Origin of the sequence: Mucilaginibacter sabulilitoris, assembly GCF_034262375.1 — a bacterium.
In the GTDB taxonomy this organism is placed as follows: Bacteria; Bacteroidota; Bacteroidia; order Sphingobacteriales; family Sphingobacteriaceae; genus Mucilaginibacter; species Mucilaginibacter sabulilitoris.
Genome location: NZ_CP139558.1, coordinates 4,323,399 through 4,784,771 on the forward strand (window position 1 = coordinate 4,323,399; position 461,373 = coordinate 4,784,771).

Below are 461,373 nucleotides of genomic sequence, written 5' to 3' on the forward strand. Positions count from 1 at the left end.
CCATCCATTATCATGGATATGAAAATTACGCATCGATTCAAGCCAAAACATTTCACCACGGCTTGGACTTATTGATCTGTAATTAGGCTCCAATGTATGATGGTTTTGTACAACTTTGATTTCCCTCGAGAAATCCGTGTTCATCAGGTATTTTCGAAAATCCTGCTGCGTGTAAATGTGAAATTGCGCTAAGGCCATGTTTTTTCCTCCGATATTGGTTTGGTGTTTAATAATATAAATTAGGTCATCGTACGTTCTTCCTTGCGGTATTCTTTTCTTATCGCTTCTACTAAATCGTCGTTACGTATGTATTTATCACTTCTTGAAGCGGTTTGCAGCGAAGCATAATGAATAATGTTTAATATTGCCGCTCCGTTCAATTCATATTTATCGGCCAGGTGAGATAAATTAATAGCCGGCTCAGGCTTGTACGATGCCGGGAATGCCTTTTCCCATAGGTGCAAACGTTCAGCAGCATTGGGTACCGAGAAATGAATGATGGTATGAAAACGCCTCAGGAAAGCGTCGTCCATATTGCTTTTTAAGTTTGACGCGAGGATGAGCAAACCGGGATAATCTTCGATACGCTGCAATAAATAGCTTACTTCCTGGTTGGCATACCTGTCATGAGAGTTTTGCACGTTTGTACGTTTACCAAACAGGGCGTCAGCTTCATCAAAAAATAATATCCAGTTCTTGTTTTCGGCTTTAACAAATACCTTTTCGAGGTTTTTTTCTGTTTCACCGATATACTTACTTACCACCTGCGACAGATCTATACGATACACATCTTTGTTTAAATGCTTGCCCAGCAACGTAGCTGTTAAGGTTTTACCTGTACCCGACGGGCCATGAAAAAGGGCGCGATAACCCGGTTTTATCTTTCGCTTCAGCACTTCATCCTGCATCAGCGTATCATTATGCTGCACCCAGATCATAATCTCGCTGAGCTGGTTCTGAGTGTAATTGTTTAGCACAAGATCATCCCAGGTCATGGCTGTAGTGATATTCTTTGCGGGAAAATCCGGACTAAATTTAGGAGTTATTTCTATGCCCGTAGTAAGCCGGGTTACCAATTCAGGGTCAAGAACAATACGGCCGCTCATTAGTGGTTCGCCTTCTTTTACGGTTTCCAGGTACAACACCTTCTTTTTGGCCAGTATGCCATTAGTTAGTAGGTATTGAACCGAAAGCCTTTTTTCAATATCATTACCGGCCATAATAAACTGAACGGTTTCGCCTGTTGGCAATAATCCACGGTGGTTACTGCCTTTTACACCGCCAAATTCCGGAAAATCTCCTCCCTGAGGCAAAAACTCCTGAATTATACTTTCAAAAAAGGTGGCCATTATGTGAGGCACTAACGCAGTTAAAAGTATAATATACTCTTCGAGGGGCAACTGATGGCTAATGATAAAACCATTTAACGGCGAACCATCATCCTCTATCTTAACAGCTGGAAACACAGCATCAACATTATTGAAATGTGATTGCAGCCGGGTATGAATTACCCGCTTAAGCACTTCAAAAGAGTTAGTTATAGATTGACCTTGCATTTATTTTACTTTTATACTGTGTTACTATTTATGTAAATGCTATTGTTTATGGTTTCTTTGCTTCGCCACCTCTGAAAAGCTCGGGTAGCCGCAATACATCAACGGTTAAAAACACTCCACTACCTTTGGGCAGTTGATCATCAAACTGACCGGGCAATGTTCTCATGATCCATGTGGGCGATTCTCCAGGGCCGCTTACCAGCATTGGCGTGGCTGGTAAGGTTTGATTAACAAAACCCCGTAGATTAATAATGCCACCGCCGAATTTTAGCTTAATAGAGCCGCCGGTGACCCCAAAACCACTACTCGGCGAATAGCCGCTGCTTATGCCTAAAGTGAGATCAGTTTTAGGAATAAAGCTCCATTTTTCATGCATCATATCCAGGTAAGGTTTAAATTCAAATTCCGTATCAAAAGTAAGCGGGGCGCCGGTGGTTTGAGGCAATTTGTATTTGAAAGATGATAAAGGAAAATATTCATGATGCGGGATAAGGGAAAGCGGTAGGGCTATATTCTTATCATCCAGTAATTTTATAGTATCGGCCCTGAACCTCGGATCAGATGCAAATACGGAGCCTAATATGCCAAGTGAACTTAAGCCAAAACCAATAATACCTGCTTTAAATTCTGTGGGTTGTTTGTCCCAAACTTCTTTCTTCAACGCATCGGTTTGCTTGTCTTTCCATTCTTCAAATCCGGGTTTATTATCCAGTTCATCCTTAACAACAGAGGCCCCCTCGGTAAGTGTTTTGGTTGGATCATCTTCCCGTTGAATTAAATCAGGCGCCGATTTAAAAAAAGTATTATTCACTAAACCATCTTCAGGCGTGCGCATAGCTTGTCCGTAAGCTGCATTTGACTGGTTTACCGACAGTTCAGGCTGAAAGAATGGCTTATTGTCCCTGTTCCTGCTCTGGGTGGGTGATATGGTTTGTTTCTCGTTCATATGTATTTTCATTGAACTCATACTTTATTGCCCTTACTGCTTAAGCAAACCAAGATATTCTCAGGTACCATCATTGGCCAACTTAATTTATTCTGTTTAAAAGCAAAAAAATCAGGCTGACTATAAGGCTCAACTTCTATTAAATTTGTTGAACCATATGAGCCACTGGTAGTTGGCTTTGCATGATAAGTAGGTACTACTCTTACATTGTCTGCAGCGGTAAAAGTAACGCCCCCTACTCCTATTATAAAGAGATCAGTTTCACCAATCTTCCCTTCAATACGATACATGGGGCAAAAGGTAAAACTATCCGATCCCTGTGTTGCGCTTATTGTTCTGACTTCATACAATGCTGATGCCTGTGAATCATTAATTGTTGAAAGCTCGGTGGGCCAGCTACCTGATGCTCCAACCGGGCTAAAAGTTTTGTTCTTTTTAAAGTCGTGATTTCTGTCATATTCTGCTGCAGATTCATCAGGACCAACGCCGGCGCAAAATTTCATAACATCATCTTTAGTATATCCTTTTACAGCCATATAAAACGAGATAAGATCGGATGGAAGATCCTCCTGCGCGTAAGATGACTCTCCGATAAAATCAGTCCATAATTGCTGTGCCTCAAATGCTATTGACAGGGTTTTAAAAATGCTTAATGCCACGCTGTTTATTTCTGCAGGTGATAACGCTTTAAGTAATCTTACATTAACTGCCGCGCTGGATAGAACAATGGCAGTATGAGGAACTTTTGATGTCATAGCCGGGCTTGAAAAATCGCCGGTTGAATCTGTAGCATTAGTTCCAGCGTTATGTAAATCATCTGAAGCTTGTTGTACTTTTTTGATAAGGGCCAGAGCAAGAGACGCATCTGCATGTGACCAGTCAATCCACCCGCAATTGGCGGAAAAGTTATATCGGCCATCTTTTGCACCCGCTTTTGTAGGGACCCTGGAAATAGCTTTGGCGCTATTTTGTTGCTGTATCACATGGGTAAGTTCATGTGCTATTAACCTTTTACCACCATTACTTTCGGGCGAGTACTGACCGCTATTAAAAACAATATTGTTACCGGTTGTATAAGCGAGCGCATTAATTGATTGTGCCGATTTTGCCGCTGCCGAATCAGTATGCACACGTACATTTGAAAAATCATTTCTAAAACGCGGCTCAAAAAAACTTCGGCTGCTTTGGGGCAAGGCCTGTCCTGACGAGCTTAATGATCCTACATAGTTATCCAGTTCATTACTTCCCTGTACTTCGGTACCAGAACTTTCTTTACGATGCAGTTTTTCTTCTTCCTCACAATGCTGGCATTTACGCTGAACAGTTGTTAATGATGGCTTAAAAAAAGCATTATCTTTCAGCGCAGGATCATTCATGCCCACGACGTGGTCGGCCATATTATCAGCCTCCTGCTCGTAAATATCATTAGGTTGATTTACAGTTAGTTTTGGCTGAAGAGTAGGTTCAAAGAAAGACAAATGCTTTTTTTTTCCAAAGAAAACATTGCTTGCTTGCTGGCTCTTATTTGTAGTTAATGTGGGAGGATTTTTTTGCACGTTTTCCTAAAATTTATTTACCAGTTGCTGATGTATCGTTAGTTTAATTTCATAAAATCATGTTCCCTTATTTTTGGATGTTTTATTATTCAAGGTTTTGAACCTACGGGTTGATTATTATGTGTTTCAGTTTTCTTTGTATTCCAGTTGATTATTATAATCCTGTGAAAGTTTGCTATACCTGGGGGCAACTTTTCCTTTCTGAGCATCATTACGTCCTGTAGGCATTGCAGTGATTTATTATTTAGTTTAATTAATTTAATGCTGCCTTGCACAGGCCGTCGGAGGGCTGGTTGGCGCATTACCTCTTGTACCATTAACAGTTTGTCGCTTTGTTAATAGTTCCTGTTGCTTTGTTAGGTGTGTTTGTTGTAGTGTTTGATCAAGACAGTAATAATACCCTAATGCCTGATCAATAATAGTTTTACGCATACTATCAGCCATGCGCCTGGTTCCCGCAAACTCATCTGCTACGGCATTGTGGTAAAAAGCAAGGAACTCCCTTTCATCCTTATGTTGCCCGCCTGCAAGCCCGGTTCTATATTGACCTATATGATCAAGCTCATGTCCTGTTTGGAGCACTCTCCTCGCAATTGATGTTTGACTGATATTATTTACAAAATAATCACCTACATCAATATCACCCTGAGTTGTGGCCCCTGAACCTACTGATTGAGTATGAAGACCCGCCTCAGCACTAACATATGTTATATTTCTTACCTTGCCTGAATCCTGCGGGTAATAAGCACAAACGATGTCACTTACTGCACGGGTAGCTCTGGTTGCTATAGGGACAGCGGTATCGGCGGCCCTGTCTATTATGTTTTGAGCTCTTGCATCAATATCATTTCTTACCCCTGGTGCAACCGTAGCAGGCGCTGTCGCACCTTCGGGACAGGTTATTCTTTGAACATTAGATAAATTTGTTGCAGATTGCTGTATTACATGCGTTAGCTCATGGGCCATTAATTTTTTTCCGCTTTCGCTCTCAGGCGAATACTGACCATTGTTAAAAACAATGTTGTTACCTGTAGTATAAGCCAGCGCGTTAATTGATTGTGCTGATTTTGCAGCTACAGAATCGGTATGGATACGTACATTGGAAAAATCCTGACCAAAGCGTGGCTCAAAAAACTGTCGGCTATTTTCTGGCAAAGCTTGTCCTGATGAACCTAAAGACCCTACGTAGTTATCAAATTCATTGCTTCCAGGTATTTCAGCATCTGAATTTTCTTTACGTTGCAGCTTTTCCTCTTCTTCACAATGCTGGCATTTACGTTGAATGCCATTTAATGCAGGCGAAAAAAAAGCGCGCTCAGTTTGGATAGGATCAGGCATACGCATCACTTTGTCTGCCATATGATCGACTTCCTGTTCGTAAACATCATTGGGTTTGTTTATACTAAGCTTCGGTTGAAAAAAAGTATCATTTACCCTATTTAAAGTGTTTTTTTCGGGAGAGCGATAAGTAATGCTTGGATTTTTCATCAGGAAAAATAAGTTACAATTAAGGATTTACAATATCTGTCATCGCTTTACTTACACGCCTGTTGAGCCGTGGAGTTAAACATGGATTCATAATAAAACCACTACCATGTCCAAGCCCTAAGAAGTGGCCCGCTTCATGCGGTAGTCCCAGGCCATCTGCACAGGGAGTGTCTGCAATTAGGGTATTACTTCCATTGGTTATTCCTCCATTGCAACGATGATCTCCTCCGCAAACTGTAGATGTTAAATCACCAACCCGGAATACATTGTAATTAACGCCCGAACCTAAAGCAGTAACAGTGGCCATTTCGCCTCCCCCTGTGCCATTATCATCCACCTGGGTACCCAGATCACCAGGTGCTACTACGTCATTACTTGCACCACCGGTAAACATTACATTTGATTGCAGTTGCCAAACATTGTTGAGTAAAGCCCTCATTACATCGGCTGTTGGAGTATGGTCAGAACAGTGGGGGCCACCAGCTGCGGCTGTCGCTGAATCACAAACATAATGGAATGCAACACTACGGGCGAGCTGACTTTTAACAGATACTTGCAAAGTAGCCAGTACTGTGGTTCCGGCCATTGCGGTAATATTAGCTACTCCGGCGCTAACTCCATTAATTGATATACCTGTGGCAGTAGCAGTTACCGTTGCAACACCAGGCGTATCACTCACAAAAGTTGGAGTAGAACCGGCAGGCGTTACTGTTACCCTTGCTATTCGCCGTTCACCTACAGGCACAACCTGCCAGTTTGGAGCAACAGAAGCATCATAACCGGCAAATTGTTCGGAAGGATCTTCTGAAAATACTGCCGCCGTTGCAGGAACAGGTGGAGCCGGAGGCGGTGGTGGCGTTGGCGCTGGAGGCGGTGCCGGATTAGACATGCTAATATTGGCTACCTGATTGTTTAATTGCGAACCAAACTCGCTGGTTTCGCCATGTGCAAATATAGTGATCATGCTATCAGGTACCCCATTATTACGCAGCTCATTAGCTACAGAGATAGCCCTTGAGCACGATAGCTGCCAGTTTAACTGATCGGTGCCCGGTGTGCTTGCATAACCATCAACTCGTAAAGCATCTGTGCCTCCGCTGGCAGTCCAGCTTACAGCAAAATTGGCTATATCCGCTCTTTGAGCAGGTGTTAACTCTGTTGCAGATGTGGCAAATGACGAACTTAAAACACTTGGTGATGGGCTTGAATTGGCCGGATCACATGCCATTGGAGGTATGTCGCTGGGATTCCCGGCCCGTTGAATCCTTTTTGTAGCTACACCACTCCCCTGCTGCACTACATGAGTAAGTTCATGGGCCATTAATCTCTTGCCACTATCACTCTCCGGTGAAAACTGGCCACTGTTAAAAACAATATTGTTGCCAGATGTATAGGCCAGTGCATTAATTGACTGTGCAGATTTGGCAGCTACAGAATCGGTATGAATACGCACGTTTGAAAAATCATGTCCAAAACGGGGCTCAAAAAACTGACGGCTGCTTTCAGGTATCGCCTGCCCCGACGACCCCAATGAACCTACATAACTATCCAACTCGCTGCTTCCCTGCGCCGCGGTATCTGAACTTTCTTTACGTTGAAGTTTCTCTTCCTCTTCACAGTGCTGACATTTACGCTGTAGCCCGGTTTCTGCAGAGCTGAAAAATGCGGATCCATCCATGGAGGGAATGCTCATCCGCATAACTTTGTCGGCCATAGCATCAGCTTCACGCTCAAACCTGTCGCCGGGTTCATTTACCTCCAATTTAGCCTGTACCATGTGCCGCGAAAAAAAAGGTTGGTTATTTTGCGCTTTGATGGTATTATTTTCGGGTTGTAATTGCTTAGCTGTTAACATAAAATATCTTTTTAATACCAATCCACATTTAATATTTGCTGCATCCATGGAAGGCGAATGGTCGAAAACCCCCAGGGCAGTTTTCCTAATAACACATCAACCGTTTTTTGCTCAATTGTTAACAGCCAGCCATTTTCCCTTTTGGTCAGTTTTCCATCGCGTTCAAAAAAAGAATTTCGCAAACCTTCAATGGAGGTGTTTTTTAAAGGCGTCCAATGATCTATTACAGCTTCCAGTAACTTCTTTGATTCGGTCTTTTCTTTCTTTTTTAAAATGATAGCGGCAGGCAGGGTTTCCTCAAGCGGAAAACCGCATAATATTTTTTCAAGGGTAAGGTCAAACTCGGCAGCATTTGTACTTCCGGTTGCTAAATAATGGAACAATAATACAGCCCTTTGGTGGGTATTTTCATCTTTGAATTTACCGTCAGCCAATAGCCCTAAACCTGCAAAAAATGGCTTGAGAAAATAATGAAGTATTACCGCTCCGCTGTTTTTTACAAACAAAGATTCCTCTTTAGAAATGCCTGTATATTTTTTATTCCGAGGGCGCAGTCTGCCTTCGTTGTTTCTTTCGGCATCCTTATCAGGTTTTTCATCCGGTATATTTTCATTGTTATCAGCTTGTCGGTTTCCTTTATTTTTTTCAGGATCATTTTTTAACTCTTGCTGCGCTACCTGAAATAATTGAAGTTCCTGAAATGCATTTTGTACAATGTTTGTTGCGAGGAGCTTGCTTATATTTTCAAAGGCAGTGATATCCGCAGCTGGAATGTCGAAATGTTCGGTTAATAGCAAGAGTGTACGGAATATTAGTTCACTATCTTCGGCACCGGAAAAAGATGTATTATTCCATAAAACAGGATCGTTCATTAGCGCGTGAAAAAGGCACTTCCATACCATATTCCTATCGTTAATATGGCCTCTTGTACAGTTGTTTAGTATTGTGGAAATATCGATGTAAATAAGCCGCCATGGCTCATTGGTTACCGGAGCAATGGTAAGCATCATGTTTTCCAAAAAGCTGTCTGTAAATTGCCAAATGAGCCTTTGCAGCACAACAGGGGTATGTTTGTAATTATCGCGGAGCCAGTTGAAAAAATATTGATTTTTATTCCCCGAAAAACTGCTTAATATATCACCCTCCCAGGCGCTCATTTCTTTTGTTGCACTGTACCAGGGCAGATAGCCATTCTCTAAAAAATAAATAAAAGCGTTAAAAGCCGACTGCGAAGTACTCAATACCTCCGTGCTGTTTTCATCGCCCAGTTTATCTTTTTTTACTGAGAGATTTTTCCGAAGCTCCTGGATAAAATGATCTTTAAACTCCTGCTCAAAGTTCTGTGCGCTTACATTACCCAAATTAAGCTGTAACGAATCAATACGAATAATTTCATTGGCCGGGAACATTTCATCAAAAACATCCTCCATACTGCTTGCCAATTCCTGTTGCAGCAAAACGTCTACGCGATTTTGAAAAGCATGCGCCTCTTCCCTTTTGGGAATATTCAAAATGATCTGCTGCTTATGAATAATATGCCTTGCCATCAGGAAACTGTTTATTAATATTCCGTTAACTCATTCTTTCTTTTTCCGTGAAATGAGATTCTCAATTTTTCCGGTACTTTTTGTGGGATCTACATTGGGTTCAAACAAACCATTTGCCGAAGCGTGCAGTATTTTAACCACACCATTGGGGTCGTTACAATTCCCATTTGATACCTGCAATGCTACCTTATATTCTTTTTCGCCTCCGTCGCGGTTAAATCTGAACTCTATTTTAGCAATACCTTCCTTAGCGATATCATCTACTTTCCATGCATCGTCAAACTGCCACTTATATGTAAAGGTTGCGTCCTGAACTGTAGGTGTAAAGGTTGCTTGTATAAGTAAATCTGCGTTAATGGTTGATACAAATGAAAACTCGCTGCCCGGTGTTGGAAGCACGGTAACTTCAAACGGATCGGAACTAACGCCATTTACTGTATAAATAATACTGAATTTTCCCTTGCCAGCAGTCGCAGGTGTAAAGGTTTGATTTACCGCATCAATACCTGCAACAGCATTAAATGTACCTCCGGGTACAGATACGCCAATTTTTGTGGGATTCGCATCGTTATCGCAGAAAGTGGCCTGCATTTTGATTACAGGCTTTTCCTGAACCGGTGGAGGCGTTTCTTTTTCTGGCATGATGTAAGCCACCGGCGGACAATCTGAACAACACAGATACGGAATATAAAAATCGGCAATTACAGCGCCGTTTATTACCGGGTATTTCGATGTGACAGTTGCCTGGCCTGCCAATACATCTAAAAGGCTTTGCCGTTCTGCCGCTGTAACCTCCTTACTATCTGTAAGGATTTTTTTAAACCTGTTGAGCGTATTTTCATCCAATGCAATTGCTGCCCTGGTATTTACTGCAGAGGCGGCGGCCCTCGTTGCCGGCTGCTCACCGGTTATTTTTGTGTCGGCGGCCCTGGCAATAGGTGTATTAGCTGCATTGGTAAACACCGCGCCGGCAGCATCTGTAAATGTTCTGCCCGGGACTGTTCTTGTTGGAGGGACATTTTTGTAAACTAATACCAGTGTGCCTCCTTTAGGTACCCCTGCCTTATGTTCAAGTCCGGGATGGTTTTTATAATAGTTTAAAAATGCAAGCTGTTGTTTATACTGGGTAAGCCTGTCCGTATATTCCTTTTTTAATACCTGAAAGCGTTCATCAATACAAATGCTGGTAAGCACCCCAAATGCCTCTACTAAAAGATCTATCTGATAATCTTCAATAAATGATACTGTTGTTGTGTCTTTGGGCGCGGTGTTTTTTACAGTAAGCAGTATTAAAGCGTTGGTGGCCAGTGTTGTATCACGAAGGTAATTCTGATACTTAACCCCAAAATCGTCCATGTCAATATTGGATATATTGTTGGTGTTCAAGGCAAACATCAATTCTTCAACCGTATTTACAAATTGGAAAAAGTAATAGTAAATCGCAGTAAGCGGATCGGCCTGATCAATATTTACAGGATTGGTAAATACTCCTGTATTACTTAGTGAGCTTAAATAACCACTGCCTATGGTATTTGGCACGGCCGGACAATAAGTACGTAAAAAATCCCCTTTTTTATATGCAGTATTTGCTACTATTGCCAATTCGGGCGTAAGAGCTGCCCGCAGTTTAAAATCTGAGAATTTTACGGCCTCAACATTAGTTACGTTGGTTACATTGGTTAAAACCCCGGGCGCGGGCGGAGTTTTTGCAGGAGTATATGGCAATTTGGTAACAAAGCAAAAAGTAGTATGTATTTTACACATTGCCTCGCTTACTATCAAATTGTACTCTGTTTCCAAGTCGCGGATATTACAATCAGGCAGTGTTGCATCACCGCTCAATTGTTCGGCAGAAACGGCAACTACATCAAATGGTAGATTGAAATTTAAACGCTGATTAAGGATGTTAGTTAAAACCGTTTGATAGTTTTGCCCGATATGTCCTTCTACCCTGAAGAAATTATAACTTTCAATATCATATAAAAGCGGTTGTGTTACTAAAGTATTACTGTTATACAAACCAGCATTGTAGCTTAAATTAAAAACAGCATTACCCCGGCTGGTTTTATAATAGCTCCATGCTTTATATAATTCGGCACCAACGGTGTTTATTTTATAGTAATATGGAATTGCTCTTTCAGAGAGCCAGGGAAATTCATACTGACTTGGAGTGATTTTTATAGTCGATTGACTTAGGATATCCTTGTTTTGCGCCATAAAATTCTTTATTAAAATCATCATCCGATTAAATAAAAGAATTACCTCGGCCGACTCTGTACCCATTTTTGCAAAGAGCGGAGAGTATATGAAATAATTCCGATCGCTATCCTTCACATAAGCGTTGGAAGCCAGTGACGCATCGCCGAGAACCAGATGGAGCGGAAATAAATTTTCATCGGGGCAGCAGGTTGAAATAACGCCAGATATTTTCGACGAAAATTCATAATAAGCTTTGATCAGGTCGTCTATGAAATCATAAAAATATTCAATAAAAATCGGGTTTTGCTTCAATAACAGGTCACGGTATTTTTTCAGATCATTTAGCAGGTTGGCAAACGGATTTGAGCTAACCTTTAAAATTGTACTGTATTTGGTGTATGTATCATTATAGGCATTTGAAACCAAGGTTAATGTAGCGTCATCTGCCAGTTTAAGAAATGCATCTATTATATTATCTGTAGTATTCAGATCAGTATAAGGCACATTGAAACGCTTTAGCGGTATCTGATATACCAAATTTGTCTGGAGCTTTGGCAGCACAACATCTCCTCTGGTGGCGGGTACGATGGCATTGCCAGGCAGATCTGTTTTTTTAACAAGTAAAGGTCTGACTTGAAATTCCATTTTCTCGCCTTTATTGTTGCAATCCTGTGTATCGCAATTTTTCAGGTCGGTTTCCCTTGCTTCTAAAAATAGCACAACAACATAATCGCTCAATTTTATGCCTGGAGTAGACAGCGTTTTGGCCTTTAGCTTATCAGCACTTTCAAGTGTTTTAAACTGTTCATCTGATAATAACATCCAGACTTCTTTACCTGTACAAAATGGTTTGTAAAAAGGCAGGGCGCCTTTGTCATAAACAAACGGCAGATCGGCAGGTACGTCAATCGCATTATATGGCAGGTAATAAGTGTATTGCGTGCTATTCTGTGTAATTAAGTATCCCTGCGAAGTTACCCCGCAACCTTTTGTGACACCGATAATACCCGGTCTAAGCGTTATTTCCAGTCCGCAAACAATGCCAATGCCAATCAGCTTATTACGGGTCCAGCGATTTTGCTGATCAAGGTAATTAAAGGTTTCATTAAGATGGTCATTCGTGAGTACCTGATCTGGTTCAAACACGATGTATTCAACTGGATTTGCCATATATCAATTTTTTAAAGATCCTAAAATGGTTTTACCCAACATTACCGGGTTGGTGTCCTTGCTTTCCTCGCAATCATGTAAAGTTGCTAAAGGGTACTCGCTATGTAAATTAAACAGCAGCGGTACCATAACATCATTAGCCTTTTGCAAGTCGGTTATGGTTGTATTATCAAATGAATAATTGGCTAAAGCCGTTATCCAGGTTTTATAAGCGTTCTCAAAGTCATAAAGCGACTGGTCATTTATCCAGCAAACTTTTACCATGGTATGTGCAGGTACTTCCTGTCTGATGATATCCTCAAAATAATTTCTGAAAGCCATATTCCTGAAATGCACAGGCCAGTACGGTAATACAACAGACATTTTGAAAGAATAAGGATCCTGCTCGCCACAGAAATCACACTTTGGATCCAAACATACCGGAGGTCTGGCAAACAGGTTATTACGGGGCCTAAGCAAAAGGTGCTCAATAAGATGTAATCCATCCGCGTCACATTCGGTATTAAACTCGGTTATGAATTGTGCCAGCGCGGTATTTGCGTCCTGTTCCGAAGTGAAATTATTACTTACAGCCAGGTTATTGTATGCCTTATCAAACACATAAATATTCCAATTAGTTCCAGTTTCTTTAACCGCATAATTTTGCCCTGCCAATAGCCTGTCCATAAATGCCGGTAAGGCTTTGTTTAACTCCTCCTGTGTAGTATAAGTAGCTGCTGAGGTAAGGGTATCGCCATGCGGATTTTTGAATACAAATTGGTATTTAGCCGGGGTATCGGTGGTAGTGATGATGGTGGCATTGCCTATGCAATACAAAAACCGTCTGTAGTAATTATCAATACCACCCAAATGGCAAAGCTTTTTTTCCAGACCTGAAACATTATCGGTGTCCCATAATTTAATGGCATCGACAGTTAAATCGTCTTTTTGCGGGAAGTAGTTAAATCCCCTGGCCCTTTGATAACTGATAACGGGATAGTCTTTCAGGAAAGATATTTTACTATCTATCAGATCGGCCGGGGTTATATGTGTTTCTTTCTGGGTGTCATAATCAAGTGAGTAATTTAGCAAAACGTATTCATTAAATGACTCGCCAAACCGGCTCATTAAATGATCAAGAAAACGGTTGCGCCGGTCGGCAAAAACATCATTTGATTCGTACAACTGCTGCCAGCTATTCATTGTAGCAACAGCCGAATCCTGGATTTGCATTACCAACTGTTCAATGGTTTTTGCTGATGTATCCTGTTTATAAACGGGCGCTATATTCTTGATGTCACCTAAAAACTGAGCATAATAAGTTTGTACAATATTATCGGTGGAAAAAAGCTCTTTTGCCCCATTTAACTGCGAAAAGAAATCGGCCAGTAACTGATCAAACAACAATAAATAAGCCTGTAACTGGCGGGCCTGTGCTTTCCGCTCTTCACTAACAGTTGAAGGAAGCCCGGCTGAGCCTACACCATAGGTTTGCGGTAAAAGATATTGCACGGAGGTATAACTATCAAGTGCGGAATAAGTACCTGTCGGAACAGCGAGGTCATCAGTGTGCCCGGAAAGTTTATTGCGGGCCTTTACCGCACGCAGCCATTTCAAGGTATCGCGTACCTCGGTCAGCGATGGTAAATAAGGGAACTGGTTTTTATAGAATAACAGTTTTGATTTGGTTTCGGAAAACACCGGCTTACAGCCAGTTGTAACAGGCATGCACCAGCTTTTGGCCTTTTGACCGGGTATAGCTTTATTGTCAGTTCCATATTTGGTCATCAGGAAATTACGTACGGCCAATACACCGTCAATATCCATAATGAGGCTGATAATGTCGGATGCGTATATTTCCTGGCGTAGCTGAGTTTGCTCCAACTCAGCAGTATCGATAAAGCCATGTTGCAGTACCGGGCCTTCGAATATCGTATCGGTAGTATTGCCTTTATCCTGCAGTTCGCTTAACAGGTAAAAATTTACCGATGGGTTCATATAATCCTCAATTACATAAAATACTTGTGCCTGTATCTGCTCCATATCAGCTGATGGGGATACTTCTATATCGCAGCAAATGGCTATTTCTTCATCTTTTATAGTAGTTACACTTACAAAATCCTCGCAAAGGTTCCTGTTTTCATTCAGCGTACGGACAGCTGTTTGAACAATATGTTTTGATTGCTGAATTTTTAACAGGTACAGGTTAAGCACCTGCGCAGTGAAATTAGCAGTGAAAAATCCCTGAACGTCAGCAGGTAGTACTTGTTGGCCCGAAGGCTGCAGATCAATATTGATAATACCATTAAGTGTTGCGGCATGATTGGCCCCGCCCGAAGTATAATTAAAATCAATAGTTATAGTAATGTTGTTGCCAGCCGGAAAACTGGTTGTTACGCCCGTAATAGATGCCGGATCGGCAGAAAGCAGACCGGCTATGGTGGTATCATTCCATACCGGGAAAATAATAGTTAAACTAACATCGCCCCCTTTAAATTTGGCGGTAGCAGGGTTTAGAACCTGTAATTCGCCATTGTTCAGGTCGCCAAACTGCTGATCAAAATCCAGATCAAGTATTACTTTGTATAAACCAGATAAATAAACCGGGTGAGGTGTTACATCATACGATAGCTCGTCTTTTTTACAATCGGCATAAAGAGCAATTTCCCCGGCCGGAATATCCTTATTATTTACTGTATAAAAATCATCATACAGAAACCAGGCATTATGCACCCCTACTATATCTATAAGCAATTTGCGGTAGTCATTAACTGTAAGTGGCGACTGCGTAAGGATATTTTTAGCCGTAAATAAGGTTTGTGAGGAAGCTATTTTACCATCGGCACCTGTAAGCAGGTCTTCCATAGGCATCCCTGTTCGGTAACCCAATTCGGTAATGGCATAGCAAAGCGCTTCCAGAATAGTTATACCCGGATCGTGCTCATTATAGTCGGTCCATATTTTGCCGCTCAGTTTTTCAATGTAGCCCAGGCCAGCCTCTCTGAGAAAAGCATAATCCTGGTCGGCAATAAGGCCCGGATCTTTTTCAATTACTTTTTGCTTATCCATTACAATCACAATTAGCTGGTGAATTAATGAGGTGTTTTACCTTTGTTTCTTCGTTATAGTATGATACTAAAATTGACCGGGCGGTACTTGCAACCGCCTCATCAATATTGTACAGGGCTTGTTTAATCACTGAACCATCGCGTAGTATGATGTGGTTCATTTTAAAGCAGGTTACAAAATCAACGTAAGGCCTTTCTTCAATAAAATTGAGCACAACTGATTTTTCAATACTGTTGCCAAACTGGATGGCCTGAGGGTTGCCGAATGCCCATGGCGTTAAAAATTGTTCTATGTCATTGCTCAACTGGTTGCCGAAATAAACCGGATCGACCTTTTCGCCGGCCTTTTCACGGAACGTTACGCTAAAATCAAACTGCACTTCTTCAAACTGGGGGTTACACAAATGAAGCTTTACAAATGGCGATGTTAATGTTTTGATGTACAGCTCAATTTCGGTTAAGAGCCCTATACTGGTATAGGGTCTCAGCAGATTGGCGTTAGCTAAACCAGTGAGATCTGGAATGGTGATTGCCATTACATGCCCGGCAAGTGTTTCGCTATATTTTGGCTGATTGGTGTTTTCATCAAGCAGAAAACCGGTATGAGCTACACATTTTACTTTGAAAATTTGTGGAAAATATTGCAATATTAATCGTTCATAATCCCAGGCTGTGATGGCACGGTGCTTATGGCGCAAGCGTTCGCTAACGCGCTGGTAAAATTGGGCATCGGTTTCCTGACCGCGACCATCAAAAGAACTATATGGCTGTAGTGTTTTCTTTAATGCGGCATCAACGGTAGCAGGCTTACTGATAGTGTTTGGCGGTAATGTTTTGGTAAACAATATATTTTTAGCCACATCCTGCACAAACTGAGCTTTGGCTGCATTAGCATCAACGGCTATTAAATTACAAACCGCATCAGTATCATGCTGTACAACTGCCTTTATCCAGATTAAACCGTTGTCGGCCCGGGTATTATCCAGCGTGGCATCGGCGGGTACATTAACAATCACCAGGCCCGAACGTGTAAGGTTATTGGTTTGGTCGGTTACTGATTGTTTTTTGAATGGCAGCCAGTTATTGTTATTTAAATAAAACCAGTTTAACTGGGTCATGTTCTTCAACGGGTTGGCACTGCCATCAGATACCTGGAACAGTATAGAGAATGCTTCATCGGGTTTGGCATTGCCTAAGCCCACCCACAATTCACCGCCGTTATCAGCCTGGATGCCATCTTCCAGGTTAAACACCGGAAGTAAATTTATCTCATCGCCGGTAACGGCAGGATGCATTTCGCGGAAACCAAAAGGTTCCAGATGATAAAAAAAGTTATTGCGATTGTTAAAGCCAGCGGCATCAAAAATGATATTGTCATTAGCCGAATAAGTGACATCTATTGATTTAATGACAGGATGATTAGGAACAGGTTGTGTGCCTGTATCAACTGTATAACTGGTAACAGCGCCTGCGCTGTTTGTATTTACTTTTACAGAAGGCGGAGGTATTTTAGTTAAAAATGTACTCAGGCTATATTCATTGCCTGTTATTTCCAGCCTGATATAACCATCAACCGAAGTAATGGCGTAATTTTCATTGACAGTAAAATCTGCCGGTGATTGTACCACATTTTCCAGCCCTGTAATATCAACTTCTGCCGATAGCGGTGTATTATCAGTAGTAGAAAAATCTATATCGATGATACTTTGCAGGGTATCGTCAAAATTAAACAGCAAATCATCTTCAAACTGGGTGCTGTTCTGTATATCAAACGCCAGATTTTTCTCAACTATATTATCATTTGCCAGAGTTAAATCATTATCTGCCGTAAAATCATTAAGCTGGAAGATATTGTCACTTATATTATCATTTAATGTAAACTCATCAATTATCTGAAAATCAAATTTTTCTGTCTTTGAATCTGTAATTACGATACTGGAGGTATGGATGCTTGTTCCGTCATAAACAGATATCCAATCGCCTTTTGCCAGCGCTGACACATTTACTTTTGATTGGGTCAGCGGTTTCTGCTGCCAGTCAACACCAATGGTTAATTGGGTTAGCTGTTTTTGAAATATCTCTTTACTCCCGATAATGAACGAAGCGCCTGCTTCCGGAAAATCGCCAAAAGGTTTAAATGGCTTGGCCGCATTTATGGCGCCATCATCATTTTGTAATATCAGGTTTTTAAGCTTCTCAACCGTTACAGATATGTTTACGGCCGTTACTGCCGGTATTTTTATTTTTTGATAAGAGGCGTAACTACTAAGCAACACCTGCACCATTGGAAGCGTAGTATCAAAGTTACCGCCGTGCAATTTTGATGAATAAGGAACTATAGCAGGTGCATCGCCGTCTAAAAATACGGTTAGTGAAAACGAAGTACTATTTATTACCGAAGCAGTATAAACGGGTGCGGTATACGTATTTTTTTTACCCGTTAGCTGTATGCTGAATATCCCCGAAAGATCGGCCGAACTGATGTCCGTTAAACTATCACAGGTAAATGTGAGCTTAACAGTGCGTTTACCCTCATTTAAATACAACACATTTGATGCAATGGCAAAACCTATAGCGGCAGTTTTAATATTCTTGGGGTTGCCAAACGGAAACCATGAATTATCCGCACTTAGCAATTTCCCCCCCTGACCATCCTCCGAATTGGCAGTTGGCGAAGCATATAACGTTACAGGATTAATACCCTTATTCAGGTAAATGGATTTTAATGCTTGGACGGTTGCAGTTTGTACTACCAGGTTATTGGTAAGGGCATAAAACTGATCTTTATTATTCGCGTCTTTCCCGGCTTTAAATGATGTGCCCTGTGTAAGTAAATGCTGGTCGATGTTTTTTTGCAACTCAAAAACAAGGTGTACAAAATCGGGCTCAGCAACATTATTGCTTAATTGTAAAACCTGTTTATAATAAAAATCAAGGTGCTTTTTAGTGTATTGGTTAAGGTGTTGCTGTGCAAAACCAAATAGTTTTAAAAAAGCAAGGTACAATGCATAATGCGGCGCATGGGTTGGATAATTATCCAGGGTATCTGCAAGGTAAGCCGGGGTACGGCTTACAATATTTATTACGGCCGCTATAAAGGATTGTACAGCGCCGGTAAATAAATTATGCGTGAGGATATGATTAATGTCATCATGCACTGTACCGCTCAGGGTTATGGGGAAAGCTGCAACGGGTGGATTAACTTTAAACGGATCGTTCAGTGAACCTAATTGGAAGTTTTGTGACAAGATAATTTTCTCAACCGGCGTTAAAGCATCTTTCAGAGTTGAATTTGCATCAATAAGCGAGGCTGTTATAAACAACTCGTAGTATTGATGTAGTATGTTTAAAGGCGCTGCCAGTTTTGACGCTATAGAAACCGATAAAAAGGTTTTATAACTTAAGCCATCGGTTAAATGCTGATAAGCATCATTAAGATCTGTGGTAACTGAGAAAATAAAATCAAACAGTATTTTGAAATAGTTTTTCGCATCCGCGTCATTAGCGGCATTAATAGTTTTATCATTTAAATATTTAATAAACGATGCATAATCGTTTGTTTTCCATTCAGCTACTGAGGCTATTACTACAGCCAGGTCTTTACCCATAAGCTGTTGCCAGTCGCCGTTGATGGTATTAGTGTTATCATAGTAATTTAGCCAGGCGCTATACTTTTTTGTGAGCAGGATAAGATCAGCTGCTGTTCGTTCATCTACCAGCGCACATTTCGCCAATAGGGCATCCAATGCACGCTGCGCCTGGCTGGTGCCATTATAGGATAAAAGCTTGGTATCGAAACAATTATTTGCCATCAGTGTATTTCTGTTCCTTCGTTTTTATAGTAAGGATATACAAAATTGAACCTTGAATTTGTTGTGCGGACAGTGTAGTTGAGGATGATCAGGATCACCCCTTCTGTTTCGCGGCTGTCATCAACCTGTATCGAACTCAGATCAATACGGGGCTCATAATATAATATTGCCGTTTTGATCATTTCGCGGATATAGGTTTTAAAGGTGGTAGTCATGGGCTCAAAAAGCATCTCGTCCAGATTACAGCCATAATCAGGTACCATAACCCGTTCACCTTTTCGGGTAGCCAACAATATTTGTAAACTGAGTTGTATATCAACTTCATCGCTGGTCATGACCACTGAGTTTGCAGTGGTATCAAAAGCCGGCGGAAAACTCCACCCTGTGCCTAAAAATGAATCTGACATATTAACCTCCTATTATTACCGTTGGACATCCTATTATTATTGATCCGCCGTGCGCTGTGGGGTCACCCATTCGCGCCGCGGGTTTACCGCCTATCATTACAGTCGACGAGCCGTTTGCGATAACATCCGGCGGACCTGCGCAGGTACACATATCGCCTGCGCAGGCTGCCGGCAGCCCCCCTATTAATACAGTAGGGCTCCCAGGTGGTAACACGGGGCCGCCTACATGGGGGACGGTACCGGTAACCATAGGGCAAACGTGCATATCCGAAACGCGTGCTGCAAATGGCATATTTTTTATAGTTTTAAGGTTGATTTAATGATCAGTTTGGACGTTTTTAACATAAAAACAGATCATTTTGATCAACAAATTCATTAATTGATCATCACTACGCCGCCCTTTATAGTTGCGGTACCTGAACCCTCCACTTTTACAGATGGCGCCGATAATGAGGCACTGCCGCTGTCTGCTTTGATGGAAGCGCCACCGGCACTTACCGAAAAACTGGATGAAGGACTAAGTGAAATATTTACCGCTTCAATGGTCAGGTCGCCGGTGGCTTTTAATTTGATATTTGCCCCGCTCTCCAAACTTATGGCCGATGAATCCATCGTAACTTTGTTACTGTTCTCATCCTCCATCTGGATATATCCCTCTTTTTCGCTGATAGTTACTTTTTTACCTGCGGGCGTTTCAATTTTTAATGATTTCTCATCATCGTTAAAGATCATCTTCATACCGCTGCGCGAGGTATAGCCTTTTTCGTCGTTTTTATTGGCTGCTTTTAGTGGTGCTGGTTTATTGCTGCTGTTCAGCATGCCCAATACAACCGGGTGCCGGGGATCGTTATTTAAAAAACCAACAACTACTTCATCACCAATTTCCGGGCGAAAAAACGTACCGCGGTTATCACCGGCATCCAAACAGGCAACACGTGTCCATATACCATCCTCACCCGCATCAATTATGGGTAGTCTTACACGAATCCTATCCTGGGTATCCGGGTCATTTTCCAGGTCGGTTACCACGCCTATCTGTAGCCCTTGTATAGCCGGTAGCATGTCAACAGCGGATGCCGAACTTACTTCAGGCTGGCGTACAAATAATTCATTTGATAACCCGAACTGCACATCGGTTGTCCAGTTTCCGTTCACTATTTCATGGCGTACGCCCGATACAAATACTTTTCCGTTAAACCGATCGCCTACGCCTCCAATATTGATCAGGTCGCCGGGGTTTAACTGTCCACCGTATCCGCGAAAACGAACCCGGCCACGGCAACGCGACATGCGTGCTTTTTGCAAGCGACCGTCTGCCAAGCTTTGCAGCTCATCAGCGGTGAGGTCTTCGCCCGAATACACATCATATTCCGATACTCCTAATACATCGCCCAGATCAGTGCTTGAAATATTCCCGTTCTCTTCAAAACCGGGTTCTGCCGCACTTGCCGAAGCAACTTCCTGATTGGTATAATCCCAGGTTTTGGCAGTAAGGCTTTGGTATTGATTGCGTGCATCAAGGTCTGCGTCAAACTCCAGCATGGTTGCACCAAATAGCGCGTCAAGCACAGTTGCTGAACTGAAATCAGGTTTTTTAGCGCTTATCTTTCCGTTATCTGTTACACAAATTTTCCCGTTTGCCTCCATTCGGGATATAATAAAATCCCAATCAGTACAGTCATATTGCACAATGGATTCCAGCGCTTTGCCGGTATCTTCAATATCGCTATCCAGGCCATAAGTGCCTATAATTTCACCGGCAGCATCACTGTCGTTCATATCATAGAAATATTTGTTTTTGCGGGCCACAGCCATTTTAATGGCCTTATCCCGGCAATCCAATATCAGTAGCGGCGAACCATTTCCCCTGATTTTTAAACTATGCTTTAAGATGATCCCATTAAACAAAGTAGCGTTATCAGAATGATAGCCAACCGCTATTTCAATTTCGGCACCGGGCACTAATGTGGCTTCATTACTTATCGGGAAATCCTGCTTTGCTGCGTCACCGTCATATATTACCAACTTGGCCATCGGGATGCGGTTTATTTCTTTATTGAAGTTTACCGATACCACCTGATAAGCTGCACCCAGTACGTTTCCGTTTACCTTGATAGTGAAGGTAACCAGATCTGTATTTTGTGTTCCGGGTAAGATTTGACTTAATGACATGGTTTATTTTGCAATGGGAGGAAATACGAGTTTCATTCCCGGTGTTAATTTTTTAAAATCTGTCAGGCCGTTATATTGCGCAACCTGGTAATAATATTTGCTGTTACCATATTCACGGTAACACAGCAAGGGAAGCGTATCGCCCAGCTTTACCGTTCGGACGTGCGTTAAATCGGGCGATTGGCGATTTTCGATAGTAGCCAGCTTTACTTCATCAATTACACCGTTAAAAGTGCAATCAGCTTCGGCACGCAGGGGCGAACCATCGGGGTTGAAAAGCTTAAAGGTCAGCGTCATGCGGGTCATCTGGCAGTTGTAGAGCAGCGGCCCCCATTGCAGCTGTACATAACGCGGCTGGTGTGTTGTACCGTCAAAATTATACACCACGCTTTTAAACTTTTCAAAATCCTCAACCACATTGGGTTTATCTGCTGGCAAACCCGGTACCGCCAAACCTGACAGCAGTCCGCCGCCTCCCCTTTTTATCACTCCGGTACCATCAAACAAAAACTTGAACGTGAGCGATTGCGGCGATCTTTTATTAAACGAAGTAATAGTTTCGCTCGAACCCTGCGCGCTTCTTTGATTCACTTCGGTTCCGTAAGTAAGCGCGTATGATTCCGGATTGATGAGCACATCGTATTCCAGTCCGTCGGCTTTGGTACTGAAGCTTATATCCGTATAGGCAACGAGCTTCATCTTTTTTAATTCACCCAGGCTCATCAGCGTTCAGTTTTTTCTTTTAAAATTTCCAGTACCTGTTCAACACATTTGGCAATAATATCTTCACTGCCTGCAGCCGGAGCTGATGATGCAGCCGTCGTGCTACCGCCTTCATGCACTGTGGTTGTAATTTGTAATTCACGAATCTCTACTGGCATTGGTTTAATGATTAAGCTGTTCGTTTAAACTTCGTGTCATCCTACCGAAATACTCGCGCTTGCGCTGCCCCCGCCGAGCAAATCGGCAACGGCCCCTATTGCTCCTGCTACAGCAGCCGACAGGTTCAGCGTTTTGTAATATTCATACCGCAGGGTCATCGACTCAATAACTATCTGGTTTTGTTCTGCATTAAATCCCGAAATGGAGTATTTAATGGGAATAGCATTAGCTATATACCAGGATGATACAGGTAAATGATCTTCGTTTAAAAGCGATATCAACATATTGGTAGGCTGATAATTGAAATTCTCGATAGAATCGAGGCACCATGCTGTTACTCCTGATACCAATGTCATCCCGCGTTTTAAAACCAGGTCGGAGTATCTGTTGCGGCCAGGCAAGCGGTGAACAAAACGATTCTCGCCACCCTCTTTGTAGGTATCAAGATCAACATCAACAGTTAAGCCGGTAACATCCTGAAAACGGAAATCATTGGGCACCTGCGGAAATATCTCAAACACCACCAAAAAGTGGAACCCGGTAAAAGGATAATCAAACATGACTATTCGTTTTGCATGGTTAAACCTTCGTGAGCCAGTTCAAGCGTTTCAAGAGCTACATCATTACCATCCGCCTTCAAATCGGTAGAGGTAACTTTGGTAGGCCATGCATTTTTTACTTTCCACACCACAACCGGCGACAATGTTTCATCAAGCAGGCTTATGGTAATATCGCGGCGCTCAACTGTGTTCATATTAATGGTATTGAACCAATTATAAAACTCGTTGTCTGATTTAAAAATGCCGCGTTTTAAGGTGATGTTGCTAAACTTACGCTGACCGGGCATCTTTATCTTATGATACTCAGGACTTGCGCCATCGCGGTATTCAATTACATCGTTTGTTATATCAAGTCCGCTTACGTCAGTGAAACCGATGCGTGTGCCGCCCCAGTCAACACTAAAATGGAATTTCGAAAGTGGGTAATTAGCCATAATATTTAAGTTTTAGATTGATTGATAATTAATTTTTAATTGACAATAACGTTAAGCTTGTTGCTGTATCTGTGAAAAGCGCAGGATGATAAATTCTGCAGGGCGTACAGGTGCCATACCTATTTCAATGATCATTTTACCGTTAAGTATATCATCAAACGTCATGGTTTGCCCCAGGCCCACTTTTACATAAAATGCCTGTTCGGGTTTTGGGCCGGCAAGGGCGCCCAAACGCCAAAGGTTAGTCAGATAATTCTCTATCATAGCGCGCACGCGTACCCAGGTGTTGCCATCGTTAGGTTCAAACACAAACTGCATCGCTGCCTTTTTAACAGACTCTTCAACCATGATGTAAAAGCGACGTACAGATATATACCTGAAATCGTTACTGTTACCATCAAGCGTACGGGCTCCCCAAACCAAAATACCTTTACCTGTAAAGGCACGAACCGCATTTACCGATTTACCCGCATCGGTATCAATGTTCAGGTCTTCCTGAATATTATCATCAATGTTTACCAAAGGTTCAACCACAGTGTTGACACTTACGTTGGCAGGCGCTTTCCAAACACCACGAGTACCATCAACAGACGCATATATACCTGCAATGGCTCCGCTTGGTGGAACTACAATCCCCTGGTTTTTAATGGCCACGGTAATGTTGCTATATACTGCGCTTGAATCATTAAGCTGTATCTCCAGACTTTTTAGCCGCAGGTTAACTTCATTTATAAAGGCATTTATGGAATTAACCGCTGATGAATACAAGTTGTTAACACGGGCCCTGATGAATTTAACAGCAGCAGCGTCATCGGCAGGTGCCGGTGTGCCATACACAGCGGCATTGGCAGCAATTACCGCATTTGGGTAGGTTGCAAAATTGCCTGCTGTGGCCGAACCTACTGCCCCACCCGGAAAACTTTCATCTAATAGTATCAACTCACGTATCAGCTGATCCATTGGCGAAATGTCCGCTGCACTGGCCCCTGGCCTGGTATAATCAGTATGAATGTCCTTTGTGGTGCGGCCGCCAAAAATATGGCTCGGGTCAGCATCGGTTAGTGTAGCGTTTAAAGCGGAGAAGCCTATCAGTATATCTTTAATGTATGATAGCCTGAGTTGCAGTTCGGCTTTATTATTTGTTACGGGTATTAAGCCATATGCATCGGTTAAAGGAACGGTATTGTATGGAGCTACATTGAATGGGGCCGCAAAATTTGGTGTTTTTACAAACGCGTTGATCCTGTTTTTTAAATCCGCGACAGCCCTGTCAATTTGCGTAACAAATACGTTGTTGGTTATAATGCTGTTTGTAGCTACATTGGTGCCCGCAGGTTTCTGCAGTTTGATATTTTGGTAAGAGAAACCGTATGACAAACTTGAACGTAGCCATGGATAATAAGCTGCGCCGTAATTTAAATTTGCCGAACCTATACCATTCCTGAATACGGTAATGACGTCTGCGTTATCAAATGTTCTTTCCTTGTCCCCGTTAAGTACATCCAATATGGTAAACCTGTCCTGCAGTTCGGCGCATAGTTTAAGAGAAGTAGTTGCCAGGTTATTAAAATCACTGGCGCCAAATAAAATTGCATCAGGAATAACAATCAGCGTAGGTTCATCCTCTTTACGCAAAATTTCAAAACACTTGTTTTTTCCGGCCTCAATAAAATCAGTAATGAGTACCGAGCCGTTAGTGTTATATTTCCCTACAGAAATAATGTAACAATTAACGCCGCCGTTATTATAAAACATCCTTACAGCATTGTATAACTGATACCTTGGCGATATGGTTACTGTATCAACACTATTGTCGCTTTTAAGCGCAACATTGGCGGTAAGGTCGGGAAAATCGGCACCAAAATACTGCGCATACTGTACCAGCGACGAAATGCGTACCGCCTGATTTACCACACTTTTGCCATTTTTTGTTGCATCTTGCGTGTAACCGATAAATACCGGTACTGCTGTTGCCACCTGCGCAATGGATGGTGGAAAGGATGGAATTTCATTCACATAAACCCCTGGAGTTTTAATTGTGCTTTCGTTTATTTGTGACATATTTATCGGTTTTATTAAAAGTTTAAAAAGATTTCTGAACACGCATAAGTATCTGCTCCTTTGCTTATTGACACAAGCCTTTGAGGGTCTGCGCAAGCAATCGGCGTATAGTCGTGATTGTTTAATGTTAATTTAAAGTCTAATGGGCCGTTACTCAGTGGTATAGGTGTAAGTGATGTGATAATGCTTGCCGGATTGGCAAACTTGTATACATTGGCCTTATCATTTATAGTACCTGATTTTTTGCTCGCGATAATGTATTTCCAGATGGTTGCGCGGTTTAAAAAATTGATGGAATACTTTGGAGAAGGATTAATCAGGTGCCCGGTCCCATCCAAAAGCATACATGAGGCAGGTGTTGCTTCGTTAAAAATATCTATTACTGCAAAGGCGCCGATACCGTTCAACTCATCATTGATATATATCCATTGCTGTTTTCCATTAATTGTTAATGAGTATTTACCTGGCTGTAAAATGCTTAAATCAAGTTTAAAAGATGAAGCCGGTGCCGTAAAGGTCATGGTATTGGATAGCACGGGCAAAGTGTAGGTAGCTGTAGCGATATTATAACCCAGAACCGATACAACCGCGGATGACTGCGGGGCTGCAAACTGGTATGTTGATAATGATGGCAACCATTGCAAAGCGTCTTTTTCGGACGAGTATTGATTGCTGTCAACCTTCATCCAATGGTTGGTATCAGTAAGGGCGAACTTATGTGCCGGATCGCTGCTTCCAATCGCCCTGTATATTACCCCTGGTGTAGTAGCTGCCAGATCGCCAGGAATGTAGGTATTAGTGTTTTTATAAATATCTATTTTTGACGACAGGAAACTTTTGCTATTAGCTACATTATTATTCCTGTTGGTGAAATAGTAAATTTTTCCGGGTGCAGTTGATGGTAGATTGGTGAAATTAAAGAACAATGAATTATTAAGTTTCATGAAGAAGGTAAATCTTGTGCCCTCTTCGATTGAGGCAAATGGTGTTAGAGGAGATACGTTCCCATTACAATATATGCCTGCCATCAACTGATTGCCGTGTTGCCTTACAGTCATTTTGTGCCCATCAATCACCTTTAAGGTGTCTGTAGATGCTGAAATACTAAAGTCGGAACAAAGCTTATCTTTATAATAGCTATGAAGCAGTTCAATACTGAACAGGTTTCCGAAATTGATATCAATCATGACGTTTGTAAAGTTTTATCGTTAACAATAATTTCGTGTAGCAATGGTGCATCGCCCTGTATAAACTCTTCACTGATGGTGATCAGCCTTATTTTATACATTACAGATGGCAAATATTTGGAACCCAGTATCCCCCACAGATTATTCAGATCCTGGAATGATAGTGTGTTCAGGTCAAGGATAAGTTTTTCGACACCCGCAGGTAAACCAGGGTTGGCAAGCGGTGTAAATACATTTTGGTATTGAAAAAACTGAATAATAAAGGAAAGCCGTTTTAATGACTCTGAATAAGATGACAGGTTAACGGCAAACAGTATATACAGATTAAGATATACTTTAGGATTTTTATAAATAAGGTTGCTGTCCTGCCTGACGTAATTTTCGGGCGACTTACTTACCTTATCCTCTTCAATGTTCACAAGAGTTAAAAACGCGTTAGATGGGCTGGCATTACCATTGGTGCTTTTGGTTTCAGTATCGTTCCAGGCGATGTTAGCCAGTTGAATAAAGGAATTGCTATCGGAAGGATCCAGTTTAAGCCGCAAATAGTTATCCAGCTGCGCATTCAAAAAGGTTAAAACCTGATCTATCATTGTATAAAGTTTATAATGGTCAAAAATTTCTGTCCTATGCAGGGAATCATAAAACAGAGGGGGTATTAATAATATATAGGGAGAAATATTATAGAAGTAAAAGTAGAGGGTTAATTATTAATTAATGTGCGTACTTCTACGAAAAAAGAGGTAAATACTCGCGTAATTTTACGCAACTTCAACTGTCTGTAAAACAGTTGTTTAAACATCATTTATTCCTGTAAGGGTTGGTCAACATTCGTGGAAAACCATAGAGCCCGGCATCTGACGCATTTAGTGAAACTTCTGTGTCTGCTACGTTAATTTTCTCTCAGCGAAAGTCCCATTGTTGCTATTTAATTTACCAAAGGAAATTGCATTTGTCAGCTTTAGGGCATAAAAACTATTTGAATTTTGTTGGATAAAATATAATTTATATAATTGCGTAATTAGTTACGTAATTGTATTTATATATGGATTTTTTTAATCAGGTTGGAAAGCTGGCTATAGGGAGCAGATTAAGGATGCTCACCGAAAAAATAACAGAAGATGCAGCACAGATATATAAGTTATATGATATTGAAATGAACCCTAAGTGGTTCCCGGTTTTTTACGTGTTGTCGCAGGACGAAGCCAAAACCATAACGGATATTGCCAGGGAGATCGGTCATTCCCATCCCTCTGTTAGCAAGATTATCCGCGAGATGGTTAAGCATGGTCTTGTAACTGAGAAGAAAGATAAAGCAGACGGGCGTAGGAATATGGTAAGCTTATCGGCAAAAGGCAAAATTATAACCGAAAAAATAAAAGATCAGTATGCTGATGTTAACCAGGCGATAGAACAGTTATCGGCCCAGACCAGCAATGATTTATGGAATGCCATTGCAGAATGGGAATATTTATTGGAACAAAAAAGTTTATTGCAGCGCGTGAGCGAACAGCGAAAAGAAAGAGAAAGCCAGCAAGTGCAGATTATTAACTATACACCAGCATATAAGGACGCCTTTAAACAGCTGAATGAACAATGGATAACCACCTGGTTTAAAATGGAAGAAGCTGACCACCGCTCGTTAGATAACCCGCAGGGATATATATTGGATAGAGGCGGACATATTTTAGTTGCTTTATACAACAATGAACCAGTTGGGGTTTGCGCTTTAATTAAAATGGATGATCCTGATTACGATTATGAGCTGGCCAAAATGGCTGTATCCCCTGCTGTCAGGGGAAAAAACATAGGCTGGTTATTGGGAAACGCCATTGTTGAAAAAGCAAGATCGCTCGGTGCTACCAAAATTTACCTGGAGAGCAATACGATTTTAAAACCGGCAATTAATTTGTATAATAAATTAGGTTTCCGCAAAGTGGCAGGGCGTAACACTCCTTATGAACGCTGCAACATTCAAATGGAACTATTTATCAAATAATAGTGATAGTGATTGAAAAATACTGGTTATTTTCTTTTTTTGTGCGATTTACCTGACGCCCCACTACTTTTTTTCGCACCCTTTTTGCTTTTCTTAGAAGCTTTTACATGTGATTTCTTTAAAGTATGGCGACTATGTTTTGGAGTTGTAGGTTCTATAACGCGCGGTGCAAAATCAATAGCTTCAGGATGGTATGACGGATCAAAAGGATCATAATAATAAATGCCAGCGCTGTCGTAGTTCTTTAAATCTGATTTTAAGCGTTCGTTAAATGCAAATTCGTCCTTTTGCTCGGGCGCTGTCCAACCCGCTTCGGCCAGGCCTGCTATGCGGGGGAAAAGCATAAAATCGAGCCTTTTTTCTGACGCTATTCTTTCTGTCCAGATGTTGGCCTGTACGCCTATAATTTGTTTTGAATTTAATTCGTCAGGGGATATTTGCCTGTCGGGGAAATTATAAACATCGGTTATCCTGTTAACCACACCGTTCCATTTGCGGCCAGATACATGCTGACTATCTTGCTCAAAATCAAAGTATAGCGGCAAACGCGGACAAAGTACCACCTGGTAGTTCTTTTGGAGTGCCAGATGCAGTTGACCAGGCAAATTTTGCCGCCACCAAAAAATGATGGTTTTATCGGCCGGTAAATTTGCTCCGGTAGCCTCATCCCAGGCCAATACCTTACTGCCCATGTTTGTAACTGTATCGGCCATTCTTTTAAAAAAATAATGTTCCAGATCGGTTACACCCTCAAATTCCATTTTCTGCATCATGTGCGCAATGGCGGTATCAAGCGACCATGCTTTTATGCCATAAGCCACCTCATCGCCACCCAAATGAATCATGTGAGCCGGAAACAGCGCATTGGTTTCTTTGATGATATCGGCCAGATACTGGTAAGTATGCTCATTAGCAGGGTTAAAGGTAAAGTTTGGATAACCTGCTACACTGCCTCCGCTAAACTCGGGGTAAGCCTTATTGGCCGCGGTTGCATGTCCCGGCATATCTATTTCAGGGATCACAGTTATAAAACGAGCCGCGGCATAAGCAACTATCTCTTTGATATCATCCTGGGTGTAATATTGCGGTTCGGCTGATGTATTACTGTAATTGCTGGCTCCCCCTATCGAGGTTAGTTTTGGATATTTTTTTATCTCGATGCGCCAGCCCTGTGCATCAGTTAAATGCCAGTGAAACCTGTTGAGCTTGTAGTAAGCCATCCAGTTCAATAACTGTTTAACTTTCTCCTTGCCAAAAAAATGTCTTGATTCGTCAAGCATTAAACCACGCCATGGGTATCGCGGAGCATCGTTAATGTTACAGGTGGTTATACAAAGATCACCATCATTATCCCTTTGCTGGTCTTTTACCAATTGCAAAAGTGATGTTAAGCCGTAAAAAATGCCTTCTTTACTTTGCGAGGTTATAGTAATACGGTCAGTAGTGACATTTAAAGTATAAGAGCCTGTTGTTTGCGGCGTGTTAGCCAGAACAAGATTAATAGCGCCAGCTGCCTCATTATTACTTACAGTAAGTGTTAAACCTTTTGTTTGAGATATTTCTTTTTGCAGGTAACCTGCCAGCCCTAATAATGAAGTATCACTTACGGAAACTGTAGCGTGGTTGTTAAAATTAAACTGCCCTGTGCCGTTAATAATTGATTTAGGCTGCGGAATAATGGTTAAATTCTGCGCCTGTACGTAACCTGAAAGCAAAAATAGAACTGTAAAAAGTTTAAGTTTCATTAAATACAAAAGTTCAAAATTATTGGGGCATGCTATGATAGCAAATTTTATGCTATTTACCGGTAATTTATTTGTAATAAGTATAAACTAAAACAGTTATCCGATATAATTTAACTGGAAAACAAAAGAGCGACCCTACCGAAGTAAGATCGCTCTTTGTGTGGAATTAGAATTGTTATCTTTATTTCCAACCGCCGCCTAATGAGCGGTACAAATCCGACATGGCGTTTAAACGCGCGTTTTTAACAGTTGCCAGATCAAGTTCGCTTTGCAATACATTGCTTTGCGCGGTAATCACTTCCAGGTAAGTAGCCTGACCGTTGCTGAACAATAAGTTAGCATTACTGGTAGCTTTTTGTAGGGTGCTTACACGGTTAGCTACGATAGACTGTTGTGTTTTCAGTTTTTCTATACGAACCAAAGCATCAGACACCTCACCTACTGCATTTAAAACTGATTGCCTGAATTGCAATACTGTTTTTTCACGATCAACCAGAGCCACTTTATATTGTGTTTTTAATTTCCTGTGCTGCAACAATGGCTGAGTTAAAGCGCCGGCCACTGTACCAAATAACGATGCCGGAACAGTAAACCAGTTACTTGCCCTGAAGGTATTTAAACCACCAGTAGCGGTAATAGTTAATGACGGGTACATGTTAGCCTGTGCTATTCCTACGTTGGCGTTAGCAACATTCAGAGCAAGCTCTGCGGTTTTCACATCGGGCCTGCGGCTTACAATTGTTGATGGTACACCGGCTGAAAGATTTTCAGGAATGGTTAACTCATCTAAACGGGCAGTACGCTCAACTTTGTCGGGCAGGGCACCGGTTAAAATTTTAATCGCGTTTTCCTGAATCGCAATATCACGTTCAAAACCGGGAACCAGCTGTGCTGCTGAAAGCTGTTGAGCTTCGGCCTGCTGTACGGCCAACTGCGTAACCTGACCAGCATCAAACTGCAGGCGAATAATACGTAAAGTGCTGTCATTCAGCTTCACATTTTTCTGGGCTATATCCAATTGTGCATCCAGCATCAGCAAGTTGTAATAACCTTGTGATACACCGGCTACTATGTTGGTTTGGATAGCCTTTTTAGCTTCGTTGGTTTGCAGGTACTGCGCCAGCGCCGAACGGCTCTGGTTACGGATCTTGCCCCAGATGTCGGCTTCCCAGGTTAAACCCAGATTTGCATTATAATCCTCAATGTGCTTGGTGCCGATGTTATATTGAGTTAAGCTCAAACCGGTAACGCTATTATCTGACGGACGGTTGGTATTGGCCGTTACGTTCAGGTTCAGTTCCGGTACATAGTTCCATTTTACCTGTTTAAACAAGAGCTGTGATGCCTCAATATTTTTAACAGCTATCTGCATATCGTAATTTTTAGCTATGGCGCTGTCAATCAGTTTTTGCAAAGTGGCATCGGTAAAAAAACTTTTCCACTGTATATCAGCAATGCTGCTGCTATCGGCGGTAGTAGCCGAGTTCCTGAATGCTACAGGTAACTCGGGTTTTGGTGTAGCCACATCCTTTGATACTTTACAGGCACTTACAACAAGCGTAAGCAGTATCAAAAAGGAATATGGATTTATATATCGTTTCATTTTATTTAAATTATTAATAGCTATGCCTGATTAATTATTTTGCCAATTCAAGATCTGTTGCATGAACTCCCTCACCGTTGTTGTCTTTTCCGGCATTTAATACGGCCAAAGGCACACCGGAAACTTTTTCCTGTAACGCCTGGAATATTATGAACAGAACCGGGATGATGAACAAGCCCAGTATTACCCCAGACACCATACCTCCCGCTGCACCGATACTGATAGAGTGGTTACCCTGTGCAGATGGGCCTGTGGCTATACTCATCGGGAATAAACCAAATACGAAGGCAAGTGATGTCATGATAATTGGCCTTATCCTTAACCTGGCTGCTTCAATGGCCGCGTTAACTAAACTAAGTCCTTGTTTACGCCGCTGTACCGCAAACTCCACAATAAGGATAGCATTTTTAGCTAACAGACCGATGAGCATGATCAAGGCTACCTGCACATAAATGTTGTTTTCGATACCGGTTAAACCTAATACCACAAACACGCCGAATATACCTGTAGGTATTGAAAGTATTACCGCCAACGGCAAAATATAGCTTTCATACTGTGCTGATAATAAGAAATATACAAATATCAAACAAAGCATAAATATCACAGCTGATTGCCCGCCTGAAGAAATTTCCTCGCGTGTTTGACCGGAGAACTCATAAGCAAAGCCAGTTGGCAATTGTTCTTTAGCAGTTTCCTCTATGGCTTTAATAGCGTCACCTGAGCTATAGCCCGGTTTAGGGATAGCCTGAACCTCGATAGAGTTAAACAGGTTATAACGTGAAGCAGTTTCTGACCCATAAACACGGGTTAGTTTAACCAGGGTATTGATCGGTACACTTTCTCCTGCCTTGTTTTTGACAAACACGCGGTCAATAGCTGCCGGATCTGTTCTATCAGCAATATCAGCCTGAACCACCACACGGTAGTATTTACCAAAACGGTTAAAGTCCGATGCCTGTTCAGTACCAAAGTAAGCCTGCATAGTTGACAGGATGTCTCTGACATTTACCCCTAACTGATTAGCCTTTTCATCATCAACTTCTAATTGTAACTGAGGATAATCTGCTTTATAGGAAGTAAAGGCGAAGGCAATAGCTGGTTTCTGCATTAGTTTGCCGATAAAGTTATTGGCTACACCGCTAAATTTATCCAACCTGCCATTGGTTTTGTCCTGTAACTGTACGTCCATGGCTTCTACGTTACTAAAGCCAGGAACAGTTGGAAAACTAAACACAAAGAAAGTACCGCTTGGTATGCCGGCTAATTTCCCTCTTATTATATTCTGTATCTCATCAATATTCTTAACGGCACCTCTGTCTTTATTAGGTTTTAACAATAGGAAAATTTGACCCGCTGATGGACTGTTGGATAGTGTTAAGAAGTTAAAGCCAGACAACGCCATAACAAATCTTGCTGATGGCATAGATTTCAACTCTTTTTCGGCCTGGTTAATTATTTTACTTGTATTGGCTAATGAAGTTCCGGATGGTGTTGAAACAGCGATAGCCACAAAGCCCTGATCCTCTGTAGGAATAAAACCTGTTTTTGTTCTGTTTACCAGGAAAATTGTAGCAACAACAATTAATACAAGTCCACCCATACTGATCCATTTATTGCGGATCAGAAATTTCAGGCCACCAACATATCTATTGGTCATATAGTCGAACCCACCATTAAAGCCTGCATAAAATTTCTGAGTGAAACTTTGTTTGGGTTTATCATGATCGCCTCCGGCATGTTTGTTTTTAAGGAACAAGGCAGCCAATGCCGGACTTAATGTTAACGCGTTTACAGCTGATATAATGATTGCTATAGACATGGTTAACGCAAACTGTCTGTAGAATATACCCGTTGAACCCGTCATGAAGCTAACTGGTAAAAACACCGCCGCCATAACCAGTGTAATGGATATAATGGCACCGCTAATTTCATGCATTGCTTCGGTAGTCGCCGCTTTTGGGCTTAGGCTCGGGTCATGCTCCATTTTGGCATGCACGGCTTCCACCACCACAATGGCATCATCCACCACAATACCGATGGCCAACACCAATGCAAACAGTGTTAACAGGTTAACGGAAAAGCCGAAAATGTTCATAAAGAAGAAGGTACCGATAATAGCCACCGGAACCGCTATAGCCGGAATCAGGGTTGACCTGAAATCTTGCAGGAATATAAACACTACGATAAATACCAGGATGAACGCTTCTACCAATGTATGCTCTACCTGATCAATTGATTCATCAAGATCAGTTTTGGTACGATAAAACTGATTGTATTTGATACCTACAGGGAAATCCTTTGATAATTTCACCATCAGCTTATCAATGGCAATCTGGATTTCGTTGGCGTTTGAGCCTGCCAGTTGTATAATACCAATAGTAATACCCTCATGTCCGTTTAAGCGGTTCACACTACTATAGCTATAAGCGCCCAGTTCAACACGTGCTACATCTTTTAAACGTAATACAGAACCATCTGCATTTGCACGGATAGCAATATTTTGATACTCCTCTGGTGTAGTTAATTTACCTTTATATTTAATTACGTATTCAAATGCCTCATTACTGCGCTCGCCCAATCTACCTGGAGCAGCCTCTAAGTTTTTATCCTGTATAGCGGCGGTTACTTCGGCTGGCGTAATTTTATAAGCTGCCATTTGAGTCGGATTTAACCAAACACGCATAGAGTAATCCTTAATACCACCAAATACACTGGCAGAACCCACTCCCGGAATACGTTTGATTTCTGGAATGATATTGATCTGTGCGTAGTTATTTACAAAGATCGCGTCGTATTTTTTTGGATCTTCTGAGTAAATACCCATAGCACCAATAAAGCTGTTTTGCTGCTTGGTAGTGGTTATACCATACTGTACAACCTCTGCAGGTAACTGGCTTGTTGCTTGTGAAACACGGTTTTGAACGTTCACAGCTGCCTGATCCGGGTTGGTGCCTTGTTGAAAGTAAACCGTGATACCCAATGTACCGTCGTTACTGGCAGTGGATGTCATATAGGTCATATTTTCCACACCGTTAATCGCTTCTTCCAATGAAGGCGTAACGGAACGTAAAATAGTCTCGGCATTTGCGCCCGGGTACACAGCAGAAACCAATACCGACGGGGGGGCGATATTCGGAAACCGCTCTAAGGGCAATTTTGTTAAACCAAGCACACCAACTATCACCAATAATATGGAGATAACAGTTGAGAGTACCGGTCTTTCTATAAATTTCTGAAACATGACTTTAAAGTTTAAGTGTATGTATTAGTTTTTTGTTACAGCGGCGGCTACTTTATCTGTGGCCTTTTGAGGTTGGATCACCATACCCTCTTGTAATTTATCAACACCGCTTAACACAATCTGGTCGCCTGCTTTTACGCCGTCTTTAACCAGGTAATTGTCTCCGTTTTTGCCAACAATGGTAATGGCGGCCTTTTTTACCTTGCTGCTATCACCAACGGTAAATACAAACACTTTATCCTGCATATCAACAGTTGCTGATTCAGGTACTATCAAAGCATCTTTATGCTCAAGACTCAAGCGTACTTTACCGGTGTTACCTGAACGTAACAAACCTTGTGGGTTAACGAAAGTTGCCCTTACTGTTATAGCGCCGGTGTTTTTATCAAACTGACCGTCTATTACATCTATTTTACCTTGTTTGGTGTATTCGGTGCCATCTGCCAGCAATAATGATACTGATGGCAATTGTTTCAATTTCTCAGTGAGGGTTTGACCAGGATATTGCTCTTTAAAGTTTACAAAGTCCTTTTCGCCTAAAGCGAAATAAACGTGTACGTCATGTACATCTGATAATTGAGTAAGTGAGGCAGCATCCTGCGGGCCAACTAAACTTCCTTGTTTCTTTTCTAAACGACCAATGTAACCACTAACCGGGGCTTTGATCAAGGTATAACCCAGGTTGATCTGCGCGGTTGAAACATTAGCTTTGGCCGATTCAATATTGGCTGTTGCTACCTGGTAAGCTGCTTTTGCGGTTTTTAACTGATAATCAGACACAACCTTGTTTTGAACAAGCGGAGTAAGTTTATCAACTTCCAACTGTGCATTTATTTGTGAAGCTTCAGCAGCGTGTAAATTTGCCAGCGCGTTATTTAAAGCTGCACGGTATGGTTGCTCGTTAATTTTAAATATTGGCTGACCTGCGTTTACAAAAGCGCCTTCGTCAACAAATACTTTATCTAAAGTACCGCTTACCTGTGGGCGTATCTCTACATTAACAGTACCTTCTATTGATGCTGGATATTCCTGGTAAGTTGTTTGAGTGGCAGATGTAATTGCGGCTACCGGCAAAGATGGCGGCGGCGGAGCCTGTGGTGCCTGTGGCGCTGAAGAACAACCATATAATGAAAGTGCGACAAGCGCTAAAATGAGACTTTTCATAAATAATTAATTTTTAATGATGATAAATGATAGGGTTAAAAGCCCGTAGGCTGGTAGATGTATATATATGTTGATTGAGTTGTGTTCTCGTGTTGTTAGCGCAGCTAACGTTCTTTGTTCGATTGATTAGGCTTTGCGGTATTGTTTTGCTTTATACCTCTTATTAGCAATATGTAAAATTTAATATCCATTGTGTTATATATATGTTAGCAGATGTTTACTTTAATTTAACACTGTTAAATTATTTAACAGTGTTATTTATTTTTTCAAAAAATTTATACTTTTTGCCTCTCTCTTTCGATAGACCTGATTATACCGCTAATGGCATCCTTTAAAACCTGGCGATTCATTTCATCAGAATAGCCCCTTCTGAGAATATTAATAGAAATAAGGCCATGCACAACCGACCAGAAAGTGTAATACTTTAAACAGATCATGTCTTTGGTTGGATTTTCTATATCCATTAAATCAACTATTACTTCGCTAAATTGAGTGTATGGACTTTCTGACTCTGGCAGGGTTTCCACAAGGTCACAGCAACAGTTCATTTCCACACCAAACATAAGCTGGTATAATTCCTTATTATCAAAAGCAAAGTTCCAATATGCCAGCCACATGGCTTCTAACTGCTTCGCAGGAAGACGATGTTTACCACGGGCCTCATGCAGATCTCTCGCTAATATTAAATATCCTTTACGGGTAAGTTCAAGCAGGATAGCCTCTTTATTGGCAAAATATTCGTATATGATCGGCGCGGTGTATTCAATTACATCGGCAATTTTACGCATGCTTAAAGACTGCCATCCCTCCTCTTTTACAATCTGGAGAGACGCGTCCAGGATGTTTGCCCTGGTTTCGTCTTTTAAGCGTTGTATTCTTTCTTTACTTGCCACTTTTTTATGTGATTAAATTATTTAACAGCGTTAAATGATTTTTCAAAAATAACCGGGATCAAAATTATCACCCCGGTTTTCACACTCGTTAATTTATTTAACAGCGTTAGGCAAAAGTATAAAGGATCTGAAATTTATTTACCATCGCTTTGTCAAATTCATTTCATCTGAATGTCAGGTAAATGATGTTTAAACTTATGCCTTAGGCTTTAAATACATAAGTTGACCCATGTGATAACTTTGGTGATTTGTTCTGTTAATCAATATGTTGATCTTATTCCTATGCGGCTCTTTCTCAAAATCTTCCGCGGAAATTGCGCTGTGTTTCGCAAACCAGTCTGCCGGCTGCATGGCTTCCATCTTTTGTTTAAGCGATGAATTCACCCTGTTCCAGGCTTCTTTGACCTCTCCGATGGAAGGCTTTTCGATTCCTGCGATATCCGGATTTTTCACAAATATATGATCAAATTCAGGGTATAGTCTTTCGCCCAGTTCAAGAAAGGTAAACATGCCATCGCTCACTGCTGTAAGATGTCCCAGTAAGTAAAGTCCAGTATTACGATCGGGCGCTGTTTGAGTAAGCAATTGTTCGTCAGATAGTTTGTCTAATAGCCCATTTAAACGTGTATTTTGTAGCTCCCAGTTAGAGGTTGCAACCTTAATAAAAATATCGATGCTTGTTTCGTTTTGAGTTTCCATGTTGGGTTTATTATTTTGATTCGAGCGCCAAGTTATTGCTTAATCCACTTATCTTTAATATCTGCACGTGATTTTACAATTTCATGATCTGCGCCTAAAGCAACTGCACTTAAAAGGCAACACCGTTATTGCGGTTGGGTAATTCCTTGCATGGATACATTCTGAATTTTATGTCAAGCGAAAATGTATTATTATAGATTGCTCTACAAACTTTGCGAAGCGATGGTAGTTTTCGCGTTTTCCATTTTAGATACCATTAAAATAATAAGCGCTCCGAAACCAGCTATGATACCAAACGCCCAGCGTAAACCGGCCGCTTGTGCTATAAAGCCCACAGCCGGAGGTATAATCAGGAAACCCAAATACCCCACGGTAGATATTGCAGCCAGCGCCTGACCAGTGTTCATGCTTTGTGATTTTCCGGCCATGCTGAAAACTAACGGTACCACGCATGATACCCCCATACCCACCATTGCATAACCTGAATAAACAATGTAGCTGTAGGGTAATATAACCGAAACTAACAATCCTGTGAGGATCAGGATACCGCTAAAACTCAAAACTTTTTTTATACCGGCAGAAGCAACGAGTTTATCCCCCGTAAACCGGCCAATAGTCATAGCCACCATATAAACAACAAAGGCCGCTGTTGAAGCAGGTTTTGAAGCATGGAGTACCTTTTGAAAATAGATACCGCTCCAGTCATACATCGTATTTTCGCAGGCCATGGAGGCGAAACAAATCAATGAGAACTTCAGCAGGTGCTTGTCAGGTAGCGAAAAAACAGATTTATTAACTGTATTAACCGGTTTTTCATGATAGGCATGAGGGTAAAAGATTGCCGTAATAACAATCATAGCAAGCCCCACAAACATTAAATGATAAGATGGCGGAACATTAAATGATACCATTAAATATCCCAAAGCAGCTCCCGCGAACCCGGCCATACTCCATATACCATGAAAAGTAACCATGATAGACTTATCATAAAAGGACTGTACCCCTACAGCCTGCGCGTTTACTGATAGGTTAAATATATTTCGGGCAGATCCAAAGAAAAACAGCAATATGACCAACTGCCATATATAAGTAGTAAAACCAGGCAAACACAATAACAAGTTGAAAGCAATAGCACCCACAAGCATAATACTCCGGCTGCTAAAATGCTTTAACATTTTGGCTGTAATAGGAATGGTAAGCATGAGACCTATGGGCAAAGCAAATAGTACCGCGCCTAACTGCCCCTCATTTAAATGTAATTGCTGTTGTATTGATGGTATGCGTGAAGCCCAAGACGAATATCCAAACCCCGAAGTAAAAAAGAATACTCCGCAGGCAAGTCGTAATTTCAATTTCCCGGGAGCTGTTACCTGATCCATACTTACTTTAAAGCGCAAAAGTAGGTATAATTTACAAGTGTAAAAGCCGCTACTTTAAAGTAATCTATTTATTAATATGATTAATATCCCTTAAAGTTTATAAGTGAAATCAGAATTATCCGGCAATTGCAATTTTGAGCCGTTTGTTTGTGCCCGTAGTTAATAAGCATTATTTTTGAGAACATAAATAAAATTAATAAGGTATCTTGTACCTTAAACCTGCTTATTAAAAAATGAAAACCAGCAGTACGACTTCCGAACCTACATATAAAGCTGCACGGGTTGTAGCTCCATCAATAGAACGGCATTTTAAACATTTTCACTCTATGGTTAGCAATGAGAATGACGCCGATCTTGCTGCCCCTACTCCCGATATAAGTACTATTGAAAGTATAATAGATATTGCTTTTTGGGCCAGCCTACGCCGTGAGGAAGGATATTCGCCAAAGTTTACCCTGGCTTTCCTGCCCCCTGAAAGCGCCGGACAGCCTTTATTATTTGGTCATAAAATACCGCTTGCACCTAATATCCTGACAAAATTTGCTTCGGCCGTTCAACAGCCTGGCATACATTTGGGTGTATGGATAGAGGATGGCGAGCTTTATGTATGGGGAACCACCCTGGCCATACCTGCCTATTGTTTTGTGCTGGAGGTGATAGAACCAGGTTTGTTGGTCATAAAACACCGCCGGGTTGATGGATTTGGCAAATTTGTAAATATTGCCATTTTAAAGGGCGACGATATAAAAGTAGTTGATGAGCAGGGCTCCACGCTTTCTGATTGCCCTACTATTTTGACATCTATGCTCGACTTTACGCTTCCATCCTTATGGAACGATCCCGTAAATGTGCTGGTGCAACTGGCAGCGTCAATGCAAGCCCATAAACGCGGCGGCATTTTACTGGTTGTACCTTCTGATAATGAAGAATGGAGAGAATCAATCATTACGCCCATATCCTACCCGGTTTCTCCGGCTTTTTCGGGCCTTACTGACTTGATGATACATGAGGGTATTGAGAAATACCATACCTCCTGGCAGGAGAAGCTGCGCAGGGCTGTTGATACCATTGGTGGCTTAACCTCAATTGACGGTGCAACTGTTATTAACGACAAGCACGAACTACTGGCCTTCGGCGCCAAAATAGGCCGTTCGTCAAAAAGCGCCAGGATTGAAGAAATTGTTGTTACCGAACCTGTGGTAGGTTGTTCAACCAAGATAATCCACCCTGCGCAAAATGGCGGGACAAGGCATCTGGCAGCTGCGCAATTTGTATTTGACCAGCAGGATGCCATAGCATTGGTGGCTTCTCAGGATGGCCGTTTTACGGTTTTCGCGTGGTCGCCGGTTGTTAATATGGTTCATGCCCACCAGATAGATATTTTGTTGTTGTGATGGAAGAGTGATAAAAGAGAAAGGACGATTGACCACTGCTTTATGCCTCGTAATGACGCGTATTATTGGGGAGGTAACTCCCCTAAAATCTGAAACCAACAGTTATATAAGGTAGAGCACCTTCTTTAGAGAAACCAACCACACCTTCAATTAAAACTAATTGTGCCGGTATCAGGTATATCCCCCCGCCATAACCATCATGCCATTGACTTGATGATTCGCCGGGTACCCATACCCTGCCCACATCATTAAACCCAATGATGCCCAGTGAGCCGGGGAGCAGGTATGAGCTAAAATCAAGCACCTTGAGCCGCAATTCCAGATTGTTATAGGCGATAGTTCTGCCGGTAAACCGGTTGGTATGAAATCCCCTGAAGTTTTGCGCCCCACCCAGTTTCATAAGCTGAAAATAAGTGGCATTGCCAACAGTAGTACCTAAGCCCGTGCGATTTGCTATTACCAGCACCGAATCCCGATCAGGGTTTAAGTAAAAACTGAATTCTGACAGGATCTGTCCGTAAGTATTGTGGCTGCCTGAGCCACCGCCGCTGAAACCGCTTGCGGTAGTCGTCCATAAAACGCCCTTTGTGGGTATAATCAATTTGTTGCGGGTATCAAGCAACGCATTGGCCGTTAAACCACCATAGACCTTAGTGCCAAACACGCTTTCAGCGGGATGGGTTTTGTCATAATCATTTAAGAAACGTGTCGTATTATTCGAAGCCTGGCTGTTATAAAACTGCCCTGCTATACCCGTGCTTATTCTCCAGTTACCATAAGTGTGGTGCAGGGAAACATCGGCGGTAACATAATCGTAGCGGTTGCGGAAATAAGATATTTTGCGGTTGCCCTCGTTTTCATAAACAGTGTTATTACCTATCCCAAAGAAATTGCTAAAATTGTGCGGGCCGCGCGACAAAATATTAATACCCAAATCATTATTACCTATGGCCTTTTTCCATTCGGCAACATAGCTGAGTAGTAACGATTTTCGTTCAATGGAATAATTGGCTAAAAACTCCTCCCTGAAAGCGTAGGGTTCTTTTCTGAAACCATGTTTTTCGTATGAGAAGCCACCAATAAGCAAAATACCTATATCGGTGCTATAGTTGGCTAAAATTATGGGTTCAAACCTGTCAAACTTATAGCTGGTTTTGTTATAGCTGTTTACAGCGGTATCTGTAGAAGTTTTGTTTTTTGCCTGCGATGATAACGGTAACTTATTTTGCTGATCAGACCGGTCATACACATATAAATTGCGTTTGTTATGCAGGTTATTGTCCACATAAAAACTGTCTACACCATCACCGCCCACCATACGTATTTTTATTGGCGACGGTTCATTACCGCTAACCGAAAACACATCCTCTCCTGCAAAACCGTACAATCTAACTTCCTTTGTTACACCGGGCTGAAATGTACGCTGATAAGTTACCTTATCGATACTACCATCTTTTTTTATCTTGTTAACTGTTACAGTTAAATTACCCCCTGCTTCGTTATTGATACTAAACTTATCTGTTTTATCGCTAGCCGGTATTTCCACCTCACGCGATATAAACCGGTAATATTCCAATGCCTGCTGAGCCAATATGTTTCTGCGCGATATCATTTTATTCACGATCTCGCGACCCGAAAGTTGGTAAATGCTATCAGGCATACGCTTTACCGCTTTATTGATCAACTCATCAGTTAGCTTTGATTGTACATAGGCAATCTGCTCCTTCCAATCGTCTTCACTAAGCTGGTTTAAAAAATAACGGTCAAAGTAGCGGGCATTAAAATTCCAGCCTTTAATGTCCCTTATTTCGCCGCTATAACCCTGGAATTTTGACTTGAGCCATTGATGCGCCACAATCCATGGCAACACGCCTGATGTTTTATAATAAACCTGGTCACGGTCGCGCGGCACGGGCTCATAAATAGTTTCATGTTTGCCGTCAATCTTTTCCCATCGCCATTGATCCTCGTGCCTGTCCCAATCGCCTAAAAGCATATCGAGCAGGCGTGCCCTTAAAACAATCTTTTCATCAACCCTGTTATCGTTATCGTCCTGAAGCTTGCGCTGTACTTTTTCGGTATTGTCTGTTTTATCAGCATCCAAAGGCTCACGTTCTTCAAATAGAAAAACCTGGTTGGCAAAATCCTTTCGATACTCACCCAACGCGGCATCATCCGGCACATATACCAGTTCGGGGTTTGAATGTGGTATGCCTAATGCCTCGGCCATCGGCGGTACGGTTAGCGCCGAAAAAGGATGAGCCGCCGATACCTGGTCCTGTAAAATATCTTTTGCAACGGTGGGCCTCAGGTTGGCAGGTAAACCATATTCGGGATATTTCTGAATTGTTCTTAACACCCATTGCTGCCCTGTAGGATCTTGTAAACGCAATGATTTGGTTTGCTTTCCCCCACCTCTTTGCAGAATTTTTAAACCGCCTTTTTCGGCAGCTATATGAAATATTCTGAAATTAACCGGGGTCGCCCAAAGCTGCCGGTAGTTTTCGCCAAGAAAAAAGCGGTGAGTTTTGCTTACGTTGTTGTAAGAAGGTTCAATAGCCAGTTTTATGCTATCACCCTTTACCTGGGCTTTTACACTAACGGTAACCAAGAATAAAGCTCCCGCTAATATTGGGGATAAAAATCCGGCTAAATTTTTACGGGGCTTCATGATATGGTTATGCTGCAATAGTAGTATAACCGCATATTACAAAATAGTTTTATTTTTCTAAAGCTATTTCGTAATTAACACCAACCCTTAAGGCCTTTAAACCGGTAACACCCTGCAATTCTTCCAGTTCAAGAAACTCCAGATCGTCGGTAAGTATATTTTGCTCTTGCAGATATTTTATATATTCCTGATATTCTGCCGCTTCCGGCTGATTAAAATACACCATGGCTATTTTTCCGGGTTGTGTTAACCGTTCAACGGTTCCTGCAATTAAAACCTTATCGATACGTTTTTTTACAACTTCATACCTGATGTTGTAAGCGCCTTCCACATCAAAGCGCCTTTCATCGTTACGAAAGCTGATATCAATAGGGTTTGAATGTATAAATATGAGCTGCGTTGTTTGTAGCGGCCTTGAAAGCTGATCGGCTAATCCATAAGTTATCTTTGCAATTTCAGCCATCGACTTCAGTTGCCATAAACGTATGTTCTTTAAATATAGCACATCAAATACCTTGTCGGGGGCTATGGATTGCCCTATGTAAATATCATATTCCACCCCATCGGTACGGAATTTTTCAAAATAACAAGGAAACGACTCTTGTACATCTTCTTGTACTTGTTCAAGATAATGGTTGATAGATGTATTAACCAACTGCATTGAAGTTTCCAGGTTACGGCGGTTGGCGAATGACAAGCCGTTTTCCTCTTCCAGCGCATCAAAATACCGGTCAATGATCACCCGTTCGTCAGGATAATTTTGTCTGAAATGGTTTAAAAAAGGGTTCACCTCATCATGCAGGAAAGTATCGAGCATCAACTCATCATTAGTGGTAATAAACCCATTTACCTTTTCAAACCATTCTTCGCACTTGTATATTAACCTGTCTATAAGGGGTAAATGTATATGCCCCTTTAATACGGTTAAAGTTTCCATGATAATGGTAAGCAGGGCCTTTAAGTCTTCCTGCAAAGCGCTATTACGTTCGATGGTAGAGTTACGGATATCAACGGCTCCAAACAGTGGGTAAACATTATCGAAAACAATAGTTTCAATATCCTGGTTCTTTTTCTTTTTACTTCCTTTTTTCAGATAGTTCCAGGCTACCTCGTTAAATTTCCATTGCACTGACGGTTGCAGTGAGGTGAATTTATCCTTTATAACAGATTCTATTCGGGCGGCAAACTGGTCGATACTATTTTGCAGCAATTGTGCAATCAATGGAATAGCTGTCTGTAGCTTTGACAATAGTTTTTCGTAAAGCAATATTTCTTCATAAGAGTAAACCTCCATGATGCCGGCCATTTTTTTATTATAGTAAACCGGGAAAATACCATACGATTTGATGCCTGATTGCTTTAAGACATTGAGGAAAGGATGTTTTAAAACCTTTTCGTCTGTAAGTGACCTGAAAAATACGGGCCTCGGGTTTTGCTTATAATCTTCGGTTATGGCATAAAAAGTTTCCTCGGCCAGGCTAAACTCTTTTGCAGAGGATATAAGTACGCTTTGCGAACACTCATTGGTGTCAAATATCAGCTTATTGTTAACCGTTAAAAAAGGTAATAACCCAAATTCAATAGCCGGGTTTTCTGACAATATTTTCAGCGATTCGAGAACAAGACTATACTGCTCCTTTTCTTTATTTGAATGGTTAACCAGCTCATTCCTGATGCTTTCAAGTGCATGCGGCAGGGTTACATCGGTAAGGGTAATAACCGTAAAGCCCTCAAACTTAAAGTTAGAAAGCGGCAACATCTCTTCAAGTTTTTCAATGCCCTCATAATCATTGATATAAGGTTCTACGGTATCAAAGTTAATTTCGGGCAGTTCGCCATTTAACTTAATATTAACAAACTGGCTGTTAGTTTGGATATTATAATAACGTGACAGATTACTTTCCGGATCGGTATAGGCAAATAGCAACTCATTTTTTGTTACGGTCGAAAATCCATAAAAGCGTTCAAGTATCAGGTTATAAATAAACCTTTTTTGCCGCTGGCTAAATAATTCGCCCTTACCAATATTTACCGCGTGTAAACCTGAATGATGGTTGGTATGAAACTCATAAAAAGCATCGGTACTGAAAAATATTTTATCGGGAACGGGGGTGCTTAAAGCCCAGAAGAATTCCTTTTCATTTAAAATAGGCGGTGTAAGTATGCTGTAAATCAATTCCAGCATTTCGCGATAATTTTCTGCATTTTCGGGATGCATATCCAAATCTATGCAGGTATCACGCTCAAACTTATCTAACACATACTTATAAAATTCGCTTTTGAGCGTTTTTTCGGTCCGTACACGTTCATGTAAATGCTCCACGAACGGATTAAATGAAAGGCAGGTATCTACCAAACAATAAGTACATTCTCCTTTATTTATATCTAAAACTTCGGTATGCATGTCGTTATAAAATTTACCCTCTATTAAAACCTGAAAGCTGTTGAAAGATACGGGTACCATCCTTCTTCAGAGTGCCCTGCGACAATTTTTATAACCGCGAGCCTTGCCGGCGCTACATAAATGCCACCACCGGTTCCGTTATGCCATTTATCAGAATGTTCGCCTTTTTCCCAAACACGGCCAACATCGTAAAAGCCTAATATGCCTATTTGACCCGGAACTATGTAACTGGCAAAATCGGCCAGTTTTATACGCAGTTCAAGGTTATTGTATAAACTATACTGCCCGGCAAACCGGTATAACCTATAACCTAATAAATTATCCTGCCCGCCTAAAAATAAGGATTGATAAAAAGGTGTTTTACCAACTGTGATACCGCCACCCACTCTTTCGGCCAGTACAATGGTACCTTTGGTATTTAAACTTTTATACAATGCCGCTTGTGGAATAAGCTGTGTAAAAGTTGTTGAGTATGAATTTAAACCTGTATAACCCTGTAGTTTAACATTTACATAGCTGCCCCACGCCGGGAGAACTTTATTATTACGCTTATCGCTGGTAAAGTTTACAATAATACCGGCAAATAATTTTCGCTTGTCAAAGGTATAACTATCATCGGCATTTGTTAGTAATGGATTTGTAATTAAACGTCCTGCATTGTCCTTAACGTCAAGACTATAGTACTGGAATGATGGGCCAACGGTTAATACCGTCCCGGTTTTATTATTCCAGCTTAAAGCCGGATCAAATTGTATAGTGTTGAACCTGGTGCGATAAAAGGTTTTATAATCGCCCACTTTATTAAAGGCTGTTTCGTTACCGCGGCCAAAAAAGTTGAGGTTTCCGGGGAAGTTTACCTGCAGTTGCATTAGTAAATTTGCATTGCCAACTGCCTGTATCCACTCACCATCATATCTAAACTTAAAAGCCTTGGTAGAAAACGAATGACTTAAAAACACGGTTTGCACATCGTTATAAGGCAGCTTGCGAAATCCTTTCTGATGCGTGTATTTAAAACCTGCGCCAAGTAAAACACCTTCATCGGGGTTTATTTCAATGTTAGCCAGCGGCATGGTTGTACTTAGTAAATTAACCCTCAGGTACGAGGTATTAACACTGTCTGCCGATATATGCTTACGTACATTGGAAGTATCGCCTGTAAGACTTAGTTTTTTGCCCCTGTCATATAACTGAACCGTGTTTTTGGATTTAATGATGTTATAATCCTTATGCCCTGTACTATCGATAAACCTCAATTTAATAGGTGATGTGGCATTATTTAAAATTACTTTATCATCACCACCAGCTACGTACAGCCTGATCTCTTTGGTAATATCCGGACTGTAATTGGTATTCATTAAGGTATCCTTAATATTACCGTTCTTACTGATCTTGTTGATAGTAACATTTAGGCCATTGCCTGGTATATCTTTAATGTTTACCAACTCATCTTTATTAGAAGTATGTATGTCGACAATCTCATTAATAAACTTATAGTAATATGACATGGCAGCCGGTATATTGGCCCTGCGCTCCTTTAACTGCCTTAGCAATACATCGTGCCTTAATTTATATGATGATTGCGGTAATCGCCTTAAACCAGCTTCTAAAACCTCATCGGTTTCGGCAGCTACAAAGTCGTTTACGGTTTTCATATACTCATCATAGTTATACTGCATAGCCGGAAAACGTGCCATGAACATGGTTTTCCATAAAGAATATCTCACATCATATATTTCTCCGTTAAAACCCTGCAGGTTTGGTGCAAGCCAGGGCTGGGCCGCGATAGTTGGGAAAATACCCTGGTTGGTATAAATCACCTGGTCGCGGTCGCGGGGAACGGCGGTATAGGAGTCGCCTTTGTCGGTTTTATTATTTTTCCAACGCCATTGGTCGCTGTGCCTGTCCCAATCGCCAATTAACAGGTCGAGTAATCGGGCGCGCAAAAATTCTGGCCCATTTACAGCATTGTCATTATCCTTTATCAGGTCCTCGATCATTTTAGTGGTGTTGGCCGATTTCCCTAACGGTTCTCTTTCTTCCAGTAATACTACCTTGTTATTAAAAATCTTATTGTATTTACCCAGGTTTTCATCGGGCGAAACAACTCCAATTATTGGGTTAGCATGCGGAACATGTGCGGCATCGGCCAATGGTGGAACAATTAGGGCCGAAAACGGGTGCTGCGCACTCATTGCGTCGTTTACCCAGTCTTTAGCAAAAGTTTCCTGGAACTCGGGCGGCAAAATACGCTCCGGGCTTTTCTCAACGCTCCGCATTACCCATTCTTTGCCTGACTTATCGGCCAAACGCAGCGACTGTGTCTGGAAACCACCGCCCTCCTTAATTGGTGTTAAGCCGCCATGTATCTGCGATATTTTGATCACCGGTAATTTGGTATCGGCTGCCCATTCTTTGCGGTAGTTTTCGCCAAATAACAATCTGTGAAATCCGCTTTTATCATTATATGAAGGATGTACTTTAACTATAACACTATCGGCAGCTATCGGTTGATGAGCCACGTCGGCCTGGGTTTGTACAGGCGTATATGGCTGTGTATAGGTAAATGCTTGTTTTACGCCTGTTTCACTGTCAATATAGTAAGTAAAGCGCATGCTGTTATCGGTTAATATATCGGCTGTTACGTAACCTTGGGTAGCATCAGCAAATAATGAATGTTTACCTTTTATGGCATAAGTATGCTTTGCCCCTGCTCCGCTTACAACTTGTACTTGTTTGTCTTTTATAAACTGAAGCCCATGCTCGTGTCCCGCTACATGGATCATATTAGGAAAGCCTGCAAAAACACCATCTACCCTTTTGATCATGTCTTTGTAAAGCGGGTGTCCAAGATCTTCGGGGTTATCAAATGTTGACCTTAAAACAGGGTACAAAGAACCAATTACAGGCAAAGGAATGTACAAACTATGGTTTACGGCGGTTAAGGGGAATAAATGATCCTTAAATGAAAAATACCCGCCATGTGTCCCATAGCTCTGGAATGGATGATGCGAGGCCAGCAGAATTACTTTATTACGGTTTCTGTCCAATATATCCTGCATTTTTTCAATAATGTCATCTTTGGTTTTGCATTCGCACTCCACACCCGGATTGTCTTTGTTGAAAGGGAACAGCCACCACTCACTGTCAAATGCTATAACGGTGAGGTTATCGGTCAGGTTTATCTCTACAGGGTCGGCACAACCATTTTCGGGTACCATTTTAAGAAGGCTGTCCTGCTGGTCGTGAAGGTATTGCCACTGGCGTTTTATTTTTGCAAGGCCAAGAGGCCCCATTTTATCCCAGTCGTGATTGCCCGGGATAAAATATACCGGGGCGCCATTAGCCCGCATCGGCTGATATTGCGATTGCAATATTTTTTTGGTTTCCTCTTCTTCGGGACTGCCGGGTAAGCCCATACCACGCGGATATATGTTATCGCCAAGGTACATTACCGAAGTTTTATTTTTGATGATATTATTCGCAGCATGCTTTAACACCGCACTTTGTTGCGTGTCCATCTCACCGGCATCGCCAATGAGAATAACACGGTAACGTACTGAATCCTGGGCATGACCTGCGATGTAGCCAAGTAATAAAATGAGCAGCAGGGGTAATTTTTTAATCATAGGTTGGGGTATTCTTATTCTGATAGCGTTGTTGAAAGAGTTTTTTATTGAACCAGTGTCCGGCCCAGGCGGTACCCATGCCAACCACAGCTCCGGCCAGTACATCACTTGGATAATGCTTGCCAAGATACATCCGGGAATAACCGACAGATGAGGCCCATGCAAAGGCGGGTACGGTGACATACCACTTCTTGTACTGCAGAGAAAGTGTTGTAGCAGTTGCGAAAGCTAAACTGGTATGCCCGGACGGAAAAGACTGGTTATGTGTTTGCGTATTTACAAATATTTCGTTGGGATATTTATCGGCGGGACGTGTGCGGTTAACACCCAGTTTTATCATGTGTGTAACCAGTACGTTTGCACCCACAGAGATAAATGTTTCTGTAGCGTTACGCTTCGCAATGTCGTCATTACTCGCCAAACCATATATTAATGTACCAAATGAAGCGGCACCGATAGCATAATAGGCAGAATTACTTGTATTACGCCAGTAAAGCGAAGTTGGGTGCCTCGGATTAATGCTTTTTAAGATATCGACATCAAGGTTTTGGGCAGTAGTACACTTATAACCGGTAAATGCAAAAATAATAAAGCATGCTAAAAAAAACTGTTTGCCTTTTACCATATTACTTTATGTAGTTGAATTTTAACACATTACTGGCGCTAACCAGATCGCCCTCGTTTGAAATATACAGGTTATTCTGATTATCAAAAGCAATGCCCTCAGGTTGCATGAACTGAGCAGGATTTAACGCAAATACGCTTTTTACCTTCCAGTTGGCATCAGCAAGCACAAGGGTTTTATTAACCGACGAAAGGATATACCATTCGTTAGTAGCCGAGTTTTTTGCTAAGGCAGAAGGCTTGAAAGCGCCTTTCTTTTTACCGCCTAATTGTTCAACGGCTTTTACATCTATACGGAAACCTCCGGCCGGTTTAACCGAACCATCAGCTTGCAGCTGCAAAATATAACCGCTGCTTATTTTATTTTTATCAGCGCTGCAGTGCTTGCATAATATGTAAAGCCTGTTGGTTTTTTCATCAGCATACATACCTTCATACTCGCCTGCGGGTAAAATATCCTTTAGTTTTTTTACCCCGCCAATTTCTTTATTTCTAACCTGGCTAAAAGGAAAGCTGAATAAAACGCCATCGCTGCGCAATATGATGGTGTAATTGTTGCAAATAGCGATATCTTCATAATCGCCCGATTTGGCAAACCGGCTTTCACTAATCTTTTTATCGCCCAATTTAAAGTAATATACTTTTCCGTCTTCATCCTCTTCTGCATATAACGAATCACTGCGACCGTGGCGAAAAGCAATACCTGATATTTCGGTTAAATTGATATGCATGTTGTACTTTACAGGTTTACTTAAGTCATACCCTTTGGGGTTACTGCTAACCTCGGTTGTGTCTTTGCAGGAAATGCCTAAAAGTACGCCGGCTGTACCAAGCAGCACAGTTATTAATGTAATCACTTTATGCATAGCTTTATCAATTTTAAACCTTTTCATATACTTTTTGCTGTACAAGCTCATAAATGGCCCGTTGAGATTGTATTAACGGTTCATTTCTTTCTATTGCTACATTTTGCAGCTCACTATTTAACATTACTGCCTGCACATTATCTTTTAACTGCAGATCAATGATAGACATAATTTCGTTTCTGATCTGCGGGTCATAAACCGGGAAGCAAACTTCAATGCGCCTATAAATATTCCGGTTCATCCAATCGGCCGAGCCCATAAAAACCTCAGGAGTATTATTATTATTAAAAATGAAGATCCGGCCATGTTCCAGATACCGGTCAACAATACGGCGTACAGTAATATTTTCACTCATACCCTTCACACCCGGAATAATGCAACATATACTGCGTACAATCAGTGATATTTTTACCCCCGCCTGTGATGCCTCATACAGTTTGGCTATCAATATCCGCTCTTCAAGGTTATTCATTTTAATAGTTATACCCGAAGGCAACCCTTGTTTAGTATTAGCAATTTCTCTGTCAATCAAATCCAGAAAGCGTTGCTGTAAGTTAAATTGTGCAACCAATAAATGTTTAAATTCAATAGGATAGTTCTCTGAGGTTTTTGCTTTCTTACCCAGGAAAATAAACAACAACTCTATTTCGCGCAGCATTGGCGGATTGGTTGTCATTAATATATGATCGGTATAAAAAGCTGCGGTGCTTTCATTAAAATTACCGGTGGCCAGCAATCCTGCATATTTTACACGGCCGTTAATAAGCCGTTTCACCAATGCTACCTTAGCGTGCACTTTAAGGGCCTTGTCGCTGTAAATGATCTCCACTCCTGCCGCTTTCATCCTTTTGGCCCACTTAATGTTATTGGCCTCATCAAACCTTGCTTTTAGTTCAACCATTACCCTTACTTTTTTACCACTTAAAGCAGCGCTGATCAAGGCGTTTACAATACGTGAGTCGCTGGCTACCCTGTACAGGGTTACGGATATTTCCTGAACATCGGCATCAATAGCAGCTTCATTAAAAAAGCGCAATATGTTATTATATGATTGGTAAGGGGCATGAACAATGTAGTCCTGATCGGCTATAAAATCAAACAGCGATCCTGTTTCAGTTAACTTGTTATCAGTAACTGCCTGCCACTTGTTATACCGTGTACCTGGCAGATTTACAGGTAAACCCATCAAGTCTTTCAGATTATGATACATGCCTCCTTCAACAACACTTGATCCCTGTAAGCCTAATTTTTCTGAGATCATGTGCAGGGTACGCAAAGGTACGTTCGGCTGGTGCAGAAACCTCGTGGCCATCCCCATATCACGTTTTAACAATTGCTTTTCAATTTGCTCTGATAAATCTCCGTGATATTCATCTTTCAGGTCCAGTTCGGCATCGCGTGTTATTTTAAAACTGTAACATCCACTTACCGTCTCGTTTTTAAACAGTTTATCGAGATTGTGCCTGATAATATCATCCAGAAATATGATGTATTGCTGATCGTCGGACGCAACGTTAAAAAAACGAGGTAACTGATTTGAAGGAATATTAAGCAGCACCGTCCTTTCCTTTGTTTTTTCTGAGCCTAGATTTACTAAAAAATAAAGTCTGTTGTTTTCCGGAAAGAATTTTTTATCGGTTTCGGACAGATCAACAGGCTGCAAGAAGGCCATTACCTGGCTAAAAAAATAATCGGTAACCTTATCCTGTATTACGGCAGGAATTGGTTCATTAAACAGCAGATTGGCGTGCTTATCTTTTAACAGTGGAATGAGTTCACGGGTAAATATTTGACCAAATTTTTCTTGCTGTGCCTCAATAAGCTGCTGTGCTTCTTCTAAAACGTCTTCCTTATCATGTGGGGCATGTTTTGACAGCTTGTGTAATGCCAGTATAACCGGCATCCTTACCCTGTAAAATTCATCAAGGTTAGAAGAAAATATCGACAGAAAATTCACTCGTTCCATTACAGGTAAATCCTGTTTTGCAGCCTCCAGTAAAATACGCTCATTAAATAGCAGCCAGCTCAGGTCCCTGTCGAAAAATGAGTAATGATCCATAGCAGAAATTTTTTGTAATTACGGCGTTGATGCCTATATCAATGATGAAATAATGAACGCCAGTACCGAGAGAATAAGCCCGAACATAAATATGTTGTATGATACCCGTAGCAACCGATATTTTTTTCCTAAAACCACGCCCTGCGAATAGTTATCACGGATAAGGCTGCCGTATAAAAAATCTTTATCATCCATCATCTTCAGCATGCCTTCACTATAATCAGTAAATGACATGCGGTAAAAATTACCAAAGAAAAGCAGATTTACAGTTTTCTTTTCAATATCAGCAGGTGTAAAAAGGCCCGGTGGAATGGAGGGGCGGGTTGCCAGTATTGAAAATATCATGGTGAGCAAACTTACTGTAAGCAACATAAATGTAGGGATCAACAAGTTTGAATGCTCATCGAGCTTACGCAAAACCAAGCTAATTATGGCCGATAGGATGATGGAGTTCACCGTGATCATAATATGGGCCTTATTGTCGGCCATATCGCTCAGGCGCTGATGATTGGTTGAACTGATACGGAACATCGTTTCAATCCCTCTTTCGGGTTTATCAGCTTTGTGCTTTTTATCATGTTTATCATGATCATCATGAGTTTCGTGGATCTCATGATCTGTCTTAATTACTGTTCCGCCAGCTAAATCAACCGCTGTAACTTCATTGGGTTCAGGCTTTTCGTTCACCTCAGTCTGTTTATCTTTTAACCTGGCAAGATTCTTTTCCTGCTGATCATTAAGTAAAAGGCGGCAATAATCAGTAAAGTACTGGTGCGATTGTAAAAGCTCTATATTGGTTACCCGCCATGCATCCTTATCAAACTCTTTATGACCTATAGCCTCCATCTCTTTTCGCATCAGCTTACTCTTATCGCGAAAGTCATCAGTCCCGAGATGAAACAGATCGGCATCGCATAGAATTTGCTCCAGGAGGTTAGTTGGCTTTTGGGGCATACGGGTGGCCATGATACAGGCATTAACCTTATCAATTACCGCGGTGTCAACCTGTAATTGTTTTAAAAGATGGGTTGCTATATCGGCACTTTTTACTTCATGGTTATGCTTATCGGTAAAATAACCCGTATCATGAAACCAGGCTGCTGAAATAACAATAAAAAAGTCTTCATCAGACAGTTGATAATGATTAGCTATTTGTGTGGCAGAGGCAACCACGTCCTTAGTATGCTTAAGATTATGATATATTAGCTCAGGATCATGATGCACATCAAAATATGATATTACATAATGTTTTACCTCTTCTAACAATTGTTGAAATTTCATGATAGCTTTTTACGGTTAAAGTAATCAAATTTATTCTAAAAAATTTTAATTACAGCCTGATAAAGGTCAAATCTCCTGATTATTATTTAATGATCTCCTGTTATTACAGCCGGTAACAAACCATAGGGATGACTTAACTGAATAGATAAAGTACAGGAAGACAAAGTTTATAAAGTTTTGGTTTCTTCTACCGGTGTTTCCGGCCCTTCATAACTATAGTTATAATGCGGATACGGAACTATGAATGTATCCTCTACCCTTATGGACTTTTTGAAATAGGTTATCCAGATAAACGCCATTATTATAGAGTAAATAAGCGCGTAAGGGTGCGGTTCTACAAATTTATTATGTTTTAATACCAGTGTACAAATAAAGTCAATTCCAAAAAACGCTGCTGTAAACAAAAAGTAATTGATGATCAGTTGCGGTAATATGTCACGTTTATTTATGAGTAATATCAAGCAATAAACTGAGTAACACATCAATATGATAAAACAGACAACCTCCATTGTTATAAATAGCTTATAACCCAGGACCTGCTTACCCGAAGCAACCAAATTCCAGGTTGTAAGGCTAAAATAATCACTGCTGATAAGTACAAGCGCAGAGAATAACCCGGTTAAGCCCAGTATAACAGCAACCAGTATAAGCCATCCGCCAACTGGCCAGAATGTTGAACCGTAGCTAAAAACAATGGCCGGTGTTTCACGCTGATAGATCTTGATACCTATAATAATTAAACCTATGGTTAATGAACCTGCAAGGAGTACCATGAAACTATTGGTATTTGATGGCTCCGGCTCCGTTCCAGGGGTGTATGAAAAGCTATAGCTTAACCCATCTGAATTGAGCTGCTTTATATCTTCTTTAAATTCGGCAAGTTTTTCAACTGGAACGTGATCTTGTAAATAAGCAAGTTTATAATTAAGTAGCAGCGTATCGCCATTGGCGGTATAACGCGACGAAAAATGATAATAATCCCGGTTAATAGAATTATTCTTTTCAGGTACATCCCAACCTCCCGGCAATATTACCCGTTGAGTATAATCCATATCATACGGATAGTTAACAGATACCGGTGTTTTTGTTTGCCCGGTGAAAGACGGTAACTGGTCTGCTACATAGTTGGCATAAAGATCGGCTGTGTACTTATTTGAGGTAGAATCTTTTTTGAGGAAGTTACTGATCAAATAAGTTTCGGTTGTGGTTAATACATTATTTTGCAAATCATCATCTACAATTACGGAGTCCTTTGATTCAATCTTTGAATAAATTTTTGAGTAGTAATCCAGATAATTCTTTTCGGTTTCTGCCATACCTGCCGATGCCAACTTGTCGCGTATATCATCAGCATGGTTAAGGGTATAGGTTGATTTTACTGTGAACAGTACAGGCGATTTCATATCCTTAATTTGATAGGTATCGGTATAGGTTATTTTGCCTGTTTTTGATTTCGGAATAGTTGTAAGCTGGTTATTCCCTGCCTTTAATATCAATCCTTTGCCATAGTCGGGGAAATAGATATCGGTACCAGCACCACCCTGGTAGTCAATAGTGGCGTCTATCCAAACCTGCTTCCCGTTAACTGTAGCGATTACAACGGCGTGATTAAAGGCGTTGTATGTAGGGATATATTCGGCAATGTGCTCATCCTGATCAGCATTGACCAAAACTATATTCGCCTCGATATCATTTGCTTTAAGCATAGATACCAGGAGCAAAGATTTATCCTTGCAATCGCCATAGCGTTGTTTAAATACCTTTTCGGGGTTATTGGCCCGGTGTGAGTATTGGCCTATTTCAATACCCATATATCTTACCTCGTCCTGAACAGTTTTCACCGCGGCCCTGAAATATTTTACTTTATCTCCCTTAGCCTCTACTTTGAGCTGTTTTATCCGGTCGGCCAGCTCACCTTTAATATTTGTGGCTGTAGGATTAATACTTAACGCCCAGTTAACTATTCCGGCCCAGTCATTGTATTCGCTTATTTGCGCATAGCCCAGCGCGTTGTACCATGAGGGCTGGTTATCATCATCATGACCTGCCGGAATCTGAAAGTCCTCATACTCATATCGCTTTAAACCTGCAGCTTCGGATATGATGGCTTTTGGAACTTTGTTAAAGTATTTAAAATTCAATTTCCGCTGTGCCGAAACAATAATAGCCGTGTATTGGTGAGCGATGGGCTGGTACCATTGAAAATAAACCCCATCACAATATTTACCATTGAATATGGGGTTTCTGCCGGTAATGGTATAAGAATATTCTATCCGGTCGCCTTTTCTGATATCATCAAGGATACATAATGCCGAAAAACTACCTTGATATACAAAGTTGGAAAGATCCTTTTCGTCGGCCAGCACCTTAAAAGATGAGGTTTTGAGCCGGTTTATGGGTTTGTTGTCGCGCCAGATAGTAATATCATGGAAATCAAGCCGCTCAAACGCCGGGTCAAAACTTACTGATATCTGCGAGGCGTTCTGTATACCTGCTTCAGAAACTATTTCTTTTATAAAGTGATGGTAATCTGCTTGTTTTTCTACATGTATCTGTTCTTCAATAAGGGCATAAAAAAAGCCTTTTTCGATACTGCGTGCAGATGGCCTTTGGTTATATGCTTTGTATGTACCAAGCCACGTTGGTTTGGTCGAAATATGAACTGCAGGTGTGCCGGAATTAACAGCCGCGCTGCTAACAAGTAAGCATAAAAAGTAAATTAATAAGGTCAGGTATATTTTCCGCATACAGGGAATGAAAATAAATAAAGAACACGGATTTTCTTTTATTTATTTTAATATTCCTTTAAATGACAAAACCACCTCGTTTTTAGTGAAGTGGCTTTATCTGTTATGTTTAAACAATTATTGCTGACCTAATACAGGGGCAAACTTTTTCATGTAATCTTTTAGTTGTGCCTCCACCTTGTTACTAATATCGGTTTGTTTGCTTCCTTTGGTAAAATCAACTATGCCATTAAGCAACTGCATGCTAATTTGTACATCGCGCATGTTTACATTGTTAGCGTTATCGGTAAGCAAGTGATAATTATAATCAAGCTGATCAGTAACATAGTTATCAATATTGGTTACCAGTCTCTTACCCAATACTACATCATTAAGCTGGAATGCAAGCTGAGCCAGGAATAATTTACGACCTGCAACATCAATATAAGGGGTAATATCCGGCATCTCCTGGTCGTATTTATGCAGCACCTTTAATGCCAGATCATTATGACCTTCATCAATAAGATTTTGCGCCAGATCTATAAACGTAGAGGTCATTACAGGATAAAACATAGATGTTGACTCATGGTCAAGATAACGGGCATTTTTAAAATTGCCAAACTTGAACTTGTTCATGATGTTGTTATACATCACCATTGTGTTTGTTTTACTTAGCTGATCACGTCTGGAAGTATCCTTTTCAAACGGAATTAAGTGGTATGTAAAACCTTCTTTATACAGGTAAGGCTGTAAACCAATCAGGTTTTCGTTGCCTATGGTTGTAGTAAAGCAAATTGGCCTTTTCCAATGGTTGTGAGCTAAAATATCCAGCATAGCCAGGTTATCTTTAGTAACATAGTTTGATGTATATTTCCACTCCATTGTTTTAGTGATCTTGCTTTTCTGATCGGGAGTTACCACCCCGTTCTTTACAACTTCATCAGGATCAATGGTGATTTTGAAATCTTTAGTAGGCAAATAATTGCCCCAATCACCACTTTGATATTGCACCTGTGCTGCACGGTCATCTGACGAGATGAAATCAAAAATTTCCTTTACTTCAACGGGCGCGCCCAATTTACGGTCGTTAAAATAGATCACATCCCTTACGCCTTCTTTGTATTTATCATAAGGCATGGTAATAGGCAATGGTTCCGACTGGTTCATTTTGCCCTGCATCTGGCGTATATACCAATCACCGGTAAACAAACTCAGGTTAACAATACGTACATCGGGCCTTATGCCTTCTACTTCCTGGTCATACCATAAAGAATAGGTGTCATTATCGCCATAAGTAAACAAAATAGCATTAGGCGGGCATGAGATCAGGTAATTGTAAGCCATGTCATGTGCCGTCCATTTGGTTGAACGGTCATGCGCTTTCCACTCTTTGCTGGCAAGTACAACCGGGGCCAGCAATAAGCAAATTGCAGTGGCGCCAATGGCAGCGAACTTAGGATTTAGAAACTTGCGCGCAAACTCGGCAATGGCAATAACGCCCATACCAATCCATATAGCAAAAGCATAAAATGATCCTACATAGGAGTAATCGCGTTCCCTCGGCTGTACAGAGGGTTGGTTCACATACAGTACAATAGCAAGCCCGGTAAAAAAGAACAATAACAGAACTATAAGAGCATCCTTGTTTTTACGGTTGAAGTGATAAAAAGCGCCTATCAGCCCAATAATTAAAGGCAATGCATACAAAGGCGTGTAAGTTGTGCCATTAACCACCGATTTGGGCAGATGCTTGGCGCCGTCGAATATTCCGGTTGTCCAGTTTCCGTCAATACCTTCGGTGTTGGTTTGTCCATCGGCATCGTTATAACGGCCAACAAAGTTCCACATAAAATAGCGCCAGTACATCTGATACATCTGCCAGCTAAACATCCATTTAAGGTTATCTGTAAAAGTTGGCGCCTGACCATCGGGAATACGCAGCCAATCTCTATAAAACTGTACATCCTGCGGTTCGGTACTGTACATACGCGGTAAAGGGGTGGTATGATCATATACCGATTCTATTTTACGGCCGGCATTTTCATATTGTGTTTTACCTTTGCGATAAATGATACTTCCCTCCTTCTGATCGGTAAGTTTTGCATCAAAATACGGCCCATTTAATAATGGAGTTTCACCATATTGAATACGGTTTAAATAACCGTACAACGTAAACGCGTTATCGGGATGTGAGTTATTCAGATCGGGATTTGCGCTGGCTCTGATTGGTATATATGCAAAAGAACCATAACCAAAATATATAAAGGCAACGCACAACAATGCGAGGTTAAGCACGGGTTTCTTTTTACGAATGCTGTATAATATTCCGAATACCAGCGCAACTACAATAAGTAATATAAAGAAAAAGGCACCGCTGCCAAAGCCCATACCCAAGGAGTTTACAAAAAACAGGTCGAAATATGCCGCGAACTTTATGGTATATCCCCTTATGCCATATTGTACCAGGCCAAGTATAACAATACCTGCTAAAAACGCCAGGATGCCATTTCCAACAGTAATATTTTTACTCCTGCGGAAGAAATAAACCATGGCAATTGCCGGAATGGTTAATAAATTAAGCAGGTGTATGCCAATAGATAAACCAATAACGTATGCAATAAAAACCAGCCATTTATCGGCGCCTTTTTCATCAGCATGGGCATCCCATTTTAATATGGCCCAAAATACAATGGCTGTACATAATGAAGATAAGGCAAATACAATGGTTTCAACTGCCGAAAACCAGAAAGTATCGGTATAAGTAAAAGCAAGCGCACCTACTAAACCGGCACCCATAATCAAGATCAGGTTTGATTGTTCAACCTGGTCATCACGCTTGTTCAGCAGCATTTTTTTTGCCAGTGCGGTTATAGTCCAAAACAGGAACATGATGGTAGCCCCGCTTGCAACTGCCGAGCCTAAATTAGTAAAATACGGTACTTTGGTATTATCCCCAAATGAGAGCAGCGAGAACAATTTTCCCAGCATAGCAAATACAGGGTATCCGGGCTGGTGAGCTACCTGCAAACGGTAGGCACATGAAATAAATTCGCCACAATCCCAAAAACTTACGGATGGCTCTAACGTTAAAATGTAGGTAACAGAAGCTATAACAAAGCAAAGCCAGCCTAAAAGATTATTGATTTTTTTGTACTGCATTTAATATAGTATGGTTTTATCGCGCGGGCAAATATCAGGATTTTTATAGCTTAATAAAAAAAATACCCTGCTATCAATCAAATTTAACATTAATTAACTTTTACAATAGTTAATATGTTACAGCCAGGCAAAAGATTAATAATGCACAAGGTTAAATAATAACAATCATAGTGTAACGAAATTTTTATCTTACCATAAATAATACTTATTTTGCTCCGATGCAAAAACTTTACTTTTTTCGCTTTACTAAATTATTCTTATTAGTTGTAACCATCTCGCTTTCAGCGCAGTTGAGTAAAGCACAATCTGTTTATTTACCTAACTCCTACCAGCTTTATCAAAAATTTAATTCAGATATATATAGTAAAAAAAGCTCATTTCATACTTCTTTGCGTCCATTTTTGATCGACAGTGTAATTAATCATACTTATGATTCGGTTATGAACGTTGGCGTTGACACCGCCCGCAAAAGCTGGGTGAGCCGTAAGTTATTTAACGAACACCTGTTTGATGTAAAAACTAAAGACTATACCTTTTATGGTGACTTTCTGGCCGACCTGCAACTTGGGCGTGATTTTAAAGGCCAACGAACAACATATTTAAATGCACGCGGCTTTCAGTTCGGCGGAACCATAGGTGCTAAATTTTCATTTTACACCAGTGGTTTTGAAGATCAGGGTAAATTTCCAACTTATTATAACAACTTAGTTAATACAAATGCTTTTATACCGGGACAGGCTTACGCCCGGCATTACAATGCGTTGGGTCAAAATACTCAAGATTGGTCATACGTTACGGCGCTTATCTCCTACACTCCTATTAAACAGCTAAATATTACTTTAGGTCAGGATAAGATGTTTATTGGCGATGGTTACCGCTCTTTGCTGTTATCAGATTATGCTGCCAATATGCCTTTATTAAAGCTTACCGCCAATCTGGGACCGATACAATATATGATGGCATGGACATATCTTGAAGATCTAAAGGAAAAAAGGTTTGATACCTTTGGCAGCTACCGCCGCAAATGGGCACTGTTTCATTACTTAGACTGGAATGTGAGTAACCGGGTATCATTCGGTTTCTTTAATGCAATGATAACTCCTGAAGCTGATGCACAGGGAAACAGGCGTGGCTTTGACATCAATTTTATTAACCCTATCCTGTTTTCAAGTTCTTTAGGCTCATCAGCATCACCTAAGGATAATGTGTTTATGGGCTTTACCGGTAAGTATAAAATATTTGATAAAACAGCCGTTTATGGTCAGTTATTGCTTGACAGATTTAAGTTCAATAATTTCTTTTCGGGCAATAACCTAGATAATACCAACGGTATACAACTGGGTATCCGGGGTGCCGACATATTCAAGGTTAACCGCCTTAATTACCTTTTTGAGTTTAATACCGTTAAGCCTTATACCTATTCAAGTACGCAACCGCTTGACAGCTACACATTTTTTGGCGATCCGCTGGCTCATCCGTTCGGGGCCAATTTCAGGGAGTTTTTGGGTATCATGAACTACTCTGCCGGCCGGTTTGATTTCCAGTGGCAGCTTGATTATGGCAAATATGGTCTTGACGCCAGCAAAACTGATAATAATGGTAAGATAATTACCAAAGCTTATCCAGCTACGCCTAACCCTACCCCTGTTATTGGCCAGGGTATAAGTACACAACTTTATTATACCGAAGGCACTGTATCATATCTCCTCAATCCCAAATACAACTTACGTTTTGAGATTAGCGGCTTATACCGACAGGAAAAAAATGCCGTGAGCAATAATAAAACTGCAATGATAACCTTTGGCCTTAGAACTGCGTTCAGGAACTTATATCACGATTTTTAAGGGATAAAGAAGTTATAATTTCAAAGCATTAACAATCTGTTTTATCAGTTCTGCCTCAATAAACGGCTTTGTAACAAAACCCGAAAAGCCTTTTTTCGACAATTTTTCAGCTTCTGTTAGCTTGGCGTTGCCACTGATAACTATTACAGGTATTTCATTTAATGGAGCATTTAATTGTCGTATCGCGGCTATAAATTCATGACCATCCATAGTAGGCATCTGGATATCTGTTAATACAATGGTTATTTTTTCCGTGGTCAGTATTTCAAGTGCTTTTTTGGCGTCTGATGCCTGGTGAAATTTGATATTCCACTTACTTGTCATCATTTTCAGGAACATCAGGCTTAATTCATTATCATCAACAGCCAGAATACTAATACCATTAAGTAGCGATAACGGATCGTCTATTTTTTGTTTATCAATAGCAGTATTGATGTTTTTACCTTCATCGTAGGGAATATAGAAACTAAAAGTACTGCCTTTGCCTGCAATGCTTTTTATGCCAATTAATCCTTTTTGCAGCTGAACCAACTGTTTGCAGATATAAAGCCCCAAGCCTGTTCCTGTTTGGCCGCGGGCCGAATTGGTTTGATAATACTTTGAAAAAAGATTTGCCTGCTGCTCCTGACTAATTCCCTGACCTGTATCAACAACATCAACCTTTAAGCGGTTAACGCCATCTGCAATTACAAGCTCCGCGTTAACGGTAACCCCTCCGGTATTAGTATATTTAATGGCGTTACTCAACAAGTTTACCATTATTTGCTTAAGCCTGAAACTGTCGCCCAAAATTAAAGCATCCTTATCCCCTTCAAAATGATAACGAAGGTCAAGTTTCTTTTTGGCAGCGCTGAATTCCATACTTTCAATAACCTCTTTCAACACAAAATCGGCATTAAAAGGGTCTTTATTGATCTTAAATTCGCTGCTCTCCATTTTCGCTGCATCAAGGGTGTCATTCAGGGTACGCAACAACATATCAGACGATAACCTGATTGAGCCAAGCATATCGGCCTGCCGCGGGGATAAATTGGTTTGGCTGAATATATACAGGAATCCCTTAATAGCTGTAAGCGGATTACGTATCTCATGACTCATGTGTTGCAGTAAATCCATTTTTTGCTGTGCAATGGTTACCGCCCGCTCATTTTCCTGCAGTAATAATCTTTCAGACGTTCCGAGTTTTAATATAAATACAATCAGCAAAGCAGCAAATATTAAAACCAGAAAAAGCGCGGCCAGATAAAAGTTGTTTAGCAATTGGGTTGTTTCCTGGTAGCTTTTAAAGGTCATGCCTTTAAATTCGTTGGTTATGCTGTAGTTAATATCCTTTACATCATTTATAATATTTTCCAATTCATTCCTGATGCTGATATTAAGTGAGATTAACTCTTTTTGTGTAGTCAGTAATTTCTGGTTGCGATCCTGCAACTGTTTCAGTTTTTGGTTATATATATTTTTATCACGATACGCTATTTTTCGCGTAGCCGAATCGACTATGTGATTAGTACGGTTGTGGTTTACTTCAATAATATTGGTTGACGCAGCATTGTTGTTTTTATTGGAAATGGCGTCTTTAATTCTTGCGAAGAAGCCTCTCTTTTTAAGAGGAATACTTTTTTTTACCGTATCAGTTTTAGTTTCGACAGTCTTTTGGGTGAGTGACTTATCAATATTTAACCCAGTTATTTTTTTATTTGAAGCTTCGTTGTAATCGGCATATATAGTAAGCAGGGAATCAAAATTGTGCTTAAGCCCAGACAGCCTTGATGATAATTGTAATTTCTTATTATACAAATACTGCACTTTTTGATGTTGTTTGGCGCTTAAATTCTGAGTATCCGAGTGTTCTTTGAGCAAGGTATCTATCTGGTTAAAAGCCTGAGATAACTTTGTTTTATAAGCCTTGCTTTTTGTATCGTCGGCACTCAATAATGATTCCTGAAAATCATCTTCCGCTTCATGCAGCAATAGCAAGGTTTGTTGCGGTTTTGACTGATCATATTCAACATCATGAGCCAGTTTTGAAAGTTCCTGCAATTTACGAGAGATGGTATTACGTACAAAAAGTGCCGCTATAGCCAGAATAATAACAAATGCCAGAAATGCCAGCAGGATTTTCCTTGAATTTTTTTGAGTATAAGTTGATTTCATTAAAGCGGTTAGCTAAACAAGTATAATGGCGCTATCATTATTAAAATTAAAGGGCAATAATAACATTTATCAAAATTTTAATCATATATTTTAACTTTAAAGTAATAATATATTAAAAATATAAACAATTAAATAAAAAATTACATTATGATAAAAAATGATAGATTCAGGAATAGAAGCACTATGCTGTTATATACAGCGCAGTAAAAGATATGAATAAAAGCCAGATGCTTAGCGAATGTACTTAGGAGGGTAATAAAAAAACCAAATAATTATTTATAATAGTTATATACAGTAAAGAATGTTTAACAGGGCGTTAAACATTCTTTACTATATAATATTTTATTTTCTTTCCAATACGTAGCGCCAAACTACCGCACTTAGTATAGCGCCCAATATTGGTGCAACTATAAACAACCACAACTGGCTAATGGCCGCGCCACCCACCAATAATGCGGGGCCAATGCTGCGGGCAGGATTAACCGATACGCCAGTAACAGGTATGCCCACTATATGTATAAGTACCAAACTTAAACCTATTGACAAACCCGCAAAACCACCATGTATGTTTTTTGTAGAAGTTGAACCAAAAATAACGAGCAGAAATATAAATGTAAAAACAGTTTCAGCAACAAACCCTGATAACAAGTTATAATGCGCCGGTGAAAAAGCATCGTAACCATTTTGTCCTAAACCATTGGCTGCAACGCTATAACCATCTTTACCTGATGCAATAAGCAACAGTATCCCTGCGCCTGCAATGGCTCCCAATACCTGGGCAATAATGTAAATAACAGCCTCACTTGCCTTCATTCTGCCCGATACTACCATTCCGATAGAAATAGCCGGATTAATATGGCAACCTGATATATGGCCAATAGCGTAAGCCATTGCCACAACCGATAAACCAAAAGCGAAAGATATACCCAAAAGGCCAACGCCTGTTGCACCATTGGCCCCGGCAATTACCGCGCTGCCGCAGCCCATTAATACCAGCACAAGCGTACCGAATAGCTCAGCAGTAAATTTTGAAAAGGTGTTTGTTTCCATAGCAATTTAAATTATATAAAAGGATTAGATGAAGTGATATTGCAATGTTGGTTTTTAATTAAGGTGATGAGCCATATTTTAGTCTTATTCTGTTATAGGTGATGTGTTCTTAAATACTGATCAAATAAAATGAGTTTTAAATTGATTGGGGAGTAGTTTCGATAGATAGCCAAATATCATCGACAAAAAGGCAAAAGAATTAGATAGAAATTTCAAAAGGTTAAAACCACTTATCGGTAAATTTTTTAAATGATTCTTTATACTGGTCACTCACCGGTATAAGTGTTTTTCCTACCCGTACAGTGTTCTTGGTAATGGTATCAATTTTATCAAGCGATACTATGAACGAACGGTGCACCCGCATAAATGAATTAGCCGTTAATTTCTCTTCCAGGCTTTTCATGGTTGTAAGCGATTTAATATAGTTGTCGCTATTGGCTACGTAAACTTTTACATAGTCTTTAAATCCTTCAAAATAGAGTATATTCTTTAAATAAACCTTTACCAATTCATATTCAACCCTTAAAAAAATAAAATCATTTTCGGTATAACCAGTCGCGCCAGGAGCTTGTTTAACATGGCTCTCTATGTCGGCCTTTGCTTTATAAGCCGCTTTAATAAAAGCTTCGTAATCAATTGGTTTAAGCAGGTAATCTAATGCATTTACCTTATATCCTTCCAAGGCAAAATGTTCAAAGCCCGTGGTGAAAATAATACGGGGAGCTTCGGGCCCTTTCCGGTTATTAATGATGCGGGCCAGCTCAATACCACTAAGACCAGGCATATTAATATCAAGAAAAACAAGTTTCAGGCTGTTATTTTCAATAGCAATAAGCGCATCGGCAGGGTTCGTATGAAACGATAGCAGGTTCAGAAACGGAGTTTGCACTACAAGACTACGAAGGTGAGAAAGTACCATTTCGTCGTCGTCAACAATCATACAATCTATTGGCATAGGTTTAAGAATAAGCAATAATTCTTAAATACAAAGTAACTATTATCTTATAAATTTTATGGCGGGTTTATCATTTATAACAACTTCATTACAGTTAGCGCGCTAAATGAAATTGATTAATATTTTATTCCCGTCATACAGAGGGCAACAACTTATAAGAATAACAATATATGAATATTATTTGAAACAAATATAAAGTAACACTGTAAATGTTACGTATTGACCAATACCTGTGATACGATTTTAACCCCAAATACCCCTTAAAAAAAGATCCGCCCCTTTTAAAGAAGTGGATCTTTTTGCCGAATATGGTTATGAACGTGTTACCAGAATCTGATATAAATTGCCGACAACAGTATAAGTATTACAGCGATTAGAATAACAGATGAAGGTTTTAGTTTAAACATTGAACTTTCAACCGTGATGGCTTTGGCATTTACTATAGGGCCAGCAAAACTTACGGCCACCATTATAATTACAGTGATCAGGAACGACCAGCTTAATGAAATAAAGAAAGGGATTTCGTATTCGCCTGCGGCATTGCGGAAGGCTGTGTATAGCCATGTTTCATGACCAAGCATGGTAACTGCAAACTCATTAAAAAATACCGATGCACCAAAACCTACCAATATGCCAATAATGGCAGCTTCGGCGGTAGTCCTTTTCCAGAACATACCCAGCAGGAAAGTAGCCAATACACCAGGGCTCACAAAGCTTGAATATTTCTGCACAAAGGTATAGCCACCAGCGCTTCCGATGCCTAAAACGTCATTCCATGTAAATGCCACGGCTATTAACAAACTGAATAAAATGGCGGCCCGACCAGTCCACACCATCTTTCGTTCAGTGGCTTCTGAACTGATGTATTTCTTATAAATATCCAATGTAAAAATGGTAGCGATACTATTTATTTTTCCGGCCAGCGAAGCAACTATGGCAGCAGTTAAAACCGCTAATGACAACCCCTTAAGGCCGGAAGGTAAAAACGATAATATGGCCGAATAAGCGCCATCTTTACCCCCATTACCTAATTGCGGCAAGTGACCGTGCTTGTACAATACAAAGGCAACAATCCCGGGTAGCATAACAATTACCGGCATCAGTATTTTTAACAAACTGGCAAACAAAATACCAGTACGCGCTGTGGTGATATTGGCCCCTAAAGCCCGCTGCGTGATGTATTGATTACACCCCCAGTAATTTAAATTGCTGATCCATTGCCCAGAAACATACATGGCAAAACCAGGTAAAATAAGGTATTTGGTTATGGTTTCTGAAGAAGCACCGGCAGCAGGTTTTTTAAATATTAAATGAAAATGGTCGGGCGCATCTTTCAATAATAAATTAAACCCGGTAAGCACATTGGTTCCGAAACCAAATTTTTCGCTAACAATGGTAAGGGAAAGATAAGTGATGGCCAATCCGCCAACTACCAATACGCCTACCTGTATAACATCGGTGTAACCAACAACACGCATACCGCCCAAAGCTATTATGGCACCAAAAATGGCCAGGCCAATCATAATTTCATGGAAATATTCGCCGCCCAGCAAGCCGTTGATGGCTAAGGCGCCCAGGTATAATATGGCAGTGAGGTTAATAAATATGTATAAAAGCAACCAAAATATCGACATTACCAAAGCCACACCGCTGTTGTACCGGTTTTCCAAAAATTGCGGCATGGTAAATATTTTGTTTTTAATATATACCGGCATAAAAAATACCGCCACTATTATGAGTGCCGCCGCCCCTACCCATTCATATACCGCAACGGCTATGCCCGCAAAAAAACCATCGCCGCTCATGCCAATAAATTGCTCGGCCGAAATATTTGAGGCAATAATAGATGCGCCAATAGCCCACCAGGTAAGTGAACCTTCGGCCAGGAAAAAGCTATGTGAACTGTTGTTGGTCTCGCTCTTTTTTTTACGGTAAATGAAGTAGCCGTAACAAGAAACTATGATAAAGTAGAAGAAAAAGACCAAAATATCGGCCGTAGAAATGTGTTTCAGCATGAGTGTTTTTTTGCAATAGGAAATTTAGGCCGTAAATTTTCGGGGCCGGTTCAATTTTTCAAATCTATAAAATAAAATGAATTGGCAATGCCGCACGAAGATTTGTAAAATCGTGCGGCTATATCTTGGTCAGGGTATTAAATTGTCGCTGTTTAAAACTTCAGTGTCGACGGCAGGTATTTGGCAACCAGATCTTCATAATAAGGGCGCAGTTTTTTCCAATCTGGCGGAACCGGGCTTTTTGAATAAAGATCATATGGGTTAAACAACGCTACCGATTTAAACAACTGATGGTCATGCGGAGTCATCAGGTGACTGTAGGCATTTTCACGGTGCTGCGGGTAAAAAGAATGATAACGCAGCATGTACAGCCCCTGTTCGGGCAGGTATGGTTTCATCATGTGATAAACATATTCATCATGCCCCCAGGTCATATGTACATTCTCTAAGCCGCAATTAGGCTCATAAACACCGTATTTAGTATTATAACGCGGATCATAAGTATCTTTGTTATCCTTAAAATATTCAGAATAAACTATTTTATCAGAAAAAGCGCAGCCTACGGGATAGCTGTCACCAACAACGGCCCATTGTGGTTCACCAAAAAGGCAAAGTACTTTACCCATATCATGGAATAAACCAACAAGTACCATCCAATCGGGTCTGCCATCGGCACGAATAGCTTCTGAAGTTTGCAGCAGGTGTTGCAGTTGGTCAAGATCCGTATCCGGATCTGAGTCATCAACTAATTGGTTGAGAAAATCAAAGGCATCCCATACAGACATTTCCTTTTTATCAAACGAAAGGTATTGTTCTTTTTTCTGTAGCACAAAATCATAGGTCTGATTGATATGTTGTAAACGGTAAAATTCACGAACAGAATCTTTTGTTGTTGCTTCGTAGTTACGATATGCTTCTGTATCGCGACCGGCTGCAATGGAATCGGCATCCGGATAACGAACTAATAAATCGTCTTCCCATTCTTCTATTGAATCCAAAGGGCCTTGATCTGGTGCTCCGTTAATCTTGCTCATAATATTAAAATTTAAAAGGAAATATAATTGGTAAACAATCCTTTATGACTAATTTTCATAGCTGTTCAATACAAATTTCCTTATTTTAATAATTAAATTCATCAAAACAGCCCAATTTATTTGCTTAAACGTTTACCTAAAAATAAAGAAGCTTAATTGGTATGCTTTACGCTATTGTTTAAGTTTAAAAGCTCTATTTTTTATTATCTTGCTCAACTTTTGAAGTTATTTCATAAACCTGTATAAACTATAAACATTTATATTTAGCTAAAAAAATAAACGCAATCGATTACTGAATTTTGAAGCCATTTCCATACCGATGACCGACGGAACAAAAAGTAATAAAGTAAACATGAAAACACTTGCCAAAGTGTTGAATGTATCTATTGCGACAATATCAAAAGCGCTGAGAGACAGTCATGATATAGGTGATGAAACAAAACAAAGGGTAATTGAAACGGCAAGATTGTTGCACTATGTACCTAATCCCTACGCCAGCAGCCTGCGAAAACGCTCAAGTAATACCATAGCCATCATCATTCCGGAAATTGCAGATAGCTATTTTAGCCAGGCTATTAATGGTATTGAAAGCATCGTTGATCAGGAGAAATATCATGCGTTGATATATTTAACACATGATAGCTATGAGCGGGAGGCTCAAATGTTCAATGAACTTACCAGCGGCCGGGTAGATGGCATACTCATGTCGGTAGCCAGTAATACTAAGGATACCCAGCATATTAAAAACTTACAGCAGGCAGGCGTGCCCATCGTGTTTTTTGACAGGGTTGTTGAAGATATACCAGCTGCAAAAATTAAAACTGATGATTTTAACAGCGCGTATATGGCTACCAGGCACCTGCTTGATCAGGGTTGTAAAAACATATCTTTGGTTACTATTGAAGGGTACCCTTCAATTTTACAGGCGCGCGAATCTGGATATAAAAAGGCTTTGGCTGAACGCGATATAGAGCCGGAAGATCAAAATATTTTTAGTTGCTCTAATAAATATAACCAGGAAAATATAGCTGTTTTAAAGGAGCATATCACAAACGTGAAGCCCGACGGTATTATCGCTACGGTTGAACACCTGGCCACCACTACTTACCTGGCCTGCGAAGAATTGAAGCTGAATATTCCGCAGGATATAAAAGTGGTATGTTTTACCAATCAGATAACTGCGGCCATACTCAATCCATCGCTTACTACGGTTTTGCAGCCGGCGTATGATATGGGACGCAAGGCCGCGGAATTATTGTTCTGGCACCTGTCTGGTCGATATGTTCAAATGGAAAGTGAAAATATTGTCATGCCCTCTAAACTGGTAGTCAGAGATTCTACCCGAACCGCTGACTAACAGGTAAAATTCCTGTCTATAGCTTTTGCGGAGTGCCTGCCATTGTAAAAGCTAAAGTTCCGCCACCTGCAATGTCCTGATGTGATATCTGGTAATCTTTTATCGGCTTTCCATTAAAAGTTATCTCTTTAACATATTTATTTTGGGCTGATAAGCCAGTTGCCTTAATAACCAGTTTTTTGCCATGCTGCAAGTTTAAAACCATATAAGGGAATTGGGGAGCGCCAATACTATAGGAACCCGAAGCGGGCGCTACCGGGTAAAACCCTAAGGTATTAAAAATGTACCATGCCGAAGTTTGACCACAATCGTCATTACCGTTAATGCCCACCGGTGCGTTTCTGAAATTTTGCGATGAGGCATGTTCCCTTACCAGTTCCTGGGTTTTCCAGGGCATACCACAATAATTAAAAAGATAAAGATAATGATGACCGGGTTCATTGTCGGCATGGTAATGACCCTCGGTAAAATTTCTGGTTAGTTTATCAGCAAACTTTTTCTCGCCGCCCATAATCTTGATCATCCCCGGAACGTCGTGCATAGCGCCAAAAGTATAGGTCCATTTGGTGCCCTCTGTAAAGCCGGAATCTGGCTTGGCAGAAAAGCTGCCGTCGGAGTTACGGGGAGCCATAAAGCCGGTAGCGCTGTTATAAACGTTTTGATAATTTTTACTCCAGGCTATTAATTGCTTGTAATCATCATCTTTTCCTAATCCTTTGGCAACCTGCGCCACCGCGTAGTCATCAACAGCATACTCAATAGTGCGCGAAACGGATTCACTTGTTTTATCAACCGGTATATATCCCAACTTATGATAATTGGTTAGCCCACCCCTGGCTTCAAAGCTTGTCCAAAGGTCACGGTCGCCCCATCTTTTATGGGTGTCACCATCCGGAGCGTCATAGGAATCCTTGTGCAAGGCCTCGTAAGCTAATTTGGTATTAAACCCTCTGAAACCTTTTACATACGCATCAGCAACAACGGCATCAGCATGTGTACCTATCATAATATTGGTATAGGTTGGGTTTGGCCACATGGGCATCCATCCACCCTCTTTGTACATTTGCAGTAACGACTCCACCATGCCATCAACCCGTTGCGGTTGGGTTAACGTTAATAATGGATGCAATGCCCTGAAGGTATCCCAAAGAGAATAATCATTATATGACGAACCATGGTGAACTTTATCATCAAAAGCGCTGTAATATTTGCCGTACTCCGAAAACTGGCGCGGAAACAACAGCGTATGGAACATTGCCGTGTAAAAAATAGTCTTCTGTGTGTTGGTCACCCCGCTTATCTGGATTGATTTTAAGGCCTGCTGCCATTGATTGCGGGTAGCGCTGACAACCTTATCAAAATCCCAATCAGGAATTTCCCGCTTGAGGTTATACCTTGCCTGATCAATGCTGATGAAAGATGTAGCTACAACAACCTTAACCTCATCGTTCGCTTTTGTACGGAAGGAAATAAAAGCACCCATTCGCGTGCCGTATTGCTCATGGCTGCCTTTATTGATCACCTGCTTATCCCAGGTACCATATTTTTTAATCTGTTTATTAAATTTGATAACAAAATAACCTTTAAAATTCTTTAGTTCGGGCCCTAACTGTGCCGATTGCCGGTCGGGGTTATAGCCGGTTATTTCGTTATTCACGGTATCTACATAAACATAACCTTTCAGTTTTTTTATTCTTGCCGTGTAATCATTAGCCCAGTCTTTAAGTGCCGGGTTAAGGTTAATCCCCTGGATGATAATATGTGCCTGATCTGCCTTGGGGAAAGTAAACCTGAACATACCACAAGTATTGGCGCCGGCAATCTCGGCTTTAATTTTATCGGCACCTGTAGTTTTTAATTTAACTGAATAATAGTAAGGTTTGGAAACTTCATCTCTATGGTCAAATGACAGCACACGTTCTTTTGGCAAAACCCTGAGTTTGCCTACTTGCGGCATTACCGAAACATAACCGTAATCGCCCATCCAAACTGTGGGCTGGTGACTGGCAGTAAGCCCTATAACCGAGTTGTCTTCATATTGATAAACCATGTAACTCATTTTGTTTTCGCGGGTTTGGGCAACAAAGTTGGTCATGGCAAACGGTACGTTAACACAAGGCATAGTGCCGCCGCCGCCGTTGCCCTCCAACAAACCCTTGCCAAAACCTTTAATGGCTGTGCCTATAAGTGGGTTAACATAATCCACTTCATCCCGTGTTTGTTGAGCGCCCTTGGTTTGCGCAAAATTATTTCCACATAAAAAGGTCAGTAATCCTAACAGATAAATACTGCGTTTAAATTGCATAATCAGCAGAAGATATAATTGGTGAACGGTCTTAATACAAGATTAAGGGCAAATCTCTAATTTTTAAGATCATATTTATAAAAACATTTGATTTTTTTACTTAATCGTTTACATGCGTTTTAAGCTTATATATGCCATAAATGAGCAAACAAAACAGATCGGCTTATGCCATTTTATTGTCAAAACCGGAATTCTGTTTGGTAATTGATATAAATTCTATGGAATTAGTAGAATTATTTACATATTTGCATCTGAAATCGTTCTTTATTTCATTTTTGATTATCCAGAAAGACTGAGGGAAAGGCCCTGTGATGTCTTAGCAACCTGTACACATAGTTATAAAGGTGCTAATTCCTATCTGCAAAATTGCAGAACAGATAATGATATAACCACATATCCGCAAATGACGGTTTCTGCTATACCCTCCCTTTCTGTTTAATTGAATGCCAGTTAATATTTTTTTAATGATGAGTGTAATTATATAATTACCTGTCAAAAATAAATTCAATGAACAACAAACTTTTACTTATAATTTATTTATTCCTGATTACCAGCATTACCACGCAAGCCCAGACGGCTAATAGCAATAATCCGGCTTTAAATGATCGCGGTTACCTGGTTAAAACGGGTGAACAAGCTCCCAATGATTTTGAATTCGCATTAACAGATGGCACCAAAACATCGTTAAAACAACTGCGTGGTAAAGTGGTGATACTTCAGTTTACGGCCAGCTGGTGCAGTGTATGCCGCGAGGAAATGCCACACCTGCAAGCACAGGTATGGAACGCTTACAAAAACAAGGGCCTTGTACTTATTGGTGTTGACCGAGACGAACCACTTAAAAAAGTGCAGAAGTTTCAAAAGGACATGAAAATAACCTATAACGTGGCGCTTGACCCGGGTGCCAATATTTTTGGGCGCTTTGCCGATAAAAAAAGCGGGGTTACCCGAAACGTAGTGATTGACCGGGATGGCCGCATTGTATACCTCACCCGCCTGTACGATGAACAGGAATTTGCCTCTATGCTTAAAGTTATTGATAACCTTATAAATAATAAAAACGCGCGAGTAAATTAAAAAACAAAAAACGCCCGCTATAGCTTTGCTTTATAAAAACCAGCATTGCAAAAATCTTTATATAAACAACCAGTACATGAAAACACAAAGTACAATTTTTAAAACAACCTATTTAAACATCCGTAATTTTACAAAATCTACCACCTGTAATACTTCTGCCACATGCATGCAAACCATGCATTGTTGCTGTTAAAAAAAACTATGCTGTTAGGCTAATTGCAAGTTAGCCTTGTATAGTATTCAACAAGCAATTAAAACCTTTACAATTTTTAAAAGACAGTATCCAGAAGGTAGATATAATTGGTACTCCAACTATTAACTGATCGTCTTTTTTCATACTGTATCCGGGTAACATTAATCATTTCACGATCTATTACCATGTCAAAAAATTACAAATTATTATGGGCAATACTATTGCCTTTTATCCTCATCCAAACAGTTGCAGCGCAATCTGTTAAAATAAGCGGTGTGGTAACCGCCAAGTCCGATGGGTTACCGTTGCCGGGCGTAAGTGTTTCTATCAAAGGAACTACCAACGGAACACAAACCAACAGCGATGGTAAATTTACACTTAACGCCAAAGCGAACGATGTATTAAGAATAACTTACATTGGCTTCACTCCTAAAGAACTCCCCGTTACACAAAACCAAACTGATCTTCGAATAACCCTCGACGAGCTGGCCAACTCCTTAAATGAGGTGGTAATAACGGCGCTTAACATATCAAAAGATAAAAAGTCGTTGGGTTATGCTGTACAGGGATTGAAATCAAAAGACATATCTGAGGCCAAAGAAACAAACTTGGTAAATGCACTGAGCGGTAAAATAGCCGGTGTAAATGTAACCAGCAGCCAGGGCGATATGGGATCATCCCGAATCGTTATCCGCGGCGAAACCTCTGTATCTGGTAACAACCAGCCCCTGTTTGTTGTGGATGGCCTTCCTATTGATAATACCCAGCAGTTGGGCACGGCCGGATCAAGGGATTTCGCCAATCCTATATCTGATATCAATTCTGAAGATATAGAATCTATTTCGGTACTTAAAGGACCCAATGCCGCGGCGCTTTATGGTTCACGTGCTGCAGCCGGGGTAATACTAATCAAAACAAAAACAGGTAAAGGAATAAAAGGTATTGGTGTCACAATCAATTCAAATACATCTTTTTCAAATTTATTAGGCTTACCAAAATATCAAAATGAATACGGACAAGGTTCAAATGGCCAGTTTAGTTACGTTGACGGAAAAGGCGGCGGCATTAACGACGGTGTTGACGAAAGCTGGGGCCCGGCTTTGGACGGCCGACTTATTCCGCAGTTTAACTCAGGCGGAAAACCGGTACCCTTTATAGCCCACCCGGATAATGTGAGCAGTTTCTTTAAAACAGGTGTTACACTTAACAACGGTGTTTCGCTTGGCGGTTCAGGTGACAAATATGATTTTCGTTTGTCATATAATAATCTTCATCAAACTGGAGTAATTCCCAATACCTCTCAAGGCCGCAATTCGTTTTTGCTGAATGGTACCTATAAATTAACGTCTAAATTAACATTAACCGCCATTGCCAATTATGTTAAAGACGACGCCGATAATTTACCAGGTGCCGGTGGTAAACGCGCCACAAGCACCATGCTCCAATTTACCTGGTTTGGCCGCCAGGTTGATGTAAGCCAATTAAGAAATTACCGTGATGCTAATGGTAATAACATTAACTGGAATAACAGCTATTACAGCAACCCTTACTTTATGGCCTATGAAAATACGGTAGGTCAAACCCGTAACCGTTTTATAGGAAGCGCCGAACTGAATTATAAAATTATCGATGGTTTATCTGCAAACTTCCGTACCGGTACCGATTATTACAACGATCGCCGCAAAATCAAAGTGGCCTATGGTACCAATGGTACGCCATTTGGCTCTTACGAAGAAGATGCCTATGATTTTACCGAAACCAATACCGAGGGCAGGTTGCAATATACCAAGAAATTAAATGATGATTTCTCTATAGACGCGTTAATTGGCGGAAACATACGTGCAAGATCATTCGAAAACAACGATCAGAAAGCACCTAAATTAGCTGTGGCTGACTTATATACATTAAGCAACTCGCGTGATCCGCTTATATCATCAAATACCTATAATAAATCAAAAATATATAGCTATTTCGCCTCCGGACAAATAGGGTTCAGAAACTATGCTTTCTTAAACGTTACTGCGCGTAATGATTGGTCATCTACACTTCCAAAAGCAAGCTTGTCATACTTTTACCCTTCAATAAACGGAAGTTTAGTACTTTCAGAAGCGCTTGATATAAAAAGTGATATCTTGAGTTATGTTAAATTACGTGGCGGCTGGTCAAAAGTTGGTAAAGACACCGATCCGTATAATTTGTTAAATACTTATGCTTTCACTGCTCCCTTCGGTACTAACCCTCAACAAAGCGCTAACAGCATTGACCTTAATCCTAACCTGAAACCAGAAATTACCACTTCGGCAGAAGCTGGCTTCGAACTTGGTTTTTTTAACGACAGGATCCGTTTAGATGCAAGTGTTTACAATACGAATAGTAAAAACCAGATCATCAGCGTGGATGTGAGCCCAACCACAGGCTATAGCCAAAAACTAATCAATGGAGGTACAATTAACAATAAAGGACTGGAAGTTCAACTGGGTTTAACACCGGTAAAACTTAAAGATTTTAACTGGGATGTTAATGTAAACTATTCTCGTAATAAGAGCAAGGTTGTTTCGCTCGATAAAGATGGCAACCTGCAAAGTTATATATTAGGAACTGATGGCAATGTCCAAATATTAGCGGCTGTAGGGCAACCTTATGGTGCAATTTATGGAAATGCTTTTCAACGCGATGCCAGCGGTCAGGTAATAGTAGCTGCTGATGGTACTCCGGTTATTGACCCCACTAAGAAATATCTTGGCAAATTTACACCAAGCTGGTTAGGTAGTATCAATAACAGCTTTACTTATAAGGGCATTAATTTAAGTTTCCTGATTGACGCTCATATTGGCGGATCTATTTATTCCGGAACTAACAGTACCGGTACTTATACCGGCATACTGGCTTCCACCCTGCCGGGACGTGGTGCAGCCAACGGAGGGTTAAGCTATACTGTTGGCCAAACCACTTTCAACGATGGTATTATTTTTAATGGTGTAAAAGCCGATGGCAGCAAAAATACTACCATTTTATCGGCGCAGGCTTATTATAAGGCATTAACCAATGCCGATGAGCCATTTGTTTACAGCGCATCATATATTAAGTTAAGGGAGGTAAAACTGGGTTATACCGTGCCGCAAAAGTGGGCAAACAGCATTGGTTTCCAGGGAGCTTCTGTTGCTGTAGTCGGACGTAACCTGTGGATCATACACAAAAACGCTCCCAATATTGACCCGGAAACAGCTTTTAACACCGGCAACGGACAAGGTTTGGAAGACTTAACCCTGCCTACCGTGCGCAATATCGGTTTTAACATTAACCTTAAATTCTAACAATCATGAAACTAAAATATACGTCCATCATATTATCAGGTGCATTGCTGCTATCATTGGCCTCATGCAAAAAGGAGCTGTCTGATATTAATCAAAACCCTAACGCTACACAAAACCCTCAGCCCGATTACCTGCTTACCGGGGCTACCAAGAGCACTGCAGATACCTATTGGGGAATCGCCAACAATATGGATGCCAGCTTGTTGTTTGTGCAATATTGGGCAAAAATTCAATACACTGACCCCGACAGGTATATCTATACCAATGGTTCATTTCAGGAATTATGGACTACAGGCTATTCTAAAAGTATTGTTAACCTCAATAAGATCATCTCATTGGCCGATGCTCAGGCTAATCCTAATTACAAAGGAGTGGCATTGGTTTTACGTTCATGGGTGTTTACTTTACTCACAGACCAGTACGGCGATGTGCCTTATAAACAAGCAACAAATATTCAACAGTTTTTAACCCCCGCTTATGATGCACAGAAAGATGTTTACTTTGCTCTACTCGATGATTTGAAGGCAGCACAAGCATCCCTTGATCCATCGGGCAAAGCTATTTTAGGCGATGTTGTTTACGGCAACAATATTACCTCATGGAAAAAGTTTGCTAACTCCCTGCGCCTGCGTATTGCGCTGCGTATTGCCGACCGCGAACCAGAAAAAGCTAAACAAGTATTAGCCGATGTACAAGCCGAAGGTAGTGGCTATATTAGCTCTAACAGCGAGATAGCGCAGTTTGGTTATTTAGATTCACCTAACCAAAACCCTATCAGTAATTTGTTTGACACGCGCGACGATTACCGTATCAGTAGAACCATTGTTGATCAGTTATTTGCATTGAATGATCCCCGCTTGCCTATTTATGCCAGCCCTACAAAAGATGCAACTCCTAAAACTTATGTGGGCATACCAAACGGTTTATTAGTGGGCGACGCTGCTAATCTGGGTTTTACCAAAACTTCAAAACCAGGCACTTATTTTACAGCGCCGCATGCTCCTGCGGTTATTATAAGCTATGCAGAGGTATTATTTGATCGTGCAGAGATAGCTGCACGCGGCTTTTCAGCCGAAAATGCCGAGGACCTGTATAACCAGGCCATAAAAGCCTCCTTTTTACAATATGGCATTAGCGGTACGCCTGTCGATACGTATTTGGCTCAGCAGACTGTTAAATATGATGCCTCTAATTATAAAAAATCCATAGGTAACCAAAAGTGGATAGCTTTATTTGGCCAGGGTCTCGAGGCATTTGCAGAATGGCGCCGGTTAGATTATCCGCAATTGAAACCTGCTGTTGCCGGCGCACTCAACGGGAAAATGCCTGTAAGGTTTATTTACCCCGGAACAGAGCAATCGCTTAACGGTACAAGTTATAAAGCTGCAGTTGCCCACCAGGGTGCCGACGTGCTTACTACCAAACTTTGGTTTGATGTAAACTAAAAACTTAAACTTTAAATATAAAACAATAAAGGCCGCCAATGGCCACGAATGGTCGGAAGCTTAAATCTTCCGACTTTTTTGTTTTAATAGAGACTGTTTTATTTATATAATCATCTGATTTTCAATAATTTATCTTGTTTTTGCCGTATTGGTTTACTATATTAATAGCTGATAATCAATAAGATATGCCATTTTCAAAGATCATAAAGTGACTGTAAAAGAGCTCTTGGGCTTCATTCCCGAGGCGCTGATAGCAAATTTGTCACTTACCACCAAGATCGATCATTACGCAAAGGTTCTGCACGGCAATAAGCTGTTTTATTTATTGCTCTACGGTATTTTGGACAATGACAAGCTTAGCCAACGAACACTGGAAGATACTTTCAATGATTCGGTATTTAAGATCCTTTTTAATCTTGATGAAGCTGAAAAGGTGCGCCGAAGTTCTATCTCGGAAAGATTATCCAAAGTCGACCCGGATTATTTCAGACAGCTCTATGAATGTATTTATGAACAGTTTTCCAGGGCTTATGCTTTAGCGGAAAGGAAGCAGTATAACCTGATCCGTGTAGATAGTACGATAGTTAGCGAAACGGCCGGTAAGCTAACTCAAGGCATCGTTAATCCCAGCAGCAGTAAGAAAGCGGTCAAATACAGCTTTGCTTTTGATGGCCTACTACCTGGTGACGCCCATGTATTCACCAGCCCAAAATATGGCAACGAAGACAATGCATTGCCGGAAGTGGTCATGGCCCATGTAAAAAAAGAACAGGGACATCAAAATAGCTATGTATTAGACCGGGGGCTTCAATCTACCCGCACAATGAAAGCTTTCAGTGAAGACCAGGTAACCTTCATCTGTAAAGCAAAGGAGAACAGGAAGTTCGAGCCAGTAGAATCATTGATCGCCGAAGGACAGGACATCTTGCTCAGAGATAGCCTCGTCCGGCTTTATACGGGTATACCTGTAGTCAATAAACGGGGAATAAAAACTACAGAGAGGAACTGGTAGATCGTCCTTTTCGTCTGGTTATTGTAAAAAGTAAATCCGATGTGGACAAAGAGTACTGGCTGTTAACCAATGAGTTCGATTTATCAGCCAAAGATATTGCACTGGCCTACCGTAGGCGTTGGGATATTGATTCGGTTCCTCAAACAGGAACTCAACGTAAGTCACCTGGTGTCTGTTAATAAAAACGGCTTACAGGTGATGTTATATATGACATTAATAACCAGTATGCTGGTATTGATCTACAAGAAAGGAAATAAACAGGGCTATAAAACTTCCCAAAGACGTTTTGCTATGGAGGTGAGAGATCTAGCTATCGCATTAATTGTTGTTCAATGTGTAGGTGATCCAGGACTCTTTTTCAAAACATAAAAAATGGCCGGAAGAAGTTCCGACCATTCGTAGAAAATTGCATTACATCTTTTTGTCCAGCAATTCTTTGACCGTACCCACCACAATACCAAACTACCTTAACTCTGTTGAGGAAAGATATCTGATTAACCGCTTTTAGCCAGTCAATATAAAAAATCGAAGACAACAACATTAATAATGTATTAATAATATTTCAAATTTTATAATAATTATTAATCAAAAATTAACAAAGATTGCTCTTTTTATTATCAAGCTATTTGCTTAATCCCGGAGCAAAAGTTTAAATCCCCATGTAAATCAGGGTAATTATAAGTATAACTAATTATTTATAAGCCAATTATAAAAGTACAAATCAAAACCCGGCCGGTGCTGTAAAACAATAATTTTAATTTGATACAAAAATCAACCATGTGCATAAACATCGGCGTATCAACATAATTAACTTTTGAGAATTTATTAATTAATTAATAATTACAATTATCATTTTAAATTAAATCATCAATCAGCGTTATAAACTATAATATCAGGTCGATATATATATGATTAAGTAGCCGTTTTGGCACTTTATTCATTTTCTGTTCATTGTGTTCACTATGCATATATATAAAATTTTAGTGCTATTATTGTATAATTTATAAGATAAAGATATCTTTATTGTTAAATTATTACTTTTTGGTTAATATATCAAATTGAATTATTATTTTTATCTGCCATATATTATTGTTCTATATATCCATCATCTGGGATTAATGGCAGTTTTTGCAGATAACCATCAACGTTTAACATTTTACCTACCTAAACAATATGAAAAAACGTGCAATAATTGGAATAACCCCATTTGAAAAACCCGATGTATCGCTTGCACTTCATCTGCATCATGCCGGCGCATTTCCCGTATTAAATCTCGGACTTAATCATGCCATAGCCGAAGAAGCTCTTGAAAAATTAGTGAATAGCGGAATAAATGATTTTGGTGTCTGTCTTGTTTCTGCCGGGCTTACAACTATTAAACTTCCGGCTCAGGTGAGCATGGTTATTGTGCCTTATGGTGTAAAAATCAAAACCGCAAATAATACCACTTTAGTTTACCAGGTTCATGATCTGGAATCGGCAAGAATGGCAAAGGCCGAAAGTGCCAATGGTATTATTATTAAAGGTAATGAGGGTGCCGGAAATGTTGGATATGAATCCTCATTTGTATTATTCCAACGCGTTATTCAGGAAATTAAGGATATCCCGGTTTGGGTTCAGGGTGGTGTAGGCATCCACACCGCAGCAGCATTATCTGCACAGGGCGCTGCGGGAATTGTGCTTGACAGCCAATTAGCGTTATTCCCTGAATGCTCGACCCCTAAAGCCCTAAAAGACATCTGCACTAAACTGAGCGGCACTGAAACTAAATTGATTGATAATTGTCGCGTCCTGGTTCGTCCAAACTCTCCTGCACTTCCGGATAACGCATCCTATAATGACCTGAAAGCATATTTTACTGATCTTGATCCTGAAAAGAGTTATATCCCCATGGGGCAGGATATTGCCCTCGCTACCGATCTGATTAACCGGTATAAAAAATTAAACAAACTCATATTTGGCATTAATGAGGCCATATATGGTCATTTAAACCAGGCAAAATCACTAAATGTGATCAGTCCAGGTAATGCTTTGGCAAAAGATCTTGATATAATCTACCCTATTGCACAAGGCCCAATGACCAGGGTTAGCGATGTAGCTCCGTTTGCTGATGCTGTGTCAGAAGCAGGTGCGTTGTCCTTTATCGCGCTGTCTTTATTAAAGGGTGACCGTGCCAAAGAACTCATCATCGATACCAAAGCACTGGCCGGAGATAAAACCTGGGGCGTTGGCATACTCGGTTTTGCGCCACAAGAGCTGCGCGACGAGCAGATGCAATATATACTGGAGGCCAAACCACCTGTTGTTTTAATTGCCGGTGGCAGACCATCACAAGCAAAGCCGCTTGAAAAAGCAGGCATAAAAACTTTTTTACATGTGCCCTCAGCATCCTTATTGGATATGTTTTTAAAGGAAGGCGCTAAAAAGTTTGTTTTTGAAGGACGTGAATGCGGCGGCCACGTAGGCCCCCTATCCAGCATGGTACTTTGGGAAAAACAAATTGAACGTTTGTTAAAAGAAGATCAGCCCGAACAGCTGAGTGTGTTTTTTGCCGGCGGCATCCACGATGCTTTTTCTGCAGCGTTCATTTCTATAATGGCCGCTCCGCTGGCCGCCAAAGGCGTAAAAGTGGGTGTACTCATGGGTACCGCCTATTTATATACTAAAGAGGCGGTTATTACCGGCGCCATACAGGATAAATTTCAGGAGCAGGCCATGCAGGTCACTGATACCGTATTATTAGAAACAGCACCAGGTCATGAAACGAGATGCCTGAACTCTCCATTTGCCGATTTTTTTAATACCGAAAAGGAAAAACTGCAACAAGCCGGTGTTGATAAAAAAGAAATATGGGAGCAACTGGAAACGCTAAATGTAGGCCGTTTGCGTATTGCTGCCAAAGGTATCGAACGACGCGGCAATGAGCTGGTAACCATAAATGAAGCCGATCAGCTTAATTTAGGCATGTACATGATTGGCCAGGTAGCTGTTATGCACAATAAAGTTATTTCATTACAGGAGCTTCATCAGGATGTTGCCGAAAATAATTATCAGCATATTTTAAACGCTGCATTACCTGAACTGCCCCAATCAATGGAAAAATCACTTGATGTGGCTATTGTAGGTATGGCCTGCATTTTTCCCGAAGCAAAGAACCTGGAAGAGTACTGGCGTAATATTATTTTAGGAAAAGATTGTGTTACCGAAGTGCCTGACGAACGCTGGAACAAGGAGCTATACTATGATCCTGCATCTACCGCAGATGATATGTCGCATTCAAAATGGGGTGGTTTTATCCCTAAAATTGATTTCGACCCGCTTGAATATGGCATTCCGCCACAATCACTGGCTGCCATTGAGCCTACCCAGCTGTTAACTCTTATGGTTGCTAAACAAGCCATGGAAAATGCAGGCTAAGCTAACGGCAATTACGACCAGGATAACGTATCGGTAATTATTGGTGCCGAGGGCGGTAATGACCTGGCAAACAGCTATAGTTTCCGGGGATATTTTAAACAGGTGTTTGGTGATATACCGGCTGAAGTAGACGCGGCATTACCCAAAACTACCGAGGATTCTTTTCCCGGTATTCTGGCGAATGTAATTTCTGGCCGTATAACCAACCGAATGAACTTTGGTGGTCGTAATTTTACCGTAGATGCAGCCTGTGCTTCATCACTTGCCGCTGTTGATCTGGCCTGCCAGGAATTATTCCTCGAAAAATCGGATATGGTACTGGCCGGCGGGGCCGATTTACACAACGGCATTAACGACTACCTGATGTTTTCGAGTACCCACGCCTTGTCACGCAAGGGCCGGTGCGCAACCTTTGATGGGGAAGCTGATGGTATTGCTTTGGGCGAAGGCATAGCCATGCTTGTATTGAAAAGGCATGAAGATGCTTTGCGCGATGGCAACCGTGTTTATGCTGTAATTAAAGGCGTAGGTGGCTCCAGTGATGGTAAGGCATTGGGCTTAACCGCTCCGCGTAAAATTGGTCAGGTACGTGCTTTAGAACGCGCTTATGGCCAGGCAGGCATTACCCCCGCTGCTGTGGGCCTGGTTGAGGCTCATGGAACGGGAACCGTAGTTGGCGATAAAACAGAATTAAGTGCGTTAACAGATATGCTTAACCAGTCGGGAGCGCTTGTTGGTCAAACCCATCTTGGTTCGGTAAAAACACAGATCGGGCATACTAAGTGCGCGGCAGGTTTAGCCGGGCTTATTAAGGCTTCACTGGCTGTTTATCACGGCATAAAGCCTCCAACCATACATTTAAAAACACCTAACAGCTTTTACAATCCGGAAACCAGTCCGTTTGCATTTCATACTGAAGCAGGTTTATGGATGGACGAAAAACGTTATGCCGGTGTAAGTGCGTTTGGCTTTGGCGGCACTAATTTTCATGCTGTAATTGAAAACGCTAACCCGGTATCGGTGCAAAACCCGACAATAAAATCATGGCCGTCAGAGCTTTTTGTTTTCAGGGGCGACACTTATGACGAGGCAAAAACACGATTAAATTCAGTTAAATCATTATTAGAGGTAAATGATAATATCCAACTGAAAGACATAGCCTTTAGCCTGGCAACTGCCAATGCAAAACCAATACAACTCAGTATAGTTGCCGATCATGCTAACGATCTGATGATGAAGGTTGAACTGGCCCTTTCGGGTATTGAAAGCAAGGATACCTATATTGTTAAAAAACGGGAAGGTAAAGTCGCGTTTATGTTCCCCGGACAGGGAAGCCAGCGCATCAATATGGCCCGTGACCTTTTTGTGGTATTTCCGGCAATGCGTAGTTTACTAAAGCAGCATCCGGAATATGAAAAAGTACTTTTCCCGAATGCCGTATTTGATGACAGCCTGCTAAAAGCACAAAAAGAGGCCATTAAAGATACCCGTATGGCTCAGCCGTTGCTGGGTATTGTTGACCTGGCCATAGCTAATTTCTTAAAAACACTGGGTATTGAGCCCGACATGGTTGCCGGACACAGCTATGGCGAACTACCTGCCCTTTGTTTTGCAGGTGCATTTGCTGAAGACGATCTTGTAAAACTAAGCGCCGAGCGCGCGCAATCTATTTTAAATGCCGTTGAAAATGGCGATGCCGGAGCGATGGTTGCCGTAAATGTAGCCCAGGATGAACTATTAAAAGTTATTTCTGGTTTAAAAGATATATACGCGGTAAATTATAACTCTCCGCTGCAATGCGTACTCGCAGGGTCTACCCCTGCTGTGGAACACCTTATGGAGGTGCTTAAAACAGCTAAAATATCTTTCAGAAAGCTTGAGGTTGCCTGCGCTTTCCATAGCCCACTGGTATCCAAATCAAAAGTGCTATATCAACAGGTACTTTCAGGTGTGCAGTTCAATGACCTTGCCTTGCCGGTATGGTCAAATACTACCGCAACAGAATACCCAACCCAGGCCGCTGACATCAAAGAACGGCTTACCGATCATTTAATAAAACCTGTAAAATTTGTTGATGAGGTACAACAGATGTACGCTGCCGGCGCCCGGGTGTTTATTGAGGTTGGCCCCGGAAAAGTACTGACCGGATTAACAAAAGCCTGCTTAGGTAAAGATGAAGTATTATTATATGCCGAAGATAATGGCCGCAATAAATTAACCCAACTGCTTTGTATGCTGGCTGATTATATGGCCACCGGACGGGATATTAACATTGAAAAACTATTTGAGGGCCGCGATGCGAAACTACTGAACCTTGATGAACCGGGTCTGTACAAAAAAAGCGCGACTGTTTGGTATGTAAATGGTCAGCATGCTATTCCTGCTACCGGAAAACTACCATCAAACGGAGCCCTGCCTATAACCGAACCTATTAAAATGATAAATAAAGATCTACGAACCGAAATACCTCAGGTAGTAAATTCTGCTGCCGAATTAATGATGCAGGAGTACCTGAACAGCATGAAAATGATGATCCAGGCACAGCGCGATGTGATGCTTACTTTTTTAGGGCAAAACCCCGCTATCAATAACCCCATAGTTTATCAAACACCGCTCACGGTTTCCCCTCAGCCGCTGCCTGTTGCAGAACGTCAGCAAGTAATAGCTGATCAGGATGTTCAGGTAATTGAAGCCCCGCCCGTTGTTTCGAAAACCGCTGTAGCACAAAAAGATATTAAACAGATATTATTACAAGTAGTAAGCGAGAAAACAGGTTACCCGCAGGAAATGCTGGGTATGGAAATGGATCTGGAAGCCGATTTAAGTATCGACTCTATTAAACGTGTGGAGATCATAGCTTCATTACGCACCGAGTTAGGTGGCTTTGATCAGACCGGTAAAAACGAAGATACAGTGATGGAGCAGTTGGCTGGTATAAAAACGTTAAGCGGTCTTATAAAATGGATTACAGAGAACGCCGCCCCAGCCGCTCCTGTGGCACTGCCAGTCATTAATATAGAAGTTAATGTACAAGCCACCACGCAACCCAAATTTTCACTTGAGGACTTGAAACTGGCCATATTACAGGTAGTGAGTGAAAAAACGGGCTACCCGCAGGAAATGTTGGGTATGGACCTTGATCTGGAAGCCGACCTGAGTATTGACTCCATTAAAAGAATGGAAATTATTGGCGACCTGAAATTGAAGATTGGTTTTGGTAAAGCTAATGAACAGGGTGATGATATTATGGAAAAGCTTGCCGCCATAAAAACCCTCAATGGCCTGGCCAATTGGATAGCGGAAATTGAATCAGAAAGCGCCGGATTGCTTACTGAGGCAAAAAAGATCATAGAAGAAAAAAACACAGAAATCACCGTTAATGAAACATTATCGAGATTGCGCTTTGAACTTTCTCCTGCTACTCTATCTGCTATTGAGCCGTCAATAATTAAGGGACAGCGTTTTGCCATAACCGATGACGGCGGCGTGCAGGCCATAAAGATCAAACATTTGTTTGAACAACACGGCGCTATAGCAAATATTGTTTATCCCGGTGGAAATCTGCAAGGCTATCAGGGACTTATTATCCTGAACATGTTCGCATCTCAAAAAACGGTAGGAATTTTTGATCATTTTTCATTGATCAAAAAGCTCGATTTTGAATCGGTTAAATGGGTTTATCTGATATCAGATACCAAACTGCATTTAAAAGAATTTACCGATGTAAAACTGCTGAGGCGTTACCAGGGTTATCCAGGCTTTTTCAAAAGTCTTGACCGGGAGTATGACCGAACTAAATGCCGCCTGGTTAGCCTGGGAAGCCCTATGTCGGCAGAGGAAATAGCCGACATAACATTAAAAGAGATCCTTACACCCGATGAACCATCGGAAATTATCTATCAGGATAATAAAAGACATGTGATGGAACTGGTACCTTCCCAATTGATAACCGGCGTAGAAGACTCGCACATTAAGCTTGATAAAGAAGCAGTTGTATTGGTATTGGGCGGAGCGCAGGGTATTACCTCCGAGCTGATGATCCATTTTTCGAAAGATTATCCATGTACCTATATTTTAGTTGGCCGTTCTGCGGATCCGAGGAATGCATCACCAGGCCCGTTAGATGCTCTGCAGCATAAAGATGAGATACGCAATTACCTGGTAAAACAAGGTGATATTAAAAAACCGGCTGAAATTGAACGCGAAACTGCCCGTATATTTAAAAACAATCAAATCATGCGCACCATCACCCAGATGGAAAAAGGCGGATCGACAGTAGTATATGAATCTCTCGATTTGTGCGATGAAGCCGGTTTAAGCAGCTTTATCAATAATGTTTACGATAAATATAACCGTATAGATGGCGTGGTACATGGCGCCGGGTTACTGGAAGACAAATTATTCCACAGCAAAACATCTGAATCATTTGGTAGGGTGTTTGACACCAAGGTAATCCCACTGCGTACATTGGCCGAACATTTAACGCCTGATACCCAGTTTGTGATCTTTTTCTCCAGCATAGCCTCGGTTTATGGCAACCGCGGACAAACAGATTACGCGGCCGCAAACAGTGTATTAGATAAATACGCCTGGGCCCTAAAAGAAAAAATAAATGGCAAAGTAATGTCCATAAACTGGGGCCCTTGGAAAGGCGCCGGAATGGTATCGCCAACACTCGAAAAGGAATATGAGCGCCGTGGAATAGCCCTTATCCCGTTACAGGATGGCCGCGAGATATTCTTAAACGAACTGAAATACGGAAAAGAAAGCCAGGTATTGATCATGGCCGGTAACAACTGGTAAATAATTATCAGCCCAAACCATTCACACATGAAAAAAACCGACGTAGCAGTAATTGGAATGTCATGTATTTTTCCCGGCGCTGGCGATGTGGAAACTTTCTGGCAAAACATCATTAATAAGGTCGATTCAACCCAAACTGTGCCGGCAGACCGGATAGATCCGGTACATTTTGATAAGAATGCTACCGGGGTGGATAGATTTTACTGTAACCGCGGTGGTTTTATACCTGATTATGAGTTCGATCCCCGTCGCTTTGGTATTTTGCCGGTTGCGGTTGAGGGTACCGAGCCCGATCACTTATTAACGCTTGACCTGGCTTACCGGGCACTGGAAGATGCAAGTGTATTTGCTAAAAACATTACCCTCGAAAAAACGGGAATCATTATTGGCAAAGGTAATTACGCAGGCCCAGGCGCTACCCGTGCTATAGAAATTGTAAGAACCGGCGAGCAGATAGCATCCTTGTTAAAAGAAATGCTACCCAATTTAGGTGACGATGAGATAGCCAGGGTAAAGCACGAATTTCAGCTTCGTAAGGGCCGTTTCAGTGCGGATACTGCTATGGGGCTTATCCCCAATCTGGTGGCGTCGCTGGTGGCTAATCGTTTAAACCTGGGCGGGGCGGCGTTCACACTTGATGCGGCTTGCGCCAGTTCGCTTATCGCTATAGACCACGCTGTGCAGGAACTAAACAGTGGTCGCTGTAATATGGTTATAGCCGGAGGTGTACATGTTGGGCAAAATGCGGCATTCTGGAGTATATTTTCGCAGTTAGGGGCTTTATCCCATCATGGAACCATAAAGCCCTTTGATACAGATGCCGATGGCTTAATTATTGGTGAAGGCTGCGGTTTTGTGGTACTGAAACGGCTGGAAGATGCCATAAATGATAAGGACAAAATCTACGCTGTAATAAAGGGCGTGGGCGTTAGCAGTGATGGCAGCGGCACCAGCGTAATGAGCCCTGCGGTAAAGGGGCAGCTTAAAGCTATTGAACAGGCCTGGGAAAACGCCGGCGTATCAGCAAAAGAAATTGGTTACCTGGAGGCCCATGGAACAGGGACCCCGCTTGGCGACAAAACCGAGCTGCAAACCCTAACCCAATTTTTTGGTTACCAGCCAGAGTTACCCAATGCAGGTATCGGGTCGGTAAAATCAAATATTGGCCATGCTATGCCGGCCGCAGGTATCGCGGGGTTTATAAAAACGTGCCTGGCACTTTATCATAATACCCTGCCTCCTACTTTGCATTGCGAGGCTCCGCTGGAGCAGATGAGTAAAACCCGCTTTTCGGCAGTTCAAAATCCACGTAACTGGACAGAATCCGGCTTACCCCGGATTGCCGGCGTAAACGCGTTTGGTTTTGGTGGCGTCAATGCCCATGTTGTGCTTGAAGGTTTTACATCTCCTAAAAAAGATGAGGTTTTATTGCTTGCCCGGGAAAGTAACGAAGCGCTAATTAACGCACTTGAAACGCATGATTATACACAAGGCTCAGGGCGGTTTCGTATAGCCGTATTTAATCCTACGCCCGAGCGTGTAAAGAAGGCCGCAAAAATTGCAGCGAAGAACCATCCCTGGCGTAATAAGCAGGATATCTGGTATACCAATGCTCCCCTGCTTACCGATGGTGGAAAGATAGCTTTCGTATTCCCGGGTTTAGATGGCCTGACAGGCGGCGAGGTTGAAAGTGTGGCCAATTATTTTAATATATCAGCAAGCCATAGCACACAAGAAAGCGGATTGTTGAATGAGGCGCTGGGAATCTTAAACAAGAGCAGTATACTGGATACCGCCCTAAAACAGCTGGATATAAAACCCGATATGAACGCCGGGCATAGTTTAGGCGAATGGCTGGCCGCCCGCTCTTCTGAACTTACAGAAGAAAGTTCGGTCATAGAGCTGCTTGATGTTTTAAACCCCGAAACTTTTGAGTTAAAGGATTCCCGCTTTATTGCTGTTGGTTGCGGTATCGATCTGTTGGAATCTATTATAGCGGGTATAAAAGACTTATATCTCTCCAATGATAACTGCCCGCAACAGGTAATACTTTGCGGCAGTAAGCCGGCACTGGATGAGCTGGTACCTATATTACGAGCAAAACAAATATTTCACCAGGTACTGCCTTTTCAATCCGGCTTCCACTCTCCTTTTGTCGCCGACAAACTGGATGTGATACTTGAGGGAATGCAACGTATGCAATTCCGCAAAACCACTACACCGTTATGGTCGGCAACCACTCTGGAGCTTTATCCGGAGGGTTTTGAGGCCATCAGGCAATTAAGCGCCGAACACCTGATTAAACCGGTGCGCTTCCGGGAGCTTACTGAGAAATTATATGCTGAAGGTGCCAGAGTTTTTATACAGGTTGGCTCGGGCGGTTTGATGGGCTTTATTGATGATACACTAAAAGGAAAAGAGTTTAGCACTATTGCATCAAACGTGCCAATTCGTTCCGGGCTAACACAATTACAGCGGGTATTGGCGGCTTTATTCGTGGAAGGTAAAGAAATAGGAATGGATTTTATGGGGTATAAAACGAGTACTGTGCCTGCAACGGCTAAAGGTATTAAACTACAATTGGGGTCTCCCATAATTCATAATCTGGAAGGGCTTAAATACATAGCGGCTAAACAAAAAAGCCCGGTATCAGCAGAGGCGCTGTTAGTTGATGTTGCAGATCCTGTTATGCAGGCTTTTAACAGCAACGTGGCGGAAATGGTTAACATACAGACCGAAATGTTGCAACTATTTCAGAACCGGACTTTGCAACCGGTGGCTAAAACAACGCCGGCTCCGGCAAAGCCTGTGCATGTAACGCATGTACCCCCAAAAAGACAGGCCTTCTCTAAACAGTTGGATATCTCCCTTAATAATTGCCCCTATCTTATTGATCATTCTCTGCTGCGGCAACCCAAAGGCTGGCACTGTGTGGATGATATGGATCCGGTAATACCCATGACCATGATTTTTGAGGTATTTGGTGAGATAGCCGCGGAGCAATCACCGGGCGAGCAGGTTCAAAAAATCATGAACATTAAGGTATTTCAGTGGATGAACGTTGTTAAGCCTTTCCGCGAAACCGTTACTGGAGAATGGAAAGACCAGCAGCGCGTATATCTTGACCTTGACCGTTTTGCCAATGCCGAAGTGCAGCTGGCGTGTCAGCTCAGTCTACCCCCCGATATACATTTTGATATTGGTGAACTGTTGAACATCACCCGTACCTCCGAGGAGATCTACGATGCGCACATGTTTCATGGCCCGCGATATCAGGGAATTAAAGAAATAAAAGCAGGAAGTAAGGGCATTACAGGCATCATTGAAGGCGCGGCCGGAAAAGGTTCGCTATTGGATAATGCAGGGCAATTATTCGGGTTATGGTTACAGCTTACACTTACTAAAGACCGTATTGCCTTCCCCGTAAAAATACAGGAGATTGAATTTTTTGGTGCGATGGAAGATCAGCAGGGGCAATTTGAATGCACCTGTGTGCTTACCGAATTAAATGATGAATTTGCTACTGCCAATTTTGTAATGAAACGCGGTGGCAAGGTATGGGCCCTAATTTCGGGCTGGCAAAACCGCAGGCTGGAAATTGATGAGGCTTTGTGGAATGTCTCCATGTCGCCGCTGCATAATCGTTTATCAGAAGAAATTGCTCCCGGTATATTCATGTTTCATCAGGCCTATTCGCGTGTTGTTTCGTGGGACTTTATCCTGAAACGTTATTTCAACCAGGAGGAAAAGAAATATCATTCCAACCTGCTCCCCAACAAAAGAAAAACCTGGATGATCAGCCGCGTGGCTGTAAAAGATGCCGTACGAAACCTGCTGAATAAACAAAAACAACAAGCTTGCTACCCTATCGCTTTTGAAGTAAAATCAGATGAACTGGGTAAACCTTACCTGAATGGTGATTTAACCGATGGAATACATATTTCTATAGCTCATAAAGGCACCGATGCGGTTGGTATAGCTCAATTTGATAAACCCGTAGGCATCGATATGGAAATTATTGAGGATCGTGGAGCCGGTTTCACCGATGTGGTTTTTACTGAAAACGAAATGTTACTGCTCAAAGATAAAGATATGGCCGAGTGGGCTACCCGTTTCTGGGTGGCCAAAGAAGCTTATGGCAAATACCTTTGTAAGGGCTTGCAGGGCAACCCAAAAGCTTACGTGGTTGAGGAAATAAGGGATAATGACCTGCGCATTAACGACATTTTTATTAAAACATTAAAACATAAAAATTACATAATCGGATGGACACTATAACATCAGCAAAAAAAATGAACAACGACGAGATCTTTGATCTTATGAAACAATTTATTACCGAGGTAATAGGCGAGGAATTTGTTGAAGAAATGGACATTACCCCCCAGAGTTCGTTCACCAAAGACATGGAAATGGATAGTATAGAAATTGTATCCTTTTCCGAAAAAATAAAGGCACACTTTGGGGATCAGATTGATTTTACCGGCTGGCTGTCATCAATGGACCTTGACCAGCTTATCAACCTTAATTTGGGCATGATCATTAATTATATACACGAATGCCAGTAATAAAAGTAAATAACAGGAATGTGCATTTCCAGGAGCTTAATCAAGAAGCAGCCGAAACGGTGCTTTTGGTTCATGGTATGTTCAGCAATCTTTCTGTTTATTATTTTAATATAGCGCCCATACTGGCCCAGCATTTTCATGTAGTGATGTATGATTTAAAAAGTCACGGTATGAGCGAACGCGCATTGGATGGATATGATCTTACCACCATGACCGATGATTTACACGCGCTGATGGATGCGCTAAATATTAATAGGGTTCACCTGGCAGGATATAGCTTTGGCGGGCTCATTGCGCTGAAAATGGCATTACGGTTTCCTGATAAGCTGAAAAAACTGGCCATCATTGAAGCGCCCGACCCAAGCGACGAAAAAGCCCGCGGCATTATTGACGATTATAGCAGGGAGTTTCTGGAGCATTATATAGAGAATTTCACAGATACTACAAAGGTAAAAATGGGCAAACGCCAGATGGAGCGTAACCATCGCATGTATGAATATCTTTTTTATCAAACCAGCATAAAAAATGATATGGAGGCCGAAAAGAACTTTTTGAACGACCCGGTGATTCCGGTTTTAAAAAAAGACACGTTGCTGCTTTACGGATCAAACTCTAATTGCCTTGGCACCGGCAAACAATTAAATAATATGATAAAAGGCTCGGAATTGGTATCGGTAAACGGCGACCACAACATTCCCATACAGGAGCCCGTGTTGATTGGTAATATGATCAATACATTTTTTATGAACTAAACATTACATACAAAACACATCCCTATGGCAAAGTTTGTATTTGTTGTACCCCCGCTAACCGGGCATATTAACCCCACACTAAGTATGGGGGCCGTTTTACTTCAGCGCGGCCACCGGGTTGGCTGGATAACGCTCGACCAATCTTTGTCATCAAAACTACCTGATGGCGGCGAACTGTTACACATCAGCTATGATGAAAATGATCAGCAAAAACAGCAGAGCGAACGGTATCTCGATATTATCACAAAAAAAATAGTATACGGTATTGACAGTATTAAGTTTCTGTATGAAGAAGTATTGATACCACTAAACCGGCATAGTTACGAAGGTATAGCCGCGTTACTTGATCGTTTTGAACCAGATTTGGTTATTACCGACCACCAGATGTTTGCCGGGGCCATTGCGGCTATTAATAAAAATATACCCTATGCCACATCGGTTACTGCTCCGGCTGCTATTAAAGTAATGGACGAACTTCCAAAAGTTCATGAATGGGAGGTGAACCAGATAGTGGCGTTGCAGCAGGAATTAGGTATTCAAGGTAGCTCGTCTATTGCCTGTTCAAAACTGCTCACTATGGTGCTTACCTCGCAGTTGTTTTTTGGAGAGATGGAACTGCCCGAATGTTATCGGTTTACAGGCCCCGTGATCAATCGGCGGTCGGCTAATATTAAATTCGACTGGTATAGGTTTCAAGCCAGCTCGCTTCCTAAAATATTGGTAAGTATCGGTACCACATTTAATCATGAACACAAAAAAAGCTTTTTTGCAAAGGTTATTGAAGCATTTGGCAATGAAGAGCTGACGGTAGTGGTGGTTTCGGATCCTACCTTGTTTGATCACTGGCCCCCAAATTTCATCGTAAAACCCCAGGTTCCGCAGTTGGAGCTCCTGCCCCATTTAAATGCTGTGGTATGCCACGGCGGGCACAATACCGTTTGTGAAACCCTTTTTAATGGTTTGCCCATGGTGGTGATCCCTATAGCTTATGATCAATCGCATGTTGCGGGCCGTGTGGTGCGTACGGGAGCGGGTTTGCGCTTGAATTTTAACCGTTTCAAGGCTGGTCATCTTAAAGAGGCTGTTTATGAAATACTACAAAACTCGGGTTACACCGAATGCGCTCAACAATTAAGGAGGTCGTTTGTGGGAGCCGGAGGTACGGAAACCGCTGCAGATATGCTTGAGCACGCCTGCATAAAACAAAGTTTAGAAGCATAAAACTAAATCACAATCATGGCAAGATTTTTATTTGTTGTCCCTCCGTTTTTTGGTCACATCAGCCCTACATTGAGTATAGGCGCCAGTTTAATAGCCCGTGGTCACGAAGTAAAATGGCTGGGGATAACGCCGCTCGCAGCTAAACATATACCGCCCGGCGGTGAATTTATAGTACCCGAAGCCGAACTGGAAGAATACCAGGAACAAATAACCCGCATATTAAAACGCCAGGATGATGGCCCGGCGTGTTCAGGTCCCGAAGTAATGAAACTGGCGCTGGAAGAAACCTATGTTCCATTCGCCCGTATCATGATACCTGGTTTAAGCAATTTTGTTGATGCCTGGAAACCAGACGTGATCATTAACGACTGTATTACTTTTGCCGGGGCCTTATGTGCTCATATCAAAGGTATCCCAAGTGTAACAACCACCCCCGTGCCACCCGATGTAATGGGCGATACCGCGAACAGTGCGCCTAAGATATTTGAATGGCAGCAAAACCTTATTAAAGGGCTTCAGAGGGAGCTTGGAATTTATGGGGAGGAAATATTTATCCATTCGCATAAGCTCAACCTAATATTCACCTCACAAACCTTTGCCGGGTTTAATGAGGCGCCTGCACACATGAAATTTGTTGGCCCGGTAAAAGGCCGGCCAAATGAAGCCCCCTTTGACTGGGACAAACTGGCCAAAGTTACCACGCCAAAAGTTTTTGTTTCGCTGGGCACCTTGCTCGTCGATATACGTAAGGAGTTTTTCCAAAAGCTGATCACCGCGTTTGCCGGTGAGCCGGTGACCATAATAGCGGCCACCAATCCGGATATCTTTGAAACATGGCCTGATAACTTTATTGTGAACGGATTTGTACCACAATCTGAACTGATGCCGCACATGGATATGGTAATATGTCATGGTGGCTTTAATACCGTGAATGATACGTTTACAAACGGCTTGCCAATGCTCATCACCCCTATAGCATATGATCATTTCCATACGGCCAAGCTTATTGAAAATTCGGGTGCGGGTATCAGCATACGCTATAAGCGCCTGCGGATAAACGATCTGCGCGAAACGGTATTTAAACTGCTCCGGGAACCACAATACTGTAATGCCGCATTAAAAGTAAAAGAAACTTTTTTGGCAGCGGGCGGAAATGATAAAGCCGTTCAACTGCTGGAAGATTTTGCCAAAGCTGAACAAGTTCTTGAACCCTTTAATCAGCGGCTATGAAAAGAAAACTGTTATTTGCCGAAAGGGTAATTTATGGGGACGGAAAAAAGGCCTTCAACGCTGTAGTGCCCATAAAAATTCACGGGAGTTTCTCCGAAGCTGATTTAAATTTTGCCCTAAGTAGGATACAGGAAAAGCATCCGCTACTAAAGGCATTTATTGAGGTTGATAAGTATAACATGCCATGGTTTGTTGTTGATGAAGCTGCCGATAACCCAATCCCGGTAAGAACGATGGCCCGGATAAGTGATGACGATTGGGAAACGGAAGTAACGAACGAATGGTCGACCTCATTTAACACCGGTAAAGGCCCGTTGATGAGGGTGATATGGATAAAAGGCGAACACGCCTCAGACCTGATACTTGTAATGCACCACTGCCTTTGTGATGGCCGCACAGCCATGTCAATTTTAGCCGATCTGTTAAAAGTGCTGAATAACAGCCAGACAGACATTGGCAAACAGGCCCCGATCCTGAGTATGTATGATATTGTACCGGCCGAAGTACTGGAAAACAAAAAGAGGATCATCAAGGCAAAGTTAAAGGGGTTGCTGAATCATTTTTTACTGTGGATAATTCCGGTTAACAGAAAATTACCGAAACGGGGAAAGGATTACATGATACACTGGAAACTGGATAAGGACCTGGGCAACCAGTTAGTGCTCACATCTAAATCTGCCGGTGTTACCATAAATACTCTGTTATGTGTGGTCATATTAAAGGCTTTCCAGGAGATAAGAAAAGAAAAATTCTTTAATAACATAGCATGCCCTGTTGATATCAGGAAGTACATGCCCCTGATAAAAGAAGACTGCATTTTTGCATTTGTGTCAATGGTGGCTTTAGCTGCCGACAATAAGTTAAATTTTATTGATAATGCCAAAAAGATGCAGGAAGTTATCAATACAAAAATAGCCAAACTTGATCCCTATCAAATGATCATGATGTTTGAGGAATCGCATTCATCCATAAACTACCTGATTGATTTTTTAAGGTACAGTAAGCCCGATAATGATTTTCTGTTTTCCAACCTGGGGCGGATAGGTATCGAACATCAGTATCGGTCATTTGAAGTAGAAACCATTTACAGTCCATCGGCTGTTGGCCCTTTTGGTAATACCACAGGTTTTGTAGCATCTACATATCGCGGTCTGATGGATTTTACCTTTATCGGAAATGAACTATTTATTCCTTATGACGAAGCATTGTTGATAAAGGAAAGGATCGTCGACATTATCCAGGAGCAAACTGCTCACCTAACACCAGCCACAGCCGTATGAAAAGAAAATTAATGATGGTAGAGCGGATTATGCATGTTGATGCTGCCACCCCGCTTAATTGCGTATTTACTGCAAAAATACAAGGTGCCATAAATCAGGACAACCTGCAAATGGCGTTGTTTAAAGTTCAACAGAAACACCTTTTGTTAAGGGTACGTATTGATGAAAATTTGAAAGGCGGACCTTATTTTATATCAAACGCACGCATCGGGAAAATACCTGTCCGCATGGTAGAACGGCTTACTGATGATGATTGGCTAAAGGAATCACAAACAGAGTGGTTTAAACTTTTTGAGGATGAAAGTGAGCCGCTTGCCCGGTTGGTTTGGATAAGGTCGGCAACAGTGCATGAACTTTTGCTCGTAATGCCCCACTGCATTTGCGACGGAACAACCAGCGTAACGCTATTGCGTGAAATACTGAGCTTGCTGGATAACCCTCAACAGGATCTGGAAACTTATACTCCTTTTAACTCGGTGAAGGAATTGATGCCGGATACATTTGATCCCGCTAAAAATGTGCGAAAGGCCCGGATGTTCGCCTTTTTGGGCAGGTTGTTTTTCTTTTTTAAAAACACTAATAGTAAACATCGGCGTGGAAACAATTATGTCCTGCACTGGAAACTTACCCATGAGGAAACACTGGCTATTGTAGAAAGCTGCAAAAATGCCTATACATCGGTACACGCCGCCTTATGTGTAGCCATTATGGAGGCATTTCAACAGGTAAATGGTAATAAAGCCCATGGAAAAGTGATCAGTCCGGTGGACATCAGGCGTTTTATTCCTGAGATAAAGCAGGATATGATGTTTGCCTTCGCGCCTATTGTGGAACTGACCATCAGTAAAAACGCGAACACTGATTTCTGGGATGCCGCCCGTAAAATTAAAGCCGACCTTATTGCTAAAATTGACGCCATGAAAGTTCATGAAATGTTATGGATGGGCGAATACATGCATGCTACTGTTAAGCGGATGATCAGTCTTTTAAAAGCGACTGGTGGTACGCATGATATTACGTTTTCTAACATGGGTCGGTTAAATATCCCGGAGAGTTATCAAAATTTTGAACTGGAAACTATTTACAGCCCTACAGTAGCGTTTCCGTGGCGTAATGCAAATACCCTGGTAACAACCACCTTTAAAAATCAAATGGACTTTACATTCATGTCAAATGATGCTTTCCTGACCGAAACTGAGGCATTGAATATCAAGACCGCAGCTATGGGTTTACTATTTGCCAACGTACAGCAATTAGCCCATGCCTGAGCTTAAACAACATAAAACCATGCTGCAACGCTTTGTCAGAAAGCGAATGTGGTATTATGTTATTACCAATATCATATTTAATACGGCGTTCGCGTATTTCTGTTTCTATAAGTTTAACGCGGTTTATTTGTTTGAAGGGGGGCAGAATATGGCCAGGCTGATGTTACCTATGTCGTTCCTTTTGCCTTTTATGCTCACGTTTGATATGCTGAAGAAAACCATGCTCCAGGTTGACCAGGGAAATATTGATATAACACTGAGCGAAGATTTGAACAGGAACAGGTTCATCTTTCAAATGGCGGGCATCAATGGTATCAGTACATTTTTACCCGTTTTTGCCCTCATGCTTGCGGTTAATATGAGTTTGCCTGATCATTATAAATTTGATGCCTTATTCCTATCCATCGTTGATGGTTTAATGGCCGGTTTATATTCCGTTATCTTTACTTTTCTGCCCATCAGGAAACTAAAAAAACACCTGCGGAAAGAAGTTCAGCAACCTGTGTCAGTTTAATTTTTAAAACCTTGCTGTTCCTTGGTGAAAATTTCCATAATCTCCGGAGCTGGTAGCGGCTGTTCATATATTTTGACATTGTCCATATAACCGTGAAATACCCGTTCTGAAGGAAATTCCTCATTTCTGCCAATCTGCCATTTGTTGGCGACAGATAAATTAACAGGCCCTTCAACCGTTGATGTGCCGGCTAATTTACCATCAATGTAAACCGATAACAGGTTACCATTACAAACTCCGGCTATATGGTGCCAGTGTTGCTTCCAATCGGCAGGCAGGTTTACGGTACAATCGCCCCGGCCCCAGCCACCGGCAAAAAAGGTAAGTGTTTTGTTGCTGCTCATTTGTAAAACATGCGTATCACCTTTGGTGAGCATATCTACCAAACCCCTTTCTTCGCCCTGAGGGTAAACCCAGGCCATCATGCTAATGGTTTGCCCCATGTTATCCAAACTGGCGGAGTTGGGTATTTCAACAAAACAATGATCGCCCAGTAATACCCTTTTGTCATTTTTATTGATGCTTGAATCCGTGCCGATAATATGTCCGTTATTTTCAAAACCTGATTTGTCTGTAAGCTGATTTTTACCACCTACTTCAAGCGAAAGATCAAGTAACGCCGAACCTGAATCATCATTGAAAACTTTATATGTTCCACCTATATCATTAATAACCAACTTCTTAATTCCTGACACCCGATCTGTAAAATGATGCTCCTGTGTTTTGCTTTCGCCGGGCACGAGTTGTACGGTATCAGTATATAAAACAGTATCCCCTATAGCTACCGGGATATGTGCCAGTTGATCTCTCCCGGTCAGGTTTTTTACGGTGTATTTTAAACGCTGCTCATCCCCTTGTTTTATAATTGGTTTTACTGTTAAACCCGATATTTCAAACGGATGTTTTACCGGCTTGGCCGGTTCAATTACTTCAACAGTATTGTCGTCCTTTTGCCCTATACCTACAATTATCTTCCCTAAACGGTATAGTCTGCAGCTTATAGAATCTGCTATGGTCTGGCCGGTTGTCACAAGGATATTTCTGGAAGCAATTTCTTTTCCACCGGCAAATAATTTTATATTCTTCGTACCTGTTGAACCGTTATTCTTCAAAGTGAAATACAACCATAATGGCTCGTCAGGCTCAACTTTTGTTTTCTTTAGGTCGTATTTTATTATTCTGATATTAACCGGGCTTTTGGTTTCTGATAATACCGCGGCGTCTTTGTTCAACGGCCAATCAGCAGGCTTGTTGGTCATCGTAAATTGCATAGTTCCGCCTTGTGCAATAAGCGCATGCGAAACTGATAATTGCTCATAAGACTTACTGTTGATGGTTAACGAACCCACATATTTATTTGCGGCAGATTGCCCCTTACCCTCTATAACCAATGTTTTATGATTAGCCAGGTGCAGTTTTACCCTTTGAAACAAAGGCGACCCAATAGCATACTCCGGCCGGCCGGGACTTACCGGGAATATCCCTAATGAATTAAATATATAAGCGCTTGACATAGCACCCAGGTCGTCATTGCCGGGCAAACCATCCGGTCGGTTTTTATATCTTGATAGCATAATATCCCTGCACCACTTCTGCGTCAGATCGGGCCTGCCTGCTGCATTAAACAAATAGGGCAAATGGATAATTGTTTCATTATCAAATAATATAACATCATTACTTAAAGTAGAATCAAGCCGGGATACAAATGCTTCTGCTCCACCCATCAGGTTCACGAGGTCTTTAGGGTTATGGGGCACAAAGTATGAGTAAACCCATTTATCTCCCTCTTTATAACCAGACATCGCCGGATTTACCTTAAAATCAGATCCAGATCGCGGCAGCATAAACATGGTTGCAGGATAAAACAGGTTTCGATAGTTAAGGCCACGTTTTTGCAAAAGCTCATAATCGGGCTGGTTATGTATTACCTGTTTGGCATATTGAGCTAATGTCCAGTCGTCATAAGCGTATTCAACCGTTCGGGTAACCGATTCCGATTTCGTATACGGCACATAACCCATGCGGTGATATATGTCCATATCCTGCTGTACAAATGGCGAATCGACAATATTGCTTTTCATGGCTTTATAAGCCAGTGATTTGTCAAAACCATTAACGCCTTTTAAATAGGCATCAACAATTATAGGAATGGCATGATTGCCGGTCATACTTTCGGTAGGTAAATGACCGGTTTGCTTATAAATATCCAGCATCGACAAAATAGCGTCGTTCTGCTTTTCAGGATATAACAAACTCAACAATGGGTGCAGCGACCGGAAAGTATCCCACGGCGAAAATCCACCATACTCATATTTTCCGGTGGCATGATGTACCTTTCCATCAGCCCCACGATAATTGCCATCCACATCAGATATTACCCAGGGAATCAGTAAAGAATGGTAAAGCGCGGTGTAGAATATGGTTTTGTTAGCCTCGCTGCTGTCGGTAATATCCACTGTGCTTAATTGTTTTGTCCAATTAGCTGCCGTGCGCGCCGCAAAAGCCTCAAAACTTAATCCGGCTGTTTCCGTATCAATATTATGCTGTGCGCCTGCGTAACCGACAGTTGATGTGCTCAGCTTAATTTCAATAACTTTCGGAGTGGCAGTACTTTTAAAACTAAATAAATACCCATTTTTTACGGCTTTCTTATCGGTAAAAGCTTCACTGAAATTGATCACTATATTCAATACCGAACCATGTATAACCTTACCCGATATAACTGTGATGTTTCCCGCGTTCCCGATATAAACCTGCGCGTTTGCTTTAGCCGGGAAAGTAAAACGTAATATGCCTGTGCGTGTAGCCGCGCTGGCTTCAGTTACGATGTTGTTATCATTAAATTTCACTTTGTAATAACCGGGACGCGCAACTTCATTACGGTGCCGGAAGCGACTGCTATATTGCCCGGGTACAAAATCCTGCCTGCCGTCAACAGGCATGATAAACAAATGGCCTGCAGATCCCTCTGGAAAGCCGCTATGATGCCCCAGGCAGCTGAAATAATAAACGGATGAATCGGCATAATTATAACCCCTCACTCCTCCTGTGCGGGTTTCCGGACTGATCTGGACGAAACCTGATGGGGCAACCGCGCCGGGATACGTACCGCCATCGCCACCCCAATGGGTAAGCACACCGCTTTTGGTGGTGCCAATAAAGGGGTTTACATAGTTTAAATGCGTTTTTTGTTGTGCATGAATATCTGCCGTTATTAAAATCAACAACGAAAACAGCGCCAGCCTTACTCCGAAAATTACATTATTCATTAAACACCTTATATTTTAATGTAGATCTTTCGTTTATCCATTATATACCCTACCAGCCAGCACAACATCATATAGCTTACTGCAAAAACCAGCGTGCCAAACGCACCGGGAAAAAGCGGCTGGTAAAACACCTGGTTTATCCAGTCATAAAAACTGAGGCCTGGTTTTACCCACAAGGTCGAAATGACAGTGAACAACAATTCCGATAGCAGGTAAATAGCCAACGAGTTACGACCAAAAACCAGGAAAAAGTTAGTGCCCCGCTTAATATTCTTTAGTTCTATAACATAAATGAGCACACCAATAATTACCAGATCAATGCCAATGGTAAGCAAGGTAAAAGTACTTGTCCATAGTTTTTTAGCCAACGGGAAAAACTGCGCCCAAAACAGGGCTATACCAATAAGGCAAGCGCCCGCAATTAACAAATTGGCCACCGACTCAAAATTGCGGCCCTTACGCTGGATGTAAGTTCCGGCCAGATATCCGGCTATTACGTTTACAATGGCGGGCAAGGTACTGAGCAGGCCTTCAGGGTCAAAAGCTATTGGCCCGCCCTTGTCATGGTACAGATGGGCATTCCCCATAATTAAAATATCAAGACGGGTACCGGCATTGCCCAGCATGGTTAGTTCCTTTCCGGGCTCACCAAGCAATAATAAAAACACCCAGTAGCCGAGCAATAACATAACTGAAATGATAACCGCTGTCCGTTTGCTGCAATAATGAACTATTAGCGAGCCAAAAAAGTAACAAATGGCTATGCGCTGCAACACACCCATAATACGGGTATTGGCGAGCGGATTAAAGGCCCAGCTTCCTGCTTCGCGATGGAAGAACGGGAACCAGTACATCAGGTAGCCCAGCAAAAATATGATGATGGTACGTTTACTTATTTTACGCAGAAAGGCGCTGTTGCTTTCAAATTTGTTTTTTGAAAAGCTCAGCGCGTTACCCACCGCGAAAAGGAACGACGGAAAAACAAGGTCGGTTGGGGTAAAGCCAAACCATGCAGCATGATCAAGCGGCGCCCATTGCACCGTGCCCGAACCGGGAGCATTCACAATAATCATGAAACATATCGTCATCCCCCTGAAAATGTCGAGTGTTATAAATCTGTCTTTTGCTAAAGCCATGTATCTTTATCTATTTAGAATTTTCCCTGAAGTGTATAAATAGCCCGACTGGCTGGCTTTTCAAGACGCATACTTACCTTATCGGGCCGATTGCCGTTTTCGTCGTAAATTATCAGTTGATTAGCGCCTGGTTTTAGCCAGCACTCCGGTATATACATACCAATGTTACCAATTTTTTCGGGATAGCGCCCCAGGTTGTGCCCGTTTACCCATACCGAACCATAGCTTAAGCCATCGGCATGCACGCGCCATATCAACTGTTTACCCGGCACCTGCGGAACAGTAAATTGTGAACGGTAGAACTGTGGTCCTTCAAACCTTGTTTTTGCTGTCAGCTTATTCCAGCCATCGGCAGTTGCAAAATCACCGGGGTTTCCAAACATTTTCCACCTCGTTAATACCATGCCGTCACCAATACTGTTAATTTTTACGGGTTGATCTATTCCACCCTCATTGGAGTTATTTTCGATGAATACCGTAAGCGTAATGGGTTGTTGGAGTATGGCTGCGTCATTAACTTCTACTGCAAAAGGTGAGTTCCAGCCTTTATGCTGGCTTACCTGCTTGCCGTTAATAAATACGGTAGCGTCCTCATCCACACTTCTGAAATTGATGGTGAGTTTGGAAGGATTACCGGCCTGAACCGGGATAATGGTTTGAAACCAGCCAAAACCCTGCTGCTTGTTAAATACATCATCGCCAATTTTATACTTTTTCCAGCTGGTTGTATCAAACGCGGGAATAGCATTTTTCACATCGTCGGCTTTTTCGGCTTTGATAAAATACCAGTTGTTGGTGGTGGATATAAAAGGCCCGCCCTGTTTAAGCTGAACCTGCCCTGACAGGCCCTTTTTATCTACGTCGGTTATAGAACCTATGTAGGCCGCCAATTTATCGCGGCCGTCATGCGCGGTAAATATGGCCAGTGTGTGTTTACCTTTTTCGAGGTTAAAAGTTACTTCACCATCGCGCACTTTCCATTGGCTTACCTTTTTGCCGTCAATAAAGGCTGTGGCACGGTCTCCGCCATCAACTTGCATGGTATATTTTCCGGTTGATGGAATGTCTACCGTGGTACGGTACCAGGCATCAGCGGTAAGGTTATTATCCGCGCCCATCTGCTGCGGATCGGTTGACTTGAACCAACTGGTATCGTTATAAGCCGGTGCAGCATAAACAGCGGCATTTTTGTTTTGCCAGGAAGATAAAGTTACAGTTGATGAAAATTGTTTATTTTGCTGATATACAGCATTTAATAAAATTGACTTATTCTCCAGATATAAGCGTGCTGCCCCATTTTTTTTAGCTAACAACGGGTATTCAGCTTTTGACAATAGTTGTTTATTTTGCACACTCAGGCCTGCCAGGTATGATGTGCCGGTAACAATAACCGATGATCCGCTCGCTTCGGTTATCCAGGTTTTATCCATCCCCCGGGCATCTCCAACCAAAATACGAACACGCTGGCCGGAAACTTCAAAACTGTATTCAGCTGGGTTATCTGCTTGCAGGGTTGCCGCAACACTGATATTGCCATCTTTTATTTTAAATGCTTTGGCATCCTGGGTAGCAACCGGCTTGCCGTTCACTTTAAAATAAAATAAAGCCGGATTTTCGCCGCTTGCCTCCGCTAAAATGGTAGTGGTATTGCCTTGTTTAACCAGGCCATATACGCGTGTAAGCGCCCAGTTAAGCGTTATATTACTGTTTAAGGTATAGTTGTGCACCAGAGGATAAATCTCGTCAGGGGCCAGAGTGATACTTGCCGCGGGGATATCTTTATCGACCTTAACCTTTGCTTTAACCTGCTTTTTAGATGGATTATCCAGAAAAATAAGATCACCAATATCGGCTGACCTCGCGGTTACTTTTATAGTACTGTCGGTGACGATATCCTGATAAGCGCCGGTTGCATCAGTACAGTTTTCCAATATATCCTGAAAGCCGCGGGCAAAAAGTGCCGCACGTTTAAACCCATAATAAATAGGACGCAGATCACCTGACTGCCCCAACGCCGAGCCGTAATCATAAGAAGCGGCATCTTCATCATTATTGGTATAGCCAAAGTTGGAGCCGCCGTGCGCCATGTAATAGTTATAACCGCCACCGCCATGCGCTATGATTTTCCAGGTACGGCGGGCGTACACCGCCGAGTCGGTTGGCTTTGCGCCGTATTGCGAATACCATACGCTCCAGAACTCGGTAGAAAACCATGGGTTTGGCCGTTTAGCATCATCCAGTGTGCCATCGCCTGCGGGATCGCTGGCATGGTGCAGCCCGCTAAAAAAGTACGGAACCTGTATACCCAGGCTAAGCACTTTGCTTTGCAGGCGTTTAAAGTAATTATCAGGTATTACCGTTCCCCAGCCATTATTGTGCTCATTTTCTAATTGCACCATGATCACGGGGCCGCCTTTGTTTATTTGCTGGTTAAAAACAATGGGCAACAACTTATCAAAAAAACGATCCACACATTTTTCAAACTCCTCATTGTCTTCGCGCACACGCAAGCCGGGTTTAAACTTAAGCCATATCGGATAACCGCCCAAATCCCACTCGGCACAATAATACGGGCCTACCCTAACAATGGCGTACATACCCAGACTTTTAACTGTGGCTAAAAAAGCATTCAGATCATGGTCGCCGCTAAAGTTGAACTTGCCTTCAATCGGTTCATGAAAATTCCATAAGGTATATACCTCAACACAGTTAAAACCGGCGCGTTTTAAGCGCAACAGCCTGTCATACCACAACTGCCGAGGCACGCGGGCATACTCCAACCCTGCTGAAGCCAGAAAAGTGCGCTTGCCGTTTATTAAAAAGCCTTTCCTATCGAAATCGATAAACGGTTTGGCCGAATCGCTGACTGGGAAAATATGATCATTAACAGCCTGGCCATAGCTTTTGTTAGCACAAACCAACAACCATAAAACCCAAAGGACAATATAAATGCGCCTGTTCATTACTGTTGACTGTATGTTTGCTGAATAACGTTATTGTATTTTTCAAATAACTGTTTGGCCTTTTCAACCGGCTTACCGCTCGTGGTATTAGGGTAAGCGTTATCATGCCTGTTTACCCATTGCCATTCCCAATCTTTTACCTGTTTGTCAAAGGCTTTATCGTCAAAGACGGTACCTGTGGCAAGTGATTTATCCAGCTGACTAAAATACATAGCCCAGCGGGGCTTATAATAGCCTTTAATAAGACCAGCCCATTGACGGTTAGAGTACTCGCGCAAACCGCTTTCCTTATCGCCCCAAAGCGTCACCAGATCGCGGGCATTAAATTCATATAGGTTCTTTTCTTTATCGGTGATGCCGTTGGCCCTGGCCTCGCTGATCCATTTACCTAATAAAAAATCCTTACGGGTGCTTAGCAAAGCATCCAGGTCATCCATCAGCTGTAAAAATTCGGCACTGTATTGTTTAAAATGTGCCTGGTCTTTGCTTTGGTAAGCCGCGGCTACCTTCTGTTGTAATGGATTGGCATAGTTAGCCAGCACCTGCCGGGTAATATCAACTATATCATACTGAAAACCATCGCTTTCTTGGAGGCTGTCGGCAGTATTGATGAACAAACCCCAGGCTTTAGCTAATTGAGCAGGGTCATAATCTAATTTGGTGAGTACCCGGTCGATGCTTTTTTTCATGGTAGGCCTGGCTACGATGATAGATTCCTGCCCGCCCTCGGTTAGGCCGCCGGTGTAAACGGTATTCAGGAGAATGTGCCAGGCGTCATTTATCTGGTTGTTGCTTTGGCCATAACGTCTTTGCGCATAGTTGATAAGCCATTTATCTACGTCAATGGGGGTATCTGTCCAAACGTTTTCCAGCATGAGGGCAAACAGGGCTGGGTTTTGCTCAATGCCTTCGGGCGTTATGCCTATGCCGCGCATGTTTTTTGATTCGGGATCGTGCAGCGCTATGGCCGGGTCGGCGGCTACGTGACGCATGCGACCAAACAGGCTGATGTTCCCGCCGAAATTCTGCAGCATGCTCCAGATCCAGGGCTTACCATAATAAGCCTCCGTACGGTTCCAAACCGGGTGGGCGTCGCTGTACAGGTCTAATACGATCATTTGCTCGTTCGGAACTGCATTTAACAGAGCTTTGATCTGCTGCGGCTGCCAGAATTTGTTGTTGTAATGAAACATCCAGCCCTGCATTACCCAAATGGCTTTTGGGTCGGCGGCAGCCATGGAGTTGAACACTTTTTTGCTCATGCCATCCAGGTAGGTAGAATCATTGGTTGGCGGCACATTTTCATTAAAAGTATCGGCAGAGTACAGGTGGTCTGTACCAAACTCTTTGGTTTGGGCATCTATATATTTTTTACCGATGGTTTCAAACATCGGATCGTCGGGGTCAAGGATATAAACATCGGGAAAACCGGCATCCCAGTTGGTCTTTTTAACTTTAGCGCCGGGGAATTTATCTTTAAACGATGGCGGAACATGCCCTGTAAATGAAGACAAAACAGGTTTCATACCAAATGAGCGTTCACGCTCTAATATCTTTTTCTGAAGTTCTTTATGCGAGTCCATCCAATGCTGCGGCAGCGGGCCTCCCCAGGCATCAATGTTGCCCATCCAAAACCAGGCAAAATAAGCAGGGCCGCTAAAAAACTCATCAAGTTGTTTATCGGTAAAGCCCATGCTTTTATACACGGTTTGCCAAACAGCTTCTTCGCCAGTAATGGCAAGTGGCAGGTTAATCCCGTTCAACGCCATCCAGTCAATTTCCTTTTGCCAGCGGTCCCAATCCCACCAGGCCATAGAGTAATTGTAAGTACAGTAGTTTAAATAATAACGATATTGGTAAGGCGTAGTTTTATGAACCGGCCTTTTAACCATGGGTAAGGTTGCCGGCAAATTAAGATTGGTACCGTTCCAGCCAATATCGCAGAAACAATAATTTTTGAGATAGTAATTTAATGCCGAAGCAATGGATAAACCATTGTTGCCGCGTAAAACAATTTTACCGCCGTTGCTGTCAAGTTCAAAAATATCCTTACCGTTTTGCGGCGGAATTTCCTCAATGATAAATGAGCCGCTTTTGCCAGGAATAATCCGTTCAATAAAGGCGTATGACGCTTTTTGATCAACCTGGGCATTGGCGTTTAAAGCAGAAATAAAAACAACAAGCAGCAGTAAATATTTTTTCATTTAACAGTATGTAACGTGTATAAAACATTAATGGCATTTCGAACGCAGAGAGAAATCTTATACTACAAGCGGTGTTCGCTTTGCAGATTGTATAAGATTCTCCTCGTTCCTCGTCCGAAATGACAATTTTATATAGCGGGTTTAGCTATAAAATGCCGACAACCAGAACAAAGCATCTGCGAGAGAAACTTTAACGCTGATTGCCGGCATTTATTTAGTCATCCTTTAAAAGTTAGGATTTTGTTTTAAAATTCCCTTACTCTTATCAATTTCAACCTGAGGGATTGGATAATAATAATGTTTAGGACGGATGAAAACAACATTCTTGTTTTTGTCAAGCGGCGCCTTAGATACTGGTGAGTTATAGATAGCCGCGATATCAACAATTTTGTCTTTGTCCCAGCGCATCAGGTCCTGGTGACGTTCGCCTTCACCGGCAAGTTCAACCCTGCGCTCGTGAATCAGTTCCTTCATACCTGCACCAGAAACCGGCTTCAATAAAGGTGAAGCCCTGTGCCTAACCTGGTTAATCAAAGCATCACCTGCACCGGCACCTTTGGTACGGATTAAAGCTTCGGCCACCAAAAGGTAAATATCAGCAGAGCGCATTAAAGGTACAGCGAAGGTATGGTCAACACCGCCACCGGCGGCCGCTGCATTAAATACAGCATATTTGCGGAAAGAATATCCGGTGGCCGAAAGGTCAGCCGTAAATGTTGTTGGCCCGTTGCCGTCGCCTAAGTCTACCTTATCGCCTACGCTCAACAGTGTGGCCTGTTTACGCGGATCATTAGCTTCAAACTCGTCTGCCAATCCCTGCAAAGGCTGGCTAAAGCCATAACCACCCCACGGACGTGGAATGTAGTAAACAGTAAAGTCGTTTTGGATAATGTTTTGAACTGCCTGTATAGAGAATAATAACTCTTTACTGTTTTCATTTGCACGGGTAAAGTTATCCTGGTAATTGGCAGCCAGCGCATAGTTAGCATTTGATATTACCTGTTGCCCGGTAGCTATAGCCTCCGGGAATTTTTCCCAGTACATATACAATTTAGTTAAAAGTCCAAGTGCTGTGCCTTTACTCACGCGCCCTCTGTCGGCAGCACCATAACTTTCGGGAAGCATAGTGATGGCCTGTTTCAGATCAGATTCAATCTGTTTGCGTACATCCTCAATTGGTGATTTAGGAACGTTGAAGTTTTGTTTGGTGTAATTATCTTCGGTAATGATTGGCACATCGCCATAAATAACCATTAAGCGCCAGTAACCAAAGGCCCTTAAAAAGTAGGCCTCGCCAATACTGCGTGTTTTTACCGCCGGTGAAATGGAAGTGATCTTCGGAATATTCAAAATACAATTGGTTGAGCGATTAACGGTTTCATATTTCCATTTCCAGCTGTAGTTAACCTGCGCGTTTGAGGCATCGTAAGTTAAATTTTCAATGGCCTCATCTTCACTATGATCGCCTGAGCGCCAATAGTCGTCAGATGCCACGTCAAAAGTTGTTTCGGCGTGGGCTATATAATCCTCCCCTTCCAGCAAGCTGTATATACCGGTTATTGCATTTACTGCATCGGCCTCGTTCCGGAAGTAGTTTGATGCATCATAAGCGCCCTTTTGGTTCAGCTCAAGTGTTTTTTTACAGCCTGCGGTAAATACCATTGCCAAAGCTGCTGTATATAATATATGTTTTGATTTCATGAGGTTATAATTTAACTGTTAAACCAAATGTTATTGTTCGCACCGCGGGATATTGGGCTACATCAACCCCCCTTTGCAGGTTACCATCTGTATAACCAAGTTCAGGTGTATAACCTTTATAATTGGTTATCATAAATACATTTTGTCCTGATGCATATATTCTTACGCTATTTAAAGCGGCTTTTTTGGCCCATGCAGCAGGCAGGGTGTAACCTAAGGTCACGTTTTTAAGGCTGAAATAATTGCCGCTCTCCACAAAAAGGTCAGATGTGCGGTAATTATCATTTGCACGGTCTAATGACATCCGCGGAATGGTATTGCTGGTACCGGGTCCTGTCCAGCGGCCCAATGTTTCGGCATACAGGTTAAACGGATAAGTTGGATCAATACCCTGCATCCTGTCGGCATTATACAGGCTAACACCAAATACACCGGTGAAATTTGCGGCAAGGTCAAAACCTTTATAGGATACGCTGCCTTGTAAACCTGCAGTAACATTAGGGTTAGGATTGCCCAGGTTAGCACGGTCGTTACCGTCTATCAAACCATTGCCGTCCAGATCAAGGAAACGTACGTCGCCTGGTTTTATATTACCCTTACGAGGATCATTCTTCAAAGCCGGATCATTGTCGATATCGGCCTGGGTTTGGTATAGGCCATTGGTTTTCCATCCGTAGAATGATGAAATAGGCTGACCCTGATATGTCCTGGAAATTTCCTGGCTTGAACGGCCATAAACAACCGAACCTACAAATGAACCGGCGCCATTTAATTCGGTTACCTTGTTTTTAATAAAAGAAGCATTTGCGCCCACAGAATATTTTACCTTATCACCGCCCTGGTAATTAACCTCCAGTTCAACGCCACGGTTATTCATTTTACCAATATTTCTGTCGGGAATAGCTACTAATCCAAAAGTGCCTACCTCTGGTGGCGCCAACAGCATGTCTTTGGTATCCTTATTAAAATAGGTAATGGTTGTATTTAACCGATTGTTCAAAAAGCCCGCGTCTAAACTAACATTGGCCATTGATGTACGTTCCCAATGAATATCGGGATTGGCTATAGTGGTAATAGCAGCTCCGCTTACCCCTGTTCCGCCGAAAGCGTAACCACCATTGCCATAAGTGTTATTTACCGTTATGGTACTCACGTATTGAAACCCGTCAACACTCTGGTTGCCTAACTCGCCCCAGCCACCGGTAAGTTTCAGGTTACTGATCCAGTTGATGTTTTTAATAAATTGTTCGTTGGATAGTCTCCATCCCAGTGAAAATGCAGGGAAGTACCCCCATTTATTGGTTGGGCCAAATTTTGATGAACCATCAGCACGGAAAGTCACCGTAGCTAAAAAGCGTCCATCATAATCATAAAACAATCTTCCAAAACCCGACTCCAGCGCCGAAACTTTGTCAAGGCCTCCGCCCGCCGAAGGGAATTTATAATTGCCCGACGCGGTTAAAAGCGAGGTTCCCAAGTCTAAGATCCTTTGATCTGGCGAAGTATCATCATAGCCAACACGGCCTGCGGCAAAGTTGCCGCCTTTAAAATTCTGATAAGAATATCCTCCGGTAAAAACAACATGACTTTTACCAAATGTTTTATCATAAGTAACAAACGCTTCCAATAACTGCGAGGCAACTTCGGCCTCTGTTTGTGTTAAAGTAGAGCTGGTGTTTTGCCTGGCCTGGTTCAGATCCTGTATACTAAAGTTATATCCACGGTTAATGGTGCCATCAAAAGCATAATTAACACGCAGTTTTAGGTCTTTTATAAAAGTAATTTCGGCAAACGCATTAGCTAAAGCCCTGTATTTCCGGGTGTAACGATCAGCTTGCTGGATGGTTGCATAAGGGCTGTTGATATCACCTAACTGATTGGCAAATGCTTTTGAGGTACCATAAGTACCATCCGGGTTTACCAAAGGTATGGCCGGGTTAAAACGCAATGCCGAGAAAATTAAACCTGTTTGTGAGCTGTACGTATCAAACCCGTTGTTATCTGTATAGGTTAACTGAATATTTTCGCCGAGTTTAAGCCAGGGCTTTATTTTATGCTCTGAATTAATGCGGGTACTGAAACGTTTAAAATTGGTTTTATCAATAATACCATCCTCATTATAAAGAGAAGTTGAAAAGTAATAGTTTGATACATCATTACCGCCTGTTATATTGACATCGCCGCTGGTTACATGGCCTGTACCCATAATGGCCCGCTGCCAATCAGTTCTTTGTGTAGCATAATAATCATTATTCCAGGGTGCATCTATAGCAACACCGTCATTGGTATAACGTTCTCTTTTTAATTTATACAGATCTGGCGCAGTAAGTAAGTCGATATATTTGGTTGACTTAGAGAAGCCATTATAAAAATTGACCGTAGTACCCAGTTTTTGATTATAGGTACCCTTTTTTGTGGTTACCAAAACTACTCCATTTGCCGCACGTGTACCGTAAATAGCGCTTGCAGAGGCATCTTTCAAAATGTCGACAGAGGCAATATCATTCGGATTGATATCACTTAGCGCATCAACGTTGCTGGTTGGTACACCATCAACCACTACAAGTGGGTTGGCATCATTAAGGGTACCTGTACCACGTATCCTGATACTGGGCGCGGACCCCGGCGAACCATCATTACGCACAATGTTAACACCACTGGCCCTGCCATCCAATGCCTGCGCAGCAGAGCTCACCGGTAAATTTTGAATATCGGTACCTTTAACACTGGCCACTGAACCTGTAAGGTCAATTTTTTTAGTGGTACCATAACCTACTACCACCACCTCATTTAAGGCTGATGGCAGCGCATCCATAGTAATTGACAGGTTATGATTGCCGCTAATCGGGATTACCTTTTTGGCATAACCAATATACGTTAGTTCCAGTACGCCATCGTCGGGGGCGTTAATGCTGAAGCTGCCGTTAACATCAGTAGTAACACCCACATTGGTACCCTGAAGCTTTACGCTTACACCTATCAATGGTTCGCCTGTTTTATCAACAACTTTCCCTTTTATAATGGCCTGCTTGTTGGCATCTTCCTGGTTTGAGATGATCACCACATGGTCATCGCTCATTTTGTAGGAAAGTTTATTATCGATAATTGTGCTTAAGATCTGGTCTATCGTTGCATCCTTTACGTTAAGATCAACTTTCCCCAGCCTTTTAATAACCGAGTAGTTGTAAAAGAAACGATAATCACTTTGTTTTTGAATTTTGGTTAGTATGCTGCTTACTTCGGTTTGCTTGATACTAAGCGTAAATTTTTGCTGAGAATATACACTTGCCGAAACTTGCATGCATGTAACCAGAATTATAAAAAATACTGCTTTCATCAGCAAAATAACTTTTAGACATACGGGTACACCCTGAAGCGGAAATACCCTTCTTGTTTTTTTCATTACATTTGTTTTGAAAATTAATGGATAGAGTAAGCCTTGTGTTACAATACCTTACTCTTGTTAAATAAATCCTATTTGTTTTTACAGGGAGGAGTGCCAGCTCTTCCCTTGTTTATTGGATTTTCAGGAATCTGATAGGTAATTTTTCAATGTCATAGCGTTAGTTTAAGGGGTTATTAAATCAGTTTTGTTTCTCTTTTCGCGACAGGTAAATAGTGCTTCCCTCTATTCTGAATTGGAACGGAGTTGTCATTTCAATAATTTGCATAGCCTTTTGTAGTGGCTCCTGATCAAGCAGACCACTAATTTGCTCGGTTTTAAGCGCCTGATCTTCAAATGCTACCTGCACATTATATTTGCGTTCTATTTGTTTGGCTACGTCTTCAAATAGCTCGTTAGTAAATAATATCCTGTTGTCAAGCCAGGCTGTTTCTTTGATCTCTTCGGGTTTAACTCTTGGCAATGTAATAACCTGATATTCAATTTTAGCTACATTAACATTATGATTTGCTACAGCCGTTGTTTGGGGCAGGTTATTGCTTACCATTAACTTTTCGTTGGGCAGTAGGATAATTGTTTTTTCAGGGTTATTTTTTAGTTCAACCTTCACTTTACCTTTCAATAAAGTGGTTTCTGTTGTTTTATCATCATTATAGGCTTTCACATTAAATACCGTTCCCAGTACTTTTACTGTAAGCTTTTTGGTGTGTACAAGAAATGGTTTCTTCGGATTCTTTGTTACTTCAAAAAAACCTTCACCGTTAAGGCTAACCTCCCTTGTGTTTTTTGAAAACGTTTCGGGATAAGTAAACTCGCTCCCTGCATTCAGGGTTACTTTAGTACCATCGGGCATTACCAGCTTTTGGGTTGTGCCGTAAGGTATATGGATGGTATGCATCACAAGCCGGGCAGCCTCATCCCGCTGTTTAAACTCGCGTATATAAAATAAACTGCACGCCATCCCTAATACCAAAATGGCTGCAGCAGCCCATTGCCATTTAAAAGCAGGCTTTGGTTGCTCTGTTTCAATATATATTACAGGCGCCTCATTTGAAGCTTTAATTTTATACCAAAGCTCTTCTAACTTTTCGCTTATATTTTTTTGTTTTGATTCATTTAATTGACCGGTATTACCTTTTAAAGTATCGGTAACCTGGTGCATTCTTTTATATTCCGGAAATTGTTTAAAAAACACTTCGAGCTCGGCCAATTCAGCTTCGGTAGCGGTTTTGCCCATACTTTTAGCCATTAGCTCAATAAACCTGGATTTGCCCATAATAATTAGTATGCTGTAAGGACACAGCAACAGGCGCTTTTTCTTAAAGAAAATAAAACTTTTTTTTCGGCACCATTTGATTGGTAAATAACACCAGGTGAGTTCACACTTTTACGCAAGAAGAGTTTACAGACCCATGCTTTAAAAATAGTCAGTTCGGGTATTACCACCCAAGCAATTGTGCCATACCTATTTCCTACTGCTCCTGTTATTAAAGGTTACGGGGAGTAAGCAACGCCTGCATAAGATATCCATGTATCAACTGAGCCGGCATCAAGATCAATACGGTTTCATTTTTAAGTTAAATTAAAAATAAATGCGTTCCGTATCTCACCCGGAACGCATCACATCGTATTCAATTAAATTCCACAACCCACGATCATGGCCTCCATTCCCAGGAGCATTATTCTGATCTAAGGCTTTTCACCGGGTTGGTCATTGCCGCCTTGATACTATGATAACTAACGGTGAGTAACGTAATGAGCACAGCACCTGCTCCGGTCAGCGCAAATACCCACCAGGACAGTCCTGTGCGATAGGTATAATACTGCAGCCACCGGTGCATGAAATACCAGGAAACAGGGACGGCAATGAGTAATGCGATGCCCACCAGAATGACAAAGTCCCTGGATAATGAACCCCAGATGCTCATCACCGATGCGCCCAGCACTTTACGGATACCGATCTCTTTGACGCGCTGTTCAGCTACAAATGACGCCACCCCAAATAAGCCAAGGCAAGATATGAAGATAGCGAGCATCGCGAACACGGAGGCCAGCTTTCCGGTACGTTCTTCCGCTATGAACTTTTGCGCATATTCACTATCTGCGAACTTATAATTGAAAGGCGCATCCGGCGCAAACTTTTTGAAAACTGTTTCGATTTTGGCTAATGACCCGGCAACAGGCATGCCGGCCTTGAGTTTCAAATTAACCACATTGAATGATCGCTCCCGGTCATCCATTAAAAACACCACCGGCGTAATGGGATCAAAAGGCGAGGTCATGACCATGTCCTTTACGACACCCAGCACTTTCCAATCTTTTTCGTGCCATTTAATGGTTTCACCTATTGGCTCCCTCAGGCCCATCTGCCTGATGGCCGCTTCATTGAATAAAAAGCCTGACGAATCGCTCGGAAACTCTTTAGAGAAATTCCGGCCTTCCTTCATTTGCCAACCCACCACACTACCAAAATCCGGGTCGACCAGTATCGTGCCGAAAACCTCCTGCCGGTTGGGATCCTTTCCTTTCCAGCTTAGGTTATCCGCGGATGACCACACGCCGGTCGTGGGGTTAGAGGATGCCGAGACGCCAGTTACAGCGCCGGTTCTCAGCACTTCCTCCCGGAAAGCGCTATACCCCTTTATAGCGTCATAGGGGATCGACACCAGGTTGTTCCGGTTATAACCTACCGGCCTGTCCTTTGCAAATTCAATTTGTTTGAAAACAACGATAGTCCCGATAATCATGGTAACTGAAACAGCGAATTGAATGACGACCAGTATTTTACGCGGCATTGCAGCAGCAGGGCCTGCTTTGAAGGTGCCCTTTAATACTTTCACCGCATTAAAGGACGACAAGTAAAGCGCCGGGTAACTGCCCGCGATAAGCCCTGTGAAAAGGCAAAAACAAAAGCAGGTCAGCCAAACCAGCGGATTAGTCCAGATCAGGTGAAGGTCTTTACCTGAAACGTCATTGAAAAACGGCAAAGCCAGCCATGCTAACAGCACAGCTATCAGGAATGACACGCCGGCAATCAGGAAGGACTCACAGAGGAATTGGGCAATCAGTTGCGTGCGCAAGGAACCAATGGCTTTGCGTATGCCCACTTCTTTTGCGCGCTTTTCGCTCCGGGCCGTGCTCAGGTTCATAAAGTTGATGCAGGCCAGCAATAGCACGAACAGGCCGATGATACCAAAAAGCCATACGAACTGCAGGCGACCTGCAACAGCAACGCCGTTTTTGAATTCATACAGGTGCCACTCACTCATCGGGGACAGGAATAGCGCGGGTCTGGCGGCATTTTTCGAATGGTTATACAGGATATTTTGAATTTTACGCGAAAGCTGGTGCAGGTCGCTGCCCTGGTTTAATAGGGCATATAATTGGAATGAACTGTTAAACCAATTATTCATGCCATCGCCGTTTTGAGTCAGGAGACCAACAGGCGCTATAAAATTCACATTACCGAACTGTGTATTTTGAGGCAGGTCCCGGTACACACCTGTTACCTGCACCAGGTACGCGTCGTTGAGCTTGATTGTTTTATTGATCGGATCGGTTTCACCAAATATGGCCCGGGCTAATGATTCATTGATCAATAGAGTGCCGGGTGTTTTAAAGGAGGTTTTTGATCCTCTGATCATATTCAGGGTGATGATATCTGTAATAGCAGACTCAGCATAACAGCCTATCCTTGAAAAGGCATGGTTGTTATAGTTCATGTTCTGTTCCATCGTAACAACCGAGGCCACCTGTTTAAAGTCGCTGCCATATTTATCCCGCAGTTCTGTCGATAACGGCAAAGGCAGCGAGGACTGCGTCACCAGACCACCGCCGGCATTTTTGTTGGTTAAAACCTGTACAATGCGGTCATAATTCGTATTGGACTTATCGTATGAGACTTCGTCCCATATCCATAAACCGATTAGCATAGCCACAGCCATACCCACGGCAAGGCCGGTAATATTGATGAACGAAGAAGCTTTGTTCCTGATCGTATTTCGCCAGGCGATTTTCAAATAATTTTCAAACATATGATTGCGGTTTTTCTGATCCGAAATTACCGTTGCGGCCCGGAAATCATATGTCACTTTATAAGATGGCAGTTCTTTTTTATATTCCGCTGGTGTTTTGCCGGTCAGTTGCTTGAATGCGCGGTGAAAAGTACTGGGGGAGTTAAAGCCGGAATCATAAGCGATGCCCTGCAAGGTAAGGTGATCAAAAGCCGGGTCCTGCATCTTGCGGGCTACATCGGCTACGCGGTAAGCATTGATAAAATCATTAAAGCTTGTTTTAAGCACGGCATTGATGATCCGGGACAATTCGTGGGTAGTCAATCCGAGCTTTTCAGCCAGTGAGGTCAAACTCAATTCTGGGTCTTTGTAATAAGCGTCGATCTTTACCATATTTTTAAGCCAGGTGGCTTTATGCCTGGACTCATCCGGCGATGTTAGTTTCAAAAAATAGGGTTCATCTGCTGGCGAGTTAATTTCGGGCCTTAAGATCACCATTCCGGCCGCCCCTATTGCCAGTACGGCCAAAAGGAGACATAAAGGATAAAATACTGGGGTTGTCTGATTATTGTGGTTTAGGAAGCCGATGATCGTGAAGGGTATCCACGATAGCCATAAAATGGCAAAACCTGTCAATAGGTTGTTCAACCATTGTAACTTCAGCCGGTAACGGTCGCCCCCGTTAAATTTAAGTCTCCCAAAAAAGTCTTTGATCATCTTGTGAGCGGCATACCAATAGACGCAAACCGAAATAAATACCAGTAGCCGGAACGCCATGTTCGGCCCCGGAGGACTTGACGGATAGAAAATATTCACGCCGACTTCTACCAGCAAGGGGCAGAAATGCAGCAGGTAGCCGGAACGAAATTTACTGTCTGGCTTTGTAATGCTCCATACATACAAATAGATAAGCGGACCTAAGGCCAGTAAAAATTGCCATGAGGCAAGGCTCCAGCGCGGAAAAGCGGTTTCCAGGTGAATGTCAGTGTCCAAAGCCCGGATCATCTGCATGACGGTAATCATTAGGATCAGGCCGAGGATCCGGTTTGCGGCCTTGTTGCCTCTTTTGGAAAGTAACAACATCAAGCTGAAAGCGAGCCCAACGAAAATTGTTCCCAGGAAAGCCAGGTCATAAAGGTTGATATGGAAGGTATACGCTTTCAAGCCATGCACTTAGATCAATCTCTGTTCCAAAAATTTAATCAATTGATAAACAGGTGAATATCTTAGCGATGATTAAATAGTTTGTAACAGACACGAACATAGGTATGTCCGGTTTTGGATGCTAAAAAAGGAGTCAGGAAACCGCAATTGTGTAAAATCACCTTCTGTGAAAAGTGTAAACTTACCTGGACCCGGCGTATTTTTGTTGGCCGGTATAGGGTCTATTATACTCACCCTATTGACAATCAGTTTTCAGGCGGTAAAGGCGGCGCTAATGAACCCGGTAAAAAGTTCAAGAACGGAATAAATAACTAAGCGAATTAGTAATCAACTTTCTGAAAAGCAGATGTTTTTATTTGCTGCCGAGCACATCATCCAGTTTTTTAAGGGCGATGGTTAACTGCGCAAAAACAGTTTTGTACGAAAGGTCAAGAATGGCAGCCACTTCATTACATGACAGACCATCTTCTTTTATCATTTTAAATACAAGTTTGCAGCGCGGAGGTAACCCATTAACAGCTTTTAAAACCCGCGTTTGTAACTCCTTGCTAATTAACAGCTGTGAGGGGTCAACAGGTAAATCAAAATAATAGCTTTCTGTGAGCTGGAGTTCTCTTATTTTTTTTGAAGATATACTGCGGAGGTGGTTAAGACAAGCATTTTTAGTGAGTACATACAGATACACCTGGAGGTTTCTGATGGCATGTGAGTTTTTGCGGCTTAACCATATTTTTACAAACACATCCTGTACTATTTCTTCAGCAGATTCCCGGTCGGCCACAAAACCGATGGCGAATTTTAAAAGCCGGGCTTCCTGTAGTTCATATAGTTCGTTAAAGGCTGCCTCATCCCCATCAATGTGAATACGTCGAATCATTTCATTTGTACTCAAAACAAGGGGCATGTCTTAATCAGTTTAAAAACTCGGTTTCGGTAACAAATTTGTACATTATTTTGTTAAAAGTTAGTAAAAATGTATCAAATTGATACGTTTATGCTACATAAAAGTATGTTTTTTACCCTGTAAACGCCTGTTTTTATGGCTTTGAGCCGCTCCATTTCTTTATTGTATATTTGATTTTCGCAAGTACGGCCATGGAAATTAAAACACTTAACGAATTTTATGAACAAACCACCTCTCTTATACCTGAAGGTATAAACAAAGAGATAGGTCACTTCAATGTATTTAAGATCGACGAGTTAATGAGCCGGCTTAAAAAAACGACCGTTATGCCTTATAACCGCCGGGAATATTACAAGATCAGCATGATAAGAGGCCGTAACAAGGCCGAATATGCTGATAAGGTAATCGATATTGAAAAGAACGCCCTGTTGTTTGGCACGCCTAAAATTCCTTATCATTATATTCCGTTGGATGAAGACCAGCTGGGCTATTTTTGCATTTTTACAGCTGATTTTTTGACCCAGGCCAAAAGCGGTGTGGTACTGGACGATATGCCCATTTTTCGGCCCGGGGGCTACCCTGTTTTTCAAATAAGCGATGAGGATGTTGAAGATATCACCCACATATTCAAAAAGATGTATAAAGAGTTATCATCTGACTATGCTTATAAATATGACCTGCTGCGTAACTACGTACTTGAGCTGATCCATTACGGGCAAAAGCTGCAGCCGGCAACCGCGCTATACCCTTCTCATACCGCTTCGGCGCGGGTTTCGTCCTTATTTATTGAATTGCTTGAGCGGCAGTTCCCTATAGAATCTCAGCACCAAAGACTCAGTTTACGCACCGCCAAAGATTATGCCGGCCGCTTATCGGTACATGTAAACCACCTGAACAAGGTTCTCAAAGAAAACACCGGCCAAACCACTACCGATATCATCAGCAACCGGATCATCATGGAGGCCAAGATACTCCTCAAACAAACCAACTGGAATATCTCGGAAATTGCCTATTGCCTTGGTTTTGAGCAGTTAGCGCATTTCTCGAATTTTTTCAGAAAACAGACTACGTTTTCACCAGCCACTTTCAGAATTTAATATCATTATTTGAATTTCGCAAACACCGGATTGATGCTTGCAAACAGGCAACATACTTTTACAGGTAATTTTGTTGAAAAAAAACGTCAAAAAAATTAAAAAAACGTATGATTTTAACAAATAAAATAGCTTTTATTACCGGTGGAAGCCGTGGTTTAGGCAAAAATATGGCATTAAGTATTGCAAAAAAAGGTATTGACGTAATCATTACCTACAACAACAAAAAAGATGAAGCGCTTGATGTGGTAGCTCAGATTGAACAGGCCGGTCAGAGGGCGGCGGCCTTACAATTGAACACAGGTGACGTTAAAAGTTTTAATTCATTTTTTAAAGAATTAACCAAAGTCCTGAAACAAACTTTTAATACCGATCACTTTGATTTTTTAATAAACAATGCGGGTATAGGTATCAACGCCCCGTTTGCCGAAATGACAGAAGAAAACTTTGATCTATTATTTAATATCCATTTCAAGGGTGTTTACTTCCTTACCCAAAAGGCATTACCTTTTATTAATGATGGTGGGCGGATCATTAACCTTTCGTCAGGATTAGCCCGCTTTAGTATGCCAAGGTTTTCTGCTTATGGTTCAATAAAAGGGGCGGTTGAAGTGTTTACCCGGTACCTGGCCAAAGAACTTGGCCCTCGTAACATCGCAGCGAATGTTGTAGCACCAGGCGCCATAGAAACCGATTTTAGTGGTGGCATATTGCGCGATAACCCTGAATTGAATAAGCATGTGGCCGAAATTACAGCATTAGGCCGCGCAGGGTTACCAGACGATATTGGCGGTGTGGTAGCTTTTCTATGTACTGAAGAAGCCAGGTGGATCAACGCGCAGCGCATTGAAGTTTCGGGCGGCATGAATCTCTAATTATTAGCGGGCAGCAGAGCTTTGCCGCCCGCTAATAACATAAATCAATCGTCATCATCCTTACCGGCCAGTTTGGCCGGATAAGGTTTTTTGCCTTTAGCGGCAAACCATAATATCCTGTTCATTACATCATCGTTTCCATCATCAATATGATCATATTCTGGCTTGGATGATAGCTGGGCAAAGTGCAGTGCCGATCCTTTCAGTGATGATAATGGCGGGCTCACCCTGTTTAACGGAATACGATTATTTACACATTTATAAGTGTAATTTGATGGTTTGCTGGTAAAGCAATCAAACATTGGCAGCGCCGTCGCGTCAATAATGTTCATTGGCGGTAAACCTAATATTTGCTCAATAGAGCGCACAATGCAGGTTTGGTTATAATTTTTGCTCACTTTGCCTTGCAGCCTGCTGTATGGGCTTATCACAAACCCGGTAGTCCGGTACGCCGAAACATGATCCCATCCGGCCTGGGAATCATCTTCGGTTACAAATATTACGGTATTTTTCCAGAAACGACTTTTTGATAAGGCTTCAACCATACGACCAAGCGCGAGGTCATTGTCTGCAACCATTGCTTCAGGTGTGGGGTATCCGGGCCTGGTACCTACTGTATGATCGGCAGAAAGTGCCATAACCATTAATTGCGGCAGCTGATCGCCGGGCATTTTCTCATATTCATTTAACTCCTTTATAAAGGCAGAAGCTCTTAACTGTTCATTGATCTTATGCTCGTCAGAACCCGGGTAGTTTTGCGATAGCATTGGCCTTACGCGGGATATGGTACTGGTATTATTAAATACAAAGGGTTTACCTGCCTTATAATTATTGTAAATATCGCTCCAGCTAAGTTTGTTGTCAAAATGTACAGCACAGGCTTCACCGTATATCCTTACGGTTTTACCATGATCGGCCGCGTTGTTCCATATAAAACCATTGCCATCATAAACCAGTGCATCTTCCTGCACATGCGGATAGCTGCGAAACCAGGATCTTACGCTTTTTTCAACGTAATCAGTCACCATGGCGGCATCAGTCCATTGATGGCCTTCGGCTGAGCATTTGCCCGATACATAGTAATTATCCAATAATAAAAAATTACGCGCTAAACTATGCTGATTGGGTGTAACGCTGTCGCCATATATACAAAGCAATTTAGCGCCATCTCCCTCCGGCATATCGCCCAAAACCTGGTCATAGGTACGGTTCTCTTTTATAATATACAGCACATGGTTAAATACCGACGGCTCGCCTATGCGTTCGGGTATAGGCCGTGCAGGAATGTTTTTACGGGGTAACAACTGAGCTATCTGTTGCCTGAAGCTCAGGTTCAAATCCAGTACCTTTTTTGTATATTGTTTTAAAAGCTCATCATCAGGAAGTGAAATAATTGATACAGTTGCTTTTTGATGATGTGAGTTATATGCATTAACACCACCTTTGGCCTCGGCATCTAACCCTGCTTTACCTATTTCCTTACTGCCTATACGCGAGCCCTCACCTTCCAGATTGGTTACAAATAAAGTGCGCTCATCAACGGCAAGTCCACCGGGATAGGCTTCGGTTGGTATAAAGCCCTTTACTACATTATTGCCTTTACCCTTATTAGCTGCTTTTGAGCCGAGCTTTACAACAGCAACCGCGTTGTCAAGCCCATTGGCTACATATAAAGTTGTGCCATTACTGTCAATGGCCAAAGCATTTGGGGTATCGCCGATATAGCTTTTTTTACCCGGATTTAATTTAACATTAATGGCATCTACATTCTTTAGTGAATTGGCAGATATCACCGATACCATATCACTGTTGCCGTTGGCTACATAAACAAAATCCTCATCAATACTGCTAATGATAGCGTTGGGATGCAGGCCTACCTCTATCTCTTTTATGATGCCGCCATTCTCTAAATTCATTACCATGACAGTGCCCTGCGCAGTGGCGCCGGTTTTGGGGTCTATATAAGTTTTTCCGTAAGGCACTCCCGCAGTTTCCCGGTTCACGGTATCTACTGCATTAGGGCCTGCCCAGTTGGTTACAAATACTTTGCCTTTTGCTATTACAATGCCATAGGGTGCAACGCCGGTAGGCTGTGTCCAGACAGTTTTATTGGTCGACAGATTAATTTTAACCAATTGATTATTGCCATTTAAAACCACATACAAAAAATTTGTACCGTTTTCATTGTTTATAGCCAGATCATTTGGTAATGCCAATGGCGATTCACCTTCGGCTTTAAACGTGAAAGTATTTTGGATACTAATCTTTTCGCCATCCCAAATGGCCTGAAAAACATAAGATTTGGAGTCTTTACCCTTACCGGCCGCCGCGCTCCAGAATATTTGGGTTTGGGCATTTGTTTTTAAAACTTTTAAACCCGAATAGGTACTGGTAAGCCCACGGTAGCGGGCATCCTGCTTATAAGTCCACCGGCTAATTACTTTACTTTGTGTTGTATCTATTAAGGTTATGCCAAACCTGTCTTCAACGGCAATGATCTTGCTGCCGGGTATTAGTCTAACATCCATGCTATGGTTTTCATCGCCCGGGTCGCCAAATGAAATAACCTTGCCGGCCGGGTCAATAACCCGGTTATATGGCATTAAAACAGGGAGTATGTTGCGGTTAAGTGTACTGTCGTCATAAGCGCTGTGCATATTAACCTGTTCGTTCGCGGTTAATTGCTTTTTGCTATTTACAGTATGACAGGCTGTAAGCGAAAACAGCATCATCACTATAAAGCCACCTATGATCAAATATTGTTTTCTCATTCTTCTTTTCAAAGCTTGTAAGCTGTAAAACTATGATAGCAATGTATATTGAAAGTTAAGAATATTAATTTATCATAATTGTTACTGTTGGGTTATAAGTAACAATTGGCCATTAACAAAGAAGATTAAACAAGATAAGGTATTATAAATAATTAATCACCATTTGGCGCCATGCCCGGGCCTGGTGCGCCTCCTTATCCCAAATGTATAGAGAGTTGCTTATCCCTTTTTCCGTTAACATATTACTTAGCAAAACGTTATTTTCCAGCACTACATCTTCCCGGCCTACAGCTAAAACATAGGTGGCTTGCCTTATAAGGAGCAATTTCTCCTCGTCGTTTAAATTAGACAGATATTGTGTTGGCATGTTAAAGTAAACGTTTTCGTCCCAATATCCGTCAAACAGATCGTCATAATGTCCTATTTGAGCTGCAAGATCGTACCGGCCACTCATGCCAATCACTTTATTAAATATGCCCGGATGGCGCAGCGAAATATTCACGGCATGAAATGCACCAAGGCTGCAACCTGCAACAATTTTAAATGAACCGGGATTTTTCTTGTTTAAAAAGGGCATCACCTCCTGCAGAATATACTGCTCATATTGCATATGGCGGGTAATTTTCTGCGACGGATGAAACCCTGAACTATAAAAACTTTCGCAATCAAAGCTATCTACACAACAAACCTGGATATAACGCTTTTCAATTTTTTCGCGCAGTACCTCAATTACCCGCCAATTTTCATAGTCATAAAACCGCCCCATCCTTGCCGGGAAAAACAATACAATAGCACCGCCAGAACCAAAAATAAGCATCTCCATGTTCTTTTGAAGAGCAGGACTGTACCACTGAATATATTCTCTATCCATATACTATACATCGCAAGATGGCGCTATTGTGTGATGTTTATATTAATTCTGCATGAAAGTTTTCTGAAAGCCGGGCATGAATGATCTGTTTCCAAAGAGCATACCCCTTACTGCTCAGATGAAGCCCGTCTGGCTGAAAATATTCCTTTTCTGGGTAACCATCCTTGTTCAGCATCTTATTATATATATTGATGAATTTCCAGTTATTGTCCCGCTTTATGATCTCGTTTTCAATAATATTATTGGTATATTTAAGCGAGTTGATCAGGTCCCAACGGGCAATGCTGGGTTTAATGGATACATAATAGCAAGGAATAGAGCCAAAGCGCTCGGTAATTTGATGGGTTAACTGTTCAAAAAATATAAATATTTCTTCCGGATGCCTTCCGTCGCCCAAATCATTATCGCCTGCATATAACACGATAGACCTGGCATCATATGGGGCAACAACCCGATTAAAAAACCAGGAGCAAGCCGCGAGTGTTGAACCGCCAAAACCCAGATTAACAGGCTTAAAGAGCTTAAAGTCCTCAAATAATGTATTCCACAACCTTATTGTTGAGCTGCCATAAAATAAAGTTGATGGCTCATACGTCAATTGCAACCTTTCCTTTTCCAGTCCTTTAACCTCGTTCTCGTACCAATACATACTGCTTTATATAATATATTGCTAAAAGTAGAAAAATACCGTTAAAAGTAGAGAACCGTTTAAAGTTTAGTGAAAACATCAGCTAAATCGGGATAAATCACGTTTTCCCATTTCTTTTAATCCAAACTTAATACCGGGTTGGTATTTTTGCGCACATGACGACAGTTAACACTTTACAGGTAAAGCCGGTTTTTAAACTGGATCAGCCCGACGATACGCATAAATTTCAACCCCTGCCCCGCCCCTCTGGTTTATACCCTTATCATTTATCTATTGATGACGTATTACCTGGATTAGACAATAAAAAAATGGTTTTTCATCTGCTTGGCGATACCGGCAGTGTACGTCATCCGGAAACTATTGAAGTGGTTGCCACCGCTATGGCGCAGCAGTATAATGATGTTAATACTAATGAACGGCCGCAATTTCTGTATCATTTAGGGGATATTGTTTATAATCATGGCGAAGCAGAACGGTATGAGCAGCAGTTTTTTTTGCCTTATAAAAATTATCCGGCGCCCATATTTGCAATTGCCGGGAACCATGATAGTGACATAAACCCCGCTAACCCAATTTCTTATCATAGTTTAGATGCTTTTACAAAGGTATTTTGCGATACTGTTTCACATCCGGTTAACTTTGGAGGAGCTACCAGCCGGATGAGCATGACGCAGCCCAATATATACTGGACACTTAAAACGCCGCTCATGAACATTATTGGGTTGCACAGTAATGTACCCAAGTTTGGTATCATCACCGATGAACAGCGCAAATGGTTTATAAAAGAGCTGACCACCCACAATCAGGAAAGACCCAATAAGGCCTTGATGGTTTGTCTGCACCACTCCCCTTATTCTGCAGATGTTAACCACGGCGCGAGCATACCGATGATTGAATTTCTGGAAGGAGTGTTTGAAGAGACCGGTATTAAACCGGATATGGTTTTGAGCGGACATGTACATTGTTATCAGCGTTTCCATAAGTTATATGCCGATAATACCGTGATACCCTATATTGTGGCCGGTGCCGGCGGATTTGATGAACTGCATGCCGTAGTACAACCGGGTGATGAACGTTTTACCACCGAAAACCCTTTGTTTGATAATGTACAACTGGTAAACTACTGCGATTCAACACACGGATTTTTAAAATTGGCAGTGGAGAAGAATGCCAGCGGCTTAACTTTAACAGGTAAGTATTATGCCATATCAGGCAAAGAGCAGCCCGTTCAGCTTACATTGGCCGACGAGTTTACCGTTAATATATAATCTTGTACGGGGTATTTTAAATCTTACAGAAGATGATTGCTTAGATCACCTCCTGTAAGGTTGTAATATTTATTTTCCGGTGGTATTACCGGGTGCGTTATGGGGATTGAACGCGGGATTTAAACGGAAATATTTATTACCATCTGCAAAGTATACCACATAGTCTGATTTAAAATGGGTGCTTTTTAAGTAATAGTCGGTAGTTATAATTTGGGCACCAGAATTGCAGGCCGCTGTAAAATCTGTTTTATCGTTTGCACGTGCCTGTTCGGTATCTGAGTCAGCACGGGTGCGGATTATATATCCCTTTTTAACCAGTTCTTTTATCTCCGGATCCTGAGGGTTGTTGCGGATCATCATGGCGGCTTCCGGATTACCAGGATCGGTATTAGTGAATAACACCCTGCCTTTTAGCGATGGGTGACCTTCAATGTAAAGCGCCCTGTCTTCCTTATTATTATCCATGATGAATACAAACTTGCCCTTTGCCTCTTTTAACGTTGGCCAGTTACCGTGCAGCACAGCGCTTTCAAGCGTAGCATATTTACCCCTTACCATATCTGGTGTTATGATGGAGTTGCCTAAACCATCCTTGATATCCTGATCCAATTCGGCAAGGGTTTGGGTAGTGAATTTTTCAGGTACGGTAAGTTTCGGGTCTTTGGGTTTGCCGTCTTTGGGTTCCAAAGTGATAAAGATGGGGTTATGATCCGGGTGCGCATCTGACCAGGCTTTTAATTGTTTTAAGCCATCTTTAAAGGTCAGGCAATGGCTGCGGAAATCAAGATCGACAATATGAAATACCTTAAAACCCGGTTTCTTCATTTCACCTTCAGGATCGAACGATGGCTGTCCTTTAACCCAGTCTAACCCTTTAGGGTGCGCATATTTGCCACCCTTTGAATCCGCGTAAACGTCAATTTCCAGGTTTAATAAACCCATATTGAGCTGATCTGTAAGATCAATGTGCTCATAGTCGATTTTTTCGGCAGACTCGGGATTTTGCTGCTGGAAAGCTTTGAACAAAGCAGGATCAATAGCTTCTTTATAACTATTATGCGAACCTATTACCTGTATTTTATTGATAGGCAGGTTATCATTATTATCGCCCAACCTGGATGCAGGTAAGGCCAGTATTAAAAAAGCGAGTAAAGGGATTTTCATGTTTTATTATGATTATTACGGTGGAGATAAATATTAGTTACACAAATAATATCAGCATTTGCGTAACGGGACAAAATTGCGCCGTATATATTGTATTTAAGTTAACTATCTATTAACAATAATAATAGTGGGTAATTTTTCAATTACATTGTTTTTATATGATTGCAGCCAACTTTTCTTTATATTCAATTGTTAACTTTAGTATCGGTATATTTAAATGACAGTTTCGCTTCATTAAGCAGGATCAAATATAAACCGCACATCAGCATCATAAAAATGGAAGACATACAATTAAAAAATGATGAAACCGCAACCTCTTTAAATCGTGTTGACGGCCGATTGAAAGTAACAGGCGCCGCAAAATATTCTGCTGAGTATAAATTCCCCGGTTTAACTTACGCGGTGCTGGTTCCTGCTACTATTACAAGCGGCACCATAACCGGTATGGATACTAAAGCCGCAGAACGTGCCCCCGGGGTGCTTGCTGTGATAACCCATCTTAATGCTCAACCTGTGCCGGGTTATCAGCCAGATCCGTCAAAACCCCAAAGAAAGGGTTTGAAATTATTTTTTGATAATCAGGTATTTTTTAACGGCCAACCTATAGCCCTTGTGGTGGCCGACAGCTTTGAGCGCGCCACCTTTGCCGCCTCACTTATAAAAGCCACTTATCAACAGCAACCTTTTGAAACTAATTTTAATAAAAATATTAATAAAGGTGTTACCCCAAATGGTGGTAAGTATACCGATTATGTGCGCGGCGAAACTGACGCTTATAAAAATGCCCCCATAAAAGTTGAGCAGGAATATACATTACCAACCGAGGTACATAACCCAATGGAGTTGCATGTAACCACCGCAACATGGGACGCACCAGATAAAGTAACCGTATATACCAAAACCCAGGGCGTTAAAAATAGTCAAAAGGCCATTGCCGAGGCCTTTAAACTGGATATAAATAATGTGCAGATCAACTCGCGTTTTGTGGGTGGAGCGTTTGGTTCGGCGCTGCGCACCTGGCCGCACGAAATAGCGACAGTACAAGCCGCCAAAATGGTTAATCGGCCGGTGCGGTTAATGTTTACCCGCGAGCAGCAGTTCACGCTCGTAGGATACAGGCCGCACACCATTCAGAAAATTGGTTTAGGTGCCACTCCCGACGGTAAATTAGTTGGCATGACGCATGAGTCGCATTCACAAACAGCTGTTTATGAGGAGTTCACAGAAGGATCGGTTAATGTTTCCAGATTTTTATACGCCAGTCCTAATGCCAACACCCGTTATAAAGTAGTTCCTTTAAATGCTGGTGTCCCCGCTCCTATGCGCGGCCCCGGTGAGGCGACAGGATCATTCGCGTTGGAATCGGCACTTGATGAGCTTTCGTATGCCCTGAATATTGACCCGATTGAATTAAGGCTCCGCAATTATGCCGATACCGATATGGAGCGAAACCTACCGTGGTCGAGCAAATATTTAAAAGAATGCTATCAGTTAGGTGCTCAGCATATTGGCTGGGACAAACGCCCCTCCAAACCGGCCTCCCTGCGCGATGGTGAATGGCTGGTAGGCTATGGCATTGGTTGCGGCGCATTTGGTGCCTACCGCAGCAGGGCCTTGGCGAAAGCTAAATTGATGCCGGATGGTTCGCTGAATATTCAAAGTGCAGCAAGTGATATCGGGCCGGGCACCGGTACTGCCATGGTAATTATTGCATCAGATATTTTGGGTATACCCGCTGATAAAATCACCTTTGATTTAGGCGATTCTTCCTATCCGCAAGCGCCTACACAGGGCGGCTCGGCTACGGTTTCAACTGTGGGTTCTGCGGTGCATGATGTGTGTATTGCGCTTAAACAAAAGCTCAACACGCTGGCGGGCAAACCGGAGGATGATACCGCCCCTGTCGCTTATGATAATATCCTGAAACAACACAATTTACCCTATGTCGAGGTGACCAAAGAGTCGCAGGGTGCGGATGAGAATAAAAAATATTCTATGTATTCCTTTTCATCTCATTTTGCGCAAGTGCTTGTACATCCGGTAACCGGGGTTGTAAAGGTAAAAAAGATTGTAGCTGTTGTTGATGCCGGAAAAATTGTGAGTATGAAAACCGCCCGGAGCCAGATGATTGGCGGAGCGGTAGGCGGTATTGGCATGGCGCTGACCGAAGAAATGATATTTGACCACCGTTATGGCCGCTACGTGAATAATAACTTCGCCGATTATCATGTACCTGTTAACGCCGACATTCCGCAGATGGAAGCCATCTTTATAGACAAACCAGACCCTTATGTAAACCCACTTGGGACAAAAGGCATTGGAGAAATATCACTTATAGGTGTAGCAGCCGCAGTTGCCAATGCTGTTTACAATGCCACCGGTAAACGGGTGAGAGATTTACCGATCACTCCTGATAAGCTGATTTAATTAACTGTATAAACTAAACCATTTGGAAAGAATTTCGGAAACAGATCTCATTTTAAATGAGGACGGCAGTCTTTACCATTTAAATTTATTCCCCGACGATATAAGTGATCTGGTTATACTCGTTGGTGATCCGGACAGAGTTGCTCGCGTGAGCAGGTTTTTTGATATTATAGAAGTAAAAAAAGGGAAGCGTGAGTTCATTACACATACCGGCAGGATTGGTAAACAACGCATCACGGTTATTTCGACAGGTATTGGTACAGATAATATCGACATTGTGTTAAATGAGTTAGACGCTCTGGTAAATATTGATCTGGATACACGACTTGCCCGTTCAAACTTTCAGAGCATTGACATCATTCGTATCGGCACATCTGGTGCTTTACAACCTGATATCCCGGTTGACAGTTTGTTGATTTCTTCGGCTGCGTTTGGACTGGACACGCTCATGTATTTTTATGAACAGACCTTAACTTTGGCAGAAGAAGAGCTTTTACAGCAATTTTGTTCCATCATTCCCGATGGTTACCAGCTTAATCCTTATTTAGCTTCAGCGGGTGATAAATTGATTAAACAATTTGGCACCATGGCGCCGCAAGGTTTAACCATTACCGCTCCTGGCTTTTATTCACCGCAAGGCAGACAGGTACGTGCTAAATCATCAGTACCTCAATTATTATTAATTGTTTCAGATTTTCAGTCGTCACGTGGAAAAATAACCAACCTGGAAATGGAAACCGCCGGGATATATGGCCTTGCCTCCGCCCTTGGCCATAACGCGTTATCATTCAATGTAATCCTCGCTAACCGGTCAACAAATAAATTCAGCAAAAATCCGGGCGCTATAATGGATGATTGCATACAATCCATTTTAACAAAAATCACAGAAACATATGGTTAAATTGTACAAGATAATATTTTAACTAAAAAGGCCCGGTTTTAGCCGGGCCGTTGTTAAGTAAAATATAAGATCAGTATTAGTTGTATGATTTTTAAGGAAACTTTACGCCATTATAACTGGACACATTTGCCTGCGGAATGGATGATCCGTATTGTTTATTGATTGCCTTGATAAACTCATTGGCTACAATGGCATAACCGCGGGGCGTTAAATGAACGCCATCTAAAGAAAATATGCCGCCACTTATATAATTGGAACTTAAATTCACTCCGTCAACAATTAGTCCATTGGCCTTTACATTATTTAAAAACGTATAGGCATCAAAAATGGCAAGTCCTTTCGAGGCAGCGGCGGTTTTAATAGTAGTATTATATGATGTCACATAATCACGGGTGAGTGCCACCTCATTTTCATCAAGTATATATTTATTTTCAATAGGCGTATATGGTGTAAGGCCGTAAGGTAAATTACCAGCTGGTGTAGCTACGGGCGTGCCTATTAAACCTGTATTAAACGTTAAAATAACCAAGTCTTTAGCCGTTGCTTCCCTTGGCGCATAAGTAGCGCCTGAAACAAGCGCATTAACATATAACGCTTTTGCCGCCGGATTTGCTTTTTGAACGCCGGCCAAAATAGCGGGAATGGTTATAGTATTAAAATATGGTACAGCGGTAACGTCAGGAATGGTTGCAACAGCTCCTTTTTGCCCCGTTGCGGTTAGTTTACCTATTGAAAAATTATACAATTGGGTAAACAAAGCCTTGTCGGTTAATACATCGCCGGCTCCGCCACTTGTAGCATATAGCAACGCGTCATTATTACCCAGCCAGTCGGTGAAAAAGGTAAATGGTTTAGCCGTAACAAAATCAAGATAAGTTGTAGTATTTGTCGGGGAGGTACCTGGCAACAATCTTTCAAAATAGCCGTTCAAATTACCATAAGGGGCATAAGTTATATGCTGTAGTTTAATACCTGGTACTCCGTAGTTATTTAACTCGCCAGAATATTTGGTATAAAGTGTAACATCGCCAAAACCCGGAACCGTGATTTTACCACGTACCGCCAGATTGCTGGTAACCGGCTCTGTTTTAGGTGTACCGTCCTGGTTAAATCCTGCTAATTTTAAGTACCCTGAACCATTAGCCTGATCAGTATTAAACAAGGGCTGGGTAAAGGTACCGCCGCCTGCGCTCTGCATTTGTTTGGCAATAATGCTGGGATAAGAGTTTAACTGTCCCTCTCTGTAAAGCCCGCCGTCGGCATAGCCTGCGGTGAGCGAATTACCTACGGCTATGTACCTTGAAAAATCGGCTGTGCCCTTTGAGGGTGTTGGTGTATTAATATTGGTTTTACAAGCCGCAAAGCCTAATAAACCCGTAACTAAAAATATATGGAGATATGATCTGAAAGTTTTCATTTGATTTGGAATTTAGATATTACCAGTGATAAGCAAGTGATAGGCCGGGGATATAAACATTAGTTTTAAACGTACCGGATAGTTGCGACTCAATATTGGTTTGCGTGCGCGACATCAGATGTTCAAACTCAAATGAAACATCCAGATCAAGATTTTTAGTTAATGCGTAACCTAAACCACCTGTAAAATAATAGCGATTAGCATCGGGTGCTTCGGGCGTAACGTAACCATCCCTAACCGCTGTAGAGGCATAGCCACCGCCAGCGCGGATAAATAATTTGTCATTTGCCTTATATTGTGCGCCGCTACGATAACTCCAGCCATCCTTATAATTACGGGGCGAGTGTGTATCTTGTAATGCAGCGGTATTTTTAGCATAATCAAAAGAAAGTGTTTTATACACATCCCAATTGGTGAAATTCACATCAAGAGCAACAGTCCATTTGTCTGACGGAGAATATCCCAACCCTATTGATGATGTCGATGTTAAAGGCAGTGTAGTGGTAAATGTATTGGGCTGCGGAAAGCTGGACTGCAACGATCCGGGTACAGTAAATATGGCATCTCCGTTTTTCACTGTGGTATTTACTTTAGAGCGATATGCCACTCCTATGGTAAGGCCTACCTCGGTTTTAGCAAATACGCCGGCATTCCAGCCAAAGCCGTGACCGCTACCTTTAAGTTCGGCCTGTCCGGTTTGCCCCGATGAGTTAACAAGCGGTATAGCCCGGGTTAAATCCACATCGCCGTGATTATAAACAAACCCACCGCCTACACTAAGGTAATCAGTCAATTTAACACTAACGGTTGGTTGAATATAAATAGCTTTTAGGTTAAGGCTTTCCAGTACGTATTTTCCAGACCATTCATTTCCCCAGTCGGTTAATCCGCCAAATGGTGTATAAACGCCGAGGCCTAATTTCCATCTCGAATTTTTTGGTCCCCAAACAGCGTAGGCTGTAAATGGTGTAGCTATCTTATTTGTATTGCGGAACTGGTCGGTAGTACCGCTCGGATTAAAATCTGATTTAAAAAATAGCGGACTAATGCCTGCTTGTATGTAATTTTGAGGTAACATGGCAACTGCTCCCGGATTGAATAATACAGAGGCCCCGTCCTGCAATAAACCTGTTCCGGTATGACCCATGCCAATTTGTTTCTGTCCGTGAAGGTTAACCTGGAAACCCTGGGCTAATACAATAGCGGGCATTATTGCAAACAGCAATAGTATAAGTTTTTTCATAATTAAGTATAATTGGTGTATAATATGCGGTTTGTTTTGGGGTAACAAACCGGCATTTATTAAAAAATAAAATTAAGCGGCTTTGAAATGAAAAAAAGGGCTATAATGCGGAGATATTAGTCAAAAAGTCGGAGAAAACTTAATTGATAGTATAATTACAGAAAATAGCACTAAATATTATTACTGTTTAATTAACACTTTAATATATTCCGGTAAAAATCATATCTTTCCGATACATGAGTAAAAGTTCCAGATACATGAGCAAAAAGATTGCTCAGCTGAGCCTTTCAAAATTTGCTGATCTGTATGCAGATAAATTAGTTGGCCCGGATTTTTTTATAGCCGATGAAAAACAATTACTGAGTTTAAGCGAATATCCCTATCGCTCTGATGGTTATATTATTGGCATTTGTACACGTGGTACCGCCCAGGTTGAAGCCAACCTGCAGGTGTACGAGGCCAAACCCGATGCCATGCTGCTGGCAACACCTTTCCATATTTTAAGGATATATAACAGCAGTGATGATTTTTTATGCAGGTTTATTGTTTTCTCCAAGGCCTTTTTAACCGAAAACAATGTAAACAGCCATTTTCTGGAATCATTCAGCTATTTTAAAAGCGCATCACTGCCGGTGATCTACCCCAGTCATGAGGACGCCAAAATGCTGCTTGATATTTATTTACTCATGCAGCAAAAGTTAGCCCGTGAAGATCATCCCTATCGTATGGAAATATCCAGGAGCATGCTGACTACTATGCTTTACGAGGTTGAATCTATTTACGAAAAACAACATGTAATTATAAAAGGTAAACAAACCCGCAAGCAGGAATTAAATGTATTGTTCCAGGACCTGGTATTTCATCATTATAAAGAGCACCGCACTGTGCAATACTATGCCGATTCATTATATGTATCTCCAAAACACTTAACAGAAACTATTAAAGAAGTAACCGGGCGTACCGCCGGGGAATGGATTGACGATGCTGTGGTGCTCGAAGCAAAGGTGTTATTGCGGAACCATGATATTAGCATTGCCAGGGTTGCAGAGCAAATAAATTTTCCCGATCAATCCTCATTCGGTAAATACTTTAAAAAACATACCGGAATGTCGCCTTCAGATTATAGAATGGTAACGGCACACTAATAACTTCATTTCTTTTTGTTACAGCGAAAGTAAATTACAACCAGTATTTCTTTCCGACTTTTTGACTAATATCTCCGCATTGCTGCCCTTTTTTTGGGCAGCCTTCACGTCTAATTTTACTCCAGATTATAAAACCAACAAATGCGGCTGCTAAATAACAGCAACCGGCCTAATACCTGAAACAAGTATTGCAACACTTAAATCATTGATAATAATCAATTCATTGTCAGTGCTTTATTGTTGGTTGTATGTGATTTATCTTTAATAAGTTAAGAGATCATTATTATTAAATATTTTAATTATGAGTGAGACCGAATCTATAAAAGCCATAAAGGGCGGCGAATTCCTGATCAGGGAAACACAGGCGGAGAATATTTTCATTCCTGAAGAATGGAATGAAGAACAGTTGATGATCGCCGAAACATGTACCAATTTTCTTGCTCAAAATGTAGTACCTAATTTAAGCCGTATTGATGAGCAGGAAGAAGGTCTGATGCCCCATCTGATGGAAGAAGCAGGCGCGCTTGGTTTGCTCAGCATCTCCATACCCGAACAATATGGCGGTTTTGGCAAAGATTTTAAAACCTCCATGCTGGTTACCGAAAAACTGGGCGCTGGCAACTCTTTTTCTGTTGCCTTTTCGGCGCATACCGGCATCGGTACGCTCCCGATCCTGTATTATGGTAACGATGCTCAAAAAGAAAAATACATACCCAAACTGGCCAGCGGCGAATGGAAAGGCGCATATTGCCTAACCGAACCGGGCGCAGGCTCTGACGCTAACTCAGGTAAGGCCAGGGCAAAACTCTCTGCCAATGGTAAGTATTACCTGCTTACCGGTCAAAAAATGTGGATCACCAATGCCGGGTTTGCTGATATCTTTACTGTGTTTGCCAAAATTGATGACGATGAAAACCTGAGCGCCTTTATAGTTGAAAAAAATTTTGAAGGCCTGTCCTTAAATACCGAGGAACATAAAATGGGTATTAAAGGCAGTTCAACCAGGCAGGTGTTCTTTAACGATTGCAAGATTCCTGTAGAAAATTTACTATCTGAAAGACAAAATGGTTTTAAAATAGCCGTTAACATTTTAAACCTTGGACGCATTAAATTAGGCGGCGCAACCGTAGGTGCCAGCAAAGAGGTTATCACCTCAGCCATTCGCTATGCTAATGAGCGTGAACAGTTTGGCCGTCCTATATCTAAGTATGGCGCCATTCGCTATAAGCTGGCCCAGCAGGCTATCCGTACTTATGCTTCGGAGGCAGCCATATACCGGGCAAGTCAAAATATGGAAGAAGCCACCGAAATGTACATGGCATCGGGAATGGATGAAATTAAAGCCAAGCTCAAAGGTACCGAGCAATTTGCCATTGAAGCGGCTATTATTAAAGTACATGCTTCTGAATCGCTTGATTACGTGGTTGACGAGGGCGTACAGATTTACGGAGGTATGGGGTACAGTGCCGAAGCGCCTATGGACCGTGCCTATCGCGATTCACGTATCAATCGCATATTTGAAGGCACCAACGAGATCAACCGGATGCTCACCGTTGATATGATGTTGAAACGTGCTTTAAAAGGAGAACTCGACCTGATGGGCCCGGCTCAGAAAGTTGCTGGTGAACTGGTAAGCATACCCGACTTTAGTTCTGCAGAAGACGAAGGTTTATTTGTGAAAGAGAAAAAATATATTGCTAACTTTAAAAAAGCTGTTCTGATGGTAGCAGGTGCAGCGGTTCAAAAACTGATGACCCAATTAGGTAAGGAGCAGGAAGTATTGATGTGTATGGCCGATATGCTGATTGAGTTGTACGTGAGTGAATCATTACAATTGCGTTTAGAGAAACTGGTTAGCTTAAAAGGCGAGGATGCGGTTAAAGAGCAATTAAATATGATGCGCGTATACATCAGCGATGCTGCCGAACATATAGCCAAATCAGGAAAAGAGGCCATTAATTCATTTGCCGAGGGCGATGAACGCAGAATGATGCTAATGGGCTTAAAACGCTTTACCAAAACCGAAGATATTAACACCACACAGGCCCGCCGTAACATAGCTGCAAAACTGATCGAAGAAAATAAATACTGCTATTAACGACTGCCCCCCAACCCTCTTTAGAGGAAAGGGAGTGCCTATCACTCGACGCTTCCCGACAAGAGGACGAAAGAGTCTCCCCAGCCAGCCGGCGGGGAGGCTCGGCGGGGTTGCTTTACCCAATTTTTTAAAGACTAAAAACAAAAAGCTCTTCTTTTTAAGGAGAGATACAGAGAGAACTATATGAAAATATTAGTATGCATAAGCCAGGTACCCGATACCAGCACCAAAATTGTACTGAAAGATAATAACACTGCCATAAACAACCAGGGCGTTACCTACGTGATAAATCCTTACGATGAATGGTATGCGCTAATACGTTCCCTTGAGCTAAAAGAAAGTGGCGTAGCTACTGATGTGCATTTAATTACCGTTGGCAAACCTGATACTGAACCAGTGATCAGAAAAGCCCTGGCCTTAGGCGGCGATGAAGCCATAAGGATAGATGCAGATAGTAACGATGCTTATGAAACCGCCAGTTATATAGCCGAATATGCTAAAAGCATAGGATATGACCTGATCCTGTGCGGCAAGGAATCAATAGATTATAACAATGGTGCCGTAGGTGCCATGCTTGCAGAACTGTTGGATACCGATTACATAGGTTTTGCAAGCAGCATTCAAACAGATGGAAATAGTGCTGTTGTAAAACGTGAAATAGAGGGTGGTGAGGAAATTGATACTTGTCACCTCCCCGTGGTAATTTCCTGCCAGAAAGGTGTTGCCCAAGCCCGCATCCCTAATATGCGGGGTATTATGGCCGCCCGCACCCGTCCGTTGAAAGTTATCACACCATCTTTAGTTAAGGCAGTTACCGAAATTATATCATACGAAATGCCGCCTGCCAAGGCGGGTATCAGGCTGGTAAATGCCGAAGATATGGATGAATTGGTTGCGCTGCTGCACAGTGAAGCTAAGGTTATCTGATATTCCATTATTTTAACAAAAACCTATAAAAATGTCTGTAATAGTATTGGTAGAACATACCGAAGGAGTTATAAAAAAGAAGAGTTTTGAAGCTGTGCGCTATGCGGCGGATATCGCCCAAAAAAAGGGAACAACCGTTAGTGCCGTTGTATTAGGCACAATTTCAGATAGTGAAATGGAAGCCCTTGGTCAATATGGTGCGCAAAAAGTGCTGCACGTTGCCAATGAGCGTTTAAATGAACTAAATGCAAGAGCCTACACCTGGGCATTGTTTACAGCTGTCGAAAAAGAAGATAGTAAAATAATCATAACACTGCATGATATAAATGGTCGCGCAATAGCACCAAGGCTGGCGGCCAGGTTAAAGGCTGGCCTGGTGGCGGGCGCCCTATCCTATCCCGACCTGGATAAAGGGTTTGTAGTTAAAAAGACGGTTTTCTCAGGCAAAGCTTTTGCCTATATAAATATTACCAGCGATATTAAGATAATTACGCTGATGCCCAATACCTTCGCTCTTAACAAGACAGAAGGCAAAGCTTCTGTTGAAAAATTGGACGTGGCTTTTACTGATAAGGATTTTGGAGTAAAAGTAAAAGAAGTAAACAAGATCAAAGGTGAAGTTCCGTTGGCCGACGCACAATTGATCGTATCTGGCGGTCGTGGTATGAAGGGGCCTGAAAATTGGGGGCTGATTGAAGATCTTGCTAAAAAACTGGGCGCAGCGACCGCTTGCTCTCGCCCGGTAGCTGATGCTCACTGGCGCCCTCACCATGAACATGTGGGTCAAACCGGTGGCACTGTTCGCCCTGATCTGTACATTGCTGTGGGTATTTCCGGGGCTATCCAGCATTTAGCCGGGGTTAACGGTTCAAAAACTATTGTGGTGATCAATAAAGATCCTGAAGCGCCATTTTTTAAAGCAGCCAACTATGGTGTAGTTGGGGATGCCCTTGAGGTTTTACCAAGACTTACACACGCTGTAGAAAAATTCAGGCAAAACCATAAATAATGCAGCTATGAATATTTTTTATGAGGGACAAATATTATGGTCGCAGATTGATGCAAATCAGCACATGCGGCATTCGGCCTACGCCGACCTGGGTGCGCAAGCCCGGCTTAATATGCTCGAAAGTTTAGGTTTAAAGCCCACAAAGCTTTTTGAGTTTAAAATCGGGCCCGTACTTTTTAAAGAAGAACTCAGTTATCTGCGCGAAATAACCCTTGGTGACTTTGTAAAAATAACCTGCGAAGTAACCCGATCTCGCCCGGATGGTTCTCGCTGGACGATCAAGCATGAGGTGTTCCGCGGCGACGGTGTAAAGGCTGCAGTAATCATAACCATTGGCGCCTGGATAGACATGGAAAAACGCAGGCTCACGCTATTACCCCCAGAGTTAAGCGAACTATTTATGAAGGCCCCGAGAAGCGCTGATTATGTGGAAGAAGGCGTTATCACAACCTGATAAAACAGTTATCGGGGCAATAGATAAACATAAAAAATCTGCGAAAAACTATTATCTTTATAATAAACCAATAAATAATATCACAAATAGAAAGTTCCGAAATTTTGACAAATGTTTCCGCCATTTTAACCTTTGTTGAGCTTCGTTAAAAAGGATATTTGTTTATTATAAACCAATTTTAAATTAATTTTTCAACCTGTCGCAATACTGTTTGGCTCTTTAAACGGGCACAAATTTTACTGTTTACATATAATAGTTTGTATTCGTTTTCAAAGGCATATTTAATTGTTGACAATAATCTATTAACCATGTTATCACCTAAAAAACATTTCATTCCCTTGGTACTTATTATACTAACTATACTATCGGTAAATATTGCGGCGAAAGCCCAAACCGATAAGATTGAGGGGGTATGGTTTAACGATATCAAAAACGCCAAAATACAGATAAGCAAAGGCTCCGACGGTAAGTTTAACGGCAAAATAATATGGCTTAAAGAACCATTAAAAGATGGCAAACCCAAGGTCGACGAAAAAAACAAAGACGAGAAATTGCGCAACAGGCCCATTATTGGTTTGCACATACTGGAAGGTTTTGTACCTGATGGAGATAACAAGTACACCGATGGTAAAATATACGACCCTAAAAATGGTAAAACATACTCCTGTAATATCACTCACAATGGCAAGACGCTGTCAATCAGGGGATATGTAGGTATATCACTTTTAGGGCGCACAACTACCTGGGAACGGGCAGAATAACCAAACATATAACTGAAATAAACCAAGCACGATATATGGATGCTAAACGAATTATAAAGAAAGTAGCTGTACTGGGATCGGGCGTAATGGGAAGCCGCATTGCCTGCCATTTTGCCAACATCGGGGTACAGGTATTATTACTTGATATTGTACCAAAAGATGCTCCTGCCGGTGATAAAAAGGCGCGAAATAAAATAGTTAATGACGCCCTTGATTTCGCTTTAAAATCAAACCCCTCTCCCATTTATCTTAAATCATTCGCCAGGCGCATAAGTACAGGCAACTTTGAGGATGATATGTCCAAAATTGCCGAATGCGACTGGGTAATTGAAGTAGTAGTGGAACGCCTTGATATCAAGCAACAAGTATTTGAAACAGTTGAAAAACACCGCAAGCCTGGTACACTCATTACCTCCAATACATCGGGTATTCCTATACATTTAATGGCAGAGGGACGCAGCGATGATTTTAAAAAACATTTCTGCGGTACACATTTCTTTAATCCCCCTCGGTATTTAAAGTTGCTTGAAATTATCCCTACTAAGGATACTTTACCTGAGGTTGTGGATTTTTTGATGGAATACGGCGAAAAGTTTTTAGGCAAAACTACGGTATTAGCTAAAGACACCCCTGCATTCATCGGTAATCGTATCGGTGTGTTCAGCATCATGAGCGTGTTGCATTATGTTGAAAAAACCGGCATGACGGTGGAGGAAGTAGATAAGCTAACAGGTCCGGTAATTGGTCACCCTAAATCGGCCACGTTCCGTACCAATGATGTGGTTGGATTAGATACCATGGTGCATGTGGCAAACGGATTGAGCAAAAATGTGCCCGATGATGAAGCAAAGAGCTTCAACATTCCTGATTTTGTAAACGGCATGCTAAAAAACAACTGGCTGGGTAGCAAAACCGGACAGGGTTTTTATAAAAAGGAAAAAGTAGATGGAGCAAATCAGTTCCTGGCCCTTGATTTAAAAACACTGGAATACAAGCCATCGCAAAAGGTAAAATTCCCGTCGTTAGATATTGCCAAAACAGTAGATAGTTTAAAGGAACGGTTAAAGATCCTGTTTGCTGCAAAGGATAAAGCCGGCGACTTTTATCGTACTACCTTTTACCAGCTTTTTGCGTATGCGAGTAACCGCATCCCTGAAATTGCCGACGAACTTTATAAAATAGACGCGGCCGTTAACGCGGGCTTTGGCTGGGAAATGGGCCCCTTTGAAAAATGGGACGCATTAGGTTTAGCCGACACCGTAAAGGCAATGGAAGCGGCGGGCAATAAACCGGCCCAATGGGTGTATGATATGCTGGCTTCGGGCGCTGACAGCTTTTATAAAATAGCCGACGGTAAACGCCAATATTATGACATTGCCTCAAGAACATACAAAGTAATTCCGGGAACAGAGAATTTTATCCTCCTGAGTAATATCCGCGAAGCAAACACTATCTGGAAAAACAGCGGCACCACCATTACCGATATTGGCGACGGTATCCTTAACCTGGAATTTCACACCAAAATGAATACCATAGGCGGCGATATTATTGAAGGCATTAACAAAGCTATCACACTCGCCGAAAAAGATTATAAAGGCCTCGTAATTTCAAATGATGGCGCCAATTTCAGTGCCGGGGCCAATGTGGGCATGATATTTATGATGGCAGTTGAACAGGAGTTTGATGAATTAAACATGGTGATCAAAGCTTTCCAAAACACCATGATGCGTATCCGTTACTCCTCCATACCTGTGGTGGCAGCACCCCATCAGATGGCTTTGGGTGGTGGTTGCGAATTATGCCTGCATGCCGATAAGGTAGTTGCCCACGCCGAGCTGTATATGGGTTTGGTGGAATTTGGCGTTGGGCTAATCCCGGGTGGTGGCGGAACAAAGGAGTTTGCCTTACGGCTTTCTGATGAATTACAGGACGGTGATATTGAATTGAATAATTTCCGCGACAGGTTTTTAACCATTGGTCAGGCAAAAGTATCTACCTCGGCTTATGAGGCATTTGAGTATGGCTATCTGAAAAAAGGTCGGGACGTGGTGGTTATATCACTAAACCGCTTACTGGCCGAGGCTAAGCAGCACTGTCTGCAAATGGCCAATGAAGGCTATGTACAGCCGGTACAACGTACAGATATCCGGGTACTGGGCAAACAGGCATTAGGACTTGGTTATGTTGGTGCCAATACCATGTACAGTGGCAATTACATCAGCGAACATGATGTTAAGATATCGCAAAAGCTGGCCTATGTACTTGCTGGGGGCGATCTGTCGCAGCCATCGCTGGTAAGTGAGGATTATTTACTGGGTTTGGAGCGGGAAGCTTTTGTGTCCCTATGCACCGAACGTAAAACGTTAGAGCGCATACAATCTATTATAAACGGTGGCAAAGTGTTGAGGAATTGATTTTCAAATATCAAGTAATTAGTATCAAGTATCATGACAGTATTCTTTTATAAGCATCTTCAAAAATCTTGATACCTGATACTAATTACCTGATACCAAATATTAAATAAAAACGAACATGAATGCATATATAGTGGCGGGCAGCCGCAGCGCAGTTGGAAAAGCAACCCGTGGGGGCTTCAGGTTTACCCGACCCGACTCTCTTGCTGCTGATGTGATCAAACACCTCATGGCATCTGTACCCAATGTGGATAAGGAGCAGATTGAAGATGTGATAGTTGGTAACGCCACACCAGAGGCAGAACAAGGTTTAAACGTTGCCCGATTGATTTCCCTGATGGCATTGGATACTGACAAAGTACCCGGCATGACCGTGAACCGGTATTGCGCTTCGGGCCTGGAAACAATTGCCATAGCATCGGCCAAAATACATAGTGGCATTGCCGATTGTATTATTGCTGGCGGGGTTGAAAGTATGAGCCTGCTCCCTATGGGTGGCTGGCGTATTGTACCCAATGCTGATGTAGCCCTTGCCCACCCCGATTACTATTGGGGCATGGGTTTAACTGCGGAGGCGGTAGCTAAAGAATATAATATTGGCCGCGACGAGCAAGATCAGTTTGCTTATAACTCGCACCAAAAAGCCATTAATGCTATAAAGGAAGGCAAATTTAAGGACGAGATAGTGCCCATGAGCATTACCGAAACTTATGTGGATGAAAACGGCAAAAAGAAAAACCGGGAATTTAAAGTAGATACTGATGAAGGGCCACGGGCTGATACGTCGCTTGAGGCGCTCGCCAAACTTAAGCCCGTATTTAACGCCAAAGGCGTGGTAACTGCTGGCAATTCATCGCAAACAAGTGATGGGGCTGCCTTTGTAATGGTGGTAAGCGAGCGATTTTTAAAAGCGAACAACCTTAAACCAATTGCAAGATTGGTAAACTACGCAGTTGCGGGTGTACCACCACGTATTATGGGCATTGGCCCGTTGGTTGCTATTCCTAAAGTATTAAAGCAAGCTGGCATGCAACAACAGGATATTGATCTGATAGAGCTAAACGAGGCCTTTGCATCGCAATCGTTAGCGGTTATTAAAGGGCTTGATCTTGACCCTGAACGTATAAATGTAAACGGCGGCGCCATTGCACTCGGTCACCCGCTGGGTTGTACCGGCGCAAAACTATCGGTACAACTTTTTAATGAATTAAAACGCAGGGACAAAAAATATGGTATGGTTACCATGTGCGTAGGTACTGGGCAGGGTGCAGCGGGCATTTTTGAGTTATTATAATATTTACTATTTAAACTGTTGCATGTATGGAAAAGGCAGCAAGATTGTTTGATTGTATTGTGGCACAGGCCAAAGCGCCAAAGCCCGATTTACTGAATGCCAAAGTTAATGGCACATGGAAAGCTTACAGCACCCGGGAGGCTCATGACATGATCAATCAGTTGGCTATATCGCTGCTGGAAATGGGTGTATCGGCAGGTGACGGTACAACCGAAGGGCGCGACAAGATAGGATTGATCAGTAGTGGCCGACCCGAATGGCTCATTACCGATCTGGCTGTTCAGCAAACCGGGGCTATACTGGTACCCCTATATCCTAATACCAATTGCAAGGAACTGGAACAAATATTAAATGAGGCCGAAATAAAATACCTGTTTGTAAGCAATCAAGAATTATGCGACAAAATACACCAGATAATTGATAAACTGCCCGCGTTAAAAGCTGTTTACTCGTTTGATACAACAGAGGGTTTTACCAACTGGAGCACGTTGTTTAAGCCATTGCCGGAAGGCTATCAGGAAAGAATCAAAACTATCTCCGATACCATTACCGCCGACACGGTTGCCACTATTATCTATACCTCCGGTACTACCGGGCGACCAAAAGGCGTTATGCTCACCCACAAAAATATCATGTGCAATGTATGGGCATGTGGTGATATACTTGGCCGTATTCCGTTAGAGCATCAAAAGGCGCTCAGTTTTTTACCACTCAACCACATATTTGAAAAAACCTGCACTTATGTTTACCTCTACTACGGCTTCTCTGTTTTTTATGCTGAAAGTATGGAAACTATCGGTGCCAATATGAAAGAAGCCAAACCAGATATTTTCACTGCCGTACCCCGTTTGCTGGAAAAAGTATTTGAAAAGATCATGGTTCAAGGCCAAAAGCTGCAGGGTTTTAAAAGAAAGGTCTTCTTTTGGTCAATCAAGGTTGCAGAAGAGTTTGAGATAGGTAAAACTGACTGGTGGTATAACATTAAACTTGCCATTGCAGATAAGTTAGTGTATAGTAAATGGCGGGATGCTATAGGCGGCAATGTGCGCGCCATTGTTATAGGTAGCTCCGCCTGCCCAATTAAACTCGAAAAAATATTTACAGCTGCTAAAATGGTGGTCATAGAAGGCTATGGACTAACCGAAACCTCGCCGGTGATAGCTGCTAATCGTTACCAGGAAAGTGGGCGCAGGTTTGGTACCGTTGGCCAATTAGTAAATGGTGTTGAGGTGCAGATAGCCGAAGATGGCGAAATACTTACTAAAAGCGATTGTGTAATGGTCGGTTACTACAAAAACCCCGAAATGACCGCAGAAGTTATTACCAATGGCTGGTTCCATACCGGGGATATAGGAGAACTGGATAAGGACGGCTTTCTGCGGATAACTGATAGAAAAAAAGAGATCTTCAAAACCTCGGGTGGTAAATATGTAGCACCGTTGCCCATCGAAAATAAAATGAAAGAGAACTATTTTATTGAACAGATGATGGTAGTAGGTGCCGAAAGAAAATTCACCTCAGCGCTTATTGTGCCCTCTTACACTCATTTACAGCCATGGTGTGTTAAAAACGATATCCCGATTACAACGCATCAGGAAATGGTTAAAAATCCAAAAGTTATAGCATTGTATCAATCAATAATAAATGATTTTAACCCCGAATTTAACCATGTGGAACAGGTTAAAAAAGTAACGCTGTTACCCGATGAATGGTCGATAGACAGCGGAGAACTCACCCCCACCGGTAAAATGAAACGGAAGATCATTACCGAAAAATACAAAACCGAGATAGACAAAATGTACACCGGCGAAGAGCATGAGAATCCCTCACTTGTACACTAAAGCCAATAAATAAAATATATGACCACATTTCAATTAACCATAAATAACGGACTGGCTGTTGTAACACTCGACAGAGGACGTTCCAACGCCATTAATCATCAAATGGTTAAGGAGCTGATTACCTGCATCAAAACACTGGAACAGGATACCAGCGTGGATGGCCTTATTTTAACCGGCAAGCCGGGATTCTTTTCATCGGGTGTTGATTTAATTGAAGCTTACGAATATAACGAAGAACAAAGCCGCGCCCTGTGGACCGATTTTTTGCAACTCCAACGGATGATGGTAGCTTTTAAAAAGCCAATGGTGGCAGCCATAAGCGGGCATTGCCCAGCAGGAGGTTGCATCATGACCATTTGTAGTGACTATCGTGTAATGGCCGATGGACCGTTTATAATCGGCTTAAATGAGATACCCGTTGGCATTATCGTACCCGATAGTGTATTTAACGTGTATTCATTCTGGCTTGGCGAGCACAAGGCTTACCAGTATTTAATGGAAGGTAAACTTTTAAAAGTTCAGGAGGCGCTTGATGTGGGATTGGTTGATGAGATAAGCGCCTCCGAAAATTTACTAAGCACGGCCGAAAGAAAGATCCGGACGTATATGCAGTTAAATCCGGTTACCTGGAGCCAAAGTAAACTGAACCTGCGTAAAGAACTGATTGATAAATTAAGTACCGACCCAACCGCCGCTTTAAACAGTATGCTTGAACAATGGTGGGCTCCGGAAACCCGTAAGGGGCTGCAAATGCTTATTCAGAATTTGAAATCCAAATCGGCAACAGCCCAATAACTAATTAATGATGAGCGATAATAAAACTGCAGAACCGGGTATGTTAAGAGGTGATGCCTTGAAAGGAAAAACCATTATCATTACCGGAGGTGGCACCGGTCTTGGCCGGGCTATGGGTACTTATTTTTTAAAATTGGGGGCTAACCTGGTAATCACCAGCCGTAAACTGGATGTGCTGGAAAAAGCCGCGACAGAGATGGAAGCAGAAACAGGTGGAAAAGTTTTGGCCATTGCCTGCGATGTACGCAATTATGACGAGGTTGAAAAGATGCTGCAGCAGTCCCTCGATACCTTTGGCCAGGTTGACTGTTTATTAAACAATGCCGCAGGTAATTTTATTTCCCCTACCGAACGGCTTTCGGCAAACGCATTTTCGGCTGTTATTGATATTGTATTAAAAGGTTCGGTCAATTGCTCGCTGGCCCTGGGCAAATATTGGATAGACAAAAAACTACCGGGCAATATTCTAAATATCATTACCACATATGCCTTTACCGGCTCGGCTTATGTGGTGCCGTCGGCCTGCGCAAAGGGTGGCGTGCTGGCCATGACACGCTCACTGGCTGTTGAATGGGGACGACATGGCATCCGCACCAACGCCATAGCGCCGGGACCTTTTCCTACCGAAGGTGCATGGCAGCGCTTATTACCAGGGGATTTGGCACAAAAATTTGATTTTAAAACCCGCGTCCCGCTTAAACGTGTAGGCGAGCACCAGGAACTGGCTAATCTGGCTGCATTTCTGGTATCTGATTTTTCGGGCTATATCAATGGCGAAGTGATTACTATTGATGGTGGTGAATGGCTGCAAGGCGCCGGACAGTTCAGCGGGCTTGAAATGATACCTGATAATATGTGGGACGGTATTGAGCAGGCTACAAGAAAGAAATAGTTTGCTTATACTTTATATATCCATGTTTTCCAGGTATTTATAGCCACTACCTGTATTAATAAGTAATACTTTTTCTCCAGCCTCTACCCATCCGGTAGCCTTTAGTTTTTTGTAAGCCGGCCACAAAGCAGCTCCTTCTGGTGCCATAAGCATGCCTTCATATTTAGCTATTTCTTTTATGGCAATGCTCATTTCCTCATCGCTCACAGTAAGTGCAGCACCCTGACTTTCACGAAGAACTTTCAATATAATTTTATCGGCATAAGGTTTAGGTACGCGTAAACCATTGGCTATAGTAAAACCACCATCAGCAAATTCAGAAACATATAGCCCCGCCTGAAAGGCTTTAACTATACCATCACAGCTTTGTGATTGTACCACTACCATACGCGGTCTCTTGCTGCCTATCCAACCTAATTGCTCCATCTCGTCGAAGGCTTTCCATATACCGATAAGCCCAGTCCCCCCGCCTGTTGGATAAAAAATCACATCGGGCAATTGCCAGTTAAACTGCTCAGCAATTTCATAACCCATGGTTTTCTTTCCTTCCAACCTGTATGGCTCTTTCAGTGTTGACACCTGAAACCAGTTATTTAACAGGGCATGCTCATTAACCAGCTTACCACAATCGCTTATATTGCCATTTATCTCTATCAATTCGGCACCATATAAACGGCATTCATCTTTAAAAACTTTGGGGGTTTGTTTAGGCATATATACAATAGCCTTCATGCCTCCCCGAGCCGCATAAGCAGCCAATGCCCCTCCTGCGTTTCCTGCAGTTGGTGTAGCGATGGTATGAATACCTAATTCTTTAGCCTTTGATACAGCGGCGCTTATCCCTCTTGCTTTAAAAGAGCCCGTAGGATTGCCTGATTCATCCTTCCAGAATACTTCATTATTATTCGTGTATTGCTTAAGGTTTTCAACGGGTATTATAGGCGTAAAACCTTCACCAAGTGTTACAATGTTCTTATCGTTGATAACTGGTAAAAGCTCCTTATAACGCCACATGGTTGCCGGTCGATCCTTTAAAACAGACTTGTTGAGGCCGGTAGTTAAGTCATATTGTGTAAATAAGGTAGATCTGCAGTTTTCATTAATACAAACCGTATTGATAACCCCGGCATTATGCAGAGTGCCACACTCCGGGCACTTTAAATTTATTATTAAGGATGTTCCTACCAATTCAATATGATTAACCATCAGATGTGTAAAGTTATTACTATTGTAAGCCCTGGAAGTAATTCCTGCGCAATTACTTTTGCTCAAATATATCTCCCGGATTCCACGTTGGCCGGTCAGGATTCTGCGCCACGAGGTACCCGATCAGAAAGTTGAGCTGGGCATATTTTTTTCCCGCCTCAAAATCAAAAATGCCGTTTATATCATCCTGGGGCTTATGATAATATTTAGCCCGCCAAGGCGCCACAATTTCATTCATATTGTTTTTGCCATCAGCCGTTTTGCTGCCATATTTAATATGCAGGGCCGGGATACCCTGTAAAACAAAACTATACTGATCGCTTCGGGTAAAACGCGACTGAGCAGGCTCAGGATCGGGCTCAACACTTAAGCCAAGATGATCTGCCGCTTGTGTAACCTGGTTAGCCAGTGAAGAATGTTCGGCACCTAAAGCAGTAATTGATAATAAAGGAGCTATAATAGTGGGCATATCGGTATTAATGTCCGCAACCATATTTTTAACAGGTACTGTTGGGTATTTTGCAAAATAGCCCGATCCCAGGTCGCCGGATTCTTCGCCTGTTACCAACACCATGAGTATTGACCGTTTGGGTTTTATTTTAATATTCTTATATACCCTGGCAATAGCCAATAAACTGGCTACCCCCGAAGCGTTATCATGCGCACCATTATATATAGAATCACCTTCTATAGGTTCACCTACTCCCAAATGATCTAAATGAGCACTGTGTACTACATACTCATATTTTAGTATAGGGTCTGTGCCAGGTATTTTGCCAACAACGTTATAGCTTGTAACATCCTGATAACGTGAAGTATATGAAATATTTACACCCACATTTAAAGCAAATGAGTGAGCTTGTCCGGCTTTCAGATGGCTTGTAATATCGGACAGCGATTTACCGGCGCTGCCCAGCAACATATTAAACAAATCATAATTAACACTACAAAATACGCTTATTTGATCAGAGTAATAAGTACGGGATACAGCCACGCGGTCCTGGTTATCAAGCACGCTATAAATGCCCTTGCTAATATTATTTAATTTCATTGTTGAATCAGCCTGTCCCATCATAACGCCTATTGCACCGTGCTCGGCAGCAACCTTCAAAATTTGAGCCGTACTCATCGTATGTGCAGCGACCGAAGACGGAAATTTTTCCGGGGCTCCACGCATCACCAATACAATTTTCCCTTTTACATCCAGTCCGGCATAATCATCATATCCAAGAGTTGGTTCAGTGATGCCATACCCTGCAAATACCAGGTCGCCCGAGGTCCTCACAGCTGGATTTGCCGGGTTAGGATAGATCACATAGGCATCATCTCGCAAAATCAAATTATTAAACTGACCACTATTTAATGATAAAACAGGGTTACTGGTAAATGCCCTACGCATTTTCACCTGTTGTAACCAGGTGGCATTTTCGCCTGCAGGTTTAACACCAAGCGATTTCAATTGTGCAACAACATAATCTACAGCCATTTGATAACCTTCAGTCCCTGGTGCCCGTCCTTTCAACTTGTCATCGGCCAAATAGGTAATATCTGCTTTTATTTGTTCGGGAGAAACCAGCTTTAATGACCGCTCAACATCTGTACTTAATTTTAGCTGCTGGGCCGATAACGCATTACCAATTGTAACAATAAACAGGAACAAGAAACAAAATTTAATCATCACTTAAATAAATAACATTGTCAATTATAATATTGGCCAAGATATTAACTAACGCTTTTACAGGCAAGTTTTTAGTGATATTGATGTAAATGAACAATAAGAATACAAATTGGGCCAGTACAAGGGCATACACATGCACATGAATTAGAACTAACCGGTAAAAGTTATTGCTTTGTTTTTACAGTAGGCTTTCCAGCGGTGCCAAAACGCGCAAGTACCTTATTAATGGTTGAACTATCTCTTAAAATGCTAACCCGCATGCGAGTCATGGCGTAATCTGAAATTTGCCAGCCAAGCGGCAATACCGGCCAGATACTGGTATTCGGCACCCGTTCGGCTGTTGGTCTGAACTGGTAAAAACCATAATTTTTTATGCGGGAAAGAGAATAGTTCCAATCATCTGATTTTTTCATATATCCTACCCTGCTGTTTAATATACCTACCGGCGGCGCCAGTGGCTCAAACAAGTTCCCGGGCTTGCCGGTAGGTTCCATTCGCTCCACAGAATTAGGGAGCGAAAGGAACTGAGGTTGTATGTGATTAAATATGGTATCTTCCTTTATCAGTTTACTTCGTATCCTTTCAAATACGTTTAACACCGACAGTGAAGTTTCAGCACCTGAATTATCCCAGGTACCGCCATCGGTAAAATGATGTTTGCCATTTAACTTTGCGGTTGGACTTATATACGGAAACCTGGCACTAAGAAAAGCCGCTGTACTCAGGCGCAAATCGCCAGGATCTTCAATTTCCTGTTCCAGGAATACAGTAGAAGGAAAATCAAGGCTATCCAATATCACCGGTGCTGTTATACCTTTTTTGCCGCTATCTACATCAAAAGTATTGGCAAATAATAATGGTACTTCATAATTACTATGCTTCCATAGCCTCCCCATAGTAATTTTCATATCCAGGTTATGTGTATGGGTATGCCTTTCCCAATCCTGTTCCATGAGTCGTGCCCGGTCTGCCCAGGGTGCTATACCCAATGACGATGCCAGCATATCCCGGCCAAGCAAAGCAACTATATTTGAAGTAAGATAATCATTCTGGTAAATCGCAAGGGAATTAAGCGGATAAAAAACTGTATCATTTACTGTATTTTGCCTGTATTGATAGCGGGCATTGCAAAGTAAAGACAGGCCAATGGTACCGCCTGACGCACCTGAATAAGAAAAAACGTAATGCTGAAAGCCTTTTGCAGAAATCCCTCTTTTGTACTGACTTTTTAACAAACTATCCAGCGTGCCTATAACCATGGTTGTCCATACCGTAGCCCGGATGCCTCCCCCATAAGCATTTACAAAAAACACAGGATATGGCTTACCTGGATTACGGGCAACAAAATCCTTAATCTCCTGTTTGCGACTATACAACCATTGTTCTGTATACGTATTTAATGAATCAAGTGACTTGTGATAGCCATTTTGTTTTTGAATATGGGCCTCATGATATGCTGTAATTGTACTTATTGACCGGTAAAGTGTAAACAGCAATAAAAATGTGATTAAACTGATCCCTGTTTTTTTACCGGCAAACAGTAAAAAAGAAAAAAACAATAAGTAACCTGCCGCGGCACATATTACTATCGGCATTGTATAAAAACGGTTGCCACTGGTAATGGTATCTAAAAACGGTGGGAAATTACACAGGATAAAAAAAAGTGTAGCTATCAATCCGCTAAAAACTATCCATGGTGCTATATGCCACCCGGCTATAGCTGGAATACTGGTGCGAAGCGTGACGGTAATCATAAATATCACCGACAAAAAGAACAGATCAAGCGAAAGATAGGCAAGAAAATAAGGCTCCCGGTTTTGTTGCTCATACCCTCCTCCCCACATGATCATAGGAAACAGCAATAAACCTATGCTTAGCCAATAGCGCCATAAAACAACCTTGGCTCCGGGCATGTAAAACCTTTCAATCCAATGGTAGCTTAATACAATCTTATAAAAAATCAAAGATGCAACCAGTAAAACCAATGGCGAAATTCCGTTAAGCAGATAATCAATATGGTAAGCATTCATGGTTTGCAGAATACCTGTAGCCGGGATCAGGAATCCCGCAGCGCCCAGTAACCGACCAGTATCTACCTTACTTAATGGCCTTAGCCCTGCCGGTAAACGAATATTAAAATCAACAGCGCCCACAAAGAATGCCTTATAGCTTATTTTAAGCGAATTATCAATTGCTTTTGGCAGATGCCAGCACATTAAAGCCAACAAAGTGATTGATGCTAAGAAATAGAAACTTGCCCATCGGGAGGTATTGATTGATAACAGCATATCCTGAACCTGGTCGCTGATAAAAAGCCCCATGAAAAAAACCATCAATGTCATCAGTACAGGACGAAAGCGCCAGGAATACTTAAGTAACCTTGCCAGCCATGCTGATGTGTAATCGAGCCAAAACCGGGGTTTACCCAGTTTAAATGACTCATACAGTAACTTTCCAAAAACAATAATGAACAGCAGATATTTTGTATATGCTAAAATGCTGATTGTCCAGGCATCCGGCAGTGTTTCCCCGAGCCTGAAATTAACCAGAGCCCTCTGGGTTAAAATATTTTCAAATACATCTATAACTCCTGCTATTATAACCAGAACTGAATATATTACAATTGTTTTCTGAGGGATTACCCGGCGCCGCGGATTTGCTTTCTGGCAGCCTATCCTGATTATTAAAATAATTAAAATGGCTACGTAGCCTAAAATAAAACCATAATCGGCATTGTTTTGCAACGTTACTGTCTCGATTCCGGTTGTAGTTTTTGGGAAGGTGGACTTACTGGTGTAAACTTCGTTTTTTTTGAATCCGGCCTGCCATTCCTTCAGTATCGAATCTCTTTTAGCGTTACTGGTATTGAATTCCCAGTTGATGATGCCTGAAGGGGTATATTTTGTTACAATGAGATAATTATCCTTCAGGGTCATACTCCCGACAATCAGAAAGCCGGTGAGCAGTAACAAAAAAATCGGTTGGAAATGACGATTGACCCAATTCTGTAAACGTCGAAGCATAATCATGTATATAACTAAAGTTACAGAAAAAGAGCCGCAAAGAAAATGACGCAGGTCAATATTTACCTATGCACCAGGACAATTACTAATTTTCATGAATAACCTTTCCTTATTTTATAAAGATGCCTTCCGCATTCAGTTTCTCGTGCAATAAAAGTAATATTTCGCTTTTTGCTTCTTCCGCTTTAGATACTTCTGTACTCCAGAAATATGCCTTCAGATCAAATCCATCTTCATTAACCTTTGTAAATAATATCTGTGGCTCTCGGCTTTGATAAACATATTTAGATGCGCGGATAGTTTTTTTGATGGCCGACGAAACTACTTCCATATCCGTATTTCCACTCACAACCAGTTCCATTTCCAGCCTGCGCTGGCTATTGGTGAGCGTCCAGTTAACAATCTTTTGTGAGAGTATATCGCCATTAGGTATAATTACTTCGGCTCCTTCCTGCGTTAGTAAAGTACTTGAACGTAACCCAATTTCCCTTACCCTTCCGGTTTGATCGCCAATTTCCACTATATCACCTATTTGCAGAGGCCTGTCGAAGATCAATACTATGCCCGATACAAAATTGTTTACGATGTTCTGCAATCCCAAACCAATACCAACACCCAATGCGCCAATCACAATCGTGATCTTATCAACCGGTACACCTGAAGCAGCCACTGCCAGCAAATAACCGAGGCATAATAAAACAAGCTTGGCGATTAACAGCCGGGAGCGCTGCCCTTTATCGTGCACTTCCTCCTCATCTTCTGTATCCCCGAAAAAGTAACCCACATACCGCTGCAGTAAATGCGCCATCCAGATAATAAAGAAGAAGAGCACTACACCTCCAACGGTGAAGGTGGCATTACCAATGCTTCTCGGCGTATGCAAAAAGCCGGTAAGGTTTTCTAATAATGAGGTATATACATTCAGGTTAGTGGTAAATACAATAAGCCATAATATAACCACAAGGAAAAGAATAAGCCGGCGGAAACTTTTAATGATTTGTCCATGCTCAAAATCGCCAGTAAACCCGCGTTTAACACGACTGGCTACTATTTGCAATAATATGGCCTCTACGCAAATCTGGCTAAATACAGCCAATCCTATTGCCTGCATAAAGGAGAATATGGCGGCGTTGCCCAATATCTGAGCAAGCGAAAAGCGCCCGAATATATTAAAGAGCACCGACAGCACATTCATAACATTGTGCAGGATGATCACAAACCTTAAAAACCCTTTCAGATGCAAATTCTGCCGCATTTTTGAAAGGAAGAGCAAACCAAAGGTAAAAGAGAATATATTAAGTAAGATTAATAAAGAGCGTTGCCAGAATCCCGGATCGGCCATGTGGTGGGTGAAGGAGAAGCAGATATAAAGAACAACCATTGCGATCCAATAGAGAAACAATTCTCGCGGCCATTTTTTCCAGCAAATTACGGTAAGAATAATCATGAGCACAAACTGCATTGACTCAATGTAAGTTGAGGGGGCATACAGATCAAACAGCGGTGCGATAGAAAACATCACCACAAACGAGGCAATAATAAATCCGGATGGCAGATAGGTAAAATCAAGATTACTAATACTTTGCATTGCTTTCCGGCGTTTTAATATCCGTATATTCCGGTATATCCATATAAAGAACAATACGCCGATAAGTAACAAAAACAAGCGTTTATTACCACTGTCTTTAAAATAGTAGTTCAACGCTTTCTTTTCACCCTGGTAAGCTTTATTAAATGAAGAACGGGCGTTTGCTGCATCAGCGGTAGTATCTTTTTGCCACAAATAATTATACTCTTTACCAAATATGCGGATGGCCGATGTAGTAAGCAGGTTGTTTACTTTTTCGAGTAATTGTACTGTAGTTATAGTACTGGATGACGTATGGGTTTGCAGCCGGTTTATTATGGCGGCGCTTCTCCTTAGTTTTGCGGTACTGGTACGCCATACCGTGCGCATATCCTTTAATTGTGGAGCAAACTGCTGTTTCAGCACAGAATCCTTTAATAGCTGTCTTAATACTGTATCAGACCGCAGCTTTCTCATGCTACCTTTGAGATCTGTTAATTTGTTATCCGTACTATCCAATATTTGGCGGTGCTCTTTAAGGTCACTTTGAATATTCTGCAGTAAGGTCCTGAACACTTGCAGGTTCCGCAGGTTTAGAGCGCTACTGTTATTGAGGATATTATCTTTTAAAACTATCAGAACAGAATCAGCATCCTTTAGCTTTGTTCTTATTTGGGTGATATTCAGGCTCAGCTCACTTTTGTTATCTATATTATTGAGTAACATGTAAGTGTTTTCAATCTGCAACTGATAATCACTGCTGGTAAGCTTAGCCGAATCGGCAAACAGGGATGACATGCCGCCACCTTTTTTTGTTTGCCGAGTGTTATTATACACGTGTTTGGCTGTATCGGGTTTTAAACTTTTTGTTTTATCCTGGGCAATTGCCGCAAAACACAACGTTAATAGTAAGCAAGCTAAGGTCAGGCAGCGAAGGTGGTTCTTCATGAAGGGAAATTTTTGTTTTGCTAAACAATAAAAAGTCGTTCTATTAAACTATTTACACCAATACGATATTGGCCGAAATCTGAATAATATTTCTTGTTATTACAGTTATATTTCGCCCGGTAAATGTAAAAACTTCTTTTATATGATAGTTAGTATGTATTGTTAAGCAATAAAAAAATTACTCAAAAGTCATGAGGATATAAAATTTGTTACAGCAAGTAGTTAATGTTTAATCAGCACATGCACCGTTTCACCTTCCTTTGCCGTATAGGTGTGTTTCGTGCCCTTAGTAATAATATTTATAGCAACCTTATCATTTGATTGTCTTACTACTTTCAGATCGAATACTGCACCAAACGAGTGAATATTATTCAGGGCTATTTCGTTCCATCCTTTTGGCAGCCGGGGTGTACAGTCAAAACTATTAAAGCCCGTTGGCCGCATCCCGAATAATCCTTCTGTAAATATACGGCAGTATAAGCCACTTTCGGCCGAAAGATGCCTCTGGTTACCTTCGGGATAGGCTTCAACCGGATATGGCACATGCTCACCCAGCAACCTGCGGCGCGAGTAATAATGCAGGAAAGTCATTGCCCGTTCCGTTGCCCCAGCCTGCAGCACCCCGCGCAGTGCATATAGTGTTGACCGGTCCCAAAAAGTATCCTTACCTGCCTCAGTAGCTAATCCGTCGGCTGTCCAGAGCCTGGGTGAGAACAACGCATCTATAGTACCCTTACTCCTATTGTAAATGCCCATGGTTAGCGGCATGCAGATCCAGGCACGTAAAACATTATTTGTTTCATAATATTTGTACGTTTCAAATCCATCTACATTGGCACCAAAATACTTTTCAATATTGTTTTTCAATTCAGTAGCCTGTTTTGTATAAGCATCCGTTTGTTTTTTAGGTATCTGCAGTTGCTTGCCAAGCAATGCTGCGGAGACCAGCGCGTCATAATACAGACTGTTGGTAGAAAGATTGGCTTTACCGGATGGGAACCGGCCTTCCAATTCGTCACTTTTCGACTCCACAACACCATTATTATTAATATGTCTCCGGCTATACTCCAGGCACCAGCTTATTAAAGGCCATAATACTTTGGCCGAATCGGCATTACCATTGGCAAGGGCATATCTTGAAGCTCCGTATGCAATCATAGCCTGATCACCACGGTCGCCGGCGCCTTTCCAAACCGTATCCCCTTCTGCTACTATAGAACTGGGCAGCGGCTCATATTGCGGGTTCATGTACCGGGCAAACATCCGGTAACAATTCATAGCCGACAAGTTGCCTATGCTATCGCCCGAAAAGGCAAAAAAAGGACTGATATATTCAGCCTGATCATTTGCCCATATAGCTGCATAATAAGACAAGCCACCGGGGCCATGCATATACCCGCCTTTTGTTTTAAATATACTTTCGGTTCCACGTATTTTGGCAAACGCAAATTCGGTGTTTAAAATACTATCTGGTGTTATCAGCTGCAATGGTGACAGGATTTGGGCAATTCTTTTCATACGGGCTTTTTCTTCGGCCTCCGGGGAAATGGATACCGGCACCAAAGGATGATCCGTTGCCCTATAGCAAACAGCAAAAGCGGTTGATTGCCCGGGCTGCAATATCCTGCTACCATCATTTACCGATTCCATGATAACCGTATGTGGTGCTGATTTGCTGCGAAGCGTATCTGTAGTTACTTTACGTTTCAGGTTCTCTATAGAAATGGTAACCGGTTTATTGCTGATATTGGAAAATTCAAACCGCTCAATTGCTAAAGGCTTGTCTACAGAAGGAAACAGGCTGCGTTCAATTTTTACCAGCGGTGGGTTGCCAGCCTGTGCGGACATGCGCATAACGCCATGCTGATTAATGCCCTTTAGCTGATAGGCTGCCCCTCCGGATTCGTTCTTTTGAGAAATATCAAATCTGAGTAGTTGATTGTTGATATAGATGCGCGGCAGTTCATTATCATCAAAAGTATAAGCAATGTGGCTCCTGGTATCATCGGGCAGCATCCTAAAGGTAGGGAAAACTACCGTACGGGTAATTTTTGAAATCCCCGCGGTATCTACGCTATATGCTATCCAAAGAGATACCTTTTCTCCCGACATTTCAATATGATCAGCATGTGGCAAGCGATCTTTGATATCCCATGCGATACTGCCGTCATGCTGAATAGACCACCTGTCGTTCTGTTGGGGTAAAATTGTTTTCTGAGCATATAGCGTATGTTGAGCTAAAACAACCAGTATAATTATGAGGGCCTTGTTTATATAAAATTTCATTAATTTATTGAATTATAATTAGTCTCCAACCTTTACGTTCACCGCTTTTCCGGGTTCTACAACCACTACTATAAATGAGATTGTTTTACCCTGCTCATCTGTTTCCTTGTGTACAGATGTGGATTTTCCGTTAGCTTTAGCTGTTTTATAAATCCCATAAAACATGGCTTTCCATTTCAATTGCTGTTCGCCTCCGTTATATAAGGTTGACTGGCGTTTGCTATTGTGTGTTAAATTTATCGTTGTATTTAGCAAAGACAGGTGTGTTACGGTTGCATTGCCGCTTCCATTAGTTTTATAAATGGTGCTAACAATGCCGGATTGCGCGTTGGGCTTAACACCCATTAAACCCTGTATAACACCTTCTACAACCCCAAAAGAAACTTCAGGGTATTCCCTTCTTTCGGTAGAGGGATCAGCAAGATACAGGATATAATCTCTCGCTTTATCCCAGTTACCGTTCTTGTAAAACAGGTAAGGCAGATAAGATGTATTCTCCACATTCCATGTTTTTGAGGCGATATGCATCATGGTTTGCTCCCTCCGTTGTTTGTTTTTCAATGCATCAAACCATAGCAGAAAAGTTTCGCCCTCGTCTTTCCCGAATTTGTGATCATTACCGTAATAGGTATAATATCGTCCATCTTTTTCGTCCCACCAATCGGCCTCCAGACGTTGCCTGTAACGTTCGGCCTTTTGTGCATATAAAGCAGCTTCTTTTGTAGCTCTCTTAGCCGCGAGTATTTCCGAATAGGTAAGCAGGCCGCGGTAAAGTGCAGCCACAAGGTCAACACCGGTTTTTAAATTGGGTACGCCTTCCGAATAGGAAGGTAATCCGCGGCAACGATGAAACGAATCTTCTTCATTAAAGGGAACCGGCGCATTAGGGTGTGCAGGCCGTGTTAATAAAGAATCGGCGTCGAGTACCCAGCTATCTATATAATCCTTAACGGTTTTTTCCTGAAAATTAGTAAAAGCCTTATCGTTGATGTAATATTTGTTCCCTGTCCATAAATACAGTCTCCAGGTAGCATCTATGAGGTCGAAATTAGCGGTCAGGTTATACCAGAATTCCTTATCATTTCTATAATCTTCAGGCGCAGGTTTAGCCCATTTATTCATTTCCCAATAAGTACACCAATTTTTTGAAGCAGAAATATTGCTTGCAAACAAAGTGAACATATTATGATTCTCCTTGCTTAGTCCTAATATTTCGGCACCGATGCTTTGATGCGATACATCACGCATGCAAAATGCCTCCCTCGGCGGCAATGCCGACTCATACCATGGGCCTACAGGATCGCCCACTTTACCTTTGTAATGCAGTGCCATACCCTTAGCCCATACAAAAGCCCGCTCCATTTTCTTGTCTGAAGATGTGAACTTTACGTCTGCCTCCTGGGCATATGCAATGGTAGAAGACAAGATCCAAACAATAGCTAAAAAACAAAGCTTCCTGCAGGCAAAGGAAATGATGGGGCGCATAATGTAATTGGTTTAATAAAATTAAAATAAGTCTATTCTGGTCTATTCTATAAAAATAGAAAATATACTTAGATGGTCAAAATTTATTTTGCAAGAATTAATGGTGAAAACAAAATAAACATCAATATCATTAACACAAGCAGGATTCCGCTGTATAGGTGCCGGTTTTTCCAGGGTTCAATATTTACCAGGTTGTTCAATTTTTGCTGATAAGGAACCGGCATAGGATATAATTTACCAATAACGAGCATAATACCACAGGTTACCACAAACAAAATGGCCAGGATATGCAGAAAATGGATATGCAGATCAAATACCAACTGGGTAAGGCCATAAGTAATAATAAAAAAAGCCAGACCAACCTTTGCTGCAAGCGCCGGAACCTTTTTGGTCATAAACCCAATGAACATAATAGTAAAAATGGGCACGTTAAAAAAGCCGTTAACTATTTGTACATAAGTATAAAAGCCATTTTTTACAAATATGATAAAGGGTGCAATAAACATAGCCGCCAGGCAAACAATAATCTCAAACTTCTTGGCCGTTTTGATCAATTGTTTCTCTGACACCTGCCTGGAATGTTTTTCCTGCCAGGGTTTATAAATGTTCAATACAAACAATGTACCTGAACTGTTAAGACCAGCATTGAAAGTGGTTAAGGCCGCGCCGAAAATAATGGCGGCAATATACCCGGCTATAAAAGGCGGCGAAACCAGGCTGTCCAGTTTCGGGAATACCTCTGTTGGGTTATGCATGTTGGTAAAAATATGCACTGCAATTAAGCCAGGAACATTTAAAAGTAACGGAGAAATGAGCTTGCCAAAACAGGCCACGGCAATGCCTTTCTGGCTATTTTTCAGATCCTTTGATGCCAGTACTTGCTGAACAATATATTGTTCGGTGCCCCAATAGTAAAGGTTTACGAGTAACATACCTGTAAACAAGGTGCTAAAAGGAATAGGATCTGAAGATGAACCGATACTGTTTAAATGTTGTGTATGTACATTCAGCACAGTATGCAGGCCCAGCAATATGCTGCCATTCCCAAGATATCTGAGCGCGAATATGGGCAACAACAGCCCGCCGGCAAAAATGCCAAGACCAAGCAGAGTATCTGAAATTGCGATAGCTCGCATACCACCAAGTATGGCGTACAAGCAGCCAATTGTACCCATAACCCAGATCAGTATCCAGATGATTGTCCAGTAATCCGTTTTTAAAATTTCTGAAAAATGAAATAAACCATTGAAGGCTACTGCCCCGCTGTACAGCACTGATGGTAATAAATTAATAATATAACTAATGAGGAAGATGATAGATACAAGCTTTCCCATCCCCTGACCATAACGTGCAGTGAGATAATCTGGTGTGGTAGCTATGCCCAATTTGAGATATAATGGCATCAAAAACTCAGACACTATCAGCATAGCTAATACGGAGGTTATACCCCAGGCCATCACCGACATGTTATGGGTATAAGAAAGCTCGTTTTCCCCTATTATGGTCGCGGTATTGATATTGGTAAATAACAAGCCACCGCCAACCAGTAAAAAGCTCAGACTCCTGTCGGCCATAAAAAGGCTATTAACAGTCTTGAGCTTATTTCGTCGTAATTTATACCAGGAAGCAAACGACAGGATACCGATAAAAAACAGGAAACTTGCAATCACCAGCCAATTCATTTTGAATTTTTAAAGTGTGCTTCTTTCAAACAAGATCATAGGAACCGTTAGCTGTATTTTTTCTTTATTAAGCACAGCAAGCCCGGCCATTTTACCCATGTTAGAAAAATCTGCCGAAAAAGTGGTTATACCGATAATTTCCTTTGCAGGTTCGTCATTGTGTGAAAGTACACCTAAATCCTTTCCTGGCTTTAATTTTTGGCTGTTGCAATCGCGCATGATCTGCCAAAGTGCAAAGTTGTCCAGCGTAAAATAAACCTTCCCCTTTTCTACAGATCCTGGTATGTATTCACGTTCCACGCGGCCTTTTATGTTAAAGTCTTTCAGGAATTTTTTAAAGGATTGCACAATTTCCTTCGGGTCTAACGAATCGGGAGAGTGATAAAATACCATCTCCTTAAACTGTCTTATTTGCGGTGCCAGCTTTGAAAAAACCTCGTATGAAGATTGCCCGAACTCCTGTGTTATGTGGTTAAAATCTCCATCAAGCGGTTCAAAGCGGTCAAACATTAACAGCTTATTGCGCGGAATAATATCTAACAGCTCCTTCGTTTTTGGATGAGGGATAGGTGCAATAACATACATGCCATACTTAGCCTTTATTTGCGTGAGGATGGTTTCAAATATTTCAATATCACCATGATGAAAATATGTACTTAAATGAATATTGGAACCCAACGTATGGCGAAAATTACGGTAAAACTGTTCCTCAAATGTATCGAGGTTATACATAAGCAACGCTACATTAAGGGTTTGCTCTGTATTGCCGTTGCCAACAAAATATCCAAGGCGGTTCTTCGATTCAACAATACCGCGACTGATAAGGTCTTTATAGCCTTTCATTATAGTTTCCCTTGAAAAACCAAGTTCCTTGATCAGTTTGTTCACCGATGGCAGCATTTCATCCTGCACAATTATCTTTTCGTTAATGGCATTGATCATACCCTGAACAAACCTGTCGTGCTTTGAATAGGAAGGCACGTCTGTCAGTTTTTTTATTTCTTGAATAATTTTATCCATTACACGTATAGATTTTTAGCCAAATTAAGAAAAAAGACAGCCATCATGCTGCCTTTTTTCTTAATTGATAGTTCATTTAATGTTTGTCCAATAATAACTTGTGTAAAGCTCCCTGAACTTCAAAATAAGCAACCTGCTTCTCCGGTTCAAAGAGAAGCGGGTTGTCTGATATCTATTTAAATCAATATTTAGGATTCTGTTTCAGGTTCTTATTCAGGTCCATTTCACTCTGAGGGATTGGCCATAAATAGTTTTTCGCCGGGTCAAATACACGTGGCGCCCCAACTTTAATGGTTGTTCCTGGGGTTAGCGTAACCGCACCATTTGCCTGATTAACAGTACCAAGCAAGCTGCCTGTTACCTGGCCATTCATCACCTGTTCGCCAATCTTCCAGCGTTGTATATCAAACCAGCGAAGACCTTCCACTGCCAGCTCTACCCTTCTTTCTCTCCGTAACAAAGTACGGAGGCTTGACTGATCATTGTACTTTGACTGATCAACAACGGGCATGTTTACGTCAGACCGCCTCCTTACGGCATTGATATCATCATATACCGTAGCATCTATTTTATTGCTTTCAATTTTAGCTTCTGCATCCATTAATTTTATTTCCGCATAGCGTATCAAGATCACATTCATACCTACCTGATCCATGTTCGGGAAGTCGGCAATTACAGGTGTATATTTACGCAAGCCGTAAGCCGATGGACTGCAATTGTTATCGCCCCAATGATCTAAGGTTTTCGGGCTGGCTGAAATTGGATCATAATAAAAGCCATAAGGCAATTTACTACTGTATTGTGAACCGGGATAAAATACGGTTGCAGCAAACCGCGGGTCCCGGTTTTGATAAGGCTGAGTTGGGTTATAACCCGATGCAGGATCATCAATTGTTTTACCATTGGTTGTTTCATAAGCATCTACAAGGCTTTGGGTAGGTGCAATTGAATTGTAACCACCCAATGAATTAATGGTCATATTTCTGGCCCATCCAAAATTATTATCGCTTGCTTTAAACTGAACATCGAGTATCACTTCCTGGTTGTCGGCAAAAGGCTGACGGAATAGATCGACATACTTTGGATATATCGCATAGCTAAACGGCGGCGCCATCAGTTTCTGACAGTCGGCTATACACTCCGGGTACATTTGGTTAAACAATTCTATCCTGGCTTTTAAAGCAATGGCAGCGCCACGGGTAATACGCCCGATATCTGAGCCGGTATAACTTACGGGCAGATCAGGTGCAATGGCGGTAAGCTCTTTTAATATATACGTAACCATATCAGCTTTTGAAGTTTGCGTTACTTTATTTGCTTCTTCCGTGGTCAGGTTATGCTCTACCAGCGGAACCGATCCGTATAGCTGACTTAGTGTAAAATACTCATAGGCCCTTAAAAACCGAGCTTCGCCTATTACCCGTGCTTTAAGTGTGGCATCCATATTGGTTGTGCCCACATTATCCAAAAACCAGTTACAGGTTTGTATAGTGCTGTAGTTCCATTTGGAATACCCGGTATTGGTTGGTGTGGCTATACCTGCCGAGAGGGCCAGCCAGTTTTCCCACGGGAATTGATCAAATGTGTTATCGGAATTATTATCGGCAAAAACTCCGTAGTAGCCATTATTGCTCCCACCCCATTTGGAATAGCAGCCGTTGAGCGCAGCAAGTACGTCATTAGGTGATTTCCAGAGCACAGCATTTGTATAAGAATCTAAAGGAGCCCTGTCGAGGAAATCCTTTTTGCAGCCCGCCGATGCCAGCGTGCCTGCAATAATTAAGATTATGAATAGATTTTTCATTGTCTAATTTTTTAATAATTAAAATGTTACCTCAACACCAAGGGTATTTGTTTTGAGCTGCGGGTACGAGCCGTAAGCATTGTTCCCTGTATTTGTTTCAGGGTCTACCCATTTGTAAAAGCTGGTAAGGGTGAAAATATTTTGCCCGCTATAATAGATCCTGACACCTTTTACACCCAGTTTTTCGAGCGACTTGGCGGGCAGGGTATAGCTCACTAATAAATTCTTTAATCTTAAATAAGATGCATTTCTTACCCAAAAAGATGATACAAAACTTTGAGGGTTATTTTGCGTGTAGGTTGACCACAAACGCGGGAAAGTAGCCGAGGTGTTTTCAGGCGTCCAGGCATCAAGCAATGCTGAGGTAGGGTTACCGATATTAGCCTGCTGCAATGAGCCCAGTTCAAAACCCTGAACGTAGTTCTTCACCCCTAATGCTCCCTGGAAAAAGCCGCTCACGCTGAACCCTTTCCAACCTGCGCCAAGTGTAAAACCAAACGTGGTTTTTGGGAAAGGCGTTCCCAGATATACGCGGTCGTTACCATCAATAACACCATCGGGTTTACCATCCGGACCGCTGATGTCTTTGTACATCAGGTCGCCGGGAGCAATAACACCACCGCTTTGTTTGGCATGATCATTTACTTGTTGTTGTGTTTGGAAGATGCCTTCAGCTTCGTATCCGTAAAATGCCCGGATAGGGTTACCTAACACCCGTCCGCTGGAAATAGATTCGGTACCCGCAAGGTCAGTAAACTTATTGGTGATGAATGAGGCGTTAACAGCAATATTGTAGGATACATTGCCAATTTTGTTTCTGTAGGCTGCTGCCAGTTCCCAGCCCGAGTTACGTACCGCGCCCGCATTTTGATAAGGCGTTGTAAAGCCATAAACACTACCGGCGGGCAATTGCAATAATATATCGTTGGTGTTTTTTACAAAATAGTCGGCTGTGAAACTCAAACTGCTATTCAAGAGTTCCATATCCATACCCACATCAGTAGTGGTTGTTTTTTCCCAGGTAATAAATGGATTGGCACCATTATTTAGTGCGATACCCGGGGCAAGCGTTTGGTTAAATGAATAATTTTGCCCGCTTGTTATAACCGAAATAGCCGGGTAAGGACTGACGATATTAAGGCCGCTTGAGCTAAATAATGTCTGGTTACCTGTATTGGTATTTATTAAGGTTTGATTACCTAACTTACCCCAGGAAGCCCGCAGTTTAAGCATAGGAATGGCATTTGATAAAGAGCCAAAAAATGATTCTTTCGAAATGTTCCAGCCGGCAGAAAAAGACGGATAAACGCCCCAGCGCTGCCCATTAGTAAACCGGGATGAACCATCATCGCGCAGGTTGGCTTCCAATAAGTATTTGTCATCATAGGAATATCTGGCGCGACCGAAATACGACAGTAACGCCAATTGGCTGGCAGTGCCCCCATTTTGTTGTCCTAACGATGGCGCTGCGTTTATTTGCGACAAGGAACTGTTGAGGAAATTTTGCCTGTAAGCGTACAGATACTGATAGTTGGTAAGTTCTTGAGAAGCACCGGCTAAAACGTCAATGCTGTGTTTACCAAAGTGCCTGTCATATTCTAATAACCCCTGCAGGTTGTAGTAACTATTAATAACATTAGCATTGGCTATTGAACTTTGGCTAATCGTTGTTAATGGTAAAATGGGGTTCTTGGGATCATAATAAGTATCGGCAGATTTAAATTCCTGGGCAGGATTAGTATTATACCTGTAAGAGAATGATGGTTTAAAATGAAGCCCCTTGATCAGCTCCCAATCAACCCCTACATTGCCTGTAAAAAGAGTGCTTTGATTATTATTATAGCCTGGTGAGTTAAGCCACGAAATAGGATTACCAAAAGAAAGATAATTGTAAACGCCATTTTTGTATTGATTTACAACTGTGCTGTTCATAGCTGCCGTTGTACCAATAATACCGCCTATATCTCCGCCGCCTAACCCGTCGGGGGCCGTTGTAGGTGCATATAAAAACGACAGGTTGGCGTTCACGCTAAAGTTTTTGGTGATGGCTGAGTTGAGGTTCATGCGGGTGGAATACCTTTTAAAATTTGATTTCTGTATAATCCCATCCTGCTGAAAATAACCCAGGGAAAAAGCGTATTGGGTTTTATCATCTCCCCCACTGATATTAACCGCATGGTTTTGCTGAAAACCGCTCCCTTTATAAAGAAAGCCCTGCCAGTCGGTATTGGGATGTGTATCGGGGTCGGTTTGGTTTTTAAATAACGTGATATCGTTGTCTGTCCAGTATGGAGTTTGCCCCTCGTTGGTCAAAGCCTGATTATACAAGGTGGCAGCCTGCCAGGAGGGTAAAAAATCGGGCAGATTAGTGGCCTTTTGCTTGCCCGCGTAGCCGTTATAATTAATCTGCATCCTGCCGCTTTTACCGCGCTTTGTGGTAACCAATATCACCCCGTTGGCAGCCCTGGATCCATATATCGCTGCCGAAGCCGCATCTTTCAACACGGAAACCGATTGTACATCATTTGGGTTTACATCAGACAAACTACCGATAATACCATCAACCACAACCATGGGGCTGCTGTTATTCAATGTACCAAGGCCGCGGATATTAATATCGCCGGATGAGCCAGGTTGCCCTCCTGTAGTGGTAACGGTAACCCCGGCCATGGTGCCTTGTAAGGCATCGTTAAGGTTGGTAACCGGGCGGTCCTGAAGTTCTTTTGTTCCAATAGCTGATACCGAGCCCGTAAGGTTTGCCTTTTTTTGAGTACCATAGGCTACTACTACTACTTCGTTCAGGTCTCTGGCCTTTTTATCCATTAGCATTATCACATTTCCGTCCCAACTGCCGGTAACTTTTACTGTTTTTTTCCCATAGCCAATAAAGGAAAACTCCAGCGTAGCGTTTTCCGATACATTGATTTTGTAAAATCCGTTGACATCGGTCATTGTTCCCAGGGTGGTACCTGTAAGATGGACACTAACAGCGGGCATGGGCAAACCCTGTTCATCTTTTACGTGACCCGAAATGTTTTTTTGTTGTTGGGAAAAAGCTTGTTGAGCAACCAGCAGCAGTATGCCGCACAGCATCAATAAGCACAAGTTTTTAGGGGGTACTTTTCTTTTCATAATAAGTTTTAATTAATTGGTCTATTCTGGTCTATTCTTATTTATAAAGGTAGTAACATTTCAGATACAAACAAATTTTTCGTAATTAAAAATTCGAATCGTAAAAAGCTGATAATTTGATGGATAAAAAACCTTTTAGCAGGCCAGAAAGACAGGTTATGAAATAAGCACTTTCGTGCAAAACCCGGATATGAAAACAATTAAAGAAAAAAAAGATCAATTTTCAGCATCAGGTTTGATGCTAAATTGCAGATTTCGGGAGCATAGCAATTATAAATCCTGCTTATTAATAACTGGGCATTATTAATAAGCAGGAACAATGAAATGAGTACTGTCGTTAAGTGTTACTTTTTACTGTTTAACAGGTAAACTCCAGCAGCAAGACCGGCTAAAACACCCAATGCCAAATACTTGTGGTGTGCCCCGGGTTTACCGGGTCGCCCGAAACTACCAATTGCACTCATACCATAATTAACAGTATTAAAAAGATTGCCATTTGTAGAAACCATGGGGTCGGCGCTTTTAAAATACCTGCGCATTACCGAGCCGGTTATTTTTGCAGTTAGTTGCGGAAATAAATTATGCGATAGTTTTAACAGTGACGACGCGCTGCCTACATAAGTGTTTGACCTTGGATTCAATGTTATTTTTACCATGGCCCGTGCAACCCGCCGTGGATCGTAAACAGGTGGAGCAGGCTTTAGCGCTTTCTCTGTATAATTGGCCGCATGTACTATGCCTGGCGTATCCAGAAAAGCGGGAAACAGGTCGCAGATATGAATATCCGGCCAACTTGACAGCTCGGCTTTAATAGCTTCCGAAAAACCACGCAATCCAAATTTGCTGGCTGTATATCCGGCTCCATAAGGTACCGGTAAAAAACCACCAATAGATATATTATTGATCAGAATGCCTTTTTGTTGTTTCTTAAAAACCGGCATTACGGCGTGGGTGCCATTTATATAACCCAGCATATTTGTTTCTATAACCTGGGCGTGAACCTCTATTGGTGTTTTATCAAATTCACCCGCTGCAAGTACACCAGCATTATTTATCCATACGTCAATTTTACCTTGCCAGTCATTAGCGGCATTAACCAAATTAATTAATGCTTTTGGGTCGGTTACATCGGTAACAACTACCAATGCATCTGAACCTAAAACACCACACTCTCCAGCCAGTTCATCCAAAGCTACTTCATTTCGCGCGGCCAATACCAATTTCACATCATAAGGAGCAAACTCTAAAGCCGCTGCACGCCCTACACCACTTGATGCGCCGGTAATCACAATTGTTTTACCTGCTAATGCATTATTCTTCATATCCTAATAACTTATTTAGCCTGTTTGTGTTTGCGTAAAAAGCAACAGGATTTTGAGATGTACGCTCAGGTCATCCACACTTATCTATTCACGGTAAATTGAAAACCTGCTCCTGTGGGAGTGTTCAGTGGCGAATGATCCGGAATGTCTTCCATGATACCGCTCTTGTAGACCCTACCCCTGCGCCAAACTACTTGGTGTAATGCCGAATTGTTTTTTGAATGCAAAAGAAAAATGCGACAAGTCCTCGAAGCCTAATTCGAGGTAAATATCGTTGGGCTTTTTGCCTCTTTTCTGGATCAGAAAATAGCCCTCGCGCAGCCGTTTTTGGATAAGCCAATGGCTGGGCGTATCACCAAATATTTTTTTAAAATCGCGCTTAAATGCCGATAGACTGCGACCTGTGAGATAAGCAAAGCGCTCAATACTCACATTAAATTTATAGTTGTTATTCATAAATGCTTCCAGGTCTATTTTTTCAGGCATGCCGAAATCAAATAGGATATCAGCCAGTTGCGGATCGGTTTGCAGCAATATCAACAACAACTCCTCACGTTTTAGCTGCGAAAAGGTATCGTCCACTTTGCCCTCACCATTATAATATGGCTCAAGCGAACGGATATAGTTTGGCAACAGTTTATTTTTTTGTAGTAGTACAAAGGTGTCGTCGAAGGCCGGTTGGGCGGTCACAATGTTATGTTTCTGTTGAAACGTTTTCAAAAAGGCTTCGTCAAAAATGATTACAACCTTACCAAACCCATCGTTGTCTTTTTGCTTACTGTACCTTGCCAAATGGTTTTTCCGTGCTATACAACATTCATTAGCCTTCAGCATGTATTTCCGGTGGCCGTCATAACCTACGATAGAGCCCTGGATAAGGTACAGGAAAAAATGCTCCGAGATAAATTGCTCTGGTGAAATCTCCGGACCGATATAGCATGAGGTAATGGTTGTTGCTATTCTCATGATGAACTTATATTATTATGCCTGAATAAACTCTCGGCTGTGGCCAGGACAGCTTCCTCGTTGGTGCGCGGTGACCATCCGAGCATTGTTTTTGCCTTCTGGTTACTCGCATTTCTGACTCTCCCAAGCTGTGGTACTATAGCCTTTGCCTGCGAATTAAACAGCGCTGCAATGCGCACGAGCCAATCGGGCAGTACTTTCGTGGAAACATTTTTAGCTCTATCACCTAATTTTTCTTTAAATAACATGGCAATCTGGTGTAAAGACATCACACCGCCCGATAAGGCTAGGAAACGCTCGCCCTTTGCTTTCGGGTCGGTCATAGCACGCAGGTGCAAATTGGCCAGATCGCGCACATCAACAATGCCAAGATCAATTTTAGGAGTTGCTTTCATCGATCCGTCAAGCATTTTCTTTAACAATTCAAACCCGCTCGATAATTCGGGGCAGAGCGATGGCCCAAAGATAGCCATTGGGTTAATGACCGTGAGTTCCAGGTTACCCCTTTCTTTTGCCATGAAATCCCATGCTGCCTTTTCGGCCATGGTTTTTGATTTCAAATAAGCGGAAAGCGTTTTATCATTATGATCGGTCCACTCCTTTTCGGTGATCAGCGTATTGGGGTCGGTATGGCTATAACCTACCGCCGCGAACGATGAGGTAATTACCACGCGCTTTACACCAGCATCCCTGGCGGCTTTTAAAACACGTATTGTTCCGTCTACTGCCGGGCGTATCATTTCATCTTCGTGTTTAGGGAGGCGTAAAAAAATTGGAGAAGCAACATGCAAAACATATTCGCAACCTTGTACCGCTTCTGCCCAGTTCTTATCGGCGGTCAAATCGGTTTCAATAAATTCTATATTTTCAAAAGAGTTGATACCTCCCGTTCTTAACATATTCTGCACACTATCTTTTTTACTAAGTGAACGGAGTGTAGCTCTTACTTTGTAGCCCTTTTCAAGAAGCTGTAGTATACAATGCCCCGCGACAAATCCTGAGCCGCCGGTTACCAAAACAACTGATCCTTTATTTGTATCTGTCATGATTTTATAATTTAAGCTACAAAATTCATGATTAAAACAAAAACTAATTTTGTTGTAAGGTCCAGTTTTACTTTGCTGTAAAGTCCATATTTTAGACTACCTAAACGAAAATTAATTGAAAGAAAAAACGTGATCTGAATTCAGATCACGTTTTTTCTTTTGTGGTGGAATATGTTCCTTAAATATTCATTTTCTTCAATTCGCTTACCGCATGATCTGCGGCACGGGCTGTAAAAGCCATATAAGATAATGAAGGGTTTACACATGATGATGAAACCATAAATGATCCGTCGGTAATAAATACATTGGGAGCATCCCACATCTGGTTCCATTTATTAAGCACCGAGGTTTTAGGATCATGTCCCATTCTGGCAGATCCCATTTCGTGTATGGCGCCCATATCTTTACGCTGTTCAAACCCTTTTACATTTTTAAGACCCGACTTTTCAAGCATTTCTACTGCATCCGCCTGCATATCAATATCCATTTTACGTTCATTCTCTTTAAGCCCTGCATCTACATTAAGTGTATTCAAGCCCCACTTATCCTTAACCTGTTTATTGATACTTATTTTATTTTCATAATATGGCAATACCTCGCCAAAACTCACTATAGACATAGCCCAGTTTCCGGGTTCGGTAAGCGTATCCTTAAGTTCAGCACCGATATTTATTTCGGCTACTTCCCTGCTCCAGGTTTGCCTGCCGGCAGAACCCTGATAACCAAATCCCCTGAGATAATCACGGCGGTCGCCAAACAGGTTACGGTAACGCGGTATATAAATACCGTTAGCTCTTCGTCCAAACGTATATTTATCCTCATAGCCTTCCATTATACCGGAAGCACTACCGCCAACATGATGATCCATAATATTATGCCCCAGCTGCCCGCTGCTGCTGCCCAGGCCATCGGGCCATATATCGGTAGCAGAATGCATTAAAATCCAGGCACTGTTAAACGTGCTCGCGTTCAGAAAAACAATTTTAGCCTTATATTCATAGGTTTTATTGTTCTCTGCGTCAAGAACTTCAACTCCGGTTGCCCGTTTGGTGTCTTTATCGTACAACACCCGGGTTACAATTGACCATGGCCTTACCGTTAAATTTTTAGTGGCCATAGCAGCAGGTAAAGTAGACGACTGTGTACTGAAATAACCACCGAACGGACAGCCAAGCGCACACTTGTTACGATACTGGCAGTTGGTACGCCCTTGCATTGGCACCGTGATATTGGCCGTACGACCAATGATCATTGCACGCTTACCGCCGTATTGCTTTTTAATACGCGCAGACACATCTTTTTCCACGCAGTTCATTTCCATGGCCGGCAAAAACTGACCATCCGGAAGCTGCGCGAGACCTTCTAAGGAACCACTAATGCCTGCAAATTTTTCCGCATGATCATACCAGGGCGCGATGTCTTTATAGCGCACGGGCCAGTCAATAGCGATGCCTTCTTTAGCATTGGCCTCAAAATCAAAATCGCTCCACCTGTAGCTTTGGCGGCCCCACATCAGGGAACGACCGCCCACATGATAACCACGCCGCCAGTTATAGGGCTGAACTTGTGTATAAGGGTTTTCCGTTTCGTTAACCCAGTAATCCAGATTTGACTCGTTTAATCCTCCTGCCTTAAGCAGCATGGGATAATCTTTAATTTTTGACTGAATAACACCATTACGATGCGGAAATTCCCAGGGATCCTTGGTCGCTGATTTATAATCTTTGATGTGTTCAATGTTTTGACCCCGTTCCAGCATCAGCACTTTAAGCCCCTTTTCGGTTAACTCTTTTGCCGCCCAACCACCAGAAATTCCCGAGCCAACAACGATAGCGTCATAAGTGTAGTCGTTCATAATTTGGTATGTAGATATTTTTAGATTTATATTATTGACCTTATACTTCCGCCATCCACGCCGATGCCTGCAAAATATATGCTCAGTATACAGAGCAGCAAGATATAAACATAATCTTATTTTATCTCCATTGGATTATGAAAGTAACACAATTGTCACATGGACGTTTATGCTGTTTATAAGCTAAGAAGCTTGTTTTACACGCCCTTTGACTGATATTTCACGCTGACCGGATATGTCAAAACTTTTTACCGGGATTGTCCCATACAATACATTTAAAGATGGTTGACCATTTTTAAGACTGATTACTCCAAAGCCGGTATTGGTTGAAATAAAGCTTTTAAAATCTCCAATTTTCGAGTCGATATGCAGCACTTTGTCAACGGCATCAAACCTTGCTCCGGTTAAAGCCTGCAACAAGCCGTAACTTGCCATGGCGCGGGCATACCAATGACCACACTCATACTCATTAAATGGGTTGCGCACGCGGCCGTCATACCTGTCGCGGCAAGCGCGTACTACTTCTAATCCTTCGTTTACCTGGCCGGTGAGCATTAAATGCGAAGCTACCTGGTATTCAATACCCGTCCACACCTCATCACTGTACACAAATGGTATGGAGAGCTTCCCTCCCTGCGGCCATGAACACAGCAACAAACCACCCTCTTTACCAATGGCATAGGTAGGTCGCTGCGGGTTGGCATGTTCTGACAGATCTTTTTTAAGATTATATTTATGTACCGATGCCAAATGCTGCTTGATCTTCCCTTTATCCAAAGTAATATCAAGCCCGCACATATCGGCTATCCAGGCGCCCAATATCCCGTCAGATAAACAACCTGAGCCATACTGGTATTTAGGTCCCTCTTTTTGCAGCAGGGCCATAGCCTCTACCGATCTGTTTTTTATCGTTGTAGGATCCGGAGCATTAAGGCCTGTCCATTGAATTTTTTGGGCGAAATACTCGCCGTTAAAAAGGGTATTCTCCAAAAAAACCTTACCTTTTGCGTAAAGCGCTTCATAATTTTGGGTAGGTTCATGTAAAAACTTGCCCATGGCGGTAATGGCTGTTAAAGCGCCAAGGTAAAAAGTTGTGCACATTGGGTCGGCACCCCAAAATTCAATATCGTAGGTGTTATGATGTGGCTCTTCCAATACACCTTTGCTGCGCGGATCCCAGGTTTTGATGCAGTAATCCATGCTCATTTTTACCTTTGGATAAAGGCGTTTAAGCCAGGCATTGTCGCCGCTAATGCGCCATTCGCGGTAAACTTTCATAATGCCGCCCAATTGCCCGTCGGATGCAGCATGGAAGTTATGTGCTACAGGTCGTATCGGGATAGACGTACGGAATTGCTGATGTCCGTTGCAATTCTGGCTTACCTCAAATTCTGTTTCCCGCAATGAACGCTCCAGTGATGGAAATAGATGTGATACTGCCTGTGCATAGTTCCAAACATGGGTGCAGGAACCGTGGCAACTTCCCCAGTTATCACCGCAGCCTTCCCAGCACCAGAAACGTCCGTCGGTTTGCCTTAAAACCGTCGGCGATTTCAGGATGGTCAAGTTAGCAGATACCGCTTCCAATACCTCCGGTGGCAGGGACGAATCATAAAACGCTTCTTTAAATGTATTGGAGTTTTTATGCAGCTGGCGGTAATTCTGTTGCCAGTAAGCTGCCACCTCGTTTACACTTTTAAATTTGCCGCTATACCAGGGCTTATGGAATTTATTTGCGGGTTCAGTAGTTAGTGGATCACAGGGCTGGTCGTCATTATTACGTGGCTCATCGCCCACACGCAGGTTGGTATCCGGCACATACCAGGCCATCATCAGTTTTATAGTTTTCTTTTCACCCGCATTTAAGGCCAGTGGCACATACAGGGAGGCACCCGGAGCTCCTGAATCTACTGGTGCATTTTTTCGTACATCGGCTGCCTGAACAGCATTCCATGCCATTGTAAAAGCGTCCCACCAATCACCGCGGAACCAGCAGTGGTCAACCACCGTACTATCATTATCTGTAAATATGGCAAAGTCGCCTGCCTTTTCGGGGGCCTTTTCCGTTCCATCCTGTGACAATACAAATCCGTTGGCTATGGGTTTAACCGAATTTTTAGCATCCCTCTGCTGCATAAAGTTGCGGGCGTTATAGCTAAAAACAGCATCAACAGCTTTGCCGCTGGTGTTTTCAAACTCATACTCCAAACCGGCTACCGGCAAGCTCGAATTATCGGCATCGGTTGGTATAAACGGGCTCCAGGCTTTAATGCTCACTTTAACCGGCATAGAGGCATCCTGCAGATCTATCGCTGTGAACGGGAATCGTGCTGTAAATTTTGTTTCCTGATAACGCGGCAAACCCCAGCTTCCGCCGCCCCCGCCAAGACCAGAATCATGCTGCCCAAACTTTTTCCAGATTGGAACCGGGCCTTCCAATACCCGAGCGCCTTTCTCCATTCCTTTTATCGAGATGGCAGCGAACATACAAGGTTCATTATATATTTCGGGGTTATTGCGTACCGACATGTGCGATATTGCACCTGTACCCTCTATACAGAACATACCCGCGCCTATACCACCGAGTGGAAATGCGACACGACTTAAATAAGCATCTTCATAAGGTTCATTATAAGCGCGCGCTCCATCGGCCGCCTGACTTGTTGCCAGCTTTTGCTCAGTGGCTTGCTCTGAACGGATTTTAGGCGAAGCAAACAGATCGGCAGGCATGGCAGAAACGCCTATAGCGCCAATACCTAAATTTTTGAGGAATTTACGCCTGTTATTATCTTCTTTCATTATCATAGATTTATTAATTATATAAATATCATTTCACTTCAACCGGCCAGTTGTCTGTACGGAAAGGGCCGACGGGCAATCCTTCTTTACTGAATAAGTTGCCGATTGCTGTATTACTAAAGCCATACCGCACGGCTACGGGCTGTTTCACCTGTTCGCTCCATGCTATTATCTTGTCCTTTTTAACACTTGTATTGGCAGGATAAAATACCTGATCGGCCCCGGATATGAATATCTCTGTGATGAATTTACCTTTTACCGTAAACCCGTTAGCTGCATTATCAAATAATAGGGTTGCCTTCTCTTTATTTATGTTTATATTTTTAAATATCGGATTTTTATAATTAATTCCGGACTGGTGATAAGTTTCGGCAAGGGCCCAGTTGGCCAGCCGCAAACCAACATCGTTTTTATTCGCCGGGTGCACATTGTTCACATCCGAAACCAGGTCGGTGATAACAACCATGCCCGTATTGTGGTGTTTCATGCTTTCGGTTTGTGATTCGCGCATCAACGCTCCTACGTTTTTAAGCTGGTATTTAAACGGAGCTACCTGCACAAAATAAAACGGAATATCTTTATTAAATGCCTTGCGCCAGGCATCAATCATTACGGTAAACAAGCGCGGGTAAGTGGCAGCATTTATGGTGTTATTCTCGCCCTGGTACCATATTGTACCTGCGATAGAAAAATTAGTAACGGGCGCTATCATGGCATTATAAGCGTAACCGGCAAGATTGGGGCACTGCCCGTTGGCTGCAATTTTGGTAGCTGCCTGTTTTAGTACAGCATCGCCGTTTACAATACTATCCGGTGTCCAAACCTCTGCTGAAGAGCCCGACCATGCGGCCTCTACCAGTCCTACAGGTACATTTAATTTACTGTTTAAATTTTTGCCGAAAAAATAACCTACAGCGCTGAATGATTTAAGGGTGTTACTATCGCAAACCTGCCATTGCGCATTGCAATCGTTCTGTCGAGTTTGCGCCGTTGCTTTTGGGATATGGAAAAAGCGAATGTTACTATTATAAGCCGTTGGCAATGCCTGTTTAATATCCTGCAATCCCCAATTGCCACTCATTTCCATATTGCTTTGGCCGGAGCAAACCCACACCTCACCTATCATGATGTTGGTTAAAATAATGGTATTTTGCCCTTTTAAGGTAATGGTAAACGGGCCGCCGGCTGAAGGGGTGGTGACGGTAAGCTTCCAGTTGGCATTACCATCGGGTCTGATCTCGGGATAAGTTTTATTATCCCAGGAGGTAGTAACCGTGATTTTTTCATAGGGCTCGCCCCAGCCCCAGAGTTTTACCTGGCTTTGCTGCTGCAATACCATATTATTGCTTAAAACAGCCGGTAAACGGATAGTAGCATAAGACGGAATTGTTATACAAGCGGTAACAACAACGAATATTATTTTAACAATTAAGCTTTTGCAAGTATTGCTCTTCATGGAATAGGTCTTAATTTTTGATCTTAAATTGAGGGATTACATAACTGTACACGTCATAACGCAGTTCGCTCCAGGCGCTTTGTTCCGGGAAATCCTTTCCAGGGTATAGCTGCTGGTGATTGGGAATGAATTTTATCTTAACTTTTATGGCCTCAAGTCCTTTGATAAGTTTAGCCGGAATTAAAAATTCATCATCGCGAAAGCGGCGATTGGAGGTTTGCACATTATATTGCCTTTTGCTTAATTCCCCTTCTGGCCTCGAGTAAACACATGTATTTGACCCGGCCAGATACCAGATGCCCGCCTTTTGCCATTTTGTTTTGCCATTTGCAGCAGCTATATACACCTCAGCGGTTTGGTTTGGGTAATTGTAATCGAGCGTGCGGCGCAGCAGCGCACCCTGGTTAACAGGAGTAAGCTTTACCATAAACTCCGATATGCCACGGGTATAACAACCATCTTCCTGATGCGATGGATAGATCTCCTTCCCCATCAGTTCCTGGTACTCAGGCATCTTGTTGAGGTCGTATCCCCATGCAGCTTTAGGGTAAGTGTCAGGCCCCCATTCATAACGCGAATTAACAACCTGCACAGCAGAAGCATCGGGCGATTGGTAAGCATGAAGCTGTTCGCTCTTGACCTGTCCAACATCCAAAGAATCGGTTTTTACCAATGATGGAGCGGGTAAGCCATACCAATAAGTAACAGCTTCATAATGCTCGCGCGATACGTTTTCATTATGCTCAAAGCGAATTACTGCACGCTTACCAAAAGGCATCATATCGGCCATGAGAAAGCGGTATGCCGATTGGATAAGATCTTTCTCGTTAACCGCGGTTTTCTTTTCCGTCGATCCGCAGGGATGCCCGGCTAATGGCAGCGTCATGTTTTCGCCTCCCCAATAATCGCCCCCGCCAGCCCATTCTTCTGTTCCGGTACCATAAGCCTGTGGGGTTTGACTGTCATCAAAAAAGAAACGCGGGTCGCCCTCCAATGTACTCAGGTTGGCATTGTGCGAAAATATGAACGATGTACCCATAAAACTACCAGACCAATCCTGATGACCTTCTATCCCGCGGGTATCCAGCCAGGTCATATCCTTGCCAAATTCGGGTTTTGGAAAATCGCGGTAAGTGGCATGAAAATAGGCGCTCCGGTTGGGTGGCATACTCAAAGGCTCATACCTTATTTCGTAACTCAGCCCAGTATCTTGCGGAGATATCCCGGTAAGCTCAAATTTGGCCGAACGGAAAAACGGCATTGGGTAATAACAAGCCAGCTCCACTTTTTGAGTGGCATAATCAAAATGAATATTAATTGGCAGGCCTTTTACAAAACCAGCTTTATGTTCGCGGTTGAACATTGTACCGGCGCCAAATAGCAGACAAATGGGTGCATCAATTGAAGGGTATTTTGCTCCATCCCAGGTTATCTTTAGTCTTATACGTTCCAGATCTATCGCCTTATTAAGGGGTAATGTGAATTTCAATGCCCTTATGGCGGAGTTTGTAGCTTTTATGGTACCAACCGTTACCTCCGCTTTGTTGAGTTTTAAATTCCCGCGCAGGGTTTTAATGTTTTTTGGAGCGATATCTGTACCCGCACGGTTAAGCAGATCGGTTACATCCTGATCAGGCGCTTGGGCTGCATCCCATGACCTCATCGGTTGAGAAAGACCATCATTATTAGCAAAAAGATGGTATATATAATAGCCGGTACCATACGTTGTACGGGAATAAGCTATGCTCAACGAATCGCGGAAAGGCATTGGCGTCCAGATCAGATCGGCTCCCTTGGTGGTTGTCCAGGTGTATGCCCACGGACTAAAAAAAGTTTTCGCCGGAATAAATTCGGTATGCTTAAGCACTTTATACGCATTTACGGGTGCTGCTGTGGCGGTTTCCTGAACGATATTATCTGTCCCGTCAATATTGAAGTGCCAGGGACTGCCGTGCCAGTGGTTTGCCCTAAAAAAGTATAATATACCGTTGCCTTTTACATCAAGCGTTACGCTTTCGTCCTCTTTATTATTCATAAATAAAAAATGAGAAGCGTCGCTTCCGCCACCCGTACGGTCGTAGGTACTGCGCATGTATGCCCTGACACCAATTCGTTGCAACGGCAGCAAATCCCAGCGGCGGTAGGCATCCAGCCCTATCGGAATAATAGAAGTTGCGCCCTTCTTCTTTTGCCGCTGGGCATAAACAGGGTGAACCAGGGTTGCTGATAGTAAAAATAAAAGCGAAACAACTTTAAAAATCCCGGTTATGTTCAGATACTTCATACTATTAATTGTCTACTCTTTTAACTTCCAGCGGAGGGGCGCCAAATAGAGCCCTTTTTTATCCCAGCCGGTATTTGAAATAAACCATCCCTCTTTTTTATCATATATTACCTCGGCCGCATGAACAGGCAAGGTACATACCAGGTTCTCTACCGGAAAATTCTCCGGATCTTTGGAATAGTATACATCGGTACGGTTATAACTTGTCATGGCACGGCAAATGAATAAATAAAACATCCCGCTTCTCTGTACCACAAATGAGCTTTCCGCATCGCCACCCCAGTCAACTTTATAGGGTTGTATATGAACTATTTTCGGGCCGCTCCAATGCAATAGATCTTTGCCGGTACGTACCGCTACACATGACCGGAGATCAACCTCGTTAAACACCCTGGTATAGTAGTAATAATATGTGCCGTGGTATTTCATGATGTAGGAATCACGGGCATGACCCGGATCGCTGAAAAGCGGGTTGCGGTCATGCCTTGTCCAGGTGTACATATCTTTACTGGTCGCCAGGCAAAGCTGTCCCCATGAGGCATAATTTGGGGCATTTTCCTGCATATTGCCAATGTTGTAAAACATGTAATAAAGCCCATGCTCTTTTATAATATGCGGAGCCCATAGCACCCGTTCAACACCCGGCTTTGCGGTAAGCCCGTAGCCGTGATCCTCCCATTTTTGCTGGCTGAGCGATTTAGCCGTGATGTGAAATAAACGGGTTTCATTCCAGGGTGAAACGGGCAAATGATGTATGATGCCGAACGCGTGCCAGGTGCCATCATCAGCCTTTGCAAAAGTGTGGTCGTTGGTGTACCAATTGCCTCCTTCACGTGTATCATTAGGGTCGAATATATGTACAAACGGGCCGCTTATTTCCGGAATCTCCACTGATGGATTTTGTCCGTATGTAAATAAACTACTGATTAACAGTGTTACTGTTAGCGCTAAAGTGATTTTCATAATTTCAATTTACATAAAGCGGCCGTGATATTCATACTTTTTGTTTAGCCTCAGGGGTTATGGGACTGGATTTTTTGCCATATCGTTTTACCCTTAATGCTGCCTGTTCCTTATGCGCCGCAAAACCTTCCAACTCGCACAAACGCATAGCATACTCTCCTATGAAAGCGCTTGCCTCTTCGGTACACCGTTGATAGGTGCAGTTTTTAAGAAACTTGCCTACCCAAAGCCCGCCGGTGTATTTGGCGGCCTTCATGGTAGGCAAAGTATGATTAGTACCTATCACTTTATCACCATAAGCCACATTGGTTTCGGGGCCGAGGAACAGCGCGCCGTAATTAGTCATGTTATCAAGAAAATACTGCGGATTTCTGGTAAGCACTTCTACATGTTCGTAAGCCAGTTTATCAGCTTCTTTAACAGCTTCGTCCTCATTGGCAACTAAAATGATGGAACCATTTTGCTCCCAGGCAACGCGGGCAATATCGGCTGTGGGCAGGCGCAACAACTGGCGCTCTATCTCTACAACGGTTTGGCCGGCAAGCCTTTCAGATGTTGTAATAAGTGCCGCCGGGGATGTAGGGCCATGTTCTGCCTGGCCCAAAAGGTCACAAGCTACCATTTCGGCATCGGCTGTGTCATCTGCAATAACCAATACCTCTGTAGGGCCCGCAAACAGATCAATGCCCACCCGGCCATACAGCTGGCGCTTTGCCTCTGCTACATAGGCGTTTCCAGGGCCAACAATCATATCGCAGGCTTCTATAGTTCCGGTACCTATGGCCATAGCAACCAGCGCCTGCACCCCGCCGAGTATGTAAATTTCGTCTGCCCCGGCCAAATGCATAGCGCATACCGTAGCCTGCGGAATTTTCCCGTTTATAGGCGGTGTGCAAGCTATAACCCTTTTTACCCCGGCCACCTTTGCTGTTAACACACTCATGTGGGCTGATGCCACCATTGGGTACCTTCCACCCGGTATATAACAGCCTACGCTATTAACAGGGATGTTCTTATGCCCTAAAAACACACCCGGCAAGGTTTCAATTTCGATATCTGAAATAGATGCCCGCTGCTGTTCGGCAAAAAACCTGATTTGTTTTTGGGCAAATAAAATATCGTCTATTACCTGTTTAGGTGTACTCTCTAAAATTTCTTTAATACTTTGATCGCTAAGCTTAAATGATGCCGGTGACCAGTGATCAAATGATTCGGAATATCTTCTTACAGCCTCGTCACCATGCTCCTCAATATCGCTGATTATTTTTTGTACGGTTTCTTTAACTTTTGTATCCGCGTCCTTAATATCCGACGCACTTCTTCCACTTTTTAAAACCTCTGCCATTGTTATGATTTATATATTTATTTGTTATTACTCTCCTGAAGGTTTTGTCAAGTTTTGGGTTGTACTTACCGGCACACCAAAATTTGGCGTACCATCGGTATTCCAGGTGAACTTTTGTATCCGTGGACTTCTTCCTCCACCGCATCCCAAACCGCTTTGCGCATTCGCGTGATAAATTATCCAGTCTTCTTTGCCATCCTTTGATTTAAAAAAGCCATTGTGCCCCGGCCCAAACACGTTATTGTCGATACTCTTGCTAAATACAGGCTTGGGGTTCTTAGTCCAGTCGGCCGGGTTCAGCGGATCGCCACCTGCTTTAAGGCTGAGCATACCCAAACCATAATCGTCGGTATTGCAGCTGCTGCCCGAATAAATAAGGAACACCTGTCCTGCCGCGTTCTTCAGTATCTCCGGACCTTCATTAACAGCCGAGCCTCTTCTCTCCCAATCATACTGCGGTATAGAAATTTGAACTTTTGGAGTTTTCAGCGTCCAGGGGTTTGCCATTTCGGCTATATAGATGCGCTGGGTAATGTCTGACGTGGAGATCTGCCCGCTCCAGATAAAATACAGTTTTTCTTTGTATTCCAATATAGTACCATCGATGGCAAAAAAATCGCCATTAGGATCGCTTAGTTTGCCTTTCTCTACCCAGTTGCCATCCAGCAGATCTGTGGCAGAGTTTTCTAAGACAAAACAGCGCTGTGTTGCCAGATCGGATGAAGCCCCTGCTGTATAGTATAAATACCATTTCCCCTGCAGGTAATGTAATTCAGGAGCCCATACGTTTTTAGAATTGGGGCCGCTTGCCGGGGCGCGCCAAACCACCGTAGGGGTAGCTTTACCTAACTCGGATACCGCCGAAGTTTTGGTGATAGAAATATTAGATACCCCTGTACTCATGTAGTAGTACACATCACCCTTTTTATATATCCAGGGATCGGCCCCGCTGGCCAGCAGCGGGTTGGTAAACGTTGTTTGTTTTTGCGGCTGGTCCGGAGTTTGGGCAGCAGCTTTATTATCTTTTTTAGCACATGATAAAATAATAATTACTGGTATCAGCAATAAAATGAACCTTACCAATCTGTTATTTTTTATGATATGCATGATGCGCTCTTGATATTGTTTTTTCATATAGAAATGCTGTATGCTTTTTGTCATTTACGTTAATTACCCCATAGTTTCGGGTCGTTGCCTTTGCTTTTACGCCACTCGTTGCGCCAGCGATGGATATCGCCCGGGCCGATGGCGGGCATAGGCTTGCGGGCATCAGCATCGGGTATTTGTGGCACCGGTGAGGCCTTGTCCTGATACCAGTAAGCAACACTGGCCAGATCAAGTGTGAGTACATTATTACTCCCGTGCTCTATAGTAAACCTGAAGGAGTTATCGAAGTAAACCGGATCGGCAATATTGAAACGGTAAATATGTGTTTTACCCAAAAAACCTATATTGTTATTCACCTTAGCGTAACCAAAATAAGGTGTGGAATATGGGGTTTTGGGAGCGCCCCAGGAGGTATTAAAATAATCTTCCGTACCGGTGCCATTTAATGCAGGCGTATCGTTACCATCAATAAATATCATATCATCACCCTCACCATACCAATAAGGCGTTGGGGAGTTCACATAATAGTTTACCCCAACAAAGTGCCCCTTGCCTTTAATATCTGCTATCACATAATTATCCTTACCTGTTTTATTGGGTTTATTGGAGCCAAACATCCAGTGTTCATTTTCTATGCTATCAACCGATCCGGTTAGCTGCTTGTTATACCAGGCGTGAAACCTGCCAGTATTTTCGGGCAGCTTTTTCATTTCGGCATAATCAACATAAAAGTAAAATGCCTTGATATCCTTACCCGATTGATTTTCGATCTCAATCCTCGCGCCCTTTGCAAATGGCATAGCAAAATAGCTTACCATTCCATTACCGTCAGATGGCGTGGCCAGCAACGGGGCAGATGTGAAGAGGTACGACTCCTGCCATCCCTGCCCAAAAAACGGCCCGATTGGTGACTCAACCGAAGGATAATTGTTACCATCCCAATACATGCGGATGATAACATCATTACGGCTCAAAAACCGGGGTTCCGGTGCCATAGTGATCCAGATATGGTTGATGATGCCTGCTCCTTTAACGTCAAAAATGGTACGCTTTTCACCGGTTTTTATATTCTGCAGGTTGTCATGATTATCGCCGCTTTGGTCATAGCTGCTTACGCGCTTTGATTTTATACCTTTTTTAATCTGGGTAAGCATTGTCATTTCCTGAGCATGCAGCGGTAACGTAAATGCCAGTACTAACACTATGGATATGTATTTTAACGATCTCATGATTAAGTATTAATTACCCCACAGTTTTGGATCATTGCCCTTACTCTTACGCCACTCATTACGCCAGCGGTGTATATCGCCAATATTGATCAGCGGCATAGGTTTGCGAACTTCTTTATCAGGAATAGGTGGAACCGGGGATGCTTCACTTTGATACCAGTACGCTACACTTGCCAGGTCAAGCGTGAGCACATTGTTATGCCCGTGTTCAATAGTGAACTTAAAGGCTTTGTTGAAATATAAGGGATCGGTAATATGAAACCTGTACAAGTGCGTACGCCCAAGCCAGCCTATATCATTATTTACCCTCGGATAGCCATAATAAGGATTGGAGAAAGCTGTTTTTGGGCACCATGCGGTATTAAAATAATCCTCGGTACCGGTGCCGTTTAGCGTTGGAGAGGTTGCCCCGTCAATGAATATCATTTCATCACCCTCGCCGTACCACATCGGGGTTGGTGAATTGACGTAATAGTTTACGCCTACAAAATGGCCTTTGCCCTTAATATCGGCGATAACATAATTTCTCTCTCCGTTCAGGTTATTGCCCGATTTGCCAAAAATGCCCCATTCATTTTCACCTTCTGTTTTGGAAGTTTCGGTTAGTTGTTTGTTATACCAGCTATGAAAACGCCCGGTATTGGCCGGCAGCTTATCCATAGCCACATAGTCAATACTGTAGTAAAAATTATCTATAGCCCTGCCCGATTGATTTTCTATTTCAATACGGGCGCCGTTGCTGAAGGGCATGGTAAAATAACATACCATACCCCGCCCTTCAACCGGGCTTGCAGAAAGTGGTAAGGAACTGTATTGATATGACTCGTTCCAACCCTGACCAAAGAAAGGGCCTATAGGTGATATTACTGATGGATACTGCTTACCATCCCAATACATTTTGATGATGATATCATTGCGGTTCAACGCTCCTGGATCGGGAGCCATCGTAATCCAGATGTGGTTGATGATACCCGTACCCTTCACCTCAAAAATGGTCTTCTTCTCGTCATTGGCTACCTTGATAAAATCATCCGTGCCACCGGTGTGATCGTAACTGCTTACCCTTTTGGATGTAAGGCCCTGTTGTATTTGCGACAGAGCTGACAGGTCATTATTCAATACCTGCGCGTTTGCAGCACTATTGACAATAGCTACAAGCAGTAAAACCTTAAAAATTATTTTTTTCACGTGATTTATTATTGCTTTAGCATTTGGTCAATAGCCGGTTTTGCTTTGGCTTGTATAGCTGAGTTTTTGGTTACGTCCCAGTAACTTTCGTTCTGCTGTATCTGAATTTGGGTGGTAACTATCCAGCTTTGGATCCAGCCGGTGAGGGTACACCAGGTGCCCCAGCCCGCGTCTGAATTGGATGCCCAGTAATCCCAGCGGCCATAGTCAAAACCCCTCATCCAGGCACCATCAAGGTCGTTATGCTTCTTGCTTTGCACCTGTATGCGGGTTAAAAAGTCTGACAGCTTATTAACCGCGTCCTTGTATTTTTTATTACCGGTAGCTTGTGCGGCCTCATTTAAACTAAACAATGCGAAATTGCAGGTGTACAGCATACAGGCGGCTTTTTCACCATTCCTGAATATAAGCGAACCTTCATCCGAGCCATAATCGGCGTTGGTATTGAGGGCCTTGAACATGCCTTTGCCCTTGCCCAGTTCTTCCTGTATGGCGCCGCTGGCATCCTGGTATTTTAATATTTCATTCACCATTTTGTCGAGCCATTGGCGGTGTTCTTCAGTATTTTCAACGCGTACCAGCCAGGCCAGCGGTAATATCATACGTGCACGCTGGGTTTGCATACTGCTGCCCCACTTCCATTGGTCAGGGTAGCCCTCCATGGTGGTTTTAATGGCTGTTTTTGTTCTTTCCAATAAAGGTGCATACCCGGTTTTGCTGTACAGCCATAAGTAGCAGGCCCACATCCATGATTCAAAATGCGGTGATTCATGCACCAGGTCACGGTTATAATAGTATTGCCAGCCATTTTTAATAATGTCTGCCTCCTCCAGCCGCTCGCCCCTGAAACCCTGCTTGCTTGTTGTTCTAAAATTACCCAGGATAGCTTCTGCCAGTTCTTTATCCCATTTATCAGTGTGCAGATATGATGCGGTAGCCATGGCTCCCAGTATAGCCCGGGAGTTATCATCGCCATAAAAAGTTCCGGCATTGGTAGTGGCCCAACCCAACAGACCAAAAGCCGCGCTGTTTGGATCATTTTTTGCACCGGCCCGCAGGTTAGATGTCCTGAACATGTAATCCACAAGGTTTGCCGATTTAGATTCGTACTCTTTATTGTTTAGTAAACGCCCGGCGGCGGCCATGGCCATACTTACCTCTCCCTGCACATCGGCACGCATCCAATAGCGGTATTGCTGGCTGCCGTCGTAATAAATGGTCGAGGTATGCCCTTCTAAAACGCCCAGGCTACCGTCGCCACTCGGCTTAGCCTGACTAACAGGCGGCCCAACGGGTTTTAAACCATCCGCGCCATATTTAAGCCAGTCGGCCTTCCAGCTCGGGTCAATAAAAAAGCGGCCGTTGTTATACCATTGCGCACCCTTTTTAATGCTGTTTAACCGTGCTGTGGCCGGTAATGGCGTATTACGATCATACATAGGCCGCACATCTTCTATCCATTTATCCAGATGTACAGCTTCGTTGCCTGTTATGCGTGACAGGATATATTTCCAAACCGTTTTTATAGATTGCTGCGGGCCATACCTGCCGGTTTCAAAATTGCTTAAACCTGTCATGCTCACCAAGGCGCCACCCTGCTCAAAAAGTAATGGATATGCCTTGGTGTCCTTTAGTCCATACTCTGCTTTATCAAAACCTACTACTTTAGCCAGCACAATTAAAGGGTTGCTTACTTCAACAGGCAGGATGTAGCTGTTTTGGATAGCCAGCAGATCCATAGGTTTTAAGGCACTGCCAAATACATTGCCGGTAACAACCGCTCGCTCCAGGTGGGTTTCAACCGGTTTCGACGGAATGTTTAAACCCGGGAAAGATGATGGGTACTCGACGTATAGTTTAAGTCCTTTTTTATTTGCCTGGCTCAGCAACTGCGTACTGATCTGGTTAACAGGATCCAATTTAGGATAATCAGACGCAATGATAAATACCCCGGCGCCGCGGGTTGCAGCGGTAATAGTGGCCTGCGGGGTATTATACTTCCTGATACTATAGCCTTCGCGTTTTAACAGCTGGTACAGGTCGTTTTTTTCGCTGCCATAAAAATAAACTTCCTTCCCTTTTGCAAAACCATTTGCAAAGGATGCTATGAGCAGGATGCATAGCCAAACAATACTTTTAATTGTTGTAGGTATCTTCATTTCATTTATCTGTTTAAATAGTATTTATTGGTTATACAATTCATTCAATAACCGTAAAGCCTCTTTGCTGACTACCTTATCGGCACCCACTTCCATGTACGACCATTTACCAGGGCCAGCTTCATAACCGCCCAGTGCAAGCGCTTCTTCGGTAGGGATATAGCCTATATTATTTTCTGCAAATCCCACTATAATGGTATAGTCGAAAGGTGAATTTTCCTCAATTTCCTGAGCAGTCTCTACAAAGGGTTCGCCAGGTAAAAAAACAAATGCCAGCGCGCCTATCCGTATAGCGCTGAAACGCGCCAGTGCATCCGCGGTATTGGTCATGCCGGTTCCCTTTCTTATGGGCAGCTGCACCTGGCCGTTGATAAACGTAAAATTTGTTTTATTTATAACCGTTTCATTATCATCTCTTAGCGCTGTTTTTGCTAATGCGAATCCGTGCCTTTGCGCATATAACGCTCCCATAGAAACAGTTGGCGGATTGGTATCGCCGGCCGCCCCGTTTAAAAACATGGGCATTCCGTTTTGTGGTGATAACTCCAATGCTTTGCACATTTCGCCGGGAAACTCAGATGAGATATGTTTCAGACACATTTCGTGTACCGGGTGGCATATCGCGTTTACCACAGTGGCTATGCCTTTACCATCCAGGTCGTAAAATTTAATCGTTTTAACACGTCTGTCAACCGGCGGCAAGTTCAGTAGTTCGGGTGCTATGGGCTGAATACTGTCAGACATCACAATACCTTCAAGCGTTTTTATACGCCGTTGCATGGAAAAACCCTCCAGCTTATTATAGAACACCGATAGCGTACATTGTCGGGCTGCTGCGATGGCGCGACTAATGGCCTCTTTTATCCTGAACTGTAACTGAACCAGCCAAAACTGATAGATCTCAGTTTGATACAATCCCGAAAGGGCAACCGATTCCGGTGCATTGTGCGTATGTGTACAGGTGAATATAATCTTATCGGGGCTGATAATATCGGCCATGCCCTGTTTAAAATTATCCCATCCGTCAACCGCGGTATCGTTTAAAGCAAGCAAGTCTGTAGAAACCAGGGCAACCAATTCTGTACCTGATCTGAACACCAGCACACGGGCCTTTAACGGTAACCTTACCGATTCAAAAGGTTCATAAAGTCCTTTTACAGAAGACGTTAGCAGCCCCACCTCAAGCGGTGGGGTTATATCAGTAACCGAAGTTCCAATAAACAATGATGATTGGGCCATGTTTAGTTTTTCTTTTTAACCCAGTTTAATGATTGCTGCCAGAACTGGTCATAACTTTCCCACAGTTCAAAATTGATACCCCAGTGTGGAGCCGGGTCAGACATGTAAGTTAATACCCTGCCCTTGCCATATTCACCAACCACAACCAGCGGATGCCCGGTTTCCTTAATACGCACAAGCACCTGCCCTTCAGGTTTCTCATTAACTTCATTATAACCAAATATGGGCGGGAACTTATCCCATGCCAATCCTTTAACTACAGGATGATCGGGTACAAGCACTTCGGCTGTAAATCCTGCCGATGACTCTACCAGATCTTCAATCAGTAGACAATCCACCGGTAAAGCATCTTTCAAGCTGCTCCTGCCCCAGCCCGATTTAGCCTGCACACCACTAAATGACAGCCAGCCGCCCAGCATCATTAAGCCGCCACCGTCATTGATCCATTCCTTGATCACATTTAACCTGTCGGGAAAGGTTACTATTTTGTTTTCGCGCCTTGCACGGTCAAAAAAGCTGGGATACAGATGAAAACACTTAGCCTCAACATCACTGATAATCAAACTTACAGACTGCTCCAGGTGTTCTTCCAATTTCCCAGGTTCCAGGCGGTATAACTCCCAGTTAGCCAAAGGAGTAACATCAACCAGATATTCTAATGCTTCAGTAAGGCGTTCACCGTAAAAGTGCAGGTCGGCATCTTTTGTTTCTGTTCCAAAGGGGGTTTCGATAAATGTAGGGCCAACGTGAAATACCCAGTCGCCAAGATATAATACATGTTCTTCTTTTGATCTGAACTCTTTTTTTGCTCTCATAAAATTTTTAGCGTGTTGAATTAATTATTAATTTTTTTGGAGTTATTCTATTACTGATAATGTTGTTTTCTCGGGGGATTCAGCCTCTGTATTTTTTGCAGTGCGGACAGATAAATAATCGAGGTATGATTTTGCTGTTCGTTTAAATACAATAAATAGCACAATACATATTATAAGCTCTGCGAGGCTCCCGAAATAATGCCCGAACCAGGCCTCGGTAAGCCCCTGGATAAGCAAGGATGTAGCCGCAAAACCAACTACCGCCACCCCCAAACCTCTGAATATAGGTTTTACAATGTTTGATAATGGTGCCGAACCGTGTTTTACCCTGAATGGTTTCCAGAACCCCAGCGGGTGCACACGCTGATAAAAATCATTCAATAACTTATCAGGATCGGGTTTGGTTAGCAAGGCCACAGTTATCCAGAGTATAGTGGTTAGAGCCATTACCAGCAAGGTTGACCACCACCATGGCAGCACCAGATTTTGCGCGCCGGCTACACCCAGCCATAACAATAGTTTAGGGCCTAAAACAACGATACAGAAAATCCCTGCCCCACCGAATGAGGCGGCTACGCGTGCAGGCCCGTTAAAACGCCACCACCACCATTGTGCCCAATTGGCGGGCAATTCGGCTGCGCTTAGCTGCAGCATAAATATGGCTACATCGGTAATAATACTTACATTAAATACCACGGCTATAGCCAGCGAAATAATGATGGCCATACCTACTTTACCAATGAGCATATAATGTTTTTCGCTTGCCGAGCGCACAAACCATTTGCGGTATATGTCGCTCACCAATACCTGGCTGCCAAAATTCAGGTTGTCGCCCACTACAGACATGGTAGCTGCCATCATAGCTGCAACCAGCAGTCCCATTGCCCCATGCGGCAGCATCTCTTTCATTAACCGGCCATAAACCAACTCCCGGTCGGCACCCGCGTTACGCAATTCGGGCCAGATCACTGCAGCGGATATGCTTGGCAGCGTAACCAGCAACAGCAGCACAAACATGCTTATTGCTGTAACCACGTACATGGTTAATGCCTCAGATGGCGTGCGGGTTGATAAAATGCGCTGCCCTTCCATTGCCCCGCCCATTGGGGCGGCATCGCCGCCGTAGCCAATACTTTGTCCAAACATCCAGGCCATGGCGGCAGCTAAAGGGAATACATCATGCTTTGCAGGCGGTGTCATTTGCAGCATTTCGGGGTGGGTTGCACCAAATACATGCGAAATAGCTGCGGTCATGGCAATGGGCCCGCCAAAATGCGCAAGCGTAAGCCCGGCAAGGGTGATAGTGCCGATAAAAAAAATGCTCATTTGAATGAGGTTGGAGATCACCACCCCTTTATAGCCCGAAAAGAAAACGAACAGGAAAGATACAGGAACTACCAGATACAGGGTTTCGACTTTAGTGAGACCAAATGCGGGGCCCATGATCTTGAAAGCAGCAAGCAGTGTTATACCTGTCCAGGCGGGCATAGCGATCAGCGAAGTGCGTACCGCTATCCAAATGCGCATAGCTGATGCCGCTTTTGACGGAAACCTTAAGCCGTAAAACTCAAGCGAGGTGAACAGGTTTAAACGTCGCCAGAAAACAGCAAAGAGCACCCCGCCAATAAACAATGCCAGGCCAAACCTGCTCAGGTACCACCATGAAATGAAAGCGCCTGTTACAACCGCCAATCCTCCGTAACCTGTAGCCGCATCCGGACTAACCAGCGCGGCGGTATAGGATATGCCGTTTAACCAGCCCGGTATTTTGCGCCCGCCCAGGAAAAAGTTTTCGAGATTGGTTGAAGCAAAACGCCGGTGCCAGAGCGACAGGCCAAACATGAGCACTAAGTAGCCTACTACTATCCAAATATCTAATTGGTTCCAGTTCATATAAACTTTATTTTTCTTGTAGTAAGTTACCTATTGTTATAAATGATTAAAAATTGAATTAAGAGCATACCGTTTTTCGAGTTATTTAAAAGGCTTTACCAGCCCGGGTTTTGTTTCAGGTTTTTATTAAGCACCAGTTCATTTGATGGTATGGGCAGTAAATAATCCCGGTCGGGGTTAAACTGCCAGCCGTTAACCGCAGGACTGTTTTTCAGCGGAAAAATATATCCATCACTTGAAACCGGAATGTTTGATAAAGGCGGATTAAACGGCTGCCCTACAAATTGCTGGTATTTTGCGCCGTACAACGGTCTCTTAATTAGTTGGGTAGCGCCCCAGCGCATCAGGTCGTCAAAGCGATAACCTTCAATAGCCAGTTCTATCCGGCGCTCGCGTCTTACTTCGTTCAACAGTGGTGATATGCTTTTAAATTCCCAGTTGGGGTCTGTAAAACCTACGCCGGCAGTTAAATGCGGCATGCTAACCCTGTCGCGCAGCACATTGATGGTTTTGTCGAGCACGTCCTGAGTACCTTCGCCTAATTCAACTTTAGCTTCGGCGAAATTTAAAAGCGCCTCCGCATATCTGAATATGATACTCGCGGTTGAGCTGCCGGTTCCGTCGGCGTCATCCGGCGCTATACCTTTAAAAATTTCAAAGCCTGTGGTACAACGGCCATCGCCTGGCTGGTTAATATCCGGTAGGTTAAACTTGCCGGTAGTGTCGCCATTAGCTATAATTCTTGGATAACCATGCAGCAGTATCGTTTGTGAAAGCCTTGGATCGCGGTTGGTTACCTGGTCGGCTGTAGTATTATCGCCTTTATATAAACTACTTACTGCTATGGGTTTACCATCGGTACACAAATAATAATCAATCAGTTGTTTTGACAAGCCGGTATTACCGCCGCCATAAGCTAGCATATTTTGTCCGAAATGTATAAGGTTCAGCGCCTTATCAAACTTTTTCCATAAGATCATTTCTTTATTGGTTGAAAGATCTTTTTGATTGAACAGGCGCCAGTAACCAAATTTTGGATCATTGGTAATTGGGGTAATGGAATAATAATTAGCATCGATAAGCGCTCCGGCTGCGTCAGCTGCTTTCCGGAGGTATTTAGCATAATCGTTACCTGTTACGCCAAAAGATGTTCCGGCATGGTACTTTTCCCAGGTGCCTTCGTACAATGCTACCCTTGATTGGAAAGTTAGCGCCGCTCCCTTATTTAACCGCAACGGCTCTTCTTTACCCGGAATAGCCAACAGGTTCACCGCCTTATCCAGATCATTCAAAATAGAATCGGCTATGATGTTCCGTTTGAGCCTTGGCGCCTGCAAGGCTTCCATATCATCAACATTAAGCGGCTTGTTGTACCAGGGTAAATCGCCAAACGCCTTAAGCATATTAAAGTAGAACCATGCCCGCCAGAAATACATTTCGCCCACGTAGGTATTAGTTGTTGCAGGCGCATCCGGCGATTTATGGTAATTGGCCAGGAAATAATTCACTGCCCGGATGTTGCCCCAATCCCAACCGCCACCTGAGGCAGGCACAACACCTGTGCCCGCCAATTGCGAATTGTAGTTGTAATTGCCATGCACCATATTGTCTGACGAATTATCCAGCCAGAATATCCCCCCGGTATAAACATTCGGCGCCCATCCCGGAAACGCCGGGTAAAACTGGTTGGAGTACAGTTTCATTTCTGTAGCTGTAAAATTCAATTGCTGATCGGTAATGTGGTCAAGGGGTGGTTTATCTAATATTTTTTTACAGGAGGTAAAAGTTATAATTACCATACACATCCAAAAACCTAATGTCAGTTGCTTATTCATGTCGATACCTTTTTAGATTTAAAAATTGATGTTAGTTCCCAGTGAATATGTTTTGAGCAAAGGGTATATTTTACCCGTTCCCCAGCCTCCGCTTACCACTTCCGGATCAAAGTTTTTATTGATACCTGAGAAAGTGAGCAGGTTTTCGCCGGTAAAATATATCCTGATCTTGCGCAGGCCCGAATGCTTTAGTAGCCTGGATAGATCATATCCCACCTGCAGGTTTTTGAGGCGCATATAAGCCCCGCTTTGCAGGTACCGCGTTTGTATCTGGTGATTTTTTGCACCCTCCGATGATACATAAGGCGTAGGCCAATAAGCATTGGGGTTACTTTCTGAATAATAATCGAGCGTGGTTTGGTAAACGTTGTTACCAAAGTTTGGCGTAAAGCCCCAGAACAGGTTGCCCGAGTTATTACCCGCACTGCCGCCGCCCAGCCACAGATCGCGTTTGGCTACGCCCTGCAAAAACATACTGAAGTCAATACCTTTCCAACTGGCGCCGAGGTTAATGCCGTAACTATACCGCGGAGTGCTGTTACCTATAACCTTCAAATCGCCGTGATTGGCCAGAGTGTTATTGCCTATGTTGATTTTATTGTCGCCGTTTAAATCAGTATAGAGCACATCGCCTTTAGTCCAGCGGCCAAACAGGTACGACTGATCGGGCATACTGGCCAGATCATTGTCCGTTTTGATCAGCCCGGCAGTTTGGAAGCCCCAGATATCGCCAATCTGGTTACCGGGGAAATAGTTTGACAACAAATTGGTTGGATTGTAGTATTTAACAATCCGGGATTTGTAATCAGACAAAACCACAGATACGTTGTAGTTAAAGTCAGACCCGATCTGGTCACGCCAGGTAAGGCCCAGCTCAAAACCCTTTGTTTTCAAGTCAGCATTGTTTTGATAAGGCACTGCTGCGCCAAGTGCTGCCGGTAACACCGAGGCCGGCCCCAGCATATTCAATGTAGTGCGGGTATAAACATCAAATGTTAAATTAAGTCTGCTTTTCAGAAACGACGCATCGAGCCCGAAATCAAGTGTACGGGAAGTTTCCCAGGTAAGATCGGGGCTGATCAGTCCCGGTGAATTCAGGTAGCTTGGTCGTTCGCCATTCAGGATATACCCTATATTAGTGCCGATAGGTATGGTTGCTAAATACTGGTAGTTAGCAACATTCTGATTACCCAACGAACCATAAGATGCACGCAGTTTAAACTCATTAATGGTATTTTTCAGGCCCTCCCAGTAATTTTCGCGGGCAAGGTTATACCCTGCAGACACCGACGGGAAAAAGCCAAACCTGCTGCCTTCCCTGAAACGGGATGTACCATCATAACGACCATTAAATTCAATCAGATACTTTTCATCGTAATCATAATTAAACCTGCCGAATGTGCCGATGGTAGCCCATTGCGATAAAATATCATAGGCATATTGCGTACCTGTTGCGGTACTGATGGATGGCAGATCATCGGTGATCAGATCTGACCGGCTGCCGCTTACGTTGTAGCCTTTGTAAACCTCCACCTGTGTACCTGCCAGTATTTTAAAGTGATGTTTATCGAAATTCTTGAGATAGGATGAATACAGGTTGACGGTGTTGTAGTTATCAGATATCATACCCTCACTTACCGAATTTACCGATGGACCGATGTTATATTTCGTGCCATCAACGTTCCAGGAGTATACATATGCGCTGTGGTCCTGGTATCGGCTGGCGGTGTTATTGTAGGCATAATCCAGGTTTATCTTCCAGTCTTTAATAGGCTCAGCTTCCAGTGATCCGGTAATGGAAAGATCGTTCTCATTATTTTTGCTGCGGCCGCCGCTGTTGAGGAACTCTACATTCGATGCAGTACTGAATTGACCATCAGGATTGCGCAGCGCCCAATTTGGCCATCTGGTTGATGCCATGTGCACCCAGTTGCCTAACTGACTGGCATAGGGATATGGTAGATTGGTATTGCGCTTAGAGAACCTGGTTATCAGGCCTACGCGCAGCCACTTGGTTGGTTCGGTGCGTATGTTGCCGGTAACATTGTACCGGCTGAAATCTTCATTGGCATAACGCAACTGGCCGCCCTGATCGTAATAGCCGGCGCCTATGTAGTAGGTTGTGTTTTCGCTGCCGCCACTTACATTGATGTCGTGTTTTTGGTTAAACGACCAGGGTTTAAAATATTCCCTGAACCAATCTACATTATCGGTATTCAGGGGCGATGCGTAGGTGTATTTATTGGGATTGGCCGGATCGGGCGTACTTACGGGCCAGGTGCCGGGCTTATTGATATTGTCGCGGATCTTATTAATAATATCATCAGAGAAAACTGTACCCTGACCGCTGTTTACTGATGCTGCGTTATACGCCTCGGCAAACTGCAGTGAATTGGCCATTTTAGGCAAGCTTGTATAAGAGCTTTGTCCCACGATACTATTCAGGGAAACTGCCGTCTTCTCGCCTTTTTTACCGCGTTTGGTAGTAACCAATATCACACCGTAGGGCGCACGCGCACCATAGATGGCAGATGACGCGGCATCTTTCAGTACCGATATAGTTTCAATATCCTGCGCATTCAGGTCGTTGATATTATCAACCGGGATACCGTCAACTACGTACAGCGGACCGGTAGCAGACAATGAGGTAGTACCGCGGATATTAAAAGATGAGTTTGTACCCGGGCCTCCCGGATCGCCGGTTGTGGTAATGTTAAGATTGGCTACCTTGCCTTGCAATGCCTGCCCTACGTTTGCCGCCGGACGATCCTGTAATTCTTTACCGCTTATCTGTGTTACGGCACCGGTAAGGTTAACTTTTTTCTGGGTTCCGAAACCTACAACAACCACTTCATTAAGTTTCTGCCCTTCCAAATCGGGCTCCAGTTTAATAGTGAGTGTTTTGCTGTTTCCAACTATCACCGTTTTTGCTTTATAGCCTACAAATGTTACGGTAATGGCATCATTCTCATTCGCGACATCAACTGTGAATTTTCCGTACGTGTCGGTAACCACGCCTTTGCCGCTTGATTTTACCTTAACGCTTGCTCCCGGTAACGTTTCGCCTTTTTCATCTACCACAGTACCGGCTATGGAGATCGCCATTCTGACCGGCTTTTCAGAGAAGGTTCTTTTTGGTGAATTATAAACTTCGGTTACGGCTTTTACCTTAACCGGGGCCAATACAATCAAACCTAATAACACCCCTATCAAGGAGTTTTTTTTCTTTAATAAGAATTTTGAATACGTAGTCATTTTTTCATAATCTAATTAAATCCCTTTGTTAATTAAAATAATAAGCCCCAATTATTAAAAGGCTTTGAGACTAATATCAATTTACATTAAAACTGATATTGGCTCTGCTGGCACTTAAACTAAATATTTGTATTCGTAAAACCACGGCTTTAGCCGCCGCGGGTTATATAGGTATTATGGTTGCATTTTGAATGCGTATTCAAATTTATAAAAATCAAATTAACGATCAAATAAATTTGAAAAAATATTTCCTTTTATTCTACAACCCCTTTAAACGCTCGGCCAACACAGGCAATGCCGGCAGGTTACTTTCAGGCTTATCAAGATAAAAATAAGCGGTTGCCGAATAATTATCCACCCTATAAAAATTAACCCATTCATCTGCCGGAAACTTGTCATCAAAAAGATCGGGGTATGATGGTACGTCCAAAAGCTTTATCAATCCATTGGCTGTCATTACAGATACCGGTTTTACTTTACCGCCTGCCTTGGCTATCGCCCTGATCAGGTCACGCCCCGCCCCTCCCATTTGCTGTATGGTTACCCGACAATCGGTATGGAAGTATATCGGATCGGGTATGTGATAACGGTAAAAAGCAAATTGCTTCTTTTGCTTATCTACAACAGTGGCTCCCTGGTATAATTGTGAGAATGGCCCCAGGTTCCAGGCCGAACCGATATAATCTTCTGTGCCGGTGCCGTTTAACGTAGGGTAATCTTTATCACCATCTAAATAAGTTTTCACCTCGCCTTCACCAAACCAGGTATCACCATATACCTTATCAGCAATTACACCGATGTTAGTTCCCAGAAAGCGCCCCTTACCATTTACTTTCGGCAGGATCTCAAAATCTTCTCCAAGCCCTCTGCCGGTACTATTGCTCCAATAGGCATGGAAATAAGCGATATCCCTGGGATGTTTTTTCAATTTGGTAAGGTTTACATCATAAAATAGCAATTGGTTCTGTTTCGACTCATTCACCAGTACGATTCTGGCATGCCTTTTAAATGGCATCGGCGCGTAACAATTAAATGATCTACCTTCCGGATCGGTAAACAACGCACTTTGAAAAGCCGTCATCCGCCCAAGTCCGATCCCAAAAAAATCGCCCAGCGGAGCCGATACGGCAGGTTTTGATGTACCATCCCAATACATTTCAATATGGATGGCACGTAACGCCTCGGGGTTACGGTCAATGATGGTCATCCAAATGCGGTTAATGACGCCGGCTCCGTCAAAATCAAGCAGGGTAACGCTTTTACCCGCGTTTACCCATTCGCTTGAATGGCCTTTGGCGGTTTTATTCTCCATCCCTCCCTTTCCCTTTTTACCTGTGTGATTTTCAAAGCTCACCCATCGGGTATCGGCATCAGCAGGCAGGGTATATAATTCCTGGGCTTTGAGGCTCGCCGAAGAGCAAAAAAGCGCCAACAATGTTGCTATGGTAAATATTTTATTCATATCTGTTTTAAAAAAATGTTAATACCAGGGCTCGCCCCCGGTATTAACTAACCAACTAATTATCACCAACCGGGGTTTTGAACCAGGTTAGGATTTTTATCTGTTTCGCGCTTTTGCATTGGCCATAAATAATGCTTCTTTTCAAAAACACGCTTTTCAACTATCGTTCTTACAAAAAATGCAGGATCTGTTTTTGACGTGCCGGCCAAAATGTTCATACCATAAATGTAGGTATTATCGGTTTGTTCGGCTATTTTCCACCTGTGGCAGTCAAAATACCGCTGCGTTTCAAATGCCATTTCAATGCGGCGCTCATGCCTGATGCGTTCGCGCATATCGCTTTGCGAAAGCCCGGCAGGCAACCCCGGCATCCCCGAACGCGCCCTGATCAGGTTTACATACCGGTATACATCACCAACGGGTCCTTGTGATTCATTCAAAGCCTCGGCATAATTTAAATACTGTTCGCCTAAACGAAATAGCACCCAGGTACGCAATACCGACTGCACCACCGGCCGCCAAACAAAGCTTGGATTACACAGCTTTTTCACCAGATAACCTGTTTTTGAATAGTTACCAGAGCCTGCAGCTTTTTTTCCGTCGGCCCCGTTAAACCAAAATTCCAGGCCATTAGTACGGCTTTTCCAGATATCGCCCGAAAAATGAATGGTGGCATAAAAACGCGGATCTCGGTTTATGTACATATTGCTGGTGCCGGCCACATATTTGCCTCCAGGGTCTGCATCCGCTGTAAAACCAGTCTCTGTATATCCCGATTGCGGATTAATGATAGGCGTATGATCGGCATTATAACCGGTTATCGGACGGGTACCATTAGCCATTTCATAATCATCAACCAGATCCTGTGTAGGCGCGTTGAGTGTAAATCCGAGTAAACTCAAGGGTTCCGAATACACATCATGGTCATTAAACAAACCAGCGTTGTAGGAGAAAAATGTTTCCTTATTATTATTCACATAAAATATTTCCTGGTAATTTTTAACCGGATCATTTGTGGCCGAGGTGTAGAGCCCGTAACCTGCGGCTTCTGTTTGGTCAATACATGCCTTTGCGGCGTTTGCAGCATCCTGCCAGCGCGAGGCTGCGAAGCCCGGAAATAAATGCGTCCCCTTATCATCAACCAGTCCGGTGTAATCAGGGTTTCCGTTCCACAACGGGCTGGCCATATACAGTAATGTACGCGCTTTTAAGGCTAAACAAACCGATTTGGCAGGTCTGCCATAATCAATATCAGAGGTGATGCGCGCAGGCAACAAGGCAGCTGCCTTATCACATTCAGAGGTTATAAAGGCTACGCATTTATCAATCGGGTCACGTCTGATGCTTTTCAAATCGGCGGTGAGCGGTATAGTATGATCTGAAATGGGCACCGGGCCATACACTCTGATCAGTAAAAAATGAAAGTAAGCCCTTAAAAATATGGCCTCCCCTTTAAACCTGCTTCTCAACGCCTCGGTAAAAAAATCATCCAGCGGTACTTTATCAATATTTTCAATAAAAATATTGGTTTTACGGATAGCATTGTAATTTTCGGTCCACGGATCGGGAAGATTATTACCATAAGATGTGGGGTTCCATGAACCCGCGTTCATACTGTTTGAAAAAGATGGCGCGTAAAATTGGTCCATTTCGTCAGACGCTCCTATATAAGGATTACCTTTGGTATCGTTATCAACCTGGCGCTGCTCTTTAGGTAGCGAAGCATATATGTTGCTCAGGAAATTCTGGGCATAATCGCGGTTGCCGAATACCTTATCAATGGTAAGGTCATCATCGGGCGCCTTATTCAAAAAATCTTTCTTGCATGATGCGGTTACGAAAAGCAACAGCGTAACCATCATTGATTTTACAAGTAATTTCATAATATTATTAATTAAATGTTTTAAAAAGTAACCTGAAGACCTACATTCATTGTGCGTACCTGCGGATACGAGCCGAAGCTTACCCCATTGCTGTTGTCTTGCTCAGGATCAATCACCTTTAAATGATCCCAGAGTAACAGGTTGGTACCATTCACAAAAAAGCGGGCATTGCTTATGCCTAACTTTTGCGAAAAACCCTTGGGTATGTTGTAACCAATTTCGGCCGATTTGAGGCGCAGGTAGTTGCCATTAGCCGCGTACAGCGTATTGGTAACATAGTTATTGGTGTTTTTCACATCAATAACCGATGGGTATTTGGCATTGGCGTTATTTGCGCCGGGTATCCAGCGGTTGTCATAATATTCTTTAATGATATTATAATTGCCTACACCATCCATAAACGCCCATACCGGGCGACCGCCCAGGAAGAAAGTAGAACGGGCCGCTCCTGTGAAGAACACGCTGATATCAAAGCTCTTGTAACCCAGCGTAACGCCAAAACCATACATAATTTCGGGATTGCGGGCATAACCAAAGTAGGTTTGATCGTCTGTAGTGATCACGCCATCGCCGTTCATGTCTTTGTATTTAATATCGCCCGGGCGGATAACCGACTGCAACTGGGTTTGCGAAGGGCTGTTGTCAATTTCCTGCTGATCTTTAAATAAACCTAAGGCAACGTAACCATAAGGGCGGTCGATACTCTGCCCTCTTGAGTTTTGATAAGCCAGCGGCTTTACCGGTGAGTCGTCTTCTACGATCTTATTGCGTGCAAAAGTAAAGTTACCCTGGAAAGCGTAATAAAAGCCCGATTCGGTACGATTGCGGATCTGGATATTACCATCAATACCCTTGTTATTTACAATACCTAAGTTGGCATAAGGGATGTTGCCCCCAAAACCTGCCGAACTGGGTATTTGCTGCCGTTGAAGCAAGATACCGGTACGGTGTTCGCGAAAGGCATCAACCTGCAACACAATTTTGCCGTTAAACATTTCCATATCCAAACCCAAATTGGCTTTGGTTGATGTTTCCCAGCTTACGTCTTCATTACCAATGCGGCTTTCTGCAAACGCCCCGGTAGGATAAGCCTGGCTGGAGCCGAAGGGATAATTATCGGCGCTTTTATTAATAGTGGTTTGAAACAGGAACCTCGAGCCGCCAATCTGGTCGTTACCAACCTTTCCGTATGATCCCCGGAGTTTGAGGGAGCTGATGACACTCTTATTCCAGAATTTTTCGTTAGATACTATCCACCCAAATGCCCCTGAGGGGAAGAAACCATACCGTTTACCGGCAGGAAAATTCTCTGAACCGTTGTAGCCGCCGTTAAATTCGAGCAGGTAGCGTGAATCATAGTCATACGTTACCCTGCTGGCCAAACCCTGTCTTCTGAACGGTATATTGTCAATGGATGCTAAACCCGGGTAAATTGCCGAAAGGTTGATATACTCCCGCCTGTTCCCGAGTAAAAGGCCGCTCACCGAGCTTTTACCAAACTTCCGTTCGTAATTAACAGATGTTTCTAAATAAACAGCCCGGTTTGTAAGACTACCGTAACCAAAACCCAGCGCGGTTTCGGTTTGGATAAGTTTATACTGCTCTTTCCCATCAGCATCTTTACCTAAATACTGGTAGGTACTTGGTATTTTGTGACGTGTATTATCTGTTTCGTTAAAATAATCATAAGAGAAAAGCCCGTTAAGGGATAAACCCGGTGTAACCAGCGAAGACAAATCCCATTTTGTGCCTAATGAGCTTTGCAAAGTGGTGCGAAATTGCTTCTGATACCCTTCCTGAGTGGTACGGGTGTAAGGGCTCTCGGACAAGAAGGTACCCTTACCTGGTATAGAACCATCCGGGTTTTTAAACGGGTAACTGTTATTTGGTGTGTAATTCAGGGCATCGTAAATAACGCCGGCACTTGAGCCCGGATAATTACCATTTGATATGATACCGCCCAAATTAAGCGCGATGGAAAAGCTTTTGGACAAGCTGACATCCACATTTGACCGGAAATTATATCGTTTTACACTGGTGTTTGTAGGGTACGGAATGGTTGGGTCTTCTTTATAAATACCATCCTGAATGGTATAGCCCACATTGGTAAAGTACTTAAACGTTTGATTACCACCCTGCAGGCTTAAATTGTTAATGGTTTGAAAAGTATTTTTTTTCAGGGTGGCGTCAATCCAGTTCACATCCGGATATAAAAACGGATCGGAATGGTCTTTATACTTTTGCACCTCTTCGGGTGTAAAGAAAGCGGGTTTGCCCACGTTTGCTGTGGCCTCGTTTGCTAATACTGCATATTCATAGCTATTTATAAAATCGGGCAGGCGCAGCGCGGTAAGCATAGCGCTTTCGGTACGGAAAGTTACCTTTGGCCGCCCTTCTGCACCTCGTTTTGTATTGATAAGAATTACACCATTGGCACCACGAATGCCATAAACAGCTGTAGCCGAAGCGTCTTTAAGTACGGAGAAGCTTTCCACCTCCTGGATATTAAGGTTGTTCATATCGCGCTCAACCCCATCAACCAATATCAACGGAGCCCTGCCGCCGGATGTGGTGCCAAAGCCCCTGATATACACGCTTGATGCATCATATCCCGGTTCACCGGAGCTTTGCCTGGTGATAATACCCGGCAATCGCCCCCCTATGGCATTTGATAATGAAGGGGTTGATATCTGTTGCAAATCGGAAATTTTCACTGTTGATACCGCACCGGTAACGGAGACCTTTTTTTGCGTACCAAAACCAACAACTACTACGTCGTTCAGTTTTCGGCCGGCTTCGTCGGGCACCAGCTTTACCCGTATGGTACGGCGGTTGCCAACCCTGATGTGCTGGGTTTTATAGCCAACAAATGTTACAGCTATAGAATCGTTCTCGTTGGGTACTTCAATCAGAAATTTCCCATATACATCAGTAATTGTTCCTTTTTGGCTGCCCAATACTTTAACGGTAGCGCCGGGCAGTATTTCGTCCTTTTCGTCGACAACCGTACCCGACAATACAAATGAGGGCGCGGAGACCGGTGTAATGTAAATGCTGTTATGGTTAATATTTACGGTATTTTTTGCAGAGGCTTTTGTTATGGTCACTATTTGGCCGATGCCCATCATCAGCAATAATAAAACCCGATATTTTTTAGTAATGTAAAAGCTTGTTTTAAGGTTAACAGGAGGTTCAATATCCAAAACCCTGGGCTTTGTAGAAATTCGCATAAATTAATAAAGTTTGGTTTATGTTTGGTATTTATTAATTATTCGGGACAACCATATCAATGATTATCACAGCTGCACTAAACAGCTTCGTTTTGTTATCATTTCAGGGCGGTTTTTTGTTAAATTCTTTCATTTTTGATCATTTTTTATTGTTTTATATCGTTTATGTTAGTTAAGATTACCTATAATTTTTTTTGAATACGTATTCAAAAAAAATTAAATCAAAAAAAATGACTGGGTCATTTTTTAGCTTTTACAGATGTCCGGACAACGAGATGCCCTTTCATCATAATCACTTGCGGTGCCGAATCCTTATCATTAATCTCTTTGAGCATGAGTTCTACCGTGCTGTCAACCATCTCTTCCAGGGGCTGCTCCCATGTTGTAAGCGAATATGAAGGCCATTCGGACATACGTATATTATCAAAGCCTATCACGGATACATCCTCCGGAATCTTTAACCCAATAACCCTTATGGCATCCATTACACCTAATGCAATAATATCATTACCGCAAAATATACAGTCAATATTTTTGTTTCTTGTTATTAGCTCCTGAGCGGCTTTAAAACCACTTTCATAGGTGTAATTACCCGGCTCAATTACCAGGTCGCTGATGTTCCTCTCATCAAGTACTTCCTTAAAGCCCTTTAACCTGTCAATAGTAGTTGAAGTATCTGAAGGGCCTGAAATAAAGGCAAACGATTTATGCCCCATCTCTACCAGGTATGTTGCTATTTGCTTGGCTGCAAGATAATTATCACAAAAAACAGCACTGCTTTCCAGCTTTTCTGTATAACGGTTAAACAGGATCACCACAATGCCGTTCCGGTTAAACTTTTGTGATGCCGATGATGATAACAGTGCATCGGTAATGATAACGCCCTCTACATTGTACTCCAGCAGCTGGGTGATTTCCTTTTCCTGGATCTCCTCGTTTTCGGAGTTGATGAATATCAAATGATACCCCAAAGCTGATAAGCGATTATGAAATATCTCCAAAACCGCCGAATAAAAAGGATTACGAATATTGCGCATCACAATACCAATCATCATGGTTTTCCGGGTGATCAGGCTCCGGGCATGTGCATTAGGCTGGTACTCCAGCTTGGCAGCGGCATCCAGTATCTTTTTCCGTTTCTTTTCTGATACATTGGTATTGCCCGCGAAAACCCTGGAAACAGTAGACTGTGATACGCCCGCCAGTTCCGCAACATCCTGCGAAGTGTAATTTTTTTTATTCAAGGTTAATGGTTATAAAGAATTAAAGCATAAATGAATACGTATTCATTTATGCAAATATAATTTGTTTTATTAAAAAAAGCAGATTAGTTAATAAAAAATAACTTTTTGTGAATTTACTATAAAATTGATATATTTTTTTGCAAAATATCAAACGATATAGTTCTCTGTTACCAAAACTGAAGAATTATTTGAAGTTTATTGGCAAAATAAGACACCTAATATAAGTTAAGGATCTTCAAGTGAAACGGTTTCGAACCGATATTCTTTCTATTCCCAAACTATAACACTTTTACAAAAGTGAAGCCCAAAACCCGGTTCTGATAAGTCGGCATAATCATCGTTCCACTTTCATTATCCTGTTTTCCAGATGAAAATTGCCGTTTGATACAAGGATAAACAAGGTAGGCAAGTTTGGTAGAAAGTATACCCACTCCTGCTCCCGCCACCACATCGCTAAACCAATGGGCGTTATTATAAACCCTCAATATCCCGGTTGTTGCCGCTATCGAATATCCGGCGATGCCATACCAGGGTGAAATATCACCATATTCCTGATTTAAAAATTCAGCAGAGGCAAATGCATTACCGGTATGTCCTGACGGAAAAGAATATTTATCGGCCTCACTTGGGCGGCTACGCTTACTTAAATTTTTAACCGTGAAAGTTGAACCGGCGAAAATACCTTCAGATAGAACATAAAGCGCTGTGCGGTCGGCAAAATTATGCTTGCCATGTACACCAGCGAGGTTTAAGCCATATACTATTGCAGCTGGAGCATACTGTAGATAATTATCGGCATGTGTTTTAAAACCAGGATGATCCTGCTGCATATCATTATACACATTAAAATCAATTTGTCTGATACCTTTGACATGAAAGGAAAGTATACCCCAGGCAACAAACACAGACGGAGGAATATAAGCGACAATGGAATGATTTTGTTCTTCGATTGTTTTATTCTTGTGCGTAATATTCAAAGAATCTGTAATTTCCGGTTGTTGCGCAAAACATATTGTTGGAAAAATCACAAGAATAAAAATGAATTTTTTAAAAAACATGACTACATTAAGCTAAAGTAAGATAACTATAAAGCCAATGTTAAACCACAATTCTGAATTTATTCTGTAGCTTTTTCAAACCGAACCTTAGCCAGTTCAAATGATGACTTAAAATTGTAACTGAAAATCAATTAAATCCAAAATGTATCCAAATTAGGCTTGTATTTTTAAAGAAAAGAAGTGAAAATATTAATCATTGAAGACGAAGAAGGATTACGCGAAAGTATTGAAGCATACTTTCAGGAAGCCGGCAATATCTGTGAAACAGCAGACAGTTATCACGTTGCCATGGCTAAAATTAATCTTTATAGGTATGACTGTATTTTGCTTGATATTACCCTGCCCGGGGGAAGCGGTATTGAGATACTTAAAACCCTCAAAAAAAACAATAATAAGGATGGAATACTGATTATATCAGCTAAAAACTCACTTGATGACAAGCTGGAAGGACTGGATCTTGGCGCGGATGATTACCTCGTTAAGCCCTTTCATTTGTCTGAACTTAAAGCCCGGGTTTCTGCCATCACAAGGCGAAAAATGTACGATGGCAATAATATATTACAATTTAACGAGATCAGTATTGATCTGTCGGCTAAAACAGTTACGGTTTTAAACGTTCCCATAAAATTTACCCGTAAAGAGTTTGCTTTATTGATTTACTTTATAGCTAATAAAGGCAAAGTAGTATCCAAAAACGCAATCGCTGAGCACCTTTGGGGTGATGGCATAGATTTGGCCGACAATTTTGATTTTATTTATTCGCACATAAAAAACATCCGTAAAAAACTGATAGAAGCCGGAGCTAATGATTATATACAGGCTGCATATGGCATGGGTTATAAGTTTAACGATAAATGAAACTTTTAGATAAATATAACCGTGTAAATTTAATTGCCGCTATTATTATCATGCTGATAACCGGTGGGATATATTACCTGGCCATTAGTTCGATTCTCATCAATGAAAAAGACAAAGCGCTGGAAGTTGAAGAACAGGAAATTTTCGATTATGTAAAACTAAACCACAAGTTACCGCAGGTATTTGAGTCACCAGATCAACAGATCAGCTTTAAACAGGTTCCAAAAAACTCCATCACCCGGCAGTTTATCAATACAACTTATTACAAAAAATATAATGAACCTGAATCTGGAAGAGGCCTGATCAGTTTTATTGATATGGGCCATGCTTACTATAAGATTTTAATTGTGGAATCAAAGGTCGAAACCGAATACCTTATACAGATCATATTCGGCATTACCATAGGCGTTATCCTGCTCTTGCTTTTGGCCCTGGTTATCACTAACCGACTTATTTTGAACCGGCTATGGCAACCTTTTTATAATATACTCGGTGAACTTAAACTATTTCATGTATCCGGTACCCGAAATATTCCGCAACTGGATAGTTCTGTAGATGAGTTTAATGAACTGCACCAAGAAGTTTCGGCAATGACTACCCGGGTAAAGCAGGAATATCAAAACCTTAAAAGCTTTACAGAAAACGCATCGCATGAGCTACTCACCCCTATTGCGATCATTAACTCAAAACTGGATACGCTGATACAAACCGAAAATTTGAGCGAAGGCCAAAGTAAGTTATTAACTGACCTTTACGGAGCAGTTAACAGACTAACCCGTTTAAATCAATCCATGCTGCTGCTTGTGAAAGTAGAGAACAGACTGTTAAAAGACGAGCATCTGGTAAACCTAAAGGCGCTTACCGAAGAAATGATCATTCAATTTGAGGAAATATTCCAGAGTAAGAATCTGAATATTTCTTATAATCTTGATGAAAAGCAGGTTTATGCCAACCGGTACCTGATGGAGATTTTACTGAGCAATTTACTCAGCAACGCGATCAGGCATAACTATAACGGCGGTGAAATCAGGGTAACCCTAACCAATGAATGCTTAATGATAGAAAACACAGGTGATGAATTTCCATTAAAACAAGATCAGATTTTTACCCGTTTTCATAAATCATCTCATTCCGAAGGTAGCGGACTTGGCCTCACTATATCCAAACAGATCTGCGAAAACTTCAATCTTTCACTTGATTACAACTTTAAGCAACCTTACCATCAATTCAGTATAGGTTATTGACTGCGTTATTGTTATTACAAACTTTCTACAGATTTCGGATTGATATTTATTTATAAATCATATAAATGAAAAAAATCATATTAAGACTCGCCTTGGCGGCTTCGGTAAGCCTGGCTCCGCATTTTCTGCACGCGCAAACTTATGTATTAGATAAAACTATTCCCCTGCCCGGCGATGGTGGGTACGATTACCTGTCGATAGATAAGTTAAACAATCGCTTATATGTTTCGCATGGTACGGCAGTAAACGTTATTGATCTCAAAACAGAAAAACCAGCTGGTATTATCGGTAATTTAAATGGCGTTCACGGTATCGCCATTGATAATAAAACCAACCGGGGTTTTATCAGTGATGGCAAGGTCAACGCTATTGTAGCCTTCGATCTAAAAACACTTAAAGTTATCAGTGCCATTCCTTTAACAAATGCCAATGGCCCCGATGCGATTATGTATGACCCGTTTGCTGATCGTATTTTCAGTTTTAACGGGGACAGTAACAACTCGTCTGTTATAGATCCCAATACATTGAAACAAGTGGGTACGGTAGTGCTTGGTGGTGCCCCTGAGTTTGCGGTAACTGATAGCAAAGGCAAAATCTATAATAACCTGGAAGATAAGAGCAGTCTCAACGTAATTGATAGTAAAACATTAAAAGTAATTAAAAACTATCCCTTAACGCCTTGCGGGGGCCCTACCGGTCTGGCGCTGGATGCTAAAAACGAGCGTCTGTTTACTGTTTGTCGCGAAAATAAAGGGCTGAGTGTCATTGACATTAATACAGGTAAAGTAATTGCAACTTTGCCTATTGGTGCCGGTGTTGATGCTGTAGCTTATGATGCTGTAACCAAACTCATATTTTGCTCTTGCGGAGATGGAACAACAACTATTATTAAGCAACAATCGGCAGATCAATATAGCGTGCTCCAGACGCTTAAAACGCCCCAGAGAGCCAGAACACTCACCCTTGATAACCAAACACATAAAATTTATTTAAGCGTTGCCGAATTTGAACAAGGCACACGCAAGGCGTTGCCGAATACCTTTAAGGTGTTGGTATATAAATTATCAAATTAAGTAGTCAAGCTACTATAATTAATCATTGTGCTAAGCTATAAACCCAGGCATGCTTGTCTGGGTTTTATTATTTATTGATATTTATATTCACAAACCTCTTTCGTATTTTCTACCTTACACTTGTCCTGATTTTTTGTAGCTATCATTAAGCTTTAATAAAGTTGGCAGTACAATCAGTAACAACGGCAAAGCAAATAATAAACCTCCAATTACAGCTATAGCCAGTGGCTGGTGCATTTGCGCACCGGTACCAATACCTGCGGCAAGCGGTAACAATGCTATGATAGCACCTGTAGCAGTCATTAGTTTGGGACGTAAACGCGCGGCAATGGCATGTACAATCTTTTGCTCACCTGTCCATTCGGGGTTGCCTGTTTCATACTGATGATAAGTGAATATGGCGTTCTCAGCTATAATGCCTATGATCATAATAATCCCGGTATAACTGCCCACGTTTAATGGTGTATTGGTGACCAGTAATGCAATAAAACAACCCGCCGCACCCAATATGGCCAGCAAAATAATAATAGTAGCCACTGCAAAATGACGGAATAGTATTAATAAAACAATAAACACCAATATACTGGAAGTGATCAGAATGGTCAACAATTCTTTAAAAGCCTGTTGTTGCTGAGCATAATCACCGGCATATTCAATATGATAACCGCCTGGCAGGTTTAATGTGGCCAATTTACTTTGTATATCTTTTAGGGTGCTTCCCAAATCGCGGTTATTTAACCTGGCAGTAATAACACCAATCATCTTCTGGTTTTCACGCGCTATTTCAGCCACGCCTGATTCCACACTAATTTGCGCTACAGACGATAATCCTTTTAGCTGCCCGTTTGGTAAAAATATACTGGCCGCTTGAAATTGCTGCAGGGAGGTTTGAGCCGCTTTAGGATAAATCATCCGAATGTCTACAGACTGCTCCTTTTCAATGATAGAACTGATCACGTTACCATCCAGTTGCGATTGCAGCTGAAATTGAAAATCAGTTGGATTTAACCCTAACTGTGCCAGTTTACCCTCATCAGGAGTTACGTTAATTTCGGGGCCCGCAATGGTGATGCCGTTAAATACATCAGCTGTGCCGTTAACACTTTGAACCAAATCGGCCGCTTTTTTGGAAAGTGCCTGCAACGTTTTCTGGTCGTCGCCATATATCTTGATCTCAATCGGTTGTGCCGATTCCATCAGGTCGCCCAGCATGTCCCCTATCACCTGTCCAAAATCTACCGTGAGCTGCGGCAATACCGCTTCAATTTTAGTGCGGATATTGTCCGACACTTCGTTGGTTGTTTTACCGCGTTGCTTTTTAAGCTGAATCAAATAATCGCCATCGTTGGGTTCTGTAATAAAGAAACCCATTTGTGTACCCAGCCTGCGCGAAAATGAGGAAACTTCCGGGGTGCTTTTAACAATTGCATCTACTTGTTTTAACATCCTGTCTGTTTCTTCCAGGGTAGTTCCGGCAGGGCTTTTAAAATCAAGCACAATGGAGCCTTCGTCCATAGATGGTAAAAAACCAGATTCGAGTTTACCCGGAATAATCACCATCATGGCAATACAAATGATCATAAATACAAAACTGATCGCAGGTTTTCTCAAAAAAAATTTGATCCAGCTCTCTTTTACAACATGTGGCTTTACTTCTTTTTTACGAAGCGGAATATGAATAAACAATATAGGCAGCAGTAGCCAGGTAACAAAAAACGATATACTTAAGGTAATGATCATGGAGAAAGCCAGCACTTTAAAATATGCTCCCGCTACGCCACTCATCAGCACAAAGGGAATAAAAATAACTATAGTACTAAGTGAAGAGCCTAACATGGATGGGAAAAGGTACGATATCGCTTTCTTTACAACCACTTTCATTTCCTCATCCGGATGATCTTCATGGCTGCGGTATATCTGTTCTACCACAATTACGGCATCATCTATCATTAAACCAATTGCAGCAGCTATTGCACCCAACGTCATGATATTAAAGGTATACCCCACCAGTAATAAAACCGTGATAGATAAAGCCAGCGTTGCCGGGATGGTGATCAATATTACCAAACTGGCACGCCATGATCTTAAAAATACAATTACCACTAAAATAGCCAGTACAAGCCCTATCCACAGTACATCTTCAATACTCTTTACACTGTCATTTACAAAATCTGCCTGTTTATAGTAAGGTCGCAGGTGTACACCTGCTGGAAGTATTTTACTCAAAGCGTTAACTCTTGCCATAACACCATCGTTTACTTCAATTAAATTGGCGTCAGGCTGTTTAATTACTGCAATTAGCGGCACATCTTTGCCATTGGCATTAATACGTATGTATTCTTTTTGCGCGGTAATCACAATATTTGCGACATCGGCTAAATGAATGATGCGGCGCGGATTATTGATCACGATCAGATTTTTCAGATTATCAATATTCTCAACGGCATTCCTTGTCAGGTTCAGATATAATCGCCCATGATCATTAATATAACCGTTTGACGCCAGTATATTGGCTTGGGTAACTGCTGCGGATATTTGCTGGGGTGTAATACCAAGTGCCGACATTTTTGATGGCTGCAGCACCACCTGGTATTCTTTGGTTTTACCACCAATTACAGCAATATCGGCCACTCCAGATACGGCCGCCAAAAATGGCCTTACCTGGAACTGTGCTATCTTTTTTAATTCAATACCGGAGCGGTTTCCCTCCAGCGAAAAACCCATTACCGGCAGAATGGACGGATTCATTTTCTGCACATTGATCCTGGTATTGGGGAGCAGATCACCACTTATTTCCTGTGTTAAGGCTTGTACCTGTGCCATCGCCTTATCAATATCAGTGTTCCAGTTTAAAAAAATATTGATCTCCACGCTGCCGCGGGAGGTGGTAGTGCGTATATAGTCCAGGCCTTCGGTACGTTTAATGGCGTTTTCCAACGGAATGGTAACGGTAGTCATCATCTTATCCACTGGCTGCTGACCGGCATCTGCAATAACTTTTATTTTAGGGAAAGTAATATCCGGAAAAAGCCCAGTTTTCAATTTAGTATAACTAAATATCCCGCCCATGAATACCAGTATCAGGAAACCCAGTAACGGCTTTTTATAATAATGATGAAAATGCTCCATAGATACCAGCTTACTGTTTTTGGATTTTAATTGTTGATGAATCTGCCAAACCGTAGGCACCGTCAACAATAATCAGATCATTCATGCCAATCTTATCCGTTTGTATTTCCTGCAAAGAATCGGACGATATTTTACCCGCTGTGACTGCTATTTTATACGCACGGTTGCCTTTTCCCAGTTTAAATACCCAAAAATGTTCTTGCGTTTCGTCCGTCTGTACAGCATTCACCGGTACGGCCATCCCCTGATCTGGCTTAGATAGTGGAATGCTCACCTTTAAATTGGCTCCCTCGGGCAAATTGGTAGAGGCTACGGGAACAATAAATGACTGTGTTTGTACGGTAGCATCCGCAGACGGCAAACCAGCTTGCAGGTAGGTATTCAGCTTACGTCCATCAGGAAGCAAGACGGTACAAAGTGTACCAGCTTTTACTTGATCAAGATACTCTACCGGTACATTTACCAATACAACCAGGGATGATTGCTGAGTTAGTGTGGCCAGTATATCCCCCTCAGTAACGTAATCGCCGTTTTGGTAATTAACAGCTGTAATAATTCCGCCTGTTCCTGCAACAACCGGTATAGGTGCTTTAAACTTATCCAGTACCCCGCTTTCATCCAGGTGTTTTAAGGCTTGTTGCTCCTTACTGGTGATTGTACAGTATATGCCGCCAGCTTTAACCATATCCCCCGTTTTCCAGCCCCGGTGGTGTACATAGCCCGCAATTCCAGCCCTGATCACTGCCTTTTGCTGGTATTGTGTAACCCCATTAAAAGTAATGCTGTTATTAAAAGTATGAGTTACAGGGCTGCTTACGGATACCACCGGGATACTGGCCACAGTTTCATCTGCAACCGGAGAAACACTTGTACAGGCGTCCAGTACCGTCAGCAAGACACCAAATCCTAAAATGAAGTATGTTTTATGATGCATTTTACCAGTTATAATAGTTATATTGATTAGTGAGCAGCAAAAGCTGAACCTTTGCTCCGTTCAAATTTTGTTTAGCTGCAGCATAATCCTGCAGTGATTTTACATACTCTATGATCGACAATTGTCCACCCTGCAGTTTTTCCCGGTCAAGTCGCAGCAGCAAGTCTTGTTTGCTTATCAGCTGCTGTATTTGGGTAATGCTTTGATTAAGCAAATGAATTTGCTGCATTAGGCTCTGCAAATAGTTGCGCTGCTGAACCGTAAAGTTATCACGGGCATACGTTATGCTTTGTTGACTAATTTTTACCTGGCTGTCATTTATCTTACGCTGATGCCCGTCAAATATGGGAATCGCCAGGTGCAGCGCGGCCTGCATACCTATATTATGGGGTATACTATTAAAGTCAGAAGCCAACATTCCTCCATTGCCGGCTAAATCAAGCGTTGGCCGGTATTTAGCATTAAATACATTTTGCTGGGCAATAATGCTCAGACTATCCAGCTTGAATTTTTCTTTATAAAAGTAGTTTTGAGGTGCAGCATTGATATTTATAAGCGGTGCACTCAACTGCACCATGGTTGTATCACTTACAATGGCTAAATTCTTAAGGGCCCCATAAGCATCTACTTCGGTTATTTTTGCCTGGCTTAGTTCATTTTCCCGGGTATTTTGCTCAATTTCCAGCAACAGATAATCACTTTGCTGCAGCAGGCCCTTTTTAACCAATGCTTCAACCGTGGCTTTTCGCCCCTTTACTTCATCTACAATCCGAACCAGGTATTCTTCCTGCTGTTGTAACTGATACACTTGTATATATTGGTCTGTTATGGATTTACGCAGGTCATGCTCCAGCTGCACCCTACTATTATTATTCAAAGCAGCATCATTTGTATTCTGCTCTTGCAGGGAATTTATGGTGCGTTTATTTAATAGCTGAAGTGTTACATTTAATTGAGTTGCATACATGCCGCCATTGGTTTGCCCAATATCATAACCAAAAGCTTTTGAGGATGGGTTTGCAGTAATTGCTATAGCTTTTCCATTATTGCCAAAATAGGGAGCAAACAGGTAATCGGATGTAAAATTTACTTGCGGAGCCTTATTTTGAGCATTAATTAATTGCGCCTGTAAACCATAAAATTGCTGCTGATTTACATTTTGCCTGATGGCTGCGTCGTTTTTTAATGCGTTATTAATAAAATAATTCAGATCAAGCTCCTGGCCTGAGACAGGCTGAGTTAAGATCAGGATTATGTCCATTAGCAAAGCAGCACGGATAAGGGCGGCGATTCTCATGTATTCAATTTTATTCCACAAGAATAAAACTAAAATCTGAAGAAATTTAGGATGATGTTTATACTATCCTACTATTTATCAATCAGTAAGTCAGACGACAAAACCAACAGTTGAGTTACAAGTCTCAGCGACATTTATTGAACCTTGATTGTATCATTAATCGATAGATAAAATCACTAAGCGGGAAAAGAATCAAAATATTTTTTTTAAAAATCCTTTGAAATACAATGCATTATTATTTAACTTTGCATAACAAAGTACTTTTAACTCATAAATGAAAAATTCAGAATTATGAGCAATAAATGCAATTGGCGCTTGATGGATACTGATTATCTAATGGTTTAAGAATTCATCGAAGCATCCTGATCTTGATAAAAACCAGAACTTAACTTTAAAATATATGAAAACCTCAAGAACAAAATTTGTTATCCTCTTTCTCGTATTTTCGTTTGCTTTTCTATTTGGCACCACCTTGCTTTTAGATCAGCCACCGGAGTCATTAGTGGGATCGGCATCACAAGTAACTTGGAAAGCTACCCTGTCTACGGTGTTGTCACCTGTCAAAACAATCCTGATTGGCCCGCTGTTGCCTTTCATTAAATATTTGCACCAGGACCCGGATACGCCGCCGCCATTTTTTCTTGCCATGTTCGCTTTTTACTGGACAATCCTTGCGATAATTATTTATTATCTGGTCAGAAAAATAAAACACACCTGATCAACAGAGCGCTGATCAGTATTTTATTTTTCTGCTAAAATCAATGTGCGTGAAGACGCGAAATAGCAGGCAATTAACTCCGATGACAGGATGGCCCGATTTATGGAGAACCTAATTTAGGATTACTGATATTTTTTAAGCGGTTAGTTTCACCTCACTTGGCAAAATACCATAATACTTTTTGAAAGCGCTTGTAAGATGGGCCTGGTGTTTAAAACCTATCGCATGAGCTGCCTCGCCGACACTTTTATGCTCATAGAGTATCATTTTTTTTGCGGTTTCCATCCTTAGCCTGGTAATATATCCATAAACGGTTGTACCATAATAAGCTTTGAAGCCTTGTTTTAGTTTAAACTCGTTCAAACTAATTAACCTCGAGAGTTTTCTGATAGTTGGTGGATTTACATAGTCCTTATCAAGTAATACCTTTGCTTGGTAAAGTTTATCCAGGTCATCAGTTTTTATCAATGTTCTCTCCGTGTCATCGCCGTTAACCTGCATTTGCTCCAGCTGTAGCATTAGCAGTTCCAGTACTTTCGATTCCGTATAAAACTTTTTTAATTCGCCTGTTTTCTTACATTCGCAAATATCATTGATTACGCGTTTCATTTCCATGGTCACGGCAAGGTCCTGTGCAGCGAGAGAAGTATATTTACCCTCGAGTATAGCGGATACAAATGCAGAATGAATTAAAGCATGACGATCAATTAAATGAAAGTAATATTCTTTGGAAAGCACCATCAGGAAATAATTATATTCTACATCAGGGACAACCTCATAATTCCTCTTTGACGACGGAATATAGCGAATGTTGTGGCGATTATTACCATAAACACCCTTTTTGGGGAGTTTAGCAGGTAGTGTACCTCCTTCATAAAAAATAAACTGCGAAGTAATCGTCTCCCCTTCTACTTCTGCAAGTATGCGCACCGGCTCATTAAACTGCATATTGGAATGAAGTAGAAACAATCCACCGGCACTTAACTGGTAATAGAATAATTTTTTTACAGATTTTCTTTTGATAGAAATGTGCTTTTCAGATAACTGCGAACCTGGCGAATAGGCATCGGGCAGATCCTCGATAAACAGCCATTCGTCAAAACCTTCTATTTTTGATTTGATCCTCATACAATTTATTAAGCTTTTAAAGCAAGCAACCTTGATTGCTAATTAGTTTTTAGTTTTAGTCTGTTCTCGATCATGCTATTCTGAACCAATGATATACTCGAAGATGCCCGCTTATGGAAAATATTAGCCTGAACTGTTTTCTTGTTGACTGTATTTAACCCCGAAGAACCATTGATCAACTTTAATACATTGCTTAAACAAGCCTCCATTGGGTCTCCAAGTACCGGATTATCTTGCTCTGCTACGAATACATCTGGCGGGATCCCCTGAAAATAAGCTGACCAGCCCTGCGCATTGCGGATCAGGAAACTGGATAAATACACACTGTATATGTCTATAGTTACCGGGAAAAAACCTACCGGCTTTCCAAAGGTAGTTTCACCTACCAGTTTAATATTGAAGTAAGGTTTCAGGCTGCTGATCAATAATTCGCTCGCCGAGGCTGTACGGAATGAGGTAATAAAATAAATGTCCTTTACCGATTGAAGGCTCCCTTTTTTATTAAAGCGATGTGTGTTTGCACTCTCTGTATAATCCACATCCGCCATGGTTGCTTGCCGGCCCATGTAAGTAACAGGTTTACCATTTGCATCCAGATATGGTTGATTCTTTAAGATGGTTGCCTGGCCATTCTGAAGCAAGGAATTATACTGTTCAGAAAACATAACCTTCCCGTTTAATGATTGAGGTGCAATCAGGTTGGCAATATATTCCGCAGTTTCTACAAAACCGCCTCCGTTTGATCGTAAATCAACTACCAGCTGTTGCGGGCTTACCACTGCAAATTTTGAAAAAGCCTCATCAAGCACTGTCTGGCAGGTATATAATTCAGGGAAAGAGCCTAATGCAATATAGGCGACTGGCTTATTTTCATTAATGATGATAGTATCTTTCAGCAACGCCGGCAATGATGGTGAGCCAACAGCTGCCAGATTACCCCCTTCACCTTTTTCGGTAAGAAAGGAGTACTTCGGTGTTCCTGAACTAACGCCGGCCTCATATGCCATAGATGTTTGCGGGTTGATTTTTAATTGCGTGATGTCAAACAGCTCTTTTTCAAAGGCACCTGCAGCATCGGAGCCTGTTGCATATCCGCGCGGGTTAAAAGCCGCGTAAGTTGGGATAATATCGTTCCATAAATAGATCTGTCTGGCATATAAGAATATAGAATCAAGCGTAAACTGTACCCGTGTACCTGTAGTTGGGGAAATGGGGATATCTGCCGGTATTTCAGCTACTTTTTCGCATGCCGAAACCCCGGTTACTATACCAATAAGAACGATGATACCTGATTTACGCATTGATATTTTGTTTAGCTAATATTTATTTTCATGAGTTATTTGGTAATCATGGTTGGTTTATCAGGATACCAGTCAAAGGGGGCAAATTGATCGCCATCATAAGTCACCTGGAGATTGCTCAGGCTTCCGGTAATGATATTTTGCGGCAACTGGAATGTCAGCTTATTATCTGTCCGGCTGGATAAGGCTATATTATATTTTACATCCGGCGAACCATTTTCAGGGGTAACTAAAAGTGTTATAGCCATCGTTTTCGGGTAATATTTTTTTAGCACGGCAACGGTGCTGTAACTGATACTCAACTGGTCACCGGCCTTCAGCGTTTTTCCTTCCTCATTGAAAATGAAACCTTTAAATACATCGTAAATATTGGGTGGGGCTATATGGAACGGACCTTTGGTTACGGTATTTTTTCCGCTTATCATACGTAGTTTATAATATCCTGTATCGATAGTCCCGTCGGCAGGAATTTGTGACAGAATCGCTGTCGAATTGAAAATAAATGAGCCATCATTGGCCAGTGGCAATGAGAATTTCTTTTCGCCTGCGTTTACAAGATATAAATGTGTCTGACTGGTATCTGCCACAAAATATTGTCCTTTAATAATGATATAACCGGCTATCTGCAAGAAGTCAGAACTGCCCACTTCAAAAACCGGCGCCGGAAGATTAATCATAGGGTAAAATTTATACGTTTTTTTACTGCCATCCTGCGCGGTTACTGTGTAAACGGTATTGGTTGAAAAAGAAACCGGAGCCCCGGAAGCCGGGTTGATTCCAGCCCCTTCGGAAATTGTAATTTTAGGTGTTATACTTGCGGGTGTATTTGCGAAAGGCGGCCAGTAAAGCAGTATACTGTCGCCAATAATTGCTGCTTTAAGCGGACTGCCTGCAGAATCGGTCACAGTAAAGCTCTCGATGGCATGGTATGGCGTTTTTTGATACTCTTTCTTGCAGGAAGTTACTAAAACAGATACGCCTAAGAGGATAACAGAAAAGAAGAGTTTGATTTTTTTCATTTTTTAAAATTTAAAACAGCCCGGAGCTGATCATGCTGCCGGACTGTTTTCCTAAAGGAATTGTTTTAGCAGATTAGTTTACAATGCCACTCTGAAAAGTGTAAACCGCCCTGTTGCTGGTCGCACCTCCCTGTCCGGCTATGGCAGTAGCTTTAAATGCATAAGTATTAGCACCATCGTTTACAAATAATACCATATTAGCAACCGGGCTTGCTACGTGGGTTGTTGAATTATAGTTCCACCATCCGTTAGGAGTTGATGTAGTACTTGTATTCTGGCCCCATGAAGTTACTGTAGTTGCAGTTGCGTAATTAGCAGCAGAAATGCTTCCTAATGCAGTTGTAGTTACCAGATATTTAAACGTATATCCAGATTTTGGGGCGATAGTGCCGTTATTGGTGCTGGTTAACCTAAGGTTGTAGGCAACTGCACCAACTGAATCCTGTGCCCCGGTGTAAATGTTTACATATCTGGTTCCGAATGCTGCAGGGCCGAGGGCAGGATTGCCATAATTTCCGTTAATTACTCTGGTGTTGATTGGGTTTACCACTGCCTTTTCGTTTTGTACAGCCAATGGCGAAGGGCTATTGTTTTCCTTTTGGCAAGATGAAAAAATGAGTGATACCGCTGCTAAGGCGATGATTGATTTACTGATGTTTTTAATGAATAAAGTCATGGTATTTGTAATAAATTATAAATGTTTCTTACACGTAAATCTGATGCTGCATCCGTATCCACCGTTCTTTTGGCGCCTTATAGAAACAGGATAAGGTTTTAGCATTGCTGACCTAGTACCCGGGCATTACGTGTACCTACTGCCCGGAAATCAGTTTCTTTATATATCGCGGCCTTACCAGCCGGTTAACAGTTATTTTATATAATCAAAGGTTGGCAACTATTAAGTGCGCTGTAGTAATTACCGGAGCCCATTTCCCAAATTGAAAGCTGAACTGTACCGTTCCCCAGTCACCGGCTGGCACTTCAACTGGGATCGTAATTACGGCTTGTTTCCTGTCGTAACTTTTAACCGGAAGGTTGAAGGTTTTACCATTGATGACGACTGTTACAGCGCTCAGGTTGATAAAATAATTATTCGCCAGGAAGGTGGTGGAACCACCTTGTACTACAGTCCGGGTATCCCATGAGGGCCCTATATCCGGTACATTATAATATACCTGCAGTGGCTTTACCAGCTTTACACTGTGACCAAGAAAGTCTATTTGCACATCGTAATGACCGCTGTCGGCATCTGCCGGTATCCTCGAGTTAAAGAAATAAGCATCTCCAAACTGGTAGCCATCGGTCCCGATCTGAGCAGTAGAAAGGTCTGGAACCAGTTCTTTTTTCGTGCTCTGCTCAATGAGTTTTACTTTTAATGTGGCAGTGCTGGTGCTCAAGAAATTACCAACTATATTAGGAATAAATGAACCCGGCTCGGTCATGGGTAAATCGTCGAACCAATTTAAGGTAAGCCCGGGTGTATTTTGCTGAACTATAGCTAATTTGTAGGTTCTGGTGCTGCCATCAACCGCCTTTACCGAATAGGTTTGTGTCTGATCATTAATATCAACAGGGCGCTCAGCAGTCATCAGCGTAGCAGTCGGATCAACCACTATCTTAGGCTGTATAACAGTCATTGCGTAATAATAGGGTACGTATACCGTAATGGTATTTTCCGTATTATCAACGGTACCATAGATCACAGTATCCTGCAAATTGACCACCCTGTATTCCGTGATTTTGTTTTGCGACAGATGCGGGTAATCGATAGATTTTTTACATGAACAAAAACCGGTAAATACTATAAAGACGAGTAGGTAAAAGTATCTGATTGTCATTGATTTACTTTTATTTAATTTCAAATTTTGTACTACCCGCCGGTACGATCACATATTCAAAAGTGAAATACATGTGCGGGGTATTTGTAAACATTTGATCGGGTGTAAATACATCTTTATAACAGCTGATCATTTTAATTTTCGCGTAATCTCCTGCGGCGGTTTTTACGATAATTGTACGTGCAGGCAGTGTGGTGCCGTTGGCCAGTTTAAGCGGGTTCCCGAGAGCGTATGCTACGTGTACCTTGGTATCGCTGCCATTACCTACTGTTGTTCCGCCAAAGTCATAGAGATACCAGCCGGTTCCTTGTCCGAAAGCTCCGGCATCATCAGTACCTATCAAACCTTTACCTGTCTTAAATTCATTATCAGCAGGTATTGCTGTTACTTCGTCAAACGTTTTTTGTAATACGGTTATCCCGCCCTTACCCGGGCCCTGATAGCCGGTGTTTGCAGCATCAGCATTGTTATTCCCACTCAGGAAGCTGTTGTATAATCCGCTTAACGACACATCCCAGAAACTGGTTTTGGCATAGCTTGCCGGTTGCTCTTTCTTATAATCAAGACTAAACAGTATTTCCGTTTTAGGTGTAGTAGGATTCTGGTCATCTGTTTGCGCGGCCAGATTCTCTACCCGCTGTAACTTATAGTAGGGAACTTTGTCGGCATCCCTGGCTGGTGTTTCGGGTGTGGGATCGGGATTTACTGCATCCTTTTTGGAGCAGGCTGAAAAGCTAAGAACAAAACATAGTATGGCAATACAGCCGGTAACACGTTTTTGAAATAAGGATATTATTTGCATGATTATTTGATATTGATTAATTTTTGGTTGATAAATTCCGGCTGCCGTCTTGCTGTACATAATAGCGGAAGGTAAAATATGGCGAAGGCCAGTTTAGGTCGGTCACTACTGTAGGAGCTCCTTTGTACATGCTCACCAGTTCCAGCTTGGCATATTTACCGGCTGCGGTACGCAAAACAAACGTGCGATTCTTTACAGGCACAGCTATGTGAGTTTTAAGGTCATAGAAATACCAGCCGCTGCCGTTGCCGGCATCCCAACCAACGGCTGTTACCCCATTGGTAGTGAACTCAGTATCAGCAGGCGCTTCTTTTACCTGGTCATAAGCCTGGTTAACAATTAGCATCGCACCCTGACCTGGCCCTTCAAAACCATAGCTGGCCGAATTGCTGCCGCTGTTGATCCCTACATAAGAATTGTATTCGCGTGCGAAAGAAATATCCCAGGCCGCTGTTTTTTTCTGGCCGCTGTCAACCTTAGCATTAGTAGTTAAACTGAAATAAAAGGTTTTAAAACCAGTGTTAATTGTACTCCCAATATCGCCGGGCAGGTCGGTAACAACGGTACTGCTGCCGTCTTGTAATTGCGGTTTTACTTGTTCTTTGGTGCATGAGCTAAATACTGCCATTGCCATTGTGGCAATGAGCAGTATTTTATAGCACGAGTGACAGGTTTGTTTTAAATTCATATCAATCAATTATTATTCTTAAAAAAGCGATAGTTAAGGCCAAGCATAATGGTGCGGCCACTTTGGGCAGGCATCAGCTGGTCACGGTAGTTCAGAAAATTATCGGCAGTTATCTGTATCGAAAAATGCTTCGCCATCAGTGTTTTTTGAACAGACGCGTTGAGCAGGAAAAAGCCGGAGACGTAAGTATCATAAGGATCAAGAAAATTATTGGGTCGGTTTGCCTCCTGAAAACCATATTTACCGCGATAATTAACCCTGAATGTTCCGGTGATTCCTTTAGGCTCATACTCATAAGTGAATTTAATGTTGGCCATATGTCGCGACCGGTTATTCAACCCGAAGTAATCAGCAGTGGTTGAGCGGCGGGTTTGGCTGGTATTTGGGTCATAAACCTGCGCATAATTCCCTATACCGGCCTTTATGGAATCAATTACTCCCCTATCTTTTGCATATAGCAACTGGTAACCTGCCGAAATATTTAACCCTTTTGCTGCACGCCAGCTTAAGCCAATATCGGTACCGGTAAGAAAAGCCCTGTCGATATTAAAATAGGAAAATACCTGCTGCCCTCCTTTCTTCGAGGCAACCTGCTCGGTATTAATAAAATTGCGTACATCGTTATAAAACCCGTTTACGTCGGCCTTTATAGCAGGGCCTAACTGTAAGGTAAAACCGACACTGTACGCTACTGAACGCTCAGGCTTAAGGGTGCTCACCCGGGCTGCATTAGCAAACACTGCCGAAATTTGCCCTGCATCCTGTAATTTCTGAAGTTCGGCTTTAAAAACATCGGTCCCCAATACGGTATATCCACCGCCTGCCAGGTTGGTAAAATTGAGGTAAAGCTGCCGGAAGTCGGGGGTCTTGAAGCCGGTTGCTATAGCCGCTTTTAAGGTTAAGGCTTTTACCGGCTGATACTTTACGCCAAAGCTTGGGTTAAGGCTACCACCGTAACGGCTGTGATGTTCCCCGCGGACCCCGCCTGTGAGGCCCAATTCATCAGAAAGTTTCCAGTCAGCCTGCCCATAAACAAATGCTGTCGACTGGCTTTTAGGGCCGCTGTACAGATTATTATTCATGGTTTCATATTGAATACCGGCACCACCAGTCAGCACCATTGCACCCCAAAAAGTTTGAGCGGCCTGTACTTCGCCACGGTGCAGGTATTGTACAAAGTTGTTAGCGGGTATTACATAGCCCTGAGCAAGACTGGTAATATTTTGATCTGTAGCGTACCGGGTGAGGTAATATTGTGTTTTTACTCGTAAGCCATTTTTAAAATTGGTATTTAAAATGGCCGATGCATTCAAATCTTTTTCATTTAACTCATCACGCGTTGGAGATGTGCTGTAGGATATATCATTAATGGAATTTCTTACTGCATACCTGCCTGTAATATTCAGCGCATTCATTTTACTGAGTGTATAGCGTGCCCTGCCTTGTATGGTATAGCTGTTATAGGGTGGAGCTGTTTTACCCTCACTTAAATACGGATTAGCATTAAAACCATCTGTACGGTAATAATTGCCGGAGAGGTATCCGGATCCCTTGCCCTTTGCAAATGGAGTTTCACCTTCAAGGGTGGCATCCAACGTATTAAAGCTACCATAACGCAAACTGGCCAAACCCTGACTTTGATGTATATTTTGACGGGTTACAATATTTACCACCCCCGCCAGCGCCTCACTGCCGAATAAACATGATGACGCACCTTTGATAATTTCTATCCGTTCAATATTGGCAACCGTAATCCTGGAAAGATCAAAATTACCGGAGTTCCTGCCGGTCATGGGCTGGCCGTCAATCATGATCATGGTATAGCCACTGTCAAAGCCCTGCAACTGCAAACCCACAGCCCTGGCTCCTGAGCCTATATCATTTACGATGGCCAGGCCGGTTTGTTCTTTCAGCACTTCATCAAGCCTTCGGCTTCCCATCATTTCTATTTGTTTACGGGTAATTATGGTTGCAGGCATGGGGGTTCTTGTAAGGTCAATAAGGTTATCATGACTTTCCTGTTTGCCCAATACATTAACTTCCTTCAGATTCTGCGATGCTGACTTTAAACGTATATTGGAAATATTTACGAGGGTATTACTGATAGTTACTTTTTGAAAACGTTTTTCGTAACCCATGGCTGATATAATAAGGGTATACTCTCCTGAACTCAATTTGTCTATTACAAAGCGCCCTATGGTATCCGTTTGTGTTCCTCTTAAATTCTCTTTTATAAGGATACTTGCTGCAGTTAACGGCTCTCCCTGCTCATTAAGAATTTGTCCGCGGATACTATAAAGTGGATCTGCGGAGCAATTGAAAACAAAACAGGTTATTATAAGCATCAGGTAAAATTTGAACATTGTGATAAATTGTATCCTTATTTTTAATAAGTCTAAATAAACACAACAAAAGTCGCTTATACAAATGGAAAATCATTTACGCAATCGGGATTTTCTTTTACTGTTTTAGGATAAAATTTTATGCTTTTTAATATTACAGGATGGAGTTGAGTCTGAAATAGAAATAATAAGAAATGCCGATAAAATCATAACTAACTAAAAATAAATAAGTTATATTTTTAGCACGTTCAATTCCAACCTATCGGCACCTTAAAATCCCGATTGCGTTAATGAGCTTTTCTTATTTTGAATGATTCTAATTAAACACTTGCTTTGCAGTATTCAACACTGTATTTAACTCGTTAATCATTATGCTAAGCAATCAAAAATTAACCTATAAGCTTTTGTTTATTTGTTTTTTCACCCCTTTTTTCCAGGCATTTTCTCAGGAAACTACAGTAAGAAAAATTCAAAATTTAAACGCCTCAGATAAGGTCGCTTACTTTAATCTGGAGAAAGGCACCCCGGTAAATGAAGCCGATACTGCCCAAACAGGTTGGGATATCTCTTTTCAGCATACCGGTATCATTATCCAAAATTTAGCAGAAGGCCAGGTAATTGCCAACACTTCGTTTGATAAGGTGATAGCAGCACCTGCCGCGGGATACAAAAAAGGTAAACAAGCTATTCCATGGGGCAGCGGCAATGGGTGGTACACCTACAATATGGATACTCATATCATCAACCCAATTGAAGGCAAGATCATTCTAATTCATACCGCTACCGGAAAATATTTTAAGCTGGTTATTGATAGCTACTATAAAGATGGCGCTGATGGGTCGAGTGGTTATTATAGCTTTCGGTATGCTGGTATCAATCCTGAAAAATAAAATATTCCACACCAATGAAAAAAAACAATCAATATAGCTCCTGTTTAAAAAAAACGGGAATAATAAAAGGCATATTCCTTTTGCTGCTGCTTGGATTTAGCATCCAAACTTTCGCTGCAGTACCTAAGCGAATAATTACACTTAGTGGTGCATTAACAGAAACAGTCGATGCCCTGGGTTTAGGTAAAAATATTATAGCTGTTGATATAACCAGTATTTACCCTGCTTATGTTAATAGCCTGCCAAAAGTGAGCAAGAACCGCTCCGTATCTGCAGAAGGGCTGATTTCCTTTAATCCGGATCTTGTACTTGCCCCTGAAGGCAGTGTTTCTAAAGAAATAGCATATCAATTAACATCTGCCGGCATTAAATTGGTTACCATAAAGCAGGAATATTCTGTCGGCGGGGCTGTAGTATTTATTAAAGCGGTAGCTGCCGCCTTGCAGATACCACAAAAGGGCGAAATCCTGGCAAGACAAACACAGACCAGGATAGCCAAGGCCGTTGCCGCAATAAAAAAGACAAGCAAATTGCCAAAAGTACTATTCATTTATGCCCGGGGAACAGGTGTTATGCTTGTTGCGGGGCAGCACACTAATATTGATGCCATTATAACACTTGCCGGCGGCAAAAACGCCGCACAGGGCTTTGATAATTTTAAGCCCTATACTACTGAAGCTTTAGCAGAAGCCAATCCGGATGTAATACTGATGTTCGATTTCGGGCTCAGCAGCCTTGGCGGCGAAGATGGCGTTTTAAAAATGCCCGGCGTAGCACAAACTACAGCTGGTAAAAATAAACGCATTGTTCAAATGGATGCAGATCTGCTGGCCAACTTTAGCGTAAGGCTTGACCAGGCCATTACTCAGTTGAATAAACATCTGCAATGAAGAAAAGCCTGATTTATATAATACTGTGTATAGGCGTTTTTTTAACTGCCGCTTTCTCGTTAAGTATGGGGGCCATGAAAATCCCCCTTCAGGATGTATTATTTATACTCGCCAAAAAAACAGGATTATTTTCAAATCATACTGTAAATGAGCAGTATGAAACCGTATTAATGATAGTACGCATGCCGCGGGTACTTATGGGGTTGCTTATCGGGGCGGCATTAGGAATTTCGGGAGCAGCCATACAAGGAATCTTTCGCAACCCGCTTGCCGAACCGGGTTTAATCGGAATTTCTTCCGGTGCTTCCCTGTTTGCTGTACTGATCATTGCTTCAGAGGTTTCACTGTTTGCAGGATTGGGCAACTTGTTTGGTTATTATTTCCTGGCTTTCGGCTCATTCGTAGGTGCAGGTATCGCAACCTTTGTAGTTTACCAGATCTCCCGCAGCGATGGTAACCCTAATGTAGCCACCATGCTGCTGGCAGGGATAGCTATTAACGCGCTTGCAGGGGCGCTTACAGGTCTGGTTACGTACATGGCAAATGAACAACAGTTGCGCAATGTAACGTTCTGGTTGCTGGGCAGCCTGGGCGGCGCTACCTGGCAAATTGTTTTATGCCTTTTACCATTTATACTCATTCCATTGGCATTTTTACCTATGATGGGAAAAACACTCAATGCGTTTGCATTGGGCGAAACCCAGGCCCAGCAGCTTGGGCTTCCGGTTGGCAGGGCAAAGCGATGTGTGGTTATACTTGCTACAATGGCTGTAGGTGCTTCTGTAGCTGTTTCGGGCATTATAAGCTTTGTTGGCTTGCTCGTGCCGCATATGGTAAGGTTGATATTTGGGGTAGACAACCGCCGTGTACTGCCTGCATCGGCACTAATGGGTGCAATAATACTCACACTGGCGGATATGATTGCCCGCAAGCTGGTTGCTCCTGTCGAGTTACCTATAGGTGTAGTTACCGCTTTACTGGGCACGCCTGTATTCCTCTATATTTTGATAAAAGATAAAAAGAAAATTATCCGATAAAATGCTGACTGTTGAAAACGTAACCTTCATGGCCGGAAAACGCGTCCTGGTAAAAGATGTATCATTTGCCGTTCATCCAGGCGAGATCCTGGTAGTACTTGGAGCCAATGGAGCTGGAAAATCATCTCTGATGCGCCTGCTTAGCGGAGAAAAAGAACCTTCCGCTGGTACTATTCATTTATCCGGTAAATTATTGAACAGTTATACAGCAAAAGAATTGGCGTTGAAACGGGCCATGATGAATCAGCAAAACATTATTAACCTTGATTTTCTTGCGCTTGAAGTGGTACAAATGGGACGTTACCCCCACTACCGCAACCAGCCCACCCCGCACGACTGGGATATCATTAACCAGGTTATGACCGTTACCGGAATAAGCCACCTCTCGGAAAGGTCATTTTTAACCCTGTCTGGCGGTGAACAGCAACGCGTTCATCTGGCAAGGGTACTTGCCCAAATATGGGATACGCCAGAAGCCTTGTTATTACTTGATGAACCGGTTTCGGGCATGGATATTCAATACCAGCAGCAAACTCTGGCGTTGGCCGCTATGCTGGCAAAAAAAGGGTTTATGGTAATTACCATACTGCACGATATTAATCTAGCTGCCCAATATGCCGATAACATCCTCATGCTCAAAAATGGCCGCAAATGGTATCATGGCGCCCCTTCAGAAATACTGAATACAAAAAGTATTTACGATGTATTTGAAACAGAAGCTGATGTTTTTACAAATCCGCATACGCTTCAACAACTTATTATGCCTAAAAATATAACACACCAGATACTTGAAATCAATTTAAAAACCATTACTACATAAAATATGGAAACCATTAGCTTAAAAGAACAATACCTGGCATTTAAAGCCCAAAACCCAAAAAAACGTATCCGCGACATAGCCACTGCCCTCCAGGTTAGTGAAGCCGAACTATTGATGACAAGCCTCGGAGAAAACACCGTTATATTAAATGACACATTTGAAGACATTTTAAAAGAAATACCATCGTTGGGGTATGTTATGGCGCTTACCCGTAATGAATATTGTGTTCACGAACGCAAGGGAATTTATACCAAAGTTTCGTTTACACCGCATGCGGGACTGGTATTGGGTGCCGATATCGACCTGCGCTTATTCATGAACCAGTGGAAACTTGGCTTCGCGGTAGAAGATAACGGACACAAAAGCCTCCAGTTTTTTGACTGTAATGGCGTAGCCATCCATAAAATTTACCTTACTGAAAAAAGCAATATTGAAAATTATAATGGTCTGGTTAACAGGTTTCGAAAAACGGAGCAGAAAACTGTAATGGTGTTACCTGCCGAAGCACCTGCTAAATTTGAAAAATCAGATGACGAAATTGACCTTCCTGCTTTTCATCAGGCCTGGGAAACCATGCAGGACACACATGAGTTTTTTGGATTACTTAAGCGTTTTGGCCTGAGCCGCACGCAGGCTTTACGTCTTGCTCCCAAAGGTTTTGCCAAACAAACAGATATAAATAGCTTTAAAAAGGTTATGCAAAGCTGTTCAGCGCAACAGATACCTGTCATGGTATTTGTGGGTAATAATGGTTGTATACAAATCCATACTGGTACAGTCACCAGGCTGGTTGAAATGGAAATATGGTTTAACGTGCTTGATCCCGAATTTAACCTACACCTGCGTCAGGATGCTATAGCTACTATTTGGCATGTTGCAAAACCATCTGCCGATGGTGATATCAATTCTCTTGAGCTTTATGATAAAAACGGAGAAATGATAATGCAGTTATTTGGTAAGCGCAAGCCGGGTTTACCAGAGCTGAATGAATGGAGAAAAATACTCGCTGAAAACCTTTAGATTTTGACTGCCTATGCTAAATTTCACTGGAGATACAGCTGAGCAAATTATATTATTTTGTAAAAAGGAAGGTTATAAACGATCTTACAACAAGGTTTACATAGCAAAGAAACTATATGAGGCCGGAGATTTTATTGATGCGGAATGCCTGTGGTTAACATTAGTACCGAAGGAAAAAGTAAGTCGGGCAACCGTATATTTAGTTTTGCAATGGCTTGTTATTAATGATTTTGCAGTAAAAAAGCTATCAGGGAAAAGAATGTATGTTTACCGAATGAAGTGAGTTTCTTTTATAATCAGACAGTGCCGGATAGCATATCACATATAACCATTACCACCACAGCTTTGCCTTTGCAATAATTGTTGTATCGGCATAAGCTGTGGTTGATCGTTTTTTATAATCTTTCTACATAATTGATAATAAAATCCGCAAGCTGTTCCTGTTCCGCGACAGATAACAGTTCACCATCGTAAATCCAGAAACCTTGCGCATCAAATAAAATACAGCCCAGATTATCAGCTCTTTCTTCAAAAGCAGTATACAGTTGGTAGCATTGACCTGCTTGTCCATACAACAGGTCGGGCACCACCCGTATAACTTCATCCGGGCCATTTGTGCGTTTTACAAAGGCTTTAGCCTCTCTGGTCAGATAGCTATGTGTGGTCATTTCTAAACTATTATAATTTTTTTTCAAAGATAAGCAAATACTAATATTTTTAGCATTATTTTTGTGCATTAATTATTAGTATGCTCCAAGTTAAAGCCGATATCATCAGCCAGTTGCGTAAAAACCTTTTGCAATGGGAAGGTTATAAGCCACCGGTTGCGGGTGTACGCTCGTTGATGGGCCTGGGCCAGGTAGAATCGGCATTTCCAAACGGAGTGTTTCCGACGGCTGCGGTTCACGAATTTGTTTGCGGTTCAATCGAGCAGGCGGCGGCAGGCGGTGGTTTAGTAACGGGCATACTTTCAGTGCTGATGCAGCAAGGCGGAGTTTGCGTGTGGATTGGCAGGGCACAGCATTTATTTGCCCCGGCCTTAACAACGTTTGGCGTAGAGCCTCATCGGGTAATTTTTATCAGTTTAACAAAAGATACGGATACGCTTTGGGTAATGGAGGAAGCGTTGAAATGCCCGGGACTTACAGCGGTGGTCTGCGAATTACGCGATATGGATTTTAAGCAGTCACGGCGTTTGCAGCTGGCAGTTGAGCAAAGCCGCGTTACGGGCTTTGTATTGCGAAACGCGGCAGATAGACTTGGTTCTACGGCCTGCGCGGCGCGCTGGCAGATAAAATCGCTGCCAAGCGCCGACCTCAATGGATTGCCGGGACTTGGTCATTTACGCTGGGAAGTGGAGCTTTTAAAGGTACGCAACGGGCAAACGGGCAGCTGGATACTCGAGTGGCAGGATGGCTGCTTCAGACCGGTGAATGAATTGATTATTTTAGAAGAAAGGCAGGTTGGGTAAGCGATGGAAAAGCGTTTTATGGCAATCTGGTTCCGACATCTACTGACGGATGGACTGGCGATCCGGCGGCCGGAGCTAAGGGAGGTGCCTTTTGTACTGGTTACCCCTGTAAAAAACCGGGTGATTATTACTGCGGCCAGTTCTCTGGCAGAACAGCAGGGCGCTTTTACAGGTATGGCGGCGGCAGATGCGCGGGCAGCAGTGGCTGAACTTTTGGTGATTAACGATACGCCGGGCAAAGCAACCCAATTACTACGGCTTTTAGGTTTATGGTGCATTCGCTATACCCCTGTTGTGGCAATTGACCTGTCCGACGGCCTGATTCTGGATATATCTGGCTGTGCCCATCTCTGGGATGGCGAACGAGGTTATCTCAAAGAGATTGTTTTAAAACTACGCAAGGCTGGTTTTGATTCCCGGGCCGCTATCGCCGACACGGCAGGCACGGCCTGGGCGGTAGCGCGGTATGCTACCGTCTCTCCTATTATTCCTGCCGGCGGTCAGGCACAGGCTTTAGCAAGCTTACCCCCTGCAGCTCTACGGTTAGCAGCAGAAATACTGGAAAGGCTGAAAAAATTAGGTTTCCGCAATATTGGTCAATTGCAGCATATGCCTGCCTCTGTTTTGCGCCGGCGCTTTGGGAAGGAGTTATTATTACGCTTAGATCAGGCGCTGGGCCGGATAGATGAGGTATTGGTACCGTTGGTGCCTCCGGTGCCTTATGCAGAGCGCCTCCCCTGCCTGGAACCGATTCGGACGGCTGTGGGTATAGGTATAGCTATTGAAAAATTACTTTCGGTTTTATGCCTCCGTTTACAAGCCGAAGGCAAAGGCCTGCGTAAAGCGATACTGAAGTGTCACCGCGTAGATGGCCGAAAAGTACAGGCGGGAATAACAACAAACCGGGGTTCGCATAGTGTTTCGCATTTACTAAAATTATTCGAATTGCAGATTGCAAAGATAGAACCGGCTTTGGGTATTGAACTTTTTGTACTGGAAGCGCCAAAAGTAGAAGATATGGAAACGGTGCAGGAACAACTATGGGCAGAAGCCAAAGGTCTGGCCGGCACAGCACTGGCAGAACTGCTTGACAGGGTGGCGGGTAAAGTTGGGCCTAATGCTATACACCGCTTTTTACCGGCAGAACATTATTGGCCGGAACGTTCGGTAAAAGTGGCCGTCTCTTTAACAGAACAACCGGAAACATCCTGGCCTGTGCAAATGCGACCTATACGTTTACTATCCGTACCAGAACCTATTGAGGTGATGGCGCTGGTACCTGATAACCCGCCAAAACTATTTATTTATAAGCATAAGCGACACATGGTGGTTAAAGCAGATGGGCCCGAGCGTATCGGGCGGGAATGGTGGCGCGATACGGGTGAACACCGGGACTATTATGCAGTAGAAGATAGTGAAGGGCAACGCTATTGGGTGTTCCGGTCGGGGCATTATGATGGCGGCGATGCGCAATGGTATTTACATGGATATTTTGCTTAGAAACAATGACAAACTACGCGGAATTACAGATAACCTCCAACTTTAGCTTCCTGCGCGGGGGCTCTCATCCCCATGAATTGGTAGAACATGCTGAAGCTCTGGGTTACTCTGCCATAGCCATAACCGATCGGAATTCTTTAGCGGGCATTGTACGGGCACATATGGCGGCCAAACAACTGAAGATCCGATTTATTCCGGCTTGCAGGCTTGACCTTGTAGATGGCACAAGCTTACTGGCCTACCCTACTGATATTGAGGCTTACGGACGTTTATCGGCCTTATTAACGAGGGGTAACCTGCGAACAGAAAAAGGCAAATGTGAGTTATACAAGGCAGATGTCTATGAACACCAGGAAGGCATACTCTTTATAGCAATACCGCCCGATAAGCTGGACAGTCGCTTTGAACTGGATGCCGGCTTTTTGAACGATCTGTATGAATACCAGCAGTATTTTGGGCGCTCACTTTACTTAGCCGCTTTTTTTAATTACCAGGGACAGGATGCCAAGCGCTTGTTTCGGCTGGCAGAAACCAAAGTACCCTTAGTAGCAACAGGAGATGTACATTACCATCATGCTGCCCGCCGCGAACTGCAGGATATACTGACCTGTATTCGCGAAAAATGCACTATCCATACGGCAGGTTTTAAATTGTATCCTAATGCCGAGCGGTTTCTAAAACCATTAGATGAGGTAGGGCGACTATTCAAGGGATATCCCCAAGCCCTGGAAAATGCAGCCTATATTGCTGATACCTGTACATTTTCTTTAGATGAATTAAAATATCTTACACCCAGGGAACAACTTATAGGCGGGCTCACCTTCCATCAGCGACTTACCAAATTAAGCTGGGAAGGTGCAAAAGCACGTTTTGGCGACCCAATTCCGGAGAAACACCAAAAGCAAATAAAACTTGAACTGGCCTTTATCGAAAAACGCAAGCTGGGGTGGTATTTTTTACGGGTTTACCGTTATACGCAACAGGCAGAAGATCTGGGAATTTTACACCAGGGTCGCGGTTCAGCAGCAAATTCTATAGTTTGTTATTGCCTGGGGATTACAGCGGTGAACCCGGATAAGTCGCGTTTGCTGTTTTCTCGCTTTATGTCTGATGCGCGTGATGAATGGCCGGATATTGATGTGGATTTTGAACACGAACGTCGTGAAGAGATTATCCAATTCATTTATGATGATTACGGGCGCGACCGGGCGGCTATAGTGGCCACGGTAACCCAGGAGCGCCATAAAGGTGCTATTCGCGATGTGGGCAAAGCTATGGGGCTGTCGGAAGATACGATCAAAAGAATAGGCGCCACAATCTGGGATTTTCACGAAGAGGGTTTTGATGAAAAACGGCTGCGGGATCAGGGGCTGAATCCCAAAGACCCGATGATACTAAAAGTATTACAATTAACCTGCGAACTGATGGGCTTCCCACGGCAATTGGGCCAGCATACGGGCGGCTTTGTAATTACCGAGGGGCAATTGACCAACCTTTGCCCGGTAATGAACGCCCGGATGGAAAACCGCACGCAGGTAGAATGGAACAAGGATGACCTGGAAGATCTGCAAATTCTGAAAGTAGATGTGCTTGGATTAGGAATGCTGACGATGATCCGCAAAGCTTTTGACCTCATGCTGCGGCACCATGACCGCAAATTAACACTGGCTACTGTACCGCAGGATGATCCTTTGGTGTATGATATGATCTGCAGGGCAGACACAATAGGGGTTTTCCAAATAGAGAGCCGGGCACAGATGTCTATGCTGCCGCGTTTAAAGCCGCGTGAGTTTTATGACCTGGTAATTGAAGTAGCCATAGTACGGCCGGGGCCTATTCAGGGCGATATGGTGCATCCTTATTTGCGCCGTCGGAACGAAGAAGAATTACCAGAATATCCGCAACCAGAGCTGGAAGAAATACTAAAACGTACCCTTGGTGTTCCGCTATTCCAGGAGCAAGCGATGGAAATAGCCATCGTAGCAGCCGGATTTACTCCGGCAGAGGCTGATCAATTACGGCGTAGTATGGCTTCATTCAAAGCGAACGGTCAGTTACATATGTATGAAAAAAAAATGGTCGAGGGCATGGTGGCGCGTGGTTATGAAGAAGATTTTGCGCGGCGGATATTCAAACAATTACAGGGTTTTGAGGGCTATGGTTTCCCCGAGAGTCATGCTGCTTCGTTTGCCTTACTGGTGTATATATCCTCCTGGCTCAAATACCACTATCCGGATGTGTTTTGTGCAGCGCTTTTAAATAGCCAGCCGATGGGTTTTTACCAACCCGCACAAATTGTGCGCGATGCGCAGGAACATGATGTAAAGGTGTTACCGGTTGATGTAAATTATTCAGAATGGGATAATACGCTGGAACCAAACGGCGAAAAACTTCACGCAGTGCGGCTGGGTTTTCGACAAGTTAAGGGTTTGAAGGAAGATGACATGGCAGTGCTGGTGGCAATGCGGGAAGGTGGTTACCGGCATATCGACCAGTTGCGGGCAGCTGGTATAACGGAGGCGGCGCTGGAAAAGCTTGCAGATGCGGATGCATTCCGTTCCTTAGGTGCCGACCGGCGGATGGCCTTATGGGAGGTTTCCGCACTGGCTGACCGGCCCATTGGATTATTTGACGGCCAACTGTCTGAAAGTGTTCTGGAAACAGCGATGGATTTGCCGGAGATGACCCGCGGCGAGCATGTGGTACAGGATTATATTTCTACCGGGCTTTCGCTGAAAGATCATCCTGTCGGCCTACTACGCTCCAAACTTACGCAGTTGCGTAACATACGGACGATTGATCTTTTGAACAAAAAAGATGGCGACAAAGTGTGTATTGCCGGTTTAATTACCGTGCGGCAACGCCCCGGAACAGCCAAAGGAGTACTCTTTATGACGCTGGAAGACGAAACAGGTGCGGCGAACCTGGTGGTATGGCAAAAGTTTTTTGATAAGTACCGGAAGGAAATTATGCAATCGCGCCTGCTGATGGTAGCGGGCAAATTGCAGGTGGCTAATGGGGTAACGCATCTCGTAGTACATCGTTGTTTTAACCTGACGGCATTGTTGCGTGGTTTGACCGAAACTGATCTCTCGCAACCGACACGCGGTGATGAAACCACTAAACCGATTAATTATGATGGGCGGTCAACGGAGCCGGCTGTTTCTACAGAAGGTGCTTTTCATAAAGGAAGGAATTTCCATTGATAATGTTAATATTGTAAACGAATGAGTGAACTGAACCCTGCGATGCAACTGGCCACGGAATACCTGGAATCTACTAATACGGTGGTTTTTCTAACGGGTAAAGCGGGCACCGGTAAAACCACTTTCCTACAAAACCTCAAGCAGACTTCAAAAAAGAAGCTGGCGGTAGCAGCGCCTACGGGTGTAGCAGCCATCAATGCAGGCGGAATGACCCTGCATTCGCTGTTCCAATTGCCATTCGGTCCGCTTTTACCCGGCGGAGATGAACGACCGGAAATGCATTATAATCCGGAAAAGAAAGAACTGCTGGGTAGTTTGGAACTGCTGATCATTGATGAGATCAGTATGGTACGACCTGATGTGCTCGACCAGATCGATCTGATTTTGAGGAATATCAAGGGCACTACGTATCCATTCGGCGGTGTGCAGCTATTATTAATTGGTGATCTTTCACAATTGAGCCCGATCATCCGTGACGAGGAATGGGGAATGTTAAGCCGCTATTACTCAACACCCTATTTTTTCAGCGCGCTGGTTATGCAAAAGGCGCCCTATATCCGGATCGAACTGGATCATGTTTATCGCCAAAAAGAGCAGGATTTTATACGTATCCTGAACGAAGTGCGTAACCAGCAGATCAGCGGAGAGAGTTTAGCGTTACTAAACGCTCGATATGTACCAGATTTTCGGCCGGCAACTGATGATCCATACATTACCCTGACTACCCACAATAGTATTGCACAACAGGTTAATACAGAGTTTCTGGAAGCTTTACAAGGGCAAGAGTTTGAGTTTTCGGCAACGGTAAAAGGAGATTTTCCCAGGGATGCCTACCCTACGGAAACCAACCTCAAGCTCAAGATAGGTGCGCAGGTTATGTTTGTCAAGAATGATGGCTCGGCCGAAAAGCTGTATTATAACGGCAAGATCGGCACGGTTAGTCGAATTGAAGGTAATACCGTTTTTGTTCAATGCGGCCCGGGAGATAGAGAGATTGAGGTAGAAGCCGTAGAATGGACAAACGTCAAATACCAATTGGATGACGAGGCAATTAACGAAAGTAATGCTGGCAGCTTCGCCCAGATTCCTTTAAAACTGGCATGGGCTATTACTATTCATAAAAGCCAGGGGCTCACTTTTGATAAAGCCATTATCGATGTCAGCGAAGCTTTCGCATCGGGCCAGGCTTATGTAGCGTTAAGCCGCTGTCGCACATTATCGGGCATGGTTTTGCGTAACCCTATCGGCACCCATAATATCATCGGCGACCCAGCAGTAATTCGTTTTAACCAGCAGGCGGCTTTGATCAAGCCTAACGGACAAACACTTTTGCGCGACCAGGCTTTATATGAGCAATATTTGCTCGGTGAACTATTTAATTTCGGTCCTTTGCAAACCAGGCTCAAAGGTTTTGAATTGCTGTTACCCGATCTGGAAAAGGAGATTATCAGCGTGGCCGGCAAATTCACTAAGCAACTCAAAACAGAACGTAGTTCACAGGCGGCCGTTTATTTTCTTGAAAAACTGACGGCTGCTACCGAAAACCTGCATCGGCAATTACCTGGCTTGATCGGAACGTCCAAAGAACTTGCAAAGAAAGCAGACCAGCTTATTATTTGGCTAATGAACCGGATACGACTGATGGAACATTTCGGGCAGGCGCCTTTTTCGGTGACCACATATTTGTTATTGATCAAAGAGGGTATTAAAACGTACGACCACTCTTATCTGAAGACACTAAATGCACTGCCCAACGAAAAACTGTACGAACAATTATTGGAGTGGCGGGAAGAAACAGCAGTTAAAGAAAATATTATGCCGAACATGGTGCTTTCTGAAAAAACCGCGGCTGCTATAGCCGAAAAATTACCGGCTACCCTTAAAGCATTGAGCGCGGTAAAAGGTGTGGGTACACAAAAGGCTACGCAATACGGACCGGAATTGATTGGATTGATCCGCGCCTATCAGCAGGAATTACAGGGATTCGGGACTGAGCAGGTTAGCTTGTTTTAAATGTTCTGATTAGATATTTTAGCACTACCCGGATATAGCCAACAAATAATCGAAATCTTGCTGAACTACATAAGACTTACCAGCTAAGCGCACCTGTTGTTCCTGGCGGATTCCCTGTAGCTGCACAGTCTGCGGGTATGCCTTCACCTTGTCTTCAGTTAATAACTGGTAAGCATCTTCAGAAATGATCAGATCATTATCCAGTTCGCGGGTTTTGGCCTGGAGTCTGGACGCGATATTAACAGGCAAGCCCATAACTGATAATTGAGGTGCATTATCTAAACCGAACTCGCCAACAAAAACCTTTCCGGCGTGTAAGCCCACACCAATTTCCAACGGACCGCCGTAATATGGTTCGGCATAAGACTCGTTAAATAGACTAACCGTCTGGAACATCATTTTTGCAGCCTGATAGGCATTATTCACGGATGCCGTTAATTCAGTTTGCAAGCCAAAGACAACGTACAGGCTATCGCCGGCGATCTCTACCACCCTGCCTTCAAACTTTTTCACGATCTGACCAAAGGCTGTAAATAAACGGCGAACAATTTGTATAACGGTTTGGCCAGGCTGAGCTTCCATCAAACCAGTAAAATTCCGGATATCCAGAAAAAGAATAGCCAGCTCCTGTTCCTTATCCGGAGCACCAGGCGCGTGGTTCAGTATCAAGTATTTATTTTCCATAGTTGTAAGACGATTAGCCATTTGAAACATTTTAGACAAATGTAAACTGATGACTAAAAGATGGCAAAGTAAAACAGGCGAACAGGGCTGGCCAGTCGGTAAAAGCCGGGACATTAGCGGTAAAACAAATAATAAGCCTTATTTATGCTGGAAGTTAGATTCTATATGTGGCCGAAGACATAGCCGAGGATCAATGCCATGATAATTAATACCCACCAGATATATTGCCATGTTCGCAGACGATTAACTGACTTTTTAAGATTACTAATCTCCGATTCATGGGCTAATTTTATATTTTGCAGTCTCATATTCTGCTGCTGTAGTTTGGCGAGTGTTCCTCCCACTTCAAGCGGTCTCTGTTGCTCCAGCCAGTACCTTCGGGTAAAGCCGCCCTCTTTAAGAAATTTTTCACCTTTGGGTTTTAGAATAAGTTTTTCAGGCAACTCATAATCACCATGTTTGCCAGATTTCGCGACCAGGCCTTCTCTCGTCAGTGCCTGTACCATAGCGAAAGCAGAGGCTTCGTCCTGATCAAAAAGTTCAAGCAACTGTAGTCGGGTCAGGCTATCAGGAATACCAAATGCCTCCAGTATCGTATCCAGCATTTCGCATTCATATTCATTCAAATCTGTCATTAATACAAAAATAATAATAACTTTTGTCATGATTATCGGCTTTCGCCCTATAGATCAGTCGGTAATTATTGTATTAAGAAATGATATATGATGCATAATATTGACACATCTTCGCGTGTTAAAAAGAGCTAATGAAATCAAAGTGATCGAGAAAAAGTAATCCAAACAACAAAATCCCCCATTGATGGTACAACAGAAACAAAGGCCACTTTTGGAGTGACCTTTAATTAGTGTTTAATCTCAGCGTTTTTTCACCATCACTGCATACCGACAGCTCTTCATCGCCGCTTCGCAATAAAAGCCCATTGGTCATGGAATTTCTTTATGATTTTACTGAAATAGTCGGGTTTGCGGCGTAAGCTGCCCAAAGCTCGTCTAATGTTTTGCCGGTTTCATTTTTCCAGCTATCATCAGTAAAAGTATGGCCGCGCAACTGACCATCCAAATCTTTTACCAAACCTGGTTTAATGCTCGCTTCAATCCAAACCAAGAAGCGGGCAGTAATACGGTAGCTATTTTCATAATTCTGTGTAGCTTTAAAGGCTGGCAACGACCACTTTGCCCCCGCATTATCTACCCCGAATTTATAGCGGGCATAATCGGCGATGCCCTCGGTTAACCATCCAGGGCCGTTACTTTGGCCGTAATTCTGAACAATGTGCATCACTTCGTGGGTAACCACATCAACATCACCCGGATGTTTTGTCATGTACTTTGAGCTAAAAACAACCCGGCCATTATCTGTAGCGGCTACGCCGTCATAAGCTGTATCAATAACAAAGGTTACTTCTTTTACTGTTTTTTTATTGTAGGCCCTGGCCAGTTTAGGGTAAACTTCATAAAATGTTTCAACCAGTTTATTTTTCAGGTCATTGCTAAAGGCGGCGTCCTGATTTTCCACTGTTAGTTTGTATCCTTTTTTATTAAAAACTTCGGAAGATTGCGCATGGGTATCGACGGTAAAAGCCAGAATAAAAACCAAACCTGGTATAAGTGCTTTTTTCATGATATAAATAATTGTTAAATATATGTTTTATAGAATTGAGTAGTTATAATACAAACACGTTTATAAAAATCCTGGTGCTGACTCTGCAACAACATTTAAACAATTTTGATAAAACGTTTTATCAAAATTGGTATACATCTTACCCATTCAGATAGAAAAATCAAATATAGCTTAGTAGAATGTTTTAGCAAATTTTTATGGCATCTTTTAAACAAGTTAAATTTTTATGATTTTTTCAAACGAAACAACAGATTAAAAATTTGTTCAAACAATTAAGACTATTATTTATTTGCAATCCATCACAATATGAAACATGTTAAAATATTTATAAAACTACTCTAAATATGCGCCCCTTTCACTGATTTTTTAGGCGAGAGCCTTTATTGTGGGTTGAGCTACGTTCTATTAGTTTTGAAGGTATTTGCAGTTTAATTTTTGAAATATCGTACTTTTCTCCACCCATTTGCGACAATAAGAGGTCAATTGCCGATTTAGCAATTTCATATGTAGGCTGCCGAATAGTTGTAATGCCAGGAGGATACAAATTAAATATTTCATTATCATCAAAGCTTACCATTGCCAAATCCCCGGGGATATTAAGCCCCAATTCTTTAATGCTCTGCAACCCCATAATACCTAAGTAGTTGGTGGTAAAAAACACGGCATCCATCTGCTTTTGCTGTTCTATGAAGGTTTTTATCGCATTTACCGCGTCGTTTTTATCAGTATCAAAAGATAGTTTAAGTATCATCTTTTTATTTTCTTTAATACCGCAGGCTTTTAAAGCCTCTTTATACCCTAATGTACGTTCATGCAGCTGTATCAAATCAATATCGGCTGTTATAAGCCCTATCTTTTTGTAGCCCGCATTAACCAGATGTTCAACTGCGTTGTATGAGCTGTTATAATTGTCAACCAATACATGCGGAATATCCAAACCTGGGAAATAGCCATCTATCAATACCACAGGCTTTTCATTGGCTAAAAGTTTTTGTATCTCTTTCTCCAACCCTTTCATGGGAGTAATAATATAGCCATCAACCAACTGTTGCGAGAGCATCCTGATCACATCCTGGCCTTTTTGAATGTTGTTATTGGTACTACAGTAAATAATCCGGTACCCCTCCTTTTCAGCCTCCTCTTCTATTACTTTAGCCATAGCTCCAAAAAACGGACCACCAATAGTCTCAACCACCAGGCCAATAACTTTTGAAACACCGGTGCGTAGCCCTATAGCCATGCGATTGGGCTCATACCCGTTTTTGGCAGCTACGTCAAGTATTTTTTTTGCTATTTCCTTACTGATACGCCCCTTTCCGTTTAAAACAAAAGAAACTGTTGTAATAGAGGTGCTGGTAAGCTTTGCGATATCTTTTATAGATATTTTCTTTGTACTCATTGTTAAATTATACGGATTTGCCGTGATTTTTGGGTTTATAAACTGGCCGGATAAATACAGCAAATCAGTCTGATTATCAAAAATATAAATTTATAATAAAGTCCAGCCTGTTTGCATGTAAACTTCAACATAATTAACACTTAATTTAGGACAATAAGAGGTTTTGGTACTTTGATGTTAATAATGTTACATTCCGCTGCAAACCCTGTTGTTTCCAGTCGCTCCTCCTTTTGCGGTAAAACTACTCCGACATTGGTAAAGCCTTTTATCAAGTTAAAACATAATTAATAAATATGCTTAAATTACCAATGAAAATTAAAAGTCCCTTAATATTTAACATTTGATATCCCAATCTATATATGAGCATTACGCCCAAGCTTAATCGTTTTGACCTGTCAATGATCGTTATTAGTCTGGTGATAGGTATGGGCATTTTTGCTACCCCTGGTGAAGTAGCCATAAGTTCCGGCAACCCTTATTTATATTTTGGAGCCTGGCTTTTTGGCGGTGCTGTAAGTTTATGCGGCGCGCTCACCTTTGCAGAAATAGGTGCCCGTTATCCAATTACAGGAGGTTTTTATAAGGTTTTTTCCTATTGCTTTCACCCAGCGTTCGCATTCATGATCAACTGGATACTAGTAATCAGCAACGCGGCATCGGTTGCAGCGGTTGCCCTCATTGGTGCTGAATATATTAACCCGATTATCATGCCACCAAGCTTACAAAATGATCTGGGCATCAAAATCATGACCATAACATCTGTATTGGTATTATACATTATTAACTTTTTGGGTATTAAAATGAGTGCCCGAACTCAAAATGTACTTACCATATTTAAAATAAGTATGATCCTTATTCTTTGTACTGCGGTTTTAAAAAGCCATATCATGCCGGGCGATTATAAGGTTATTGAAAAGGTTACCGATAATAATTATACCCTGAGTGCGTTCGGGTTAAGCCTGGTTGCTGTATTTTTTACCTATGGCGGCTATCAGCAAACGATTAATTTTGGAGGAGACATTATTAATGCAAAGGTTAATATACCCAAAGCCATTTTTTGGGGAATGATAACGGTAATATGTTTATATCTGCTCATAAATTTTGCCTACTATTCTGTTTTAGGTATCAATGGACTGCAACATAAAACTGCTTTGGCTGCTACGCTAGCCGGCGCTATTTTTGGAACACTGGGCTATAAAATAATATCATTGCTGATGTTTGTATCAGTACTTGCTTTTATTAATGTAAATATCATGGCCAATCCACGGGTTTACTATGCCATGGCCGAAGATGGTATACTACCCCAAAGGTTCAGGCGTGTGAACCAGCAAACCCAGGTGCAGGAATTTGGTTTAAGTTTTTTTGTCGCAGCCGTACTTATCATATTGTTTTTTGTGAGCTCCTTTCAAAAAATACTCAGTTATGTAATGTTTTTTGATACTATTGGCCTTTCGGCGGCGGCAGTTACCATTTTCATTCTACGAAAAAAAACCAAACACTTAAATGGCAGCGGCATTTACACCATAAAATGGTACCCGCTCATTCCCGTTATTTTTATTGCTACTTATTGGTTTGTTACCATAAGCATTTTTATTGAAAACCCGTTGGCCGCATTAATATGCCTTTGCGCTTTTGTTGTTGGCCTCGCTATATATTTTGTAACCAAAGGCGGTCAAAAATCAATTACAATACCTTAATTATGGAACTTTCATTTATATTAAATGAACTGGGAGAAGATAGAGAAAACTATTTTAATGCCGTTTCACCTCCCATTATACAGTCGAGCAATTTTACCTTTAAAACGGTAACGCAACTCAGACAGGCTATGGCCGATGAATTTGAAACAAATTTATACTCCAGGGGGCAAAACCCAACGCTTAATATACTACGAAAAAAACTGGCCGCACTTGACGGAGCCGGAGATGCTTTGGTATTTAGCAGCGGAATAGGCGCTATAAGTGTTCCATTGCTTTCTTTATTACAAGTCGGCGATCATGTGATAGCGGTTAAAAATCCATATAGCTGGACTTTAAAACTTTTTAATGAATTTTTACCCAAATTTGGCATCACTACTACCTTTATTGACGGAACTGTTTTTGACAATTTTGAAAAAGCTGTTAAACCCGAAACCCGCCTAATATACCTGGAAAGTCCCAACACCTTTAGTTATGAATTGCAGGACATAAAAAAGATAGCTGGCTTTGCCCGGGCCAGAGGTATTATGACCATGATTGATAACAGCTACTGTAGCCCGTTATATCAACAGCCTATCAGTATGGGTATTGACCTGGTTGCTCAATCGGCTACAAAGTATATTGGAGGACATTCAGATGTGGTGGCGGGTGTACTTACCGGCAGCAAAGAACTTATAAGGCAAATTTTCGACCATGAATTTATGAATCTCGGCCCGGCTATTTCCCCACACTCCGCATGGCTGATGTTGCGAGGATTGCGTACATTACCATTGCGCCTGCAACGTAGTTTTGAGAGCACTAAGATAATTACTCAATGGCTAAATAGCCATGAAGCAATACAACAGGTAATATGGCCCTTTGACCCGGCTTTCAAACAAAGCCAATTGGCCTGTGAACAAATGCAGGGCTGCGGAGGGTTGTTCAGTTTTACGTTAAAAAATACGTCATTTGCAAATATTGAAGCATTTTGTAACCATTTGCAGCATATATTACTCGCGGTTTCCTGGGGAGGCCATGAAAGTTTGATACTTCCATCTATTGCGTCGATTGCGGAACCGGAGTACAAACCAGGTGATGAGCGCCATCAACTCATCAGAATGTATGTTGGTTTAGAAGACCCTCAATATTTAATAAACGACCTGCAACAGGCACTTGATAAATTATAGCTATAATCTTTTCAAACCTTACATAGTAAAATACAATGCTTCCTTTGTCAGTGTCTGGCAGGAGCATAGTGGTCACTGGTGCACCGGAGGCAATAATTCTGTTGTTAAATACATTAAAAACTTCAAGAAGATCATCCTGCCCGCACTGGATAAGGATGGATAGACCCCAATTAATTAATCTTAATAAATCATTCGCTTTTTGATTTTGCTAACTTATCAAACTCTACTACACCTGCCCTGGCAGCCCATATATTGTACAATGCCTCAAGTTCAGCTACTTTTTGAGGATATTTGACACTGAGATCATTTAATTCCGAGCGGTCGGTACTGATATTATAAAGTTCCCATTTATTTTCGGGTCGTTGAGATACCAGTTTCCAATCGCCTTGTCTTACGGCACGGTTGCCCTCATGTTCAAAAAACAACCCATTATGTCCTTCCCAATTTTGCCCTTTAAATACAGGTACAAGACTTATACCTTCTGTAGGTGTTATATTATTGCCATGATAAACTTTAGGATAAGGGGCGCCAGCCAAATCAACGCAGGTTGCCATAAGGTCGATGATATGAGCAGGCTTATTAACTATTGAGCCGGGCTTGATAACATTTGGATAATAAGCTATAAAAGGAGTAGCTGTGCCACCCTCATATTCCCAATGTTTAAATAAGCGAAAAGGCGTGTCGCTTATATTTGCACCCAATGATCCGTAAGACGTAAAGGATGTTGGATCACTTGCCGGCTTATTGCTTGCGGCCAGTACTTCGGGTGTAAAGCCGGGGCCCTTAATGGTTTCATTACTGGCTCCATTATCAGACAAAAACATGATTACGGTATTTTCTTCTTCACCTAACTCTTTTAGCTTCTTTCTGATGCGACCTATATTTTGATCCATACGATCAACCATTGCCGCGTATACCGCCATTTTGGTATCAAACTGTTCCTTTTCTTCCGGGGTAAGACTATCCCATTCGGGTACGCTCTTATCTCTGGGCGAAAGCTTTTCATCTTTATTGATGATACCGAGCTGTTTTTGACGCTCGAGCCGTTCCGCTCTTAGCTTATCCCATCCTTTCATGTATTTGCCTTTGTATTTGGCAATATCTTCGGGCAGGGCCTGAATTGGCCAGTGCGGACTGGTAAATGCCATGTATAAAAAGAATGGTTTATTTGTATTTTTATTACCCTCTATAAATTTAATAGCATAATCTGCATAGGCATTTGTTGAATACCAGTTTGGCCCTGGTGTAAATTCCTTATCATCTAAAGCGATAGTGAGCTTTTGATTAGGGCGATAAGGCATCGTTGGATTAAAATAACTGCTTGCACCGTCAATTAAACCAAAATAATGATCAAATCCCCGTTTAATCGGCCAATGCGATGGGTCTGTACCCACATGCCATTTACCTGCCATTAAAGTACTATATCCGCTCTGTTTAAGCGCCTCGGCAATAGTTACGCAATTCTGATTCAGGTATCCCTGATAAGCAGGCACATCACGATGGTTTACCATGTCTCCCACCCCGGCCTGGTGCTGATAAAGCCCCGTGAGTAATGATGCGCGGGTTGGACAACAGCGCGAAGCGTTGTAAAACTGTGTCATGCGCAAACCGCTTTTGGCCATTGCATCGAGATTGGGCGTTTGAGTTTCAGAACCGAAACAACCAATGTCGGAGTAACCCATATCATCGGCCAGGATAATAATGATATTTGGTCTTTTTCCAGTCACTTTATTTTGAGCAAACAACGTATTGCTTATAATTGATAGAAGAATAATAATGTGGAATAACTTTTTCATAGAATAGCGGTAAAATGAGCGTAAACTAAATTTCACTTCGTGATCAACCTGGAAAACCCTGCTTCGGCAATTTTAAACACGGTACCGTGCCTGGTTCCTTTTGGAAAACTGACCGAATCGGATATATCGGTCCAATGTTTCAAATCAGTTGATGTAACAGCACCATATTGATGATCCCGGTATTTATCAAAATAAACAATCCATTTGTTACCAACGCGCAGTGTTGTCGGCCCTTCTGCCCAGTAATTGCCGGTGATGGGCCCTTCGGGTTTTGAATATGGCCCGGTCAGTTTATCAGCATATGCAATTTTTATATTTTTCTGTACCGGATTCAGTGTTTCGTCTTTAAACACCATAACAAAGCGTTTACCATAAGGTACTATTGTTGCATCGATACAATTATACCCCGGATTGAACAGCAGCTGCGTTGGGGTATAAGTTTTAAAGTCTTTAGTGGTAATGTAATAAATACGATGATTGTATTTACTTTCAGATGTACTGTCAATCAACGGAAAACGCCCGTCAATTGTTGTCGCCCAGTATATCATATATGTTTTTGATGATACATCATAGGTAATTTCGGGGGCCCAGCAATTACGGGCACCTTGCTCCTTAGCCATAACAGGCAACTGTTGTTGTTCAGACCAATGCAACAAATCGGGCGAGCTCGCGTAACCGATACCTTTGTCTGTCCAGCTGTCTGTCCAAACCATATGAAACAGACCATCTGCTCCACGAATGATACATGGGTCACGCATGAGTTTATCTTTCGAAACTTCGGGAGTTAAAAAAGATTGGTCGTCATTTAAAGCTGTCCATTGCAATCCATTTTTACTGTACGCCAAATGCAAACCGTCCTGTCCGTTATCTTTAAAATAACTGAATATATAAACCTCTTTAGTCGCAGTTTGTGCATTTGCATCCAACACAAATAAAAACAGTAACAGGAATATCAGCTTTTTCATGTAATGGTACTTTTTGGTTATTTAAAGTTAATGGTAATATCTTCACGATTACTGTGAACAGTTTTTATCCAAAGCAAATGAGTTGTTTTATCATAATACCAACCTGCAATATTGATTAATTTCTCCATGCTGTTTACTGCATTTACTGCCCCATTGTTTTCAGCTACCATGGATGGTTCCTTATCAGCTGTCCAATGTATCTTAGCTACGTAAGTGTGCGCCGCCGGAACAAAGCTGCCTGTGGGTTTCTTAATTTTTAATTCCCATCCTTCAGCTACATTAGTCATGTTAATGCTGGTAATGGCAATTTCACCTTGTTTATATTTCAGACTGACACCATCATCTTCATACAATTTAAACTCTGATGATTGATATGGAAACATATCCAGTGTAATTACATCTACCGGTTTTTCATCCATATATTTCATAGTTGGCTGCATTGGGATAATACTTCCACCTTTTACAAAAAGTGGTAAATAATCCGGCGGCGTTAATATATGTATATATTGCTTTCCGGTATACTCTTTACCTGTCCAGTAATCAAACCAGGTTCCTCGAGGCAAGTATATGGTGCGCGTCTGAGCACCTTTTACAGTCACCGGGCAAACCATGATATTGTCGCCAAACAAGTATTGATCGGCTATACTGTACGTATTTGGATCATCCTGATATTCCAGCACCAGCGCGCGCATAAGCGGCATTCCGGTTTGGTACTGCTTGTATGCGTTGCTATAAATATAGGGTATCAACCTGTAACGAAGATCATCGTATTTTTTAAAGTTAGCCAACGCCTCTGCTCCGTAGTTCCAGGGTTCTTTATAGCCCGGATGATCCATGCCAAATACCATTGCCACCGGACTAAACATACCAAACTGCACCCAACGCATATATAACTCCGGATCGGCGGCATGTTCAAAGCCGCCCATACAATGCGCCCAATATCCTACGCCCGACATTCCAATATTTAACCCGGCCTTTATAACCGGTGCAAAATATTGCCATTCGCTTGGCCAGTCGCCCGCAAAAATGAACGGGTAACGTTGTATACCAGAATAACCTTCCCTTGTTTGGTTCAAGCCACGCATACCGTTGTATTCCTGAAACTTTAAATATGGCGCTTTAGCATAGGCAATGGGAAATACATTATGCAACTGGGTTATTTCTTTACCTGTAGGACCTACTTTTTCACTTTCATTTGCTAATGCCCCAAATGCGCTTCCTTCATCCGTTTTCAGAAATTTGGCGCCGATGGATGCCACTTTCATAACCCCGTTATTCCACCACCAGTTTGCTGCCTGCTGATCAAAAAAATTCACAAATTCGCCTGGCTTACCATTTTCAGGGTATGTAAAACCTTTAGCCTGCGCCTGATCAAGCAGGTTTAGATTTTTTGCATTATCAAACCTCGGGCGAATATGCAGACCTACCATTTTAAAGTTCATGGCATATAAACTATCGAACATGCCTTTTGGATCCTTAAATGTTTCGCGCCATTCAAACGTTGTAGCCCCTTTACCCCCGTTTTTGCCAAACAAACGCCAGGTAGAATCAAGAAACAGAATATCAACCGGGATACCCATTTCGCGCATTTTACGCGCCAATTCTATAACATACTTATCAGAGGTTAGCTCTTCGTGACCCCATGTGCCACCGCTGTAAGTACCCATGTGTAGTCCGAAAGCAAACCGCGGCAGCAATGGCGACTTACCTGTAATTGATAGATAACTGTTTAAAATGGATGGAAACGTTGGGCCATAAATAAAATAATAATCAAGCTCACCGTCATTTGCCTTAAAACTGTATTGACCACCGGTTTTACTACCCATATCCCATTCAGTGGCTGATGAATTATGTAAGTATATACCATACCCTTTAGTGCTCATAAAAAATGGGATGGGACTATAATTAGCCTCATTAACATTATAGGCACCTAACAAATTATTTTTGTTCTTTCCTCTGCCTACATTCAGTTTCACCAGTTTATTACGCTGATCTGTAAAATCCATACGCTCACCAAAACCAAAGAAATGCTCATCGGGCATAAGGTCTTTGGTACACATAACGGTATCACTAATATGATGCAAACCGCCATTTTGCTTACTATTGGGAACATATTCTGATGATAACATTATCCCTTTATTATCAGCCACGTTAATAATAAAAGGCGATTTAAGAACCGTAATAATTAATGCAGAGGTTTGAATAACATATGCCGATTTTGCATCAGTCACTTTGTAATCAACCGTTGGCCAGGTATAATTTTCCTGCATCAAATGCTCGTCGGGTGCAAACTTGCGACTCCAGCTGGCCCTTATACGAAACATGACAGGCGAACAAAATTCAATTTTAACGTCGCCATTGGCATTATTAAACGACAACGTATTGCCTTGCTTTTTATATCCGGACTTATTGCTACCAATACCCGTTTGAGCAGAAGCATTCACCATACCTAATAAAACAATGGCTAAAAGCAGGGATACCTTCTTCATTATTTACTTAATTTATAAACCTCACTACCTGCTAACAGGAAACAGCCTAAACCATAGTCTTCAAAATCTGGTACATTATCATAGCCTACAGGCTGGCCATCTTTTGGTTCTTTACCGGTTCCTTGTACGAAACCCAACATGCCATCCGGATGCAGGCACTCCTTCGACATGGCGTTCCATGCTTTGGTAACTATTGGCAAATAAGTTTTCTTTTTCAGGATGCCGTGATTAATACCCCATGCCATACCATAAGTAAACAGCGCTGTGCCCGACAATTCTTTACCGCCGAAATTGGTGGAATCTTTTAAACTCACATTCCAATAACCATCAGCACGCTGCAGCGGCACAAGTGCTTCAATCATTTCTTTATAAACTGATAAGTACTCATCGCGGTGGGGCGCATTTTTAGGCATAACCTCCAACACGCGCAACATGGCTGCTACTACCCAGCCGTTACCGCGTGACCAGTAACAATCTGTGCCGTTTGGTTCTTTATAGGGAGGCACAAAATCCTTATCCCTCCACCAAAGATGATCTGCAGTGTTATACAATCCTTTGCCGCCGTGTACGCTTTTAGAATAATTATAGATGTCGAACATCTTTTCATAATACCTGCTATCCTTATAAATTTCACCAAGCCTTGCATATACCGGCATAGCCATTTGCAGCGCGTCAATCCAGTTCCAATCATCTTTCTTTTGGCTGTTCACCATCAGGTCAATACTTTGCTTTATTTTTTCAATACGCTCGGGCTTTTTATCTATCAGGTACAAATCAATATAGGTTTGTCCGCAGCATTGATTATCAGCATTGCGGGTATCAACAGCTCCACGAGGACTCCATTGATGTTTCTCGCCCCAATCAACCGCATAATCATAATACTTTTTTTGAGGATCAATTTTATACATGGCCATTAACCCTTCGTAATAAACGGCCCTGGTCCACAGATTACTGGTGCGGGTAATACCCTTTACAGTAACAGTAGCTCCCGGATCGGGCCATTTTTGCATAAAATAACTGTTAGCCAGAGCCATATCGGCCAACACTTTAGTTTTTGACGGTTGTTGTGCACGCACAGCGCCTATCATGCCTATAATAGCACAAGTACACAATATTGTTTTTATCTTTACAAATAGTTTATTCATTTTGTAGATTTTATTTTATCAGATTTAGAAAACACTATAGTCATATTAAGGCATTTTTTTAAGCCCTTCCCACGTCACCTTCCACTTACCATTTTTAGGAAAACCCGGATTGATGGCAGTTGAGCCATCCCAGCCCGCACACATCATAGCTACAGCGGCCAGTAAACCACCATTACCCGGCAGGTACATACGTAAACGTCCGTCCTGGTAATTATGCCCATTTGGTAAGTATGTATTGGTTTTTATTGACATAAATAAAGCATCGATAGCTTTTTCGGGCATATTTAAACGAGTTGCAGTCATCGCAGTCATCGGAAAATCCCAACCCCATGTATCTTTCCAATCCCAAACATCCCAAACCAGGCTAAAGGTTTTTTTCATTACCGCAGTGTCCAGTTTATTATTATAAGGCAACATGCCATAGGCGGCTAATACCGCGGGATGATCCGTTTTTAGTTTAGGATTTGTATAAGCATCGGGCGAACTTTCGGCAGCCAGATAAACGCCATCTTTTTGGGGCAAGGTTGCCAATTTTTTCAGGATAAGAGCATATTTCTTATTGGGCTGCATATCCAAGCGTTTGCGCCATTGCTGAGCCACATTTAAAGCCCAGCGCCAATATTGCAGTTCGTAAGTTGGGTTATATGTCTCTTCGGGATTGTAGCGCTCCTGCGCCAGGATAATACCCTTCCCCAGATTATACCGATCATGCTCCTTGTCATAGGTAGGAAATGAGGCCAGGAAATCTGCGTCGGCCAGCACAAGGTCTTTATATTTATTCAGTGTTTGTTTATTCGGATGGGCGCGGTAATCCAGTTCGGCAAAATAAATAAAGTGAGGCTGCTGCCAGATCAGGAATGCCCCTACTGAAGATGGGCTTTCATTCCCATCTGGATCGGTCATTTTTTGCCAGCGTACCCCATCATATCCTTGTCTTTTGGCAATTGCGCGGGCATTTGCCTTTACGTGATGGTACCATTCCATACTGTTTTCAAGCAATTGCTCCCTTCCCCATAGTGCAAAGTGGATACCATGCCACCAGTGCATTTCGAGGTGGGGTTTACCATACCAGCTGTTATAGGTTAAACCTGTTTCTTGCGGGGGCTGATGACCCGAGCATTGTATTTTGGTAAGATATTGAGATAACACCACCCGGCGTTCCAATTCATTTGCCCGCGGATCTGTACTGCCGCTAAAATCAACTGCCCCTCCGCTTTGCCAAAAGGCTTTCCATTGTTGTATGCTATTTGCTTGCGTTTGAACAAAATTAGGTAAGGCTTTGGTTGTTGTCTTCGGGGTGAACAAACAGGTAAATGCCAGAACATCTGTTTTGTCTTCTGATGATAATACAAACTGATGAGCAGCTGTGTTTTTAACCGATGCAATGCCATCCCAAGCAAGGCGCACAAAATAACGGTTAGTATCTAAGCGATGAATAATAGTAGCCTGCCTGTCACCAGATGCAACAATAGCAGAATAATGTTTTTGAGGATTTTTCCAATTGTCACCATAATCTGCAAACTGATTAGTGGGAAAAGGGAAACGCAATCTTACTTTGAGCCTGCGCTGAGCTAATAACGAGGATTGTACTTTTACAGCTATTAAATCCTGATCCTGATGCGCGTAGGTTTGAACTTTTATAACCTCGCCATCAAAAATAAAAGAGCTGTTAATAGCCCCTGTCCACAGATTAAGTTCCTGGCGAACGTTTTGTATATCACTTATTTGAGCTTCTGTTCCGTCTTTATGTAGTAATATAAAGCCCAGGTTACCTAATTGCAGGCGATGCACATTTTCTCGAAACCAGTTAGCCGCATCTTTATTACGCCCAGCCTGGTTCCATTGCACTGAGTAGGTTACTTTGCGGCCATTAAATGTGTAGTTTTTTAACGTTTCATCAAATTTATAGCCTGCAGTATCGTTAAAACTGTGCCAGCCCCACTCCGATTGTGTGCCCAAAGGAATGCCTTTGTCGTAATGCTCTGGAAAAGTTTGCAGCCCCGTAGCGTCAACCGTAAAAGCAAAACGACCATTACCAACAGATAGGGAAGATAAGGTATCCGTACTCGTATTAATTACATTATGACGCTGCACCAATGCCTTGCGGTCTATTTTATTTTGTGCCTTTCCAATAACCGGCCAAACACACATAAAAAATACAAAATATACTGGCAGTAGTTTTTTCATGTTCCGGTATTATGATTCTATTTTAAAAATAAAGGGTGAAGCTGTCATATATTTGCCTCCCTGCGAAGTAGTAAACATATAGGTTGGCTTCCCATCTTGAAATAATAACTGCGGTCTTTCAAACCGTCCGTATTTGTTCAGGTATTTTGGCGGGGGAGGCTGATTAATATGGTAATATTCTGCATTGAAATAACCAATTTCAGGCTCGCTCCATTTTTTGCCAGTTTTTGATTCCATGTACAGGCCGTATTGATGATTAAACACACCCATATCCCGGGCCAGCATTTTAAAACGACCTTTATCAAGCCAAACAAAAGCATCTTCCAGTTGGGCATTGTTTCCCCTGCCCGAAAAATCGATAACCGGGTTTCCGTCATACTTGATATAAGGGCCTTCCAATTTATCGGAAATAGCTAAACCATATTTGCGGTTACCCTTTACCAGTGGATCTGTTGATGTTTCATACTCTCTGGTATTCCATGATTTATAAAACAGCCAGTATTGACCGTTTGGATGCTTAATAAATGCAGGATTGGTAGTACAATGATCGTCCCACGCTCCGGATGGACCGGGGAGTAGTAACGGTTCATCCGCGCGAGCCCAGGGGCCATCAAGTGAATCTGCAGTGGCCAGTCCAATACGTTTAGTATTAGTTTTACCATTAGAATTACCCATAAAAAACAAGCAATATTTACCGTCTACCTTTTTTATTGACGGATTATGACAGGTTGTTGCGTCCCAATAACCGGGGCCACGCGGAGCAAGGATAGTATCTTTAAATTTAAATTCGCTTTCGGGCGTGTCCGCTATAGCATGGCATATTTCGGATCCATTGATCCATCCACCCATTTTTTTTGAAGCAACCCACCTTGAAAAAAACACATGGACACGGCCATCGGGGCCCTCTATCGGGCTATTGCACCACACATAATAACCTTCCATTTCCAGTGCGCGGCCAACCGGTTTTAGTTTTTTTGCAAAAGCAGAAACATGATCTTTTGAATTACCAAATGTTAAATCAGGAAATAATGCTATTGCCGAGGCTATACTTAATTGCCCAATAAAATTTCTTCTTTTCATTATTTAAACATCTTTGCTTATTGAACGAACCCTTTACTTTAGATATTTATTCAGCCCTAAGAGATTAAATGATCTGATACCCTGAATAACAAATCTGGCGTTTAACTGTGCACCCAGTTCAAGTGTATGGGTAGCATCGGTACCAAAGTAGGTTGATTTTACTTTTGCTTCGCCTTCAGCGTCATAATCATCTACTATCATTTTGTTTAGGTCGATGAAAAAGATTCCGGTTTGTGCTCCTATTTCACAGGCCCATTGCCCATAGCTGTTTTCATTGTTACGCCCTGCAGATTTGCCATCTTTCCAGGTATTACGCGGTATTGGTGAGCAGATAATAGGTGTTGCTCCTTTAGCTTTAATATCCGTAATATATTTCTTCATATACCACCCATATGTATGCACCACTTCCTTCATTTTCCTAATTGGGTTATATATTTCTTGTTGGTCGTCGCCAATGCCTTTAATAGTTCCGCGGGCACGGACCGTATCATCCAGCGCGCCACTATCGTTATGCCCAAACTGCATAATCACAAAATCGCCAGGTTTTATTTTCGTAAGGACTTTGTCCCACAAACCCATGGTTTGGAAAGTTCGGCTACTCGTACCTCCAAGTGCGTCATTCTCAACCGCAATCTTTGTAGTATCAAAGTACCCAGCAATATAGTTTCCCCATCCCCATAAACCGCCATCACCCTTGCCCTTACCGTTCTTTACCGTCGAATCGCCGATAAGATAAAAAGTTGGTTTATCAGCCGGCTTTATCAACATAAAAGAAGATAACAGCATAACCAGTATGAGCAGCAAACTTAAACCCGCATTTGTACGCGTAATAATTTTCATAACAGCTTAGTAATTCGTTTTAAGATATTTACTCAAAGGGTTCTTAGGATCAGCTTTAATACCATCAACTACCGATTCGGCATTTACGGTAGCGCCCACTTTATTAGTATGGGTATGATCTCCGGGGAAAAACTTTTTGACCGAATCTGCTCCCCACTTATCATACTTGTCGGCCGTAATGCGGTTCATATCAATAAAAATGGCGCCCTCTTGCTGCGCTACTTCCTGAGCCCATTTGCCATAATCATTATTGGCACGGATAACTTTGCCATCCCGAAATTCATTTCGCGGGATCATGGATAATACTATCGGGATAGCCCCTTTAGCTTTTGTATCCCTGATAAATTTGCGAAAATACCAGCCATAGGTATGCACCGTTTCTTTAGTGCCATTGGGCCAGGTTAGCTCTACAGTTTCATTACCCGTACCTTTTAATACACCCCGGTACCCTGCTTTTGTAGTATCGGGCTTACTACCTTCATTATGTCCAAACACCATCATTACATAATCACCTGGTTTTAGAACGGAATCAACCTTGTTCCAGCGGCCTTCTTTTATAAAAGTACGCGTGCTGCGACCTGCCATGGCGTGATTTTCAATATTGACTTTTGAAAGATCGAAATAGTATGGGATAGTACTACCCCAACCCCATGTTTCTTTATCGTTATTATGTGTTGTGGAATCACCAATCAGGTAAATTGTGGGCTTTTGTTGTTTAATAAAAGCCAAACCTGCGAAGGTTATTGCAAATAGAGCTATAACTCGTTTCAATGCTTTCATCTTATTTTTTTAAGTTTTTAAATGCTGTCGGTCCATTTGTTTTAAGGGTTATATTATCACCTTTCAAATTTTGGGTCATGGAGTCTGGAAAATGAATTGCATCTGCCTATAGTTATTATTGGCCAACCCCGGCCTCATTTAAATTAAGTTTAGTATTGTCCTGACTGGTGATCTGCGAATTTTTCCACTTCCAGCCCTGTGCAAATTGTACATCACCTGCTGTGACCGCCTCAATATTAACCTGGTTAAAATGGAAATTCTGCAGGGTTGATTCCTTAAGCCCAATGGCATTAATGGCTTTCTTGGCACCTGTAACTTTGATATTTGAAATATAAACATCCTTAAAATGCGGTATCCCTTTTTCAACTGGCTCCACTTTGTGCAATATCTTTTTCCAATGATCGGGCAGTGTTGCCTCATTATAGCCATCAGGCAGTTTGGAATAGCTATAGCTTGGGTTCCAATTCATGGTAATTTGAAAAGCCGTACCCACGCCATTCATGGTTATATTAGTAAAATGAATGTCCTCCACTGTACCTCCCCGGGTAATAGCCGATTTAATATTTAGCCCGTTACTGGTACCATTGCCTGTTAAATCTGTTGCGAGCACGTGCCTGATACCGCCAGATGTTTCACTGCCGCAGGTAAGTAACCCGGCACCGGCTCTTGATATGCATTTGCGTATTACTATATATTCGGTGGGTTTATTCACCCTTAAACCGTCCCAATCGCGGCCGGCCTTAAGACAAAAATCGTCGTCATTGCAATCAATATCACAGTTTTGTACAAGTATCCAGCTTGATGAATCTATATCAATACCATCGGTTGATGGGCCATGTCCGTCAACGTTATTTCGGATAGTAATACCATCAACGGTAACTTGTTTGGAATAAAGCAGCTGCACAGTCCAGAAACCAGCCTGTTGCAGCGTAATGTTTTTAATGGTAACATCTACAGAATTAGAAACCAGCAGTGTGCGGGGACGCTTAGCATCATAATCAACAATCCAGCGCAATCCTTTAGGATCATATTCAGAACGCATTTTGCGGTAAATATCCCAGAATGGTTTGCCCTGAGCGTTTACCAATCCTTTTCCAGTAATTGCCACATTAGTTTGCCTGTCTATATTGATTAAAGCGGCAGGCCATTTCATCTCAATACCGGCTACACGGGTATCAATTTCCGGGTAATCTTTTATGTTTTGACTGCCGAGCAACTCGACTCCCTGATCAATACTAAGGCAAACATTCTTTTTAAGAAAAATTGATCCTGTTAAATATCTACCGGGTTTAAATGAAACAATACCGCCACCTTTTGCCGAACATTGGTCGATAGTTTTTTGTATGGCAATTGTGTTTAGCGTGTTGCCATCATTAGTCGCTCCATTATCATTTACATACCATACAGTTGTCTTTGATGGATACTGTTTTGCTCCAACTTTTTGTACCCAATGGAGTCTGGTTTGTGCATTTACGGTATATGCAGCAATAAAGAGTAAAAAAAAAGAATAGCGTAATAATTTCATAGATAGATTGTGCTTAATGGCCTATGCCTCCAAAATATTAGAGACATAAGCCATTTTTTTATATTAGGGATTAATACCCTGGGTTTTGAGCGTATAGCCCGGGGGTAGCATCCAGTTGTGTTTGCGGTACAGGGTAAATAATGTAATTAGCTATAACCGGTTTAATAGCTTTCTGAGCATCTTCTTTTGCAATCCACGCGTTCATGATAGTTAGTAGGTTACCACTTCGCTGCAGATCAAACCAACGTGACCCTTCATTGGCAAATTCCTTTCGGCGCTCATCAAATAATTGCGCAAGGGTTACACCTGTTACAGAGGGCAACCCTGCTCTGGTTCTTACCTGATTAACAATAGCGTCAACATCGCTTTGCGACCCCGCGGCGCCATGTAATATGCACTCTGCCTTAAGCATTAAAATGTCGGTATACCTGATGGCGATAAAGTTAATCCCCCAGTCAAAACGACTTGCAACAGGAATTTTAGTAATATCAAGCCACTTTTTAAAGAACGGGCGAATTTCTGTGGTACCTGCGTTAGTGTATCCTGCAGTATACACGCTAAATGCCTTACGTACATCAGCAGCGTCGTAACTGGTCGCCAGATCATTTGATACAGGGATGATCTCTAAACTACCATTTGATTTGTTGTCGCCAATAGATAAGAAATAAGTATTTGGAGCAAGCGTCCATGGGAACGAAGCACCGTACAAATCACTTGTACCACTTATACCGCTGGTGTACATGATATCAAAAACGGCCTCTTTATTAACGGTGGGACTTTGATTGGTATAAGAAAATACATTAGGATAACTTGGATTAAAAGCAAACTGACCGCTGCTAATAATATCCTGCAACAATGGCAGTGCAAGGTTCCACTCATTTACTCCTAATCCCGGGCCTTCTATACCATAATCAGGTCCTGATCTGGCCATATAAACCTGGGCCAACAGAGCCTCTGCGGCAAATTTGGTAGCACGCCCGGTATCACCTGCCGAATAAGTTGTTGGCAAATTTCCTATAGCAAATTGCAGGTCGGCAATAATCTGTTTATAAACATCAGCTACCGAACTGCGGCCGGTAGTATTTGCTTCCTGTACGGTTAAAGGGTGATCGATAACAGGTACCTGGCCGAAATACTTAACCAAATCAAAATAATAAAACGCACGCAAAAATCTGGCTTCAGCTTGCAGTCTTGTGGCCAATGTTGCTGAGCCAATGTTGCTGCCGTTCTTTGTGATCTGGTCAAGCAGCGTGTTCGCTCTGAAAATTCCATTAAAATCGGTACCCCAGGCTTCGGTAACATAAGCGTTTGCCGCCAATGATGGTGAAAAATCATTTACCGGATCCCAATCGCGAACAGTAACCGAAACACCATAAATATTGTCTGACCGTATTTCGGACAGGTTAGACAATCTTACAGGGTAATTATGCAGGTCTGCGTAAACTGCATTAGATGCCTGCAGAAAATCACTTGGTGTTTTATAAAAAGTAGCTGACGCCGGAACCGAAATAGGTACCTGATTTAAATCCTTTTTACAGGAAGCCATTATAAAAACAGCTGATATGGTTGATAGAAAAAATATCTTTTTCATGTTATTGATATTAAAATAATTAGAATGTAACATTTAACCCAAAGATCAATGATTTAGCCAGTGGTAAGCCACCGTAATCACCGGCTTCAGGATAGTTACTGTCAGAGCTAATAGCGGTGTTTTGAGCCTCAGGGTTAAAACCACCATAATATTTATCATGCCCGAAGAAATTTTCGGCCGTAACATAAAGCCTTGCAGCCCCTAAAACTTTGGTTTTAAACACATTTTTAAGATCATAACCCAAAGTAATATTCCTAACCCTTACATAATCTGAGGAATACAACCAATCAGTATTGGCAACAAAACCAAAGGTAGAATAAGCTTTGCTCACACGACCGGCACCCGGATTTTCAGGAGACCTCCAGCGATTATCATAAAATGCAGGTGCATTATCAGTAAAGCCCTGACCGGTACGGGTTATGGCCCTGCCCAATAGTGAATAAATTGATCCGCCGTTTTGCCCCTGCACTAAAACACTAAGGTCAAAACCTTTCCAGCGTACTGTATTGGTAATACCCCAGGTATAAGTAGGGTTTGGATGACCAACAATTTGCTTATCAGCTTCAGTTATTACACCATCGCCATTCAGATCCTGGTATTTAGGGTCACCAACTGTTTCGCCGGTACCGTAGGTCGCCGCATGGTTATCAATATCTGCCTGGGTAAGGAAACCTATTTGTCTTACAACATAAATGCTGTTTAACGGCTGGCCCACACGCAAAATAGCATCGGAAACATCAAATGAGTTAGGGATGATGATTTGTTTTTGGTTGCCATAAAGGCTTACAATTTTATTGGCATAATGGCTGATGTTGATAGAAGTGCTCCATTGAACCTTACCAATTAAATTACGACTGGTTAATTCAAGCTCCTGGCCAATGTTACGTACCGAACCCGCGTTACGCAGTTGCGAACTGAAACCTGTTGATTGAAGAATGGGTACATTTAACAATAAGTTTGTATTTAACTTATTAAAATAATCAAATGAGCCTGTTAAACGATTGCTGAAGAAACCAAAGTCGAGACCGAGGTCATAGGTTTGAGATTTTTCCCATTGAATATCCGGATTCACCAGGCTATTTGGAGCCTGACCAATAGCTAAAGCCTGAGGCGAGCCGAGTACATAACCGTATGAGCCTAATTGCTCAATGCTGCCGTAGTCAGGAATAGTATTATTTCCGTTAACACCATAACTGGCGCGCAATTTTAAATCGCTGATAACAGGTATTTTTTTCATGAAATCTTCCTGTACAATTCGCCAGCCTAAAGATGCAGATGGGAATACACCATATTTAGTATTCACGCCAAAACGCGAAGAACCGTCTTCACGCAAGCTTGCCGACACCAGATATTTATCTTTATATCCGTATTGAACACGGCTAAAATAAGATACTAAAACACTTTTGGTACTGGTTGTATTACCTGTTACGTTAGCGGCCGCGTTTAATGTTTGTACTGAACTGTTTACATATCCGCCTAATGACGATAATGTTGACTGATCTAAACGGTCGGTATTGTATGATTGCCCAACTAATATATTCAGGCTGTGTACCGCATGAATGGTAGTACTGTAATTCAGCGTGTTCTCGTTAACAAATGTTTGCCTTTTAAAAGTACTGAACGACCCTGAGGTGTTTGCAGTAAGGTTAGTGTTTTTAGATGCATCAAATGTTCTGTTAGTCAGCGTACCGGCAATCGTGTAGGGAGTATAGCCATTAGAAGCGTTATCTACGTTATCCAGGTTTAATGAACTTCTTAAGGTTAACCCTTTTATAATTTCGTATTCGGCAAATATGCTACCCAGGGTACGGTATTTTTTGGTTTGTCCTACTTTGTTCTCTAATTTAGCTATAGGGCTGTTTGCTGAGTTACCCCAGGTATATTGCCCGTTTTTAAAAGCATTAGGATATAAGCCTACGGTATCTTCCTGTATAGGACTGTAGCTAATTGCCTGGTGAAAAATATTATCCTTACCCTCTACACCAGGATCCTGAGAAATAGAGTATGTAGGCGCTATGTTTAAACCTAATTTTAAATTCTTGGCAACCTTTGCCTCCACATTGGCCCTGGCAGAATAGGCTTTATATCCCAGCCCTTTTATAAAACCATCCTGATTGGCATAATTTCCTGAAATAAAATAATTTACATATTCATTGCCGCCGCTGGCGCTCAAGGCCTGATTTTGCATAGCACCTTTTTGCTCAATGGCTTTCTGCCAGTCGATATATTGCAAGCCTGGATGACCTGGCATAGCCCATCTCGGATCGAGCATATAAGCAGAACTGAAAGCTCCGCCATTCATTGCCTGACGTGTTGCATTATCATCATTGGCCGTTGCTCCTTTTGAACCGTATTTAAGTACATAAGCAGCATTGATCATTTCAGTAGCGCGATCTATCCATTGGTCGCCGTTAAGCATGGGTAAATATTTGCTGGCAGCATTGTAACCATAAGAAGCGCTATATGTAATTTTAGCCTTACCCGATTTCCCCTTCTTGGTAGTGATCAAAACAACACCATTAGATGCCCTTGATCCATAAATTGCAGCGGCTGCCGCATCTTTTAAAACCTGGATATCTTCAATATCATTGGGGTTGATGTTATCAAGCGGGTTTCCCGACCCAAAACTGCCACCGCTACCTACAGCTGATACAGAAAGCGGGAAACCATCAATTACATATAAAGGCTCATTACCAGCACTTATCGAACCGTTACCGCGAACACTCACGCTGAATGCCTTGCCCGGCACACCGGTTGTTTGTTTAACACTTACACCCGCCATCTGCCCAACCAATGCCTGGTCAACACGGGTTATGGCACGCTCATTTAAATTATCAGCTTTAAAGGTGGCCTGGGCTCCGGTAACATTGGCCCGTTTTTGGGCTCCGTAACCTATAACTACTACTTCATTTAATTGCGACTCGGTTTCTGCTAAGCTAACATTGATAGTGTTACCGGTGCCTACAGTAACTTCCTTGACGTCAAAACCGACCGACTTAAATACTAACACCTGTCCTGCGGTGGCCTTAATGGTGTACTTTCCATCGATATCGGCGGTGGTACCAGATTTTGTGCCTTTTATTTGCACTGAGGCAGCAGCAACCGGAAGATGCTTGCTGTCTGTGATGGTACCCGTAATGCTAAGTTGCTGTGCAAAAGCACTATCTGCTGCGGCTATATTAAAAAGAAGCAACAGCAATAGCATTTTACAAGAATGAATAAAAATTCTTTTCATAAAATTAATTTAAGGGGTTTACTGTTTGGTACAGTTGGTATATAATTGTATATACGAACATAAAAGTTAATTTCAATAACACCATCCTGTAGCATCCTGCTATCGATATTATAAACACAAAAAAAGACGGTCAAACTGACCGCCTTTTTAATACAAAATCATTAACTAATTATTTAATACGCAGTGATTTAACCGGCATTAAGGTCACAGGTCCTATTAAACCTGAAGGCTTTGGCTCCCAATTTATTGCCGTGAATAGACCATCCGGCCCTTTTGAACCGGCACTATGTGATTGAAAATTGGTGTTATAAAATATCCGATAAGGTATATGCTTTTTATCCATATCAATAATTCGGTTGGCCATCAGGTTGGCTACCTTTATTTGCAATTGGTTAACCGCTTTTAGCTGTGCTGAAGGTATGGTAACCACATACTGCGGACCGATGAGCGTAGCCAGCTTTTTCCCATTAAGGTACACCTCGGCGCTTTCATTAACCTTCCCCAGATTAAGCTGCCATGTCACAGCATTTTGAACTGGTTTTTTAAAGCTGATGGTATAGCTGACAGTTCCAGAAAAAGCCTTAAGGTCATCGCCACCTAAATCTGTCCATGATTTAAGTTGTGCTGTCTTTATTGATTTCGGCAATGTTGGGCCACCTTCGGTAAAATTAAGCGTCCAGGCACCTGTAATATTCAACGGTTTACCTACAGCCTGATAATAGGTGTAACCTGTTGCTTGAATTTTCACAGGCAATGTTTGCAAAATACAGCTTTGCCCGGGTTGTAATTGCAAATACACATTGGTTTTACCATTGGTCTGTTTTTCGATTTTTGCTAACCCGTAATTTTTTGTCATAGGGTCAAATACCATTACAGACGCGGCTTTAATGGTTAGATTTACCCAGCCATTAACCTCATTGTCGCCATTATTAGTTATAAAATAACTATTGCCATTTTTATAAATACGGCGTACAAATTGCAATCCCTTATCGGTCATTTGCTCTCTGTTTATATCTGCAGCATCCAGCAATGAGGCTATATCATCAGCAATTAAAAAACGCCCCTTGCCAATTTCCGCCATTTTAACGCCATTATTTTTAGTTGTAAAGTTTAAACCGGCAAGCAAATTCTTAAATTCTTTTTCACGCTCATTCAAACGGGAATATCCAGGCACGCCCGATGGCAGGTTTTTATATACTACAACTGTTGCCCCGGCCTTTGCCATATTTACTATTTTACTAAATGTTTCAAGCGGGATATATTTGCTGTCGGGCAAAAGGATGGTTTTATAATTAAGCCCGCCGGTTGATATATGGTTACCAGAAGTTTGCAAATTCAGTATTTGTTTGTCCGATATAAAATCAAATGTATAGCCCTTTTTGAGCATTTCTTCGGTAGAAAATTCAAAGCCGGTGCCCTTGAAATCTGGTTTCATGGCATCATAATGCTTGAGCAAGCCCCTATCGCCCGGTTCAGAAAAACTATCAAATAACGGGTAGTAAACCAGCACATCATTATCTGGTTTTCCTTGTTGTAAAAATGACTGGCAATTGGTTATATATTGATTAAGGGTCGAAAAATCATTCCAAAACGGGTTGGTTTGATTAAAATGAACCGCTGCATAAAATAACCAGCCTGGCCATTTAGCGTTTTGTGGCGAATAACTAACGCCGTGATAAAAAATATGGTTTACACCCCCAACAAAATATTTATCAATGGCATGTTTGACATCTCCTAACGATGATAAAAAATGATCATTTAGCCATGTTGCCGACTCAGATGATGCCAGCGGTTTACCCATTACGTGGGCAGCCGATGTAGCAAATTTAAATCTTAGCACATCATCCCCTTCCGTTTCCGGAATATCAATAGCGGCGTAAAGATCCAATATATTTGATGGAGAACCATGTGATTGATTACGTATTAACGTGCCCTTTGCTTTGGCCCAGTCATGCCATGGTTTAGTAAAATCATCAAGTAACAGGTCTGATATAGTTTCACGATAGTCGCACAGTATCCTGTTGTTTTTTTCCTTGTCATCCTTGCCAAATAAAGCCGGTAAATGATCACGCAGATCATAACCGCGACGTTTAATAAATTCATCAAAAAACTGCGGGGTAAAGTTTGATTGCCCACGAGCGTCATCCACTTCGTATGAATCATTAAAATATGCTCTGATTCCGCTTAAATCCTGACCTTTAAACGCCTGATCAAAACGTGCGAGATAATGGTCAAGCGCTGGTTTTGAAAAATGGTCAATAACATATCCTTCACCACCCGGAGCGGCGCGCTCTACCATTTTACCATGCCAGCCCTGAAAAAGTGCGTATAGCTTCCATTCACCCACAGGTGCTGTCCAGTTAAGTTTACCGCCTGCATCAACCTTATCTGTAACATTCAGAACCTCCCCCTTACCGTCATAAGCCATTAAAACAGTCAAAGGTATTCGTTTCTCAAATCGCACCTGGTCAAGGGCCATCAACTGTAGGTTTTTATTACTGCTAATAGGTTCAACCAGGTCACTGATCTTTGGAGTTTGTCCGTCTGCCCGCACTAAAGGTTGCTGTACAAATACAACAGGTTCACTCAGTTTTTCACCGCCTTTAACATCGTAATTTTTCCAGAATAGTTCTTTACTTGCATCTTCATCGGTTACCCACGGTCCGCCAAAAGGCCAGCCTGTGGCGTTGGCCAAATCAATGCCCATATTTAAGCGCTTAGCTTCCTGCAGCGTAAACTTAAGCATATCAACCCATTGAGGTGATAAGTATTGTATAAACTCGCTTTCGTGCCCTTTTACACCATAAATTGGTGTTATTTCCATTCCGCCTAAACCGGCGTTATGGTAGCTTTCCATGTTCCAAGTAAGGTCTTTTTTATTTACCGCGCTACCCTCCCACCACCAACGGGCCCAGGGTTTGGTTTGTTTGGTGACCGAAGGCCAGCCAACTTGTGCAGAGGCCGTTTGAGCCCCCATTAAAAGTGCCCATGCGATAACTATTTTAAAATTATTTTTGATTGATAACATCTGTTTGAGGCTATTAGTGTTTGGCAATTTCTACAGCGTAAACGCCTTCATGACCTTCAAAGTTGGCCCTGAAGATAACCCATTTTTCATCAGGCGAGAAATGTACATTGGGTTCAAGGTGGTAATTATGATGTTTCATATTTACCAGTTTTTCCGATTTAAAGTGATCACCATTAGGTTTAAACAGATATATCCACATGCCGTCAGGTGCTTTAGCTACCTGCCCAGAATTGCCTCCATCCCCTGCAAATGTTTGCTCATCTTTAGTCACGTTAAAATGGATAGACCATTCGTTCCTGTCCATCTGGTACACACGATCTTCTTTTCCAGTTTTCATATTTATACCCGCCAGAAAAAAGGTTTGCCCCTTAGGTTTCTGCAAATCAAACCATTCGGTATTACCCAATGGCGAAAAAAATTCATGACCAGCAATTTCATTTACCATAGTGCGCTTATGCAATAGTTTGTTTTTGCCGTTTTTTATATTAATATTCCATATACGATCTACCTTTTCCCATGGGCCCTCATGACAGTACGACAAGTTATCGGGATCTGTAGGGGAAAAAAGCAGGTGATTAGTCCACTCGTTTTCCTGGTGTATTTGTTTTAATGTTTTGTGTTTAACATCGAGCACATACAGCGTATGCTGTATATGCGCATCATATATACGATTAAAGAAATCATGCTTTTCAGGATATTTTGCCAATATTTCACGTTCCTGTTCGCCGGTAGCCTTAACACAGGCCATATAAGCTCCATCCGCATTTACGGTTCCAACGCGCCCCTTAAAGTCTGGATCAAAAGCGTAAATAAATCTGGTTTTGTGGGTGTTAACATTTACCGCAAATATGCTGTCGCCGCTTTGGTAAAATGCCTCACGGGTTTTGGCGCAAACCATTTCACCTGATACCTTTGTACGGTCGGTTAACTGCTTTATTTTCTGTGTTTTTAGATTAACCGTAAATAGTTGCATTCCTTTATCTGTTTTGCCGTAAAATACCATCAGATCGCCCTCGTTCTTTTTCTGAGGAACAAAAGGTGTATTATTGAAATAGAAACTGCCATTGTCATTTTCGCGATTTACCAGGCGAATCACCCTATGACCAGTTTCATTGTCAATCCACTGAGCAGGCATGGGTTTAGTACCGCCAGTCTCTATTGTTTCCTGGGCCTTTGCATTAAACAGGCCTGCCTGTAAAAGAGCGAGCGCCAATACGGCCAGTTTTTTGTTCATTATCATTTTATTAAGGTATTAATTGGTTGTGGTTGTATTTATATCAATTAGTTTCCATCGGGTTTAATTGTGCTGTTTTTGGGGCTGGCGGGTAAGCTAAATTTTTCAGGCGAATCCGGATGCGATGGATCAAAAGGCGGCCCATCAATAATATAGTGCGCAATACCCAAATGATTACTTTTAATGCCTTCTATAACGCATTTTGCAAGTTCATAGGCCCCATAAGTATTAAAGTGCGTATTGTCAGCCAGATCCTTTGGCTGGTTTGGAAAAGAGTTTGCCGGATACCAAACAAAAGCTTTTTTGGAACCCTCATTACCCAATGCCTCATAAAACTTAGCAGTCATCGCGTTAAGGTCTATGAGAGGCACACTTAATTCTGTCGCAACTTTTCTTGCAGCATCCGGGTAATCGCCGAGGGTGTTTACTACTTTGTCACTGTCGTTAAAAGCGCGGCGACTGGTAGAGGTTACAATTACGGGAATAGCTTTTTTCTCCCGTGTTTTATTTACAAACAGCTTAAAACGATCTGTGTATGATTTATAAGCGCCATCCTCCGGCCCTTTTTCTTTCTGATCATTATGCCCGAACTCTATAAAAAGATAATCGCCCGGCCCAATTATACTGAGTACTTTATCTAAACGATGGCTACTTAAAAAACTGCCAAGACTCAGTCCTGATTCGGCATGATCGGCAATAGCTACGCCCGGTTTGAAAAAGCGGGTGATCATTTGTCCCCATGAACACCAGGGCTCATCATCCTGATCAACTACAGTTGAATTTCCGGCGAGGTAAACGGTCACCTGATTATCTACTTTTTCTATCTCCAAGGCATCAACACAAGGTTTTGAGCCATTAAATTCAAGACTCAACTTATCATCCCAATCGTACTTTCCTAATTCCCGGGGTTTAAGTGACACTTTGCCGCCCGTACTGATAGAAGGCTTACGAATGTTTACAATAAAGCTCAGTTTTTTTACTTCATTTTTGGTTTTTATCTTTTCCAGCATTAATCTCCGTGATTCGGCCCGTACAGTGATATTACCGATACCATTAATGTCTCCAACCGTTAGCGTAACTTTATAATTACCCTCCGGCACATTTACTGAAAAATAAAAAGGCTTATTGCTGGTCACATACTCACCTGTAATTTTTTTTCTGTCGTCGCGGGTTACCGCTATTACTTTAGCGCCAAAATCAAACCCATAACCTTTAGCATCATTAAAAACATCATTGGGACCGGCTTTTTTATAACCGGGTGCAGCTTTTTTACTGCCAAAATCAAACTTAAAACTGGTTTTCTCTTCCTGCGCAAAAAGTGATATCGGCGAAACAAACCACAATAAGATACAAAAAAAGCACAGCAAGATCTTGTAAGGCAGCTTGATCATCACATATAATAGTTTATTTGGTTATTGGCCAGCCAATATGTACCGAGGTTTATAATAGATAAAGTTATATGATACTAATCCAAACAGCGTCCTGCACTATCCTGATTAAGAACAATTCTATTGTAACAAATTCATCACTTTAAGATGTTTTAACAATATTTCAGTTTACAGGTGTGGTGTCGACAATGTTTAGACCATCCGATAAACGGATATGGTTATTGTCGGGCATCAGGTTAGCATTTGGAACAACTATAGCACCCGATGAGCCTGATTTAATTTATAATCCGGCGACAACCGTACAGTTCAACTCTGCCATACAAGTCGTTATTCATTTATGGCAAGTAGAAAACCTCTTTCAATGGGGCGCTTACCGGCGAATTATCCGGATTGCTTTCCATAATATCGCTCATGTATGCCCACCATTTTTGCATAATTGTATTTGCCGGCAGTGCATCCATCTTTGCCCGATCAGCCACATTTAAAACTCCAATGAGCGTATTGGTTTCTTCATCTAAAAATATCGAATAGTTGGTGATACCCGCCCCCTTCAACAAAGCCGACAATTCGGGCCATATCTCAGCATGCCGTTTTTTATACTCCTGCTCAAAGCCGGCAAAGAGCTTCATTTTAAATGCAACCCGCTCCATAATAAATGTATAGAAGAATTATTTAAGATAATTGGTTATAAGTAAATTTCAAGATAAACGATTATTGGTGTTTAATGAAAATTCTTATTTTGCTAAAATAACATTGCTTTAATCATATAACCATCCTGTAGTGTCATGCTTGCTTATAAAATGTTCTAAATTTAATTACTTTTAATTTTTTGCCATTTATCTGCAGTCAATTTTAATAGTTATGAAGTCTTCACGGTTCTTGGAATATATTTATATTGATTATTATTCGTCTACTCCTAAATATGTGCAATTAGCTAATTCAATTATCAAAAGTGTACGTGAAGGAAAGTTAATCATTAATGAAACATTACCCTCTATTAATGAGTTAAACTGTAACTTCGAAATATCTCGTGATACCGCCGAAAAAGCTTATAAGCACCTTAAATCAATTGGTTTACTTGGCTCCGTGCCAGGTAAGGGGTATTACATTAAAAATACCGAGGCCGGGCAACAATTTAAGGTTTTTTTAATATTTAATAAGTTAAGTACCCATAAAAAATTGGTTTACGACGCCATTGTTGATGGTCTTGGGCATGAAGCTGCCATTGATTTTTACATATATAATAATGATTTTGAATTTTTTAAGAAACTGATTCAAAATAACAGCAACGACTATACCCACTACGTGATTTTACCTCACTTTATGGACGGTGGCGAAAACGTTCACGACATCATTAATACCCTGCCAAAAGAGAGACTTATAATACTTGATAAGCTGGTGCCGGGAATAAAAGGCGATTTTGCCGCGGTATATGAGAATTTTGAAAAAGATATTTTCCAGGCCCTGGAAGAGGCGTTACCGCAGTTAAGGAAATACCATACCTTAAAGATCATATTCCCGGAATACACGTATTTTCCAGGCGAAATTCTGAAAGGCTTTTTCAGTTTCTGTATTCAATACGCGTTTACTTACAAGGTAGTTCATGATATACAAGGAGAACCGATAAATGAGGGTGATGTGTTTATTAACCTGATGGAAAACGATCTTGTGGTTTTGATTGAGCGTATCCTGGCTACGGAATTAAAGATAGGTAAAGATGTCGGTGTAATATCATACAACGAAACCCCGTTAAAAAAAATCATTCTGAATGGTTTAACCACCATATCAACAGATTTTGAAAAGATGGGCAAAATGACGTCAGATATTATTAAAAATGGCTCTACAGGTCGCTATGAGGTACCATTTTATCTTACACTCAGATCATCTTTATAGTGATTTTCTGATAATTATTTTAAAGGCATTTTTAATAACAGCCGCTTCATTTTGCAACATTAACTCGGCTGTTTTTCTGCCCATTTCTTCAAAGTCGGTTGTAATAACGGTAATGTCCAATAGCTCTTTAAACACGGTTTCATTAAAAGATATAATTCCGATATCTTTCCCTATTTCATAACCACTTATTCTTGCACCTTTAATCAAATCGGCCAGGTCATTTTCGGTAAGTACAATATAAACAGTACCTCTTTTCAACTCATCAACTTTAAATGCGGTTATTACTTCAAACTTCTTATTGTTCTCTTCACAAAACTGCATTACCCCATCCTTAATCTCAGGTGGATGATGGCGATCTAACGGATATATGATAATTAATTTTTCATACTTGGCAATCAAATCAGTAACTACATTTAACGCGCCGTAAATATCGTTCCTGAAATCCTGAAACACGGCTGCCTGTTTGGATAATTTGGGTAAATCTTTATCCAGCAATATCAGCTGGTCACTGGGAATTTTCTTTAAAATAGCTAAATATTCCTGTTCATTGCTGTAATCAAAAAAATGTGGCATGATCACATAATAATGGTAACTTCCTAAATTGGCGTCAACACTTTCTTCAAGCAAAGCGGGATTATAATGGTGAATATGAAGATCTACTTTGGCTTTATCTCCCAAAGTGCGCACAATGGTATCATAAACCGTTTTTTTATAAGAGCTCAATTTATTGAATAACAAAAGCACCTTGATCCTCACATCGGGCTTGCCTATTACAAAATATCCCTTACCAGAAACCGAACGGATATAACCTTCTCGTTTAAGTATCATATAGGCTTTTTCAATGGTGTCCCTTGCCACGCCATGCTGTTTGCTATAGGTATTTATTGATAGCAGCTTTTCATTTTTTCGGTAAATACCCTTGTCTATATTCTTACTAATAGCTGCGGCAATTTGCTGTACCAGGGATTTCATCCCATAGTTAGCCCTTTGTTTTGTTCGCATTCTGGTTTATTTATTATTGGTTTACAACAGCCGTTTAAACAATTCTTAAATTCTTCATAACTGGTTATAAAGCAATGAAAATATATAAAACATGTTATTAAACTAAATTATTGGGATTTATGAAACGATGCCGGAATTTCTCTTATCAGATGCTTAAGGCTGCTTCACATCCGTAAATTTATAATAACTTTTTAAATGAAGCACTAACGTTTTGTGATCCCGGTATATCAATGGGCTACCGCCCGCCAAAATTTTGATGGTATTGGACCTTTCCCAAACTCTTTTCCGGCTTTTTTTGGAACAAACAAGAAAGCTGTTCCGCAACCCTTTGATCATCTTAATTTACTGGTTGCTGTTGGTTATTTAAATTGCTTCAACACAATCAAGTAATCTAAAGCGTACTGAACGGGGTGGTCAACGGTATCGGAATATTCAGTTTAATTTTCATGGTTGTTTTTTATTGACAGTCCACTCTGCCATTTGAAGATCACGGCTACCGTTGTTTACCTTGATGCTTATCCTGTAAAATGTATACGCCACATTGTTGTTAAAGTGGTATATAATTCGTTGAAAACGGTTTGCAAAAACCTCATTGTTTTTGGTGTGCAGGTTTATCCAGCGTATACCATCTTCTGAGCCCTGGAGCACCCAGCCTTTAGGATCACGGTCGGGCGAGTCATTTGCCGATGTCATGGTGTAAGCCCCAGCTACTACAGGCGTTTTAAGCTCAAACTTCATAACCAGATCGCCGGAGAAACCCGACTGGAAAAACTTGGTATTAGGATCGCCGTCAACAACTTTTAATGACCCTTCATTAGAAGTAGGTCCCCCGCCGTTGTCGCGCGATACGGTAAGCGTGCCACCTATTGTAGCAAAATAACTTTCACCCACCTTGGTACGGTCGAAATTAGGATCGGCCACGTTCAATATGATCTCCCTGGCTGCCGAGTACCCCTGCGAATTCCTGGCGGTTAATGTTACGTGATACAAGCCGTCAAAAGCATACCTGTGTTTCGGTGCTTTTTCTGCCGATGTACTATCGTCCCCAAACTGCCACAATATATCTGAGTAATTGGTTGACGTGCTGGCGAACTGATAACTTAAAAAATCAACACTATCTGTTCGTGCAACAGTGAAGCCGGCGGTTGGTTTAGGTGCATCCGGTTCAGGTTTTGGCGCCGGTTTATCTTTTTTACATCCGGCAAACAGCATTGCTGCTATTGAAAATACAGTTATAATACTGAATGTTTTTTTCATGTCCTTAATTTTATATTTAAGAGTTAGCATAGCTGGTTTACGGAGCCGGATATAACTGGCTTTGCGGCACTATCCTTCTGCCGTTGATTCCGGCCGATGGCACTTCAAAAGTTAAACGCGCACGTTGCCCGCCTACATTTTCACGATGATTGGCTTCAATTTTATAGCGTTTTCCGCGCTCTAAGAATATTTTGGCAGTACGGCTGTCTTTATCCCACTCGGTGGTGAAATCATTAATAATGGCTTTGCCGTCTATATACAATCTTGATCCATCGTCCCACTCATTCTGCCAAAACACATATTCACCCCGTACAGGCGCGAGGAATTCGCCCGTCCACCGGGTCGAAAAATTATCATGGCTGATGCTTGGTACGGCGGTCTGCCAAACCCCATCATTAGGCCAATCAATAGTAGGTTCTATCTGTACCAGATCGGGCTTTCTACCGTCAAAATCAAGCAGTTGGTTGTTTGAAAAGTATTCGGCCTTTAAGCCGGTGCCATTGCCGGTTATGTAGGAGTTATTATCGAGATTTACCTCTGGCTGCACCAAAACAATCAGTTTACTATTTGTTGGGTGCAAAATATGCTTTGTAGGGCTCGCCAGGCTCACCACAAAGCCAAAGCGTTTATTGGCCGTTATGTTTGCGTCAAAAATGGGCCAGCCTATTAATAAACGTATCTGCGCGGTAGCCGCATTGGAGTTCACCCTGATCAATGTGTCAATCGTAAACTGATCTGGTTTAAGAGCGACGGTATTAGCAGGCAGCACCTTGCTGTTCACCAGCGTGGCGATAGTGTCCATATTTAACCTCACTTTAACATTAAACGCACCAGCCGGTACGCCCGCCAGGTTTATGATTAGTGGTATGGTAATACCCGCAGGCGATGTGGTATAGTTTTTCTGATAATCGACATTCATGATGCCACCGCCATTTAAAAGCGACAGATAATGAATATTGCTTTCCTTAACAACGGATTTGGTATCAAGTACGACCAGAATATTAGATTTTGCACCTATGACCTGGTTACCCTTACCCGGATCAGTAAGCTTAAATGCAAAAGCTACATTTTTCCCATAATTAGCCTCTATAGCCGTTAGCCTGATGGTAGCAACCGATGTTGCTGTATCGGCCCCGAACAACACATTAATTACGCTTGAATAATCAATTGCCCCTGCCGGTAATACTATCGTATTTTTCAGGGTGCCGTTGGCAATAAGCTTATTTACGGTATCATTGTTAAGCGTTATGCCCACCTGGAAAGCTTTAGTTGCCGGACCGGACAATGATATTTTAAATGGTACTTTAACTGTTTCATTATTAGCAGTTATATCACCGGTGTCGGTACCTGCGCCGGAAATGTCCCTGTCTGTGTTTTTTATTAAGCTCAGGTCATTAAAATCATTTTGCCTGCAGGCTCCTGCTATCAGGATAAACAATCCGATAAGCAAACCGTACCTATATTTTTTCATCATCAAATAATTTAGTTTATCATGGTTAATTTTTATTGATCAAGCCAAACGCGGCCATCAAGCCCCCAGGCCTGCCTGTTTGGTATTCTGAACCAGTTTATTATTTGTGCCGGGATATCGTCCGTTTGCGGAACAAATATGGCAAGCGCCCCTGCAGGCGGCGGACATATGAGGTCATTAAAATCTTCCCATTGATAATTTCCCTTCAATTGAAAATCACGGGCCTGCGGGCCAACATCCCTTATCTTATCTCCCTGTCCGTCGGTACCGGGCCAGTAGGCCGCCAGGAAAGAATAATAAGGATGCCCCTCGCTAATCGACGTTTCGCAGGCATAGTTACCAATCACAGCATCAGGAACATCAACTTTAAAGAATCGAATATCACTTACATACACATCTGGCGTGCCATGACCTGTACCATTTAAAAAGCCTAATTTTAGAGGGCTATTGTTGCTGAAGCTGCCGGATGAGGTTACTTCCAGTTCATTATTGAAAACCCCGTCGGTATACGTTCTGATATATCGCTTACCGGCACGTATCTCGCATTTAACGCTAAGATTTTGCCATCTGCCTTTTTGCAGATCGCCACCGCGGCATTGGTGATAATCGTTATCGTTGGTACCCCTCATTTCAAAATACCAATAAGCATCTTCGAGATAAATTACCCAACCTACACCGGGGTGGCCACTTGACCACTCTTTCCTTTTACCCAAAATACTTGGCCAAAAGAATTTGTCTTCATTTTTTTTGACCTTTAGCTCAATGGTGAATTTGGTGGTATCGTCCAGGTTAAAAATATCGGCGGTATCTATCTGCGCCCTTACACCCGTATCTTTTAAACGTACGGTGCGCCCCAGGTATCTATTACCTGTAAATGGCTTACCTATTACCCGCTGTTTATATTTTGGATTATAATAAATAGTGAAGGTATTTGCGGCTGTGTTGCTAAAAACCGTATTATCATCCTGATTAGCAGGAAAAGCAAACTTACCACCACCGCTTGAGGCTATCACAACCAGCCAATCTTCGTTGGCATAGTTCTTCCTGTTTTTAAGGGCGGTTATGATCTCGCCTATGTAACGGTCAAATTTTTCTATAGCAGCTTTGTACTGAGACTTTGAATTATCATATCCGTATTGGGCTCCAGCTTCATCAATATCGTTAAAATGCCCTACGATCAATTGTGCCGTATCGGTATTAAGATCACTGACAACAGCAGTTTTGATTTGTTCGTCGGTATCAAATAACTGGCTTATCGCAGCACCTTGCGTCAGCTTGTTTTTAAAAACAGCCGAAGACGAAAACGACACGACTTTAGCGTTTGGTTTTTCTTCTTTTATCCGTTCAAAAAAAACCGGGTAAGTGGCCAGGTTGTTACCTGTAAGATCATCGGATAAAATCTTGTGTTTTTCTTTTTTTACACCGGTAAGCATATTGGCCCAATTGCTTACGTCACGGGTGGAGTCCGGATCGCTCAATGCAACCCAACTATAAATAGAATTGGGCAGCAATGCCTTAATATTGGGTACATTGGCGGCGTTTACAGATGCCCCCCTCGCTCCGTCAACAATGAGGTAGAGTACTTTACGTTCGCCAAATGATGCTTTGGCCGTGTCTGTATAATTTTTATCGGGCAGGGTGCGTACAAAATCCTTATTACATGATATTGCTGCTACAGCCAATGCACAAATGATCGAAAAAATTATTTCTTTATATCTTTTCCTGTTCCGCATCTTTTTATAAATTATAGGTTCTCTTAAAATTTATTCAATGGTTACGCGTATGATATTACTAACCTGTATGTTGTCAAACCGATAAAATCCGCCTATCAGCAGCAATGCTCTTTTTCCGTCGGTCGATTTTGTTTGTATAATATCATTCAAGGTACCGGAGAATGGTCCGGTAGTATTATAATTCCCTGCCAGCTCGCCTTTACCGTTTAATACCATAAAGCCGTTACGGGTAACGTTATCATACTTTTTAAAACTACCGCTAACTACAATCAGCCCATCATCAAGCTGGCGGGCAAAACCCGGGTAACCCCCTTCAAATAGTTTAGGTGTAAAAGTTTGGTCAAGGGTGCCATCGGTATTGAGCAGGGCCATTCCCATAGCCGGTTTGCCATCGTATGACCTGAATATCCCAGTTATGAAATATTTTTTTGTAACAACGTTGTACGTTAATGATGAGATAATATTATCGGCACCTGTACCGGTTTTGAAAGATGCGTCTATGGTACCATCTGGACTTAACCGAACCAGGCGGCCTGCGGCCTTCTGATCAAATGTGGTAAAGTTTCCAAATACAACCAATTTCTCCATCTGATCGGCATCAGTATGCATATATGAGTCAATTGGCCCGTTTGCCGAAGGCTGACCTTTGTTGGTGGTAGCATTAAAGCGATAGGTTTTATCCAGCGATCCATCCAGATTAAAACGGAGCACCTGCCGTATTTCAGTACTGTCCAATATTACTGTGTCACGAGTAAAATCATGATTATGTTCGGTATAAACCCGGCTCACATAATATCTGAAGTTACCGGTTGCCGTTATCTTGTTCTGGTGCTTATATATCCGGCTTATAAAATCGTTGGTTCCACCGTTGAATCTTGGGAAATACTTGGTTGTATCTGTTTGCGACGGCCTTCTGTAGGTTTTTATACCGATCGTATCAACGCTGCCATCAATATTTAAACTGGTGATATTGCTGATATTTTCGGTACGCTGATTGTAGCCGCTAAAACCTCCCGCAATAATATATCTGCCGCCAAGTTCAACAACCCTGGATAAGGCGCCATTTGCTGCTTTCCCGGTTCTGAATGTACGGTCGAGTTCCCCATCGGCTGATGTTCTTACAATCCTGTTAAGCGGGGTAATAATTCCTTTGTTATCATAATTGGTAAACCAGCCAAGTACCAGGTTTCGCCCATCAGCAAGCGTATATACCTGGTTCACGTAATTATTTGCTCCGGCTGTAGCTCTAAACGAAGGATCGATGTTAATTAATCCGTTCACCTTAAATATCGGGCCGATTACCAACTGATTATCTATGGCGATGGAGGTAATACCAGTGCTGCCAAACGGAGGCACCTTTACTTTAATGGTCGATTCCGTTACTTCAGTAACCTGCCCGGGCTCACCATTGAACATAAACTTTATTTTGTCCTTAAAAGGTATAAGCCCGGTAGCGCTAAAGGTTACCTCGGTACCCACCGCGCCAGTTGCAGGCACAGGTGCCGCATCCCTGCTCAGGGTAACACCTAATGGCGGTTTCCCGTCTCCGTAAGGATCCGAAAACTCTGTTTTATTTTTTTTACAGGCCTGCATAGCAAATACTACCAGGGCAAGCGTTATGATGTAGTTAATTCTTCTCATGTTTCAATTCATTACCATTGAAAAATCATTTATACTATTAATTAGATGGATGAAGTCCTGCAAAATAAATCTCATCATAAAAGTCGGTGGCATTAAATCCAAAGTACGCCTCGTTGTATTGCAGGGTATGTACTACCCCGTTTTTTGGCTTAATATCAGAGGAGGATATATTGGTGCGAAAAACAGCATTTTCGGCATTATTGATATCATATATATAGCCTATTACCAGTGTACGCGGACCAATATATTTTACGTTATTGGCATCGCCATATATCACCCCAATGTTCAGCACATCCCCACTGTAAGAGTAATATAGTGCGCCCGGATACTGGTTTTGCAGGGTAAAGTCTATCTGCGGATAATCCTTAAGCCTGTTGATACCCTTAAACATATACCGTTCTAAATATTTTCTCCATATCGCGGGATCGATGTCTGACAGTTTTTTGACGGTATCGCGCCCAACCTCAAACAAAAAGTTATTTAATGAACCCTGGGTTTTGTTGTTACCGATGGTCCTTTTGATTACATCGTCGTCAGGCGCAAAAAAGGTAAAATCGGTATGGCGAAAGGTATCTTCCATTCCGGCCAGCTTTACTATCTGGGCAATGGTATCAAACGGAACCGCCTTATCCTGCAGATATTGCAGCATGTCTCCCGGATAATCAGCGTTGGCTTTACCCCCGTCCTTGTAATATTCATCGCGCTTGCAGCTGGTGAACAGCAGTAATAAGCCCGCAAAAACAATAATTATATTTTTCATATTTCTTATCATTACTCTTTAGAAATAGGTTAGTTACCTCCGTTTATCCAATACATGTTCAATGACATGAAAGGGTTATTGGCAAGCGCGTTGCCGTTGAGCGGCCATGTCCAGGCACCGCGGTTAAACTTGTCTAATGTCAGTACATCATATGACCATTCGCTGTTCATGATCCTGCGGGTGCGCACCATGTCAAAATAGTGATGTCCCTCGCCCATTAGTTCGCGTGATCTCTCCAGGAAAATAAAATCTTTAAGATCCTGCCCGCCACCACCTGTATAGCGCGAAGCCTCGGCGCGGTCCCTAACTTTGTTAACCATGGCAATTGCGGCGTCGTCCTCTCCCAGTTCGGCCATAGCTTCTGCGCACAGCAATATCTCGCCAGCATACCTGAATATCATAAAAGTGTTATCCGGATTGGCATCCTCTTCGCCGGTAGCAAAGGCATTCTGGGCAAATTTGAGCATCATGAATTTCCCGTTGTCGGCATATATATCCGAGTTAAACCATATGGAAACCCGCTTGTCTGCTGTGCCAGGATATAACTTTTGCATGTATTCGCCCCGGTAATAGGCAAAGCTTATCCTATGGGTATATTCGGGTCTTTTATAAGGATAATGGAGAAACATATCGCCTACCGGTGCAATGGCGGCATTCTGGTCGCCGTAGTTAATACTGCGGTAAAACTCAAAAAGGCTTTCGTCCGATCTTCCTTTGATAACCGTTGCCCATTCGGTTAACGGCAGTAACCTGTAAGCATTGCTCTTAACAAGCTCCTGCCCCAGGTCGGCGGTTTCCTGGTAGTATTTAGTTGCATTTGGTTTATCGAAGCCGGCATTCCACATATCCATATTCATGACAAGCGCTATCATGCTGCCCCTGGTGGCACGCACGCCTTTTAATGCGGGGTCGGCATAGGTCCAGGGTAAACCATCTTTATATTTTTTAAGGTCGGCGATACATTTATTTAAAACAGATACCATGTTTTCACGTGGTAAAGCTGTTGAATGAAACGCATCGGTATAATAAGGCACATCGCCATAAAGCCTGACCATAAAGAAGTAAGCCAATGAGCGTATAAAAGCTGCTTCGCCTTCAAACTGCATTTTCTCGGTTTCGGTTACGCCGGGTACGCCTGTTTCCAGCTTTGAGATCAGGATGTTAGCGCTTTGTATCACCTGATAATAACCGGTCCAATCGGTGATCAAACCAAAGTTGTAGAAATTCCATGGCGGGTTTCCGTTTATAAGTCCCAGCAGGTCATTCCTGCCAAGTACCTCTACAAATGCGCGTGCGGGTCCAAGATCGGCTTGTGGTTCATACAGCACTTCACCAGAGCGGTACTCGCCGGTAGCGCCAATAAAATGCGTTTCATTGATCTTACCGAAGAAGGTCCTCGACATATCATAAATATTGGCAACAACGTCGTCTTTTGAACGGTAAAAGTTATTACCCGTTAATTTGTCAATGGGCTGTACGTTTAAAAACTTCTTACAGGAAGGTAAACACAAGCTTACTGCCGCTGCTAAAATGTATATCACACTTTTTTTCATGATCCTGAGTTTTATTTACTTGTATTGAGTTCGATATTTAAACCTAAGTTATAAGTACGCGGTACTGGATATCCGCTTGATGCATCCCGGCCAAGAGAGGTCACGTTCTCGGGGTTGGGGCCATTATATCCTGAAAATGTGACGAGATTATTGGTGGAGAAATAAAGCCTTACATTGTTGAATCCAAGCTGTCGTACAAAACGGCGATTAAACATATAAGAGAAGGTAACCGTATTGATCTTTAAGTATGATCCATCCTCCTGCCACAAGGTTTGATCAGGACGTAGCGGTTGTATCTGGTTAAACCTCGAAAATGAATAAGGATTAGGATATACCGAGTGGTCTCCGGGTTTACGCCAAATGTCCAGGTTATCCAACGGCACCACGGCTAATAATGCATATGGATCGCGCATGATGGACAACCTGTCAGACAAGGCATTATTTAAAATTGTTCGTTTGGCTGTATAAGTAGCGTAAATATTTAACCCGAAATTTTTATAGTTGATATTTGTTGATATACCACCTGTAATTAAAGGCTGCGAGTTACCGGTTATTTCATAATCCCGGCTATCAAGTATATAGTCGCCGTTAACATCTTTATAAATCGGATCACCGCCTTTGAAGGCAAGTCCGTTGGTTTGATATTTTTTACCCGTTACAGGGTCAACAGGCACGTTGGCATCGGTTGAATAAACACCCTGGTTGATAATCAGGTAATTTGACAGCGTATTTTTACCCACTCTGAAAACAATATGCTGATTATTATTATAATCAAATTTGATATACTGGCCGTTATACTCGGCGGGCAAACGCAGCAAATAATCCCGATTAATGGCCCCGTTAAATGATACGGTCCAGTTAAAATCTTTAGCGGTTATTGGTCTTACGGTTACCATCAGTTCATAACCATAGTCAGCAATGGACACATCGTTACTTGTCTTTTTCTGAAAACCTGTGCTATTAGGCAAAAACCTGTCGAACAACAAATTATCCACTTTTTTATAGTAGGTATCAAAACTCAGGTCAACCTTACCTTGCCAAAGCGTCATATCAAAGCCCAGGTTGTACTGTGTAGTGGTGGTTGGTTTTAATCCGGGGTTGGGTATAAACTCATAGTTGACACCAATGGTTGGGTTGTTGTTGAAATTACCATTCAGGTTATACAAACCATAAATACTTTGCAAACTGCCCGTTGGCACAATATTCTGGCCCCAGGTTAACCTTAAACCTCCGGAGGTTAGCCAATCCCAGTTTTTAAACCAGTTCTCTTTGTAATAGTTCCATCTGAAACCGGCGGCGGGGTTTTTTGAGTACGGATTCTCCAAACCGTTGGAGGATGTACCATCCAAACGGTACGAGAGCTCCAGTACATATTTCTTTTTATAATCGTAATTAAATGAGCCGGCAAATGACGCGATAGTAGCATTTTTATAATTTGACAGCACACCTCCACCTCTTGAATTATAAGGGTCGAACCCTATTGGGCCCTGCAATTGGTCATTCGGGATCCTGGTTTGCCTGATAATACCACTTTGCCCCCCCTGCTTATATATTTCATTAAATGTATTGATGAATATGGTATGATCTACACCGAAAGTTTTGGCATAAGTGATAGCATTACGGTTATATAACGTGAAATTACGGCCTTCAAAATCATATATCTGTGCAAATTGGGCATTTGCAGCAGCGGGTGTAAATGTTGATTCGGCATCTGAAGTATAATCATAGCTGATGCTTGACGATACAGCAAACCCGGGAAGAAACTCATAACGACCATCGATATTAGTGCGTAAATTTCTCGTATTGTTGCTGTTATTGGTTTGCAAGGCTGATATTACTCCATCGGGCGAAAGATAAAATGAAGGGGGCGGCAGCAAGGTAGAAGCCTGCCCGTTTTCGGCCACTCCCTGTTGCAATAAGCCAACTCCATCACCCTTGGCCTGACTACCTAACGAACCGAATAGAGAACCGAAGAACCTGAATTTATCATTTGGCTTAAACTCCATGTTCATGTTCATGTTATACCTGTCAAAACCTGTGTTCTTGATAACCCCTTTTTCTGAATAGTATCCCATATTCACTTTATAGTTAAAGCGTTCGTTCCCGCCATCAAGGGCTATGTTATGGCTTTGATTATGGGTTGTGCCATAAAAAATGGACTGCCAGTTTGTGGAGTTGTTCCAGTAGGCGTTTAAACTATCTGCCAGGAAACCGGTTTTACCCAGTTTTCTAAGCTCATCAATGATTGTGGTGTTGGCCAATATCTGCTGGATTTTTGCCTGACGCTCCGCATTCCCCCCCAATGTTTCACGCAATTTTGGCGTCGCGTTAACAAAAAAGTTACCGGTATACCGCACTCTTGGTACTTTTGAGTTTCCGCGTTTAGTGGTTATGATGATTACCCCGTAAGCTCCCCTTGACCCATACATAGAGGTTGCCTGTGCATCTTTCATCACCTGTATACTTTGGATATCCTCTACAGGTATTAGTGATAAAGGGCTCACGCCCGGCCCCTGTGTCTGAAAACCAAACTCAGCTGCCTTATCAGCATCCAAAGGCACCCCGTCAATAATATACAAGGGGGATGTGGGTTGTAAAAACGACTCGCTACCACTGCCTGTTACACTAAGTGTTGACAAACCACGTACCTGAACCGAACCCCTGAAACCCGGGGCACCCGTATTATTCTGAACATTTAACCCGGCAACTTTACCTTGCAGCAGGTTCTCAACATTTGAAGTTGGAACATCCTGGATATCCTTAGCTGTTATGGTTACCGAAGCGCCGGGGGTTGTTTCTTTATTCCTGTTCTGGTAGGCTACAATGATAACCTCATTTAGCCCTTTTTTGTCTTCAGTTAATGTTACGGTTATGTTTTTTTGCCCGGGTTCGGGTTTGACTTTTTCCGAAACAAAACCAATAAAAGTAAACATAAGCGTGGAGCCGGCTGGTACGGTAACAGTAAACTTTCCCTTGATATCGGTTTGGGTCAAACCCTTATTACCCATGTATATATTTACACCTGGCAAGGTCTTATTGGTCGATTTTTCGACCACTGTACCGCTAATGGTTACATTTTGCGCTTGCGCAAGAACGTTTATGCAGGAGAAGATCGTGCAAACAACAAGCGCTATATAAAATAGTATGCGTTTTCTCATCGTGATAAGTTTTAAATTCGGTTATTCGTCTTCAAACTTTGGATTGTCCTTTAAAAAATGGAACACTATCTCCCAGTCGCCCTTTTTATATATGGCAAAATCAATCCCGAAACTTGCCACTACCCTAATACCGCCAAAACCAATTCTTGAGTATTTAAATTCGGCATGGTCCCGGGTGCCTCCAGGCGCGTAAACAGTAGGTATTTCCACTAAAGGGATTGGGTAGGCAACATCATATTGTACATAGGTTGCGGTTTTTTGCATGTTAAACCCGTGTACTATTTTATCCCACGTTGTTTCGTTAAATAAAGCGGGATTCATGGCTACCGAATCTTTGCTCAGAAATTTGAACCTTAGCGAATTCCCGGTCCCCCCGGTAAAGGGACGTATATAAACCACCACATCCTTTTTGTCATCATTACTTTGCAGGGCGATATCGCTAGTTGCGCCTATCACACCGTTTAAAAATGGCCTGATATAATTTCTGCTTGCGGGGTTGTTAGGTGTTTTAGGATGCGGGGCGGGCCCACCGGAGTAAATATTAAAATCATCAGAAGGCTCATACGGGCGCTCGCGAAATGGGCGTACCTGCAGGTCCCTTATAACCGTACTGCCGCCTGTGTTACTTATCCTAACATCAAAATAACGTGTATCCTGCGAAAAATTGGTACTATCGGCTGGTCGCGGTTTAATCAGTTCATTAGTAGATGATGCCCACATAATAAACTCGCCAGATGAGCGCACCTCAAATAAAGGATGCTCTTCCAGCTTTCTTTTCGCTTCTATTTCGGCAAGACTTTTTTCAAGACCATTGTAAGGCGCTATCCACACATAAGCAGGCTTTTTCTGAAAAAGATCAGAAACAGGCCTACCGTCGCCAAAACGCGCGTTAATTATCTCAAACTTTATTGGTTGTGTGGAATTGTCCCCATTAAACCCACCCATTAAAGTAGTACGCCCTAAAATGGGGTCAAAAACTTTATTGCTGTAGTTCACGTTCGAACTCAGGTAATCCTTTTCGTCGGGAATATTATATATCTTTTTACAACTGCTGAGCGCTGCAACAGCAAACACGATAGCTATAAATCCTTTTTTTACGAATATTTGCATCTGTTTCTTTTTTTTCATTGCATTGATATTTTGATCTTCCATAGCTTACTTCACTTTATTTATGGTCCACTCGGCCAGTTGGAAAAGGCCCCCGTCGCGTAGTTCTGTAATGTCTACGCGGTAGAATTTATAAGCTGTAGTATTAGGGCACCTGAAAACTTTTGTCTGGTATCGTTCTTCAAAGAAGAAATTACTCCTGCGGTCGAGTTCAGTCCATATCTTGCCATCATTTGAACCTTCGTAAGTCCACGCTTTGGGATCGCGTTCTGGAGCATCATTAGCAGATGTAAGTGTGTAAACCCCTGACACCTCGGGTTCATTCAACTCAAACTGCATCCATAAACGTCCCTGAAGATCGGCAAGGAACTTGGTATGGTCATCACCGTCAATTACCTTTTTAGAGCCTTCGCCATTATCTGGGCCACCATTGTTATCCCTTAAAACTGTAAGCTTGCCCCCTATCAAGGCCATCAGATTTGGTGGTGGCGGAACAAATGTTAACCGCGATACAAATTCATCAAAGCCGAAAATATGATCGGGGCTCACGACATGCACAATGCCATTGCGGGTGCTGATATTATTAGATCCGGTTGTTGTGGTTGCCCAATTTCTGATAAACTTGCTTCGTTTGGTATTACTGTATTCAATAACGTCGGGGCCGCCGCCTGTGAGTCCCGATGCTGATATTTTAGAAACCCGGCCATGCATCGGATATCCAAAACGTACACCATAAAGATCAAGCCCATCCTGCAAAAGCAGAGAATCTGTTGTACGTTTGCCCCTGATAATATAGTACGAAACCATGGTATCCAGCTGCACACCATCAATATTGGCCAAAAACAACGGATCTTTATCACCTTGCCGTCTTAGCGTATTCAGGTTGTTAAGTGCCAGCTGAAAACTTGAATTTGTAACCGCAAAGAGCGTAACATTACTATCCGCAAGCGTTTGCTTTAAGCCCGTCCTATCTATAACGGCCAGCAGTGAATCGTATACCCCGGGCTTACTTTTCAAATATTCATAGGTATTACCTGAGAATTTTGTACTAATGTCAATGGCATTATGATAACCGCCATCTTTTTTGCAGGCGCTTTGTAACAGTATTACCAGCAGCAATGGCTTTAAAGCGCTCATATATTTTATTAGTTTTTTCATATATGGTCTGTTTATTTCCAAAATGGGTTTTGTGTTAATAGGTTATTCTGAGAAATAAGCCTGCGCGATACCGGCCAGTATATACCCTGCGAATTGATGAGTTTCAGAAATGCAGGGTTGTTTTGCTTGATCTTGTTATAGCGAACCAGATCATACCATCTATGACCTTCGCCCAAAAGTTCGCGATGCCGTTCCTTAAATATTAAATCAATGATGTCCTGGCCGAAATCAATTTCGGTTATCCCTCTTCTGGTCATTACCACCGTTAATTCGTTTTCGGCACCAGTCAAATCGCCTAAAACAGCCAACGCTTCGGCCCTGAGGAGCGTGATATCTTCAATTCTTGTAAAAATTAATGCGCTGGTAAAGTATCGGAATGTTGGGTCGGATACCCCTCCCAGAATAACCTTTACTTTACTGAAAATTGGGTACTTACCGTTAATATTGGTAAAGTATCTTTCTGACCGAGGCTGGCCAAGGGTGTCTATACTAAAGCGTTCGTCCTTCGGCTGATCAAATATTTTCAGAATAGTATCTTTCGGCATATAGACATCAGGAATTTTTTTATTCACCACAGGCTCGGCCAGGGTCAGTTCCTCCAGGTGCCCGGTTACCGATCCGTCGATATGCCCCCAATCGGAGTTAAAACCAAACACCTGGCTCGTGTTCTTATTAAAAAAGAAGCCGTTTGATTTGGTAAGATCTTCGGTGTTCTGGTAACTGATACCGCTTTTGCCATAGTTGTCCTCCACAAATTTGGTGTATGTGGCCACATCGGTATAATTACCCTGCCATGCTGCTACGTGTGCCAAAACCGCATAAGCCGTATTTTTTGTAGCCAGAGCCCCGCCCCACCTGGTGGCATCCTCATTGTAATAATTACCAGGCTGTTGAATGTCGTTATTACTATAAACAAAAGGCATATCAGCTGAGGCTTTAAGTATTTCCTCCTGGGCCCATACTAATATTTTACTGCCGTTCTCGCGCGGCTGGTTTTCAAACTTACCATCATGAGATGAAGTGATAAATGGTACATCTCCCCATATCCTTACCATATAGAAATAAGCAAAAGCCCGTAAAAAGCGCACCTGGGCAACATCAACCTTCAGGTAGTTATCAGTATAGCGCTTATCGGCAGCTTTTACGTCGCCAATACGTTCGAGAAAAATATTTGCGGCATTAACTATTGCATAAAACCGTGTCCAGTCAGACAAGGCATCAATAGTGGGATAGGATGCATTTAATTGGTTACCCGCTATTGCCTTCAGGTCCTGCCGGTTAGGGCTGATAAACTCACCGGTCCTTACATCGCCATAAAGCCAGTGCCCGTTATTATCAGATAAAGCTGCGCGGGTGAGCGCGTAAACCCCCAATAGGCCGGCGCGTGCATCTTCAAGCTTATTCCACATATTTTTTTCACCAACAACTCTTGATGAATCAATATCCAGCGTTTTATTACAGCTCATCAATGCCGTTACAAACAGCAGCACAATACATGATATCTTTTTCATTTTTACAACATGATTTTTGTGATCGTTCTTCATATCATAATTCCATTTTTACACCCAAGGTGTATGTTCTTGGTATCGGCAGGCCATAACCGGTATCATAACCATCATAGTTTACCAATTCAGGATCCTGTCCCGTATAAGGTGTTATGGTAAACACATTATTTGCGGTTACATACACGTAAAACCTGGTGAGTTTGATTTTCTTCAGGTGCATAGCCCTGGTAAGGTCGTACCCTATTGAAATTGTTCTTAATTTCAGGAATGAGGCATTTTCAAGAAAAAGATCCTGATCAACACGGTACGGAATGACGGTGCTCCATGGATTATACAAAGGATACTTGCTGTAGTCGCCGCGTTTTTCCCAGAAGGTGATCTCTTTAACAGAATTAACATCGCTGTTACCTTCTCGATTAATAAAATCAAAGCGGTTTGCCATCTCCTGATGAATGAGGTCACGGCCCAGATTGAAATAGAGGTTTACGTTTAGGTTCCAGTTACCATACCTGAAAGTGTTATCATAACCGCCTGATATGCGCGGCATTGAGTGCCCTTTCAGTGTTTTATCATTGTTATCAATCACATTGTCGCCGTTTATATCACGCCATCTGGGGTCGCCGGCATGTAAAGCGATACCATTATATTTAAGCGGCTGACCGTTTATAACAGGTATTTCACTTTCTGATTTGTAAATGCCGTCGTTTGTCAATAACCAGTACTGATCAACCGGACTCCCCACCTTTAAAAGCTTATTATCTATCGTAATTTGGCTTAAGCCTCTTGGTAGTGCCTTCAGTTTATTGGCGTTATGGTTCAGATTTAAAGACGATGCCCATCCAAATTTTGTATTCCGGATAATATTGGCCGATACAGACACATCGATACCGCTGTTGTTGAGAGCCATGCCACTTTCTATCGACTGCTTATAGCCATACTCTGCAAAGGCAGGGATACCGATCAACAGATTCTTTTCCTGTTTCAGATACCAATCAACCGAGAGGTGTAAACGATTATTAAGCAAACTTGCATCGGTACCCAGGTTAAGCTGATTTGAATACGACCAGGGAATTCCATAACCTACCCATCCGGTGGAGTAAGGCCTTGCTAGCACGCCAATCGCGTTATATCCCGGTACAGTTAAATTGCCAGTATAACCTACCGATGCCGTATATTGCGGCCCCTGTGAATAGTTATCAAACGTGTTAAGGCGGCCTAACCGACCCACGCTTGCACGCAAGACAAGATCACTGATGATAGCAGTACTGTTAAGCAGTTCTTTCTTAACATTCCAGGCCGCAGATAATACCGGGGAGTAAAACCACCGGTTGGTAGGTTGCGCGTTTGATGAGCCATCTGCACGTACCGTTGCCGATAAAAAATATTTTTCTTTAAATGAATAATCGGTTTTAGCGTAAAAAGAAACCAGATTGTCCTTGGTCTTATCCAGAAAACGATAGGTTAATTCGCGGAAAGGCCGTGGTATTCAGATAATCAGGGTTATCAGAACCATCCGGGTTCTTGGGATTTGAGACTAAAAGGTTAATTTTGATATAGTCATTTACTCCTTTGTATGCATAAGCATTACTATACTTATAAATGTCCCATTGGGTTGATTGCCCGAGTTCAAAATGAAAATCATGTACTTTATTTACCGTCAGATCATAGGTTGCCCGGTTATCGGCCATAATACGCTGGCTAAAGCCAAAGTAGTTGGAGGCATAGCTGTTGCCCTGTAAAAGTGTACGCGCATAAAATACATCGCGATACCCTTCATTATAATCCACATTAAAGCTTGTTACAAACTTAAATTTCCCAAGGTCGATACCTATTTTAGCATAACCATCGACGATATTGTTCTTATTGTTATCAAAACTTTTTTTGTATTGTTCCAGGTAATCGGCATAAAAATCTTTATTTGGCGGCAGCGGCGCACTTAGATCGGGGAAGTAATTGATCTGTGCAAACCGGTCGCGCAGGTATTTATTGCGTTGCCGCTCAACCCGGTTAGCATTTACCATGGCCGAAAAAAGCAGCCATTTTATGGGCTTCATATTGATGTTGAACATGGCACTATATCGGTTTAGCCCTGTGCCATCAGCTACACCATCACTTTTCAGATCACCCAATGAGAAACGGAAATTGGCCCGGTCGGTTCCTCCGGAGATACCGAAGTTAATGCCGTAAACCACCGCGTTGCGATAATAGAGATCGCTCCAATCAGATTTTCCGCTATAAACGTTATTTAACGAATCGCTCAGATAAATGGGATAATTCTCATCGTCAGAATATCTGCCATTGGTTGTATAAAGGTCGTAAAAGCGCTGCCTGAAAGCGTTTTCATATTTACCGTTTATAGTAATTACATGCGGGCGCTGTGCCAAACCTATATAGGAATCAAAAGTGATACTTTTGGCGGCTACAGGGGTTTTGGATGTCAAAACAATAACACCGTTAATTGCCCGCGGGCCATAAATTGCCGTAGCCGACAAATCTTTTAACACCGCAATCGAAGCGATATTATTCATATCGATATCAGCAAACGGATTGGTAGCCGTCCCCATCCGGTTATAGTTATAAAGCTGTACATCGTATGCAAAAGGGTGCTCTGTTACGAGCGGGATACCATCCAGTACAACTAATGGCTGCGATTGGTAAACATCCTTGGGAGAAAGCAACGGCATAGGTACTCCCCTTATAAACATATTTTGCATAGTACCCGGTTCACCGGAAGGCTCCTGTACATATAACCCGGCAAATTGTCCTTTTAATAGCTGCTGCAGGGAAACACCAGGAAACGTTGAAAGATCATAAGGTTTTTTGATAACACTGTCGGCCAGTTTATTATAAACAGTATGTCTTTTAATAATATTTATACTGTCTTCTAATAATGAGTCTTTAACTACAGTATCCCGGCGGATGTGAGCATTACTATTAAGTTTTATATTGCTTTTTTTACCCTCATTCCCCTTGGCTAAGCCAGTAGGTGCACATGTGGTAATTGCAGCAAAAACCACAAGGCACAGCCATAAGTATCGCATAATTAATGGATCTTTAGATTGATGAAATAAAAATTTGTGATTTAAAGGGCCATATCCTTTAGTGCCCGCAAGTGGTTTATGCGAACGTAGGATGCCTTTAGATTAAGTAGCATGTAATTCTTTTCCCATAGTGGTGATTTTGAGAAAAAAGAACACGAAATCAAAAATAATCTGCAGGAATATTCTTGACAACAGTGCATAGTTGTGCACTCACAGGCCTATCATCAGGATGACGGAACCATAGTGTTCTCTTCCCTATCAGTGATTAGGTTAATTAATAAATGCTTTTAGCATCTAAAAACTCAAAGGAGTTTTCATGGATGACTCCCTATCAGGTTATTAATTCCGGGAAAGTTTGGTACAGGTAAATCAGGTTCTTCATGTCAGTGATATTGGTTAATTTAATAAGTACATAAATCTCAAAAGGAAGTCTTTCAGGCAGACTAAACTATTGACAGTAACATATTTTTTACAATTGGTTTTAACAAATATAATTAACAAAAACGTTTTACCAAGTGATATTAAAAAAATAATACATTTTTATTATTTCAATTAAAAACAATCGATCCATATTGAAAAAATGACAAAAAAAAGACTATTTACTTGACTCATTTTAAAAATATTTTAATGTCGACGACAGTATAACGCCTTAACAATGGGTTAAAATGAGGTTTATCAATGGTTAAAACAGTCATAAAATGTAGTCTATACAGTTTAAATTAAAATATTCCGATTCATACACATAATTCTCATAATCTGCACTGAACATTTCGATAAAGGAATATACTCAGACCAGGCGAACAAAAAAACATATTTCTTTAAAATTAATACTGCGCAGATGGTTTCATATCTGTGGGAGTAATTTATAAGTAGTTAAAAACCGGCTTATCAAAAGCCTGACTTTACCTAATTACTAAAGTGACAAGTTTAAAGTGAATATCATAATATTGATAAATACCTAATTTTATTAATTAATAAAGGTTTTAGAAAAATAGCTATTGCTCTATACTAAATTTCAAAATCCTTAACAGGTTAGATTATAGAATCTTAGGTGATTGTTAAAATGCATAGACAAACAGCTATATCATTCCATTCTTCCAAAACAGAAATTAAATAACTATAAATGAATAATTTACATATATTTTCTTCAAGCCTAACATGATTTGCTTTTTTTGAGTACTATCAGGGCGAGACTGTTGTCGTAATATATTTTACAGCATCTTTTTTGGGGTAAATTCAAGTATTCTCCTAGATTTCGGTATGACGATTTTTGTACGTTTAATCATAATTAGTTTGGCACTCATCATTTCATGTGTATGCTATTTTAGGCTGTTCTATTTAGCTGGATAGTCCTGACGAAATTTCTCTTTGTGACGGTGCCGGTGCTGAGATTGACTAAATCCTCTTATCAAGACAAAAAAAGCCGCTTTTTAGTGTAAAAGCAGCTTTTTAGAAGTGCGCCCACCTGGGCTGCTATGATATCTTTGTAAGTAGCTAATTATCAATCGCTTCTGAAGTTAACCACCACGCCGATTGGGCGTTTTACTCGTTTACCTCTTTCGCTTACCCAAATATACGAAAAATTGCTGGTTGTCAATAACAAAAAAATACTGGATTCCAGGTTCGTGCCCAACCCAGGCTACTATTCTATATTAAGAAGATAACGTGTTGATTATAAGCGAATAATTGATTGATTGAAAATTACTCGTTGATAAAAATGTGCGCGCGATGGTAGCGAATATTCTCCCCATCTAGGGCGTGATCTGCCTTGAAAGTCACCTTTTCGTATTCCCCACCCAAAACTTCAAATTCATCGGTTAAAGTGAGAATTCCTTTATCCAACATGACATGGTGATTAGGGCATAAACACAAGAGATTGTCAGCTTTATCAAAGCCGTTGTGTGGCTTGCCTAGAGGTTTAATATGGGCAGCTTCGGCGTAGCCAATTCCTTTGATGGTAATGCGAAGACCGCAGATCTGGCAGGTATAATCGTAAAGTGCTTTCAGTTCCCGTGAAAGTTTGGTATCCCTTACGATACGGAGAACGGTACTAGTCTGCCTTTTACTATCTTCATTACCGGCAGGTAGTGATTGAATCGGTTCAGGCGGCATGGTGGAACCAGGTTGGATTTTTTGCAGGCGGTAACGGCAGATTAAAAAACCGTCTTTCCCACGATCTTCGAAATGCTCGGTCACTTGATAGAGACCACCATATACAAAGCCTGACTTTGGGCTAAAAGCAGAATGGTGCTTATAGCCACGTGTTACCCTAACCGGTAAGGCATGTAGTTCACTGACCAATAAAGCTTTGTTACCAGGACTTTCCCAACTCTGATCTTTGATTTGTCTTCCGGTATTGGGATCATTACCACCATGACCGGTATAAATGATCTCGTCTCCTAAGTCAAAGTCATCCACATAACCGCCATTTAAAACAATAGAAGATGCGCCCTGGCGCGGATTTCCATCGATACCACCCATGAGCACTTTATGAATGCCAGCCTCGGTTAGAGCTTTTCGATTCGGAAAAATATCGCCCTCTTCCAGATCGGGTAAGGCACCAAAAATATACGTGGTCATTGAATTGAAATTAGATAAGGTAAAAAAGGTCGGTCTGCTGGGGCAAAATTAAATTGATCAAATTCACTGAGACTGATCCATTCGACTAGATCATGATCATGCAATTGGATATCTCCGTTCAAATAAGAACAATGATAAGCTTTCAAAACAATGGAAATTTGATCGTAGTGATGAATACTTTCCATCAGGAAATGATTCACTTTAACTTCAATGGCTAATTCTTCTTTGAGCTCTCTTAATAAACAAGCTTCCGGTGTTTCTCCCACCTCTATTTTTCCACCCGGGAACTCCCAAAATCCGGCTTGAGATTTATGTGCCGCGCGCCGAGCGATCAATAATTGCCCTTCTTTAAAAATTACTGCGGCGGCTACAGGGATTATATTTGGCTTAGACATCTATTTAATTCGAAGATATGATTTGTCCATTAAAAATATGGATCTTTTGTAAGTGCAGTTTTAAATTCAATGTTTAAGCAAATAATACTTATTTTCAAATAGATTCGAATTAGTGATCGCGTATTTTCTTAATCTTGCATATTAAATAAACCCTAAACACATGAATAAGGTCTTGTTGGTGTTAACCAGTCATTTGAATTTTTTAAAGGAGAATCATTGTGGGCTATAATTTCTACGGTTTCAACCCTTTGGATTTTGAAGAATTGGTACAGGCTTTATTTCAAAGATTACTGGGCAACAGCTCGTTGGTATACGGCATTGGTGCAGATGGTGGAAGAGAGCTGAGTTTCCTAGGACGCGCATCATTTGCTTCACCACAAGAGTTTCATGAAGGGCTTTGGATTGTGCAGGCTAAATTTCGCTCGCGAGGTGGAGTGATCCAGCTTGATCATTTCCTGCCGCGCAGACAGTTCGTGCAGCCGGTAACTAAAAAATCCCTCCAGGCCCAGCAAAACCGAGAGGCCCAGGATCAAAATTAATTTCGGGATAAAAACTATTCTCATCATTATAGGTCAGCTATACCCCTATATAATATCATGCCATTACGCTTGAACAGGCAAAACCAGTAATTTTCCTTGCCGCTGTAGTTTTTTTTGAACAGATTTCAGATCGGAGTAGCCAGAAGTCTTCGCAGATAAATAAAACAGAGATGATTCAAAACAAATGTTATTTTTAAAGATCTTTTTTACCAGTTTGAACATCAAATAACAAGGTTAATTAATCTTTTAAATAACTTTACCTGATTTAATCATACGTACGCCAAAAGGGCGATGTATAAATGAATAAAAACAATTAACTTATTCATTTATGCTACAACGGATAAAAGAGGAAGAAGTAAATTCAGATGAGGCCCGACAGCGACAATTTAATTACCACGAATGATTCCGAACTTTGGGATCTGTTTCGTGATGGTAATGATGCTGCTTATACACAATTGATCAAAAAATATTCAAAGCCACTATTTAATTACGGGTACCGCATTTGCCAGGATAAGGATTTTTTGAAAGATTGTATACAAGATGTTTTCCTGGAGCTTTGGAACAGGAGGCTCCGGATCAGTTCGACGCCGGCAGTAAAGTGGTATTTATTCAAGGCAGTAAGGTTAAGAATATTTCGCGAACAAAGTAAATGGAACCGTGGCGAAGAACTCGATGAGAACTATGAATTTTTAGTTGAATTTAACATCGAATCAAAGATCATTACCAATCTTGAAAGCGCAGAACTCACAACAAGAATAAAACATATTCTGAATGCCCTCCCACCGCGTCAGCGGGAAATTATGTATTTGAGGTTTTATGAAAACCTCGATTTCGATAACATTTCGCAGATCATGGAAATCAGTAAGCAATCTGTACATAACCTGCTGCAAAAGGCATATAAAAACTTTCGTTCCGAATGGATTATCCTTCTCGCAGTGTTTTTAGCCTCCTGAACTAATAAATTACACAACTGTTAATCAGGTAATTACTAACTAATTCTTAAAATTATTCATTTTTTTACTTTTCAGAGGGGTAATATTTAATCGGTTTGGAATATATAGTATTATAAACCAATTGAATTTCCAGTGACCGATTATAGTAATTTCGAAGTCGAAGACTTTTTACATGACGATTTTTTTATCGACTGGGTTTTAAAAGGCACACAGCAGGACTTTTGGGACCAATGGCTTTTAAAACACCCCGACCGTAAAATCATTGTCGAAAAAGCGCATTTAATTATTTCTGCTATTGTTGTTCAACCGCTAAAGGATGAACTTACAGACGCAGATGTAAACTCCATCGCGGCATACGTTCATGAACATGGTTTTACCGAAACTATTGAGCCTAACATCATTCCGCTAAAATTTCACCAGACCAAATGGTTCAGGTTTGCCGCCCTGTTCCTGGCCTTTGTGACAGCGGGCTTAATATTTTCAAGAATAAGAACAGGCAACAATTTAAAAGAACAATCGCTTGTACAGGTTACTGACCCGTATTTAAACGTCATCAACAATACCAGACAAACCAGGCTTGTACGAATGAATGACGGTAGTTTGGCGGTATTAAAACCCGGATCCGGTTTAAAATACCTTAAAACTTTTAAAAGCAAAAGGGAGGTTTTTTTAGATGGTGAGGCTTTTTTTGAAATTCATAAAAACCCTTCGATGCCCTTCCTGGTGCACAGTCATGATATGATTGTCAGAGTATTGGGCACCAGTTTTACGGTTAAATCATTTAATCACGACCAGGAGTTTAAAGTAATAGTAAACACCGGCAAGGTGCTGGTATACAATCAAAAAGCAGTTACTACCGCTGATAAGCAAAAATATACGGTTACGCTGATACCCAACCAGCAGGTGATTTATGAAGCAAAAGCCTCGCAGGTAACAAAGGAAACTTTAACAAAGCCGCTAACACTTTCAAAAGAGATAGCCCAAAAAGAGTTCACATTTGATAATGCTCCGCTATCTGTCATTATTGAAAAGATAGAAAAAGCCTACGACGTTAATATTGAGTATGATAAAACCAAACTCGGCAACATCAATTTAACAGCATCACTGTCTGACAGGCCCCTTGATGAAAAAGTTAAACTGATTTGCAAGGCTGTAAACGTTTCGTGTCAATTTGTTGATGGCCGTATTATTATTGATAACCCAAACCATATCCCAACCAATTAACCTGATTATTTTACCAACACTAAAAAAATATGAAAGAAAAAAGTACATAGCCCCAAAAAACAAACCGGCAATATTTGCGGTACTGCCGGTCCAAATGTTTAGCCCCAAAATGATTGATATCCATTTACTTTAACCTGTTAAAAGGTTGAGCGGGGCTTTTTTGTCAAGTTATTAACGAATTATTAACTCTAATCAAATTTATGAAATATAAACCTATACTCGTAAAAATAATGAAGATCACATTTTTACAGTTAACATTAAGTCTCTCATTGTTAGGAAGCGCCATAGCCAAAGAAGCAAAAGCACAGGCTATTTTAGATACCAGGGTTACAGTAAACGAGACTAATACCGCGCTAAAAACGGTCATAAAAAACCTGGAACAAAAATATCATATCAATTTTGTGTATAGCCCTGAGCTGATAAATGGTGTGCAGAAGGTAAACGCTTCCTTTACAGAAAAAACATTGGGAAATGTATTAACCCAATTATTTACGCCGCTTAACCTGGTTTATGAAGTTTCCGGCGATGTTATCGTAATCAGGAATAACGCTCCGGTGGCGCTTAACAAACGCGCGGATCTGGATATGACCCAGACCCCCGTATCCGGTAAAGTTTTGGACGATCAGGGCCTGGCTGCTCCGGGTGTTACGATCACCATTAAGGGTACCAAAACAGGAACCATTACCGACATGAACGGTAATTTCACCTTGAATGTAACTCCGGGTACCATATTGGTTTTCAGCGCCATAGGCTTTGAATCACAGGAACTACCCGCCAAAGCCGAAGCCATGAAAATTACTTTGGCAGCAGCTAACAACAACCTTGCAGAAATTGTAGTGGTCGGTGCCACCTTCAAAAAAGGCGACCTTACTGGCTCAGTAAGTAACGTAGATGCCAAAACATTACAGGAACGCCCGGTTACTAATGTTAACCAGGCCTTACAAGGGCGCGTTGCAGGTGTATTTATTGGCGGCGGTTCTAAACCAAGCGATGATGCAACCATCAAAATACGTGGTATTAATACTATTAACTCAGGCTCATCACCTATTTATGTAGTGGATGGTTTGGTCATGGATAACAACCAGGGCGGCTTTAACTCCATCAATATGAATGATGTTGCCTCCGTTCAGATACTAAAAGACGCTTCTGCCACCGCCCTTTACGGTTCACGAGGTGCAAACGGCGTCGTGGTAGTTACTACTAAAAAAGGCAAAAGAAAAGCGGGCGATGGCGTGGTAACTTATGACGGCTGGGCTGGTTTCTCCAACTTTGCCAGGATGCCCGAAACCCTTAACGCCAATCAGCTATTTGATTTAAGACTGGATGCTTATGCAACCGGTTACCTAAAGGATAACCCGAATACAAACAGGCAGGATTATATTAACAACACCTTGTTAAAAACCAATATAGCGTTCTCTAAACAAGAGTTTGATACCCACAATAGCGGCAAAAGCTATAACTGGCTCGATCAGGTAAAACGTACAGGTTATCAGCAAAACCATGCTTTAAGTTTTTCCGGTGGCTCTGATAAAGGTACTTTTTATCTGAGCTTTGGTTACGCCGGCACAAAAGGGCTTATTCAGGAAGTTGATCAAAATAAGTACACCGGTCGTTTTAACGCGGAGTACGATGTTAAAAAATGGTTAAAAGTGGGGACTAACACCGGCTTTACCCGTACTGATGATGACTTACCTTCTGACGATGTGTATAACAAAGCGCTTAATGGCAACCCGCTGTTAAATTATGAGCCATACCGTTCGGCGGACACCCGGTACACGGCTGACTACCTTACCGTGTATTACCGTTCACATGGTGAGCAAAACAACAACGATTACAACCCGTTCAACTCGCTTGACATCACCCGCAAACAAAACAGGAACAGGCTGGTATCATCAAACTATATCAATGTTAATCCTGTAAAAGGATTGGATATACGTTCAACCTATGCTGTTGACTTCGCCAATCAAAGTTTTTTTGAGTTTACGCCCAAAAACATACAGGAAGCCTACAGGCAATACAATGGCGATGCACGTGCCAAACATGAGCGTTGGAACGATTTGTACTGGCAATGGGATAATACCATTTCATACAATACCACCATTAACTCCAAGCACAGAATTACTGCCCTGTTAGGTACTACTGCCAGCAAACGGAGTTATGATTATACCAAAGCCCAGGGCGACAGGTTTGCCAGTGATGATCTGCTATATTACGATCTTGGTGGTGCAGCCGCTACTGATAAAACGGTAATAGGATCAGACTTTTATAAGTATTCCCTATTTTCAGTTTTTGCCCGTGCTACTTACAGCTATGACGAAAGGTATTTCCTGACCGCAACTGCCCGTTACGATGGCTCATCAAAATTTGCTGCAAATAAGCGTTGGGGTATTTTCCCTTCATTTTCAGCCGCGTGGGACGTTACACACGAGGATTTCATGAAAGACCAGCAAGTGTTTAACCTCCTGAAACTGCGTGCCGGCTATGGTATAGTAGGTAACCAGGATATTAAAAACTATTCATTCCAAACATTATATGGTTCACGGATTGATAATGGCAACGCGCTGCTCCAAAACGATGGTCTTCGCGGTAACCCGGATATTACCTGGGAAAAGCAAAAACAAAGCAACCTGGGTATCGAAATGGGATTCCTGAACTCACGACTTAATGTTACCGCCGATGCGTTTTACATCAACAATGATAATTTGTTACTTGACCGTTCATTAGCTCCCACTATCGGTTACAGCCATCAATGGCAAAATATTGGCCGAGTAAACAACAAAGGTTTGGAGATTTCTGTAAGTGGTCAGATAGTGAAAAGCCAGGACTGGAACTGGTCGCTCGCCGGTAATATCTCCTTTGATAAAAACACCGTAAAACAACTATACGGAGTCGCCAAAGAAATCTATAACACCGATCCAAGTAAAGATAGCCGTACAGGTAACGTATTCCTTGGCCAGTCGCTTAACAATATCTATACTTATGTTTCAGGTGGTATAGCGCAGGAATCAAACCGTGCCGAATGGGAAGGCATTAACTATAACGGTAAAACAGTAGGCCTTGGTGATCTTTTCGCTAAAGATGTTTCTGGCCCTAACGGTGTAAAAGACGGTATTGTCAACCAATACGACAGACAAGTAGTAGGCAAATCAGATCCTAAATTCTACGGAGGTTTTTCGACCGATTTGTCATACAAAAACCTGGCGTTGAACGCTGTTTTTGTTTATTCGCATGGTGCTAAAAAAATCAGCAGCTTTTATGAAGGTACCATCAACAGTATTGGGGAGAGCATGGCCTCAACAGATTTGCTAAACCGCTGGACGCCGACCAACACCAATACCGACATACCGCGTGTAATTGGCAATACCAGCTACAACAGGTTTAACCCATCTGAACTGGATTACAGCTTGCAAAACGCCTCCTACCTCCGTTTGTCGGCGCTTACGTTAGCTTACAACCTGCCGCAATCTATACTGAATAACTGGCATGCTAACCGCCTGCGTCTATATGTAACCGGTTCAAACCTGTTCTGCATCACTAAATACAAAGGCCTTGACCCCGAAACAGGCGATTATGGTTATCCGCCTGTGAAAACGTTTGTTCTTGGAGTAAATTTTGGATTCTAAACGTCAATGCAAAAAATCATGAAAAAAACCATTATAAAGATATTCATCGCCGGAGCGGTAGTTATTTCTGCCGCCTCCTGCAAAAAATTTCTAACCGAGGAGAGTTTGACCAAACTCGATGAAAACAAGGTGTATTCAGACATCGGCCTTACCGAAACAAGCCTCAAAGGGATATACGGCAGCTGGAAAAACATACGTACAGACGAACAGGGTCTTATCACCATGATGGGTACGGACGAATTACAGCAGGGCGCCTTTCAAATGAAAAGCGATGCTGCCAAAGGCGGTCTTGACCGATATGACGGTAACCTCAACTCCCTGTTAAACCAATTAGCCAACCAATGGAATCTGCGCTGGCCGGTTGTAAATGAGGCTGCCAAAATCATTAAAGGTGTCGAAAAACCAAACATATCCCCCGACAGTAAGGAAGGGCATATTTTAGGTGAAGCCTATTTTATCAGGGGTTTTGTTGATTTTGAACTGGCCATGTACTGGGGCGAAATACCCATCCGTGACCTGAGCCGTGAAAATGAACTTGGCGTCCGCCGCCAGCCGCTTAAAGATGTCTGGACTTTTATCATTAACGATTTGACCAGGGCGTCAGTGCTTTGTCCACAAACCAATGACCCGGGCAGGGCTACCAGCGGTGCGGCACTTGCCATGCTAGGCAAGGCTTATATGTCGGCACCGGAATCAACCGGCTTCCGCAATTTTGATAAAGCGCGTGAGGCTTTTGAAAAAATGATGGGAAGATATACACTGGTACCTTACAAAGATCTGTGGGATTATTCAAAAGGTAATACGGCTGAATCTATCCTGGAGTTTCAGTTCAGCCCCGTTTATCCTAATAACAATAAAATCCAGTTCCAGATAGGTTCACGTGCAGTACAGGCCTTTTTTGGAGATGGCTGTTATTATTCAGGATATGACAAAGTGGTACCAACAATTCATGCCTATGAAACTGTTGCCAATGGTGGCGTATGGGAAGATGGCGACCTTCGTCGCGATGAAAGCATCCGTTATAACTTTACCTACTATGGCGAAACGCCTACACTTGATCCTATTTTATGGGAAGATCTGGGCAACGATTATGACGAGCTGAAACCTCACATTAAAAAATATGAGGACTTTCGTACAGACAAACATACCGACAACAAAATCAACAATGAGTGGAACTCAGGAAAGAATATTCCTATACTCAGATTGGCGGATATTAAACTTTGCTACGCCGAATGTTTAAATGAGCTTAACAAAACAGGCGATGCCGTAGCTGTAGTTAACGAGGTACGTACCCGTGCATGGGGTGGTACATTACCTAACGATAAAAGATGGAACACCATGTCGCAGACAGATTTCCGTACCAATATCATGGAAGAACGTATCAGGGAACTTTTTGCCGAAAACTGGCGCCGTATTGACCTGATCCGTACCGGAAAACTTCTTGAGCTGGTAAAAGCGCGCAATAAATGGACCAGGCAATCAGGAACAATTCAGCCATTTAATGTCCTTTATCCAATACCTGACAGCGAAATGAAGCTTAACCCTCAAATTACGCCACAGGATCAAAACCCGGGGTATAAATAAAGAATGTCAAAAACGCATATCTGCTTTAATAAACCCTATTAATTGATCACAAAGTAAAAGCCCTGCAGGTCCTAACTGCAGGGCACTGAAAAAGTCTATTAGACAAACGGGGTAGAAAATTTAGTTTTTCTACCCCGTTTTTTGTATTTTAAAGTGTCGAAAGAAAGACACTAAAGATGCTTAACCAACAACAGCAGATCCAGTTCAGTGCCTTTTCGGGGCTATACGATCTGATCGTTCCCCAAGACAATCTTCTGCGGAAGATCAACGACTTGATAGATTTTACATTTATCAACGATGAACTGGTCAGCAAATATTGCACAACCAACGGTAGGACAGCTGAAAGCCCTGTACGGATGTTCAAATATCTGTTATTAAAGACGATCTATACTGTTTCAGATGTTGATGTGGTCGAACGTTCGCAGTATGATATGTCCTTCAAATATTTCCTGGAAATGTCGCCGGAGGAAGGGGGCATTGATCCCAGTTCATTGACAAAGTTCAGAAAACTACGGCTGAAGGATAACGATCTTTTAAATCTGCTTATTGGTAAGACCGTAACTATAGCTATTGAAAAAGGAATCATCCGCTCTAAGTCCATCATTGTTGATGCCACCCATTCCCTGTCAAGATCGAACCCCTATTCAGCCTTGGAAGTGTTACGGGAGCGTTCCAAACTGCTCCGCAAAGTGGTATATGCTATAGATGAAGATATGAAGGCGGGCATGCCGGAAAAGAACACCACGGATGAATTGGAAAAAGAACTGGCCTATTGTAGTGCATTAGAAAAGTATATTGAAGCCGACCAGCCGTTATGCCAGATACCTGCGGTAAAAGAAAAACTCAACCTGTTGAAAGAGACGGTAGCCGATACGCAAGAGCACTATACGCTATCCAAAGACAAGGATGCCAAAACCGGCCATAAATCTGCAGATAGTTCCTTCTTTGGTTATAAGACGCATTTGGCGATGACTGAAGAACGCATCATCACAGCCGCGGTGGTCACTTCGGGAGAAAAAGGCGATGGCCCGGAACTTCCCCAACTTTTGGAAATCAGTCAAAAAAATGGTATCGAAGTCGAAGCAATCATTGGTGATACGGCTTATTCCGGGAAAGATAATCTTAAGATAGCAACTGAACAGGACATCAAGATCGTAGCCAAACTTACACCGGCGATTTCTCAAGGAACCAGAAAAGAAGAAGACAAGTTTGATTATAACAAAGATGCAGGTATGTTCGTATGTCCGGCGGGACATTTGGCTATCCGCAAAGCCAGGGAGGGGAAGAAAAATGTCGGAAAAAATCAATCTTACCTTTACTTTTTTGACGTTGAAAAATGTAAGATATGTCCATTAAAAGACGGCTGTTACAAACCCGGGGCTAAGACCAAAACCTATTCAGTAACTATAAAGTCAACCACACATCAGGAGCAACAGGCTTTCCAGGAAACAGAATACTTTAAAGAAAAGGCTAAAAACCGATATATGATCGAAGCTAAAAACAGCGAGTTGAAAAATGTCCATGGGTATGATCGGGCAATAGCCTATGGAATCGAAAATATGCAGATGCAGGGTGCATTAGCGATCTTCACTGTCAACCTGAAAAGGATCATCAAATTGATCGGCTAAGCTACAGCCAAAACGGCTGCTTGGTCGCCCTCGCAACTCTGATAAGCCCGCTATCAACTATGACAAATAACCCTCCAAAATGATTAAGCAAAAAAAGCGACCAAGTAAAAGTTGCCTTTCTCTTGATCGCTTTATGTACTCAGTATTATTGAGCTACTTTTTCAGTGCCCTCGGTCCTAACTGCAGGGCTTTATTTATTATTAATCATTTACCTGTTGAGCCGGTATGATAGCCGATGAAAACGGTAACGTATTAATTGCAAAAAAGGCTTCCATATAGCTGCTATGGGCAAATTCCTCGTCTTCGCCAGGCAAGTCAGTTTGCAATTCGCGGATTACTTTTGGCTAAGATGGCTACATACCTGTCGATATTCCTTATTATTTAACAGTAAAATTGAACGTTTTATAATAATCATACGGGGGATTGATATCAGCGGTACCGGTCTCAAATTCCTTATTTTCAACACCATCATAAGATAAATGAACGGTAGGCGTAAACTTGGTGTTGATTACCCTCCAGTCCACCTCAACATGAACGGAATTCCCAACGAACGGATGGTACTGAAAGCTGTACCGCTTTTCAAATATCATTGTGTCTTAGTGAAAGACAAGAACATTATCCTTCCCCGAAGTCTCTGTTATGGCAACGAGGTAAAAAAAAGATCCAGGTACAGCGGCCTCTATCTTTAACAGGCCCCCGGGTTTCTGTTCTGCCGGTTTTTCATTTCCGTTAACAGTGGAAGGGTCGCTTCCATTTCCTTTTCGACAGCTAAAAAAAGAAAATAAGATAAGCAAATAAGTGATGGTGATAAGGTATTTCATATATAATTGCTTTCAAATATAACTATTTAAAATAAATATATCATATCATCAAAGGCATTTATAGAGCCGATCATCAAACATTCCGGAGCGATGCCGATGCGAAAAGTGAAAAGGCCAAAAGGATCGATTAATTGAGGTATCGTCAGGGACATTTTAAGGATCATTGCAACGATGTATGCGATGAATTGGCCAATACATCCAATCCCTTTTTAATTTTGTTCAGGGCTTTTTGATATAATTCTTTATCACCATTCATCATGGCTGACAATAAACGCTGTTTTTTCAAAAGGTATTTTGAAGCATGTTTTTTATCGTATTGCATAACCCAGCTTATATTATCTATAAGATCACAATATTTGATAGTTTGAGCTTCCGGACTGATGGTGGTTAAGCGTAATCCTTCCTTTGCTTTACGTTTCTTTTTGCTTAAATGCGGATAAACATCCGGGGTAAATACATCGGTCAGCTCCACTACGCAGTTTGCAATGTACCCGGCTTCTGATCTGGTATAACCGAAGCTGGTCAAAGCATTTAATAATTCATTTTCGGTAGTTGACGTGTCTTCTAAAAGATCATGACAAAGACCGGTCTCATAACCCATGCAAGCTGCAAACTGTGCCATTTTCGCCACGGCCGCAAGATGAGTAAAATAAGGTTCGCCGCTGCGCTTGATCAAATTACCTTCATATTTCAACTTCACCCAGCGTGTCAGTAATACAGCAGGCTTCATATGATTTTATCCAGTTTAAAATAGCCTAAATGAATTTTATCCGCTGGCAATGCGGCCCCCTCACTGATCACGAGCCGGTATTTTTCTTTAAAAACCGGCGATGGCAATTCTTCGATCCTGTAAATGTTATCGACATCAACTCCATATTTTTCATCGATATGCGCGGTAGCGGTGCCTTTTAAAGAATTCGTTTTAAAAAATGAGCTTTCCCGGGCTGCCTGGATAGCCAGCGCACGGTTACCCTGCACTGTCAGCACCGTATCGTGCTGCTCCTCCAGTTTGCCGCCTGTATAACCACCCAAGTTTAAAAAGAACAGTTTATTTGCTGAAACCGGGCGCTCGTCGTTTTGCGGCACCACCCTGATAGCCCAGTTATCCACGCTGGTCACTTCCCGCCAGCCGTCAATGTGCAAACTGTTTCCGGCCTCAGGCCAAAATGATTTGACTTCCGGCACCAGGTCTTTCAGGCTATCGGCAATGCCAAAAAAATAATCATGTTGTTCTACGTTTCTTCCAGGGGCTTCCGCTCCAAGTAATATCAAATACAGTTTCATGCGATAAATAATCTTTTAAGAATAGCAGCGGAGGCTTCTTCACTAAAATCCAAACCTGAATAATCGGGGTTGTAGCCGCCTATATACGGCACGGCCATGATATAGATGCGGTCATTAAATGCGCCATAAGCATCCACTACCTGGAAATGGTCATTAATGGTAATTCCGGCAACTTTTAAATAATAATCCCCGTTTTGATCTTGCAATACCGCTTTCCCCTCCCGCATTGCTTTATATCCTTCATCCGCCGAACTGAATTTGACGCGGGCAGGGCTGACGGTTCTTTGGCTAAGCAAGCTTTTAAACGGTAGATCCTCAAATGCTAAATGCGGCTGGCCAACGCAATCAATATAGGTATTAAAATACACTGCCTGCCGCTGCCCGCATTCATCATCATAGTGGTAGGTTGCTCCCCCTTCGGCCATCGCTTCCACTTTACTATTGTCTCCGACCGAAATGAGGCTTAAAATGCCGGCCTCATGTAAGGCCAGTAATTCTTCACTTGAACTTTGGGGAATGTAAGCGATAACAATGGAGATTAGCGGTGTCAGGGAATTTTGTAATCGCTGCATGTCTTCTGCCGATAAGTGTTTAGCAGGATAATTTAGCGCGAAACTCAAAACGCCCAACATCTCTTTCCAGTAAACGGACCCTTTTTTTTTGATGGATTTCTCAGCTTCATCATATTCTGCCTTGAGCAGCAGGAACGGATCGAGGCATTCGCGCAGTTCCATCATTTTGGCCACAAATGCCTCCAGGTTCATATCCTTGATCTGCTCGTAAAATGCAGGTTCTTTATCTTTTATCGGTGCCTTAAAATCTTTTTCAAAAACATAATCGAGCGAAAGGAAACCATGATTATTTTTAATATGTGCCGCGATCTCCTCTTTACTAAGCAGTGAATCATTGGACAGGTGAGAATCCTCCAGGTGAAACCGTACGGCGGGCAACATCCCGTTTCGGGTATGTAATATCAGTTTAAAATTCGGGCTTTGATCCAGGGTGCGGTAAATCAACCTTCCATTTTGATCTTTATCAAACCTGCCGTTATAACGGGCCAGTGTCCTGACCGCGTCAACCGCGGTAAGCGACGAACCTTTGATAGCTACCGGGTGGTCAAATGTAAAGGCCAGTTTTAAAGGCGGGTATGGTGAATCAAAATAGTTGGGAATTAAGCCTTCGTGCTTAGTTGGCCAGTTATGCCCGGCACAAATGACCACATGATCAAACTCAAATTGCGTTTCGTCACCAATCTCAACTAAAATTTTTTCTTGTTCGGGCTGGTCAATGATATCAGTCACCCGGCTGTTATAATGAATTTCAAAATCTACCCCCAGTTCCTTAGCCTGTTTTTGAAGCAGGTCAAACTGTTCTGTCAAATACTGGCCGAATAATAAGCGCGGCAATACTTTATATTCATTGAAACGCTCCGGGTCAATATGGAACTTGTCGAGCGTATCTTTCGATACGGTTTTGATCCAGTCTGCCAGCGTGGTAACGAGTAAAGGAATCTCATTGCCGGATACATTCGTAATATGTTCGTCATTGGCGCCTTCGGCGCTGTAAGGCATGCCGGCGCCCAACCGTTTTTTCTGCTCAAAGATGGTTATTTCCACATCCCTTCTTTGAGCATCCACCAATCTTTTGAACATGAACAGGCCGCTTGGCCCCCCGCCGACAATGGCGATGCGCTTCCTATCTTCCACTAATACAGGTTTCCACTAATTAGGAACAGGCAGTATAATTTGTTTGTTTTTAACTGACATTAAGAGATATACCTAACCAATTTTTGACGTCGCGCATATGCCAGGTATTCCGGGCGGGATGCTGCAGCGAAGCGGGCGAAACAAAACTGGCCGGGGTCTGGAAAATAACTAATCCCACCCATGCGGTTTACCGACAGTGGAAAATCAAATGGTGAAACTACTGAGCGGCGAATAGCATCATTTGGCTAAAACGGTTTCGCTTCCGTGTTACGCTGCCGGATCTCCTCTTCGGTTTTCAGTATGAAATGCGTCGTGATGTTTTGTTCGGCAATAACTTGTACTTCTTCAATACCAGGTCGCAGATTACGCTCATACTCCTCAAAAGCCAGCACATGATTTCCGTTATGCCTGACCAGTGCATCAGCCAAAGCCGCCGCACCTTGGATCGCCAGTGAGCCGCCTTGCCCCGCTGCGGGTGACGGGCAATAAGCTGCATCACCGATTAGTGCTACCCTGCCCTTTGACCACGACGGCATTCTGATTTGGCAAAACTTATCAAAGTAAAAATCAGCCCGCCCGATTTCCTCCAGTAATTCACTTGTCCGCCACTCGTCCCCTTCAAACTGTTCAGTAATGATTTGGCGTTGCTGAACTATGTCGCGATAATCATAAGGTATTTCGTTATCAGACAAGAAAATAAAGATGATATCTGTTTTGCCATTATAAGCATTTACCATCACTGACTTATAAGGCACACTAAACGTTTGCATTATCCGTTGCGGCACCAACAATTTAGGAACGATACTGATGGAAAAATAAGCACCCATAAAGTGCGCATAGTCATTTTCGGGGCCGAACCAAATTTTACGTGCCCCGGAATGCGCACCATCGCAACCCAATACCAGATCGAAAACACGCGCAGCACCGCTTTTGAAAGTAACCTGCATACCGTCCGCGATTTCCTCCAGACCCGTGATGCTGTTACTGAACATGAAATTGACACTACCCAATGTGCCCATCAGTACCTCCACGAATTTTTCGCGTTCGATCTCGATCTCCTCAGCAGGTTTAACCGAACCGTCATTGACCGTGATTGTGCCTTCGGTCATATCCTCCCCATTTTTATATTCAATCCGGTCAATACCCAACTGATGCGCCTGCAACTTTTCATATAGGCCCATGCGCTTGGCAACGGCCACCGCGGGTTCATTCAGATCGACCGCCGCACCATTTGTCCGCGGTGCAACTGCGAGCTCCACCACCGTTACCTTATAACCAATATGGTTTAGCCACCAGGCGCTGGTCAGACCGGCGATACTGGCACCGGCGATGAGTACTTTATGATTTTTCATGGCACAAAGATCTGCGCCGGCTTTTCAGGAAGATAGGACAATTGCGACAAAATCATCGCCAAGTTCATTTTTTCGCTTTGCAAAAGTGGCCGCAGTCATCCCGCTGTAACGTTTAAATTCCCGGTTCAGATGAGATTGATCGGCATAACCCAGTTCGTATGCTAAACCTGCAATAGCGGTATCAGGATTTTCCCATAAGCGGTCACGCGCCTGTTCAAAACGTATTAAGCTGGAAACATCCTTTACGGTGTGGCCAGATGAAGCTTTAAATTTCCGCTCCAAAGTTCGGACGGTGGCATGCGCGGCGGCAGCAACCGAAGTTACCGGTAAAGAACCATTCGCTGCCAACATTGCCTGGCCTGCTTTATTAAGTTCCGGTTTCATTGCTGGCTTTCGGTCTAAGAACCAATCGCGGACCAACCTCAGGGCATCAACAACTTTACCATTAGACAATAAAGTTGTTAAGCCGGATTGTAAGGAAGCCATAGGGTGCGCGAAGTGTTGTACCCCGCCCTTAACCGATGGTAGATCCAATAAATCATATATCGTCCAGGGCAAACACTTAATTCCAATGATCTGCAAACGTCCTGTTGCCCGAAAATAAACAGGCTGTTGCAGTAAGCCAACAATATAAGGCGATTGCAAAATCTCAAATTGATCATCGTGCTGCAAACTACAACCTTTGCCGAAATAAAAGATGATCTCCGTATGCCCATCCGGCATGACCTCAAAAGCCGGTGGCTCCGCGCCAAAATCCATATCCCGGTACCAAAAGCCACGGATGCTGTGGCGCAATTCTTCAGGTACTTCCAGTTCGCGGTGTTGCATACTCAAAGATAACGAACTTTAAAACGTATACGTATCATACAGTAAAGGATCTGATTGACCGTGCATACTCCAATTAAAAAGGCAATGGCGGAGACATCCCAATATATCGTTGCGTTACGCATCAAATGCAAATCATTTTTTTAAAAATATTTTCAAAAAAGCAAATTATATCGTTATATTCGTTTGAACGTCAAGCAATTCTAAAATCATGGGAAATCACTTTACTTCAACTAAAATCTTAGGACGGATCAGATCCGGTCAGGATGCAAATGTCAATCTTCCTTTTGGTGATACCATTTTGAAGATTTCGGAAATTCATCATAAGATTACCAATCTGCGTCAAAATGATGATGAAAGTGCAGAGTTCAATCTTGAGCTCAACAAACTTGAGGAGTACTTGCATTCCGCTTATCAGGAGTTAGCTGATGCTGCGTCAGCTAAGATAGCCGACTGGAAGCAAGGACCGATCGATAAAAACCTTCATTTGACCGAAGACAAGTTGTGTTTATAATGGAGATAACGAAATAAGGCTGTTCCGAACATGTTTATTTCAAGGTTTTCATATGATTCTCTCTATCTTCGAGAATATCAGTCAAAGTTTATTTTGGCCATTTTCCCTGGCTCAAGATTTAGTGGAAAGTGAAAATTACATCCACTTTCCACTAATTTATTCTACCAATATATATCTTGAACTAGAGTGTTACGCGCGGGCCATGCTGCGTTTTGCTGAAGATAATTCACAGGCAAGTGCCCTGAACCTTAAGCTCATTGATGATTGCGTAGTGTCCTTTGACAAATACAGCCTCCCTGATTTCATCACAAGTTCATTAGATGAAGCGCTCCGCAGCGAGGAACTTGCAAACAAATTAATAAAACAAAGCATAACCATTCAGCAGCTTATTCCATCTGAGTGCTTTTGGTTAGAGCAAAATATAGCATCAAGAAGTGATGCTTTTTTTAGCACCTTTTCCGCTCTTTATTTGCGACTGGTTGACTTAATGGCTTTGAATCAATACAACATATTCTACGAAACAGCCTTTGTTTATTTGAATGAGAACTTCAAAGATGAAGTGCTCTTTGAAACTTTAAAAAAAAGGTATTTTGAAAAAAAATCATTCTCCCACTTAGCCTATTTTTCCTCCCAGGTCGCCAGGTTAACAACACGTGCCAGGCCAGATTGTAATGATTTGATTTTACAAGATTTTTATTGGAATTCCGCATTCTTGCAAAATAGCAATCTATCGGATCAAACCTCCCCCAAAAGCGAGATCAACTTTATAAACAAGAAATTGAATACGACATTTACATTAGCTCAGATCTTAAAAGCTGATAGCAGGTATTTAACCGTACCAAAGGACTTAATGGCGATGACAGCATTCTTTTCAGAACTCTCTGGATTTGAAAGTTCCATCCACCGGATACTATATACCATGAAAGCACTTGAAATAACAGAAGAAGTCCGACATTACTGGCAGGCCAGGTTTTTCCGGCTCGTTCGCATTGTTTTGAATGACACAAAGAAAATTGAGGAAACATCTTTTCAAAATTCCAGGGGGATACTTAGTGGAAATTCTTGACGAGCCAACATCATTAAAGGCTACAGGGCTTCAGCTTTTAAAAGAAAAAGGGCTAAATGTACCCGCCTTCTTCGTTGTGGGTTTTCCCGGCTCACGGTTTAAAAAGGACTTATTTGGCATAGAAGAAACAAGGATATTAAAGGATCATTTATCAAAGTTTAAAAATACATCGCTCTCGGTTAGGTCTGCTTCCAAATACGAGGATGGACGCAAAAAAAGTAATGCCGGGATGTTTTTATCTTACAATGGCGTACAAGGGATCAACGCCGTCAAGAACTGCATTCAAAACATTCTTGGGGATCACTACGCTAAAACCGGAAACATCAATTGCGAAATAATTATACAGGAAACCATCAATACGCGTTTTGCGGGGGTCACCTTATTTGAATCTGCATTATCCAAGTGTTATATGGAATCCTATTACGGGAGTTGCCGCGGGGTTGTAGACGGAGTAGTTGTTCCATATATATCAACCCTGGAAGCGGGTAGGTGGTCACACATCGATAATGTCCACATCACAAAATCAAAATTTATTGTTTCTAATCATTTTATCGACAAAGTGCTAATACCACTGCCGGGTCAAAAACTCAACAAGGTCAGCCAGGCCTTTGAACTCGGAAACATTCGTTTTTTACAGCGCTATAACGCCGGAGAGTCAATGGTATATGGCGTTAGAAAAATGCCATCATCATCCTACAGACAATCTATGGACAACATTTTAAAAGAAATCCTGAAAGTTGCCCCTTATTTTAAGAAAGGTGTCGACGCGGAATGGGGAATAAATGAACAAGGTATATTATTTTTTTTTCAAGCCAGGGCACTTACCCGTTCACTGGCTCAGCTTTCGGTGGATGAAAACACGACAATGGACGTTTTAAACGAAACCACGATAAAAGGACTACCTGCGTCAAGCGGTTGTGTTACCGGGACAGTTACGCAACATAGCAATGCTACAAGTCCTTGCAAAAAGATACTTTTCATACGGGAGGCGACCATTGAAAATGTTGAATATTTACGAAACTTTAAAGCCGTCATAAGTCAATTTGGAGGAATATTATCCCATTTAGCGATTGTCTGCCGGGAACAGGGTATACCATGTGTGGTTGGTATTCAAGCTCAAATTGCCGAAGGTACTGAAGTATCAATTGATGGAAAATCAGGAACTGTAAAAATATTAGCTAAAGTGTAGCATGGAAACAAAAAGTGATCAAGCAGTAGTATTAAAAAATATGGCTGATCTGGCAATTGCTGACTTAAAAATAGAATATATTTTCCAGCGGTTGTATCAAGCCATTCTGGCAATGGATCCAAACGCTTCGGTAAGCGATTTTGATTATTACGCAGCCTTATATCTTAAAAAAAGGTACCATATACACATTAGCGATCTTTTGCAACAGAAACCAAAAAAACTCATAGATATTCCTGCCGTCAATGATGTACTCGATAGCCAGGCTGATGATATTGACAAATATTTTTTGCTGTTTACTGCAAAAATGAAGGCGTTTTCCGAACATCATAAGCATCGGGGCTTCTTTCTTAATTATCATCGAAGAGATATCAAGCAGCAAGCTATGTTAAGATCATTCATCATGGCCAGAAAACGACTCCGTGATTTCTCAAAAGCTGAAATAAGCTATCACGTTGAAAAGATTTTGCCTGACCCATTTAATGGCGGCACAACATTGTTAGTTCTTAAATTGTATGCTGACTGGGCGCAAAATGCAATCGGCATTCCCGAAAGATTCGAGCAGCGATTTTTCAGCCGGTTTCCGGAATTGAAATTTGAATCAAGCACCGGAACTTTGTTTTGCCCTATTCATATGATCTTTGATAGCGAATATTTAGACAGGTATGGTCAACATATTCCAAATAAGTTCGCTACGCAGGATGTTATTGAATTTTCCCAGGAAAACAAAACTCAGCTTAACTGCGGTAATCCATTTGAGACGTTATATCAAAATAATTTCTTTGCATTACCCCCTGCCTGTTAATCAAGCAATAATCTACTTGCACGCTCTTTTAAAACGGCTGATTGAATCAGATGATTTACGAGTAAAAGGTTGTCAGGCCGAAAGGCGAGTTTTTTAAGCTTTAAACACCTTTTGAATATATATGAATATTGAGCGTCAATAAAAGCCTCGGATGAAACGAGCGCTTTGAGCCCTAAACAGTCGTTCAACTTACCCCAAACAAAATGCTCATCCCGCACGTGATGGCATGATGGAAAATAGTACCCCCTTGAATCGATTAAACCATTTAATATTACTGCAGGACAAAGTAATGTGCAATCAGGTTGAAAAAAATCCGCAGGTGAGTCATGTATAGAAATCTCCAGGCCGATGGGGCTGATTGGTAAAAGCTCCTCGCATCTTTTCAGCAACATACGTTGATCGCTAAATGCATCATTCGTATTCATGGTAATATTGATCCGGTCTACTTTTAGCTCAACTGCAAGCTCGATAAAGTCTGGAAGTGATGCCAGGTTGTATGCATTGACGACAAATGAGAGTTCAATTACAGGATATTTATGAATTCCTTTATTGGCTACCAACTGTCTTATGTTATTCAAAAGCTTTTCAAAAACGCGCTCCTTTACGCCATGTGCCACCGCGTAAATCTGCGCATTACCCGCATCTACAGATATACGCACCTCACGACATATCTCCCCTATAATATTATTGATATTACCAACCAGCAAGTGACCATTTGTCACGATACTTGTTGAGCAATTTTTATAAAAAAAATATTGCAAAACTTCTTCAATCTGCGGATGCAACAGCGGCTCCCCACCGCCACATAAGCGGATGGAGGATTGAGGGTATCCTGACATGTCATCCGCGATTTTCTTTACAAGAGTTAGCGGCAGGTTTCGTTTATTTTCACGATAATCTGCAGAAATACAGAAAGGACAGTTGTGATTGCAAGTATCCGTCAAAAAGATTTCCAGAAATTTCGGAAAAAAAGGTGTTCGATTTAACACAAATTCTTCAAAGGATTCGTACAAGGAACGATCTACTTGAATTCGATTTGATTTAAATGCCATAGTATTTTCGTTGCACGGATTCGGTATGCAATACTAATATAAACAATTACAGAATTTAGTCCAACACCCGATTTTACTTAACCATTATCAGCGGGATTTTTCACCTTTTAGCAGACAAAGAATCGGCCATTATTCTTATTTTCAACTTATTCCTCCCAAACATTCTCTAAGGGTAGCCCTTTCTCCTTTCTTGCCAAATCGACCACCTCTTGAATAAAATCAGTCTTTAAACGAGTATACTCCGCTATAGACAAATCTGGATTTTCTCTTAATTTCTTTTTAAGTTTTCCATATCGAATGATCAAGTCATTATCTTTTTTAAGGTAATCCAGGAATAAAAACTCATTTCGGCTGTAAAAAGATTCAGCGTATGGCAAGATATGCAGATTGTGAGTCCAGATACCATTGGTATATTTTGCAAAAAGGAACCGACCTGACATACCTGTATTCACAAAGTAATAGTGTGGTTTTAATAAGATAGATTCATAATATGAAATATCCTCCAAAACTGATACAGCTACGAAAATGTCAATTACCGGTTTTGCCCATTGTCCCGGAATCGCAGTACTTCCAACGTGTTCGATGGCAACTGTCGCAAAAGGGTAGTTTTTTATTTGTTCCCGTTCAGCCAGAAACGAGAGCTTCCATCCAGGGTCATATTCAACTATTTCGAAATGGTCTTGCATATTATAACTTAATTCTGATTTACCTACAGAGGACTGTTTACTGACCTTATTTATTGTGGTTTTTACCTATTTGAAAACCCCAAAATTCCTTTCATTAAAATTGGACGAGATCACGGAAAAATGAGCGCACTTTAAATTTGATGGGATCTGCGGCTAAAAGATGGAACTATACGGTTTTCCCGTCAAATAACGGCTATCGCATGAGTTGCTTGCGCCCTTACGCCAATGTCAACGCCATCATACTACGTAAAACCTCCAGATCAATATCAGCAAGTTTGTTAATATACAGGCAACCGCCTCCGGTGGTATGTTTACCCAACTTTTGCAGCGCCGTTTCGTGCTTTTTCAGGTCGATCAGGTAAATGGTCAGGTTCGCTTTACGCGCCGCGAAACCGATACGGAACCAATCGACCTGCCTGCCGCTGGCAGGGCTTTCATAACGTTTCGAACCAAAACCGATGATCGAACTGCCCCACAGAACAGGTTCCTCCCCGCTGGCCTGCTCCATCATTTCCGCCAGCACCAAACTATCCTGGCGTTTTTGCGCTGTCGGCAATGCCGCTATATATTCCATTACGCTGATCCCAGTGGGCTTAGTTTTAACTTCTGCAAGTTTCGGTTTCTTTCCAGCCATGCTAAATTATAATTGAAGTAGTTGGGCCCGACCGGCCAGTAGGCCTTCTTCGCGACGAATATAGCACAACCGGTAAGCCTTCTCGTATTGAACGATCTCACCCACTAAAGTCGCTCCCTGTGTCATTAAGCGTTCCACCAGTTCGTCAAGATTGGTCACCGCGAACATCGTTCGCAAATAACCCAGCGCATTCACCGGCGCATTACGGTGATCCTCCGATCCCGCTAAAAAAGCGATCGCGTTATACAGGGATTCCACTACGATACCCATATTATCCATTCTGATCAATTGATTTGTCTCCATTATAACACGAAGTTAAACAATTGAAAAAAAATTTGCAGAAATTAAAACTATTAGTAAGTTTGTACTTACCGTAAGCAACAACTTACTTATTAAATTATGAATAGTAACTTGGCATTTAATGCGTTAGGAGATTCGACCCGACGCTCCATCTTTGAGAAACTACAGCGCGGCCCCCTATCGGTCGTACACATCGCCGAAGGGATGAGTGTTAGCCGTCCTGCTGTTTCCCAACACCTCAAAGTATTGCGCGAAGCGAAACTGGTCAACCTGAGAACGGTCGGCAACAACAATATTTATGAACTCAACCGGGAAGGAATCATCGCGATGAGAAATTACTTAGATAAATTCTGGGATGACGCGTTGGCGAATTTTAAAGTTTTAGCAGAACAAATACAACAAACCAATGATACCCAACATTAAAAAAGAACTGGTGGTGAATGCCGCACAACAAACTTGCTTTGAGGCGTTTACCCAAAAAATGGACACGTGGTGGCCACGAACCCATCATGTCGGCAAATGCCCCATGACCGAAATGGTACTGGAAGCCGGACAAGGTGGCCGCTGGTATAGTAAGCATGAGGATGGCAGCGAGGTCAATGTCGGCATCATATTAGCCTGGAACCCTTATGACCTGCTGCTACTGAACTGGCAGATCGATGCCAATTTTCAATATGATCCATCGATCACCACCGAAGTCGAAGTTAAATTCATTGCCGAAGGAGATAGAACCCGCGTTTTCATGGAACACAAAGACCTCGAGCGTTTGGGCGAAGGCGGCAAAGCCATCGACAGCATGGACGAAGGCTGGGGCATGATCCTGAACCTGTATAAAAACGTCGTGGAACAATGAAAACACCGCTGAGGATCGCCAGCATTTTAATGTTGCTGCATACATTCGGTCACATTGTTGGCGCGTTTACCTGGAAAAAGGCGCCAAATCCCTCTATCCAAAAAGTGGTAGACGACATGCAAAGCAATCATTTTGCCTTTATGGGCAAACAAGTCAGCCTCGGCAGTTTTTTTGACGGCTTTGGCTTTACGATGATCGGTGTTTTATTATTACTGACCATCATACTCTGGCAATTGCCCGAGCGTAAATTCATCCTGCCGATAGGCTTGTTCTTATTATTTATGGGCATCATCGAACTGATCTATTTTTTTCCTTTTGCCGCAGCCTTTTCACTACTTGCCGGAATATTAACTCTTTATGCTTTTATCCAATGGAAACCATCGAATTAAACATCATTCAAAAAGAAATTATGGTGGCTGCTTCGCAGCAGACCGCCTTTGAAGTATTTGTTAACCAAATGGGGCTCTGGTGGCCCGCTTCCGGCCATAACGAAGGTTGCCCGATGGTACGGGTAGGTTTGGAACCCAAAACCGGCGGACGCTGGATCGGTTATAATGGCGAAGGCGGCGAACGCGAGTTGGGCAAAGTACTGATCTATGAGCCTTATACGCTGTTTGCACTTGATTGGCAGACGGACGCCAACTTCCGGTTCAACTCCGATCTGCATAGCGAGGTGCGGGTGGAATTTATCACAGAAGACTCCCACAACACCCGCGTGAAACTAACGCATAAAGACCTGCACGTGCTGGGTGATCTTCAAAACGCTTCAGATATTAATGAAGGTTGGGGCGGCGTTCTGGAGGTCTATCAGCACTTTGCGACCAATTTCAGTACACGTATCCAGGTAGCCGCCAGTCCGGAAAAAGCAGAAGAGGCGATCAGTGAAGTAGCCTGCTGGTGGGCCAAAAATTTCGAGGGCAGCGCAGCAAACTTACATGACCAGTTTACGGTCCGCTTCGGCGAGACCTTTGTCACTTTTAAGATCGTTGACCTGATCCCCGGCGATATCATCGTTTGGGAGGTGAAAGACTGTTACCTGCATTGGCAAACGGATAAAACCGAATGGAACGGCACCCGCGTAGTATGGGAGCTACTCCCCGAAAATAATGGCACGAAGATCATCATGACCCATATCGGCCTGACGCCGGAAGTGGAATGTTATGAGAACTGCCGGGGAGGCTGGACGGAACACATCAACGAAAGCCTGCATAATTTCATTACTATGGGGAAAGGAGAACCGCAATGAAAACGAACGTTATTTTTGGCAACCACTCCTCCATCTTAGTTCCTGAGCGCGAACGCGAAAATGTTAACAAATTCTATATCTACACCCTCGGCGGCCAGCTCATGCAGGCCGACCCCGAACGGGACTTTATCCGTATTGGCGATAACTTCTTTATCGCATTCCTATATGGCGATGTTCCTGACGAGAGCGAGGTGCATCGTAAAGCTCGCGCTATCTGGCTGGAAATCAAATCGGATCATGTGGCCGAAACCCGTAAAAAGATTGTGGAATCTGGTTTAGTGCGCCTACTGGAGATACCTGATCCACACTTGTACTTTCAGGCTCCTGGCGGTCAGTGCATGCGGTTGGTCGGGACTGATGAAGACCTTTCATTTTATGAGGGTACGGGCGAAGGTCCCGATATGGAAAAAATCAATGCGGCCCTTGGCCAAATTAAATAGCTATCAATGCCGTTTAGCCATCAAAGGTGCTGATCAGAACCTGTTCAAAAGCATTCTTTTCATTCGTCAATGGTGGGCTAAAAATTTCAACTTATTTAACACTTTAAAGTTTTCAAGAACTGTAATGATCAGAAAGACGCTCATCATACCCTGTAAAAACCAAAAATGAGCGTAGGAATAAACGTAAATACCCCAGATATTACCCGGTGGAGGTTTGGAGTTAGTTCCGGGAGTAAAGATATTGCAACAGGTAAAAAAGCGTTGCCACAACAACTAATGGTATTAATAAACGGTTTATTTTTCCCGCTATGAATTTGGAATTGGTGGTAAATCTGGACACCGGCTTGTAAGCATAAACAAAGCCTGAAATAACCGTGAACAACGGCATCCGGATGTATTGCAGTGCGTAATATGAAAACCTCCATATCGAATCATCAGCAACCTGTAGTCCATCACGTGAAGTACCCCCTATAACATGTCCCAATACCATTAGAATTATAGCGAGCCCTCTAAGGGTTTCAATATTTAAATTTTTTTAGCCCGGCTGATTTCCATCATATATAGAAATGCAAATAAGCTACAAAAACAGACTATAACCAGCTATTGAATACTTGTTTGATACTTAAATTGTATACAAGTTGAGAAATGCGCGTAGCGGCAGTCGGATGGTCACTGGCTAATTCATCTTTTAATAGTCTGAATTTCCGCCATTCAAATGTTCAAAATTCACGGTGTCCCTGTTAGCATTTCAGCTTTTTGAATTGGATAGGCTCCTAAAAGACAGACAACTACACACCTTCAAAATCTTGCTCTTTTTACAAATCAGGAGTGTTTCTGACATGAACATATGTAATTTTGTGACGGTAATTGAAACAAAACCTATGATAAATAAGGATTCTTTCAAGAAAATAACCAAACTGGAAAGTATGATTTCCAGCAACCTTTTTGTTTCTGATTTTTATCAGATCAAGCACTGGGCTTATGATTTGACAGCGGAAAATAAAGTAAGCAAAAGATACAATGATTGCCTGTGTGTCGTATTTGTAAAAAAAGGAAACTTTCTGTTTGACTTATCCAAAAACTCCTATGATATGCACTCAGGGTATATCATCATCGATAAACCTAACTATGAATACCAGCTGCGGCCATCGTTAGGAGAATGTACTATATTTAATTTTACGGACAGTTTTTACCGGCAACTGCTGGATGATCTCCACCTAAAAAATACGCTCTTTTTTTCAAACCCTAATATTCTTTCCCTGATGCTGCAATCACAACCGGAAACTGAATACCTGCATTTTCAAATGATGAAAGGAATACACCGGATGGGAAAATTAGAGATGGATACTATGGTGTTGGAATTTATGAATATGATTGTTTCTACCATTTCAAATACTTCGGTAGATGATGAATTGAACGCTTCACTGAATATGAACCGCCTGGGCACCGTAGAAATGGCCAAAGCGTATTTAAATGAAAATTTCATTAAGGATATTTCGCTGCAGGAAATTTCCAGTCACTGTTGTGTAAGTCCTTTTCAATTCAGCCGCATCTTCAAAAAGTTCACATCTTACACGCCAAACCAGTATTTGCAAAATATCCGGTTAAAACATGGTGAAATGTTATTGAAGAATACGAATAAACCTGTTTCTGAAATTTCTTTTGCAGCAGGCTTTAACAGTGTTGAATACTTTGCTACTGCATTCAGGCAAAAATATAAAGTGAACCCATCTCAATATAGAACGGGTAGTCATACAATCAGGATCAAGAATTAAAATCGTCAAACCCCGCATTCATGAAAAAGGTATGCATTATTATAAGTTTGAATTTCTTTGTGTTGTTAGTGCATGCGCAAATAAAGTTTGTCAAATGTGATAATGGCATCACCATAGCTTACGAAAGTTTCGGGCGCTTCAACGACCCAACAGTGATACTGATCAACGGTACAAGTGCTCCCATGACCGACTGGCCACTTGCATTTTGCAAAAAGATTGCGGCAAATGGCTACAACGTTATACGCTTTGATAACAGAGATGCAGGAGCATCATCGAAACTGGACGCCCTTGGCCAGCCGGATTGGGCGGCTATAGCCCCTTTTGTAAAAACCTGCAAGGCTGCACCGCTGCCTTACACCTTAATGGATATGGCCCGTGATGTAATTAGTTTGATGAAAGCGCTAAACATTACTAAAGCGCATATTGCTGGTGCATCAATGGGCGGGGCTATTGCGCAGTTAATTGCAATACATTACCCTGACAAACTACTATCATTAACCTGTATGTCAGCATCTTCCGGCAACCCAAACCTGCCGCCTCCAAATGCCGGCGCTTTAAAGGCCATGACTACACCTCCGCAAACCACCAATAGAGATACATTGGCAAACTACCTTGTACATACATACCAGGCGCTGGGCAGTACCGATGATCTGGAAACCCTAAAGAAAAAAGCATTTGATGTTGCAGATCATTCATGGTATCCCGCAGGCGCTGCAAGGCAGGTAGCGGCAGTACTGGTGGCGGATAATTGTGACCGCAGGGACGACCTCGCTAAGATAAAAGTTCCGGCAATGATTATTCACGGCGATTCGGACCCGCTGGTTTCCCTGCAGGCCGGAAAAGAAGTAGCAGCAGCTATACCAGGAGCTGAGCTAACCATTGTACCCGGAATGGGTCATGATCTTTCAACTAAATTCATTGAGGTAATTGTAAATGCATTAGTAAAAAATGCGGACAAAGTTAAAAGATGATGTTGATTTTTTTAAGATGAAACCTATAAGAATAATAATCAGAAAGGAGAAAAATGATGACCAACCACAAGAAAGGAACCCGTGAAGAATGGCTTGACGCCCGACTGCAGCTGCTTGATGCCGAAAAGGAATTAACGCAACGTTCCGATGAACTTGCGAAACAACGCCAGGAACTTCCCTGGGTTCGCATAGGCAAAGATTATCAATTTGATACGAGCGAGGGCAAAGCCTCGCTGACCGATCTTTTCAAAGGTCGCTCGCAGCTCATGATTTACCACTTTATGTTCGGGCCTGACTTCAAGGCAGGGTGTCCCACCTGCTCATCAATCGCCGATGGTTTCAATGGTGTCACCGTACACATGGAAAATCACGATTTGATGTTTTGGGCAGTGTCACGGGCACCGCTGGAAAAGTTGGAGGCATACAAACAGCGCATGGGCTGGACATTCCCCTGGGCATCCTCATTCGGCAGCGATTTTAACTTTGATTTCAGCGTAGGTTTCACCAAAGAGCAGATGCAGGATGGTATAAAATACAATTACCGGCAAGAGGAAGGTTATTCGCCGGAAACCGCGGCACATTCCGGCGCTTTCCAGTGGCGTGAGGGACAGGCCGCAGGCGAAGGGGCAGAAGCGAAGTTTGCCGCTATGACCGGAACCGATGTGCTGACCTATCACCGGGAAAGGCCCGGACTGAGCGCGTTTGCGCTGGAGGACGGCGCCGTTTACCATACCTATTCTGCCTATGGGCGGGGTGTTGATGCCATTTGGGGAATGTACCCATGGTTTGACCGTGCGCCGAAAGGCCGTAATGAGGGAGAGGGCCCGTGGTGGCAACGTCACGACGAATACAACAAACCCTGACAGTCGCAACATAGCGATATTGTTTATACATAAAACCACAACCTATGAAAACGAAAGAAAAGAAAAGCCAGACATCGGTTAAGGATAGCTTGGATAGGGCTGGATCGCCACAGATAGTGGACAGGGCCGGCTTCCAGAACAACTGGATGCGCTGAGGGTTCGCGAAAAGGCGCATACCCATGAAAGTGACGCTATAGCGGCGGCACGCCGCCGCTTGCCCATGGTGGAAGTAGACGGCGTTACAGCGCTCATTGGCGAGCATGGAGAGACGACACTGCTTGATGCCTTTGAAGGACGTACCATGCTTATTGCCTATTATTTAATGTGGCATGATGGAAAACCCGCTGCACAACAATGTGAGGGTTGTACCTGGGTCACCTCCCATATACATGAGCTATCTTATCTTTTTTCCAGGGACATCACATATGCCACATTTTGCCAGGGCCCATATGAAGAGAGCTCCCGGTACCGGGAGTTCATGGGCTGGGAAATGCCTTGGTATTCAGCGCCAAATTCGTCGCTTGAAACGCTGCTGGTAGGACGCAAGATTGGCATGATGCATATTGTGTGTTACCTGCGCCAGGGCGACCGTGTATTTGAGACATACTGGACAACCTTTCGCGGGGTAGAGACCATCGATTATAGCCTCGCATTGATGGACTTGACTGTGTATGGACGTCAGGAGGACTGGGAGGATTCTCCTGCCGGCTGGCCGCAGGATCGAAGCTACTTTCGTACCTACGGCGGGCCGCCGGACTGGCTATCGACAACCGAAGATCATGGGGGGCGCCCAATTCCTCAATGGCTTAGACTCGAGGCCGGATATGCTGACGACCTGACTGGAAATACCCCGTAAGTTTAAAGTTCAGGCTAAAAGAAAGTGAGTTATGAATATAGGCTACCAATCAAACGAGCCCCGGCAGGGCGATTCGGCGCAGATGCATGGTCGTGAGGTACAACGATCTAAAAAAGCCGCACACCACCTTGAAAAAAAAAGTCGAATTGCTTTTATCATCATCAGCAGCCTTATTTTTCTTGCCAGTGTCGCCGCAACCATTTATTTTACCAGTTCAATGTCGGGGGGAATGGATATGCCCGGCGGATGGAAAATGTCCATGATGTGGATGCCGATGCCCGGACAGGGCTGGGCAAGTTCGGCGATAACATTTCTGCTGATGTGGGAGAGCATGATGATTGCCATGATGCTGCCTTCGGCGGTCCCCATGCTGCTCCGCCATGGCCGGACACAAAATCATGAGCGCCAGTTATCCGCTTGCCTATCGATGCTGCAGTTAGCAAGCGGATACTTTTTTGTCTGGCTGCTTATTGGCATTTTAGTGGCAGGGGTTGGTATGGCCCTGGGACAGTTAATGATGGAGTCGTCAGCTTTCAGCAAAACGATACCCTTATTATCCGGTTTAGCTTTGGTACTGGCCGGAATTATTCAGCTTAGCCCATGGAAAATGCGCGGACTACGGCAATGCAGAGTAATGACTGCGCGCCTGAAAAATCAAAGTAAATGGCACATTGGCCTTAACGAGGGAATATCGTGCGCCATATGTTGTTCAGGCCCTATGTTGATTCTTCTTGTCATTGGTGTAATGAACATTTTTGTAATGGTGTTGGTGACAGTCATCATTGCACTGGAAAAACTCTTACCTAAGCCCGGCCTGGTTATAAGCGCTTCAGGCTTTGCGGCTATTGGTTTTGGGTTGGTCACAACAGTTAATTCGCTTTTCTAAATAGTTCAAATAGCTCAGGGGGAACCTGGACCATAGGAGAGGTAATGCGCTTTAACAACAGCCGGCGGAATCAAATCAAGCTGAGCCAAAACTATTCATGAAATAAATTTCAATTAGTGGTTACATTACCCGGTTGGAAGTTGACTAACAATAAATTTAAATCAAATTATTATGAAAAAGTCAACTTTAATTCTCGCAATTGCTGCCCTTGCATTTGCTTCCTGCAGAAAAACAGATGGTGTTGCACCGGTAAGCTCCACTCCTGATGTAAACACCGTAGCCTCTAAACATGGTGGCGCAGACGACAACATTAACCACGATGCTAATGACGACAATTTGCCTAAACACAGCGGAGCTGACGATGGCGTAAAACATGATGCCAATGATGACAATTTACCTAAACACAGTGGTAAGGATGATAGGAATATCACCGTTCCCACAAAGGTTACTGCCGCGTTTAATAAGTTGTATCCCGGCAGCGTTATCAGGGAATGGAAGTTAACCAGTGATGGATTATATAAAGCACATTTTACAAGAAAAGGCGTTGCTTATGAAGCTTCTTTTAAAGCTAATGGCACACTTGTAAAAATAGAAAGAGACAAATAATACGATTTCCTTCTTTTTTCTAAAGCCCGTAATTAGTTACGGGCTTTAGCTGTTGAAATATTTTACAAGTTATTAAAACACAATACCTGTCGCCAAATCATTTTTTTATCAAATACTTTTTGTTAAATTAGGTAACAATATTGCCTTAAAATTAAACCGAACAAATGGTTAGAAGGTTAAATAGCTTTACACTTGCTTGCATTCTGTGCCTGTTTTTGTCATGCTCTAAAGATAAAAAAACACCGCTTCCCGATCCTGCGGTAACACCACCACCTGAAACACCTCCGGGTCAGGGGCCAGGCGATCAAAACAAAGGGATCTATTCTGATTCTCTTTTCTTTGTTCAGCAAACTGATATTACTATAAAACCGGTAAATGCCAAAGCCGGTACCTACAGCAGCATTCCCGACGGGCTTAAGTTAGAAGAAGCTACAGGCGAGATAGACATAAATAAAAGTGAAACCGGCCTCAAATATAAAGTTACGTTTACGCCTTCCGGGGGTGGGGAAACTCAAACATCCTATGTCATTATTTCGGGTATCAATTACCAGGACAAAATATATAATTTATCAAAAGGGGATAGTGTGGCCGTGCCCATATACAATGCCAATTCAAAACTTGCTTTACCCGGTGCAAATAAAAGCAGCGTTTTTGACAAAGATGGTGACTGTAAAAAGGCAGGCATTGTGGTTAACAACAATGACGGGCGTATTAACCTTGCACAATCAGTGCGAAACCAAAGTATAGATACCGGCGCTACGGAAGAGGTAAAGCTACGCTATAGCATCAACGATAATAGCAATAAGGCCCCAAATGGACTGAACGTGAAAATATATTTCTACCGGACGGCCAAAGAAATCCCTCAATATCTTACTGATTTATTGGAGGAGAGAAAAACTTCCATATTGACCGAAGCTTCCGCGCCCTCCGCTATTCAAAGCAGCAGCCTGATTACGGCCAGCCTGTCAACAAATGCTAAAAAAGCCACCCGTGCAAGGCCACCGTGTATTATTGTGGTAAGCCGATAGTCAATACCATCGATACGGCATATTTTGAATATATTTAATTTATGTATTCAGGCCGTTTTATTCTTTGTATGCTTTTTGTATGGCTATTTTTCAGGCCTGCAGCAAATGCTTTTCAGCAATCACCTAATGAATACAAAAGGCTTTTTAGTTATGCAGAAAAGCTGGCTGCTGCTGATAACCCAACCGATAAAACAGACCAGCAGGCCCTTACTTTATATAAAAGAGTTATTGCTATTTTATCTCAAACAAATGCCGATGCTCCTTATCTGTTTAAAACCTATGTTAGCACGGGCGCTTTTTTACAGGTACTAAACCGGTCTGGCGAAGCTATAGACTACTTTCAAAAATCTTTCATTTTAAAGAAAAAGCTCTCCGCTCTCCCAGATTCGGTACTATTTAAACCATTACTCTATTGTGGTAACAGCTATTATCAGCAGGATAATCCCGACTCCGCGGCAATACTTTATAACCAGGCAAAAAATATTGCGGAAAAGTTCCCCACGGTCAGTGGCATAGAAAGGCTATATAATACCTTAGGTGTGGTAGCTTATTCAACAGGCAATTACAATAAAAGTATCCCATATTACGAAAAAGCTATTTCCATGTTACAAAGCCAGTCATCCTACGAAACCGCGCTATTGGTGACTTACAAAAGTAACCTTGCCTCCGCTTATCGCCGGTTAAAAAGATATGATGAGGCCCTAAAACTTTATAAGGGTGCCCTATCCTACCATATTGAAACAGATAAGTTATTACACAACATTGGCGCAGTATACCTGGCTATGGTGCAACCGGCACAAGCTATTGATTATTTAAAAAGCGTAAAATACGAGGATAAAAAGAAATTAAATGACCTGGGCAAAGCGTATCTCCAGCAAAACAATTATATGGCTGCGCTTGGATATTTGGAAAAGGCACAGGCATTAAATAACAAGGCCAGCAAAGCGCACAAGAACAGCGATTATGGCATCACCTTAAAATATACAGGCGATGCGTGGGTGCAGCAACAACAGTTGATAAAGGGGCTGGATTATTACCAGAGAGCCATCCAGAATCTGCTTTTGGATTTTCGTGACTATAATATTTATACTAATCCTCAAAATTTTAATAGCGTATTTAATGCCGATGAATTACTGGAAACCTTGCTGGCTAAAGCTTCGGCTTTTAAACTATTGTACGCCCAAAACCACAACATTAAAGATTTGGATGCATCGTTACAAACCTTTTTATGCTTTTACAAACTGGCAGATCATATTGAAAGATTTTATGAAAATGATGAAGCACGATACCTGATCAGCAGCAGGAAATATGCAGCGCACCAATTGCCTATTGATATCTGTTTACAATTATACAATCTTACTCATCAAAAAAAATATATTGAGCAAGCCTATTTCCTTGACGAAGAAAACAAAGCCAGCACGCTTTCTTTATACCTGGAAGAATCGAAATTAAAAACCAGCAGCGGCGTGTCCCAATCTTTATTACATCAGGAAGCTGTTTTGAAGGAAAATATAACCCGGATATCATTGCAGGCATCGGGCGAAACTGACAGTCTTATTTTGAATAAACTCAGATATCGTATAAATGATTATACCATTAAGCTGCTTGCTATACAGCAAAAAATAAATCAGCAAACGGGCTTTAGCCAATTGACTGTGCAAGGCAACGGTATTAATATTTCGTTACTTCAAAAAAACATTCCTGCACAAAGCGCCATCCTATCGTACCACGTTGGTCAGGTCAATATTTTATGCTTTGTTATTACCCATAATGGGTTCGATTTCTTTACCAGGCCGCTTACATCCAATTTCATGTCGGTGCTTAAGGATTTTTTCAGGGAGGCTCAATACCGGGAAGGTAACAACAACAGTAAGATCCGTGAACTTGGTAAAAATTTATACGGGCAACTGATCAAGCCCGCGGAAATATTTCTTGCCGGCAAGGATGCGCTAATGATCATTCCGGACGATGAACTTAATTACTTACCATTTGAATTACTGGCTAATGACGAGGGCACGAACCTGTTGAGGAAATATTCCATCACCTATAATTATTCCTGCGGTATATTGCAAAACAGCAATGTCAATTTGGCTAACAGCCAGCCAGGCAAACTGGGCATAGCGCCGTTTAATAAAAGGGTAAACAGTTTAGACATGGAGACCCCGGACTGGGCTCTGTTACCTGCCTCAAAACAGGAAATCGAAAGCATGGGAGGTACTTCCCTGTTTAACGAAAAAGCTACTAAGCAACAATTTTTAAATAGCGCGCATCAATATGGCATTATTCATTTAGCCACACATGCGTATGTCAATGACCTAAACCCAGGCAAATCATACATTGCGTTTTACCCGGCCGCACCAGCTTCCGGAATTACTTATAAACTGTATCAGCCAGAGATATATAATTTAAAACTGGATAAAACCGCTTTGGTAATATTGAGCGCCTGCGAAAGCGGAACGGGCGAGCTGATTAAGGGCGAAGGGCTGATGAGTCTTTCAAGGGCTTTCTCATACGCCGGGTGCAATAATATCATTACATCGATGTGGAAGGCTGACGACGCTTCAACAGCTTATATTTCCGCGAGATTACATGCGTATCTGAAAAAAGGACATACCATAACCCAGGCATTAAAAGAAGCCCGGCTCGACTACCTTAATGACGACCAGATACCATCTGCAAAAAAGGCATCTGGTTATTGGGCCCATTTGCGTTTAATAGGGGGCTTCGAAAAAACGGAAGAGCACCATTACCTTTTTGTCTGGTTGCTGATTATAGTCGTTTTTTGCGTTATCCTCTTCATAAAAAGAAACCTGGACCGCCTAAAACAACCCCGGCTCAATCAATAAAACATCACCCGCTTGTTGGGTTGACACTGTCTTTTTTACAGCTGTATAAGCCGTAACCACACCTAATAAAATTATAGCTATGCTGATGTTGTTTTGTTTTAAACTTTTCATAATCCCTTTCTGTTTTATACTTAGTATCCACCACAGTAAGATATGTAACCCCCTGTTTTAAAATCCCGGCTTATCGACCAGGATTTTTGATGAGGAGTAATTTTAGTTTAAGCAGGGTAAAGCAGGTAACCCTGTCATGATACAAATGATCGCTATCATGGTATATTTTTTCGAATAAGGGCTTTGTTTTCGCGGGCTCGTTATTCCGTAAATAGGTGATTGCAAGATAATACTCCGCATCGTCCTTATAATTACCAGAAGAGTCCCGCAGTACAGTATTAAATTCCCTGATGGCGCTGGAGAACTGTTGTGTAACTAAATACGCCTGTGCGCTAAGAAAGTAATCTTTTACAGTATGTTTTTTGTTTTTTTCAACACCGGAGATAACCTCGTAATAATCTTTATTGGTATAGGCCTTTTCAACAACTGATGTTTCTTTTGCGCCACGTTCAACACCGGGTTCATAAGGTCGGTAATGATCTGCCGATAGCCTCGACGGAGATACGGTTATATATTCATAAGCCCCAAATAAAAACAGCAATACAAATAATCCGGCTGCTATCCTCATTGTATAACGAATAAAAGGATAGCTTTTTCTCTGTATCGATTTTGCTCCTTCATTCCTAAACTCATTCATCATTTCCTGATGTACTGATGCTACCTGCTGTTTTAAGCCGTAATGCTGCACCACTAACTTAGCTGCCTGCAAATTTTCCAGCTCGGCCCGCATGTCTGCATCTTCTGTAAGCAACTTTTCAAAAGCACTTAGCGCTTCGCCGGTTAGCTCACCATCAAGATACCGTATCAACTTTTCGTTTGGCTGCCCGTTATTGTCCATATAATAATGCGCTTTTAAATTGTTGTGCCAACCCCGGATTGGCAGAAAGCATCTCCTCCAGGCTTTTTAAACACTTATATTTTTTATTCCTGAGCACCTGCTCGTTTTCATAATTAACCATTGGTAATATCTCTTTCATTGAAAGGTTATCATAATAATAAGCGGTCAAAATTTGCCGGCATATAACCCCCAGTTTATCCATCAATGTCATAACCATCTTCTTGGCGTCGCGTTCAATTAAAAAATCACTTACATCTTTTTCATCCGTATCTTTCTCGTTTTCGTATTTTCCGTCTCTTGCCATTGCCCTTCCACGTTTCTTTAACTCATTTAGCCACGTATACTTATTAAGAGCGAATAAAAATGTTTTGATGGTTGATTCTCCTTTGAACTTTCCCTGCCTTACGATGTCAATAAAGGTGACTATCATCTCCTGAAAAACATCTTCGGCGTCCTGCTCCGATCCCTGGTTCTGCTTTACATAATTGCTTAATACAGCATAATAACTGCGATATATAAAACCGATAGCCAAATTGCTTACATGCTCTTTTTTTAGCATTTCGATTAACTCCCAATCGGAGAAATTCGATATGACTTTCTTCATATAATACGTTGTTAGTAAATACTGTAGTTTACAATGTAACCAATGTACTTTTTTTAAAATTGTTTTATTTCAAAAGCCAAAAAATGCCTGTGAAAAAACTTCAGTGTTTCCGGAGGTTGTCGCTTATCAAGCTTTTACGGTTGCTGCGTTAACTGAAGTCTTTCCCGTTAAACTATCCACAATTACCGGGCAGTCCAAAAATAAATAAGTTGCTCTGTTCTCTAAATCCTGCCTTCACGTTGGCTAAACAATCATCAGGTGTTTCCAAAAGGAAATTTGAAAGATAATATGACCAATCCCCTGAACAATCCGCCGATTAAGCTAAATTGCCATCATATGAAAAAATATCTTCTCATCGGCCTTTTATTGCTGACATCTCCTTTAATGCTATCTGCACAGCGCAATGACGGGGCCGTTATTCCCGGAGATTTTGCAGATCCTTCGATTATTAAAGTGAAGAGCACTTACTTTGCCGTGGGTACTTCATCAGAGTGGGCTCCTCATTTCCCAATCTACCGGTCTGCCGATTTAAAAAACTGGTACCAGAGCGGTTACGTTTTCGATAAGGCGCCAGATTGGACGTCAGGATCGTTTTGGGCGCCAGAGTACTATAAAATAAAAAACACCTACTACATTTATTATACTGCCCGGCGTAAATCTGACAATGCATCTTACATCGGCGTAGCCACATCGAAATATCCGGATAAAGAATTCAAAGACCATGGAGTACTTATTGCTTTCGGCAAAGAGGCTATTGATGCCTTTGTTTTTAATGATGGAGGGCAGTTGTATATTACCTTTAAAGCTTACGGTTTAGATAAACGCCCGATCGAACTGCTGGCCAGCAAACTTTCCGCCGACGGTTTAAAGCTTGAGGGTAATATATTCTCCTTGCTTAAAGATGAACAGCGTTTAGGAATGGAGGGGCAAAGCATCCTTAAAAAGGATGGCTACTATTATTTGTTTTACTCGGCAGGTAATTGCTGTGGCATACAATGCAGTTATAATGTACAGGTAGCCCGTGCAAAAGGCTTTAGCGGGCCTTACGAATTATATGCGGGCAACCCTGTTTTGGCCGAAAACAATAAATGGAAATGCATGGGGCATGGCACGTTTGTAACAGGCGAAAGTGGCAACTACTATTACCTGCACCATGCGTACAATAAGGAAAGTTCGGTACTCACCGGCAGGCAGGCGCTACTATCCGAATTGGTTTGGCCTGAGAATAGCGGGTGGCCGCGGTTTAAACCACAACAGGTAGTTGGTAATAAAGCGCCGGATATTATTGACAAATTTATGGCACCTGCTATAAGCAAGTTTTGGCAATGGGATTTTCGACATGCAACCCCTGACATAAGTCAGCAAAAAGGCGTACTTTACCTATCCGGGAATGTTAAACCCGACAATCAAACAGGCGTTGTCCTTACTTCAAGGCCTGTTTCGGGCAGCTTTGTGATGAATGTTACCGTGCTTAATTACAATGAGGCGCTTAAAGGCCTATCCTTTTACGGTGATGTTAACGCGGCTTTAGGCATAGGCATCCAGAATAACCGGGTGCTTGTATGGCAGATCAGTGAGCATAATTTTTCTGTCTTAGCAGAAGCTCCCGTTTTGAAGGAGCCAGCGCAACTCAGACTGGAACTAACTACAGGCAAGCGATGTAAGTTTTATTATCAGCAGGGCAAAAAAGGCTGGTTACCCCTATTGACAGCTGACACGCTGAAAGTGGATGCCTTACCGCAATGGGACAGGAGCCCAAGAATAGGCCTGCATTTTAAAGGTGATAGCAGTCTCAATGCTCAGTTTGCAAATTTCAGCATTTTGATGGACCATTAGTTGTTCCTTATTGACTTTCTGAACGGTCCATGGTAATTAATTTTTTTAAATATCAATCTGAATAAACAAAGGTATAGTTGCTTTTAAGCGGTTAGTTTATTCAAATCGGCCAGACATTTATGGACGAAAATCCGATCTATCTTGTATTTTTATGTTGTGAACAACATAAAAATCTTTTCGCTTTCCAGGCACAGCCGGCTCTTTGAGGTACCCGATCCTAACGCGGAATATCTTTTCGTAAACTCCGGTGACCGTCCTTATTACGAAGAGCCGTATAGGGCCGAGAGCTACGCAATAGTATTTATAAAAGAAGGCAGCGTGAAAATGAATGCCGGTTTTACATCCCGCGAGGTTATCGCTCCGTCGGTCATCACCTTAGGTCCATCGGTTATCCGGTATTTTACCAAGAGCAGCGATCACCTGAAAATGGATGTCATTTTTTTTAAAGACACTTTTTTGCTGCAAAGCCATGCCGATCATTTTTTTCTGGCCAGGTACCAGTTTTTTGAAAACAGCGATCTGCATGTGCTGCCACTGAAAAAACCTGGTGTTATCAAATTCGTCAAACTATATGAGCTGCTCCGACTTACATATACCGCAGTCAATTTCCATCGGGCTGATATTATCCGGAGTTACATCTTTGCATTGGTTTATGAGGTGGATGACTATCACCGGCAACATGCCTCCGAGATACCGGTACCCGTAAAATCCCATCCTTTGTTTGCCAAATTCAGGGTGCTGCTCAATAACTATTATAAGTATGAGCGCAAGCTTGATTTTTATGCAGATCAACTGAATATGACCGCCAAATCACTTTCTGCAGCTATTAAAAAGCAAACGGGCCGCTCTGCCGGGAAATGGATAGATGATGCCATAATCCTTGAAGCCAAAGTGTTGTTGCAGAATAAAACGCTCACCGTATCCCAGATCAGCGGGATGCTCAATTTTTCCGACCAGTCTGTTTTTGGTAAATTCTTCCGTGCGGGTACAGGGATGTCGCCTGTTGAATACCGGAAGAAATTTGATTGAATGTTGTCTTCTTCTTTTGGCTGAAATAAGCCATTTCGACGAACATTGAGGTGATCCGGCCTATTTTTGCCAGCTCTTTCTCCGGAAATTTGTCCTATTAAACAATTAATAAAGTTTAGACATGACAAAGCCGGCACACATCAGTTCACACGGATCCAAAGAAACTATGTTGATCATTGCAGAAGATGTGTTTGCTCAATACAGCTTTGCCGGTGCATCCATCAGGCTCATCGCTCAAAGATCGGGCATGAGTTCGGCAATGGTCAGCTATTATTTCGGTTCCAAAGAAGCGCTTTACCTCAACATTTTCGATCTGCGCCTGAAAGAGGTCCACGAAGAGATCAGCCGGTTCGAATGCCTTGATGTTGATCCGGCCAAAAAGCTGAGATCATATTTAGCTGCCTATATCGGGCGGGTCGCCTCCAATCGAAGTTTTCATCAACTGGTTCGTAATGAATTGGTTACTACACAGCATCCGTTTATTATAAGCCGGTTACTGGAAGCCAGGACCCGTATCTATGATTTCCTGCTCCAGATGCTCAGATGCGGAATAGCCAGGGGATATTTTAAAACTGTAGACGAGGAAGTTTTTGCGCTGAATATACTGGCCCTGGTGCCGTCGCTCTATACGGATCATTTACCCGCTCACAGTCATTTAAATCAATCATCATCCAGTAATCCTGCCAACCGGATATTAAATTATGTGATGTCAATGCTTTATCTGAAAAACCATAATCCATTAAAAGTAAATTGTCATGAGTAATTATATCCACCACGGCAAAAGGCCACATTTCCGGCCCGCTGTTTTATCATTGTTCATTTTAATACTGTCGGCAACAGGCAGCGCTCAGGAACAACCGGGCAGTAACTACAGACTTACGCTTACAGAAGCGGTACAATTTGCCAAAAGCCAAAACAAATGGGTACAGGCAGCCAATATGGAAGAGAGCGCCGTCGGTCAAGATCGCAAAGATGCTTACAACGCCGCGCTGCCCAGCATCAATATCAATGGATCTTATCAGCGTTTCTCAAGCCTTACCTTGTTTTCAGAAGGCCTTAGTCATTCCACGACCGTGCCCAGGTCGCCAACGTCGAACGCTGCCACTTTGGGTGCCGATGCTTTATTTAATATTTATAACGGTGGCAGACAGCGGGCTATGCAAAAAGAGGCAAGCACGCGACTGAACCTGGCCAGGCTAAACACGCGGGATCAGTCGGGCAATATTGCCTTACAGACAGCCGGACAATATCTGGACCTGGTGAGACTTAACGACTTGCAAAAGTTTATCCTTGATCAATTGAAAAGGGCTCAATCCCGGTTGAACAACATCAATGCGTTATACAAAAATCAGAAGGTAACCCGGAGCGATGTGTTGCGCGCGGAAGTGACATTGTCTAATGTTCAACTCTCTCTGGAGCAGACTGAAAACGATATCACGATTGCCAATCAAAAATTGGATGTATTAATCAACGTTCCTGATTCTGTACGCATCCTGCCTGTCGATTCAGCTGCGATGCCTAAACCGCAGATGAGCTCGTTGCTACCGCTTATTGACGCTGCCATAGCTTCATCTTACACTATTCGAAAAGCTGCTGAAAATGTTATACTGCAGCAATCGCGATTAAAAGCCGTGAAAAGTGCTAATATGCCAAGCATGAGTTTTTACAGCGCTTATGGTTTAAACTATCCTAATTACCTGTTCTTTCCGCCGGTTAACCAGGCTTATGCCATTGGGTTTGTCGGGCTAAAGGCACAGTATAGCATCTCATCTTTATATCACAATAAAAGCAAGGTGGCGGCGGCTCGGATCAGAGTAAAAGAAATGGAAGTGCAGCAGGATGCTTATACTGATAATGTTCGGACGGATATCAAAGCTTATTACTCCAAATATGGCGAAGCGCTTAATCGCATTGAGGTTAATCAGCACTCGGTAGAGCAGGCGTTGGTTAACTACCGCATCGTCAATACCAAATATTTGAATCAACTGGCGTTGCTCACGGATTTGCTGGATGCGGATAATTTGTACCACGAATCAAGATTTAATCTGGTAAAGGCTCAGACTGACGCGTTGACCATTTACTACTACATTCTTTACATAAGCGGGAACTTATAAATCATCATAAAATGAAAAAGCAAAATCACAAAACGCATCCTGGGAATATAATTATCACCGGTTTGGCATTAGTTTTAATAATTGCCGGGTCTATATATTTTTTCCAATACCTGAGCTACAGCGCCCACTACGAAGAAACTAATGATGCCCAGGTAGAATCCTACATCAACCCGGTTTCGGCAAGGGCCGGCGGATATATCCAGCATGTTTACTTTAACGAGCATCAACTCGTAAAACAAGGCGATACGCTGGTTACGCTGGACGACCGGGAGTACCGCGCCCAACTGGAAGCTGCCGAAGCCGCCATGGATGATGCCCACGCACAACTAACCGTGCTCGATGCCAGCATCCGCTCGGCAGAAACCGGTACACGGATCAATCAGGATCAGATTAAAGGCGCACAAGCCCGGTATGTACAGCAACAACAGGACATTCGCCGGTACACCAACCTGGTAAAAGAAGAAGCTGCTACGGGGGCCGACCTGGAGCAGGTTAAAGCACACTATGATGTGGCCGAAAGCGATTATAGTGCAGCCATCAACAGCCTGAAAACCAACGAAGCACGAATTGCAGAACTTAAAACACATTTCGCCGTGCTGCAGGCAGATATTAAACACAAGCAAGCCTCGCTGGAGCTGGCCAGGCTCAACCTATCATACACTGTTATCCGCGCACCATACACGGGCGTGCTAGGGCGTAAAAACATACTGGAGGGTCAGCAGATTCAGCCGGGGCAACCGCTGGTAAGCATCATAGACGAAAAAGAAAAGTGGATTACCGCAAACTATAAGGAAACGCAGGTAGCCGGCATGTATGTAGGACAGTCGGTAGAAATCAGGGTTGATGCCATTAATCATAAGGTATACAAAGGCCGTATCAAAGCCATCGCCGGCTCAACCGGTTCGCGCTTTTCACTTTTGCCGCCGGATAACTCGACCGGGAATTTTGTGAAAATTATCCAACGTGTGCCGGTAAAAATTGAGTTTGCAGATGAGCGCGGCGAGAAAGTGGTACCTGGAATGAGCGTAACCGTAGCGGTTAAAAAAAGATCATAAATCATTATGGAATCGGCATATTTTAAAAATTGGATAACCGGCTGGCATTGGGGTGTGCGCATTGCGCTGTTCTTCATTATGGTGTCGGGCCTGGTGCAACTGGGTTTGTTTGTACTTACCCAAAGCTACATGGTTGCCTACCTGGGCGCACAGCCTGAAGATATTCAGTTTGGTGTGATGTCAACTTATGCAGGCATTATCACGGTTTTACCTTTACAGTTTCGCTTTTTTAAATACTTCCAGACACGGAGTTATTTATTGGCAAGTATGATGATGGCAATTGTGCTCAATATTGCTTGTCTGTATTGCCAGGATATCAATCTGTTTTTGATCATCCGTTTTGCGCAGGGAATTATTACGGCCAATGTAATTGTGTTTGGGTTGTTACTGGTGTTTACCCGGCTTCCTTCAGAACGGGCGAAAACCGTAGCGCCGGCCGTGTTTTATGGAACCTTGCTCAGCAATGCTGTGCTCATCGGTTTGCTGGCTGGCGTAGTGGTAGAATCAGCGGATTGGAAGGTGACCTACTATTACCTCGTCTTGTTTCAACTGCTGCTACTGGTCATCATTCTATTGATGTTAAAGGAAAAATCAGTAACCAGGCATTACCCTTTGTACCAGGTTGACTGGGCCGGTGTGGTGATATTTGCCTGTGCCGCTTTGTCACTGGCCTATACCACTATTTATGGCTCGAAGTATTACTGGTTTGCCGATGTAAGGATTCGTCGGGGAGCTATCGCTACCGTAATCGGTGTTGTCTTGTTTTTATACAGGCAGTATATGCTAAAGCGGCCGGTAATTCATCTCAGCATCTTTAAATCCCGCAATTTTGTGGCTGCTGTATGTTTGCTGGCCATTTATTATGGCTGTAAGGACAGTATCAACCTTGTGTATAATTATGCCGGCGGTGTACTTAAATGGAGCGCACTCCAGGTGATGACGCTCGCTTTGTGGAATATTGTCGGAATGGTTGGCGTGCTGGTTGTAGTCATCCGGCTGATGCTCGTTAAAAAAGTTACGATTAAAGGATTACTTATAGCTGGATTTGCATTGCTTGGCGCCTTCAATTGCTGGATGAGCTTTTTGCTGACTCCCGACCTCGCTTTTACCGATCTGCTTTTACCGGTGTTTTTACAGGGTGTTGCTTCTGGTTTTTTGTTTGTACCGATTATGATCTATGTACTTTCATCAACCCCGGCTTATGCCGGCATGAGCGGAATGCTCGTAGCTGCCTGTACACGTTTTACCGCCACCGCCAATTCTTTTGCCGGGTTTTATAACCTGCAGCTATATTTTAACCAGTATTTCAAAGAAGGTTTTTTAGGTTATCTGACAACGGACAACCAAAATATGGCTACCCGCTTGACTAACTACCGGGAGCTTTATGCTTCAAAAGGGTTTACCGTTGAACAGGCCTCCGTCCTGGCGAATGCAGCGGTATGGCAAAATCTTACACAGCAAAGCCAGTTACTAACCAACCGGGCTTTGTTTATCGGTTTTGCCATACTTTCGCTGGTTGTGGCGCTATTGATGCTGGTCATTCCCGCCATAGGAAAAATCTGGCTGCACCTGAACAAACAGCGAATGGCGATGGTGTTGGGCGATCGAATCTTAAATATGGCGGGAATGATAAAAACTTTGACCATTTCCGAAAAAAGATGATAGCACAGGCAGTCTACTTTTGCTTTAAAACATAATAAAAATGGAAATTGAAGAACAGAAAACAACAGGTATAACAACACCCGAAGCAAAACAAATTCTGGGATCGGTGGCAATATTGGAAGCATTGATTGCCGAAGGAGTTGACGTTTTTTTTGGAATACCCGGAGGCGCCAATATCGCCATATATGACGCGTTATTTGATTACAGCGGGAAGCTTGAGCACATTTTGGTGCGGCACGAACAAGGTGCCATTCATGCCGCCCAGGGATATGCACGCACCTCCGGAAAAGTGGGCGTGGCTTTTGCAACAAGCGGCCCCGGCGCCACCAATATGATAACCGGTATTGCCGATGCCATGATAGACAGCACACCCGTTGTTTGTATTACAGGACAGGTTTACGCCCATCTTTTAGGATCGGATGCCTTCCAGGAAACGGATATCATCAACATGACCGCCCCGGTAACCAAATGGAATTATCAGGTAACCGACGCGGAAGAGATCCCTTCTGTATTGGCAAAAGCATTTTACATTGCCCGTAGTGGCAGACCGGGACCGGTGCTGATCGATATTACCAAGAACGCGCAACTGCAAATGTTCAATTATAAAGGCTACACCCGATGTGATCATATCCGGAGTTACCGCCCCAAACCAGTTGTACGCCCCGAACACATTGCCCAGGCGGCCATATTAATTAGTCAGGCTCAAAAGCCTTTAGTTATTTGGGGGCAAGGCGTGATCATAGGCAGTGCTGAGGCAGAATTTAAAACCTTCATTGAAAAGGCGGGTATTCCAAGCGCATGGACAATTTTAGGCGCCGGTGCTATCTCAACCGACCATCCGCTTAATGTAGGCATGCTGGGTATGCACGGCAACTACGCGCCAAACCTGCTCACCAACGAGTGCGACTTACTAATTGCCATAGGTATGCGCTTTGACGACCGGGTTACCGGCCGTTTAGATAAATATGCCAAACAAGCTAAAGTGATACACCTTGATATAGACCCGGCCGAGATTGACAAAAACGTAAAATCGACCGTGCCCGTTTGGGGCGATTGCAAGGAAACCCTCCCGATGCTCACTGCCCTGATTGAGCAAAGAGAGCATACCAATTGGCTGGCACAGTTCCGGGCTTATTACCAGGAAGAACTGGATACGGTGATCACGCCGGAATTAAACCCGGCATCGGACGATATAACCATGGGCGAAGTAATGCGTCATCTGAATGAACTTACTCAGGGCGATGCCATTATTGTGTCTGATGTTGGTCAGAACCAGATGATAGCCAGCCGGTATGCTAAACTGAATAAAACTCGAAGCAATGTGACAAGCGGTGGTTTGGGGACCATGGGCTTTGCCCTGCCTGCTGCCATCGGCGCAAAATATGGCGCGCCTGATCGGACGGTCGTCACCATTGCCGGCGACGGCGGTTTCCAGATGAACCTGCAGGAATTGGGCACTATAATGCAAAATAAGGTAGATATAAAGATGATCATTTTAAATAACCGCTTTTTAGGGATGATCCGTCAGTGGCAGGAGTTATTCAGCGACAGCCGCTATTCGTTTTGTGATCTGGATAATCCTGATTTTGTTGCGCTGGCCGCTGCTTACCGGATTGAGAGCAAATGGGTGTCTGACCGGGAAGAGCTCCCGGTAGCCCTAACCGAAATGATGAATAGCAAAGGGGCATTCTTGCTTGAAATACTGGTAAGCAAAGAAAATAACGTTTTCCCGATGGTGCCGCAAGGGGCCAGTTTAAGTGAGATCAGGCTGAAGTAACAACGGAAATACCTGGAATGATCCGCATATATTAGTTAAGCAGATCATTCCATCCGCTCAAATTTATAAAAGTGTGTAATTAAAAGATAATAAAATGGATTTGATAGCCTCCCTGCCTGAAATTGAATTACATCCCGAATCCATATTTGTGATGCATAAAAAATGTGAAAAATTTGCACCTTTTCATAAACATTCCAAAAGTCAGCTCACTTATGTGGAAGGAGGGTTAGCCTATCTGCGGTTCCGGGAAAAGCTTTTGGTGATACCCGCAAGGCACTACTTCTGGATTCCGGCAGGTATAGAACACACCCTCACTATCGGCCACGCAGAAACCCGCTGCCGTACCTTATTTTTTCATATCAACGGGGATGAGCAGAACGAGTTTTATACCCGGATGGGCATTTACCCTATTAACGATCTACTTTTCCAGATGATCAGGTTTACAGAACAATGGAACGGGCATATTTTACCAACCGATAAGCGGTTTTCCTTTTTACACAGTATTAAAAACATTCTGCCGCAGTTAAGCAGTCAGCCGTTATCTGTGGCTCTACCCTTTACGGAAAATGAGCGGATGCTGAAGATTCTGACGTACCTGGAAGATCATCTTGCCAAAAACCACACACTACACAGTATCAGCATTAAGTTTGGTATCAGCGAAAGAAGTTTATCCAGATTTTTCCAGTCCACCTTAAGTGTTTCCTTTTTGCAATACCTTAAACTGCTTCGCATGGCCAAAGCGTTTCAGCTTATTGTAACCAATGAGCATTCATTGGCAGACGTGGCTTTTCTGTGTGGTTATCAAAGTCTGTCGTCGTTCAGTAATACTTTTTATCAGGTTACTAAAACACGTCCTTCGGCTCATTTGGCTGGCATTGAAGCGGCTTTAGTTTAAGCGGTTACTTCATTGGCCAGTTGTAATTGCTGGTAATGAATAATCAGATTGGTCAGCGTAGAGCCTCCTGTTCAGCCTTTGCCCTGTAAAATAACTCAGGATGTAATCCTGATTTGTTTTTACCAAAAAATATCAAAAGCTGGCTAGCTCAAAGGTTTGTTTTACAGGTTATCGGCTTAAGTAAATTGATCCTCAACAATAGGTATTTAATGATTTATATAAGTGTCTCGGTACTTGATTTTAAAAAATGTTCCGGATCATTCAGTAGGTCAGGCTTGAATGATATCACAATCAAGGTGCCGTTATCAACATAAAAGCTAATTTCAGCGTCAATATCTTCGCCAAGCCCTTTTATTAATCTCAGTCCTAAAGATTCTGGCTCGGTGTCGTGATCTATTTGAGGCATCCCGATACCATCATCCGCAAGCTCGAGTATTATTTGCTTCTCATTTTCTTTCATTGAAATTGATATCTCACCTTTTTTGTTATTGGGGAAAGCATATTTTATAGAATTAGTTACCGCTTCATTGATGATTAATCCCAATGGGATGGCGTGAGAAAGGCTAAGATTGACTGGCTCTACATTTAATTTGAACTCAATCCGTCCCGCGGTATCAAAACTATTTTCCAGGGTTTGTACCAATTCGGGAATATAAGTAGCCATATTAATGGTTTTTATATCGTCAGACTGATACAGTTTTTGATGAATCAACGACATGGCATATATGCGGTGCTGGCTATTTTCAATCGCCGCCAAAGCATCGTCTTCAAGATACCGGGCCTGCGATTCTAACAAGCAAATTACGGTGTGCAAATTATTTTTTACCCGGTGATGTACTTCCTTTAAAAGCCATTCTTTTTCTGTAAGCAAATGCTGCAACAACTTATTCTTTTGGGTAATTGTTACATTATTTTTCTTTCTTATCGCACCTTGCCAATATAATAACCCGGCAATTATGAGTAACATGCATGAACCGGCAAAAATCCAATTTTTTGTATGCTGCGCATGTAGCAGATTTGTACTTTGAATCTCACTGTTTTGATTTAACAGCCGGATATTTTGATCTTTCAGCTTGATCTCATTTAATCTTTTTTCGGTTTCATAAATAACCTGTATTTGTTTTAGCTGCCTGCTCTTTGTTTCATTCAATAACGAATCATGTAATGTATTAAACTTTGACAGGTTAAATAGTGCAGCTTTGTAATTTCCCTGGGCAGAATCCAATTTAGCTTTAAGAACATAATCCCAGGTTATTGTAAAATGATCGTTAACTGCTCTATCGATAGAATCAACTTTTTTTAGATAAAATTTTGCTTTGGTAAATTGATGGGTATCGGTATAATATCTAACAAACCTGGCATACAGCCGGCTTACGCGAAGAGGAGTAGGATGATTTAAGTCAATATACTTTTGCAGTTTGTCTATATAAAACTCAGCCTTGACGGGTTGATTCAACCTTGAATAAACTACCAGAAATGCAAACGACACAACAGTCCCTTTCAGGTTTGATAATGAATCCCGCTCAGGCAGGCTGTTTATAAAATTCAATGCTTCTTTGTTCTGATTTAAATAGTCATAATCGATAACAATGTTTTGCAAAATGTAACCTATTGCGGGCAGGTCATGACGCCGCTGCGCGTTTTCCAGAGCGAGCTTATAATATTTTTTTGCGTTTTCCCGGTCGTGTATGGAGTCGGATATCATCCCAAGCCCATTGTAAATGGTGCCGATCATGACCGAATCCTTTAATTCCTCAGCCACTTTTAGAGCTTTCAATTCATAGGTCAGCGCATTTTCATAGTCAGATAAATCGTAACAAAGCGCGCTGTAAACATGATAGGCGCCCTGAAGTTTTTTATAATGTATTGATTGATAAGCCTCAATAGCTCGTTTAATGATGGGCAAGGCTTTTGCATCGAGGGATTGGGTGCTGTAAAGATCGGCCAGAAATTGAAGCGAATAAGCTTTCAATTCTGTATGTTTCGAATATTCTAAAGCAGTTACGGCCCGCTCTACCAAATGCATCTTTTCCCCAACCTGTTTAGGGTCGTTAAATTCATAGTGGTGCGCCAACTCCAAATAGGCCGAGCCTAAATGATATTTATCAGATGTATTCTTTAAAAGGGCAACTGCTTTTTCGGCAAACTTTTTACCTTGCTCCTTTTGGCCGTTCTCCCGATAAAAATTAGCCTTTACCAATGCCATGTAACCCCAAATCGCCGGCGACTTGACCCGGCCGGAAATCGATTCAGCCTTTTTAATGAACAGCCCGGCACTGTCAAGATCCGCTTTCTGTTCGCCGGGCTTTAATATGTTAAAAAGCGCCAATCGCAACAATTGATCTATCCTGACGGTGTCAACATTCTTTTGATTCAATGATTTTAGCAAATTATTAGCCTCCAACCGGGAAATATTATGCGTTTCATCCTGCCCCCTGACAATACCTGCGCCGGACAGAATCAGTATAATAAAAACACATCTTTTCATAACTTTTCAGTAATAAAAAACAGTGCTTTATAATTGGGTGATTTGCTTTTGTAGACCTGTTGAATAAGATTACCAGACAACCATAAGGTTACCTGAGCTTTAATACAGGACATCATTAAAATGAATATGATGAAAGGGGGCTGTCTATTCATGATATTACAGTATTTTAATCAAAGAGTTAATCCATCCTTTTCATAACATATTTATGAGCAGCGATGTCGTCAGAAGAATATCGAAATAAAAAAGGTTTGGTATATTTAAAGAGTAATCTGATAATAGGATTGTGATCCAGTTTTAATAAAGCTCCGCATTTTTTTTTACAAAAAAAAGCGCTTATATCCATTGCAGTTGAAATATTTTCAATCATGGTCTTGATATTTCGTTGTCACACTTCATAATTTATGAGATATGAAGAATTCAGTCACCTACAACTACAATTAAGTAATTAATAATCAATTATTTACGAAATGGCATAAAAATAGATTGAAGTGGCAAGTGTTAAAAAACGAACCAAACGATAAGAAAATGAGTTATACAGTCTCTCAATTTCCCGAAGTGGAAAAAGTAAATGAGCGAATTGCCAACAATGACTTCTTTAAGGATGTGATCGATGGTCTTTCATCTCAGCCGAAAAACCTAAAGTCTAAATATTTTTATGATCAAGCCGGCGATGCGATCTTCCAGGAAATCATGAAATCTCCAGAATATTACCCTTCGGATTGCGAAATGGAAATATTTGCAGAACAATGCGCAGCTTTAGCCGAAGCGATGATGTGCAGCGAAAATGAATTTGATTTGGTAGAACTGGGAGCTGGTGACGCGACAAAAACAAAATTTCTTTTGAGACATCTTAGTGATCAAAATATAAAATTCAGTTACAAGCCTATCGATATTTCCGAAAACATCATTAATTACCTGCATGCTACCTTGCCTGTTGTTTTTCCGAAAATTCAAATGGAAGGTTTTAATGGTGATTATCTTCATATGCTAAAAAAAGTCAGTTCGACTTCTCAAAAACGCAAAGTAGTACTTTTGCTGGGATCAAGCATTGGGAATATGAATATCGGGGAAGCTACCGAGTTCTGCATCAAAATCAGGGGAACGCTTTCGCCGGGCGATATGCTGCTGATTGGTACAGATTTGCGAAAGAACCCCAGCACCATTCTGGCAGCATATAATGACAAAGAAGGCGTAACGAAAAAATTCAATCTGAACCTCCTAACCAGGATAAACCGTGAATTTGGCGCTAATTTTGACATTCTCGACTTTGATCATTTCCCAACTTACGATCCGCTCACAGGGGCTTGTAAAAGCTATCTGATCTGTTTAAAAACACAGGTAATTCGAATAGGTTCATTTGCTTTATCCTTTCAAAAAGACGAAGTTATTGATATGGAGATTTCTCAAAAATACACGTTGGAAGACACGAGATCTCTTGCCAGTTCAAGCGGCTTTGTCCCGGTGGCTGATTTTTATGATAAAAAGAAATGGTTTCTGGACACCTTATGGATAGCTTGTTGATTAACGTATATATAGTATCTTTATAAAACACATTGCAGCATGAAAGTCGTATCTGTGAATGTAGGGCAGCCACAAGAGATCCCATGGCGTGGTCAAATGGTTAGAACATCCGTGTATAAAACCCCCGTTGCCGGACGCGTTCGTGTACGAAAACTCAATTTTGAAGGAGACGCTCAGGCAGATCTGATAGGACATGGCGGTGAGCATCGTGCAGTGATGGTTTATCAGGCTGAATCGTATCAATACTGGCGTGATACCCTTCAGCGTAAAGATTTCGTTTATGGGCAGTTTGGCGAAAATCTTACTGTAGAGGAAATGGCCGACAATGAGGTTTATATTGGCGATCGTTTCCGCATCGGTTCGGCAATTTTTGAAATAACGCAACCCCGCGTTACCTGCTGGCGGGTGGGTATCAGCACCGGAGTTCCGGAAATGCCGGCGTTACTTGTAAAACACAGGCGACCCGGTTTTTACTTCCGTGTTATCCAGGAAGGAGAAGTCGGCGCGGGAGAGGTGATAGAAAAAATTACCGATGGAGATCAAAAAATGAGTGTTGCGGAAATTGATGGCTTACTCTATCTGAAAGATCATCCGGAAGACAAACTTCAAAGGGCCTTAAAAATTCCGGCACTCAGCCAGGCCTGGCAAGTATCTTTTCAAAATTTGCTCGATGCTGCTTTACAGGGTGTGACTAAGGGAAACGCCGGTTTAAGCGGATCAACTATCGAACTATCCTGGAGCGGTTTTAGACCTTTCGTAGTAAAACGTGTGCGTATGGAATGTGAAGGAGTCCGCTCATTTGAGCTGAGCACTGGGGATGGCAGCCCAGTACCTGGTTTTCTGCCCGGGCAACATATAGCAGTTAAGATGTATCCTGCTCCAGACGGTGCTCCGCTTATACGTATGTACTCCCTTTGCGGACCGCAGGATGCATCCAGTTTGCGCATTGCGGTAAAACTGGAAACAAACGGTGCAGGAGGTATTTATATGCATGAACGGGTGCAGGAAGGTGATATTTTAGAAATCAGCGCGCCACGCGGCACCTTCACTTTGTCTGATGGCACGGGCCCGTTGGTACTCCTGAGCGCCGGAGTAGGCGTTACTCCTTTATTGAGCATCCTGCACTATGTAGCCTGCCGTGATTCAGGCCGAAAACTTTGGTGGATACATTCCTGCAAGAACAAATCTTTTGAAGCTTTCAGCGAAGAAGTAAGATCACTTGGGATGCAGCTATCTGCATTTCACCGAGTGATGATATACAGTTCTCCTGATGACCATGAGCATTACGGTCTTGATTATGATATCAAAGGACACCTGGACTTGCAGCAATTAAAAGCTATACAACTGCCGAAGGAAAGCGAATGTTACTTGTGCGGACCGCCGGCATATCTCCAAAATGTTAAAGCTGCGTTGAGATCCATAGGTATTTCCGACGGGAAAATTAAATCCGAACTATTCGGCAGCCAGCCTGAATCAGCCGCCGGAGGCGGAAAGGCTCCTCACCTGCCCACCGAAAATACGGGACAAGGCCCGCTCGTGACCTTCAGTAAAAGCAAAATATCCTTCCGGTGGAAGCCCGGTTTTGGCAGCTTACTGGAAGCAGCGGAAGCCTGTGACGTACCGGTTCTATGGTCGTGTCGCATGGGTGTCTGCCACCGTTGCGAAACGGGTATAATAGACGGGCAGGTTACCTATTCGCCCGCTCCCCTTGATCTTCCGGCAAATGGAAACGTGCTGCTTTGTTGTTCTGCCCCGGCAGGTCCGGTTGACTTGGACCTATAGGTAATTTAAAAGAAACCCATCCCGATTTTACATGGATAAAAATCCGTGTTTCATAAGGGTATATTTTTGATGGTTCATCATTAACAGTGTTTTGATTATTAACTCAATAATTACATCATGAGCAAAGAAACAAACTTAGAGGCGTTAACGAGATTTGCCGGGGCGGTAAATACCGGAAACTGGGACTTAATGAATGAAGCTGTATCCCCCGACAACGTTGATCATGATCCCGCAGCAGGACAAGTACAGGGCCCTCAAGGCTATATCTCTTTTTTCAAACAGCTGCGGACCGCATTTCCCGATCTCAAGGTAGAATTGGTGCATATGGTTGCCGACGAGGATAATATAGCCATAGCTTACGAATTAAGCGGAACGCACCAAGGCGAATTTCAGGGTATACCACCAACCAACAACCCAATAAAGGCCCGTGGCTTACAAATAAGTAAGTTCAAAAACGGTGTGATGATTGAACGATGGGGAAGTTCAGATCAGTTAGGTATTCTGAAACAAATAGGCCAGGAATTAAAATAAGGCTTATCAGTTCTTTGTATCGCCCCTTCTTATCAGGGCTTACTTTTATTCGTTAATTTTTTTACCCGTCAAAAAATAAATGATTGCGATAGAATAACACGCGGCTATTTCCTGTTTTTATAATCTTTTTTCATTTGGCGGCAAAAAATTCCTTTAGCATCAAATAAGCATTTCAGGTACGGATTAAATAAAAATACGAGTCCAATAAGCTCAATTTCTTAATTGAACATCTTTCCATTTCATATAAGTTTGATATATAAATGCAAGTATTACCAGCACCAAAACAAACGCAATTATTATGGCTACAAACATAAAGGTTGCTCTATTGGTTAATAGCTGGCCCTGTGTGCCAAGGGCTTTTGCTAATGATGCATAGGCAGCTGTGACAGCCTGTTCTGTCGAAAAGCCCTTTGAAAGAAACAGTTGCCTGAAGCTGTTTAAGCGTTCAGTGGTTTGCTCATCAATATTGGTCAAATGATTTAAAAAGCTTTCTTTATAAAGTTGGTTATAATAAAGCTGCAGGTTATAAAAACCTGCACCGGCATTCAGCAATGAAGTAAACCGTGTAAACGCAGCCACGGCAAGCCCGGTTACTCCGGCGGTAACAGGTATTGAACTTAAAGTAAACACCATTATAGGCACAAATAATAGACCAGATGCGGCTCCCTGGAAAAAAAGGGGCACTATCAGGTCGTCAAAGGCAAGGTCGGGTGTGAATATAAAATACATCCATAACTGATATAACAGCAACATACTGAAACCAGCTATTAGGAAATACATGAAAGTATTTTTATAATGTATAAGAATAATGGCCGATATAACCATAAATATGAGCAGACCGGCTATATTACTCAACCCTAACATGGTTACCTGGAGCGGGCTCCATTGTAATATTGATGCGGTATAGCCAAAAATGATATTTATACTTTCCTTTGAGCCATAGTATATGGCTAGTAGTATTAATCCAATCCAAAATTTTTTATATTTAAAAACCGAAATATCCAGATGGGGTCTTTTAACTATCGCTTCACGGTACAGGTAAGCTATAGCTGCGGCTATTGTAATTAGGGTTGAAAGTTTGATTCGAATATCAGTAAACCAATAGTATTTTGACCCATAAATAACGGTATAAGCAAAAGCTATCGCGCCTGCAATAAAAAACACCACCCCTGTCCAGTCTATCTGGTATAATGGGTATGGCTTAATGTTCGATTTTGCATTTAAAGTTAATCTTATAAGAATCAGTACAATTACCTGGAATATAATAATATAGTTATAGATGGTTTTAAAATCGGCGTTTAAAGTTACATTGGCAGCTACGATACCAATTAATATGCTCGCACTTAAAACAGTTCCATAAAAAACAGAGGGACCTACGGCCTGCCGATATTCGGGTTTTAAAAAACCCGGAATTAAAACGAGTATACTGCCAGAGGATATACAGATTATTACTCCCTGAAAAAAACGAATGATAAAAAACAGCATTATATTGGTAGTATACATACATATTATACTAAGCAATATTCCGATAAAAAGATTTATGGTAAGATAATCCCTGATCTCAAAACGTCTTAAAAACCTGAACTGTACCGGCAAGATTACAATAATAGCTATATAAGTTAATTGTATAGCGAAAGTGATATCCTCGGGCTGGGCACCCAAGTAAGAGATCACATAGGTTTGACTAAGGCCAAAGGCGGCAAATTGCACCACACCCGAAAGCAGGATAATAAACAGAATGATGATACCGCCAAGGTTCCATTCTGCCAGCCATGGTTTAAAGTAAGCAGGTGTTTTCATATTGTTTTCTTTTTAACAGATACCAAAACATTCATACCAACTTTTACAGCAGTTATACCGGTGTCGATAAATCTTATTTTAACAGGCACCCGCTGAACAATTTTCACAAAATTACCGGTGGCATTGTCAGGCGGCAGCAAGGAAAACTTTGCTCCGGTTGATGCGGAAATGGCTTCAATTTCGCCCCTGTAAACTTTATCATCAATAGCATCAACCCTGACCTCAACTGGCTGGCCTACGTACATATCAATTACCTGTGTTTCTTTAAAATTAGCAGTAACCCATTTGTCTTTTTCGTTCACGATAGATACCAGTGGTTGTCCGGGTTGTATTTGCTGGCCCTCTAATATGGTTTTACGACCCAAACGGCCGGTGTAAGGGGCTGCTATAACTGTGTAACCTAAATTGATGCGGGCGAGCTCCAATTCGGCCCTTTTTCTTTTTAAATCAGCAGCTAAAAGGGCCTTTCGCGATTGTAGCTCATTTATTTTAGCATAACTGGTTTTAAGATTGTTTCGACTAGCACTGTAGTCGCTTAAAGAAACATCATAACGTGACTGAACGGTCTCGAGATCGGCACCAGTTATAGCTTCTTCTTTTATCAGGTTTTTATAACGCTTAATGTCTTTTTGTTGTAACGTAAGCCGGGCTTTTGCACCGGCAATCTGATCTTTATTTACCAGAGTATTAGTTTGTGCCGATACTATATTTGCAGTTAACACACCAAGTTGTGCATAGGCGTCATCTACAGCAGCTTCGGCTTCAATTACCCGTTGCCGATATTCCCGGTCATCAAGCACTATCAGCGTATCTCCTGTTTTTACTAACTGGTGTTCATTAAATCGAACAGCTTTAATGAAGCCACCTACCCTTGCCGATATTGGGTTGATGTATGATTCTACCTGTGCATCATTAGTTTCCTGATATCGGCTCTGGGTTACAAAATAACTGACAAAATAGGCAATAGCCACAATTACAACTATTAAAGCCATTATGGATAAGATTAAATTCCCCGGATGGCGTTTTTTATTTGGTAATGCTTCCATAATATAAGGCGGGTTGATTTTATAAGTTTCCGGAAGTGTATAATAACTTGTAGTAAATAAACAGTGCACCGGTTTGTGCCTGTACCAGGTTGTACCGTGTTCCCTGATATAAATTGTCGGCATCGAGCAAATCGGTAAGCAGGGCCAGCTGATTAAAATATTTGGCATTTATTATTTTGTAATTTACCCTTGCCTGTTCTACTGATTTCTCGTTAACAGCAATACGGTTAATTGCTTCCTTATATTTAATTAGCAAACTTTCTGCTTCCTGCCGTACATTATCGCTGATATTCTGCTGTTCATGCTGCAGTTCCTGCAGCCTGATGCGGCTCGCCGCCGTTTTATGTTTATTCTGGTAAATAGACGAGATACTATATTGAACCTTGAAACCAACAAATCCGATAGAAAAAGCCTGGTCAACCGGAGGAAAGAATATGTTATTCGGATAATTGATGCCATAAGCAGAATAAAGGGATACGCTAGGAGAAGAACCACTTTTTACCGATTTGATCCTGGCGTCCTGAATTTTAATGATTTCACCGGTTTTACGTATAGCATAAGCAGCTTTAGAAGCTTCAACCACTAAAGGAACCAGGCTTTCGGCAACCGGTCTTGGCATAGCTGCCGAATCTAGCAGGGACACTCCGGTGGAAACTGATAAACCAAGCAATATGTTTAATTTCTGACTGGCTATAGTTATATCATTTTCAGCTTGCTCAAGGTCAAGTCCGGCGGCCGATAATGTCAGTTCTGCGCGCAACAAATCGCTGCGGGTTACTTTTTGATTGTTGTATAGGGCGGTAATATTTTTCACCCGGGTTTCGGCGCGTATCACCTGTTCTTTAATAAACCTCCTTTGATCATTTAACCTTACCAAGTCAAGATATTGAGCAACCACCTGCAATCCAACATTTCCGGTTTGCTCCTGTGTATTTACGCTTGCGAGATTTTTTTTACCGCTTTGTTCATCTTTTAATGCTTTTTGACGGCCACCGGCATAAAGATTAAAGTTAGCGGATACACTTGCATCGGCACCGTCTGAGGTTGGATATTTCGGCATTGATTTAACAGGATTCAGTCCCTGGTATAAAGTAAGGCTTGTGTAACGCTGATAGTTTGCACCTGCAAAAATTGACGGAAGCGCATTGTTCTCAGCATCTTTCAGGTCAGAATTACTGGCGCTTTCTTCGCTTTTGGCGGCCTTAACTAAATTATTATTGGTTTTTGAAATATTGATTGCCTGCTGCAGTGAAAGTAGGTAAACGTTACCGGAATCGGCTTTTATCTGGGCCTCTGCAATATGAAGCAAGACGAAAATTACCGCAAAAGACATTCCTGTTAGCTTAATAATAAGCCCGATAGCATTTGTTTTCATGATCTTGGTGTTAAATATTAGCAGCTATTGTTTGATTATAAACAATAGCTTATTTCTTTAATATCCTACCCATAAATAATCATGCTACTGCATATTCCCTGCACGTTTAGATAACGATTTAAAAAAATAAGATACAGTTTATATTCCTTATGCCCATCCGTTTCATCTTTCATCTAATTTAAGTATAATTAATCAGCGTTTCAGAATAATCAATAGAAAACGATCGGTTGAAAGAGTATTGTTCAGCGCTCATTAACAACGACATCTCCGGTCCAAAAAAAAACTCAATAATATCAGTTAACATACGACTGCAGGATAGCACCATAACTTGAGCAACGAATGCGATACAAGGCGTTGTCTCTAAGACGCCGGATATGTTCAACCGACAATTCGAATTTTTTGGCAATCTGTTCTATAGGAACGGGGATCGCCGCATTTAACCCAAAATAAAGTTGAAGAATTTCCTTTTCCCGGGCATTAAGAATATTTAATGCGCTATCAATTACCAGTCTTTTTGACTCTAATGAAAGATCACTGTCAATGTCATCACTTTTAGATGGAAGAATATCTAACAAGCTAAGCTCAGCGCTATCTTCTGATAGCTTATCCAGTGAAATTTCATGATTGAAAAAACTAAGCAAATCATGTAGTTTTTCAATTTTCATGTGCAGGTGATCGGCAATCTCCTCGGGCGTGGGCTTTCTTTTAAGCTCCTGCTCCAATTTAGCCTCAGACTTTTTAATTTTTCCAATTAATGTATAAAAATTGCAAGGGATATGAACCAACCGGGATTGCTCTGCTATGGCGGCGATTATTGCCTGGCGGATCCACCAAACTGCGTAAGAAATAAATTTAAACCCGCGTGATGTATCATAGCGATGAGCAGCATTTATTAAACCCATATTACCTCATTAATCAGATCCGTTATTGAAACTCCCCTATTTTGATAATGTTTCGCAACCGAAATAACAAGGCGTAAATTTGATTCTATAAGCGTTTGTAATGATTGTGCATCGCCCTGTTTTGCTTTTTGCGCAAGCAAAACTTCTTTCTCGGCAGTCAGTAGATCAATCTTTTTCAATTCATTAAAATATCTTTTTAACGAATTGGCGTCGCGATTGATCATATCATTTGTTATAATTAACTGTTGCATGTCTAAATAATAAATTCATATGTAGCAAAAAGTAATTCGCGCATTCAGAGATGTTTGGTTTTCTCCAAACTTCCATTTAAGCTTAAGCAATAAATTTATTTGTAACAATCGCATCTAAAATTAACAGGCCCCGCTCACCTGAAAAAGTTTCAATAGTGTATATGTATTTGAAAGATTTGCTTAAGACGTCAAAATTCAGATCGATGAGTTCTATATGAACAGCATCCAGATTGTGGTTCTCATTTCTTTGAACGTTAACCAATACATTGTTGTTTAACGCGAAAAAATCATTATCCCATCCCTGTTGGTGAAGAGCTACAATTCTTTGGGTAATACGCCCATTGACCTTTTTGTTTACAGTTGTTTTTGGCTCCATGATTTTATTATATTGATACATTGATTGTTTGACTAAAATCCTGCTGAAAAGCGCTTCCCATTATATATGTACTTTATTAAATAAAAAGGTTACTTTAACAAAACTAAAAAAGTGCCAATTTATAAATACCTAAAAATCAATAATTTACATAAAATTCCTTTGCCAAATAATTGGGATATATCGCTTAAAATGGAATAACCCACGAAATATCGTATTTACCACTAAATGCAACCCAATTATTTTTATTACGCAGAAAATCAGATGTTATTTCAGACTAAATAAGGTAAGCTGGTTCCTTGGTACCTTCTGAATAGCCAGTGAGTAATCAGGTTTGCTTATCATGTGCACTGAACAAATAGTAGTATCGTAAAGCGTACAAAATCAAACTTTAAACCGTAGCTATAAATTTCCCATGCCGTCTTTTCGGGTTTAGGAAGCTTCGGTTTATAAAATAAGCTGGTGGTCAGTCAATTTAGCACTTTGGGAGGCTGATCGGTATTCGTCTGCCAAAGGCAGATTAGAATGATCAAGGATACAATTGGTAAAAATTGCGCGATCAGAAACCAGCGCCAAAAACTGCGGCCAATTTGTTTAGCCAAAATACCTGCCGCCCATTGAAAACAATTGATGATACTAAGGACGGTTAACAAAAAGAGAAGCTGAAGGACCCACATAATGTTAAAGATTAATCGTTTATAATGAAGTATATAAGCCTAAAGTTCGATATCAGAAAGATCAGTTATTTCGAGCGTTGATGCGCTTTTGCCTATCATGAAAACGGTAAAGTGAAATAGAACTTTGTTCCTTTATTTACCTCACTTTTCACCCAAATTTCACCGTTGTGTTGTTTGATGATCTCCTTGACGAGGTATAATCCGATACCATATCCTTCGATCGTATCGTTTTCATCTTTTACCCTGTAAAATCTGTCAAAAATCCTTTGCTGGTGAGCTGGCTCTATCCCTATGCCCCGATCCTCGACCACCACCTCTATATACCCGTCCTTCTTTGTGTAATGCACTAAAATAACATCTGTGCTCGGCGAATACTTGATCGCATTTGTCAATAAATTGTGAATTACCTGGCCGACTTTTTGTCTGTCAGCAACTATTTCTACAGAAGGCCCACGTCTCAAATAAAGAATATAGGTGGGATTTAAAAGGTGTAGTTCGTTAATTTCCTCTTTCAATAGCTCTTTGATGTCAAACCGTACGGGAAAATGATCAATTTCGCCCGCTTTTCTTAACGCAGAATCTAGGTAATATTTAATCATCGAATTCATTTTATGAACTTGCAGCTCTGCTTTTTTTAACAGCTCTAAAATGTAGTTATCGCCTTTACCAGCTAATATCCGTTCGCAGAGCTGCAGGTATAATTTGATTACCGAGAGCGGTGATCGCAGATCATGACTGGCTATGGCCAAAAAGTTCAGGTCCGTTATCTCCTGGTTTTTTCTTTCAGAAACATCTTCAATCAGGCCATAAATTTGTCTGAGGAAACTACCCTCGGTAAAAGCTGCAACACCATTTATTCTAAACCATGTTGGTGGCGAATCTTTAGCAGTAACTAATGGCACTTCTATTTCAAAAGGAGATGGTTCTTTTAAAGCCGACGATAGATATTTTAAAACTTTTTCAGCAAACTCAGGCGCGATAAATTCACGAAGCTGGCTTATTTTGATCTGTTTTTCCTGAAATTTTGGTACCATTTTTTTGCATTTGCTACAAACCCATAAGTACTGTTTTGGGATATCAATTAACCAGCTGCCGGCATTGATTGAATTTGCTATCATTTCAGTTTTAAATAGATCAGCCCATGTACTTTCCTCCCCTGCAACATCCGACCGAAGATTTCTTATTTTCATATTATATTCACCACAATCTACCTGTGTATTGAATGGAATATTTTTTTTTTGCTGCATTAAATTCATATTTTAACTTTTGATTGGGAATTAAGAGTATTTTGCGATCTCGTCATTTTAAAATAGTTATAAATGCTACTTTAAATAAGCAACCAATATACTCGCCGCTATTCTGCAGCCCGCCGTTTCCAAAAGCTTAACGAACTTTAATCCGCGTACATAAATTTGGTATATCACCGATATTTTTCGCTCGTCACAATTGGTTTCCGTACGACTAAGGGACAGATACAAAACGATCATTATGCAAAATCCGATCGGGATATGAGTAGCCAGATAAATTGTTTCCATTGCCTTTAACTTGATTGTAGATTATAAGCTTAAAAAAAAAGAAATATCCACTTAGTTTACCGAATCGTTTTTATTACCGGTTGGTTGTTATACTGCATAATTCAATACGGCTTCTTATCCGATCGGCAATGCGTAAATGCTATCACGGGATCTCCCGTACCCATTGGCTTCGCCAGGCCGGTGCCTCGAAAGGGCTTGCAAAATACTGTGTCTCGTGTACAACCTTACCATTTAGAAACTCCATAATACTCACGGTGAATGATGACGCACTCTGATAAGTAATGATATATTCTGTAATCCAGAGTTCACCTTTGCCAAGAATTCGCCTTATTCCGAAACCAGATGGCTTACCAGGATGATGACTGCGTAAGGCCTGTAAGTTATTACGACCGATGATTCGCTCTCCTGACTGGGGATAATCGCAAATAACATTATCATCATAAATAGCATGCTCCGCATTTAGATCACCAACCGCCGAGGCATTCCAGTGTGCATTCAAAGCTTTGCGTATTTGTTCTTCTTCCATCACCTGATCGTAGTTTAACTACCTGTTGGGATAAAACCCGGAATACCTGTCTTCACCACCTCATTCAATCTCTGCCTGATTTGGATATTATTGATTTCATCGAATGCCCCTTGCGGCAATGAGGAGATGTTAAAATTCTCGCGAGCACGAGCCGCACTTTTAGGCGTGGTAAGTAAAGCTGTGCCTCGCTGAACCGCCCAAGCTAAAAGTACTTGAGCAGGCGTTTTTCCAACTCTCGCGGCAACGTCTAAGATGACCGAATTTTCAAGCAGGCCCGGCCTTAACCCGTGACCCAATGGCGCAAATGCCAAAAACACAATACCTTTCTCCTTACAAAACTCCAGAAGTTCCGTTTCTGGCAGATATGGATGGGACTCGACCTGGACAACTGCCGGTTTAATCCTCGCTGATTCGTAGATAGGCAATAGTTGTGTTAAGCTGACATCAGACAATCCGATCGCCCGACATTTACCTTTATCTACCAAGTTCTCCATCGCTCCCCATGTATCAAACAAAGTTGTGTCCGGGTCATAAATAACATTGCCATTTTCATCCCGCGGATCTTGTTCTTCACCCGGCTGAAATGAAAAAGGTGTGTGAATAAGGTAAAAATCCGCGTAATCAATACGGAGCCTTTTCAAACTTGCCTCTAATGCCGGTTCTACACGTTCAGGCCGGTGATTGGAGTTCCATAATTTCGTGGTCACAAACATATCTTCGCGGGGAATACCTCCGGCAGCCATTCCTACCTGCAACGCTTCGCCTACCTCGCTTTCATTTCGGTATCGTTCTGCGCAATCAAAATGTCGAAATCCGGCTTCGAGCGCATCTTTAGTAGCTCTTATTGTCTCGGCCGAATCAGGAATCAGCGTACCAAACCCGAGGGCGGGCATAAAGACAGTTTTATCTTTTGGCTTCATCATCATACTATATATCGTGTTTACTTATTTGTTGTATTGACCTTATTTAAGAATAAACATTTATACCGTCAGCCTGGCGTTGTAGGAAATGTCATTTTGTGGTGTAACGAAAACGTATTAATGTTTGCTCTTAGATGCTTAACCTGCTATACTTATTTCCGAACAAATTCTTCCGCCATAACCGGGAAACATGTATTTGCTTTAATCCAAACAAAGCTGAAATATCCTTAGCGTCATTGTTCATATTTAGCCCGGTATATTTTACTTTTCACCAACGCTTCAATATCCAATGGCCTGTCAATACCAGCCAGGTCCGAGTCGAATATCCTGGTGGCCACCTCAACGGCGATATTAACCGATACCTCGAAAATATTACTCAATGGCGGATAAATAAGTCCCTGCTCAAAGTCTTCGGCTTTTACTTGTTTTGCAAGCGCTTCCGAAGCAGTTAAAAACATTTCATTTGTCAGGCGCCTGGCTTCAGTAGCAAAAACCGCAAGGCCTATGGCGGGGAAAATGTAAACATTGTTTCCCTGGCCGGGAATAAATGTTTTTCCATTATAAATAACCGGTGGGAACGGGCTGCCGCTGGCAAAAATGGCCTTTCCTTTACTCCAATTATAAGCCTCATCCGCAGTACATTCAGAATGACTCGTCGGATTTGAATAGGGAAATATAACAGGTCGTTCGTTAATGGCCGACATTGCTTCAATTACTTCGCGTGTAAATGCCCCCGCGATTGTACTCACACCAATTATCGCGGTTGGTCTGATATTTTTTATGGTGTCGACGAAACTATCGGATGGCTCCTGATCATGAGCAAATTTTTGATTGTACGCGGTAAGATCGCTTCGGGAGGTGACTAATAGCCCCTTATTATCGAACATATAAATTCGTTCATAAGCAACTTCAGCAGCCAGTGCTTCTTTCTGCAGGCGCTGTACAAGCATATCAGCAATCCCTATTGCAGCTGCTCCGGCACCAAGAAACAAAAATTTTTGATGGGTCAACGGTTTTCCCGAATATCTGCTCGCCGCAAGAAGTCCACCGGTGGCCACAGCCGCCGTACCCTGAATATCATCATTGAATGTGCAAACCTTGTCACGAAAAGTGTTTAATATCCGGAGCGCGTTGATACCCGCGAAGTCTTCCCACTGGATACATATCTTGGGAAACACTTCTGTAATGGCCTCTACAAATGCGGCAATGAAAGCATCGTACTCTTCTCCCCGTGCTCTTTCCTGTCTGAGGCCGGGATATAATGAATCATTAAGAAACTCCTGATTATTCGTCCCGGCGTCAAGCATTATCGGTAAAGTGTATTCGGGCGGCACGCCGGCACAAGCGGTATACAGGCTTAATTTACCGATGGGGATACCCATTCCGCAGATACCTAAGTCACCCAGGCCTAGAATGCGTTCACCGTCGGTGACCACTGTAAAACGAACGTCCTTTTCCTGCCAGTTTTGCAAAATCGCCCGTATATTATCTTTTTCCTTAATGGAAAGATAAATGCCTCTGGGCCTTCTAAAAATATGCCCAAAAGTTTGACACGCTTCCCCTACGGTTGGTGTGTAAACCAAAGGCATGTAGCTTACAGGATCATCCATCAGCACTTTGTAAAAAAGCGTTTCGTTAGTTTCCATCAGCTGAAGAAGATAAACATACTTATTGATCGGTTTTTCCAGCTTACCAATCTGTTCGTGAACTCGTTCTACTTGCAGATCAATTGACTCTACTGCTTCGGGCAACAGCCCTTTAAGGCCCAAAAGTCCCCGTTCTTCTTCAGTAAAAGCTGTTCCTCTGTTTTTTCGTGGATCATGTAAAACAATAAAACCGTCGTTCGTTTCCATGTTGCTGATGCTTAATTAACATTATAATTATTCTATCAATTGTTCATAGAAAACCAAATACAATGCCGATACATAAAACACTAAAAACAAGACTCTTACGAAATACATTCTCCGAAACCGCCACGATATTTCGATTAAACCGATCCTGATACAGGAAATACCGAGGTTCCATTTGATCAAAATTCAAGTCATGTGCAGCACTCAGCACCCATCATCTTCCAAGTTCACACAGTTCCATTGTTAAAGCTCCGCAGTTGTTCAGCTTGTTTACAAATGAGGTTCAATGCTTGATTAACCTCATTTAACCGATTAATCATGATATAAAAAAACAAAAATCCCCATGCTGCCTCACCGGGGATTTTTGTTTTATACGTAAATTTTGCTGAATAATAACTGCGGCAAATCATAGTGGAAACTTTCACTGACTATTTTTCCACCCTTAACCTGATAAATACCTATTTCGTTCATCATGCTTCGGTCCTTTCCTTTGAAAGTAACCTCTATATCAACTGCTATCGCAAAGAAGTTACCGGTAACAATCGGGTCTGATATGAGATAGCTGTGAATGGTATCTACTGTATCAAACTATCCATAGGTTTTTTCCAAAACAGCAGTTTACCTTCTGATATTTCCATATGCGACCCTTTTGGTTCATAGCTTATGACAATATCTGCGTAAAACTCATTAGTAGCTTCTACATTTTTTTTTCCGGCAAAGCTGCACTAATCTGTCGGCTACTTCTTTTGTGCTCATAGTCTCTTTAAGTTAATTCGTAATCGTTTTGATAAAATTAAAAGATATATTTATCAAAGTGGTCAAAACCTACATCAATCAGTACCCTGTTTAAAGTACTTTTTTTCGATGCCCAATTTTTTCATGCGTGAATTTAACGTGGAGGGGTTGAGTTCCAATAATTCCGCAGCGCCCCCAGGTCCATATATTCTCCCATTGCATTGTCCAAGGGCTGAAAGGATATGGTCGCGTTCCATTTCAATCATGCTTTTGACACGCGTTTCAGGTGTGGTGACTGTATTTTTTATTTGTCCCGGAAGCTTAAGAAACTCGAGTATTGGCCCCTCATTAATTAAAACACTTCTCGCCATGATATTTTCCAATTGCCTGATGTTCCCCGGCCAGTCATAATTCATCAAACTTTGCCAAACATGATTGGATACACCCGTAATAACTTTGTTTTCCTTATGAGCGTAAATTTTTAAAAAGTGATTAGTCAGTAATGTAATGTCTTCTTTACGTTCGCGCAGGGCAGGAAGGCTGATCGGAAAAATATTGATACGATAGTACAGGTCAAGCCTGAATCGTCCGGCCGCTATTTCTTCTTCCAGATCGCGGTTTGTAGCTGCAATAATCCTTACATCTACCTTTTTTTTGCGGCCGCCAATGGGTTCAATTTCTTTTTCCTGTAATACTCTTAACAGTTTAACCTGCAGCTCCAGCGGGAGCTCTCCTATCTCATCCAAAAAAACTGTTCCTTCATTTCCCTGTTCAAACTTTCCTATCCTTTTATCTATAGCACCCGTAAAAGCACCTTTTTCATGACCGAATAATTCCGACTCAATCAGATTTGCCGGGAGCGCTGCGCAATTTACTGCAACAAACGGCTTGTGCTTTCGGGCCGAGATATAATGAATGTTTTGTGCTATAAGCTCTTTTCCTGTTCCACTTTCACCCAGGATCAATACCGAAATGTCAGAGGTTCCAACAATTTTGACGTCATTCAATACTTCATTCATTGCCTTGCTCTCCCCTATTATTTTTTTGAAATCATGCTCCAGTGAGCTATTCTGCATATCCTTCTGGTTACTTAATAATCCAAGACTCTCACGATGCAGATACCAGGCAACATCAAGCATCACGAGCACATCTTTTTCCCGAAATGGTTTTACCAGAAAGCCATAAGGTTTAGTGGCTTTAGCGGCATCCAGTATCTGTTTATTTGAATTTGCAGAGAGGTAAACAAAGGCAATATGTTGATCTTTTAATATTTTGCCTAAATCAATACCTGTCAATTCGCCTTTTAAATATATATCCAGTAATACCAGGTTCGGTTTTTCATCTTCAATAATTTTTAAAGCTTCAGGTACTGAACGCGCAATTTTACAAACAATATAGCCGGCTTTCCTGAGAATAGACCGTAAGTTATCAGCTTCAATAAACTGATCTTCAACTATAATTACCTTAGTATTCATATATAGGCCTCCATTTGTTTTGAAGTTTTCAAAATTTCGTACTGATTATTTAATGTGTCTGTTTGAAATATGAGAGCGATTTTCGTGCCTTTACGGGTCACAAAACTGGTGTCGGCTTCAGTGTTTTCACTTAGCCCACTGATCAATCTTAACCCCATTGATGTTGAGATTAGTGGTTTTGAGACCATATGGGGTTGAGCTGAAACACCCAACCATGAGAATATCATTACGATGCTTATTGTAAAAAACTTAAACCATAAGCCTAAGCGGCTTATGATATGACAATAAAGACAATAATAAATAACCATATGCCTGATGATATTACATGAGGTGCAAAATGATTAATTATAATAACTCATAATTAATAAACCTCACATAAAATATTGATTAGCAACAAAATACACAGCTGTAATTTAAATAATTATTTAGAGTTTGAGAAGGAAATATTGAAAAACTTGCCTCCTTTCATCGTATAGATCAGCTGCACATGCAAAAGTAAACCGAATTGTTTTGACAGCTCTTGTTGCTCGGTTCAGCATGACAAACGCGAATGAAATCGCTATGATTTAATGATATATCAGCAACTGATATCGCTATTTCTTTTTATTTCATGTTTTTGAATAATATAGATAGCTCACAACTATCTGTTTATCAAATACATAATCACATGGCTTCTACTTTGCGATTGAATTGTTGTGTACCTGTTAAACAAACATAAAAAGACACATGCAGAAATTATGGAAATTACCCTTGAAATTGCAGAGCTTACAGTTGCTGCCGCCAAAAATTCAGCACTCGAAATTGGCATACCCATGAACATTGCGGTTGTCGATTATGGCGCCAACTTGTTATTGTTTTGTCGAATGGACAAAGCATGGCTTGGCTCTATGGATATAGCCATCAAAAAGGCTAAAACAGCACGATTCTTCAACATTGAGACTGGTGATATCGGAAAACTTTCGCAACCAGGCAGCCCATTGTATCAGGTAGAAATATCAAATGGAGGATTAATTTCATTTCCCGGTGGCATTCCCCTCAAAAACAATGAGGGAGAAGTAATTGGCGCGATCGGCGTTTCAGGAGGTTCAATAAGGGATGATTACAAAGTGGCTGCGGCCGGAGCCGATGCTTTTAAAAAAATAAATAATATAACAAAGGAAAACTCGGTCTAAAAACAACAACGCATTTTCGTCATCCAGGCTATCATCCAAAAATAATATGGTTGCGGCTTAAATTTATTGGGCGAATATATCTCGCTTAACCTGATTTAATACAGCCATGAAATAAAGGCTTGATTAATAGTATACGGTTAATAGAGTTGCGATAGTATATAATAAACACAAATACAGAATATGAAAACTTATGACGCAATAATAATTGGTTCCGGCCAGGCTGGTGGCCCTTTGGCTAAAAAATTAGCCCTTGCCGGAAAAAAAACTGCATTGATCGAAAAACGATATGTTGGTGGTACGTGTATAAACGATGGTTGTACCCCAACTAAAACGTGGGTAGCATCTGCAAAGGCGGCCTATGAGGCAAAAAAAAGCCGCGAATTGGGAATATCTATTAAGGGTTATAAAGTGAATATGATAGAGATCAAAAAGCGGAAAGATACAATAGTATCCATGTTTCGGCGTGGTAACCAAGATAGAATTGAAGCAACTGCAGGCCTTGATTTGATATTTGGTGAAGCCACATTTATTGATCGTAATACGATTTCAGTAAATCTAAATGATGGTGGCGCTATCGAATTAAAGGCTGATCTCATTTTCCTTAATACCGGTTGCAAATCGTTTATACCAGATATAGCAGGGCTAAGTGATATTAATTACCTCACATCAACCGGTATACTTGAACTGGATACAGTACCTGGACATTTACTGGTTATCGGCGGGAATTATATCGGTTTGGAATTCGGGCAAATGTTCAGGCGCTTTGGAAGCAAAGTTACGATAGTGGAAAGATCGGCACACATTATTCCCCGTGAGGATGAAGATATCTCAGCCGCATTAAAAAGCATTCTGGAAGCGGAAAGTATTGAAATACTCACCAATTCACAGGCATCGAAATTTAAAGATAATGGGAAAGGTAAAATAACGGTTAAGATAGAAACGAACGGTACAAGCCGCAAAATAAAATGTACGCATGTATTGATAGCCGTAGGTCGTACCCCAAATACAGATATTTTAAACCTTGAAAAAACAGGTGTAGAAACAGACGAGCGGGGATTTATAAAGGTAAATGACAAACTTGAAACAAATGTCAATGGCATCTATGCTTTGGGAGATGTGAAAGGCGGGCCGGCCTTCACCCACATTTCTTACAACGATTATACCATTGTTTACCGCAATTTACTGGAGCATGCTAACCTAACTACAAAAGACCGGCTTGTGCCCTATTGTATGTTTACCGACCCGCAATTGGGCCGAATTGGGATAAGTGAAAACGAAGCCAAAGGATTGGAATTGAACATAAAAGTCGCTAAATTACCAATGGCTTATGTGGCCAGAGCCGTAGAAACCGGCGATACCCGTGGCCTAATGAAAGCGATCGTAGATACGAATACCAAAAAAATACTCGGGGTGGCTGTTTTGGGTCAGCAGGGCGGCGAGATCATGTCGGTATTGCAAATGGCAATGCAAGGCGGGATCAGCTATGACCAAATCAGCTATAGCGTGTTTGCACACCCCCTCTATTCTGAGTCATTGAATAATCTTTTTATGTCCATCGAAGATTAGGGCACATATAATCACGGTGAGCAGCTTGCAAAACATTTAATCAAATTTATACGATTGATTGAAACGCAGCCGGTTAGTCGCATTTGTCAGAACAAGCGTATAAATTTGCTTTTAGTAATTCAAGTTTTTTCAAAACGTCCAAAATAACCTTTCTTAGTTTATCTGCCGGCTTTTATCAGCTAAACAATAGGATTTGGTAACCCTCTAAAAGATTTTTTCAAAGAGAAAATTAATAATATCATGATACCTGGTAACATCATACCAACCAAACCATAATGTTGTCCGGAATATGCACCAAGAATACAGCCTGTAATAAATCCGCAAATAGTAATTGATCCCCTGGCCATTGATATAAGCAACTGGGCCTTTTTTAACCCAGACTGCGGATAGGATTCTACCTGCAAGGATAACTGTACAATATTTCCTGTCATTAGGGTTGTCAATCCATAGGTATCTTTGGCAAAACGTTTTCCAAATGTACTTTGCATGCCCATCGCCGAAACCGACAGCATCGCCACCCAATATTTTAAGACGGTCATTTCTTCAAAATTTGACAAACCGAATATGTAAGCTAATATTCCTCCGCTCAGAAATAAAATTCCCTCAAAAAAGAAAAGATTTCTGTTTGAATATTTTTTAATTATCCAGCCACCCGTCAACACCGAAAATATGAAAACAGGAATGGCCAATAAACTCGCACAGGCACCTGAAAATTTGCCTGTTATAAGATTATCGGCAAACAAAACAATATTGCCGGTTATATGATTCGAAAAGATTTTATTAGCGGCAACATATGTTAACGCGTCGCTGTACCCACCGGTAATGGTCAAAACGAGGGTCAAAAACTGGGTATCATTCGGTTTCTTTTCCATATTTTGTAAATCGCTAGCAAGATAGACGGCGTACGTGTATGCTTGAATTATAGAATATAAGTTGAGTTAATTCTTATTTATTCCTTTTTAATAGGCAACTCTGCATAGCCATCTCAGAAAAATCATTCAGCAGACGGATAATTCTTCTAATACTTTGAATTCGCCTAATCGATTTCCATGCCAATGATAAATATTTGATTATTAAATATTTAATTTACAACAAAAGAAAAAAACTCTTGAAATATCCATATTCAGGAATGCCATCCTTGAGATGTCGTGACCCTGATTCTGTCGATGACAAAACCAAGCGTGAGTTAAACGTGAAATGAGATTACAATTGCGCGTAAGTATGAGGTCCGGTAACAATCTTTATACTTATGTTGTGATAATGGCACCAGTAATAAAACTACTTTTTATAACCATATATACCATTTCCGCGATTTCTTCCACCTCACCCACACGGTTCCACAAACGTGATTCCAGATTTCGATCTACCGCGTTCTTATACTTTAGCGTACGCACGGATCCCGGCATTATAGTGTTAAATCTGATATTATATTTTCCAAATTCTGCCGCCAGTTGTAAGGTGAGAAAATGTATTGTTCCTTTGGTTGCAATTTGTACAGTTGGAAAAGCATTACTGAATGTATCATTCCCCAGGGGTGTACCGATATTGATCACCATGCCACCGCCCTGTTTAATCATTTGTGGAATAATTGTTTGAGTAGTGAGTACAGCTCCCTTGAGATTCGTATTAAGAAACCGCTCCAGATAAGCTTCATCTAAATCAAAGAACGATCTGGTTTCTGAAATTCCGACGTTATTAATTAGCACATCTGCAGACCCGAATGTAGCAATAGCTACAGCCAGTAGTTTTATACCGGTAACTCTATTGCTAACATTACCGGCAACCATAGCCAGGTTTTCACTACCTCCAAGTTCAAAAAAAATCTCAGTCAATATTTCGGCATTCAACGCATTAATCACAACATTATCGCCATTTTCCAGACAGCAACGGGCTATTTCTTTGCCTATACTTGATGAGGCACCGGTAACAATTATTGTTTGCTTTTTCATTATTGTATTTCCAAGCCTATTCGCTTTAATTAACAACAAATGGTGTCTGGCATGGCCTTAATTGTCCATGTGTATACACTCCCATTACTATTCTGTTGCTTGTGGTCTTATTCGGTACATAATAAATTAGTTTGTTAGTCGCAATTACTCAATTTATGTGCCGACGTGAAGCTGAATGATTGCAGACAGACCATTGATTGCCATTATGCGATTAAAGCGATCTGTTGCTATTTTCTGTTCAATAGATATTGTATTGGACGCCCGGGACGCTGAATTTTTAAGTTCCATTTGGTTTAGTTTCAATTGCCTATAAAGAACCAAAGGTTTTTTCGGAAAATTATGTGACATAGATCACATTCGATAGAGAAAAAATATTTATATGGTGTATTTCCATTTCAAAAACATAAATGCTGGTAAGCGTTGGAATTGAACAAACGCCGAATTTATTTACGCTCCTTGATATTTCAAGGTCATTATTCGTGATTTATGATATATAAAGATTTTGGCAATCCTACAACAACACAACACATTGACATACAATACATTATAAATGGCACAAAAATAGGTTGGCAAAAGCAGGACGACTTTAAACTAAATCATTAAAAACCATGAAAAATGCCAGCAAAATTTTCGCAGGTACAATTGTTGCAAGTGTGCTTGTGATGCAGGGTGCATTAAGCAATGCTCAAAACACAACCGGCAATGCCTCACCAAATGAAGCCATACGACCTTTTCATTTTACCGCCACAGCAAAACAACTTACCGATCTTAAAACCCGCATCCTGGCAACACAATGGCCCGAACGCGAAACCGTTAACGATCAAACACAGGGTGTGCAGCTGGCTACCATCCAGGCGCTCGCAAATTATTGGGCAAAGGACTATAATTGGCGCAAGTGTGAGTCAAAACTGAATGCCCTGCCACAGTTCATTACCAATATTGATGGGCTCGATATACATTTCATCCAGGTTCGTTCCAAGAATAAAAATGCTTTGCCCATCATTATTACGCATGGCTGGCCGGGTTCCATCATCGAACAGCTAAAAATTATAGGCCCGCTTACCGATCCTACCGCCTATGGCGGAAAAGCAGAAGATGCTTTTGACGTTGTTATTCCATCACTGCCCGGTTATGGTTTTTCGGGCAAACCAACCGCTACCGGCTGGGATCCGCAGCACATCGCACGGGCATGGACAGTGCTGATGAAACGTCTCGGATATCAGCGGTTTGTAGCACAAGGCGGCGACTGGGGTAATGCGGTTACCGAACAGATGGCGCTGCAGGCCCCCCCCGAATTGGTTGGCATTCATACCAACATGCCTGCTACCGTTCCGGCCGACGTTGCTAAAGCACTCCAGTTTAACGAACCGGCACCAGCCAACCTTTCTGCAGATGAGAAACACGCATGGGATCAACTCGACTTTTTCTACAAGCATGGTCTGGGGTATGCTAACGAAATGGCAAACCGCCCGCAAACATTGTACGGGATACAGGATTCGCCTGTTGGACTGGCTGCCTGGATGCTTGACCACGACGGAGTCAGTTTGGCGCTCATGACACGCGTTTTCAATGGTCAGGCTGAAGGTTTAACCCGTGACGATATTCTTGACAATATTACCCTTTACTGGTTAACAGGCACTGCCGTTTCGTCGGCGCGTCTTTATTGGGAAAGCAAGCTTGCATTCTTTGCGCCAAAAGGCATTACCATACCGGTAGCGGTAAGCGCTTTCCCGGATGAGCTGTATCAGGCCCCGCAAAGTTGGACAGAAAAAGCTTACCCAAAGCTTATCCATTATAATAAACTGGACAAAGGCGGGCATTTTGCCGCATGGGAACAGCCAGAACTTTTTGTTGAAGAAATGCGGGCCAGTTTTAAAACCCTGCGAAACTAAAGAGAACCGAAAATGGAAACCAAGAAATTCAAAATCCTGGATACCCAAAGCCGCATTGATTGGGTAGGCAAAAAGGTAACCGGAGCACACAACGGGACCATAGCTATTAAAGAAGGTGAACTCAGTTTAAATAACGGTAAACTTATTGGCGGTAAATTTATTGTTGATACCTCTTCTATCAAAATACTTAATGTGCCCGACCCCGCGACCAACGCCCAGCTCTCCGCTCACCTCGCTTCGGGTGATTTCTTCTCTACAGAAAAATATCCCGAAGCTTCATTAGAGATCACTTCCGTTTCGGGCAACCAGGTTATAGGTGACCTGACCATTAAAGGCACCACTAAGCCAATTGATTTTAATGCAATTGTTAATGTTAGCGGTGACCAGTTAACCGCAACCGGCAAACTGCTAATTGACCGTACTCTATATGGGATCAGGTTCCGTTCGGGTAATTTTTTTAAAGATCTGGGCGATAACCTTATTTACAATGATTTTGAACTGGATATAACCCTGACCGCCAAAGCTGTACAGGAAATTGTTTTATCCTAAAAAACGGACTTATGCCATACGTAAAAATAGAAATTACCCGTGAAGGTGTAACAAGAGAGCAAAAGCAAATCCTCATCAAAGAGATAACCGATTTGCTCATCCGTACATTGAACAAAGACCCGCAACTGATTCATGTGGTAATACAGGAAATTGATCTGGATGACTGGGGTTTTGCGGGTGACCAGGTATCTGAACTAAGAAAAAAGGGTATAACCGCTGAACGGAAAATATGAAAACGCTTTTATTAATCTCTTTTTTTGCAAGCGCAATGCTGGTATCAAAAGCACAAATTTCAAATCAAATGGAAACTACTCATCAAGATTCATCAGCGATTACCCGGGTGCTGGAAGATCGTTATTTTAAAGGGGTTTACGAGGGTGATATCAATATGCTTAAAAACATTTATCATCCCGGCACCCTCTTGTTTGGAGATGTAAAAGGCCAGCCATATGCCAAAACACTTGATCAGTATCTTGACGGGGTAAAAAACCGGCAAAGCGTGAAAGATTCAGGCAAACCTTTTAACGGAACAATCATCTCCATTGAGGTGATCAATTCCATAGCTGTCGCAAAAGTTCATGTTAAAATGTACGATTTTAATTATGATGAGTTTCTTGCTTTTCATAAAATCGATGGCCGCTGGTTGATCGTTAATAAAATGATTACCGATGTGGGTAACTAATCAAATTCAATAATCGAAGAAACAAAATCATCATGAAAAAGTCAGTTCAATCAGTGACAATATTATGCTTCATTACTTTGCTGGGTACGGGCTATCTCAATGCCCAGGGATTGCCCAATAAAACCTTTGGTGCCATTTATCAGGAAAATATTAAGTGGGCGCCATTTCCTGCATTTCCGCCGGAAGCCCGTCTATCCATTTTGGTTGGTAACCCTAAAAATCCTGAACCTTATGTGGTTAGGGTGAAATTACCCGCAGGTGTGAAGCTTATGCCACACAGGCATCCGGAAGACAGAATATACACGGTTATATCAGGTATATTTTACATTGGTATAGGCACAACATTCGACGCAGACAAATTGAAAGCATACCCGCCTGGGAGCGTGATCGTACTACCCGGTAACACACCTCATTTCCATTGGGCAAAATCGGGCGAATATGTAACACAGGTTACCGCTAACGGCCCCCTCGGCATAAGTTACATCAACCCGGCAGATGACCCGCGAAATAAAAAAAATAAAGTTAAAAGCCGTGATTAAACATACATATATAAAAATTAAAAAGTATATCTCTTATTAAATCATGAAGAACATTTGGCCAGCTTCACAAAATGGAAAAATATTTTTAGAGACGCTCATGGCAAGAGACAACCTTGATTTAAGCTTAATCTTAACAAGCGCCCTCACCCGTTCATGAAAGCGGCGCATTTTAAACTGTATATATAACTATTTTATAAAATGCTTCAAATCAAACATATGCCGGAACAACTTAACTTTAACCGCCGCCACTTTTTAGCTACGGCCGCCATGACCATTGCCGCAGGCCCGCTTGTTATGCTCGGCTCAGCCGATGCTCAGCCGCATAGTACAGCACCGGCCGAAGCCTGGTCAATTAAGCCCGGTACGAACGCCGCATTTGACGCTATAAAGCAGATCAACGCAGGCCTCTTAAATGTTGGTTATATTGAAGATGGCCCTGTCAACGGCCAGGTAGTAATACTTTTGCATGGCTGGCCTTATGATATTCACAGCTTTACAGCTGTTGTACCTTTATTGACATCCAAGGGGTACCGGGTAATTGTACCCTTTCTGCGCGGTTATGGCACAACGCGCTTTCTGTCAGACGCGACCTTTAGAAACGGCCAGCAAGCGGCTATCGCTCAGGATATTATTTCGTTTATGGATGCACTCAATATTCGAAAGGCTATCATAGCCGGTTTTGACTGGGGCGCGCGTACGGCGGTGATCATAGCCGCACTCTGGCCTGAACGTTGCAAAGCACTCGTGTCCGTGAGCGGCTATATTATCGTCAATCTAAAAGCCAATACGCAACCGTTGCCGCCAAAAGCCGAGTTGGGATGGTGGTATCAATATTATTTCGCCACAGCGCGAGGCAAGCTTGGCTACAGCAAAAATTGTAACGAATTTAATAAGCTCATCTGGAAGATTGCATCGCCGAAATGGAACTTTGATGAAGCAACTTTCGATCGCACGGCAGCATCGTTTACCAACCCCGATCATGTTGCAATCGTGATTCATAACTACCGGTGGCGCCTGAGTATAGCTAAAGGTGAGCCAAAATACGACCACCTCGAACAGAGACTTTTTGAAGGGCCGATGATCACTGTACCTGCTATTACCATTAGCAGCGATTTTGACGGCGCCGCAGCAGACGGAAAAGCCTACACCCGCAAATTTTCAGGCAAATATTCACACAAGGTACTTAATGGCATCGGTCATAATGTGCCGCAGGAAGCTCCGCAAGATTTTGCCAATGCAATTATAGAAGTTGATGGCTATGCCGGATAACGTAGTCAGAAAAATTTAAACTAAACAATGTGTTCAAACTAAAATATAAAATTATGAAAATCAACAAAATTCTTTTCGTTGTTACTTCTCACGATGAATTGGGTAACACCGGCAAAAAAACAGGTTTGTGGATTGAGGAATTTGCCGCTCCTTATTATACTTTTCACGATATGGGTAAAGAAATTATTATCGCCTCGCCAAAAGGAGGTCAGGCGCCTATTGATCCTAAAAGTGATCTGCCTGAGAATAAAACTGAGGCTACCAAAAGATATTACAGTGATAAGGCAACACAAGACAGGCTTAGCAATACGGTAAAATTGACCGCTGTTTCAGCGGGCGACTTCGACGCGATTTTCTATCCCGGTGGTCACGGCCCAATGTGGGATCTTGCCGAAGATAGAAATTCTGCAAAGCTTATTGAAGCTTTTTACTTTAACGGAAAACCGGTTACCCTCGTTTGTCACGCACCGGCGGCTTTGAAGTATGCCAGGAGGCCTGATGGTTTGTGGCTAATAGAAGGAAAAAGGGTAACTGCTTTCACCAACACGGAAGAAGAAACAGCTCAGCTTACACATGTAGTACCTTTCTTGCTGGAAGACATGCTAAAGCAAAGAGGCGCCCAATTTCAAAAAGGAGAAGACTGGAAGCCGTTTGTAACCCGCGATGGGCTGCTGATCACGGGGCAAAATCCAGCCTCCTCTATTTTAGCGGCTCATACCTTATTAGACTATTCAGAACGGATGTAATTATGCTAAGGATAACAGCTCGAACGATTAAGCCTTGTGACAAATTTTGTGGTTCACAGCTATGACCATATGAAGTAAAGTTGTCCGGGCTTTCTCTTTTAACTTTATTTCCTTCCTGAAATGGAACATTTCTTGACACTGATTTTTTCAAAACGCCGGCACACTTAATCTGAAGAGCGGGCAACCGCTTAGCGCTATCGCGCTTAAGGTGTCATGCTCTCTACTTCCGGATATTGATTTGGTTTGTGCGAAAAAATATAATGTATGCGGTCGGGTTCCTTAAAACTTGATCGCGTATGTCAGCGGTTTGCTCCCCCCATTTCCAAAGCAAACTATTTTCCTTTAGGTAATCAGCACAAAATGCTCACTTTGCGCGCTATGCATTGTTGCAGCGTCTCCGTACAAACAGACATGGTTTTTTCATGCGGGCTAGCAAAGGCTGTGATTGAGCGCCTGCCGTCCCTAAAAAATCCGGTGCCACATCTCTGAATGTTCCCCTGAACTCTCCCGTCAAGCCAACCAACGATAAATAAGCACCCTAACCACCACGGCCAAACACGGGTTTGAGCTTATAACTTAAAAGTAATGGGTCCGATATCCTTCACTTTCACGCGCAGCTCACCATCCACAAAACACATCAGCCCCCTCCCCCTTCCGTACTTTGTACCGAACCGGTCAAACATAATGGTTAGTGTTTTCCCGTGGTAAGAAATATTGTCTAAACAAAACCAGTCCCATACCCGATCAGGTATCAATGGATTGATCATTACGATATTGTTGCGTTGAGGTCTTAAACCAATAACCCCGGTAATGACCAGGTCGCAAAATGAAGAATGGTTATAATCTTTCCCACGTTCCGCACCACCATTGTTCTTTTGCCACCCCCGTTCTTTCAATATGGTCCTGGAAATCCAATCGCCGGTATAAGGGTTAATTACTTCATCTATCCATGGCAAAACACATCCGCCGTCGTTAGTTCTCCGCTGCGCATGAGCGTAGATCAGCATTTGTTTAAAATAATCCGTTTTGGTAATTACAGATTGCGGATAGTTATTTAATATATTGGCCATGGCGGTAAGCGTAACTGAAGTTGAAAAGGGCCAGCTCGGCCCGTTCCATTTACATTCGTGCCCGGTGTAGGATATTTCAAATCCAGGGTCACTTTGTTCAGCAGTGGTCAAACCATAAGGTGCAAAAAAGCCGCTGTCAGACTTGATAAATCGCCAGGCCTGTTCATAGCCCTTGCCTGCCGGCGGCAGGTTAAAATACCAGGGCGTATAACCGAGAAGTTCCCTGACATCAACAAGTCTGTTATTTCCGGAGGGTAATGTTTTGAAAAAAGTAGCGTTCTTGTCCCATAACTTGCTTAATGTGGCCATTTTAATCGTATCAGCCTTTTTGAAAAACAAATCTGTTGTCCGCTTATCCTTTTTCAGGCCTGCAATACGGGCAATGGCTATGGCATCGCCATACATGTATGCGTTAATAGTGGGACGTTTACCATTACCTCCTATTGAAATTTCCATGCCATCCCGGTTATCTGCCTGACTAAAAAGCCCGTCAGAATTCTTTCCAACAAAAAATTGATCCTGGTAAAGCCAGCCCTTTTCCCACCCGGCATAATTAGCTGTTAAATCGGGTAAAAGACCGGTAATAAATTGATCATCAGGATTTACCTCATTATTAGCCCACAGTGCATCTGCAATCCAGAAACTATAGCTTCTTACCGGCCCACCTTTACGAAGCCAGAAAGTGGCATAATCCTTCATATATCTGTTATTCTTTAACCACCTGCCCTCGTATATATGCTGAGCGGCAGCGCAGCTGATCGCGTTATACTTTCCGGCCCAGCTTACATCCGGAAGAAATTCGGTGATGATAAACCCATCAGGAGTTTGTTTAATGTGCTTACGGAAAGTCCACCAGCGAAAATAGTAGGTAAGCTCCAGGCTCTTATCGGGGCAATCTAAAAGCGGCACATTTGACTTCATAAATGTCCAGGCCGAATCATTGGGAAAATAGCCCTTGTATAATTCCGCATCATCTTTATTGAATTGATCAATATATGTTTTAAAGCTATCGGCATTCAGGATAAAATGGCTTTGCGCTGCAAGCTTAAAAAAGGCTGCTGACAGAAAACATAAAAGGGCTATTTTCTTTTTCATCATCATACTTAGCGGCCGGTTACAGGAAACTGGGAAATCCGTAATTGGGTACAACCATACGGAACCAGGGTAATTTCCTCTTCTTTTCCAGTCTCCAGGCCATAAGTGATGCTATAGGGAATCGGGCCCGTCATCTCATTGTATAATTGCCATGAGGGCACGCGCCTCGCTTTTGTAGTGATTGTAACCGGCACGTTGCTCATCGTCCATGGATAATCAGTTACTTTACCGCTCTTTTGTACCAAATAGTCTTTGTTTAATTTGTCGGTATCCGGTTTAATTAAAGCATAATTCCATGGGGTGGTAGGCCGGATTTCGTCATAAGCGCTACCATAGTCAATAGAATCTCTGTCATTTTTTACGTGTGTTACCGCTTCACCTATTTTAAGTGCATAAGTTATAGGACCGCGCTCAATGGACACAGCGTTCTCGTGCCAGGTATTTTTAAAAACATGCATAGGAAGATGCAATTCTACTACATCACCGGTTTTCCATTCGCGTTGTATTTTGATGATCTGTCCGCCATTAGCTTGCTGTATTACTTTGCCATTTAATTTGACCGAGGCTTGTGTACACCATTGAGGCACGCGCAAATGCAGCGGAAATGACACAGGGTTGTTCTTTTTCCCCGTACTTAGTGTGAATTTGATACCGTCGTCAAAAGGGTAGTTAGTTTCTTCCTTAAGTGATACCTGGCTGCCATCGGCCACATAAGCGGTTACCTCGTTGGGCGAATATACCAATGCCGCCAGCCCTTTGTCGGCTGTTGCATACCAAAGGCTTTGGGTAAATTTTGGCCAGCCCTGGTGCATATTTGATGTACAACAAGGATAACCAGTAAGTAACCCGTAACAAACATCGGTTCCGCTATGATTCACATCAAAATTACGGGTATGACGCGTAAGCATCACCTGGTTGGCTTGCTGAAAATACTGGCGGTCAGTCAGGTTTTGTGCCACCTGTGCCGGTAAAGCGTTAAAGGCTATTTTTTCAAGCCGGTCCGCATAACTTACATCTCCGGTAACCGCCAATGTACTTTCCAGCGTAAACATCATCTCTACAGCAGTACATAGCTCCGAGCCTTGTGTAGGATCGTTCCCATGCAGGGCCTCGTCCCCCCCAAAAAGCCCGTGGGCCATTTCATCATATTTACGCAGATCTGCATATCCCTTCACGGTAGCATCCCAATATTTCTGCTCAGGATGCTGCTGATAATAAATAATGGGTTCTTTCATACCCTGCGCTAAATTTACGCCATGTATACTACCCGCCTGTGATAGCAATGGCGTATTCAAAAAAGCACCGGCAAAATCAAAAGTTTGCTGATGCAACAGGTCACCCAGATCAAGCAGGAACTTGTCGCCTGTAATATTATAAAGCCAATAAACCACCATCAGGTTATCGCCGGCACGGTAACGCGCCCAAAAAGACCAGTGGTCAAGCGGATGTTCGGGCAGTTCTTTTAATTGATATTTAAAATAGTTGGTCATCAAACCGATCACCCGCTTATCGCCGGTTGCACTGTAATATTGCTTAAGTATTTTAAGCATCACCATTTTGGGCCACCAATCGCGGCTGTTGTCGCGTTGTAAACCAGGTTCCGTGCCATAATCTTTAGCCGGACCGAAATACCCATCAGGCTGCTGGCTTTTAATAGCCCACTCCACCCAGGGTTTTGTTTTTGCTATTAATTCCCGATCATTCAGGATATAAGCCAGCGGTAAGAGCCCGTCTATCCAGTAGGGCCCCCGTTCCCATTGGTCACCATCCCCGCCAAGCCAGCCATTCCGTTTGTTCATGACCAACGGATATAACTTATCCAGGTTGCCGGTCGCGCCATTTTTCTGCCGTACAAGCATTTCCTTTAACCAGCCTTGTGGTTTGATAGCGCCCAAAGGCAATTCCATGTAGGGGTTTTGTCTTAAAGGCGCCCGGTTGTTGAGATAAACAACCGGTTGGTTTTTGGCGCCGGTTTGTCCATAGGTATAAGCGGATGCTGCCAGAAAAACAATAAATAAGCTAATTTTCATGTTCATAGTATTTGTTTTAATTGAAATAATTGGACTGCCAAAGCGCGCCTGTTTAAATTTCCTCGGAGGTTAATTCATGTTGTACCCCCTTGATCATGTCTTTTTTAGTAACAATTATTTGCTCAATGGCCAGTATATCCATTTCACTTTTTAAAAAACATTGCAAAGCGTCTTCTGGGGTACATACAATGGGTTCATCTTTAACATTAAATGAGGTATTAATGAGAATAGGGCAACCTGTTAAGTCAAAAAAAGCCGCTATTAAATTGTAAAATTCCGTATGCCTGTGTTTGTTGACGGTTTGAATCCGAGCTGAAAAATCTACATGTGTAACAGCAGGTAACACCGATCTGGTAACTTTTAATAACTCCAGTCCCTTTTTGTTTGCAGCATCGGCAGCCGGCAGGCGGTGCTTTTCTTTGATGGAGCTTACTAAAAGCATGTAAGGACTCGGGCTGGTAGTATTGAAATAAAGGTGCGCGTATTCTTCCAAAACAGCCGGTGCAAATGGCCGGAATGATTCCCGGAATTTGATCTTTTGGTTCATGACCGATTGCATATCCGCCCTACGCGGATCACCCAGAATACTGCGGGCTCCTAATGCCCGCGGACCAAACTCCATGCGACCCCTGAAATAACCAACAACTTTGCCTTCATCAAGATACCTGGCAATCGTTTTGTTAAATTCGGCTTCATTTTGGACCTGATAATGTAGCCCCCGGTTCGCAAGCATTTCGGCAATATATTCTTTTGTAAATGAAGGCCCGAGCAATGCATTTTTCATCAGGTCATGGCCGGTCTCTTTACGCTGGTTGTTCAGGTACTGATAATGTGCAAAGTAAGCAGCGCCCAAAGCGCCTCCGGCATCTCCGGCGGCAGGTTGTATCCATAAGTTCTTAAATCCCGATCGCTCCTGTATCTTACCATTAATTACACAGTTTAAGGCCACGCCGCCGGCCATACACAGATTTTCATTCGGATAAGACTGCTCCAGATCAGTAACCATATTCAGCATGACCATTTCCGTTACTTTTTGTACAGAACAGGCAATATCCATATGAAATTTATCGAGTTTTTCACCTGCTTTTCTTGGGCCGCGGCCAAACAACCGGTAAAAGCGTTTATGGGTCATGGTTAAACCCGCGCAGTAATTAAAATACCGCATATTAAGCCGGAAAGAACCATCCGGCTTTAAATCAATAAGCTTTTCAAGAATCAGGGGTACAAAACCGGGTTCTCCGTATGGGGCCAAACCCATCACCTTATATTCGTCACTGTTTACCTTAAAACCGAGGTAATAAGTGAACGCTGAATAAAACAACCCTAAAGAATGAGGGAACCGCATCTCCCGGAGCAATCGCAGCTTGTTACCACTGCCCAGCCAAACGGAGGTAGTGGTCCACTCTCCTACGCCATCGGCAGTAAGCACAAGGGAATTTTCAAAAGGAGACGGAAAAAACGCGGAAGCCGCGTGGGCTTGATGATGTTCGGTAAAAAGCAGGTTATCATCTTGATAAGTCCACCTCTCATCTATGTGGCCAAGCGCTTTGATGATATGCTTCTTCATGAATACCTTATCCTTTATCCACAATGGCACCGCTTTTAAAAAGGATGGCAAGCCGGCGGGCGCCGTAGCCAGATAAGTTTCAATCAAGCGCTCAAACTTTACAAACGGCTTTTCATAAAATACAACATAGTCAACCTGACCTAGTGAAATTCCGGCCTCCTCAAGGCAATACTCTATGGAGAAAGCCGGAAAACGGGCATCATTTTTTATCCGCGTAAAGCGTTCTTCCTGCACTGCTGCGATGATTTCACCATCGCAGAGTAGGCAGGCCGCGCTGTCATGATAATAAGCAGATATACCCAATATATACATCGGTTTAGAATAAGGAATAAATAAATGGAGCCAGAACAGATCCCTGTGCCATAACCACCAGCATACCTAAAAGAACAAGTAAAATAAATAAGGGCCAAAGCCAAAATTTACGCCGGTGTTTTAAAAACTCCCAAAATTCAACCAGTAGTTCCATATTTTTAAAACTGTTTTTTCAATGAAGACGAAACTGCCTGCTTATCATCCGTAAGCCAGTATGACTTTTGCCGGGGTTGATATTTTCTGTTCAACGGATCGCGGCCTGTCATTTTTAAAATCAGGTTTACAGGCGTAAAAAACAGAATATATATCAGGGTAAGCCAGATAAGGGTATTCATGTAACCCAGGTAATGAGCCAGTTTTTCCCAGATGATACGCGGCATTAAAAGCCACGACGGCTTCATCAAACTCAGGCTGATAAATAACAACGCAAAACCGGCAAAATACGGCCATGCAGGCAGCGCTTTAGTATGCTGGTATAAAGCTATGGCTGCTAAAACAGCACCAAGCGTTAATCCAAATTTGCGGTTATCCTTATTGGCCGGTCGTTTATCTGCTATCATACGCTTTTGCATTAATTACCCCTGTTTTCAAGGTTAGCATAATTTTTTTTCAGTTGCTCCTTGAGCAGGTTATTAGCAGGGTCTTTTTTAAGTGCATTATTAATGCCAATAATAGCGGTTAGCTTTTTGCGGACACTTAGCAACATGCCGTTACCGGGATTATTTTTCAGCGCGTAGTCAATATAATCGATGGCCTTTTCCGGACAATTAACCTTTACTTCCAAAACAAACAGCTTTTGCGCAAGTGCTATGGATGATTTTATGATAAAAGCCCGGTGCCAGTAATTAATAGCCTTAAAATTGTCGCCGTCCGCTGCGCTGAGTTGCCCGGCAAAAAGGTAAAATGCAGGATCGTACGGATATTCGAGCATCACGGCTTCAGCTACTTTTAACATGGCTCGCTTATCATTCTTTTGCTGATAAAAGCTCATAAGCTGATCCATGGCATCATTCCAGGGCAAGCCATTTTTGAGCATATGCATAGCAATAAGTTCTTCAGGTGTACGGGGATAAGGATCGGCGATTTTTTTATTGTTAAAGGGCCAGCCCTTTTTTAAAAAAGCTATACTATATGCACCAAATAACGAATCTACCTTGGTTATCGGCATCTGTTGCCATAACTGTTTAACGGAGATACTTGTGACCGGCTTAGCCGCAATGACGCGATGGGCGGTAAGGGATTGAAAAAATGCTTCAGACATGAGCGAATAACCCCATAAATTGGGGTGTACATGCTCGAGCAGTGTGCTATTATCCAGTATTCCATAAACCGATCTGCTCTCAAATGCCTTTTTGGTGTCAACCAGATAAACACCGGGATACCTTTTAGTTGCTGCTGTGATAACGCTATCCATTTGTTCAGGAGCCCTGAATCGCAGCATATCCTGATCTTTCGCCTTTATAAATAACTGTCTGGCTTTCAGGCTATCCTTTTTCAGGTAGGCCTCCATACCTTTTTGATAAGTTATACCCGCCCCATTACTCGGGTCACGGTCGCTAATAAAAGGCGGCAAGTCTTTTTCATTGCTGACCAGGTTACTTATCAAAACAGGAATTTTTTTGGCCGATAGTAAACTACATGCCGCATTAATGTTCCGCGCAAACTGGGTAATACCTGTTTTAAATTTAACCGACTGGTAAGCTATACGCTGGTCGGCTGCCATTCGCTCCATCAGACTTTTATTCACACTATCTCCTTTTGCACCGGTAAGGCGCCCCACTGTTGATAATGTATTAAAGGCGAGCTGAACAACCCGGAGCTTTTTAAGCGATATCAGCGATTGTATAACCCAGCGCTGATTACCCAACTTACTGGTTGACCCGATCCCCAGGGCGCCGTAATATTCATTATGACCGCTGTAAATCAATACCGCATCGGGTTCATATTGATCCAGTTCCTTAGCCATATCCAGCACGGTATAAGAGTTAACCGCTGTAAGCGAGAGATTAATGATCTCAAAATCGACGTCAGGATACATTTGCATCAGCCTGTATTTTAACCAGCGATGAAAAGCGCCATTATGCATATAGGGATATCCTATAGTTGTCGATTCGCCTAAAACAAACAAGCGAATGGTTCCTTTACTCTTTTTTATTTTAAATGGTTCAAAATTGCCAATGGTGGCATTTGCGGCATTGGTAAAGTACCGTTCGGAAACGTATTTATTCATCACCAGGCAATCCGGACAACTTTCATCAGTGACAAACAAGGGGAGGTTATGCCCATAGCTGAAAAGTCTTAATGTCCCTTCCAGCAATGCCAGCAATAAAAAAGGCATAGCAATAGCAGTCAGCTTAAAAATGATCTTCTTTTTTTTACTGATCTGACTATTCGCTTTTGCGTTGTTTTTTACTGCCGGCACTTGTAATATTGTTATTGGTCGTGGTTATTTGCCTTGATATTGACGCTGCTTATCCGTGTGGGCAGCCAAACCTGCATTTCGGATTTACCCCGATTGGCCCAGGAATAATAGGGGATCGCCGTGAGTGTGCCCTGCGCTGTTTTTACACCGTTTCCGTCATCTGTGGGTGCCAAAACCGGAACCTGCGCTTTGATGGTTACTATCCCATTCAACATATTCTGATCATATGCTACGTTAAAAGCAGTATTTTCAGGGACGATGTAACTTTGTTTCTCTTGATCGGAATTAACCTGTTCAACACAATACATGAGCGGCCCTCTTTGCAACGCTATCTTATTCACATTTACCTTTACACTATCAATCGCCTTGATTTTGCGAACGGGCATTGGCAAATTAAGGCTTAGCATATCACCTTTTTTCCAATCGCGTGTTATTACGGCATAGCCATTCTGCATGATATATTTTGCCGGTTTACCGTTTAAGGTAATGGTAAATGTACTGTCGGCCTTGTCTGTAAACTGATAGGTTTCGCCCGGTACCGGCTGGTTCACCGCCCAGCCCGGAATCCGTACGTGTAACGGAAAGTTCAATTTAGATACCGGGTTCACAGCCATTTTGATATTTCCGTTCCACGGGTAGTTGCTTTGCTGCTGCAATTGCACTTTACCCTTTTTTAATGCAACTGTAGTACTGCTGCCAACAAAAAGGTTTACCCAAACGGCATCGTCACTGGATGCATAAATATAATTGCCTAATGATTCTACCAGCCTGGCGATATTGGAGGGACAGCAAGCGGTACCGAACCATTCGCTCCGTTGATAATTATTATCTGAAGCCAGCGGGTTTCCATAAAAGAAACGGTCGCCGCTTAAGGATAACCCATCAAGCGCTCCGTTATAAAGACTGCGTTCCAGCACGTCAACAAATTTGGCATTACCTGTAAGTAAGTTCATTCGTTCGTTCCAAAGCACCATCCCTACTGAGGCGCAGGTTTCGCAATAAGCGCTTTTGTTCGGCAGATCATAGTCAACCGTAAAACCCTCATTACTGCCAGATGAACCTATGCCGCCGGTAATATACATGTTGCGGTATACGACGTCTTCCCAAACATTATTCATTGCTTTCAGGTACCCCGGATCGTTGCGGGCGGCGCCAACATCTGCAGCACCGGTATACAGGTACATGGCCCTTACCGCGTGCCCTTCAATTTGCGATTGCTCTTTTACCGGTACATCATCCTGGCAATACTTTTCGCCCATGTGCCTGTTAGTCCAGATAGCGCCCCTGCCATAACCGTGTCCGCGTTGCTGCAAATACCAATCGGCCAGGTCAAGATATTTTTCTTTTCCGGTAGCCTTGTACAGTTTAACCAATGCAAGTTCTATTTCCTCGTGCCCGGAAACCCAGTGGCGGTTCTGCTGTTTGAAGGTGCTGTCTATGTTGTCGGCAACGCGGCTTGCCACGTCGAGCAGTTTGCGTTTTCCGGTGGTATTATAATAGGCAACCGCTGCTTCAATCAGGTGACCGGCGTTGTAATCTTCATGCTTTTCCATATCAGACCAGCGGTTCTCCAATCCCGAGAGGGTATAATAGGTATTCAGGTAGCCATCAGGCTGCTGGGCGGCGGCTATTTTGCTGATCCATTCATCGGCCTTTGCTTCCAGCTTAGCATCGGGATGGTTTTTAAGGGAATAGGCAATGGCTTCCAGCGCCTTGTACACATCAGAATCGTCAAAATAGATGCCTTCATGTTTTTCGCCCTGTTTGCGTGCTACCTTTTCAAAGTTCCTGATACGGGGCGTAACCACTTCGGTTTGCTGTATACAAACGGGTATTGTTATATTCGTTACCGTATTGATCCGGGGCGACCAGAATTTATCATTGATTTGCACCTGTGCAAAGTTAACCGGTGTCATTTTTACGATGTTCTGTTGCGCATTAGCCGCCCAGTGTATCATTGCCGGCAGGGCAAGCAAAACAAGCTTTCTTTTAAGAATGTCCATATTGTAAGGTTTATATAAGCACCGCAGATAAACCGCGGTGCGGTATGCATTTAATAACCTGGATTTTGTTTAAGATTTGGGTTTGAATTGAGCGCTTGTTGCGGTAGCGGGAAAATGATCTTATCGTCGCCTTTAGGCTTATGCGACAACCAGCTTTTTTTGGTATAAACACCAAAGCGTATGTCATCACGTCTCCTGAAACCTTCCCAGGCAAACTCATAACCCAGCTGGTCTAAAAATCCGCCATATTGTACGGTACTCTGATCGGCAGGATCTACAATCTTGTAATTTTCAACATAACCATATTTGTAAACCGTGTTTTTGGTAAGATCAGCGGCGGTAACAGCAGCTTCGGCCGGATTCTTTTTAAATGCCCGGGCTCTTACCTGTGTAACCAAAGCGGCGGCTTGCGCAGCGTCGCCCGTTCTTAACAAACATTCCGCTTTCATCATTAATACCTGTCCGTATCTGAAAAAAGGAAAGTCATTGCTCAGATTTGACATTGCCCCTAACTGAACTTCAAACTTGTTCATGCGGTAGCCTTCAGATTCTCCGGTGAATAATCCGTTAGGAATATCTTTAGTAAAATTTAATGGTTTGCCAGCCTGGTCATAGGAACCCAATAAAGGTTTGCCATCTGTGCCAAATTGCGGCCCTATAAGCCAGGTATCATTTAAACGTTCATCATTGGCGCTATAGGTATCTATAAATTGCGATATGCCCATAGCCGACCCGGATCCCCATGGTGTGGCCTGCATATTTTTTTTGCCTTTTAAAGCACCATGCCAGGAATACATTTCGGTAAATAAGCCCTGTGCCAGCGTTTGGTCAAAGGGTATGGCAAACACGATCTCAGGTGAGTTTTCATTTTGGGTTTTAAAAATATCGGAATAGTTGTTTTCAAGTGTGTATTTACCCACAATGTCATTACACTGTGCTAAACACTCCGCCCATTTAGCCTGGCCCGCGTAAACCTGTGCGTTTAAATAAACATTGGCCAGCAGTGCTTTGGCTGCCCATTTATTAAAACGGCCGTACATCGTTTTATCCTGAACCTCGCTCAAAGCCGGTATGGAAGCTGTTAATTCGGTTACCACAAAATCATAAATATCCTTACGGGCGGTCATTTGCGGAAGTTCCTTGCCTGATGTTGTTACCAGAGGCGCGTTTCCAAAATTATCACAGACCAACCAGTAGTAAAATGCCCGTACCGTTCTCATCTCTCCAAGTAAAGCTTCTTTGCTTGATCCGGCTACCGGAGCTATTGTTCCCTTTTCTATCTGCTCGATGATCCGGTTACAATTAATTATTCCCGAATAGAATGTATTGAACATATTATTGAGCTGGGGGTCTTCGGAATTATAGGTATGCAAGTGCATGTGTTTGTAGATACCGCCGTCGTCCCAGCCCGAGGCGTTAGCAGGCATCACTAGTTCGTCACTAGTAGTTTCCTCCAGCATATAATAGTTCTGATGGCCAAACATGTCGCGCATTTTAGCATATACAATCCCAATGGCGGCATTGGTATTATCATATTTATAAGTTGTTGAGGTAACGTCTGAGTAAACAACCTCATCAAGATTGCTTTTGCATGCCGTTAAAGCGGTTATCATGAGTACCGACACAGCTGCTATATATTTTAAATTGCTCATAAAAAATCCTGTTTAAAAAGTAAAAAATGCGCCTAAGGTATAAGTCGAAGTAGCCGGATAACGATTTTTATCGTCTACACCCGGGGCGAGTACTCCTGAACTGTTATTTGAGGTAAGGATAGACACTTCCGGATCAATACCTTTATAACCTGTAAAGGTTTTCAGGTTGGATGCAGAAGCGTAAACCCGGATGCCTTTAATCGCCTTTATTTTTACAGGTATATTATAGCCAAGTGTAACGTTGTCTATCTTCCAGAAATCGCCATTTTCTATATAATAACTTACATATTGCAATGACTGGTCATCGGCGAGCGCAACTTTGCCATATATTTTATCATATGATCCCTTTAGAAGATTACCCCTGGTCAGCATTACAGGCGCGCTATAGTATAATTGCGCCGAGTTATATATTTGGAAGCCAAATGCACCCCGCATGCTGATATTAAGGTCGAATTGCTTATAGGTGAAAGTATTGTTCCAGTTGAGGTAATGTTTTGGTAAACCGTTACCAAGTATCGTTTTGTCGTTGGCTGTTTGATTAGCAATAGGTTTTGGTTTACCGTCGGCACCTTGAATAATCCAATGACCGGTATCGTCAATGTCAACACTTTTAAAACCGTAGAAATTACCCAGCGGCTGCCCGATTTGCACACGACCGGTTTGCTGTTGAATAGGTTCGCCGGTATTACCAACATCAAAAAAACCACTCGCCAATTGGAAGTTTTTATCTGACAACGAAAGCAGTTTATTACGATTGGTTGAATAATTTACCGATGTGCTCCACTGAAAGTTAGTTGTTGTTACCGGAATGGCATTAATCTGTACTTCAATGCCTTTATTTTGCATAGAAGCGGCATTGGCTATAATATTGTTATATAAATATGGTGGAGATGCTACCGGGTAATTAAACAACAGATCGGTAGTTTTACGTTTGTACACATCTATCGATCCACTTATGCGGTTGTTGAGAAATCCATAATCAAGTCCTATGTTTATTTCTGCCTTTTTTTCCCAGCGCAGATCGGGGTTGGCATTACTTGAAGGATTTACAACTTGTATGAATTGACCATTAAAGTAATTATACGTGTTAAAGTTTAGCTTATCCAATGATTGATAGGGTAATGCTGGTTCTGTTCCTGTTATACCATAGCCTGCTCTTAATTTCAGGTTGCTCAATGTCTTGCTGTCTTCAAGAAATGACTCTTTCATCACATTCCAACCGCCGGAAACGGCAGGGAAATTTCCGTATTTATGGTTTGCCCCGAATTTTGAAGAACCTTCCCTACGTATACTCGCAGTGAGCAAATATTTATCTTTATAACTGTAATTTACCCGTGAAAAATAACTAATCAGCTTGTTTTCAGCCTGGTAAGAAAACAATGTTGACTGACCGCGTGATAATGCCAGCCCTGCACGTATGTTGTTATAGGTAAACTCATCGGTCGGAAAATCAAAGTTTGACATACTTGAAAATTGCGAGCCCAATTGCCTCCAGCTATATCCTGCCAACACATTGATCTGATGGTCATTAAATCGCTTGCTGTAGTTAGCTGTTAATTCAAGCAGGTCTTCCTGATTGCGAAGATTGGTTATAGCGGCGTAACCGTTTTTGCCGTCATGAACTGTAGAATATTGGTCTTTTGTTTCATAGTACCCAACATTAGAGTTATTGAGGTTTCTCGAACCTAACAATTTAATGTTCAAGTCGTTTATCGGCAAATACGTAATAGTTCCTATTGTGCGCAAATTACTATTCTTCATTAGTCCTACTGTATTCTGCAATAATGAAACAGGGTTCTGATAATCAGTTTTATCCGGATGCTCAACAAATTCCCCATTATCGTCTTTAACGCGATCTGTGGGATTATAAGTGAGGGCATTTCTGTATACACCGCTATTATATCCTGCATCAGGTAAACCGCTGATATTATTGAGGTCACCTGATGTACCTACATAGTTACGCTGTTCAAAACCACTCAGGTTAGCATTAAATTTTAACTTGCCATCAAACATGGTGTGGTTAACCTCAATGCGTGGATATAATATATTATTATCGGATTGTTTCATTATACCCTCAAGCCTCCGGTAATTGAAGTTAACTACATAGTTAGTATTTTGAGTAGCCCCTTTAAGACTCAGGTTATATACCTGCGAAAATGGAGTTTGGGTGACCTGATCAAGCCAGTTCGTATCATGTCCATAGTCGGTGGCACCAGGTTTTTTTTGTGCTACAAGCTGACGGTATTCATCAGCATTCATAAAATCAAGCTTTTTTGTAATACGTTGGGTGGAAAAATAAGTATTAAGCTCGATGGTGGGCGCCGTATTGGCCTTTGCCTTTTTTGTGGTAATCAGTATTACACCATTTGTTCCGCGGGTACCGTAAATTGCCGCGGCCGAACCGTCTTTCAATACATCAATTGATTCAATATCTTCGGGTGCAACGGTGGTCAGCGTTCCCGGTACGCCGTCAATTAAAACCAATGGGGCTGTACCTGATAAAATGGTTGTAATACCGCGTAAATTAATTTGCGAAGTAGCAGTCGGGTTACCGTCCGTTGTGGCCACGGCCAAACCGGCCACTTTACCGCGAATGAGTTGCGCTGCATCGGTGACCGAGCCTTTTACAAAGTTTTCGGATTTAACGCTGGATATGGCACTGGTGATATCACCACGTCGTTGGGTACCGTAACCTACTACTACAACCTCATTCAGATTTCGAGGCTCGTCTTTTAACTGCACATTTATCACCGTGTTATCCGGCGTTATAGTAACCTCCTGGCTAATAAAGCCTATAAAACTAAAAACAAGTACTCCTTTATTATCAGTGAGTTTCAACCTGTAATTACCGTTAATATCAGTAATAGCGCCCGTTGAAGTGCCTTTCAGCACCACATTTACGCCCGGTAAAGGCAACCCTTTGGCATCACTTACTGTACCGGTGATGGTAACCGGTACTTTTTGGGGAACGTTTGTTTGATTTTCCTCCTGTTTGCCTTTTATCGCAATGGTTTGTTGTATAATGGTATAACTTAATGGTAAACCTTTAAGACACTGATCCAAAACCTGATTTACAGTAGCACCGTCCGCCTGGACCGTTACCATTTTTGTTTTTAGTAAGCCAAGCTTACTGTCATAAATAAAATGATAATTACTTTGTTTTTTGATCTGCTGCAGTATCTTCTCTACCGAAACATTGCTTTCGTGTATCGTGATGTTCTGTGCAAAGCTTCCGGCATGTACTTGTGTAAATGCTACAAACAATATAACAGCAATAAGTTTCATAACCAGCAATAGTTTGGACATACCGGGCCATATAGCCCCGGGCTTTAATTTAATTTTCATACTTTAGTGAAGTTTGGGTTAAACGCTTAAGTTCAATTTGTCATTTCTGATGATTTGGAGCCCAAGCTATACGCCGGTAGGTGGTGCAACACTTACCGGCTTTTTATGGCTCCAATTCTTTTACGAGGATTGTTGTATTTCTTTTCTCATATTACATCTTTAGGTGAATAATTAGGTTTGTTATCAAAATAGCAAAGCCTGACCTTCTCATGTGCCGGCTGTTGCTTAATTAAGTACTTTAACGCTTTTTCCATTGATGCGGAATTTGGCGCCCTCAAATTCGAGCAGGTTGATCAGCCCCGACAGATTCACATTTCTGGACATGCTGCCGGTAATTTTAATATCAGAGGGGTGATCTGCGTAACTGACGTCAAGATCATACCAACGCGCGGCACTTTGCATGACATCTTCAATAGACGAATTATTAAATTCAAACAACCCGTTTTTCCAGGCTACTGCTTCCTCTGTGTTAACTTCACTGATATTTATCCCCAATTGCGTTGAAGAAGCATCCAGCTGTGCTTGCTGGCCGGGTTTAAGCATTGTTGTTTTTGCGCCCGAAATAATTTTCACACTTCCCTCCAGCAAGGTTGTTTTTATAAGCCGCTCATCAGGATAGCTATGCACATTGAAATGTGTGCCCAGCACTTCAATTGTTTGATGATTACTAATAACCCGGAACGGTTTTAAAGGGTTATGGGCGACTTCAAAATAAGCCTCACCTTCAAGACGCACCGTACGATCATTTCCCTTAAAGTCAGTTGGAAAAGTAATAGAAGATTCGGCATTTAAGAACACCTTTGTTCCATCAGCAAGTATTACATTGTATTGCCCGCCACGAGGGGTGGTCATCGTATTATAATTTACTTTTTCGGAATTAGCGCTGCCACCCTGATACCTCAGCTGGCCATCTGCGGTTTTGTCAATAACTACATTATTGTCGCTGGCCAAACGTCCGTTTTGGGCACCAGTAAGCATAATCCGCTGTCCGCTGGCAAGCGTAAGCATAGCTTTATTACTACCCGGTGATACGTCGCGCACGGGAGCTTTACGGTGTGGCGCGCTCGCGGTTAAATCCGGCAGCTCTTTTTTATAAAAATAAATTGAAATGGTAACCGCCAATACGATGGAAGCCGCGGCGGCAATCACCGGCCACAAGCGTATAATCCCTTTTCGGGGTTTAATATTTGCCTTAATGAGCGTTTTTTTCAAAAGCTCGGCATACAGATGTTCGAAGTCATCCGTATCGGACAAAAGTCTTTTTTCACTTTGCGAGGCGTACCAGTTTTCGATAAGGTGCCGTTCATCGGCTGAAGCACTCCCATTTAAATATTTTTCAATAAGCTGATCTGCCTGCTGTTGGTTCATGAAATTGGTCTTACCTGATTGGTTTAAAAGTAAGACACGCAGAAATCACCCTGGGGGTATCGGATTTGAAAATAAATTAAAAAAATTGACATAAAAGCCCTAACGCCACAAAGCCAGTAACAACAGGGCGGTACCGCCCGATTCTTTTAAATTGTATCGAATCACCTTGAGCGATTTATTGATCTGTTTTTTCACGGTTTCATCAGAGGTACCCAGCAATTTACCAATTTCTTTATGTGACAGGTTTTCTTTCCGGCTCAATTCAAACACCTGTCGCATCCGAGGCGGTAAAGCAGCTATTTCTTTTTCTATCGCAGCCATAAGATCACGGGTGTCAATATACTGAAGCGTTTCTTCGCTTGCTTCTGAGACATATATGGCTAACGATTCGAGATAATCGTTTCTATATTTATTTTTCCGGATTGCGTTCAATACTTTGTGTCGCGCGATAGTGTACAGGTAGCCTGCTAAATTTGACAATTCAGGTATTTTCTCCGGATATAGCCATAAACCGCTGAAAACGTCCTGTAAAATATCCTTAGCGTCCTCCTCATCTCTTAGCATTTTATAAATATGCCCGTACAACAGCCTCCAGTAGCGGTTATAAACAACCTGAAATGCGGGCTGGCTACCCGACTTTATTAAGTCGGCCAGTTCGATATCCGTTAAAGTAGTTAAAGGGGACAATTGGTTTTTTTAAACCGAATCTACGCAAAAGATCAGCAAATGCAACAATTTCATTACAAGCCCCTGATAAAAATCAATAACCAGGCAAAGCTGGCTGCAAGACTATTCCTTCCGGCAGCAATATCGGTGCTTTTATCGCGCTGGCCACCATAACTTTTCAAACCATCAAAGCGGTGGTAAAGAACCCAGTCAATAGTTTGCGGACAGGTGAAACATTCGCCCGAAATCCTTACCCTCTCCTTTCTTGTGTGTAAGGGCTCCTTTGTCGGGAAAGCTCACCGGTCAGCAAAGACTTAAGTCAAGCGCTCGATCAAATCTGCAGATCGTATTTACAGCTCCTCAAACCAACATGCTTGTTCGCGATGATAACCTCGATCAGCGTTATTTAAAGGCTATCTTGCGAATTTCATGTACATGATTATCAGAGAAATAGATTTCGTTCTCGGTCTTCCCCATCGCTAGTGATTGCGCATAAACATCTGCTTTCCGGCCTATACCATCCCTGCCCGTATTTAAGCCATCCAGTCCGGCGATAACGGTAAGTTTTCCGTTGTCGATACGTTTGATATAGTCACTGGCTGCCAGGTAAATGGTTCAGCTGTCCTTGTTTAGAATAATACTGGTTATGCCACCCAAATCCAGATTTTTTATATGCGCGCTGTATAACCATTGGGTAAATGCTGATACAAGTGTCCTCCCATATGCAAAATACATCACTTTAATGTACCCCACCGCAAGGGCGCTGAAGTTCCGGTGCCGCTCTTCACTTTCGGGGTATTCCAGGTACTCGTTAGTAAAGTTTGGCGGGTCGGCGCCAATCCAGCCCGATCTGGTGTGATGAGGAATTTTACCGGACCTCCATCTTGCCCAGACCAAAAAAAGTCTCCATACGGGTCTTTAGCCAGCGTACCGAAAATCGCATAGAATGAAGCAATGTCAGCCCGGATCAGCAGATATAGATACAAGCCGTTAAGCGTTACAAAAACATATCTTTTGACGGAGCCTATCCATAACAGCTACAGCCGCGCAAACGTGTTTTCCAGGCTGAAAAGCAGGCGGTCACTGCAGGTTATCCAAATCAGGCTGATAACGAGATATATACATACGATCCTTAAAACGCCAGATCTCATACCACATCAGTAAATAAACTCCTTTAAACAATAAAATTAACTATTGGTTACGCTTTGATCAGATTAAGCGGTGAACCACATGCGTCGGGAGATGATGGATGAGCTGTACCATCATTTATTTTTTTTGAGATTTGATAACCGATCCCGGCGAAGACCGTGAAGACAAGATGCGCCGGGACAAGCTGCAGGTAATATTTATTAAAGCTCAAAGCAGGCGGCAGCGGGTGCATTTTAAAGGTTGTCTTCCAAACGGCTACTGCAAGTAACCCGCTTAGCCCGCCCAGCCATAGGTTTGTTTTCAGGTCAGGTTTTAATTTTCCTTTTCGCCAGAGCTCAACGTAGACCAGTGCAAACAGCAAGCCCATCCCATAGTGGCCGAGCCAGCCTAAAGCCAAGCGCTCTTGCTTGCCCAGTTTTGGAACAAGCCGACGCGCCAATTGTCCCAGGCGCTCCGGTTCGCTGAAGTTTTCTCCATCGGCCAAAGAGACCAGGTAACTAAATAAGGTCATGAAAGTAGTACCCGCAATTCCACTAATTAATATTTCCTTAGTTTTCATCGTTATTGATCTTAGCCAGGTCTTTGGTCGCATATTTTCTCGTGTTTTCTTTTTCATATTATTCCCCCTCCTTATCACTTTCTGCCACGGCTTTTTTGTCCTCTTCCAGCAGGTTGGTCGTAAAAGGGTTTTCGGCTAACAACCCGGCCATAAAGGCAAGGTTTGCTGTCATATAACGCAGGCTTTTATTGGTATACAGATATCGCTCGCCACCAGCCTCGACATAATCCTTTTCGCCGCCGGCCATACCCACCCAATAGGCATTCACATTTGGGGGAATGGTAAAGCCGACCTCCTGGAGTGACCACAGTACCTGCGCGGCGCAACTGTGGGCACCATCCTCGTTTCCGGTAATCAGACAGCCGCCTACTTTATTATAAGGCATATATTGACCATTCTCCTTGCTGCTCAGGTTCTCATCACGGAAGATAGCATCTAGACGTTCGATCACCTTTTGTGAGGTTGAGGCGAGATGGCCCATCCATATTGGGGTGGCAATAATGAAGATGTTACAAGACTTGATTTTTTCCAGTAGCACGGGCCATTGATCTCCTTCACCTTCATCCGAGCTATTGCCGGTCAGGACCTTGTAATCGTTAAGCCTGACGATCTCCGTTTCTATCCCCAGTTCTTTGAATTGAGCCGCAGCTTTCTCAGCCAGCGCGCCGGTGTTGGAAAAATCCGGGTTGCGTTTTAATGTACAGTTGATCATAAATGCTTTCATAGTAATCGGTTGTTTAAAAGCAACTGACTGTTAGTCTGTTTGTTTCAAATACTTTTATTTAATCAGAAGGAAATGTGGGTGTTTTTTGCAGTTGCTCACCGGTGTCAACGGCCAGGCAAAGGCTACGGGCACTTTTCTCAATTGGAATTTTTATCTATGTTAATACTTGACCAACTCCGATCAGTATGTACATCTCAAAAGTTAAAAAAGATGTGATCCGGCGGCATTTACATCACGGGTGAACCCAACATCAGATACCTTGCGGAGCGACTTGAGCTCCGGCATTCTACCATTCGGTTTTACATCAGTGAGTTCCGGCTGCTGGAACAGCAGCGGCACGATAAATTAGAAGATTACAGCTCAGACGAAGAAGCGGTCTTTAATATCATTGGTAATACCTATCACGATGCATCAACCTCTGTTCAATATCAATGTACCTTCAACCCCATCGATAAATTAATCGAACTATTCGAAGAAAATAAAAAACTTTACCAGGAACTCCTTCGAAGCGAACGCGACAAAGTCGAGATCCTAAAAAACAGGACTAAAATAAGTTCTCGACGGAAATCCGGTGCGTGTAAGTTGTGGATGATCTTTATCGGTGAATTTGCTGCCTACGTTGACATGATGCATCGGTCTCCTTATCAATTGAACGAAATTACCAAAACCAAACAAAAAAGTCTCTCTGATTTCTCAAGAAGCTTTTCATTTGCTTTATAGCCCGAACAGGACTAAACTCGAACCGCTTTTTAGAGAACTTGCAGACACTGGCTGCGTTATCACCAATTTAACATATCGCAAATCAATACTTAATTTAGATCTTGAGAGCTTTTGGGGATTTGGATTTTTATTTGAAACGTAAAGCTGTCAGCGGGAAATTTATGCTATGTTATGAATTTCGTTAAATTTCGCTGTCCACGCGGCCATATCTTTAATATTCAGACCGTCATCGAAATGAACAGGATCAGGTTTACCAAAGTCGCCACCCCACCGGATGCCTTGAGCCTTCACCTCATTAATAAATCGCCTTACAACTCCCGTGTCTGTCAGCATTCGGGCAGAATTAAAAAAGGCGCCGTCCAGTTCTAAGTTGCAATCAATTGCATGACCGACCATATGATTGCTATGCGTAGCGGGAGTCACAATAGCCCCGGCCACATTGGCGTCAATCCTGAAGGAAGAAGTCACGAATACAGTAATATTAAACTTCTCCGCGATGCTGTTGATCTTGATAAGGGTTGGTTCAAAATCCTCATCAATGGTGCAGTTGTTTTTAAAATTGGATGCTGTGAATTGTTTCATGGTTGACTAAGATTTATGGTGACGATGAAATATTTAATAGTATTAATAAATTGTAGCTGTTAATGGAGAAGCGTTCAAATAAACTAACCCTGAAAAATGGGTATTAATGGCTTATAATCTTAGAAATTTTGTTTAATATAAAGTTAATTTGTTGATTTTCATAGAAATATTAAAAATTTCTTTATAATTAAGAGACAGACGGTAATTTGTGAACTGTTTGAAAACACGTGATGTATTATAAAATAACAATATAAACATAAACAGCTTGAAAATTTGGTTTGAACCCGTTAGGGGCTCTAAGTGTAATCGAGAGCCCCACAGGATTTTTTCGAACCTTTTTCTCGTATCTTTGAAAGATATTGCAGACTTTATTTAAAGTGGTTCGGGCCCAGTCTCAGGAGCCACAATGTGCAAGCACATTTTACGGTCACGCGCACATCTTTTTTTTCACTCTTAACGTGTTGTTAATCTGTAAGATAAGTTGGAGTAAAAAGTCAACGCTATCGGTTTGATGTTGCAGGTTTTCAAAAGTAATTTTTCTGGGCAGATCGAACCGGGATAACGCAGGCTGCGCAAATCGAGCCCGTAATGCTCAAAATAATAACGGCACCAATATTCCTCTGCGCATTTGCTTATCCCGTAAACAGTAACCGGTTCAGTAACGGTATGCTGCGGACAAAATTCCCTTGGCGAGTCAGGCCCGAATACAGCGATACTGCCGAACCAGAAAACCTTGCTCACTTTTTCCTGGCGGGCCACTTCCAGAACATTCAACAAGCCTTTCACATCCCAGGTTTGTTTGGGGAATTGTTCGCCGGTGGCCAATAACATCGCGGCCAGGTGGTAGATCTGCGTCGTACCGCTGGTGTTTACCAGTTTCTTCAGGCCAATCGGTATCCAGCACATCCAGTTGGCAGTAAGGTCCGGACTCACTTAACGCGCCGGTCCGCCGCAGTAACGGATTCCTTGCCATACTTTTCCCTTAACGCGATAACCAGTTCTGTTCCAATCTGCCCGCAAGCGCCGGTCACCAGGATCATTTCATTTTTGTTCATGAAGTCATTGAGCTTATAAATTGGCTGCTAAGGTGACTATTTGAGGATGATAACCGAACGGAAGTCTTATTTTGGTAGTTAACGCTGAATTTGCGGCTTATGACAGTGGAAACTACCAAAGTAAGCAGTATTTCAACCCCGTCACATGATCAATGTTTTGCAAAACAGCGGCAGGCTACCATTTGTCCTATACGGAAACTAAAATTGTACCATGTAATGCTTAAATTTGCAAGATGATAACCATGGAGCAATATGAGGCCCTGAATGAAGCAGAAAAAGCCGGCGCAATTGTGCAGGGGGAATTCCTGGCCGACCGGGAGGAAAACGGTATGATCGTTCAGTTATATAGCCTTGGAAAGATCTATCGAGAGCTCTATTATGACCCGCAGGCTAATAAGGTCCTGCGTTACCGTGCCTTTCAGGACATTCGGCATCTGGCCCCTTACCTCGCCCATATCCGTTTTAACCAAGATTAACCGGCAAAAACAGGAACAACAGCGCAGGTTAACGATTAGTTCCGGAGTAAGAATTCAACAGCTGTAAACCATGAAAAAAATAATACCTTTCCCGGCGGGCAACCCGACATACCGGTGCCCGGAATAAAACCCGGAACTTACACCGGAAGACCTACCTTCACACGCGAACCCGCCCGTTAAACCCGGCAGTCTAAGTTAGCGGTTTCCATAGCCGCTCATAGCAGCCTTACCCTCATATATACCGGAATAGTCAGTTACTTTTGAAATCCTGTAAAAGCTGTGTCTTTACTGCTTCCATATTCTCAGTCATTCGTAGATACACCTTTTCATAATGCTGTATTAACTCGTTTAAAACGACCAGATAATTGCCATATATGTCTTCTCGTTCCTGCGGGAGTGTTCTCCGGATCACTTCGGAGAGGTCAAGGACTTTTAAATACAGTTCATGTGAGGTCTTATTATCATCCAGCATATCTGCGAAATCGTACGGGATATGATAATAAATACCGACGAGGTTATATTTCCAGTTTTCGGTTTGCAGCCTGGACTGGTATCCGTCAAGACGGTCTATCTCCAGTTTGAGGAACTGGAGCGTGACTTCGCTGCGGTAATCCTGCCGGTTCTTCCAATAGGCAATGTTCTTTTTGATCATCGACATGAGCTCTCCATGCATGAAATAAAAGCTTTCACCGATCTCGGCGCGTTTGCCACGGTACTGTTTTTGCAGTTCAAACTGCTGTTTGCGGCGGTCGTTCACATAGCTGAAAAGCCCCGTCATCAATTGGGTCAGCAAGGCACCAAGAAGCCCGGAAAAGGCGCTTAGTATAACAAGGGTTCCTGTGTTCTGCATACAAATACTAACAAAATTAGCAAATATTTCTTTTCCGCAAAACATAAAAAATAATTTAATTATGATTGGCGCCTAAAATAATTATCATTCCTTTGCCAGCGTCAACTCCTACCCTTATACTTTTTCATCAAGGGCTATCGATCAGCACTTTCGTATCCGTTACTCGGACATAAAGCTGGGCAGGAAACTACTTTTTTCTCCATCCACTCGATTTTACAGATATTAGCCCTGCCTTATCACAATCATACCGTAAAACATGCCCCGCTGATTACCTATTGTGTTCATACCAAGGCGCACCGGCTGGAACAGGAAACAGCGAACGTACCCCGAACGGGGATCTATGCGGCATGGAGACCGGCGTACGGGCAGCCGGATGAGACCGCCATTCACAAAGAAGCCAATAAGATCATTGGTAAACTTAATACCATGGAAGTGATCGCCAAAGGTCATTGTCAGGCCTGGATACTGCTGGCGGCGCGATATTATCCGACACCTATACCTTCAACGCAGGCATGGAGTTCCAGAGACAAAATATCTGCACGGAGATCGCCACCGAGGAATTATGCCGCAAGTTAACTGGTTACGAGGGCCCGGAAATAACAGATAGCGTCAAGATCTGGTGCGATACCTATGGCACCCAGCGCACGTATACCAAAGATGACCTGACCATAACCGTACCTTCTCATTATTACAAGATCATCAAATACCTTGACCATACCACTAACCAGGTAGTGACGCTATGTTACTGGATGCCCAATCAGCCTACAGAGCGACGAGCCATGCTCCCGCAGCGGATGGTTGACCATGCGGTATTGGTAAATAATCTTGGATTTGATCCGCAAGTCGTATTTAAAGAATAAAAGCCGGTTGATCGAAAAATGAAACTATCGCTTTCACACACCGCAGCTCAGACCTTTCCCGCACAACGCTTACAATATTTACAATTTTTACAAGCCCTGCAGGGACTGGCACCGACACAGGTCGCTGCTTTGGTATCGCTGGTTGCGGTTACCCGTTTTCAATCGTTTGCGCTGACCAGTGTATAGGCGCCGAGAAACATAATGAACATGTATTTTTTCATGACGGTTTGGGTTGATAACTTAAATTTAAGCAAATAATCCGCAAACTTCAGCGTCGGCGTACTTCTGCCCCATCCCGTTCCGCGGCTTTATAATAGTCCTGGCATTTATTTCTTTTTATCAAGCAAGTATTTATATTTACTTCATAAATCATCTAATACATTACCAATGAGCAACTTCCGAAAATAATCAATATACCAAAAACATATTTTACGGAATGGTAAATATGGCAATCATTATTTACGACGGCGCTATCGATATCAAAATTAAATCTTAAACAAATTAAACAAATATCATGGCTACATTTAAGAGAAAAAACGCCTGGAACCAGAACGGGACATTCAATAATTCCGACCTTTTGTGGTACGCGAAAGGCGTTGGCCTCATGCAATCCCGCGCATTAAATGATAAAAACAGTTGGTGGTTCTTCGCGGCCATTCACGGTTACTACCTCAGCGGGGCCTCTTCCTTTCCTGACTGGGCCCATATTTCAGGTCCGCCAAAAGTACCCTCCAAGCCCAAGCCTTCGGATATCGTCATGAAAAAATACTGGGACCAGTGTCAGCACCAAACCTGGTATTTTCCGCCCTGGCACCGGGGTTACCTGATGGTGCTGGAAAAGCAGGTCAGGGCTGCTATTGTGAAACTGGGCGGCCCAAGTACCTGGGCGTTACCCTACTGGAACTATTTCGGTCCAAATGACGAATATAAAATTCCACCTGCATTTACCCAGCAAACCTTACCAGACGGCAAACCAAATCCGCTTTTTGTCAAACTCCGTTATGGCCCGCAAAAAAACGGGAATATTTATGTACCTATTACTTCGATTTCGCAGAATTGCCAGCGAAATACGGTATACACCGGCAGTAATGCCGCAACCAGCCTGCCTGGCTATGGTGGCCCAAAAACAGGGTTTTCTACAGGAGCCGGTACCAGTGGCAACCTTGAAAACGACCCGCACAACGAGGTGCATACAGCAGTTGGCGGAATTATCAGTAATACAGATTACGGTTTAATGGCAGATCCGGATACCGCGGCGCTTGACCCCATATTTTACCTACATCACTGCAACATAGACCGCATGTGGGCTTCATGGAACGCCGCCGGGAACAACAATCCGGCAGATCCTGCCTGGTTAAATGGTCCAACTGCTGTCGGTGACAGAAAGTTCGTGATGCCACTACCCACTGGCCCTGACTGGTTTTATACGCCTAACGATGTAAAAAGCCTGAGTCAGCTTGACTACGACTATGACAATATTTCAACAGGCATAGCGCCACCATTGGTGAGCCAATTGACCCAGAGATTGTTTAAATTTGGTGTCAACGCAATTGAAACTCAAGACCAAAAAAACATGGACATGGGAGGCGATACCGAATTGATAGGTGCTAACGAAGGTAAACTTCAGTTAAAATCTTCTGGTGCACGTACCACGGTTAAATTTGATGAGGGCGCATGGAAAAAAGTGCCGGCGAGTTTAATGAAGGCTTCTATTAAGAGCGTACCGGATCGTGTATATCTCCAGCTCGAGAACGTTAAAGGCAACATGGATGCTAACCGCCTCACGGTCTCCGTGAACCAAATACTCGCCGGAACTATATCACTATTCGGTCTCCGCAAAGCGTCGAAGAAAGAGAGTCACCATGGCGGCGGACTTACCTTCTTGCTTGATATCACCAATATAATTGACGACCTGCATCTTAATAATGCTTTAAGTTCTGAGTCGCTCGATGTGCTGATCTTGCCGAACAATGAAGTGCCTGAAAAAGCAGAGATCACGATAGGCCGGGTAAGTTTATACCGCGAAGGACAATCATGACTACATCCAGAAAAACCCGCACATTTGTCATTTACGTGATCCTCACCGTGAGCGCGGCATTCTGGGTATTGTTGCTGATGAATTCCGGGAGCACAACTATTGGTCAGCATCTCCCCGTAATTGTGCCGCATTGCCCTATCATTGTTTCAGGGGAATCACCGGTATCGTTGCAGGCTTTGTTGGCCATGAACCCCATCAGCTCATTGATGATCGGTTGGGTATTCATGGTAATGGCGATGATGCTTCCGACACTGATCATCCCGATACTGTATATTTGCGAACGCAGTTTCAAACACCGCCGCCTGCGGTCTGCCTTAATTTTTGCCTTTGGATACGTCGGAATCTGGGTAACTGCGGGCGTAGTAATGATTGCGGTGACCTTTGGATTGCGCCTGTTGATGCCAAAGCTCTATCTGCCCGCTATAGTCATGACGATCGCCGCCCTGGTATGGCAATTTTCACCAATCAAACAGCGTTGTTTGAATAGCGGGCATAACCATAAAGCACTTGCCGCGTTTGGGCTTGCCGCAGATCGTGATGCACTGATATTCGGTGTTCTGCATGGCCTATCATGTGTGGGATCGGGTTGGGCATTGATGTTGTTTCCAATGCTCTTGCCGGTAGGACATCACTTGGTAATGATCGTCATTACCTTAATGATGATCGGTGAACATCTGGAGCATCCACAGCCCCCCCGGTGGCGTTTTAACCTGAGCGGCAAGCTCCTGCGCATCCTGATTGCTCAAATTCAGATCAGGCTAATTACCCAGCTAAATATGCCCCCTGCTTCAAATGCCAATATTCACAATTCCCATAATTAAATACTATATTTTGGCGGAGTATTACCAACCTTATCATGAAATATCTGTTCATTTGCTGCGCCTGCACAGCCCTTTTTTCCCGGCTTGTAAAAAGAGCGGCCAGCCCCAACCCGGCAGCAATAAACCTGATGATTTAGCGGTTATGCTTACGGGTAAATGGAAACAAAGTAAAAACAATACTAAAATATACGGATTAACCGGCGACGCGTTATTGAAATCTTTAGATACCAATTTCAGTAAGCTCGATGCCTTTTATACCACTTATATTACCTATAATAAAGACGATTCCGGTTATTTGACAACCGCACCTTATAAAAAGGCCAGTTCAGACAAACCGTTCGTCGATACCACCTCCTATTTCGACTATAAAATATCGGAACAGGAATAGTCCTCCTGCAGGAAGGTAACGTACTGGAAACGGACCATATCACCCGCCTGACCGGCACTGATCTGGAGGTCATCACCACTTATAACGCGCAGCCAAACTCCGACATGGGGCTTGACCTGAAAACAACCTATAAATTTGTCCTGGGTTCGTATTATTTGAAACAGTGACCTGTCGTTCAAGGCATGATCCATCAATGACGGTTGTTCTTTTTGTTATAAGTGATCTTAAAAATAGATCCTTTTAAGTCATCCGACACATACAAAGAACCGTCAGGCCCCTGTGCCAGGCCTATTGGCCGGTATTCGAATGCCTTAACTGGTTTTTGCAAGTCCTCCCCCGCGAAATTATCAGCGAATATTTCCCAGTTTCCGGATGGCCGCCCGTTGCGGAACCGCACGAAAGCTACGAAATAGCCTTTGTGTAATTGATGAGATTGCCCGTGAAACACAATAAAAGCGCCATTCTGATATCTCTCCGGGAACATGTTACCGGTGTAGAAAAGCAAATCATTTGGCCCGAGATGTGCCGGAAAAGCAACCAGCGGGTCCTGAAACTTTTTATCACCTCCTTTTTTTCCATTTCCGCCATATTCAGGGGCCAGGATATTTTTCTTTTGGACCGGATCATAATAAACAAATGGCCAGCCTGCATCCGAACCCTGGTGCAATTCATACATGGTTTCGGCAGGCAAATCAGCGCTTTGTTCAGGCGTGTAGTACTGGGGAAATTGATCATCAAATTGCCCGCGCCCGTGCTGCATACAATATAGCGCACCGGTGTTGCTGTTCCAATCGATACCAACGGCATTTTTGATTCCGCGCGCATAATGGACCCCGTCCCGATAAGTCTGACCGGGCTTATCCGCCTTAAATTTCCATATTCCCGCTGCCGAATCTAAAATCGGACAGCCTGGCATGCCCTTCCCCGACCCGGCTATCCTGCAATTATCAGAATAAGAGCCGACCGTTACAAAAAGGTTGTTTTGATCATCTATCGCTATTGATTTTGAATTATCCCGGTGCCTGTCTACCAGCCCCTGGACGATCACTTCCGGTTTATCAGGAGAGATCACCTCTCCTTTTTTATCCAGACGGTACCTGTAGACACCGGTATTAGATGCGGAATAAAGCAGGTTTTCTTTGATTTTGATGCCGGTACCCGGGTAATCTCCGAAACCCGTTTTTTTATCGATCAGGCCATCATGATCCGTATCGCTCAGGAAGTAAATTCCCTTCCCGTCTTTTAAAGCATTTAGCTTTACATAAATGTCACCCTGTTCGTTTACAACCAGGTGTCTCAACGCGCCCAGCGAGTCGGCGATAATAGTGGCGGCAAAGCCGGGTGGAAGCTTCAGATTCGTTTGGTGCGCCGCTGTGCGTTTTTTTTCTTTGGTTTTATCATCGTGGCTGCAACCCAGAAAGCTGGCTAAAAGCACGGTTATCGATAAGCTGAAAGTTAAATTTATAAGCTTTTTATTCATGGAAATCTTGTTGCAAAATAATTGTTCAGCATTCACCCGGAATATTTTTCCCGGACCTTCATCGGCAAAGGTGCCAAACAAATCTGTCAAAATACAGTCGGCTCTGTAAAAATTTGATGAATATAACTCAATGAAGCAGGTTCTATAGCTATTTTGAAGGCGCCTTGTTTCATAAACGACCCATAAACCGCGAGAAGTTGGTTAAAAGAAAAAATTAATCATTGGTTACACTTTAATAATATTAAGGAATATTTTTAAAAATGAGATATTTTTTAATGAAGCCTACGGGCGATTTGTATAGTTTTTGACGTAACTTATCTTACCCCAATAATTTAAAAAAACGTTCACAAATATTTTAGGTTGATACCTGCTTAATGCAAGACAAAAAAAGAACAGGCCGCAACTGGCCATAAATAGCTTTGATAAGAATATTTGATTGTTGTAAACCGCCTCTAATGTTAGTAACGCAGTAAAGGTCATTAGCGATTTGGGCGATACTTTAGCTTGGTAGTTATCAACAATAATAAAATACATTACAACCCCTAATGCAAAAACAAACAGTTGATTAGGAAAGCTAAAAAACAAGAAGCTATACCACATGGTCGGGTTAGAAGTAAGTGGGTGTGTTTGGAGTAGATAAAGTACAATTATCCTAAAGAGCAAAGCCAATAATAAAAAGTTAAACGCAACCTTTGTGTTTTTAATATATTTAAATAGCAGAGGCAACAACGCGTAAAATACCATTTCAACCCCTACCGTCCAGCCTCCAGGCCCAACGCTGGTGGCCCAATTTGGCCAAAAACTATTAATGAATAAAATGCTTGCAATTATATGTGCTGTGGTTACGGGGAAGGTCTGACCTGGTAACACGGCATTTTGCCATAAATAATATATTATTGCCCAATAAAACAATGGAGCTATTCTAAATATACGCCGGATAAAAAAGCTTTTAATTGGTTTGACATCTGTATGACTTCTAAGGTGGTATGATCTGAATAATGTAAATGCACTTAAAATAAAAAACCACTGCACTCCGAGGTTACCTTCATCTAATAAGGGAAGCAAATAAGGATGCATCTTAAAAAGTCCAGTACCGTGGTTTTGTGTATGTGAGATAACAATAATTAGAATAGCAATACCACGTAAAGCGTTTATGTAAGGAAGTTTTTTCAACGATATTTGATAGGTTAATGGCAATTTTGAAAGATATAAAATTTGCCATTAAATAAGAGTTAAACACCTATTAAAATATCTTTAAACGTTTTTAAAAGGTCAAAAAAAAACAAGTGGTTTTATTTTTCGTCACATATGGATTTTGCTATTTTATAATAAATCGCATTGATATTTATAAAAAGCAGCAGATTTAATTTGCTATGACTTTTACATATACGGCTAAAACATGCAAAAGTTACCCGGCTTGCTATTCCTGAGGCATACCGGGATGCCGCCAAAAAAACTACAGGCCAGGCAGTGCAGGCTAAAAAAGCATTTCAGTTTAATAAGCAAGCCGGCTTATTACAAACTATTTGTAACCAGAGGAGGCTTGAAGCCGTACAACTGCAAACAACTCTTAGCGGTAGTTACTCTTATATATGCGTTTTTTAATTTTTTTATTTCTTGGGACACTTTTTGTTTTGACCTCTTGCTCCAGCAAACAATATCAATCTCTCTTTGAACAAAATAAAATCCCTCCAGATAGCCTTGTGCAGAAAACTCCATTAAACAACTTTACTTATCGCATAAAACCGCAAGACATACTGCAAATCAGAAATTTACAAAGCGTTAAGTATATCGTTGACGAAGCACCATCTGCAGGGAACATTACTACCGGCGGCAATGCCACTACCGGCCAAACCTATCAGGTTGAAGACGATAGCACCGTGGTCCTGCCCGTTATTGGTCATGTAAAGGTGGTAGGCCTTACCCGCGCCGAAGCGGCAAAACAAATTGAGGCCCTTTACCGTAAAAGCCTTCTTAAAGATCCCATCATCGAATTGAAAATCGTGAACCTGAAGATAACCATGTTAGGGGAAATAAAGGGTCAGGGAAATTACACTTTAACAAAAGACAGAACTACTTTGGTTGAAATGATTGGTGAAGCAGGCGGCCTTACAGAAAAGGCGAATGAAACAAATGTGCAGATTATTCGCGGAGCGCAAACCAATCCTCAGGTAACATTAATTAATCTTAGAGATATCCGGTCCATCAATGACCCGCGTGCTATTCTTCAAAACGGCGATGTTATTTATATAGCTCAAAACAAACGGGCTGTACGTAATGAAAACCTGCAAAACCTGTCAGTTATTACCCAACCGGTATTGCTTTTGCTAAATACCGCCTTAATTATTTTCACGCTCTCTCATCGCTAATGGAAGAAACAGAAAAAACGCAACGGAAGCTACTTACCCAGGAAATTGATTACTTTAAGATCAGCAAAATTTTGCTGAGCAGATGGTATTGGATAGCGGCTTCTGTTGGTTTAACGGTATTGATTTCTTACACCTATTTATGGTATACCCCAAAAACATATGCTTCTTCAGGCACATTAAAAATTGAAGAGAAAAAATCAGAAATATCCGATGTCATAACCGTCATGAGTGTTCCCGAGCGCGGGCCATCAAAAATACAAAGTATCACTACGGTTTTACAGAGCCGCAACCTTATACTGAGCGCTGTAAAAAACCTGGACTACCGCATCAGCTTTTACCTTATGGGCCGTGTACGTACCAGTGAGCTATATCCTTCAAAACCTTTGGATATCGATTTGATCAGGTTTGACAGTTTAAACTTTTACCATGATCAGATTGGTTTTAAATCTGTCAATCAGCAATTATTTGAATTATCGTATACAATCGCCGGTAAAGAGGTTCAGAAAAAATATGCCTATGGCACACCGGTAAACGTGGGCCCTACAAGTTTCACCATAAAATATCCCGGTGTTCTAAGTAAAAACACCACTTACCTGTTCAAATTTAATATTCCTGAAGATTATATAAGCCGTGTAAGAGGTGGTTTGCAAATGGGTGAAACGGCAAAGAACTCCAATATTATCGGCCTGCAGGAAACCGATTCCAACCCGCAATTTGCGGCAGATGTTTTAAACAATATTATGAGTGAGTATGTGCTCTTTGACCGTAATCAAAAAGCACAGTCAGCTTCACAAATGATAGATTTCATTGACAGTCAGCTGTCCTTCCTTTCAAACGAGGTCAAGGGATCCGAAAACTCCATCGAAAAGTATAAGCAAAAATCAAAGATCATTGATGTGGCTACAGCTACAAGCACATCAACCTCCAGGGCTGCTGAAATAGAATCAAACAAGTCGTTGTTGAAAATACAGCTGATAGCGCTTGATCAGCTTAAAGACCAGATTACCAAAGAAACGGATAATGTAAATTTCAATTTCACCAATATCGGGACAAACAACCCGGCTTTAGAGTTATTGGTTACAAGACTGGATAACCTGATACAGGAAAGAAACGCCTTGTTAAAAACATACAACGCCGATTCACAGCCCGTAACAAATATCAACCAGCAGTTATTGCAAATTAAACTAACCGCGCTTACCAGCATAAAAGCCATACGTAACGGCATTGAGAAAAACATGGATTTTCTTAACGAGCAGCTTGCACAGGTTAGCCAGGCCATTATGGCCCTGCCGGTAGCCCAGCGCGATATGGTAAGCCTGCAGCGCGACTTTGAGATTAATGATAAGGTATACTCCTTTTTATCAGAAAAGAAATTAGAAGCCCAGATCAGCAGGGCCGGCATATTGCCCGGTGCCACGATTATTGAGCTCGCGCAGCCCAATTTAGCACCTGTATCCCCTAATGAGCATGATATACACCGTTCCGCCATTATTCTGGGATTGGCCATAGGCCTTGGGTTGATTATTGTTGTACGCGTATTAAACCCTTATATTTATGATAAGGAAACCATTGAAAGTCTTACCACAACCCCCATACTCGGTGTGATCAGGAAATTTCAGGAACCTATGGATGAGAATAACAGCGAAATTTTAGCGCTTATTAAACCTAAGTCCATATTTGCAGAGTCGGTGAGGTCCGTACGAACCAACTTAAACTTCCTATCTTCTGAAAAGCAAAACAAAGTTATATGTGTCACCTCAGAAGTTGCCGGAGAAGGCAAGTCGTTTGTGGCCGTCAATCTGTCGAGTACACTTTCCCTTATCGATAAAAAGGTTATTCTTGTCGGCGCCGATCTGCGGCGCTCCCGGTTACATAAAACCTTTCGGGTTAACAATGACAAGGGATTGAGTAATTACCTGGCGCACCAAATTGAAATGGAGGATATTGTTCTCCATTCAGAGTACCAGAATCTTGATTTTATAACTTCCGGCCCTGTCCCTCCCAACCCTTCGGAATTATTGCACAGTGAAAGGATGCGTACTTTAATTGCCCAGTTGCGGTTAAAGTATGATATCGTAATGATCGATACTGCTCCTATCGGCCTGGTATCCGATGCTATTCCCCTGATCAGGTTGAGCGATGTTAATGTATTTGTGATAAGGTCCGGAAAATCAAAATTTTATGCAGCTTCTATCCCCCAGCGTATAACACAGGAATATCAGCTAAACAATACGGTAATAGTACTTAACGCCTATGAAGAAGAGCCCCTGCACTCGAGGTATTATACTACAAAATTTAGCGGCGATGGTGCTGGTTCCCGTTATTACTATTACTCCGATTATAGTGGATATGAAGGATCCGACTATTATCTGAACGATGATAAAACCAAATGGTGGGAAATGGGGCGATGGTTTAAATAATAAAATATACCATTTAAGATGGAATCAAAAACAAGCGCGGCGATAAAGAGATGGTATCCGGTTTATACAAATCCTCGTGCCGAAAAAAAAACAGTTGAGGTATTAACCGATAAAGGAATTTTAACATATCTCCCACTTCACCGGCAACTCAAACAATGGAGTGACCGTAAAAAATGGGTGGAGGAACCCTTTATTAAATCTTACGTATTTGTAAACATTGCAGAGCACGAGCGGACATCGGTATTAATGACAAAAGGGGTATCGCGTTTTTTATATTTTTCCGGCAAACCTGCTTCGATGCCTGACCGCCAGATCAGCGAATTAAAATTATTGATGGCAAGCTCGTTGGAGCTTGAAATTACGGAGGAGGATCTGCAGGCAGGAGAAAAAATCATTATAAAAGCCGGCCCGTTAAAGGGCCTGACCGGGGAAGTGGTATCACGCCGGTCGCAAAAACAACTGATAGTGAGGCTTGAAAGTATTGGCTGTTCTATTATAGTCCATGTTGCTGCCTCCTTTATTGAGCGTTTTTAGTTAGCATTTATTTTAATCACCGACAAATTCCGGGAGTTATACAAGCCGGAAACAATATAAAACAGAGCTTTATAGTAAATCATAAAGCTCTGTAAAATAATAAGTTACGTGATAAAAATGTGACTTACGCGGCGAAGCTGTGAAAATCCACCAACCATGTGCAGGATAGCAGGAATAATTGATAACCGGCTGCAGCCCGAAGAAATAGACCTAAAAGTAAGGGCCATGTGCCAGGTGTTACAGCATGGCGGGCCTGATGATGAAGGCGTATTTCTTGATCATAGCGCCAATTTGGGATTCGGGCATCGCAGGCTGTCTGTTATTGATCTGAGCAGCAACGGACATCAGCCAATGACCGATAGCGCGCAAAAAACATGCATCACCTTTAATGGTGAAATTTACAACTATCAGGAACTTAAGCGTGATTTGTTAAAACGGGGAGCTGTCTTTAAATCAGGTACAGATACAGAGGTTATCCTATCGGCCTATTTACATTGGGGAACTGCCGCGTTTGCAAAACTGCGGGGTATGTTCGCTTTTGCTTTGTATGATCGTAATCGGCGGCTAACCTACCTTGTACGGGATACTGCCGGAATAAAACCCTTATATTATCTGGCCTGCGCTGGGGCTTTGAGTTTTGCATCAGAGGTGAGAGCATTTTCCGCAGCTGGTATTACCATAGAAAAAGACGACAACTGGCCTATAAGGTTCCTGGCTTATGGTCATATCCCGGAACCATATACGACCTTAAAAGATGTTTTCAGTTTGCCCAAAGGGCATTGTTTATGCTGGAACAATGCTTCATCAACATATAGCATAACTGAATATAGGAAGGCACCGGAAAAAAATCAGGTAAGCAATATTGAGGAAGCACAGCAAATTGTGCGTGACGCCTTAATAAAAAGCATAAGCCGTCAACTAATAGCTGACGCCTCCATAGGCGTATTTTTAAGCGGTGGCATTGATTCAAGCCTGATTACATTGCTTGCGGATCAGCAAAATGAAACTGAGCTGAAAATCGTATCCATATTCTTTAACGAAAAAAGATACGACGAGCAATCATATCAACGCTTAATTCTGAATAAGCTGCAGGGTGAAAGTTTTTCTCACCTGGTACGACAGGAGGATTTTGAAGGATCATTCCCCAGTATTATTGATGCTATGGATATGCCCACTACCGATGGCATAAATAGTTGGTTCATCAGCAAATACGCACGTAAGAATGGTTTAAAAGCTGTCCTGTCCGGTATTGGTGCCGATGAATTATTTGGCGGATATCCGTCTTTTAACCGGATCAGGTACATGAAATACCTGCGCAAAATCGATCCGTCGGTATTTTCCGCTATTACAGGCTTGCTCCCGGACAGGTATAAAAAACTCACTTTCCTGGCCAGCGACCATCCATTGGCTGACCAGCTTTTATTAAGAGGATTATTTCCGCCGGGGGACATTGCGCAACTGCTTGATATAGACACTAAACACATTCGGGATACGCTTTTTGATTCCAGTCCTCTGCCCGCTATGAATTTATACAATGAAGAACATGCGTCATGGCTGGAAACCAACCTGTATATGCAGAACCAATTGCTCAGGGACACCGATGTCATGAGCATGAGCCAGGGTCTGGAAGTCAGGGTACCCTTTTTAGACGAAGATTTCACCAGTGCAGTAGCAGGTATTGATCCTGCCATAAGGTTCAATGCTCAGCAACCAAAAAAACTTTTGATTGACAGCTTCAACGACCTTTTGCCTGCCGAAATATGGAACCGGCCTAAAATGGGTTTCACTTTTCCCCTCCAGCAATGGATGATGCACCACAGGGATATAAATAATACCGAGCACTATAAGGGTAAGACGGCCAAAAATATTATCAAAAAATTCAAAAATAACAAAATGCACTGGTCAAAGATTTTTGCACTTTACCAGATACAGGGTCATGTCTAAAAAGGTAATACTTTTTACTTTACAAACTTTTAGCACTACCGGTGGCATTCAAAAAATGACTCGTACGTTGGGACACTCCCTGTACCAGATCGGTTTGGCAAATAACTGGCATTTTGAACTTTGGTCCGCTTATGACAAACCGGGCGATTTGATGGATCAATACCTGCCCGCGGCAAACTTTAAAGGCTTTAACATCAATAAGGTGAGGTTTGCTTTAAAAGCCATCGGCAGTAAACCTGATGTTATTCTTTTAAGTCACATCAACCTGGCCATCATCGGATTGCTGATTAAACTCATTAATCCCAAATGTAAGATATGGGTAGTAGCGCACGGTATAGAGATCTGGAGACCACTTACATTCATTCAAAAAAGCTTGTTACGGCGCTGTGATAAAATTATCTGCGTAAGTAACTACACCAGGCAGCAAATGATCAGCAGGCATAAAATAACAGAAGATACCTGTGTGGTATTAAACAATGCTGTTGATCCGTTTATGAAACTGCCGCTGACCTTTGAAAAAACACAACATTTACTCGACCGTTACCGACTTAACCATGACCATCCCGTTATTTTTACCTTAACCCGTATGGCAGCAACGGAGAAATATAAGGGATATGAACAGGTAATAAAAGCCATCAGTGAATTAAAAAAACAATTTCCCGGCATAAAGTACATATTATCAGGCAAATATGATCCACTGGAGGATACACGGATCAACAGCCTCATAACCCGTTATGGTTTGTCAGAACAGGTCATACTTACCGGGTTTATTGAAGAGGCAGAGCTTACTGATCATTTTTTACTGGCCGATTTATTTGTTTTACCCAGTAAAAAAGAAGGTTTTGGCATCGTGTTTATCGAAGCCTTAGCCTGTGGACTGCCTGTTATTTGCGGAAATGCCGATGGTAGCGTTGATGCCATTCGTAACGGGGAACTAGGCAAAGCTATTGATACAGATAATCTGGCGGAACTGCACGGGTGTATTGCTGAATACCTGGCAAGACCATTAACACCGACTAAACGAAAACAATTACAGGAGCAATGTTTAGGTTATTTTAATGAAGCGAACTACATCAATAAACTGCAGGAATTATTATACGCATGAATACCTTAACCAACGATAAGGACTGGGATACTGAAATTACCGCGAACAGCAGCTTCTTCGACTTAAAACTTAAGGACGTATGGCATTACCGCGACCTGCTTTTATTATTTGTAAGACGTGATTTCGTCTCCTTTTATAAGCAAACGATATTAGGGCCCGTCTGGTTTTTCGTACAGCCGGTCATCACTATCTTGTTTTATACCCTGGTTTTTGGTAATCTGGCGGGTATACCCGTCGATGGTCTCCCAAAACCATTGTTTTACCTTGCAGGAACCATTGTCTGGAATTATTTCGCAGAATGCCTTACTAAAACGTCCACGGTTTTCCGGGATAGTGCCGGCTTGCTTGGAAAGGTTTATTTTCCGCGCCTAATCATGCCATTAAGTATAGTGCTCTCCAATCTGATAAAATTTGGGGTACAGTTTGTATTGTTCCTGATCCTCTATGTCTTTTATTTGGTTAAAGGTTCCGTTATAATCCCTAATATTTTCATAATAATGCTGCCTCTTTTAATTGTTATGATAGCAGCATTAGGCTTGGGCTTTGGCATGATCATATCTGCCGTAACCACCAAATACCGCGATCTTGCCTTCATCGTATCATTTGGTGTCCCCCTTTTAATGTATACGACGACGGTCATCTTCCCGCTATCAGTTGTTGAAGTAAAATATCCTGCTTACAGCTGGCTAGTAAAATTCAATCCGGTTACAGCCATCATTGAAGCATTCCGGTACGGCTTTTTAGGGCGCGGGACTTTTAGCTGGGAACTCATCGGTTATAGTTTGATAACTACGCTTATCGTATTACTGACCGGCACCGTTATATTCAACCGGGTTGAAAAAACTTTCGTAGATACTGTATAAATGGCCAAAGTAATCAAGGTAGAACATCTTTCCAAAGCCTATCAGTTAGGCGATTTCGGCACAGGTACCATCTCCCGCGATCTGGAGCGTTACTGGGCCAGGATACGGGGTAAAGAGGATCCATTTTTAAAGATAGGTGAAACCAATGACCGCACAACCAAAGGCCATAGTGACATCGTCTGGAGTCTGAAAGATATTAACTTCGAAATTGAACAAGGCGACGCAGTGGGGATTATCGGGCGTAACGGTGCCGGTAAAAGCACATTATTAAAAATATTAAGCAGGGTTACCTCCCCTACCGCCGGTGCTGTAAAGATAAAAGGGCGCGTTGCCAGCTTACTGGAAGTCGGTACCGGTTTTCATCCTGAGTTAAGCGGGCGGGAAAATATTTTTCTGAATGGGGCCATTTTGGGTATGCGCAAAGCGGAAATCAAGCGTAAATTTGATGAAATTGTTGCCTTTTCCGGTGTTGAACGGTACATCGACACCCCGGTTAAAAGATATTCCTCAGGCATGTACGTACGCCTGGCCTTCGCGGTAGCGGCTCACCTGGAATCGGAGATATTGATTGTCGATGAAGTACTCGCCGTCGGCGATGCCGAATTTCAGAAAAAATGCCTGGGGAAGATCGGCGACATCAGTAAAGGCGAGGGTAGAACCGTTTTATTTGTAAGCCATAACCTGGGTGCTGTTCAGAAACTATGCCGAAATATCATACTGATGCACAACGGTGCGATTAACAATATGGGTGAAGCTAATCACATGATCAGCGCTTATCTGCAGGATGTGACACTGAGTAAATCGGTCTACGAAGTCCCATCTCCTGCAAACACCGGGGACATTCCCGGCTATGCGTATAAAATCCAGGTGGAAGATGCCCAAGGGACGGTTATTAACGAAATTGCCGCAGGTACCTTTTGGCAAATCAGGGTATTTTTCAAAATCACAAAAAGGGTAGAACACTTTATCATCGGGCTCGGTTTTACCGCTGCAACGGAAATAAATTTAAGGACAAGCTGGAGCAGGTCCGCAACCCTGGACGAGGGTTATTACCAGGCTGTTTTTAAAGAGGACCGGTTACTGCTCTCAACAGGTGTTTATATGATAAATTTAGGCCTCTCGGTCAGGGAGAAAACATTTCAATATGCTGAAGATGTTGCGGCTATTACTATTTCAGGAATCACAGACGAATTACTGGATCAAAGTATCATCAGAACGAGCGGAACAGGGTTAATACTAAACCCCATGTCCGTAAAAATTATTAATGACAGCAAAGTTTTTCAGTAAAATGTATGATCGTAAGGCCTTTTTAAGCCAGGAGCCTGAAACAAAGAAAGAATTATTGAAACTTTTTAATAAGAAGGACAAACTTCTGATTTTTGACATTGGGGGATGCGAAGGCGAGGATTCTATCCGTTATTCAAGGCTCTTCCCGCAAGCAAAGGTCTGGGTATTTGAGCCGTTACCGGAAAATCAGGAGATCATTAAGACTAACATTGAGGCTTCAAATTTAAAGAACATACAACTTTTTCCGATAGCCTTATCCGATCAAAGGGGATACAGTGATTTTTTTGTATCATCCGGCCGCCCCGATGGCGTTGAGCCGGATACAGACTGGGATTTCGGTAATAAATCCAGTTCGCTGTTAAAACCCGGCGGGGTATTGAACACCTTTACCTGGTTGAACTTTAAATCAGTTATTCAGGTTAAAACCGACACATTACATCATATTTTCGCGGACTATCAAATCGAAGGTATTGATTTTATCCACATGGATGTACAGGGCGCGGAACTCCGTGTTTTAAAAGGCACGAAAGAATATCTAAAGCGCATCAAAGCGATATGGCTGGAGGTTTCCGAAACCCCGCTATACCATAATCAGCCACTGAAAAATGACATTCACGAGTTTATGATAAAAAACAATTTCAAGTTGATTAAAACCGCGGTAAAAGATGGTGCCGGAGACCTGATGTACATCAACTCCTTTTACTTTAAAGCAATAGGTCTGGGGAAGCTACAATTTTTCGTCAGGCAAAAACAGTCCGTTAACCATAAACTCAGCTCACGTGTTTCTTTTTAAAAGAAAAGCACCCGCTTTACTGGGAAGGACCTCTTATTCGCAATGTGGTGAAGACTTGATCATCAAATTCATCTTTGATCAATTGCAAATCCACCATCCGAGTTATATTGATATAGGAGCTCATGACCCTTTTTACTTAAGCAATACGGCGCTATTCTACCAACTTGGCAGTAAAGGTATCAATATAGAACCAGACCCTGCTCTTTTTAAGACGTTTGCCAACCACCGGAAGCACGATATCAACCTCAATATTGGTATAGGCCAGGCATCCGGAGCAGCTAAATTTTATATCATCTCCAACCCAACCCTGAATACTTTTTCAAAAGCGGAGGCTGAAGGTTATTTCCGTGAGGGGCCCTATATCGTAAAAGAAGTTATTGACGTTCCCGTAGAAACCCTGGGCGATATCATTAATCGTTATCACGAGGGAATATTTCCGGACCTGTTAAATCTTGATGCGGAAGGAGTTGATGAACAAATCATACAATCCATCAATTTTCAGCAAAGTATACCTACGGTCATTTGCCTGGAAACGATATCATTTTCATCTTCCGGCAACGGAAAAAAAAACAGGGATTTAATAGATTATGTTACCAAAAATGGCTATCTCGTGTATGCTGATACGTATATCAATACCATTTTTGTCAACAAAGCAGTATGGGCGGCACAACATAAATGATCATCACCAAATTACAAGGGGGCCTCGGCAATCAAATGTTTCAATATGCCGCGGCTAAAGCAGGTACTCAAAGCGGATATGTCTTTTTTGATCGTTCATTTTTAAAAAGACAACCTGTTTCGGGAACAGCATTTACCGCAAGAGCATACGAGCTTTATATTTTCAGGAACATTAAAGGCAAATTTTTAAAGGCCGGCACAGCGGGTCTCTTCACCAGTCGGCACCGAGTGTACAGCATGCTCAGAAGGGGCTTGTCGATCAAGTGTGACCATATTATCCAGACAGAAAAAAACGAATTTGTCGATCTCAGCGGGATAAATAAAGCCCATACCTATTTGGACGGGTATTTTCAAAATGAGCGCTATTTTAAAAATATCCGGGGTCAGCTCCTGGAAGATTTTAATTTTCCTGCGATGATCAATACCGGTGCAAAACAAGCGGTAATGTCTGTGGTCAACCCGGTAAGTATTCATGTCCGGAGGGGAGATTATCTGAAGCCGGCGATCAATGCTTACCATGGTTTGCTTTCGCTGTCCTACTATAAAAAGGCAATGGAAGTTATAGAACAAACAGTAAGCGATCCCCACTATTTCATTTTTTCCGATGATCCCGAATGGTGCAGGGACAGTTTCGGCTTTTTAGGTAGCCGGGCGACGGTTTTGTCCAAAAGAGCTGACCCGCACTGGCAGGACATGTATCTCATGACCTTATGTAAGCATAACATTATCGCAAACAGCAGTTACAGCTGGTGGGCCGCATGGTTAAATAAAAACCCTGATAAAATCGTTACGGCGCCGCAAAAATGGTTTGTGGACCATGATGCGCAAATTACCCCGCAGGAATGGATAAAGCTTTAGTTTCGATCATCATGCCGGCTTACAATGCGGAACAGTTCATTTTTGAAAGTATCGAAAGCGTGATCCGTCAAACCTATGCCTATTGGGAACTGATTGTTGTTGATGATGGTTCTACAGACCATACCGCCGGTATCATACAACAATTTGCCGCTATTGATGCCCGGATAATCTATTTATATCAGGAAAACGCCAAACAGGGGAAAGCCAGGAATCATGGAATCAGCAAAAGCCGTGGTGACTATGTGGCATTTCTTGATGCTGACGATAAATGGGAAAAGAGCAAACTAAGTATGCAAATGGGTATCCTGTCCGCGCATCATCAGCTTGATCTTATTTTCTCACAAGGCTACTTTCTCCAGGATAGTGATGTCCGTAACTTTGATGTTAACGTACAGGAAACCTGGGATTGTAACTCCGTAAAAGATTTCTTATATCACAATCAAATCCCAATCCTTTCTGTAATTGTCAAAAGAAGTGCGCTTTTAAAGGTAGGCGGATTTACGGAGCAACCGGCGATCCAAAATATCGAAGATTATCATTTATGGATAAAACTGCTCCTGGCGGGCAGTATATTCCGGTCGGTTGCCCATAGGTTATTTTATTATCGAATTCACCCGCAACAGTCTACCTTTGGAAACACCGATAGTCGATTGCTTTTTTTCAATCTGTATGAGGATATCTATTATTATTACGCCGATGACCGGCAAAAGCCAATATTTATGGACAAGATCCGCTGGTTTATTTTCCATACAGAATACTACAGCCGGTGCCTGCTGGTTTATTCCTTTTATCTGAATAAAAAGAGATGGCGGGTGATCGCCGTGGCCATGGAGAAACTATTTAACAGGCCCAGCGCTTTGAATCAGAAAATCCTATTCAAACTCCTGTCTTGGGGATCAAGTCAATGAAGGTAGCCTATAAAGTCTCGGTGGTCATCTGTGTATTTAATGAAGGAAGGAAGTTATTAGATGCGTTAAGATCACTCTGCGCGAATAAAATTATTGAACAAACAGAGGTTATCATTGTTGACGATTGTTCAACAGATCCCGAAACCCGGAGGTTGCTTACACTGTTAACAAAACATACCCGGTACCACATCGTTTGCAGCCCTGTTAACCTCGGCCTGTCACATTCCCGGAATTTAGGTTTTGAAAATGCCTCAACACCGTATGTTTTACCTTTGGACGCTGATGATACCTTTCCACCGGAAGCCATAGATATCATTTATCAGGCTTTCCTGGACCACCCGGAGGCTGGCTTTATCGCAGGTAATTATCTTTTGAATAAACCGGGTAAGAATCAGGCAACCGTTGTTGATTGCAGCATGATCGCTACGAATGAGCTCATTGATATCAAAAAGTTAGCCGGTCATTGGAGCCTTTTGGGAACCAGTCCTTGCAAGAAAGCTACCTGGGAGCTTGTTAACGGGTACGCCCTTAAATATTCCTATTCCGTTCAGGATGTCGATTTTTGGATACGGGTATTGAAAAAAGGCATCATCGGCCATTATCTGGATCAAATCATCTATTCCTGGAACCAATCTGCCTCGGGAATGAATATGAATTTTGACCGTATAGATATGACCAGGTTACTGGAAGATCACCGTGATTTTTATCGGTTAATTTATACCGACCATTATGTAAACAATGCCATTTTCGAAGCTTATTATCCCTATAAAGAACCTGATGTCCTGATGGCCGTTGGAAAGAAATATTTTTTTCAGCTTCGCCCTATAAACAAATTGCGCACGATCGCATTTTTTATTAAAACTTACCTGACAAAACTGTCTGCTTTATAAAGTCTGTACATGATCTCCATCATCATTCCCACTTATAATGCAGCTCATACCTTAGAACGGTGCTTATCCAGCATCGTTAATCAAACGTTCTCCGACATGGAGGTGTGGCTGATTGACGGAATTTCTACAGACCATACCCTGGATATTGTCAAAAGGTTTCAGTCCCGCTATGCCGGTATCCATTTAATTTCTGAACAGGACAAAGGGATCTACGATGCGATGAACAAAGGAATAGCATATTGCAAAGGAGACTGGTTATATTTTTTGGGGGCCGACGACGAATTGTATGGTTCCGATGTCCTTGAGGAGGTTAACCGCATCATGCTTAGCGGAGGGTCCAGGGTGATTTATGGCAATGTCATGATGCGGGGCCATAACCAGTGGAACCTTAATGAGGTCGTTTTTGACGGTAAGTATGACCTGGATAAGATCGTCAACACCAATATCTGTCACCAGGCAATTTTTTATCATAAAAGTATATTCAGCGAATTCGGCTTGTACAATTTGAACTATATAACCGGAGCGGATCACGATTTTAACCTCAGATGTTATGCCCGTGTTCCTTTTACTTATGCAGATATCATCGTGGCCAACTTCCACGTTGGCGGGCACAGCACGCACGTGCAGGATGATGAATTTCACAAAGAAAGGGGCGCGATGTTACTTAAATACTTTCGAAGACGCTTATTCAGCGGGGCATTTGTCAATTCCCGTTTATACATTCAAAGGGCCGCGTTAAGCGCCGGTTCCCCGCTGGGACTGAAGGACAGGCTCATCTGTTTAGCAGCTTACATCAATTTAAAGGTTCGTTCACTGCTAACCTGAGCATTATTATAAATATGTTTAAAACGCCCATTCTGTTATTGATTTTTAATCGGCCGGATACTACCGAAAAAGTTTTTAACGAAATTCGCAGATTACAACCCGCGGCTTTGTACATAGCCGCCGACGGGCCGAGAGAAGGCAAAACGGAGGATATCGAACGCTGCAAAAAATGCCGCGAAATCGTCATGAATAACCTGGACTGGGATTGTGAGGTAAATACGCTTTTTAACGACACAAATCTCGGATGTGGCGCCGCGCCGGCCAGCGCCATCTCCTGGTTTTTTGAACATGTTGAACGGGGGATCATCTTAGAGGACGATATATTACCCGATCCATCATTCTTTAATTTTTGCCAGGAAATGCTGATACGTTATGAAAATACACCTGATGTGATGCACATTAGCGGCTGCTATTTTTTACAGGACTTTTTACCTGCAGATCAGGAGCAAAGCTATTATTTCACCAGACATATACATGTCTGGGGCTGGGCAACCTGGCGACGGGCATGGCAATATTATGATTATGACATGGCGGAGTGGGACCGGTTTAACTCAGATGAAGCGCTAAGTGATTATTATGGTCCTTACTATATTTTTTGGAAAACCCTTTTTGCAAACATGCTCCATAAGGGCAATGATATATGGGATTACCAGTGGATGTTTGCCATTTACAAGAAAAATGGCGTAGCTATTAATCCGGCGGCAAATTTGGTTCAAAACCTTGGCTTCGGCGAAAATGCTACGCATACCACCGATTCCGAATCAATTTATACCCGGGTCAGGCTTCAAACTATTTCGGAACTGGCCCATACACCGATGAAAAGTATTGACCTGAAAAAAGACAGCTTATATTATCAGCATTACCTTCATTTTGATCTGCAGGCCGAGCACAATAAACAAAAAGCCTTATGGAAATTTATAAACCGTTTAAGAAAATTAAAAGCAAGATTTCAGAAAGGCTGAAAGCGGATCAATTTCTTTCCAACAGTGAGAAGAAAAAGCTGAGACGCCTGAAAAGATATGAACCGGCTAAAATTATATTTTTAAAAAAGGAACTGCGTATTGTAGATTCCCTGACATTTCTCCATTCCTACTCGGAAATATTCATCAACAAGATCTATAAATTTGCTACGGTACAGGAGGCCCCGGTTATCATTGACTGCGGTGCAAATATCGGACTGGCAACTATTTACTTTCAATTAAACTTCCCGGGAGCCCGTATCGTAGCCTTCGAGCCGGATCCTGATATTTATGAGGTTTTAAATCAGAACATAGCCGCTTTCGCGTTCAAAGATGTCGTTTGTAAAAATGAAGCGGTATCCAACCGGGATGGTTTATTAAGCTTTTGGCCCGAGGGTGGCCATTCAGGCATGCTGGCCCCCCCTACAGATGAATTGAAATCGGTAATGGTGAAAGCCATCCGGCTCAGAGATTTTTTACGCCAATACCCGCGGATAACCTTTTTAAAAATCGACATTGAAGGCGAAGAAATAAATGTCATTCCGGACATAGCGGATGAATTAAAAAAAGTGGATTACTTATTCCTGGAATATCACGCTTTTATCGGCAAGGAACAACAACTGGATCGGCTGTTGCAATATATTACCCGTGCGGGATTGCGTTATTATATCAAGGAGGCTGCCGATAAACCGCTTCCGTTCATCTACAGGGAGCTGTTTTTAAATATGGAAATGCTGGTCAATATATTCTGCTACAGAAATTAAGATACCTCAGCGCATGGAGTTAGTGTTCATTGCCATTCCGATTTATAAACAGGCGCCTGCGGCGTCCGAAATGCGTTCACTCGATCAATGTATAAAGATCCTGCATGCTTATCCGGTCATTTTCATAGCTCCTCAAAGCCTGGACACACAGGCTTATGAAGAGCGCTGCAGGGACCGGGTGGATTTTAAAATTATCCGCTTTGCGGATCAGTACTTTGAAAATATCGCGGGCTATAATCGGTTAATGTTGTCACCCTCCTTTTATAAAAAATTCCTGAACTATAAATTCATGCTGGTATACCAGTTAGATGCATGGGTATTCAAGGACGAGCTTCGCTACTGGTGTATACAAGGATATGATTTTATCGGGGCGCCTCACCTGCCTGCTGAAAACGCGGAAGGTGAAATGCAATTTTTGAAAAACTATGCAAAGTTTCTGGAAGTTATCTCCGGTATCTTTAAAATAACCCGTAAGGTAAAGAATGTAGGAAACGGTGGCTTTTCCCTGAGAAAGGTAAAAACATGCTACTGGATGCTCAGGCTGTTGAAAAGCAAAGTGCTGCGCTGGGGACAAAATAATGAAGATGTTTTTTTTAAGTATTGGGGAAACCTGCTTTATCCGCTTTTCAAGATGCCCGGCGATCAGACCGCGCTCCTGTTTTCCATTGAGGTTTTGCCCGAAGTGTCGTTAAAACAGATCAGCCCCGCCATACCGTTTGGGTGCCATGCCTTTGAAAAGTATGACAAAAGAAACTGGCAACGGGTCATGGAACAGCATTAAACCGGATAATACCCGGTTTGTCCTAATCACCAAATTATGAGGGAAACCCATTTAGAAAGGCTCAGTGAGATCGAAATAGATCTGAATAACAACCTCTATTTACATTACAGTACCTATCATCACGACTTGTTTGATCAGCTCGGAAGATATGCAAAGGGAAGAACATTGGATATCGGGTGCGGCAATATGCCCTATAAAAAGGTACTCGGCCCGCTGATAACCGAATATATAGGATGTGATATTGTACAGTCCAGCACAGCCTGTGTGGATATATTGTGCCCGGCAAATGATATCCCGGTTGGTGATTCTTCATTTGACACGGTTATTTCGACCCAGACCATAGAACACTTAGAGGATCACCAGGGAATGGTCAATGAAGCATACCGGGTCCTCGATAATTCAGGATACTTCATCATAAGCGGGCCGATGTACTGGCCACTTCACGAGGAGCCCTATGACTTTTTCCGCTTTACAAAACATGGTCTTCGGTACATTTTGGAAAAAGCCGGATTCGAAATTGTAACCATCAGTTCAAACGGCGGAAAATGGGCTGTAGCTGGTCAGGCGCTGATACATGCCTTATATCCAACGGTGAACAATATCCGAGGCTTTAAGGGTAAAATAATCAGAATGATAGCCAAAGGATTTGGCGGTGTGAAAACAATTAACCGTTTGTTCTCCTATCTTGATCATAAGGTGCCCGATTACACCAACACGATGAATTATGTGATCGTAGCCAGAAAGAATCAACACCTGGTCAACTCAGCTGCCCGCAACCATCATCATGCGCTTTAATCTTCCCGACTTAAATGACTACAGGACCCGTTTTTTGAACGACGGGATAGTCAGCCCTTTGAAAACCACCGGGACGCCAGAAAATGGGCTGCTCGGTTACTTACCCGGGTGTTCCGGTGACCAAACAGGCTGGCCCTGGACAGCACAGGTCGACCCTGATACGTATAATGGTAATAACTACTGGCCTAAATTAACCATTGTGACGCCGTCTTACAACCAGGGCGCCTTTATAGAGCAAACAATAAGAGCTGTACTTTTGCAAAACTATCCCAACCTGGAATATATTATCATAGATGGAGGAAGCACGGATAACACAAGGGAAATACTGGAAAAATACGCTCCATGGATCAGTTACTGGCAAAGTGTGAGCGACGACGGACAGGCCAATGCCATCAATCTGGGTTTTAGTTTGGCGTCCGGGCACTACCGCGCATGGATTAACAGCGATGACTATTACCTGTCAGGGACTTTCCACCACGTTATTAAAACCTTTATCAAAACCAAAGTTAGTTTTATCTATGGTTATGCTTATAACCTGCATGCCGATACAGGTACCCTGGAAATGATCAAAGTACTCCCGGTGCTGGATTACTTTTTAAGAATGCCCACACTGGCCCAGCCTTCGTGCTTTTGGAGCGCGGGGATCCATCAACCCGTCATCGAACAGCTACAGTGTTCGATGGATTATGAACTTTGGCTGCGTATGGTGAGGGGCAATAGCAGAAAGCTTTTAAGAAGCCCCCTTTCTGTCGCTCATGTACACCGGCAGGCAAAAACATATGATCCTAAAATGTCCGACGCCTGGCAAAATGATCACGATCTGATCTGTCATCCGGAAAATCACGGCCCCGTGCAACAATGGGCCAGGAAAATATGGTTACACAAGATCTACAACCGCTTTATCAAATTAATTGAAAAAGTTACTTTCCATCAAAGGGCTTAAAAGCATTTTCCATATCCTCAAATTCAGGATACAGCTCCGGCTATTGAAATCGGTTATCCGAGATACAAACGCCTGGCTGTTGTTTGACCAGGCGGGGATCGCCGGTTTTGGTGTCAATCTGATCAGGTTATATTTCCCGATCTACTACGATAAAAAAGAATCAAGAGCATCCTTTTCAGCCCCTGTCGAAAAACAATTCAGTGAAATTTTTGACAATGCTGATACCGGCAGATTTCAGGCTGACATACTGGTCATGCTTCAGGAGATCATACAATTACCTGTAAAAGAAACGCACAGCACCACCCCGTACCTGGATAACTATTATTTTGGCATCTATGACGCGTCCGTACTTGGAACCATGATGATGCATTTTAAGCCGTCTAAGATCGTGGAGATTGGTTCGGGTATGTCAACCAGGTATATGAAGCTTTTTAAAACCAGGCTCGGACTGACGACCGAGATCTGCTGTATAGACCCCTTTCCCCGGACGGAAATCGAAAATGTCGCGGACTCGATCTTTCGGCAACCATTGGAGCATATCAACGAACGGGAAGTATTTGATCTGAAAAGCGGCGACATCATATTTATGGACGGCTCTCATTATACCTTCCAGGGTAATGACACGTTAACGCTGTTTTTCAAACTTTTGCCTTCGCTGCCGCCAGGGGTAATTATCCACATTCACGATATTTTTTTACCTTATGACTACAGCGATAAGGTCGCGCAGCAATTATGGTCGGAACAATATCTACTGGCTGCGTTGTTATCAGGCGGTTTCCGGGGTCTCAGGGTGCTTTATCCGGCTTATTATTTATCAAAAACGGCCCCCGTCATAAAAGATACGTTAGCCGGGATAAACCGTTCATTTGAAAATACAACCTTTGCGTGCGGCCCTGATCATACCGAAGGATACAGCTTTTGGTTCAAAAAGATATAAGCAGCCATGACCTATTCGCTCCTTGTTCCGTGTTACAATGCAGAAAAATATGTCGTGTCATTCCTCAGCAACCTGTCGAAGCTGCACAAACCCTTCGACGAGGTTATATTTTATGATGATGCCAGTACAGATGCTACCATGCAGTTATTACTGGCCGGCGGTCACCAGGTCATCAAAGGGGATATCAATAAAGGTCCGGGATATGCGCGGAACAGATTGGCCCATGCCGCCACAGGCGACTATATACATTTTCATGATATTGATGATGAATTTAATCTCGGTTTTTTATTGTTCGCAGCCGAAAAAGCGGCCGAACCAGGCAGCGATGTCATCGTGGGCCAGGCCGACTGGATTGACGCGGTCACCCGTGAGGTGATGATCAGCTGGCGGTATAATCATGTTGAAATAAGCAATGATCCCCTGTCCTATTTCCTGGCCCATCCTTTAGGTGTCATCAACACACTCTGTAAACGATCTGTGTTTTTACAAATAAATGGTTTCAACGAGGACATCAGGTGTTGGGAAGACGCCGATTTGCATATTCGGCTGGCCGCCGCCGGAGCCGGATTTGCCGTCATTGATGAAATACTCGCGTATTCCCTCCGGCATCATCATGGTATCAGCCGGGATCAAACATGGTGCTGGAACTGCAGGCTGAAATTTTTGGAAGGATACTTCAAACTTTATTCAAAAAGGGTGGACCGGGGGATCCTTAAAGAAGAGCTGAAAAAAATTCAGCAAGTATTGGTCATTACTGCGCAATACAGGCGTTTATCCAAGATCATTCGCCTAAACCAGGTTTACCAACTTGGAATTCCGACGCGAAACATCAGTATACTTTATTACCTTAACAAAATAATCCCTGCGCTGGTCCTCAGCCGTCTTCTGAGGCTTTATACAGGCTCCAATTCTTAAAGCGTATCTCATGGCCATGTACCAATTAAAAAAAAGGCTTAAAAAGTTTCTGGGTTTACTCCCCTGGCAGGAAGATGAAGCCGGGCAGCAAAAACAGATCGATAGCTACTTTAAGCGCAACGAAATAAAAAAAATCCAGTTTGGCTGCGGCCCGAACTACTTGGCTGACTGGTTAAATACGGATATCTGTAAAAGTTCGGATGATGTGGTATATATGGATATTACCAGACAGCTTCCCCTGCCGGCAGGTACTGTTCATTTTATCACGTCAGAACATTTATTAGAGCATATCACCTTTTGCAAGGCCAGGGAATTCTTAAAAGAGTGTTTCCGGGTACTAAAGCCCGGCGGGATAATCAGGATAACAACGCCCGACCTGGAAACGGTCATTGACCTGTACACGAACCAGAAAGAAGACGCCCGTGCCTATGTCGATCACATTGTCCGCCATTTTATACCAGGGGTGACCTATAACGAAAATGTTTTTGTCATCAACAATGCGTTCAGAAACTGGGGGCACCAATTTTTATATGACAGGTCTACGCTTGTTCATTTACTGGAAGAAACGGGTTATATTGCCATAGAACAGGTATTGCCGGGAGAAAGCAAACACCCCCTGCTTCAGAAAATCGACTTTAGGGACCAGTCCGGATTCAAAAAAATAAATGAATTTGAAGTGATGGTATTTGAAGCCGCAAGACCTTAATTAACGCCGCATGCTGATCACGACCTATACCAGGAAACTGGTTCATTATCTGCTCATTCTTTTTTACCGTACCAAGGGAATCGCCATCATGTCCCGTTGCAAAATACACTACCAGGCGCTGCTGACCCGGGGCGTGTCAAACGGACAGAAAGGCAAAGTAATGGTCGGTAAGGGCGGTGAACTATCCAAAGGGGTGGTTTTAAATGCCTATGGCGGGAGTATCATCATACAGGAAAACACCTTTTTAGGAGAATATGTCGTTATTTACGGTCATGGCGGCGTCCAAATCGGCAAAAACACGTTGATCGCCATGCATTGCTGCATTGTTAGTTCCAACCATGCTATACCAGCGAAAGCAACACTCATCAGATCCCGGGGAGATGTATTGCTTCCGGTTAACATCGGAAACGACGTCTGGATGGGCGCCGGTGCAAAAGTTCTCGGCGGCGTAACCATTGGCGATGGGTGTATTATCGGGGCAGGTGCAGTGGTTACCAGGAGTTTACCACCCTACGCAATTGCAGTGGGTGTTCCCGCGCAGATCATTAATTTCAGAAATGATTAATTTGATATCGGTCATCATACCAACTTATAACCCTGATTTAAAAATATTAGATCAAACATTATACGCCCTGCAAAACCAGACCCTGGATCTAAGCCTATGGGAGCTTATTATTGTCGACAACGGCTCTGTTCCGGATGTCCGGCTTAACCTGAACTGGCATCCACAGTATACATTAATTAAATCACCGGATCCGGGGCTTACCTACGCCAGGGTTAAGGGTTTCGAACACAGTAAGGGCGATCTGGTGATTATGGTGGATGACGATAATGTTTTAAATAAAGATTACTTACAATGCGCCCGGCAGCTATTCGATTCAAACCTCATGCTTGGGGCGGCAGGGGGCAAGTCATTACCCGAATTTGAAAAGATACCGCCGGATTGGCTGAAAGATTTCCATTCAAATCTTGCGGTCCGGGATTTGGGGGACAGCACCGAGATCAGTTCCTGGAACAACACATATCCCGCCTGTGCCCCGATTGGCGCAGGTATGTGTGTTAGAAAAGCGGCGGTCGCCTCCTACGTCAATAAAATCCACACCGGCATGAGCATCATCACGGACAGGAAAGGGGATGCTTTGAGTTCGGGCGGCGACAATGACCTGGTGGTCGACATTCTTAAATCCGGATGGCAGGTTGGTTATTTTCCGGAACTGGTACTGCGGCACATCATACCCGGGAAACGAATGCAACCGGGCTATATGGCAAACCTGGTTAACAGCAGCAATAAGTCCTGGGTGCAGCTATTGGATAGCCATCAGATCAATCCATGGAAAAAAATCCCCCGGTGGACTGTTCCGATCCGAAAAATGAAAGCCTGGATAGCCTGTAAAAGCTGGCAAAACAAAAGCAATTATATCAGGTGGCGGGGCATTTGCGGGATGTACGACGGTTTGGCCCGGTAAGCGCCATCTGATTATAAAAATATGTTTGAGAAAGTTACCGGCTCTTTGGCTTATCGCCTTCCCTATTTTTACCGGCACTTGGTGAAGTTCAAAACCAGGCCGAAGATCGAACGCAAGGTTTTTCCGGCAGCTACCATCGTCATGATGACGGGGAAGAATTATCTGACGATGTCAAGTATGTCTTTGTTATCAATGATTAAGGCCTGGGATTCCTTGCCCAGGCTAGTGGTCATGGGGGATGGAACCATCTCCGTTCCTGAAATAAAAAACAAAATCAGTTTCTGGCCGGGCGAATTACTGATTGAAGACTGGGGTGTTACGGCCGCCTATCACTCCGGCAAAAAAAGGAATGCATTGCTGGAATACGCGGATCACCACCCTTTCGGCAAGAAACTGGCGGTCATCTTGCGTTATGCGGAACAATCACCGGTGGTGTGGATCGATAGCGATGTATTATTTTTTGACAATTTTACGCCCTTTATCCCCCAAAAACGGGATGGATGGGCATGTGGCGGATCGGAGGACTTTGAGGCAGCTTACCACCATCAGGTACTGAGGCTGTTGGGGAGTAATTTTCATGATCAGTATAAATTTAACGCAGGGGTGCTGTATGTTTCCGGGGAAGGGATCTACGAACAGTTTGATTTGGAACAGGTGTTAGCAAAAATCCACCCTGATTATGATTTTTGTACCGAGCAGAGCATTTTTGCGCAAATAGCCAGCGGATCACTGGGCGTCTTATGGTCCGGTAATGTAATCAGGAACTTCAACGCTGATAACCAGCAAATAAAGGCTATGCCGGTGGACAAGATAATAGCGCGCCATTATACCAGTAATGTCCGTCATTTATTCTGGAGGGATGCTTTTTTCCATATATGAACATATCAGCCAGTAACCCGCAAAAGCATAACCCGGTCATCGATATGTTAAGGTTTTTCGCCGCGTTCATGGTGTTTGTATTCCATTTAAACACATTTGTCCCTCCTGCCGCCAACTGGTACCGCTCCGTAGTAAAATACGGATGGCTCGGGGTACCCGTTTTTTTTGTCATCAGCGGCTACTGCATTTTGCTTTCGGCCGATAGCGCTGAAAATGGTCAGGCGTTTTTACGCAAAAGATTTTTCCGGATTTTTCCGGCTTACTGGGTTAGCCTGATCATCGTTTTGGTTGCGGCGTTATTTCAGAAGATTTATACGGGCACTAACTCCGTGGCCAACATTCCCCGAAACGCCCTACAGCTCGCAGGTACGCTGAGTTTGTTCACCTGGCCATTTAACCATATCAAAATTACCAACTGGGTCTACTGGACATTGACTTGTGAGCTGCTGTTCTATCTCCTAATAAGCCTGTTATTTTTAGTCAGAAACAAATACAGGATATTCGCGCTCATCATCATCTCCCTGATTTCGGTGGAGCTGCCCCATCAAAACGAAGGTTATTTGTTTTTCTTTGATCACTGGTCGACATTTTGCTGCGGCATAAGCCTGTTTTTTTTCTTTCGCAATGCGACCAGGTCAGATTGGCTTTACTGGAGCTTATTCTCGGGCATAAACGCCTATAACTTAGTGATTAAAAATTTCCAGGTCCAGAAGAACGAATATACCATAGCTGCACTGCTGACCATATTGATCATCGCCTTTAGCCATTATTCCAAACCATCCAAAAACATTTTGGCGACACTTGGTCTGTATTCCTATTCGCTTTATCTGATCCATGTTCCTATAGGCGTTTTCATATTAGGTTATTATAAAAGCCAGGCTGTCGTCAGGAGCACTTTTCTTACCGTGGCCTTTGACCTTGCCGCGTATTTCCTGATCACGCTGGTGGCCGCTTTCATGTTTAAATTCGTCGAAAAACCCTGCATAGATTACGGAAGAAAACGAACAAAAATGCAAACAAATCACGTGGGCACATGACCCGGAGCCGTCAGTTTATACAATTACTCATAGATACTTTTTACCGGCACCCGGTTTCAGCCCTCAGAAAGTACGCTCGTTTTGGCGGATGGCTGAACTATCTTTCCATGCTGAAGGGTGCGGGCGCGATGAAACGGGCATCCGGCAGACTGTCACCGGTCAGGTCATACGCCGACGGCTATCCAATTTACTTTTTGACCGGTAAAAATCACCTGTATCAAACCTTGTTCTGTATACAGTCACTTGCTAAGTTTACTTCCTGCCGGTTCCGGTTCATTTTAGTGGACGATGGCAGCTTTGACACGCGCATCATCAAACGTATTGAGCTGCAGTTACCAAATTCGGAACTATTTAAAAAAGCTGATATCGAAAAAAAACTGGAAGAGCTGCTGCCGGAACACACTTTCCCAAATTTGAACCATAAGCGGAAAATATATCCCCACATTAAAAAGCTCACAGATATCCATACCCTGCCTGGTGAAAAATGGAAACTGGTACTTGATTCCGATATGCTGTTTTGGAAGGAGCCTGTCGCCATCATCAACTGGCTAAAAGATGCTCATATGCCTATTTATATGCAGGACTGCCAAAACTCATACGGGTACTCCAAAACAATCATGGAATCCTTGTGCGGAACGAACATACCTGATCTCATCAATGTCGGTGTTATCGGTTTAAACAGTAACACTATCGACTGGGCGAAATTAGACGCCTGGACAGGTTCGATGGAAAGCGCGGAAGGTTCTTCCTATTATCTGGAGCAAGCACTCACGGCGATGCTTATCAATGAAAATGCGTCGCTTGTCCTTCCTTCGGATGAATACATTGTCAACCCGGCGGCGACAGCCGTAACGATACCGCAAGGCATATTACACCATTATGTTGACCTGTCAAAACAAGTTTATTTTAAACAAGCGTGGAAGACGGTCTGAATAATTATAAAATACAATCACTTTGGATAGGCGGCGAATTGTCCAAAGTTGAACAGCTGTGCATACAATCATTCCTTGATCATGGGCATGAATTTCATCTATATACCTATGAAACGGTCAGTAATCTTCCCCCGAAAACCCAAATATTCGATGCAGGAAGCATTCTGCCGAAGGAAAAGATCTTCACCTTTGATACAGGTTGGGGGAAAGGTTCAGTGGCAGGCTTTGCAGATTATTTCAGACTATTACTGTTACAGCGCAACGGCGGATGGTGGACTGACATGGATGTTGTTTGTTTAAAGCCATTTGACTTTGCCCGGGAGATTGTTTTTTGCTCCAGTACGGAAGGGGAATATGGTTCGTTAGCCAATAACAGCGTTTTTAAGGTACCAAAAAACGCGCCGTTCCTGGACCATTGTATTCACAGGCTGTCACTCGGGGACATCAGCAAGATGACATACGGTTCGGCCGGACCGTTTTTATTCCAGTCGGTAATTAAGGAACTGCAGCTGGAAGACCAGATTGTACCCTATCATTATTTTAATCCCATATCCTGGAGATATGTCGGGGAATTAATTTTAGATCAAATGACACGGGCCGATAAAATCAAAGAATATGTCAGACCCTTTCTGAAGCCTCATACGATGCCTGGCCGGAGAATAGTTAAAGCGTCATATGCAGTACATTTTTGGAACGAGATATGGAGAAGCAGCCGGTTTGACAAAAACGCCCGGTACAGCGCGTCGTGCCTGTTTGAGCAGTTAAAACGTAAACATGGAATTAAATAAACCGGAGTATTTGCCTGTCCCTGACAATCCCTTGATTTCGGTTTGTGTGCCCGCTTTTAACTGCGGCAAGTTTATAACCGAAACGCTGACCTGCCTGGTTGACCAGACTTACACCAATATCGAAATCATTGTAGTAAACGATGGGTCAACGGATGATACGTTAACAAAAGTCAGGGCCATAAAGGACAGGAGGCTTACGATAATCGATGGGATTAACAAGGGAGCAGCTAACGCGAGAAATACGGCGTACGGTTTTGCTCATGGAGCGTATGTTATTTTCTTTGATGCTGACGACTATGTCGGACCGGATTTCATTTCTTTACAAGCCCGATACATCAGGGGCACAAAAAACGATGTCGTCATGGCCGCCTGGGGGAGATTTTACCAGGAGGATCTGAAATCCCTGAAACGAGATCATTTACCTGGTACAGCGATGACCTTCAGAGAGTGGGTCAACCTTTATTGGTATAACTGCAACCCGATGACAAACCCGGGCAGAGCCCTTATCCCCGCTGCATTAATAAAAAAAGCGGGGTTATGGAATCCGGAGCTTAGCCTTAACGATGACCTTGAATTCTTTACAAGAATATTTTTAAATGCGGACAAGATAATCTTTAATGCAGAGGCCCTTTTTCACTACCGGTCCGGTATAGGCGGCCTGTCAGGGAAAAAAAGCCGGGCGGCTTATCAGTCATCTTTCACTGCGCTGGCACAGGCGACCGAAATGGCTTTGAAACATTTCAGTCATGAGGGCCTGGTGAGGCAAAGCTGTGCAAATCTCTGGCAGGGTTTAATTTATGAGCTGTACCCGGATGAAACGGAGATCACCCGCCTTGCGCAGGAGAAGGTTGACGAATTGGGAGGGGCCACACTGGCGTTCCCCTGCGGAGGATATACCCGCTATTTAGCGGCTTTGGTCGGGTGGAAATTAACCAAACAACTTAAATCGAAACTGGCCAGGTGAAAAACAACATCGTTATTGTGTCCCAATCCCACCTTTGCCGCAATCCACGGGTTCTAAAAGAAGCATTAGCGTTAAGCAGGGCCGGATATGGGGTTACGGTCCTCACCGCCGTATATTCAAATACCTTGTTAGACGAGGATCTCCTCTTACTACGGGGCACCGGCATCCGCTATGAGCGCTATAGTAATTTAATCTACCGCAACATGCGATCGCTATGGGCCCGGTTTATTCGCAAAGCAGCCTTCAAACTTCAGGAAGTTTTTCATATAAATAGTAAATACAGCCTGGGATACACCCCGGATCGGCTGCTGCGACAGTGCATCAGTCTCCGGGCGGACCTCTATATATGTCACCAGGAGCTCGCTACAGTCGTCGGCAACCAGTTGCTGCAGTTGGGATACCGGGTAGCTTTCGATCTGGAAGACTGGTATTCAGAGGATTTGTTACCCCGGGACCGCGAATCGAGACCGATAAAACTTTTGAAAAAGGCAGAAAGGGGTGCGCTGGAAAACGGTATTTGCTATACAACTTCTGAGGCCATGGCAAAGGGAATACAGGCAAGTTATCATGCGGTGGTCAGGCCGGCTGTGATCTACAATTCTTTCTCCGCGGCTCAGCTCCGACAGCCGGTTGCCCCATCGGGAACATTACCGCGTTTATACTGGTTCTCACAAACCATCGGACCGGGGCGGGGGCTGGAGTTTTTCATAAAAGCGATGTCCAAAAGCAGATTCAGCTGGCAGCTGAACTTACGTGGCAATATATCGCCTGCCTATCAGCGGCTCTTGGCCAATAACGTTACGATGAAGGACAGGCTGATATTCTTGCCTATGTTAAGCAACCATGAGCTTATGGATGATCTTGGCAATTACGACCTGGGACTGGCGCTGGAACCAACAAGCCCGCCTAATAAAAACTTAACCATTTCAAATAAAATCTTTCATTATATGTCAGCCGGCTTACCGGTGATCGCATCCAACACCGCGGGGCAAATGGAGATCGCGCGTAAAAACCCAAAATTCACTTTTGTATATGACCAGGATAACCAGGAGGGGCTTGTTACCATACTCGACAATTTAGGGAAAAAGCTAAAAGATAATAAACTGATGGCGCCCAGAAACGAAATTATAGAAACCTACCGGTTACATTTCGAGTGGGAAACAGAAGCAAAAAAACTAACAGATATCATCGGTCATGCGCTCCGCTAAAGAAGTCAGCCTGCAAATTAATCTCTTTCCCGGCGATTACCCACACGTCAGGCATATATTGCCTCACCAGCTTAAGACATTGTCGGCTCAGGTAGATGAGATTATCCTTACCATCGATACGAAACCCTCAAAAGGCCGCTTTGCAGCGGGCTGGCAGGAGTACAGCGAGATTTTTGAGGATTTTCTTCATTTCGAAATCAAGCCATTTTTTAATGTCAGGATAATTCCTGTAGATTATAACGAAAAAGTAAAAGCAGCAATTTCAAATTTCTTTTTCAATAACAGTGATATGCCCGGCAAGGATTTCAGGGGAGGTCCTTTTTACGCTTATTTTTTTGGCCTGTACAGCACAACGCATGATTTGGTTTTTCACCTGGACTCCGACATTCTTTTAGGTGGGTCAAGCCAGAAATGGATAACGGAGGCGCGCTCGATTTTCGATGCTGATCCCCGCTGCTTTACCATCTCCCCTCTTCCCGGCCCGCCACACCCCCGGGGCGTGCTGATCGGGCAGCCGGGAGCAATTAAGATAGGCGATTATAAATATCAGTTCAATGGCATGAGCACCCGCTTATTTCTGCTAAACAAAGTCGCGTTCAGGCAGCAAAAATTAACAATAAACAAACCCGGCCTGCGTGATCAGCTCAAGGCCATGGTACAGGGAAACCCCAATGCTGATTTGCCGGAACACATTATATCGGCGTTTATGAAAAAACACAACCGCACAAGAATTGATTTCTTAGGCTCCGGTAGCGGACTGTGGTCTTTGCATCCCCCCTATCGTACCAAAGCATTCTATGAACAACTACAAAGCGTTGTTAAACTTGTCGAACTTAACCAGCTGCCTGAAAACCAAAACGGGTTTTACGACCTCATCGATGAGGTCTGTGACTGGGGCGAGGCGAGAACAAATCTGATACGGAACCGATGGTGGAAAAACTAAAAGTACCGGTTGATCGGAACCGGAAAGATACCATCGTATTGATGATATCGATAGGTAAAAGAAGTCATCTGACTAATTGTACTTATCAAAGAATGCACCATTGGGCAAATCGTCATGGTTACCAGGCGATGCTTATCACCAAAAGTATCAGCGATTCTCCTATGGCGCCGCACTTCAACAAACTCATTGCCCACCGTGCGGCTCCCGGATTTAAACGATATATCATTGTTGATGATGACATCCTGCTGAAGACCGACGCCCCGGCCATGGAAGATGTACCGGAGGGGCTGATTGGCCTGGTGCCTGATGCCAATCAGTCCTGCACCCAGGCTAAACACGTTCAATGGACTGCGAATACCGGCTTTATTGTTGCCGGCTCCGAAGCATTACATCTTCTGGAACAAGCCTTCCGGAACGGCGAGTACCCTTATAGTTGCTGGGACGGGAGTAATCGGGGAATTTGGGGGCCACATGACCAGGCAGCGTTAAATGACGTAGTTTTTAAAGAAAACGCCGTCTACAAACTGGATTGGAGGTGGAATTATCAGGCCGTGGTCGACTTTTATGGCAGGGGCGAGGGCTGGGAAACCTGGGCGAATAAAAAGTGTTACCGCCTGGGATATTATATCTCGCTGTTATTACCGTCCGGCGTTAACAGAAAACTGATAAACAGTTGCTTCGGCCTGCACATGACGATGGGCGTTTACCCCAGATTCTTTTCACACATTCATCGATAGCTTTTGAAAAACCTGCTGATCATTTCGCCATATTTTCCACCGGTCAATGCCGCCGACATGCAAAGGGTAAGGACAAGCATTCCTTATTTTGCTGAAGGTAACTGGAATGCGGAAATAGTGGTGGTCGACGAATGCTATACGGACATGAACATGGATAACTTATTGTCTTTAAGCGTACCCGATGCTATCAAAGTCCATAAAGTTAAAGCATTCCGGAAAGCATGGACAAGTAAATTCGGACTGGGGAGCATTGCCATCAGATCGCTTTGGTTTTATCAGAAAAAGGTGGACCGGCTTTTGGAAAGCAAACACTATGATCTTATCTATTTTTCAACTACACAATTCCCTGTATGTATTTTAGGCCCCCACTGGAAGAAAAAATACAGGGTACCCTATGTCATCGATATGCAGGATCCGTGGCACTCCGATTATTATCGGGACAAAGCAAAAAGGCCGCCAAAATACTGGTTTTCCTACCGCCTGAATAAATATCTCGAACCGCTGGCCATGGAGCAGGTATCCGGTTTGATCAGCGTTTCTGAAAGTTATATTAAAGACCTCAAAGCCCGGTACCCTGTCCTTGAGCAGGTGCCGTCAGCAACTATTACATTTGGCGCTTTTGACCCTGACATGGTCATTGCTGAACAATACAAAGGCAGGTTCAGAAAATTATTAGATGATCGTTACACGAATATCGTGTACACCGGACGCGGTGGTACGGATATGCACGCCGCCATAAGTGCCGTTTTTAAAGTACTGAAACGGGGAATAGATGAAAATAAAACCGGATATGACCGGTTAAAATTCTATTTCATCGGCACCAGTTACGCGCCTGCCGGTCAGGGTAAACCAAGTATCATGCCGCTGGCCCGGATATATGGTGTTGACAAACAAGTTACAGAGCTGACCGACCGGATAAATTATTATCATTCCTTAAATACGTTACTGCAGGCTGATGCGCTGTTTATCCCCGGATCAGACGACCCGGGATACAGCGCCTCTAAGATTTATCCTTACTTACTGACACAAAAAAAAATATTGGCTATTTTCAACCGGGAGAGTCCCGCGATCTCCATACTGAAGGAACATGGTGTGGATCATGTATATGACTATCAGCGTGTACAAGATGCGGATATCGATGCCTTCCTTTCCGACGTAAGCGCCGGTCATCACATGGTTCAGCAGCAAAATGCAGCAGCAGTAAATAAATATTCCGCGCGCGCCCTCACCCTCAGTCAATGCCGGTTCTTCGACAGGTTATTTCCATGCGGTTAGCCATCATTACCACCCACCCCATACAATACTACGCGCCCGTTTTTCAGTTAATGCAACGGCAGGTTGATGTAGATATCAAAGTTTTTTACACGTGGGGCGAAAAGGCTATCAAAAAATTTGATCCGGACTTTGGAAAAAATATTGATTGGGATATTCTATTGCTTGAGGGTTATGAATATGAATGGGTAAAAAACACGTCAACCGACCCCGGCTCGCATCATTTTAAAGGCATCATTAACCCAGACCTCATAGCTCAGATAAGTACATGGCAACCGAACGCTATTTTAGTATATGGATGGGCTTATCATGCTCATTTAAAAACCATTCGCTTTTTTAAAAATAAGATTCCGGTTTATTTCCGTGGTGATTCCACGCTACTCGATGTTAGAAATGATTTTAAAACCCTTCTTAAAAAAATCTATTTAAAATGGGTTTACCGGCAAATTGATCACGCTTTTTATGTAGGTCTTAACAACAAAGCCTATTTTAAAAAATACGGATTAAAGGAAAATCAGCTTAGCTTTGCGCCACATGCTATAGATAATGACAGATTTGCCGTTAATAGAACAGCCGAAGCGCAAAAATTAAGGCAAACTCTTGGTATTCCTTCTGATGAATTGCTTGTTTTATTTGCGGGAAAATTTGAAGAAAAAAAATCTCCGAATTTATTGATCGACGCTTTTTGTTCATTGAGCCTGCAGTCTTCCCATTTATTGTTGGTGGGTAACGGGCGTCTGGAAAAGTCGTTAAAAGCGAAAGCAGATAAAATCAAAAATATTTATTTTCTTGACTTTCAGAACCAATCTGCCATGCCAGCCATATACCAGGCTTGCGACTTGTTTTGTTTACCATCCAAAGGACCGGGCGAAACATGGGGGCTTGCTGTAAACGAGGCGATGGCTTCCGGTAAGCCGGTGTTGGTGTCTGACCGGGTTGGGTGTCAAACTGATCTGGTTATTCCCGGCATTACAGGGGAAGTTTTCAAAACAGAAAATTTATTCGATATTACCGAAAAGCTTGGAATATTATTAAAAAACAAGGGTGGCCTAAAAACATTAGGTATCAACGCGAAAAATAAGATAGCCGAATGGAGCTTTGACCAGCAAGTGGCCGCAATTACAAAAAACATCAATAAAAAAAGTGCAAAGTAGTAAACCTGCGATTGAACGTTATATCGTATTATTTATACCATGGCTGCTTGCCCTGCTATTGAAAAATGATGATGAACTATCCTATATGATCGCCTGGCTGGGGTCATTCCTGATATTTTACCTGACCCTTAGCGGATGGATTAAGCCTATCCCTGACGATAGAAGTATTGCCGAGCAGTTAATGCGTCCTGTATTCCTGGTACAAATCATTTTTGCAGGTTACATGGCATCAACATCCATATTTTATTTTATGGATGTTTTAGGTTATGAAAATTTTGAAAAAGTAAGCCATCTTTTAATCGATCAGGAAAGATTGCGGCAAACCGCCTTATGTCAGCGTTATTATTGCCTGGGTCATGCGGCTTTTGTATCCGGCATCCTGATTTTTATGGATTACCCCGTTAAATCGAAATATTATGTAGAAAAACAAGGCCTGGCCAATCTGCTCATGATGTTTGCGATTATCAGCTTTCCCGTTTCTATATTATTTTTAAAGATCCCCGGGCTGTCGCAGTTCTATTACCAGCTGAACACCCTGAGTTTTATGGCAGGTACACTGGCGCTGGCCTTTGCGCTCCCGCTAAAAAAAACCGGGAACACCTTGATATGCATCAGCTTTTATGTATTCAATTTTTACCAGGCCCTGATATCCGGATTTAAGGAGCCTATTATCATCAGCGTACTGGTACTGGGCGTGTTTTTGTATCCCAATTACAAAAAACTGGTCGCGGGCGTTTTTATCCCGGTACTCCTTTTGCTGTTTATGTTTTTACCTACCTATAACCGCATTTTCAGGCAAAATGCCTGGGCCGGCGATACAAATGTAAAAGAGGCCAGTCAAATAGCCCTGGATGCCACTTTGAACAGCAATTCGGATGAAGACGACAGCAACTGGGGGTTTTTGACCTATCGGCTAAGCGAAATTGACATGTTTATCAAATTTACCCAATCCACACCAAAACAAATTGATTATTACGGGTTAGCATTGATCCGTCAATCCGGAATGGCCATCATTCCACGAATATTCTGGCCGTCAAAACCAAGTACAGAAGAAATGATCATGGAGCGGGTATACAACGCGGGGGTAATTAACCGGGCGGCGGTTGTTTCAGCAAAACCCGCATTTATTGTTGATGCTTACTTATCTTACGGAACACTGGGTGTCTTTATTTTTTTATTTGCTTACGGAGCCGTGGCCCAATTGCTCTCCATAAAAGCAGAGCAACTCTTTGGCGGGTACATTTTAGGGACGGCCCTTATATTTTCCGGGTTATTTCAAATTATGTGGCGGGGGATCAGTTTCGAGTTCCTCATTAACACGGTATTCTGGAGCTACATCAGCATGCTTGTCATTCACAAAATATTAATCGCCGTTCATATCTTAAAGGAAGTTTGAAAATATTGCAAATATCAGCTTCTTACAAGCCTGCCTTTATTTATGGTGGGCCAACCATGTCCGTATCAATGCTCAGCGGGCAATTGTCCGGGGACGATTGCCAGGTAACTGTATTCACCACTACAGCCAACGGAGCAAATGAACTTAATGTGGTACCGGGAGCAACCGTTTTGGTTGATGGTGTACCGGTTACTTATTTTAAACGCCTTACCAAGGATCATAGTCATTTTTCACCGGCGTTGCTGAAAGCCGTATGGAAAAATGCAAAGAAGCACCATGTAGTCCATATCCATGCCTGGTGGAATTTAGTATCGGTTCTGTCCTGTATCATAGCGGTTTGGCGCGGGGTACCCGTGCTGATATCCGCCAGGGGTACTTTAAGCCCTTATTCCTTTCAAAATAAAAACAAAGGGATCAAATTATTTATCCATTATTTACTTGGTAAACCGTTTTTAAATAAATGTCACTTCCATGTCACCTCTGAGCGGGAAAATGAAGCTATTAGCAGCGTCGTCCGGCCAAAAAGTATTACCTGTATATCAAATTTTGTAAAATTCAACGCATTAGAAGTTCCTTTTTTCAAAGCGTCATCAACCTCGCTACGGTTAATTTTTTTTTCCCGCATTGAGGAAAAAAAAGGGTTGGATATTTTGATCGGTTCACTACCTGAATTAACTTTTCCCTATACACTTACAGTGGCGGGCGACGGGGATAAAAATTATGTGAACCAGTTAAAAACGCTGGCCAAAGAAAAGCAGGTAGAAGACCGTATCAACTGGATAGGTTTTCAAAATGAACAAAAATTTGAGTTGCTGCAGCAACACGATCTTTTGGTGTTGACATCTCACGACGAAAATTTTGGGAACGTGGTCATTGAAAGTTTGAGCCAGGGTACCGCGGTATTGCTTAGTAAAGCAGTAGGTTTATCCGGCTATGTTACAAAAAACAATTTAGGCTGGGATTGCGAGCTTAATCCAGCTGATATCAGCGCCAAATTAAATGATATCTATAATGAACATGACCAGTTAAACCGTATCCGCGAAATCGCGCCGGCAAAAATCCTTGCCGACTTTGATAATGACAAACTGCTTAAACAATATATTGCCTTGTATGGCAGCATAACCGGTTAATCATCATGGCTCCCTCCTATTCTTTCATCATCATTACGTATAACGAAGAGCAGCATTTACCCCGCCTGCTCCATTCCATTGATGGCTTAAACGCACCCATATTTATTCTGGATTCGGGTAGTAATGATAAGACTATGGAGATTGCAGGGCAGGCCGGGGCAACCATTCTCCGGCACCCTTTCGTCAATCATCCGCAACAGTGGGATTTTGCGTTAAAAAACTTCAGGGTTGTAACGCCGTGGGTTATTTGCCTTGATGCTGATCAGGTAGTTACACCTGAGTTAAAAGAACTGCTGATCAAGTTTAAAGATGAGGATCACCAACAGGTAAATGGCATATATTTTAACCGGAAAAACTTTTTCAAGGGCCGCTGGGTCAGGTATGGAGGGTATTACCCTTTCTATATGCTCAAAATGTTCAGATATGGCATCGGGTATTCCGACCTGAACGAGCATATGGATCACAGGTTTATCGTGCCCGGCACAACCATCATCTGGAAACAGGGCCATATCTTAGAAGAAAACCTAAAAGAAAACGATATCGCTTTTTGGATAAATAAACATAACCGCTACAGCGATTTGGTGGCCCAGGAAGAAGTGGAGCGTATGCAAAATATAAGGCGTCAAACGCTCAAACCCAACCTATTTGGCTCGCCCGATGAGCGTACAGCATGGCTTAAGCAATTGTGGTGGCAACTGCCACGATATGTAAGGCCAGCGTTATACTTTTCTTATCGTATGATATTTCAATTGGGAATATTTGAAGGACGTACCAGTGTAATATTTCACTTTTTACAGGGCTTCTGGTTCCGGCTTGTGGTTGATATAAAAATTGACGAACTTCTTAAAAACAAACAAAAACAAGCCTCAACCAATCAGATCTCGCCGTTCAAATTCGCATTGAAGTTTGTAATGCTGTTCCTTGTATTGTACTACTTCAACATCTTGTTTCTCGGCGTTACAAGTCCGGGTAACCACTACAGTAGTTTTTTAGCCACACATCTGAATTATATTGAAGGTTTGCGTTCCCTTTTACTATCGTGCAGCGCCCTCATTATTAGCTGGCTTGGTTTTGATGTTATCCACAATCATATCGACTTGTTGGTGGCGGGTAAAGGCGCTATTCGTTTAGCTTATGATTGTCTGGGTCTGGCGATTATGAGCTTTGTAACAGCTTTTGTATTTGCTTATCCCAAAAAGCTAAGGCAAAAACTTATGTTCTTAATTCCGGCTATTTTGGGGATACAGCTATTAAACGTAACAAGGCTGGTTTTACTGGCTTTATTCTGGAACAGGAAGGCAAATAAGGTAATTGATCATCACACGCTGTTCAATATCATCCTGTATATCCTTCTCATGATCAGCCTTTACTTCTGGATCAAACACAACCACAAGTCAACAGTATCTAAGCAGACTTAATAATCCGCGCATTAAAAGGTAAGCTTAGACCCATAAATTAGTTTTGAACTTAGGGTCTTTTTTAAGTCCCTTACTCTTTAATTTTGCGGACCGCAGCAGGATTTATCCACCGGTTAGGTCATTCCTGATCCATGTGCCAATTCGCCTCTGTTGCTCTTTCTATTACTTCATCACCGTGTTTTACCTGACCATTTTCCACTTGTACCGACCGTTCATAAGATTTCAGATAACGGCGGTCCTGCTTCATACAGGCAAAAATTCGTAATATCAATTTGTTACGCACAGCATTAATGACAGCCATTTTAGGTTTCCCGTCAAGCTCTATCTTCCGTTTATAATATGCATTGATTTCTTCGTCCCACCTGATGGCGATCAACGCGAAAATGTGCAATAGTTTCTTCATCTTTTTATTCGAGATATGCGAAACCTTCTCTCCCCATAGAGCTGCCCGATTCATGTTTAAAGGGTGCCACCCCGGCATAACAGGCAAATTTCTTAGGGTTGGTAATATCCAGAAATTCATTTCTAGAAAGTATAATATGACTGGCGCAAATAGTGCCCACCCCTGGAATAGATGTTGACTAACTTGTTTCTATTGAAAATGTTCTTACTCAACGGACCGATATGCAACATAACAAGATTCCTAAGACAAGGATCAATGTTATCCGTGCCGCGTTAGAATTAACCACCAGGGAGGGAGAACCGGATGATCAAACTCATCAATATGTTAATGGTTCAATACCAGGCAGCCGGTAAGATCTATCTTTCCCGGGATGCTGCAAGCTGGCACTCATCGAGAAGCCCGCATGCTTATATTAAAGCGGTAAATGAACCTCCGTACAGGGACCTGCATCAAACCCCGTTTGGTTGTCCTGGCGCCTCTACCTATATCTTCTCAATTTTTAAATGTGATTGAATCTGTCTTCAGCGGCCTGGCCAAAACCGTATTGCACAACAGTGACTATGAAACGATCAGTAATTGCCAAAATGCCATTGACCTTTACTTTAAAAAAGCGGAATGAATACTTTATAGCTAGCCCTAAACGGGCCGGTAACAAAATATGGGGTCAGGAAGTGGTTAAACCTGCTTTTTATGAAGGGCACAATTGTAAAGATCCCAAAGTCAGGTGATCAAAAACGGCATTCAGTGGCTTATAACTATATTTAATCAAATGTATCACTATAATTTGACTGCCGGTCCATCGGGATTCGTTAAACACTGTTAACTTTAGCATGATTATTTATCCTAAATAGCTACTTATGATCAAAGCCAAATCGTTATCAGCCCTTATTTGTCTCATAGGAACTTTTACAATAACGGCAGTTGCGGTACCACAGCTCCGAAAAACTGCTGCCAAAGAGCCAGTGGATTACGTGAATCCTTATATCGGTAACATCAGTCATATGCTGGTGCCCACCTATCCAACCACGCACTTGCCCAACAGCATGATGCGTGTTTTCCCGGTACGTAATGACTATACGAGCGACCAGCTGGGCGGCTTACCTTTAATAGTTACCCATCACCGTTCCAGATCCAGCTTTAACTTCTACCCTTACCTGGGCGATGAAAGCGGCATATCATCAAAATTAAATTTAAGTTATGATCAGGAAAAAGTTACTCCCTACCGTTATCAGGTATATCTGGACGAATTAAACGTCAGTGTTGATTTTGCTCCTTCTCATCAGAGTGCTGTTTATCAAATATCGTTTGATAAAAAAGGTGCGCCCTATCTCGTGTTTAATTGCAAACGCGGGCAAATAAAAGCAAGCGGCAAGGTAATCAGCGGTCATCAGGACCTGGACAAAAAAACAGCTGTTTATATTTATGCGGTAACAGACGTTGCTCCGGCCAAAGCAGGTGTACCCGGGAGTAGCGGAGTGAGCTGGAACGCCGAGCCCACAGCTTCTATTGCACTGCTGTATCCTAACGGAACGAAAAAAATAGGCATCCGTTATGGGGTGTCTTTCATAAGCGTAGATCAGGCCAGGAAAAACATGGAGCGGGAAATTAAAAATTATGATGTAAATGCCATAGCATTAACGGGTCGCGACATTTGGAACAAGGCTTTGGGAAAGATAGCGGTGTCAGGTGCTTCTGATAAAGAAACTTCCGTATTTTATACGTCGCTTTACCGTACCTGCGAACGACCTGTATGTATCAGCGAAGATGGCCAATATTTCAGCGCGTCAGACGGAAAAGTGCATCATGATGAAGGACACCCCTTTTTTACGGATGACTGGCTCTGGGACACCTATCGTGCCGCCCACCCATTGCGTATTTTGATCAATAAAGCTACGGAAAATGACATTTTACGTTCCTACCTGCTCATGGCACAACAAACCGGGGAAAACTGGATGCCTACCTTTCCGGGAGTTGACGGCGATGACCGGGGCATGAATTGCAACCATGGCGTCGCGATCATGGCAGATGCCTGGAACAAAGGCCTGAGGGGATTTGACCTGGCGAAAGCTTATGAAGTTTGTAAAGGTGCCATTGAAGATAAATCGTTGTTGCCCTGGTCACATGCGGTGCCGGCAGGCGAGTTAGATGACTTTTATAAAAAGAACGGGTACTTCCCCGCCCTGAAGCCCGGTGAAAAAGAAACTGTCGCCAACGTGAATAGCTGGGAGAAACGTCAGCCGATCGCGGTCACGCTCGGAACTTCTTTTGATGAATGGTGCCTTTCGCAAATCGCACTCGGCCTGGGGAAAACAAAAGATGCGGATCATTACCTTCGGGCTTCTTACAATTATCGCCATGTATTTAATCCCCAAACAGGTTTTTTTCATCCGAAGGATAAAGACGGCAATTTCATTGAACCGCTGGATTACCGTACTTCAGGAGGCCCCGGGGCCCGCGAGTACTATGACGAAAACAACGGCTATATTTATCGTTGGGACGTGCAGCACAATATAGGCGACCTGGTTTCGCTGGTGGGCGGAAATCAAAAATTTGTTGATGCGTTAGAGGATATGTTTAACGAGCCCTATCCTATGTCAAGATGGAGTTTCTATAATATTTTGCCCGATCATACGGGTAACGTAGGGATGTTTTCTATGGCCAATGAGCCAAGCTTCCATATTCCGTATTTATACAACTATGCGGGAGCACCCTGGCGTACTCAAAAACGAATTCGTTCTTTGCTGGACGAATGGTACCGGAATGACCTGATGGGTGTTCCCGGTGATGAAGATGGCGGTGGCATGACCGCTTTCGTAGTATTTAGTCAAATGGGCTTTTACCCGGTTACGCCGGGATCTCCTACCTACAACATCGGCAGTCCGTGCTTTCCATATGTTAAAATAAATTTAGGTAATGGCAGGTTTTTTGAAATAAAAGCGCCGAATGCCTCATTCAATAACAAGTACATTCAATCAGCCAGATTAAATGGAAAGCCATGGGACAAACCATGGTTTAGCCATAGCGACATCGCTAACGGCGGGACGCTGGAACTGGTCATGGGACCGGTTGCCAATAAAACCTGGGGAACAAGCGCTCCGCCTCCATCGGCAGCACCGATGCCATAAACCAGGCGGATAAAATCGACTATTAATGATAGGTTGGATCCCCGACTTCCGGAATTTCCAGACTTGGCCCGCGGATTAAAAATGACGACAAAACAGACTAAACGCGTTCAGGCAAATAAATTGTAAATGAAGTAAGGCCTCCCACTGCAGATTCTACATTGATCTCTCCGCCGTGGGCCTTTATAATATCATAACTTAAAGATAACCCCAATCCTGTTCCCTGGCCAGTTGGCTTGGTTGTGAAAAAGGGATGAAATATCTTTTTGATGATCACCGGCGAAATACCGGTTCCGTTATCACTTACGGTAATTTGAATATTACTGCCATTTTTTTTTGTGGTCACAGCGATCAAAGGAGAATAGTTCGCGCCCAGATTGTTTTTTTTCTCATTAACCGCATAAAAAGCGTTGTTAAACAAGTTTAAGAACACTTTACTGATCGATTGCGGAATAACGGGTATTTTACCAATCCCATCATCAAAAAAAGTATTGATAGATGTGCTGAAACCAGCGTCTTTTGAACAAAAGCTTTTGTAGCTTATTTGCAAGGTATCATTGGCCAGCTTGTTGAGGTCTGTTGGTTCTTTTTGCCCGGTGGCAGTTTTGGAATGTTCTAACATGGCCTTCACAATACCATCAGCACGTTTGCCGTGGCCGTTAATCATTTCCAAATTTTGCTGAAGGTCATCTGCAAGGCCTTCCACATCTTCCAGGTTCCCCTCCTTTAGCCCTTGTTTCAGCTCGTGGATCAACTCCATGTTTACTTCCGAGAAATTATTTACAAAATTCAGCGGGTTCTGTATTTCATGCGCAATTCCTGCTGACATCTCGCCAAGCGAGGCCATTTTCTCTTTTTCTATCAATTGCAGCTGCGTTAATTTAAGCTCGTGAAGCGACTGCTGTAATTCATTTTTCTGAAAAAGTAATTCTTTAGTTCTTTCTTCAACATGCTTTTCCAATAATAAATTTTGCTCCATAAGGCTTTGCTTTTGTTCTTCCTGCAAATCATGGAGCTCCCGGTGATACTGAAGTTTTTTCCGCTGGCTGATAATAAAAACGATCAGGAAGCTGGTAAACAGCAGCACCATACCGGATATGCCAAATAAGACCCTGTATTCTATATCAATTTCCGACAACTGCATATTTTTCAGAAATTACGTAAAAACCTCTTGTTATAAAAAGACATAGAATGATATAGGAAACATTATGAATATCCCAGATATTGTTGGCTAGGTCCGGGTTTTGCGTGATCATAGGAACATAGAATAAAAACACAAAGAAATTAACCACTACGTATATGCTCAACCCGGTTACGACCCAGAAATCCGGGCTTTTAAATGCTGTTTCTTCCTCAGCATTCAGCACGGTTAAATAATAAAGCATACAAAAGATCAATAAAAGGTAAGCTTCTGCCGAAAATAAATTACCACTTAAATGATCGGGCAGGAAAAAATGCTCAAAAAACACGAAGTCGATTATCAGGAACAAAATAAACGTGCCAATGATGATATTTTTTAGTTTTTTAAATTGATGCCGTTGAATGGAAAGAAAAAAGCAGCTAAAACAAACAAACCGAACAACCGAATGGATATTGTAAACCGGATTATTACTTTGAAGGTATAGAGGAAAGTGAAACGGTGTTCTGAAATCACCAATGATATCTCCAAACAGGTTAAGCGCAAGTGCGAGCCATAAATAGACCACCACGGAATTTAAAAATGACGGTTGTTTTTTATGAAATACCCAGACAAAAAGAGGTATGAATAATGCCCATACCTCAGACCAATCAAAGAATAGCCTGATCATCTTACTCATCATTAATTTACCTTCCGCGGAGGGGATGGATTTCGGGTATCTGTTATACGGGTTTTGGTGAGCGATGCTAATGATGTAATATCGCCAGTGATTCCGTAAATAGTATAGTGAAGATGATTTATAGGTGACGATCCAATTGTTTTCATTACCGGGTCAAATATGATATACTTATAATTTTTTGTGGTATTATTTAAGTCGTTCAAGATTGTATCAATACGTTTTTTAGCAAGATTAAGATTGCCCAAAAGAACATTCTGGCCATTTAACTTTATCTCTTTGTCTTTACCAATATGAAGCTCTTTTAAATCAGCATTGTTATTTTCATCGTTAGCTCGCTTTTTAGGCCATGCATATAATGTTAACTCATTTGAAGAATTGAGATAAAACTGAAAGATAATTTTATGTTCGGCCCCGGAGGTTGAGGTTAACAAATTTTTCGTCTCCTCTTTGGACAAATACAATGTTTTGGCGATTTGACCCCTACAATCGATTGACAGCAGTAACAGAGTCGAAAAGGCACAGCCGAAAACCGGCATCCATTTCTTTTTCATTTTGCAGTTTGTTTAAGTAAGTATTAAAATTAGTTTATTCTTGATGGCAGTACCATGATCGACTTGTATAACCTATTGTCGGCCATGATCTATGGTTTTTTGGTATCAAAATCGATAATAAACAGAGCTTGTTTAACTTGAAATACTTTAGCACCTAAGGTTTCAAAAGCGAACGACTCTGCTGAAAGCTGTATATTTTACTAAATATAAATACTTTCTATTGTAATTCAAACAGTTATGAATATATGTAAAAAAACTGCTATCCTTTTGTGAACTTCTGTTCAACTGGCGCATGTAAAAAACTCATAACCAATAATAAAGCAGGTGTAAATAGCATCTCATGGGAATGGGCACCTGCAGCAATGGTCTCATTATCGGTTTGATTCGACTTCTGCCGAAAACAAAAACTCACCGGGCATGATCCGATGAGTTTTAGGCAGCATAAGGTTATTAAGCGTAAACAACGGTCAATGTAATAGGCACATTCAATGCTTTTGAAACAATACAATATGATTTGAAATTTTATTGTTTGATATTGATCGACTGTTATTTACGCTCGGCAATTAGGATCGCAGCCAGTTTATCCGGCATGGAAATAAAAGGGGTATGGCTGCTTTGCAGGTACACACTTTAGCCACTTTACCTACTTTTACCATATACTGTTGCGCAGGGTAGCTGATCGCATGGTCATTAACCGCATGGATGTAGACTTTTTTAATATTGCAGAAATTCTTTTCTGTCAGGTGAACCGGTGTAGCAAGAGGTTCCAGCGGTTCTGGTTTAATATTAGCCGCTATATATTCCTGAACTTGTTGAGGTGCATCGGCGGCAAAAATATCTGCTGCTGCATCTTTTGCGATGATCGCTGCGCCATGTTCCTGATCGATAGTAAGAGATTTGCCTATGTGAGATGCAGGGCGACTTCTCAGGTGTGCGCTGTATAACCAATTAGCGGTATTATCAAAAAAGCGCCGCCGTTTCTCACTACCAGCGGCGCATATATAAAACCAATTTACGAATTAACTGCTATTTTTTTTCCTTTTACAGGATGCTCAGGCGGGCGTACAGTTCCGCTATACACGCTTCATCTAGGAGCCATTTGGGTTTCTTTAACACATCGGGGTTTGGCGTCCAGTTATTTGTGATCAGGCCGTACTGGTCGCGGGAGTTTTGCCAGGCATAGTTCAGGTCATTTTCAATGGCAGCTATATACTGATAATTACCATCTACCTTATAAAGGGCCTCATACCCACGAAACAGCACTGTTACAAACCATGGCAGGTCTATATACATGGTTAAATTCTTATTATGCGGCACACTCGTATAATATTTATAGCTATCCGCTGCAAGCCGTTTAGCCTGTTCAAGATATTGCTTTTCGCCGGTGAACTGATAGAGCATTACAGCCGCTTCCAGTAACGACCCGGTGTTATACGTGTAAAAAGTAAGGTTCTGTTTACCATCAAGCTTTACATCGTTGGCAATAATGCCGTTGGCCGGGTCGCGCAGGGTTTTGTACATCCATGTATAAAACTTTTTACCTTGCTCCAGGTAATATTTATCTTCGCTGCCCTGGTAAATTTTCAGCGCCGTAAGCGTGGCCATGCCATTGGTACAGGCGGGTTTTTGATCTTTATGGCCCTCCAGCCATGTTACGCCGCCGCCAACGTCATCGTTCCATCCGCTTAAAATAAAGTCGAAAACGGCCTTGGCGCGTTGTAGGTACAACGGGTTTTTAGTATTGAAGTACGATTCCATATAATCGATACCCACCAGCCCGTTATCGTCGTAGTAACGATCTGTTTTTTCAAATTCTACAGGGTAGGCTTGGTAGCCTGCAGGTTTACGGACCGTATCATGGTATTGCTCTACCCCCGTTACCAAACTATCCTGGTAAGGTTTGTATTTAGCTTTTACCGATGATATTTTCAGCAGCGCATTGGTAGCCGAAAACACACCCGAGAACGGCCATAAAAAACTCACCTCTTTCTCTTTAACACCACTCCCCTGGAAATAGTTAAGCGTATCCTTTTTGTTGGATGGATAGTTTTCAGAGAACAACCCTTTTTGTGACGGTACACGGTAGCGTTTCCAGATATTGGCATACATGCTTTCGGCACGTTGCTGGTATACGGCAGTGAGTGCTTTTTGCTGCGCTGATAATGATTGAAAACATACAACCAGAGCCCCGGCAGAAACAATAAATCGTAAATAGTTATTTATAAATTTCATCAGTTCTTTTTTTTACTTATCTATAATCAGATAGCATTGCCTGGCTACGCTGCATCCATGCCTGGTCAACGCCTTCCTGCCTGGTCTCTACGCTACTGCCATCAAAATTGCAGAAATGGTAATACCCAAGATTGGTGGTATTACGCAGTTTGGAGTTCATATAATCAATATTTTGCTGGGCGTAATCAAGCCATGCTGTATTGCCATCCCTTTGGTAAAGTTTTATCATAGCCTGCGACCCCCAAACGCACCAGGCCGGGTTTATCCTGCCATCGGTGGTGTTAAATATGTAAACATGGTAAGTGCTGTTCCATAAGGTGGTGTTCATGCTACTGCCCAGGTTTTGCGCTTTGGTTATGTAGGTATTATCTGCCATGATTTGCCCATATAATAAAAAGGCTTCTACCATTATCGCGTTATCATAGGTAAACTTTTCGGTGTGTTTGGTTCCGCTGCCTGCGCCATCAATTTTCCAGATATACAGCCCGGTGCTTGTATCCAGCATATTAGTTAGCAACCAGTTTTTTATAGATATGGCCCAATCCCTGTAATAGGTTTGACCGGTGATCTGGTATAGCCTCAGGAATAATTGTAGTGCCAAACCATTGGTTTGCGTCGGCTTACTTTCTTTAACTGTGTTCCACCAAAAACCACCGCCGTAGGTATTGTCCCACTGACCGCTATTCATCAGCCAGTTTGCACATGCCTTAGCGGAATTAAGATAATTGGTTTGGGTTGTCCCGGTGGTAACATCATAAGCATCAAGGTACGCCACTCCCGAAAGAGCATTATCATCCGCATACTTATCACCCGATGCCCCGGTACCATTCACGTTGGCTGAGGCGTAGTAACCACCGTTAGGGTTTGCGCCATCCCACATGTTATTCATCCAGGCAAAAGTATTATTCATGTATGGGGCATATGCTGTAGCGCCCAACTTTACCATAGCAGCATCGGCATATATCTGGCTGATGTTATACCACTCATAAGCGGTGGTGGTTTGGGTGGTTGTATTAACCCTGTAACTGTTGTAAGTGGTTAATAAATTACCATACACAAAATTGTGCGTTTCGCCGGCTTTAATGTAATAAGCCGAGCTGGTACCCTGCGTTTTTAACTTATTTCCCCCTGTGACTGTTTCATCAACAGGCGGTTTTACAAAGGATGGGGCCTGGTCTTTTTTGCAGGCGGCAAAGCTGACGCCCAGCATGATACATGCTGCCAATAGCTTTGTGAATTGATTAGTTTTCATAATAGATTGTTTATATAGGTTAATAGAAATCATTATATAACTCCCCTTTATCTAATCCTGTTCCTCTGTCGCGCCGGCTATTTTACTGTGCCGATGGCGGCGGTGTTTTTGTGCCCCAGTTGGTATTCGGCTGACTGCCCATGATCAATGTTAATTTGCCGCCCTTCATCAACTCATCGCGGTATAGCCAGCAATTGTCTAATGATTTGCCGTTAAACGCAGCCGATTGCACGTACACGTTATCTTCCGAATTGTTCTTTGTTTCGATGGTAAGCGTTTGCCTGTTACCCAGCGTGATAGTTGCCTTGTCAAACAGCGGACTGCCCAGTTCAATTATCGGGCGGAGGTCTGTTAATCCCTTTACATCAAACAAGCCCAGGGCGTTCATTACATACCATGAGCCTAACTGCCCCTGGTCTTCGTCCTGCCCGTAGCCATAACCGTGGATGGGTTCGGTACCATAAAACTCCTGACCGATAAGCCTTGTCCATTTCTGGGTTAGCCACGGTTTGCCCGAGAAATTGAACAACCAGCTGATATGCAGGTTGGGCTGATTGCCGTGGTTGTAAATAGAGTTGATGCCTGCAAATGCATCTATGGTTTTACCGCCGCCAAAACCAAGTTTTTCTGACACGGTAAAAATGCTGTCTAAACGTTTGTTAAAATTATCCTTCCCAATGGCCTCAATAAGCCCGGCCGGGTTTTGCGGCACATAGAAAGTGTATTGCACCGCGTTACCTTCCTGGAAACCCCTCCATGGCTGGTAAGGGTCAAATTTTTCTATAAAACTACCATTTGCCCTTTTTGGCTGCATCAGTTTATTTTGCGGGTTAAAGATCTGTCTCCACCCGTTAGAATATTTGATGAATTTATCATAATCTTCCGTTTTGCCCATGGCTTTGGCCATTTGAGCCGACGCGAAGGCACTGTAGCTATACTCCAAAGTATGCGAACCCGAGAAATTTGAGCCGGTAGAATCGGTAACAAAGTCGCGGCCGGTTTGGTCCAAAAACGGTACAAAACCATGCTCTAAAAATGCTTTCGTATCCATTTTACCCGATCCAACAGCACGGTTGTTATAATTCAGCTCGTTTGCTTTAACCGCCTCGTAAGCCAAGTTTACATCGTAATTACGGATGCCTGAATTATAAGCCCCCGCTACGGCGAGGCCAACAAAGTTGGTACCCACGCCCGATACGTATTCGCTGTTAGCGATACCATCGCCAAACCAACCTTTATCTTTATAAAGCTGCAGCTGCGTGTTTACAAAGCTGCCATACCATTCCGGGTAAGATAATGACCATAACTGGGTAATGTTCCAGAAACCACCCCAGATAGCATCGCTGTTTATAAATTCGGCTTTCAGGTTTTTATCTGTTTGCGCAGGTAGCTGCCCGGTTAGACCGCCATGTTTGGGGTATGCACCGTTAACATCGCTGGCAATGCCCCTGCCCAGTAAGGCGTGGAACAGGCCCGTATAAAACTTGGTTTTGCTTTGCACATCGGCACCTTCAACCGTGATTTTGCCTAATTGTTCTTCCCATGTTTGTTGTGCCTTCTTTTTAGCCTGCTCAAACGACAGTCCGGTAGCTTCGACTGTGAAATTTTCTTTCGCATTGGCGATAGAAGTGTACGACAAGCCGGTTTTAACCTCGATGGTTTCGTTAGCGGCGGTTTTGTAATTTAATACCAATCCGGCGCCTTTACCTATAGCGGTTGTGGTGTTATCCTGTGTTTTATTACCGTTAAACGCGGTTACGGTTTCAGGCTTTTTGCTGATCTCGCCATAAAAGAACATCGCTACTTTACCTTCCGGGTCGTAGATCCTAACATATTGGGGGTATGTAATCACATAACCTTCAAAATGTGTTCCATCCAGCATTTTTATGCTGGCATCGGTAGTTTCGCCGCTTTCACCCTGCTTGTTACCAATATCAAGAATAATGTGCGATTGATCGTTCTTAGGAAAGATATACCGTTGAAAACCTACACGCCTGGTAGCGGTAAGTTCGGCAGTGATGCCATAATTATCGAGCAGCACCTTATAATATCCGGGTACTGCAACCTGGTTTTTCCGGTCGAATTTTGAACGGTAGCCGCTTACCGTGCCGTCAAGGTCGCCGGGAGTTGTCCTTAGTTCGCCGGTGGTTGGCATATAACTTATGCCACCTACCTGCCATTCATGAAAATGCACAAAACCTTCTATCGAGTTTTGGCGGGTGTCGTATCCCACGGCTTCCCACCCCGATGCGTTGCCATAATGCCCGTTTGTAGAGGGTGCCAGTTTAGCCATACCATAAGGCACCGCAGCAGGCGTATAAAAAAACCAGCGGCTATGTGCCGTACCAATATTTGGATCGACGTATTTTGAAACGCCTTCGCGTTTAATGCTGCACCCGGCGAGCATTAAAGCCATCAAAGCAATACCTGAGTTTAACTTTACTTTCATGTGGATATGTTTAGTTGCGGGCAAGCCGCATTTTATTCTTTCCTATTCGTATTTGTGCATCATTGCCTGGATCCGTTGCATCCATGCCTGGTCAACCCCTTCAATTTCGGGCGCACGGTCGTTGCCTGTAAACCCCGCAAAATAATAATAGGCGTGTGTATCCTTGTTCCTGGCCACTTTGTTTAAGGCATCAATATTATTTTTGGCATATGTAAGCCACTTGGCATCCTTGTCCTGCTCATATAGCCTGATCATACCCTGTGTACCCCATCCGCACCAGGCAGGATTTACACGTGTTTGGGTTGGGTCGGTATTAAATATATAGCCTTTGTATGATGCATTCCATAAAACGGTGTTCATGGCATTACCTATTGCCTGCGCTTTTGTTAAATAGCTGGCATCGTTCATAGCCTTGCCATACAGGATATCTGCCTCTATCATAATAGCATTATCATAAGTAAATTTTTCGATGTGTTTGGTGCCCGTACCAGCACCGTCAACCATCCAGATGTACAGACCGGTTGATGAGTCGAACATATTGGTACGCAGCCAGTTGTTCACTTTTGTGGCCCAGTTCCGGTATTCGGTATTACCGGTTAAGGTATATAACTTGGAAAAAAGCTGCATAGCAACCCCGTTTGATTGTGATGGCTTGTTTGGCTTCGCGGTATTCCACCAAAAGCCACCGCCATACGTATTATCCCAAAGGCCACTATTTATCAGCCAATCGGCGCATGCTTTGGCCTTATCCAGATAAACCTGTTTATCAGCACCTGTGGCAACGTTGTAAGCTTCCAGATAAACCATACCAGTTAGGCCGTTATCATCCACAAATTTATCACCTCCGGCACCTGTACCATCCAGGTTTACCGAGGCAAAGTAACCGCCACGCAGATCAGTCTTATCCCAAAAGCTTTCCATAAAGGCGAAGGTTTTGTTCATGTACGGCAGTGCTGTTTCGTCGCCGGCGGCTACCAATGCGGCATCTGCATAGATTTGACTGGCGTTATACCATTCAAAGCAATTGGTTGCATGCGTTGTAGTGTTGGCGCGGTAGCTAAACTTTGAGGTAAGCAGGTTATTGCTTATAAAGCTACGCGTTTCCTTTGACAGGTCCAGGTAGGATGTGGCGGTTTCCGGAGGGTCTACGGATGGCTTTGTGCCACTGCCGCCCGGTGTCACCTCTTTATTCTTACCACACGACACTGCCGTTATTACCGCGACAGCCATCAACCCGAATATTACTTTTCTCATTGTAATGATGATAGAATTTATAAAGCACCTGCAGTATAAACTGCAGGTGCGCAAATGCGTAATGGCTTATAACACCGTTACTTTATGTGTTAACGCGTCCTGGGTGAACATGACATCAACCTTAACGTGTTTTTTATCGGCCGACGGATCAAACTTGTATGTATTGTTCCACTGATCGTTGGTTACCGGCAATAAGTAAAAATAAGCAGCCGGTTTGCCCGCAGGCGGATCGTTGTTTTGAGCGCTGCTACCCATATACTCCAGGCCTGCGGCAGTATGTAAGATAAACTTATAACGCTCATCACGCCCCCACGAGAACTGGTAGAACTCAACAGCCACATTCGGTGCCTCAAATACACCATTGGCCGTATAATTAAGTGTACCAATCTCGGTGTTGTAAGCCGACATAAATAACCCGATAGATTGGATCTCGACAGATTTTGCGGTAGCCGAGGTAAAATCAAAATTTAAGCGGAAAGTCTTTTGCGCGCCGCTAACCGTGACCGGGTTGCTGCCTTCTTTGATGATGCCACTCTCCACATAGTACTGTTTGCCGCCATCGCCTGCTTTATCAATAAGGATATAGTCGCCGGCCTTTAGTGAAGTATATGTTTCAAACACGCCGTCATCCACCCTTTTAAGCTTCACCGCTTTGGCACGGTCGGTGCCGCCTTCAGTTGCCGACCCGGTAAGGTAAAGCTCGGCAGGGTTTTCGGCAAAACCGGCAGGCCTTTCTAACTGGATCGTTCTTGAAACCGTAGCCGCTTTAGCGTTCGTACCTTTTGAGGTAATAACCGTCCATATTAATTTGCCTGTAGTTGACGAGGCTATACCCGCCGTATTGGCAATTTTGTTCAGATCCTTATGCGTAAGGGTAAGCTGTGTTTGTACGCCTGCGCCGTCTGATACTATTTTGTAAACCGGCTTGCTAAAATCGCCGCCGGCTTTATCAAAGGCAACTTCGTACAACACCAGCGTACCATCTGTAGCGGCGGCGGATTCCCATTTAAATAATACCGATCCATTGCTGGTAGGATCTAACTTCACATCAACGTTATCAGCCGGCGAAGCTAAGGTACCAACCGGGGTTAAGCTCAGGTTTAAGGGCCTGCCTTCCTTTTTACAGGCGCTAATTGCGATAATGGCGAGCAGTATTACACTGCTCAGCCTGATCAATTTTTTCATCTCGTCTAATTTTTTAAGGTCTATTTGGCATACCCTGGATTTTGTCCAAGATTTTTGTTCAAATCAACATCGTGTGCAGGTATAGCCCACAGGTAATCGCGTTGAGCGTTAAACTTGCGTAACTGTGCCCGGATGTATCCATTATCTGTGCCCTGGTCTGATGAGAATTTGGCACCATGCGCGTAACCATTCATCACGGTTCCGGCTGTTTTCCACCTGCGGATATCATCTGTCCGCAAGCCTTCCATAGCAAGTTCAACCCTTCTTTCACGCCTGATGATGTTAGTCATATCGGCAGAAACCGGATAGTTTAATGCGCCTGCGTCTGTAAAACCAGCTCTTGCACGTAATGCACCAATGGTTTTGTTCCATACGGTAGCGTCCATCTGGCCAAGACTTTGTTTAGCTTCGGCATAATCAAGCAAGATCTCGGCATACCTAAACAAGTGTAAGTTATTTCCCGATACAAAATTCGCTAATGCGCTTGGATCGAAATATTTACGCCAGTAATAAGCAGTTGGCGAAGCCGCCTGCGAACCCGCACTATACTCATCCAAACCCGGCTGTACAGGGTCGGTTCCCGGTTTTATATAAATAGTTTTTGTAGAGTTATTAGGGTTTACCCATACATATTTGTCATAAACAACGGTAGCGGTTAAACGCGGGTCACGGTTAACATAAGGGTTGTTTTCTGCATAGCCAGAGCCTGTTTCTTTGATATCTTTACCATTCAGCATAATATAATCATCCACAAGCTCCTGCGTTGGCGACATGCTGCTTACGCGGCCACCAACTGTACGCGGTGCAAAATCCCAGAAGTTTTGCCAGGTGCGGGTAGTTGGCACATATTGTACCGACAGGATCACCTCGTTGCTGGTTTTATTTACCGTTGGGTCGCTAAACAATGCGCTGTAGCTGGGGGCTAAAGCATAAGTACCATAAGTGGTCTGGTTGTTCATTAGTTTTTCGCAAATGACTACTACATCAGCCATACGGTCGCCCTGGTACAATAATACCCTTGCCTGTAAGGCTAACGCCGCGCCCTTGGTAATACGGCCGTTTTCAGTTGCAGGTAAAGCATCTTTTGATGGCAGGTCGTTAACCACAGCGTTCAGTTCATCAAGTACAAATTTTACCACCGCCGCCTTTGGCGAGCGCGAAATTGTTTGCGCCTCTTCCGGTGTTGCATCATGATCAACAATCGGAACATCGCCATACCATTTGGCAAGGTTAAAATGCTCAAAAGCGCGGATAAAACGGGTCTCGGCTACCAGCCTGGTTTTTATAGCCGCCGGTAGGGTGGTATTCAAATTGATATTTTTCAGGAAAATATTGCATGATTTTATCGCGGAATAATAAGCGTTCCAGTCGCCTGCAAACTTAGCGGTTTGTGATGTGGCATTACCGCTGGCAATGATATTAAGGTCGCCTGATGATGAATAAGCGTTATCAGATATAGCCTCGGCATCAAAATATAAACTGCTGTTATATATTAAGCTATAGTTGTTGTATAAGGCGTTGTACACGTTCGCGTCAACCTTCCAAAAGGTAAGGTCAGAGAACCTATCTGTTGGTGCAATATCAAGTTTTTTACATCCTGATACCGCTACAACCGCAACAGATACGATCAAAAGCTTTTTTAAAAATTTCATTTTTATATATTTTAAATATGATCTGTTTAGAATGTTATGTCCAATCCGGCACCGTAAAATATTGGCAGCGGATATTGCCTTGCGCTGTTCGAAGCGGATCCTGGGTTAAGGTTGTTACCAAACTCAGATGTTTCCGGATCGATGAATTTCAGCTTACTTAATGTTGCCAGGTTTTGCCCTATGAGGGACACCCTTAACCTTTGGATGCCGAGTTTTTGGGTAACGCCCGTGCCAAAATTGTAGCCGATGTTAACATTCTTTAACCTTGCGTAAGCAGCATTGTACTTATAAAGGTCAGACCCGGTGCGCCAGTTGTTTGTGTTTGATGCCGAGCCTATGTTGGCCAATATCGGGTACCTTGCATCAGGGTTGGTTGGCGACCAGATATCCGTTTGGTGCTCATACACCGTTGCTCCGTAACCGTAGTGGAATGGCTCAACAAGCTCTCCCCTCAGGAATGCATCGCGTTTGCCCACACCCTGGATGAATAACGAAAGGTCGAAACCTTTGTAGGCTATGCGGTAGGTAAAACCAAATGTATAACGCGGGAACGGATTGCCTAAAATGGTTTTATCTTTTTCGTCGATGATACCATCTTTATTCCGGTCTTTAAACTTCAGGTCACCCGGTTGTACACTGTTGCCGGCTATTTTAGGCGAGTTATCTATATCCTGCTGATTTTGGAAAAAACCATTGGTTTCGTAACCGTAATATTGGGTTATCGGAGCACCAACTTTCCTGATCAATTGAAATACATCCTGGTTGTAAATGTTTTCGGTTGCAGAGCCGGTTAACTTTAACAATTTATTTTGGTTATCAGCTACGTTTACACTGAAACTTTGCGTAACATTTTTACCCCTAAGGTTATAGGTTAAAGATGTTTCCCAGCCGCTATTCCTAACCTTGGCAACGTTAAAATCGGGAGATGCCGCGCCGAATATATAAGGTACGTCAGCCCTTGGTGCCAGGATATCGCTGGTCGTAGACCTGAAATAATCAAACGTTGCGGTTAGCTTATCCTCGAATAAACCGGCGTCTAAACCGATATTCAGTTTTGCTGATTTCTCCCAGGTAAGGTCGTGGTTTGATATAAAAGTACCAGCGCCGCCAACTATGTTATTACCAAAACCGTAGGCATTGGCGTAATTAAAATAAGTGGTTTGGTATTGATAGTTACCCACATTTTGGTTACCAACAATACCATACGACGCTCTTACTTTAAGCAAGCTCAGCGTTTTTTGGATATTTTGCATAAACGATTCCTTCGATACGATCCAGCCCGCGCTTGCCGATGGGAAGAAACTTGCCCTGTTACCCGCCGCGAACCTTGATGAAGCATCGTCACGGAACAAGGCTTCAAAAAGATATTTATCCTTGTAAGCGTAATTTAGCCTGCCGATTACCGAAAGCAAACTGTAGGCGTTTACCGCGATACTGTTATTTGAATTTTGGGTGTCCACGATAGTACCCGTGGTAGGCGTGCCCAGGTATGGATCTGTTAGTGTTTTCTGTAACTGAAAACCACGCTGGCTGGTGTTTTCACTTGATACGCCTGCCTGTATTTTAAAATAATGATCCGAGATCTTTTTGCTGTACTCGGCGTAAACTTTTGTGTTTAACAATAACGATTTGCTGTTGCCATCTAAAACGGTAAGGTCGTTACCATAAACCCCCGCAGGTAAATAATCAACCTGTGTACGTCTAAAAAAGGTGCCGTTATTTTGAATAGTACCGCCAAATTCACCGGTTAGTTTCAGATCTTTGGTAATGCTTAACTGGCCGTTAAAGGCAGCAAATATTTCATCATTATCTGCCTGGTTGTAACCACCTTTTTCTAATACACCATACTCGTTGTATTGTGAAGCTATGGGGTTGGTTAAATAATTGCCGTCAGCATCCTGCCAGTTGTAGTTATGCGGTACGCGGTTGGCATCAGCAAAAATGTTATTATCGCCAACGCTGTTTGTTTTATTACGCGTTTTGGTGTAATTCAGGATGATGTTTGTCCTTAATTTGCCTATTATTGATGTTTGGTTTAACCGCAGATTATACTTTTGATAACCAAAATCGGCACCTTCACCTCCGTTACCTATCAGGTTGCTTCCCTGGTTCTGATAACCGGCAGATATATAGTACGAGTTGTTCTCGCCACCACCGGTGATGTTTACGTTGTGCGATTGCTGGGGCGCTTTCTTTAACAGGTGCTCTATATCCCAGGTACCGTTACCCTGCTCTTTTAAAGCGGCGATCTGGTCTGGCGTGTAAGCCGGTGGTAAACCCGAGTTTACCAGCGACTGGTTCTTGTAATAGGCATTGTCCCAGGCATCTACTTTATGTACCAGTACATTTGCATCTTGTAAGCCAAAATTACCGGTGTAAGAAACAGTTTGCTTTGAATTGAATTTACCCGCTTTGGTGGTTACCAAAATAACCCCATTGGCAGCACGCGAACCATAAATAGCTGCCGAACCGGCATCTTTTAAAATGGATACGCTTTCGATATCATTGGGGTTAAGGGTGTTTAAACTACCGCCAATTATACCATCAATAACTACCAGCGGCGTGTTATCGCCCAGGGTACCTACACCGCGGATATTTACGGTAACATCGCTGCCTGGATCTAAGGTGCTTTGCTGTATAATTAAGTTTGGCGATTCGCCCTGCAGTGCTTGATAGGTATTTAATACCGGCTTGTTTTCGATACTTTTTGAACTGATGGTACCCACAGCGCCGGTAAGGTTAATTTTCTTTTGGGTTCCGTAACCCACGACGATCACTTCGTTGAGGCTGGTGTTTTCGGGCTTCAGACTAATATTTATTTCGCTTTTTCCGGCGATGGCAACTTCCTGTTTTACAAAACCGATGAACGAGAAGGTAAGGTTTCTGCCTGCGTAGGCATCAGGCACGGTAAGCTTGTACCGGCCGCCAACATCTGTTACCGTACTTACGGCTGTACCTGAAATGCTAACGTTTACCCCTGGTAATGGCTGATTGGTATCATCCAATACCCTGCCGGTTACGGTTATATCAAAAGCATTTTTTTTGTAGGGATGTTTTACAGCTGATGTGTTTGCATGGGCTATACCGCAAGGCAGCGCAGCAATGCCAAGTAGCCCCACTACAAGCGACTTATTAAAAAGCCGCTTTAGTTTTTTTAATTTGTGTAATAGTTTTAATCTCATAACGATGGGTTTTATTGGTTGTACTTTGTTTTTAGGTTATTATTATCTATGGTTCAGCATCTTCTCTTTATGCCTTGCCTTTGTAGGTTTCCTTCCAGTAATGCTCAATATTTTCGAGCGAACGACCCTTGGTCTCGGGGAGCAGTTTCCAGGTTATCCAAAGTGCGGGTGAACAGCAGATGGCGAACAGCCAAAACGTCCATGACGAGCCCAGACCCTCCAGCATAACAGGGGTTAGCTGGCCAACCAAAAAGTTGCCTACCCATAAGGATAATGTTGACAATGCCATGGCCTTGCCTCGGATGGCGTTGGGGAAGATCTCTCCCACTACCACCCAGCAAACCGGGCCGAAAGAAAAGGCGAAACAGGAAATAAATGCCAGGATGAAGATCAATATCCACGGGCCTGATGTAATGCCCATCGCGAATAATGCGCCAATGACGAGCAGCGAAACCACCGCGCCGCCTACACCTGCAAAAAGCAAAGGCTTGCGCCCCCATTTATCAATGGTAAAAATGGCCACAAAAGTAAAAACCACATTAACCAGCCCAATGGTTACCTGACCGCCAAGCGCATTGTTCAGCGTAAACCCGGCCTGTTCCAGTATGCGCGGACCGTAATAAATTACTGCATTTATACCGCACGCCTGCGATAGGAATGGCAATAACAGCCCTATCCATAACGCTTTGCGGTAAACTGGTTTAAAAAGTTCCGTAAGCGAGGTATCGTCGTTATCGTCCTGTGCTCTAAAGGCCTCAATTTCCTTTGCGGCAGCTTCTTCTCCGTCAATTTTAATGAGTACGGCTTTTGCGTTTTGCTCCCGTCCTTTAAGCAGCAGCCATCTTGGCGACTCGGGCACCATAAATAACGATACCAGGAAAATAGCGGCGGGTAAAGCGCCCAGCCCGAGCATGGCCCGCCACACCTCGGCAGAAAATATGGTTTGCATACTGCCGGCACGGTGCGCATCGCCCGCGTGGTTAGCTAAGTAAGCGTTTGAGAAGTAGGCGAGTACAATACCAATAGTTAAAGCCAGCTGATAAAGCGATACCATCATCCCGCGGTAGCGGGACGGTGAGAACTCTGAGATATATAAAGGCGATACCATAGAGGCCACACCGATACCCAATCCACCAATCAGTCTAAAAATTATAAGTACCGTAAAAGAACCCGACAGCATACAACCCAGCGCCGATACCACAAATAATATGGCTGCTAATATCAATACTATCTTACGGCCATACTTGTCGCTCAGTTTACCTGAAAAACTTACCCCAATAATGCAGCCAAGCAGGGCGCAGCTTACGAACCAGCCTTCGCTAACCGCGCTCAAGCTAAAATCGTTCTTTACCAAACTAACCGTACCGGAAATAACCGCCGTATCAAACCCAAATAAAAACCCGCCAAGTGCTGCCACAACGCACACCAGGTACAGGTAAGCACTACTCTTTTTTAAGGAGACAGGATTTATTGTATCTATCATTTCAGTTATTTTAAAAATGCTTTAATCACTTTTGCACCGCCTTCGCCCAGGTTGGTTAATATGTATGAACCAGCCGCAGCAGGCACTACAAATGTTTCTGCGTAGGCAAATTCATGTTTGGAGCCATCGGCGGTTTCAAGCAGCACCGCTTTACCTTCTACCAGCATCATCACGTGGCATACGTTGTTGGTATCTAACGTTACCTGGCTATCAAATTCAATGCGGTGTACATCGTAAAAATGCTCGGCATGTGTTGGCACGTGTACAAGCTGGTAGCCTGCGCCCTTCTCAATAACCTCCGGCTTTGAGACTAATTCGCGGTAAACCTGTTCGCCTTTGCGAGAAAAATCAAGGTTGTTAAAGGCGTGGTCTATATTGATAGGTCGTGGGTTGCCTTCCAGATCAAGACGTACCCAATCGTACATTTTAAAGGTAAAAATGTATGGTGTGGCACTTATCTCTAATACCATGTTGCCCGCGCCGGCGCTATGTACCGTACTGTTCGGGATCAGGAACAGATCATGCTTTTGGGCCGGGTGCGACTGCACGTACTTTTCAATCTCCATCTCATTACCTGTTTCCTGGCTCTCTTCCAGCACATTCCTAAATTCTTCGGGGTTGATGCTATCCTGGAAACCCAAATAAACACGGGCGTTGTCCTGGCAATCTAAGATGTAATAGGTTTCATCCTGTGTGATTTTTTCGCCAAAGGTTTCCTGTATGTACTTTACCGTAGGGTGGCATTGAATAGAGAGGTTACCGCCATCAAACGTATCCAAAAAGTCGAAACGGATAGGGAACTCATCGCCAAAACGGTCGGCATGCTTACCCAGTATTTGTTGATTGTTGCTAAACATCAGGGTATCGAACGATACCTCCAGCAGGTTGCCGTCGCTTTCAAATACCAAACCATTCTCGGGCACTATCAGTTCAAACGACCACGCGAGGTTCACCACGTCTTTATTTAAATTGTTGATGTTGTCCTTCATCCACTGCCCACCCCATGCACCGGGCTCAAACCACGGGCGGACCCGAACAACTGATTGGCTGATCTTTTTTAACCCTTCGTCCAGGTCGGCCTTACGCATCCAGTTGATGGTGCCGGGCCATTGGCCGTCAGCCACCACAGCAATACGCTCGAGTATGTTTTTTTTGTGGTTATTCAGCATTACCCAATCCACAAAATAAAAACGCTTGTACATCTGGAACGGCTCGTTGGCGTTTGCGACACCCAGGTTGGTAATGCTGCCCGCGCGCATCCTGAACTGCAACTCGTTCTTTGGCAGGTCGATATAAATAACTGGCACATCCCAGTCTGCTAATGCAGCGCCGGTACCTATAATAATATTGATGTCTCTGGTATCGTCTGCATTCTGCCTCGTGATATCCGTATCATAGAGATCATTTAACGTTAAAGTGGTTTTTGTACCCCAAACAGATTCGTATTCCCCTAAAAATGGCTCAATAAGTTTTTCAACTTCCTGAGCAGGCTTTAATAGATCCGCAGTTTTGATCCAGTTAACACTTAAGCCTGCTTCTGCAAAGCATGCCTGCAGCCCTTCTTGTATCTTATCCCAAAAAACGCCGGCATAACCATCGATCACAACAGCTTTTTGGTCGATAATGTATTGGGCAAGAGAATTAAAACCATTGAATATTTTACCCCGGCCTATAGCGCAGGCAGGGTAAATATTGTAACCGCCTTTGGTATTAAAGTCACCATTTAGTTGTGCCGGCATTAAAAATTGAGCTGTTTTTCGCAGTTCCGTTTCCACTTTTGCTGCTCGCTTGTCATTTTTGATATCAATATTCATTTATTTATAGTAATGTATGTACATATTAATCCCACCTAAAATCGACTAACATAGCCATGTGAATGTTTCAGAAATGGGGAAATATATAGTTTGCTTTAGATTATAATGTACAAACATATGAACAAATTTGATATAAGCAAGTTACTTGAAAAAATAAAATTGTTAGTGTTAAAAGTACACATTAAGCTAATTATGACTGATTTTATATTTTTTTATGTACATACAATTCAACTTATTAATGAAAATCACTATCATTGTAAATAACTGAGCCGTATGAAATAAAGAGTCGGTATTATCTGCAGGTTACTTAATTGTATTTTACAATCAAACAAAATCGTCTATTACTAACGAACATCTGGGCCTAAAAAGAGACACATTGGCGAACAATAATTTATAACTATTTTCGCGTTACAAAGTAATGGAAATAGCTAACCTGATAAAAAAGTATAATGACCTTCGAATAAGCGAAGTGATCGACCACGATCGGTTTAACTTGATTGCTATTGACCATCATTCCACAAGAATTGAGGGGTCGACGTTAACCGAGGTGGAAACACAGGTTTTGATAAATGAGGGACGCACTCCCAATGGCAAACCATTGAAAGAGAGCTTGATGGTTACAGATCATCATGCCGCTTTACTTTTTACGATCGAAAGCGCAAAAGCAAAAAAAGCATTAAACGTTTATCTATTGCAAGAAATCAATGCTTTAGTTATGAAAAATACGGGTAAAGTATATAATACTATGTTAGGTACTGTGGATTCCCGAACCGGAGCATTTAGAAAAGGCAATGTCACTGCAGGTGTTTCATATTTCCCAAATTTTGACAACGTAGAGCGTTTGACTAGAGATTTAATAAAAAAACTTAATGAGGCTATTAATTCTCCTTTATCTATAGCTGAGCAATTAAATCTTTCTTTTGATGCGCACTTTAGCCTTGTAAGTATACATCCATATTATGATGGTAATGGCAGGACATCCCGATTGTTAATGAATTATATTCAAGCCTATTATAATCTTCCTTTGGCAATCGTACAAAGTGAAAATAAAGCAGCTTATATTCAGGCATTAATTGATACTCGCCAACACGAAAACATTGAAATATTTCGTGAGTTCATGGCTGGCAAGTATTCGTTTTTACTTAACCAAGAAATTGAAAAGTTTGAGGAGATGAAAAAGCCATCAAAAGGAAGAGGCTTTAATTTCCTTTTTTAATAATATAAAAATTTATATCACGCTAAAACCGTGTTTTCAATAAGATACTATATTTGTTGCTCAGGACCTAAGGATTTGTACGAGTCCCTATGGCCTTGACCAAATCCTCGGTTTCGAACCCGGGTTTTTATAATCTACGGTTTTGGCGCAATATGTTGCTATTTCACTCTTTGTAGCGACTTTCATATGCGCTTTTGGCGCATCCAGCAATCGTCGCAATTCGCTTGTGATATTTAAGTAAGCGGCGTTATCGTTCGTCCAGTCGCTAATTGGTTTCCCCGTCGTTAGGTACTGCTTTGATTTCCCGAAACGGTGAATTTAACCAATCACAATGTTCAGCTATAATTGGAACTACAATTATCTTTCCAGCTGTCTGGAGTTCCAATGCTTGTTGAAATTCCTTTTCGTAACAGTAATTAGAATTGAGATAATCCGGGCTTACAATAGCAATAAATAATTCAGAAGACGATAGCGCAAATGAAATAGTTTGATTAAGATTCGCCCCCACCAATATCTCTTGATCCTGCCAGGCATCGATTTTACCTTCACGTCTTAAAATTGCAAGATGGGTATGTAATTTTTCTTTAATCTTTTCGTCAGCATGACTATAGGATATGAAAGCTTTGGCCATAAAATTTATTTTTTATACGAAGGTGACGAAAGGTCAGAAGGTATCAAGACTCAATGAATAAAGGGTGGTTTCCGCTATCTTACCACAAGCCTCAGTTTTTTTAGGGAAAATTGCTTTTTCAACCTTGGCCGGTAAAATTGTAAAGGTATTGTTTTAATGCCTCATACCATTAATTGGATAAAACACACCAAAATGACCCTCTCCGGCCAGATAAAAAAGGTCCCCTTTGCCAGTTGAAAGCTATAGCCCAAATAATCAACGGCGACATAAGCTATCCACAGCGTCCATAACAAAGCCGTAGCCGTCAGTAAGCGGCGCAGCCACCGAAATTCAAGAAGTGACCTGTCCATCAGAAAAGGTTGTAATCGCCGGTAAAGATTTTGTATAAGTTGATGGGACAAGTACAGGTAAATGATGATCGAAATAAATATGAGCAACTGTAATATCGGGTTCAACAGGTGAAAGGTGTGTGTCATATAGGTTGCCGCTCCCGTCCTGATACTTTCCCTGACCTCTAATACCAAAACTCCTTGTTCAAGCAACAAGGGCGTGAAATGAAAAAAGTCCTTCTAACGGAATTTATATTCCGGCCGCGTTATTTTCAGCACATAAAAATAGATCAGGGGGCCCAGCGCCAGCAAGAATTGCACCGCAGGCGGTCCCAGCCTGGCAGATGTCCTTTAGAAAAAAAAGATATATCGCTTTGTAATTTAAATGCGATACTACTGTTGGAGAAGCTAATACAACTCAAGCCAAATGCTTATTGCACTTGTTGTTGATGTTTCATCGGAAACCAACCAAAAATACTTTTAGTTACCCGAAGGCGCTCCCTGAACATCGTCATTACTGATACCCCTTTTGCTTTTCTTCACCGTTTCTTTCAGTTTGCCAAAGCGGTAATTCAGGCTGGCGGTAAAACCTCTGAAATAAGCGCGGTTAATATTTGTTTGGGTAAAATCGGGCCCGAATGAACTCCGGGTGTTATTCCTGTATTTGCTGAAAGGGTTATTTACCGTGGCCGAGAACGAAAGTTTATCCTTCACTACATCTTTATTAACCGTAAACGATACACTGGCGTATGGGTTTGACGTACCCTGGATAGAAAGGTTGGGACCATTCAGAAACACGTTGGTGCTAACCCGCCAGCCCTGCTCAAAATTATAGCCGCTATTTAATGATGCACCATACATAAATCCTTGATTTTTCACCAACTGACCATTTACTATACCCTGTACGCGGCCGTGTGCAATTCTTCCGTTAAACGATGAGCTCCATTTTTTGGTGATGGGGTAATTGATATTGCTGTTGAAGGTAAACAAGCGGGCTCTTCCTGTGTTATCAAAACTGTTGCGCGTAATATTCGTGGCGGGATCGAAAATCACAACGGGCATAATCAGATCGTTAAAATAATTATAGCCGAGCATCAGGTTTAATGAAGCCTTTTGCGTTCTGCTATAACCCAACTGGATATTATTGGAAACCGCGGGCCTGAGGTTGGGGTTTCCCGACGATTCGAAGTTTGGGTTCGAACGGTCTACAAAGGGGTTTAGCTGGTATATACCCGGGCGCTGTATCCTTTGCGAAAACCCGAGGTTTACGGTACTGGTGTTTTTAAACTGCTTATTAATACTTACCGAAGGCACTATATTAAAAAAGTTTTTGTTCAGCTGCGATGCGGTAGAAATAAAATCAGCATCGATCAGTGTCTCCTCTACCCTGGCACCCGCCTTAAAGCTCCAGTTTTGCAAGGTATAGTTATAGCTGTTATATGCACCTAATACATTTTGATTATTATCGAATTTATTACTTCGCGACGGATCGGCCTCGAAATTACCTGTTGCTGCATTATAGCCGAGGTATTGAAAGTCACTCTTGTTATCACGTATAATTGCTTTCACCCCCATTTCGATATTCAACTTCTTTACAGGTTGTACGTAATCTACCTGTAAAGTCTGTTCGGACGATTCGCCTTCATTGTGTTGCAGGTAATCAGGCGTAGCATAATTCACGCGATTTGATGCCGCCAGCGCCGCATTCTGACTGTTGTTGAATGTATAGTACTGGTACGAAAAGGTGAGCAGCCTTTGCTTACTGCTTTTGAAACCCAGCTGGTAATTTAAGCCCACATTCAGGCCCCTGCCACCTGCCGTATTGCTATTGTACAGGTCATACCGCTGAACCATATTGCCTGTTTCGCTCAAAACAGAACTTTGCGTGTTGATGCCGTCCTGGTTATTTCCGTTAATATTGAATTGCCCCGAAATAAGGTTAAGGCTGTCAATTTCGTAGCTGATCCCAACTTCGGCATAGCCATTTTTGCCATCCCATTCTGCAGTGTTATTTTGGTTAAGCCTCGTAGGGTTGCTCCCTGTAGTAAGCCTTGTTATGGAACTGAGCACTTCGGGCGAATTGGATACATTCCCGCCAAAATAGCCTGATAGTTCCAACTTACCCTGTTTAGACGAAAAAGAACCGCCCAATCTCGGGCCGCCTACCGGGAATACATGGCTAAGGTTTAGCGTGCCATTATACCCGTTATTCACTTTTTTATTCGTTACAATATTGATGATACCTGCCATCCCCTCCGCATCATACTTCGACGAAGGGTTGGTAATTACCTCGATGCTTTGAACGGTTGAAGCAGGCATGCTTTTGAGTATATTTTTGGGGTCGCGCTCCATCATGCTCGATGGTTTGCCGTTAATAAATATGCGGTATCCGCTATTTCCCTTCAAAAGGATGTTATCGTCGCCGTCTACGCTTAACAAAGGCACTTTGCGCATCATCTCCAATACGCTGTTACTTTTGCTGTCGGGGTCGGACTTTAAGTCGTAGGTTAGCTTATCAACCTCCTGTTTAATTATCGGCCTGTCAGCCGTAATATTCACCGTTTTAAGCTGTGTAGTTTGTTCCCTAATGGCAATGCTGCCCAGATTTATGGAAGGTTTTGTATTTTTCGTCAGATCAACAGCGAGTGTTTTTGTAT

342 protein-coding genes, 1 pseudogene and 1 riboswitch (2 of these 344 running past the window's edge) are annotated in these 461,373 nt (G+C 42.4%); of the genes and pseudogenes, 139 read left to right on the top strand and 204 right to left on the bottom strand.

The window, feature by feature from the left end:
• The 20 genes from SNE25_RS18695 to SNE25_RS18790 form a co-directional block, all read right to left on the bottom strand.
• Positions 1-198, bottom strand: partial view of an SH3 domain-containing protein gene (locus SNE25_RS18695; protein ID WP_321560516.1) — the start only. Its footprint begins 615 nt before the window's first position; the window shows 198 of its 813 coding nt (coding positions 1-198); its start codon is at positions 196-198; its stop codon lies beyond the left edge, outside the window.
• Between the two features lie 41 nt (positions 199-239).
• On the bottom strand, positions 240-1,556 hold the full coding sequence (locus SNE25_RS18700) for an ATP-binding protein (protein WP_321560517.1): 1,317 nt from the start codon (positions 1,554-1,556) through the stop codon (positions 240-242).
• A 46-nt stretch (positions 1,557-1,602) separates the two neighbouring features.
• Positions 1,603-2,502 (bottom strand): hypothetical protein, encoded by a 900-nt coding sequence (locus SNE25_RS18705; RefSeq protein ID WP_321560518.1) that lies wholly within the window; start codon positions 2,500-2,502, stop codon positions 1,603-1,605.
• A gap of 17 nt (positions 2,503-2,519) precedes the next feature.
• On the bottom strand, positions 2,520-4,058 hold the full coding sequence (locus SNE25_RS18710) for an eCIS core domain-containing protein (RefSeq protein WP_321560519.1): 1,539 nt from the start codon (positions 4,056-4,058) through the stop codon (positions 2,520-2,522).
• A 258-nt stretch (positions 4,059-4,316) separates the two neighbouring features.
• Positions 4,317-5,546, bottom strand: a complete 1,230-nt coding sequence (locus SNE25_RS18715) for an eCIS core domain-containing protein (RefSeq protein ID WP_321560520.1) — start codon at positions 5,544-5,546, stop codon at positions 4,317-4,319.
• Positions 5,547-5,565: 19 nt separating this feature from the next.
• A complete protein-coding gene (locus tag SNE25_RS18720) occupies positions 5,566-7,401 on the bottom strand; it encodes an eCIS core domain-containing protein (protein ID WP_321560521.1) in 1,836 nt (611 codons plus the stop codon).
• Between the two features lie 11 nt (positions 7,402-7,412).
• Positions 7,413-8,948, bottom strand: coding sequence for a contractile injection system tape measure protein (locus SNE25_RS18725; RefSeq protein WP_321560522.1), 1,536 nt, complete (start codon positions 8,946-8,948; stop codon positions 7,413-7,415).
• A 30-nt stretch (positions 8,949-8,978) separates the two neighbouring features.
• A complete protein-coding gene (locus tag SNE25_RS18730; RefSeq protein WP_321560523.1) occupies positions 8,979-12,317 on the bottom strand; it encodes a hypothetical protein in 3,339 nt (1,112 codons plus the stop codon).
• Positions 12,318-12,320: 3 nt separating this feature from the next.
• Positions 12,321-15,365 (bottom strand): hypothetical protein, encoded by a 3,045-nt coding sequence (locus tag SNE25_RS18735; RefSeq protein ID WP_321560524.1) that lies wholly within the window; start codon positions 15,363-15,365, stop codon positions 12,321-12,323.
• Positions 15,358-19,176 carry a hypothetical protein gene (locus tag SNE25_RS18740; RefSeq protein WP_321560525.1) on the bottom strand — a complete coding sequence of 1,273 codons (3,819 nt, stop codon included), beginning with the start codon at positions 19,174-19,176 and terminating at the stop codon, positions 15,358-15,360. Before SNE25_RS18740 ends, SNE25_RS18735 begins: the two co-directional genes overlap by 8 nt.
• Entirely contained in the window at positions 19,176-19,583 is a 408-nt protein-coding gene (locus tag SNE25_RS18745; protein ID WP_321560526.1) for a GPW/gp25 family protein, read from the bottom strand. The genes SNE25_RS18740 and SNE25_RS18745 overlap by 1 nt, the downstream gene beginning before the upstream one ends.
• Before the next feature lies 1 nt (position 19,584).
• Positions 19,585-19,875 (bottom strand): PAAR domain-containing protein, encoded by a 291-nt coding sequence (locus tag SNE25_RS18750; RefSeq protein ID WP_321560527.1) that lies wholly within the window; start codon positions 19,873-19,875, stop codon positions 19,585-19,587.
• Between the two features lie 83 nt (positions 19,876-19,958).
• Complete coding sequence (vgrG, locus tag SNE25_RS18755; RefSeq protein ID WP_321560528.1) at positions 19,959-21,755, bottom strand: type VI secretion system tip protein VgrG; 1,797 nt, start codon at positions 21,753-21,755, stop codon at positions 19,959-19,961.
• A gap of 3 nt (positions 21,756-21,758) precedes the next feature.
• Entirely contained in the window at positions 21,759-22,478 is a 720-nt protein-coding gene (locus SNE25_RS18760; RefSeq protein WP_321560529.1) for a CIS tube protein, read from the bottom strand.
• Positions 22,478-22,636, bottom strand: a complete 159-nt coding sequence (locus tag SNE25_RS18765; RefSeq protein ID WP_321560530.1) for a DUF5908 family protein — start codon at positions 22,634-22,636, stop codon at positions 22,478-22,480. Before SNE25_RS18765 ends, SNE25_RS18760 begins: the two co-directional genes overlap by 1 nt.
• A gap of 36 nt (positions 22,637-22,672) precedes the next feature.
• Positions 22,673-23,197, bottom strand: a complete 525-nt coding sequence (locus tag SNE25_RS18770; RefSeq protein ID WP_321560531.1) for a phage tail protein — start codon at positions 23,195-23,197, stop codon at positions 22,673-22,675.
• Positions 23,198-23,199: 2 nt separating this feature from the next.
• Positions 23,200-23,631, bottom strand: a complete 432-nt coding sequence (locus SNE25_RS18775; protein WP_321560532.1) for a phage tail protein — start codon at positions 23,629-23,631, stop codon at positions 23,200-23,202.
• A gap of 51 nt (positions 23,632-23,682) precedes the next feature.
• On the bottom strand, positions 23,683-25,692 hold the full coding sequence (locus tag SNE25_RS18780; protein ID WP_321560533.1) for a phage tail sheath C-terminal domain-containing protein: 2,010 nt from the start codon (positions 25,690-25,692) through the stop codon (positions 23,683-23,685).
• Positions 25,693-25,706: 14 nt separating this feature from the next.
• Positions 25,707-26,879 carry a hypothetical protein gene (locus SNE25_RS18785; protein ID WP_321560534.1) on the bottom strand — a complete coding sequence of 391 codons (1,173 nt, stop codon included), beginning with the start codon at positions 26,877-26,879 and terminating at the stop codon, positions 25,707-25,709.
• Positions 26,876-27,472, bottom strand: coding sequence for a DUF4255 domain-containing protein (locus SNE25_RS18790; RefSeq protein ID WP_321560535.1), 597 nt, complete (start codon positions 27,470-27,472; stop codon positions 26,876-26,878). The genes SNE25_RS18785 and SNE25_RS18790 overlap by 4 nt, the downstream gene beginning before the upstream one ends.
• A 452-nt stretch (positions 27,473-27,924) precedes the next feature.
• Here SNE25_RS18790 and SNE25_RS18795 point away from each other — a divergent pair, with 452 nt between their 5' ends.
• A complete protein-coding gene (locus SNE25_RS18795) occupies positions 27,925-28,878 on the top strand; it encodes a bifunctional helix-turn-helix transcriptional regulator/GNAT family N-acetyltransferase (RefSeq protein ID WP_321560536.1) in 954 nt (317 codons plus the stop codon).
• A gap of 26 nt (positions 28,879-28,904) precedes the next feature.
• Here the strand turns inward: SNE25_RS18795 and SNE25_RS18800 are convergent, their stop codons facing one another.
• The 7 genes from SNE25_RS18800 to SNE25_RS18830 all read right to left on the bottom strand — a co-directional run bounded on the left by SNE25_RS18800 (position 28,905) and on the right by SNE25_RS18830 (position 39,602).
• Positions 28,905-30,623, bottom strand: a complete 1,719-nt coding sequence (locus tag SNE25_RS18800) for a beta-N-acetylhexosaminidase (protein ID WP_321560537.1) — start codon at positions 30,621-30,623, stop codon at positions 28,905-28,907.
• 181 nt (positions 30,624-30,804) lie between these two features.
• Positions 30,805-32,226: a TolC family protein gene (locus SNE25_RS18805; RefSeq protein ID WP_321560538.1), complete on the bottom strand. Its 1,422-nt coding sequence runs from the start codon at positions 32,224-32,226 to the stop codon at positions 30,805-30,807.
• Positions 32,227-32,260: 34 nt separating this feature from the next.
• A complete protein-coding gene (locus tag SNE25_RS18810) occupies positions 32,261-35,467 on the bottom strand; it encodes an efflux RND transporter permease subunit (RefSeq protein ID WP_321560539.1) in 3,207 nt (1,068 codons plus the stop codon).
• A gap of 24 nt (positions 35,468-35,491) precedes the next feature.
• Positions 35,492-36,631 carry an efflux RND transporter periplasmic adaptor subunit gene (locus tag SNE25_RS18815; RefSeq protein WP_321560540.1) on the bottom strand — a complete coding sequence of 380 codons (1,140 nt, stop codon included), beginning with the start codon at positions 36,629-36,631 and terminating at the stop codon, positions 35,492-35,494.
• Between the two features lie 275 nt (positions 36,632-36,906).
• Entirely contained in the window at positions 36,907-37,524 is a 618-nt protein-coding gene (locus SNE25_RS18820) for a TetR/AcrR family transcriptional regulator (protein WP_321560541.1), read from the bottom strand.
• A gap of 195 nt (positions 37,525-37,719) precedes the next feature.
• A complete protein-coding gene (locus SNE25_RS18825; protein WP_321560542.1) occupies positions 37,720-38,223 on the bottom strand; it encodes a DinB family protein in 504 nt (167 codons plus the stop codon).
• A gap of 203 nt (positions 38,224-38,426) precedes the next feature.
• Entirely contained in the window at positions 38,427-39,602 is a 1,176-nt protein-coding gene (locus SNE25_RS18830) for an MFS transporter (RefSeq protein ID WP_321560543.1), read from the bottom strand.
• A gap of 233 nt (positions 39,603-39,835) precedes the next feature.
• Here SNE25_RS18830 and SNE25_RS18835 point away from each other — a divergent pair, with 233 nt between their 5' ends.
• Positions 39,836-40,996, top strand: a complete 1,161-nt coding sequence (locus SNE25_RS18835; RefSeq protein ID WP_321560544.1) for a putative sensor domain DACNV-containing protein — start codon at positions 39,836-39,838, stop codon at positions 40,994-40,996.
• 82 nt (positions 40,997-41,078) lie between these two features.
• On the opposite strand, the gene SNE25_RS18840 is transcribed toward SNE25_RS18835, so the two are convergent.
• From SNE25_RS18840 to SNE25_RS18880, 9 genes are all read right to left on the bottom strand, one after another.
• Positions 41,079-43,667: a hypothetical protein gene (locus SNE25_RS18840; protein WP_321560545.1), complete on the bottom strand. Its 2,589-nt coding sequence runs from the start codon at positions 43,665-43,667 to the stop codon at positions 41,079-41,081.
• Positions 43,668-43,716: 49 nt separating this feature from the next.
• Positions 43,717-46,131 (bottom strand): GAF domain-containing protein, encoded by a 2,415-nt coding sequence (locus tag SNE25_RS18845; protein ID WP_321566272.1) that lies wholly within the window; start codon positions 46,129-46,131, stop codon positions 43,717-43,719.
• Positions 46,095-49,700 carry a BamA/TamA family outer membrane protein gene (locus SNE25_RS18850; protein WP_321560546.1) on the bottom strand — a complete coding sequence of 1,202 codons (3,606 nt, stop codon included), beginning with the start codon at positions 49,698-49,700 and terminating at the stop codon, positions 46,095-46,097. The genes SNE25_RS18845 and SNE25_RS18850 overlap by 37 nt, the downstream gene beginning before the upstream one ends.
• Positions 49,693-50,325 carry a phosphatase PAP2 family protein gene (locus SNE25_RS18855; protein WP_321560547.1) on the bottom strand — a complete coding sequence of 211 codons (633 nt, stop codon included), beginning with the start codon at positions 50,323-50,325 and terminating at the stop codon, positions 49,693-49,695. Before SNE25_RS18855 ends, SNE25_RS18850 begins: the two co-directional genes overlap by 8 nt.
• A gap of 1 nt (position 50,326) precedes the next feature.
• Positions 50,327-51,217, bottom strand: a complete 891-nt coding sequence (locus tag SNE25_RS18860; RefSeq protein ID WP_321560548.1) for an SdiA-regulated domain-containing protein — start codon at positions 51,215-51,217, stop codon at positions 50,327-50,329.
• Positions 51,204-53,249, bottom strand: a complete 2,046-nt coding sequence (ppk1, locus tag SNE25_RS18865) for a polyphosphate kinase 1 (RefSeq protein WP_321560549.1) — start codon at positions 53,247-53,249, stop codon at positions 51,204-51,206. Before ppk1 ends, SNE25_RS18860 begins: the two co-directional genes overlap by 14 nt.
• A 33-nt stretch (positions 53,250-53,282) precedes the next feature.
• Positions 53,283-54,530 carry a Pycsar system effector family protein gene (locus SNE25_RS18870; protein WP_321560550.1) on the bottom strand — a complete coding sequence of 416 codons (1,248 nt, stop codon included), beginning with the start codon at positions 54,528-54,530 and terminating at the stop codon, positions 53,283-53,285.
• A 167-nt stretch (positions 54,531-54,697) separates the two neighbouring features.
• Complete coding sequence (locus tag SNE25_RS18875; protein ID WP_321560551.1) at positions 54,698-57,277, bottom strand: DUF3857 domain-containing protein; 2,580 nt, start codon at positions 57,275-57,277, stop codon at positions 54,698-54,700.
• A 117-nt stretch (positions 57,278-57,394) separates the two neighbouring features.
• Positions 57,395-60,415: a protein O-mannosyl-transferase family gene (locus SNE25_RS18880; RefSeq protein WP_321560552.1), complete on the bottom strand. Its 3,021-nt coding sequence runs from the start codon at positions 60,413-60,415 to the stop codon at positions 57,395-57,397.
• A gap of 218 nt (positions 60,416-60,633) precedes the next feature.
• Here SNE25_RS18880 and SNE25_RS18885 point away from each other — a divergent pair, with 218 nt between their 5' ends.
• Positions 60,634-62,259 (top strand): gliding motility protein RemB, encoded by a 1,626-nt coding sequence (locus tag SNE25_RS18885; protein ID WP_321560553.1) that lies wholly within the window; start codon positions 60,634-60,636, stop codon positions 62,257-62,259.
• Between the two features lie 12 nt (positions 62,260-62,271).
• On the opposite strand, the gene SNE25_RS18890 is transcribed toward SNE25_RS18885, so the two are convergent.
• The 5 genes from SNE25_RS18890 to SNE25_RS18910 all read right to left on the bottom strand — a co-directional run bounded on the left by SNE25_RS18890 (position 62,272) and on the right by SNE25_RS18910 (position 69,467).
• Positions 62,272-64,413 carry a hybrid sensor histidine kinase/response regulator gene (locus tag SNE25_RS18890; protein ID WP_321560554.1) on the bottom strand — a complete coding sequence of 714 codons (2,142 nt, stop codon included), beginning with the start codon at positions 64,411-64,413 and terminating at the stop codon, positions 62,272-62,274.
• 342 nt (positions 64,414-64,755) lie between these two features.
• A complete protein-coding gene (aqpZ, locus tag SNE25_RS18895; protein ID WP_321560555.1) occupies positions 64,756-65,463 on the bottom strand; it encodes an aquaporin Z in 708 nt (235 codons plus the stop codon).
• Between the two features lie 220 nt (positions 65,464-65,683).
• Entirely contained in the window at positions 65,684-66,418 is a 735-nt protein-coding gene (locus tag SNE25_RS18900; RefSeq protein WP_321560556.1) for a LytR/AlgR family response regulator transcription factor, read from the bottom strand.
• A 323-nt stretch (positions 66,419-66,741) separates the two neighbouring features.
• Positions 66,742-68,433 (bottom strand): sodium:solute symporter family transporter, encoded by a 1,692-nt coding sequence (locus SNE25_RS18905; protein ID WP_321560557.1) that lies wholly within the window; start codon positions 68,431-68,433, stop codon positions 66,742-66,744.
• Positions 68,434-68,585: 152 nt separating this feature from the next.
• Entirely contained in the window at positions 68,586-69,467 is an 882-nt protein-coding gene (locus SNE25_RS18910) for an inositol oxygenase family protein (RefSeq protein WP_321560558.1), read from the bottom strand.
• Between the two features lie 319 nt (positions 69,468-69,786).
• Here SNE25_RS18910 and SNE25_RS18915 point away from each other — a divergent pair, with 319 nt between their 5' ends.
• Entirely contained in the window at positions 69,787-70,824 is a 1,038-nt protein-coding gene (locus SNE25_RS18915) for a LacI family DNA-binding transcriptional regulator (RefSeq protein WP_321560559.1), read from the top strand.
• 16 nt (positions 70,825-70,840) lie between these two features.
• Here SNE25_RS18915 and SNE25_RS18920 read toward each other — a convergent pair whose 3' ends face one another.
• On the bottom strand, positions 70,841-73,129 hold the full coding sequence (locus SNE25_RS18920; RefSeq protein WP_321560560.1) for a GH92 family glycosyl hydrolase: 2,289 nt from the start codon (positions 73,127-73,129) through the stop codon (positions 70,841-70,843).
• Between the two features lie 276 nt (positions 73,130-73,405).
• Positions 73,406-73,513: riboswitch (SAM riboswitch) on the top strand.
• Positions 73,514-73,636: 123 nt separating this feature from the next.
• Between SNE25_RS18920 and SNE25_RS18925 the strand changes: the two genes are divergently transcribed.
• From SNE25_RS18925 to SNE25_RS18990, 14 genes and pseudogenes are all read left to right on the top strand, one after another.
• Complete coding sequence (locus SNE25_RS18925) at positions 73,637-74,206, top strand: TlpA family protein disulfide reductase (RefSeq protein ID WP_321560561.1); 570 nt, start codon at positions 73,637-73,639, stop codon at positions 74,204-74,206.
• A 378-nt stretch (positions 74,207-74,584) separates the two neighbouring features.
• Positions 74,585-77,713, top strand: coding sequence for a SusC/RagA family TonB-linked outer membrane protein (locus SNE25_RS18930; RefSeq protein ID WP_321560562.1), 3,129 nt, complete (start codon positions 74,585-74,587; stop codon positions 77,711-77,713).
• Positions 77,714-77,718: 5 nt separating this feature from the next.
• On the top strand, positions 77,719-79,158 hold the full coding sequence (locus SNE25_RS18935; RefSeq protein WP_321560563.1) for a SusD/RagB family nutrient-binding outer membrane lipoprotein: 1,440 nt from the start codon (positions 77,719-77,721) through the stop codon (positions 79,156-79,158).
• A 226-nt stretch (positions 79,159-79,384) separates the two neighbouring features.
• The gene (locus tag SNE25_RS18940) at positions 79,385-80,170 is read left to right on the top strand and encodes a hypothetical protein (RefSeq protein ID WP_321560564.1); all 786 of its coding nucleotides are present in this window, start codon (positions 79,385-79,387) and stop codon (positions 80,168-80,170) included.
• Positions 80,171-82,246: 2,076 nt separating this feature from the next.
• A pseudogene (locus tag SNE25_RS31925) lies at positions 82,247-84,061 on the top strand (beta-ketoacyl synthase N-terminal-like domain-containing protein); the annotation flags it as partial.
• Positions 84,044-88,390, top strand: a complete 4,347-nt coding sequence (locus SNE25_RS31930; protein ID WP_407667050.1) for an SDR family NAD(P)-dependent oxidoreductase — start codon at positions 84,044-84,046, stop codon at positions 88,388-88,390. The pseudogene SNE25_RS31925 and the gene SNE25_RS31930, both read left to right, overlap by 18 nt.
• A 27-nt stretch (positions 88,391-88,417) precedes the next feature.
• On the top strand, positions 88,418-92,668 hold the full coding sequence (locus tag SNE25_RS18955; RefSeq protein ID WP_321560565.1) for a type I polyketide synthase: 4,251 nt from the start codon (positions 88,418-88,420) through the stop codon (positions 92,666-92,668).
• A complete protein-coding gene (locus SNE25_RS18960) occupies positions 92,656-92,955 on the top strand; it encodes an acyl carrier protein (protein WP_321560566.1) in 300 nt (99 codons plus the stop codon). Before SNE25_RS18955 ends, SNE25_RS18960 begins: the two co-directional genes overlap by 13 nt.
• Positions 92,946-93,707, top strand: a complete 762-nt coding sequence (locus SNE25_RS18965) for an alpha/beta fold hydrolase (RefSeq protein ID WP_321560567.1) — start codon at positions 92,946-92,948, stop codon at positions 93,705-93,707. The genes SNE25_RS18960 and SNE25_RS18965 overlap by 10 nt, the downstream gene beginning before the upstream one ends.
• A 24-nt stretch (positions 93,708-93,731) precedes the next feature.
• On the top strand, positions 93,732-94,928 hold the full coding sequence (locus SNE25_RS18970; RefSeq protein ID WP_321560568.1) for a glycosyltransferase: 1,197 nt from the start codon (positions 93,732-93,734) through the stop codon (positions 94,926-94,928).
• Positions 94,929-94,943: 15 nt separating this feature from the next.
• Positions 94,944-96,158 carry a glycosyltransferase gene (locus tag SNE25_RS18975; RefSeq protein WP_321560569.1) on the top strand — a complete coding sequence of 405 codons (1,215 nt, stop codon included), beginning with the start codon at positions 94,944-94,946 and terminating at the stop codon, positions 96,156-96,158.
• Positions 96,155-97,438 carry a condensation domain-containing protein gene (locus SNE25_RS18980; protein WP_321560570.1) on the top strand — a complete coding sequence of 428 codons (1,284 nt, stop codon included), beginning with the start codon at positions 96,155-96,157 and terminating at the stop codon, positions 97,436-97,438. The genes SNE25_RS18975 and SNE25_RS18980 overlap by 4 nt, the downstream gene beginning before the upstream one ends.
• Complete coding sequence (locus SNE25_RS18985; RefSeq protein WP_321560571.1) at positions 97,435-98,706, top strand: phthiocerol/phthiodiolone dimycocerosyl transferase family protein; 1,272 nt, start codon at positions 97,435-97,437, stop codon at positions 98,704-98,706. The genes SNE25_RS18980 and SNE25_RS18985 overlap by 4 nt, the downstream gene beginning before the upstream one ends.
• Positions 98,699-99,220, top strand: coding sequence for a hypothetical protein (locus SNE25_RS18990; RefSeq protein WP_321560572.1), 522 nt, complete (start codon positions 98,699-98,701; stop codon positions 99,218-99,220). Before SNE25_RS18985 ends, SNE25_RS18990 begins: the two co-directional genes overlap by 8 nt.
• Here SNE25_RS18990 and SNE25_RS18995 read toward each other — a convergent pair.
• From SNE25_RS18995 to SNE25_RS19035, 9 genes are all read right to left on the bottom strand, one after another.
• Positions 99,217-102,489: a GH92 family glycosyl hydrolase gene (locus SNE25_RS18995; protein WP_321560573.1), complete on the bottom strand. Its 3,273-nt coding sequence runs from the start codon at positions 102,487-102,489 to the stop codon at positions 99,217-99,219. The two genes, SNE25_RS18990 and SNE25_RS18995, sit on opposite strands and share 4 nt — an antisense overlap.
• Before the next feature lie 8 nt (positions 102,490-102,497).
• Positions 102,498-103,625: an acyltransferase family protein gene (locus tag SNE25_RS19000; protein ID WP_321560574.1), complete on the bottom strand. Its 1,128-nt coding sequence runs from the start codon at positions 103,623-103,625 to the stop codon at positions 102,498-102,500.
• Positions 103,626-103,639: 14 nt separating this feature from the next.
• Positions 103,640-106,588: a beta-galactosidase gene (locus tag SNE25_RS19005; RefSeq protein ID WP_321560575.1), complete on the bottom strand. Its 2,949-nt coding sequence runs from the start codon at positions 106,586-106,588 to the stop codon at positions 103,640-103,642.
• The gene (locus tag SNE25_RS19010; RefSeq protein WP_321560576.1) at positions 106,588-108,792 is read right to left on the bottom strand and encodes an alpha-N-acetylglucosaminidase; all 2,205 of its coding nucleotides are present in this window, start codon (positions 108,790-108,792) and stop codon (positions 106,588-106,590) included. Before SNE25_RS19010 ends, SNE25_RS19005 begins: the two co-directional genes overlap by 1 nt.
• Positions 108,793-109,017: 225 nt before the next feature.
• Positions 109,018-110,493 carry a RagB/SusD family nutrient uptake outer membrane protein gene (locus SNE25_RS19015; protein WP_321560577.1) on the bottom strand — a complete coding sequence of 492 codons (1,476 nt, stop codon included), beginning with the start codon at positions 110,491-110,493 and terminating at the stop codon, positions 109,018-109,020.
• 4 nt (positions 110,494-110,497) lie between these two features.
• Positions 110,498-113,896, bottom strand: a complete 3,399-nt coding sequence (locus SNE25_RS19020; RefSeq protein WP_321560578.1) for a TonB-dependent receptor — start codon at positions 113,894-113,896, stop codon at positions 110,498-110,500.
• A gap of 181 nt (positions 113,897-114,077) precedes the next feature.
• Positions 114,078-115,172, bottom strand: coding sequence for a FecR family protein (locus SNE25_RS19025; protein ID WP_321560579.1), 1,095 nt, complete (start codon positions 115,170-115,172; stop codon positions 114,078-114,080).
• Between the two features lie 403 nt (positions 115,173-115,575).
• On the bottom strand, positions 115,576-119,073 hold the full coding sequence (locus SNE25_RS19030) for an ABC transporter permease (protein ID WP_321560580.1): 3,498 nt from the start codon (positions 119,071-119,073) through the stop codon (positions 115,576-115,578).
• Positions 119,074-119,425: 352 nt separating this feature from the next.
• Positions 119,426-119,950, bottom strand: a complete 525-nt coding sequence (locus tag SNE25_RS19035) for an RNA polymerase sigma-70 factor (RefSeq protein WP_321560581.1) — start codon at positions 119,948-119,950, stop codon at positions 119,426-119,428.
• 218 nt (positions 119,951-120,168) lie between these two features.
• On the opposite strand from SNE25_RS19035, the gene SNE25_RS19040 reads away from it, so the two are divergent.
• A complete protein-coding gene (locus tag SNE25_RS19040) occupies positions 120,169-121,074 on the top strand; it encodes a helix-turn-helix domain-containing protein (RefSeq protein WP_321560582.1) in 906 nt (301 codons plus the stop codon).
• Between the two features lie 107 nt (positions 121,075-121,181).
• Complete coding sequence (locus SNE25_RS19045; protein WP_321560583.1) at positions 121,182-121,946, top strand: SDR family NAD(P)-dependent oxidoreductase; 765 nt, start codon at positions 121,182-121,184, stop codon at positions 121,944-121,946.
• 44 nt (positions 121,947-121,990) lie between these two features.
• On the opposite strand, the gene SNE25_RS19050 is transcribed toward SNE25_RS19045, so the two are convergent.
• The 3 genes from SNE25_RS19050 to SNE25_RS19060 all read right to left on the bottom strand — a co-directional run bounded on the left by SNE25_RS19050 (position 121,991) and on the right by SNE25_RS19060 (position 126,237).
• Positions 121,991-124,717, bottom strand: a complete 2,727-nt coding sequence (locus SNE25_RS19050; protein ID WP_321560584.1) for a bifunctional YncE family protein/alkaline phosphatase family protein — start codon at positions 124,715-124,717, stop codon at positions 121,991-121,993.
• 142 nt (positions 124,718-124,859) lie between these two features.
• Complete coding sequence (locus SNE25_RS19055; protein ID WP_321560585.1) at positions 124,860-125,588, bottom strand: esterase family protein; 729 nt, start codon at positions 125,586-125,588, stop codon at positions 124,860-124,862.
• Positions 125,589-125,625: 37 nt separating this feature from the next.
• Positions 125,626-126,237: a GDSL-type esterase/lipase family protein gene (locus SNE25_RS19060; protein WP_321560586.1), complete on the bottom strand. Its 612-nt coding sequence runs from the start codon at positions 126,235-126,237 to the stop codon at positions 125,626-125,628.
• A 155-nt stretch (positions 126,238-126,392) separates the two neighbouring features.
• On the opposite strand from SNE25_RS19060, the gene SNE25_RS19065 reads away from it, so the two are divergent.
• Positions 126,393-127,505 carry a metallophosphoesterase family protein gene (locus SNE25_RS19065; protein WP_321560587.1) on the top strand — a complete coding sequence of 371 codons (1,113 nt, stop codon included), beginning with the start codon at positions 126,393-126,395 and terminating at the stop codon, positions 127,503-127,505.
• Positions 127,506-127,574: 69 nt separating this feature from the next.
• Here the strand turns inward: SNE25_RS19065 and SNE25_RS19070 are convergent, their stop codons facing one another.
• Positions 127,575-128,669: a phosphatidylinositol-specific phospholipase C1-like protein gene (locus tag SNE25_RS19070; RefSeq protein WP_321560588.1), complete on the bottom strand. Its 1,095-nt coding sequence runs from the start codon at positions 128,667-128,669 to the stop codon at positions 127,575-127,577.
• Between the two features lie 276 nt (positions 128,670-128,945).
• Here SNE25_RS19070 and SNE25_RS19075 point away from each other — a divergent pair, with 276 nt between their 5' ends.
• Positions 128,946-131,096 (top strand): xanthine dehydrogenase family protein molybdopterin-binding subunit, encoded by a 2,151-nt coding sequence (locus tag SNE25_RS19075; protein WP_321560589.1) that lies wholly within the window; start codon positions 128,946-128,948, stop codon positions 131,094-131,096.
• A gap of 22 nt (positions 131,097-131,118) precedes the next feature.
• Positions 131,119-131,997 (top strand): nucleoside phosphorylase, encoded by an 879-nt coding sequence (locus SNE25_RS19080; protein ID WP_321560590.1) that lies wholly within the window; start codon positions 131,119-131,121, stop codon positions 131,995-131,997.
• 91 nt (positions 131,998-132,088) lie between these two features.
• Here the strand turns inward: SNE25_RS19080 and SNE25_RS19085 are convergent, their stop codons facing one another.
• Together SNE25_RS19085 and SNE25_RS19090 are read right to left on the bottom strand one after the other, a co-directional pair.
• Complete coding sequence (locus SNE25_RS19085; RefSeq protein WP_321560591.1) at positions 132,089-133,414, bottom strand: G-D-S-L family lipolytic protein; 1,326 nt, start codon at positions 133,412-133,414, stop codon at positions 132,089-132,091.
• 19 nt (positions 133,415-133,433) lie between these two features.
• Entirely contained in the window at positions 133,434-134,657 is a 1,224-nt protein-coding gene (locus SNE25_RS19090; RefSeq protein WP_321560592.1) for an OmpP1/FadL family transporter, read from the bottom strand.
• A gap of 257 nt (positions 134,658-134,914) precedes the next feature.
• Here SNE25_RS19090 and SNE25_RS19095 point away from each other — a divergent pair, with 257 nt between their 5' ends.
• The 11 genes from SNE25_RS19095 (at position 134,915) to SNE25_RS19145 (ending at position 148,287) form a co-directional block, all read left to right on the top strand.
• Positions 134,915-135,802 carry a helix-turn-helix domain-containing protein gene (locus SNE25_RS19095; RefSeq protein ID WP_321560593.1) on the top strand — a complete coding sequence of 296 codons (888 nt, stop codon included), beginning with the start codon at positions 134,915-134,917 and terminating at the stop codon, positions 135,800-135,802.
• Positions 135,803-136,103: 301 nt separating this feature from the next.
• A complete protein-coding gene (locus tag SNE25_RS19100; RefSeq protein WP_321560594.1) occupies positions 136,104-137,900 on the top strand; it encodes an acyl-CoA dehydrogenase family protein in 1,797 nt (598 codons plus the stop codon).
• Positions 137,901-138,083: 183 nt separating this feature from the next.
• The gene (locus tag SNE25_RS19105) at positions 138,084-138,827 is read left to right on the top strand and encodes an electron transfer flavoprotein subunit beta/FixA family protein (protein WP_321560595.1); all 744 of its coding nucleotides are present in this window, start codon (positions 138,084-138,086) and stop codon (positions 138,825-138,827) included.
• 31 nt (positions 138,828-138,858) lie between these two features.
• Positions 138,859-139,836 (top strand): electron transfer flavoprotein subunit alpha/FixB family protein, encoded by a 978-nt coding sequence (locus tag SNE25_RS19110; RefSeq protein WP_321560596.1) that lies wholly within the window; start codon positions 138,859-138,861, stop codon positions 139,834-139,836.
• A 7-nt stretch (positions 139,837-139,843) separates the two neighbouring features.
• The gene (locus SNE25_RS19115; RefSeq protein WP_321560597.1) at positions 139,844-140,290 is read left to right on the top strand and encodes an acyl-CoA thioesterase; all 447 of its coding nucleotides are present in this window, start codon (positions 139,844-139,846) and stop codon (positions 140,288-140,290) included.
• A gap of 308 nt (positions 140,291-140,598) precedes the next feature.
• The gene (locus SNE25_RS19120; RefSeq protein WP_321560598.1) at positions 140,599-141,051 is read left to right on the top strand and encodes a DUF2147 domain-containing protein; all 453 of its coding nucleotides are present in this window, start codon (positions 140,599-140,601) and stop codon (positions 141,049-141,051) included.
• A 35-nt stretch (positions 141,052-141,086) separates the two neighbouring features.
• A complete protein-coding gene (locus SNE25_RS19125; protein ID WP_321560599.1) occupies positions 141,087-143,465 on the top strand; it encodes a 3-hydroxyacyl-CoA dehydrogenase/enoyl-CoA hydratase family protein in 2,379 nt (792 codons plus the stop codon).
• A gap of 118 nt (positions 143,466-143,583) precedes the next feature.
• Entirely contained in the window at positions 143,584-144,759 is a 1,176-nt protein-coding gene (locus SNE25_RS19130) for an acetyl-CoA C-acyltransferase (protein ID WP_321560600.1), read from the top strand.
• Between the two features lie 26 nt (positions 144,760-144,785).
• Entirely contained in the window at positions 144,786-146,600 is a 1,815-nt protein-coding gene (locus tag SNE25_RS19135; RefSeq protein WP_321560601.1) for an AMP-dependent synthetase/ligase, read from the top strand.
• Between the two features lie 18 nt (positions 146,601-146,618).
• Positions 146,619-147,395 (top strand): enoyl-CoA hydratase/isomerase family protein, encoded by a 777-nt coding sequence (locus SNE25_RS19140; protein ID WP_321560602.1) that lies wholly within the window; start codon positions 146,619-146,621, stop codon positions 147,393-147,395.
• Positions 147,396-147,405: 10 nt separating this feature from the next.
• Complete coding sequence (locus SNE25_RS19145) at positions 147,406-148,287, top strand: SDR family oxidoreductase (RefSeq protein ID WP_321560603.1); 882 nt, start codon at positions 147,406-147,408, stop codon at positions 148,285-148,287.
• Between the two features lie 12 nt (positions 148,288-148,299).
• Here the strand turns inward: SNE25_RS19145 and SNE25_RS19150 are convergent, their stop codons facing one another.
• The 33 genes from SNE25_RS19150 to SNE25_RS19310 form a co-directional block, all read right to left on the bottom strand.
• Entirely contained in the window at positions 148,300-149,493 is a 1,194-nt protein-coding gene (locus SNE25_RS19150; protein WP_321560604.1) for a threonine synthase, read from the bottom strand.
• A gap of 52 nt (positions 149,494-149,545) precedes the next feature.
• A complete protein-coding gene (locus tag SNE25_RS19155; protein WP_321560605.1) occupies positions 149,546-151,171 on the bottom strand; it encodes a M28 family peptidase in 1,626 nt (541 codons plus the stop codon).
• A 164-nt stretch (positions 151,172-151,335) separates the two neighbouring features.
• Positions 151,336-154,143, bottom strand: a complete 2,808-nt coding sequence (locus SNE25_RS19160) for a hypothetical protein (RefSeq protein WP_321560606.1) — start codon at positions 154,141-154,143, stop codon at positions 151,336-151,338.
• 160 nt (positions 154,144-154,303) lie between these two features.
• Positions 154,304-156,709, bottom strand: a complete 2,406-nt coding sequence (locus SNE25_RS19165; RefSeq protein ID WP_321560607.1) for a mechanosensitive ion channel family protein — start codon at positions 156,707-156,709, stop codon at positions 154,304-154,306.
• A 222-nt stretch (positions 156,710-156,931) separates the two neighbouring features.
• Complete coding sequence (locus SNE25_RS19170; protein ID WP_321560608.1) at positions 156,932-158,995, bottom strand: hypothetical protein; 2,064 nt, start codon at positions 158,993-158,995, stop codon at positions 156,932-156,934.
• An 18-nt stretch (positions 158,996-159,013) separates the two neighbouring features.
• Positions 159,014-160,480, bottom strand: a complete 1,467-nt coding sequence (locus SNE25_RS19175) for a trehalase family glycosidase (protein WP_321560609.1) — start codon at positions 160,478-160,480, stop codon at positions 159,014-159,016.
• 83 nt (positions 160,481-160,563) lie between these two features.
• Positions 160,564-162,162 (bottom strand): solute:sodium symporter family transporter, encoded by a 1,599-nt coding sequence (locus tag SNE25_RS19180; RefSeq protein ID WP_321560610.1) that lies wholly within the window; start codon positions 162,160-162,162, stop codon positions 160,564-160,566.
• 9 nt (positions 162,163-162,171) lie between these two features.
• Positions 162,172-163,182 (bottom strand): winged helix-turn-helix domain-containing protein, encoded by a 1,011-nt coding sequence (locus SNE25_RS19185; protein ID WP_321560611.1) that lies wholly within the window; start codon positions 163,180-163,182, stop codon positions 162,172-162,174.
• Positions 163,183-163,363: 181 nt separating this feature from the next.
• Positions 163,364-164,986 carry a RagB/SusD family nutrient uptake outer membrane protein gene (locus SNE25_RS19190; RefSeq protein ID WP_321560612.1) on the bottom strand — a complete coding sequence of 541 codons (1,623 nt, stop codon included), beginning with the start codon at positions 164,984-164,986 and terminating at the stop codon, positions 163,364-163,366.
• A gap of 18 nt (positions 164,987-165,004) precedes the next feature.
• A complete protein-coding gene (locus tag SNE25_RS19195) occupies positions 165,005-168,118 on the bottom strand; it encodes a SusC/RagA family TonB-linked outer membrane protein (RefSeq protein WP_321560613.1) in 3,114 nt (1,037 codons plus the stop codon).
• A gap of 344 nt (positions 168,119-168,462) precedes the next feature.
• The gene (locus SNE25_RS19200; RefSeq protein WP_321560614.1) at positions 168,463-169,440 is read right to left on the bottom strand and encodes an SDR family oxidoreductase; all 978 of its coding nucleotides are present in this window, start codon (positions 169,438-169,440) and stop codon (positions 168,463-168,465) included.
• Positions 169,441-169,614: 174 nt separating this feature from the next.
• On the bottom strand, positions 169,615-170,406 hold the full coding sequence (locus SNE25_RS19205) for a helix-turn-helix domain-containing protein (protein WP_321560615.1): 792 nt from the start codon (positions 170,404-170,406) through the stop codon (positions 169,615-169,617).
• The gene (locus SNE25_RS19210; RefSeq protein WP_321560616.1) at positions 170,403-171,452 is read right to left on the bottom strand and encodes an SDR family oxidoreductase; all 1,050 of its coding nucleotides are present in this window, start codon (positions 171,450-171,452) and stop codon (positions 170,403-170,405) included. The genes SNE25_RS19205 and SNE25_RS19210 overlap by 4 nt, the downstream gene beginning before the upstream one ends.
• 178 nt (positions 171,453-171,630) lie before the next feature.
• A complete protein-coding gene (locus SNE25_RS19215) occupies positions 171,631-173,307 on the bottom strand; it encodes a GMC family oxidoreductase (protein WP_321560617.1) in 1,677 nt (558 codons plus the stop codon).
• Between the two features lie 183 nt (positions 173,308-173,490).
• Positions 173,491-176,106 (bottom strand): GH116 family glycosyl hydrolase, encoded by a 2,616-nt coding sequence (locus tag SNE25_RS19220; RefSeq protein ID WP_321560618.1) that lies wholly within the window; start codon positions 176,104-176,106, stop codon positions 173,491-173,493.
• Positions 176,107-176,134: 28 nt separating this feature from the next.
• Positions 176,135-177,562, bottom strand: a complete 1,428-nt coding sequence (locus SNE25_RS19225) for a sialate O-acetylesterase (RefSeq protein WP_321560619.1) — start codon at positions 177,560-177,562, stop codon at positions 176,135-176,137.
• A gap of 10 nt (positions 177,563-177,572) precedes the next feature.
• A complete protein-coding gene (locus SNE25_RS19230; RefSeq protein ID WP_321560620.1) occupies positions 177,573-179,846 on the bottom strand; it encodes a DUF2961 domain-containing protein in 2,274 nt (757 codons plus the stop codon).
• Positions 179,847-179,858: 12 nt separating this feature from the next.
• On the bottom strand, positions 179,859-180,809 hold the full coding sequence (locus SNE25_RS19235) for a glycoside hydrolase family protein (RefSeq protein WP_321560621.1): 951 nt from the start codon (positions 180,807-180,809) through the stop codon (positions 179,859-179,861).
• 31 nt (positions 180,810-180,840) lie between these two features.
• A complete protein-coding gene (gene hisD, locus SNE25_RS19240; protein ID WP_321560622.1) occupies positions 180,841-182,154 on the bottom strand; it encodes a histidinol dehydrogenase in 1,314 nt (437 codons plus the stop codon).
• A 27-nt stretch (positions 182,155-182,181) separates the two neighbouring features.
• Positions 182,182-183,261, bottom strand: coding sequence for a glycoside hydrolase family 43 protein (locus SNE25_RS19245; protein WP_321560623.1), 1,080 nt, complete (start codon positions 183,259-183,261; stop codon positions 182,182-182,184).
• A gap of 59 nt (positions 183,262-183,320) precedes the next feature.
• A complete protein-coding gene (locus SNE25_RS19250; protein WP_321560624.1) occupies positions 183,321-184,490 on the bottom strand; it encodes a glycoside hydrolase family 172 protein in 1,170 nt (389 codons plus the stop codon).
• Positions 184,491-184,499: 9 nt separating this feature from the next.
• Complete coding sequence (locus tag SNE25_RS19255) at positions 184,500-185,678, bottom strand: glycoside hydrolase family 172 protein (protein ID WP_321560625.1); 1,179 nt, start codon at positions 185,676-185,678, stop codon at positions 184,500-184,502.
• A gap of 8 nt (positions 185,679-185,686) precedes the next feature.
• The gene (locus SNE25_RS19260) at positions 185,687-187,837 is read right to left on the bottom strand and encodes a hypothetical protein (protein WP_321560626.1); all 2,151 of its coding nucleotides are present in this window, start codon (positions 187,835-187,837) and stop codon (positions 185,687-185,689) included.
• A 24-nt stretch (positions 187,838-187,861) separates the two neighbouring features.
• Positions 187,862-189,076, bottom strand: coding sequence for a hypothetical protein (locus SNE25_RS19265; RefSeq protein WP_321560627.1), 1,215 nt, complete (start codon positions 189,074-189,076; stop codon positions 187,862-187,864).
• A 2-nt stretch (positions 189,077-189,078) separates the two neighbouring features.
• The gene (locus SNE25_RS19270; protein ID WP_321560628.1) at positions 189,079-189,891 is read right to left on the bottom strand and encodes a glutamine amidotransferase; all 813 of its coding nucleotides are present in this window, start codon (positions 189,889-189,891) and stop codon (positions 189,079-189,081) included.
• Positions 189,892-189,933: 42 nt separating this feature from the next.
• Entirely contained in the window at positions 189,934-191,784 is a 1,851-nt protein-coding gene (locus SNE25_RS19275; RefSeq protein WP_321560629.1) for a sodium:solute symporter family transporter, read from the bottom strand.
• A gap of 95 nt (positions 191,785-191,879) precedes the next feature.
• Positions 191,880-193,619 carry a RagB/SusD family nutrient uptake outer membrane protein gene (locus tag SNE25_RS19280; protein ID WP_321560630.1) on the bottom strand — a complete coding sequence of 580 codons (1,740 nt, stop codon included), beginning with the start codon at positions 193,617-193,619 and terminating at the stop codon, positions 191,880-191,882.
• A gap of 18 nt (positions 193,620-193,637) precedes the next feature.
• Positions 193,638-196,874 (bottom strand): SusC/RagA family TonB-linked outer membrane protein, encoded by a 3,237-nt coding sequence (locus SNE25_RS19285; RefSeq protein WP_321560631.1) that lies wholly within the window; start codon positions 196,872-196,874, stop codon positions 193,638-193,640.
• A gap of 259 nt (positions 196,875-197,133) precedes the next feature.
• The gene (locus tag SNE25_RS19290) at positions 197,134-198,336 is read right to left on the bottom strand and encodes a glycoside hydrolase family 172 protein (protein WP_321560632.1); all 1,203 of its coding nucleotides are present in this window, start codon (positions 198,334-198,336) and stop codon (positions 197,134-197,136) included.
• A gap of 62 nt (positions 198,337-198,398) precedes the next feature.
• Positions 198,399-200,219, bottom strand: coding sequence for a RagB/SusD family nutrient uptake outer membrane protein (locus SNE25_RS19295; RefSeq protein ID WP_321560633.1), 1,821 nt, complete (start codon positions 200,217-200,219; stop codon positions 198,399-198,401).
• Positions 200,220-200,239: 20 nt separating this feature from the next.
• Entirely contained in the window at positions 200,240-203,449 is a 3,210-nt protein-coding gene (locus tag SNE25_RS19300; RefSeq protein ID WP_321560634.1) for a SusC/RagA family TonB-linked outer membrane protein, read from the bottom strand.
• A gap of 239 nt (positions 203,450-203,688) precedes the next feature.
• Positions 203,689-204,693: a LacI family DNA-binding transcriptional regulator gene (locus SNE25_RS19305; RefSeq protein ID WP_321560635.1), complete on the bottom strand. Its 1,005-nt coding sequence runs from the start codon at positions 204,691-204,693 to the stop codon at positions 203,689-203,691.
• A 278-nt stretch (positions 204,694-204,971) separates the two neighbouring features.
• Positions 204,972-205,670, bottom strand: coding sequence for a phosphatase PAP2 family protein (locus SNE25_RS19310; protein WP_321560636.1), 699 nt, complete (start codon positions 205,668-205,670; stop codon positions 204,972-204,974).
• 261 nt (positions 205,671-205,931) lie between these two features.
• Here SNE25_RS19310 and SNE25_RS19315 point away from each other — a divergent pair, with 261 nt between their 5' ends.
• From SNE25_RS19315 to SNE25_RS19325, 3 genes are all read left to right on the top strand, one after another.
• The gene (locus tag SNE25_RS19315; protein ID WP_321560637.1) at positions 205,932-206,609 is read left to right on the top strand and encodes a response regulator transcription factor; all 678 of its coding nucleotides are present in this window, start codon (positions 205,932-205,934) and stop codon (positions 206,607-206,609) included.
• A complete protein-coding gene (locus SNE25_RS19320) occupies positions 206,606-207,853 on the top strand; it encodes a sensor histidine kinase (RefSeq protein ID WP_321560638.1) in 1,248 nt (415 codons plus the stop codon). The genes SNE25_RS19315 and SNE25_RS19320 overlap by 4 nt, the downstream gene beginning before the upstream one ends.
• A 65-nt stretch (positions 207,854-207,918) precedes the next feature.
• Complete coding sequence (locus SNE25_RS19325; protein ID WP_321560639.1) at positions 207,919-208,926, top strand: YncE family protein; 1,008 nt, start codon at positions 207,919-207,921, stop codon at positions 208,924-208,926.
• Positions 208,927-209,040: 114 nt separating this feature from the next.
• Here SNE25_RS19325 and SNE25_RS19330 read toward each other — a convergent pair whose 3' ends face one another.
• The 3 genes from SNE25_RS19330 to SNE25_RS19340 are packed head-to-tail and all read right to left on the bottom strand — an operon-like array spanning position 209,041 to position 214,286.
• Positions 209,041-212,055: an efflux RND transporter permease subunit gene (locus tag SNE25_RS19330; RefSeq protein ID WP_321560640.1), complete on the bottom strand. Its 3,015-nt coding sequence runs from the start codon at positions 212,053-212,055 to the stop codon at positions 209,041-209,043.
• 10 nt (positions 212,056-212,065) lie between these two features.
• The gene (locus SNE25_RS19335) at positions 212,066-212,989 is read right to left on the bottom strand and encodes an efflux RND transporter periplasmic adaptor subunit (RefSeq protein ID WP_321560641.1); all 924 of its coding nucleotides are present in this window, start codon (positions 212,987-212,989) and stop codon (positions 212,066-212,068) included.
• Between the two features lies 1 nt (position 212,990).
• Positions 212,991-214,286, bottom strand: coding sequence for a TolC family protein (locus SNE25_RS19340; RefSeq protein ID WP_321560642.1), 1,296 nt, complete (start codon positions 214,284-214,286; stop codon positions 212,991-212,993).
• A 400-nt stretch (positions 214,287-214,686) separates the two neighbouring features.
• On the opposite strand from SNE25_RS19340, the gene SNE25_RS19345 reads away from it, so the two are divergent.
• A complete protein-coding gene (locus tag SNE25_RS19345; RefSeq protein WP_321560643.1) occupies positions 214,687-215,004 on the top strand; it encodes a hypothetical protein in 318 nt (105 codons plus the stop codon).
• Between the two features lie 135 nt (positions 215,005-215,139).
• Here SNE25_RS19345 and SNE25_RS19350 read toward each other — a convergent pair whose 3' ends face one another.
• From SNE25_RS19350 to SNE25_RS19385, 8 genes are all read right to left on the bottom strand, one after another.
• Positions 215,140-216,132 carry a helix-turn-helix transcriptional regulator gene (locus tag SNE25_RS19350; RefSeq protein ID WP_321560644.1) on the bottom strand — a complete coding sequence of 331 codons (993 nt, stop codon included), beginning with the start codon at positions 216,130-216,132 and terminating at the stop codon, positions 215,140-215,142.
• Positions 216,133-216,170: 38 nt separating this feature from the next.
• Positions 216,171-217,433: a S41 family peptidase gene (locus SNE25_RS19355; RefSeq protein ID WP_321560645.1), complete on the bottom strand. Its 1,263-nt coding sequence runs from the start codon at positions 217,431-217,433 to the stop codon at positions 216,171-216,173.
• Positions 217,434-217,468: 35 nt separating this feature from the next.
• Entirely contained in the window at positions 217,469-218,452 is a 984-nt protein-coding gene (locus tag SNE25_RS19360) for a hypothetical protein (protein WP_321560646.1), read from the bottom strand.
• 73 nt (positions 218,453-218,525) lie between these two features.
• Positions 218,526-219,128: a hypothetical protein gene (locus SNE25_RS19365; RefSeq protein WP_321560647.1), complete on the bottom strand. Its 603-nt coding sequence runs from the start codon at positions 219,126-219,128 to the stop codon at positions 218,526-218,528.
• 205 nt (positions 219,129-219,333) lie between these two features.
• Positions 219,334-220,290, bottom strand: coding sequence for a hypothetical protein (locus SNE25_RS19370; RefSeq protein ID WP_321560648.1), 957 nt, complete (start codon positions 220,288-220,290; stop codon positions 219,334-219,336).
• 10 nt (positions 220,291-220,300) lie between these two features.
• The gene (locus SNE25_RS19375) at positions 220,301-221,092 is read right to left on the bottom strand and encodes an HmuY family protein (protein ID WP_321560649.1); all 792 of its coding nucleotides are present in this window, start codon (positions 221,090-221,092) and stop codon (positions 220,301-220,303) included.
• A gap of 16 nt (positions 221,093-221,108) precedes the next feature.
• Positions 221,109-221,780, bottom strand: a complete 672-nt coding sequence (locus tag SNE25_RS19380; RefSeq protein WP_321560650.1) for an HmuY family protein — start codon at positions 221,778-221,780, stop codon at positions 221,109-221,111.
• A gap of 5 nt (positions 221,781-221,785) precedes the next feature.
• Entirely contained in the window at positions 221,786-224,125 is a 2,340-nt protein-coding gene (locus SNE25_RS19385; protein WP_321560651.1) for a TonB-dependent receptor, read from the bottom strand.
• 368 nt (positions 224,126-224,493) lie between these two features.
• Here SNE25_RS19385 and SNE25_RS19390 point away from each other — a divergent pair, with 368 nt between their 5' ends.
• From SNE25_RS19390 to SNE25_RS19410, 5 genes are read left to right on the top strand one after another with little or no spacing between them, the layout of a single operon-like run.
• Complete coding sequence (locus SNE25_RS19390) at positions 224,494-225,012, top strand: HmuY family protein (RefSeq protein ID WP_321560652.1); 519 nt, start codon at positions 224,494-224,496, stop codon at positions 225,010-225,012.
• Between the two features lie 14 nt (positions 225,013-225,026).
• Entirely contained in the window at positions 225,027-225,902 is an 876-nt protein-coding gene (locus SNE25_RS19395) for a heme/hemin ABC transporter substrate-binding protein (RefSeq protein WP_321560653.1), read from the top strand.
• Positions 225,899-226,939: a FecCD family ABC transporter permease gene (locus SNE25_RS19400; protein WP_321560654.1), complete on the top strand. Its 1,041-nt coding sequence runs from the start codon at positions 225,899-225,901 to the stop codon at positions 226,937-226,939. The genes SNE25_RS19395 and SNE25_RS19400 overlap by 4 nt, the downstream gene beginning before the upstream one ends.
• Position 226,940: 1 nt before the next feature.
• Positions 226,941-227,759, top strand: a complete 819-nt coding sequence (locus tag SNE25_RS19405; protein ID WP_321560655.1) for a heme ABC transporter ATP-binding protein — start codon at positions 226,941-226,943, stop codon at positions 227,757-227,759.
• Between the two features lie 3 nt (positions 227,760-227,762).
• Positions 227,763-228,779 carry a hemin-degrading factor gene (locus tag SNE25_RS19410; RefSeq protein WP_321560656.1) on the top strand — a complete coding sequence of 339 codons (1,017 nt, stop codon included), beginning with the start codon at positions 227,763-227,765 and terminating at the stop codon, positions 228,777-228,779.
• A 395-nt stretch (positions 228,780-229,174) separates the two neighbouring features.
• On the opposite strand, the gene SNE25_RS19415 is transcribed toward SNE25_RS19410, so the two are convergent.
• Positions 229,175-229,516 carry a hypothetical protein gene (locus SNE25_RS19415; protein WP_321560657.1) on the bottom strand — a complete coding sequence of 114 codons (342 nt, stop codon included), beginning with the start codon at positions 229,514-229,516 and terminating at the stop codon, positions 229,175-229,177.
• An 11-nt stretch (positions 229,517-229,527) separates the two neighbouring features.
• On the opposite strand from SNE25_RS19415, the gene SNE25_RS19420 reads away from it, so the two are divergent.
• The 4 genes from SNE25_RS19420 to SNE25_RS19435 are packed head-to-tail and all read left to right on the top strand — an operon-like array spanning position 229,528 to position 236,969.
• The gene (locus SNE25_RS19420) at positions 229,528-230,250 is read left to right on the top strand and encodes an ImuA family protein (RefSeq protein ID WP_321560658.1); all 723 of its coding nucleotides are present in this window, start codon (positions 229,528-229,530) and stop codon (positions 230,248-230,250) included.
• Positions 230,251-230,253: 3 nt separating this feature from the next.
• The gene (locus tag SNE25_RS19425) at positions 230,254-231,750 is read left to right on the top strand and encodes a Y-family DNA polymerase (protein ID WP_321560659.1); all 1,497 of its coding nucleotides are present in this window, start codon (positions 230,254-230,256) and stop codon (positions 231,748-231,750) included.
• 5 nt (positions 231,751-231,755) lie between these two features.
• Entirely contained in the window at positions 231,756-234,956 is a 3,201-nt protein-coding gene (locus SNE25_RS19430; RefSeq protein ID WP_321560660.1) for an error-prone DNA polymerase, read from the top strand.
• A 21-nt stretch (positions 234,957-234,977) separates the two neighbouring features.
• Complete coding sequence (locus tag SNE25_RS19435; protein WP_321560661.1) at positions 234,978-236,969, top strand: HRDC domain-containing protein; 1,992 nt, start codon at positions 234,978-234,980, stop codon at positions 236,967-236,969.
• Between the two features lie 24 nt (positions 236,970-236,993).
• Here the strand turns inward: SNE25_RS19435 and SNE25_RS19440 are convergent, their stop codons facing one another.
• The 4 genes from SNE25_RS19440 to SNE25_RS19455 all read right to left on the bottom strand — a co-directional run bounded on the left by SNE25_RS19440 (position 236,994) and on the right by SNE25_RS19455 (position 240,693).
• The gene (locus SNE25_RS19440) at positions 236,994-237,653 is read right to left on the bottom strand and encodes an adenylate/guanylate cyclase domain-containing protein (protein WP_321560662.1); all 660 of its coding nucleotides are present in this window, start codon (positions 237,651-237,653) and stop codon (positions 236,994-236,996) included.
• A 161-nt stretch (positions 237,654-237,814) separates the two neighbouring features.
• Positions 237,815-238,318 (bottom strand): hypothetical protein, encoded by a 504-nt coding sequence (locus SNE25_RS19445; protein WP_321560663.1) that lies wholly within the window; start codon positions 238,316-238,318, stop codon positions 237,815-237,817.
• Between the two features lie 292 nt (positions 238,319-238,610).
• Positions 238,611-239,294 (bottom strand): basic secretory protein-like protein, encoded by a 684-nt coding sequence (locus tag SNE25_RS19450; RefSeq protein WP_321560664.1) that lies wholly within the window; start codon positions 239,292-239,294, stop codon positions 238,611-238,613.
• A gap of 355 nt (positions 239,295-239,649) precedes the next feature.
• Positions 239,650-240,693, bottom strand: coding sequence for a LacI family DNA-binding transcriptional regulator (locus SNE25_RS19455; protein ID WP_321560665.1), 1,044 nt, complete (start codon positions 240,691-240,693; stop codon positions 239,650-239,652).
• 359 nt (positions 240,694-241,052) lie between these two features.
• Here SNE25_RS19455 and SNE25_RS19460 point away from each other — a divergent pair, with 359 nt between their 5' ends.
• Together SNE25_RS19460 and SNE25_RS19465 are read left to right on the top strand one after the other, a co-directional pair.
• Positions 241,053-242,390, top strand: a complete 1,338-nt coding sequence (locus SNE25_RS19460; protein ID WP_321560666.1) for an APC family permease — start codon at positions 241,053-241,055, stop codon at positions 242,388-242,390.
• Positions 242,391-242,392: 2 nt separating this feature from the next.
• Positions 242,393-243,553, top strand: coding sequence for a trans-sulfuration enzyme family protein (locus tag SNE25_RS19465; RefSeq protein ID WP_321560667.1), 1,161 nt, complete (start codon positions 242,393-242,395; stop codon positions 243,551-243,553).
• A gap of 188 nt (positions 243,554-243,741) precedes the next feature.
• Here SNE25_RS19465 and SNE25_RS19470 read toward each other — a convergent pair whose 3' ends face one another.
• The 15 genes from SNE25_RS19470 to rhaM all read right to left on the bottom strand — a co-directional run bounded on the left by SNE25_RS19470 (position 243,742) and on the right by rhaM (position 267,486).
• Entirely contained in the window at positions 243,742-245,349 is a 1,608-nt protein-coding gene (locus SNE25_RS19470) for an arylsulfatase (protein ID WP_321560668.1), read from the bottom strand.
• Between the two features lie 32 nt (positions 245,350-245,381).
• The gene (locus tag SNE25_RS19475; protein ID WP_321560669.1) at positions 245,382-246,314 is read right to left on the bottom strand and encodes a glycoside hydrolase family 43 protein; all 933 of its coding nucleotides are present in this window, start codon (positions 246,312-246,314) and stop codon (positions 245,382-245,384) included.
• A gap of 17 nt (positions 246,315-246,331) precedes the next feature.
• Positions 246,332-248,803: a glycoside hydrolase family 31 protein gene (locus tag SNE25_RS19480; RefSeq protein WP_321560670.1), complete on the bottom strand. Its 2,472-nt coding sequence runs from the start codon at positions 248,801-248,803 to the stop codon at positions 246,332-246,334.
• Positions 248,803-249,948, bottom strand: coding sequence for a glycoside hydrolase family 88/105 protein (locus SNE25_RS19485; RefSeq protein WP_321560671.1), 1,146 nt, complete (start codon positions 249,946-249,948; stop codon positions 248,803-248,805). Before SNE25_RS19485 ends, SNE25_RS19480 begins: the two co-directional genes overlap by 1 nt.
• A 45-nt stretch (positions 249,949-249,993) precedes the next feature.
• Positions 249,994-252,135 (bottom strand): hypothetical protein, encoded by a 2,142-nt coding sequence (locus SNE25_RS19490; protein ID WP_321560672.1) that lies wholly within the window; start codon positions 252,133-252,135, stop codon positions 249,994-249,996.
• 9 nt (positions 252,136-252,144) lie between these two features.
• Complete coding sequence (locus SNE25_RS19495; RefSeq protein ID WP_321560673.1) at positions 252,145-253,215, bottom strand: glycoside hydrolase family protein; 1,071 nt, start codon at positions 253,213-253,215, stop codon at positions 252,145-252,147.
• 33 nt (positions 253,216-253,248) lie between these two features.
• On the bottom strand, positions 253,249-254,055 hold the full coding sequence (locus SNE25_RS19500) for a rhamnogalacturonan acetylesterase (protein WP_321560674.1): 807 nt from the start codon (positions 254,053-254,055) through the stop codon (positions 253,249-253,251).
• 6 nt (positions 254,056-254,061) lie between these two features.
• Positions 254,062-254,835, bottom strand: a complete 774-nt coding sequence (locus SNE25_RS19505) for a rhamnogalacturonan acetylesterase (RefSeq protein WP_321560675.1) — start codon at positions 254,833-254,835, stop codon at positions 254,062-254,064.
• Positions 254,836-254,950: 115 nt separating this feature from the next.
• A complete protein-coding gene (locus SNE25_RS19510; protein ID WP_321560676.1) occupies positions 254,951-256,360 on the bottom strand; it encodes a glycoside hydrolase family 28 protein in 1,410 nt (469 codons plus the stop codon).
• A gap of 70 nt (positions 256,361-256,430) precedes the next feature.
• Positions 256,431-257,951, bottom strand: a complete 1,521-nt coding sequence (locus SNE25_RS19515) for a RagB/SusD family nutrient uptake outer membrane protein (protein WP_321560677.1) — start codon at positions 257,949-257,951, stop codon at positions 256,431-256,433.
• Positions 257,952-257,970: 19 nt separating this feature from the next.
• Positions 257,971-261,186, bottom strand: a complete 3,216-nt coding sequence (locus tag SNE25_RS19520) for a SusC/RagA family TonB-linked outer membrane protein (protein WP_321560678.1) — start codon at positions 261,184-261,186, stop codon at positions 257,971-257,973.
• A gap of 169 nt (positions 261,187-261,355) precedes the next feature.
• Positions 261,356-264,214, bottom strand: a complete 2,859-nt coding sequence (locus SNE25_RS19525; RefSeq protein ID WP_321560679.1) for a glycosyl hydrolase — start codon at positions 264,212-264,214, stop codon at positions 261,356-261,358.
• A 13-nt stretch (positions 264,215-264,227) separates the two neighbouring features.
• Positions 264,228-265,454: an oligogalacturonate lyase family protein gene (locus SNE25_RS19530; protein ID WP_321560680.1), complete on the bottom strand. Its 1,227-nt coding sequence runs from the start codon at positions 265,452-265,454 to the stop codon at positions 264,228-264,230.
• A 41-nt stretch (positions 265,455-265,495) separates the two neighbouring features.
• Positions 265,496-266,839, bottom strand: coding sequence for a rhamnogalacturonan acetylesterase (locus SNE25_RS19535; protein WP_321566236.1), 1,344 nt, complete (start codon positions 266,837-266,839; stop codon positions 265,496-265,498).
• A gap of 332 nt (positions 266,840-267,171) precedes the next feature.
• Positions 267,172-267,486 carry an L-rhamnose mutarotase gene (rhaM, locus tag SNE25_RS19540; RefSeq protein ID WP_321560681.1) on the bottom strand — a complete coding sequence of 105 codons (315 nt, stop codon included), beginning with the start codon at positions 267,484-267,486 and terminating at the stop codon, positions 267,172-267,174.
• A gap of 211 nt (positions 267,487-267,697) precedes the next feature.
• On the opposite strand from rhaM, the gene SNE25_RS19545 reads away from it, so the two are divergent.
• Positions 267,698-268,729, top strand: coding sequence for a GntR family transcriptional regulator (locus tag SNE25_RS19545; RefSeq protein WP_321560682.1), 1,032 nt, complete (start codon positions 267,698-267,700; stop codon positions 268,727-268,729).
• Here the strand turns inward: SNE25_RS19545 and SNE25_RS19550 are convergent.
• The 15 genes from SNE25_RS19550 to SNE25_RS19620 all read right to left on the bottom strand — a co-directional run bounded on the left by SNE25_RS19550 (position 268,724) and on the right by SNE25_RS19620 (position 291,090).
• Positions 268,724-269,731 (bottom strand): GntR family transcriptional regulator, encoded by a 1,008-nt coding sequence (locus SNE25_RS19550; RefSeq protein WP_321560683.1) that lies wholly within the window; start codon positions 269,729-269,731, stop codon positions 268,724-268,726. The two genes, SNE25_RS19545 and SNE25_RS19550, sit on opposite strands and share 6 nt — an antisense overlap.
• Before the next feature lie 444 nt (positions 269,732-270,175).
• Positions 270,176-270,988, bottom strand: coding sequence for a PKD domain-containing protein (locus SNE25_RS19555; protein WP_321560684.1), 813 nt, complete (start codon positions 270,986-270,988; stop codon positions 270,176-270,178).
• A gap of 37 nt (positions 270,989-271,025) precedes the next feature.
• Positions 271,026-272,462 carry a PA14 domain-containing protein gene (locus SNE25_RS19560; RefSeq protein ID WP_321560685.1) on the bottom strand — a complete coding sequence of 479 codons (1,437 nt, stop codon included), beginning with the start codon at positions 272,460-272,462 and terminating at the stop codon, positions 271,026-271,028.
• Between the two features lie 29 nt (positions 272,463-272,491).
• A complete protein-coding gene (locus tag SNE25_RS19565) occupies positions 272,492-274,192 on the bottom strand; it encodes an alkaline phosphatase family protein (RefSeq protein WP_321560686.1) in 1,701 nt (566 codons plus the stop codon).
• Positions 274,193-274,222: 30 nt separating this feature from the next.
• Entirely contained in the window at positions 274,223-275,833 is a 1,611-nt protein-coding gene (locus tag SNE25_RS19570) for a DUF5008 domain-containing protein (protein ID WP_321560687.1), read from the bottom strand.
• A gap of 37 nt (positions 275,834-275,870) precedes the next feature.
• Positions 275,871-276,593, bottom strand: a complete 723-nt coding sequence (locus tag SNE25_RS19575; RefSeq protein ID WP_321560688.1) for a hypothetical protein — start codon at positions 276,591-276,593, stop codon at positions 275,871-275,873.
• A gap of 29 nt (positions 276,594-276,622) precedes the next feature.
• Positions 276,623-278,146: a RagB/SusD family nutrient uptake outer membrane protein gene (locus tag SNE25_RS19580; protein WP_321560689.1), complete on the bottom strand. Its 1,524-nt coding sequence runs from the start codon at positions 278,144-278,146 to the stop codon at positions 276,623-276,625.
• Between the two features lie 11 nt (positions 278,147-278,157).
• Positions 278,158-281,304, bottom strand: a complete 3,147-nt coding sequence (locus tag SNE25_RS19585) for a SusC/RagA family TonB-linked outer membrane protein (RefSeq protein ID WP_321560690.1) — start codon at positions 281,302-281,304, stop codon at positions 278,158-278,160.
• Between the two features lie 21 nt (positions 281,305-281,325).
• Positions 281,326-282,432, bottom strand: a complete 1,107-nt coding sequence (locus tag SNE25_RS19590) for a DUF5007 domain-containing protein (RefSeq protein WP_321560691.1) — start codon at positions 282,430-282,432, stop codon at positions 281,326-281,328.
• Positions 282,433-282,459: 27 nt separating this feature from the next.
• Positions 282,460-283,569, bottom strand: coding sequence for a fasciclin domain-containing protein (locus SNE25_RS19595; RefSeq protein ID WP_321560692.1), 1,110 nt, complete (start codon positions 283,567-283,569; stop codon positions 282,460-282,462).
• An 11-nt stretch (positions 283,570-283,580) separates the two neighbouring features.
• Entirely contained in the window at positions 283,581-285,113 is a 1,533-nt protein-coding gene (locus tag SNE25_RS19600) for a RagB/SusD family nutrient uptake outer membrane protein (RefSeq protein ID WP_321560693.1), read from the bottom strand.
• 1 nt (position 285,114) lies between these two features.
• On the bottom strand, positions 285,115-286,314 hold the full coding sequence (locus tag SNE25_RS19605) for a SusC/RagA family TonB-linked outer membrane protein (protein WP_321560694.1): 1,200 nt from the start codon (positions 286,312-286,314) through the stop codon (positions 285,115-285,117).
• A gap of 202 nt (positions 286,315-286,516) precedes the next feature.
• Positions 286,517-288,115: a TonB-dependent receptor plug domain-containing protein gene (locus tag SNE25_RS19610; RefSeq protein WP_321560695.1), complete on the bottom strand. Its 1,599-nt coding sequence runs from the start codon at positions 288,113-288,115 to the stop codon at positions 286,517-286,519.
• A gap of 1,701 nt (positions 288,116-289,816) precedes the next feature.
• Entirely contained in the window at positions 289,817-290,695 is an 879-nt protein-coding gene (locus tag SNE25_RS19615; protein WP_321560696.1) for a YDG/SRA domain-containing protein, read from the bottom strand.
• Positions 290,692-291,090, bottom strand: a complete 399-nt coding sequence (locus SNE25_RS19620) for a (deoxy)nucleoside triphosphate pyrophosphohydrolase (RefSeq protein ID WP_321560697.1) — start codon at positions 291,088-291,090, stop codon at positions 290,692-290,694. The genes SNE25_RS19615 and SNE25_RS19620 overlap by 4 nt, the downstream gene beginning before the upstream one ends.
• Before the next feature lie 218 nt (positions 291,091-291,308).
• Here SNE25_RS19620 and SNE25_RS19625 point away from each other — a divergent pair, with 218 nt between their 5' ends.
• The 6 genes from SNE25_RS19625 (at position 291,309) to SNE25_RS19650 (ending at position 300,641) form a co-directional block, all read left to right on the top strand.
• On the top strand, positions 291,309-291,629 hold the full coding sequence (locus SNE25_RS19625) for a hypothetical protein (protein ID WP_321560698.1): 321 nt from the start codon (positions 291,309-291,311) through the stop codon (positions 291,627-291,629).
• 365 nt (positions 291,630-291,994) lie between these two features.
• Positions 291,995-292,582: an RNA polymerase sigma factor gene (locus SNE25_RS19630; protein WP_321560699.1), complete on the top strand. Its 588-nt coding sequence runs from the start codon at positions 291,995-291,997 to the stop codon at positions 292,580-292,582.
• 132 nt (positions 292,583-292,714) lie between these two features.
• The gene (locus tag SNE25_RS19635) at positions 292,715-293,806 is read left to right on the top strand and encodes a FecR family protein (protein ID WP_321560700.1); all 1,092 of its coding nucleotides are present in this window, start codon (positions 292,715-292,717) and stop codon (positions 293,804-293,806) included.
• Positions 293,807-294,036: 230 nt separating this feature from the next.
• The gene (locus tag SNE25_RS19640; RefSeq protein ID WP_321560701.1) at positions 294,037-297,429 is read left to right on the top strand and encodes a TonB-dependent receptor; all 3,393 of its coding nucleotides are present in this window, start codon (positions 294,037-294,039) and stop codon (positions 297,427-297,429) included.
• Positions 297,430-297,447: 18 nt separating this feature from the next.
• A complete protein-coding gene (locus SNE25_RS19645; protein ID WP_321560702.1) occupies positions 297,448-299,013 on the top strand; it encodes a RagB/SusD family nutrient uptake outer membrane protein in 1,566 nt (521 codons plus the stop codon).
• 176 nt (positions 299,014-299,189) lie between these two features.
• On the top strand, positions 299,190-300,641 hold the full coding sequence (locus SNE25_RS19650; protein ID WP_321560703.1) for an IS1182 family transposase: 1,452 nt from the start codon (positions 299,190-299,192) through the stop codon (positions 300,639-300,641).
• Positions 300,642-300,841: 200 nt separating this feature from the next.
• On the opposite strand, the gene SNE25_RS19655 is transcribed toward SNE25_RS19650, so the two are convergent.
• From SNE25_RS19655 to SNE25_RS19690, 8 genes are all read right to left on the bottom strand, one after another.
• On the bottom strand, positions 300,842-300,967 hold the full coding sequence (locus SNE25_RS19655) for a hypothetical protein (protein ID WP_321560704.1): 126 nt from the start codon (positions 300,965-300,967) through the stop codon (positions 300,842-300,844).
• Between the two features lie 51 nt (positions 300,968-301,018).
• Positions 301,019-301,231 carry a hypothetical protein gene (locus SNE25_RS19660; protein WP_321560705.1) on the bottom strand — a complete coding sequence of 71 codons (213 nt, stop codon included), beginning with the start codon at positions 301,229-301,231 and terminating at the stop codon, positions 301,019-301,021.
• A gap of 6 nt (positions 301,232-301,237) precedes the next feature.
• Complete coding sequence (locus SNE25_RS19665) at positions 301,238-301,462, bottom strand: hypothetical protein (protein ID WP_321560706.1); 225 nt, start codon at positions 301,460-301,462, stop codon at positions 301,238-301,240.
• A 160-nt stretch (positions 301,463-301,622) separates the two neighbouring features.
• Positions 301,623-302,192, bottom strand: coding sequence for an HD domain-containing protein (locus tag SNE25_RS19670; protein ID WP_321560707.1), 570 nt, complete (start codon positions 302,190-302,192; stop codon positions 301,623-301,625).
• Positions 302,189-302,746: a DUF1543 domain-containing protein gene (locus SNE25_RS19675; protein ID WP_321560708.1), complete on the bottom strand. Its 558-nt coding sequence runs from the start codon at positions 302,744-302,746 to the stop codon at positions 302,189-302,191. The genes SNE25_RS19670 and SNE25_RS19675 overlap by 4 nt, the downstream gene beginning before the upstream one ends.
• Positions 302,743-304,452 (bottom strand): FAD/NAD(P)-binding protein, encoded by a 1,710-nt coding sequence (locus SNE25_RS19680; protein WP_321560709.1) that lies wholly within the window; start codon positions 304,450-304,452, stop codon positions 302,743-302,745. The genes SNE25_RS19675 and SNE25_RS19680 overlap by 4 nt, the downstream gene beginning before the upstream one ends.
• A 245-nt stretch (positions 304,453-304,697) precedes the next feature.
• Positions 304,698-305,804, bottom strand: coding sequence for an FAD-dependent monooxygenase (locus SNE25_RS19685; RefSeq protein WP_321560710.1), 1,107 nt, complete (start codon positions 305,802-305,804; stop codon positions 304,698-304,700).
• 24 nt (positions 305,805-305,828) lie between these two features.
• Positions 305,829-306,632, bottom strand: coding sequence for an AraC family transcriptional regulator (locus SNE25_RS19690; RefSeq protein WP_321566237.1), 804 nt, complete (start codon positions 306,630-306,632; stop codon positions 305,829-305,831).
• A 208-nt stretch (positions 306,633-306,840) separates the two neighbouring features.
• On the opposite strand from SNE25_RS19690, the gene SNE25_RS19695 reads away from it, so the two are divergent.
• The 4 genes from SNE25_RS19695 to SNE25_RS19710 are packed head-to-tail and all read left to right on the top strand — an operon-like array spanning position 306,841 to position 310,200.
• Positions 306,841-307,143 (top strand): hypothetical protein, encoded by a 303-nt coding sequence (locus tag SNE25_RS19695; protein ID WP_321560711.1) that lies wholly within the window; start codon positions 306,841-306,843, stop codon positions 307,141-307,143.
• Between the two features lie 52 nt (positions 307,144-307,195).
• Entirely contained in the window at positions 307,196-308,209 is a 1,014-nt protein-coding gene (locus SNE25_RS19700) for a hypothetical protein (protein ID WP_321560712.1), read from the top strand.
• The gene (locus SNE25_RS19705; RefSeq protein WP_321560713.1) at positions 308,142-309,398 is read left to right on the top strand and encodes a PEP-utilizing enzyme; all 1,257 of its coding nucleotides are present in this window, start codon (positions 308,142-308,144) and stop codon (positions 309,396-309,398) included. The genes SNE25_RS19700 and SNE25_RS19705 overlap by 68 nt, the downstream gene beginning before the upstream one ends.
• Position 309,399: 1 nt before the next feature.
• The gene (locus SNE25_RS19710; protein ID WP_321560714.1) at positions 309,400-310,200 is read left to right on the top strand and encodes a hypothetical protein; all 801 of its coding nucleotides are present in this window, start codon (positions 309,400-309,402) and stop codon (positions 310,198-310,200) included.
• On the opposite strand, the gene SNE25_RS19715 is transcribed toward SNE25_RS19710, so the two are convergent.
• From SNE25_RS19715 to SNE25_RS19730, 4 genes are all read right to left on the bottom strand, one after another.
• Positions 310,197-311,252 carry a radical SAM protein gene (locus SNE25_RS19715; RefSeq protein WP_321560715.1) on the bottom strand — a complete coding sequence of 352 codons (1,056 nt, stop codon included), beginning with the start codon at positions 311,250-311,252 and terminating at the stop codon, positions 310,197-310,199. The genes SNE25_RS19710 and SNE25_RS19715 overlap by 4 nt on opposite strands.
• A 146-nt stretch (positions 311,253-311,398) precedes the next feature.
• On the bottom strand, positions 311,399-311,938 hold the full coding sequence (locus tag SNE25_RS19720; protein ID WP_321560716.1) for a GrpB family protein: 540 nt from the start codon (positions 311,936-311,938) through the stop codon (positions 311,399-311,401).
• 217 nt (positions 311,939-312,155) lie between these two features.
• The gene (locus tag SNE25_RS19725; RefSeq protein ID WP_321560717.1) at positions 312,156-312,572 is read right to left on the bottom strand and encodes a DUF1801 domain-containing protein; all 417 of its coding nucleotides are present in this window, start codon (positions 312,570-312,572) and stop codon (positions 312,156-312,158) included.
• Positions 312,573-312,578: 6 nt separating this feature from the next.
• A complete protein-coding gene (locus tag SNE25_RS19730; protein WP_321560718.1) occupies positions 312,579-312,875 on the bottom strand; it encodes a VOC family protein in 297 nt (98 codons plus the stop codon).
• Positions 312,876-312,971: 96 nt separating this feature from the next.
• On the opposite strand from SNE25_RS19730, the gene SNE25_RS19735 reads away from it, so the two are divergent.
• The 5 genes from SNE25_RS19735 to SNE25_RS19755 are packed head-to-tail and all read left to right on the top strand — an operon-like array spanning position 312,972 to position 315,411.
• On the top strand, positions 312,972-313,295 hold the full coding sequence (locus SNE25_RS19735) for an ArsR/SmtB family transcription factor (RefSeq protein WP_321560719.1): 324 nt from the start codon (positions 312,972-312,974) through the stop codon (positions 313,293-313,295).
• Positions 313,279-313,725, top strand: a complete 447-nt coding sequence (locus tag SNE25_RS19740) for an SRPBCC family protein (RefSeq protein WP_321560720.1) — start codon at positions 313,279-313,281, stop codon at positions 313,723-313,725. The genes SNE25_RS19735 and SNE25_RS19740 overlap by 17 nt, the downstream gene beginning before the upstream one ends.
• The gene (locus SNE25_RS19745) at positions 313,722-314,114 is read left to right on the top strand and encodes an LIC_13387 family protein (RefSeq protein ID WP_321560721.1); all 393 of its coding nucleotides are present in this window, start codon (positions 313,722-313,724) and stop codon (positions 314,112-314,114) included. Before SNE25_RS19740 ends, SNE25_RS19745 begins: the two co-directional genes overlap by 4 nt.
• On the top strand, positions 314,096-314,971 hold the full coding sequence (locus tag SNE25_RS19750) for an SRPBCC family protein (RefSeq protein WP_321560722.1): 876 nt from the start codon (positions 314,096-314,098) through the stop codon (positions 314,969-314,971). The genes SNE25_RS19745 and SNE25_RS19750 overlap by 19 nt, the downstream gene beginning before the upstream one ends.
• Positions 314,968-315,411 carry a hypothetical protein gene (locus tag SNE25_RS19755; RefSeq protein WP_321560723.1) on the top strand — a complete coding sequence of 148 codons (444 nt, stop codon included), beginning with the start codon at positions 314,968-314,970 and terminating at the stop codon, positions 315,409-315,411. The genes SNE25_RS19750 and SNE25_RS19755 overlap by 4 nt, the downstream gene beginning before the upstream one ends.
• A 220-nt stretch (positions 315,412-315,631) precedes the next feature.
• Here SNE25_RS19755 and SNE25_RS19760 read toward each other — a convergent pair whose 3' ends face one another.
• On the bottom strand, positions 315,632-315,934 hold the full coding sequence (locus SNE25_RS19760) for an acyltransferase family protein (RefSeq protein ID WP_321566238.1): 303 nt from the start codon (positions 315,932-315,934) through the stop codon (positions 315,632-315,634).
• A gap of 358 nt (positions 315,935-316,292) precedes the next feature.
• On the opposite strand from SNE25_RS19760, the gene SNE25_RS19765 reads away from it, so the two are divergent.
• The 8 genes from SNE25_RS19765 to SNE25_RS19800 all read left to right on the top strand — a co-directional run bounded on the left by SNE25_RS19765 (position 316,293) and on the right by SNE25_RS19800 (position 325,242).
• Positions 316,293-317,186 carry an AraC family transcriptional regulator gene (locus SNE25_RS19765; RefSeq protein WP_321560724.1) on the top strand — a complete coding sequence of 298 codons (894 nt, stop codon included), beginning with the start codon at positions 316,293-316,295 and terminating at the stop codon, positions 317,184-317,186.
• 20 nt (positions 317,187-317,206) lie between these two features.
• On the top strand, positions 317,207-318,157 hold the full coding sequence (locus SNE25_RS19770; protein WP_321560725.1) for an alpha/beta fold hydrolase: 951 nt from the start codon (positions 317,207-317,209) through the stop codon (positions 318,155-318,157).
• 56 nt (positions 318,158-318,213) lie between these two features.
• A complete protein-coding gene (locus SNE25_RS19775; protein ID WP_321566239.1) occupies positions 318,214-319,020 on the top strand; it encodes a DUF899 domain-containing protein in 807 nt (268 codons plus the stop codon).
• Between the two features lie 193 nt (positions 319,021-319,213).
• On the top strand, positions 319,214-319,876 hold the full coding sequence (locus tag SNE25_RS19780) for a DUF899 family protein (protein ID WP_321566240.1): 663 nt from the start codon (positions 319,214-319,216) through the stop codon (positions 319,874-319,876).
• A gap of 31 nt (positions 319,877-319,907) precedes the next feature.
• Positions 319,908-320,762 (top strand): DUF2182 domain-containing protein, encoded by an 855-nt coding sequence (locus SNE25_RS19785; protein WP_321560726.1) that lies wholly within the window; start codon positions 319,908-319,910, stop codon positions 320,760-320,762.
• A gap of 171 nt (positions 320,763-320,933) precedes the next feature.
• Positions 320,934-321,368 (top strand): hypothetical protein, encoded by a 435-nt coding sequence (locus SNE25_RS19790; protein ID WP_321560727.1) that lies wholly within the window; start codon positions 320,934-320,936, stop codon positions 321,366-321,368.
• Between the two features lie 164 nt (positions 321,369-321,532).
• Positions 321,533-322,396: a flagellar basal body L-ring protein FlgH gene (locus tag SNE25_RS19795; protein ID WP_321560728.1), complete on the top strand. Its 864-nt coding sequence runs from the start codon at positions 321,533-321,535 to the stop codon at positions 322,394-322,396.
• 41 nt (positions 322,397-322,437) lie between these two features.
• Positions 322,438-325,242, top strand: coding sequence for a CHAT domain-containing protein (locus SNE25_RS19800; protein WP_321560729.1), 2,805 nt, complete (start codon positions 322,438-322,440; stop codon positions 325,240-325,242).
• On the opposite strand, the gene SNE25_RS19805 is transcribed toward SNE25_RS19800, so the two are convergent.
• From SNE25_RS19805 to SNE25_RS19815, 3 genes are all read right to left on the bottom strand, one after another.
• A complete protein-coding gene (locus SNE25_RS19805) occupies positions 325,216-325,353 on the bottom strand; it encodes a hypothetical protein (RefSeq protein WP_321560730.1) in 138 nt (45 codons plus the stop codon). The two genes, SNE25_RS19800 and SNE25_RS19805, sit on opposite strands and share 27 nt — an antisense overlap.
• A 70-nt stretch (positions 325,354-325,423) precedes the next feature.
• Complete coding sequence (locus tag SNE25_RS19810; protein WP_321560731.1) at positions 325,424-326,191, bottom strand: hypothetical protein; 768 nt, start codon at positions 326,189-326,191, stop codon at positions 325,424-325,426.
• Positions 326,181-326,795: an RNA polymerase sigma factor gene (locus SNE25_RS19815; RefSeq protein WP_321560732.1), complete on the bottom strand. Its 615-nt coding sequence runs from the start codon at positions 326,793-326,795 to the stop codon at positions 326,181-326,183. Before SNE25_RS19815 ends, SNE25_RS19810 begins: the two co-directional genes overlap by 11 nt.
• 336 nt (positions 326,796-327,131) lie before the next feature.
• Between SNE25_RS19815 and SNE25_RS19820 the strand changes: the two genes are divergently transcribed.
• From SNE25_RS19820 to SNE25_RS19855, 8 genes are all read left to right on the top strand, one after another.
• Positions 327,132-328,631, top strand: a complete 1,500-nt coding sequence (locus SNE25_RS19820) for a glycoside hydrolase family 43 protein (RefSeq protein WP_321560733.1) — start codon at positions 327,132-327,134, stop codon at positions 328,629-328,631.
• Between the two features lie 156 nt (positions 328,632-328,787).
• On the top strand, positions 328,788-329,660 hold the full coding sequence (locus tag SNE25_RS19825) for a helix-turn-helix domain-containing protein (RefSeq protein WP_321560734.1): 873 nt from the start codon (positions 328,788-328,790) through the stop codon (positions 329,658-329,660).
• A gap of 121 nt (positions 329,661-329,781) precedes the next feature.
• Positions 329,782-330,423 carry a TetR/AcrR family transcriptional regulator gene (locus SNE25_RS19830; RefSeq protein ID WP_321560735.1) on the top strand — a complete coding sequence of 214 codons (642 nt, stop codon included), beginning with the start codon at positions 329,782-329,784 and terminating at the stop codon, positions 330,421-330,423.
• A complete protein-coding gene (locus SNE25_RS19835; protein WP_321560736.1) occupies positions 330,416-331,774 on the top strand; it encodes a TolC family protein in 1,359 nt (452 codons plus the stop codon). The genes SNE25_RS19830 and SNE25_RS19835 overlap by 8 nt, the downstream gene beginning before the upstream one ends.
• 11 nt (positions 331,775-331,785) lie before the next feature.
• On the top strand, positions 331,786-332,829 hold the full coding sequence (locus SNE25_RS19840; protein ID WP_321560737.1) for an HlyD family secretion protein: 1,044 nt from the start codon (positions 331,786-331,788) through the stop codon (positions 332,827-332,829).
• A gap of 6 nt (positions 332,830-332,835) precedes the next feature.
• A complete protein-coding gene (locus tag SNE25_RS19845; protein ID WP_321560738.1) occupies positions 332,836-334,491 on the top strand; it encodes an MFS transporter in 1,656 nt (551 codons plus the stop codon).
• Between the two features lie 40 nt (positions 334,492-334,531).
• Entirely contained in the window at positions 334,532-336,268 is a 1,737-nt protein-coding gene (ilvB, locus tag SNE25_RS19850; protein ID WP_321560739.1) for a biosynthetic-type acetolactate synthase large subunit, read from the top strand.
• Positions 336,269-336,362: 94 nt separating this feature from the next.
• Positions 336,363-337,163 carry an AraC family transcriptional regulator gene (locus SNE25_RS19855; RefSeq protein WP_321560740.1) on the top strand — a complete coding sequence of 267 codons (801 nt, stop codon included), beginning with the start codon at positions 336,363-336,365 and terminating at the stop codon, positions 337,161-337,163.
• Positions 337,164-337,377: 214 nt separating this feature from the next.
• On the opposite strand, the gene SNE25_RS19860 is transcribed toward SNE25_RS19855, so the two are convergent.
• Positions 337,378-339,651 (bottom strand): tetratricopeptide repeat-containing sensor histidine kinase, encoded by a 2,274-nt coding sequence (locus SNE25_RS19860; RefSeq protein ID WP_321560741.1) that lies wholly within the window; start codon positions 339,649-339,651, stop codon positions 337,378-337,380.
• Positions 339,652-340,176: 525 nt separating this feature from the next.
• Between SNE25_RS19860 and SNE25_RS19865 the strand changes: the two genes are divergently transcribed.
• From SNE25_RS19865 to SNE25_RS19875, 3 genes are all read left to right on the top strand, one after another.
• Complete coding sequence (locus SNE25_RS19865; protein WP_321560742.1) at positions 340,177-341,172, top strand: L-histidine N(alpha)-methyltransferase; 996 nt, start codon at positions 340,177-340,179, stop codon at positions 341,170-341,172.
• Positions 341,173-341,211: 39 nt separating this feature from the next.
• Complete coding sequence (locus tag SNE25_RS19870) at positions 341,212-342,954, top strand: MOSC and FAD-binding oxidoreductase domain-containing protein (protein ID WP_321560743.1); 1,743 nt, start codon at positions 341,212-341,214, stop codon at positions 342,952-342,954.
• Between the two features lie 117 nt (positions 342,955-343,071).
• Positions 343,072-343,485 (top strand): ester cyclase, encoded by a 414-nt coding sequence (locus tag SNE25_RS19875; protein WP_321560744.1) that lies wholly within the window; start codon positions 343,072-343,074, stop codon positions 343,483-343,485.
• A 210-nt stretch (positions 343,486-343,695) separates the two neighbouring features.
• Here SNE25_RS19875 and SNE25_RS19880 read toward each other — a convergent pair whose 3' ends face one another.
• The 12 genes from SNE25_RS19880 to SNE25_RS19930 all read right to left on the bottom strand — a co-directional run bounded on the left by SNE25_RS19880 (position 343,696) and on the right by SNE25_RS19930 (position 356,950).
• Positions 343,696-345,285, bottom strand: a complete 1,590-nt coding sequence (locus SNE25_RS19880; RefSeq protein WP_321560745.1) for an efflux MFS transporter permease — start codon at positions 345,283-345,285, stop codon at positions 343,696-343,698.
• A complete protein-coding gene (locus SNE25_RS19885; protein ID WP_321560746.1) occupies positions 345,282-346,277 on the bottom strand; it encodes an HlyD family secretion protein in 996 nt (331 codons plus the stop codon). The genes SNE25_RS19880 and SNE25_RS19885 overlap by 4 nt, the downstream gene beginning before the upstream one ends.
• A 73-nt stretch (positions 346,278-346,350) precedes the next feature.
• Positions 346,351-347,706, bottom strand: a complete 1,356-nt coding sequence (locus SNE25_RS19890) for a TolC family protein (protein ID WP_321560747.1) — start codon at positions 347,704-347,706, stop codon at positions 346,351-346,353.
• A gap of 293 nt (positions 347,707-347,999) precedes the next feature.
• Positions 348,000-348,608: a sigma-70 family RNA polymerase sigma factor gene (locus tag SNE25_RS19895; RefSeq protein WP_321560748.1), complete on the bottom strand. Its 609-nt coding sequence runs from the start codon at positions 348,606-348,608 to the stop codon at positions 348,000-348,002.
• Positions 348,599-348,859 carry a sigma-70 factor domain-containing protein gene (locus SNE25_RS19900; RefSeq protein WP_321560749.1) on the bottom strand — a complete coding sequence of 87 codons (261 nt, stop codon included), beginning with the start codon at positions 348,857-348,859 and terminating at the stop codon, positions 348,599-348,601. Before SNE25_RS19900 ends, SNE25_RS19895 begins: the two co-directional genes overlap by 10 nt.
• An 82-nt stretch (positions 348,860-348,941) precedes the next feature.
• A complete protein-coding gene (locus SNE25_RS19905) occupies positions 348,942-349,235 on the bottom strand; it encodes a hypothetical protein (RefSeq protein WP_321560750.1) in 294 nt (97 codons plus the stop codon).
• 769 nt (positions 349,236-350,004) lie between these two features.
• A complete protein-coding gene (locus tag SNE25_RS19910; protein WP_321560751.1) occupies positions 350,005-351,156 on the bottom strand; it encodes a PAS domain-containing sensor histidine kinase in 1,152 nt (383 codons plus the stop codon).
• A gap of 430 nt (positions 351,157-351,586) precedes the next feature.
• The gene (locus SNE25_RS19915) at positions 351,587-351,970 is read right to left on the bottom strand and encodes a nuclear transport factor 2-like protein (protein ID WP_321560752.1); all 384 of its coding nucleotides are present in this window, start codon (positions 351,968-351,970) and stop codon (positions 351,587-351,589) included.
• 14 nt (positions 351,971-351,984) lie between these two features.
• The gene (locus SNE25_RS19920; RefSeq protein ID WP_321560753.1) at positions 351,985-352,896 is read right to left on the bottom strand and encodes an aldo/keto reductase; all 912 of its coding nucleotides are present in this window, start codon (positions 352,894-352,896) and stop codon (positions 351,985-351,987) included.
• A gap of 227 nt (positions 352,897-353,123) precedes the next feature.
• Positions 353,124-354,743, bottom strand: a complete 1,620-nt coding sequence (locus SNE25_RS19925) for an NAD-dependent malic enzyme (RefSeq protein ID WP_321560754.1) — start codon at positions 354,741-354,743, stop codon at positions 353,124-353,126.
• A 366-nt stretch (positions 354,744-355,109) separates the two neighbouring features.
• Positions 355,110-355,310, bottom strand: coding sequence for a SnoaL-like domain-containing protein (locus tag SNE25_RS31935; protein ID WP_407667051.1), 201 nt, complete (start codon positions 355,308-355,310; stop codon positions 355,110-355,112).
• A 260-nt stretch (positions 355,311-355,570) separates the two neighbouring features.
• Positions 355,571-356,950 carry a sigma-54-dependent transcriptional regulator gene (locus SNE25_RS19930; protein WP_321560755.1) on the bottom strand — a complete coding sequence of 460 codons (1,380 nt, stop codon included), beginning with the start codon at positions 356,948-356,950 and terminating at the stop codon, positions 355,571-355,573.
• Positions 356,951-357,687: 737 nt separating this feature from the next.
• Here SNE25_RS19930 and SNE25_RS19935 point away from each other — a divergent pair.
• Complete coding sequence (locus SNE25_RS19935) at positions 357,688-358,122, top strand: GlcG/HbpS family heme-binding protein (RefSeq protein WP_321560756.1); 435 nt, start codon at positions 357,688-357,690, stop codon at positions 358,120-358,122.
• A 180-nt stretch (positions 358,123-358,302) separates the two neighbouring features.
• Positions 358,303-359,688 carry a mercuric reductase gene (locus SNE25_RS19940; protein ID WP_321560757.1) on the top strand — a complete coding sequence of 462 codons (1,386 nt, stop codon included), beginning with the start codon at positions 358,303-358,305 and terminating at the stop codon, positions 359,686-359,688.
• A 179-nt stretch (positions 359,689-359,867) separates the two neighbouring features.
• Here the strand turns inward: SNE25_RS19940 and SNE25_RS19945 are convergent, their stop codons facing one another.
• Together SNE25_RS19945 and SNE25_RS19950 are read right to left on the bottom strand one after the other, a co-directional pair.
• Positions 359,868-360,560, bottom strand: coding sequence for a YoaK family protein (locus SNE25_RS19945; RefSeq protein ID WP_321560758.1), 693 nt, complete (start codon positions 360,558-360,560; stop codon positions 359,868-359,870).
• A 375-nt stretch (positions 360,561-360,935) separates the two neighbouring features.
• Positions 360,936-361,637 carry an SDR family NAD(P)-dependent oxidoreductase gene (locus SNE25_RS19950; protein ID WP_321560759.1) on the bottom strand — a complete coding sequence of 234 codons (702 nt, stop codon included), beginning with the start codon at positions 361,635-361,637 and terminating at the stop codon, positions 360,936-360,938.
• 608 nt (positions 361,638-362,245) lie between these two features.
• On the opposite strand from SNE25_RS19950, the gene SNE25_RS19955 reads away from it, so the two are divergent.
• The 7 genes from SNE25_RS19955 (at position 362,246) to SNE25_RS19985 (ending at position 367,314) form a co-directional block, all read left to right on the top strand.
• Complete coding sequence (locus SNE25_RS19955; RefSeq protein ID WP_321560760.1) at positions 362,246-363,529, top strand: epoxide hydrolase family protein; 1,284 nt, start codon at positions 362,246-362,248, stop codon at positions 363,527-363,529.
• Positions 363,530-363,541: 12 nt separating this feature from the next.
• On the top strand, positions 363,542-364,078 hold the full coding sequence (locus SNE25_RS19960) for a YceI family protein (protein WP_321560761.1): 537 nt from the start codon (positions 363,542-363,544) through the stop codon (positions 364,076-364,078).
• Between the two features lie 11 nt (positions 364,079-364,089).
• Positions 364,090-364,311, top strand: coding sequence for a tautomerase family protein (locus SNE25_RS19965; RefSeq protein WP_321560762.1), 222 nt, complete (start codon positions 364,090-364,092; stop codon positions 364,309-364,311).
• On the top strand, positions 364,308-364,760 hold the full coding sequence (locus SNE25_RS19970) for a nuclear transport factor 2 family protein (protein WP_321560763.1): 453 nt from the start codon (positions 364,308-364,310) through the stop codon (positions 364,758-364,760). Before SNE25_RS19965 ends, SNE25_RS19970 begins: the two co-directional genes overlap by 4 nt.
• Positions 364,761-364,792: 32 nt before the next feature.
• Positions 364,793-365,299, top strand: coding sequence for a cupin domain-containing protein (locus SNE25_RS19975; protein WP_321560764.1), 507 nt, complete (start codon positions 364,793-364,795; stop codon positions 365,297-365,299).
• 198 nt (positions 365,300-365,497) lie between these two features.
• Positions 365,498-366,568, top strand: a complete 1,071-nt coding sequence (locus SNE25_RS19980; protein ID WP_321560765.1) for an alpha/beta fold hydrolase — start codon at positions 365,498-365,500, stop codon at positions 366,566-366,568.
• 53 nt (positions 366,569-366,621) lie between these two features.
• The gene (locus SNE25_RS19985) at positions 366,622-367,314 is read left to right on the top strand and encodes a type 1 glutamine amidotransferase domain-containing protein (RefSeq protein ID WP_321560766.1); all 693 of its coding nucleotides are present in this window, start codon (positions 366,622-366,624) and stop codon (positions 367,312-367,314) included.
• A 569-nt stretch (positions 367,315-367,883) separates the two neighbouring features.
• Here SNE25_RS19985 and SNE25_RS19990 read toward each other — a convergent pair.
• From SNE25_RS19990 to SNE25_RS20070, 17 genes are all read right to left on the bottom strand, one after another.
• The gene (locus SNE25_RS19990) at positions 367,884-369,485 is read right to left on the bottom strand and encodes an MGH1-like glycoside hydrolase domain-containing protein (protein WP_321560767.1); all 1,602 of its coding nucleotides are present in this window, start codon (positions 369,483-369,485) and stop codon (positions 367,884-367,886) included.
• A 2-nt stretch (positions 369,486-369,487) separates the two neighbouring features.
• A complete protein-coding gene (locus SNE25_RS19995) occupies positions 369,488-371,509 on the bottom strand; it encodes a beta-L-arabinofuranosidase domain-containing protein (RefSeq protein WP_321560768.1) in 2,022 nt (673 codons plus the stop codon).
• Between the two features lie 52 nt (positions 371,510-371,561).
• On the bottom strand, positions 371,562-373,388 hold the full coding sequence (locus SNE25_RS20000; protein ID WP_321560769.1) for a carbamoyltransferase family protein: 1,827 nt from the start codon (positions 373,386-373,388) through the stop codon (positions 371,562-371,564).
• A gap of 4 nt (positions 373,389-373,392) precedes the next feature.
• The gene (locus tag SNE25_RS20005) at positions 373,393-373,542 is read right to left on the bottom strand and encodes a DUF5989 family protein (protein ID WP_321560770.1); all 150 of its coding nucleotides are present in this window, start codon (positions 373,540-373,542) and stop codon (positions 373,393-373,395) included.
• Between the two features lie 4 nt (positions 373,543-373,546).
• A complete protein-coding gene (locus tag SNE25_RS20010) occupies positions 373,547-373,948 on the bottom strand; it encodes an SxtJ family membrane protein (RefSeq protein WP_321560771.1) in 402 nt (133 codons plus the stop codon).
• A gap of 11 nt (positions 373,949-373,959) precedes the next feature.
• Positions 373,960-375,810 (bottom strand): hypothetical protein, encoded by a 1,851-nt coding sequence (locus SNE25_RS20015; protein ID WP_321560772.1) that lies wholly within the window; start codon positions 375,808-375,810, stop codon positions 373,960-373,962.
• A gap of 11 nt (positions 375,811-375,821) precedes the next feature.
• Entirely contained in the window at positions 375,822-377,813 is a 1,992-nt protein-coding gene (locus tag SNE25_RS20020) for a glycoside hydrolase family 127 protein (RefSeq protein WP_321560773.1), read from the bottom strand.
• Between the two features lie 50 nt (positions 377,814-377,863).
• Positions 377,864-379,465, bottom strand: coding sequence for a RagB/SusD family nutrient uptake outer membrane protein (locus SNE25_RS20025; RefSeq protein ID WP_321560774.1), 1,602 nt, complete (start codon positions 379,463-379,465; stop codon positions 377,864-377,866).
• A 12-nt stretch (positions 379,466-379,477) separates the two neighbouring features.
• Positions 379,478-382,810 (bottom strand): SusC/RagA family TonB-linked outer membrane protein, encoded by a 3,333-nt coding sequence (locus SNE25_RS20030; RefSeq protein ID WP_321560775.1) that lies wholly within the window; start codon positions 382,808-382,810, stop codon positions 379,478-379,480.
• Positions 382,811-383,035: 225 nt separating this feature from the next.
• Positions 383,036-384,178: a FecR family protein gene (locus SNE25_RS20035; protein ID WP_321560776.1), complete on the bottom strand. Its 1,143-nt coding sequence runs from the start codon at positions 384,176-384,178 to the stop codon at positions 383,036-383,038.
• 99 nt (positions 384,179-384,277) lie between these two features.
• Positions 384,278-384,865: an RNA polymerase sigma factor gene (locus SNE25_RS20040; RefSeq protein WP_321560777.1), complete on the bottom strand. Its 588-nt coding sequence runs from the start codon at positions 384,863-384,865 to the stop codon at positions 384,278-384,280.
• Positions 384,866-385,459: 594 nt separating this feature from the next.
• On the bottom strand, positions 385,460-385,741 hold the full coding sequence (locus SNE25_RS20045) for a hypothetical protein (protein ID WP_321560778.1): 282 nt from the start codon (positions 385,739-385,741) through the stop codon (positions 385,460-385,462).
• Between the two features lie 301 nt (positions 385,742-386,042).
• Entirely contained in the window at positions 386,043-386,609 is a 567-nt protein-coding gene (locus SNE25_RS20050) for a hypothetical protein (RefSeq protein WP_321560779.1), read from the bottom strand.
• Position 386,610: 1 nt separating this feature from the next.
• Entirely contained in the window at positions 386,611-387,276 is a 666-nt protein-coding gene (locus SNE25_RS20055) for a flavodoxin family protein (protein WP_321560780.1), read from the bottom strand.
• Between the two features lie 879 nt (positions 387,277-388,155).
• Positions 388,156-388,578 carry a M15 family metallopeptidase gene (locus tag SNE25_RS20060; protein WP_321560781.1) on the bottom strand — a complete coding sequence of 141 codons (423 nt, stop codon included), beginning with the start codon at positions 388,576-388,578 and terminating at the stop codon, positions 388,156-388,158.
• A gap of 453 nt (positions 388,579-389,031) precedes the next feature.
• The gene (locus SNE25_RS20065) at positions 389,032-389,484 is read right to left on the bottom strand and encodes an NAD-dependent epimerase/dehydratase family protein (RefSeq protein WP_321560782.1); all 453 of its coding nucleotides are present in this window, start codon (positions 389,482-389,484) and stop codon (positions 389,032-389,034) included.
• Between the two features lie 23 nt (positions 389,485-389,507).
• A complete protein-coding gene (locus tag SNE25_RS20070) occupies positions 389,508-389,633 on the bottom strand; it encodes a hypothetical protein (RefSeq protein WP_321560783.1) in 126 nt (41 codons plus the stop codon).
• A 233-nt stretch (positions 389,634-389,866) separates the two neighbouring features.
• Between SNE25_RS20070 and SNE25_RS20075 the strand changes: the two genes are divergently transcribed.
• Positions 389,867-390,109, top strand: coding sequence for a hypothetical protein (locus SNE25_RS20075; RefSeq protein WP_321560784.1), 243 nt, complete (start codon positions 389,867-389,869; stop codon positions 390,107-390,109).
• Between the two features lie 250 nt (positions 390,110-390,359).
• Here SNE25_RS20075 and SNE25_RS20080 read toward each other — a convergent pair whose 3' ends face one another.
• Positions 390,360-390,959 (bottom strand): hypothetical protein, encoded by a 600-nt coding sequence (locus tag SNE25_RS20080; protein WP_321560785.1) that lies wholly within the window; start codon positions 390,957-390,959, stop codon positions 390,360-390,362.
• Positions 390,960-391,181: 222 nt separating this feature from the next.
• Positions 391,182-391,409 carry a hypothetical protein gene (locus SNE25_RS20085; RefSeq protein WP_321560786.1) on the bottom strand — a complete coding sequence of 76 codons (228 nt, stop codon included), beginning with the start codon at positions 391,407-391,409 and terminating at the stop codon, positions 391,182-391,184.
• On the opposite strand from SNE25_RS20085, the gene SNE25_RS20090 reads away from it, so the two are divergent.
• The 5 genes from SNE25_RS20090 to SNE25_RS20110 all read left to right on the top strand — a co-directional run bounded on the left by SNE25_RS20090 (position 391,409) and on the right by SNE25_RS20110 (position 395,066).
• Positions 391,409-391,819 (top strand): DNA/RNA non-specific endonuclease, encoded by a 411-nt coding sequence (locus tag SNE25_RS20090; RefSeq protein WP_321560787.1) that lies wholly within the window; start codon positions 391,409-391,411, stop codon positions 391,817-391,819. The genes SNE25_RS20085 and SNE25_RS20090 overlap by 1 nt on opposite strands.
• 18 nt (positions 391,820-391,837) lie before the next feature.
• Positions 391,838-392,005 (top strand): hypothetical protein, encoded by a 168-nt coding sequence (locus SNE25_RS20095; RefSeq protein WP_321560788.1) that lies wholly within the window; start codon positions 391,838-391,840, stop codon positions 392,003-392,005.
• Positions 392,006-392,333: 328 nt separating this feature from the next.
• Positions 392,334-393,857 (top strand): tyrosinase family protein, encoded by a 1,524-nt coding sequence (locus tag SNE25_RS20100; protein ID WP_321560789.1) that lies wholly within the window; start codon positions 392,334-392,336, stop codon positions 393,855-393,857.
• The gene (locus SNE25_RS20105; RefSeq protein ID WP_321560790.1) at positions 393,854-394,678 is read left to right on the top strand and encodes a copper chaperone; all 825 of its coding nucleotides are present in this window, start codon (positions 393,854-393,856) and stop codon (positions 394,676-394,678) included. Before SNE25_RS20100 ends, SNE25_RS20105 begins: the two co-directional genes overlap by 4 nt.
• 10 nt (positions 394,679-394,688) lie before the next feature.
• The gene (locus SNE25_RS20110; RefSeq protein ID WP_321560791.1) at positions 394,689-395,066 is read left to right on the top strand and encodes a hypothetical protein; all 378 of its coding nucleotides are present in this window, start codon (positions 394,689-394,691) and stop codon (positions 395,064-395,066) included.
• A gap of 190 nt (positions 395,067-395,256) precedes the next feature.
• Here SNE25_RS20110 and SNE25_RS20115 read toward each other — a convergent pair whose 3' ends face one another.
• Positions 395,257-396,636, bottom strand: coding sequence for a PQQ-dependent sugar dehydrogenase (locus SNE25_RS20115; protein ID WP_321560792.1), 1,380 nt, complete (start codon positions 396,634-396,636; stop codon positions 395,257-395,259).
• Between the two features lie 192 nt (positions 396,637-396,828).
• Positions 396,829-397,719, bottom strand: a complete 891-nt coding sequence (locus SNE25_RS20120) for an acyltransferase family protein (RefSeq protein WP_321560793.1) — start codon at positions 397,717-397,719, stop codon at positions 396,829-396,831.
• A 530-nt stretch (positions 397,720-398,249) separates the two neighbouring features.
• Here SNE25_RS20120 and SNE25_RS20125 point away from each other — a divergent pair.
• The 36 genes from SNE25_RS20125 to xrtY all read left to right on the top strand — a co-directional run bounded on the left by SNE25_RS20125 (position 398,250) and on the right by xrtY (position 434,144).
• Positions 398,250-398,915 (top strand): polysaccharide biosynthesis/export family protein, encoded by a 666-nt coding sequence (locus SNE25_RS20125; protein ID WP_321560794.1) that lies wholly within the window; start codon positions 398,250-398,252, stop codon positions 398,913-398,915.
• Positions 398,915-401,335, top strand: coding sequence for a GumC family protein (locus SNE25_RS20130; protein ID WP_321560795.1), 2,421 nt, complete (start codon positions 398,915-398,917; stop codon positions 401,333-401,335). The genes SNE25_RS20125 and SNE25_RS20130 overlap by 1 nt, the downstream gene beginning before the upstream one ends.
• Before the next feature lie 18 nt (positions 401,336-401,353).
• On the top strand, positions 401,354-401,869 hold the full coding sequence (locus SNE25_RS20135) for a UpxY family transcription antiterminator (protein WP_321560796.1): 516 nt from the start codon (positions 401,354-401,356) through the stop codon (positions 401,867-401,869).
• Positions 401,870-402,025: 156 nt separating this feature from the next.
• A complete protein-coding gene (gene asnB, locus SNE25_RS20140; protein WP_321560797.1) occupies positions 402,026-403,813 on the top strand; it encodes an asparagine synthase (glutamine-hydrolyzing) in 1,788 nt (595 codons plus the stop codon).
• Complete coding sequence (locus tag SNE25_RS20145; protein WP_321560798.1) at positions 403,806-404,918, top strand: glycosyltransferase family 4 protein; 1,113 nt, start codon at positions 403,806-403,808, stop codon at positions 404,916-404,918. The genes asnB and SNE25_RS20145 overlap by 8 nt, the downstream gene beginning before the upstream one ends.
• Positions 404,915-405,781 (top strand): ABC transporter permease, encoded by an 867-nt coding sequence (locus tag SNE25_RS20150; RefSeq protein ID WP_321560799.1) that lies wholly within the window; start codon positions 404,915-404,917, stop codon positions 405,779-405,781. The genes SNE25_RS20145 and SNE25_RS20150 overlap by 4 nt, the downstream gene beginning before the upstream one ends.
• Entirely contained in the window at positions 405,782-407,068 is a 1,287-nt protein-coding gene (locus SNE25_RS20155) for an ABC transporter ATP-binding protein (RefSeq protein ID WP_321560800.1), read from the top strand. It begins immediately after the preceding gene.
• Positions 407,046-407,861: an FkbM family methyltransferase gene (locus SNE25_RS20160; RefSeq protein ID WP_321560801.1), complete on the top strand. Its 816-nt coding sequence runs from the start codon at positions 407,046-407,048 to the stop codon at positions 407,859-407,861. The genes SNE25_RS20155 and SNE25_RS20160 overlap by 23 nt, the downstream gene beginning before the upstream one ends.
• Entirely contained in the window at positions 407,848-408,540 is a 693-nt protein-coding gene (locus tag SNE25_RS20165; protein ID WP_321560802.1) for an FkbM family methyltransferase, read from the top strand. The genes SNE25_RS20160 and SNE25_RS20165 overlap by 14 nt, the downstream gene beginning before the upstream one ends.
• On the top strand, positions 408,537-409,397 hold the full coding sequence (locus SNE25_RS20170; RefSeq protein ID WP_321560803.1) for an alpha-1,2-fucosyltransferase: 861 nt from the start codon (positions 408,537-408,539) through the stop codon (positions 409,395-409,397). Before SNE25_RS20165 ends, SNE25_RS20170 begins: the two co-directional genes overlap by 4 nt.
• Complete coding sequence (locus SNE25_RS20175) at positions 409,382-410,305, top strand: glycosyltransferase family 2 protein (protein WP_321560804.1); 924 nt, start codon at positions 409,382-409,384, stop codon at positions 410,303-410,305. Before SNE25_RS20170 ends, SNE25_RS20175 begins: the two co-directional genes overlap by 16 nt.
• Positions 410,287-411,195: a glycosyltransferase family 2 protein gene (locus SNE25_RS20180; protein ID WP_321560805.1), complete on the top strand. Its 909-nt coding sequence runs from the start codon at positions 410,287-410,289 to the stop codon at positions 411,193-411,195. Before SNE25_RS20175 ends, SNE25_RS20180 begins: the two co-directional genes overlap by 19 nt.
• 9 nt (positions 411,196-411,204) lie before the next feature.
• On the top strand, positions 411,205-412,020 hold the full coding sequence (locus tag SNE25_RS20185; protein ID WP_321560806.1) for a glycosyltransferase family 2 protein: 816 nt from the start codon (positions 411,205-411,207) through the stop codon (positions 412,018-412,020).
• Positions 412,021-412,034: 14 nt separating this feature from the next.
• Positions 412,035-412,982 carry a nucleotide-diphospho-sugar transferase gene (locus SNE25_RS20190; protein WP_321560807.1) on the top strand — a complete coding sequence of 316 codons (948 nt, stop codon included), beginning with the start codon at positions 412,035-412,037 and terminating at the stop codon, positions 412,980-412,982.
• On the top strand, positions 412,928-413,743 hold the full coding sequence (locus tag SNE25_RS20195; RefSeq protein WP_321560808.1) for an FkbM family methyltransferase: 816 nt from the start codon (positions 412,928-412,930) through the stop codon (positions 413,741-413,743). Before SNE25_RS20190 ends, SNE25_RS20195 begins: the two co-directional genes overlap by 55 nt.
• Before the next feature lie 13 nt (positions 413,744-413,756).
• Positions 413,757-414,524 carry a DUF5672 family protein gene (locus SNE25_RS20200; RefSeq protein ID WP_321560809.1) on the top strand — a complete coding sequence of 256 codons (768 nt, stop codon included), beginning with the start codon at positions 413,757-413,759 and terminating at the stop codon, positions 414,522-414,524.
• 36 nt (positions 414,525-414,560) lie between these two features.
• On the top strand, positions 414,561-415,319 hold the full coding sequence (locus SNE25_RS20205) for a class I SAM-dependent methyltransferase (RefSeq protein ID WP_321560810.1): 759 nt from the start codon (positions 414,561-414,563) through the stop codon (positions 415,317-415,319).
• Entirely contained in the window at positions 415,309-416,262 is a 954-nt protein-coding gene (locus SNE25_RS20210) for a glycosyltransferase family 2 protein (protein WP_321560811.1), read from the top strand. The genes SNE25_RS20205 and SNE25_RS20210 overlap by 11 nt, the downstream gene beginning before the upstream one ends.
• Positions 416,231-417,199: a class I SAM-dependent methyltransferase gene (locus SNE25_RS20215; protein WP_321560812.1), complete on the top strand. Its 969-nt coding sequence runs from the start codon at positions 416,231-416,233 to the stop codon at positions 417,197-417,199. Before SNE25_RS20210 ends, SNE25_RS20215 begins: the two co-directional genes overlap by 32 nt.
• Before the next feature lie 6 nt (positions 417,200-417,205).
• A complete protein-coding gene (locus SNE25_RS20220; protein ID WP_321560813.1) occupies positions 417,206-418,114 on the top strand; it encodes a glycosyltransferase family 2 protein in 909 nt (302 codons plus the stop codon).
• Between the two features lie 16 nt (positions 418,115-418,130).
• The gene (locus tag SNE25_RS20225; RefSeq protein ID WP_321560814.1) at positions 418,131-418,820 is read left to right on the top strand and encodes a class I SAM-dependent methyltransferase; all 690 of its coding nucleotides are present in this window, start codon (positions 418,131-418,133) and stop codon (positions 418,818-418,820) included.
• A 10-nt stretch (positions 418,821-418,830) separates the two neighbouring features.
• On the top strand, positions 418,831-419,385 hold the full coding sequence (locus SNE25_RS20230) for an acyltransferase (protein WP_321560815.1): 555 nt from the start codon (positions 418,831-418,833) through the stop codon (positions 419,383-419,385).
• On the top strand, positions 419,378-420,286 hold the full coding sequence (locus SNE25_RS20235; protein WP_321560816.1) for a glycosyltransferase: 909 nt from the start codon (positions 419,378-419,380) through the stop codon (positions 420,284-420,286). The genes SNE25_RS20230 and SNE25_RS20235 overlap by 8 nt, the downstream gene beginning before the upstream one ends.
• 21 nt (positions 420,287-420,307) lie before the next feature.
• Positions 420,308-421,165 carry a hypothetical protein gene (locus SNE25_RS20240; RefSeq protein ID WP_321560817.1) on the top strand — a complete coding sequence of 286 codons (858 nt, stop codon included), beginning with the start codon at positions 420,308-420,310 and terminating at the stop codon, positions 421,163-421,165.
• Positions 421,162-422,202, top strand: coding sequence for an acyltransferase family protein (locus tag SNE25_RS20245; RefSeq protein ID WP_321560818.1), 1,041 nt, complete (start codon positions 421,162-421,164; stop codon positions 422,200-422,202). The genes SNE25_RS20240 and SNE25_RS20245 overlap by 4 nt, the downstream gene beginning before the upstream one ends.
• Positions 422,199-423,134 carry a hypothetical protein gene (locus SNE25_RS20250; protein ID WP_321560819.1) on the top strand — a complete coding sequence of 312 codons (936 nt, stop codon included), beginning with the start codon at positions 422,199-422,201 and terminating at the stop codon, positions 423,132-423,134. The genes SNE25_RS20245 and SNE25_RS20250 overlap by 4 nt, the downstream gene beginning before the upstream one ends.
• Complete coding sequence (locus tag SNE25_RS20255; RefSeq protein ID WP_321560820.1) at positions 423,119-423,922, top strand: glycosyltransferase; 804 nt, start codon at positions 423,119-423,121, stop codon at positions 423,920-423,922. Before SNE25_RS20250 ends, SNE25_RS20255 begins: the two co-directional genes overlap by 16 nt.
• Positions 423,909-424,886: a glycosyltransferase family 2 protein gene (locus tag SNE25_RS20260; RefSeq protein WP_321560821.1), complete on the top strand. Its 978-nt coding sequence runs from the start codon at positions 423,909-423,911 to the stop codon at positions 424,884-424,886. Before SNE25_RS20255 ends, SNE25_RS20260 begins: the two co-directional genes overlap by 14 nt.
• Positions 424,887-425,089: 203 nt before the next feature.
• Positions 425,090-426,094 (top strand): glycosyltransferase, encoded by a 1,005-nt coding sequence (locus SNE25_RS20265; RefSeq protein ID WP_321560822.1) that lies wholly within the window; start codon positions 425,090-425,092, stop codon positions 426,092-426,094.
• Positions 426,081-427,037 (top strand): hypothetical protein, encoded by a 957-nt coding sequence (locus SNE25_RS20270; protein WP_321560823.1) that lies wholly within the window; start codon positions 426,081-426,083, stop codon positions 427,035-427,037. Before SNE25_RS20265 ends, SNE25_RS20270 begins: the two co-directional genes overlap by 14 nt.
• Positions 427,022-427,774 (top strand): hypothetical protein, encoded by a 753-nt coding sequence (locus SNE25_RS20275; RefSeq protein WP_321560824.1) that lies wholly within the window; start codon positions 427,022-427,024, stop codon positions 427,772-427,774. Before SNE25_RS20270 ends, SNE25_RS20275 begins: the two co-directional genes overlap by 16 nt.
• Before the next feature lie 3 nt (positions 427,775-427,777).
• On the top strand, positions 427,778-429,049 hold the full coding sequence (locus SNE25_RS20280) for a glycosyltransferase family protein (RefSeq protein ID WP_321560825.1): 1,272 nt from the start codon (positions 427,778-427,780) through the stop codon (positions 429,047-429,049).
• Positions 429,040-430,200 (top strand): glycosyltransferase family 4 protein, encoded by a 1,161-nt coding sequence (locus SNE25_RS20285; RefSeq protein WP_321560826.1) that lies wholly within the window; start codon positions 429,040-429,042, stop codon positions 430,198-430,200. Before SNE25_RS20280 ends, SNE25_RS20285 begins: the two co-directional genes overlap by 10 nt.
• Complete coding sequence (locus tag SNE25_RS20290) at positions 430,190-431,596, top strand: exosortase Y-associated Wzy-like protein (protein WP_321560827.1); 1,407 nt, start codon at positions 430,190-430,192, stop codon at positions 431,594-431,596. Before SNE25_RS20285 ends, SNE25_RS20290 begins: the two co-directional genes overlap by 11 nt.
• Positions 431,593-432,726, top strand: coding sequence for an XrtY-associated glycosyltransferase XYAG1 (locus SNE25_RS20295; protein ID WP_321560828.1), 1,134 nt, complete (start codon positions 431,593-431,595; stop codon positions 432,724-432,726). The genes SNE25_RS20290 and SNE25_RS20295 overlap by 4 nt, the downstream gene beginning before the upstream one ends.
• Positions 432,727-432,731: 5 nt before the next feature.
• Positions 432,732-434,144 carry an exosortase Y gene (xrtY, locus tag SNE25_RS20300; RefSeq protein WP_321560829.1) on the top strand — a complete coding sequence of 471 codons (1,413 nt, stop codon included), beginning with the start codon at positions 432,732-432,734 and terminating at the stop codon, positions 434,142-434,144.
• A gap of 118 nt (positions 434,145-434,262) precedes the next feature.
• On the opposite strand, the gene SNE25_RS20305 is transcribed toward xrtY, so the two are convergent.
• Together SNE25_RS20305 and SNE25_RS31940 are read right to left on the bottom strand one after the other, a co-directional pair.
• Entirely contained in the window at positions 434,263-434,547 is a 285-nt protein-coding gene (locus SNE25_RS20305) for a hypothetical protein (RefSeq protein ID WP_321560830.1), read from the bottom strand.
• A gap of 4 nt (positions 434,548-434,551) precedes the next feature.
• A complete protein-coding gene (locus SNE25_RS31940; protein ID WP_407667052.1) occupies positions 434,552-434,716 on the bottom strand; it encodes a transposase in 165 nt (54 codons plus the stop codon).
• A 134-nt stretch (positions 434,717-434,850) separates the two neighbouring features.
• Here SNE25_RS31940 and SNE25_RS20310 point away from each other — a divergent pair, with 134 nt between their 5' ends.
• The 3 genes from SNE25_RS20310 (at position 434,851) to SNE25_RS20320 (ending at position 437,672) form a co-directional block, all read left to right on the top strand.
• Positions 434,851-435,060 carry a hypothetical protein gene (locus SNE25_RS20310; RefSeq protein ID WP_321560831.1) on the top strand — a complete coding sequence of 70 codons (210 nt, stop codon included), beginning with the start codon at positions 434,851-434,853 and terminating at the stop codon, positions 435,058-435,060.
• A 47-nt stretch (positions 435,061-435,107) separates the two neighbouring features.
• Complete coding sequence (locus SNE25_RS20315) at positions 435,108-435,275, top strand: hypothetical protein (protein WP_321560832.1); 168 nt, start codon at positions 435,108-435,110, stop codon at positions 435,273-435,275.
• Positions 435,276-435,404: 129 nt separating this feature from the next.
• Positions 435,405-437,672: a GH92 family glycosyl hydrolase gene (locus SNE25_RS20320; RefSeq protein ID WP_321560833.1), complete on the top strand. Its 2,268-nt coding sequence runs from the start codon at positions 435,405-435,407 to the stop codon at positions 437,670-437,672.
• 97 nt (positions 437,673-437,769) lie between these two features.
• Here the strand turns inward: SNE25_RS20320 and SNE25_RS20325 are convergent, their stop codons facing one another.
• The 12 genes from SNE25_RS20325 to SNE25_RS20380 form a co-directional block, all read right to left on the bottom strand.
• Positions 437,770-438,813 (bottom strand): sensor histidine kinase, encoded by a 1,044-nt coding sequence (locus SNE25_RS20325; RefSeq protein ID WP_321560834.1) that lies wholly within the window; start codon positions 438,811-438,813, stop codon positions 437,770-437,772.
• Positions 438,794-439,477, bottom strand: coding sequence for a hypothetical protein (locus SNE25_RS20330; RefSeq protein ID WP_321560835.1), 684 nt, complete (start codon positions 439,475-439,477; stop codon positions 438,794-438,796). Before SNE25_RS20330 ends, SNE25_RS20325 begins: the two co-directional genes overlap by 20 nt.
• An 11-nt stretch (positions 439,478-439,488) precedes the next feature.
• The gene (locus SNE25_RS20335) at positions 439,489-440,037 is read right to left on the bottom strand and encodes a hypothetical protein (protein WP_321560836.1); all 549 of its coding nucleotides are present in this window, start codon (positions 440,035-440,037) and stop codon (positions 439,489-439,491) included.
• A 1,041-nt stretch (positions 440,038-441,078) separates the two neighbouring features.
• Positions 441,079-442,269: a glycoside hydrolase family 76 protein gene (locus tag SNE25_RS20340; RefSeq protein ID WP_321560837.1), complete on the bottom strand. Its 1,191-nt coding sequence runs from the start codon at positions 442,267-442,269 to the stop codon at positions 441,079-441,081.
• Between the two features lie 16 nt (positions 442,270-442,285).
• Positions 442,286-443,521 (bottom strand): glycoside hydrolase family 76 protein, encoded by a 1,236-nt coding sequence (locus tag SNE25_RS20345; protein ID WP_321560838.1) that lies wholly within the window; start codon positions 443,519-443,521, stop codon positions 442,286-442,288.
• Positions 443,522-443,603: 82 nt separating this feature from the next.
• A complete protein-coding gene (locus SNE25_RS20350) occupies positions 443,604-445,970 on the bottom strand; it encodes a GH92 family glycosyl hydrolase (RefSeq protein WP_321560839.1) in 2,367 nt (788 codons plus the stop codon).
• 42 nt (positions 445,971-446,012) lie between these two features.
• Positions 446,013-447,224, bottom strand: a complete 1,212-nt coding sequence (locus SNE25_RS20355) for a glycoside hydrolase family 76 protein (RefSeq protein WP_321560840.1) — start codon at positions 447,222-447,224, stop codon at positions 446,013-446,015.
• Between the two features lie 66 nt (positions 447,225-447,290).
• A complete protein-coding gene (locus tag SNE25_RS20360; protein WP_321560841.1) occupies positions 447,291-448,409 on the bottom strand; it encodes a SusE domain-containing protein in 1,119 nt (372 codons plus the stop codon).
• A gap of 20 nt (positions 448,410-448,429) precedes the next feature.
• On the bottom strand, positions 448,430-450,061 hold the full coding sequence (locus tag SNE25_RS20365; RefSeq protein WP_321560842.1) for a RagB/SusD family nutrient uptake outer membrane protein: 1,632 nt from the start codon (positions 450,059-450,061) through the stop codon (positions 448,430-448,432).
• 26 nt (positions 450,062-450,087) lie between these two features.
• Positions 450,088-453,243 carry a SusC/RagA family TonB-linked outer membrane protein gene (locus SNE25_RS20370; RefSeq protein ID WP_321560843.1) on the bottom strand — a complete coding sequence of 1,052 codons (3,156 nt, stop codon included), beginning with the start codon at positions 453,241-453,243 and terminating at the stop codon, positions 450,088-450,090.
• A gap of 67 nt (positions 453,244-453,310) precedes the next feature.
• Positions 453,311-454,726: a sugar porter family MFS transporter gene (locus SNE25_RS20375; protein WP_321560844.1), complete on the bottom strand. Its 1,416-nt coding sequence runs from the start codon at positions 454,724-454,726 to the stop codon at positions 453,311-453,313.
• Positions 454,727-454,731: 5 nt separating this feature from the next.
• Positions 454,732-456,540 carry a class I mannose-6-phosphate isomerase gene (locus tag SNE25_RS20380; protein ID WP_321560845.1) on the bottom strand — a complete coding sequence of 603 codons (1,809 nt, stop codon included), beginning with the start codon at positions 456,538-456,540 and terminating at the stop codon, positions 454,732-454,734.
• A 418-nt stretch (positions 456,541-456,958) separates the two neighbouring features.
• Here SNE25_RS20380 and SNE25_RS20385 point away from each other — a divergent pair, with 418 nt between their 5' ends.
• Positions 456,959-457,756: a Fic family protein gene (locus SNE25_RS20385; RefSeq protein WP_321560846.1), complete on the top strand. Its 798-nt coding sequence runs from the start codon at positions 456,959-456,961 to the stop codon at positions 457,754-457,756.
• Positions 457,757-458,021: 265 nt separating this feature from the next.
• On the opposite strand, the gene SNE25_RS20390 is transcribed toward SNE25_RS20385, so the two are convergent.
• Entirely contained in the window at positions 458,022-458,387 is a 366-nt protein-coding gene (locus tag SNE25_RS20390; RefSeq protein WP_321560847.1) for a toll/interleukin-1 receptor domain-containing protein, read from the bottom strand.
• 809 nt (positions 458,388-459,196) lie between these two features.
• A protein-coding gene (locus SNE25_RS20395; protein WP_321560848.1) for an outer membrane beta-barrel family protein crosses the window boundary here: on the bottom strand, positions 459,197-461,373 show its 3' portion. It continues 220 nt past the right edge of the window; the window shows 2,177 of its 2,397 coding nt (coding positions 221-2,397); its start codon lies off the right edge, out of view; its stop codon occupies positions 459,197-459,199.

What these genes read in the sequence shown, in the direction of transcription:
- SNE25_RS18700 (WP_321560517.1), bottom strand. Translation starts at nt 1,556, where the DNA reads ATGCAAGGTCAATCTATAACTAACTCTTTTGAAGTGCTTAAGCGGGTA.
- SNE25_RS18705 (WP_321560518.1), bottom strand. Translation starts at nt 2,502, where the DNA reads ATGAACGAGAAACAAACCATATCACCCACCCAGAGCAGGAACAGGGAC.
- SNE25_RS18715 (WP_321560520.1), bottom strand. Translation starts at nt 5,546, where the DNA reads ATGAAAAATCCAAGCATTACTTATCGCTCTCCCGAAAAAAACACTTTA.
- SNE25_RS18720 (WP_321560521.1), bottom strand. Translation starts at nt 7,401, where the DNA reads ATGTTAACAGCTAAGCAATTACAACCCGAAAATAATACCATCAAAGCG.
- SNE25_RS18725 (WP_321560522.1), bottom strand. Translation starts at nt 8,948, where the DNA reads ATGGCAAGGCATATTATTCATAAGCAGCAGATCATTTTGAATATTCCC.
- SNE25_RS18730 (WP_321560523.1), bottom strand. Translation starts at nt 12,317, where the DNA reads ATGGCAAATCCAGTTGAATACATCGTGTTTGAACCAGATCAGGTACTC.
- SNE25_RS18735 (WP_321560524.1), bottom strand. Translation starts at nt 15,365, where the DNA reads ATGGATAAGCAAAAAGTAATTGAAAAAGATCCGGGCCTTATTGCCGAC.
- SNE25_RS18740 (WP_321560525.1), bottom strand. Translation starts at nt 19,176, where the DNA reads ATGGCAAATAATTGTTTCGATACCAAGCTTTTATCCTATAATGGCACC.
- SNE25_RS18745 (WP_321560526.1), bottom strand. Translation starts at nt 19,583, where the DNA reads ATGTCAGATTCATTTTTAGGCACAGGGTGGAGTTTTCCGCCGGCTTTT.
- SNE25_RS18750 (WP_321560527.1), bottom strand. Translation starts at nt 19,875, where the DNA reads ATGCCATTTGCAGCACGCGTTTCGGATATGCACGTTTGCCCTATGGTT.
- vgrG (WP_321560528.1), bottom strand. Translation starts at nt 21,755, where the DNA reads ATGTCATTAAGTCAAATCTTACCCGGAACACAAAATACAGATCTGGTT.
- SNE25_RS18760 (WP_321560529.1), bottom strand. Translation starts at nt 22,478, where the DNA reads ATGAGCCTGGGTGAATTAAAAAAGATGAAGCTCGTTGCCTATACGGAT.
- SNE25_RS18765 (WP_321560530.1), bottom strand. Translation starts at nt 22,636, where the DNA reads ATGCCAGTAGAGATTCGTGAATTACAAATTACAACCACAGTGCATGAA.
- SNE25_RS18770 (WP_321560531.1), bottom strand. Translation starts at nt 23,197, where the DNA reads ATGTTTGATTATCCTTTTACCGGGTTCCACTTTTTGGTGGTGTTTGAG.
- SNE25_RS18775 (WP_321560532.1), bottom strand. Translation starts at nt 23,631, where the DNA reads ATGGCTAATTACCCACTTTCGAAATTCCATTTTAGTGTTGACTGGGGC.
- SNE25_RS18780 (WP_321560533.1), bottom strand. Translation starts at nt 25,692, where the DNA reads ATGTCACAAATAAACGAAAGCACAATTAAAACTCCAGGGGTTTATGTG.
- SNE25_RS18785 (WP_321560534.1), bottom strand. Translation starts at nt 26,879, where the DNA reads ATGATTGATATCAATTTCGGAAACCTGTTCAGTATTGAACTGCTTCAT.
- SNE25_RS18790 (WP_321560535.1), bottom strand. Translation starts at nt 27,472, where the DNA reads ATGATAGATCAGGTTTTAACCTTTTTGAATGCGCAGCTGGATAACTAT.
- SNE25_RS18795 (WP_321560536.1), top strand. Translation starts at nt 27,925, where the DNA reads ATGGATTTTTTTAATCAGGTTGGAAAGCTGGCTATAGGGAGCAGATTA.
- SNE25_RS18800 (WP_321560537.1), bottom strand. Translation starts at nt 30,623, where the DNA reads ATGAAACTTAAACTTTTTACAGTTCTATTTTTGCTTTCAGGTTACGTA.
- SNE25_RS18805 (WP_321560538.1), bottom strand. Translation starts at nt 32,226, where the DNA reads ATGAAACGATATATAAATCCATATTCCTTTTTGATACTGCTTACGCTT.
- SNE25_RS18810 (WP_321560539.1), bottom strand. Translation starts at nt 35,467, where the DNA reads ATGTTTCAGAAATTTATAGAAAGACCGGTACTCTCAACTGTTATCTCC.
- SNE25_RS18815 (WP_321560540.1), bottom strand. Translation starts at nt 36,631, where the DNA reads ATGAAAAGTCTCATTTTAGCGCTTGTCGCACTTTCATTATATGGTTGT.
- SNE25_RS18825 (WP_321560542.1), bottom strand. Translation starts at nt 38,223, where the DNA reads ATGGAAACTCAAAACGAAACAAGCATCGATATTTTTATTAAGGTTGCA.
- SNE25_RS18830 (WP_321560543.1), bottom strand. Translation starts at nt 39,602, where the DNA reads ATGGATCAGGTAACAGCTCCCGGGAAATTGAAATTACGACTTGCCTGC.
- SNE25_RS18835 (WP_321560544.1), top strand. Translation starts at nt 39,836, where the DNA reads ATGAAAACCAGCAGTACGACTTCCGAACCTACATATAAAGCTGCACGG.
- SNE25_RS18840 (WP_321560545.1), bottom strand. Translation starts at nt 43,667, where the DNA reads ATGAAGCCCCGTAAAAATTTAGCCGGATTTTTATCCCCAATATTAGCG.
- SNE25_RS18845 (WP_321566272.1), bottom strand. Translation starts at nt 46,131, where the DNA reads ATGGTACCCGTATCTTTCAACAGCTTTCAGGTTTTAATAGAGGGTAAA.
- SNE25_RS18850 (WP_321560546.1), bottom strand. Translation starts at nt 49,700, where the DNA reads ATGATTAAAAAATTACCCCTGCTGCTCATTTTATTACTTGGCTACATC.
- SNE25_RS18855 (WP_321560547.1), bottom strand. Translation starts at nt 50,325, where the DNA reads ATGGTAAAAGGCAAACAGTTTTTTTTAGCATGCTTTATTATTTTTGCA.
- SNE25_RS18860 (WP_321560548.1), bottom strand. Translation starts at nt 51,217, where the DNA reads ATGAAAAGGTTTAAAATTGATAAAGCTATGCATAAAGTGATTACATTA.
- ppk1 (WP_321560549.1), bottom strand. Translation starts at nt 53,249, where the DNA reads ATGGATCATTACTCATTTTTCGACAGGGACCTGAGCTGGCTGCTATTT.
- SNE25_RS18870 (WP_321560550.1), bottom strand. Translation starts at nt 54,530, where the DNA reads ATGAAATTTCAACAATTGTTAGAAGAGGTAAAACATTATGTAATATCA.
- SNE25_RS18875 (WP_321560551.1), bottom strand. Translation starts at nt 57,277, where the DNA reads ATGCGGAAAATATACCTGACCTTATTAATTTACTTTTTATGCTTACTT.
- SNE25_RS18880 (WP_321560552.1), bottom strand. Translation starts at nt 60,415, where the DNA reads ATGCAGTACAAAAAAATCAATAATCTTTTAGGCTGGCTTTGCTTTGTT.
- SNE25_RS18885 (WP_321560553.1), top strand. Translation starts at nt 60,634, where the DNA reads ATGCAAAAACTTTACTTTTTTCGCTTTACTAAATTATTCTTATTAGTT.
- SNE25_RS18890 (WP_321560554.1), bottom strand. Translation starts at nt 64,413, where the DNA reads ATGAAATCAACTTATACTCAAAAAAATTCAAGGAAAATCCTGCTGGCA.
- aqpZ (WP_321560555.1), bottom strand. Translation starts at nt 65,463, where the DNA reads ATGGAAACAAACACCTTTTCAAAATTTACTGCTGAGCTATTCGGTACG.
- SNE25_RS18900 (WP_321560556.1), bottom strand. Translation starts at nt 66,418, where the DNA reads ATGCCAATAGATTGTATGATTGTTGACGACGACGAAATGGTACTTTCT.
- SNE25_RS18905 (WP_321560557.1), bottom strand. Translation starts at nt 68,433, where the DNA reads ATGCTGAAACACATTTCTACGGCCGATATTTTGGTCTTTTTCTTCTAC.
- SNE25_RS18910 (WP_321560558.1), bottom strand. Translation starts at nt 69,467, where the DNA reads ATGAGCAAGATTAACGGAGCACCAGATCAAGGCCCTTTGGATTCAATA.
- SNE25_RS18915 (WP_321560559.1), top strand. Translation starts at nt 69,787, where the DNA reads ATGACCGACGGAACAAAAAGTAATAAAGTAAACATGAAAACACTTGCC.
- SNE25_RS18920 (WP_321560560.1), bottom strand. Translation starts at nt 73,129, where the DNA reads ATGCAATTTAAACGCAGTATTTATCTGTTAGGATTACTGACCTTTTTA.
- SNE25_RS18925 (WP_321560561.1), top strand. Translation starts at nt 73,637, where the DNA reads ATGAACAACAAACTTTTACTTATAATTTATTTATTCCTGATTACCAGC.
- SNE25_RS18930 (WP_321560562.1), top strand. Translation starts at nt 74,585, where the DNA reads ATGTCAAAAAATTACAAATTATTATGGGCAATACTATTGCCTTTTATC.
- SNE25_RS18935 (WP_321560563.1), top strand. Translation starts at nt 77,719, where the DNA reads ATGAAACTAAAATATACGTCCATCATATTATCAGGTGCATTGCTGCTA.
- SNE25_RS31930 (WP_407667050.1), top strand. Translation starts at nt 84,044, where the DNA reads ATGCTTGTATTGAAAAGGCATGAAGATGCTTTGCGCGATGGCAACCGT.
- SNE25_RS18955 (WP_321560565.1), top strand. Translation starts at nt 88,418, where the DNA reads ATGAAAAAAACCGACGTAGCAGTAATTGGAATGTCATGTATTTTTCCC.
- SNE25_RS18960 (WP_321560566.1), top strand. Translation starts at nt 92,656, where the DNA reads ATGGACACTATAACATCAGCAAAAAAAATGAACAACGACGAGATCTTT.
- SNE25_RS18965 (WP_321560567.1), top strand. Translation starts at nt 92,946, where the DNA reads ATGCCAGTAATAAAAGTAAATAACAGGAATGTGCATTTCCAGGAGCTT.
- SNE25_RS18970 (WP_321560568.1), top strand. Translation starts at nt 93,732, where the DNA reads ATGGCAAAGTTTGTATTTGTTGTACCCCCGCTAACCGGGCATATTAAC.
- SNE25_RS18975 (WP_321560569.1), top strand. Translation starts at nt 94,944, where the DNA reads ATGGCAAGATTTTTATTTGTTGTCCCTCCGTTTTTTGGTCACATCAGC.
- SNE25_RS18980 (WP_321560570.1), top strand. Translation starts at nt 96,155, where the DNA reads ATGAAAAGAAAACTGTTATTTGCCGAAAGGGTAATTTATGGGGACGGA.
- SNE25_RS18985 (WP_321560571.1), top strand. Translation starts at nt 97,435, where the DNA reads ATGAAAAGAAAATTAATGATGGTAGAGCGGATTATGCATGTTGATGCT.
- SNE25_RS18990 (WP_321560572.1), top strand. Translation starts at nt 98,699, where the DNA reads ATGCCTGAGCTTAAACAACATAAAACCATGCTGCAACGCTTTGTCAGA.
- SNE25_RS18995 (WP_321560573.1), bottom strand. Translation starts at nt 102,489, where the DNA reads ATGAATAATGTAATTTTCGGAGTAAGGCTGGCGCTGTTTTCGTTGTTG.
- SNE25_RS19000 (WP_321560574.1), bottom strand. Translation starts at nt 103,625, where the DNA reads ATGGCTTTAGCAAAAGACAGATTTATAACACTCGACATTTTCAGGGGG.
- SNE25_RS19005 (WP_321560575.1), bottom strand. Translation starts at nt 106,588, where the DNA reads ATGAACAGGCGCATTTATATTGTCCTTTGGGTTTTATGGTTGTTGGTT.
- SNE25_RS19010 (WP_321560576.1), bottom strand. Translation starts at nt 108,792, where the DNA reads ATGAAAAAATATTTACTGCTGCTTGTTGTTTTTATTTCTGCTTTAAAC.
- SNE25_RS19015 (WP_321560577.1), bottom strand. Translation starts at nt 110,493, where the DNA reads ATGAAATCAAAACATATATTATATACAGCAGCTTTGGCAATGGTATTT.
- SNE25_RS19020 (WP_321560578.1), bottom strand. Translation starts at nt 113,896, where the DNA reads ATGAAAAAAACAAGAAGGGTATTTCCGCTTCAGGGTGTACCCGTATGT.
- SNE25_RS19025 (WP_321560579.1), bottom strand. Translation starts at nt 115,172, where the DNA reads ATGGGCAAATCCAGGTTTATTGAGCTAATGGCTAAAAGTATGGGCAAA.
- SNE25_RS19035 (WP_321560581.1), bottom strand. Translation starts at nt 119,950, where the DNA reads ATGATTCGACGTATTCACATTGATGGGGATGAGGCAGCCTTTAACGAA.
- SNE25_RS19040 (WP_321560582.1), top strand. Translation starts at nt 120,169, where the DNA reads ATGGAAATTAAAACACTTAACGAATTTTATGAACAAACCACCTCTCTT.
- SNE25_RS19045 (WP_321560583.1), top strand. Translation starts at nt 121,182, where the DNA reads ATGATTTTAACAAATAAAATAGCTTTTATTACCGGTGGAAGCCGTGGT.
- SNE25_RS19050 (WP_321560584.1), bottom strand. Translation starts at nt 124,717, where the DNA reads ATGAGAAAACAATATTTGATCATAGGTGGCTTTATAGTGATGATGCTG.
- SNE25_RS19055 (WP_321560585.1), bottom strand. Translation starts at nt 125,588, where the DNA reads ATGGATAGAGAATATATTCAGTGGTACAGTCCTGCTCTTCAAAAGAAC.
- SNE25_RS19060 (WP_321560586.1), bottom strand. Translation starts at nt 126,237, where the DNA reads ATGTATTGGTACGAGAACGAGGTTAAAGGACTGGAAAAGGAAAGGTTG.
- SNE25_RS19065 (WP_321560587.1), top strand. Translation starts at nt 126,393, where the DNA reads ATGACGACAGTTAACACTTTACAGGTAAAGCCGGTTTTTAAACTGGAT.
- SNE25_RS19070 (WP_321560588.1), bottom strand. Translation starts at nt 128,669, where the DNA reads ATGAAAATCCCTTTACTCGCTTTTTTAATACTGGCCTTACCTGCATCC.
- SNE25_RS19075 (WP_321560589.1), top strand. Translation starts at nt 128,946, where the DNA reads ATGGAAGACATACAATTAAAAAATGATGAAACCGCAACCTCTTTAAAT.
- SNE25_RS19085 (WP_321560591.1), bottom strand. Translation starts at nt 133,414, where the DNA reads ATGAAAACTTTCAGATCATATCTCCATATATTTTTAGTTACGGGTTTA.
- SNE25_RS19090 (WP_321560592.1), bottom strand. Translation starts at nt 134,657, where the DNA reads ATGAAAAAACTTATACTATTGCTGTTTGCAATAATGCCCGCTATTGTA.
- SNE25_RS19095 (WP_321560593.1), top strand. Translation starts at nt 134,915, where the DNA reads ATGAGCAAAAAGATTGCTCAGCTGAGCCTTTCAAAATTTGCTGATCTG.
- SNE25_RS19100 (WP_321560594.1), top strand. Translation starts at nt 136,104, where the DNA reads ATGAGTGAGACCGAATCTATAAAAGCCATAAAGGGCGGCGAATTCCTG.
- SNE25_RS19105 (WP_321560595.1), top strand. Translation starts at nt 138,084, where the DNA reads ATGAAAATATTAGTATGCATAAGCCAGGTACCCGATACCAGCACCAAA.
- SNE25_RS19110 (WP_321560596.1), top strand. Translation starts at nt 138,859, where the DNA reads ATGTCTGTAATAGTATTGGTAGAACATACCGAAGGAGTTATAAAAAAG.
- SNE25_RS19115 (WP_321560597.1), top strand. Translation starts at nt 139,844, where the DNA reads ATGAATATTTTTTATGAGGGACAAATATTATGGTCGCAGATTGATGCA.
- SNE25_RS19120 (WP_321560598.1), top strand. Translation starts at nt 140,599, where the DNA reads ATGTTATCACCTAAAAAACATTTCATTCCCTTGGTACTTATTATACTA.
- SNE25_RS19125 (WP_321560599.1), top strand. Translation starts at nt 141,087, where the DNA reads ATGGATGCTAAACGAATTATAAAGAAAGTAGCTGTACTGGGATCGGGC.
- SNE25_RS19130 (WP_321560600.1), top strand. Translation starts at nt 143,584, where the DNA reads ATGAATGCATATATAGTGGCGGGCAGCCGCAGCGCAGTTGGAAAAGCA.
- SNE25_RS19135 (WP_321560601.1), top strand. Translation starts at nt 144,786, where the DNA reads ATGGAAAAGGCAGCAAGATTGTTTGATTGTATTGTGGCACAGGCCAAA.
- SNE25_RS19140 (WP_321560602.1), top strand. Translation starts at nt 146,619, where the DNA reads ATGACCACATTTCAATTAACCATAAATAACGGACTGGCTGTTGTAACA.
- SNE25_RS19145 (WP_321560603.1), top strand. Translation starts at nt 147,406, where the DNA reads ATGAGCGATAATAAAACTGCAGAACCGGGTATGTTAAGAGGTGATGCC.
- SNE25_RS19150 (WP_321560604.1), bottom strand. Translation starts at nt 149,493, where the DNA reads ATGGTTAATCATATTGAATTGGTAGGAACATCCTTAATAATAAATTTA.
- SNE25_RS19155 (WP_321560605.1), bottom strand. Translation starts at nt 151,171, where the DNA reads ATGATTAAATTTTGTTTCTTGTTCCTGTTTATTGTTACAATTGGTAAT.
- SNE25_RS19165 (WP_321560607.1), bottom strand. Translation starts at nt 156,709, where the DNA reads ATGAAGAACCACCTTCGCTGCCTGACCTTAGCTTGCTTACTATTAACG.
- SNE25_RS19170 (WP_321560608.1), bottom strand. Translation starts at nt 158,995, where the DNA reads ATGAAATTTTATATAAACAAGGCCCTCATAATTATACTGGTTGTTTTA.
- SNE25_RS19175 (WP_321560609.1), bottom strand. Translation starts at nt 160,480, where the DNA reads ATGCGCCCCATCATTTCCTTTGCCTGCAGGAAGCTTTGTTTTTTAGCT.
- SNE25_RS19180 (WP_321560610.1), bottom strand. Translation starts at nt 162,162, where the DNA reads ATGAATTGGCTGGTGATTGCAAGTTTCCTGTTTTTTATCGGTATCCTG.
- SNE25_RS19185 (WP_321560611.1), bottom strand. Translation starts at nt 163,182, where the DNA reads ATGGATAAAATTATTCAAGAAATAAAAAAACTGACAGACGTGCCTTCC.
- SNE25_RS19190 (WP_321560612.1), bottom strand. Translation starts at nt 164,986, where the DNA reads ATGAAAAATCTATTCATAATCTTAATTATTGCAGGCACGCTGGCATCG.
- SNE25_RS19195 (WP_321560613.1), bottom strand. Translation starts at nt 168,118, where the DNA reads ATGAAAAGAAAAGTACCCCCTAAAAACTTGTGCTTATTGATGCTGTGC.
- SNE25_RS19200 (WP_321560614.1), bottom strand. Translation starts at nt 169,440, where the DNA reads ATGAAGAATAATGCATTAGCAGGTAAAACAATTGTGATTACCGGCGCA.
- SNE25_RS19205 (WP_321560615.1), bottom strand. Translation starts at nt 170,406, where the DNA reads ATGAGAATAGCAACAACCATTACCTCATGCTATATCGGTCCGGAGATT.
- SNE25_RS19210 (WP_321560616.1), bottom strand. Translation starts at nt 171,452, where the DNA reads ATGACAGATACAAATAAAGGATCAGTTGTTTTGGTAACCGGCGGCTCA.
- SNE25_RS19215 (WP_321560617.1), bottom strand. Translation starts at nt 173,307, where the DNA reads ATGAACGACTACACTTATGACGCTATCGTTGTTGGCTCGGGAATTTCT.
- SNE25_RS19220 (WP_321560618.1), bottom strand. Translation starts at nt 176,106, where the DNA reads ATGAAAGAAGATAATAACAGGCGTAAATTCCTCAAAAATTTAGGTATT.
- SNE25_RS19225 (WP_321560619.1), bottom strand. Translation starts at nt 177,562, where the DNA reads ATGAAGAGCAATACTTGCAAAAGCTTAATTGTTAAAATAATATTCGTT.
- SNE25_RS19230 (WP_321560620.1), bottom strand. Translation starts at nt 179,846, where the DNA reads ATGAAGTATCTGAACATAACCGGGATTTTTAAAGTTGTTTCGCTTTTA.
- SNE25_RS19235 (WP_321560621.1), bottom strand. Translation starts at nt 180,809, where the DNA reads ATGAAAATCACTTTAGCGCTAACAGTAACACTGTTAATCAGTAGTTTA.
- hisD (WP_321560622.1), bottom strand. Translation starts at nt 182,154, where the DNA reads ATGGCAGAGGTTTTAAAAAGTGGAAGAAGTGCGTCGGATATTAAGGAC.
- SNE25_RS19245 (WP_321560623.1), bottom strand. Translation starts at nt 183,261, where the DNA reads ATGCATATCATAAAAAATAACAGATTGGTAAGGTTCATTTTATTGCTG.
- SNE25_RS19250 (WP_321560624.1), bottom strand. Translation starts at nt 184,490, where the DNA reads ATGAGATCGTTAAAATACATATCCATAGTGTTAGTACTGGCATTTACG.
- SNE25_RS19260 (WP_321560626.1), bottom strand. Translation starts at nt 187,837, where the DNA reads ATGAAGATACCTACAACAATTAAAAGTATTGTTTGGCTATGCATCCTG.
- SNE25_RS19265 (WP_321560627.1), bottom strand. Translation starts at nt 189,076, where the DNA reads ATGGCCCAATCATCATTGTTTATTGGAACTTCGGTTACTGATATAACC.
- SNE25_RS19270 (WP_321560628.1), bottom strand. Translation starts at nt 189,891, where the DNA reads ATGAGAGCAAAAAAAGAGTTCAGATCAAAAGAAGAACATGTATTATAT.
- SNE25_RS19275 (WP_321560629.1), bottom strand. Translation starts at nt 191,784, where the DNA reads ATGAACTGGAACCAATTAGATATTTGGATAGTAGTAGGCTACTTAGTG.
- SNE25_RS19280 (WP_321560630.1), bottom strand. Translation starts at nt 193,619, where the DNA reads ATGAATAAGCAACTGACATTAGGTTTTTGGATGTGTATGGTAATTATA.
- SNE25_RS19285 (WP_321560631.1), bottom strand. Translation starts at nt 196,874, where the DNA reads ATGACTACGTATTCAAAATTCTTATTAAAGAAAAAAAACTCCTTGATA.
- SNE25_RS19290 (WP_321560632.1), bottom strand. Translation starts at nt 198,336, where the DNA reads ATGAATAAAATATTTACCATAGCAACATTGTTGGCGCTTTTTTGCTCT.
- SNE25_RS19295 (WP_321560633.1), bottom strand. Translation starts at nt 200,219, where the DNA reads ATGAAATTACTTGTAAAATCAATGATGGTTACGCTGTTGCTTTTCGTA.
- SNE25_RS19300 (WP_321560634.1), bottom strand. Translation starts at nt 203,449, where the DNA reads ATGCGAATTTCTACAAAGCCCAGGGTTTTGGATATTGAACCTCCTGTT.
- SNE25_RS19320 (WP_321560638.1), top strand. Translation starts at nt 206,606, where the DNA reads ATGAAACTTTTAGATAAATATAACCGTGTAAATTTAATTGCCGCTATT.
- SNE25_RS19325 (WP_321560639.1), top strand. Translation starts at nt 207,919, where the DNA reads ATGAAAAAAATCATATTAAGACTCGCCTTGGCGGCTTCGGTAAGCCTG.
- SNE25_RS19330 (WP_321560640.1), bottom strand. Translation starts at nt 212,055, where the DNA reads ATGGAGCATTTTCATCATTATTATAAAAAGCCGTTACTGGGTTTCCTG.
- SNE25_RS19335 (WP_321560641.1), bottom strand. Translation starts at nt 212,989, where the DNA reads ATGCATCATAAAACATACTTCATTTTAGGATTTGGTGTCTTGCTGACG.
- SNE25_RS19340 (WP_321560642.1), bottom strand. Translation starts at nt 214,286, where the DNA reads ATGAGAATCGCCGCCCTTATCCGTGCTGCTTTGCTAATGGACATAATC.
- SNE25_RS19345 (WP_321560643.1), top strand. Translation starts at nt 214,687, where the DNA reads ATGAAAACCTCAAGAACAAAATTTGTTATCCTCTTTCTCGTATTTTCG.
- SNE25_RS19350 (WP_321560644.1), bottom strand. Translation starts at nt 216,132, where the DNA reads ATGAGGATCAAATCAAAAATAGAAGGTTTTGACGAATGGCTGTTTATC.
- SNE25_RS19355 (WP_321560645.1), bottom strand. Translation starts at nt 217,433, where the DNA reads ATGCGTAAATCAGGTATCATCGTTCTTATTGGTATAGTAACCGGGGTT.
- SNE25_RS19360 (WP_321560646.1), bottom strand. Translation starts at nt 218,452, where the DNA reads ATGAAAAAAATCAAACTCTTCTTTTCTGTTATCCTCTTAGGCGTATCT.
- SNE25_RS19365 (WP_321560647.1), bottom strand. Translation starts at nt 219,128, where the DNA reads ATGACTTTATTCATTAAAAACATCAGTAAATCAATCATCGCCTTAGCA.
- SNE25_RS19370 (WP_321560648.1), bottom strand. Translation starts at nt 220,290, where the DNA reads ATGACAATCAGATACTTTTACCTACTCGTCTTTATAGTATTTACCGGT.
- SNE25_RS19375 (WP_321560649.1), bottom strand. Translation starts at nt 221,092, where the DNA reads ATGCAAATAATATCCTTATTTCAAAAACGTGTTACCGGCTGTATTGCC.
- SNE25_RS19380 (WP_321560650.1), bottom strand. Translation starts at nt 221,780, where the DNA reads ATGAATTTAAAACAAACCTGTCACTCGTGCTATAAAATACTGCTCATT.
- SNE25_RS19385 (WP_321560651.1), bottom strand. Translation starts at nt 224,125, where the DNA reads ATGCTTATAATAACCTGTTTTGTTTTCAATTGCTCCGCAGATCCACTT.
- SNE25_RS19390 (WP_321560652.1), top strand. Translation starts at nt 224,494, where the DNA reads ATGCTAAGCAATCAAAAATTAACCTATAAGCTTTTGTTTATTTGTTTT.
- SNE25_RS19395 (WP_321560653.1), top strand. Translation starts at nt 225,027, where the DNA reads ATGAAAAAAAACAATCAATATAGCTCCTGTTTAAAAAAAACGGGAATA.
- SNE25_RS19400 (WP_321560654.1), top strand. Translation starts at nt 225,899, where the DNA reads ATGAAGAAAAGCCTGATTTATATAATACTGTGTATAGGCGTTTTTTTA.
- SNE25_RS19405 (WP_321560655.1), top strand. Translation starts at nt 226,941, where the DNA reads ATGCTGACTGTTGAAAACGTAACCTTCATGGCCGGAAAACGCGTCCTG.
- SNE25_RS19410 (WP_321560656.1), top strand. Translation starts at nt 227,763, where the DNA reads ATGGAAACCATTAGCTTAAAAGAACAATACCTGGCATTTAAAGCCCAA.
- SNE25_RS19415 (WP_321560657.1), bottom strand. Translation starts at nt 229,516, where the DNA reads ATGCACAAAAATAATGCTAAAAATATTAGTATTTGCTTATCTTTGAAA.
- SNE25_RS19420 (WP_321560658.1), top strand. Translation starts at nt 229,528, where the DNA reads ATGCTCCAAGTTAAAGCCGATATCATCAGCCAGTTGCGTAAAAACCTT.
- SNE25_RS19425 (WP_321560659.1), top strand. Translation starts at nt 230,254, where the DNA reads ATGGAAAAGCGTTTTATGGCAATCTGGTTCCGACATCTACTGACGGAT.
- SNE25_RS19430 (WP_321560660.1), top strand. Translation starts at nt 231,756, where the DNA reads ATGACAAACTACGCGGAATTACAGATAACCTCCAACTTTAGCTTCCTG.
- SNE25_RS19435 (WP_321560661.1), top strand. Translation starts at nt 234,978, where the DNA reads ATGAGTGAACTGAACCCTGCGATGCAACTGGCCACGGAATACCTGGAA.
- SNE25_RS19440 (WP_321560662.1), bottom strand. Translation starts at nt 237,653, where the DNA reads ATGGAAAATAAATACTTGATACTGAACCACGCGCCTGGTGCTCCGGAT.
- SNE25_RS19445 (WP_321560663.1), bottom strand. Translation starts at nt 238,318, where the DNA reads ATGACAAAAGTTATTATTATTTTTGTATTAATGACAGATTTGAATGAA.
- SNE25_RS19450 (WP_321560664.1), bottom strand. Translation starts at nt 239,294, where the DNA reads ATGAAAAAAGCACTTATACCAGGTTTGGTTTTTATTCTGGCTTTTACC.
- SNE25_RS19455 (WP_321560665.1), bottom strand. Translation starts at nt 240,693, where the DNA reads ATGAGTACAAAGAAAATATCTATAAAAGATATCGCAAAGCTTACCAGC.
- SNE25_RS19460 (WP_321560666.1), top strand. Translation starts at nt 241,053, where the DNA reads ATGAGCATTACGCCCAAGCTTAATCGTTTTGACCTGTCAATGATCGTT.
- SNE25_RS19465 (WP_321560667.1), top strand. Translation starts at nt 242,393, where the DNA reads ATGGAACTTTCATTTATATTAAATGAACTGGGAGAAGATAGAGAAAAC.
- SNE25_RS19470 (WP_321560668.1), bottom strand. Translation starts at nt 245,349, where the DNA reads ATGAAAAAGTTATTCCACATTATTATTCTTCTATCAATTATAAGCAAT.
- SNE25_RS19475 (WP_321560669.1), bottom strand. Translation starts at nt 246,314, where the DNA reads ATGAAAAAGCTGATATTCCTGTTACTGTTTTTATTTGTGTTGGATGCA.
- SNE25_RS19480 (WP_321560670.1), bottom strand. Translation starts at nt 248,803, where the DNA reads ATGAAGAAGGTATCCCTGCTTTTAGCCATTGTTTTATTAGGTATGGTG.
- SNE25_RS19485 (WP_321560671.1), bottom strand. Translation starts at nt 249,948, where the DNA reads ATGAATAAACTATTTGTAAAGATAAAAACAATATTGTGTACTTGTGCT.
- SNE25_RS19490 (WP_321560672.1), bottom strand. Translation starts at nt 252,135, where the DNA reads ATGAAAAAACTACTGCCAGTATATTTTGTATTTTTTATGTGTGTTTGG.
- SNE25_RS19495 (WP_321560673.1), bottom strand. Translation starts at nt 253,215, where the DNA reads ATGAAAAGAAGAAATTTTATTGGGCAATTAAGTATAGCCTCGGCAATA.
- SNE25_RS19500 (WP_321560674.1), bottom strand. Translation starts at nt 254,055, where the DNA reads ATGAAAATTATTACGCGTACAAATGCGGGTTTAAGTTTGCTGCTCATA.
- SNE25_RS19505 (WP_321560675.1), bottom strand. Translation starts at nt 254,835, where the DNA reads ATGAAAGCATTGAAACGAGTTATAGCTCTATTTGCAATAACCTTCGCA.
- SNE25_RS19510 (WP_321560676.1), bottom strand. Translation starts at nt 256,360, where the DNA reads ATGAAATTATTACGCTATTCTTTTTTTTTACTCTTTATTGCTGCATAT.
- SNE25_RS19515 (WP_321560677.1), bottom strand. Translation starts at nt 257,951, where the DNA reads ATGAAAAAGATATTTTTTCTATCAACCATATCAGCTGTTTTTATAATG.
- SNE25_RS19520 (WP_321560678.1), bottom strand. Translation starts at nt 261,186, where the DNA reads ATGAAAAGAATTTTTATTCATTCTTGTAAAATGCTATTGCTGTTGCTT.
- SNE25_RS19525 (WP_321560679.1), bottom strand. Translation starts at nt 264,214, where the DNA reads ATGTTATCAATCAAAAATAATTTTAAAATAGTTATCGCATGGGCACTT.
- SNE25_RS19530 (WP_321560680.1), bottom strand. Translation starts at nt 265,454, where the DNA reads ATGATAATGAACAAAAAACTGGCCGTATTGGCGCTCGCTCTTTTACAG.
- SNE25_RS19535 (WP_321566236.1), bottom strand. Translation starts at nt 266,839, where the DNA reads ATGATCAAGCTGCCTTACAAGATCTTGCTGTGCTTTTTTTGTATCTTA.
- rhaM (WP_321560681.1), bottom strand. Translation starts at nt 267,486, where the DNA reads ATGGAGCGGGTTGCATTTAAAATGAAGCTCTTTGCCGGCTTTGAGCAG.
- SNE25_RS19545 (WP_321560682.1), top strand. Translation starts at nt 267,698, where the DNA reads ATGAAGTCTTCACGGTTCTTGGAATATATTTATATTGATTATTATTCG.
- SNE25_RS19550 (WP_321560683.1), bottom strand. Translation starts at nt 269,731, where the DNA reads ATGCGAACAAAACAAAGGGCTAACTATGGGATGAAATCCCTGGTACAG.
- SNE25_RS19555 (WP_321560684.1), bottom strand. Translation starts at nt 270,988, where the DNA reads ATGAAAAAAACATTCAGTATTATAACTGTATTTTCAATAGCAGCAATG.
- SNE25_RS19560 (WP_321560685.1), bottom strand. Translation starts at nt 272,462, where the DNA reads ATGATGAAAAAATATAGGTACGGTTTGCTTATCGGATTGTTTATCCTG.
- SNE25_RS19565 (WP_321560686.1), bottom strand. Translation starts at nt 274,192, where the DNA reads ATGCGGAACAGGAAAAGATATAAAGAAATAATTTTTTCGATCATTTGT.
- SNE25_RS19570 (WP_321560687.1), bottom strand. Translation starts at nt 275,833, where the DNA reads ATGAGAAGAATTAACTACATCATAACGCTTGCCCTGGTAGTATTTGCT.
- SNE25_RS19575 (WP_321560688.1), bottom strand. Translation starts at nt 276,593, where the DNA reads ATGAAAAATATAATTATTGTTTTTGCGGGCTTATTACTGCTGTTCACC.
- SNE25_RS19580 (WP_321560689.1), bottom strand. Translation starts at nt 278,146, where the DNA reads ATGAAAAAAAGTGTGATATACATTTTAGCAGCGGCAGTAAGCTTGTGT.
- SNE25_RS19585 (WP_321560690.1), bottom strand. Translation starts at nt 281,304, where the DNA reads ATGAGAAAACGCATACTATTTTATATAGCGCTTGTTGTTTGCACGATC.
- SNE25_RS19590 (WP_321560691.1), bottom strand. Translation starts at nt 282,432, where the DNA reads ATGAAAAAAAAGAAACAGATGCAAATATTCGTAAAAAAAGGATTTATA.
- SNE25_RS19595 (WP_321560692.1), bottom strand. Translation starts at nt 283,569, where the DNA reads ATGAAAAAACTAATAAAATATATGAGCGCTTTAAAGCCATTGCTGCTG.
- SNE25_RS19600 (WP_321560693.1), bottom strand. Translation starts at nt 285,113, where the DNA reads ATGAAGAACGATCACAAAAATCATGTTGTAAAAATGAAAAAGATATCA.
- SNE25_RS19610 (WP_321560695.1), bottom strand. Translation starts at nt 288,115, where the DNA reads ATGCGATACTTATGGCTGTGCCTTGTGGTTTTTGCTGCAATTACCACA.
- SNE25_RS19615 (WP_321560696.1), bottom strand. Translation starts at nt 290,695, where the DNA reads ATGACCACGTATATTTTTGGTGCCTTACCCGATCTGGAAGAGGGCGAT.
- SNE25_RS19620 (WP_321560697.1), bottom strand. Translation starts at nt 291,090, where the DNA reads ATGTCTAAGCCAAATATAATCCCTGTAGCCGCCGCAGTAATTTTTAAA.
- SNE25_RS19630 (WP_321560699.1), top strand. Translation starts at nt 291,995, where the DNA reads ATGAGGCCCGACAGCGACAATTTAATTACCACGAATGATTCCGAACTT.
- SNE25_RS19640 (WP_321560701.1), top strand. Translation starts at nt 294,037, where the DNA reads ATGAAGATCACATTTTTACAGTTAACATTAAGTCTCTCATTGTTAGGA.
- SNE25_RS19645 (WP_321560702.1), top strand. Translation starts at nt 297,448, where the DNA reads ATGAAAAAAACCATTATAAAGATATTCATCGCCGGAGCGGTAGTTATT.
- SNE25_RS19650 (WP_321560703.1), top strand. Translation starts at nt 299,190, where the DNA reads ATGCTTAACCAACAACAGCAGATCCAGTTCAGTGCCTTTTCGGGGCTA.
- SNE25_RS19660 (WP_321560705.1), bottom strand. Translation starts at nt 301,231, where the DNA reads ATGATATTTGAAAAGCGGTACAGCTTTCAGTACCATCCGTTCGTTGGG.
- SNE25_RS19665 (WP_321560706.1), bottom strand. Translation starts at nt 301,462, where the DNA reads ATGAAATACCTTATCACCATCACTTATTTGCTTATCTTATTTTCTTTT.
- SNE25_RS19670 (WP_321560707.1), bottom strand. Translation starts at nt 302,192, where the DNA reads ATGAAGCCTGCTGTATTACTGACACGCTGGGTGAAGTTGAAATATGAA.
- SNE25_RS19675 (WP_321560708.1), bottom strand. Translation starts at nt 302,746, where the DNA reads ATGAAACTGTATTTGATATTACTTGGAGCGGAAGCCCCTGGAAGAAAC.
- SNE25_RS19685 (WP_321560710.1), bottom strand. Translation starts at nt 305,804, where the DNA reads ATGAAAAATCATAAAGTACTCATCGCCGGTGCCAGTATCGCCGGTCTG.
- SNE25_RS19690 (WP_321566237.1), bottom strand. Translation starts at nt 306,632, where the DNA reads ATGCAACACCGCGAACTGGAAGTACCTGAAGAATTGCGCCACAGCATC.
- SNE25_RS19695 (WP_321560711.1), top strand. Translation starts at nt 306,841, where the DNA reads ATGGGAAATCACTTTACTTCAACTAAAATCTTAGGACGGATCAGATCC.
- SNE25_RS19700 (WP_321560712.1), top strand. Translation starts at nt 307,196, where the DNA reads ATGATTCTCTCTATCTTCGAGAATATCAGTCAAAGTTTATTTTGGCCA.
- SNE25_RS19705 (WP_321560713.1), top strand. Translation starts at nt 308,142, where the DNA reads ATGACACAAAGAAAATTGAGGAAACATCTTTTCAAAATTCCAGGGGGA.
- SNE25_RS19710 (WP_321560714.1), top strand. Translation starts at nt 309,400, where the DNA reads ATGGAAACAAAAAGTGATCAAGCAGTAGTATTAAAAAATATGGCTGAT.
- SNE25_RS19715 (WP_321560715.1), bottom strand. Translation starts at nt 311,252, where the DNA reads ATGGCATTTAAATCAAATCGAATTCAAGTAGATCGTTCCTTGTACGAA.
- SNE25_RS19720 (WP_321560716.1), bottom strand. Translation starts at nt 311,938, where the DNA reads ATGCAAGACCATTTCGAAATAGTTGAATATGACCCTGGATGGAAGCTC.
- SNE25_RS19725 (WP_321560717.1), bottom strand. Translation starts at nt 312,572, where the DNA reads ATGGCTGGAAAGAAACCGAAACTTGCAGAAGTTAAAACTAAGCCCACT.
- SNE25_RS19730 (WP_321560718.1), bottom strand. Translation starts at nt 312,875, where the DNA reads ATGGAGACAAATCAATTGATCAGAATGGATAATATGGGTATCGTAGTG.
- SNE25_RS19735 (WP_321560719.1), top strand. Translation starts at nt 312,972, where the DNA reads ATGAATAGTAACTTGGCATTTAATGCGTTAGGAGATTCGACCCGACGC.
- SNE25_RS19740 (WP_321560720.1), top strand. Translation starts at nt 313,279, where the DNA reads ATGATACCCAACATTAAAAAAGAACTGGTGGTGAATGCCGCACAACAA.
- SNE25_RS19745 (WP_321560721.1), top strand. Translation starts at nt 313,722, where the DNA reads ATGAAAACACCGCTGAGGATCGCCAGCATTTTAATGTTGCTGCATACA.
- SNE25_RS19750 (WP_321560722.1), top strand. Translation starts at nt 314,096, where the DNA reads ATGGAAACCATCGAATTAAACATCATTCAAAAAGAAATTATGGTGGCT.
- SNE25_RS19755 (WP_321560723.1), top strand. Translation starts at nt 314,968, where the DNA reads ATGAAAACGAACGTTATTTTTGGCAACCACTCCTCCATCTTAGTTCCT.
- SNE25_RS19765 (WP_321560724.1), top strand. Translation starts at nt 316,293, where the DNA reads ATGATAAATAAGGATTCTTTCAAGAAAATAACCAAACTGGAAAGTATG.
- SNE25_RS19770 (WP_321560725.1), top strand. Translation starts at nt 317,207, where the DNA reads ATGAAAAAGGTATGCATTATTATAAGTTTGAATTTCTTTGTGTTGTTA.
- SNE25_RS19775 (WP_321566239.1), top strand. Translation starts at nt 318,214, where the DNA reads ATGACCAACCACAAGAAAGGAACCCGTGAAGAATGGCTTGACGCCCGA.
- SNE25_RS19785 (WP_321560726.1), top strand. Translation starts at nt 319,908, where the DNA reads ATGAATATAGGCTACCAATCAAACGAGCCCCGGCAGGGCGATTCGGCG.
- SNE25_RS19790 (WP_321560727.1), top strand. Translation starts at nt 320,934, where the DNA reads ATGAAAAAGTCAACTTTAATTCTCGCAATTGCTGCCCTTGCATTTGCT.
- SNE25_RS19795 (WP_321560728.1), top strand. Translation starts at nt 321,533, where the DNA reads ATGGTTAGAAGGTTAAATAGCTTTACACTTGCTTGCATTCTGTGCCTG.
- SNE25_RS19800 (WP_321560729.1), top strand. Translation starts at nt 322,438, where the DNA reads ATGTATTCAGGCCGTTTTATTCTTTGTATGCTTTTTGTATGGCTATTT.
- SNE25_RS19805 (WP_321560730.1), bottom strand. Translation starts at nt 325,353, where the DNA reads ATGAAAAGTTTAAAACAAAACAACATCAGCATAGCTATAATTTTATTA.
- SNE25_RS19810 (WP_321560731.1), bottom strand. Translation starts at nt 326,191, where the DNA reads ATGGACAATAACGGGCAGCCAAACGAAAAGTTGATACGGTATCTTGAT.
- SNE25_RS19815 (WP_321560732.1), bottom strand. Translation starts at nt 326,795, where the DNA reads ATGAAGAAAGTCATATCGAATTTCTCCGATTGGGAGTTAATCGAAATG.
- SNE25_RS19820 (WP_321560733.1), top strand. Translation starts at nt 327,132, where the DNA reads ATGAAAAAATATCTTCTCATCGGCCTTTTATTGCTGACATCTCCTTTA.
- SNE25_RS19830 (WP_321560735.1), top strand. Translation starts at nt 329,782, where the DNA reads ATGACAAAGCCGGCACACATCAGTTCACACGGATCCAAAGAAACTATG.
- SNE25_RS19835 (WP_321560736.1), top strand. Translation starts at nt 330,416, where the DNA reads ATGAGTAATTATATCCACCACGGCAAAAGGCCACATTTCCGGCCCGCT.
- SNE25_RS19840 (WP_321560737.1), top strand. Translation starts at nt 331,786, where the DNA reads ATGAAAAAGCAAAATCACAAAACGCATCCTGGGAATATAATTATCACC.
- SNE25_RS19845 (WP_321560738.1), top strand. Translation starts at nt 332,836, where the DNA reads ATGGAATCGGCATATTTTAAAAATTGGATAACCGGCTGGCATTGGGGT.
- ilvB (WP_321560739.1), top strand. Translation starts at nt 334,532, where the DNA reads ATGGAAATTGAAGAACAGAAAACAACAGGTATAACAACACCCGAAGCA.
- SNE25_RS19855 (WP_321560740.1), top strand. Translation starts at nt 336,363, where the DNA reads ATGGATTTGATAGCCTCCCTGCCTGAAATTGAATTACATCCCGAATCC.
- SNE25_RS19860 (WP_321560741.1), bottom strand. Translation starts at nt 339,651, where the DNA reads ATGAAAAGATGTGTTTTTATTATACTGATTCTGTCCGGCGCAGGTATT.
- SNE25_RS19865 (WP_321560742.1), top strand. Translation starts at nt 340,177, where the DNA reads ATGAGTTATACAGTCTCTCAATTTCCCGAAGTGGAAAAAGTAAATGAG.
- SNE25_RS19870 (WP_321560743.1), top strand. Translation starts at nt 341,212, where the DNA reads ATGAAAGTCGTATCTGTGAATGTAGGGCAGCCACAAGAGATCCCATGG.
- SNE25_RS19875 (WP_321560744.1), top strand. Translation starts at nt 343,072, where the DNA reads ATGAGCAAAGAAACAAACTTAGAGGCGTTAACGAGATTTGCCGGGGCG.
- SNE25_RS19880 (WP_321560745.1), bottom strand. Translation starts at nt 345,285, where the DNA reads ATGAAAACACCTGCTTACTTTAAACCATGGCTGGCAGAATGGAACCTT.
- SNE25_RS19885 (WP_321560746.1), bottom strand. Translation starts at nt 346,277, where the DNA reads ATGGCTTTAATAGTTGTAATTGTGGCTATTGCCTATTTTGTCAGTTAT.
- SNE25_RS19890 (WP_321560747.1), bottom strand. Translation starts at nt 347,706, where the DNA reads ATGAAAACAAATGCTATCGGGCTTATTATTAAGCTAACAGGAATGTCT.
- SNE25_RS19895 (WP_321560748.1), bottom strand. Translation starts at nt 348,608, where the DNA reads ATGGGTTTAATAAATGCTGCTCATCGCTATGATACATCACGCGGGTTT.
- SNE25_RS19900 (WP_321560749.1), bottom strand. Translation starts at nt 348,859, where the DNA reads ATGCAACAGTTAATTATAACAAATGATATGATCAATCGCGACGCCAAT.
- SNE25_RS19905 (WP_321560750.1), bottom strand. Translation starts at nt 349,235, where the DNA reads ATGGAGCCAAAAACAACTGTAAACAAAAAGGTCAATGGGCGTATTACC.
- SNE25_RS19910 (WP_321560751.1), bottom strand. Translation starts at nt 351,156, where the DNA reads ATGCAGCAAAAAAAAAATATTCCATTCAATACACAGGTAGATTGTGGT.
- SNE25_RS19915 (WP_321560752.1), bottom strand. Translation starts at nt 351,970, where the DNA reads ATGGAAGAAGAACAAATACGCAAAGCTTTGAATGCACACTGGAATGCC.
- SNE25_RS19920 (WP_321560753.1), bottom strand. Translation starts at nt 352,896, where the DNA reads ATGATGATGAAGCCAAAAGATAAAACTGTCTTTATGCCCGCCCTCGGG.
- SNE25_RS19925 (WP_321560754.1), bottom strand. Translation starts at nt 354,743, where the DNA reads ATGGAAACGAACGACGGTTTTATTGTTTTACATGATCCACGAAAAAAC.
- SNE25_RS19930 (WP_321560755.1), bottom strand. Translation starts at nt 356,950, where the DNA reads ATGAATACTAAGGTAATTATAGTTGAAGATCAGTTTATTGAAGCTGAT.
- SNE25_RS19935 (WP_321560756.1), top strand. Translation starts at nt 357,688, where the DNA reads ATGGAAATTACCCTTGAAATTGCAGAGCTTACAGTTGCTGCCGCCAAA.
- SNE25_RS19940 (WP_321560757.1), top strand. Translation starts at nt 358,303, where the DNA reads ATGAAAACTTATGACGCAATAATAATTGGTTCCGGCCAGGCTGGTGGC.
- SNE25_RS19945 (WP_321560758.1), bottom strand. Translation starts at nt 360,560, where the DNA reads ATGGAAAAGAAACCGAATGATACCCAGTTTTTGACCCTCGTTTTGACC.
- SNE25_RS19950 (WP_321560759.1), bottom strand. Translation starts at nt 361,637, where the DNA reads ATGAAAAAGCAAACAATAATTGTTACCGGTGCCTCATCAAGTATAGGC.
- SNE25_RS19955 (WP_321560760.1), top strand. Translation starts at nt 362,246, where the DNA reads ATGAAAAATGCCAGCAAAATTTTCGCAGGTACAATTGTTGCAAGTGTG.
- SNE25_RS19960 (WP_321560761.1), top strand. Translation starts at nt 363,542, where the DNA reads ATGGAAACCAAGAAATTCAAAATCCTGGATACCCAAAGCCGCATTGAT.
- SNE25_RS19965 (WP_321560762.1), top strand. Translation starts at nt 364,090, where the DNA reads ATGCCATACGTAAAAATAGAAATTACCCGTGAAGGTGTAACAAGAGAG.
- SNE25_RS19970 (WP_321560763.1), top strand. Translation starts at nt 364,308, where the DNA reads ATGAAAACGCTTTTATTAATCTCTTTTTTTGCAAGCGCAATGCTGGTA.
- SNE25_RS19975 (WP_321560764.1), top strand. Translation starts at nt 364,793, where the DNA reads ATGAAAAAGTCAGTTCAATCAGTGACAATATTATGCTTCATTACTTTG.
- SNE25_RS19980 (WP_321560765.1), top strand. Translation starts at nt 365,498, where the DNA reads ATGCTTCAAATCAAACATATGCCGGAACAACTTAACTTTAACCGCCGC.
- SNE25_RS19985 (WP_321560766.1), top strand. Translation starts at nt 366,622, where the DNA reads ATGAAAATCAACAAAATTCTTTTCGTTGTTACTTCTCACGATGAATTG.
- SNE25_RS19990 (WP_321560767.1), bottom strand. Translation starts at nt 369,485, where the DNA reads ATGATGATGAAAAAGAAAATAGCCCTTTTATGTTTTCTGTCAGCAGCC.
- SNE25_RS19995 (WP_321560768.1), bottom strand. Translation starts at nt 371,509, where the DNA reads ATGAAAATTAGCTTATTTATTGTTTTTCTGGCAGCATCCGCTTATACC.
- SNE25_RS20000 (WP_321560769.1), bottom strand. Translation starts at nt 373,388, where the DNA reads ATGTATATATTGGGTATATCTGCTTATTATCATGACAGCGCGGCCTGC.
- SNE25_RS20005 (WP_321560770.1), bottom strand. Translation starts at nt 373,542, where the DNA reads ATGGAACTACTGGTTGAATTTTGGGAGTTTTTAAAACACCGGCGTAAA.
- SNE25_RS20010 (WP_321560771.1), bottom strand. Translation starts at nt 373,948, where the DNA reads ATGATAGCAGATAAACGACCGGCCAATAAGGATAACCGCAAATTTGGA.
- SNE25_RS20020 (WP_321560773.1), bottom strand. Translation starts at nt 377,813, where the DNA reads ATGGACATTCTTAAAAGAAAGCTTGTTTTGCTTGCCCTGCCGGCAATG.
- SNE25_RS20025 (WP_321560774.1), bottom strand. Translation starts at nt 379,465, where the DNA reads ATGAGCAATTTAAAATATATAGCAGCTGTGTCGGTACTCATGATAACC.
- SNE25_RS20030 (WP_321560775.1), bottom strand. Translation starts at nt 382,810, where the DNA reads ATGAAAATTAAATTAAAGCCCGGGGCTATATGGCCCGGTATGTCCAAA.
- SNE25_RS20035 (WP_321560776.1), bottom strand. Translation starts at nt 384,178, where the DNA reads ATGAACCAACAGCAGGCAGATCAGCTTATTGAAAAATATTTAAATGGG.
- SNE25_RS20050 (WP_321560779.1), bottom strand. Translation starts at nt 386,609, where the DNA reads ATGAAAAAGAAAACACGAGAAAATATGCGACCAAAGACCTGGCTAAGA.
- SNE25_RS20055 (WP_321560780.1), bottom strand. Translation starts at nt 387,276, where the DNA reads ATGAAAGCATTTATGATCAACTGTACATTAAAACGCAACCCGGATTTT.
- SNE25_RS20060 (WP_321560781.1), bottom strand. Translation starts at nt 388,578, where the DNA reads ATGAAACAATTCACAGCATCCAATTTTAAAAACAACTGCACCATTGAT.
- SNE25_RS20065 (WP_321560782.1), bottom strand. Translation starts at nt 389,484, where the DNA reads ATGTGCTGGATACCGATTGGCCTGAAGAAACTGGTAAACACCAGCGGT.
- SNE25_RS20070 (WP_321560783.1), bottom strand. Translation starts at nt 389,633, where the DNA reads ATGAACAAAAATGAAATGATCCTGGTGACCGGCGCTTGCGGGCAGATT.
- SNE25_RS20075 (WP_321560784.1), top strand. Translation starts at nt 389,867, where the DNA reads ATGATAACCATGGAGCAATATGAGGCCCTGAATGAAGCAGAAAAAGCC.
- SNE25_RS20080 (WP_321560785.1), bottom strand. Translation starts at nt 390,959, where the DNA reads ATGCAGAACACAGGAACCCTTGTTATACTAAGCGCCTTTTCCGGGCTT.
- SNE25_RS20085 (WP_321560786.1), bottom strand. Translation starts at nt 391,409, where the DNA reads ATGACCTTTGGCGATCACTTCCATGGTATTAAGTTTACCAATGATCTT.
- SNE25_RS20095 (WP_321560788.1), top strand. Translation starts at nt 391,838, where the DNA reads ATGAAACTATCGCTTTCACACACCGCAGCTCAGACCTTTCCCGCACAA.
- SNE25_RS20100 (WP_321560789.1), top strand. Translation starts at nt 392,334, where the DNA reads ATGGCTACATTTAAGAGAAAAAACGCCTGGAACCAGAACGGGACATTC.
- SNE25_RS20105 (WP_321560790.1), top strand. Translation starts at nt 393,854, where the DNA reads ATGACTACATCCAGAAAAACCCGCACATTTGTCATTTACGTGATCCTC.
- SNE25_RS20130 (WP_321560795.1), top strand. Translation starts at nt 398,915, where the DNA reads ATGGAAGAAACAGAAAAAACGCAACGGAAGCTACTTACCCAGGAAATT.
- SNE25_RS20135 (WP_321560796.1), top strand. Translation starts at nt 401,354, where the DNA reads ATGGAATCAAAAACAAGCGCGGCGATAAAGAGATGGTATCCGGTTTAT.
- asnB (WP_321560797.1), top strand. Translation starts at nt 402,026, where the DNA reads ATGTGCAGGATAGCAGGAATAATTGATAACCGGCTGCAGCCCGAAGAA.
- SNE25_RS20145 (WP_321560798.1), top strand. Translation starts at nt 403,806, where the DNA reads ATGTCTAAAAAGGTAATACTTTTTACTTTACAAACTTTTAGCACTACC.
- SNE25_RS20150 (WP_321560799.1), top strand. Translation starts at nt 404,915, where the DNA reads ATGAATACCTTAACCAACGATAAGGACTGGGATACTGAAATTACCGCG.
- SNE25_RS20155 (WP_321560800.1), top strand. Translation starts at nt 405,782, where the DNA reads ATGGCCAAAGTAATCAAGGTAGAACATCTTTCCAAAGCCTATCAGTTA.
- SNE25_RS20160 (WP_321560801.1), top strand. Translation starts at nt 407,046, where the DNA reads ATGACAGCAAAGTTTTTCAGTAAAATGTATGATCGTAAGGCCTTTTTA.
- SNE25_RS20170 (WP_321560803.1), top strand. Translation starts at nt 408,537, where the DNA reads ATGATCATCACCAAATTACAAGGGGGCCTCGGCAATCAAATGTTTCAA.
- SNE25_RS20175 (WP_321560804.1), top strand. Translation starts at nt 409,382, where the DNA reads ATGGATAAAGCTTTAGTTTCGATCATCATGCCGGCTTACAATGCGGAA.
- SNE25_RS20185 (WP_321560806.1), top strand. Translation starts at nt 411,205, where the DNA reads ATGATCTCCATCATCATTCCCACTTATAATGCAGCTCATACCTTAGAA.
- SNE25_RS20190 (WP_321560807.1), top strand. Translation starts at nt 412,035, where the DNA reads ATGTTTAAAACGCCCATTCTGTTATTGATTTTTAATCGGCCGGATACT.
- SNE25_RS20195 (WP_321560808.1), top strand. Translation starts at nt 412,928, where the DNA reads ATGGAAATTTATAAACCGTTTAAGAAAATTAAAAGCAAGATTTCAGAA.
- SNE25_RS20200 (WP_321560809.1), top strand. Translation starts at nt 413,757, where the DNA reads ATGGAGTTAGTGTTCATTGCCATTCCGATTTATAAACAGGCGCCTGCG.
- SNE25_RS20205 (WP_321560810.1), top strand. Translation starts at nt 414,561, where the DNA reads ATGAGGGAAACCCATTTAGAAAGGCTCAGTGAGATCGAAATAGATCTG.
- SNE25_RS20210 (WP_321560811.1), top strand. Translation starts at nt 415,309, where the DNA reads ATGCGCTTTAATCTTCCCGACTTAAATGACTACAGGACCCGTTTTTTG.
- SNE25_RS20220 (WP_321560813.1), top strand. Translation starts at nt 417,206, where the DNA reads ATGACCTATTCGCTCCTTGTTCCGTGTTACAATGCAGAAAAATATGTC.
- SNE25_RS20225 (WP_321560814.1), top strand. Translation starts at nt 418,131, where the DNA reads ATGTACCAATTAAAAAAAAGGCTTAAAAAGTTTCTGGGTTTACTCCCC.
- SNE25_RS20230 (WP_321560815.1), top strand. Translation starts at nt 418,831, where the DNA reads ATGCTGATCACGACCTATACCAGGAAACTGGTTCATTATCTGCTCATT.
- SNE25_RS20235 (WP_321560816.1), top strand. Translation starts at nt 419,378, where the DNA reads ATGATTAATTTGATATCGGTCATCATACCAACTTATAACCCTGATTTA.
- SNE25_RS20240 (WP_321560817.1), top strand. Translation starts at nt 420,308, where the DNA reads ATGTTTGAGAAAGTTACCGGCTCTTTGGCTTATCGCCTTCCCTATTTT.
- SNE25_RS20245 (WP_321560818.1), top strand. Translation starts at nt 421,162, where the DNA reads ATGAACATATCAGCCAGTAACCCGCAAAAGCATAACCCGGTCATCGAT.
- SNE25_RS20250 (WP_321560819.1), top strand. Translation starts at nt 422,199, where the DNA reads ATGACCCGGAGCCGTCAGTTTATACAATTACTCATAGATACTTTTTAC.
- SNE25_RS20260 (WP_321560821.1), top strand. Translation starts at nt 423,909, where the DNA reads ATGGAATTAAATAAACCGGAGTATTTGCCTGTCCCTGACAATCCCTTG.
- SNE25_RS20265 (WP_321560822.1), top strand. Translation starts at nt 425,090, where the DNA reads ATGCGATCGCTATGGGCCCGGTTTATTCGCAAAGCAGCCTTCAAACTT.
- SNE25_RS20270 (WP_321560823.1), top strand. Translation starts at nt 426,081, where the DNA reads ATGCGCTCCGCTAAAGAAGTCAGCCTGCAAATTAATCTCTTTCCCGGC.
- SNE25_RS20275 (WP_321560824.1), top strand. Translation starts at nt 427,022, where the DNA reads ATGGTGGAAAAACTAAAAGTACCGGTTGATCGGAACCGGAAAGATACC.
- SNE25_RS20285 (WP_321560826.1), top strand. Translation starts at nt 429,040, where the DNA reads ATGCGGTTAGCCATCATTACCACCCACCCCATACAATACTACGCGCCC.
- xrtY (WP_321560829.1), top strand. Translation starts at nt 432,732, where the DNA reads ATGGCTCCCTCCTATTCTTTCATCATCATTACGTATAACGAAGAGCAG.
- SNE25_RS20305 (WP_321560830.1), bottom strand. Translation starts at nt 434,547, where the DNA reads ATGAAGAAACTATTGCACATTTTCGCGTTGATCGCCATCAGGTGGGAC.
- SNE25_RS20310 (WP_321560831.1), top strand. Translation starts at nt 434,851, where the DNA reads ATGATCAAACTCATCAATATGTTAATGGTTCAATACCAGGCAGCCGGT.
- SNE25_RS20315 (WP_321560832.1), top strand. Translation starts at nt 435,108, where the DNA reads ATGAAACGATCAGTAATTGCCAAAATGCCATTGACCTTTACTTTAAAA.
- SNE25_RS20320 (WP_321560833.1), top strand. Translation starts at nt 435,405, where the DNA reads ATGATCAAAGCCAAATCGTTATCAGCCCTTATTTGTCTCATAGGAACT.
- SNE25_RS20325 (WP_321560834.1), bottom strand. Translation starts at nt 438,813, where the DNA reads ATGCAGTTGTCGGAAATTGATATAGAATACAGGGTCTTATTTGGCATA.
- SNE25_RS20330 (WP_321560835.1), bottom strand. Translation starts at nt 439,477, where the DNA reads ATGATCAGGCTATTCTTTGATTGGTCTGAGGTATGGGCATTATTCATA.
- SNE25_RS20335 (WP_321560836.1), bottom strand. Translation starts at nt 440,037, where the DNA reads ATGAAAAAGAAATGGATGCCGGTTTTCGGCTGTGCCTTTTCGACTCTG.
- SNE25_RS20340 (WP_321560837.1), bottom strand. Translation starts at nt 442,269, where the DNA reads ATGAAATTTATAAATAACTATTTACGATTTATTGTTTCTGCCGGGGCT.
- SNE25_RS20345 (WP_321560838.1), bottom strand. Translation starts at nt 443,521, where the DNA reads ATGAAAACTAATCAATTCACAAAGCTATTGGCAGCATGTATCATGCTG.
- SNE25_RS20350 (WP_321560839.1), bottom strand. Translation starts at nt 445,970, where the DNA reads ATGAAAGTAAAGTTAAACTCAGGTATTGCTTTGATGGCTTTAATGCTC.
- SNE25_RS20355 (WP_321560840.1), bottom strand. Translation starts at nt 447,224, where the DNA reads ATGAGAAAAGTAATATTCGGGTTGATGGCTGTCGCGGTAATAACGGCA.
- SNE25_RS20360 (WP_321560841.1), bottom strand. Translation starts at nt 448,409, where the DNA reads ATGAAAAAATTGATCAGGCTGAGCAGTGTAATACTGCTCGCCATTATC.
- SNE25_RS20365 (WP_321560842.1), bottom strand. Translation starts at nt 450,061, where the DNA reads ATGAAATTTTTAAAAAAGCTTTTGATCGTATCTGTTGCGGTTGTAGCG.
- SNE25_RS20370 (WP_321560843.1), bottom strand. Translation starts at nt 453,243, where the DNA reads ATGAGATTAAAACTATTACACAAATTAAAAAAACTAAAGCGGCTTTTT.
- SNE25_RS20375 (WP_321560844.1), bottom strand. Translation starts at nt 454,726, where the DNA reads ATGATAGATACAATAAATCCTGTCTCCTTAAAAAAGAGTAGTGCTTAC.
- SNE25_RS20380 (WP_321560845.1), bottom strand. Translation starts at nt 456,540, where the DNA reads ATGAATATTGATATCAAAAATGACAAGCGAGCAGCAAAAGTGGAAACG.
- SNE25_RS20385 (WP_321560846.1), top strand. Translation starts at nt 456,959, where the DNA reads ATGGAAATAGCTAACCTGATAAAAAAGTATAATGACCTTCGAATAAGC.
- SNE25_RS20390 (WP_321560847.1), bottom strand. Translation starts at nt 458,387, where the DNA reads ATGGCCAAAGCTTTCATATCCTATAGTCATGCTGACGAAAAGATTAAA.